The organism is Bacillus sp. FSL K6-3458 (assembly GCF_038005045.1).
In the GTDB taxonomy this organism is placed as follows: domain Bacteria; phylum Bacillota; class Bacilli; order Bacillales; family Bacillaceae; genus Bacillus; species Bacillus altitudinis.
Genome location: NZ_JBBOSI010000001.1, coordinates 2188531 through 2649903 on the forward strand (window position 1 = coordinate 2188531; position 461373 = coordinate 2649903).

446 protein-coding genes, 5 pseudogenes, 1 riboswitch and 1 other annotated feature (2 of these 453 cut by a window edge) are annotated in these 461373 nt (G+C 41.2%); of the genes and pseudogenes, 102 read left to right on the forward strand and 349 right to left on the reverse strand.

What is annotated here, in order from left to right:
• The 7 genes from nirB to MHH23_RS11750 form a co-directional block, all read left to right on the forward strand.
• On the forward strand, positions 1 to 873 hold the end of the coding sequence (gene nirB, locus MHH23_RS11720; RefSeq protein WP_268431753.1) for a nitrite reductase large subunit NirB. It extends 1539 nt beyond the left edge of the window; only the last 873 of its 2412 coding nucleotides appear in the window; its start codon lies beyond the left edge, outside the window; the stop codon is at positions 871 to 873.
• Positions 874 to 896: 23 nt separating this feature from the next.
• Positions 897 to 1220, forward strand: a complete 324-nt coding sequence (gene nirD, locus MHH23_RS11725) for a nitrite reductase small subunit NirD (RefSeq protein WP_008346593.1) — start codon at positions 897 to 899, stop codon at positions 1218 to 1220.
• A 66-nt stretch (positions 1221 to 1286) separates the two neighbouring features.
• Positions 1287 to 1979, forward strand: a complete 693-nt coding sequence (locus MHH23_RS11730) for a DUF421 domain-containing protein (RefSeq protein ID WP_024718337.1) — start codon at positions 1287 to 1289, stop codon at positions 1977 to 1979.
• Between the two features lie 99 nt (positions 1980 to 2078).
• Positions 2079 to 3059: a pectinesterase family protein gene (locus MHH23_RS11735; RefSeq protein WP_268431751.1), complete on the forward strand. Its 981-nt coding sequence runs from the start codon at positions 2079 to 2081 to the stop codon at positions 3057 to 3059.
• 131 nt (positions 3060 to 3190) lie between these two features.
• Positions 3191 to 4675: a D-alanyl-D-alanine carboxypeptidase/D-alanyl-D-alanine endopeptidase gene (dacB, locus tag MHH23_RS11740; protein WP_268431749.1), complete on the forward strand. Its 1485-nt coding sequence runs from the start codon at positions 3191 to 3193 to the stop codon at positions 4673 to 4675.
• Between the two features lie 19 nt (positions 4676 to 4694).
• Complete coding sequence (locus tag MHH23_RS11745; protein ID WP_057079442.1) at positions 4695 to 6062, forward strand: MATE family efflux transporter; 1368 nt, start codon at positions 4695 to 4697, stop codon at positions 6060 to 6062.
• Between the two features lie 64 nt (positions 6063 to 6126).
• Positions 6127 to 6687 carry a CatB-related O-acetyltransferase gene (locus tag MHH23_RS11750; RefSeq protein WP_072368391.1) on the forward strand — a complete coding sequence of 187 codons (561 nt, stop codon included), beginning with the start codon at positions 6127 to 6129 and terminating at the stop codon, positions 6685 to 6687.
• A 26-nt stretch (positions 6688 to 6713) separates the two neighbouring features.
• Here the strand turns inward: MHH23_RS11750 and MHH23_RS20155 are convergent.
• Positions 6714 to 11611 (reverse strand): annotated as a pseudogene (locus MHH23_RS20155) (hypothetical protein).
• 174 nt (positions 11612 to 11785) lie between these two features.
• On the opposite strand from MHH23_RS20155, the gene MHH23_RS11770 reads away from it, so the two are divergent.
• Positions 11786 to 12805 carry an LLM class flavin-dependent oxidoreductase gene (locus MHH23_RS11770; protein ID WP_072368519.1) on the forward strand — a complete coding sequence of 340 codons (1020 nt, stop codon included), beginning with the start codon at positions 11786 to 11788 and terminating at the stop codon, positions 12803 to 12805.
• 125 nt (positions 12806 to 12930) lie between these two features.
• Here MHH23_RS11770 and MHH23_RS11775 read toward each other — a convergent pair whose 3' ends face one another.
• A complete protein-coding gene (locus MHH23_RS11775) occupies positions 12931 to 14283 on the reverse strand; it encodes an IS1182 family transposase (protein ID WP_340958755.1) in 1353 nt (450 codons plus the stop codon).
• A gap of 130 nt (positions 14284 to 14413) precedes the next feature.
• A complete protein-coding gene (locus tag MHH23_RS11780; protein WP_007499188.1) occupies positions 14414 to 15034 on the reverse strand; it encodes an acetate uptake transporter in 621 nt (206 codons plus the stop codon).
• 148 nt (positions 15035 to 15182) lie between these two features.
• On the opposite strand from MHH23_RS11780, the gene MHH23_RS11785 reads away from it, so the two are divergent.
• Positions 15183 to 16004, forward strand: coding sequence for a uroporphyrinogen-III synthase (locus MHH23_RS11785; protein WP_178930245.1), 822 nt, complete (start codon positions 15183 to 15185; stop codon positions 16002 to 16004).
• Between the two features lie 39 nt (positions 16005 to 16043).
• On the opposite strand, the gene MHH23_RS11790 is transcribed toward MHH23_RS11785, so the two are convergent.
• From MHH23_RS11790 to MHH23_RS11800, 3 genes are read right to left on the reverse strand one after another with little or no spacing between them, the layout of a single operon-like run.
• On the reverse strand, positions 16044 to 16646 hold the full coding sequence (locus tag MHH23_RS11790; protein WP_268431987.1) for a DedA family protein: 603 nt from the start codon (positions 16644 to 16646) through the stop codon (positions 16044 to 16046).
• Positions 16647 to 16699: 53 nt separating this feature from the next.
• Positions 16700 to 17581 carry a UTP--glucose-1-phosphate uridylyltransferase GalU gene (gene galU, locus MHH23_RS11795; RefSeq protein ID WP_340959535.1) on the reverse strand — a complete coding sequence of 294 codons (882 nt, stop codon included), beginning with the start codon at positions 17579 to 17581 and terminating at the stop codon, positions 16700 to 16702.
• Between the two features lie 4 nt (positions 17582 to 17585).
• Complete coding sequence (locus tag MHH23_RS11800) at positions 17586 to 18005, reverse strand: GtrA family protein (protein ID WP_340959536.1); 420 nt, start codon at positions 18003 to 18005, stop codon at positions 17586 to 17588.
• Positions 18006 to 18160: 155 nt separating this feature from the next.
• On the opposite strand from MHH23_RS11800, the gene MHH23_RS11805 reads away from it, so the two are divergent.
• A complete protein-coding gene (locus tag MHH23_RS11805) occupies positions 18161 to 18391 on the forward strand; it encodes an excisionase family DNA-binding protein (RefSeq protein WP_008346618.1) in 231 nt (76 codons plus the stop codon).
• A 43-nt stretch (positions 18392 to 18434) separates the two neighbouring features.
• Here the strand turns inward: MHH23_RS11805 and MHH23_RS11810 are convergent, their stop codons facing one another.
• The 6 genes from MHH23_RS11810 to MHH23_RS11835 form a co-directional block, all read right to left on the reverse strand.
• The gene (locus tag MHH23_RS11810; protein ID WP_041507166.1) at positions 18435 to 19586 is read right to left on the reverse strand and encodes a Ger(x)C family spore germination protein; all 1152 of its coding nucleotides are present in this window, start codon (positions 19584 to 19586) and stop codon (positions 18435 to 18437) included.
• Positions 19532 to 20632 (reverse strand): GerAB/ArcD/ProY family transporter, encoded by a 1101-nt coding sequence (locus MHH23_RS11815; protein ID WP_340959537.1) that lies wholly within the window; start codon positions 20630 to 20632, stop codon positions 19532 to 19534. The genes MHH23_RS11810 and MHH23_RS11815 overlap by 55 nt, the downstream gene beginning before the upstream one ends.
• Before the next feature lie 12 nt (positions 20633 to 20644).
• Positions 20645 to 22132, reverse strand: a complete 1488-nt coding sequence (locus MHH23_RS11820) for a spore germination protein (RefSeq protein WP_041507167.1) — start codon at positions 22130 to 22132, stop codon at positions 20645 to 20647.
• A 78-nt stretch (positions 22133 to 22210) separates the two neighbouring features.
• On the reverse strand, positions 22211 to 23551 hold the full coding sequence (locus MHH23_RS11825; RefSeq protein WP_340959539.1) for a (Fe-S)-binding protein: 1341 nt from the start codon (positions 23549 to 23551) through the stop codon (positions 22211 to 22213).
• Entirely contained in the window at positions 23548 to 24957 is a 1410-nt protein-coding gene (gene glcD, locus MHH23_RS11830; protein WP_340959540.1) for a glycolate oxidase subunit GlcD, read from the reverse strand. Before glcD ends, MHH23_RS11825 begins: the two co-directional genes overlap by 4 nt.
• 77 nt (positions 24958 to 25034) lie before the next feature.
• On the reverse strand, positions 25035 to 26168 hold the full coding sequence (locus MHH23_RS11835; protein ID WP_326111955.1) for a CdaR family transcriptional regulator: 1134 nt from the start codon (positions 26166 to 26168) through the stop codon (positions 25035 to 25037).
• A 125-nt stretch (positions 26169 to 26293) separates the two neighbouring features.
• Between MHH23_RS11835 and MHH23_RS11840 the strand changes: the two genes are divergently transcribed.
• On the forward strand, positions 26294 to 26848 hold the full coding sequence (locus MHH23_RS11840) for a hypothetical protein (RefSeq protein WP_017367394.1): 555 nt from the start codon (positions 26294 to 26296) through the stop codon (positions 26846 to 26848).
• Between the two features lie 33 nt (positions 26849 to 26881).
• Here MHH23_RS11840 and MHH23_RS11845 read toward each other — a convergent pair whose 3' ends face one another.
• Complete coding sequence (locus MHH23_RS11845) at positions 26882 to 27271, reverse strand: tautomerase family protein (RefSeq protein ID WP_138278602.1); 390 nt, start codon at positions 27269 to 27271, stop codon at positions 26882 to 26884.
• A gap of 121 nt (positions 27272 to 27392) precedes the next feature.
• Complete coding sequence (locus tag MHH23_RS11850) at positions 27393 to 28145, reverse strand: DeoR/GlpR family DNA-binding transcription regulator (RefSeq protein ID WP_039167876.1); 753 nt, start codon at positions 28143 to 28145, stop codon at positions 27393 to 27395.
• Between the two features lie 90 nt (positions 28146 to 28235).
• Between MHH23_RS11850 and MHH23_RS11855 the strand changes: the two genes are divergently transcribed.
• The 10 genes from MHH23_RS11855 to MHH23_RS11900 all read left to right on the forward strand — a co-directional run bounded on the left by MHH23_RS11855 (position 28236) and on the right by MHH23_RS11900 (position 40439).
• Positions 28236 to 29123: a tyrosine-protein phosphatase gene (locus MHH23_RS11855; protein ID WP_039167874.1), complete on the forward strand. Its 888-nt coding sequence runs from the start codon at positions 28236 to 28238 to the stop codon at positions 29121 to 29123.
• A 24-nt stretch (positions 29124 to 29147) separates the two neighbouring features.
• Complete coding sequence (locus tag MHH23_RS11860) at positions 29148 to 30683, forward strand: glycoside hydrolase family 10 protein (protein WP_340959545.1); 1536 nt, start codon at positions 29148 to 29150, stop codon at positions 30681 to 30683.
• Between the two features lie 159 nt (positions 30684 to 30842).
• On the forward strand, positions 30843 to 31985 hold the full coding sequence (locus tag MHH23_RS11865) for an acyl-CoA dehydrogenase family protein (RefSeq protein ID WP_039167867.1): 1143 nt from the start codon (positions 30843 to 30845) through the stop codon (positions 31983 to 31985).
• A gap of 42 nt (positions 31986 to 32027) precedes the next feature.
• Positions 32028 to 33665, forward strand: a complete 1638-nt coding sequence (locus MHH23_RS11870; protein ID WP_340959546.1) for an AMP-binding protein — start codon at positions 32028 to 32030, stop codon at positions 33663 to 33665.
• 8 nt (positions 33666 to 33673) lie between these two features.
• Positions 33674 to 35023, forward strand: a complete 1350-nt coding sequence (locus MHH23_RS11875; protein ID WP_041507175.1) for an acetyl-CoA carboxylase biotin carboxylase subunit — start codon at positions 33674 to 33676, stop codon at positions 35021 to 35023.
• Positions 35020 to 35235: an acetyl-CoA carboxylase biotin carboxyl carrier protein subunit gene (locus MHH23_RS11880; protein ID WP_008346646.1), complete on the forward strand. Its 216-nt coding sequence runs from the start codon at positions 35020 to 35022 to the stop codon at positions 35233 to 35235. The genes MHH23_RS11875 and MHH23_RS11880 overlap by 4 nt, the downstream gene beginning before the upstream one ends.
• Before the next feature lie 12 nt (positions 35236 to 35247).
• Positions 35248 to 36153, forward strand: coding sequence for a hydroxymethylglutaryl-CoA lyase (locus tag MHH23_RS11885; protein ID WP_268431996.1), 906 nt, complete (start codon positions 35248 to 35250; stop codon positions 36151 to 36153).
• A 15-nt stretch (positions 36154 to 36168) separates the two neighbouring features.
• Complete coding sequence (locus MHH23_RS11890) at positions 36169 to 36948, forward strand: enoyl-CoA hydratase (RefSeq protein WP_047947138.1); 780 nt, start codon at positions 36169 to 36171, stop codon at positions 36946 to 36948.
• Positions 36949 to 36966: 18 nt separating this feature from the next.
• Positions 36967 to 38490: an acyl-CoA carboxylase subunit beta gene (locus MHH23_RS11895; protein WP_096881496.1), complete on the forward strand. Its 1524-nt coding sequence runs from the start codon at positions 36967 to 36969 to the stop codon at positions 38488 to 38490.
• Between the two features lie 14 nt (positions 38491 to 38504).
• The gene (locus tag MHH23_RS11900) at positions 38505 to 40439 is read left to right on the forward strand and encodes an AMP-binding protein (RefSeq protein WP_096881495.1); all 1935 of its coding nucleotides are present in this window, start codon (positions 38505 to 38507) and stop codon (positions 40437 to 40439) included.
• 223 nt (positions 40440 to 40662) lie between these two features.
• Here the strand turns inward: MHH23_RS11900 and cysI are convergent, their stop codons facing one another.
• Together cysI and MHH23_RS11910 are read right to left on the reverse strand one after the other, a co-directional pair.
• Positions 40663 to 42381, reverse strand: coding sequence for an assimilatory sulfite reductase (NADPH) hemoprotein subunit (cysI, locus tag MHH23_RS11905; protein ID WP_039167852.1), 1719 nt, complete (start codon positions 42379 to 42381; stop codon positions 40663 to 40665).
• A 33-nt stretch (positions 42382 to 42414) separates the two neighbouring features.
• Positions 42415 to 44226 (reverse strand): assimilatory sulfite reductase (NADPH) flavoprotein subunit, encoded by a 1812-nt coding sequence (locus MHH23_RS11910; RefSeq protein ID WP_268431997.1) that lies wholly within the window; start codon positions 44224 to 44226, stop codon positions 42415 to 42417.
• A gap of 159 nt (positions 44227 to 44385) precedes the next feature.
• Here MHH23_RS11910 and MHH23_RS11915 point away from each other — a divergent pair, with 159 nt between their 5' ends.
• Positions 44386 to 45081, forward strand: a complete 696-nt coding sequence (locus MHH23_RS11915) for a hypothetical protein (RefSeq protein WP_152668752.1) — start codon at positions 44386 to 44388, stop codon at positions 45079 to 45081.
• 267 nt (positions 45082 to 45348) lie between these two features.
• Here MHH23_RS11915 and MHH23_RS11920 read toward each other — a convergent pair whose 3' ends face one another.
• The gene (locus MHH23_RS11920; protein ID WP_340958755.1) at positions 45349 to 46701 is read right to left on the reverse strand and encodes an IS1182 family transposase; all 1353 of its coding nucleotides are present in this window, start codon (positions 46699 to 46701) and stop codon (positions 45349 to 45351) included.
• Between the two features lie 140 nt (positions 46702 to 46841).
• Positions 46842 to 48269 (reverse strand): aldehyde dehydrogenase family protein, encoded by a 1428-nt coding sequence (locus tag MHH23_RS11925; protein ID WP_268431976.1) that lies wholly within the window; start codon positions 48267 to 48269, stop codon positions 46842 to 46844.
• Between the two features lie 212 nt (positions 48270 to 48481).
• Here MHH23_RS11925 and MHH23_RS11930 point away from each other — a divergent pair, with 212 nt between their 5' ends.
• The 3 genes from MHH23_RS11930 to MHH23_RS11940 are packed head-to-tail and all read left to right on the forward strand — an operon-like array spanning position 48482 to position 50114.
• Entirely contained in the window at positions 48482 to 48907 is a 426-nt protein-coding gene (locus MHH23_RS11930) for a DMT family transporter (RefSeq protein WP_024718276.1), read from the forward strand.
• A 13-nt stretch (positions 48908 to 48920) separates the two neighbouring features.
• Positions 48921 to 49607, forward strand: a complete 687-nt coding sequence (locus tag MHH23_RS11935) for a Crp/Fnr family transcriptional regulator (protein WP_268431977.1) — start codon at positions 48921 to 48923, stop codon at positions 49605 to 49607.
• A gap of 21 nt (positions 49608 to 49628) precedes the next feature.
• On the forward strand, positions 49629 to 50114 hold the full coding sequence (locus MHH23_RS11940; RefSeq protein ID WP_268431978.1) for a DMT family transporter: 486 nt from the start codon (positions 49629 to 49631) through the stop codon (positions 50112 to 50114).
• A 12-nt stretch (positions 50115 to 50126) separates the two neighbouring features.
• Here the strand turns inward: MHH23_RS11940 and MHH23_RS11945 are convergent, their stop codons facing one another.
• A complete protein-coding gene (locus tag MHH23_RS11945; protein ID WP_024718279.1) occupies positions 50127 to 51533 on the reverse strand; it encodes a phospholipase D-like domain-containing protein in 1407 nt (468 codons plus the stop codon).
• A gap of 161 nt (positions 51534 to 51694) precedes the next feature.
• Between MHH23_RS11945 and MHH23_RS11950 the strand changes: the two genes are divergently transcribed.
• The 5 genes from MHH23_RS11950 (at position 51695) to MHH23_RS11970 (ending at position 56290) form a co-directional block, all read left to right on the forward strand.
• A complete protein-coding gene (locus MHH23_RS11950; RefSeq protein ID WP_007499235.1) occupies positions 51695 to 52471 on the forward strand; it encodes a MurR/RpiR family transcriptional regulator in 777 nt (258 codons plus the stop codon).
• 130 nt (positions 52472 to 52601) lie between these two features.
• Complete coding sequence (pfkB, locus tag MHH23_RS11955) at positions 52602 to 53516, forward strand: 1-phosphofructokinase (RefSeq protein WP_047947356.1); 915 nt, start codon at positions 52602 to 52604, stop codon at positions 53514 to 53516.
• 12 nt (positions 53517 to 53528) lie between these two features.
• Entirely contained in the window at positions 53529 to 54944 is a 1416-nt protein-coding gene (locus MHH23_RS11960; RefSeq protein ID WP_340959552.1) for a PTS fructose transporter subunit IIC, read from the forward strand.
• Between the two features lie 15 nt (positions 54945 to 54959).
• Positions 54960 to 55418: a PTS sugar transporter subunit IIA gene (locus MHH23_RS11965; protein ID WP_268431980.1), complete on the forward strand. Its 459-nt coding sequence runs from the start codon at positions 54960 to 54962 to the stop codon at positions 55416 to 55418.
• A 2-nt stretch (positions 55419 to 55420) separates the two neighbouring features.
• Positions 55421 to 56290 carry a class II fructose-bisphosphate aldolase gene (locus MHH23_RS11970; RefSeq protein ID WP_268431981.1) on the forward strand — a complete coding sequence of 290 codons (870 nt, stop codon included), beginning with the start codon at positions 55421 to 55423 and terminating at the stop codon, positions 56288 to 56290.
• Between the two features lie 43 nt (positions 56291 to 56333).
• Here the strand turns inward: MHH23_RS11970 and MHH23_RS11975 are convergent.
• Positions 56334 to 57855 (reverse strand): annotated as a pseudogene (locus MHH23_RS11975) (MDR family MFS transporter); the annotation flags it as partial.
• Positions 57856 to 57974: 119 nt separating this feature from the next.
• On the opposite strand from MHH23_RS11975, the gene MHH23_RS11980 reads away from it, so the two are divergent.
• The 21 genes and pseudogenes from MHH23_RS11980 (at position 57975) to MHH23_RS12080 (ending at position 81976) form a co-directional block, all read left to right on the forward strand.
• Positions 57975 to 58445 (forward strand): MarR family winged helix-turn-helix transcriptional regulator, encoded by a 471-nt coding sequence (locus tag MHH23_RS11980; protein ID WP_217967098.1) that lies wholly within the window; start codon positions 57975 to 57977, stop codon positions 58443 to 58445.
• Positions 58446 to 58652: 207 nt separating this feature from the next.
• A complete protein-coding gene (locus tag MHH23_RS11985; protein WP_445285658.1) occupies positions 58653 to 60299 on the forward strand; it encodes a T7SS effector LXG polymorphic toxin in 1647 nt (548 codons plus the stop codon).
• A 20-nt stretch (positions 60300 to 60319) separates the two neighbouring features.
• Complete coding sequence (locus tag MHH23_RS11990; protein WP_017367369.1) at positions 60320 to 60739, forward strand: hypothetical protein; 420 nt, start codon at positions 60320 to 60322, stop codon at positions 60737 to 60739.
• Positions 60740 to 60822: 83 nt separating this feature from the next.
• Positions 60823 to 61668 (forward strand): annotated as a pseudogene (locus MHH23_RS11995) (phage portal protein); the annotation flags it as partial.
• Positions 61665 to 62587, forward strand: a pseudogene (locus tag MHH23_RS12000) (phage minor head protein). The pseudogenes MHH23_RS11995 and MHH23_RS12000, both read left to right, overlap by 4 nt.
• A gap of 42 nt (positions 62588 to 62629) precedes the next feature.
• Entirely contained in the window at positions 62630 to 63523 is an 894-nt protein-coding gene (locus tag MHH23_RS12005; RefSeq protein ID WP_340959555.1) for a hypothetical protein, read from the forward strand.
• Positions 63524 to 63538: 15 nt separating this feature from the next.
• Positions 63539 to 64074, forward strand: a pseudogene (locus tag MHH23_RS12010) (XkdF-like putative serine protease domain-containing protein); the annotation flags it as partial.
• Between the two features lie 537 nt (positions 64075 to 64611).
• Positions 64612 to 66684, forward strand: a complete 2073-nt coding sequence (locus MHH23_RS12015; protein ID WP_340960144.1) for a BglG family transcription antiterminator — start codon at positions 64612 to 64614, stop codon at positions 66682 to 66684.
• Positions 66685 to 66699: 15 nt separating this feature from the next.
• On the forward strand, positions 66700 to 66966 hold the full coding sequence (locus MHH23_RS12020) for a PTS sugar transporter subunit IIB (RefSeq protein WP_340959556.1): 267 nt from the start codon (positions 66700 to 66702) through the stop codon (positions 66964 to 66966).
• A 26-nt stretch (positions 66967 to 66992) separates the two neighbouring features.
• Positions 66993 to 68255, forward strand: coding sequence for a PTS ascorbate transporter subunit IIC (locus MHH23_RS12025; protein ID WP_265786155.1), 1263 nt, complete (start codon positions 66993 to 66995; stop codon positions 68253 to 68255).
• Positions 68256 to 68272: 17 nt separating this feature from the next.
• Positions 68273 to 68965 carry a D-allulose 6-phosphate 3-epimerase gene (alsE, locus tag MHH23_RS12030; protein ID WP_008343724.1) on the forward strand — a complete coding sequence of 231 codons (693 nt, stop codon included), beginning with the start codon at positions 68273 to 68275 and terminating at the stop codon, positions 68963 to 68965.
• 183 nt (positions 68966 to 69148) lie between these two features.
• Positions 69149 to 70189, forward strand: coding sequence for a LacI family DNA-binding transcriptional regulator (locus tag MHH23_RS12035; protein ID WP_024719056.1), 1041 nt, complete (start codon positions 69149 to 69151; stop codon positions 70187 to 70189).
• Positions 70190 to 70406: 217 nt separating this feature from the next.
• Positions 70407 to 71663: an ABC transporter substrate-binding protein gene (locus MHH23_RS12040; protein ID WP_072367189.1), complete on the forward strand. Its 1257-nt coding sequence runs from the start codon at positions 70407 to 70409 to the stop codon at positions 71661 to 71663.
• A 30-nt stretch (positions 71664 to 71693) separates the two neighbouring features.
• Positions 71694 to 72626 carry a carbohydrate ABC transporter permease gene (locus tag MHH23_RS12045; RefSeq protein WP_268431541.1) on the forward strand — a complete coding sequence of 311 codons (933 nt, stop codon included), beginning with the start codon at positions 71694 to 71696 and terminating at the stop codon, positions 72624 to 72626.
• Positions 72626 to 73456, forward strand: a complete 831-nt coding sequence (locus MHH23_RS12050; protein WP_039167804.1) for a carbohydrate ABC transporter permease — start codon at positions 72626 to 72628, stop codon at positions 73454 to 73456. Before MHH23_RS12045 ends, MHH23_RS12050 begins: the two co-directional genes overlap by 1 nt.
• 31 nt (positions 73457 to 73487) lie before the next feature.
• Complete coding sequence (locus MHH23_RS12055) at positions 73488 to 74819, forward strand: alpha-glucosidase/alpha-galactosidase (protein WP_007499268.1); 1332 nt, start codon at positions 73488 to 73490, stop codon at positions 74817 to 74819.
• 375 nt (positions 74820 to 75194) lie between these two features.
• On the forward strand, positions 75195 to 76655 hold the full coding sequence (locus tag MHH23_RS12060; protein ID WP_039167800.1) for a CoA-acylating methylmalonate-semialdehyde dehydrogenase: 1461 nt from the start codon (positions 75195 to 75197) through the stop codon (positions 76653 to 76655).
• Positions 76656 to 76879: 224 nt separating this feature from the next.
• Complete coding sequence (locus MHH23_RS12065; protein WP_340959560.1) at positions 76880 to 78424, forward strand: glycoside hydrolase family 43 protein; 1545 nt, start codon at positions 76880 to 76882, stop codon at positions 78422 to 78424.
• A 41-nt stretch (positions 78425 to 78465) separates the two neighbouring features.
• Positions 78466 to 79731: a glycoside hydrolase family 30 beta sandwich domain-containing protein gene (locus tag MHH23_RS12070; protein WP_268431546.1), complete on the forward strand. Its 1266-nt coding sequence runs from the start codon at positions 78466 to 78468 to the stop codon at positions 79729 to 79731.
• Between the two features lie 131 nt (positions 79732 to 79862).
• Positions 79863 to 80570, forward strand: coding sequence for a response regulator transcription factor (locus MHH23_RS12075; protein WP_008343743.1), 708 nt, complete (start codon positions 79863 to 79865; stop codon positions 80568 to 80570).
• Between the two features lie 2 nt (positions 80571 to 80572).
• A complete protein-coding gene (locus MHH23_RS12080) occupies positions 80573 to 81976 on the forward strand; it encodes a sensor histidine kinase (protein WP_340959561.1) in 1404 nt (467 codons plus the stop codon).
• Positions 81977 to 82029: 53 nt separating this feature from the next.
• On the opposite strand, the gene MHH23_RS12085 is transcribed toward MHH23_RS12080, so the two are convergent.
• Positions 82030 to 82338, reverse strand: a complete 309-nt coding sequence (locus MHH23_RS12085) for a DUF4870 domain-containing protein (protein ID WP_024719064.1) — start codon at positions 82336 to 82338, stop codon at positions 82030 to 82032.
• Between the two features lie 384 nt (positions 82339 to 82722).
• On the opposite strand from MHH23_RS12085, the gene MHH23_RS12090 reads away from it, so the two are divergent.
• The 3 genes from MHH23_RS12090 (at position 82723) to MHH23_RS12100 (ending at position 84721) form a co-directional block, all read left to right on the forward strand.
• Positions 82723 to 83124 carry a MerR family transcriptional regulator gene (locus MHH23_RS12090; protein WP_340959564.1) on the forward strand — a complete coding sequence of 134 codons (402 nt, stop codon included), beginning with the start codon at positions 82723 to 82725 and terminating at the stop codon, positions 83122 to 83124.
• Between the two features lie 37 nt (positions 83125 to 83161).
• A complete protein-coding gene (locus tag MHH23_RS12095; protein ID WP_340959566.1) occupies positions 83162 to 84076 on the forward strand; it encodes an alpha/beta hydrolase in 915 nt (304 codons plus the stop codon).
• A 222-nt stretch (positions 84077 to 84298) separates the two neighbouring features.
• A complete protein-coding gene (locus MHH23_RS12100) occupies positions 84299 to 84721 on the forward strand; it encodes a cytidine deaminase (RefSeq protein ID WP_340959567.1) in 423 nt (140 codons plus the stop codon).
• Positions 84722 to 84764: 43 nt separating this feature from the next.
• Here MHH23_RS12100 and MHH23_RS12105 read toward each other — a convergent pair whose 3' ends face one another.
• The 3 genes from MHH23_RS12105 to MHH23_RS12115 all read right to left on the reverse strand — a co-directional run bounded on the left by MHH23_RS12105 (position 84765) and on the right by MHH23_RS12115 (position 86090).
• On the reverse strand, positions 84765 to 85532 hold the full coding sequence (locus tag MHH23_RS12105) for a pentapeptide repeat-containing protein (protein ID WP_340959568.1): 768 nt from the start codon (positions 85530 to 85532) through the stop codon (positions 84765 to 84767).
• 93 nt (positions 85533 to 85625) lie between these two features.
• Positions 85626 to 85793 (reverse strand): YdhR family protein, encoded by a 168-nt coding sequence (locus MHH23_RS12110; RefSeq protein ID WP_125701701.1) that lies wholly within the window; start codon positions 85791 to 85793, stop codon positions 85626 to 85628.
• Positions 85794 to 85901: 108 nt separating this feature from the next.
• A complete protein-coding gene (locus tag MHH23_RS12115; RefSeq protein WP_024719068.1) occupies positions 85902 to 86090 on the reverse strand; it encodes a hypothetical protein in 189 nt (62 codons plus the stop codon).
• Positions 86091 to 86347: 257 nt separating this feature from the next.
• On the opposite strand from MHH23_RS12115, the gene MHH23_RS12120 reads away from it, so the two are divergent.
• The 5 genes from MHH23_RS12120 (at position 86348) to MHH23_RS12140 (ending at position 90615) form a co-directional block, all read left to right on the forward strand.
• A complete protein-coding gene (locus MHH23_RS12120; protein ID WP_340959570.1) occupies positions 86348 to 87517 on the forward strand; it encodes an FAD-dependent oxidoreductase in 1170 nt (389 codons plus the stop codon).
• A gap of 42 nt (positions 87518 to 87559) precedes the next feature.
• Positions 87560 to 88240, forward strand: a complete 681-nt coding sequence (locus MHH23_RS12125) for a TetR/AcrR family transcriptional regulator (protein ID WP_445285659.1) — start codon at positions 87560 to 87562, stop codon at positions 88238 to 88240.
• A 162-nt stretch (positions 88241 to 88402) separates the two neighbouring features.
• Positions 88403 to 89053 (forward strand): helix-turn-helix transcriptional regulator, encoded by a 651-nt coding sequence (locus MHH23_RS12130; protein WP_282747266.1) that lies wholly within the window; start codon positions 88403 to 88405, stop codon positions 89051 to 89053.
• Positions 89054 to 89064: 11 nt separating this feature from the next.
• Positions 89065 to 89439, forward strand: a complete 375-nt coding sequence (locus MHH23_RS12135) for a RidA family protein (RefSeq protein WP_017367342.1) — start codon at positions 89065 to 89067, stop codon at positions 89437 to 89439.
• Positions 89440 to 89511: 72 nt separating this feature from the next.
• Positions 89512 to 90615: a threonine synthase gene (locus MHH23_RS12140; protein WP_340959572.1), complete on the forward strand. Its 1104-nt coding sequence runs from the start codon at positions 89512 to 89514 to the stop codon at positions 90613 to 90615.
• 384 nt (positions 90616 to 90999) lie between these two features.
• Here the strand turns inward: MHH23_RS12140 and MHH23_RS12145 are convergent, their stop codons facing one another.
• A complete protein-coding gene (locus MHH23_RS12145; RefSeq protein ID WP_340959574.1) occupies positions 91000 to 91344 on the reverse strand; it encodes a winged helix-turn-helix transcriptional regulator in 345 nt (114 codons plus the stop codon).
• A gap of 123 nt (positions 91345 to 91467) precedes the next feature.
• Between MHH23_RS12145 and MHH23_RS12150 the strand changes: the two genes are divergently transcribed.
• On the forward strand, positions 91468 to 92049 hold the full coding sequence (locus tag MHH23_RS12150; RefSeq protein ID WP_340959575.1) for an NAD(P)H-dependent oxidoreductase: 582 nt from the start codon (positions 91468 to 91470) through the stop codon (positions 92047 to 92049).
• Positions 92050 to 92405: 356 nt separating this feature from the next.
• On the opposite strand, the gene MHH23_RS12155 is transcribed toward MHH23_RS12150, so the two are convergent.
• Entirely contained in the window at positions 92406 to 92960 is a 555-nt protein-coding gene (locus MHH23_RS12155; RefSeq protein ID WP_024719077.1) for a sugar O-acetyltransferase, read from the reverse strand.
• A gap of 2 nt (positions 92961 to 92962) precedes the next feature.
• On the reverse strand, positions 92963 to 94126 hold the full coding sequence (locus MHH23_RS12160; RefSeq protein ID WP_268372917.1) for an isocitrate/isopropylmalate dehydrogenase family protein: 1164 nt from the start codon (positions 94124 to 94126) through the stop codon (positions 92963 to 92965).
• Positions 94127 to 94203: 77 nt separating this feature from the next.
• On the opposite strand from MHH23_RS12160, the gene MHH23_RS12165 reads away from it, so the two are divergent.
• From MHH23_RS12165 to MHH23_RS12175, 3 genes are all read left to right on the forward strand, one after another.
• Complete coding sequence (locus MHH23_RS12165; protein WP_047946220.1) at positions 94204 to 95376, forward strand: MFS transporter; 1173 nt, start codon at positions 94204 to 94206, stop codon at positions 95374 to 95376.
• 193 nt (positions 95377 to 95569) lie between these two features.
• Entirely contained in the window at positions 95570 to 95917 is a 348-nt protein-coding gene (locus MHH23_RS12170; RefSeq protein WP_138278565.1) for a hypothetical protein, read from the forward strand.
• Positions 95918 to 95946: 29 nt separating this feature from the next.
• Complete coding sequence (locus tag MHH23_RS12175) at positions 95947 to 96072, forward strand: hypothetical protein (protein ID WP_008343787.1); 126 nt, start codon at positions 95947 to 95949, stop codon at positions 96070 to 96072.
• 53 nt (positions 96073 to 96125) lie between these two features.
• Here the strand turns inward: MHH23_RS12175 and parC are convergent, their stop codons facing one another.
• The 3 genes from parC to MHH23_RS12190 all read right to left on the reverse strand — a co-directional run bounded on the left by parC (position 96126) and on the right by MHH23_RS12190 (position 101366).
• Complete coding sequence (gene parC / locus MHH23_RS12180) at positions 96126 to 98567, reverse strand: DNA topoisomerase IV subunit A (protein ID WP_144665502.1); 2442 nt, start codon at positions 98565 to 98567, stop codon at positions 96126 to 96128.
• A gap of 2 nt (positions 98568 to 98569) precedes the next feature.
• Positions 98570 to 100537 carry a DNA topoisomerase IV subunit B gene (gene parE, locus MHH23_RS12185; protein ID WP_007499323.1) on the reverse strand — a complete coding sequence of 656 codons (1968 nt, stop codon included), beginning with the start codon at positions 100535 to 100537 and terminating at the stop codon, positions 98570 to 98572.
• 415 nt (positions 100538 to 100952) lie between these two features.
• A complete protein-coding gene (locus MHH23_RS12190; protein ID WP_268431569.1) occupies positions 100953 to 101366 on the reverse strand; it encodes a CoA-binding protein in 414 nt (137 codons plus the stop codon).
• A 154-nt stretch (positions 101367 to 101520) separates the two neighbouring features.
• Here MHH23_RS12190 and plsY point away from each other — a divergent pair, with 154 nt between their 5' ends.
• Positions 101521 to 102102 (forward strand): glycerol-3-phosphate 1-O-acyltransferase PlsY, encoded by a 582-nt coding sequence (gene plsY, locus MHH23_RS12195; RefSeq protein ID WP_008343794.1) that lies wholly within the window; start codon positions 101521 to 101523, stop codon positions 102100 to 102102.
• A gap of 96 nt (positions 102103 to 102198) precedes the next feature.
• Positions 102199 to 102486, forward strand: coding sequence for a HesB/YadR/YfhF family protein (locus MHH23_RS12200; protein ID WP_008343795.1), 288 nt, complete (start codon positions 102199 to 102201; stop codon positions 102484 to 102486).
• A 41-nt stretch (positions 102487 to 102527) separates the two neighbouring features.
• Here the strand turns inward: MHH23_RS12200 and MHH23_RS12205 are convergent, their stop codons facing one another.
• From MHH23_RS12205 to acnA, 7 genes are all read right to left on the reverse strand, one after another.
• Positions 102528 to 102836, reverse strand: a complete 309-nt coding sequence (locus tag MHH23_RS12205; RefSeq protein ID WP_007499327.1) for a hypothetical protein — start codon at positions 102834 to 102836, stop codon at positions 102528 to 102530.
• Positions 102837 to 102839: 3 nt separating this feature from the next.
• Positions 102840 to 103262 carry an acyl-CoA thioesterase gene (locus MHH23_RS12210; RefSeq protein ID WP_268431570.1) on the reverse strand — a complete coding sequence of 141 codons (423 nt, stop codon included), beginning with the start codon at positions 103260 to 103262 and terminating at the stop codon, positions 102840 to 102842.
• A 103-nt stretch (positions 103263 to 103365) separates the two neighbouring features.
• The gene (tlp, locus tag MHH23_RS12215) at positions 103366 to 103608 is read right to left on the reverse strand and encodes a small acid-soluble spore protein Tlp (RefSeq protein ID WP_268431571.1); all 243 of its coding nucleotides are present in this window, start codon (positions 103606 to 103608) and stop codon (positions 103366 to 103368) included.
• A gap of 15 nt (positions 103609 to 103623) precedes the next feature.
• Entirely contained in the window at positions 103624 to 103767 is a 144-nt protein-coding gene (locus MHH23_RS12220) for an acid-soluble spore protein N (protein WP_008357830.1), read from the reverse strand.
• Between the two features lie 51 nt (positions 103768 to 103818).
• A complete protein-coding gene (locus MHH23_RS12225; RefSeq protein WP_003211002.1) occupies positions 103819 to 103944 on the reverse strand; it encodes an FbpB family small basic protein in 126 nt (41 codons plus the stop codon).
• Positions 103945 to 104020: 76 nt separating this feature from the next.
• Positions 104021 to 104524: a TlpA family protein disulfide reductase gene (locus tag MHH23_RS12230; protein WP_008343807.1), complete on the reverse strand. Its 504-nt coding sequence runs from the start codon at positions 104522 to 104524 to the stop codon at positions 104021 to 104023.
• A gap of 66 nt (positions 104525 to 104590) precedes the next feature.
• Positions 104591 to 107320: an aconitate hydratase AcnA gene (gene acnA, locus MHH23_RS12235; protein ID WP_008343808.1), complete on the reverse strand. Its 2730-nt coding sequence runs from the start codon at positions 107318 to 107320 to the stop codon at positions 104591 to 104593.
• Between the two features lie 220 nt (positions 107321 to 107540).
• On the opposite strand from acnA, the gene sspO reads away from it, so the two are divergent.
• The 4 genes from sspO (at position 107541) to MHH23_RS12255 (ending at position 109031) form a co-directional block, all read left to right on the forward strand.
• On the forward strand, positions 107541 to 107687 hold the full coding sequence (gene sspO, locus MHH23_RS12240) for a small acid-soluble spore protein O (RefSeq protein ID WP_017359581.1): 147 nt from the start codon (positions 107541 to 107543) through the stop codon (positions 107685 to 107687).
• Between the two features lie 17 nt (positions 107688 to 107704).
• On the forward strand, positions 107705 to 107851 hold the full coding sequence (locus MHH23_RS12245) for a small acid-soluble spore protein P (protein WP_058337579.1): 147 nt from the start codon (positions 107705 to 107707) through the stop codon (positions 107849 to 107851).
• A gap of 102 nt (positions 107852 to 107953) precedes the next feature.
• The gene (locus tag MHH23_RS12250; RefSeq protein ID WP_025207398.1) at positions 107954 to 108343 is read left to right on the forward strand and encodes an Hsp20/alpha crystallin family protein; all 390 of its coding nucleotides are present in this window, start codon (positions 107954 to 107956) and stop codon (positions 108341 to 108343) included.
• A 259-nt stretch (positions 108344 to 108602) separates the two neighbouring features.
• The gene (locus tag MHH23_RS12255) at positions 108603 to 109031 is read left to right on the forward strand and encodes a DUF2621 domain-containing protein (RefSeq protein ID WP_007499335.1); all 429 of its coding nucleotides are present in this window, start codon (positions 108603 to 108605) and stop codon (positions 109029 to 109031) included.
• Between the two features lie 21 nt (positions 109032 to 109052).
• Here the strand turns inward: MHH23_RS12255 and MHH23_RS12260 are convergent, their stop codons facing one another.
• Together MHH23_RS12260 and MHH23_RS12265 are read right to left on the reverse strand one after the other, a co-directional pair.
• Positions 109053 to 109535: a CcdC family protein gene (locus MHH23_RS12260; RefSeq protein WP_039167726.1), complete on the reverse strand. Its 483-nt coding sequence runs from the start codon at positions 109533 to 109535 to the stop codon at positions 109053 to 109055.
• Between the two features lie 94 nt (positions 109536 to 109629).
• On the reverse strand, positions 109630 to 110337 hold the full coding sequence (locus tag MHH23_RS12265) for a cytochrome c biogenesis CcdA family protein (protein ID WP_008343813.1): 708 nt from the start codon (positions 110335 to 110337) through the stop codon (positions 109630 to 109632).
• Between the two features lie 208 nt (positions 110338 to 110545).
• On the opposite strand from MHH23_RS12265, the gene MHH23_RS12270 reads away from it, so the two are divergent.
• A complete protein-coding gene (locus MHH23_RS12270; RefSeq protein ID WP_369810454.1) occupies positions 110546 to 110719 on the forward strand; it encodes an aspartyl-phosphate phosphatase Spo0E family protein in 174 nt (57 codons plus the stop codon).
• 269 nt (positions 110720 to 110988) lie between these two features.
• Here MHH23_RS12270 and MHH23_RS12275 read toward each other — a convergent pair whose 3' ends face one another.
• The 6 genes from MHH23_RS12275 to yneA form a co-directional block, all read right to left on the reverse strand.
• Positions 110989 to 111207 (reverse strand): YneF family protein, encoded by a 219-nt coding sequence (locus MHH23_RS12275; RefSeq protein WP_003212379.1) that lies wholly within the window; start codon positions 111205 to 111207, stop codon positions 110989 to 110991.
• A gap of 84 nt (positions 111208 to 111291) precedes the next feature.
• Positions 111292 to 111738 carry a sporulation inhibitor of replication protein SirA gene (gene sirA, locus MHH23_RS12280; RefSeq protein ID WP_007499339.1) on the reverse strand — a complete coding sequence of 149 codons (447 nt, stop codon included), beginning with the start codon at positions 111736 to 111738 and terminating at the stop codon, positions 111292 to 111294.
• 198 nt (positions 111739 to 111936) lie between these two features.
• Complete coding sequence (gene tkt / locus MHH23_RS12285; RefSeq protein WP_025207397.1) at positions 111937 to 113940, reverse strand: transketolase; 2004 nt, start codon at positions 113938 to 113940, stop codon at positions 111937 to 111939.
• 188 nt (positions 113941 to 114128) lie between these two features.
• Positions 114129 to 114359, reverse strand: coding sequence for a DUF896 domain-containing protein (locus MHH23_RS12290; RefSeq protein WP_039167715.1), 231 nt, complete (start codon positions 114357 to 114359; stop codon positions 114129 to 114131).
• A 69-nt stretch (positions 114360 to 114428) separates the two neighbouring features.
• Positions 114429 to 115076, reverse strand: coding sequence for a YneB family resolvase-like protein (locus tag MHH23_RS12295; protein ID WP_017359583.1), 648 nt, complete (start codon positions 115074 to 115076; stop codon positions 114429 to 114431).
• A gap of 17 nt (positions 115077 to 115093) precedes the next feature.
• On the reverse strand, positions 115094 to 115405 hold the full coding sequence (gene yneA, locus MHH23_RS12300) for a cell division suppressor protein YneA (protein WP_007499348.1): 312 nt from the start codon (positions 115403 to 115405) through the stop codon (positions 115094 to 115096).
• Between the two features lie 159 nt (positions 115406 to 115564).
• On the opposite strand from yneA, the gene lexA reads away from it, so the two are divergent.
• On the forward strand, positions 115565 to 116185 hold the full coding sequence (gene lexA, locus MHH23_RS12305) for a transcriptional repressor LexA (RefSeq protein WP_007499350.1): 621 nt from the start codon (positions 115565 to 115567) through the stop codon (positions 116183 to 116185).
• 47 nt (positions 116186 to 116232) lie between these two features.
• On the opposite strand, the gene MHH23_RS12310 is transcribed toward lexA, so the two are convergent.
• Positions 116233 to 116676 carry a hypothetical protein gene (locus MHH23_RS12310; RefSeq protein ID WP_008343821.1) on the reverse strand — a complete coding sequence of 148 codons (444 nt, stop codon included), beginning with the start codon at positions 116674 to 116676 and terminating at the stop codon, positions 116233 to 116235.
• A 296-nt stretch (positions 116677 to 116972) separates the two neighbouring features.
• Between MHH23_RS12310 and MHH23_RS12315 the strand changes: the two genes are divergently transcribed.
• The gene (locus MHH23_RS12315; protein WP_017359584.1) at positions 116973 to 117515 is read left to right on the forward strand and encodes an IseA DL-endopeptidase inhibitor family protein; all 543 of its coding nucleotides are present in this window, start codon (positions 116973 to 116975) and stop codon (positions 117513 to 117515) included.
• A gap of 32 nt (positions 117516 to 117547) precedes the next feature.
• Here MHH23_RS12315 and MHH23_RS12320 read toward each other — a convergent pair whose 3' ends face one another.
• The 8 genes from MHH23_RS12320 to MHH23_RS12355 all read right to left on the reverse strand — a co-directional run bounded on the left by MHH23_RS12320 (position 117548) and on the right by MHH23_RS12355 (position 129408).
• Positions 117548 to 118396 carry an STAS domain-containing protein gene (locus MHH23_RS12320; protein ID WP_017359585.1) on the reverse strand — a complete coding sequence of 283 codons (849 nt, stop codon included), beginning with the start codon at positions 118394 to 118396 and terminating at the stop codon, positions 117548 to 117550.
• A gap of 143 nt (positions 118397 to 118539) precedes the next feature.
• Complete coding sequence (locus tag MHH23_RS12325; protein ID WP_223255631.1) at positions 118540 to 118920, reverse strand: NucA/NucB deoxyribonuclease domain-containing protein; 381 nt, start codon at positions 118918 to 118920, stop codon at positions 118540 to 118542.
• A gap of 227 nt (positions 118921 to 119147) precedes the next feature.
• Positions 119148 to 121142, reverse strand: coding sequence for a glycosyltransferase family 39 protein (locus MHH23_RS12330; RefSeq protein WP_340959579.1), 1995 nt, complete (start codon positions 121140 to 121142; stop codon positions 119148 to 119150).
• Between the two features lie 145 nt (positions 121143 to 121287).
• Positions 121288 to 122196 (reverse strand): trypsin-like serine peptidase, encoded by a 909-nt coding sequence (locus tag MHH23_RS12335; protein ID WP_268431576.1) that lies wholly within the window; start codon positions 122194 to 122196, stop codon positions 121288 to 121290.
• Between the two features lie 245 nt (positions 122197 to 122441).
• Positions 122442 to 125585 (reverse strand): bifunctional cytochrome P450/NADPH--P450 reductase, encoded by a 3144-nt coding sequence (locus tag MHH23_RS12340; RefSeq protein WP_340959580.1) that lies wholly within the window; start codon positions 125583 to 125585, stop codon positions 122442 to 122444.
• Positions 125586 to 125606: 21 nt separating this feature from the next.
• A complete protein-coding gene (locus tag MHH23_RS12345; protein ID WP_058213736.1) occupies positions 125607 to 126188 on the reverse strand; it encodes a TetR/AcrR family transcriptional regulator in 582 nt (193 codons plus the stop codon).
• Between the two features lie 228 nt (positions 126189 to 126416).
• A complete protein-coding gene (locus MHH23_RS12350; protein WP_340959581.1) occupies positions 126417 to 127127 on the reverse strand; it encodes a DUF421 domain-containing protein in 711 nt (236 codons plus the stop codon).
• A 64-nt stretch (positions 127128 to 127191) separates the two neighbouring features.
• On the reverse strand, positions 127192 to 129408 hold the full coding sequence (locus MHH23_RS12355) for an RNA ligase (RefSeq protein WP_340959583.1): 2217 nt from the start codon (positions 129406 to 129408) through the stop codon (positions 127192 to 127194).
• 107 nt (positions 129409 to 129515) lie between these two features.
• Here MHH23_RS12355 and MHH23_RS12360 point away from each other — a divergent pair, with 107 nt between their 5' ends.
• Positions 129516 to 129671, forward strand: a complete 156-nt coding sequence (locus tag MHH23_RS12360) for a hypothetical protein (protein WP_268363533.1) — start codon at positions 129516 to 129518, stop codon at positions 129669 to 129671.
• A gap of 49 nt (positions 129672 to 129720) precedes the next feature.
• Here MHH23_RS12360 and MHH23_RS12365 read toward each other — a convergent pair whose 3' ends face one another.
• The 8 genes from MHH23_RS12365 to MHH23_RS12400 form a co-directional block, all read right to left on the reverse strand.
• Positions 129721 to 130629: a DMT family transporter gene (locus tag MHH23_RS12365; RefSeq protein ID WP_340959585.1), complete on the reverse strand. Its 909-nt coding sequence runs from the start codon at positions 130627 to 130629 to the stop codon at positions 129721 to 129723.
• A gap of 132 nt (positions 130630 to 130761) precedes the next feature.
• On the reverse strand, positions 130762 to 131484 hold the full coding sequence (locus tag MHH23_RS12370; RefSeq protein ID WP_110487535.1) for a LutC/YkgG family protein: 723 nt from the start codon (positions 131482 to 131484) through the stop codon (positions 130762 to 130764).
• Positions 131481 to 132905, reverse strand: coding sequence for a LutB/LldF family L-lactate oxidation iron-sulfur protein (locus MHH23_RS12375; RefSeq protein ID WP_340959586.1), 1425 nt, complete (start codon positions 132903 to 132905; stop codon positions 131481 to 131483). The genes MHH23_RS12370 and MHH23_RS12375 overlap by 4 nt, the downstream gene beginning before the upstream one ends.
• Before the next feature lie 21 nt (positions 132906 to 132926).
• Positions 132927 to 133643 (reverse strand): (Fe-S)-binding protein, encoded by a 717-nt coding sequence (locus MHH23_RS12380; protein ID WP_007499377.1) that lies wholly within the window; start codon positions 133641 to 133643, stop codon positions 132927 to 132929.
• Between the two features lie 247 nt (positions 133644 to 133890).
• Positions 133891 to 135429 (reverse strand): M48 family metalloprotease, encoded by a 1539-nt coding sequence (locus tag MHH23_RS12385; protein ID WP_340959587.1) that lies wholly within the window; start codon positions 135427 to 135429, stop codon positions 133891 to 133893.
• Between the two features lie 284 nt (positions 135430 to 135713).
• Complete coding sequence (locus MHH23_RS12390; protein ID WP_340959588.1) at positions 135714 to 136565, reverse strand: SDR family oxidoreductase; 852 nt, start codon at positions 136563 to 136565, stop codon at positions 135714 to 135716.
• Between the two features lie 134 nt (positions 136566 to 136699).
• Positions 136700 to 137113 carry an Rrf2 family transcriptional regulator gene (locus MHH23_RS12395; RefSeq protein WP_041507230.1) on the reverse strand — a complete coding sequence of 138 codons (414 nt, stop codon included), beginning with the start codon at positions 137111 to 137113 and terminating at the stop codon, positions 136700 to 136702.
• 48 nt (positions 137114 to 137161) lie between these two features.
• Positions 137162 to 137635, reverse strand: a complete 474-nt coding sequence (locus tag MHH23_RS12400) for a VOC family protein (RefSeq protein ID WP_340959589.1) — start codon at positions 137633 to 137635, stop codon at positions 137162 to 137164.
• Positions 137636 to 137794: 159 nt separating this feature from the next.
• Between MHH23_RS12400 and MHH23_RS12405 the strand changes: the two genes are divergently transcribed.
• The gene (locus tag MHH23_RS12405; RefSeq protein ID WP_007499382.1) at positions 137795 to 138238 is read left to right on the forward strand and encodes a DUF2188 domain-containing protein; all 444 of its coding nucleotides are present in this window, start codon (positions 137795 to 137797) and stop codon (positions 138236 to 138238) included.
• A 28-nt stretch (positions 138239 to 138266) separates the two neighbouring features.
• Here the strand turns inward: MHH23_RS12405 and ku are convergent, their stop codons facing one another.
• Positions 138267 to 139115, reverse strand: a complete 849-nt coding sequence (gene ku, locus MHH23_RS12410) for a non-homologous end joining protein Ku (RefSeq protein ID WP_007499384.1) — start codon at positions 139113 to 139115, stop codon at positions 138267 to 138269.
• A 115-nt stretch (positions 139116 to 139230) separates the two neighbouring features.
• On the opposite strand from ku, the gene MHH23_RS12415 reads away from it, so the two are divergent.
• The gene (locus MHH23_RS12415) at positions 139231 to 141096 is read left to right on the forward strand and encodes a DNA ligase D (RefSeq protein WP_340959590.1); all 1866 of its coding nucleotides are present in this window, start codon (positions 139231 to 139233) and stop codon (positions 141094 to 141096) included.
• A 34-nt stretch (positions 141097 to 141130) separates the two neighbouring features.
• On the forward strand, positions 141131 to 141826 hold the full coding sequence (locus MHH23_RS12420; RefSeq protein ID WP_008343947.1) for a YoaK family protein: 696 nt from the start codon (positions 141131 to 141133) through the stop codon (positions 141824 to 141826).
• 39 nt (positions 141827 to 141865) lie between these two features.
• On the opposite strand, the gene MHH23_RS12425 is transcribed toward MHH23_RS12420, so the two are convergent.
• The 6 genes from MHH23_RS12425 to MHH23_RS12450 form a co-directional block, all read right to left on the reverse strand.
• Positions 141866 to 142087: a hypothetical protein gene (locus tag MHH23_RS12425; RefSeq protein ID WP_024719106.1), complete on the reverse strand. Its 222-nt coding sequence runs from the start codon at positions 142085 to 142087 to the stop codon at positions 141866 to 141868.
• A gap of 463 nt (positions 142088 to 142550) precedes the next feature.
• A complete protein-coding gene (locus MHH23_RS12430; protein ID WP_048003261.1) occupies positions 142551 to 143663 on the reverse strand; it encodes a response regulator aspartate phosphatase in 1113 nt (370 codons plus the stop codon).
• A gap of 333 nt (positions 143664 to 143996) precedes the next feature.
• A complete protein-coding gene (locus tag MHH23_RS12435; RefSeq protein WP_340959591.1) occupies positions 143997 to 145349 on the reverse strand; it encodes an IS1182 family transposase in 1353 nt (450 codons plus the stop codon).
• A gap of 127 nt (positions 145350 to 145476) precedes the next feature.
• Positions 145477 to 146388: a BclA C-terminal domain-containing protein gene (locus tag MHH23_RS12440; RefSeq protein ID WP_340959593.1), complete on the reverse strand. Its 912-nt coding sequence runs from the start codon at positions 146386 to 146388 to the stop codon at positions 145477 to 145479.
• 62 nt (positions 146389 to 146450) lie between these two features.
• Positions 146451 to 146795, reverse strand: coding sequence for a DUF3992 domain-containing protein (locus tag MHH23_RS12445; RefSeq protein ID WP_008343952.1), 345 nt, complete (start codon positions 146793 to 146795; stop codon positions 146451 to 146453).
• A 74-nt stretch (positions 146796 to 146869) separates the two neighbouring features.
• On the reverse strand, positions 146870 to 147523 hold the full coding sequence (locus MHH23_RS12450) for a CotZ-related putative spore coat protein (RefSeq protein ID WP_024720419.1): 654 nt from the start codon (positions 147521 to 147523) through the stop codon (positions 146870 to 146872).
• A 385-nt stretch (positions 147524 to 147908) separates the two neighbouring features.
• On the opposite strand from MHH23_RS12450, the gene MHH23_RS12455 reads away from it, so the two are divergent.
• Positions 147909 to 148280 carry an iron chaperone gene (locus MHH23_RS12455; RefSeq protein ID WP_017357912.1) on the forward strand — a complete coding sequence of 124 codons (372 nt, stop codon included), beginning with the start codon at positions 147909 to 147911 and terminating at the stop codon, positions 148278 to 148280.
• 367 nt (positions 148281 to 148647) lie between these two features.
• Positions 148648 to 149109 carry a macro domain-containing protein gene (locus MHH23_RS12460; protein WP_268431924.1) on the forward strand — a complete coding sequence of 154 codons (462 nt, stop codon included), beginning with the start codon at positions 148648 to 148650 and terminating at the stop codon, positions 149107 to 149109.
• Between the two features lie 69 nt (positions 149110 to 149178).
• On the opposite strand, the gene MHH23_RS12465 is transcribed toward MHH23_RS12460, so the two are convergent.
• The 5 genes from MHH23_RS12465 to MHH23_RS12485 form a co-directional block, all read right to left on the reverse strand.
• A complete protein-coding gene (locus tag MHH23_RS12465; protein WP_268431925.1) occupies positions 149179 to 149661 on the reverse strand; it encodes an immunity protein YezG family protein in 483 nt (160 codons plus the stop codon).
• 5 nt (positions 149662 to 149666) lie between these two features.
• Positions 149667 to 151592, reverse strand: coding sequence for a T7SS effector LXG polymorphic toxin (locus tag MHH23_RS12470; RefSeq protein ID WP_268431926.1), 1926 nt, complete (start codon positions 151590 to 151592; stop codon positions 149667 to 149669).
• Between the two features lie 89 nt (positions 151593 to 151681).
• The gene (locus MHH23_RS12475; RefSeq protein ID WP_268431927.1) at positions 151682 to 151816 is read right to left on the reverse strand and encodes a hypothetical protein; all 135 of its coding nucleotides are present in this window, start codon (positions 151814 to 151816) and stop codon (positions 151682 to 151684) included.
• A complete protein-coding gene (locus MHH23_RS12480) occupies positions 151817 to 152926 on the reverse strand; it encodes a response regulator aspartate phosphatase (RefSeq protein WP_039166523.1) in 1110 nt (369 codons plus the stop codon). It abuts the gene before it with no gap.
• Between the two features lie 398 nt (positions 152927 to 153324).
• On the reverse strand, positions 153325 to 154170 hold the full coding sequence (locus tag MHH23_RS12485; protein ID WP_268431928.1) for an SMI1/KNR4 family protein: 846 nt from the start codon (positions 154168 to 154170) through the stop codon (positions 153325 to 153327).
• A gap of 190 nt (positions 154171 to 154360) precedes the next feature.
• On the opposite strand from MHH23_RS12485, the gene MHH23_RS12490 reads away from it, so the two are divergent.
• Together MHH23_RS12490 and MHH23_RS12495 are read left to right on the forward strand one after the other, a co-directional pair.
• Positions 154361 to 154780 (forward strand): stress protein, encoded by a 420-nt coding sequence (locus MHH23_RS12490; protein ID WP_268431929.1) that lies wholly within the window; start codon positions 154361 to 154363, stop codon positions 154778 to 154780.
• Between the two features lie 34 nt (positions 154781 to 154814).
• Positions 154815 to 155075 (forward strand): YesK family protein, encoded by a 261-nt coding sequence (locus MHH23_RS12495; protein ID WP_268355797.1) that lies wholly within the window; start codon positions 154815 to 154817, stop codon positions 155073 to 155075.
• 115 nt (positions 155076 to 155190) lie between these two features.
• On the opposite strand, the gene glnA is transcribed toward MHH23_RS12495, so the two are convergent.
• The 5 genes from glnA to spoVK form a co-directional block, all read right to left on the reverse strand.
• Positions 155191 to 156525 (reverse strand): type I glutamate--ammonia ligase, encoded by a 1335-nt coding sequence (gene glnA, locus MHH23_RS12500; protein WP_268431930.1) that lies wholly within the window; start codon positions 156523 to 156525, stop codon positions 155191 to 155193.
• A gap of 60 nt (positions 156526 to 156585) precedes the next feature.
• Positions 156586 to 156996 (reverse strand): MerR family transcriptional regulator, encoded by a 411-nt coding sequence (locus tag MHH23_RS12505; protein ID WP_007499423.1) that lies wholly within the window; start codon positions 156994 to 156996, stop codon positions 156586 to 156588.
• Between the two features lie 91 nt (positions 156997 to 157087).
• The gene (locus tag MHH23_RS12510) at positions 157088 to 158368 is read right to left on the reverse strand and encodes a methionine gamma-lyase family protein (RefSeq protein WP_268431931.1); all 1281 of its coding nucleotides are present in this window, start codon (positions 158366 to 158368) and stop codon (positions 157088 to 157090) included.
• An 18-nt stretch (positions 158369 to 158386) separates the two neighbouring features.
• Entirely contained in the window at positions 158387 to 159649 is a 1263-nt protein-coding gene (gene hflX / locus MHH23_RS12515; RefSeq protein WP_017359031.1) for a GTPase HflX, read from the reverse strand.
• A gap of 120 nt (positions 159650 to 159769) precedes the next feature.
• Complete coding sequence (spoVK, locus tag MHH23_RS12520; RefSeq protein ID WP_008344008.1) at positions 159770 to 160729, reverse strand: stage V sporulation protein K; 960 nt, start codon at positions 160727 to 160729, stop codon at positions 159770 to 159772.
• 320 nt (positions 160730 to 161049) lie between these two features.
• Between spoVK and MHH23_RS12525 the strand changes: the two genes are divergently transcribed.
• Positions 161050 to 161808, forward strand: coding sequence for an N-acetylmuramoyl-L-alanine amidase (locus tag MHH23_RS12525; RefSeq protein ID WP_008344009.1), 759 nt, complete (start codon positions 161050 to 161052; stop codon positions 161806 to 161808).
• 55 nt (positions 161809 to 161863) lie between these two features.
• Here MHH23_RS12525 and MHH23_RS12530 read toward each other — a convergent pair whose 3' ends face one another.
• From MHH23_RS12530 to MHH23_RS12570, 9 genes are all read right to left on the reverse strand, one after another.
• On the reverse strand, positions 161864 to 162481 hold the full coding sequence (locus MHH23_RS12530; RefSeq protein WP_007499431.1) for a hypothetical protein: 618 nt from the start codon (positions 162479 to 162481) through the stop codon (positions 161864 to 161866).
• Between the two features lie 84 nt (positions 162482 to 162565).
• Complete coding sequence (gene nrdF, locus MHH23_RS12535; RefSeq protein ID WP_024720404.1) at positions 162566 to 163546, reverse strand: class 1b ribonucleoside-diphosphate reductase subunit beta; 981 nt, start codon at positions 163544 to 163546, stop codon at positions 162566 to 162568.
• A 17-nt stretch (positions 163547 to 163563) separates the two neighbouring features.
• Complete coding sequence (gene nrdE, locus MHH23_RS12540; RefSeq protein ID WP_017359033.1) at positions 163564 to 165666, reverse strand: class 1b ribonucleoside-diphosphate reductase subunit alpha; 2103 nt, start codon at positions 165664 to 165666, stop codon at positions 163564 to 163566.
• Positions 165626 to 166018, reverse strand: coding sequence for a class Ib ribonucleoside-diphosphate reductase assembly flavoprotein NrdI (nrdI, locus tag MHH23_RS12545; RefSeq protein WP_017359034.1), 393 nt, complete (start codon positions 166016 to 166018; stop codon positions 165626 to 165628). Before nrdI ends, nrdE begins: the two co-directional genes overlap by 41 nt.
• Positions 166019 to 166283: 265 nt before the next feature.
• Positions 166284 to 166496, reverse strand: a complete 213-nt coding sequence (locus MHH23_RS12550) for a hypothetical protein (protein WP_003212415.1) — start codon at positions 166494 to 166496, stop codon at positions 166284 to 166286.
• 79 nt (positions 166497 to 166575) lie between these two features.
• Complete coding sequence (locus MHH23_RS12555; protein WP_268431932.1) at positions 166576 to 166908, reverse strand: YmzC family protein; 333 nt, start codon at positions 166906 to 166908, stop codon at positions 166576 to 166578.
• Between the two features lie 161 nt (positions 166909 to 167069).
• Positions 167070 to 167291, reverse strand: coding sequence for an RNA chaperone Hfq (gene hfq / locus MHH23_RS12560; protein WP_003211269.1), 222 nt, complete (start codon positions 167289 to 167291; stop codon positions 167070 to 167072).
• Between the two features lie 25 nt (positions 167292 to 167316).
• Complete coding sequence (miaA, locus tag MHH23_RS12565; protein ID WP_047945887.1) at positions 167317 to 168267, reverse strand: tRNA (adenosine(37)-N6)-dimethylallyltransferase MiaA; 951 nt, start codon at positions 168265 to 168267, stop codon at positions 167317 to 167319.
• Positions 168268 to 168336: 69 nt separating this feature from the next.
• The gene (locus MHH23_RS12570) at positions 168337 to 168738 is read right to left on the reverse strand and encodes a YmaF family protein (RefSeq protein WP_007499437.1); all 402 of its coding nucleotides are present in this window, start codon (positions 168736 to 168738) and stop codon (positions 168337 to 168339) included.
• 104 nt (positions 168739 to 168842) lie between these two features.
• Between MHH23_RS12570 and MHH23_RS12575 the strand changes: the two genes are divergently transcribed.
• From MHH23_RS12575 to erbB, 4 genes are all read left to right on the forward strand, one after another.
• Positions 168843 to 169106 carry a hypothetical protein gene (locus tag MHH23_RS12575; RefSeq protein WP_017359036.1) on the forward strand — a complete coding sequence of 88 codons (264 nt, stop codon included), beginning with the start codon at positions 168843 to 168845 and terminating at the stop codon, positions 169104 to 169106.
• 113 nt (positions 169107 to 169219) lie between these two features.
• Positions 169220 to 169762, forward strand: a complete 543-nt coding sequence (locus MHH23_RS12580; RefSeq protein WP_041507251.1) for a TetR/AcrR family transcriptional regulator — start codon at positions 169220 to 169222, stop codon at positions 169760 to 169762.
• A 1-nt stretch (position 169763) separates the two neighbouring features.
• Positions 169764 to 170081: an SMR family multidrug efflux transporter EbrA gene (erbA, locus tag MHH23_RS12585; RefSeq protein ID WP_017367286.1), complete on the forward strand. Its 318-nt coding sequence runs from the start codon at positions 169764 to 169766 to the stop codon at positions 170079 to 170081.
• A gap of 15 nt (positions 170082 to 170096) precedes the next feature.
• Positions 170097 to 170465: an SMR family multidrug efflux transporter EbrB gene (erbB, locus tag MHH23_RS12590; RefSeq protein ID WP_007499443.1), complete on the forward strand. Its 369-nt coding sequence runs from the start codon at positions 170097 to 170099 to the stop codon at positions 170463 to 170465.
• 46 nt (positions 170466 to 170511) lie between these two features.
• On the opposite strand, the gene MHH23_RS12595 is transcribed toward erbB, so the two are convergent.
• Both MHH23_RS12595 and MHH23_RS12600 read right to left on the reverse strand, forming a co-directional pair.
• A complete protein-coding gene (locus MHH23_RS12595) occupies positions 170512 to 170961 on the reverse strand; it encodes an OsmC family protein (protein WP_017367284.1) in 450 nt (149 codons plus the stop codon).
• Between the two features lie 76 nt (positions 170962 to 171037).
• Entirely contained in the window at positions 171038 to 171772 is a 735-nt protein-coding gene (locus MHH23_RS12600; protein ID WP_335350578.1) for a poly-gamma-glutamate hydrolase family protein, read from the reverse strand.
• 583 nt (positions 171773 to 172355) lie between these two features.
• Here MHH23_RS12600 and MHH23_RS12605 point away from each other — a divergent pair.
• Positions 172356 to 173681: a S8 family peptidase gene (locus tag MHH23_RS12605; RefSeq protein WP_135008867.1), complete on the forward strand. Its 1326-nt coding sequence runs from the start codon at positions 172356 to 172358 to the stop codon at positions 173679 to 173681.
• 89 nt (positions 173682 to 173770) lie between these two features.
• Here MHH23_RS12605 and MHH23_RS12610 read toward each other — a convergent pair whose 3' ends face one another.
• The 3 genes from MHH23_RS12610 to MHH23_RS12620 form a co-directional block, all read right to left on the reverse strand.
• The gene (locus tag MHH23_RS12610) at positions 173771 to 174919 is read right to left on the reverse strand and encodes a Rap family tetratricopeptide repeat protein (RefSeq protein WP_017359041.1); all 1149 of its coding nucleotides are present in this window, start codon (positions 174917 to 174919) and stop codon (positions 173771 to 173773) included.
• 165 nt (positions 174920 to 175084) lie between these two features.
• Positions 175085 to 175834 (reverse strand): poly-gamma-glutamate hydrolase family protein, encoded by a 750-nt coding sequence (locus MHH23_RS12615; protein ID WP_056704764.1) that lies wholly within the window; start codon positions 175832 to 175834, stop codon positions 175085 to 175087.
• A 314-nt stretch (positions 175835 to 176148) separates the two neighbouring features.
• On the reverse strand, positions 176149 to 176622 hold the full coding sequence (locus MHH23_RS12620) for a CarD family transcriptional regulator (protein WP_007499456.1): 474 nt from the start codon (positions 176620 to 176622) through the stop codon (positions 176149 to 176151).
• Positions 176623 to 176943: 321 nt separating this feature from the next.
• On the opposite strand from MHH23_RS12620, the gene MHH23_RS12625 reads away from it, so the two are divergent.
• The 3 genes from MHH23_RS12625 to bslA all read left to right on the forward strand — a co-directional run bounded on the left by MHH23_RS12625 (position 176944) and on the right by bslA (position 178276).
• Positions 176944 to 177072 carry a hypothetical protein gene (locus MHH23_RS12625; protein WP_340959598.1) on the forward strand — a complete coding sequence of 43 codons (129 nt, stop codon included), beginning with the start codon at positions 176944 to 176946 and terminating at the stop codon, positions 177070 to 177072.
• A 140-nt stretch (positions 177073 to 177212) separates the two neighbouring features.
• Positions 177213 to 177611: a hypothetical protein gene (locus tag MHH23_RS12630; RefSeq protein ID WP_340959600.1), complete on the forward strand. Its 399-nt coding sequence runs from the start codon at positions 177213 to 177215 to the stop codon at positions 177609 to 177611.
• 128 nt (positions 177612 to 177739) lie between these two features.
• Positions 177740 to 178276 carry a biofilm surface layer hydrophobin BslA gene (bslA, locus tag MHH23_RS12635; protein WP_017359045.1) on the forward strand — a complete coding sequence of 179 codons (537 nt, stop codon included), beginning with the start codon at positions 177740 to 177742 and terminating at the stop codon, positions 178274 to 178276.
• A gap of 139 nt (positions 178277 to 178415) precedes the next feature.
• Here the strand turns inward: bslA and MHH23_RS12640 are convergent, their stop codons facing one another.
• The 53 genes from MHH23_RS12640 to MHH23_RS12900 all read right to left on the reverse strand — a co-directional run bounded on the left by MHH23_RS12640 (position 178416) and on the right by MHH23_RS12900 (position 241948).
• Positions 178416 to 178592 (reverse strand): hypothetical protein, encoded by a 177-nt coding sequence (locus tag MHH23_RS12640; RefSeq protein ID WP_019744190.1) that lies wholly within the window; start codon positions 178590 to 178592, stop codon positions 178416 to 178418.
• 204 nt (positions 178593 to 178796) lie between these two features.
• On the reverse strand, positions 178797 to 180698 hold the full coding sequence (mutL, locus tag MHH23_RS12645) for a DNA mismatch repair endonuclease MutL (RefSeq protein WP_268431935.1): 1902 nt from the start codon (positions 180696 to 180698) through the stop codon (positions 178797 to 178799).
• 22 nt (positions 180699 to 180720) lie between these two features.
• Positions 180721 to 183297 (reverse strand): DNA mismatch repair protein MutS, encoded by a 2577-nt coding sequence (mutS, locus tag MHH23_RS12650; protein WP_268431936.1) that lies wholly within the window; start codon positions 183295 to 183297, stop codon positions 180721 to 180723.
• 124 nt (positions 183298 to 183421) lie between these two features.
• Positions 183422 to 183967, reverse strand: coding sequence for an outer spore coat protein CotE (gene cotE, locus MHH23_RS12655; RefSeq protein WP_007499466.1), 546 nt, complete (start codon positions 183965 to 183967; stop codon positions 183422 to 183424).
• 450 nt (positions 183968 to 184417) lie between these two features.
• Positions 184418 to 184852, reverse strand: a complete 435-nt coding sequence (locus MHH23_RS12660; protein WP_008344661.1) for a RicAFT regulatory complex protein RicA family protein — start codon at positions 184850 to 184852, stop codon at positions 184418 to 184420.
• A gap of 1 nt (position 184853) precedes the next feature.
• Positions 184854 to 186380 carry a tRNA (N6-isopentenyl adenosine(37)-C2)-methylthiotransferase MiaB gene (miaB, locus tag MHH23_RS12665; RefSeq protein ID WP_113747385.1) on the reverse strand — a complete coding sequence of 509 codons (1527 nt, stop codon included), beginning with the start codon at positions 186378 to 186380 and terminating at the stop codon, positions 184854 to 184856.
• A 158-nt stretch (positions 186381 to 186538) separates the two neighbouring features.
• Positions 186539 to 187720 (reverse strand): glycine C-acetyltransferase, encoded by a 1182-nt coding sequence (locus MHH23_RS12670; RefSeq protein ID WP_007499472.1) that lies wholly within the window; start codon positions 187718 to 187720, stop codon positions 186539 to 186541.
• Positions 187717 to 188781: an L-threonine 3-dehydrogenase gene (gene tdh / locus MHH23_RS12675; RefSeq protein WP_268431937.1), complete on the reverse strand. Its 1065-nt coding sequence runs from the start codon at positions 188779 to 188781 to the stop codon at positions 187717 to 187719. Before tdh ends, MHH23_RS12670 begins: the two co-directional genes overlap by 4 nt.
• Before the next feature lie 176 nt (positions 188782 to 188957).
• Positions 188958 to 192002: an efflux RND transporter permease subunit gene (locus MHH23_RS12680; protein WP_268431938.1), complete on the reverse strand. Its 3045-nt coding sequence runs from the start codon at positions 192000 to 192002 to the stop codon at positions 188958 to 188960.
• Positions 192003 to 192205: 203 nt separating this feature from the next.
• Positions 192206 to 192466, reverse strand: coding sequence for a stage V sporulation protein SpoVS (spoVS, locus tag MHH23_RS12685; RefSeq protein WP_003211281.1), 261 nt, complete (start codon positions 192464 to 192466; stop codon positions 192206 to 192208).
• A gap of 202 nt (positions 192467 to 192668) precedes the next feature.
• The gene (locus tag MHH23_RS12690) at positions 192669 to 193463 is read right to left on the reverse strand and encodes a TIGR00282 family metallophosphoesterase (protein WP_019744184.1); all 795 of its coding nucleotides are present in this window, start codon (positions 193461 to 193463) and stop codon (positions 192669 to 192671) included.
• A gap of 89 nt (positions 193464 to 193552) precedes the next feature.
• Entirely contained in the window at positions 193553 to 195115 is a 1563-nt protein-coding gene (gene rny, locus MHH23_RS12695) for a ribonuclease Y (RefSeq protein WP_003211958.1), read from the reverse strand.
• 300 nt (positions 195116 to 195415) lie between these two features.
• Positions 195416 to 196459, reverse strand: coding sequence for a recombinase RecA (recA, locus tag MHH23_RS12700; protein WP_007499478.1), 1044 nt, complete (start codon positions 196457 to 196459; stop codon positions 195416 to 195418).
• 178 nt (positions 196460 to 196637) lie between these two features.
• Positions 196638 to 197888, reverse strand: a complete 1251-nt coding sequence (locus tag MHH23_RS12705) for a competence/damage-inducible protein A (protein ID WP_268374123.1) — start codon at positions 197886 to 197888, stop codon at positions 196638 to 196640.
• A gap of 16 nt (positions 197889 to 197904) precedes the next feature.
• Complete coding sequence (gene pgsA / locus MHH23_RS12710; protein ID WP_008344688.1) at positions 197905 to 198486, reverse strand: CDP-diacylglycerol--glycerol-3-phosphate 3-phosphatidyltransferase; 582 nt, start codon at positions 198484 to 198486, stop codon at positions 197905 to 197907.
• 73 nt (positions 198487 to 198559) lie between these two features.
• Entirely contained in the window at positions 198560 to 199471 is a 912-nt protein-coding gene (locus MHH23_RS12715) for a helix-turn-helix domain-containing protein (protein WP_268431939.1), read from the reverse strand.
• A 23-nt stretch (positions 199472 to 199494) separates the two neighbouring features.
• Positions 199495 to 200286 carry a DUF3388 domain-containing protein gene (locus tag MHH23_RS12720; RefSeq protein WP_039166619.1) on the reverse strand — a complete coding sequence of 264 codons (792 nt, stop codon included), beginning with the start codon at positions 200284 to 200286 and terminating at the stop codon, positions 199495 to 199497.
• A 131-nt stretch (positions 200287 to 200417) separates the two neighbouring features.
• Positions 200418 to 200675, reverse strand: coding sequence for a DUF3243 domain-containing protein (locus MHH23_RS12725; RefSeq protein ID WP_003211590.1), 258 nt, complete (start codon positions 200673 to 200675; stop codon positions 200418 to 200420).
• A 72-nt stretch (positions 200676 to 200747) separates the two neighbouring features.
• Entirely contained in the window at positions 200748 to 201476 is a 729-nt protein-coding gene (gene ymfI, locus MHH23_RS12730; RefSeq protein WP_340959605.1) for an elongation factor P 5-aminopentanone reductase, read from the reverse strand.
• Positions 201477 to 201505: 29 nt separating this feature from the next.
• Complete coding sequence (locus MHH23_RS12735; protein ID WP_340959606.1) at positions 201506 to 204625, reverse strand: MMPL family transporter; 3120 nt, start codon at positions 204623 to 204625, stop codon at positions 201506 to 201508.
• Entirely contained in the window at positions 204603 to 205079 is a 477-nt protein-coding gene (locus MHH23_RS12740) for a MarR family winged helix-turn-helix transcriptional regulator (RefSeq protein WP_024720380.1), read from the reverse strand. The genes MHH23_RS12735 and MHH23_RS12740 overlap by 23 nt, the downstream gene beginning before the upstream one ends.
• 151 nt (positions 205080 to 205230) lie before the next feature.
• Positions 205231 to 206523 (reverse strand): EF-P 5-aminopentanol modification-associated protein YfmH, encoded by a 1293-nt coding sequence (gene yfmH / locus MHH23_RS12745; protein ID WP_340959607.1) that lies wholly within the window; start codon positions 206521 to 206523, stop codon positions 205231 to 205233.
• The gene (gene yfmF, locus MHH23_RS12750; RefSeq protein WP_047945903.1) at positions 206520 to 207800 is read right to left on the reverse strand and encodes an EF-P 5-aminopentanol modification-associated protein YfmF; all 1281 of its coding nucleotides are present in this window, start codon (positions 207798 to 207800) and stop codon (positions 206520 to 206522) included. Before yfmF ends, yfmH begins: the two co-directional genes overlap by 4 nt.
• A 145-nt stretch (positions 207801 to 207945) precedes the next feature.
• Positions 207946 to 211062: an MMPL family transporter gene (locus MHH23_RS12755; protein ID WP_249855850.1), complete on the reverse strand. Its 3117-nt coding sequence runs from the start codon at positions 211060 to 211062 to the stop codon at positions 207946 to 207948.
• A 319-nt stretch (positions 211063 to 211381) separates the two neighbouring features.
• Positions 211382 to 212611: an MFS transporter gene (locus MHH23_RS12760; protein WP_235672150.1), complete on the reverse strand. Its 1230-nt coding sequence runs from the start codon at positions 212609 to 212611 to the stop codon at positions 211382 to 211384.
• Between the two features lie 103 nt (positions 212612 to 212714).
• On the reverse strand, positions 212715 to 213440 hold the full coding sequence (locus MHH23_RS12765; RefSeq protein WP_008344706.1) for a GntR family transcriptional regulator: 726 nt from the start codon (positions 213438 to 213440) through the stop codon (positions 212715 to 212717).
• A gap of 164 nt (positions 213441 to 213604) precedes the next feature.
• On the reverse strand, positions 213605 to 215980 hold the full coding sequence (locus MHH23_RS12770) for an FtsK/SpoIIIE family DNA translocase (RefSeq protein WP_056704740.1): 2376 nt from the start codon (positions 215978 to 215980) through the stop codon (positions 213605 to 213607).
• A 110-nt stretch (positions 215981 to 216090) separates the two neighbouring features.
• Positions 216091 to 216327 (reverse strand): YlzJ-like family protein, encoded by a 237-nt coding sequence (locus MHH23_RS12775; protein ID WP_008344712.1) that lies wholly within the window; start codon positions 216325 to 216327, stop codon positions 216091 to 216093.
• The gene (locus tag MHH23_RS12780) at positions 216324 to 217052 is read right to left on the reverse strand and encodes a ClpP family protease (RefSeq protein WP_326378245.1); all 729 of its coding nucleotides are present in this window, start codon (positions 217050 to 217052) and stop codon (positions 216324 to 216326) included. Before MHH23_RS12780 ends, MHH23_RS12775 begins: the two co-directional genes overlap by 4 nt.
• Positions 217053 to 217173: 121 nt before the next feature.
• Entirely contained in the window at positions 217174 to 218841 is a 1668-nt protein-coding gene (rnjB, locus tag MHH23_RS12785) for a ribonuclease J2 (RefSeq protein ID WP_008344715.1), read from the reverse strand.
• A gap of 171 nt (positions 218842 to 219012) precedes the next feature.
• Positions 219013 to 219879, reverse strand: coding sequence for a 4-hydroxy-tetrahydrodipicolinate synthase (gene dapA, locus MHH23_RS12790; RefSeq protein ID WP_072367253.1), 867 nt, complete (start codon positions 219877 to 219879; stop codon positions 219013 to 219015).
• Positions 219880 to 219909: 30 nt separating this feature from the next.
• A complete protein-coding gene (gene dapG / locus MHH23_RS12795; protein ID WP_019744173.1) occupies positions 219910 to 221124 on the reverse strand; it encodes an aspartate kinase in 1215 nt (404 codons plus the stop codon).
• Between the two features lie 92 nt (positions 221125 to 221216).
• Positions 221217 to 222236 carry an aspartate-semialdehyde dehydrogenase gene (gene asd, locus MHH23_RS12800; protein ID WP_017359063.1) on the reverse strand — a complete coding sequence of 340 codons (1020 nt, stop codon included), beginning with the start codon at positions 222234 to 222236 and terminating at the stop codon, positions 221217 to 221219.
• 139 nt (positions 222237 to 222375) lie between these two features.
• Positions 222376 to 222969: a dipicolinate synthase subunit B gene (gene dpaB, locus MHH23_RS12805; RefSeq protein ID WP_017367267.1), complete on the reverse strand. Its 594-nt coding sequence runs from the start codon at positions 222967 to 222969 to the stop codon at positions 222376 to 222378.
• On the reverse strand, positions 222966 to 223868 hold the full coding sequence (dpaA, locus tag MHH23_RS12810) for a dipicolinic acid synthetase subunit A (RefSeq protein ID WP_017359065.1): 903 nt from the start codon (positions 223866 to 223868) through the stop codon (positions 222966 to 222968). The genes dpaB and dpaA overlap by 4 nt, the downstream gene beginning before the upstream one ends.
• Positions 223869 to 223991: 123 nt before the next feature.
• Positions 223992 to 224264 carry a YlmC/YmxH family sporulation protein gene (locus tag MHH23_RS12815; RefSeq protein WP_008344726.1) on the reverse strand — a complete coding sequence of 91 codons (273 nt, stop codon included), beginning with the start codon at positions 224262 to 224264 and terminating at the stop codon, positions 223992 to 223994.
• 61 nt (positions 224265 to 224325) lie between these two features.
• Positions 224326 to 226293 carry an asparagine synthase (glutamine-hydrolyzing) gene (gene asnB, locus MHH23_RS12820; protein WP_096881427.1) on the reverse strand — a complete coding sequence of 656 codons (1968 nt, stop codon included), beginning with the start codon at positions 226291 to 226293 and terminating at the stop codon, positions 224326 to 224328.
• Positions 226294 to 226305: 12 nt separating this feature from the next.
• Positions 226306 to 226860, reverse strand: coding sequence for a hypothetical protein (locus MHH23_RS12825; protein ID WP_058337321.1), 555 nt, complete (start codon positions 226858 to 226860; stop codon positions 226306 to 226308).
• Positions 226829 to 227824 carry a hypothetical protein gene (locus tag MHH23_RS12830; RefSeq protein WP_282747176.1) on the reverse strand — a complete coding sequence of 332 codons (996 nt, stop codon included), beginning with the start codon at positions 227822 to 227824 and terminating at the stop codon, positions 226829 to 226831. Before MHH23_RS12830 ends, MHH23_RS12825 begins: the two co-directional genes overlap by 32 nt.
• 25 nt (positions 227825 to 227849) lie before the next feature.
• Positions 227850 to 229043, reverse strand: a complete 1194-nt coding sequence (locus MHH23_RS12835; protein WP_340959613.1) for an acyl-CoA dehydrogenase family protein — start codon at positions 229041 to 229043, stop codon at positions 227850 to 227852.
• Positions 229009 to 230319: a hypothetical protein gene (locus MHH23_RS12840; protein ID WP_058337323.1), complete on the reverse strand. Its 1311-nt coding sequence runs from the start codon at positions 230317 to 230319 to the stop codon at positions 229009 to 229011. Before MHH23_RS12840 ends, MHH23_RS12835 begins: the two co-directional genes overlap by 35 nt.
• Positions 230306 to 231562, reverse strand: coding sequence for an ATP-grasp domain-containing protein (locus MHH23_RS12845; RefSeq protein ID WP_340959615.1), 1257 nt, complete (start codon positions 231560 to 231562; stop codon positions 230306 to 230308). The genes MHH23_RS12840 and MHH23_RS12845 overlap by 14 nt, the downstream gene beginning before the upstream one ends.
• A 4-nt stretch (positions 231563 to 231566) precedes the next feature.
• Complete coding sequence (locus tag MHH23_RS12850) at positions 231567 to 232697, reverse strand: nucleotidyltransferase family protein (RefSeq protein WP_041507277.1); 1131 nt, start codon at positions 232695 to 232697, stop codon at positions 231567 to 231569.
• On the reverse strand, positions 232684 to 233820 hold the full coding sequence (locus MHH23_RS12855) for an aminoacyl--tRNA ligase-related protein (RefSeq protein WP_058337325.1): 1137 nt from the start codon (positions 233818 to 233820) through the stop codon (positions 232684 to 232686). The genes MHH23_RS12850 and MHH23_RS12855 overlap by 14 nt, the downstream gene beginning before the upstream one ends.
• A complete protein-coding gene (locus MHH23_RS12860; RefSeq protein WP_340959618.1) occupies positions 233821 to 234672 on the reverse strand; it encodes an HAD hydrolase family protein in 852 nt (283 codons plus the stop codon). It abuts the gene before it with no gap.
• Positions 234673 to 234675: 3 nt separating this feature from the next.
• Entirely contained in the window at positions 234676 to 235758 is a 1083-nt protein-coding gene (locus tag MHH23_RS12865; protein WP_340959620.1) for an inositol-3-phosphate synthase, read from the reverse strand.
• A gap of 24 nt (positions 235759 to 235782) precedes the next feature.
• Complete coding sequence (locus MHH23_RS12870) at positions 235783 to 236589, reverse strand: histidinol-phosphatase (RefSeq protein ID WP_212360349.1); 807 nt, start codon at positions 236587 to 236589, stop codon at positions 235783 to 235785.
• A 16-nt stretch (positions 236590 to 236605) separates the two neighbouring features.
• Entirely contained in the window at positions 236606 to 237379 is a 774-nt protein-coding gene (locus MHH23_RS12875) for an SDR family NAD(P)-dependent oxidoreductase (RefSeq protein ID WP_340959622.1), read from the reverse strand.
• Between the two features lie 14 nt (positions 237380 to 237393).
• Positions 237394 to 238122 (reverse strand): SDR family NAD(P)-dependent oxidoreductase, encoded by a 729-nt coding sequence (locus MHH23_RS12880; RefSeq protein ID WP_041507281.1) that lies wholly within the window; start codon positions 238120 to 238122, stop codon positions 237394 to 237396.
• Positions 238119 to 239108 carry a phosphotransferase enzyme family protein gene (locus tag MHH23_RS12885; RefSeq protein ID WP_340959623.1) on the reverse strand — a complete coding sequence of 330 codons (990 nt, stop codon included), beginning with the start codon at positions 239106 to 239108 and terminating at the stop codon, positions 238119 to 238121. Before MHH23_RS12885 ends, MHH23_RS12880 begins: the two co-directional genes overlap by 4 nt.
• Positions 239109 to 239112: 4 nt before the next feature.
• Positions 239113 to 239664, reverse strand: a complete 552-nt coding sequence (locus MHH23_RS12890) for an AAA family ATPase (protein WP_327862084.1) — start codon at positions 239662 to 239664, stop codon at positions 239113 to 239115.
• A 14-nt stretch (positions 239665 to 239678) separates the two neighbouring features.
• The gene (locus MHH23_RS12895; RefSeq protein ID WP_327862085.1) at positions 239679 to 240713 is read right to left on the reverse strand and encodes a hypothetical protein; all 1035 of its coding nucleotides are present in this window, start codon (positions 240711 to 240713) and stop codon (positions 239679 to 239681) included.
• 5 nt (positions 240714 to 240718) lie between these two features.
• Positions 240719 to 241948 (reverse strand): methionine adenosyltransferase, encoded by a 1230-nt coding sequence (locus tag MHH23_RS12900; RefSeq protein ID WP_327862086.1) that lies wholly within the window; start codon positions 241946 to 241948, stop codon positions 240719 to 240721.
• 91 nt (positions 241949 to 242039) lie between these two features.
• Between MHH23_RS12900 and MHH23_RS12905 the strand changes: the two genes are divergently transcribed.
• A complete protein-coding gene (locus tag MHH23_RS12905; protein ID WP_340959624.1) occupies positions 242040 to 243140 on the forward strand; it encodes a serine hydrolase domain-containing protein in 1101 nt (366 codons plus the stop codon).
• Here MHH23_RS12905 and MHH23_RS12910 read toward each other — a convergent pair.
• Genes MHH23_RS12910 through MHH23_RS12925 form a run of 4 tightly spaced genes read right to left on the reverse strand, consistent with a single transcriptional unit; the run spans position 243137 to position 247092 of the window.
• Entirely contained in the window at positions 243137 to 244306 is a 1170-nt protein-coding gene (locus MHH23_RS12910; RefSeq protein WP_268362998.1) for a hypothetical protein, read from the reverse strand. The genes MHH23_RS12905 and MHH23_RS12910 overlap by 4 nt on opposite strands.
• Before the next feature lie 23 nt (positions 244307 to 244329).
• Positions 244330 to 245475, reverse strand: coding sequence for a nucleotidyltransferase domain-containing protein (locus MHH23_RS12915; protein WP_340959625.1), 1146 nt, complete (start codon positions 245473 to 245475; stop codon positions 244330 to 244332).
• A 5-nt stretch (positions 245476 to 245480) separates the two neighbouring features.
• Complete coding sequence (locus MHH23_RS12920) at positions 245481 to 246059, reverse strand: CYTH domain-containing protein (RefSeq protein WP_340959627.1); 579 nt, start codon at positions 246057 to 246059, stop codon at positions 245481 to 245483.
• Between the two features lie 19 nt (positions 246060 to 246078).
• Positions 246079 to 247092: a hypothetical protein gene (locus MHH23_RS12925; protein WP_340959628.1), complete on the reverse strand. Its 1014-nt coding sequence runs from the start codon at positions 247090 to 247092 to the stop codon at positions 246079 to 246081.
• 101 nt (positions 247093 to 247193) lie between these two features.
• Between MHH23_RS12925 and MHH23_RS12930 the strand changes: the two genes are divergently transcribed.
• A complete protein-coding gene (locus tag MHH23_RS12930) occupies positions 247194 to 247454 on the forward strand; it encodes an acyl carrier protein (protein ID WP_041507289.1) in 261 nt (86 codons plus the stop codon).
• On the opposite strand, the gene MHH23_RS12935 is transcribed toward MHH23_RS12930, so the two are convergent.
• The 3 genes from MHH23_RS12935 to MHH23_RS12945 form a co-directional block, all read right to left on the reverse strand.
• Entirely contained in the window at positions 247441 to 249156 is a 1716-nt protein-coding gene (locus MHH23_RS12935) for an ABC transporter ATP-binding protein (RefSeq protein WP_340959630.1), read from the reverse strand. The genes MHH23_RS12930 and MHH23_RS12935 overlap by 14 nt on opposite strands.
• Complete coding sequence (locus MHH23_RS12940) at positions 249153 to 250922, reverse strand: ABC transporter ATP-binding protein (RefSeq protein ID WP_340959631.1); 1770 nt, start codon at positions 250920 to 250922, stop codon at positions 249153 to 249155. Before MHH23_RS12940 ends, MHH23_RS12935 begins: the two co-directional genes overlap by 4 nt.
• Positions 250923 to 251095: 173 nt before the next feature.
• Entirely contained in the window at positions 251096 to 252016 is a 921-nt protein-coding gene (locus MHH23_RS12945; RefSeq protein ID WP_340959633.1) for an aminoglycoside phosphotransferase family protein, read from the reverse strand.
• Positions 252017 to 252186: 170 nt separating this feature from the next.
• On the opposite strand from MHH23_RS12945, the gene MHH23_RS12950 reads away from it, so the two are divergent.
• The gene (locus tag MHH23_RS12950; RefSeq protein ID WP_052463354.1) at positions 252187 to 252450 is read left to right on the forward strand and encodes an acyl carrier protein; all 264 of its coding nucleotides are present in this window, start codon (positions 252187 to 252189) and stop codon (positions 252448 to 252450) included.
• A gap of 52 nt (positions 252451 to 252502) precedes the next feature.
• Here the strand turns inward: MHH23_RS12950 and MHH23_RS12955 are convergent, their stop codons facing one another.
• The 94 genes from MHH23_RS12955 to MHH23_RS13420 form a co-directional block, all read right to left on the reverse strand.
• The gene (locus MHH23_RS12955) at positions 252503 to 253735 is read right to left on the reverse strand and encodes a M16 family metallopeptidase (protein ID WP_340959634.1); all 1233 of its coding nucleotides are present in this window, start codon (positions 253733 to 253735) and stop codon (positions 252503 to 252505) included.
• Positions 253736 to 253768: 33 nt separating this feature from the next.
• Complete coding sequence (locus MHH23_RS12960; RefSeq protein WP_017359068.1) at positions 253769 to 254722, reverse strand: polysaccharide deacetylase family protein; 954 nt, start codon at positions 254720 to 254722, stop codon at positions 253769 to 253771.
• A gap of 125 nt (positions 254723 to 254847) precedes the next feature.
• The gene (gene pnp, locus MHH23_RS12965; protein WP_007499522.1) at positions 254848 to 256965 is read right to left on the reverse strand and encodes a polyribonucleotide nucleotidyltransferase; all 2118 of its coding nucleotides are present in this window, start codon (positions 256963 to 256965) and stop codon (positions 254848 to 254850) included.
• 182 nt (positions 256966 to 257147) lie between these two features.
• A complete protein-coding gene (rpsO, locus tag MHH23_RS12970) occupies positions 257148 to 257417 on the reverse strand; it encodes a 30S ribosomal protein S15 (RefSeq protein ID WP_008354438.1) in 270 nt (89 codons plus the stop codon).
• A gap of 155 nt (positions 257418 to 257572) precedes the next feature.
• Entirely contained in the window at positions 257573 to 258523 is a 951-nt protein-coding gene (ribF, locus tag MHH23_RS12975) for a bifunctional riboflavin kinase/FAD synthetase (protein ID WP_017359069.1), read from the reverse strand.
• Positions 258524 to 258541: 18 nt separating this feature from the next.
• Positions 258542 to 259471: a tRNA pseudouridine(55) synthase TruB gene (gene truB, locus MHH23_RS12980; protein WP_268382638.1), complete on the reverse strand. Its 930-nt coding sequence runs from the start codon at positions 259469 to 259471 to the stop codon at positions 258542 to 258544.
• Between the two features lie 68 nt (positions 259472 to 259539).
• Positions 259540 to 259890, reverse strand: coding sequence for a 30S ribosome-binding factor RbfA (gene rbfA, locus MHH23_RS12985; RefSeq protein WP_007499525.1), 351 nt, complete (start codon positions 259888 to 259890; stop codon positions 259540 to 259542).
• A gap of 17 nt (positions 259891 to 259907) precedes the next feature.
• Complete coding sequence (locus tag MHH23_RS12990) at positions 259908 to 260186, reverse strand: DUF503 domain-containing protein (protein WP_017359071.1); 279 nt, start codon at positions 260184 to 260186, stop codon at positions 259908 to 259910.
• Positions 260183 to 262303, reverse strand: coding sequence for a translation initiation factor IF-2 (infB, locus tag MHH23_RS12995; protein ID WP_007499526.1), 2121 nt, complete (start codon positions 262301 to 262303; stop codon positions 260183 to 260185). Before infB ends, MHH23_RS12990 begins: the two co-directional genes overlap by 4 nt.
• A 19-nt stretch (positions 262304 to 262322) precedes the next feature.
• Positions 262323 to 262625: a YlxQ family RNA-binding protein gene (locus MHH23_RS13000; RefSeq protein ID WP_007499528.1), complete on the reverse strand. Its 303-nt coding sequence runs from the start codon at positions 262623 to 262625 to the stop codon at positions 262323 to 262325.
• On the reverse strand, positions 262618 to 262902 hold the full coding sequence (rnpM, locus tag MHH23_RS13005; RefSeq protein ID WP_008344742.1) for an RNase P modulator RnpM: 285 nt from the start codon (positions 262900 to 262902) through the stop codon (positions 262618 to 262620). Before rnpM ends, MHH23_RS13000 begins: the two co-directional genes overlap by 8 nt.
• Before the next feature lie 15 nt (positions 262903 to 262917).
• Complete coding sequence (gene nusA / locus MHH23_RS13010) at positions 262918 to 264033, reverse strand: transcription termination factor NusA (RefSeq protein WP_007499530.1); 1116 nt, start codon at positions 264031 to 264033, stop codon at positions 262918 to 262920.
• 32 nt (positions 264034 to 264065) lie between these two features.
• Positions 264066 to 264539, reverse strand: a complete 474-nt coding sequence (rimP, locus tag MHH23_RS13015) for a ribosome maturation factor RimP (RefSeq protein WP_008344744.1) — start codon at positions 264537 to 264539, stop codon at positions 264066 to 264068.
• A gap of 241 nt (positions 264540 to 264780) precedes the next feature.
• A complete protein-coding gene (locus MHH23_RS13020; RefSeq protein ID WP_340959635.1) occupies positions 264781 to 265911 on the reverse strand; it encodes a glycoside hydrolase 5 family protein in 1131 nt (376 codons plus the stop codon).
• A gap of 20 nt (positions 265912 to 265931) precedes the next feature.
• A complete protein-coding gene (locus MHH23_RS13025) occupies positions 265932 to 267158 on the reverse strand; it encodes an endo-1,4-beta-xylanase (protein ID WP_041507294.1) in 1227 nt (408 codons plus the stop codon).
• Positions 267159 to 267237: 79 nt separating this feature from the next.
• On the reverse strand, positions 267238 to 269346 hold the full coding sequence (locus MHH23_RS13030; RefSeq protein ID WP_340959636.1) for a glycoside hydrolase family 48 protein: 2109 nt from the start codon (positions 269344 to 269346) through the stop codon (positions 267238 to 267240).
• A gap of 17 nt (positions 269347 to 269363) precedes the next feature.
• Entirely contained in the window at positions 269364 to 271214 is a 1851-nt protein-coding gene (locus MHH23_RS13035; RefSeq protein ID WP_035392050.1) for a glycoside hydrolase family 9 protein, read from the reverse strand.
• Between the two features lie 501 nt (positions 271215 to 271715).
• On the reverse strand, positions 271716 to 273068 hold the full coding sequence (locus tag MHH23_RS13040; RefSeq protein ID WP_340958755.1) for an IS1182 family transposase: 1353 nt from the start codon (positions 273066 to 273068) through the stop codon (positions 271716 to 271718).
• A 135-nt stretch (positions 273069 to 273203) separates the two neighbouring features.
• Positions 273204 to 277517 (reverse strand): PolC-type DNA polymerase III, encoded by a 4314-nt coding sequence (locus MHH23_RS13045; RefSeq protein ID WP_039166654.1) that lies wholly within the window; start codon positions 277515 to 277517, stop codon positions 273204 to 273206.
• 75 nt (positions 277518 to 277592) lie between these two features.
• On the reverse strand, positions 277593 to 279290 hold the full coding sequence (locus tag MHH23_RS13050; RefSeq protein ID WP_024720366.1) for a proline--tRNA ligase: 1698 nt from the start codon (positions 279288 to 279290) through the stop codon (positions 277593 to 277595).
• A gap of 80 nt (positions 279291 to 279370) precedes the next feature.
• Positions 279371 to 280636: an RIP metalloprotease RseP gene (rseP, locus tag MHH23_RS13055; protein WP_007499546.1), complete on the reverse strand. Its 1266-nt coding sequence runs from the start codon at positions 280634 to 280636 to the stop codon at positions 279371 to 279373.
• A gap of 6 nt (positions 280637 to 280642) precedes the next feature.
• Positions 280643 to 281794, reverse strand: a complete 1152-nt coding sequence (dxr, locus tag MHH23_RS13060; RefSeq protein ID WP_017359078.1) for a 1-deoxy-D-xylulose-5-phosphate reductoisomerase — start codon at positions 281792 to 281794, stop codon at positions 280643 to 280645.
• A gap of 39 nt (positions 281795 to 281833) precedes the next feature.
• Complete coding sequence (locus MHH23_RS13065) at positions 281834 to 282628, reverse strand: phosphatidate cytidylyltransferase (RefSeq protein WP_007499550.1); 795 nt, start codon at positions 282626 to 282628, stop codon at positions 281834 to 281836.
• 12 nt (positions 282629 to 282640) lie between these two features.
• Positions 282641 to 283423: an isoprenyl transferase gene (locus MHH23_RS13070; protein ID WP_110487244.1), complete on the reverse strand. Its 783-nt coding sequence runs from the start codon at positions 283421 to 283423 to the stop codon at positions 282641 to 282643.
• Between the two features lie 129 nt (positions 283424 to 283552).
• On the reverse strand, positions 283553 to 284110 hold the full coding sequence (gene frr / locus MHH23_RS13075) for a ribosome recycling factor (protein ID WP_008344764.1): 558 nt from the start codon (positions 284108 to 284110) through the stop codon (positions 283553 to 283555).
• Between the two features lies 1 nt (position 284111).
• The gene (gene pyrH, locus MHH23_RS13080; protein WP_008344767.1) at positions 284112 to 284834 is read right to left on the reverse strand and encodes a UMP kinase; all 723 of its coding nucleotides are present in this window, start codon (positions 284832 to 284834) and stop codon (positions 284112 to 284114) included.
• Positions 284835 to 284968: 134 nt separating this feature from the next.
• On the reverse strand, positions 284969 to 285850 hold the full coding sequence (gene tsf / locus MHH23_RS13085; protein WP_007499558.1) for a translation elongation factor Ts: 882 nt from the start codon (positions 285848 to 285850) through the stop codon (positions 284969 to 284971).
• A gap of 91 nt (positions 285851 to 285941) precedes the next feature.
• Positions 285942 to 286676 (reverse strand): 30S ribosomal protein S2, encoded by a 735-nt coding sequence (gene rpsB / locus MHH23_RS13090; protein ID WP_007499561.1) that lies wholly within the window; start codon positions 286674 to 286676, stop codon positions 285942 to 285944.
• Between the two features lie 155 nt (positions 286677 to 286831).
• Positions 286832 to 287371: a hypothetical protein gene (locus tag MHH23_RS13095; RefSeq protein ID WP_045034267.1), complete on the reverse strand. Its 540-nt coding sequence runs from the start codon at positions 287369 to 287371 to the stop codon at positions 286832 to 286834.
• A gap of 21 nt (positions 287372 to 287392) precedes the next feature.
• Positions 287393 to 288160 (reverse strand): FliA/WhiG family RNA polymerase sigma factor, encoded by a 768-nt coding sequence (locus MHH23_RS13100; RefSeq protein ID WP_007499565.1) that lies wholly within the window; start codon positions 288158 to 288160, stop codon positions 287393 to 287395.
• A 24-nt stretch (positions 288161 to 288184) separates the two neighbouring features.
• A complete protein-coding gene (locus tag MHH23_RS13105) occupies positions 288185 to 288685 on the reverse strand; it encodes a chemotaxis protein CheD (RefSeq protein ID WP_340959637.1) in 501 nt (166 codons plus the stop codon).
• Positions 288685 to 289311, reverse strand: coding sequence for a chemotaxis protein CheC (locus MHH23_RS13110; protein WP_024720363.1), 627 nt, complete (start codon positions 289309 to 289311; stop codon positions 288685 to 288687). Before MHH23_RS13110 ends, MHH23_RS13105 begins: the two co-directional genes overlap by 1 nt.
• A gap of 12 nt (positions 289312 to 289323) precedes the next feature.
• Entirely contained in the window at positions 289324 to 289785 is a 462-nt protein-coding gene (locus MHH23_RS13115; RefSeq protein ID WP_007499568.1) for a chemotaxis protein CheW, read from the reverse strand.
• Positions 289786 to 289809: 24 nt separating this feature from the next.
• On the reverse strand, positions 289810 to 291837 hold the full coding sequence (locus tag MHH23_RS13120; RefSeq protein ID WP_024720362.1) for a chemotaxis protein CheA: 2028 nt from the start codon (positions 291835 to 291837) through the stop codon (positions 289810 to 289812).
• Positions 291838 to 291842: 5 nt separating this feature from the next.
• A complete protein-coding gene (locus tag MHH23_RS13125) occupies positions 291843 to 292925 on the reverse strand; it encodes a protein-glutamate methylesterase/protein-glutamine glutaminase (RefSeq protein ID WP_008344775.1) in 1083 nt (360 codons plus the stop codon).
• Complete coding sequence (locus MHH23_RS13130) at positions 292922 to 293827, reverse strand: MinD/ParA family protein (protein WP_340959638.1); 906 nt, start codon at positions 293825 to 293827, stop codon at positions 292922 to 292924. Before MHH23_RS13130 ends, MHH23_RS13125 begins: the two co-directional genes overlap by 4 nt.
• The gene (gene flhF, locus MHH23_RS13135) at positions 293824 to 294942 is read right to left on the reverse strand and encodes a flagellar biosynthesis protein FlhF (protein ID WP_039166667.1); all 1119 of its coding nucleotides are present in this window, start codon (positions 294940 to 294942) and stop codon (positions 293824 to 293826) included. Before flhF ends, MHH23_RS13130 begins: the two co-directional genes overlap by 4 nt.
• Entirely contained in the window at positions 294942 to 296975 is a 2034-nt protein-coding gene (gene flhA / locus MHH23_RS13140) for a flagellar biosynthesis protein FlhA (RefSeq protein WP_045034262.1), read from the reverse strand. The genes flhF and flhA overlap by 1 nt, the downstream gene beginning before the upstream one ends.
• Before the next feature lie 29 nt (positions 296976 to 297004).
• On the reverse strand, positions 297005 to 298093 hold the full coding sequence (gene flhB / locus MHH23_RS13145; RefSeq protein ID WP_041507303.1) for a flagellar biosynthesis protein FlhB: 1089 nt from the start codon (positions 298091 to 298093) through the stop codon (positions 297005 to 297007).
• The gene (fliR, locus tag MHH23_RS13150) at positions 298090 to 298869 is read right to left on the reverse strand and encodes a flagellar biosynthetic protein FliR (protein ID WP_007499578.1); all 780 of its coding nucleotides are present in this window, start codon (positions 298867 to 298869) and stop codon (positions 298090 to 298092) included. The genes flhB and fliR overlap by 4 nt, the downstream gene beginning before the upstream one ends.
• 6 nt (positions 298870 to 298875) lie before the next feature.
• Complete coding sequence (gene fliQ / locus MHH23_RS13155; protein ID WP_003211206.1) at positions 298876 to 299145, reverse strand: flagellar biosynthesis protein FliQ; 270 nt, start codon at positions 299143 to 299145, stop codon at positions 298876 to 298878.
• Positions 299146 to 299161: 16 nt separating this feature from the next.
• Complete coding sequence (gene fliP / locus MHH23_RS13160) at positions 299162 to 299827, reverse strand: flagellar type III secretion system pore protein FliP (protein ID WP_007499580.1); 666 nt, start codon at positions 299825 to 299827, stop codon at positions 299162 to 299164.
• Positions 299820 to 300479, reverse strand: coding sequence for a flagella biosynthesis regulatory protein FliZ (gene fliZ / locus MHH23_RS13165; RefSeq protein ID WP_024720357.1), 660 nt, complete (start codon positions 300477 to 300479; stop codon positions 299820 to 299822). The genes fliP and fliZ overlap by 8 nt, the downstream gene beginning before the upstream one ends.
• An 18-nt stretch (positions 300480 to 300497) precedes the next feature.
• Complete coding sequence (locus MHH23_RS13170) at positions 300498 to 300860, reverse strand: response regulator (protein ID WP_007499584.1); 363 nt, start codon at positions 300858 to 300860, stop codon at positions 300498 to 300500.
• 27 nt (positions 300861 to 300887) lie between these two features.
• Positions 300888 to 302009, reverse strand: a complete 1122-nt coding sequence (gene fliY, locus MHH23_RS13175) for a flagellar motor switch phosphatase FliY (RefSeq protein WP_007499588.1) — start codon at positions 302007 to 302009, stop codon at positions 300888 to 300890.
• Entirely contained in the window at positions 301999 to 302997 is a 999-nt protein-coding gene (gene fliM / locus MHH23_RS13180) for a flagellar motor switch protein FliM (RefSeq protein ID WP_008354483.1), read from the reverse strand. The genes fliY and fliM overlap by 11 nt, the downstream gene beginning before the upstream one ends.
• A 32-nt stretch (positions 302998 to 303029) precedes the next feature.
• Entirely contained in the window at positions 303030 to 303458 is a 429-nt protein-coding gene (gene fliL, locus MHH23_RS13185; protein WP_007499592.1) for a flagellar basal body-associated protein FliL, read from the reverse strand.
• The gene (locus tag MHH23_RS13190) at positions 303455 to 303670 is read right to left on the reverse strand and encodes a flagellar FlbD family protein (RefSeq protein WP_340959640.1); all 216 of its coding nucleotides are present in this window, start codon (positions 303668 to 303670) and stop codon (positions 303455 to 303457) included. The genes fliL and MHH23_RS13190 overlap by 4 nt, the downstream gene beginning before the upstream one ends.
• Before the next feature lie 37 nt (positions 303671 to 303707).
• Positions 303708 to 304499, reverse strand: a complete 792-nt coding sequence (gene flgG / locus MHH23_RS13195; RefSeq protein WP_017359086.1) for a flagellar basal body rod protein FlgG — start codon at positions 304497 to 304499, stop codon at positions 303708 to 303710.
• Positions 304500 to 304520: 21 nt separating this feature from the next.
• The gene (gene flgD, locus MHH23_RS13200) at positions 304521 to 304964 is read right to left on the reverse strand and encodes a flagellar hook assembly protein FlgD (protein ID WP_041507305.1); all 444 of its coding nucleotides are present in this window, start codon (positions 304962 to 304964) and stop codon (positions 304521 to 304523) included.
• Complete coding sequence (fliK, locus tag MHH23_RS13205; RefSeq protein ID WP_340959641.1) at positions 304964 to 306286, reverse strand: flagellar hook-length control protein FliK; 1323 nt, start codon at positions 306284 to 306286, stop codon at positions 304964 to 304966. Before fliK ends, flgD begins: the two co-directional genes overlap by 1 nt.
• Positions 306287 to 306973, reverse strand: coding sequence for a MotE family protein (locus MHH23_RS13210; RefSeq protein ID WP_007499599.1), 687 nt, complete (start codon positions 306971 to 306973; stop codon positions 306287 to 306289). It lies immediately after the preceding gene.
• Between the two features lie 12 nt (positions 306974 to 306985).
• Complete coding sequence (gene fliJ, locus MHH23_RS13215) at positions 306986 to 307429, reverse strand: flagellar export protein FliJ (RefSeq protein ID WP_024720352.1); 444 nt, start codon at positions 307427 to 307429, stop codon at positions 306986 to 306988.
• An 8-nt stretch (positions 307430 to 307437) separates the two neighbouring features.
• Positions 307438 to 308754 (reverse strand): flagellar protein export ATPase FliI, encoded by a 1317-nt coding sequence (fliI, locus tag MHH23_RS13220; RefSeq protein ID WP_008344803.1) that lies wholly within the window; start codon positions 308752 to 308754, stop codon positions 307438 to 307440.
• Entirely contained in the window at positions 308751 to 309515 is a 765-nt protein-coding gene (gene fliH, locus MHH23_RS13225; RefSeq protein WP_017367245.1) for a flagellar assembly protein FliH, read from the reverse strand. Before fliH ends, fliI begins: the two co-directional genes overlap by 4 nt.
• The gene (gene fliG / locus MHH23_RS13230) at positions 309508 to 310524 is read right to left on the reverse strand and encodes a flagellar motor switch protein FliG (RefSeq protein WP_034281776.1); all 1017 of its coding nucleotides are present in this window, start codon (positions 310522 to 310524) and stop codon (positions 309508 to 309510) included. Before fliG ends, fliH begins: the two co-directional genes overlap by 8 nt.
• An 11-nt stretch (positions 310525 to 310535) precedes the next feature.
• Complete coding sequence (gene fliF / locus MHH23_RS13235) at positions 310536 to 312128, reverse strand: flagellar basal-body MS-ring/collar protein FliF (protein WP_024720350.1); 1593 nt, start codon at positions 312126 to 312128, stop codon at positions 310536 to 310538.
• Positions 312129 to 312178: 50 nt separating this feature from the next.
• Positions 312179 to 312496 carry a flagellar hook-basal body complex protein FliE gene (gene fliE / locus MHH23_RS13240; RefSeq protein ID WP_007499609.1) on the reverse strand — a complete coding sequence of 106 codons (318 nt, stop codon included), beginning with the start codon at positions 312494 to 312496 and terminating at the stop codon, positions 312179 to 312181.
• An 11-nt stretch (positions 312497 to 312507) separates the two neighbouring features.
• Positions 312508 to 312960 carry a flagellar basal body rod protein FlgC gene (gene flgC, locus MHH23_RS13245; RefSeq protein WP_007499610.1) on the reverse strand — a complete coding sequence of 151 codons (453 nt, stop codon included), beginning with the start codon at positions 312958 to 312960 and terminating at the stop codon, positions 312508 to 312510.
• Positions 312960 to 313349: a flagellar basal body rod protein FlgB gene (flgB, locus tag MHH23_RS13250; RefSeq protein ID WP_017359092.1), complete on the reverse strand. Its 390-nt coding sequence runs from the start codon at positions 313347 to 313349 to the stop codon at positions 312960 to 312962. The genes flgC and flgB overlap by 1 nt, the downstream gene beginning before the upstream one ends.
• A gap of 290 nt (positions 313350 to 313639) precedes the next feature.
• A complete protein-coding gene (gene codY, locus MHH23_RS13255; RefSeq protein WP_007499612.1) occupies positions 313640 to 314419 on the reverse strand; it encodes a GTP-sensing pleiotropic transcriptional regulator CodY in 780 nt (259 codons plus the stop codon).
• Positions 314420 to 314453: 34 nt separating this feature from the next.
• On the reverse strand, positions 314454 to 315854 hold the full coding sequence (hslU, locus tag MHH23_RS13260) for an HslU--HslV peptidase ATPase subunit (RefSeq protein WP_008344818.1): 1401 nt from the start codon (positions 315852 to 315854) through the stop codon (positions 314454 to 314456).
• Positions 315855 to 315870: 16 nt separating this feature from the next.
• Entirely contained in the window at positions 315871 to 316416 is a 546-nt protein-coding gene (gene hslV, locus MHH23_RS13265) for an ATP-dependent protease subunit HslV (RefSeq protein WP_007499614.1), read from the reverse strand.
• Positions 316417 to 316430: 14 nt separating this feature from the next.
• Entirely contained in the window at positions 316431 to 317348 is a 918-nt protein-coding gene (gene xerC / locus MHH23_RS13270) for a tyrosine recombinase XerC (RefSeq protein ID WP_268431949.1), read from the reverse strand.
• Between the two features lie 62 nt (positions 317349 to 317410).
• Positions 317411 to 318715 (reverse strand): FADH(2)-oxidizing methylenetetrahydrofolate--tRNA-(uracil(54)-C(5))-methyltransferase TrmFO, encoded by a 1305-nt coding sequence (gene trmFO, locus MHH23_RS13275; protein WP_007499618.1) that lies wholly within the window; start codon positions 318713 to 318715, stop codon positions 317411 to 317413.
• A gap of 70 nt (positions 318716 to 318785) precedes the next feature.
• A complete protein-coding gene (gene topA / locus MHH23_RS13280) occupies positions 318786 to 320861 on the reverse strand; it encodes a type I DNA topoisomerase (protein WP_008344821.1) in 2076 nt (691 codons plus the stop codon).
• A gap of 194 nt (positions 320862 to 321055) precedes the next feature.
• Positions 321056 to 321958 (reverse strand): DNA-processing protein DprA, encoded by a 903-nt coding sequence (gene dprA / locus MHH23_RS13285; protein ID WP_024720349.1) that lies wholly within the window; start codon positions 321956 to 321958, stop codon positions 321056 to 321058.
• 63 nt (positions 321959 to 322021) lie between these two features.
• Positions 322022 to 322924 carry a succinate--CoA ligase subunit alpha gene (sucD, locus tag MHH23_RS13290; protein ID WP_072367269.1) on the reverse strand — a complete coding sequence of 301 codons (903 nt, stop codon included), beginning with the start codon at positions 322922 to 322924 and terminating at the stop codon, positions 322022 to 322024.
• Positions 322925 to 322946: 22 nt separating this feature from the next.
• On the reverse strand, positions 322947 to 324107 hold the full coding sequence (gene sucC / locus MHH23_RS13295; protein ID WP_008344824.1) for an ADP-forming succinate--CoA ligase subunit beta: 1161 nt from the start codon (positions 324105 to 324107) through the stop codon (positions 322947 to 322949).
• A 176-nt stretch (positions 324108 to 324283) separates the two neighbouring features.
• On the reverse strand, positions 324284 to 324559 hold the full coding sequence (locus tag MHH23_RS13300) for a FlhB-like flagellar biosynthesis protein (protein ID WP_008344827.1): 276 nt from the start codon (positions 324557 to 324559) through the stop codon (positions 324284 to 324286).
• The gene (locus tag MHH23_RS13305; protein WP_340959646.1) at positions 324556 to 326289 is read right to left on the reverse strand and encodes a glycosyltransferase; all 1734 of its coding nucleotides are present in this window, start codon (positions 326287 to 326289) and stop codon (positions 324556 to 324558) included. Before MHH23_RS13305 ends, MHH23_RS13300 begins: the two co-directional genes overlap by 4 nt.
• A 28-nt stretch (positions 326290 to 326317) precedes the next feature.
• The gene (locus MHH23_RS13310) at positions 326318 to 327082 is read right to left on the reverse strand and encodes a ribonuclease HII (RefSeq protein ID WP_340959648.1); all 765 of its coding nucleotides are present in this window, start codon (positions 327080 to 327082) and stop codon (positions 326318 to 326320) included.
• Between the two features lie 76 nt (positions 327083 to 327158).
• Positions 327159 to 328007 carry a ribosome biogenesis GTPase YlqF gene (gene ylqF / locus MHH23_RS13315; protein WP_007499632.1) on the reverse strand — a complete coding sequence of 283 codons (849 nt, stop codon included), beginning with the start codon at positions 328005 to 328007 and terminating at the stop codon, positions 327159 to 327161.
• Positions 328008 to 328097: 90 nt separating this feature from the next.
• Complete coding sequence (gene rplS / locus MHH23_RS13320; protein WP_008344834.1) at positions 328098 to 328445, reverse strand: 50S ribosomal protein L19; 348 nt, start codon at positions 328443 to 328445, stop codon at positions 328098 to 328100.
• Positions 328446 to 328582: 137 nt separating this feature from the next.
• Complete coding sequence (gene trmD, locus MHH23_RS13325) at positions 328583 to 329317, reverse strand: tRNA (guanosine(37)-N1)-methyltransferase TrmD (protein ID WP_007499635.1); 735 nt, start codon at positions 329315 to 329317, stop codon at positions 328583 to 328585.
• A complete protein-coding gene (gene rimM / locus MHH23_RS13330; protein ID WP_008344836.1) occupies positions 329314 to 329838 on the reverse strand; it encodes a ribosome maturation factor RimM in 525 nt (174 codons plus the stop codon). Before rimM ends, trmD begins: the two co-directional genes overlap by 4 nt.
• 9 nt (positions 329839 to 329847) lie before the next feature.
• Positions 329848 to 330234, reverse strand: a complete 387-nt coding sequence (locus tag MHH23_RS13335; RefSeq protein ID WP_008344839.1) for a YlqD family protein — start codon at positions 330232 to 330234, stop codon at positions 329848 to 329850.
• 103 nt (positions 330235 to 330337) lie between these two features.
• Positions 330338 to 330583 carry a KH domain-containing protein gene (locus MHH23_RS13340; RefSeq protein WP_012009937.1) on the reverse strand — a complete coding sequence of 82 codons (246 nt, stop codon included), beginning with the start codon at positions 330581 to 330583 and terminating at the stop codon, positions 330338 to 330340.
• Positions 330583 to 330855, reverse strand: coding sequence for a 30S ribosomal protein S16 (gene rpsP, locus MHH23_RS13345; protein ID WP_003212139.1), 273 nt, complete (start codon positions 330853 to 330855; stop codon positions 330583 to 330585). The genes MHH23_RS13340 and rpsP overlap by 1 nt, the downstream gene beginning before the upstream one ends.
• A gap of 105 nt (positions 330856 to 330960) precedes the next feature.
• Positions 330961 to 332304: a signal recognition particle protein gene (gene ffh / locus MHH23_RS13350; RefSeq protein ID WP_008344842.1), complete on the reverse strand. Its 1344-nt coding sequence runs from the start codon at positions 332302 to 332304 to the stop codon at positions 330961 to 330963.
• Between the two features lie 13 nt (positions 332305 to 332317).
• A complete protein-coding gene (locus MHH23_RS13355; protein ID WP_008344844.1) occupies positions 332318 to 332650 on the reverse strand; it encodes a putative DNA-binding protein in 333 nt (110 codons plus the stop codon).
• A gap of 142 nt (positions 332651 to 332792) precedes the next feature.
• On the reverse strand, positions 332793 to 333779 hold the full coding sequence (ftsY, locus tag MHH23_RS13360; RefSeq protein WP_017359097.1) for a signal recognition particle-docking protein FtsY: 987 nt from the start codon (positions 333777 to 333779) through the stop codon (positions 332793 to 332795).
• A gap of 21 nt (positions 333780 to 333800) precedes the next feature.
• Positions 333801 to 337361: a chromosome segregation protein SMC gene (gene smc / locus MHH23_RS13365; protein WP_340959651.1), complete on the reverse strand. Its 3561-nt coding sequence runs from the start codon at positions 337359 to 337361 to the stop codon at positions 333801 to 333803.
• Between the two features lie 105 nt (positions 337362 to 337466).
• The gene (rnc, locus tag MHH23_RS13370) at positions 337467 to 338210 is read right to left on the reverse strand and encodes a ribonuclease III (protein WP_017367233.1); all 744 of its coding nucleotides are present in this window, start codon (positions 338208 to 338210) and stop codon (positions 337467 to 337469) included.
• 184 nt (positions 338211 to 338394) lie between these two features.
• Complete coding sequence (gene acpP, locus MHH23_RS13375) at positions 338395 to 338628, reverse strand: acyl carrier protein (RefSeq protein ID WP_003212028.1); 234 nt, start codon at positions 338626 to 338628, stop codon at positions 338395 to 338397.
• A gap of 81 nt (positions 338629 to 338709) precedes the next feature.
• Entirely contained in the window at positions 338710 to 339453 is a 744-nt protein-coding gene (gene fabG / locus MHH23_RS13380; protein WP_008344855.1) for a 3-oxoacyl-[acyl-carrier-protein] reductase, read from the reverse strand.
• On the reverse strand, positions 339453 to 340397 hold the full coding sequence (gene fabD / locus MHH23_RS13385) for an ACP S-malonyltransferase (protein WP_046343522.1): 945 nt from the start codon (positions 340395 to 340397) through the stop codon (positions 339453 to 339455). Before fabD ends, fabG begins: the two co-directional genes overlap by 1 nt.
• Before the next feature lie 15 nt (positions 340398 to 340412).
• Positions 340413 to 341411 carry a phosphate acyltransferase PlsX gene (gene plsX / locus MHH23_RS13390; RefSeq protein ID WP_017359101.1) on the reverse strand — a complete coding sequence of 333 codons (999 nt, stop codon included), beginning with the start codon at positions 341409 to 341411 and terminating at the stop codon, positions 340413 to 340415.
• A 15-nt stretch (positions 341412 to 341426) separates the two neighbouring features.
• Positions 341427 to 341993 (reverse strand): transcription factor FapR, encoded by a 567-nt coding sequence (gene fapR, locus MHH23_RS13395; protein WP_008344859.1) that lies wholly within the window; start codon positions 341991 to 341993, stop codon positions 341427 to 341429.
• Positions 341994 to 342105: 112 nt separating this feature from the next.
• A complete protein-coding gene (gene recG / locus MHH23_RS13400) occupies positions 342106 to 344154 on the reverse strand; it encodes an ATP-dependent DNA helicase RecG (RefSeq protein WP_268357774.1) in 2049 nt (682 codons plus the stop codon).
• Positions 344132 to 345034 carry an L-serine ammonia-lyase, iron-sulfur-dependent, subunit alpha gene (gene sdaAA / locus MHH23_RS13405; RefSeq protein ID WP_024720342.1) on the reverse strand — a complete coding sequence of 301 codons (903 nt, stop codon included), beginning with the start codon at positions 345032 to 345034 and terminating at the stop codon, positions 344132 to 344134. Before sdaAA ends, recG begins: the two co-directional genes overlap by 23 nt.
• A 20-nt stretch (positions 345035 to 345054) precedes the next feature.
• On the reverse strand, positions 345055 to 345717 hold the full coding sequence (gene sdaAB, locus MHH23_RS13410; RefSeq protein ID WP_017367229.1) for an L-serine ammonia-lyase, iron-sulfur-dependent subunit beta: 663 nt from the start codon (positions 345715 to 345717) through the stop codon (positions 345055 to 345057).
• A gap of 149 nt (positions 345718 to 345866) precedes the next feature.
• On the reverse strand, positions 345867 to 347540 hold the full coding sequence (locus tag MHH23_RS13415; protein ID WP_017367228.1) for a DAK2 domain-containing protein: 1674 nt from the start codon (positions 347538 to 347540) through the stop codon (positions 345867 to 345869).
• Positions 347541 to 347555: 15 nt separating this feature from the next.
• Positions 347556 to 347918 (reverse strand): Asp23/Gls24 family envelope stress response protein, encoded by a 363-nt coding sequence (locus tag MHH23_RS13420; RefSeq protein ID WP_008344871.1) that lies wholly within the window; start codon positions 347916 to 347918, stop codon positions 347556 to 347558.
• A gap of 271 nt (positions 347919 to 348189) precedes the next feature.
• Here MHH23_RS13420 and rpmB point away from each other — a divergent pair, with 271 nt between their 5' ends.
• Positions 348190 to 348378 carry a 50S ribosomal protein L28 gene (rpmB, locus tag MHH23_RS13425; RefSeq protein WP_003212514.1) on the forward strand — a complete coding sequence of 63 codons (189 nt, stop codon included), beginning with the start codon at positions 348190 to 348192 and terminating at the stop codon, positions 348376 to 348378.
• 69 nt (positions 348379 to 348447) lie between these two features.
• Here rpmB and spoVM read toward each other — a convergent pair whose 3' ends face one another.
• From spoVM to MHH23_RS13510, 17 genes are all read right to left on the reverse strand, one after another.
• A complete protein-coding gene (gene spoVM / locus MHH23_RS13430) occupies positions 348448 to 348528 on the reverse strand; it encodes a stage V sporulation protein SpoVM (protein ID WP_008354550.1) in 81 nt (26 codons plus the stop codon).
• Between the two features lie 71 nt (positions 348529 to 348599).
• A complete protein-coding gene (locus MHH23_RS13435; protein ID WP_047947055.1) occupies positions 348600 to 349244 on the reverse strand; it encodes a thiamine diphosphokinase in 645 nt (214 codons plus the stop codon).
• Positions 349245 to 349303: 59 nt separating this feature from the next.
• A complete protein-coding gene (rpe, locus tag MHH23_RS13440; RefSeq protein WP_017367226.1) occupies positions 349304 to 349954 on the reverse strand; it encodes a ribulose-phosphate 3-epimerase in 651 nt (216 codons plus the stop codon).
• Between the two features lie 3 nt (positions 349955 to 349957).
• Positions 349958 to 350854 carry a ribosome small subunit-dependent GTPase A gene (gene rsgA / locus MHH23_RS13445; RefSeq protein WP_058337361.1) on the reverse strand — a complete coding sequence of 299 codons (897 nt, stop codon included), beginning with the start codon at positions 350852 to 350854 and terminating at the stop codon, positions 349958 to 349960.
• Between the two features lie 12 nt (positions 350855 to 350866).
• A complete protein-coding gene (pknB, locus tag MHH23_RS13450) occupies positions 350867 to 352822 on the reverse strand; it encodes a Stk1 family PASTA domain-containing Ser/Thr kinase (RefSeq protein WP_268412741.1) in 1956 nt (651 codons plus the stop codon).
• Positions 352816 to 353586 (reverse strand): Stp1/IreP family PP2C-type Ser/Thr phosphatase, encoded by a 771-nt coding sequence (locus MHH23_RS13455; protein ID WP_034647887.1) that lies wholly within the window; start codon positions 353584 to 353586, stop codon positions 352816 to 352818. The genes pknB and MHH23_RS13455 overlap by 7 nt, the downstream gene beginning before the upstream one ends.
• 3 nt (positions 353587 to 353589) lie before the next feature.
• Positions 353590 to 354678: a 23S rRNA (adenine(2503)-C(2))-methyltransferase RlmN gene (gene rlmN, locus MHH23_RS13460; RefSeq protein ID WP_024720337.1), complete on the reverse strand. Its 1089-nt coding sequence runs from the start codon at positions 354676 to 354678 to the stop codon at positions 353590 to 353592.
• Between the two features lie 3 nt (positions 354679 to 354681).
• Positions 354682 to 356025 carry a 16S rRNA (cytosine(967)-C(5))-methyltransferase RsmB gene (rsmB, locus tag MHH23_RS13465; RefSeq protein WP_340959656.1) on the reverse strand — a complete coding sequence of 448 codons (1344 nt, stop codon included), beginning with the start codon at positions 356023 to 356025 and terminating at the stop codon, positions 354682 to 354684.
• Positions 356012 to 356965 (reverse strand): methionyl-tRNA formyltransferase, encoded by a 954-nt coding sequence (gene fmt / locus MHH23_RS13470; RefSeq protein WP_017359336.1) that lies wholly within the window; start codon positions 356963 to 356965, stop codon positions 356012 to 356014. The genes rsmB and fmt overlap by 14 nt, the downstream gene beginning before the upstream one ends.
• Before the next feature lie 5 nt (positions 356966 to 356970).
• Positions 356971 to 357453 (reverse strand): peptide deformylase, encoded by a 483-nt coding sequence (gene def / locus MHH23_RS13475; RefSeq protein ID WP_008344891.1) that lies wholly within the window; start codon positions 357451 to 357453, stop codon positions 356971 to 356973.
• A gap of 15 nt (positions 357454 to 357468) precedes the next feature.
• A complete protein-coding gene (gene priA / locus MHH23_RS13480) occupies positions 357469 to 359877 on the reverse strand; it encodes a primosomal protein N' (RefSeq protein WP_340959657.1) in 2409 nt (802 codons plus the stop codon).
• On the reverse strand, positions 359874 to 361091 hold the full coding sequence (gene coaBC / locus MHH23_RS13485) for a bifunctional phosphopantothenoylcysteine decarboxylase/phosphopantothenate--cysteine ligase CoaBC (RefSeq protein ID WP_340959659.1): 1218 nt from the start codon (positions 361089 to 361091) through the stop codon (positions 359874 to 359876). The genes priA and coaBC overlap by 4 nt, the downstream gene beginning before the upstream one ends.
• Positions 361092 to 361206: 115 nt before the next feature.
• Positions 361207 to 361410, reverse strand: coding sequence for a DNA-directed RNA polymerase subunit omega (rpoZ, locus tag MHH23_RS13490; RefSeq protein ID WP_008344896.1), 204 nt, complete (start codon positions 361408 to 361410; stop codon positions 361207 to 361209).
• Between the two features lie 3 nt (positions 361411 to 361413).
• Entirely contained in the window at positions 361414 to 362028 is a 615-nt protein-coding gene (gene gmk / locus MHH23_RS13495) for a guanylate kinase (protein ID WP_007499680.1), read from the reverse strand.
• A gap of 9 nt (positions 362029 to 362037) precedes the next feature.
• Positions 362038 to 362307 carry an extracellular matrix/biofilm regulator RemA gene (gene remA, locus MHH23_RS13500; protein ID WP_008344898.1) on the reverse strand — a complete coding sequence of 90 codons (270 nt, stop codon included), beginning with the start codon at positions 362305 to 362307 and terminating at the stop codon, positions 362038 to 362040.
• 76 nt (positions 362308 to 362383) lie between these two features.
• Positions 362384 to 363259, reverse strand: a complete 876-nt coding sequence (locus MHH23_RS13505) for a YicC/YloC family endoribonuclease (protein ID WP_217967224.1) — start codon at positions 363257 to 363259, stop codon at positions 362384 to 362386.
• An 83-nt stretch (positions 363260 to 363342) separates the two neighbouring features.
• Entirely contained in the window at positions 363343 to 366018 is a 2676-nt protein-coding gene (locus tag MHH23_RS13510) for a calcium-translocating P-type ATPase, SERCA-type (RefSeq protein WP_007499684.1), read from the reverse strand.
• Positions 366019 to 366183: 165 nt separating this feature from the next.
• Here MHH23_RS13510 and MHH23_RS13515 point away from each other — a divergent pair, with 165 nt between their 5' ends.
• Positions 366184 to 367893 (forward strand): Rqc2 family fibronectin-binding protein, encoded by a 1710-nt coding sequence (locus MHH23_RS13515; RefSeq protein ID WP_327872177.1) that lies wholly within the window; start codon positions 366184 to 366186, stop codon positions 367891 to 367893.
• Between the two features lie 31 nt (positions 367894 to 367924).
• Here MHH23_RS13515 and MHH23_RS13520 read toward each other — a convergent pair whose 3' ends face one another.
• The 59 genes from MHH23_RS13520 to MHH23_RS13810 all read right to left on the reverse strand — a co-directional run bounded on the left by MHH23_RS13520 (position 367925) and on the right by MHH23_RS13810 (position 430348).
• Positions 367925 to 368428 (reverse strand): precorrin-2 dehydrogenase/sirohydrochlorin ferrochelatase family protein, encoded by a 504-nt coding sequence (locus MHH23_RS13520; RefSeq protein WP_039166748.1) that lies wholly within the window; start codon positions 368426 to 368428, stop codon positions 367925 to 367927.
• Complete coding sequence (locus MHH23_RS13525; RefSeq protein ID WP_024720330.1) at positions 368409 to 369194, reverse strand: sirohydrochlorin chelatase; 786 nt, start codon at positions 369192 to 369194, stop codon at positions 368409 to 368411. The genes MHH23_RS13520 and MHH23_RS13525 overlap by 20 nt, the downstream gene beginning before the upstream one ends.
• A gap of 76 nt (positions 369195 to 369270) precedes the next feature.
• On the reverse strand, positions 369271 to 370026 hold the full coding sequence (gene cobA / locus MHH23_RS13530) for a uroporphyrinogen-III C-methyltransferase (protein ID WP_035700704.1): 756 nt from the start codon (positions 370024 to 370026) through the stop codon (positions 369271 to 369273).
• Between the two features lie 28 nt (positions 370027 to 370054).
• The gene (cysC, locus tag MHH23_RS13535) at positions 370055 to 370648 is read right to left on the reverse strand and encodes an adenylyl-sulfate kinase (RefSeq protein WP_340959662.1); all 594 of its coding nucleotides are present in this window, start codon (positions 370646 to 370648) and stop codon (positions 370055 to 370057) included.
• Positions 370649 to 370661: 13 nt separating this feature from the next.
• On the reverse strand, positions 370662 to 371798 hold the full coding sequence (gene sat / locus MHH23_RS13540) for a sulfate adenylyltransferase (protein ID WP_024720328.1): 1137 nt from the start codon (positions 371796 to 371798) through the stop codon (positions 370662 to 370664).
• 57 nt (positions 371799 to 371855) lie between these two features.
• On the reverse strand, positions 371856 to 372920 hold the full coding sequence (locus MHH23_RS13545) for an inorganic phosphate transporter (protein WP_008344915.1): 1065 nt from the start codon (positions 372918 to 372920) through the stop codon (positions 371856 to 371858).
• Between the two features lie 13 nt (positions 372921 to 372933).
• Positions 372934 to 373635, reverse strand: coding sequence for a phosphoadenylyl-sulfate reductase (locus tag MHH23_RS13550; protein ID WP_008344917.1), 702 nt, complete (start codon positions 373633 to 373635; stop codon positions 372934 to 372936).
• Between the two features lie 45 nt (positions 373636 to 373680).
• Positions 373681 to 373785 (reverse strand): DUF2292 domain-containing protein, encoded by a 105-nt coding sequence (locus tag MHH23_RS13555; protein ID WP_373367998.1) that lies wholly within the window; start codon positions 373783 to 373785, stop codon positions 373681 to 373683.
• Between the two features lie 116 nt (positions 373786 to 373901).
• A riboswitch (SAM riboswitch) is annotated at positions 373902 to 374004 on the reverse strand.
• Positions 374005 to 374162: 158 nt separating this feature from the next.
• Positions 374163 to 374801, reverse strand: coding sequence for an orotate phosphoribosyltransferase (gene pyrE, locus MHH23_RS13560; protein WP_017359346.1), 639 nt, complete (start codon positions 374799 to 374801; stop codon positions 374163 to 374165).
• A gap of 7 nt (positions 374802 to 374808) precedes the next feature.
• Positions 374809 to 375513 (reverse strand): orotidine-5'-phosphate decarboxylase, encoded by a 705-nt coding sequence (pyrF, locus tag MHH23_RS13565; RefSeq protein WP_041507326.1) that lies wholly within the window; start codon positions 375511 to 375513, stop codon positions 374809 to 374811.
• The gene (locus tag MHH23_RS13570) at positions 375485 to 376417 is read right to left on the reverse strand and encodes a dihydroorotate dehydrogenase (RefSeq protein WP_017359348.1); all 933 of its coding nucleotides are present in this window, start codon (positions 376415 to 376417) and stop codon (positions 375485 to 375487) included. The genes pyrF and MHH23_RS13570 overlap by 29 nt, the downstream gene beginning before the upstream one ends.
• A complete protein-coding gene (locus tag MHH23_RS13575) occupies positions 376411 to 377187 on the reverse strand; it encodes a dihydroorotate dehydrogenase electron transfer subunit (protein WP_007499709.1) in 777 nt (258 codons plus the stop codon). The genes MHH23_RS13570 and MHH23_RS13575 overlap by 7 nt, the downstream gene beginning before the upstream one ends.
• Complete coding sequence (gene carB, locus MHH23_RS13580; RefSeq protein ID WP_340959664.1) at positions 377184 to 380399, reverse strand: carbamoyl-phosphate synthase (glutamine-hydrolyzing) large subunit; 3216 nt, start codon at positions 380397 to 380399, stop codon at positions 377184 to 377186. Before carB ends, MHH23_RS13575 begins: the two co-directional genes overlap by 4 nt.
• Positions 380384 to 381478, reverse strand: a complete 1095-nt coding sequence (locus tag MHH23_RS13585; protein ID WP_019743288.1) for a carbamoyl phosphate synthase small subunit — start codon at positions 381476 to 381478, stop codon at positions 380384 to 380386. Before MHH23_RS13585 ends, carB begins: the two co-directional genes overlap by 16 nt.
• Positions 381475 to 382761, reverse strand: coding sequence for a dihydroorotase (locus MHH23_RS13590; protein WP_035392124.1), 1287 nt, complete (start codon positions 382759 to 382761; stop codon positions 381475 to 381477). The genes MHH23_RS13585 and MHH23_RS13590 overlap by 4 nt, the downstream gene beginning before the upstream one ends.
• The gene (locus tag MHH23_RS13595; RefSeq protein ID WP_217967231.1) at positions 382745 to 383668 is read right to left on the reverse strand and encodes an aspartate carbamoyltransferase catalytic subunit; all 924 of its coding nucleotides are present in this window, start codon (positions 383666 to 383668) and stop codon (positions 382745 to 382747) included. Before MHH23_RS13595 ends, MHH23_RS13590 begins: the two co-directional genes overlap by 17 nt.
• Positions 383669 to 383798: 130 nt before the next feature.
• Positions 383799 to 385127 carry a uracil-xanthine permease family protein gene (locus MHH23_RS13600; protein ID WP_045034243.1) on the reverse strand — a complete coding sequence of 443 codons (1329 nt, stop codon included), beginning with the start codon at positions 385125 to 385127 and terminating at the stop codon, positions 383799 to 383801.
• Between the two features lie 155 nt (positions 385128 to 385282).
• A complete protein-coding gene (gene pyrR / locus MHH23_RS13605; protein WP_007499718.1) occupies positions 385283 to 385825 on the reverse strand; it encodes a bifunctional pyr operon transcriptional regulator/uracil phosphoribosyltransferase PyrR in 543 nt (180 codons plus the stop codon).
• Between the two features lie 170 nt (positions 385826 to 385995).
• A complete protein-coding gene (locus MHH23_RS13610) occupies positions 385996 to 386910 on the reverse strand; it encodes an RluA family pseudouridine synthase (RefSeq protein WP_007499719.1) in 915 nt (304 codons plus the stop codon).
• A complete protein-coding gene (gene lspA / locus MHH23_RS13615) occupies positions 386907 to 387374 on the reverse strand; it encodes a signal peptidase II (RefSeq protein ID WP_008344942.1) in 468 nt (155 codons plus the stop codon). The genes MHH23_RS13610 and lspA overlap by 4 nt, the downstream gene beginning before the upstream one ends.
• A 94-nt stretch (positions 387375 to 387468) precedes the next feature.
• Positions 387469 to 387843: a TraR/DksA family transcriptional regulator gene (locus MHH23_RS13620; RefSeq protein ID WP_008344944.1), complete on the reverse strand. Its 375-nt coding sequence runs from the start codon at positions 387841 to 387843 to the stop codon at positions 387469 to 387471.
• Between the two features lie 160 nt (positions 387844 to 388003).
• A complete protein-coding gene (ileS, locus tag MHH23_RS13625; RefSeq protein WP_159145664.1) occupies positions 388004 to 390769 on the reverse strand; it encodes an isoleucine--tRNA ligase in 2766 nt (921 codons plus the stop codon).
• A gap of 59 nt (positions 390770 to 390828) precedes the next feature.
• Positions 390829 to 391066 (reverse strand) — a binding site (T-box leader).
• 59 nt (positions 391067 to 391125) lie between these two features.
• Entirely contained in the window at positions 391126 to 391620 is a 495-nt protein-coding gene (locus MHH23_RS13630) for a DivIVA domain-containing protein (RefSeq protein WP_008344947.1), read from the reverse strand.
• Positions 391621 to 391646: 26 nt separating this feature from the next.
• The gene (locus MHH23_RS13635) at positions 391647 to 392423 is read right to left on the reverse strand and encodes a YlmH family RNA-binding protein (protein WP_340959669.1); all 777 of its coding nucleotides are present in this window, start codon (positions 392421 to 392423) and stop codon (positions 391647 to 391649) included.
• A 54-nt stretch (positions 392424 to 392477) separates the two neighbouring features.
• Positions 392478 to 392759: a YggT family protein gene (locus tag MHH23_RS13640; protein WP_024720319.1), complete on the reverse strand. Its 282-nt coding sequence runs from the start codon at positions 392757 to 392759 to the stop codon at positions 392478 to 392480.
• 6 nt (positions 392760 to 392765) lie between these two features.
• The gene (gene sepF, locus MHH23_RS13645; RefSeq protein ID WP_017359354.1) at positions 392766 to 393224 is read right to left on the reverse strand and encodes a cell division protein SepF; all 459 of its coding nucleotides are present in this window, start codon (positions 393222 to 393224) and stop codon (positions 392766 to 392768) included.
• 1 nt (position 393225) lies between these two features.
• Positions 393226 to 393915 (reverse strand): YggS family pyridoxal phosphate-dependent enzyme, encoded by a 690-nt coding sequence (locus tag MHH23_RS13650; protein WP_026050091.1) that lies wholly within the window; start codon positions 393913 to 393915, stop codon positions 393226 to 393228.
• A 6-nt stretch (positions 393916 to 393921) separates the two neighbouring features.
• A complete protein-coding gene (pgeF, locus tag MHH23_RS13655) occupies positions 393922 to 394785 on the reverse strand; it encodes a peptidoglycan editing factor PgeF (protein WP_034647880.1) in 864 nt (287 codons plus the stop codon).
• A gap of 213 nt (positions 394786 to 394998) precedes the next feature.
• Positions 394999 to 395235, reverse strand: a complete 237-nt coding sequence (locus MHH23_RS13660; protein ID WP_008344958.1) for a YlmC/YmxH family sporulation protein — start codon at positions 395233 to 395235, stop codon at positions 394999 to 395001.
• 79 nt (positions 395236 to 395314) lie between these two features.
• Complete coding sequence (locus tag MHH23_RS13665) at positions 395315 to 396091, reverse strand: ABC transporter ATP-binding protein (protein WP_019743283.1); 777 nt, start codon at positions 396089 to 396091, stop codon at positions 395315 to 395317.
• A 128-nt stretch (positions 396092 to 396219) separates the two neighbouring features.
• The gene (locus MHH23_RS13670) at positions 396220 to 396576 is read right to left on the reverse strand and encodes a PTS glucitol/sorbitol transporter subunit IIA (RefSeq protein WP_007499733.1); all 357 of its coding nucleotides are present in this window, start codon (positions 396574 to 396576) and stop codon (positions 396220 to 396222) included.
• A gap of 26 nt (positions 396577 to 396602) precedes the next feature.
• Positions 396603 to 397613, reverse strand: a complete 1011-nt coding sequence (gene srlE, locus MHH23_RS13675) for a PTS glucitol/sorbitol transporter subunit IIB (RefSeq protein ID WP_024720315.1) — start codon at positions 397611 to 397613, stop codon at positions 396603 to 396605.
• Positions 397614 to 397626: 13 nt separating this feature from the next.
• Entirely contained in the window at positions 397627 to 398157 is a 531-nt protein-coding gene (gene srlA, locus MHH23_RS13680) for a PTS glucitol/sorbitol transporter subunit IIC (protein WP_003210918.1), read from the reverse strand.
• 17 nt (positions 398158 to 398174) lie between these two features.
• Positions 398175 to 398606: a transcriptional regulator GutM gene (locus MHH23_RS13685; protein ID WP_335364589.1), complete on the reverse strand. Its 432-nt coding sequence runs from the start codon at positions 398604 to 398606 to the stop codon at positions 398175 to 398177.
• A 12-nt stretch (positions 398607 to 398618) separates the two neighbouring features.
• Positions 398619 to 399863 carry an NAD(P)H-dependent oxidoreductase gene (locus tag MHH23_RS13690; protein WP_007499740.1) on the reverse strand — a complete coding sequence of 415 codons (1245 nt, stop codon included), beginning with the start codon at positions 399861 to 399863 and terminating at the stop codon, positions 398619 to 398621.
• A gap of 243 nt (positions 399864 to 400106) precedes the next feature.
• Positions 400107 to 401045, reverse strand: a complete 939-nt coding sequence (locus MHH23_RS13695; RefSeq protein WP_024720314.1) for a sugar-binding transcriptional regulator — start codon at positions 401043 to 401045, stop codon at positions 400107 to 400109.
• Positions 401046 to 401195: 150 nt separating this feature from the next.
• Complete coding sequence (gene sigG, locus MHH23_RS13700; RefSeq protein WP_003211879.1) at positions 401196 to 401975, reverse strand: RNA polymerase sporulation sigma factor SigG; 780 nt, start codon at positions 401973 to 401975, stop codon at positions 401196 to 401198.
• Between the two features lie 143 nt (positions 401976 to 402118).
• Positions 402119 to 402838, reverse strand: a complete 720-nt coding sequence (sigE, locus tag MHH23_RS13705; protein ID WP_007499746.1) for an RNA polymerase sporulation sigma factor SigE — start codon at positions 402836 to 402838, stop codon at positions 402119 to 402121.
• Positions 402839 to 402897: 59 nt separating this feature from the next.
• Positions 402898 to 403827 carry a sigma-E processing peptidase SpoIIGA gene (spoIIGA, locus tag MHH23_RS13710; RefSeq protein ID WP_017367198.1) on the reverse strand — a complete coding sequence of 310 codons (930 nt, stop codon included), beginning with the start codon at positions 403825 to 403827 and terminating at the stop codon, positions 402898 to 402900.
• Positions 403828 to 404076: 249 nt separating this feature from the next.
• Positions 404077 to 408396, reverse strand: a complete 4320-nt coding sequence (locus MHH23_RS13715) for a S8 family serine peptidase (RefSeq protein WP_411801861.1) — start codon at positions 408394 to 408396, stop codon at positions 404077 to 404079.
• A 301-nt stretch (positions 408397 to 408697) separates the two neighbouring features.
• A complete protein-coding gene (ftsZ, locus tag MHH23_RS13720; RefSeq protein ID WP_007499752.1) occupies positions 408698 to 409843 on the reverse strand; it encodes a cell division protein FtsZ in 1146 nt (381 codons plus the stop codon).
• A gap of 33 nt (positions 409844 to 409876) precedes the next feature.
• Entirely contained in the window at positions 409877 to 411199 is a 1323-nt protein-coding gene (ftsA, locus tag MHH23_RS13725) for a cell division protein FtsA (RefSeq protein WP_007499754.1), read from the reverse strand.
• 159 nt (positions 411200 to 411358) lie between these two features.
• The gene (locus tag MHH23_RS13730; RefSeq protein WP_003210988.1) at positions 411359 to 411727 is read right to left on the reverse strand and encodes a small basic family protein; all 369 of its coding nucleotides are present in this window, start codon (positions 411725 to 411727) and stop codon (positions 411359 to 411361) included.
• Positions 411727 to 412452: a DUF881 domain-containing protein gene (locus tag MHH23_RS13735; protein WP_007499758.1), complete on the reverse strand. Its 726-nt coding sequence runs from the start codon at positions 412450 to 412452 to the stop codon at positions 411727 to 411729. Before MHH23_RS13735 ends, MHH23_RS13730 begins: the two co-directional genes overlap by 1 nt.
• 20 nt (positions 412453 to 412472) lie before the next feature.
• A complete protein-coding gene (locus MHH23_RS13740) occupies positions 412473 to 413162 on the reverse strand; it encodes a DUF881 domain-containing protein (protein WP_024720312.1) in 690 nt (229 codons plus the stop codon).
• The gene (locus MHH23_RS13745; RefSeq protein WP_268431961.1) at positions 413159 to 413938 is read right to left on the reverse strand and encodes a cell division protein FtsQ/DivIB; all 780 of its coding nucleotides are present in this window, start codon (positions 413936 to 413938) and stop codon (positions 413159 to 413161) included. Before MHH23_RS13745 ends, MHH23_RS13740 begins: the two co-directional genes overlap by 4 nt.
• Before the next feature lie 136 nt (positions 413939 to 414074).
• The gene (murB, locus tag MHH23_RS13750) at positions 414075 to 414986 is read right to left on the reverse strand and encodes a UDP-N-acetylmuramate dehydrogenase (RefSeq protein ID WP_024720310.1); all 912 of its coding nucleotides are present in this window, start codon (positions 414984 to 414986) and stop codon (positions 414075 to 414077) included.
• 30 nt (positions 414987 to 415016) lie between these two features.
• Positions 415017 to 416111: an undecaprenyldiphospho-muramoylpentapeptide beta-N-acetylglucosaminyltransferase gene (gene murG / locus MHH23_RS13755; RefSeq protein WP_024720309.1), complete on the reverse strand. Its 1095-nt coding sequence runs from the start codon at positions 416109 to 416111 to the stop codon at positions 415017 to 415019.
• Positions 416112 to 416309: 198 nt separating this feature from the next.
• Positions 416310 to 417410: a stage V sporulation protein E gene (gene spoVE, locus MHH23_RS13760; RefSeq protein ID WP_039166797.1), complete on the reverse strand. Its 1101-nt coding sequence runs from the start codon at positions 417408 to 417410 to the stop codon at positions 416310 to 416312.
• Between the two features lie 59 nt (positions 417411 to 417469).
• On the reverse strand, positions 417470 to 418816 hold the full coding sequence (murD, locus tag MHH23_RS13765) for a UDP-N-acetylmuramoyl-L-alanine--D-glutamate ligase (protein ID WP_411801752.1): 1347 nt from the start codon (positions 418814 to 418816) through the stop codon (positions 417470 to 417472).
• A 9-nt stretch (positions 418817 to 418825) separates the two neighbouring features.
• Positions 418826 to 419800 (reverse strand): phospho-N-acetylmuramoyl-pentapeptide-transferase, encoded by a 975-nt coding sequence (gene mraY / locus MHH23_RS13770; RefSeq protein WP_007499771.1) that lies wholly within the window; start codon positions 419798 to 419800, stop codon positions 418826 to 418828.
• 136 nt (positions 419801 to 419936) lie between these two features.
• Positions 419937 to 421412 carry a UDP-N-acetylmuramoyl-L-alanyl-D-glutamate--2,6-diaminopimelate ligase gene (locus tag MHH23_RS13775; RefSeq protein ID WP_268431962.1) on the reverse strand — a complete coding sequence of 492 codons (1476 nt, stop codon included), beginning with the start codon at positions 421410 to 421412 and terminating at the stop codon, positions 419937 to 419939.
• 211 nt (positions 421413 to 421623) lie between these two features.
• The gene (locus MHH23_RS13780) at positions 421624 to 423543 is read right to left on the reverse strand and encodes a stage V sporulation protein D (RefSeq protein WP_268431964.1); all 1920 of its coding nucleotides are present in this window, start codon (positions 423541 to 423543) and stop codon (positions 421624 to 421626) included.
• Positions 423544 to 423668: 125 nt separating this feature from the next.
• Positions 423669 to 425819 carry a penicillin-binding protein gene (locus tag MHH23_RS13785; protein ID WP_045034300.1) on the reverse strand — a complete coding sequence of 717 codons (2151 nt, stop codon included), beginning with the start codon at positions 425817 to 425819 and terminating at the stop codon, positions 423669 to 423671.
• Positions 425820 to 425826: 7 nt separating this feature from the next.
• Positions 425827 to 426174, reverse strand: a complete 348-nt coding sequence (gene ftsL, locus MHH23_RS13790) for a cell division protein FtsL (RefSeq protein ID WP_025207292.1) — start codon at positions 426172 to 426174, stop codon at positions 425827 to 425829.
• Between the two features lie 36 nt (positions 426175 to 426210).
• Positions 426211 to 427143 (reverse strand): 16S rRNA (cytosine(1402)-N(4))-methyltransferase RsmH, encoded by a 933-nt coding sequence (gene rsmH, locus MHH23_RS13795; protein ID WP_340959673.1) that lies wholly within the window; start codon positions 427141 to 427143, stop codon positions 426211 to 426213.
• Positions 427144 to 427209: 66 nt separating this feature from the next.
• Complete coding sequence (gene mraZ, locus MHH23_RS13800) at positions 427210 to 427641, reverse strand: division/cell wall cluster transcriptional repressor MraZ (RefSeq protein WP_003211163.1); 432 nt, start codon at positions 427639 to 427641, stop codon at positions 427210 to 427212.
• Positions 427642 to 427769: 128 nt separating this feature from the next.
• A complete protein-coding gene (gene bshC / locus MHH23_RS13805) occupies positions 427770 to 429389 on the reverse strand; it encodes a bacillithiol biosynthesis cysteine-adding enzyme BshC (RefSeq protein ID WP_335364587.1) in 1620 nt (539 codons plus the stop codon).
• Between the two features lie 65 nt (positions 429390 to 429454).
• Positions 429455 to 430348 (reverse strand): 2-dehydropantoate 2-reductase, encoded by an 894-nt coding sequence (locus tag MHH23_RS13810; protein ID WP_340959674.1) that lies wholly within the window; start codon positions 430346 to 430348, stop codon positions 429455 to 429457.
• Between the two features lie 210 nt (positions 430349 to 430558).
• On the opposite strand from MHH23_RS13810, the gene MHH23_RS13815 reads away from it, so the two are divergent.
• Positions 430559 to 431038, forward strand: coding sequence for an N-acetyltransferase (locus MHH23_RS13815; RefSeq protein ID WP_007499784.1), 480 nt, complete (start codon positions 430559 to 430561; stop codon positions 431036 to 431038).
• Between the two features lie 53 nt (positions 431039 to 431091).
• On the opposite strand, the gene gerR is transcribed toward MHH23_RS13815, so the two are convergent.
• From gerR to MHH23_RS13830, 3 genes are all read right to left on the reverse strand, one after another.
• Complete coding sequence (gene gerR / locus MHH23_RS13820; RefSeq protein WP_017359370.1) at positions 431092 to 431631, reverse strand: sporulation-specific transcriptional regulator GerR; 540 nt, start codon at positions 431629 to 431631, stop codon at positions 431092 to 431094.
• A gap of 138 nt (positions 431632 to 431769) precedes the next feature.
• Positions 431770 to 431943, reverse strand: a complete 174-nt coding sequence (rpmF, locus tag MHH23_RS13825) for a 50S ribosomal protein L32 (RefSeq protein ID WP_008354700.1) — start codon at positions 431941 to 431943, stop codon at positions 431770 to 431772.
• A gap of 21 nt (positions 431944 to 431964) precedes the next feature.
• Entirely contained in the window at positions 431965 to 432483 is a 519-nt protein-coding gene (locus MHH23_RS13830; RefSeq protein WP_045034234.1) for a YceD family protein, read from the reverse strand.
• A 206-nt stretch (positions 432484 to 432689) separates the two neighbouring features.
• Here MHH23_RS13830 and MHH23_RS13835 point away from each other — a divergent pair, with 206 nt between their 5' ends.
• Positions 432690 to 433937 carry a nucleotidyltransferase gene (locus MHH23_RS13835; protein ID WP_445285660.1) on the forward strand — a complete coding sequence of 416 codons (1248 nt, stop codon included), beginning with the start codon at positions 432690 to 432692 and terminating at the stop codon, positions 433935 to 433937.
• 229 nt (positions 433938 to 434166) lie between these two features.
• On the opposite strand, the gene MHH23_RS13840 is transcribed toward MHH23_RS13835, so the two are convergent.
• Both MHH23_RS13840 and MHH23_RS13845 read right to left on the reverse strand, forming a co-directional pair.
• Positions 434167 to 435195, reverse strand: a complete 1029-nt coding sequence (locus MHH23_RS13840) for a SepM family pheromone-processing serine protease (protein WP_017359372.1) — start codon at positions 435193 to 435195, stop codon at positions 434167 to 434169.
• A gap of 4 nt (positions 435196 to 435199) precedes the next feature.
• Positions 435200 to 435979 carry a patatin-like phospholipase family protein gene (locus MHH23_RS13845; protein WP_340959679.1) on the reverse strand — a complete coding sequence of 260 codons (780 nt, stop codon included), beginning with the start codon at positions 435977 to 435979 and terminating at the stop codon, positions 435200 to 435202.
• 156 nt (positions 435980 to 436135) lie between these two features.
• Between MHH23_RS13845 and ylbJ the strand changes: the two genes are divergently transcribed.
• Positions 436136 to 437344: a sporulation integral membrane protein YlbJ gene (gene ylbJ, locus MHH23_RS13850; RefSeq protein ID WP_278193016.1), complete on the forward strand. Its 1209-nt coding sequence runs from the start codon at positions 436136 to 436138 to the stop codon at positions 437342 to 437344.
• Positions 437345 to 437357: 13 nt separating this feature from the next.
• Here ylbJ and coaD read toward each other — a convergent pair whose 3' ends face one another.
• The 9 genes from coaD to MHH23_RS13895 all read right to left on the reverse strand — a co-directional run bounded on the left by coaD (position 437358) and on the right by MHH23_RS13895 (position 442419).
• Entirely contained in the window at positions 437358 to 437840 is a 483-nt protein-coding gene (gene coaD / locus MHH23_RS13855; protein ID WP_007499803.1) for a pantetheine-phosphate adenylyltransferase, read from the reverse strand.
• Between the two features lie 3 nt (positions 437841 to 437843).
• Positions 437844 to 438401, reverse strand: a complete 558-nt coding sequence (gene rsmD / locus MHH23_RS13860; RefSeq protein ID WP_007499805.1) for a 16S rRNA (guanine(966)-N(2))-methyltransferase RsmD — start codon at positions 438399 to 438401, stop codon at positions 437844 to 437846.
• Between the two features lie 312 nt (positions 438402 to 438713).
• Positions 438714 to 438986, reverse strand: coding sequence for a YlbG family protein (locus MHH23_RS13865; RefSeq protein ID WP_008345023.1), 273 nt, complete (start codon positions 438984 to 438986; stop codon positions 438714 to 438716).
• A 65-nt stretch (positions 438987 to 439051) separates the two neighbouring features.
• Positions 439052 to 439501 (reverse strand): YlbF family regulator, encoded by a 450-nt coding sequence (locus MHH23_RS13870; protein ID WP_017359375.1) that lies wholly within the window; start codon positions 439499 to 439501, stop codon positions 439052 to 439054.
• Positions 439502 to 439558: 57 nt separating this feature from the next.
• On the reverse strand, positions 439559 to 439966 hold the full coding sequence (locus tag MHH23_RS13875; RefSeq protein ID WP_340959682.1) for a hypothetical protein: 408 nt from the start codon (positions 439964 to 439966) through the stop codon (positions 439559 to 439561).
• A 73-nt stretch (positions 439967 to 440039) separates the two neighbouring features.
• Complete coding sequence (locus MHH23_RS13880; protein ID WP_017359376.1) at positions 440040 to 440288, reverse strand: YlbE-like family protein; 249 nt, start codon at positions 440286 to 440288, stop codon at positions 440040 to 440042.
• A 19-nt stretch (positions 440289 to 440307) separates the two neighbouring features.
• Positions 440308 to 440721, reverse strand: a complete 414-nt coding sequence (locus MHH23_RS13885; protein WP_024720298.1) for a YlbD family protein — start codon at positions 440719 to 440721, stop codon at positions 440308 to 440310.
• Positions 440722 to 440830: 109 nt separating this feature from the next.
• The gene (locus tag MHH23_RS13890) at positions 440831 to 441874 is read right to left on the reverse strand and encodes a CAP domain-containing protein (RefSeq protein WP_008345031.1); all 1044 of its coding nucleotides are present in this window, start codon (positions 441872 to 441874) and stop codon (positions 440831 to 440833) included.
• Positions 441875 to 441996: 122 nt separating this feature from the next.
• Complete coding sequence (locus MHH23_RS13895; protein ID WP_034646433.1) at positions 441997 to 442419, reverse strand: CBS domain-containing protein; 423 nt, start codon at positions 442417 to 442419, stop codon at positions 441997 to 441999.
• Between the two features lie 161 nt (positions 442420 to 442580).
• Here MHH23_RS13895 and MHH23_RS13900 point away from each other — a divergent pair, with 161 nt between their 5' ends.
• Positions 442581 to 442946, forward strand: coding sequence for a YugN family protein (locus MHH23_RS13900; RefSeq protein ID WP_008345035.1), 366 nt, complete (start codon positions 442581 to 442583; stop codon positions 442944 to 442946).
• Between the two features lie 31 nt (positions 442947 to 442977).
• Here MHH23_RS13900 and ctaG read toward each other — a convergent pair whose 3' ends face one another.
• From ctaG to cyoE, 6 genes are all read right to left on the reverse strand, one after another.
• Positions 442978 to 443856: a cytochrome c oxidase assembly factor CtaG gene (gene ctaG / locus MHH23_RS13905; RefSeq protein WP_017367183.1), complete on the reverse strand. Its 879-nt coding sequence runs from the start codon at positions 443854 to 443856 to the stop codon at positions 442978 to 442980.
• A 30-nt stretch (positions 443857 to 443886) separates the two neighbouring features.
• Positions 443887 to 444216, reverse strand: coding sequence for a cytochrome c oxidase subunit IVB (gene ctaF / locus MHH23_RS13910; RefSeq protein WP_003211520.1), 330 nt, complete (start codon positions 444214 to 444216; stop codon positions 443887 to 443889).
• Between the two features lie 2 nt (positions 444217 to 444218).
• Complete coding sequence (gene ctaE / locus MHH23_RS13915; RefSeq protein ID WP_007499822.1) at positions 444219 to 444839, reverse strand: cytochrome c oxidase subunit III; 621 nt, start codon at positions 444837 to 444839, stop codon at positions 444219 to 444221.
• Positions 444839 to 446710: a cytochrome c oxidase subunit I gene (gene ctaD / locus MHH23_RS13920; RefSeq protein WP_007499823.1), complete on the reverse strand. Its 1872-nt coding sequence runs from the start codon at positions 446708 to 446710 to the stop codon at positions 444839 to 444841. The genes ctaE and ctaD overlap by 1 nt, the downstream gene beginning before the upstream one ends.
• 188 nt (positions 446711 to 446898) lie before the next feature.
• The gene (gene coxB, locus MHH23_RS13925) at positions 446899 to 447966 is read right to left on the reverse strand and encodes a cytochrome c oxidase subunit II (RefSeq protein WP_039168612.1); all 1068 of its coding nucleotides are present in this window, start codon (positions 447964 to 447966) and stop codon (positions 446899 to 446901) included.
• Between the two features lie 278 nt (positions 447967 to 448244).
• Positions 448245 to 449162, reverse strand: coding sequence for a heme o synthase (gene cyoE, locus MHH23_RS13930; RefSeq protein ID WP_024720296.1), 918 nt, complete (start codon positions 449160 to 449162; stop codon positions 448245 to 448247).
• A gap of 389 nt (positions 449163 to 449551) precedes the next feature.
• Between cyoE and MHH23_RS13935 the strand changes: the two genes are divergently transcribed.
• The gene (locus MHH23_RS13935) at positions 449552 to 450475 is read left to right on the forward strand and encodes a COX15/CtaA family protein (protein ID WP_024720295.1); all 924 of its coding nucleotides are present in this window, start codon (positions 449552 to 449554) and stop codon (positions 450473 to 450475) included.
• A 39-nt stretch (positions 450476 to 450514) separates the two neighbouring features.
• On the opposite strand, the gene MHH23_RS13940 is transcribed toward MHH23_RS13935, so the two are convergent.
• The 5 genes from MHH23_RS13940 to glsA all read right to left on the reverse strand — a co-directional run bounded on the left by MHH23_RS13940 (position 450515) and on the right by glsA (position 458330).
• Positions 450515 to 451948: a cryptochrome/photolyase family protein gene (locus MHH23_RS13940; protein ID WP_268431968.1), complete on the reverse strand. Its 1434-nt coding sequence runs from the start codon at positions 451946 to 451948 to the stop codon at positions 450515 to 450517.
• 100 nt (positions 451949 to 452048) lie between these two features.
• On the reverse strand, positions 452049 to 455495 hold the full coding sequence (pyc, locus tag MHH23_RS13945; protein WP_340959684.1) for a pyruvate carboxylase: 3447 nt from the start codon (positions 455493 to 455495) through the stop codon (positions 452049 to 452051).
• A gap of 79 nt (positions 455496 to 455574) precedes the next feature.
• The gene (gene ftsW / locus MHH23_RS13950) at positions 455575 to 456786 is read right to left on the reverse strand and encodes a putative lipid II flippase FtsW (RefSeq protein ID WP_008345051.1); all 1212 of its coding nucleotides are present in this window, start codon (positions 456784 to 456786) and stop codon (positions 455575 to 455577) included.
• A gap of 210 nt (positions 456787 to 456996) precedes the next feature.
• The gene (locus MHH23_RS13955; RefSeq protein WP_003212509.1) at positions 456997 to 457278 is read right to left on the reverse strand and encodes a YlaN family protein; all 282 of its coding nucleotides are present in this window, start codon (positions 457276 to 457278) and stop codon (positions 456997 to 456999) included.
• Positions 457279 to 457400: 122 nt separating this feature from the next.
• Positions 457401 to 458330 carry a glutaminase A gene (gene glsA, locus MHH23_RS13960; protein ID WP_019743436.1) on the reverse strand — a complete coding sequence of 310 codons (930 nt, stop codon included), beginning with the start codon at positions 458328 to 458330 and terminating at the stop codon, positions 457401 to 457403.
• A gap of 120 nt (positions 458331 to 458450) precedes the next feature.
• Between glsA and MHH23_RS13965 the strand changes: the two genes are divergently transcribed.
• Positions 458451 to 458933: a hypothetical protein gene (locus tag MHH23_RS13965; protein ID WP_008345056.1), complete on the forward strand. Its 483-nt coding sequence runs from the start codon at positions 458451 to 458453 to the stop codon at positions 458931 to 458933.
• 15 nt (positions 458934 to 458948) lie between these two features.
• On the opposite strand, the gene MHH23_RS13970 is transcribed toward MHH23_RS13965, so the two are convergent.
• Positions 458949 to 460271 (reverse strand): PhoH family protein, encoded by a 1323-nt coding sequence (locus tag MHH23_RS13970; protein WP_268431975.1) that lies wholly within the window; start codon positions 460269 to 460271, stop codon positions 458949 to 458951.
• 140 nt (positions 460272 to 460411) lie between these two features.
• Here MHH23_RS13970 and MHH23_RS13975 point away from each other — a divergent pair, with 140 nt between their 5' ends.
• Together MHH23_RS13975 and MHH23_RS13980 are read left to right on the forward strand one after the other, a co-directional pair.
• Positions 460412 to 461029, forward strand: a complete 618-nt coding sequence (locus MHH23_RS13975) for a YhcN/YlaJ family sporulation lipoprotein (protein WP_039168625.1) — start codon at positions 460412 to 460414, stop codon at positions 461027 to 461029.
• A gap of 307 nt (positions 461030 to 461336) precedes the next feature.
• Positions 461337 to 461373: the 5' portion of a YlaI family protein gene (locus MHH23_RS13980; protein ID WP_008345063.1), read on the forward strand. It continues 194 nt past the right edge of the window; 37 of the gene's 231 nt are visible here — the first part of the coding sequence; its start codon is at positions 461337 to 461339; the stop codon falls past the right edge of the window.

Consider the following 461373-nt stretch of genomic DNA (forward strand, 5'->3'; position numbering starts at 1 on the left):
GAAGAAGGCTGTTCAAAGTGCCGGCCTGCACTGAATTACTATTTAGGGATGATGTATCCGCTTGACTACAAAGATGAAAAAAGCTCGCGATTTGTGAATGAACGAATGCATGCCAACATCCAAAACGATGGTACCTATTCGGTCGTTCCACGTATGTACGGGGGCGTGACAAATGCTAATGACCTGAGAAAAATAGCGGATGTCGTTGACAAATATGAGATACCGCTTGTGAAAATGACTGGAGGGCAGCGAATCGACCTTTTAGGTGTCAAAAAAGAAGATTTACCAAAAGTATGGGCTGATTTAGATATGCCGTCTGGTTATGCTTACGGAAAATCATTAAGAACCGTCAAAACTTGTGTTGGAGAACAATTTTGCAGATTCGGAACGCAAGATTCCATTTCTCTTGGGATCGCACTTGAAAAGAAATTTGAAGGACTTGCCACACCGCACAAAGTCAAAATGGCCGTATCAGCCTGTCCAAGAAACTGTGCTGAATCTGGGATTAAAGATCTTGGCATCGTAGGTATCGATGGGGGATTTGAATTGTATGCTGGCGGGAATGGAGGGACACATTTACGAGCTGGAGACTTATTAATGAAAGTAAGTACAGCAGAAGAAGTAGAACAAATGGCCGCAGCCTACCTTCAATATTACAGAGAAACCGCAAATTATTTAGAGAGAACATCCGCTTGGGTTGAACGGCTTGGATTGAATCATATCCAAACGGTACTGCTAGATGACAAGAAACGTGCAGCATTAATCGAAAGAATGGACATCGCACTTTCAACTTATGAAGAACCGTGGCAAGAGATTCGAGAGAACGAAACAGAAACAAGACAATTATTTCAAAAGGCAACTGCTTCCGTCTAAATCAATTGAAGGGATGAGATCAGATGACAGTTTCAATTGTAAAAGTTCATATTGGTACAATATCAGATTTTCCATTGCAGCTAGGGAAAACAGTCGCAGCCGGTCCACTTGAATTAGCTGTTTTTCAAACCTCTAACAAGCAGTTCAAAGCCATTGAAAATCGCTGTCCTCATAAAGGCGGTGTACTAGCTGAAGGAATGGTGAGCGGAGATCATGTCTTCTGTCCAATGCATGATTGGAAAATCAATCTTTCATCAGGAAATGTTCAAGAACCAGATCATGGATGCGTGAAAACATATGAAGCATTGGTTGAGGGAGACGACGTCTTTATTTTACTGCCTTCATAAATGGTTTAGAACCTTCCTTTCCTGTACATGCTGTAAATACATGCAGTGAGAAAGGAAGGTATATGTGTGCCATTTTTTAATATTTTGATTGAACTCTTTATCGGATTTTTCGCTTTATTTTCCATTACAAAGCTATTAGGGAAAACACAATTTGCACAAATCACGCCGTTTGATTTTATTTCTGCACTGATTTTAGGGGAGATGGTCGGTAACGCCATTTTTGATCCAGAAGTCAGCGTGCTACATATCCTTTTTGCAGTTGCAGTCTGGGGCGTTTTAATCTACACAGTTGAATGGCTTTCACAAAAATTCAAATCCATTCGCGCTTTTTTAGAAGGAAGACCGACTCTTGTGATTGATAAAGGAAAGATTCACTACAATCGATTAAAGAAAAATATGCTCGATTTAAATCAGTTGCAGACGCTGATTCGAGCGAAAGGGCATTTTGCTCTTAATGAAATTGAATTTGCCATTTTGGAAACGGATGGGTCTGTGAGTGTGCTTCCGAAAATGAAATATGCACCAGCTACAGCCGAAGATGTGAACGTGAAAGGAAAAGAAGTCACATTGCCTAGAACGTTTATTATCGACGGAGAGATTCTAAGAAAAGATTTAAAGGAAGCTGGATTTGATGAAGCGTGGCTGAGAGAGCAATTGAAAAAGCAGCACATTTCCTCCTATAAAGACGTCCTATTTTGTGAATGGATTGAAAATGAAGGAATTTATGCGATGAAATATGAAAAAACATCCACAACCTAACACAGTGGATGTTTTTTTGTGTTTTTTTGTTTTATAAGTGAATAGGATCAAAAAGAATACGTCAATGAAAACGTTCACAATATAAGGGGGAGATGTGTGATGAAGTATGGAAAACGACTGCTGATGATGGTATTGGCCTTACTGCTTTTTGACTCAGCTTATGCGCAAGCAGCTGGACACAACCATCAAACAAACCGCGTGCTTATTGTCGATCAAAAAGGAAATGGGACATTTCGAACGGTTCAATCTGCCATTGATGCGATACCAGTGAACAATCAACAGCAAACGACGATATATATTAAAAATGGTGTGTATAAAGAAAAGATTCTCCTTCCGCAAAATAAGTCGTATGTGTCCTTTATTGGAGAAAATCAGTATCAGACGATTCTGACGTATGATGATACAAATGCAAGCAGCGGGAGCACAACCAATAGCTCTAGTACAATGATTCGGGCAAATCATTTTTACGCAGAAAATATCACGTTTCAAAATACAGCTGGCCGAAACGCAGGGCAGGCGGTTGCCCTTTATGTATCCGGGGACCGGGTTGTGTTTAAACACGTACGTGTTCTAGGTTATCAAGATACACTTTATGCCACAGGCACAGGGAGACAATATTATGAAGATTGCTATATCGAGGGCACGGTTGACTTCATCTTTGGTTCAGCAACGGCTGTATTTAAAAGAGCTGAAATAAAAAGTCTTGGAAATGGGTATATTACAGCGGCATCCACAACAGAAGCGCAAAAGTATGGCTACGTTTTTATTGATTCCACATTAAATAAAGGAACGGCTTCGTCTCAATCTGTGTACTTAGGCCGTCCATGGAGACCACATTCGGCTGTCACGTTCCTCCAAACAAAAATGGATGAACATATTAAAGCTGAGGGATGGCATAACTGGGAGAACAAAGACAACGAAAGAACGGCTAGATATCAAGAATATGGATCAACGGGCGCAGGGAGTCATGTGGCAAACCGGGTGAAATGGTCAACGATATTAACAAAAAACGAAGCAAGTCAAATCACCGTTCAAGCCGTGCTTAGCGGAAGCGATGGCTGGAATCCTGAAAAAAGGTAAAAGAGGCTTGTCAGTTTTCGTCAAAGAAAGCTGACTTTTCTGTTTAAAAAACCTTTGAGAACAAACGTTCTTTTGTGTATAATGAACATAATCTGCTAAATTTGGCTGCTTTTCTAAAAAGGAGGGATTGCGTGAAACGTTTCTCACAGGTCATGTTTTTACAACTATGTATTTTGTCGATGTTATTTCTCCCTTTTTCAGTGAAAGATGAACAACTAACGGCTCATGATGATCAATCAAAATGGATCACTTCTTTAGACGAATTCATTCGAACAGCACCTGATTTAGAGGGCGCAATTGCTGGCATCAGCGTACGCGATACTTCTGACACTTCTCTTCTTTATGAACATCAAGCGGACATCCGTCTGACTCCTGCTTCTAATATGAAATTACTCACATCTGCTATCGCACTCGATCTACTGGGTGAAACACACACTTTTCCAACAGACGTTTGGATAGATGGTTCAATTCACAAAAAAACATTGCACGGCAATCTTTATCTCCGAGGCACTGGAGACCCGACATTGTTAGAAAGCGATTTTGCCGCATTAGCCAAACAAGTCAAAAAGGCCGGAATACATACGATTCGTGGACAGCTTGCAGCTGATGATACTTGGTTTGATGACACAAGGTATTCCATCGATCTGCCGTGGAGTGATGAAGATCAATATTACGGCGCTCAAATATCTGCTCTTACTGCTTCACCGAATGAGGATTATGATGCAGGAACGATCATTCTCGAAGTCAAGCCGGGAAAGAAAGCAGGGCAGAAGGCCAGCTATGAGATGATCCCGAAGACTGACGTCGCTCAAGTTGTCAATCAAGTGAAAACTGTGCCAGAAGGCGGAAAGAAGAAAATATCTTTTAAACGCTCTCACGGTACAAACAAAATTACACTGACTGGAACGATTCCGCTAAAAGCATCCTCGTCTAAACAATGGGTCGCATTATGGGAACCGACAACGTATGCTTTAGACTTAATGAAACGAGCATTAAAGGCTGAGGGGGTTCAGCTGAAAGGACCACTCAAAACAAAACAAGTTCCTAAGAAAGCGAAAAAAATCGCTTCCCATTCATCAATGCCTTTATCCGATCTTCTTGTTCCGATGATGAAATTAAGCAATAATACACATGCAGAAATTCTGTTAAAAGAACTTGGGAAGCGGGTAAAGAACAAAGGGAGTTTTGACAAAGGGCTTGACGTGCTGAATGAACGTCTTCCTGCCTATGGCATAGATGCATCTATGACTGTGTTGAGAGACGGATCAGGCATATCACCGATTAACCTTGTTTCTGCAAATCAATTCACGTTATTTTTGACAAACATTCAAAAGGAAAAATGGTTTAACACCTATGTCCATGCACTTCCGTTAGCTGGGGCAAGTGAGCGTATGGTGGGAGGTACATTAAGAAATAGATTGAAAGAACCAGCTACACTAGAAAAAGTGCGTGCAAAAACAGGTACACTATCAACGGTCAGCACACTATCTGGATATATTGAAACGCAGAGTGGAAAAACGCTTGCTTTTTCCATCTTATTGAATCATCTCGTTGATGACGAAAAAGGAAAAGAGATAGAAGACCGCATTGTCAGCATGTTAGCTGAGGATCTTTAGACAGAGAAGGAGAACCATCATGACGTTAGATAATAATCAATCTTTAGTAAAAACCATGTCGATCTTTCTAATTCCACTTTTATTAAGCAATATTTTGCAATCAATTGGACAGCTTGTTTCCATTGTGCTTGTCGGTAGATGGATTGGAGAGGATGCAGTAGCTGCGATTTCTGCATTCTTTCCACTTTTCTTTTTACTTGTTTCTTTTTCCATTGGGATTGGATCAGGGAGCTCGATCCTGATTGGACAAGCATACGGAGCAAAAAATGAGCAGAGGTTAAAGGAAATTATCGGTACAACGCTTTCGTTCACCTTTTTAATCGGACTTTCTTTAGCTATCATTGGAGGTTTTTTTGCCACAGATATTTTACATCTGATGGGGACACCTGCAAATATTGTGGAGGAAAGTGCGGCATATGCCAGAATCCTATTCATCTCCATGCCCATCTTATTTCTTTATTTTGTCTATACAACTTTTTTACGAGGAACAGGAGATTCAAAAACACCATTTTATTTCTTAATGATTAGTACAGGAACCAATATTTTATTGCTGCCAATTTTATTATTCGGCTGGCTTGGTTTACCGGCATTTGGTTTATATGGTGCTGCGTATTCTTCTGTGATTTCTACAATCGTTACGTTTATCATTCTTCATATCTATCTTTATAAAACAAAGCACCCGCTGCGCATTGATGCGTCGGTTAGAAAGCATTTATTGATGAAAGGGGATTTATTAAAAACGCTATTAAAGTTAAGTATCCCTTCTAGTATTAATATGATTCTCATTTCTTTATCAGAAATTGCTGTCATTTCTTTTGTCAACGATTATGGATCACAGGCGACCGCAGCTTATGGCGTTGTCAACCAAGTTGTAAGTTATGTACAGATGCCCGCAGTGAGCCTTGGTATTGCAGTATCTATTTTCGCCGCACAATTCATTGGCGCAGGAAACATGAATCGTTTGAAAGATGTCATTAAAATTGGGCTGGGGCTAAACTTTGCGATAGGCGGATTGATTATTATTTTCGTCTATATTTTCGCACCGCAAATTTTATCTATCTTTTTAACAGATCCTGCAACGATTGACATTGCATATAGTTTGGTCGTGATTACCCTATGGAGCTATCTCATTTTCGGAACAGCACAAATCGTTGCAGCCACAATGAGAGCAAGTGGCACAGTTCTATGGCCGACCATCTTTAGTATTTGTTCCATTTGGCTTGTTGAAGTACCAGTGGCTTATGTGCTATCACACCATACATCGCTTGGGATCAAAGGAATCTGGATAGGATATCCTGCAGCCTTTTTTGTAAACTTATTGCTCCAATACGGCTATTATCGACTGGTATGGAAGAAAAAGCAGATCGTTGCACTTGTCCAATCATAATGTGAGCCTATCATCTGGCATATATATACGAAGATCGATTACTTTGTAGGGGGTCTGATCTTCTATGTTTTTAAACCAAAGAAGTGAGCTCAGTTCGTATGATATCGGTGACTTCACTTATGCTGGACCAGATTTTCAAGTCTTGACGTGGGGAGAAGGAACAACGCTGAATGTAGGAAAGTTTTGTTCCATCGCAAACGAAGTAAAAGTTTTTCTTGGTGGTGAACACCGAACAGATTGGGTCACCACATATCCCTTTAATCAAATTTTCACAGATGCTGCCCACATTGAAGGACATCCACGATCAAAAGGGGATGTGTGTATAGGGCACGATGTTTGGATTGGATATGGAGCAACAATCATGTCAGGGGTACAGATAGGAAACGGGGCAGTCATTGGAGCAAATAGTCTGATTACAAAAGATGTGCCTCCATATGCGATTGTCGCAGGGAACCCGCAGCGTCTCATGAAATATCGGTTTTCTTCTGATATCATTGAAAAACTTCAGTTGTTAGAATGGTGGAATTTAGAGTTTACCGTCATCCAATCTATTTTTCACCTCTTACAATCTAATGATATCGAACATTGTATAAAAGTTATAGAAGACATAAAAAAGAAAGGCTGAAAAGCCTTTCTTTTTTCTTTTTTTGCTTAACTGAGCCGTATGATGGTCAAGGTTGCTCCGGCCGCACCACCACCGCCAACTAATATAGCTGTGACAACCACTCCAAAAAACTGCAGTGAAATAGTATTACCAGCTGTTAAATTAACAATGACAGTATTGTTAATAAATGAAGTAGAGATAGTAGGTGATTGAACAGAACCAGAAATAGTATTTGTTCCATTTAACAGCAAACGCGTATTAATCAAAAGTGCTGTAGTGGTGTTGACTTGATACGTAATATAATATTTACCTGTTTGCAGAACGGTAAAAACCGTACTTGTGCCGTTTGCTGTAAAACCGGTAATGTTTTGAAAGTTCGGCAATGGAATATTCGTTCCCGAGGCTACAGTAACAATGGTAGGACCAGAACTATTAGCAGCATATAGTGCTGTATCCGTAAAACCACCTGTTCCAGTAGGTCCGGTAGCACCCGTGATACCTGTAGCGCCAGTCGGACCAGTTGAACCCGTGATACCTGTAGCGCCAGTCGGACCAGTTGAACCCGTGATACCAGTAGCACCAGTAGCTCCAGTTGCACCCGTGATACCGGTTGCCCCAGTTGCCCCTGTGCTACCAGTGACCCCAGTAGATCCGGTTGAACCTGTGATTCCCGTGGCTCCAGTAGGTCCGGTTGAACCTGTGATACCCGTGGCACCAGTTTCTCCAGTTGAACCTGTGATTCCCGTAGCTCCAGTCGGACCAGTTGGTCCAGTGATACCAGTGACCCCAGTCGGACCGGTTGAACCTGTAATTCCTGTAGCACCAGTAGCTCCAGTTGAACCTGTGATACCCGTGGCCCCAGTAGCTCCAGTTGCACCGTGATACCAGTAGCTCCAGTCGGATCCGGTTGAACCTGTGATTCCCGTGGCTCCAGTAGGTCCGGTTGAACCTGTGATACCCGTGGCACCAGTAGCTCCAGTTCTCCAGTTGAACCTGTGATTCCCGTAGCTCCAGTCGGACCAGTTGGTCCAGTTGAGTGACCCCAGTAGGTCCCACCTGTGATTCCTGTAGCACCAGTAGCTCCAGTTGAACCTGTGATACCAGTAGCACCAGTAGCTCCGGTTGAACCAGTGTCGGACCGGTTACCTGTGATTCCGTGGCACCAGTGTAATTCCTGATTAGCACCAGTAGCTCCAGTTGCACCCGTGATACCAGTAGCACCAGTCGGACCGGTTGCACCTGTGATTCCCGTAGCTCCAGTTGACCAGTTGGTCCTGTGATACCAGTGGCCCCAGTTAGCTCCGGTTGCACCTGTGATACCAGTAGCACCAGTGGCTCCCCCAGTGGCCCAGCTCCAGTTGCACCACCCGTGATACCAGTTGCACCCGTGCAGTAGCACCAGTCGATTCCCGTGGCACCAGTAGCTCCAGTTGCACCCGTGATACCAGTAGCCTGTCACACCAGTGGCACCAGTAGGTCCGGTTGAACCTGTGATACCAGTAGCACCAGTAGGTCCGGTTTGAACCAGTGTGACCATAGTGATACCCACCCCAGTCGGACCGGTTGAACCTGTAATTCCTGTAGCACCACCAGTGGCACCAGTAGCTCCAGTTGAACCCGTGATACCAGTAGCTCCAGTCGGACCACCTGTGATACCCGTGGTCCCAGTAGGTCCGGTTGCACCTGTAATTCCTGTGCACCAGTCGGACCAGTTGGTCCAGTGCTGCCCGTGCCCCAGTAGCCACCAGTAGGTCCGGTTGAACCTGTTGAGTACCGGTTGTGATACCAGTAGCACCAGTAGGTCCAGTTGCACCTGTGATACCAGTAGCTCCAGTCGGACCAGTAGGTCCAGTTGCACCAGTAGCTCCGGTTACCCAGTGGCCCCAGTAGGTCCGGTTGAACCTGTGATACCAGTAGCACCAGTAGGTCCAGTTGCACCTGTGATAGCACCAGTAGCACCAGTAGGTCCGGTTGAAGCAGTAGCACCAGTAGGTCCGGTTGCACCTGTGATACCAGTAGCACCAGTAGGTCCAGTTGCACCTGTGATACCAGTAGCACCAGTGGTCCGGTTACCAGTAGCACCAGTAGCTCCAGTTGTCAGTCGGACCAGTAGGTCCAGTTGCACCTGTGATACCAGTAGCAGGTCCCACCCGTGGCCCCAGTAGTTGCACCTGTGTCCTGTGTACCAGTAGCACCAGTACCGGTTGTGATACCAGTAGCCAGTAGGTCCGGTTGAACCTGTGATACCAGTAGCACCAGTAGGTCCAGTTGAACCTGTGATACCAGTAGCACCAGTAGGTCCAGTTGAACCTGTGATACCAGTAGCACCAGTAGGTCCGGTTGCACCTGTGATCCCAGTAGGACCCCAGTGCACCTGTGATACCAGCCCCAGTAGCTCCAGTTGCACCTGTGATACCAGTAGCACCAGTAGGTCCAGTTGCACCTGTGATGCCAGTAGGTCCCACCTGTGTACCAGTAGCACCAGTAGGTCCGGTTGCACCTGTGATTCCCGTGGCACCAGTAGCTCCAGTTGCACCTGTGATTCCCGTGGCCCCAGTAGCTCCAGTTGCACCCGTGATACCAGTAGCACCAGTCGGACCGGTTGCACCTGTGATTCCCGTAGCTCCAGTCGGACCAGTTGGTCCAGTGCACCTGTGCCCGTCACACCAGTGTAGCCCCAGTAGGTCCGGTTGAACCTGTGATACCCGTAGGCCAGTCGGACCAGTTGGTCCAGCTGCTGCCCGTCACACCAGTGGCCCCAGTAGGTCCGGTTGTGTGACCCCGTGGCCCCAGTAGCTCCAGTTGAACCTGTGCTACCAGTGACCCCAGTCGGACCGGTTGAACCTGTGATACCAGTAGCACCAGTAGGCACCAGTAGGTCCGGTTGAACCTGTGATACCAGTAGCACCAGTAGGTCCGGTTGAACCTGTGATACCAGTGGCCCCAGTAGGTCCGGTTGAACCTGTGATACCCGTGGCCCCAGTAGCTCCAGTTGCACCGGTTGAACCTGTGATACCCGTGGCCCCAGTAGCTCCAGTTGTGTGATACCAGTGCTACCAGTGACCCCAGTCGGACCGGTTGAACCTGTGATACCAGTAGCACCAGTAGCACCAGTAGGTCCGGTTGAACCTGTGATACCCGTGGCCCCAGTAGGTCCGGTTGAACCTGTGATACCAGTAGCACCAGTAGGTCCGGTTGCACCTGTGATACCAGTAGCACCAGTAGGTCCGGTTGCACCTGTGATACCAGTAGCACCAGTCGGACCAGTAGGTCCAGTTGCACCTGTGATACCAGTAGCACCAGTAGGTCCGGTTGAACCTGTGATACCAGTAGCACCAGTAGCTCCAGTTGCACCCGTGATGCCAGTGGCCCCAGTAGGTCCGGTTGAACCTGTGATACCAGTGGCCCCAGTAGGTCCGGTTGAACCTGTAATTCCTGTAGCACCAGTAGCTCCAGTTGCACCTGTGATACCAGTAGCACCAGTAGGTCCGGTTGAACCTGTGATACCCGTGGCACCAGTAGGTCCGGTTGAACCTGTGATACCCGTGGCCCCAGTAGCTCCAGTTGAACCCGTGATACCAGTAGCACCAGTCGGACCGGTTGCACCTGTGATTCCCGTAGCTCCAGTCGGACCAGTTGGTCCAGTGCTGCCCGTCACACCAGTGGCCCCAGTAGGTCCGGTTGAACCAGTTGCCCCCGTGCTACCAGTGACCCCAGTCGGACCGGTTGAACCTGTGCTACCAGTAGCACCAGTAGCTCCGGTTGCACCTGTGCTACCAGTAGGTCCGGTTGAACCAGTGCTACCCGTGGCACCTGTAATTCCTGTAGCACCAGTAGCTCCAGTTGCACCGGTTGAACCTGTGCTACCCGTGGCCCCAGTAGCTCCAGTTGAACCTGTAATTCCTGTAGCACCAGTAGGTCCGGTTGAACCTGTAATTCCTGTAGCACCAGTAGGTCCAGTTGAACCTGTGATACCCGTGGCACCAGTAGGTCCGGTTGAACCTGTAATTCCTGTAGCACCAGTAGGTCCAGTTGAACCTGTGATACCCGTGGCCCCAGTAGCTCCAGTTGCACCGGTTGAACCTGTGATACCCGTGGCCCCAGTAGCTCCAGTTGAACCTGTGCTACCAGTGACCCCAGTCGGACCGGTTGCACCTGTGATACCAGTAGCACCAGTAGGTCCGGTTGAACCTGTGATACCCGTGGCACCAGTTTCTCCAGTTGAACCTGTGATTCCCGTAGCTCCAGTCGGACCGGTTGCACCTGTGATACCTGTTGCACCAGTAATTCCTGTAGCTCCAGTGCTGCCCGTTACTCCAGTAGAACCTGGAGCACCAGGTGCTGCCAAAAGCGTATAATCCGGGGACGTATCTGGCGTACCTAAAGGTGGAGCAGAGTTCACAATATACGTACCACCTTCATAAGTGACCACTTGACCGACTGAATACATTGATGCTCTTTCTGGATCATATGTTTCAATACCACTTAATCCTACCCCTGTAGGGCCAGTTGGGCCAGTTTCCCCAGAAGCCGCCAAAAGGGTATAGTCGGGGGAAAGTCCAGGTATTCCTGAGGGAGCATCTACCTTAGCAATATAAGTACTGCCATTATACGTGACAACTTGACCAGCCTCGTAATCTTGTGATTGTGAGGGGTTAAAAGGGAGGACACCGGTTAATCCGCCAGCAGGTCCGGTTGGTCCGGTAGGCCCAACCGGACCTGCTGGGCCTCTTCGTCCAACCCTTTGAATTATTTTTGATTGTTTTTCTCCTTTTGCACAAGACGGATCCCCTTGAGGTCTGTTTTGTTTTGAATGTTCTTGTTTAATAAAAGGACAGTCTCTTCTTTGAGGACGGTCATGACGTGATCTTTTGTAATGAGGCTGCTCATGATATCTACCGCAAAAGGGACATTTGTGATCGAATTGATTGTACAAATTGCCCATCTCCTAAAATTGATATTTCATTCTATGTACGAATTTTTAAATCGGAAGTAAAATCTAGAAAATTCATCATTTCGAAAATCATCGAATCAAATCATTTAAAAGTTAAATCGTTTTATGTTATGGTGTTGAAAGAATGAAACTAGTATGATTTTTGAAAGAAATGGGGCATCATGTATGAGTCAATCAGTTTTACAACGTGCAGCATATTCCGTGTTAAATTTATCCTCTGTAACAGAAGGTGGCACAATCAAAGCGTCATTTGAACATAGTATGGATTTAGCAAAAAAAGCTGAGAAGTGGGGCTACCATAGATATTGGCTTGCGGAGCATCATAATATGGAAGGGGTTGCGAGTTCAGCAACATCCGTCTTGATTGGACATATTGCTGGAGGGACTGAAAAGATCCGGGTTGGTTCTGGAGGGATTATGCTTCCAAACCATTCTTCACTCGTCATTGCAGAACAATTTGGAACACTGGAGACTTTGTATCCAGGGAGAATTGATTTAGGTCTTGGCAGGGCACCAGGAACAGATCAGTTAACGGCAAGGGCACTTAGACGTAATCTTCATAATGGGGAGGATTTCCCTGAGCAGCTTGAAGAACTTCGGCAATATTTCAAACCGACTGGTCAGGTCAAAAAACATGTAAGAGCCGTTCCGGGAGAAGGATTGGATATACCAATTTGGCTTCTTGGTTCAAGTGGTTTTAGTGCAAGGCTTGCAGGAGAACTGGGACTGCCATTTGCCTTTGCGGCACATTTCTCCCCTAAAAATACCATTCCTGCTTTAGAATTATACAGACAGTCATTTCAACCTTCAGATGTGTTAAAAGAACCTTATGCGATGGTTGGTGTGACGGTTTTTGCTGCTGATCAAACAGAGCGGGCTGAATATTTGGCGACGTCTCATTATCAGCGCTTCTTGAGCCTCATTCGCAATACACCAGGAAAACTCAAAGCCCCTGTTGAAAGTATGGATGGGCTATGGAGTCCATATGAGAAGGCGATGGTGGACGAACAATTAAGTTCGACGATGATCGGGGATAAACAAAAGGTGAAAAAAGAGTTAGAAGCCTTTATTGAGGCGACTCAAGCAGATGAAGTCATGATTAATTCTGATATGTTTGACCATCAAGAAAGAATGCGTTCTTATGAAATCATTGCAGAGATATTTCAAGAGGAACAAGAAAAATAAGAATAAAAAAAGAACTGCCAAGAGCAGTTCTCAGATTGTAGAGAAACTCATGTTTTTCTACAATCTTTTTTATTTTCATCGTAATGATGATGGATGAGATTGAATGAAAAAGGCCTCCCACACACCTAACCTAGCTTCGCTAGATGTGTGGCAATCTTCTTCATGTTCTGACAGGCAGCTGTGAGAAGCACTTGCTCACTCACATTTTGTTTTCCCCTCAACCGGCAGTAGCGAAGCCCGTGCAGTTGTTTTGAATCTGCAAAGCTTCGCTCTATTTTTTCTTTTCTTTTTTTATATAGCTCTTTTCCAGAGACAGATAGACGATTTTGTCTGATCCTTTCTTTATGTTCTTCCCATATGTGTCTTGAGATGACTTTTTGATGATTTTTCGACCTTGTGCATCTTTCAAGGAAAGGACACGATGTACATTTTTTAGGATCTGATTTGTAGAACCTATAACCTTTTCGATCAGTTGTTGTATATAATAGCTTCTCACCATTTGGGCATATGTAATGATCATGTTCAGAGTCATACTTGAATTTCCACTTCTCAAATAAACCTCTTGTTGGATGAAAGCGTCTATGTGCGATGACACCAAAAATACGGCGATCTGATAAACCTTTACAGATTGGGGTTGTCAAATAACCAGAATCAAGGGCAACAGCTTCTACTTGAAAACCAAATCGTGCGATTTGGTGATCCAACCGATCAAGATACGGAACAGAATCATGGACATTACCGGGCGTGATGTGGGCATCCGTGATGATATTGTACTTCATATCCGTTGTACGGTGGTCTAGGTAGAAAAAGCCTTCTGGCTTGTTTTCACGATAAAGATAGCCACTTTCAGGATCAGTCGTACTTTGACGAATGTCTTTTTCCGTTTTCACCTCCTCTTTTACCTTTAAGGGCTTTTTTCCGTGTGCCACCCGATCTTCTTGGATCGCTTCTTCTAAATCATTTATATAGTTCTGGGTATCCTGCTCAATCGTTTTTCTCATATATTTATGTTTATTGGCATTGGCTTTAAGATGAGTGGAGTCAGTAAAAAGAACGCGGCCTCCTACCATATCATGATTGATAGCTTGAAGCACGATCTCGTCGAAAATGTCTTGAAAAATCGTTGTATCTTTGAATCGAGTACGACGATTCCAGCTAATGGTCGAGTGATGAGGAACGGGGTCATTGATGTTCAAACCTAAAAACCATCTATACGCCATGTTATAGTAAATTTCTTTTTCAAGTTGTCTTTCAGAACGGATACCATACAGGTATCCGATGAACATCATTTTGAACAAAATGAGTGGATCGAGAGAAGGACGACCTTTATTCTCACTATAATATGGTTTTACTTTGTCTATGATAAATGAAAAATCAATGTATTGATCAATTTTACGAAGTAGGTGATCCTCTTCGACCAGTTGATCTAGTAATACAAATTCGGCTTCGTGCTGAGAAGAATTTCTAGTGTGGAACATGAGAAAAACACCTTCCTTTAGTATGCTTTTCTCTATTATAAAATGGGGTAGTGGAAAATTTAAGGGGAAAAATAAAGCTGTCGAGATTTTCTCGACAGCCTGAGAACTGCCAAGAGCAGTTCTTTTTTATTTATGCTTTAGTAAACACGCGAAATGGTTGTCCAACTGGCAGTACTGTACGACCAAAATGTGTATTCAGCACAACAGCTGCAGAACCATAAAATGAAAGAAGAGAAATAATCAATTCTGCAATACCAGCCATCGTATGAGTCACATCGTACATCACACCAAACGAGCTTAGGGACAGGCCAATGAATAAGAAATCAATAAAGACGAAAATCAAAAACAATACTTTATGTGTTTCCATTGCACCGATCGTCATAAATAAGCTGAAAATCAAATAACCAATAAAAGCAAAACCTAGTTGTTTTGGGTCCGCAGCTCCCGCAAGCGTTTTCCCAAAAACGCCCGCTTGAATGAGCCAAGTGGTTCCAACGCCCATCCAAAAAAGACCGAATGCGCCGAAGGCAGTGGCTCCAAAAATATTATGATGCTTTGAATCTTGTATGGACGCAATCAGCTGCGCGATTCCTCCAAGGAAGATAGCCCAAGGTAAAATAAGGGATGTGCCATCTGTGATTCCTAGTTTTTGTGAAGACGCAACAAGCGTCACCATTGCTAAACCAAACAAACCAAGTGGTGTTGGGTCTGCGATTGATAATCGAATTGCTTGAACATTCTGTTTTTCCATAATGACCTCCTACAATTTGCACTTACAAAAGATACTCGAATTCGATAGAAACGTCAAGCTCTTTTTTAGTAGACACTTGCAACGTCTTCCAAATAAATCTATATTTAATACAATACATCATACATGTGATAGAAAAAGAGGGATGAGAATGAGTAAAGGCTTAGCTGGAAAGACCATTGCCATATGCGGAACAAGAAAAACAGAAGAAATGCGTACACTTGTTGAAAAGCAAGGAGGACAAGCTGTTATTCGTTCTCTTCAGGGCACTGTATTTTTAGCCAAAGAGGAATTGAAGCCAGGCATAGAAACCTTTGTAAATAAGGGAGCTGACTGGGTCATTTTAACAACGGGTATCGGCACAGACACATTAATTGAAAGTGCAAAAGAGCTCCAGCTTGGAGAAGCTTTTATGAACATTTTATCAAGTGCCCATATCGCTTCAAGAGGATACAAAACGTTCGCGGCTCTAAAAAAACACGGCATTCAGCCAGATGTTTCTGATGAAGATGGAACCGTTCGTGACCTCATTTCAAAGTTAGAAGACAAAGAACTTCAAGGTAAACGGGTCATGGTACAGCTTCACGGTGAAAATGCACCAGCTCTCATTGATTTTTTACATCACAAGGGAGCAGACGTTTTGCAGCTCATGCCATATCAGCACACACCCCCTGAACCAGAGGCGGCGTACACTTTGCTTCAAGAAATGAAAGAAGGGAAGGTCCATGCCGTTTGTTTTACAACTGCTGTTCAGGTTCATGCCTTTTTCAAACTAGCAGAAGAATGGGACAAAAAAGAAGAACTGCAACATCTATTCGAGCAGCATGTATTAGCTGTAGCTGTTGGAAAAGTCACAGCTGAAGCATTAAAAGAAGAGGGGATAAGCCGCATTCTAGCCCCATCACTTGAAAGAATGGGTGCAATGATTATGGAATTATCTCAATATATGAAAAAACAATCGACGCACGCATAGAAAAAAAGCCTTTCACATGACGAGTGAAAGGCGTTTTCGTTAGATTGTCCGTTTTCGATTTGTGCGAATTTTTTTCAAAATGAAATACAGTACGATGAGAACGATGGCCATGACCATAATTGGTGTTGTATACGTGTGAGCGACACTTTGAATGTGGTCCCATTTTGTCCCAAGCTGCATTCCAAGATAAATAAATAGGATGGACCAAGGGATGGCGGCTAATCCGGTCAAAAGAACAAATTTGAGAAATGGCATCTTTGCAATACCAGCTGGAATCGAGATCGCGTGGCGCACGACTGGGATAAAACGAGCTGTAAATACGACACCAGTTCCATATCGGTCAAACCAGCGTTCTGCCGTGGCAATATGATGCTCATGGATGAATAAATACTTCCCATACTTTGTTAAAAAAGGTCTTCCGCCGTAAAGGCCGATCCAGTAAATAAAGCACTGGGCAAGTGTTCCTCCAATAACCCCAGCGATGACGGCTCCAACAAATCCAATGCTTCCTGTTGACACCATATATCCGCCGTAGGCAAGTACAATTTCACTCGGAATAATTTCAATCATCAGTCCAAGTGCAACACCTGCGTAACCAAGGCTTGTCAGCCAGGTTAAAATTTCATTAAACAAGGTTCCCATTCATTTCACTCTGCCTTTAAATACGAATTTTCTTCAAGCATCCTTATAAGAGCCTATGCTTGTTTTGCTTCTCTCATGAGTATGCTTTGCATATATGCTAGCATGGCTGGCCGCATATCATGACGCATCAATCCAATTTCAGCCGCTGCCTTAAATGAGCCCAGCTTATCACCAACGTCAAATCTCATCCCATCTAATTGTTTTGCATAAATGGGTGATTCATGTGCAATGATTTTCAGGGCATCTGTCAGCTGGATTTCGTTCCCAGCACCTCTCTCGATTCCTTGTAGAATAGGAAAAATCGATGGTGTTAACAGATACCTGCCCATCACGGCTAAATCGGAAGGAGCTTCATGAATAGCTGGCTTTTCCACTAAGTCTGTGACTTCAAACACTTGACCGTCTAATCTAGCTGGTCTTATCATACCATACTTACTGACATCTAGACGATCCACTTGCTGGACGCCAATGACCTCTCTTTGTTTGTCTTCAAAGACTTCCATGAGCTGAGAGAGTGCAGGTCTTTCTGACACCATGACATCATCACCTAAAAGGACCGCAAAAGGATCATTGCCAGTAAAATGACGTGCACATAATACCGCATGTCCAAGACCTAAGGGCTCCTTTTGACGAATATAATGAATATTGGCCATATCCGCAATATGTTTGATTTCAGCCAGCTGTTCTTTTTTTCCTTTTTCAAGCAACGTGTGTTCTAGCTCAATCGAACGGTCAAAGTGATCTTCAATCGATTTTTTATTTCTTCCTGTGATAATCAGTATATCTTCAATGCCTGATTGAACAGCCTCCTCAACTATGTATTGAATGGCGGGTTTGTCGATAATCGGCAGCATTTCCTTTGGCTGTGCTTTCGTTGCGGGTAAAAAACGTGTGCCTAATCCGGCTGCTGGTATAACGGCTTTTTTAATGTTCATTGAATCATCGCTCCATTTCTGATCGTTTGTTTTCTGATGGAAACACCCATAGGCGGCTTCCAGTAAAAGTGATCATCATGCCAAGAAGGGTACCAATCGCTTTACTAATGAACAATGAGAAGCCTGCTTGCTGCATGACATATAAGACAACATAGGTGAGGAAACACGCGACGCCGTTGACTGTGGCCCACTTGATCCATTCCCACCTGTCCGCTTTCTTTTTTACTTGGAACGTCCATTTTCGATTCCAAACATAACTGTTCAGCATTCCTGCTGTATAGGACAGGCACTGTGCAAGAAAAGAGGGAACAAAGCAAGCAGTGAAAAAAAAGAAGAACAGAAAGTCAATCATCGTATTGCTTGCGCCTATAGTTAAAAATGTGGCATAGGTCCGAATATTTTTCTTTGTCATGCGAAGGATCATCACCTCCTAGTGTTTGAGTGGGTGTATGAATACTGTACAAAAGCGAGTTGACGAATCAGTGAAGAAAAGATGAAAAAAACATGAACAAGCGATATCTGTTTTTTCACCAGCTCGTGATATAATTTGTAAGATGAAACGAACGGTGGTGCACATGCATGTATTTAACAATTGGAGAAACAGCTGAATACTTAGAAGTATCAGAAGCATATGTTGAAAAATTAATCCAGCAAAAAAAGATTCGTTACGTATTTGACGGGGAATCGTATCTCATTTATCAAGGGCAGTTTCAAACTCATATGAAACAGCTAGAACAATATAAAGAGCTCATTCAAGACATCTTAAATGAACCAATCCCTGAGGACCCGGACGTAAAAGATGAAGATTAAAAAAGACTGTACGAGAAGGGAGAACCTTTTCATACAGTCTTTTTTATTGGCTGACACCCGTTTGGACAATGTTCATATGACAATTCACTTGGACATCTGCATCAGGGTAGAGTTTTTGCCATTCCTCCGGTGTCATGGCTTTATCTTTAGAGCGATACCTCAAACCAAGTCCAAGTGGATCAATTTTTTGCTTTTTAAAGGATTGAACAAGGTCTTGCCCTTGCTGGGCCACACGCTTCTCCACTTCTTTTTCAACATGCTGCAAGATAGAAGGCGTATCGATTTTTTTTGATTTCATGAATTCTTTTAACTCACCTTTCAGCTTGATATCAATGGTGATATGAGGCTTTTTTGAAAGGTTTTCAGTTGGTTTAATGTGATAAGACACATGTGATTTGATATTTTCAATAACAACATGGGTTTTCTTTTTGTCATTAAATCGAAACTCATAAATCCCGTTTTTATGATTTTCAATCATCGCTTTAAACGTAAACGTATCTTCCCCTGGAATATGCCCAACCATTTTTTCTTGATCGAAAAGAGCGACACCTGACACTTTAATAGAGTTGCTTGTATTTTTAATATAAGGGAGGTAGGCATCCACGCCTTTTGCCATCATCTGATTCATAAAAATATGCTGATTGGTCACAGGTTGATTGCCGTTTCGCATGTTTTGAGCCAGTAAATCTGAAAGATATACACCGATATTTAAGTTGGTTTGATTCATTTTTGTATGCAATAAATCTTCAACTTCTCCGTCTACTATGGCAAATACTTGACGAGACCCAATGATCGGATCACGATAGATGTAATTCATCAAATCAATCATACCCACTTCTTTCGCCAGCTTTTCACTTATTAAAATCACGAGTACTTGTCCCATGACAACGGGGAAAGGCGATTTTTCCGAAACAAGAAACTGAATATTACTAATGGTATTTGACTTAGCACTTACAATTTGATAGCTTCCTTGTTCTTCGCTTTTAAAAACAGGGAAAACAAAGAAGCCCTTCATTTCTCCATCTTCCAATAAGTCAAATCCCGCCGCCTGCGAGATACTTAATTCATCTAAGAGACGAGGCTGTGCACAGCTCGTTAAGAAAAGACTCAATAACATGAGACATATCAGAATAGAATGTTTCATGTTCGTTTTTTCACCCACCTTTTTTTCAGCAGCAGCCCAATGATCATACATCCAATCAATCCATAGATGAGGATGTATCCGCTATATTCCACCCATTTATTAAATGTCTCAAATGAGGTAGCTCTAATAAAAAATGAAAACATGACGAGAATGAGAAGGCTGAGAACTATTAACGTGGTGCGCTGGCTCGTTTGAAACACTTGTTTTGCCATTCTGCTGGCTGCCCATAATGGAATAGCGATATTTGGAACGATAAGCAAAAGCCATAGCGACACTTCAATAAATTCAAAGCGCTGGATAAACGGAAGTTTGACAATGCTGGTTAATGTCAATGTTGGCCATTTCGTTAGTTCGAGCTGAGCACTTGAGTAGTACGCTATAGAGACGAGAAATACAAGCAAATTCAGGCATGTCGTTAGCAACACTCCCATATGTGCAAATTTTTGCGACGTTTGTGCTTTTTTAATAAAGGGATAATAGACAAGCAATGTTCCAAAACCAAACATGGATAAAGAGGCATCTTTGACCCCCATCATGAGTTGTGAAAATGAATGATCAAACATTGGGAACATAAACCGGATGTGACTATATTTCATGACATAAAAACAGATAAAGGTCATCCAGTACGTTAGAACAATGCTAAAGAATGCCCAGCCAGCGATTGTTCTAAATCCGCCTGTGTGAATGTAATAGACGAGGATGAGCAGCACTGATGCAAATAAAAGACCAGGAATTTCTTTAAACAGCCAAACATGGATCACATCCATATAATGAACAAGCACGATCAAAGATAATGAAGAAAAATACAAAATGTAGAGAATGTTGATGAATTGTCCAAGCCATTTACCAAACACAGATTGCGTAATGTCACTAAATTCGTCAGTAGGTGCTTTTTTAAACAAAAAGTAAATGAGGAAAATCATCAAATTGACGCTAGCACCAGCAATTAAAATGGCAATCCACCCATCATTATTAATCGTCCGGACAAGATTCGTCTGGAAATTTAAAATACCAACACCTACTTGATTGGCATTGATCAGAAAAAACACAAAAAAAGGGGATACTTGAAATTTTTCTTTCACAGAAGAAGAGCTCATGCCTTCACTTCCTTATTCATAAAAATCATTTTTCCCCTTACGGCCTTGCTTTGGCTTTTGGCGGTGTATCGTTTCATTTTGCGGGCGTAAATTTTCTGGACGCTTTTTCAAAAAGCGGAGCTGGGGACGAATTAAACTCCCCTTTAAATCGGCCAATCGAAGTGGAAAGATTGGCTCTAAGTAGGGCTGGCCTATAGACGTTAATTTCATTAAATGTGTAAGAAGAAAAGCCCCCATTAGCGAAATCCCTAGCGCTCCCCACACTTGTGCAGCAAAAAGGAATGGGAAACGTAAGAGACGAATGGTTGTCCCCATTTTATAAATAGGGGTGACAAAAGAGGCAAGAGCTGATAATGCAACTATAATGAGCAGGATATTACTTGTTAATCCCGCTGCAACCGCAGCCTGTCCGATCACAATACCTCCAACAATCCCGAGCGTCTGTCCGACTTTTGCAGGAAGGCGAGACCCGGCTTCCCTAAGTAGCTCAATCGATATCTCTAAAAATAATGCTTCAATAATAGGCGGAAAGGGAACGAGATAGCGTGATGCTACTATCGTTTCTAATAAGTCCTTAGGAATCAGTTCATAGTGAAACGTTAAAACAGCTACATACAAAGGGGTTGCAAAAATAGAAAATATCACTGCAAAAATGCGTAACAGCCGAAAGGAGGATGCTGCGATCCAAGACATGTTATAGTCTTCCATTGTAGAAAAATACTCGAGTAAAATTGTAGGTGCAAGCAGGGTATGAGGCGAACCGTCAACCATAATGGCTATTTTTCCTTCCGTTAGACCTGAGGAAACCCTGTCTGGCCGTTCTGTATTTAAAAACAATGGAAAGATTGTATTGGACACATCATAAAGCATTTGCGCAAGATAGTTAGAATCTAGAATTTGGTCATAGTCAACATCTTGAATCCGCTGAAGAACGGTTTCAATGTTCTGTGGGTTGGCGATATCCTCTATGTATACAACGGCTACTTTCGTTTGAGAAAGGGTACCAACTGTGTGTTCAACTACTTTAAGGTCAGGAGTGGGCAGCCTGCGTCTGAGCAAGTTTAAGTTTGTATCCAGCCCTTCCACAAAGGCTTCCTGCGCACTGATAATCCCGAATTCAATCTCAGGTTGGCTCACTTGTCTGCCTTTCTTTTCTTCAATCGGCAAAAGGAGCGCTTTGCCCCAGTCTGTCTCAATTCGAACAGCAATACTGCCTCGATGAAGAGCTTCTTCCACTTTTTGAAGGTCCCTCGTAATCACAGCTTGTTCGATTGGGATGTGTTCTTTCAGCTCTTCAAGGGTGGGTGTCAGATGCAATTGCTGAATAAAAGGCAAGATTTGTTCATGAAGGAGATTGCCATTAATTAAAGGACGAAAAAAAGAAATTCTATAAAGGAAACCTCCGGAACTTGATAATTCATTGATAAAATCAGAGGAACGCGATAGTGCCTCAAATACTGAATTCGGGTCTTTCTGTTTTGATTTGTTTTTCTTCAGCACTTGAACCATCTCCTTCCGCGATTTTCCTCTATTATCCAACCAATCGTCTGAAGATATGCATAAAAAAAGCGTTCAGCTTCATGAGCTGGACGCTTTTTTTCCATATTGAACGGCTTCTAATAAAAAGTCAGCCAGATGAATCGCTCTCATGCTAGGCGTATGTCCTGCCTTTTTGACGCCTGCTGCCATTTGTAATTGACAGCCTGGATTCGACGTCACAATGGCAGCTGCAGCTGTGTTGCTCGCTTCCGTCATTTTATGATCTAAAATTTGCATCGACATGTCTGGCTGCAAGATATTGTAGATTCCTGCAGATCCGCAGCAGCGGCCGGCATCTTTCATTTCTTTAAACGTTACCCCTTGAATGGCTTTCATGAGCACCCTCGGCGCCTGTTGTACATTCATCCCATTTCGTAAATGACAGGAGTCTTGATAGGTGATCACTTGCGCTGGCAAAACCAGTGGCACGCGGCGGTGAAACTCCAGCTCTACAAGGATACTTGATATATCTGTTATTTTCTGTGAGAAAGCTTTACTTCGTTTTTGAAAATCTGGGTCATCCTGAAGCAAATGATCGTAATCACTTAAAAAGGCACCGCAGCCGCCCGCGTTCATGATGATCGCATCGGCATCTGTTTCCTCGAATGCTTCAATATTCCGCTTAGCTAACTGTTTTGCTTGGTCTTTTTCTCCGCTATGACCATGTAGCGCACCGCAGCACGTTTGTATAGGAGGAACGATCACATCGCAGCCTGCCAGCTGCAAGAGATGAATGGTCGCTTTGTTTGTGTTTGAGAAAACTGTATCCATTAAACAGCCAGTAAAAAACGCCACCCGTTTTTTTGCCTGACCGATGGCTTTATATTCATTCAAACGTTTTTTCTTTTGAGGCGGCACCTTTGGAAGTGCCTGTTCCATCAACTGTAAATGGGAGGGAAGCACCTTCAGTATGCGCGTCTTCCTGGCGGCTGTTTGCAGACCAGATGTTTGATAAAATCGAAGGAAACTAGCAGCTTGTCGCATACGACTTTGTGACGGAAAGAGACCTTTAAACACAACACGTCTCATCAATTTGACAGGAAATGATTGTTTTTTATGTTGTTGAATAATGTCTCTGGCATCTTCTAGCAACTGTCCATACTTGACGCCAGAAGGGCAGACTGGTTCACATGCACGGCAGCCAAGACAAAGATTAAGGGAATGTTCAACATCTTCATCTGGCTCAATGACGCCATCTCTTACAGCTTTCATTAACGCAATTCGGCCCCGAGGAGAGTGCGTTTCTTGTTGTCCAGATTCAATATAGGTAGGGCAGGAAGGGAGGCAGAATCCGCAGCGCATGCAATTAAGCAGCTCCTTTTCATCCATTTGCTCCTGAAACTGCTGCTGGATCTCTTTTTGCTTAGAAGAAGAACTCATGAGACCACCACTCGCTTTCTTGAGGCTTTTCCAAACACTTTATCTGGGTTCATGATATTTGCCGGGTCAAGTGCCTGTTTAATCGCCTTCATGGCAGCGATTCCTTCTTTTTTGACCTTCAGCTCCAAATAGGGGGCTTTCATGAGACCCACGCCATGTTCGCCTGTAATGGTGCCGCCAAGTGCAACGGCTTTTTCAAAAATGGCCTGAAAGGCAGCTTCTACACGTTTCATTTCTTCTTCATTTCTTGCATCTGTCGCACAAGTGGGGTGTAAGTTGCCATCACCTGCATGACCAAACGTACAAATGTTCACCTCGTACTTTCGTGCAATGTCTTCGATTGCACGAACCATATTGGCAATTTCAGACCGGGGAACGGTAGCATCTTCTAAAATCGTTGTAGGACTTAATCGAGCGAGGGCAGATAAAGCAGAGCGTCTCGCTGTTAAGAGCGCACTTGCCTCTTCTTCTGAATGTGCAATCTTGACGCTTTTAGCCCCGTGCTGCTCACAGACTTCTGCGATTTTTTGGATATCACGAGAAACAGCTTCAGGGTTGCCGTCCTGTTCAATTAATAACACAGCTTGAACGTCGGTGGGCAGGCCGATGTTTGCAAAATCTTCAACGACTTCAAGGGTCGGCTGATCCATAAATTCTAATGTAGCAGGAATGATACGCTCAGCAATGATGGCCGATACAGAAGTCGCAGCTTCTTCAAGGCTTTCGTATAAACAAAGCATTGTTTGTTTCGTTTCTGGAAGCGGCAGGAGCTTTAGCACTGCTTCTGTGACAATCCCGATTGTTCCTTCTGAACCAACGAACAATCGAGTCATATCATACCCAGCAACATCTTTTGCAAGCTTTCCGCCTGTTTTGATGATGTCACCATTTGGCAAAACCACTTCAAGCCCAAGGACATAATCTCTTGTCACTCCATACTTTAACCCCCGCAGTCCCCCTGAATTTTCGTTAATATTGCCGCCTAATGTGGAAATTTTCATAGAGCTTGGATCAGGCGGGTAGAAGAGACCTTTTTCCTCTACTTGATGAATCAATTCCTGCGTAATTAAGCCAGGCTGCACCGTTGCGGTTAAATTTTCTTCGTCTATTTCTAATAATTGATTCATTCTAGTAAAGAGAATCACCAATCCGCCCTGAGTAGGGCATGTTCCTGCGCACAGATTCGTCCCTGAGCCTCTTGGGACGATCGGCACTTTGTAAGAGGCGCACAGTTTCACAATTTGCTGCACTTCTTCTGCTGTGCGAGGTGTCACGATGGCATCTGGCATCTGTTGAAAATTTGGTGTCGCATCATAAGAGTAGGCAAGACGATCCGCCTTGCTGTCTTGGACATTGGGCGCACCGACAATCTCTTTTAATTGATTTGAAAATTCTGAATCTAGCATATGCAATCACTCCCGCTCATTTAACGTCTCGTTTCTACCAGTATAAAAAAAGAACCGTCACATGACTATAGACGATTCTACAAAATATCAGGCTGTTTTATCGTATTTTTTGTATCATGATCTAAAAGCAGCAAGGCTAAATAAAAAAGCATCGCATCTTGCATGCGCTTTGGATCAAGTGTCGTTAAATCCTGGATCCGTTTTAATCTGTAATGAAGTGTATTAATATGGACATGCATAGTTTCTGCTGTATGTTTCAATGAGTAATCCGAAGCGATGAGCACCCGCAATGTTTTCACTAGTTCAGGATAGGGGAAAAGGGACGCAATCGTTCGATCAAGAAACGTATCTTTTGTTTCCTGACTAATTTCCTCCATAAAAAGTTCAAGCGTCAAATCTTCATCAAACACAATGGGTGTTTCAGCATGTGCCAATTTTAAAGCGCGAAAAGCTTGATGAAAGGACTGCTTCATGACATGAGAAGCTGCTGGTTTTCCTGCCCCCATTAAAATCCTCGATGGTGACAACGCTGTGAGCGCAGCATGAATATGGAACAAGCGCTTGTGCCATGTATCACGACCATCTGGTGTGGCTTGTAGCATGAGCAAAAAACGTGCATGCCCCCAGCGCACAATGATCTCCTGATTGGTGAGGTGCAATTTGTCCTTCATCAGTTTGTATTGATCCTGCTTCATAAACGATTCGTCTTGACAATCAATGAGAATAGCGACACGCTGCTTGTTGACATCAAAGCCAAGCCGCTGCGCCTTCTCGGTCATACCAACCGCTGTCTCTGGCAGATGAAGCCAGTCGAATACAAATGCTTCAAGCTGCCGTTCATCTGTTTCCGTTTCTTGAAAGAATTCATGCTCTTGAATGAGCAGCTCCGTCATTTTACGTAAAATGTCGCCAAAAGGGGAGACATGCCTAGGATCACCTGTCATTCCAATGACCCCAATGACTTCTTGTTTAAAATAAATAGGCAGATTGATACCGGCTTTGACGCCTTTCATCTGCAGCACATCATCCTTTGTGAGAATTCGTTTCTGCCCTTCTAAGGATGTGACATATGCTCCTTCATGAAATTGACCAATGCGTGCTGGATCTGTTGCAGCAATAATGGTACCGTTTGTTTGTGTGATGATGATTTCTTCCGTCAGTACCTTTTTGACCTCATCTACGATTTTTTCTGCCAGTGTCATTGTGAGCAAAACGGTCCCCTCCGAGATGTTTCTTTTTCCACTATCATACCATCATATGCTCAGGCATATCTTTCTTTTCATGTGTTATGCTAAAATAAAAAACGCATATGAAGTAGATGAAAGGAGATACAGTCATGTCACTGCAAAATCGCTTACAAGATTTATTGAAAGAAGGGCAGGCGCTCACCGACTTTGAATATAACAAAGCCGCAAGTCAAAATTGGCCGCTAGAAGGGGCAAAAATGACAGAAGAAGCACGCTTTGCTGATGTTTATATAGAACGTGTAGACAAGGAATCGGAGGAAATGATTCAAACAGAAAATGCTTCCTTTTTAAATACACCTCTTACATACGTAAAAAAACAACAAAAAGAATTCATTTATATCGAGTCGAAGTGGTTTGATGTGGTGAGAGCCGACGGACTTGCCATAGAATGGGATGAAGTATTTCAGACGTATACCGTGTTATTCGGATTGAAGCGTCCTAAAAAAGATACTGGATTACTAAAAGAGATGCTCTCAACATTAAATGGTGCTCAGCTTCAATTTAATGGACAAGACGGGTTATTTGATATCAACATTCCGCTTCTTGAACTAGAAGACATCAAAGAAGATACGCCTTTAATTGGTGTGATCTCAGCAGTGTACCGTTATTTATTCAACTTGCTCATGCAGCTTGAAAATGAATGAATCAAAAAACGGCTCACACTCCTGAGCCGTTTTTTAGAGCACTCCTCTTATGAATTGAGCCTCACCCATCCCGAAGCTCCAATCGGCGTCTCCATTTTCCACGATGGAGATCATCACATCCGTCTTGGCAATCCCGCATTCTTTTTCTATACGTTCTGCGATTTGTGCATAAAGCTGTTCCTTTTGCTCTTTCGTCCGCTGTTTACTGACAACACTAATGACAACCAGATCCTTTGTTCTCGGATAACCAAGCCCAGTGTCTTCAATGATCATCTCTTCAGGGCGGTGCTGATGAACAATTTGATAGCGATCTCGTTCAGGTACCCCAAAGGCATCAACCATTGCTTCATGGCAAGTGTCCAGCAGTTTTTTTAATTCCTCTTTTGAACGGCCTTCTATCACGTCAAAACGTAACAACGGCATCAGGTCAACCTCCAAACATGTGTTAAATGTACAATCATAATGTAACCAACACTTCGCCGTTTCACTCTTTTGCGCATAAGAAAAAAGCCAAAACATTGGCGCTTGGCTTTTTTGCTCTGGACTAAGGCGTGACAAATTTCACATCATGCTCTTTTCCATATTGAAGGTAATCTTCATTTGGTTGTTCATTCGTCACGACGATGTCTATGTCTTTTAAGTCACAAAACGTGGTTAAGGCATAATGGTCGAACTTACTATCATCGACTAATAAAAAGGTTTTGGCGTTTTTTTCAACGAGCGTTTTTTTAATATCTGTCTCAAGCGGGGAGGAATTCGTGACGCCATGATCAATGGATAAACCAGTTGATGCAATAAATGCTTTATTGACATTGTATGCTTTTAGCCGGTCAACACTTTGATAACCAACGAAAGAATTTGTTTTTCGCTCTAGCATACCGCCGGTTGAAAAGATGGTGAGGTGTTCATAAGGCATAGCCTGTGTAATGAAATCCACGTTATTTGTCACAACGGTAATTCGTTTCTCCTTCAAATAGGGAAGCATCTCCAGTGTCGTTGTACCAGAATCAACAAAAATCATATCACCATGTTCAACAAAAGCAGCGGCAGCCTGTCCGATCAATTGTTTTTTACTCAGCTGACGAGTCTTTCGCTCCTGATACACCACCAATGTTGAGTGATTCACAGCGACGCCGCCGTACACTTTCTTTAGCACGCCGGATTCTACCAATGCTTGTACATCTCGGCGTATGGTGTTTTTTGAGACGCCAAAATGCGTCACAAGCTCATCAAGAGAGGCAGATTCCCGGTCAAATACATACTCTTTTATTTGCTGAATACGTTTTGTTTTTATCATGCTACAATCTCCAATCAATACGAATATGCTGATTCTATTATAACAATAATTCCACGTAAAAGATGTCACTGATCAACATGGGAGAATCGAATGATCTTTTTCTCTTATCTTTTCTCATTTTTCATAAAAGCGTATGATAGAGAAAAGAGGATAGAAAGGATTTTCACTTCTATGAATCAACACAACATACAATTTTCAAAGCTTGCAAATTTTAGAGAAGTAGGGGGACTCCAAACAACGGATCAGATGGTCATCAAACAAGGAATGATTTATCGCTCTGCCGATTTATCACGTCTCACGAAGCAAGACATATTGACGTTCTCAACACTTGGAATTCAAACGATTTGTGACCTGCGTACAAGCTCAGAACGAAAATCACACCCGCCAAAGATCATGGAACATGACAAAATTGTTCATATCCCTATGCAGCCTGACAGCATGATGCCTAGCAAATGGACCATGTTTCGTATGCTGATAGCAGAAGGAAAATCTCTATCCTTTACACCGATCATGAAAGAAGTATATCAAAGCATGCTCTATGAGCGAAAAAAAGAGATTCAGCAATTGTTTACATTACTGTCCGATGAAAAAAATTATCCGCTTATGCTTCACTGTACAAGCGGAAAAGACCGTACAGGCTTTTTATCTGCTCTTATTCAATTAGCAGCGGGTGTACCGGTGCATACCGTTTTAAGTGAATACATGCGTTCCAATGAAGGCGTGAAAATGCTAGTGAAAAGACAAGAACGATTTGTTCGTATGATGAGTTTATATCGGGTGTCAAAAGAACAAATTCAACCCCTGCTCGGTGTGCAGCAAGATTATCTTGAAGATGTACTGAATGAGATGATGGATACATACGGAAGTGCAGAGCGGTATTTAGTAGAAGCCTGCGACGTCCCTAAAGCTCAGCTGCTTAAAGTAAAAAACATCTTGCTTACACCATCTGCTGGCATTCCATCACAAAACGCAGAATAAACTTAATATGAGGTGATGCAAAACATGCTGAAAAAGATCAGTATGACGGTTCTGACACTAGTTTTCATGGGTGTCTTCTTATTGATTCCGTCTAGCAGTCTAGCTCGTTCGATGCCAAAAGGGAAGCTTGAGAGCACAAGAGAGATGCGTGCAGTGTGGGTCGCATCAGTTTATAACTTAGATTGGCCTTCAAAGAAAGGACTGCCCGCAGATGAGCAGAAACAAGAGTTCATTCAACTGTTAGACGATATCAAAGCGATGAATATGAACGCCGTCATCATGCAAATTAAACCAACAGCAGATGCCTTTTATCCATCAAAATTTGGTCCATGGTCTGAATATTTGACTGGTACACAAGGGAAAGACCCTGGATATGACCCGCTTGAATTTATGATAGAAGAAGCACATAAACGCGGCCTTGAATTTCATGCTTGGTTTAACCCTTATCGAATCACCATGAATCATACCGATCTCAACCGGTTATCAGCCGATCATCCTGCAAAAGCACACCCTGAGTGGACCATCGCCTACGGAAATCAGCTGTACTTTAATCCAGGCATTCCTGATGCTCAGGACTTCATTGTTGACGGGATAGAGGAAGTAGTGAAAAACTACGATATTGATGCGGTGCATATGGATGATTATTTTTACCCGAATAAAATCGCTGGTGTGCCATTTCCAGATCAAGAAACGTATGAAACTTACGGGAAGAAGTTCACTCATATAGAAGATTGGCGAAGGGATAATGTGAACGAGCTAGTGAAGCAGATCAATGACACCATTAAGAAAGAAAAACCGTATGTGAAATTTGGCATTAGCCCATTTGGTGTATGGCGCAACATAAAAGATGACCCAACCGGTTCAAACACAACTGCAGGGATGACCAATTATGATGATTTGTATGCTGATACAAGAGAGTGGATACAGCAGCACCATATTGATTATATCACCCCGCAAATTTATTGGAGTATCGGCTTTCAGCCCGCTGCCTATGATGTGCTGACGAAATGGTGGTCAAATGAAGTGAAGGGGCAGCCTGTTCACTTGTACATTGGCCAAGCGACGTATAAAATCAATCAAAACAGTGATCCTGCTTGGTCTGATCCCGAGGAGTATTTTCGCCAGATCGAGCTGAACAGGCAGTCACAGCTCGTACAAGGAAGCATGCATTTTAGTCTGAAAGATATCAATCGGAATCCCTTGAATGTAAAGAAACGATTAATAGAAGAAACCTATAGCAAACCGGCTCTCATACCAGAGATGCCATGGCTTCATCAAAAAGCGCCAAAAAAACCAATCATTCAATCTGTGAAAAAGACAGAGGATGGTGCAGTTTTACAGATACAAAATGATCCGCGCTCTAGTGCATCCTATTATGCAGTCTATCGATTGTCGAATAAAGGGACATACGAATTTGTGCAAACGGTCAGAAAAGAAACAGGTTCCTTCACACAAACGAAAGACATTTTAGCAAATCAAAAGAAGAGCTATACCTATAAAGTGACGGCACTCAATCGCCTTCATCATGAAAGCAAACCTTCTACAAAAACAGTAAAATAACAAAGACAGCATAAATGAGGGGTTTCCTCCGTTTATGCTTTTTTGCTTTCTCTATTTTTCTACTATTTTTATTTTAATTTTCTGAATTCAAGCAAGCTTGGCATGAAGCAGCTATTTCAATAATAAATATGATAGAAAAGCGCCAAAGGGGGAAGCAAAATGGATTTTGAATTAACGAAAGAGCAGCAAATGATCCGTCAGATGGTCAAAGAATTTGCAAAAACAGAAATTGCACCACACGCCCAAACAGTTGATGAACAGGCAGCATTTCCGGTGAACACATTTCAAAAAATGGGGGAGCTCGGTTTTATGGGTATACCCTTTCCAGAGAAATATGGAGGTTCTGGAGGAGATACGATCTCTTATGCACTGGCAGTCGAGGAAATTGGCAAGCAGTGTGCCAGTACAGGTTTAAGTTATGCCGCAGCGGTTTCCTTAGGCGCAAGTCCACTTTATTACTTCGGCACGGAGGAGCAAAAGATGGACCATCTTGTTCCATTAGCCTCTGGAACAGCGCTTGGCTCCTTCGGATTAACAGAACCAAACGCCGGATCAGATGCAAAAGGAACAAAAACAAAAGCCATTAAAGACGGACAAGAATATGTCATCAGTGGGGAAAAGTGCTGGATCACCAATGCCAATTATGCCAGAACGATTATTGTCACCGCTGTGACAGATCATGATGAAAACGGACGTCCGATCATCTCCGCCTTTATTGTGGAGAAAGGGCAAAAGGGACTTTCAATTACAAATCCATATGACAAAATGGGGGTTCGCGGTTCAGATACGGCTGAAATCATTTTAGACGAAGTGCGTGTACCAGCGCATCATATATTGGGAGACAAATCGAAAGGATTCAAGCAATTTTTATATACATTGGACGGCGGACGAATTTCCATTGCAGCCTTATCTGTCGGAATTGCACAAGCTGCACTTGATGCTTCACTTTCCTATGCAAAAGAAAGAAAGCAATTTGGAAAGACGCTCTCATCCTTCCAGGCCATTCAGTTTAAGCTGGCGGATATGGCGATGCAAATAGAGCTTGCAAGACAAATGGTCTGGAAAGCCGCTTGGCTGAAAGATCAAGGCAAACCATTTACAAAAGAAGCGGCCTATGCCAAACTGTTTGCTTCAGAAATGGCCACAAAAGCAAGTCTTGATGCTGTCCAAATTCATGGCGGAACAGGCTATATGAAAGAATGCGGTGTTGAACGGCTTGTGAGAGATGCCAAGCTCATGGAAATCGGAGAAGGGACCTCTGAAATTCAGCGGCTCGTGATCGCAAGACAGTTGTTAGCGTAATACCTTAATGAAAACGCTTACTACACATAAGGGAGGAAAGCAATGATGTCGATTCACCCGCAAACGATTGGCTCCCTATTAAGAGAAAAAAAAGAACAGCACCCAGCACATGAAGCCATTGTTTACCCAGAACGTTCTTTACGTTATTCGTACGAAGCGTTTTATCAAGAGGTCAAGGAAACAGGAAAAGGTCTCATGGCATTAGGGGTTCAAAAGGGAGATCACATCGCCATTATGGCACCAAATATACCTGAATGGCTCATTCTTCAATTTGCCTGCGCCTCCATTGGTGCTGTTCTTGTCACTGTGAATACCAATTTTCAATCACAGGAACTCGCCTATTTACTCAAGCATTCTGACAGCAAAATGTTGTTTATTGTAGACGGCTTTAAAGAAACGTCCTATGTCAACATGCTTGAAGAGCTGATTCCAGAACTTCAAACCGCTCATCAAGAGGAGATCATTTCCACACAATTTCCTTATTTAAAAAGATGTATCTATATCGGTCAGCATGTACCAAACGGTATGCTCAGCTGGGATCGTCTTCAAGTGGCAGCCAAAAGAACCGAAGATCATGAATGGGAGAAGCGAATGAATGAGCTCACGCCTGATGACGTTATTAATATGCAGTACACTTCAGGCACAACCGGCTATCCAAAAGGCGTCATGCTCAGCCACACAAACATCGTCTGTAATGCGAGTCAGATCGCAGATTGTATGAAATTAACAGAGCAGGACCGTATGTGTATCCCAGTGCCGTTTTTTCATTGCTTCGGCTCTGTTCTTGGTGTACTTGCTTGTCTCACAAAAGGGGGAACGATCATTCCACTTGAATCATTCCATCCAGAACGAGTCCTTCAAACAGTAGAAAAAGAAAAATGCACCGTTCTTCACGGTGTACCAACCATGTTCATCGCAGAGCTCGATCATCCAAATTTCCACTCTTATGACCTGTCCACATTACGAACGGGGATTATGGCCGGTTCACTCTGCCCATCCCACGTCATGAAAGCAGTCATTGAAAAAATGGGACTGAGAGAGCTCACGATTGCCTATGGTCAAACCGAAAGTTCACCCGTCATTACCCAAACAAGAACCGATGATTCGTTTGAAAGACGCGTTCAAACGGTCGGACGTGCGCTTCCTCAAATTGAAGTCAAAATTGCTTTACCAGGGACATCAGAAGAAGTGCCAAGAGGACAGCAAGGAGAGCTTTGTACAAGAGGCTATCATGTCATGAAGGGCTATTATAAAAACGAAGAAGCAACTAATGAAGTCATTGATGAGGACGGATGGCTTCACACAGGGGATTTAGCTGAGATGGATCATGACGGTTATGTGAAAATCACAGGCCGGCTCAAAGATATGATCATCAGAGGCGGAGAGAATGTGTACCCAAAAGAGATTGAGGATGTCTTATACACTCACCCTGCCATTCTTGACGCACAGGTCGTTGGTATTCCTGACGAGACATACGGCGAGGAAGCAGCCGCATTCATTCGGCTGAAACAAGGGAAGTCGGTCTCAATTGAGACATTAACGAGCTATTGTCAGTCGCAAATGGCACGCTACAAAATCCCGAAATACTTTTTCATTACAGATGAGTACCCAATGACCGCCTCAGGCAAAATTCAGAAATTCCGCTTGAAAAAGCAGGCGCTTGATCTAATAAAGGAGTGAAGGCAGCGATGTTTGAACAAGTATTGATCGCCAATCGAGGCGAAATTGCCCGTAGAGTAATCCGGACATGTAAACGGCTCGGAATCAAAACCGTTGCCGTTTATTCAGAGGCTGATCAGCATGCACTTCATGTGCAAGAAGCAGACAGCGCCTATTATATCGGCGGCGCTAAAGTTTCTGAAAGCTATTTAAACATGGAAGCGATCATTAAGGTTGCCAAACAAACAAATGCTGATGCTATCCACCCAGGGTATGGTCTTTTATCAGAAAATGCGGCATTTGCTGAACGCTGCCGGAGTGAAGGCATTGCCTTTATTGGACCATCTGCACAAGTCATTCAGCAGATGGGAAATAAAATTGAAGCGAGAAAAACGATGGAACAAGCGGGCATCCCAATCGTTCCTGGTGTTTCAGCCCCACTCCATGATGCAGACGAAGGTGTTCATAAAGCACAGACACTCGGCTATCCCATTATGCTAAAAGCATCGAGCGGTGGCGGCGGGATTGGTATGCAGCTCGTCCGCAACGACGAAGAACTGCATCGAGCGTTTGAAGGAAATCAAAAAAGAGCACAAAGTTTCTTTCAAGACGGTACTTTATACATGGAAAAGGTGATTGAACACGCACGGCACATCGAAATTCAAGTTCTTTTTGATTCGTTCGGTCACGGCGTTCACTTATTTGAAAGAGATTGTTCACTCCAAAGAAGACATCAGAAAATTGTTGAAGAGGCACCAGCCGTCTGTCTTGAAGAAACGGTGAGACAGCAAATGGGACAGATGGCCGTCAAAGCTGCCAAAGCAATTGGGTATGAAAATGCGGGCACGATTGAATGTTTAGTCGATCAAAACCAGCAATTTTATTTCTTAGAAATGAATACGAGATTGCAAGTAGAACACCCTGTCACAGAAGAAATTACCGGGATTGACCTTGTCGAGGAGCAGCTAAAAATTGCCGCATTAGAGCCCCTGTCCTTCAGCCAAGAGGATATTCATCAAATTGGGCACGCGATTGAAGTTAGAATATACGCTGAAGACCCTGTGACATTTTACCCTTCGCCAGGCACGATCACTCGGCTTTCTACACCTGATGCCCCATATATCCGTCATGAGTCAAGCGTCACGAGCGGAAGTGTCATTACCCCATTTTACGATCCAATGATTGCGAAAATGATTGTGTACGGTGATACTCGAAAACTCGCCATAGAACGATTAAAAGCAGCATTACAAGCATATGAAATAGAAGGGATCAAAACCAATGTACCGCTTTTAAAGGAAATGGCCGAATCAACTGCCTTTTTACATGGCCGCATCACAACCGATTATCTGATGAAAAAAAGGGAGGAAAACCGTTCATGAAAACTGTCACGATACAAATGGCCGGAAACTTATGGAAGCTTCTTGTGAAACAGGGTGATGATGTGCAAAAAGGACAGGAAGTCGCCATCTTAGAATCGATGAAAATGGAGATTCCCATTGTTGCAGAAGAAGCAGGTGTAATCAGTAAAGTGTATAAGGCGGAGGGGGACTTTGTTGACGAGGGAGAGGTACTTTTAGAGCTGACAGAATAGGGGGAAAGCCGCATGGCATTACCAAAAAACGTGCTCATTAGAGAGGTCGGCCCGCGCGATGGACTACAAAATGAATCCGTTTGGCTGGACACAATGGAGAAGCGAACATGGATCCATTTACTCGAAGAAGCCCATCTTCCTTATATTGAAGTCACCTCATTTGTTCATCCGAAATGGGTTCCAGCCTTAAAAGACGCCAAAGAATTAGCCCAATCATTCAACAAAAAAGAGGATATCACCTATGCCGCACTCATCCCAAATGAAAAGGGGTTAGCTCATTTTTTTGAAGCAAACCTTGAGCTAGGGGCTATGTTTATCTCATCGAGTGAGACACATAACAAAAAGAATATGAATCGATCTATACAGGAAACACTGCCTGTGATCAAACAAATGACAGCCGATTTAAAAGCAGAAGGACGGCAAACGCGGGCCTATATTTCAACCGTGTTTGGATGTCCTTATGAAAAACAAGTGCCGATGAACCAAGTGCTGCGATTAACGGAACAGCTGCTGTCCTTCGGGATTGATGAAATATCACTTGGGGATACCATTGGGGAAGCCCATCCGCTGCAAGTAGAAAGACGGTTAGACCTTTTACTTGAACGCTTTCCTGCTGATAAAATCGCACTTCATTTTCATGATACGAAAGGAATGGGGCTTGCCAATATTTATACAGCATTAAAAGCCGGCATCACCATATTTGATGCCTCTAGCGGAGGGCTTGGCGGCTGTCCTTATGCACCTGGCTCCAGCGGAAACGTGGCGACAGAAGACGTGGTGCACATGCTTCACAAACTCGGGATCGAAACAAATGTCGACCTCCCTTGCTTGATTAAAGCGGCTGAATGGATTGAAACAAAAGTGGATCGAACCCTGCCAAGTCACTGTTTACGCGCTTTTCAGTCTCACACTACTTGATAAAGGGTGAATCACATGACTTCATTGATCAATTTTTCAATACAAGATCACATTGGCATCATGACCTTAAACAGACCAGCGCAAGCCAATGCTCTCTCCGCTGCTATGCTAGAGGAAATCAACCAAACGATTCAAGAAATCAAACATGATGCAAACATCCGCTGTTTGCTCATGACAGGAGCTGGCGCTAAAGTTTTTTGCGCAGGAGCAGACTTAAAAGAAAGGCGATTGATGACAGAACAAGAAGCCAAAGAAGCCGTTCTGACCATTCAGCAAACCTTTACAGACATTGAATCTTTGCCTGTTCCTGTCATTGCCGTGATAAACGGACACGCACTTGGCGGAGGTCTTGAGCTCGCGCTCGCCTGTGATCTCCGCATCGCAAGAGCGGGTGCAGCGCTCGGCCTGCCGGAAACAGGACTAGCTATCCTGCCGGGAGCAGGGGGCACACAAAGACTTTCGCGCCTGATCGGACCCGGGAAAGCGAAAGAAATGATCTTCACAGGCACTTCTTTACGAGCAGAAGAAGCCGTTCAAATTGGGCTGATTGAACGTATCTCTACAGCCGATTCACTGATGAATGATGCCATCACACTCGCAAAACAAATCACCAAAAATGGACCGATCGCTTTAAAAGAAGCAAAACAAGCCATTCAATCCAGCCTTGATCACGATTTACAAACAGGTCTGACGAAAGAATACGAAGCTTATCTGCGGCTTATTCATACAGAAGATCGACTAGAAGGTCTCAAGGCTTTTCAAGAAAAACGAACGCCTTATTACAGAGGGAAATAGCAAGAAAGGGGAATGTTTATGATCGAAGAATATAAATTAAAAAAACAACGAATTGAAAAGGGCGGGGCAGAACGCTACCATCAAAAAAACAAAGAAAAAGGAAAATTATTTGTCCGTGATCGCCTCCATTTGTTATTAGATGAGGATTCTTTCATTGAAGATGCCATGTTTGCAGAGTGCAAAGATGAACATTTACCAGCAGATGGTGTCGTCACCGGAACCGGGCGTATGAATGGGCAGGCTGTTTGTGTCATGGCAAACGACTCTACGGTTAAAGCAGGATCGTGGGGCGTCAAAACAGTAGAAAAAATCATTCGAATTCAAGAAACGGCCGAGAAGCTCAATTGTCCGATGCTGTATCTAGTCGATTCTGCGGGTGCAAGAATCACCGATCAGATCGCAATGTTCCCAGGCAGAAGAGGAGCAGGGCGCATTTTTTATAACCAAGTCAAGCTGTCGGGGCGCATTCCTCAAATTTGTTTACTATTCGGTCCTTCTGCAGCCGGTGGTGCGTATATCCCTGCTTTTTGTGACATTGTCGTCATGGTCGAAGGAAATGCCTCTATGTATTTAGGCTCGCCGCGAATGGCTGAAATGGTGATCGGTGAAAAAGTATCACTTGAGGAAATGGGCGGTGCGAAAATGCATTGTAGCATTTCTGGATGCGGAGATATATTAGCCAAAACAGAGGAAGAGGCTATTCAAATTGCACGTGATTATTTAACCTATATGCCTGCCAACTATACAGAAAAACCAAAAACGACAGTAGCAAAAGCACCTAAACCATCTGAAACCACCATCCAAGACTTAATCCCTAAAGGCCAGAATACCCCATTTGATATGTATCAACTCATCGATTTACTGATTGATGAAGGGTCATTTTTTGAAATCAAAAAGCTGTTTGCCGCAGAGTTAATTACCGGCTTTGGCAGAATGAACGGTCAGCCTATCGGTCTCATTGCCAATCAGCCAAGGGTCAAAGGCGGCGTATTATTCCACGACTCAGCTGATAAAGCCGCCAAGTTTATTCAGCTCTGTGATGCCTTTCATATCCCGCTGCTCTTTCTTGCGGACATACCAGGATTTATGATTGGAACAAAAGTGGAACAAGCCGGCATTATTCGTCATGGGGCAAAAATGATCTCCGCTATGTCAGAAGCGACCGTTCCGAAAATATCCGTCATCGTCCGTAAAGCATACGGAGCAGGACTATATGCAATGGCAGGCCCTGCTTTTGAGCCAGACTGCTGTCTCGCTCTTCCATCGGCGCAAATCGCTGTGATGGGTCCAGAAGCCGCTGTAAATGCCGTCTATGCAAATAAAATTGCAGAACTCCCGCCCGAAGAGAGGGCTTCATTTATACAAGAGAAACGGAAGGAATACCAGGAAGATATGAATATCTATGAGCTTGCCTCTGAAATGATTGTCGATGGCGTCATCCCATTTGACCGTCTCAGATCGGAACTTTGTCATAGATTAGTAGCCTATTCATCGAAAGACATGACATTTACGAAACGAAAACATCCGGTCTATCCGGTCTAAAGGGGGCAGACCTCATGATCAACCAGAAACCAGAATGGATACCGGAAGAAAAGCAGAGCCAAAAAACACGTTTGCATCAGTGGATGAAATCTCTTGGTTTTTCTACGTATGACTCATTCTATCAAGCCAGTATTGCACGCACAGACTGGTTTTGGAGAGAAGCGGAAAAGGCGGTCGGCATTCAGTGGAAAAAACCATATGAAGCGGCATTAGGTCACTACTCATTGATGTGGCCGAAATGGTATCAGGGCGGCACACTAAACATCACCGAAACGGCTGTGGACAAATGGGCAGAAAAAGAAGAGACGAGGCATCAGCCCGCCATCATTTGGAGCAATGAAGCCGGTGAAGAAAAGAGATGTTCATTTCTCGAACTTCAAGAGAAAGTGAGCCGTCTTGCAGCTGGCTTTTTGAAAGAAGGGCTTCAAAAAGGGGATGTAGCCATCATCTATATGCCAATGCTTCCAGAAACGGTCGCCGTCATGCTTGCCTTTGCAAAGATTGGTGTTATTTTCAGCCCAGTCTTCTCAGGCTATGGAAGCGAGCCACTCGCTGTACGCATTCGTGCGTCAGGCGCATCCATTGTCGTCACAGCGAATGAAATGATGCGGCGAGGGAAAACGATCAACATGCGGGAATGTGTGGCGGATGCCATCAATAAAACCACAACTGTGCAAAAAGTGATTGTGCACACTTCCTCTCATACCGGATATCAGGACGATGTCCTGCTGAATGATTTGTTAAAAGAACAGCCGTTCACCGGCGCGACCTATGTCACAAATGAAGACCCGCTGATGATCTTGTATACGTCAGGCACAACCGGCACACCAAAGGGAGCCGTTCATACACACGCAGGCTTTCCGATAAAGGCAGCTTTTGATGCCGGGCTATGTATGGATGTGGCAAAAGGAGACCGGCTGTTTTGGCTGACTGATATGGGCTGGATGATGGGGCCATTCCTCGTCTTTGGCGGCTTGATCAATGGAGCTGCCATCGTTTTATATGACGGCGCTCCCGATTATCCAGTTGAGCAGCAGCTCTGGTCATTCATCCACGAGAAGAAAGTCACTCATTTTGGACTTTCCCCTACATTTGTTCGTTCTGCGATGCAGCAAACGATTGATGGGGTCGAACTATCGCATGTCAAAGCCATTATTTCTACAGGGGAACCATGGAATGAAGCTCCGTGGCAATGGTTATTTCACACCATTGGTCAAAAGAACATTCCAATCTTAAATTATTCAGGAGGAACCGAGGTTTCTGGTGGCATTGTAGGCAGTACGTTGCTTCGTCCCATCAAACCGATTCTCTTTAATGCGGCGATCTTAGGAATGGCGGCAGATGTATACAATGAAGCTGGGCAAAGCGTGGTGAATGAAGTGGGGGAGCTTGTGGTGAAAAAGCCATGGGTCGGCATGACATGTGGTTTTTGGAACGAACCGGAGCGTTATGAAGATACGTATTTCAAACGATTTGATGGTGTATGGACACACGGAGATTGGGTCATGCAAACAGAGGACGGAGAATTCCACATCACCGGCAGATCGGATGATGTCATTAATACAGCAGGGAAACGCATCGGGCCAGCTGAAATTGAATCCATCCTTACCTGGCATCCTGCCGTGCATGAAGCCGCTGTGATCGGGGTAAAGGATGAGGTGAAAGGGGAGGCGCTCGTCTGTTTCATCGTAACCAGTCCGCATGCTTTTGAAGAAGCAGCCCTTATCCAAGAGCTTTCAGCCCATGTTGGTTCACATGCTGGAAAAGCGCTTACACCAAAAGAAGTTCATCTCATTTCAGCTTTGCCGAAAACAAGGAATGGAAAAATCGTACGACGTTTACTTAAAGAGGCGTATGAAAAGCAGCCTTTACCCGATCTATCTTCATTAGACAATCCAGATGTATATAAGAGTCTGACCGAATACTTGAATAAGAAACAGAAAAAATAAAAAAGACAGGATGGTTCCTGTCTCAGCGTGTAGACAAACCCTCGCATTCGGTGTCAGTCCTGCGCTTCGGTGCTCACGAATGTCAAATTCGCTCCGCGCCGATGCTCGTCCTTCCTAGGGCTGCAAAGGTTTTCTATCACGCTGAAAAGAAGACAAAGGGCTAAAATCAAGTTCATTTTAGCCCTTTGTCAACAATCTGAGACAGGATGGCTCCTGTCTCTTTTTATTGCACATGAAAATTCGTTCCATCTGTTGTCTCTTTCACAATCCCTGCCCGAATGACAAAATCGCCGAAATGTTCATTTTCTTCTCGTTCTTTTGCGTAGCGGGGGAGAATAGAGCCAAGTTCTTTTAGAATGTCTTCCTCACCCACATTTTCACGGTATAATTTACTTAATCTGCTGCCATCAAATGCGGCACCAAGATACATATTATATTTACCAGGTGATTTTCCGATAAATCCAATCTCTCCAAGCGCATGACGAGCACAGCCATTTGGACAACCAGTCATTCGAATGGTGATTTCTTTATCACTTAATCCGTTTTCTTCAACGATGTCTTCGATTTTATCAATCAATCGTGGAAGGTAGCGCTCTGCTTCAGCCATCGCTAAACCACAAGTTGGCAAAGATACACAAGCCATTGAGCTGCGGCGCAGGGCAGAATGCTGCTGGCCGTCTGATAAACCAAACTTCTGAATGAGCTGTTCGATTTGTTTCTTTTTATGAGTTGTCACATTCCCAATGATTAAATTCTGATTGGCTGTTAAACGGAAGTCACCTGTATGAACCTTGGCGATTTCGCGGATGCCTGTCATCAGCGGATAATCATCATAATCTGTGATGCGTCCGCCTTCTACAAACATCGTATAATGCCATCTGCCATTAATGCCTTTTACCCAGCCATAACGGTCACCGTTATGATCAAAGTGATAATCCTTTGCCTCTAAAAGAGTAAACCCAAGACGGCGCTCAAGCTCTTCTTTTACATTCTCAAGACCAAGGCGATCCACCGTATATTTAAAGCGGGCATTTTTTCGCACGGAACGGTTTCCGTAGTCACGCTGAATGGTGATGACTTGTTTGGCAATTTCTACGACCTGTTCAGGTGTACAAAAGCCGATGACCTTTGCAAGCTGCGGATAAGTCGCTGTATCACCATGCGTCATACCCATTCCGCCGCCAATTGCGACATTAAAACCGACCAGTTGATCGTTTTCGATAATGGCAATGAAGCCTAGATCCTGCGAAAAAACATCAATGTCATTAGCAGGAGGGACCGCCACACCAATTTTGAATTTCCTTGGCAAATAAAGCGGACCATACATCGGTTCAACTTCCGTATCTGGCGTTGCCGCAACCTTTTCCTCATCAAGCCAAATTTCGTGATAAGCTCTTGTTTGCGGGAGCAGGTCATCACTTAATTTTTTCGCCAGCTCGTATACATCATGGTGCACTTCTGATTGATAGGGGTTTGATGTACACATGACATTCCGGTTCACGTCGCCGCAAGCAGCAATTGTATCAAGCATAGTAGAATGAATGTCTTGAATGGTTTTTTTCATATTCCATTTTAAAATACCGTGAAGCTGAAAGGTTTCACGAGTCGTCAGCTTTAACGTACCGTTTCCGTATTTGTGAGCAAGCTCATCCATCACAAGCCACTGCTTAGATGTGGCGATTCCGCCAGGCAGACGGACACGCAGCATAAATTGATAGGCAGGCTCAAGCTTTTGTTTTTGTCGTTCATTTCTCAGATCACGATCATCTTGTAAGTAGCTGCCGTGATGCTTCATCAGACGGTTGTCATCATCCGGAATTCCCGCTGAAATCGGATCAAGCATCACTTCTTTTAACGTACCCCGTAAATAATCACTTTTTTCTTTGATTTCCTCTACGTCGCTCGGAGGTCCATCCGGCGCTGTTAATGCTGTCTTCACCATGTAAGTAAAAGCTCCTTTCTTTCAAGCATCAAATCAATAAACGTCACGCTGATAGCGTTTTTGCTGCTGTAAGTTGGCAAGATAGCTTTCTGCTTTTTCTTTGCTCATCGCACCTTCTTCTTGAATAATGGATAGAAGGGTATTGTGAACATCATGCGCCATATGCTTTTCATCTCCGCAAATATACACGTAAGCACCTTGCTCAAGCCATTCATATAATTCTTTGCTTTGTTTCTTCATTTGGTGCTGGACATACACTTTTTCCTCAGTATCTCTTGAAAAAGCCACGTCCATTTTCGTTAAGACGCCATCCTTTAACCACTTTTGCCATTCTGTTTGGTATAAGAAATCCGTCACAAAATGCTGATCACCGAAGAATAACCAAGACTTTCCGTTTGCACCCAGTTCCTCACGTTCCTGCATAAATGAACGGAAAGGGGCGATGCCTGTGCCTGGTCCTACCATAATGATCGGTGCATCTGGATCTTGAGGAAGCTTAAAGTTTTGGTTGTGCTGAATATAAACAGGTAACGTATCACCTGGCTGCAGGCGCTCTGCACATAAAATCGAACAGACACCTTGGCGTTCTCTGCCGTGCGCATCATATCTGACAGCCCCTATCGTCAAATGAACCTCTTCGTCATTTGCTTTGAGACTGCTTGCAATGGAATAAAGGCGTGCAGGGATTTTTCTTAAAATGGACGTGAAGTCTGCGGCGGTTCCTTCAAAAGGACCGAAATCACGAGCCGCATCTACTAAGTCCCGGCCTGCGATATATTCTTTCAGTTTTTCTTCGTTTCCTTCTTCTAAAAGGGCATGCAAGGATTCGCTTTTTGTCAGTTCAGCGATCTTTTGAAGAAGTGGTTTTGTTAAAACCGTGATCTCAAAATGCGAGGTGAGTGCTTCTTTTAAAGGAAGAGTGTCTCCATTTTTATGAACGGTGACGGATTCTTCTGCATTCCACCCGCATGTTTGAATCAGTTCGTCGACAAGCGCAGGATCATTTGTCGGATAAATGCCAAGGCTGTCACCTGGCTCATACACGAGGCCTGATCCTTCAAGAGAAAGCTCTAAGTGACGTGTTTCTTTATTAGATCCACGCCCATTTAAGTTGATATTTTCAAGAACTTCAGCATAAAAAGGATTCGTTCTTGAATATTCAGAAACGGCTTGATTGTTTGCTCCCGCTGTTTCTTGCGGAAGTGATACAGCTTCACCTTCACTCAAAGAAGAGGCAACACCTTGTAGCCATTCTGAAAACGGCTCATCATAATCAAGGTCGCAGTCCACTCGGTCAAAAAGACGTGTACCGCCAAGTTCTTCGAAGCGTTCATCAAATTCTTTTCCTGTCTGACAGAAGAATTCGTATGAACTGTCACCTAATGAAAGGACAGAAAAGCTTAAATGATCGAGCTTTGGCGCACGTCTGCCGTGAACATATTCATGGAACGAAAGGGCATTATCCGGCGGATCTCCTTCGCCATGTGTGCTGACAATGACCAGTAAATTGTTTATTTTTTTCAGATTATTCGGTTTAAAATCGGACATAGAAGAGAGCGTCACTTGAAAGCCTTTCTCTTCAAGATGCTGGGCTGTCTTTTTTGCTAACCCTTCGGAATTGCCTGTTTGCGACCCATAAAGCACGGTCACATCTTTGCTCACAGGCTGGGCAGATGCTGCGGCAGAAGGCGCCGGAGTGACAGCTTCTGAGCCGGCAAGCGCTGCCTGCGCTGATAAATAACCAGTAAGCCAAATTTTTTGCTGATCTGTTAAAGTCGGAAGCAGCTGATTGAGTAACTCTGCCTGCTCCTGGCTAAACGGACTGTTCAATACATGAAGTTGCAACAATATCCACCTCACAAGGAATATAAACATAGATTAATTCGATAGGAATTATATATATAGGTTCAATTTGAACTTTACCGAAAGTTTGCCATTAAGTAAAATATATAATATTGATTGTCATGATTAAGATTTCTAATAGCTGTGCAAGGTGAAATGAACATGTTTAGTCAAGGAGGTAATATGAGTATTATTAGAGATTTAGAAGATCCAAAAGTTAAGTTTAAGTTAGCAAAGAATGTGTCAATCCATAGAAAGGAATTAGAAAAATTAAATCTGAGTCAAATTTCTGATTTACGAATTTATGCGAAAGATAAATACGAAAGAGCTGCCAATTTTTCTACAAAAGCTTCAATTATTACAATAACAATTGTGCCAATATTTTTATTTTTGAATTCTTACTTTAATTCATATTTTAACTTTGGATTAAATTTTATTTCTAGAAAATACAATTCTAACGATCCGAAATTACTTGATAGCTCACATGAGCAGCAGAATGATTTTGATAAACTTTCATTCAGTATATTTGATACTTATTTATATTTTGCTTCAAGTATTTTAATAATTGTTTTTATCGTTCTTCTCATTAGAAGATTTGATGTTTCCAAAACAAATAAACTTTTCAATTTAATTGATGAAATATATGTAATGAAATTAAAACGAGAGGAAAAATTCCAAGAGGATTATAGACAATTGCAAAAGATAAGAGCTGTGAATTGGAAAGTAATCTCTTTTGGTTATTATTCTGATCGTTTAGAGATTTTGATGAAATCTCCAAATTTAAAAGAAGCTGAATTTTTTATGTTCTATGAATTAGACCATATTAAAGAAGTTGAAGTAATTTTGGGAATTAGTTAAAAATTAAATTCTCGATTATTCATCAAATAATACTCTTCTTATTGATAAGTATTATCATGATCTAATCATTATGGATAAGAATAAATAGGAGAGTATGAGATGTTCTTAAAATTCGAACTGGGTTCTTATTGTTAAATAAAGAAAGGAGAAAAACCTTAAGGTTTTTCTCCTTTCAGATTGTAGAGAAACTCATGTTTTTCTACAATCTTTTTTATTTTCATCGTAATGATGATGGATGAGATTGAATGAAAAAGGCCTCCCACACACCTAACCTAGCTTCGCTAGATGTGTGGCAATCTTCTTCATGTTCTGACAGGCAGCTGTGAGAAGCACTTGCTCACTCACATTTTGTTTTCCCCTCAACCGGCAGTAGCGAAGCCCGTGCAGTTGTTTTGAATCTGCAAAGCTTCGCTCTATTTTTTCTTTTCTTTTTTTATATAGCTCTTTTCCAGAGACAGATAGACGATTTTGTCTGATCCTTTCTTTATGTTCTTCCCATATGTGTCTTGAGATGACTTTTTGATGATTTTTCGACCTTGTGCATCTTTCAAGGAAAGGACACGATGTACATTTTTTAGGATCTGATTTGTAGAACCTATAACCTTTTCGATCAGTTGTTGTATATAATAGCTTCTCACCATTTGGGCATATGTAATGATCATGTTCAGAGTCATACTTGAATTTCCACTTCTCAAATAAACCTCTTGTTGGATGAAAGCGTCTATGTGCGATGACACCAAAAATACGGCGATCTGATAAACCTTTACAGATTGGGGTTGTCAAATAACCAGAATCAAGGGCAACAGCTTCTACTTGAAAACCAAATCGTGCGATTTGGTGATCCAACCGATCAAGATACGGAACAGAATCATGGACATTACCGGGCGTGATGTGGGCATCCGTGATGATATTGTACTTCATATCCGTTGTACGGTGGTCTAGGTAGAAAAAGCCTTCTGGCTTGTTTTCACGATAAAGATAGCCACTTTCAGGATCAGTCGTACTTTGACGAATGTCTTTTTCCGTTTTCACCTCCTCTTTTACCTTTAAGGGCTTTTTTCCGTGTGCCACCCGATCTTCTTGGATCGCTTCTTCTAAATCATTTATATAGTTCTGGGTATCCTGCTCAATCGTTTTTCTCATATATTTATGTTTATTGGCATTGGCTTTAAGATGAGTGGAGTCAGTAAAAAGAACGCGGCCTCCTACCATATCATGATTGATAGCTTGAAGCACGATCTCGTCGAAAATGTCTTGAAAAATCGTTGTATCTTTGAATCGAGTACGACGATTCCAGCTAATGGTCGAGTGATGAGGAACGGGGTCATTGATGTTCAAACCTAAAAACCATCTATACGCCATGTTATAGTAAATTTCTTTTTCAAGTTGTCTTTCAGAACGGATACCATACAGGTATCCGATGAACATCATTTTGAACAAAATGAGTGGATCGAGAGAAGGACGACCTTTATTCTCACTATAATATGGTTTTACTTTGTCTATGATAAATGAAAAATCAATGTATTGATCAATTTTACGAAGTAGGTGATCCTCTTCGACCAGTTGATCTAGTAATACAAATTCGGCTTCGTGCTGAGAAGAATTTCTAGTGTGGAACATGAGAAAAACACCTTCCTTTAGTATGCTTTTCTCTATTATAAAATGGGGTAGTGGAAAATTTAAGGGGAAAAATAAAGCTGTCGAGATTTTCTCGACAGCCTGAAAGGAGAAAAACCTTAAGGTTTTTCTCCTTTCTTAAATTACGCCGTTGGAAGTCCCATCACAGCTTTCACTTCTAAATATTCCTCGATACCGAAGTCTCCCCATTCTCTTCCGATACCAGACTGCTTAAAGCCTCCAAATGGGGCAAAGTAATCTGTTTCTGCATTGTTAATGGTGATTTGACCGGCACGAATATGTTCAGCGACATATTTTAATGTTTTTTCATCTTGACCAACAACATACCCGGCAAGACCATACACTGTATCGTTGGCAATCTCAAGGGCATGATCGAGGTCTTGATACGTGATCACACTCATGACTGGCCCAAAGATTTCTTCTTGCGCAATGGTCATATCATTTTTCACATTGGTGAAAATGGTATGCTTGGCGAAATATCCTTTATCGATTCCGTCTGGCTTTCCAGTTCCCCCAGCAAGAAGGGTAGCACCTTCTTCGATTCCTTTTTCAATATAAGATTGCACCGTATCCCACTGTTTTTTAGAAACAAGCGGGCCAGTAGCGTGATCTTCTCTCGGATCACCAACTGTAAACTTCGGCAGGGCGTTCAGCAGCGCCTTTTCAAACTTGTCTTTCATTGATTCTGGAATTAGCACACGTGTAGCTGCAGAACACACTTGACCTGTATTCATCGCAATATGATGAATGGCTGTTTCTGCTGCTTCGTCCAGATCTGCATCGTCTAAGACGATAAGAGGGGATTTTCCGCCAAGCTCAAGTGCTACTTTCTTCACATTATCCGCTGCGTTTTCCATAATTTTAGAGCCGACGGCACCTGATCCTGTAAATGAAACGAAGTCAATATCAGGATGTGAGCTAATGCCGTCACCAATCACGTCACCCGTTCCGTTTACTAAGTTGAAGACTCCTTTCGGTACACCTGCTTCATCAATAATGTCTGCAAGAATCATCGCAGCAAAAGGGGTAATTTCCGCTGGTTTTAAGACAACTGTTGAGCCTGCCGCAATGGCACCCGCAATTTTAAGAGATGTCTGATTCGTCGGGAAGTTCCACGGTGTAATCAATCCACTGACACCAATCGCCTCTTTTATAATCGTATGTCCACCGCGGTCTTCGGTAAATGTATAAGATTTCAGTGCTTCCGCTGCTTTAGAAAAATGTTCATAACCCATTTTGTAATGAACTTCTTCGGACACTTTCAGCGGTGCACCAAGCTCTTTTGTCATCACTTCTACAAGTTCATCCTTGCGTTTTTCGTACCCACGCACAATGTTTTCCAGCATTTCTACTCGTTCATTTCGAGATGTTTTTGAGAAAGAAGGGAAGGCAGCTCGAGCTGCTTTGACAGCTTGATCTAAATCTTCTTTCGTTCCTAAACTAATGGTGCCAATGACTTCCTCTGTCGCAGGGTTAATGACCTCCGTCGTTTCGTTTCCTGTTGATGCGACCCATTCTCCATTAATAAAGTGTTTCTCTTGATTTCTCATTCTGACATGTCTCCTTTTTATATGTGATTCAATCCAATATTCTGTTTTCAGCTCATATAAAACTGTACCCACTGTGAAAAATCTAAAACGGAGAAACTGCATGAGAAAAAGTTTCTGATATAATACGCAAAGTGGGACATATGTCCTTTTCAACATGAGGGCATCTATCATTTAATGGAACTAGACTGAAAAAAGAAGGAGCTTTTGAACGAATGAAAGGTGTTATTTTTGCATTATTAGGAGGCGCTTGTATTACACTGCAAGGCGTAGCCAACGCCAGAATTAGTCAAGATATCGGGACGTGGCAGGCGGCAACGATCACGCAGCTGACAGGGTTTATCATCTCTCTCGTCATTTTACTCATCGCACGGGATGGCCACTTTAAGGAATACAAAAAAGTGCAGCCTCTTTATTTAATTGGAGGTGCATTTGCAGCCATTATTATTTTTAATGAGGTCACTGCCATTCAAATCATTGGTGTGACACTCACCATCGCTGCTTTACTTATCGCACAGCTTGCGTTTACCTTTGCCATCGATGCAAAAGGATGGTTTGGTGTTCAGAAGAAAAAAATGAAATGGCCCCATTATGCAGGCATCTTTTTAATGATTGCAGGCGTCATCATCTTAAAACTATAAAGGAGGGCATCAGATGGAGGAGCTGCATGATGAATCTCTTTTTTCCTCTTATATGAAGACGCATCAGTTACAGAATGTCTTTCATCAAAAACTCATCTCACATGTGAGCTTGTGGCGCTATCAGCAAGGTGAGCTGATTTGTTCAAAAGGGGATAAAAGGGAGTATATGTACTTGCTGGTGAAAGGAAAATTAAAGATTTTCACCACCACAAAGGAAGGAAAAACATTTATTCTTTGCTTTAAAAACCCTCTTGAAGCGATTGGAGATATTGAATACGTTCAGCAGACAGATATGGTCAATACAGTTGAAGCCGTTACAGAAGTACATATGCTCAGGATTTCTCATCAAGCCCTTATGCGGCATGCAAAGGACGATCCACAAGTTTTAACCTTTTTGCTCAAGGGCATCACAAACAAATTTTATACAAAATCAAATGATTTAAGCTTCCACCTTTTATACCCTGTAGAGGTTAGGCTTGCAAGCTATTTATTGTCTGTTTTAACAGGTGATGATGACGCACGCGCACGCACGCTTCGCCTCACGGATGCAGCGAGCTTAATTGGAACAAGCTACCGCCATATTAATCGGGTCATTCAGCAGTTCCAAGAAAAAGGGCTGATTGAAAGGCGAAGAGGAAAGATTACGATTTGTGATCAAAAAGGACTTTTAGAAATAGCAGAACACAACATTTATGAATAGAAGAAACGAAGGGACTTATATATGATCATAGGAATAATATTAGCTGTCACTGCTGGGGCACTTGTCAGCTTACAAACCATTTTTAATAGTAAAGTCAATGAGCATACAGGCTCTTGGTCAACAACGACGCTAGTTCTAGGAATGGGCTTTATCGCTTCACTTTTGATGGGTCTTTTGTTAGAAGGAACCGGCATGTTTCAATTAAGGCATATGAAAGCCTGGTACTGGATAAGCGGAGCCATCGGAGTAGGCGTTGTCATCTGTCTTGTTCAAAGCATCAAACGTCTCGGTCCCACTTATGGAATCTCGATTGTTCTCACCTCCCAGCTAGGTTGTGCGCTTCTATTTGATTCGCTTGGCTGGCTTGGGTTAGAAAAAGTAACATTTTCTTTTACAAAATTATTAGGTGTACTTGTCATTGTGGTAGGAATCCTCGTATTTAAGTTAACGAAGCTTGAACCAGTAGAAGAGGAGCAGTCAAGAGAAAAAGGGCTGCCACAAAAGTAGCTGCCCTTTTATTTAAATCAACCGCCGCCATAAAACCGTTATGGTAGATAAACCAGTTAAAAGGAGCCTTTTCATGAAAGGCTTTTTTTTCTGTCCATAGTCGCTTGCTTTATATTCTGTTCGATCTTTCGCTACGAGAACACTATAAGCGATTTTTCGTTCGATTGCTTCCGTAAGAGATAACGCAAATGGTGCACTATCAATCACCAAAATCGATTCAGTATTTAAAAAGCTGGATCTTGCATCTAGATTATATGTTCCAATAATACTTAAGTTATCATCAATGACCATTGATTTGGCGTGAATTGAATACGGACCTTGATATTCATACAAATGAACACCTGTTTTCATGAGTTCCTTTTTCGTGCTTAAATATCCTGCAAATGCTAAAGGGTTTGGTGTCGCTGTAAGAGAATTCGTCACGATCGTCGTTTGAATATCACTTGGTAATGGCGTGAGTCCGTCTTTCATTGGCCGTGTCGGTATGACATAAGGCGTCTGGATAAGAACCGAACGCTTTGACCGCTGTGCGAGATCGTTTAACTTTTTCAAGACGAGCGGACGTTTATTTAAGCGTTCCACTGGATTTGTGAAAAATGCAATCTGCTTTGCACGAATGGCGTCTTTTGCCCAATCATATGTGGACGTGACAAAGGGTTCTTTTGTACGAATGGCTTCCTGATAAGATCGAAGCAGCTGTTTTCTTAACTTTTTTCCTTTTTTCGCTTTTGCCTTGGAAAATACATCTTTTGTTCTTTTCGTAAAATCATGATTCCACAAATAAACGAAATACTGCTCCATTTCATCTAATACTTTTCCTTTTTTGGCGTTGTACAGCAGCACATCTCGGTCATACGCAAAGTCTTTCGGCGGCTGATCTGCAAAGTATTTATCACCAATATTTCTGCCGCCCATGACAGCGACCCTGCCATCCGCCAAAAGAAGCTTATCGTGAAGGCGGTTATGCCACGTCCATGGCTTGAACAAACGAAAAGGCTCATAAAAACGAATGGCCATATTCGGATGATTCGCCACAGCATAACGCAAATGCTTCAGCGGTCCACGCAGGCTATGGCAAATGCCATCTAACAACAGCTGAACTTTTACTCCTCGATCAGCCGCTTCAATTAAAGCACCAAGCACCCATTCGGCGGTTTTTCCTTTTTGAATGGAATAATAACTCAAACGAATGTTCTTTTTAGCCTCTCGAATCATTTGAACTCTCACTTGACCTGATTCAAATCCGTCATCAAGCAGCATGACTTGATTTATGCCTTGGTCGTCTCCTGAGATAGAAGAGGCTTTATAGATGCAATGTTCTTTACATGTTTTTTGAAACGGTAAATAAAACAAGACAAATGCGGTCAAAAATACATACACCACATATAAAAGGATCAGAAAAAACAAGAATTGAAGCACAGTGATCAACTCCTTTCACACAAACCGTTCTTTTTCTTAGTTTATGTTAAAAACAAAATTTCACTCATCCAGCTTTCCCAATGAAAAATACAGGATAAAAGAATCACCTTGTTTTCATAGGGCATTTAATTATAGTATGAAATGAGTAAGGGGGAATCGCATTGAATGAACCATTATTTAATATACCAAGTGATGTGTATCAAACGTTAAGTGAAACAGAACGTTATTTACTGCATTATATTCACCAGCATTTAGAGGATATCTCCACCTTATCCATCGTCACATTAAGTGAAAGAGCCAACGTGTCGACAGCGACCATTGTCAGACTGATGAAGAAAATCGGATACAACGGCTATACATCCTTTAAATATCGATTGAAACAAGAAAAGAAAATGACAGATGATAGTGATCAACTAAAAAATATTGACGAAGACATCAAACTAGCCATTCGAAAAAATGAAGAAGAGGTCTTAAAGACGATTCAACTGCAAAGTATTGGGCAAATTGAGGATGCGGTTCAAAAGATCCATGATGCAGACAAAATTTATATTTTTGGCAGAGGCTTTTCAGAGATGATCGCCAAAGAGATGACCATCAAATTGCAGCTCATCGGAAAAACATGTGAAGTTCATGACGACCCGAATATCATTCGGCTCAAATCGCGTGACATTGATAAAAACGAGCTTGCCATCTTTGTTTCATTAAATGGAGAAACGTCGGAACTAGTGGAAGCCTGCCAAAACCTCAGTATGAAGCAGGTCACGACCATTACGGTCACAACTAGAATTGATTCTACATTAAGTAAAATATCAGATATGACACTCGTCGGATATAAAGGGGAACAATCATTCTTCCCAGATTATGAAGTCAGGTCCCGCCTGTCGCTTCATGTCATTGCCCGCATTTTACTAGACGCCTATGTGATTCGGATGAAATAAACACTCAAAAAGCCTTCCACACTTTATGATGGGAGGCTTTTTACCGTGAAAACCTTTACACAATCTGAAAACATTTTCACTGAATCGTATGAGATACTTTCTTTAGAGAAAAGAAAGAAGGTGAAACCAATTGATTTATACCTGCACCTTAAATCCTGCTATTGACCTATATATTGCATTAAAAGAAATGCGGGCAGATACAGTCAACCGCACGGAAGATGAGGATTATCAGCCGAATGGAAAAGGTGTTAATGTGTCCATTATGCTAAAGAAATATGGCTTCACCAGCACTGCATTAGGATTTATTGCTGGGTTTTCAGGTTCATATATTGAACAATCGTTAAAAGATCTCTCCATTCAAACTGATTTTATCCCAGTGGATGGGATTACACGCATTAATGTATTTATTAACACAACGGAAGAATACAAGCTTGTGAATCAAGGACCTGCTATTGAGGCAAAAGCGCTTGATGCCTTTCGCGAAAAAATCTCGACCATTCCAAAAGGCAGCATCTTCATTATGTCAGGGAGTCTGCCTAAAGGCGTTCCTGCTAGCATTTTCTCAGAGATAGCCGCTATTTGTCATCAAAACAACGTGAAATTTATTTTAGACACAAGCTCTAAAGCGGTTTTAGAAACACTTCAATACAAACCATATTTACTAAAACCAAATGAAGAAGAGATAGCCGCATTTTTTGGAAAAACCCACCGTTTATCAGAAACAGAACTCGTTGAATCAGGACGAAAGCTGATCGAGATGGGTGCAGAGCAAGTACTCATTTCCCGAGGAGGAGAAGGTGCACTATTCCTTACAAACGAAGCCGTATTAAAAGGAAATGCACCAATAGGAACGGTCGTAAACACGGCTTGTTCTGGTGATGCCATGCTCGCTGCATTCCTAAGTAAACAGCTGGAAGGACAACCTCATGAAGAATGCTTACGCTACGGCATTGCAACAGGGGCATCTACCGCCTTTTCAAAAGGGTTAAGTGATTTACATGACATTGATTCATTAATTGAGCAAATACACATTCAGAGCATATAAGGGGGAGTTCACATGAGCCGCAAGAAAATTGTCGCTGCCACTGGCTGTCCAACAGGCATTGCGCACACATTTATGGCAGCTGAGGCATTAAAAATCGCAGCTGAGCAATTAGGGGTCGACATCAAAGTTGAAACGCATGGTCAAGTAGGAATTGAAAACGCTTTAACGGATCAAGACATTTTGGAGGCCGATGGGGTCATTGTCGCTGCTGACAAAGATGTGAATACAGATCGCTTTCACGGCAAACCACTCATTGAAGTGCCTGTAGCAAAGGGGATTCGCACACCAAACGAACTGATTCAAGGCATTATCAATGGAGAAGCCCCCGTTCATCAAGTGAAAGGAAGAGCTTCTGGAACAGAAAAATCATCTGCGCCTTCATCAGCTCAACAAAAGTCAGCGAATAAGTGGATACACACCATCTACAAACATTTAATGAACGGTGTATCACACATGCTTCCATTTGTTGTTGGAGGCGGGGTCTTAATTGCTTTATCTTTTCTATTCGGTATTTACTCAGCTGATCCACAGCATGAAACGTATCATCCGTTTGCTGCCTACTTGAAAAACATTGGCGGACTCGGCTTTAGCTTAATGGTACCTATTTTAGCAGCATTTATCGCTGATTCAATCGCCAAGCGCGCAGGGATGGTTGTCGGATTTATCGGTGGCTTGCTTGCAAACGATGGAGGCGCTGGATTCTTAGGTGGTATTATCGCAGGTTTTGCAGCAGGGTATATCATCGTACTTCTTCAATTCCTGCTTCAAAAATTACCAGCATCACTTGACGGATTAAAATCAATTTTCATCTATCCTGTCATTGGTATTTTCTTAATTGGGGCTGTCATGACCCCGCTATTAGTTCCAATTACAGGGCTAAATAATTCATTAATGGATTTTCTCTCCTCAGTTCAATCCACAAATCCATTGCTTTTAGGTTTAATTGTTGGAGCCATGTGTGGATTTGATATGGGAGGACCTTTTAACAAAGCAGCCTATGTCACAGGAACGGCTTTACTCGCAGAAGGTAACCTTTACTTCATGGCAGGGGTGTCAGCAGCATGTATCACACCGCCGCTTATCATTGCGATTGCCACAACGATTTTCCGAAAACATTTTACACCACAAGAACGAAATGCTGGGATGATCAACTATATTCTCGGAGCGACTCATATTACCGAAGGAGCCATTCCATTTGCAGCAAAAAACCCAGTCGTTGTCCTGCCAATTATCATGTTTGGTTCCGCCATCTCTGCTATATTGACGTATCTCTTTGGCGTACAGGTTCCAGCTCCGCATGGCGGATTCCTTGTCCTTCCAGTCGTCACAGGCGCATTCCAGTGGGTACTATCCATACTCATCGGATCACTTGTAGGTGCGATTCTATACGGACTTTACCGCAAGAAAATAGACAAACCCGCAGTTTAATAGGGAGGAAGAGAAATGATGGAACATATTTATATGAATCTACATGAAACAGCTTCTTCACAGGCTGGCGTTTTCGCAGCCATAGCTGACATTGCCTCTAAAGCAGGGATTTGTACATCTCCTGAGGCTGTCAAAAAAGGACTAGCTGAAAGAGAAGCTCTGAGTACAACCGGCTTTCAAGATGGATTTGCCATTCCGCATACACAGTCAGACGCCATTCAAGTACCGGCACTCGTCATCGTCCGTACAGAAACCGGAATCGAATGGGACGCTTTTGATGGAAAGCCTTGCTTTTTCTTCTTATCCTTACTCATTCCAAAAAGTGAAGCAGGAACCACTCACTTACAAGCACTTTCTGCTCTTTCACGCGGATTAATGGATGAAACGAGACGACAAAAACTGCTAGAAACAAGAACAAATGAAGAAATGCTCGCTGTATTAAAAACAGATATTTTGACGAGAGAGGATGTTTGACCATGCCTTTACTTTCCACAACACCTATGCTTGAAGCAGCAAAAAAAGAAAAATACGGAATTGTCGCATTCAATGTACATTCCTTTGATAGTATTTACTGGGTACTCGAAACGGCAGCTGAATTAAAATCACCTGTCATTTTGCAAACAACGGTTGGCACGGTCCAATCGCTTGGCGCAAAAGCCATTGCAGATACAGTAAAGGCGGCAGCTGATCAATACCAAATACCAATCGGCCTTCATCTCGATCATTGCACTGATTTTGATGTGATTCTTACTTGTATACGAGCAGGATATACATCCGTGATGATCGATGCTTCCATGCATTCATATGAAGAAAATGTACGCCGCACAAAAGAAGTGGTTGACCTTGCCTTAAAAGTAGGTGTGAATGTAGAAGCTGAGTTAGGCAAGGTAGGCGGGATAGAAGATGATATTGTCGTGGATGAAAAGGATGCTCAAAAAGCCATTCCATCAGAATGCCGTCAATTTGTAGAAGAAACTGGTGTACCTACTTTAGCACCTGCGATCGGCACGGCCCACGGCATTTATAAAGGGGTGCCGGATATCGACTTTGACCGCATTGAACAAATTGCAGCGCTTGTCGATGTGCCGCTTGTCCTTCATGGTGGTTCAGCTGTACCAGATGAGGATGTCAAAAGATGTGTCGCACTCGGTATGGCAAAGGTCAATGTGTCCACTGAATTGAAAAATGCATACTCTGAAGCGATTCGTGATCATTTCTCAAACGAACCTGAAAGCTTAGATCCGCGTATGTATTTACAAAAAGCAAAACAAGCAGCCAAAGACATGGTCACATCTAAAATAAAGATCGTTGGCAGTGAAGGAAAAGCCCAACTTTTATATCAATAAGATGAAAAAAAGCAGAGCCACATCGCTCTGCTTTTTTCACATTATTCGCTTTCTTTCATTTCATTTGATGTACGTACTCGTGCATTCCCCATAAATACGACCGTAATCGCCGCAAGTGCAATCGGAAATAAAGCAATCATAAATACATACGTAATACTTTGTGACATCGCATCAATCACTTTATTTAAAATATCAGGCGGAATTTGTGAGCGTGCCCCCTCTTGAAAAATGGCTTGTGGATCACCCACTTGAGAGGGAGCTCCTTTCATTCCGCTAAAAGCATCTGCTAAACGATTTGTCAGGACATTGGTTTGAATCGTTCCAAAAATCGTCACGCCTAAAGTCATCCCAAGTGATCTCATGAATGAATTGGTAGAATTAGCACTGCCGCGGTAGCGCGGAGAGAGATCATTCATTGAAGCAGATGGCAGAAGGGAGAAGCTAAATCCAACGCCAAAACCTGAAATCATCATAAAGAGCGTAAGCCACAATCTTGCTGTATCAGGCGACATATTGGCAAGCAGCAGCATCCCAGCAAAAAATGAAATCACAGAGATGGTCATTAATCGTCTAAAAGGTACTTTCGTCTGCATCGTTCCGCCAATCATACTGCCAATCACGGAACCAATCATCATCGGTGTTAAAATGAACCCGGCACTTGTTGCAGATTCACCGTACACCGCCTGGACGAAGATAGGAATAAAGACAGCTAGAATAATAAACGTCCCGCCATATAAAAACGCCAAAATTTGAGATGTCGCAAACAAACGATTTTTAAACATCCAAAATGAAATAATCGGTTCTTCTGCCTTCCGTTCAACAATGAAGAAGATGGTGCCAAAGACAACAAACACAGCAAATAGTGTCAAGATTTGAACAGAATCCCACGCATACGATTTTCCGCCAAGCTCAAGGGCGAACATTAAACTGACAACCGCAACGACAAGTGTAATGGCACCTGACCAGTCAATTTTCTGCTTACGATGCTCGAGCGATTCTTGATAAAATTTGGCGATCAAGAACACACTGACAATACCAATTGGTACGTTAATATAAAACACCCAATGCCAGCCGATCGAATCTGTGATAATAGCACCTAAGAGTGGTCCTAATACACTCGATAAACCAAACACTGCACCAAACATACCGGACATTTTCCCGCGCTTTTCTGGCGGGAAGATATCAAAGATAATCGTGAAAGCGATCGGAAGAAGAGCACCGCCTCCAAGTCCTTGAATCGCACGGTAAATAATGAGCTGATCCATTGTTTGTGCGATGCCGCACAGCGCAGATCCAATTAAAAAGAAAATAAGTCCAAACAGAAAAAAACGCTTTCGACCATACATATCTGAAAGCTTTCCATAAATCGGCATACCGGCCATCACTGCCACCATATAAGAAGCAGTCACCCAAGCAAATTTATCAAAACTGCCCAAATCGGCGACGATGCTTCCCATTGCTGTTGCGACAATGGTGTTGTCCATCGCTGCCATAAAAATCCCTAACAGCAAACCGATGACAACAAAGCGAGTGGATGCCTTGCCTTTATGATCCACGTTATTCATTTCATTTACCTCCTGCTTACGTTCTCTTCACTTTTTTGCTATGATCAAGTTAATGATAAAGTAAGAGAACATTTATCTTGATGATCAAGATAAATTGATTTTAAAGGGAGGAGAACAAGTTGTCAACAAAGAACGAGGCAGAAGATCGAGCGGACCAGATCATTCATACGATGAGACGCCTTGCTACACGAACAGTCCTATTTCACCAAGCAGCCGCTCAATCGCTCGGCCTTTTCCCAACAGATCTCAAATCAGCAGATTTGTTAAACGAACTTGGACCACTCACAGCAGGTGAATTAAGTGAAAAAACCGGTCTTAGCTCAGGTGCGGTCACCGCTCTCATTGACCGGTTAGAAAAAGCAGGCTACGTCAAAAGGGAGAAGGACCCAAAAGACAAGCGAAGAGTCATCATTGTTCCATTAACGGCTGGGAAATCACAAGTGAAGGAACTCTTTCTATCCTTATCAGCATCCACTAAACAGCTCACAAATGAATACAAACGAGAAGATTTAGATTTGATCATTCAATTTATTAACGAAGCAGCAGATATTATGGACCAAGAGCTACAATTGCTTAAGTCTAAGTCTTAAGAGAGCACAATGTTAAGGGGGTGCTTTTCTTTGAAAAATAAAATAGCGAGGATATGCTTCTGATCATTTACATATTAAGTACTGTTTTTGTATCTATATTCCTATTTAATGACAAACTTCGTATTGGTAAAATTGACCTCGTCAATGAATAGGAAGGAGTGAATTCTTCTGGGCAAGATACTTGATGCAAAAGCACTAACCAGTGCCATGGATACAAGGGCAAAACACTACCAGGAACTACGAGAACAAATGGTCGATTTAAAAAAGGCACTTCAAGGTGTTGCCAATCTCGGTGACGACTTCACTGGAAAAGGTGCCGATAACATTAAAAGCTTCTACAAAGAACTTGCAGGAAATGTGGACATGTTTATTAGCTTCATTGATAAACAAAAAGCCTTTCATGAAGGTGTTTCTGGGACACTTGATGATACAAATTTTGGCGGCGACACCTTTGTAGAAGAACACTTTTTAGACAACGCTGTACATATGGGAATCAAGAATGCCAAAAGCATCGTGAAGGATCAAAAAAAGGCACTCAAAACGATTTTTCAAGATATTGACGACCTCATTTCTCTGGAGGTATTTGATAGTAAAACCTTTGACGAAAAGATTGCAGATGCGGAAGATGAACGGAAGAAAACGGTTAAAGATTTAATAGAACTTGATCAAAATCTAAAAGATGAATATGCTTTGTCAGAGACTGAGGAAAAGGCTACAATGGCATTGTACGCAGAAATGATGAATGCGACAAATGACGGAAAATCCATTTCGCCTATGAATTTTGACAAGAAAGCGTATCAAAATAGCGAAATCTACAAGGCAAAAAGCGATATTGAGAAGCAAACTTCTGAATATCTAAAAATCAAAAAAGATCAAGAAGAAGCCCGCAAGATCGCAAAGGAACAAGAAGCGCTAGCCAACCGTCCGTGGTATGAAAAAGCTCTTGATTACGGAGGAAATATCGTCAATGAACTGACAGGCGTGAACGATGCAAAACGTGCCGCAACAGGTGTCGATCCGATCACAGGTGAAGAACTCACCGCAGGACAGCGAGTCGCCGCAGGCGGCATGGCAGCAGCAGGCTACATCCCGATTGTCGGCTGGGCAGGACGTATTTTCAAAGGCGGAAAGGCCGTCTATAAAACAACTCAAGCCACGTCAGCCGCAGTCAGGGCAGTGGACATTTACAAGACGTCACAAAAATCCTTTGACGCCCTGAAAACATCTCAAAAAGGTTTATATGGCCTCACCGCCACAAACGGCTTCAGCGAAGCAATTACAGGTCGAGACATGTTTGGAAACAAAGTCTCGAAAGAACAGCAGGAAGCGAGTATGAATGCGGCTCTGGGGATGCTTTTACCGTTTGGGGCAAAAGGGTTTCATGGAAAGGTGGGAATTCAGGGTGCAGGTGGAGATTCTGCTAGAAGAACTGTAATTAGTCCAGAAATTGAAGCTAAGATTCTAGAAGGACAACGGAAGGTCCCCAAAAATCAGTTAATAGGTGGACATTCGCCTAGAATTAATAATGATAATGAAAAATTTGCAGTTGAAGTATTATCAACAAATGCGGATGGTACAAAAAATGTTGTATTTACAAAACAGTTTTCTGATGGAAATATCTCTAAGATTAAAAAAAGCACGCTCTTTCCTGATTCTTGGAAGGATGAGAAAATTCTCAAAAGTATTACCAACGTTGGAGATACAGCAGCTATTTCATCAAGATTAAGAGATAGAGCAACTTGGCATAGAGCACGTATTGATGGTGTAGAAATTGATGTGATTAAAGTGGGGAAAGATGTAACTAGCGGGTATCCGACAGGTACAGAAAATGCTTTACGCCCATCAGGATTTTAATTTAAATGGAGGTATTAAATGTGTTTAAGGAATTAGATAATCTTTTATCTGCTGATACAACGGTAGATTCGTGGTATGACGACGGGTGTTTGATTGCTAGTGAGATTCTCTCGGATTTTAGCCTGAACGATTGGGAAGAATTATCAAATCAGGTGCGCAATAAGCCAATAGAGTGGCAGCGGAAAATTGCGTATTGTCTGGATAATGAGTGCAATGAATATGAGTTGAAAATTTTAATGGATTTGTTGAATACTAATGATAAAGAACTATTTGAGATCTGTATTGATACATTGAGAAGTTTTCCAATTGAGGAAGGCAAAAAATTGATATTGGAGCATCCTCAAATTTTAGAACGTGTAAATAATGTGTTGGCTACTACTGCGAATTCACCAGTAAAATTAGTTCTTCAAGATTTCCTTTCAAAAATGAATTCAAATTAGTTCATTTTTAATGAGATTAAAAAAAACCTTGAATGGCTTAATACCTTTCAAGGTTTTTGGTGTTATTGGACTTCAAGCAGAGCGGCAGCGGTACATATGGTGTTCCTCGTTGGATTGGTAACATCGTCAATATGTATGGAGCCCGTAAAGCTGAAGAGCTGAACTATTTGTACTTTAAACAAGGGCGGCATGTGCCGGCTGCAATTACTGTAGAGAATGGAATGCTTTCTGAATCTTCATATGAGCAGCTTCAGGAATACATGAACGGCATAGAGGGTTCAGATAATGCACATAAATTCCTTTTGCTTGAAGTCGAAGGTATTCCTAAAAAGAAAAAAGACGAAGTAAGCAATGACGAAGATCCAGCACCTGTTAAAGTTGAAATAAAGTCATTGGCGGAGATTCTTCAGGAGGATGCCCTGTTCCTCGAATACGACGAGAAGACGAGAAACAAGATACGTTCTTCTTTCCGTCTGCCGCCGATCTACACAGGCGAATCACAGGATTATAACAAGGCGACAGCTGATACCGCTCGTAAGACAACGGAAGAGCAGGTATTTCAGCCTGAAAGAATGATCATCACTGGCAAGTTCAACACACTCTTTCTTCCTGATCTCGATCTCTGGCATGTACGACTCATATTAAATGGTCCTGACTTTCGTGATCCGCTCGAAATTGCTAAGGTTCTTACACCGTTTATTCAAGCAGGAGCGGTTTCACCGAATGACCTTCGTGATCTGGCTGGCCGTATTCTAGGAAAAACTTTAGAAGAATGGCCAGAGGAAGAATATCACCGACCAATTGAGGCGAAGCCAAAGGCATCAACTAGCTTACTTGATACGGTGTTTCAGAAGTCAGCAGGTTCTCAGAATGAATTGGTATCGATCCTTAAAGACCTTAGGGATGAACTAGAGGAGATCCGCAAATGAGCAAGATTGATAAGCTGATAAAAAACATCAATACCTTTGTGCAAAAAGCGGAGGAAGATGAGGTCAAGGAACTTGAAGCAGCTGTAGCAGATTCCCCTGAACTAAAAGACATTCCTTCTTTGATAGAAGAATACGAGAAAACCACCGCTAAATTGTTCAGATTGCAACGCAGGACGTTTTTAAATGCTCTGAATGGTTTTGTTTTATATCCAAGGACGATTCAGAGACGTTAGAATCAATTCTAGCGTTCTTCCAAAATGACTTGTTTGCAGCTGATGAATTTGCGGAGCTGTTTGGAAAAGAAACTGATGTCTTTCTGACTCTTACCGTCACGCAGTTAGCCGAGAAGATCATGCATTCCATCGATGCAGATATTCCTTTTAAGGTGCTTTCTTAGAAAACTGAACAGTGGATTGAATCATGGTCGCAGGAGTTGGCGCAACTGATGAAGCTAAATACTCATACAGCCATTGAGGAAACGCTGAAAGAGGGTATAAAAGAAGGCCGCTCTATCCAGAAGATTGAATTGGAGCTGAAAGACCTTCCCGAATTCAGCCGCAAGCGCGCACGTGTGACAGCTGTAACTGAAGTGTTGACTGCCTCATCCGTCGCTCAACACGAATCATATGTACAATCTCCAGCTGTAACGGGGAAGAAGTGGAAACACAGCGGAGGGAAAAAGAACCATTCGAGAGAAAGCCATGTGCAGCTGGATGGAACAATCATCCCTCTCGATGAAGAATTTGAGATACCAGGCAGCGGAGAGCGGTGCATGTTTCCGAGAGATACACAGCTCACGCCAAAGGAACGAGTAAATTGTCATTGTGCGGTTGGTCCTGTGGTTGATCCTGTTATTCTTGGTTTGTCAGCTGAGGAAAAAGAAGAGATTAGAAGAAGAGTCTTACAAAACATGGAATGAAATAGTATAATAACCTCATTATTCAAAGAATGGGGTTATTTGATGAATTCAGAATTGTGGGAGTTAGTTAAAGAAAATATAGCAGTAGTAGCAGCTGGATTATCTTTAATTACTGCTGTTTTATCAGCTACTATTGCTTATTTTTACAATGTTAAACACAAAGATTTAGACAGGTTTTATAAAAATGCTCAGGAAAATATGGAAACATTAATTGAGCCTATTTACTTTAAGCTAAAAGATATTGAAGCAATTGTAGATAAGAAACGTAAAATTGAACTTCTTAAAGAATTTTTTAATTCTTTTAATTCCAATAAAATCAATATTTCTAGGCTAGGAAATCGAAAGCTTATTGATAACTTTTTGAAAACTGAATTTGCCTTTAAAAAGATTCTTATAGACGATAATGAAGCATTGTATCAAGAAGTTATAGTGAATACTAAGCTGTTGAAACTTATTGTAGAGGAGGATTATTGGAAATTATTTGAGGTGATTTATAAAGATTACAATTGGTATAAAAAAACGGTGGATATGAATTATATACTCAGGTTTTTATTGAAATTATCATTTTTTATTGAGAGAACAATTTATGGAGTTGTATGCCTATCTTGGTTTGCTGTAATGGTTTTTGCAATCTTAGGTATTACCACCTTTGGTAAGTTACATGAATTTCTTATCTCACTGGGCATATGTATTTCGGCGATTTTATTATATTTTACCTTTAGTACATATAACACTGCTTTTGTTGATACGAAGCAGAAAAAAACTAATATGGACTTTTTTAGAGAAAATATTGTATCCCTAATTGTTTTTATATTTACATTCTTAAAGTATCCTGCTGAATTAATTTTGGGAAGTTTAAAATTCATCGGTAAAAAACTCAAGAAAAATATAGTGTCTATTGCTTCCGTATTTAGCAACGATCAGAGAGATTCTTGAAAGGAGGTGAATGAATTGCCACGCGAATCGATAAATGCAAAAATCACACACGTATCATATGTAGACAAGGCTGCAAATCAAAAGCAGTTTTTTTATGAAGTCGGAAAAGCAGCCAGACTTTCAAAAAGAGATCAAGGTCATTGCAAAGTCTGATGATTCGCAGCGTCTTGTGTATGGAATTGTATACGAACCAAACGTAGCTGAAGCACATGGGGATTACATGACACCAGAAGAAATCGAGAAAGCCGCTCATGGGTTCCTGAAAGATGCACGTGAGATCGACAAGCAGCATGATTTTCAAGGCGGTGTCGGGGAAGTCGTTGAATCGTACATTGCTCCGTCTGACTTTGAAATGGGTGATGAAGTTATCAAGAAAGGATCGTGGGTCCTTGTGACAAAAGCATCTGATGAAATCTGGGAACAGATTCAAAAGGGCGAGATCACTGGATACTCAATGGCCGGAACAGCAGACATAGGAAAACAAGAACGTGAGCCAGCTTCTGATGAGAAGGGGCTTTTTTCTTTGCTTAAAAACTTCTTTTCTAAAGGAGAGGTAAAGAACAAATACGACAAAGGCCACATGCGTCGTGAGTTTTGGGCGGCACAAGATGCGCTGAATTCCGTTTTGTTTAAATGGGATTCGTACACCGATGAAGACTTGGAGAATGATCCTGACAAGGTGAGGTCAGCACTGCAAGATTTTGTGGAAATTACACAGGAGATTTTGCTTACTGATGACTTAGCGGTGATCCAAACTGATCCACCTGAAGAAGTCGCAAAAGCAGGTAGAAAGTTTTCAGCTGCTAACTGAAAAATGCCAGAGAGCCGCTATCGACAATCTGTTGAGTCAAGAGGCGGTTGAAATTGCTCAATGGGGCATTCGGAAGCTGATCACATAGCAAGGCAATTAAAAGCAGAAAAAGGGTTCTTTTTATACAAATCTCAAAGCACACTCAAGCGAGTGTGCTTTTTCTTATGGCAAAAGAGCACCCAAAAGTTGCACAACATTTACTGCAAACATTTGGACTTCTTTGGCGCATGTGAGTTGATTAGACTTATAACCAAAGGGAAGAAGGGAGGAATTCCAACTGCACTTAACCAAGAGGGGCACGACTTTACTATCAATGCTGCTTCACACGACCACTTATCTATCAATTGAAGATTTACAGAATCGACTGAATGTCTCTACTCGAACGGTCTACGCTGAAATCAAACGAATGAATAGTTGGCTGGAAACCCATCAGCTTAGCGGCGTCCAGCGAAAAGATCAACGAGGCTACTATTTAAATCCACACGAGAAAGAAGTCATTATCGAAAAAGCTGACACCGTTCTTGTCGGTCATGACTATGAACCATGTGTAAAAGAAAGACGTGCCATCTTGCTCCTTTCCATTGCATGCAGTGAGAAGCATCTAAAAATTGATGATTTTATGGAGATGACGAAGGTAAGCCGCAATACACTGCTTGAAGATATGAAACAACTAAAAGAAGCACTTTCAAAACAGCAGCTTACACTTCATTATCAGGCGGCCAGTGGCTATTTAATTTCAGGAGAAGAAAGAACAATTCGGTTGGCACTGAAACCTCATATTCATTTCATTCGCAACATGATAAAAAATGAAAAAACATTTCCATCGGTTTGGTTAAAGGGTCCTATCTCATATAAGAGAATACATGCTCTCCTTCAACAGTCCGAACAAGATCTGAAGCTTGAGTTTGCAGATGACATGCTGGATCAGCTGTCTATGGATCTCTTTTTCTACTTTAAACGGATGAAGCTAGGACGTGCTGTACACATTTCAACAGAAGAAAAACGGACACTGCAGGAAACAGATGAATGCTTGGCTGCTATTCGTTTCATGGCGCAAATTCAAAAAGAAACCAGTCTTTTGGTTCATGATGATGAAATCTATTTTCTTAGTACGCTATGGCTCAGTGCCAAAAAACAAAAACTTCCAACAAGTCAAAAACCAGAAGAACATCTCATTCGAACCATTGCGAGACAAATGATCATTGACTTTCAGCGTTATGCGTGTATTTCCTTCCAGGAAGTAGAAGTCTTGGAACAAAACTTAACCATGCATTTAATTCCTGCCTATTATAGGCTCATCTATCACATTGATATCATCAATGAATTAACAGATTCCATGAAACATGCACAGCCAGAGGTGTTTGACATCACGCAAAAGGTTGCTTGCCATTTAGAGAAGGCGACCTGTTCAAAGATGAGCGATCATGAAATTGCCTATGTGGCGATGCATTTTGGCGGCTGGATGAGAAGAGAAGGGATTTCGTCGATTGCGAAACGTTCTGTTTACATTGTCTGCGGAGAAGGAATTGGCACCAGTCACATGCTGAAAACGCAGCTTCTTGAATTAATCGGCTACATCGACATACGCGGACTGTTATCAAAACGTTCATATGAAGAATTAACAACCATTGATGCCGACTTTGTTGTATCAACGACACCTATTTCGTTTAAAGGAAAACCTGTTCATCTCGTTCACCCTATTCTCACTGCTTATGAGAAAAAAACATTGCTTCAATATGGAGAAGGCTCAGAACCTAAGCTTGATGAGCAACATGTGAATGCTTTATTCAATATCATTCAGCAGCATACCATCGTTCAAAATGAAAAAGCATTGCTTCATGACTTGAAGGAGCTGCTTCATTCCACATATGTATCACACCAGAAAGGGTGGAAACCAGTGTTAAACGATTTATTAACAGAAGAAACCATTCAGCTCCAGCAAACAGCAGACACATGGCAGGAGGCCATTACAAAAGCAGCGCAGCCTTTGCTTGATCAACAAGCGATTCAGGAAAGTTATGTGAAAGCGATGATCCAGTCTGTTCATCAAAATGGCCCTTATATTGTGATTGCGCCACAAGTGGCGATTCCGCATGCCAGGCCAGAGGATGGCGTGAACAAATTAAGCATGTCACTTATGTCATGTCATCAGCCCGTTTTCTTTTCAGAGGATGGAAAAAAGCAAGTTCGGCTCATCATTGTATTAGCTGCCATTGACAGTATGACCCACCTGAAAGCACTCAAACAGCTGACGATGCTGTTAAGTGAAGAAAAACGGGTGAGACAATTGATTGAAGCAGAGGAATTAGCAACCATCCAACAACTAATCAATCAATTTTCACAAGTATAAAGGAGGAAAAAGAGAATGAAAAAAATTCTAGTTGTATGCGGAAACGGTTTAGGAAGCAGCTTTATTGTTGAAATGAATGTCAAAAAGGCTTTAGAAGAATTAGGACTTTTAGCGGAAGTGGCTCACACCGATCTCAGTACAAGCAAAAATGAACAAGCAGACCTCTATATCGGCGCAACAGACATTATCGATCAGCTGGATGACGGCACAAGAAAGGTCGCTGGATTAAATAACTTGTTAGACCAGGAAGCCATTAAAGACGTCCTTCGTAAACACATATAATCGACGGAAAAAGGGGGATTCACATCATGATAGAACTGATCATGAACGATATATTGGGCACACCCGCAATTCTCATCGGTTTGTTTGCACTGGCTGGTTTACTTTTGCAGAAAAAGTCAGCTGCCGATACTGTATCAGGCACCTTAAAAACAACAATGGGTTTTTTAATATTAGGAGCGGGCGCCACAGTCGTATCTGATTCACTTGGGGTTTTCAGGAAGATGTTTGAAGCAGCCTTTCACATTCAAGGGGTTGTCCCAAATACAGATGCCATGGCGGCCATCGCCCAAAAGGAATTCGGTACACAGACAGCGCTCATTATGATTTTTGGTATGGTGGTCAATTTGCTTTTGGCAAAATTCACACCCTTTAAATACGTCTTTTTAACTGGGCATCATACGCTATATATGGCGGCTATGCTTGCAGTCGTTCTGTCAACAGCCGGCATGCAAGGAACGCTGCTGATCACCATTGGTTCAATCGTATTAGGTGCAGCGATGGTCATTGCTCCCGCAATCCTTCAGCCGTTTACAAGGAAAGTCACTGGAAGTGATGATCTGGCACTCGGTCATTTCAGTACGTTCGGCTATTTTACAGCGGGAATGATCGGCAAATGGGTCGGGCGCCCAGAGAAATCAACGGAAACCATTCAAGTGCCTAAATCACTCGGTTTTCTAAGAGATACATCGGTGGCCATCTCCATTACGATGGCTTTGCTTTTCTTTGCGATTGCACCGTTTGCGGGAATTTCATATATAGAAAACATTAGTGGTGGTACGAACTTTGCTGTCTTCATTCTCATTCAGGCCATTACCTTTGCTGCTGGGGTGTACATTATTTTAGCAGGTGTACGGATGGCCATCGGGGAAATTGTGCCGGCTTTCAAAGGGATTGCCGATCGTTTCGTCAAAGGGGCAAAGCCGGCACTTGATGCGCCAACTGTTTTCCCATTTGCTCCAAATGCGGTGATCATCGGTTTTTTATGCAGTTTTGCAGGTGGCATCGTGTCTATTTTCCTTCTTCCATTGTTTGGTTTAACTGTCATTGTACCTGGACTTGTGCCGCACTTTTTCTGCGGTGCGACAGCGGGCGTATATGGCAATGCAACAGGGGGAGTGAGAGGTGCAGTCGCCGGTTCCTTTGTGAATGGAATACTCCTTTCATTTTTACCAGCTTGTTTACTTCCTGTGTTAGGCACTCTTGGCTTTGAAGGGACAACATTTGGCGATACAGACTTCGGTATCATCGGAATCTTGATTGGATTGATCAAATTTATATTTCATCTTTAAAAAGGAGGCATTTCAGGATGACAGCTATTTTCTCACCTTCATTGATGTGCATGGATTTAACGCACTTCCGTGAACAAATTCAGCTTCTGAACACAAGGGCAGATCGTTATCATGTCGACGTCATGGATGGTCATTATGTAAAAAATATGACCTTATCACCCTTTTTCATTGAACAACTTCGGAAACTGACAGACGTTCCGATTGATGTTCATCTAATGGCCGAACAGCCTCAGGAATTTTTAATTGATGCATGTATTGATGCAGGCGCAACGATGATTTGTTTACATCCAGAAGTGGTGCAAAAAGACGTTTTTCGAATCATTCGGCATATCCACGAAAGAAAGTGTGAGGTCGGCTTTGTTCTCAATCCCGCCACACCAGTTGCAGCATTAGATGCTTTTATTCATTTAATAGACCGGGTGACGATCATGACAATTGATCCAGGGTTTGCTGGTCAGCCTTTTATCAAAGAAATGCTTCCGAAAATGAAAGAGGTGAAAGAAATCAAAGAGAAGGGGGGATACTCATTTTCAATTGAGGTAGACGGCTCTTGTAATGAAAGCACGTTCCGATTGCTTGCTGAGGCAGGAAATGAAATTTACATCATCGGCACCTCAGGTTTATTTGGACTTCACGAAGAATTAGATAAAGCATGGGAAATAATGAAGCAATTGTTCGCAAAAGAAACAGCCACAATGAAATCACCTTAGTAAAAAAGAGGATGAAGCCCATCCTCTTTTTTACGCAATTTTACTAAACAAACTATCTCCTTATCAAAACATACTCAAAAACTTCATAAAAGCACAAATTTATAATTGAAAGCGCTTTATTTATGTGTTATTCTTCAAATATCTTTAGTAAACATTTAGTCAAAAATGATGAGGAGTTTGCCTATGACTACACTCAAAGATATTGCTCATGATGCAAAAGTATCCGTCTCTACTGTATCCCGTGTGTTAAATGGCGACCAAACGCTTGCCGTTTCACACGCAACAAGACAAAACATCCTCGACATAGCCAAGAAATTAAACTATACCCCAGTCAGAGCAAGAAAAGCCGACCAAGCAGAAGTAAAAAGCCCACCCGCATCCCCAGTCATCGGTGTCGTTGTCGCCCAATCCATTGACGAAGAATTAAATGATCCTTTTTTTTCATCGATTCGAAAAGGAATTGAAAAAGAATATGCCAAACAAGGTCTGTCCACTCTCCATACCTTTCGCCTAAGAAACATGGATAAAGGGGCGATACTAAAGGATATTGACGGTTTGATTGTCATTGGACGAATCAGCCCTGATACGGTTGAAAAAATGACAAACCGTATGGAACATATCGTTTTTATCAATCATTATGCGGATGAAGATTTGTATGATTGTGTACATGTGGATTTTGTCAGAGCGGCAGATCGTGCCATTCGTCATCTGCAATCTCTCGGCTATACACATCTAGGCTATATTGGCGGGAAAGAGAGGGAGCATTATTTCGAAGGAAATGCTGTGATTGAGGACGAAAGACAAACAACTTTTATCAAAAGAATGCAAGAAGCGGGAACTCTTCATATGAATGACATCCACATAGGCGAATATTCGATGCAAGAAGGCTACTCGCTTATGCAAAAAGCCATTCAGAAAGGAAAGCTTCCAGAAGCCTTTTTTATCGGAAGTGACTCTATGGCAATAGGCGCTATGCGAGCGCTACATGAAGCCGGTCTTCGTGTACCTCAAGATGTCTCAATCGTGGGGTTTAATGATATCGAAGCCGCTTCCTTTTCAAGCCCGCCGCTCACAACGGTTAAAGTATATACAGAAGAAATGGGGGAAGTAGGTCTAAAGCTTTTGCTTGAGCGGATAGAAGGAAGAAAGCTTCCTTTAAAAGTCGTCGTGCCAACAAAACTCATGCAAAGAGGCAGCACATGCCCAATCCATGAAAGGGGGTGAATAAGCATTTCAGTAAACAAAAAAGAGACAAAAAAGCAGGAAGGGAGCTGCTGAGCATGATGGCCAGATCATGCTGAAAACAACGCAGTTTACCCAATTGCTCTCTTATCTCTTTGAAAAGAATAGAATTCCAGTATAATGGACTTCTTTTGTTTCCGCAACTGCATGAATTCTACCTATAATCGTCTGAATTTTCAGTGATCAAAAGGAGGAAACGATGAATAAAAAAAATTTGATGCTGTGTGCAGCTCTAGTTTTGTCGATGATCTTGTCTGCTTGTGGCAATAACGGTGCGTCTGAAGCAAACGGAAAAGTGACCTTGACTCTATTCTCTACAATGAGCAACAGCGGGGAGAGAAAGGCATTTGAAGAAGTGATCCGTGACTTTGAAAAAGAACATCAAAACATCCGAATTGATGCCAACTTCCCTGGCAACAGCTATGAAGATATGATACGCGTCAAAATGGGCGCAAACGACATGCCAGACCTATTTGATACACACGGCTGGGCCAAGCTGCGATATAGCGAATACGTGGCTGATCTAAAGGAGATGGACTGGGTAAAACAACTTGATCCTTCACTCGATCAAATTTTAAAAGACAAAGATGGCAAAGTCTATGCCTATCCGCTGAATCAAGCAAAAGACGGACTTAGTTTTAATGCCAATCTATTAAAAGAATATGGCATAAAAGTTCCTAAAACACTGGATGAACTGAGAAGTGCTTTACAGACTGTCAAAGAAAAAAGTAAAGGAGACGTTGTGCCGCTCTGGATACCAGGAGGCGATAATTCTAATATTGCCCAAGTCTTTGATGAGCTGGCAACGCCTTTACTCATTACCGATCAAAAACACCAATACGGAAAAGACCTTGAAAATGGATCATTTGATTGGTCTCACTATACACCGCTTGCACAGTTTATGAAGGAGCTGAAAGATCAAGACCTTTTAAACAAAGATGTACTCACTGCGAAACTATCCCAAGCACCTGAGCTAATGGCACAAAACAAAATTGCTTTCACCTTTGTGGGAGGATCTTTAGGACCTGAGGCGACTGAACTCAATCAATCGATCAAAGTAGGCACCATGCCCGTACCAGCGATTCATGAAGGAGATGAGCAAAGCTGGATTGGCGGGGAACGCTTTACTGTCGCGGCATGGAAAGACTCAAAGCATCTAAAAGAAGCAAAACAATTCATTGACTTTTTAGCAAAGCCTGAAAACGCCAAAAAAATCGCAGAGGGCACTTCCTCTGAAACGGCTTTAAAAGAAGTCAAAGCCAAAAACTATTACTCTACATTTTACGAGCAATATGAAGATATTAAAATTGAACCATATTTTGATCGGAAATACTTACCGAGCGGCATGTGGGCTGTCATGGCAACGACCGGTCAAGAATTATTAGCAGGCTCCATCACACCGGAACAACTATCGAAGAAAATGGAAGAGGAATATAAGCGTCTGAAAAAACAATAGCAGGCTCATGCTGAAACAGGAGTGAAGCCAATGAGTGACATCACAAAAGAAAAACAGGCGGCGACATTTACCTCTTTTCCAAAACAGAAGATGAAAAATAGCCAAAATTCTTCACTTTGGTGGATGTATCTGCCTGCTGTTCTCGTTGTCAGTACCTTTATCATTTATCCCTTTTTTAACGGGATTCAGCTCTCTTTTACAAATTGGAACGGTTTCTCACAACAGTATAAGTGGATCGGACTGGATCAATACAAACGGCTACTACAAGATCCAACCACATGGCTTGTTGTGAAAAATACCCTTCTTTACGGCATCGGGAGCACCATCTTACAAAATATGATTGGTCTTGGATATGCACTCTTATTAAATCAAAGTTTAAAAATGAGAGCCATCACAAGAACGGTGATCTATTTACCCGTCATGATCAGCCCGATTGCCATGGGCTATATTTGGTATTTTGTCTTTGCGTACCAAGGTGGTGCTTTAAACGACGTTGTTACCCTTTTTGGATTTGATCCAATGAACGCACTTGGTAATCCGCAGCTAAACACTTGGATCATTGTGTTTGTGAATACGTATCAATTCGTCGGGATTGCCATGATCATTTATTTAGCAGGACTCCAAAGCATTCCTAAAGATTATTATGAAGCAGCACAACTCGACGGAGCTTCAGGTCTTCAGCAATTTGGGCGCATCACATTACCGCTTTTAATGCCATCTATTACCATCAATGTTGTGCTCAATGTCATCGGTGGACTTAAATTATTTGATGTCATTGTCGCGCTCACTGGCGGAGGACCCGGAGATTCCTCGCAATCGATGTCGACTTTTATGTACGATTTGTATTTCAAACGGCAGGATGCAGGCTATGCAGCGACGCAAGGTGTCTTCATGGCTGTCATCATCCTTGTCGTTAGTGTCGCAGCGCTCATTTATTTCAAACGAAAGGAGACCGAGGTGTGATGGATAACGCCTATAAACGAAAGAAAAGATGGTACTCCTTACTCGCCCTTTTGATAACATTGCTGCACCTGATTCCATTTTATATTTTAGTCACGACCTCTCTAAAGGGGATAGGAGATTTTAGCTCAAAATGGTTGTTCCCATCAACGCTTCATTTTGAAAACTTTCGCATGGCATGGACAGATGCTCAGCTTGGCCAGTCCTTTTTGAATACAGTGATCATTACGTTCAGCTCGGCTGCCCTACTCATCATCTTTGGATCACTTGCCGCCTATCCGCTCGCAAGAAGAGGAACAAAGCTGAATCAAGCGGTGTATCTCTTATTCATTGCCATTATGGTCATACCGCCGCTCACCGCCCTTGTCCCGCTATACAAAATGGTTGTACAAATTGGCATGATGAATACTTATCAAATCGCTATTTTAAACAATGTTGCTGCTTTTTTGCCACTGACGATTTTTCTATATGCCGGTTTTATCCGGTCGACGATTCCCAAGGAGCTTGAAGAAGCCGCTCGTATTGATGGCGCGGGAACACTTAGAGTCTTTTTCACCGTCGTTTTTCCGCTGCTGAAGCCGATTACCGCTTCTGTTTTAATCATTGCCTGTGTGTATATTTGGAACGACTATCAATTTGCCATCTTCTTCTTGCAAGATAAAGAGATGCATACACTGACAGTCGCCTTATCCAATTTCTTTGGTCAAAATCAACACCAGCTCCAGCTAGTTGGCGCCGCTGCTCTTATTGCGATGCTGCCAATGGTCACGATGTTTTTACTTTTGCAAAAATACTTTATCGCAGGGCTGTCTCAAGGCTCTGTTAAAGGGTAATCCAACCTTGATGTAAAAAGGAGTGTCGTCTATGTCTAAAATTACATTTATCGGTGCAGGAAGTACCGTGTTTGCTAAAAATATATTAGGAGATTGTCTGTTCGTTCCCGCACTTGCCGGCTTTGAATTTGCGTTATATGATATCGACCACAACCGGCTGAAAGAATCAGAAACGATGCTGCGTCACTTAAAAGAGAACTACGGTGCACATGTGACTATTCAGTCGTATCACAACCGGAAAGAAGCCTTAAAGAATGCGAAATATGTCATCAATGCCATCCAGGTAGGAGGCTATCAGCCAAGCACTGTTATTGATTTTGAGATTCCAAAAAAATATGGATTAAGACAAACGATTGCGGATACGGTTGGCATCGGCGGTATTTTCCGTTCACTTCGAACCATTCCCGTGATGCTGGACTTCGCAAAGGATATGGAAGAAGTATGTCCACACGCTTTATTATTAAATTACACGAATCCAATGGCCACACTGACTGGCGCTATGCTGCGTTATACTCGGGTTCAAACGGTTGGTCTTTGCCATAGCGTACAGGTGTGTACGAAAGATTTATTTCAATCACTTGAAATGGACCATGAAGGCATTGAAGAAAAAATTGCTGGCATTAATCACATGGCATGGTTATTAGAAGTAAAACGGGACGGTCAAGACTTGTATCCAGAAATCAAAGCAAGAGCAAAAGAAAAACAAAAAACGCGGCATCCAGATATGGTTCGTTTTGAACTAATGGATAAATTCGGCTACTATGTCACCGAATCCTCAGAGCACAATGCAGAATATCATCCGTATTTTATCAAATCTCGTTATCCAGAACTGATTGGACAGTTTAACATTCCGCTCGATGAATATCCAAGACGCTGCGAGGAACAAATCAACAATTGGAATACGATGAAACATGACCTTGTGGGAAACACACAGATCACGCATACGCGCTCTAAAGAATATGGTTCACGTATCATTGAAGCGATTGAAACGAACGTTCCCTTTAAATTTGGTGGAAATGTACTGAACACAGGAGGACTCATTCACAACCTTCCTGAAAAAGCCTGTGTGGAAGTGCCATGTGTTGCAGACCGGAGCGGTATCATGCCATGTTATATCGGAGAGATACCTGAACAATTGGCTGGACTCAACCGGACCAATATCAGCTCACAGCTCATGACGATTGAAGCTGCAATCAGCGGCAAAAAAGAACACATTTACCAAGCGGCATTATTAGACCCGCATACAAGTGCTGAATTATCAATTGATGACACCATTAAACTATGTAATGAATTAATTGAAGCACATGGGGAGATGCTCCCGGCTTATACAGAGCCGAGTCAATACGCAATTTCTTCTAAATAACTAACATAAACAGTCTTAGCCTGATGCACCTGGCATCAGGTTTTTTTAAATCAACAAACTGCTCATTGACTGAAAGCGTTTTTAATATTATGATTTTTCTAAAGTTAACCAACAGTTAACCAAAAATACATCATCAATTAGTTAACATGATCATGCCACATGACACACAGATAAAACGACCTAAAAGGGGGGGACAGATCTGCGGAACCAAAAGAGCTGAAAGCGATAGACTTCACATGTTTTATCAGAACGTAAAGCAAAACTGTGGTTTCATTTGACAAAGAGTGTATACAGATGAAGGCCCCTTAGATGAGACAATGACGATAAATCAACACACGATTGCATCACAATCCAAACAAAGAGGAGAGAGGGAACATGACCAAAACAGATGTACAAACGTTGAAAAATTATATTGGCGGACAATGGGTGGACGCCGAAACGGACCAAACGGAAGCTGTTTATAATCCAGCTACTGGCGAAGTCATCGCAGAAGTACCGCTTTCAACAAAAACGGATGTAGAACATGCAGTCCAAGCAGCACAGGAAGCGTTCACCACTTGGTCTAAAACAGCTGTTCCCCGGCGGGCACGTATTTTATTTAAATACCAACAGTTACTCGTTGAGAAATGGGATGAGTTGGCTGAACTCGTCACGCTGGAAAACGGAAAAAGTGTAACAGAAGCAAAAGGAGAGGTGCAGCGAGGAATTGAATGTGTGGAATTTGCCGCTGGTGCACCAACCTTAATGATGGGGAAACAACTGCCTGATATTGCGACTGGTCTAGAGTCTGGCATGTACCGCTACCCAATTGGCGTCATCGGCGGCATTACCCCGTTTAACTTTCCGATGATGGTCCCATGCTGGATGTTCCCGCTTGCCATCGCTTGCGGAAATACATTTGTTTTAAAGCCTTCAGAACGGACGCCAATCCTCGCTGCACGGTTAGCAGAACTATTTGAAGAAGCGGGACTTCCAAAAGGTGTGCTCAACATTGTCAATGGCGCTCACGATGTAGTAAACGGTCTGCTTGAACATGAAAAGGTAAAAGCCATTTCGTTTGTCGGCTCTCAGCCAGTCGCAGAATACGTATATAAAAAAGGGACATCACATGGTAAACGTGTACAAGCACTTGCCGGTGCAAAAAATCACTCCATCGTCTTGAAAGATGCTGATTTAGAATCAGCCACAAAACAAATCATTGGAGCTGCTTTTGGATCAGCAGGTGAACGCTGCATGGCAGCAGCCGTTGTCGCAGTGGAAGAAGACGTGGCGGACGACTTGATTCAACAATTGGTCGATGAATCCAACCAGCTTGTCATCGGAAACGGAATAAATGAAGATGTCTTTCTCGGACCAGTCATTCGGAAAGAGCATAAAGAACGAACTCTTCAATATATCCAATCAGGAATTGAAGAAGGCGCAAGCCTGATTCGTGATGGCAGACAAGATAACGAAACAAATGGAGAAGGGTATTTTGTCGGACCAACGATCTTTGATCATGTCACAAATCAAATGAAAATCTGGCAGGACGAGATTTTTGCCCCAGTCTTATCCATTGTCCGTGTCTCATCACTCGCAGAAGCAATCGACCTGTCCAATCAATCAAAATTCGCAAACGGTGCCTGCCTATACACAGACAGCGCTTCAAGCATAAGAGAATTTCGTGAAAACATCGAAGCCGGCATGTTAGGCATTAACATTGGTGTTCCTGCTCCAATGGCTTTCTTCCCATTTTCCGGCTGGAAAGATTCCTTCTACGGAGACTTGCACGCCAATGGAACAGACGGAGTAGAGTTTTACACGAGAAAGAAAATGGTGACCGCTCGGTATATGTAGAAGTACATTTATTGAACATTGAGAAAGAATGCAGCTCCAAAATGGAGACTGCATTTTTTTGTTGTCTTCTAGTTAAAAAGTAAGGGTTTTCATCGCACTCTTTACAGGGTTTCACAGGGAGAAATCATTCTTTGTATTCATTCTTCATCACGAAACATCAACATAATTTGAAATTGGGCCTAAACCCCAATATCAGGAAGATGAAAACAGGAGGAAATGACACGATGAGGACGAGGATGAAGTGCAGCGTTTGTTTATTGATTTTCACTTTGGTACTGAGTTGTTTGCCGGTATATGAAGCGAATGCGGCAAGCACTCCTATTGCCAAGCAAGTAGGAAATGCAAACCCGCTCATTGACCATCACTTAGGAGCAGATCCGTTTGCGCTTACCTATAACGGAAGAGTGTACCTTTATATGTCGAGTGATGACTATGAATATCAAAGCAACGGAACGATTAAGGACAATTCATTTGCAAATCTGAATAGAGTATTCGTCATCTCTTCGGCGGATATGGTCAACTGGACCGATCACGGAGCGATTCCAGTTGCGGGGGCAAATGGGACAAACGGCGGCAGAGGCATTGCCAAATGGGCAGGCGCATCATGGGCCCCATCAGCAGCGGTAAAGAAGATCAACGGAAAGGATAAATTTTTCCTTTATTTCGCTAACAGCGGCGGAGGGATTGGAGTCCTTACAGCAGACAGCCCGATTGGTCCATGGACTGATCCAATTGGAAAAGCGCTCGTTACGCCAAGTACACCTGGCATGTCCGGAGTTGTATGGCTTTTTGATCCGGCCGTATTTGTAGATGATGACGGCACTGGCTATCTATATGCCGGCGGAGGCGTTCCAGGCGGTTCCAATCCAACGCAGGGACAATGGGCAAATCCTAAAACAGCAAGAGTCCTGAAGCTAGGTGCTGATAAGACAAGTGTGGCCAGTAGCGCATCCACCATTGATGCTCCTTTTATGTTTGAAGACTCAGGGATGCATAAGTATAACGGAACCTACTACTATTCCTATTGCATCAATTTTGGTGGCTCACATCCTGCTGATAAACCACCTGGTGAAATCGGCTATATGACGAGCTCAAGTCCGATGGGACCCTTCACGTATAAAGGACACTTTCTGAAAAATCCGGGTGCTTTTTTTGGTGGCGGCGGTAACAACCATCATGCGGTGTTCAATTTTAAAAATGAGTGGTATGTGGTGTATCATACGCAAACCGTTAGCTCTGCATTATACGGAAGCGGCAAAGGCTATCGCTCTCCACATATTAACAAGTTGGTTCATAATGCAGATGGCTCCCTTCGAGAAGTAGCAGCCAATTATGAAGGAGTGAAACAGCTATCTAATCTGAATCCATATCAACGTGTTGAAGCTGAAACATTCGCTTGGAATGGACGCATTTTGACAGAAGCCTCGTCAGCACCCGGAGGACCAGTGAATAACCAGCATGTCACCAATATTCAAAATGGCGATTGGGTCGCTTTAGGGAATGTAGACTTTGGTTCAAATGGCGCTAGAACATTTAAAGCCAATGTCGCATCGACAGTAGGCGGGAAAATAGAAGTACGCCTTGGCAGCGCGAACGGCAGACTGGTCGGTACACTGAATGTCCCTTCCACCGGTGGAACACAAAACTGGCGGGAAATAGAAACATCGATTAACGGCGCATCCGGAGTGCACAACGTATTTTTTGTCTTTACCGGAACAGGCGGGGGAAATCTATTCCAATTTGATTCTTGGCAGTTTACTCAAAGGTAGCGAATAAAGGTGCTTAAATGTTTGATAGAGGAGTGGGAAATTTGATGTCATGTATAAAAAAACCAATGCTTGCTTTATTGGTGTGTTTCACCATGCTGTCTGTCATGTTCATAGGGCCCGGAGTAGCTGAAGTATCAGCAGCTGACGCAAACATTAACCTCAACGCAGAAAGACAAGTGATTCGTGGTTTTGGCGGAATGAACCATCCAGCTTGGATTGGTGATTTGACAGCACCACAAAGGGAAACCGCCTTTGGCAATGGACAAAATCAGTTAGGGTTTTCCATTCTTAGAATTTATGTAGACGAAAACAGAAACAATTGGAGCAGAGAAGTCGCAACGGCCAAACGAGCGATCGAGCATGGTGCTCTAGTCATTGCTTCCCCTTGGAATCCTCCAAGCAGTATGGTTGAAACATTCAACCGGAATGGATCACCTGCCAAGCGGCTTAAATACAATCAATACGCAGCATATGCTCAGCATCTGAATGATTTTGTCACTTACATGAAAAACAACGGAGTCAATCTTTATGCGATTTCTGTTCAAAACGAGCCCGATTATGCGCATGAATGGACATGGTGGACGCCTCAGGAAATCCTGCGATTCATGAGAGAAAATGCCGGCTCCATTAATGCACGTGTGATTGCACCTGAATCCTTTCAATACCTTAAGAATATCTCAGATCCTATCTTAAACGATCCGCAGGCGCTTAGAAATATGGACATTCTCGGCGCTCATCTATACGGAACCCAAATTAGCCAGCTTCCGTATCCTCTTTTCAAACAAAAAGGGGCAGGGAAAGAGCTATGGATGACAGAGGTCTACTATCCGAATAGTGATAACAATTCAGCGGACCGCTGGCCTGAGGCATTAGGGGTATCAGAGCATATTCACCATTCAATGGTGGAAGGGGACTTTCAGGCGTATGTGTGGTGGTACATCCGGAGATCATACGGTCCTATGAAAGAAGATGGAATGATTAGCAAACGTGGATACAACATGGCGCATTTCTCCAAGTTTGTGCGTCCAGGGTACGTCAGGATTGATGCAACGAAAAGCCCCGAATCGAATGTTTTCGTCTCAGCCTACAAAGGAAACAATCAGGTCGTCATTGTGGCGATTAATAAAAACAATGCAGGGGTCAATCAACACTTCGTCGTGCAAAATGGCTCCGTTTCTCAGGCGTCTAGATGGGTGACGAGCAGCAGCAGCAACCTTCAGCCTGGAACTGACTTAAACATATCAGGAAATCAATTTTGGGCTCATCTCCCTGCTCAAAGTGTGACAACATTTGTGGTCAAACGCTAAAGAAACACGAAAAGCCAATTTTCTCATTAAAAAAGAAAATTGGCTTTTTTCTGTGTAAATAGAAAGTTGATTTTTCACGACGTCAACACTTTGGGTATAATAATAACAATGACTTCAGGAGAGTGATCATCATGCCAAAAGTTCAAAGCAAAGTATTGATTATAGATGACGAAAAAGAAATTTTAGAATTAATCCATACCGTATTAACAAGAGAAGGCATTGACCAGGTGTTAACAGCTTCAACTGCCCGTGATGGGCTCACGCAATTTCATCAAGAACAACCAGATCTCGTCATATTGGATATTATGCTGCCAGACGGAGAAGGCTACGATATTTGCAAACAAATCAGAGATGTCTCACATGTTCCGATTATCTTTTTATCAGCAAAAGGAGAGGAATCAGACAAAATTGTAGGACTTGCCATTGGCGGTGATGATTATATTACAAAGCCGTTCAGTCCAAAAGAAGTCGCCTACCGTGTAAAAGCCCAGCTAAGACGGTCATCCTACTTACAGCCTTCTCAAGCGGAGCCCGTGATCAAAAAAGGCCCATTTGAGTTAAACGAGCAGCAAGCCGAACTGACGAAAAACGGAGCGGCAATTGAACTCACTCCGAAAGAACTTATGTTGATGACTTATTTCTTGCAGCATCCGAATCGCGTAATCAGTAAAGAAACGCTTTATCAAACGGTTTGGGGAGAGGATTTCTTCGGTTCTGATAATACGGTAATGGTTCATATACGAAGACTGCGGGAAAAAATAGAACATTCCCCATCTACACCAGAATTTCTCGTGACGGTCAAAGGGCTTGGCTATAAATTTGTTGTAAAGGATGCGTAAAGATGAAATGGCGATTAACAGGCAGATACATGGTCTCTGTCATTATCGTGACCATTATCACGGTCTTTATTAACTTATTTGGATTCATGATATGGCTTGTACTACAAGCAAGCAGTCAGCAAAACGAAGGAAATACGCCGGAAACCTTCACAAGAACATTTGAACAATACATCACCTTGTCTGATCAAAATATCACTGTGAGTAAAGAAGGACAGCAAGCCTTAAAACAACAAAATGCGTGGATTCAAATATTAGACGAAAATGGACAAGACGTCTATCATGCATTAGCACCTAAAGGCTTAAAGAGCAAATACACACCTATAGAAATTGTAAACTTACATAAATATAAAGATAAGCAATTGATGTCGACGATCTATGCTGGGGGGAAAAATGGAAAGGGTAAGGAATACAGCTACTTCATCGGATTTAAGGACCCTTCCATCGGAAAATATTTATTTTCTTTTGATACGAAAGAATTAATAGCGCAATTCAATATCGGGACGATGATTTTATTATCGATTGATGCCATCATTGCCTTATTCATTGGATACTTATTCAGCCGGCAACTCATCAAACCGCTCGGCCGTGCCATTTACGGCATTCAGCGGCTCGCAAACGGAGATTATACGACGAATCTGCCAACTAAGGGGATATATAAAGATGTGTTCTATAATGTCAATCACTTATCCGAGCAGCTCGCTTCAAGTCAAAAAGAAAAAGACAAATTAGAGCAAATGCGAGAAGAGTGGATCAGTCATATTTCTCATGATATTAAAACACCATTATCCTCTATTCAAGGCTATGCAGAAATCATGAAAGATCCAAATTATCCTCTTTCAGAACAAGATATCAGACATTACGCTGACATCATTGAGAATAAATCACTGTACATCAAAGATGTGATGGAGGATCTCAATTTAACAACAAGGCTGAAAAATAACGACGTGATGCTGCATAAAGAGCTTGTGAACATTGTGCCATTGCTGCGTGAAACGTTAATTGATATCCTCAACGATTCGAGATATGCAGATCAGACCATTGAGCTACAAACGAATGTAGACAAGCTTATGCTGAATATTGATACGATCCTCATAAGAAGAGCGGTCACCAATCTCATTCTAAATGCCCTTGTTCACAATGATGCTGATGTGAAAATCATTGTTCAGCTTGAACAAAAAGAACATACCCACATCACCATTCAAGACAACGGCAAAGGAATTGAAGAGGCAGAGCTAGAAAAAGTGTTTGACCGCTACTATAGAGGGACGAATACAGGAGGGACACATGCAGGCTCAGGTCTTGGAATGGCGATTGCAAAAGATATCATCCAAAAACACGGCGGAGATATGACAATACAAAGTATGATAGGAGAAGGAACAACGATTGATATCCAATTACCCGCTTGAGCGGACACACAAAGAAACGGTTCTGCTTCATCACAGAACCGTTTTTCCATCTATTATTCTGAAAACACTTTAATGCCTTTCACAATGTTCCAAATGAAGAAGTAGATCGCCACAAGGAATGTCACAGCATACGTTGCAATTAAGAACGGACCAGCATGACTGATATCGTTCATGCCAAGTAAACCTGAACCGGCAATACCAAGACCGAAAATCAAATAAGGAATAACATGCGTCCATAGTGATTTTTTCGCATGGTATTTCACTTCGTCTTTTCCTAAGAAATAAACGATAATCGGAAATAGAAATGGTGCAAAAAAGATACTGAAGTAACATAATGAAGACAAAATTTTATTTTCTCTCAAACCTTTTCACCTCTATGATTGATTTAGAAGAGGGGACCATTTGACTCATCCCTCAATTCCTTACAAACCCATTGTACAACCTCAACCTTAACTCGTATTAATCCGAACCTTACAGCAACCTTAAATATGTTAAACCATAAAATGATGATCGATATTTCCATTTATTTTTTCAGAAAAAAAGTTGACTTCGCCCCCTCTGAATCTACAATCAGTAAAATCGAACCATTTGAAGATGTTCTACCCGGATGTTCAAGCTAGAGATCTCTTTGCTACAATCATTTGATAATAAAAGTTAGCCGAAAAATGTTTCACCTTGACCTTGAAGTATAGTTCAACCTTTATAATGTACATATAGTAAAACAAAATAATAAAAAAGGAGTAACGATGGAGTTGATGACTAGAGGAGAACTTGCCAAAAAAACAGGAGTGAGTCCTGCCACAATTCGTTACTATGAAGAGCACAACATATTACCTGCTCCAAGACGACGTTCAAACGGTTACAGACTCTATACAGATGACTATGTTGTGAAAATTCAATTGATCAAAGATGCGAAAACGCTCGGTTATTCATTAAAGGAAATAGCTGAAATTATGGACATGCTAAGTCAAGACATAGACCTTGATACCCTAAGACAAATTGTCCATCTTAAACATGAAGAAATTGAAAAGAAAATTAAAAGCCTTCGTCTCATTCAAGACCTTTTATCTAACTTATTAAAAACCCCTGAAAAGAAAGTACAAGTCTACCTGGAATCATTTCGTGTTCCGAAGCAGGATGATCAATAAACCTATTGAGTGAAGGAGAGAAAAAAATGAGTGTAGAATGTATCATGGTGAACGTTCTAAAGAAAGTATTCAATTTGAAACATTATTCGCTTCGCAAAGTAATAAAGAGAGTTTTTCTAGTATCGAACAGACAAAAAAATTTCTTGAGCAAAAAGGAATTGAAAATACGCAGCCTTATGCCATTGGGGATGATGTGAAGTTAATCAGTGAGGTACAAGAGCAGACATTCGAAGGCATGCAAGTTTTCACATTGAATGAACAAGCATCACAAAATCAAAAAGTCATTCTCTATCTACATGGTGGCGCGTGGACAAATCAGCCTTTGAATGTCCATTGGTGGTTCATGGATAAAATGGCGCAATCACTAGGTGCGAAAGTAGTCGCTCCTATTTACCCAAAAGTACCTCATTATAGCAACCAGGATACGTATCCGAAAATGCTTAACCTATATAAAGACCTTCTGAAAACTGCCGGAAGTGCCAATCAATTGACGATCATGGGAGATTCAGCTGGCGGAAACATCTCACTTGGTCTTGCGCACCTTTTAAAGAAAGAGGATCTGCCGCAACCGAAGGATATCGTGTTACTATCTGCGTGTGTGGATATGAGCATGAGCAACCCTCTCATATTTGAATATGCAAAAAAGGATCCGATTCTAGGTCATGAAGGAATGGAAGTCATCACAAAAATGTGGGCAGCTGATCAAAGTCTCACAGACCCATTGATTAGTCCCATTTACGGTGACTTTAAAGGGATCGGGAAGATCACTCATTTTATCGGAACACATGATATGTTATATCCAGATGCCATAAAGCTCGATGAAAAACTATCAGAACAAGGAATGGACATCAAAACCTTTGTTTATCCTGAAATGCTGCATGTGTTTGTTGTCATGCCAATTCCAGAAGCGGCAGATGCTCTGAAGAAAATCATTCAAGTGATCAATCGTTAGGGATTCAGTTCACACCTAGAAAGGGTACATGTTCTGATATAAATAGGGGAAAAGGCTGCTTATTTGAAAGCAGCCTTTTTCAATTGAATATGAAATACATTCAAAATGGCAATTCACTACAGATTAAACGGTCTTTTGGCTGGTTTGTAAAGGAGAGTGAAATTCAGTTCATCACCTCATGTTTGGTATAATACATACGAGCAGTAAGGAAAGGGGAACGCAATGAAAACGTTTGATCTATCACAAGAAGATATCGAATTAATAGACGAAGCAAAAAAGAAGATTATCAGTCTTTATGAAGATGACAAGCATCATGTAGGGGCAGCGATCCGCATGAAAACAGGAGAAATCATATCAGCTGTCCATATAGAAGCCTATATCGGACGGGTAACTGTTTGTGCAGAAGCCATTGCGATTGGCAGCGCTTTATCGAATGGATACAAAGATTTTGATACAATTGTTGCAGTGAGACACCCTTATTCAGATGAAGAAGATAGAAGAATTAGGGTAGTCAGCCCTTGCGGCATCTGCCGAGAGCTCATTTCAGACTTTGGACCAACGTGTTTTGTCATTCTTGATATGGATGGGGAGTTGGTCAAGGTGAAAATCGAAGAACTCATTCCGCTCAAATATATTCGAAGCTGATGCACCACATAAAGATAAAATAGGAAAAGGGATGTAGCAAACGTTACATGTGATCCTTGCTACATCCAAGATGACTGAAAAAGCGTTCAACAAAAGCGGCCCCATGTATGTTCTCCATATATTTCGTGTTAAAAATATACTGTTCCATTTGTTCAAGCTTCCGCAGACTCCGCACTAGTATTTTCCGATCATGGTCAGACAGAGTAGGATCATCATCTATCTTCTCTAAGGCCTTTTTCACACGTGCAGATACATGTTCAACATATAAATGGTGTTTGGATGCTGGCGGAATACATGCCGCTAAGTCACAGCCTATAAAACGAACACCATCAAGGGTGCAGTTTTCAAAATTGGCGATCAGCTTTTGTTTGCCATTTCCCTCAAACGTTATATCTATTAGCTTACCAGCAAAGGTACAATTGACGATGTTCGCTGCCTGTAAAATACGGTCATTGAATCTACATTTAGAGAAAGTACAATCGATAAACGTAGCATTCTCCAATGTCATTCCCCTCATATCGCAGGAAGAAAATTCGCAATTGGTGAAGACGGCTTCGTTTTTGCCAATGCCCACAGAGCGCAAGTCTGAATGACTAAAAGTACAATGATCAATCGTACTACCGGCAAAAAATCTCGCATTCGTCAGATCACACGTATCAAATACAAGATGATCCAAGTGACAGCTCCAAAAAATAGGAGAACAAACATTTGAGTTGATGATCGTCGTTCTGCTGATTGTTTCGTTTTCATACCTGGCAACATCAGAAAATGTTTCGTTGTCTACTGATATACCAGACTCAAGTCTTCTCATCGCTATCACCCTATCATTTCTACAAAATTTTTCACATTCATGATGTCCATTCAGCCAGTTCATTTTCTCTTAGCGCTTGTCTTTGACTCAAGATTATATCACAAAACGATATGCGTTTAATGGACCTTTTGTGATATGAGGAATGTCAGAATTCATATCAAAGATTTTCGCATTGATGTCTATTATACCAAAGCTAGTGATTCGTTTAGCGTGCATATCGTGATATGTTTCAGCAGTCTCTTTTGTTTTGAATAAATAGATTCCCTATCGGGGTCAGCTTGTATACATTCTTTGACTGAACACTAAGGTAAATCACAAAAACCTAAACAAATCTGCACTGTTCATGACGGTGGATTTTGTTTAGGTTTTTTAGCGATTGAATCGTTTTCGAAGAACTAGGCATGAGACAGCGAATACTGCGAAAGCGCCCGCCGATCCAGCAGCAAACACCAACTCAAATTGTTCTGGTTTCGGTTTGAATAACAAAGGGACTGAAAGAATGAGCGCAGCACCACTAAAGCTTAATCCTAATATCAACATGGCCAATAATTTATTCATAGAAACACCTCTTACACTTAGTGTGAGAACAATGGAGACCTACTGATCTAAGTATCATTGTTATGATTCGACAACCTTTAACCGTCCTAAATGGAGTGTATCATATGATGGTGGGCTTATGGGTTTCTTTTCATGAAAACACAATCGTATAACAAACGATTTTAAACGAACACTGTTCTTTACGAACGATGTTCGTTATAATATAAATGAAATGGAATTTAAAACGATTTCCACAAAGGGATGAGGAGATGCAGAAGATGACGTCATTATCTAAGGATCAAAAGCAAATCGCTATCATTGGAGGAGGACCTGGGGGACTAACACTCGCCTTAATTTTGCAAAATTACGGTATACAAACAACCATCTATGAACGGGAGATGCATGACAAGAGCCTTGAACGAGGGGGCTCACTGGATATTCACGAAGAAACAGGTCAAAAAGCTTTAAAAGAAGCAGGAGTTTATGAAAAATTTCAAAAGAACGCCCGCTATGAAGGGGAAGATTTCCGATTACTTGATAAATCAGGAAGAATTTATTTAGATGAAGAAACGGAATCAGATCAAAAAGGTACTCGCCCGGAAATTGATCGTGGTGTGTTATGTGAACTACTGTTAGAACAAATTGATGCTGAAACCATCAAATATGGATATAAACTAGAAAGATGCGTTTCATTAGAAAGTGGTATGACCGAGCTTCATTTTGAAAACGGAGTTGTCGAAACAGTTGACCTTTTGATTGGGGCTGATGGTGCTTTTTCTCGTGTGCGTCCTCTGTTAACAGATATTGAGATTGAATACTCTGGGCTCACGATGCTAGAACTGAATGTCTTAAGCGTAGAGGAGAACCACCCTGATTTAGCTGAATTTAATAAACGAGGTAAGATGTTTGCTTTGGCAGACCACAAAGGACTGATTGGGCAGTTAAACGGAGATGGCCGAATCAAAGTGTACGCAAGCTTCATGGTAGAACGCAATTGGATCGAGACTTGTGGTATACCGTTTCATCAAGCGAAAGAAGCAAAAGAACAATTATTAGCGTTATTTAGTGATTGGGATGATCAGCTGAAAAACTATATTCGTTATGCAGAAGATGCCATCATTCCAAGGCGGATCTATACGCTTCCTACCGGTTTTAAATGGAATCGTCATAAAGGAGTAACGCTTATCGGTGATGCAGCTCACGTCATGTCGCCATTCGCAGGCGAGGGTGTGAACATGGCGATGTTTGATGCAAGGGAGCTAGCACTTGCTATTGTCCGACATCCTCATCATATTGAAAAGGCGATTGAAGAATACGAAGACATGATGTACGAATATTCATCAGAAAAAGCGCATGAATCGGAGAATAGTTTAAAACTGTGTTTTTCAAAAGACGCTGCGGTCAAGCTTGCAAATATGATGAATTCTTTTCAAAAGGATGATGATTGATGCTCAATTTACTATTTTACTTTGACATGTTATAAAGAGAGTATGAACAATTCAAATCGTCGTATGATCAGTCGCCGGTCTCGGCCGGCTAAAGAACCCTTAAGCCGTGAGCTGATTGTGAAAACGGCCTATGAGCTTCTTAAGGAGCAAGGAATAGAGGGCATGAGTATGCGTAAGGTGGCTAAAGCATTGGATACGGGACCTGCATCCTTGTATGTCTACGTGAACAATGTTCAAGAACTCAGTGCTTACGTATTGGATTATGGTCTCGGACAAATGGTTTATCCAGATTCAAAGGATAGCACATGGAAAGAACAGTTATTCGACCTATTGCATACTTATTTCCTACTGCTATTCGAAAAACCGGGTCTCGCTGGAATTTCTCTTTCCACCATTCCACAAGGAACGAACTTTCTTCAGTTGACCGAACGTATTCTCGCTGCATTGCATGAAGGCGGGATCAAATCTACATCTGCAGCATGGGGAGTAGACCTATTGCTGTTATACGTATCTTCTGTAGCATACGAAAAGGTCTCTTGGAAGAAACAAGGCTCTTCACAGATTTCAGACACAAAAAAAGCATTTCTTCAAGCAGACAAAACGCAGTTTCCTTTCATTCATCGTGTAAAAGAAGAAATGTTTGCAGGTGATACCGTATCAATGGAACGATTCCGATGGGGAATTGACGTCATTTTGTATGGAATCCAGCAGGAAGACAATTAGAAAGGAGCATAAGCAAAAAGCAGTCAATGGCTGCTTTTTTTATGTGGTGATTTTCATATTTGTGATCTTGTGAGCATTATGATATATAAATAAATCTATATATTGTTTTTATATATAAAAAATTATATAATCTAGTGGAATAAAAAAATGAGGTGCTTAGGCATGGAACATATTAAAAAGTTATTAGAGAGCTATATTCCTTTAGCAAAATCTACTGCAAAAATGTTTGGACCAAATTGTGAAGTGGTGATTCATGATTTAACGAACCCTCAAGCATCTGTCATGTTTACAGTAAATAACCATGTGACAGGAAGACAAATCGGTCAATCATTTGATCATTTAGTCAAGACTGTATTACAATCAGAAGATTTTAAAGAAGATTATCTGGCTGGTTATACATTTGTAACAGAAGATAAGCGTACGATTCGTTCTTCGACTTCATTAATACGTGATTCAAAGCAAAAAGTGATCGGTGCTTTCTGTATCAATTTTGATGTTGAAGCACTGAATCAAATGCAGCAATTTATGGATACTTTTCTTACTACACAGGTGGAAGCTCAAGAGAAAGAAACAACATCAAATGATGATCTTGAAAATGTGGAAGAAATAGTAGATCAATTGATTCAACAAATCATTCAAAACAGTGTTCACCCAGTCATGAAACGTCATGAAAAAATTGAACTAATCAAATTCATGGATGAAAAGGGCATTTTTTTAATGAAAGGCTCTGTTGAGAAGGTCGCATCTATGTTGGGTATTTCCAAAGTAACCGTCTATAGCTATTTGGATGAAATCAAAAATAAATCGAGGTAAGGAGTGTCAACATGGAAAGCATACTCGAGGTAGGAAATCTAAAATCAAACGGACACTATGCATTCGCAACCATTCATCAAAACACGGTCTATGTGTCAGGACAATTTGCCATCAATCCTGAAACGACAGAAAAAGAGTTCGGCCCCATTGAAAAAGAGACATTACAAGCGCTTAAGAATGTAGAGATGATTGTAGAGGCTGCTGGAAGTCAAAAAGAAAAGATTTTGCGCATGACATTATACATTTCAGATATTGAATTATGGGACAAAGTAGATGCGGTTTATACCGAATTTTTCGGTGAACATAAACCAGCTCGTACGATTGTACCAACGAATGAATTACATTTTGGTTTCAAAATTGAAATGGATGCCATTGCATATATTTAGAATATTTTTTTGACCACCCTATATAAAAAATTATATTTTGTATAAAAAAATATTCAAAGGGGCAGATGAAGAATGAATCAATTAAGTTGTAACCATTGCGGGAAAAAATATGAGATGACACCAACTCTATGGAAATGTGATTGTGGTGGAGTATTAAATCTAGTGAAAGATACCCCGAAAATAGACGTCACAGCTTGGGAGCACTATCCAAATTCATTATGGCGTTATGTTGAAACCATGCCATTTCCAAAAGGTTCTAGGACGTGGGAAACTGTGACAATGGGCGAGGGCCAATCTCCTTTAATCGTTCTAGACCCTAATGAGCCAAACACTTATGTAAAAGTTGATTATATGATGCCGACACTATCATTTAAAGACCGTGGAGCAGCTGTGTTAATGACAAAAGCTAAGGAATTAGGGGTAACAAAAGTCATTGCTGATAGCAGCGGGAATGCAGGAACGGCAATTGCTGCGTATGCTGCGCGTTGTGGTATTGCCTGTGACATCTATCTAAGTGATCAAACATCACCTAAAAAAGTCGCTCAAATAAAAGCCCACGGAGCAACGATTAAAGAAATTCATGGTACACGAGAGGACATTGCAGCTGCGGCCCAAAAGGCAGTAGACGAAGAAAACGTTTTTTATGCGAGCCATGTCTATAACCCTTATTTTTTCGAGGGTACAAAAACATACGCCTATGAAATCTATGAGCAACTAAAAGGAGCACCGGATGCTTTAATCATTCCGGTTGGAAACGGCACTCTGCTGCTCGGTGCATATTATGGCTTTAGAGAGTTATTCGAAAATGGTCTCATTCATAAAATACCGAAAATTGTTGCTGTACAAGCGAAAAACTGCGCTCCACTTGTGAAAGCTTTTCAACATGCGGAGGAATCAGCAACGCCTGTGACAAATAAAGGGACTGTAGCAGAAGGGATCGCTATTGCTGCCCCAGCGCGTTCTAAACAAATTTTAGAAGCTGTATACAAGACGAATGGTACGTTTATTGATATTGAAGAAGAAGAAATTATACATGCACGCTCTAAACTGAGTCAGAAAGGATTTTATGTCGAAGTGACATCTGCCATCAATTTTGCTGGCTACATGAAATATCAAAAGGAATCAGAAGAAACCATTATCATACCTCTTTGTGGGGCAGGGATTAAATCAAAATAACCTTAGGACTCTGGTAGAATAGAGCGTTGCGTGCCTCGTTGTCCTATTATAGGTTCAATCAGGAGTAATATTTGCGAAATGAATTTAGATGATATGGAGGGTTTTGGCGGGGACATACCATTTGAGAACTTTACAGATGACATCATTCCTTTGCTGAATCTTTCGGACTCTGATAGTTACTTAATGCTAGATGTTTGTAGGACCGTTGCAGTTAGATTACGTCAACTGGCCTGATGATGATATAGATAAAAAGAACGCTCTCTATCTGGCAGAAGGAATGGAGTTAGTACATCAACAAAATGAGCCAATCGGATTGATATAAGATGAGAAGAAAGCTACTTTAGAAAGCATGTTTAAACCGTAGTAGCTTTCTTTCCACACTACCTAATTATTTTTCATTTGTTCCTCTCCCCAATAACATACCTCATCTAATACAGGCATCAGTGATAAACCCTTTTCAGATAAACTATATTCTACTTTTGGAGGCACTTGGGGATATTCTTTACGATGAATTAAGTGATCCGCTTCAAGCTCTTTTAGTGTATTGGTTAATGTTTTAAAAGAAATCGTTCCGAGCTTACGTTTCAGCTGATTATAGCGAACAGGACCATCGTTTGAATATAAAGCATACAGAACCGGCATTTTATATTTCCCACCAATTAATGACAAAGTATACCCAAAACCAGTATCTTTTAGCTCAGCTTTCGTCTGGAAGGACTCCTCATTCATTTTATACTCTCCTTTGGGTTAGTATCACACTTTGATTACCGTACTTGTAGTATGTTATAGCATACAATAAAATGAATGTACATCAAAAAATGATGCAAAACTCATAAAAAGGGTGAATGAATAATGAAAACGATTGTCTATGCACATCCTTGGGATGGAAGTTATAATCATGCCATTTTGACTTCCATAACAGAAAAATTAGAAACAAAGAAAGAACCGTTTCAAGTGATCGATTTATATAAAGATGGATTTAATCCTGTTTTTACAGCTGAAGAATTAAAACATTTTCATAAAGGAGAAACGCCTTATCCATTAGTGAAGGATTATCAAGAAAAATTAAAACAGTCAACAGAATTGGTATTTATATTCCCTGTCTGGTGGTGGGATTTACCTGCTATTTTAAAAGGATTTATTGATAAAGTGATGTTAAGAGGTTTCGCATTTACGGAAGATCAACACACTGGTGCTTTGAAAGGTTTATTGACAAATATAAAAAAAACAACCGTGATCTCAACATCTACAACAGATAAGGATTATATTGAATCGGAAGCTGGAAATGCCATTCAAAGCGTTTTTATTAACAGAACTCTAGCTGATTTGGGATTGAAAAATGAATCCACGAAATGGATTCATTTTTCTAGAGTGAACTTAACAACCGATGAAAAGAGAAAGCAATTTTTAAAAGAAATATCTCATCATATTTAATTTACTGTAGGAACAAGTTTAGTAACAAAGCAAGGAAGCTCAAAAAAGCCCAAACTCTACGACCGATTTAATTTTATCGAGAAGAGGTCGTAGAGGTTTTGAAATGAAAAAGAGATGAGGTTAGATAAAAATAGACGATGGTTTTATCAATGTATGAATACATAAAGAAGAAGAGTCTAAAAATTCTTTCACACAACATGAATGATCCAAATCAATATTTTCAAACTCTAGTTTACATAATATATATTCTAGGAAGTTAAACAACAATTGAATTTTCTTTGTCTCATTATTAAGTATACTTATCTTATTGAGATAAAACAAAAAATGAAAAATCCAACGGTTGATTCGTCAGATTTTCATTCCTCTAAATGTTTTAAGATTTTTGCAGGATTCCCGCCAACAATCACATTTGACGGAACATCTTTTGTCACAACGGCTCCTGATGCAATGACAGCATGATCTCCGATTGTCACACCTGGATTGATAATGGCGCCGCCGCCAATCCATACATGATGTCCAATTGTGACTGGTTTGCCGAATTCAATACCTGTTTGACGTTCTTCTGGATTTAACGGATGTCCAGCTGTGTATATATGTACATTCGGACCTAACAAACAATGATGTCCAATTGTAATCTTGCAAACATCTAATAACACAGCATCAAAATTTGCAAAAAAATGCTCGCCAACCTCGATATTGTATCCATAATCACATTGTATTCTGCCTTCAAATACCACATCTTCTCCGCAAGCGCCTAAAAGCTCCTTTAAAATGGCCTTTCTCTGTGATGGCTCATTTGTTTGCTGATAGGCAAATGTCAATTGTCGTGCTTTTGCTCGATCTGCCATCAATGTGTGATCATTTGGGTGATAGTATTCTCCCTTGATCATCTTTTCTTTTTCTGTTTTCATGTTCATCTCCCTTTTATTGAAAATTCATTCATCGTTTGAATGAATGCCTCGGTGAATTGTGTTGTCGTCTCATTTCCTCCTAAATCCTTCGTTTTCAAGTTCTTTTTTAAGGTCTCATCAAGAGTATGTTCGATCAGACTGGCTGTCTGTTTTAATCTTTCATCTTGATATTTCACATGTAGCCAGTTACAAAGCATTACTGTAGAAAGAATCATGCCCATTGGATTGGCTATATTTTGACCAGCTATATCAGGTGCTGAACCATGTGCCGCCTGTGCCATCGCTTGATTTTCGTTGCAATTTAATGAGGGTGCCATTCCTAAACTGCCGACTAGTTCCCCTGCAAGATCAGATAAAATGTCGCCAAACATATTTTCTGTCACAATCACATCAAAATCACCTGCACGTCTCACTAAATGAGCAGCCATCGCATCAATATGAATATCCTCAACCTCCACTTGTGGATATGCTTTCGCTACCTCTTGACATGTTCGTAAAAACAAGCCAGATCCTAATTTGATCACGTTCGCTTTATGAACAATGGTGACTTTCCCCCTCCTCTCCACTGCACGTTGAAAAGCTGCGTGGGCAATACGGGTAATTGCTTTTTTTGTAAACACACCTGTAGATATGGCGACATCTGGTGTAATCATCCACTCTCCTGTCCCCTGATACATATTCCGGTCTGGATAAAAGCCTTCTGTATTTTCTCGAAAAATGACAAGGTCGACGCCATTGGCAACGCTTTTCACACCTGGCAGCGATTGCGATGGACGAATATTTGCAAATAAATCAAATGTATGACGCAGTTCTCCACTTGGATTTCTTCTTTCTTTCAATTGATCAGGATATGAAGCTGAATCATGAGGTCCTAATATCCAGCCATGGCATTTTTTCAAGGCGGCTATAGTAGAAGCTGGCACTGGATCTTGATGAGAATGAATGGCTTCAGCACCGATAGGACACTCTACAAATTCCACAAATAGTTCATTGAACTGTGACAACGCTGTCTTTAAAATACGCATACTAGAATCAACAATTTCCGGTCCAATCCCGTCTCCCTTTAAAATACCTATTCGATATGACATATGTATCGCCCCTTTTGTCTTTATTCTATCAAAGAATGATGAAGTTGGAATATTTTCTTCATGATGATCCTCCCTCATGTTATTTACGAATCAAGAAGTCTCCTTTATAATCGAGTAGATTTGTTCTGTATGACTACATAGATATGAGGGATTAGATGAAATTAAAGTGGTATAAAGCGATTATTGTTATTTTTACGATGTCTGGGATCTCCATCTCCACTTGGTTTTCAAGAACACCAGAAGTGAGAGATTTATTGCAAGCAGATACAGGCACAATGGGACTCATTTTACTCGGCTTATCTGTAGGTTCCATTGTCGGGCTGATTCTTTCCAATGTATTCGTTCGCAAAAAAGGCGGCCGAGTGGCGATTGTGGTCAGCGCTTTTTTGATGTTTATTGGATTCTCAACCCTTGCAATCGGCGCGGCCCTCTCTTCTACGCTGGTTGTCACTGCTGGTCTTTTTCTTTTTGGTTCAGGCTCAGGCATGTGCAATGTTGCCATGAACTTAGAAGGAACGGAGATTGAGTATCAGATCAAGAGAACGATCCTGCCGATTTTGCATGCTTCTTTCAGTATTGGAACGTTAATTGGTGCAGGTGCCGGAATACTCTTTATTTATTTAGGTGTGTCTGTCCTCATTCACCTTCTCACCATTGCACTCCTTTTCTTTCTCAGCATCCTGATTTGTACACGGTTTATTCCGCACGGGACAGGAAAAGATCCGGATAAGACGCAGACAGAATCAGTTGAGGCTTCTCAAACATCATGGCTGAACAAACGGACGATCTCATTAGCGATGATTGCCTTATGTCTCGCATTTGTAGAAGGTTCTGCAAATGATTGGATTCCACTAGCAATGGTTGATGGCTATCAGGTTTCTCATTCAATGAGTACGGTCATCTATGCATTATTTTTGTGCGGGATGATTAGTGGCAGATTACTGAGCGGACGTTTCATTGATCGCTTTGGCAGGGTGTTATTGCTAAGAGTCGCGATCTTATCTGCTGCCGCCGGACTATTCTTGGTGATTTTAAAGATTTCACTCGTCGTGTGTATGATATCTATCTTTTTATGGGGACTTGGCGCGTCCTTAGGCTTCCCGCTGACCATTTCAGCAGCTGGTGATGATAGCCGCTATGCTGTCAAACGTGTCAGTATCGTCACTTTATCTGGGTATACAGCCTCTCTATCAGGGCCCCCTGTTTTAGGACTGCTCGCCAATCAAGTCGGTCTGCTTCATGCGTTTATTTTTGTTCTGTTTGCCATTTGTATTGCGGGAATCTTTACAAAAGCTGTTGCAAAACCGACATCAATACATTCTTTTTGAAAAGTGCCAGATTTGATCTCGGTACTTTTTTTAAATTTAATAAATAAAATTGAAACCTTTCACGAAGTGAAACAGTCCTATAGATGTCTTGATGTTTATCGCTTTTTTAAAGAGGGAAAGTAAAAAAATAAGACTTTTCAAATAACTGAAAACGTGGTAAGATCATGAAAATAAACAGGAAGGGGTGAGAAAAATGAAAAAAAATATGCTGTTAAAATTAGCAGTCTTATTCATAGCACTTGCAAGTTTTCATTTGTTCTCAATGCCTCATTCCGTTCAGGTATACCATCATGCAAAGGTGGTTGCTGATCAAGAATCACATGAAATGAAAATCGTTCAGACAGCAGGCGATGAAAAGAAACAAAAACATGTGAACGCAGTATTTGCGGCATTTACAGCACTGCTAGTCATTGGCAGTATGGTAGCTGGATTTGCACGCATCACTTATACTGATCGATTTGACCGGAAAAAGAAGCATTTACTTGCAGTGTTCTACCAGTCTTCGAATTTCCGAGTAGCTCGTGTTAACCCAACCATTTAAATCAAACAAAAATTGGGAGGTTTTACACGATGTTATTTTTCTTAAGAGTATTCATTCTAGGTCTATTCTCTGTCACTTCACTTTCTCTTTTCGTTTACCAAGGAATTGAAGTAGTGCATGCCATCACAAGCATGTTTGGCAATCACGAGAGTTAAATTGACCTCATCATAAAAAACCCCCTGCCTTACGCAGGGGGTTTTCGTTTTGCTTATTTATTGTCATCTTGGTCAGATGCAGCAGGTGATAAAAGAACTTGAGTTACTTCTCCCTGCTCTTCCTCATCTAATATAAACGATCCATTGCTATAACGATCATTTGCCCTTAGTGTGGAAATATCGAGCGGGATCGTGGCACCCTTTTCCGTATCAATCTCAAGTGTATCGTGCAGTGAAGCAGCAATCACAGCAACAATTCTGTGAGGGTTTTTCTTTAATTCTCTTAGCATGATGACTCCACGTTTTGCTCTTGATGTCTTATCGAATTCAGAGAGGTTCATCCGCTTCACAGCACCTCTTTGTGTCGTAAGAACAAGCACATTGTTCTTCGGATCAATGATTTGTCCAGAGACCACCTCGTCTCCGTCCTTCAAATTGATGCCTTTCACACCAGCCGCTCTCGGACCGACCACACTCACTTCTTCTTCATCAAACCATAATCCATAGCCATTTTTCGTTGCAATAAACAATTCTTGCTGACCTGTTGTGACATGAACATCTACAAGTTCATCATCACCTTTTAAATTCAAGGCGACAAGCGGTTTTGAATAGCGCTGCGCTTTATATTGGAAAAGCTCTGTTTTCTTCACCATACCGCCTTTTGTGAAGAACAAGAGATACGATGATTCATCGAATTCTTTAATTGGGATCGCTTTTTGAATGGTTTCATCGCGATCAATCGAAATAATATTCGTAATGTGCTGCCCCATGTCTTTCCAGCGTATATCTGGCAACTGATGAACTGGACAGTAAATGTAGCTCCCTTTATTCGTAAATAGCAGAAGAACATCTGTTGTATTCATTTCAAACTGGTGAATCAGTCGGTCTGTATCCTTCATACCGAAGTCCTTACCGTTTGATGCAGCATAGGAGCGCTGGCTCGTCCGTTTGATGTATCCATCCTTTGTGACTGTGACGTACACGTCCTCTGATGCGATCATCACTTCAAGGTTAATCTTAATTTCTTCAATTTTTTCCTCAATGACGGATCGTCTTTCATCAGCATACGTCTTTTTCAACTTCTTCAAGTTGTTCGTAATGACTTTAAACAGCTTCTTCTCATTCGCTAAAATGTCTTCAAGCTCTGCAATTCGCACGTCAAGCTCTCTTGCTTCGTCTCTTAGTTGAGTGATATCTGTATTTGTTAAACGATATAACTGGAGAGAAACAATCGCTTCTGATTGAGCTTCTGTAAAATCATATTTCTCCATCAAATTGTTTTTCGCATCACGCTTATCATTAGACGAACGAATCGTCGCAATGACTTCATCTAAAATGGAAAGAGCTTTAATTAATCCATCTACAATATGATGACGTTCTTTTGCTTTTCGAAGCTCGTATGCTGAGCGGTTCGTCATCACTTCTTTTTGATGAGCAATGTAAGCGTCTAGTACAGTTGTAAGCGTCATTAAAGTCGGTCTTCTGTTATGTATCGCGACCATATTAAAGTTATAAGGGATTTGCAGATCAGAATTTTTATATAAGAAATTCAAGACACCATTCGCATCCGCTTCTTTTTTCAGCTCTACAACAATCCGAAGGCCGGTACGGTCCGTCTCATCCCGAACTTCTGAAATCCCTTCTACTTTTCTTTCAATGCGGAACTCGTCCATCTTTTTGACAAGATTGGCCTTATTCACTTCATAAGGAATTTCTGTGATCACGATTTGCTGGCGTCCACCGCGGATGGTTTCAATCTCCGCTTTTCCGCGAATCATAATCTTTCCTTTTCCTGTTTCATATGCCTTCTTAATACCATCCACACCTTGAATGATCCCGCCTGTTGGGAAATCAGGCCCTTTGATGACTGTCATTAAATCTTCAACCGTACAATGCGGCTGTTCAATTCGCTTAATCACGCCATCAATCACTTCTCCTAGGTGGTGCGGCGGAATATCAGTCGCATAACCGGCTGAAATCCCTGTTGACCCGTTCACAAGAAGGTTGGGAAACATCGCTGGTAAGACAACAGGCTCTTTGCTTGTATCATCAAAGTTTGCGACAAATTCGACCGTCTCCTTGTCGAGGTCTTTTAAAAGCTCTGATGCAATTGCAGAAAGCCTTGCTTCCGTATAACGCATGGCAGCAGGAGGATCTCCGTCGATACTCCCGTTATTTCCATGCATCTCAATCAGCACATTTCGCACTTTCCAATCCTGGCTCATTCTCACCATTGCTTCATAAACAGAAGAATCACCATGCGGATGATAGTTACCAATTACGTTACCGACTGTTTTGGCAGCTTTACGGAAGTTTTTATCTTGTGTATTTCCTTCTGCATACATCGCATATAAAATTCTTCGTTGTACAGGCTTTAATCCATCACGTGCATCTGGAAGTGCACGATCTTGGATAATATATTTACTATAGCGACCAAAACGGTCCCCAATCACTTCTTCTAACGGTAAATCATGAAATCGTTCTTGTTGTGCCATGTTTAAACCTCCTCAGCTAGCGACAAGTTTTCATTTTCAAGAATGTTGCTTTCCTCATCAAGTCCAAAGGCGACATTCTTTTCAATCCATTTACGGCGTGGTTCTACTTTGTCACCCATCAGTGTCGTGACGCGGCGCTCCACCCGTGCAGCATCATCGATCTTCACCCTGACAAGCGTTCTCGACTCTGGATTCATTGTCGTTTCCCATAGCTGGTCGGCATTCATTTCACCTAAACCTTTATAGCGCTGAATCGTATATCCTTTTCCAACTTTCTTTAGTACATCATCCATTTCTTCATCAGACCAAGCATATTCAATGACTTCTTTCTTCCCTGAGCCTTTGCTAACTTTATATAAAGGCGGAAGGGCAATGAATACTTTGCCATGCTCAATCAGCGGCTTCATATAGCGGTAGAAGAATGTAAGCAATAGAACCTGAATATGCGCACCATCTGTATCAGCATCTGTCATAATGACAATTTTGTCATAATTGATGTCTTCTACATTAAAATCGACACCAACCCCGCCGCCAATAGCATGGATAATGGTGTTGATTTCTTCGTTTTTGAAAATATCCGCAAGCTTTGCTTTCTCTGTATTAATGACCTTTCCTCGAAGCGGCAGCACCGCTTGGAATTTCCGATCACGTCCTTGCTTGGCTGATCCACCAGCAGAGTCGCCCTCTACTAGATACAGTTCGTTTCTTGCCGGGTTTCTAGATTGAGCAGGTGTTAATTTTCCGCTGAGTGTTGCTTCAGATTTTTTCCGTTTCTTGCCGCTCCTTGCTTCTTCTCTTGCTTTTCTAGCCGCTTCTCTTGCCTGCTGCGCTTTAATCGCTTTTTTCACAAGCAGTGTCGCCGTTTCGCGGTTTTCTTCAAGAAAATAAGCCAATTTTTCAGAAATCACGGCATCAACAGCTGACCTTGCCTCACTCGTTCCAAGCTTTCCTTTTGTTTGTCCTTCAAATTGAAGAAGTTCTTCAGGAATTCTGACAGAAATAACAGCTGACAGGCCTTCACGAATATCTGTACCTTCTAAATTTTTGTCTTTTTCTTTTAAAAGGGTCACTTTGCGTGCATATTCATTAAAAGCTCTCGTCATGGCCGTTTTTGCACCAGACTCATGCGTACCGCCATCTTTGGTTCTTACGTTATTGACGAACGACAAAATATTTTCTGAATATCCGTCGTTAAATTGAAAGGCAAAATCGACTTCAATGGACTGATGTTCCCCTTCAAACGAAACGACTTCACTAAGTACATCCTTTTCCTCGTTTAAATAAGCAACGAACGCTTCAATACCTGTCTCATAATAAAAGGTTTCCTGTACATCATGGCGCTCATCAATCAGCTCTATTTTTAGCCCTTTTAATAAAAAGGCTGATTCTCTTAAACGCTCTGATAATGTATCAAAATTATAGGTGGTGACACTGAACATCGTTGGATCTGGCTTAAAATGAATCAGTGTACCGGTCTTTTTCGTTTTCCCGATTTTTTCAAGTGATGTGACTGGCTTTCCGCCATGTTCAAAGCGCTGGTGATAAATAAATCCATCGCGTTCTATCGTCACGGTGAGCCACTCTGAAAGTGCGTTCACAACGGACGCCCCAACCCCGTGAAGTCCACCACTTGTTTTATAACCGCCTTGACCAAATTTTCCGCCTGCGTGCAGGACCGTTAAAATGATTTCTGGTGTCGGTTTTCCAAGCTTATGCATACCAGTAGGCATTCCGCGCCCTTTATCTTGGACGGAAATGCTGTTATCTTTATGTATTTTGACAATGATATGATCTCCATGGCCGGCGAGCACTTCATCGACAGAGTTGTCTACAATCTCATAGACAAGGTGATGAAGACCGCGTGAATCCGTCGATCCAATATACATCCCTGGGCGTTTACGGACGGCTTCAAGCCCCTCTAGCACCTGAATAGAATCATCGTTATAATCTACTTGCTGCTTTTTAACCAAATGCTTAATCCCCTTTCACTAACAAACATAACCGGCTAATCATCAATGATCTCTCTAGATTTTAATGATGATCATGCTGCTCATTACTGTCCACTTTAATAAGCTGCATCATCACCATGCATGTGTGATTCAGCGATACATGCTCTTTTGCACGGTTATGAGAATGTTCTACATTCTGCAATCAGAACTAGAAGTCCATTATAAACAAGACTGTTTCATAAGCCAAATGCAATCATATGATGGTTTTAGCAAAACAGAACAAATGTTCTATATTTATCTTATCGCTCTTTTTCTCGATATGCAAGGTTACCGATAGGTCCCTGTCGCCTTATTTTATCGCTTTCTTCTAGAATCGCAAATATATTTCTGCAACAAAAAAGCAAAAATCCTTGAAAAACCAAGGATTTTTGACGATTTAATGAGTTTTTGTCATCGCATGAGCCACTTTGATACATAAGTCCATGATGGCGACCTTGCCATTTTCCTCAATCAGCCTTTTTGCCTCTTCATGATATACGCCTTGCTGCGCCCAAAAAACAGGTGCGTCTATTTCAAGAAATTCTTTCGCCACCTCAGGCAAAAACTCAGAACGTCTAAAGACATTGACGATATCAACAGGCTCTTTTATGTCTTTTAAAGAGGCGACCGCTTTTATCCCAAGTGCTTCATCAATCGTTGGATTGACAGGAATGATGTCATAACCGGCATCTTGCATGGCTTTTGAAACCATATAGGACGTTCGGTGCGGCTGATCTGACAAACCTACAACTGCAATTCGCTTACTGCTTTTTAATATACGCCCAATTTCTTGTTTTGAAGGATGATTCATCCAGACACTCCTTTTCTTCTATTTTAGCGAATTTCTTGTTAAAAACAAAGCTGAATTCATCGGCCATCGTTTTTTTCAAAAAAAGATCGCCATGTTTTTCATAAGATCATGTTAAAATGTAAGACAAGAGGGAGAATATAAAGGAGTTATGCAGATGTTAATTGCTTTGATGTTTATTTTGGCTTATCTTCTCGGCAGTATTCCATCAGGTCTCATTGTCGGGAAAGCTGCAAAGGGAATCGATATCCGTGAACATGGCAGCGGGAACCTAGGTGCGACGAATGCATTCCGTACACTAGGTGTGAAAGCAGGGTCCATCGTTATCACAGCTGATATTTTAAAGGGGACTCTTGCTTCGGCTTTACCGTTTTTCATGCAACTGGACATTCATCCCTTATTAGCAGGAGTTGCTGCTGTTATCGGTCACAGCTTTCCTGTTTTTGCAAAATTTAAAGGGGGAAAAGCGGTCGCTACATCAGGCGGCGTGCTGTTATTTTATGCCCCGTTCTTATTTATCACGATGATCGCTGCTTTTTTCTTATTTTTATACATTAGTAAATATGTTTCATTATCATCTATGCTGACTGGGATCTACACATTCATTTACAGCATATTCACCCAAGATCTATTTTTAATTATTGTTGTTGCTGTTCTTGCTGGCTTTGTGATCTTCAGACACATCGCCAACCTCAAACGAATTCTCAACAAAACTGAACCGAAAATCAAATGGCTTTAGCCGTTTCATCAATTTAAATATGTGGTAAAAGTAAAGAAAAGCTGTTTTTGCATCCTGCATTTAAAAACAGCATGACTTCAAAAAGGGGCGATCACATTGAAATTAACGATAAAAGATGATGCACTCAATTGGTACAAGAATGAACTGGATTTAGAAAAAGGTGATCATGTTCGCTTTTTTGTCAGATATGGCGGGTGCAGTAATGTACAAAAAGGCTTTTCTCTCGGCGTCGCAAAAGATGAACCTCAAAATGCCGGCGCAACCGCTGAAGTAGAAGGCATTACTTTCTTTGTGGAAGAAAGTGATATTTGGTATTTTGACAACCATGATCTGCATATTGATTATAACGAGTCCGTGAAAGAACCAGAATTTCATTATGAATAAACAAAAAAGATACCTCATCCCTCGGGTATCTTTTTTGTTTATCACTCAATATAAAGTCCATACTCCTGAATGTTTCCTAACGACCGCTCTTTTTGTAAAATTCGTTTTTGCGAATCACCGATGAGATCAAAATGAGGAAAACCTTCGCGAACATGGATCCATTCTTTCTTTAATCCATGCTTTTGTCCCCAAGCGATTAATTGTTCTATATCCTGACAGGCTGCCTTTGTGACAGTATTCGCATGCGGAAAACGGTCATCAAGCCAATAGTGTGTCAAAAAGGCCACATTCCCTTGCCGAACAGCTGATTTCCAAGCATTCAAATCTCTTCTTTTAATTCCAAATGCCATGAATCAAACCTGCTTCTTGGACTGTTCGTATACGCTGTGCCATGCAGGGAAAGCTTTTCTAAATTGAATCGGTCTAAAGGTTTCTTTGTCCACACAAATATGTGAGGTGGTCCCTGTAATAGCCGTTTGTCCATCAGGTTTTTGTATTTCATAGCCATACACTGTTTTCACGCCGTTATATTCTTCAATCCATGTGTGAACTGTAGCCGTTTCACCGTACAGTAGTGGTTTCTTATATTGAATCTGAAGATCGACAACAGGTGCAAGGACACCGTCTGCCTCTAACTGGGCATAGGAAAAGCCTAATTCTTTAATTAACGCTGTTCTGCCGACTTCCATCCAAATTAAATAGTTGGCATGATACACAATGCCCATTTGATCTGTTTCTGCATAACGGACTTCTATTTCTTTTTTAGATACATACACGTTTTCATCGCTCTCCTATCAAAACCTAACGTCTCTGACATTTTACCACATTCCAAATGGTTCTTCTAAAAAGAGGCAATAAAATAAACCAGGAATCCCTGGTTTATTCAGTGTAACCGCTCTTTCTTGCTGCTTCCTCGTCCTTTATTTCAGAACGCATTGCGTCAATACTTGTTCTACGGTTTTCATTTTTTTGCTTGATCATCTGCTTTTCTTCCTCTGTTGAAAGACCCATTGCTGCTTCAGATTCATCAATATTTTCAAGTGTGTTTGCGATCATATCCTGCAGCTTCTCAACATTGTCAGAACGATCATCTGGATTGGATTGATATGACTTGTCATTCATCATGCTTCCCTCCTATTATTCGCCCTTCGTCTGTATCACATCTGGCTGTTCATTCGATTTATTATGCATCTTTTTGCCTTTATTTCGTTTGTATGCTACAGGTTTTGTCCCTAAATGGTCTGGTGTAAACTGCGCTTGTTTATCATGCTCTCTACCCATCATTCATCCCTCCCTCTTCTTTAGGATGAACGAAAAAGGACAAATCATAACTTATTTCTGTCTAAATCGCTCTTCCAACTTTTCTTCAAGCTGGTTTAAAAATTCCTCATTGCTTAATAATTCTTTTTTATTTTCAAGCACAAGTTCTTCAAATGTACGGCGCTTTCTTCTTCTCATGTCTATCACCACCTCCACTCTGTTCATACCATTTTCGCCAAAACATTTAGAAAATAAGCAAAAAAGAGCTGAATCATTATAGATCCAGCTCTTTTTCAATTTCTTTTTTTGTGAGCATTTGATGCTTTACAGACAGGATACGCCCTTTTTCATCTAGTATGTATGTCGTCGGATAGGAAAGTACCTGATATCTCGCTTGAATACCTTTTTGATCTAATAAAACAGGAAAACTGACCTTAAGTTCATCAATAAATGAGGCGACGTGATCCACACTCTTTTCAGTGTTCGTCAAATTCACCGCTAGTACCTCAACTTGGTCATTTTCACTTCTAATTGCATCTAGATCTGGCATTTCTGTTCGGCAAGGCTTACACCATGTCGCCCAAAAATTGAGGAGTACTTTTTTCCCTCGATAATCAGATAACGATGCCGTTTTGCCATCAAGGGTTTTGAGCTCAAAATCAGGGGCTTTGTCCCCAGTTTCAAGACCGATGGCAGGTTCTTTTGGTCCGAATACATTCCACGCAAGTAAACCAATCAACACAAGTAAAACAGCGCTTGCCATTCCTTTTTTCCACATGATTGATCCTCCACTATGTTAAAAAAGAAGAGAAAGCTGTCTAAGCGCCTTCTCTTCTTTGCTTTATTAGTTGCTTGCCAATTTTTCACGCAATACCATTTGAAGGATACCACCATGGCGGTAGTAGTCAATTTCGACTTCACTGTCAAAGCGAACAATTACTTCAAATGTTTTCTCGTTGCCATCTGTATCAATTGCTTTTACAGTGACAAGATCACGCGGACGAACTGTTTCATCAACATCTACTTCGAATGTTTCTGTTCCTGTTAGTCCATAAGTTTCTGCACTTTCACCGTCTTTAAACTGTAAAGGAAGTACGCCCATGAAGACAAGGTTACTTCTGTGGATACGCTCAAAGCTTTCCGCTAGAACGAATTTAATTCCAAGAAGATTTGTTCCTTTTGCAGCCCAGTCACGTGAAGAACCCATTCCGTAATCTTTACCTGCTAAGATCGCAAGACCAGTTCCATCTTCTTTATAACGCATGCATGCATCATAAATCGATGTCACTTCACCAGTTGGCCAGTACGTTGTATACCCGCCTTCTGTTCCTGGTGCGATTTGGTTCTTAATACGGATGTTTGCAAAAGTACCTCTCATCATAACATGGTGGTTACCACGGCGAGATCCGTATGAGTTAAAGTCTCTAGGCGATACGCCTCTTTCTTGCAAGTATTTACCTGCAGGTGTGTCTTTACCAATCGCTCCAGCAGGAGAAATATGGTCTGTTGTGACAGAATCACCGAACTTCGCCACTACGCGCAATCCTTTAAGTGGTTCAACTTTACCAGGTTCAACTGATAAGTTTTCGAAGAATGGCGGGTTATCAATGTATGTGGAATTTTCATCCCATTTATACAATGCATCGTCTGTCGTTTTAATTTCATTCCAGCGGTCATTGTTGTCAAAAACAGTTTCATACTCTGAACGGAATAGCTCAGGTGTGACAGTGCTTTTCACGACGCTGTTGATTTCATCCATTGATGGCCAAATGTCATTGAAATAAACGTTCTCGCCATTTTTATCGACACCGATCGGATCTTTTGTTAAATCAATATTCACCGTACCAGCAAGTGCATAAGCCACAACTAATGGTGGAGATGCAAGGTAGTTTCCTTTTACAAGCGGGTGGATACGACCTTCGAAGTTACGGTTACCTGATAAAACAGAAGTGATCAGCAGATCATTTTCAGAGACAGCATCTTCAATTTCTTTTTCAAGCGGTCCTGAGTTTCCGATACAAGTTGTACAGCCATACCCAACGATGTTAAATCCGAGGTCTCTTAAGTATGGAAGAAGTCCTGAGTTCACGAGGTATCCTGTTACAACCTTAGAACCTGGCGCTAGTGACGTTTTCACGTAGTTTGGCACCTTCATGCCAAGCTCACTTGCTTTCTTCGCAACAAGACCTGCTCCGATTAAGACGTATGGGTTCGATGTATTCGTACAGCTCGTAATCGCTGCAATCGCAATCGCACCTGTCTTCATCACAGCTTTTTCACCATTTGCTAGATCAAATTCGATTTGTTTATCTAGCTCTGATTTTTCTAAGCCAAACCCTTGGTTACCAGCTGGGCTTTCGATGTGTTTATGGAACGTCTCTTTCATTTGAGAAAGTGGAATCAAATCTTGTGGACGTTTAGGACCAGATAAGTTTGATTCAATTTGAGAAAGATCAATTTCCACAACATCAGTAAAAATTGGCTCTTCTGCATCTGGCGTATAGAATAAGCCATTTGCGCGAGAATATTCTTCAACGATATTAATTTGCTCTTCATCACGTCCAGTAAGGCGAAGGTAAGCAAGAGCTTCCTCATCTACTGGGAAGAATCCGCAAGTAGCACCGTATTCAGGCGCCATGTTCGCAATTGTTGCACGATCTGCTAACGGCAATTGTGCAACACCAGGTCCGAAGAACTCGACGAACTTGTTCACTACGCCTTTTTCACGTAGAACTTGTGTCACTTTTAATGCAAGGTCAGTTGCAGTCGTTCCGTTTGGAAGCTCTCCAACTAATTTAGCACCAATAACTTCTGGTACTGGGAAGTATGAAGGCTGACCGAGCATTCCAGCTTCTGCTTCGATACCGCCAACGCCCCATCCAAGTACACCGATACCGTTAATCATTGTTGTATGTGAGTCAGTACCAACTAATGTATCTGGGTATGTGATGATCTCGCCATCTTCTTCGATTGCATGAACAACACTTGCAAGATACTCTAAGTTCACTTGGTGAACGATCCCTGTTGCAGGCGGAACAGCTTGATAATTGTTAAACGCTTTCTTTGCCCAGCTAAGGAAGTTATAACGCTCTGCGTTACGTTCGAATTCTAAATCCATGTTAATGTTTAATGCATCTTCAGTTCCAGCTTTATCGACTTGTACAGAGTGGTCAATGACCAGGTCAACTGGAATTTCAGGGTTGATTTTATCTGGGTCTCCGCCCACATCTGCCATTGCTTTTCTTAAAGAAGCAAGGTCAACGACAGCTGGCACACCCGTGAAGTCTTGTAAAATAACACGAGAAGGTTTAAATGGAACATCAATTTCTTTTACCTCGGCAGTTCCCCATTTTGCCAAGTTTTCAACGTGTTCCTTCTTGATCACTCTACCGTCTACTTGGCGAAGCACTGATTCTAAAAGTACCTTAATGGAATAAGGCAGCTTAGAAACATTTCCGATTCCTTGTTTCTCTAGTGCTTCTAACGAATAATAGTGATACGTTTTCCCATTTGTCGAAAACGTTTTTCTAGATTGAAAAGCGTCTTGTTTAGCGACTTGCTGCTGTTTCGACATGTCCAAAATCCCCCTTTTGATGATCAAGATCAATTTCAATTCTCAGAAAAATCGTCGTATTTCACCACAATTTTCTCACAATTTCATCTTAAAACAAATTCATACATAAGTAAATAACAATGCTTTTATTAAATTCAATAAGTTTAGCTTATCATAAGGAAATGATTACTCTTCATAAACTGAGCAGCACGGGTTCATACTAATGCTGAGGTGATAGAACATGACAAAAAGAAAAGCAAATCATGTCATTGACGGCATGAACGCAGCCAAAAGCCAAGGAAATGGTGCAGGCTATATAGAAAATGATCAGCTCGTTTTAACAGAAGAACAAAAGCAAAACAATAAAAAGCGTAAAAAAAACCAATAAGAAAGGAGTGAGAAATGATGACGGACAAAAACACTGGGAAAGACATACGTCAAAACTCTCCTAAAGAGCATCAAGGCGGGCAACCTGAGCCACTATCAGGCAGTAAAAAAGTGAAAAATCGCAACCATACAAGACAAAAGCACAATTCACATCATGATATGTAAACATTTTCTCTAAAGCCCGTGACCAAACGGGATGTTTTAGGTCTTTCACACATTTCAGCTTTTATCATATGATTTATTATGAGATGTGATGGAGGAGTGTTTATGGAGAATGAAAAGCAAGTGAATTCCTCTGATTTTCTTGAAATAGATGATTGGCTGAATGTATTAATGGACGATCCTTTTGCATGGTATGACGAACAGCTCCCAATAGATCTTTATGAAACGAGCCGTGATTATATTATTGAGATCGACCTCTCCACCCTGTCGATCACTGATTTAAAACTGACCTTTTCCGGATGTGAGCTCATCCTCGCTTATTTGATTGATGAAAGAGAACAGCCGATTGAAAAAAGTGTCATGCTCCCTTTTTATTTGAATGACAAAGACATTGATACAGATTACGAAAACAGAATCATATCAATCAAAATCAAAAAGGATGCCCATCGTCAAGACGGAGCATTTTCCTTTCAAATGCCGCACTTCAAACATTAAGAGCCCGCCTGTATACAGGCGGGCTCTCTTCCGTTCGTTTCAAGTCAATACCTTGTGCGAACCACCATGGCCAAATAGTAGAGTCGCTATACAATAATGTATTCCTTTTCTACTAAATGGTTTGGGTCATTCTAGTAAATGGGCGCCTCTTGATCAAAAAAGGCGTTTATAGAGAAAAAACTCATACATTTTTGTTATTTTCTTCTACCTTCCCTTCATGTAAAATAGAGTAGAGAGAAGGGATATAGGGAGTGAGAACATGTTAAGCGGCTGGTTTTTGTGGTTCATTTTATTTTGGGGTACAGTGATGATTGGATTACTAGCAATCGGTGGCTTTTTTATGTTTCGCAAGTTTTTAAAACGATTGCCGAAAGAAGACGGGAAATCTGAGCTTGATTGGCAGGATGAATATATTCAAAAGAGCCTGCACCTATGGCGCGATGAAGACAAACAGCTATTAAATGAGCTAGTATTACCGGTTCCAGAGCTGTTTAGAGATGTCGCCAAAGAAAAAATCGCCGGTAAAATTGGCGAGCTGGCACTTAAAGAACAAGCGGCCAGCATTAATTTAGACTTAATCATTCGCGGCTATATTATCGCTACACCGAAGCGGGATCATAAATTTCTACTAAAGCGCCTTCAAGAAAAAAAGATCGACCATTCACCATATGAATCTTTATTAAAATAACCTCCTTTTTAAAAAGGAGGTTTAATTTATTTGGGCCTGCTGCACATCTAATTGTTTAGACATCTTTCTAAACGACAAATACATCGCAACCCGCCAAGGGACAATCATGCCAAAGGCTAGAATCCAAAACATCCCGCTAAGCGCACCATAATCAATGGAAGAGCTTAAAATCGTCTTCATTCCGATACGAAGGACAAGAAGCCCAATGAGAATAAACACAAATGCTTTTGAACGCTTCAAATAGATTTCATTGCCTCTAATTTCAAATTTCGATGTTTTAATTAAAAAGATAGAGAAAAACATCCCTACAGTAATCGCCTCTAAAAATTCAGCTCCAGTTACTTGAAACATTGGCACAAAAAACATCAGTGCACCAGTGCTCATAAAGATAGGAGGTAAAATAATTTTTTTCGCGGTTGCAGGTTTTGCAGATGATTTAATGCGAATAAACATGACGGCTACCGCCATACATACCGCCACTATAGAAGAAATTATGATCATCATATCAAATCATTCCTTTATTCTTTAAGGTCAGCCTATGTATAATATACTCCAATTGACGAAAAAAAACCATTCGCCGCGACTGTAGAAAACGATTTCAAAAACCAGTAAATCCTCCAAATAATGATGAGAACATAATAATGATCCACGTCAGAAGATCAAAGAACAGCAAGATTCCTACCACGATCATAATAATCCCGCCAGTTTTCATAATGAGCTGCTGACGCTTTCTGATCCAAGCCATTTTTGTGATGAAAAAGGAAAGAACAAAAAATGGGATAGCAAAACCTAATACATACGCAATCATGTAGGTCACAGCGGACTCTGGCTTGTTGCTGGCAAGTGTGATGACAGCTGATAAAATCGGGCCGGTACATGGTGTCCAACCAGCAGCAAAACCCATTCCGATGAGAATCGATCCAAAAAAACCGGCTGGACGATTTTTAAACTGCAACCTCTTTTCTCCCATTAAAAAAGAAGGCTGAAATACACCAAGAATCATAAAGCCAAAGAAAATAATGAGAATGGCACCAATTTGACGAATCGCATCTTGATATTCAATGAAAAACTTCCCAACAAACGATGTCCCAAATCCAATGGCAATAAAAATGAGAGAGAACCCAATTAAAAAGAATAATGTATGAAGAAGACTTCTCCTTCTCAGCATCACCTTCTCAGATTTCACTTCATCTATACTAACGCCCGTAATATAGGATAAAAAGGCTGGATAAAGTGGCAGACAGCACGGTGAGATAAAAGAAAGAAACCCTGCTCCGAACGCTAAAAAGTAATTCAAATCTGACAAAAGAACACCCCCTTCTTACAATATACAATAAGAGATGACAAATTCATTTCATTTTTTTTACATCATCTCAATAAAGATGGTCTAATCTCTTAAAACCTTATATAATTTAATTTGACATCAAGATACCAAACCCTTTAAATTTGAAAATAAACCTTAAAATGGATATAATAGAACCGATTCTTTTTATCAAGATTTGCATGAAAGGAACATGACTTTGGTAAAAACATCATTATTAACTCAAATTGAAGAAAAAAGAGAAGAGTTGATGAAAGTTGTCTTGCATAATGGGATGACATCAACAGTGACCATCGAACATAGCCAGCAGCTAGATCATCTCCTCTTACAATATCAACGACACTTACACTCAAACTCAGCCAACTAATGATATCTCAAGATAGAAACAAATGCCGCACGATTTTAGAAAAGTTGATATGTGTGACAATAAAAGAAACAAAAACCTCTGCTCACAAGGGGTTTTTTGTTTTGTCTTTAACGGACGGTTCACGGCAAAATAAAAACCACTTTCCCTGCTTTATTCATGCAAGTACAGTGGTTTTATGCGTCTGATGAAGGTGACTTCAATAAAGATAGGACATCGCTTGTCCAACCTTTAGGGACCATGTTCCATCTATGATCATAATAACGTACGTATTATTTCGCTTGGTTGTTCATGGCTTTCATCATTTGATTGATTTTCTTTTGGGACGGTTTCATGCCCATTTGCATCATCATCATTCGAAGCATTTGTTCATTAATTGGTGGATTCTTTTTCAAGTAGCTCATCATATACTTACGAGCAATAAAGAATCCGAGTGCAACTCCTGCAAGCAGTGCAACAACGCCTACAAGGATGACAACCCATAAATCCATAATTCTTCCTCCTTCATGTTGTCTCGTATAAAGTGTACTAAACAAAAGGCTATTATACAACATTTCACGTTCAATTTTATTTTTTTAAACAAAATTCCTCACTTTTACCGGATTGAGCCAACCGTGCTTCTTTGATCCAAAGTCCATAGCCAGGAAACAAGGACTAATTTTTCTGAGTACTTCAAAAAACACCGCTTCTGCCTCATAACTGCCTGTGGCAGACATTTGAATGTAACGGTCTTTTATAATGAATGCGGCTGTGCCTTTTCCATCTGGCAGCGATGCACTGTATATTGAGCCTATTTGTGTATAGTGAATGTTGGTTAAATTGTTCATTAAACGCTGGTGCATATGAAAAGCAGGGATTCGTTTCGTTACATAATCCACTTGCTTAACAAGCATGACTAATTCGTCATCACTGCGGTTCGTCCAGTGTAACGATTCAAACAAATGAAACAAGATAGATTCTCTACCAAAATAATGATGAGCAAACTCATCCTCAATCCAATAAATATAATAATGGCGTTCCATGTCTATCCCTTCCTTTCACATTTCGTCAATCTCGCTTATTGCTTGTATTATACAAAAATGTGAAAGAAAGAATTGTCTATATATGAAGCAAGAAGAAACTAGTTTTGTCAAAAAAACAAGAAAAAAGAAAAAAGTTTGCAGAGCATAGTGAAAAGCTCTGCAAACCGACTGCAAAAAAGCATGATGCTTGGAGACTGATTATTTATTTAGCTTTGCCTTTACGCGGCTCACCACGTTGCTGACAGTGAAACCGTATTTTTCAATAATGGTTTCGCCTGGTGCAGAAGCGCCAAATTTATCAATCGCAATCACATCGCCATCAAGGCCAGTGTAACGTTCCCAGCCAAGTGAAGCACCCATTTCGATTGCAACACGTGCTCTCACTGCTTTAGGAAGAACGGACTCTTTGTATTCGTCTGACTGCTCATCAAAGCGATCCCATGCAGGTAAGCTCACGACAGAAACGCGAATGCCTTCTTTTTCAAGTGCTTTTTGCGCTTCAATGGCTAAACCTACTTCAGATCCTGAAGCAAGTAGAAGAGCTTCTGGCTGTGCATCAGCTGCTTCAACGACGACATATCCACCTTTTTCTACGCCTTCATACGCCTTCTCTGGTGATTGATCAATCGTTGGAAGGTTTTGACGAGTAAGAACAAGCGCTGTCGGTTTATTCGTTGAAGATACAGCAATTTTCCATGCTGCAGCTGTTTCGTTTCCATCAGCTGGACGAATCACAGAAAGGTTAGGCATCGCACGTAATGAAGCGAGCTGTTCAACTGGCTCATGCGTTGGTCCATCTTCCCCAACCGCAATGCTGTCATGCGTAAATACATAAGTGACAGGAAGTCCCATCAATGCAGCAAGACGAATGGCAGGTCTTAAATAGTCTGAGAAAACAAAGAATGTTCCGCCGAATACACGAAGTCCGCCGTGAAGTGCCATACCGTTTAATGCTGCACCCATTGCGAATTCTCTCACACCAAACCAAATGTTTCTGCCAGCGTAATTCTCTCTGCCAAAGTCAGTTGTATCTTTGATTGTTGTTTTATTTGATCCAGCAAGGTCAGCAGACCCGCCAATAAAGAATGGTACTTGTTTTGCAATGCCATTTAATACTTCTCCAGAAGAAGCACGAGAGGCAAGGCTTGAACCTGCTTCATAAACAGGAACCTCTTGATCCCAATTCTCAGGAAGTTTTCCTTCAATCGCAAGCTTCAGCTGAGCTGCTAGTTCTGGATATTCTTTTTCATATTGCTCAAACAGTTCATTCCACGCTGCTTCTTTTTTCTGTCCAGCGTCTTTAACAGCTGTTTTGAAATGATCGTACACTTCAGAAGGTACATGGAAATCTTCTTCAAACGTCCAAGAATAAGCTTCCTTCGTTAGCTTCGCTTCCTCACTGCCAAGCGGTGCACCGTGCACCCCAGACGTTCCCGCACGGTTTGGAGATCCGAAACCGATTGTCGTCTTCACTTCAATAAGTGTAGGTTTGTCTGTACTTTGTTTGGCTTTTTCAATGGCAGCCGTCACTTCGTCAATGTTATTGCCGTCTTTTACATAAAGAACTTCCCAATTCATCGCTTCAAAACGATTCTTCACATTTTCAGAGAAAGAACGATCGAGGTCGCCATCTAAAGAAATGTCATTTGAATCATAAAGAACAATTAAACGGCCTAAGCCTAAATGACCAGCAAGTGAAGCAGCTTCAGAGGAAATGCCCTCCATTAAGTCTCCATCTCCGCAAATGCTGTATGTATAGTGATCCACAACATTAAAGTTATCTTTGTTATACGTTTCTGCAAGATGTCTTTCTGCAAGTGCCATTCCAACAGCCATCGCAATCCCTTGTCCTAAAGGACCTGTTGTCGCATCTACACCCTCTGTATGTCCAAACTCAGGATGTCCAGGTGTTTTGCTTCCCCATTGGCGGAATTGTTTTAAATCTTCGATGCTCAGATTGTATCCGCTTAAATGAAGCATGCTATATAAAAGCATAGAGCCATGTCCCGCAGATAACACAAAACGGTCTCTGTTAAACCAATTTGGATTTTGCGGACTTACGTTTAAGTGATTCGTCCATAAAGCGTATGCCATTGGTGCAGCGCCCATCGGCATTCCAGGGTGACCGGAATTCGCTTTTTCAATTGCGTCTATGGAGAGAGTACGTATTGTTGCAATAGATTTCAATTCAATCGTTTCCATATAAATCCCCTTCCGTATCTTGTGTACACCATTATCATAAATCTACTGTCCTTTTTTCACAACTATTTCACGCCGAAAAAGAAGGATTTTGTCACATTTAGTTTATCGATCACCTAAAAACTTATGCAAATATGAAAAAAGATGAGAATATTCCTCCCATCTTTTCAAAAATAAAGAAATGATGACCTTTAATGAAGATTCTGGTCTCTTTCTCTTTTTAATTTTTCTGGTGTGACATCGTTTCCTTCTGGATCGACGATTTTCACGGTTTTGAGTGTATTTTTCATAGAAGAACGAAAAGCCTTTAAATATTCCTCTCTTAATTGCTTCTGTTCTGTTTTCTCAGCGTCCGACAAACCGGTCTCTTTCGACTTTTTTGAAAGCTCATTGATTCTTGCAAGCTGTTCTTTAGAAATCATGACAAACTCCTTTAAAACATTTTCTCTACATACTACTAAATATCAGTCATTTTTACAACATATCACGCTTTAAGTCGCAAGCCCTTTTTCATATTCTTGGTACCTTCTATGGACGGTTGCTTTTGAAATGTCAAAACCAAGTGCCTGCAATGTCACTGCAATTTCAGCGAATGTCATGTTGTTTTTTCTTAATCGAACAATTTCAGAAATCGGTACTTCAATACGTTCGCGGCCAGGCGCCTGTTCTTGGTGTTTTAAATTTAGTTCGGGTTGATACCCTCGCTCAACAGCTTTTTTCATCCCACGCTTAATTTTCAAATTATGAATTTTACGCTGATACTCTTCTACAACGCCTACAATTTCAATGACCATCTCGTCTGCTTCTGAAAGCTCAAGCTCTCCTCTATGAAATACGCTGTACACCTTGACTTTTTCTTTAAACAGACAATGAAGAAGAGCGATTTTCGCCTGCCCTCTTCCAAGGCGTGTCTCATCTTGAATGAGAACAGCATCGATTTCTTCCTCTTTCAGCGCAGCCAGCATGTCAAAAACACCGTCACGATCAAGATCGTATCCACTCGCTTTTTCTTTAATCACTTTGACTACATTCATCTTGTGCGCTGCAGCTAAAGCAAGCAGTTCTTCTTCTTGTCTTTTAAGCGAGGTTTCTTGCTCTTCTTTGGCAGTACTTACTCTCGCATAAATGATTGCATTCATGTCTTCAATCGACCTTTCTACTGTACTGTTGCAAGTTGATATACGACTGGATGCTCTTTTTTAACTGGAATTACAAGGATATCTCCCGGCTGGATGTCAGTTGAAGCGAGATCATTGTGTTCAGTTACCCAGTCAATAAAAGCATTTTTATCGATTGATTTACTGTCGTTTACTTGATCAGCTAATCCCCAAAGAGTATCACCTGATTGAACCTCTATTTTAACATATTGATTTGGATCATTATGGCTAGTGACTGCAATAAGTGAGAGAAATATGCCAACGATGAATGAGAATAGCCCAATAAAAATAATAGATTCCTTTAACCTCATAATGTCATCTCTCCTAATAGAATGTGTGTTCGTTCTTTCTGACACTCATTATAAATACGAACAAACGTTTCTGTCAAACGTTTTTTTCGAACCTATGTTTGTACTGTTAGGAAAAACATGCTATAATTTCTTTAAAATTGACGTTTTGAGGTGCAAAAGATGACGAAGCTATCAAAAAGACAACTCGATATCCTGAAATTCATAAAAGAAGAAGTAAAAAGCAAGGGTTATCCCCCATCCGTTCGTGAAATTGGCGAAGCTGTCGGTCTAGCATCAAGTTCAACTGTCCATGGACATTTAGCTAGACTAGAAACGAAAGGTTTAATTAGAAGAGATCCAACGAAACCTAGAGCGATCGAAGTACTAGATGAAGAGGAAATGAATATTCCAAAGAGCGCTGTAATGAATGTTCCAGTCATCGGAAAAGTCACAGCAGGCTTGCCTATCACGGCTGTTGAGAATGTAGAAGAATATTTCCCACTTCCAGAAACTTTTGCAGCGCCAGATGAACAAGTATTTATGCTTGAAATTATGGGAGAAAGTATGATTGATGCAGGTATTTTGGACAAAGACTACGTCATTGTGCGTCAGCAAAGCACTGCCAACAATGGAGATATTGTGGTGGCTATGACAGAAGAAGATGAAGCAACAGTGAAACGTTTTTATAAGGAAGATACACACTTTAGATTACAGCCCGAGAATCCATCAATGGAACCGATTATTTTACAGAATGTGAGTATACTAGGTAAAGTGATTGGCGTATTTAGAAATATTCATTAAAAAAAGCCGGTATTTCATCAATTGCTGATGAGAGCCGGCTTTTTCTTTTATGAACAAGAATATGCAAGAATACTAGAGCTTGGGAACGAGCCAAATGTAAAGTTCGGCCATATGAAACCCGTTGTACGGCCAAAAGGCTGCGAGGAAAGAACATACATGAGAAATACTTGACCGTTTCTAAGGAACACAATGGTCCACCTTCTATTACATCCAGCTGCAAATTGAACCGTTTGCTGGCTTCCGCCTACACTCTGCCCTGCAATGAGCGGCTGCATACTTTGAGGCTGAGAAACTGCTTGTTGATATTGCGAGATGATATGCTGCGGCGGGGCTGGCGGGACCGACTGTCCTCCTGCACCTTGCCCTTGCCCAGTCCCTCCGAATGGCAAGCCGGGAAATCCTCCAACTTGAGAAATAGGAAACGCTGGCATGCTTTGTACCTGCCGATCGTACAAGTATCCATTCCACGTACCTTCATATGGATTATACATACTAAACACCACTTTCTTAGACATTCATCACGACAGTATATGTCATACATAAAAAAAGAGTGTTGAGGAGACAAATAGAAATCTTTCCAAAAGACGTTTTATTCTTCTTTAGAACGGTTAAATACTAATGAGGAAGAAAAAAATAAAAAAATGAAAACTTTTTGTCTCCCTCAAACGTTATATAGATAGAAAGAAAAGAAATAAAAAACATTTAGATTTAATACTTGTAATATCTCTGTAACTATTGTAACATTTGTAACATAAGAAGTTTTCATTGAGAAAAGGAGGCAATCGCCTTGAAAAAATTATTTGTTTTATTAACCGCTATTATGCTTATGATCTCATTACAAACAACAACACTGGCCGCTTCCAAAAAATCAGCCGCTTTGACAAATAAAGAAGCGTTACATATTGCCCTTGATGCAAGAGAACACTTTTGGAGTGCGATGTCAGGCTACAACATTAAAGAGCATTCAGATTACAAATTAAAATCATTTACTTATAAAGATATGACTTACAACTACCTGTCTAAAACATTTGACACAAAGAAAAAACTAAACAGCTATCTATCTCAAGTTTTCACAAAAGATGCCATTACTCACGGTTTAAAAGACTATCAGTTCATCGTTCATAAAGGAAAAATGGCTGTGCCAGTTGGTGACGGAGACAATATGCTTAATTGGGATAAGGCAACACCTAAACTCGTCTCTAAGAAAAGTACAATCCGCACATACGAATTCACAGTTCCAACACTTGATGGACGCAAAGTAAAACGTACTGTCACTTTCGAGAAAGTACAAAACGAGTGGAAAGTAACAAAAATTGACGCTGTGATCTAAATAAAAACCAGGCCGTTCACTAGGCCTGGTTTTTATATGGATGAAAATTCAGTCATACGATCTAAAGCGTGAGCAAGTGATGAAGCCGTTTGAAATTCATTAAAAGGAAGTCCAAGCTGTACAGCCGTTTGAGCAATTTCTGGTCTAATGCCTGAAATGGTCGTATCAACCCCAATTAACCGAAGTGACGTGACAAGATCAAAGATTTGATGTGCTACCATCGTATCAATGATGACGACACCTGATAAATCAATACATAAATGTTGAACACCTTTTTGCGAACACTGTTTTAATGTATTTTCTAAGATAATCTTTGCTCGCGCAGTGTCAATATCTCCAACTAAAGGCAATAAGGCAACATGACTTTTTAACACAATGACTGGGGAACTCAGCTCATAAATCATGTCTCTTTGTGCAACGAGTTTTTTGGTGGTATTTTTCACATATTGCTGAATAAAGACATGAATTGAAATGTTAAATGCCTCAGATATCAAATCATACCAATAAAATATTCGGTCAATGTCAATATCACCTTGATGCTGTTTTATAAACTCTTTTAAGTAATGAAGAACCACCCTTTGATTGGACATATATTCTCTCACGACGTAATCTAATGGTGTGTTCAAGTGCTTCGGATCACTTGCTAAGTCTTCAGACCATTTTTTAAATTTCGTATGTAAATACGTCTTGTCTTCAATAAGTGCGCGGATAAAATGCTGATAATAATCTTGATTTTGCCGTTTAAGCTCTGCTATGATGCTGGAATCTGTTGAACGATAAATAGATTCTGGATCATCATCCTCAATTGATTCATACCATGTTTCAGTCAGTTTCTCTGCATGTTGCATGAAAAAATCGTATAATGCACGGTTCTTTTCCATAAGCATATGTCCCTTCACATTTTCTACTTGTCAGTCTTTGTACCTGATGGATTGATTGTACCACTGAATCTTTTGTACCTGCTAGCTCGAATACGCTCCTGTTGAACAAAAAGAGCCCCTCTCAAGGAGCCTCTTGTCTATGTTTATTTAACAATAAATAAAATTCGTTTCCCGTCAGGATACCCGCTGATTTGATGCCCGACCCATGAACCAGCGCCTCTATTATCTGATGGACTGACATATTGAACGCTCGCCCCCTTTCCTCCTTCAAGACACACCGCCATCGGCCATTCATCCCGGTCAAAACCAGGTTTTGTGGGAATTCCTTTTAATGATTCTTGCCTGCGGGCATCTGCCCCATTTCGGTCAATGGTACACACGTCTGAGTGCCCTTTTCGAATAGCTTCTTGAATATGACTGCCTGTTTCAGGATACCGTTCCATAGGAAATTGAATCACATGATCATAACGATCTGCTCCTTTTGCGGAACGATCCTCTCCAAAACCACCTAATAACGCACCCATCCAAATGACAAAACAAAGAACGACAGCAGCGATCCAGCCTTTTCTCATCTTCAAAAGCTCGTGACCTCCTCATACTTTTGATGAAATGATGTTGACTTGAAGGGAATGAGTCATTTTTAATGTATGAGTGGCTGAGTGATGACATGTGAAAAACATGAGCTGAATCTTCCTGGATACTGATCCATAAGAAAAAACGAATGATCTCTTCATCATTCGCCTTGTTCTACTTAAGATATTTCATCTACTCTATATAATGTTTCGTTTTGTGAAGACATCTCGGATGGCATCCCCTCTTCAGCTGATGTGGATCGTTTATATTCTTCAGATGAGATGACTGTACCATGTGATTTAATCCAGCTAACCAATTTGCTGTTAGCTGATGACTGATTGTCTGGTAATAAAAAGTATTTCACCTTTCCTTGTTGAATAAGTGCTTTTAATTTGTTGACAGTCAAAATAGGATCTGTCCCATTAAAACCGCCTAAAGCCATGACATTCTCATCTTCATCAATGATATATGGCGCTGCGGTAACAGTCGTAAGCGTTGCAAATAAATACGTTTCACCTGTTTGATGAGCCTTTAAATAAGTGAGTAAGCCTTGATCGACACTAGATGTAAACATGTTCCCACCTCGTGAACTAGCCAGCTGTACACCTGCCTCTGGAAGAACAGCATTTCCACCATATATGATTGGGGTGGCGGACCAAAAACCTGGAAACAGTAACAGCGTTGTCAAAGCAGTGATGAGCAGTCGTTTCATGATCAATTGTTTTTCTCTGTACATCAGCAATAGGATAGCGATACTTGTTCCCGCAATCGCAATGGCATACATCCAAATACTACTGATTTGAGTCGTATAGTTACTCAAAATATACCCTTGGAAGATGGCTGTAACAGCGATTGCTGCTAGAAGCAAATACGCAGATACTCCTTTGTTTGCCTTAAATAACTCTCCCATCTTCTTAGCTCCTATGCCGCATAGTGCTGCAATAGGCGGGGCAAGCATAATGAGATAGTAATGGTGAAAGAAACCCGCAATACTAAAGAATCCGGCAGCAGGAATCAACCATGCTGTCCAAAACATCGTTTGTTTCCATTCATTTAATTGAGCTTTTCTCTCCTTCCACCAGCTGATGATCATCCCTAAAAGCCCAAACAAAGCAAACGGCAACATCCAGCTGATTTGACCTGACAATGCAGATTGAAATAAACGAAATATACCGGGATTCCCAGTGCCATACATATTCATACTTTGTTGACCTACAGCACTTCCAGGCGGAGAACCACTACCTGAACCATGTTGAGGTGGCATCATTTGATTTTGGGATGGAGGCGGCTGATTTCTGTTTGACTGATCCTCTGACGAATTCCCTAATCCAGAATTGTCTGGCATCATCATACCTGCTTGCTGGTTCATGTCACCAAAGGATTTCCCTGTCGTCTGACCAAGCAGCCGTTCCGTGCCGTTATACCCAAAGGCAAGTTCTAACACTGAATTTGTTTGGCTGCTTCCCACATAAGGGCGCACACTTTCAGCTGTCATATCTACAGCAACTGCCCACGATAGAGATAAGCAGACTAATACGACGATCGAGCATAAGAGAGAGAAAATTTTCTTTTTTAACGGTACGCGAGCAGCAATGAAATAGTAGAAAATAAATGCTGGAACGACCATAAACGCTTGCAGCATCTTCATATTAAATCCTACCGCTACCAAAGCGAAGGCCATAAGAAGCCAGCGCATCTTTCCGCTTTTTACAGCACGCATTAAGAAATACGTACCCGCAAGTAATGTGAAGACGAGCATACTGTCGATATTGTTTGTTCTGCTTACAGCTGCGGCAATTGGCGTGAGAGCCATAACGGCCGCTGACACCCTTGCAGCACCTTGACCGAAAGCCGGTTTTATCATGAGATAAAGAAGAAGAACAGACCCCACTCCAGCAAGTGCCTGCGGCAATATCACACTCCATGTATGAAAGCCAAAAATAAGTGCACTGATGGTTTGAATCCATAAAACGACGGGTGGTTTATCAATTGATACGAATCCAGCTGCATCAAACGAGGCATAAAAAAAGTGATGGAAGCTTTTGGACATACTTTTGACTGCAGCTAAATAATATTGATTGGCACTGTCGTTCTGCCAAATTTGATAAGTGTAGAGAAAAGCTGCAATCAATAAAATCAACAACAATATCATATCTATTTTTTTATTTTTCACTCATATCTCTTCTTTCTTTTTCATTTATTTCATTCAGCATAGCTTGTAAATATGAAATAGTGATGAACAAAAAAAGAAACTTTTCTGCATTTACGATAAAAAAAGCCTGTCCCCTGTAAAGGAAACAAGCTGATTGTTCTATTTTTTATTGCGCCTTCGCATAGTTGATAAATTCAACAAAGGCAGCAGTCGCTTTTGGTCCGCCGTTGATCGTTCCGTTTGAATAACCCGCATTATGGACCCCGACGATTTGTTGGTTCTGATCTAGCATCGCAGAGCCAGAGTTTCCGCTAAATGTATCGATCGTATAGTATGCGAGATTCGTATCTTCTCTCGTGACTGGACCTGACATTTCCCATTGTGACACTTTGCCAGTCGATCTCATTTTATCACCTGGATATCCAGAAATTTTAATCGTTGTACCTGTTAGATTTGTCACTTGACGAATAGAGCGATAGCCGACCGTATTTCCAATGTTCGTATCTGTTTTAATGACGGCAAAATCATATTGACTCGCCCCCGTGTTGATATATCCGCTTGGTACATAGAATTCGGTCATGTTTGCTGAGCCGTTCACAGCCGTGCTGTCATTCATGCCTGGGTAGACAGACCCTTTTACACTATAGCTTCTTGTGGCTGTATTGTAGACGCAGTGTCCGTTTGTCAATATTTTGTTTGGAGCAATGAGTGTTCCGGTGCAGCTAGACCCACCAAATGTAATATAAGCAATAGAGCTGTAGGGTGCTACTCTTGTATTCGTCACTTTTGTTCTACCATCGTCTCCAATGACTACTTTTGTTTGAAAGTCTTTTAAATATGTTGTGAGTGGTTTTACTTTTTCGCCAATAGTAGAAGAGAGATCATCCACTTTGTCAAAGGATGAGGGGGTTTTCATATCGTTGTGGAAGTCAGCTGAAGAAATCACCTTTCCGTCAGAAGTCACCATGTCATAATCAGACGTAAGTACTGAATCAGATGCTGCATGGGCAAAACTAGGCACACTTAAAGCACCAAAAACGAGTAGAGAAGGGATTAATTTTTTCACCTTTTTCATCATATTCCTCCTTTATGTCCTATATCAAAAATGATACGATTGTTTCATATTGGAGTAAATGAGAGAATATTCTTATTTTTTACAAAATATTTCATTTGTAAATTAGGTGTTTCGTATCTTCCAAATTTTTATTCTAGCGATCTCTCTATGAAAAAAGAAAAAACCGCCATTTTGGCGGTTTCAAGATTGTTGACGAAGGGCTAAAATGTGATTTATTTTAGCCCTTTGTCTTCTTTTCAACATGATCAGCTCCATACATCTTTTACATATCTGTTGTCATTGGATAAAGATGTCAGCCATTGTTCAGCTGTTTCTTTCGCACACTGTTTCTCAGTCTGATACAGTTCAATAAGTGTTGCCTCGACATCTGGTGCCATGACCTTTCCATCCCCGCAAATATACAGGTAGGCGCCTTTGTCGAGCAATTCAATGAGCTTGGCTCCATCATTTTTAATGAAGTGCTGGACATACACTTTTTGCTCCTCGTAGCGAGAGTAAGCACGGTGGATGGTGACGACTCCTTTTTGTTCTGCAAGCTGCATTTCGTCATAATACAGATCATCTTCATGCGGGTGGCGGCAGCCAAAATAAAGATGGGCTTCACCTAACGACTTCCCTTGATTTTGCCATGCTTCCCTTGCCTGAATGAACCCTCTAAACGGGGCGATACCTGTTCCTGGTCCAATCATGATCATTGGTATTTCAGGAGAAGGCGGCAATTCGAATCCTGCTTGAGCTTCATGAAGGAAGCAGGCCACTTCATCTCCTTCTTGCAGTCCGCATAAATAGTTTGATGCGACGCCTGCGTATTCACCGCGTCCGCTCCATGATTTTCCTTTCACAACAGCTACTGTGATACTAAGCCTCTTTTCATCCACCTTTGGCGAACTGGAGATCGAGTAATAACGAGGCTTCAATCCTGGTAAAAGGGCTAAGAAATGATCAAATGGCAGTTCACATGCTTCGTACTGTTCTAGTAAATCAAGCATGGTCACACGCTTCTTTAATACAGCTTCTTGATAAATGTCTCCCGCCATTTGTTCAAGTTCAATACGATGAGGTGGGCATACCGTATATTTTGCAAGATCTCTTAGCTGAGTACGTGTCACAGGCTCTTGTAGCTCTACATGTGACGCCAGCAATTCTCCGACTTGAATTGGCTGATTTAATGGTAAATGACTTGCTTCTTTTTCCGAAGAGAGTATCATGTGCTGCTCTGAATCCAGCTTAAAACGATCGGTCACTCGCTGAACGAGTGTTGCACTATTTTTTGGCACGATTCCGATATGATCTCCTTCTTTATAGTGCTTGCCTTCAGGTAATTGAAGTTCGATATGCCTTGTTTGGCGGGTACTTTTTTCAGATTGTAATTCTTGATTTTTCAATACAACAGCTGAAAAGGCACCGTATGTTTTAGCAACAGGACGTTCCACTAGCTCATTCGTATATGCAATGGATAGGTTTGGCTTTTCTTGACGTTTCTCCTGCAAGGTTAATTTGAATTCTTTTGCAAGCTCATTGAAGACTGTCTTCTGGAATGTTTCTTTATCTTCATCCATATCACCGCCCGCATCGCCTTCACCAATATCCGTTACACGCTTCGCCCCTTTTCTTTCAAGTGCTTCATCAATCAGACGAGGAATACGCTGATACGTGCTCGCCCAATTTCGATCCCCGCACCCAAAGACTGCAAATGTCACATTTGATAGATCCTGCTCCTCATCCTGCGTTACCCAATCCACAAACTGTTTCGCATGATCAGGCGGATGACCGTTGTATGAAGCCGTTACAATTAAAACTGCGCCTGACTCTGGTAACTTTCGAGTATAATCATCAAGCGGTGCCGTTGTCACGTCAAACCCTTTTGCTTTTCCGTCTTCAGCAAATTCGTTTGCCATCTGCTTTGCTGTGCCCAGATTTGATCCGTACAAGACCAATAGCGGTGTTCCATGACTCGCTATTTTCACTTCAGCAGATGCCGTGCTTTTTGTTGGTTCTTCTTTCGGAGGCGCCATAAAGAATTGCTGCTTTCTTGGCCGCACTTTGATTTTAAAATCATTCGGCTTAATCGTCAGAGATTCTTTTAAATCCAGTTCATACGACGTATGGTCAATCAGTTCAAGGTTGTGCAGAACCATCGCCAAAACCATCGTGGCTTCATGAAGGGCAAATTGCATCCCAATACATGCACGCTGGCCATTTCCGAACGGTTTATAGGCATGCTGTGGAATTTTTTCAGGATGCATAAAACGTTCAGGCTTGAATTCTTCTGCATCCTCCCCCCAAACCGCTTGATCCCGATGTATTTTAGGAAGTAGCACACTGACACTTTGGTTTTTTTTGATCGGATATTTCCCTCCAATGACTGTATCCTCTTTCGCATAAAGAGAGAACGTAGGCGCCGTCGGCCAGAGGCGAAGTGCTTCATTTAAGACCATACGCGTATAACTTAGTTTTTGAACCTGCTTAAATGTCGGCAGTCCGCCTTGTAGCACGTCGTCTGCTTCTTGTACGGCTTTTTTTAATTTGTCTGGATTTTTTAGTAAAAAATAAATCGCAAATGACAACAATCCACTTGTTGTTTCATGACCTGCTATTAAGAAGGTAATGATTTGATAACGGATATTTTCATCTGACAGGCGTTCACCTGTTTCAGGATCCTTTGCATGTAGCATGAGAGAAAGTAAATCATTGCCCGTTTTATCTTGTTTTTTCCGTTCTTGAATAATGTCATCTACTAATTGCTTCATAAAATCAACATCTTGTTCAAATTCTTTTCTTCTTTTGATCATTAATTTATCTGCGACCGGCAATCTACTTGCTTGATCCATCGCTTCATTTAAGCCATTCAGCATGCTTTCAATAAATGGATGTTGATTTTCTTTGTAAAAGCTGTTAAATCGAAAATCAAAACCGCATAGCCCGATCGTATCTAAAGTGAGCTTTGTCATATCCTCTGCTACTTCAATTTCTTCATCACGGCCCGTTCTTTGCCATTTTTGTACAAGCTGTGTGGCAATATCGAGCATCATCTCATGATAGCCCTTCATGGCCTGCTGGCTAAACGCCGGCATCAAGATGTGATGAGCCTTTCTCCAATTCGGCTCTTCTGTCCAACTTGTGAATAACCCATCCCCTGAAAATGTTCTCACTTTATTGAGACTGCTTCCAATGAATTTATCAAAACGCCTCTCATCAAATACTTCTTTGGCAAGTTCATGGCTGGAAACAAAAATACTTGTTGCTTTTGAAAATTCAAACTGAAAGATCGGCCCTAATTCATCTGCCAGCCGCCAAAAGGTTTGAGAAAGCTCTCCTTTTTTGATATGAGGAATATTTTTTAAAGGTCCGTATGTTTTTGGTTTTGGAATGATTGATGTTTGTTGCATGTGCCCACTCCCTTTATTTCTTTATGATGCAACGCTAATGGCACGCCATAAGCATTGCTCAATATCTTCTAAAAATTCAATCGTTGGCTCAATTTCCTCTGCTAGAATCTGTTTATGAAGCTGAACGAACGCTCCAAATACAATGGATAAAATCGTTCTCCCTGAAAGATTTGGATGAATTCCATCCTTTTTGCCTTCTTCAAAAATATGAAATAGCTCATTTAATAGCTGCTGCATCTTCTCTTTACTTGTCTCATCTAAATAGTGTGAGCGTTTGTCAATTTCTAAGAAGTACAGACCACTTGGATTCTCTTTTGTAAAGAGCACTAAGCAGTAAAAGACATGTTTGAAATAAGCCCTGATACTTGCTTTAGGGTCTGGACTGTTTGTATTCACCTTGTCGATAAATGCAATCAGGCTTCGCTGGTATAAAATGTTCACAAGAGCCTCTTTACTATCAAAATAACGATAAATGGTTCCTGCTCCAACATTGGCTCTTTTCGAAATCATCGGCATCGTTGTACCGTCAAAACCCCGTTCAATAAATAAGTCCAGAGAAGCCTTCATAATCTGCTCCTGTTTATCAGTAGTTGCTGCGGGCATTTCATCCTCTCCTTTCGTTTTAATAGGAATGAATGTTCATTCCGCTTGATGTATATTATATTGATATTTTAAATTCTTCTATTTATACTTAAACATACTTATTTTTCTCCGTCACTACATTTTCTGAAAATAATAATAATTGAGAAATGATACCTAGATAGATGACATCCAAACGACTTATAAATATTGGCAGTTCTGTGACGCGCGGGTGTCGTCTGAACTATATGTTCATTCTTGGTCAATTGGAGAATGGATGTGATCGTCATATGTATCAATATATAAACTGCTATTACTTGAACGAACCGCATAAACAATGTCTTTTAAAGACAGCTGCCTTTTTTGAAGTTCTTCATAGATCCACTGCTCCGTTAATTGGTTTTCTTGAAGGTTTTTCAAAATGAGCTTTCCGTCCATAATGACTTCAATGGGCATGTAACGCTCTGCCTGCTTCCACAGGTTAAGATCTTTTCGCGTGACATAATCAAATGAAGGGTATTTTTTCACTGACATATGCCCATCTGTTTCAATCATTGCAAATTCAACTTCACTAATGTCAAACACATTCTTTTCTCTGAGCTGTTGATTTAAATAATCAAGTGTATACCTCATTCCTTTCATATTCTCTTCAAGGATTTTGCCATTTTGAATCACAAGCGTTGGTTTACCGGCCATAAATCCTCTCATCTTCCGGCTTCTTAAAGCAAGTAAAGAAATGACATAAATAATGATCACAAGTGTCACAAAAGAAATGGTTGTGTGATGAAGCGGAAGCGTAGTATTAAACGCCAGGTTCGCCGCAATTGAACCTAGACTGATCGCTGCAATGAAATCAAAAATATTCATTTGCGCAATGGTTTGCTTTCCAAGAAGACGGGCACCGCCGAATAAAATAGCAAAAGCAAATATGGTTCGAAGAATGACTTCAATATGATCTGGCATTTCAGCTTCCACCTTTCGATTTCATGAAAAAAAGCCTTTTCTTTAGAAAAGACTCTTTGTTAGACTATGCATTTATTCCGTCATTATTCAAATGGCCCGCTTCCGTTTGCTCAAATTGTGAACGCAGCTCAATGATTGAGCAGTTTCTCACGTTTACTGGATCTTGCTCGAGCAGCCATGTATAAAATCTTGCTTGCTCTGCTGTTTGCAAAGCCTGCATATATTTTTGGGTGGAGCGCTTATCTGCAACACGCTGTTTAATGGATCGCATTTGCTTCCAAAATTGATAATAAGGAAGCTTTAACTTGGTCATAAAGCCGCTGTTATCCTCAATGACATAGCCTTCTTCTTTGATTGTGTCATCATGTGATACAGATTGATACCATTTATAGAAAGAGGTCCAATCATGAAACACTGCCACTTGCTGTTTGCACCGCATGCCAAGCTGTTCACTGAGCCTTTTCACTTCAGCAAATGGTTCTTTTTCATAGCTCAGCTGACGCTTCACGATATCAAGTAAAATGAGTTGATCATGATCATATGTGATAATATGCGGGTCTTTCTCTGACAAAATGACTTCAAATACAAGGGATACATGGTTGTCGCGTACATATGATTTGATGTAATCGACCTGCACATCGTCAAAGGTCGCATAAAATAGCTCTTCGACCCAAGCAGCATGCTGATTTTGCTTCACATGTGACGTATACGATTTGGACGTAAACACCAGTTCATCTTTTATGTCGTTAAACCCAACCGTACCTAAGTATCCATTTGCTTTATCATAGACCGTCACAGGAAATTGAAGATGATTCACTAGATGCTGCATTCTGGTTTCAGGACGTTCATCAATATTAAAGAACTTATTATAACTTCTAGACACAATCTGTTTTGAAGTCATATTGATAAACAACCCTCTTGCTTTGACATTTATTTCATCCCATTGTCTTTCACTAAATGCTTTTTTGGTGAAATTAAAAGATGAAATATCGTGTGGCAGCTTTAATTCCTGTACATATTCATGCTGATCTAAATGGGCTAAAAAATCATCCAGCGTCAAATTGGGCTGAACAAAGACCGGTTGCTTGTTTTCAGAAGCTCTGTAGACAGGATTGTCAATTTCATGTGTCTCAATCCCGCCTGCTGTGATTTTTAACACACGCAGCTGTCCGCCAAATTCAACCTGACCTTCGAGATTATAAGATCTTTCCGCCGCTTGGATAGGCAGTCTATATAAATTGCGATGACCATGAATTTGAATGATATCTAATCCAGAAGTGTTTTGGACAAATAAGTGGTCAATGTCATCTGAATATTCACCTACTCCGTGAATAAGCTGCTGCGATGAGACATGCAGAAGCTCTTCTGGCAAATGAGCAAGCCCACCATGGGTGACAAGAAATGTCTGACCATGATACGTAAAATAGGTGAGCTGATGAAATGTTCTGACAAACTTCCTTAACTCTTTTAGGTCAAAACCTGCTTCCGCAATTTCAGGCGCAGTATGACGGTTAAACATATTACTTCTCACTTTTTCTTCATGTGCATATTTGTAAAGATGCTGATCATGATTTCCTTCAATGACGATCACATTGCGGCATTCTCTATGTGCCAGCATCCATTCTAAAACTTCCTTGTTTTCTATTCCTCTATCAAGCAAATCACCTGCAAAGATATAAAGCTCGTTTTCTTTCAAGTCTCCTTGCAAATAAGTATTTAGAGCTGTGTAACAGCCATGAATATCACCGAATACGTGAATGGCCTCATACTGATCAAAAGATCTGGGCTGATAAGTCATAATAGCTGGATATTCCTCAGGCGTCAAAACGGTTACCCATGAAGGCACCTTCTCTGTCTTTAACCGTTCATTCATTTGATATAACACAGATTCCTTCACTACTTTGTGCGGCTCTCGACCGCGATTTTGCAGCAGAGATGTTTCAAGAGGCACTTGCGTAAAATCGACGACATACACTCTATAGCGGTATGTAGTAGCTAATGATTTATACTGCGAAATGGACTTACTTGTGACATGTGTTGCATCAATGACAGTAAAGTCTCCTCGTTCCATTCGGGCTGTGAGGAGTTCAAATAATAAAGACCAGACTTTATGATCATGTTTGCTTGAAATTTCCGGTTTCCCATTGACTGATAACTGCGGAGGCTGGGTTAACAGACGGATCTGATCCGCTGATAATGTAAATGGTTCTAAGCCTTGTTCTTTGATCCAAGTTGATTTACCTGCACCTGGGAGACCTCGTAAAAGGACTAAAGTTCTCATAATGGTTCTCCTTTAATGAATGATATTTTACCTATTATAGATAAATTATGGATAAATCTCAATCTTTTATTGATTATGGTAATATATAGATATAAGGAGGGTTACACATGCCTAATGAAGCGAATACTGCATTCAACATTGGGGATATCGCATTTCAAGTATTTTCTCTTCTATTCATTGCATTGATCGTGACCATCGTTGTCATCGCGATTCGAATGATAAGAAGAAAACAAGTGGAATTGAAGAAAGTCGAGGCTAGATGAAACAAAGTAATTGAAAAAAATCATTTAAAAGAGTAAAAAAATCCGGGAGTTAACCGGATTTTTTTGTTTTCACCACGATTCCTTGTCGCTGCTGCATCAAAAAGAAAAAGACACCTAAAAGGACAAGTAGACCACCGAACATTTGTAGCAGCGTGACTTTCTCTCCAAGCAGTAAAACAGCGAGTATCGTTGCCCCAACAGGTTCGCCTAGAATACTCATTGAAATAGTTGTCGCATTCACATAGGTTAACAGCCAGTTGTTAATGACATGGGACATGGTAGGGATAATGGCGAGCAGTAAGAAAATCCCCCATTCTTTACCCGAATAGCCTACAAAAGGCGTTTGCTGTATAAGGTTAAATAAAATTAAAAAAAGGCCGGCAAAACCAAATACACAAAAACTATAAATCCAATGAGATATCTTTCTCACAGCTTGTTGACCGATTAATAAATAACAAACAACAGCGATTACACTGAAAAAGGATAAAATGTCTCCTATAATGGCGTCTTGACTATGGCCGACATCCCCCCATCCGATCATGAGCGCACCAACAATCGCCGCACACATTGTGAAAATGGCTGACTTCGTTGTTCTTTCACGAAAAATGAGAAATCCGCCTAATAATGACACCATCGGCTGAAGTGCAATGATGATTGTAGAGCTCGCCACTGTGGTGAGCTTCAATGAGCCGAACCACAAAACAAAATGGAGCCCTAAAAAGAAACCTGACATACATAAGAAAAACCAGTCTCTCCGCTTTAACGAGACAAACTCTTTTTGACGCGGCAGAATAAACGGAAGCATCAAAACCGCCGCAAATATCATTCGATACATACTTAAAATAGCAGCAGGCGCACTTGACCACTTCACAATAATGGCCGAAAACGAAAGCGCAATGATTGAGATCACAAGCGGCACCGCAATCGACTTCTTTGGAGCATTTGTCTTCATTTCCATTAGCAGCTTCCTTTACATCAGCAGTAGATGAGCTTCTCATCTTGTATGACGTCATCTTACTATGACTATTCGCCTAGAGGCAAGATGAATTTTAAGAATGTTTACATAAAAAAGGCTTTCTTCACGAAAGCCTCATTCATCATCTATTAATACATAAACAGCCCGCACCGGCCCATGAACACCAACCACTAAATTCATTTCAATATCGGCAGAATTACTTGGACCTGATATAAAATGAATGGCGCCTTTCGTCTGCTCTCCTTCTTCTACTAGGCGATGAAGAGCTGAAACAGCATGAATCATCCGCGGGACAATTGTGCTTTTTTCAATACATACGATATACATCATCGGTAAAAAATGAAGTGCTCTCCCTTGACCTTGATGGGAGGAAAGAACAACCGTTCCGGATTCTGCAAGTGTGTAATCGCTGAATACCACTGCATATTTCGCTTGTTCTGCCTGCCTTATATTTTCTTCTCTTGATGTATCTGCATTCCAGCTAGTGACTGAGATTCCTTCTTTCTGCAAGGCTTGAAACATAGGATGACATTTATATTGTGCAAAACGTCTATCGCTCGAAGTCATCACAGGACCTTCTCCATACTCTTTCATCAATAATCGTAACGTTGAGGGTGCTTCTTTTGGCGTTGTTTCTACCACTCTCGTATGAATTTGCTGACATTGCACCTTCAATTGCTCTATCAATTCTTCTTTCGATAGACCTTCATTTGTTTCCCAATTGACTCGATGCTTCCAAACCGGACGCCGAATAGATGCAGGCTTGGAGGAGCTTTTGCCTAATTGTTGCTGGATATGTGCTAAAAATGGATCTCGATGAGAAATGGTTCCTTTCATTGCCGCTCCTCCTTTTGTTTCTTTTTAAACCAATCCCGAAACCTTTCTTTGCTTGGCGCTGGGAGGTCACGAATTTCTGTCCAATTCTTTAAAGGACCCGCACCTTTTGAAATCTGTCCGTTTGAAGCCATACGTTTCAAGAGCACAGGGGCTGCTTTTGTTCCAAATCGATACATTCTAGGAGTGGATGCGCCCATTCCGAACATTTTCATTGCCATCATTTCCGCTTTAGGCGCTCTCCCCTCTTTTTCAACGATGACTTGTCGATGTTTGATTAATAATTCGTGAAGTGGAATTTTCACTGGACAAGCATCTGTACAGGCTGCGCATAAACTTGAGGCGAAAGGAAGCTCTTGGTAGTCGTCATATCCTCCAAGTAGCGGCGAAAGAACAGCGCCAATCGGACCCGGGTAAATTGAACCGTACGAATGACCGCCAACATGCCGGTAAACGGGGCACACATTGATACAGGCTGCACACCGAATACATTGCAAAACTGGCTGAAATTCCGTCCCTAATATATTTGACCGTCCGTTATCCACAATGACCAAATGAAACTCTTCTGGTCCATCTACCTCTCCTTCTCCTTTTGGTCCCATGACAGAGATATAGCTTGTTAACTTTTGACCGACTGCGCTTCTGCACAATAGACCGACAAGGACATCGAGCTCCTCCATCGTTGGTACAAGCCGCTCCATCCCCATGACTGCGATATGTGTCTTTGGAATGGACGTGACAAGATCCGCATTCCCTTCATTCGTCACAAGACAAATCGATCCTGTGTCAGCCACAGCAAAGTTACAGCCCGTCACACCAATATCTGCTTCAAGAAATTTTTCTCGTAACAAAGCTCTTACAAATTTGGTCATTTCTTCAGGAGTCTCTGACATATCATATCCAAGCTTTTCGTGAAAAACTTCCCGTATTTGTTCTTTCGTCATATGAAGGGCTGGTGCCACGATATGTGAAGGTGGTTCATGGTCATCAACTTGAAGAATATATTCTCCAAGATCGCTTTCAACTACCTCGCAGCCAATCTCTTTTAGCGCTTCATTCATTTCAATTTCTTCTGTGACCATTGATTTTGATTTCACGATCTTTTTTGCTGCTTTTTTTTGTGCTACATCTTGGATGTACGCCGATGCCTCTTCCTTTGTTTTTGCAAAAAACACATGACCTCCACGTCTACTCACGCTCTCACTTAATTGATATAAGTAGTCATCAAGATGGGCAAGTGTATGCTGCCTGATGTCCTCTCCAAGTTCACGCCACTTTTCCCAGTTTCCAAGCTCTTCACTTGCAGTCATCCGCCTTTTATACAGACGCTCCTGTGCAGAAGAAACAGCTCCTCTCATCACAGCGTCTTCTAATCCTTCGCCGATCCGCTCTTTAAAAGCCTTCTCTCCAATTTTCATACTCATGTGCCGTTCCCCCTCTTAGCTTCAGCGGCTATTCAACACTTCTGCGATATGCATCACTTTAACTGGCTTATGAAGACGATTCAGCCTTCCTCCGATATTCAGTAGACATCCACAGTCAGCACCGATGATATATTCAGCGCCTGCCTCCTCTATGCTTTGTACTTTTTCATCGACCATCTGCTCAGAAATGGGTGTCATTTTGATTGAAAAAGTTCCTCCAAATCCGCAGCAATTTTCAGCGCGAGGCAATGGTTCCATCACCAAATCTTTGACATTTGACAACAGTGTGAAAGGCGCTTCCTTAATTCTAAGCAGTCTCGTCATATGGCAGGAGGTATGATAGGTGGCTTTTCCTTTCAAACTCGCACCTACATCTGTTACATGTAATATATCAACAATAAATTCCGTTAATTCATATGTTTTCGCAGCAAGTGCCTGAGCACGGGCGAACCACGCTCGGTCTTCTTTAAAAAGGTGCGGATATTCTAAAAACATGGCCTTACAAGAACCTGATGGTGTGACGACATATTCAGCTGATTCAAAGGCTTTCATCATATTTTTGGCCGCTTTGATTGTTTCTTTTGTATAGCCGCTGTTAAAGGCAGGCTGCCCGCAACATACTTGTGCTTCAGGGAATTCTACTTCAACACCGAGCCGCTCTAATACCTCAACAGTCGCCTTTCCTACATGTGGCTGCATCGTGTCAATTAAACAGGTGACAAATAAACTGACTCTCATCGGCGAACTTCCTTTCTTTTGCTGCACCTTGATTTATGTCTGGTCATCTGATGACTAAATAATGGACCTTCATTTCATTTTAATCCCAAATTTCTGAAATTTCAACGAACGGATTTGTTTAAAATTTGGATATCGTGCTTGTGAAGGTACATGAAAAAAACGCCCTTTTTACAGGGCGTTTGAGAACATTCATGTTTTTATTTCTTCATACTACCGAAGGAAGTGTCGTCATTCACACAAACCGCCTTCACTTCATGATTTTCTTTATGTGATGAATTCGTTTTTCAAAAGAAGGATGACTTTCACGCCATTCAGATTTTCTTTCATCATCTCCATCTTCTTCAATCAAATGACTTAATTTTATCAAAGTATTGAGATATAGAGTTTGATTCTCAAGATGGTGAACAGCAAAGCGATCCGCCTGAATCTCAAATAACCGACTCATTTTCTTTGGCAGCCACTCCGTCATAAATATCATGATCAATATCCCTGCTGGGAACAACAAAATATATTGCCACCAACCATTGGCAAGCATCACCTGTCTGGCATAATACATACTGATTCCCATAAGTAAGGTGACAATCATAGTGAGGTAAATGGTGAAATGCGCATGTTTTAATTTTACATGTCCCATTTCATGGAATAAGATCGCACGAATTTCCTCTGTATCAAACTTATCTAATAACCCTTCCGTCACATATAGATTGACTTTTCTTCTAAATGGAAGTTGAAATGAATATATCCAGGCATTCACATCATGTCGTGAGTCTTTTTTTACCCATATTTTTACCTTTTGGTTCGTTTGATGCTCAATATCTGTGCAAATATTTATGAATTCGTCCGTCCGTAAGACTTCATACTTATTTATCATTTTTTGAATGAACGAGTAACCCATAATAAATAAGATGACTAGGGCGAAATACCAAGCACAAAATAGAAAAAGATGATCCATAACCTTCGCTTGAAACGCCAAAGGCATGACTAAATAAGAGCCGAAATATATCAAGGATAATGTGATAGCACCAAATAAAACGGCTTGCTCCCTAACGTTCAGGAAGAATGAATTTCCTAAAGTGTCTTCATTTTCTCCTAAAACATCAGAAGAATCTTTTGTCATAAACTCAAATGAATAAGCTGTCAATAAGACTGACAGGAAACTAGGCACAAGTATAGAGAGAATCATACTCAACACATAAGATCCTGTAACTGATAGTACATATCCCATTAAAAAATAATAATTTAATCCCAAGGGAAGAAAAATGGCTAGAACAAAGGGAATGAATAATGTGAATAGGTTTTTCATCGATTCATGAAGGTTAAAAAGGAAAAATAACAAAGCGGGCAAAAGAATTCCCATTAAAGTCATGAATGTAACAAATGTGATGCTATACTTAAAGTTTGTGTTGATCTTAGTTGTTTCTGTTAGATTCGTTAGATTGTATGTAGAAAAGAAGGGATTTTGCGTTTCCTGTTCCATCATGATCGTATCATCATGGATAGGTACAAAACCTTTTCTTAGAAAAACCAATGCCTTATCATTCATTATTTTGTCTGTTTCAATCATACTGATTCCATTCGCAGATGGGATCTGTGTGAGATTTATGTTCTTTCCACTTAATTGAAGGGATGCTTCTGAAGGGCCATTGAAAGAACCGTCTTGATAGGTTAATAAAACGTCACCCTGATATAGCGAATGAGCAACGAATACTTTTGGGTTGCTCTCTTTGTTCGAATCAAGTAAAACAAATGGTGAAACAATGGCTGAACGAAAACCGAGTTCAATCATAATGACGATGATTGTGATCATACTGGCAGTCAAATAAGAGAGGAAGGCTTTGCGTAACATGTCATCACATCCTGCTGTTTAATAGGATTAAAACAAAATGAATATCTTGAATAATGTATTTCATAATAAAGTAAGCATCATTCATTTGCTGGAATCATCTCATAAAATTCTAACATCTACATACAAGAATATGTACGACAAAATGGACATTACACCTATTTTTTCAAAATAACGGATCAACAAGGATAGAAAAAACGCCCTTTTTACAGGGCGATTTGACATGTTTAATTTGACATCATTTCTCGTATTCTATCTTCAATAGGTGTTAAAGAACGGCCTAATAGTTTTTCGAAATCTTGGCTTTCAACTGCCAATGCCCCATCGCGAATTCCGCTTTGCATCGCTTTGACAAATGGAACAGCTTCTTTCGGTACACCATTTGACGCTAAAAATTCTCCAAATGTATCTACATCCATGTGTTCTACTTTGATTTCTTTCCCGCTCACTTTGCTGACCATTTGTGCAAGTTCAGTGTGTGTGCGAAGCGGTCCTGACAATTCATAGATTTCCTGATCATGTGCCGGCAGTGTTAATGCATTTGCTGCTGCTTCTGCATAGTCATTTCTTGTTGCCCAGCCGACTTTACCTTCACCAATTGGGCTAATAAACGGCGCTCCGTTGACTGATGCCAGAATCGTATCTTTTTCATTTTCCACATACCAATTGTTTCTTAGAAAAACATGAGGTATGCCTGAGGCCAAAATTGCTTCTTCTGTTTTTGCATGGTCATGTGCTAGGTTAAGCTGACTTTCTCTTGCATTGACAACACTTGTATAAGCAATAAATGACACATTCGCTGCTTTCGCTGCTTCGATGGCATTTAGATGCTGCTTCACTCGTTCTCCATCCCCAGACGAAATGATCAAAAGACGGTCAATCCCTTGAAACGCTGATTGAAGTTTATCCGGCTGTGTGAAGTCTCCTTTGCGCACATCCACCCCAGCTTCCTTCAAATGTACTGCTTTTTGCGGATCTCGAACACTGACCGCCAATTGTTCAGCTGGTACTTTTGCGAGCAAATGTTTCACGACGAGCGATCCAAGTTGTCCTGTTGCACCTGTCACTAATAATGTCATTGATTTGACCTCCTCATTTTTCGTTCAACGGTGATGTTCCTGAATGAAACAGCTTGTTTCTTACATCAGAGCATTCGTTATAATCAAAATGATTACAACGAAGGGGTAAAAAAAGCTCTATGTATGAGCTTTTTCTACTCCGCCTCGATTAATAATTGCTTAATTGTCACTTGTTTTAGGCGATGCTCAAGTGCAGACTGTGCTTCTTTGAGTTCTTTCCGCAGTCTCGTATCCATGGCTTGACCAATTCGACACGCAATGACTGGTTGATGAAAATTAAACAACTCTTCATCTTCGATTACATCCACAGCCCGGTACACATCTAGTAGAGTAATGTCCTCTGCCGGCCTTTTTAAGGAAGCACCGCCAACTCCTCGGCGAATCTCAATGAGATCCGCCTTTTTGAGCATAGCCATCATTTTTCTGATAATGACTGGATTTGAATTGACACTTTCTGCAATAAAATCCCCTGTGCACTCTTTTGAAACACCCGCAATAAAAGATAAGATATGAACAGCAATGGTATACCTGCTGCTAATTTGTTTCACATTCCTTCACCACCGTTGTAATCAATATAGTTACAATGAGCGGTTTTGTCAATCAATAAACGGATTTTTCTTTCTTTCCCAATCTTCAAATGTCATCATCCCATGATTTTCTCCTGCATCAATTTCTAGCGGTGCAATACATTCAAGCAGATTTCCATCGGGATCAAGAAAATAAATGGCGGCATGAAATTGTGGTGGATTATCAAGTACTAAAGGCTGTTGCTCTTCCGAAAAGCCAAACATCGGATGTATGCTGATCCCTTTTTCTATCAGCCATTCTTTGATCTGGTCAAGGCTGGATGTTTCTATTTGGAAGGCCACATGTCGCGTCGCTGGGTGATATGGAACAGTGGACATATCAACCTTCCAAAGGCCGAGCCAGCTCTTTCCTTTCTCAATCCATAAAAAGGCCACTCGTTCATTTTCATGAGCAAGCGTTAATTCCAATTTTTCAAAAAAAGAAATGGATGCCTTCAAATCACTCACAGGTAAATGTGCTTCATACAAGCCTTTCATCATCATTTCAATCACTCCTTTACTATCTTCTATTGTGCAGGAATTGAAAACATTCTTCCTCAGCAAAACGATGTATTTCAACCAAGCCATTGGATTGAGATGGTGAAATGTTTGATCCATTGCATATGGGGGAAGGTGTTCAAATAAAAGAAAGGAGCGTTCAATATGCCTTGGACAATGGAAGATTATCCAGCTTCATTCCAATCACTAGACAAAGTCATTCGAAAAAAAGCACTTGAGATTGCCAACAAAATGGTGCAGGAAGGCTATGAAGAAGGTAGAGCGATTCCAATTGCGATCAATCAAGCGAAAGAGTGGAAAAAGAATGCGACGGAAAAAGAAATGGAGGACTTTCACTCTCATGGTTCTGTGACTCCTTCTAAGAAAAGCAGCTCTGCACGACCTGAGCTCATGGATCATGCGCAGCATGTCGTGAAACATGATGAAGGCTGGGCGGTTCAAACTGAAAAAGCGAAGCGTGCAAGTGAGGTAAAAGAAACGAAACAGGAAGCCATCGACCGCGCGAAAGAGATTTCATCTAAAAAAGGAACAGCAGTTGTCATCCACCGAACAGACGGGACGATTCAGGATGTGGTGAAGCCAAAATAAGACCGCCCTTTGGCGAGCGGTCTTTTCTTTATGCATTCTTTTCTTTTTTAGCGGGTGCTTTTCTTTTCTTAGGTGCTGCTTTTTTCGTTTTTTCAGGTTTTGATCGATCGATAGAAGCCTGCAAAGCGGCCATCAAATCGGTGACATTGGATGAAGCCTCTTTTTTACCTGTCGTTGCTGGTTGAACGGTATGTTCTCCAGAGATTTTGTCTCCAATTACATTCATCAGCTGCTCTCTGTATTCATCGCGATAAGCGGCTGGATCGAATGTGGTGGTCAGCTGCTCAATTAAAAGGAGTGCTGTATCCAACTCTTTCTTCACGATATTTTCCTCTTGCGGGATATTCGGGACATCTGATACTTGCCTAATTTCGTCAGGGAAATGAATGGTTTCCATTAGTAAAATATGTTCGTAGCACCTAACAATCGCTAATTGCTCCTTTGAGCGAATCATGATCTTGGCTACACCGATTTTCCCTGATTCTTGTAACGCTTTTCTTAATAATGAATAAGCCTTTGCTCCGCCGGTATCTGGAGATAGAAAATAACTTCTTTCATAATAGATGGGGTCGATTTCTTCTATCTTCACAAAATCAATAATTTCGACGGCTTTTTCTTCATTTTCTTTTCTCAGCCTTTCGAGTTCTTCCTCATCCAATTCAATGAATTTATTTTTGGCGTACTCGTACGCTTTTACAATTTGCTCTGGCGCTACCTCCTCGCCGCAGTTAGCACAAACCTTTTTGTAATTAATCGGCGTATGGCATTCTTTATGAAGCTGTCTTAATTTAATATCTTTGTTTTCTGTAGCGGTAAACAGCTTGACTGGAATATTCACCAGTCCGAAGCTAATGCCACCCTTCCATACTGTATGCATCGTAACGCCTCCGTTCTTTTCTCCTTACTATGCAATGTTTTCATCTGAGTTATGTATGTTTATGAAAATTTCATCCCACTCTAAGAACACATGATGTAAGGAAGTGAAAAACACAATGAAACCGATGCGTTTAACGTCTGCACATGATATTCCTGTTGGAGCAGACTGGCTGTATGAATTAAAATATGACGGCTTCAGGGCCATTCTTATTTGGGAAAAAGACACCATTCATTTAGAGAGCAGAGCCGGAAAGCGATTAAATGAACAATTCCCTGAAGTCATTGATCAGTGCCAGCAACTAACAAAGCAGCTTGCACCTTTTTTACCGCTGACCCTAGATGGAGAATTGGTCTTTTTACTGAGTGAACAAGAAAGCGACTTTACAAAGGTTCAGCAAAGAGGCCGCCTGAAAAACACAGAAACCATTCAACGCCAGGCTAAGCGGTTTCCATGTCATTTGATTGCATTTGATCTATTGAAATGCAAAGGGAAATCCCTCGTTGATTTACCGTTGATTGAGAGAAAAGATGAGCTGCATGAGGTATTCCAAGCAGCAAACCTTCCTCCCTCCGTTCAGCTGAATCACCCCTCTCTTCTTCAAATCATCCAAACCGATGGCAGCCCTGATGACATGAAAAAAATCATGCTGACCTATTTAGCGGAAGGATTAGTTGCTAAAAAGAAGATGAGTAAATGGCAGGAGCATACCCGCTCGAAAGAATGGCTCAAAATCAAAAATTGGCGGTATGTATCTGTCATCGTGACTCGTTTTGATAAAGACAATGGCTATTTTCAAGGATGTCTTTATCAAGAAACGAATCTCATAGAGGTTGTCCAATTTAAGCATGGTTTTTCTAAAGAAGAAGAACAAACCCTGCGCACCTTATTTCTAACCAAAGGTCAAATGACTGGAGCATCATATTATGAAATCCCACCATCCATTGTCGCAAAGATTGCCTGTATCTCTTTTGATGGATCAGCCTTACGAGAGCCCCGGTTTTCTTCGTTTTTATTCGATGCAGACCCAGCAACGTGTACCTTTCAACACATGCTCAAACAGCTTTATCCGCTCCCAGCTTTGATTGACGTCACCCACCCAGAGAAACCGGTTGTACCTGCCCTTCATATCACAAAGGCAGATTACTTACTTTATTTGAGGCAAGCCGCTCCCTATTTATTACCCTTTTTACGTGAAAGACGTCTTACGTTAATACGCTTTCCTCATGGCACTGGTGGAGAATCTTTTTATCAAAAGGCAACGCCCGATTATGCGCCTGATTTTGTTGAGACAGATCAAGCGCACGATATTTCTTACACAATCTGTAATGATCCTAACACGTTGCTTTGGCTTGGTAACCAGCTGGCGATGGAATTTCATATTCCTTTTGAAACGAGAGATACAGATCGACCTGTAGAAATTGTATTTGATTTAGATCCGCCTTCTGTTAAAGAGTTTCACCTAGCAATAGAAGCAGCCAAACGAATCAAGGTCATTTTAGATGGACTCTTTCTCACCGCATTTATTAAAACAAGTGGTGGGAAAGGGCTACAAGTTTATATCCCATTGAAGAAAAATGCCTTCACATATGAACAAACTAGACAATTCACTGCGTTCATCTGCCAATTTTTATGTGAACAAGCACCCGAGCTGTTTACGTTAGAGCGTCTAAAGAAAAACCGCGGCAACCGTTTATATTTAGACTACCTTCAACATGATGCTGGAAAAACAATCATCGCCCCGTATTCCCCGAGAGGAAACGAGCTCGGACTTGTTGCAACACCGGTTGAATGGGAAGAATTAAATAGTGAAGAATGTCACCCTTCTTTATTTACGATGCCGGCTGTTATGAAACGTCTAAAGGAAAAAGGCGACCCATTCCGGCAAATGAGGCACCATGTGAATGATGATTCTTTTCGACAAGTTTTATATCAGCTGCAGGACATGTTACCAGCTCATAAAATGGACATACGTGGTCATTAAGCGTTACACTTATTCATTAGAGAGAAAGAAAGGGATGACCATTTTGACCGCACACTCAATACGAAACATTGCCCTGATGTTCTTATGTCTTACCGCAGGAATAGTGGATGTTATCGGCTATTTAAGCCTAGGGCATGTGTTTACAGCAAATATGACGGGAAATATTGTACTGCTTGGCATTGCAGCAGGCAGTTCATTGCAGTTAACCGCTCTTCATTCCATCACGGCACTTAGCGGATTTGTTCTAGGTGTTTTACTAGCTGTTGTCATAGGTGGAAAACAAGAAAAAACATTTTGGCCAAAAGCCGTTACACGCATCTTTATCATAGAAGTCATCATCTTGCTTCTATTTGCTCTTATGACCATTTTTCCTTATACGCAAGGTGCTTATTTTATGCTGATTATCCTTTTAAGTATGGCGATGGGCATGCAAACGGCGGCCGCACGCAAATTAAATGTCGCTGGCATTTCTACAACAGTTTTAACGAGTACACTTGCTAACTTATTTGAAGATTTGGCGCAGCGCTTATCAAATCGGGAAAAAAGAAAAGCCCCTATTCAGCATGTGAGCTTGCTGCGAATCGGTTCTATTGTCTTTTACTGCCTAGGAGCTGCTTTAGCTGCGTATACAGATGCGTACGATCCGTTTATCATCATTTGGCTGCCTATTTGCATCCTAGGGGTTATTGTGATCACAGCTACATTTAAGCACTTTCACCAATTGAAATAGCCAATCTTAGATGGCTATTTCAATCACTGTGATGAAACATTAATAACTTCTTACATAAAAACCAGGAGGACGCCCCATAATGAATGTGGAGCCATATGGGGAATATCCAGAAAACGTCCCGAACCCCCCATATCCAGGGTAACCTCCTAAGCCCGAGAACACGCCAGGGCTCACATAATACCCGCCAAAACCAATATGAGGTCCCACTGCTCCGCCGCTAAAACCGCCGCCATGAAAGCCTCCATACACCCGTGAATCCATACAATCACCTGCCTTCAACTTACACCTCATCTCATCATATGCGTGACAAATGGAGCGGTGTTCCCTCTTTTGTAACAATTTCTATGTACAATAGACCAATTTGATGAAATTTGAATGAAAAGTCCTGCAAAAAATTAAATTAAGCAAAGAAAGGTGACCTTTTTAACTTGTTGCTCTGCCCAATGTTTATTTAGAATAATGGAGCAGGTAACAAATTTGCACACCCCCTTTGTTGCGAATTCTTCTTATTAAACGTTCTTGCAGCGTTTAATAAGAAGAGCCTATTTTCACCCATATAAAAAACCCTTGCTGATGATTCTCAACAAGGGCGAGGATATGATTGGGTGATTAACCACCAATGATTTTTTCTGCTACTTCGAAAGAACCCGCTACATTTTCAGTTAAAACAGCCGCAGCGACCGCTAAACCTACAACGAATAATACTTTTAATCCTGTTTTCATCTTATATCAACCCCATTCTTTTCATATGTAAATCCGCTTCTAAACTTTTATTCAAGTAAAAAACAGACTGCTCATAAAGTGCTTGCTTTTCACAATACTTTGCAGCAAAGTGAGAAAGCTCTTTCACTTCATGATATTCATTCTTTTCTTCTAACTTTCTTAATTTCTCATTAATTTGCTGAAATCTTTGTGGCACATTCGTTAAGTAAAGATCATGTACGATGCCTATTTTGAGCTGAAACACTTCATGAGAAGCATCTTTTATTCGTGCATATGCAGCCTCTATATACTGGCTTGCGCGCTGCTTTTCACCAATCACACAGAGTTCCCGGCTGATCAGATACGTAGAATGGAAAAAGAAATCTGAATCATAATACTCTTGATGAGACAATGCTTTTTCAAGATGTCGTATGGATTCTTTCGGTTTATTCCAAAATGAATATAAAATGGCCACATTATGGTGATGCTGAGCCAGCATAAAGTCATCCTGTTCGCTTGTCAAAACCTCTTCCGCTAAACGATAATTCTCAAGCGCTTCTTCGTACCTGCCAATCTCTGTAAGGTTGGCTGCAATAAGAGAATATGAAAGTGCAGTTCTTCTTTCATAGTGCTTGTGACGTTTATAGACGTGTAGAGCCCTGCGAATATAACTTAATGAAAGCATAATATGACTCAGGCGATAGTAAAGCCACGCGACCTTAAAATCGAAATCAGCGCGTTCAATTTCACTTGGAATTTTATCTAAGAGCTTTTCAGCACTTTGATACATCTGTAATGCAACCTCATAATTCCCCTGATGCTGTTCATACACACCCTCATAAAAATCAAAATAGTAAGCAAGGCGATTAGACAAATCATCATCTTTATTCCCATAATGGCCTTCTATACTTTTCGTTGAAACATTGCCTTTTTGCCCTCTTAAATTGTACATCAGAATATGATGCCTTTTCTCTAGAAGAGAATAATACATGAGGATGTCAGCATCATCAATTTCCTCTACTGCCTGTTTCGCTTTAGCAAATAGCCGTTCTGCCTCATCTGCATGATCTTTTTTGATTTCCATGTTCCAGTCATTTAATAGTGATGCCAATTCCGCCACAGGAACTTTGCTCATTCTACACCCCCAATCACCTTCAGCTACACCACATGATTTCACTAAATATGGAACTTCTATTAGCAATTGCTAATTCGTCCATTTGACATCATTTTAATATGAATCACTTGAATCTTCAATAACCGATTCCTTTGTTATTGCGTTTCTTTCTCCTAGTCAATGATGTATACACTAAAAATTCCGTCTTTTTTCTATTAAAGGACACGGTTGAATTGAAAAAAAAGCCCTTATTGGGCTTTCAGATTGTAGAGAAACTCATGTTTTTCTACAATCTTTTTTATTTTCATCGTAATGATGATGGATGAGATTGATTGAAAAAGGCCTCCCACACACCTAACCTAGCTTCGCTAGATGTGTGGCAATCTTCTTCATGTTCTGACAGGCAGCTGTGAGAAGAACTTGCTCACTCACATTTTGTTTTCCCCTCAACCGGCAGTAGCGAAGCCCGTGCAGTTGTTTTGAATCTGCAAAGCTTCGCTCTATTTTTTCTTTTCTTTTTTTATATAACTCTTTTCCAGAGACAGATAGACGATTTTGTCTGATCTTTTCTTTATGTTCTTCCCATATGTGTCTTGAGATGACTTTTTGATGATTTTTCGACCTTGTGCATCTTTCAAGGAAAGGACACGATGTACATTTTTTAGGATCTGAGTTGTAGAACCGATAACCTTTTCGATCAGTTGTTGTATATAATAGCTTCTCACCATTTGGGCATATGTAATGATCATGTTCAGAGTCATACTTGAATTTCCACTTCTCAAATAAACCTCTTGTTGGATGAAAGCGTCTATGTGCGATGACACCAAAAATACGGCGATCTGATAAACCTTTACAGATTGGGGTCGTCAAATAACCAGAATCAAGGGCAACAGCTTCTACTTGAAAACCAAATCGTGCGATTTGGTGATCCAACCGATCAAGATACGGAACAGAATCATGGACATTACCGGGCGTGATGTGGGCATCCGTGATGATATTGTACTTCATATCCGTTGTACGGTGGTCTAGGTAGAAAAAGCCTTCCGGTTTGTTTTCACGATAAAGATAGCCACTTTCAGGATCAGTCGTACTTTGACGAATGTCTTTTTCCGTTTTCACCTCCTCTTTTACCTTTAAGGGCTTTTTTCCGTGTGCCACCCGATCTTCTTGAATCGCTTTTTCTAATTCATTTATATAGTTTTGAGTATCTTGTTCAATCGTTTTTCTCGTATATTTATGTTTATTGGCATTGGCTTTAAGATGAGTGGAGTCAGTAAAAAGAACGCGCCCTCCAACCATATCGTGATTGATGGCTTGAAGAACAATTTCATCGAAAATATCTTGAAAAATCGTTGTATCTTTAAAACGGGTACGGCGATTCCAGCTAATGGTCGAGTGATGAGGAACGGGGTCATTGATGTTCAAACCTAAAAACCATCTATACGCCATGTTATAGTAAATTTCTTTTTCAAGTTGTCTTTCAGAACGGATACCGTACAGGTATCCGATAAACATCATTTTGAACAAAATAAGTGGATCAAGAGAAGGACGACCTTTATTCTCGCTATAATACGGTCTTACTTTATCTACGATAAATGAAAAATCAATGTACTGATCAATTTTACGAAGCAGGTGATCCTCTTCGACCAGTTGATCTAGCAATACAAATTCAGCTTCGTGCTGAGAAGAATTTCTAGTGTGGAACATGAGAAAAACACCTTCCTTTAGTGGGCTTTTCTCTATTATAAAATGAGGAGATGTAAATTTTAAGGAAAAAAATAAAGCTGTCGAGATTTTCTCGACAGCCTGAAAGCCCTTATTGGGCTTTTTGGATTTATTCCAATCTGATAATGGTTAATGCCGCTCCAACAGATCCCCCGCCAAGTAATACTACGGTTGCGACTAAACCGAATATTTGAAGAGAAATTTGATTCCCTGCTGCAAGTGTTGTAATGAGAGATACGTTGTAGGTAGATGTAGATAAAGCGGGTGATAAAATAGACCCTGCTATGGGTGTTCCGTTGTTAATTACCCTTGCTCCTGCCAGAAGTGCAGCGCTTGTATTTACTTGATACGTGATAAAATACCGCCCTGAAACAGGTACAGTAAACACCGTATTACCACCACTTACGGTAAATCCATCTAAACTTTGGTTATTAGGCAGCGTCACTGCCGTTCCGCCTAAAACAACCAGCACCGTACTTCCCGACGTATTGGATGCGTACATCGAGTTAGTTGTTAAACTAGTACCGGTTGGACCTGTGGCTCCCGTTGGGCCAGTTACTCCTGTTGAACCTGTGGCTCCCGTTGGACCCGTCGAGCCGGTTGCGCCGGTTACTCCTGTTGAACCTGTGGCTCCCGTTGGACCCGTTGCACCGGTTGGACCTGTGACTCCAGTTGTGCCCGTTACTCCTGTTGAACCCGTGGCTCCCGTTGGACCAGTTACTCCTGTTGAACCTGTGGCTCCCGTTGGACCAGTTACTCCTGTTGAACCTGTGGCTCCCGTTGGACCCGTTGCACCGGTTGGACCTGTGACTCCAGTTGTGCCCGTGGCTCCAGTTGCACCGGTTACTCCTGTTGAACCTGTGGCTCCCGTTGGGCCAGTTACTCCTGTTGAACCCGTGGCTCCCGTTGGACCAGTTACTCCTGTTGAACCTGTGGCTCCCGTTGGACCCGTCGAGCCGGTTGCGCCGGTTACTCCTGTTGAACCTGTGGCTCCAGTCGGGCCGGTTATTCCTCCACACATATTAAGTTGGGCGCACATGTCTCTCACTACTTTCAAACTGTGGAATCTTCAAGACATACACACTAATACTGATAATTGAGAGAAAACGAAACGACAATACTTCCAGTCGAGGTTCCACCAGTAGCTAAAATCCCAATCGAGTTCAGATCACTGAGCGTAATGGATCGACTCTCTCCTGGCGGTACCGTGAAATCAGGAACAGCTGTACCGTTTACCTCTAAAGCCACAGTAGGTGCTACAGCCACAATCCCATTGTTTTCCACCATGATGGTTCCGTTTATGACATAAGGTGTTCCATCTGTCCAGACGACAACTGCATCAGCTGCTGCTGCTAAATCAAGTGTGAAGCATACTGCATCATTTACAAAGCCCGCTTGTTCATTACTACATCCGCCTAAAATAGCCATTTTAACCCTCCTTCAACCTAGTCTTGATAGACTATGATCCATTGATATTGGATGATTGTGCGATTATCACAGCTTCAAAGCTTTATTTTTCTTCTTTGCACCATGTTGATTTGCATGTCTAATCGTGCTTGCACATTTTCAGTTGATGGAGATTTCAAGATAAATTTCACATCTTTCACAGTAATCGCACGACTTTCTCCTTTTTGGACAAGAAGATCATAACAAAATGTACCAGTGTGAATCCTAATTGCGACTGGTACATCCTGATGATCTTGATGATGCAACACAACAGTTGCCGTATTGAGAAATTTTGTTCCATTCCGCCATACTTCCACCGAACTGGGCGTTGTGGAAAAACAAAGAAAGATGTGGTGAGATTCTATGTTTTTTAAAATAAGCGCATCATATACAGGAAGCTCTACTTCAATGATTCCACATAAAAAAGAAAGATCTACAAGAATTTTCGAACTGGATCGATACAAAACTTTTTGACAGCATGTTGATCTATTGCAACACGGTACAAGAAGTTCCAACACCACACAATTCTGCTTTTCATTGATAGAACTCAAAGAAAAATAGCAAGTCTTAAACACACTTCTTTCAAAAAACACCCATGAGTAAAAAGGTTCCCCATCTTCCATGGTGAGCAAAAAGGGAGAACTCATCGAACGTTTGTGAGTAAAGCCTTCTAATTTTGTTTGATTGTTTATCTCTTTTAGTTTACTCATCAACAGGTTTGTCACTTACAATCAGCCCAATTCCATGCTGTATACATAACTATATGGTCTTTTATCATATGTGCCTTTGACTATTTTGTGCGATTGGATTAGATGATGAGCATAGCTTTTCATTTTTCAAGTTTCTCTATATAATATGAACAAGAACTTTCCGTGCCTCAGTAGCTCTAGAAGGGAAGAGCGCCGTAAAACAATTGTAGCTAGCGGGTCGCAAGGCAAGGGTTTCAGAAGCACCGAAAAGCAAATGAGCTGAGACAGGTGAAACTCCTGTCGGTGAAATTCCGTAGGGAAGCGTGTTGCCCCCTAGCCTATGCTTACGAAAGGAGTGCGGGTTCGAATCCCGTCTGAGGCTTGATGAATATGGAGGGTGAAAACAATGCAGGTTTTTGAAGAATATGTAAGCAATATCGGTCATCCAGAGCTGAAACAGCGCATGCAAGACATCTTACAATGGATTTCAGACACATTCCCTCAATTAGAGCCAAGAATTGCTTGGAATCAGCCCATGTTCACAGATCATGGCACATTTATTATCGGATTTAGCGTCGCAAAACACCACATTTCTGTCGCACCAGAAGGAAAAGGGATTGATCACTTTTCAGCAGATATTGTACAAGCTGGTTATGACCATGGAAAAAAGATGTTTCGGATGAAAGAAAGCTTACCGATTGACTATCCTCTGCTAAAAAAAATCATCGAATTTAACATTGAAGACAAAGCAGATTGTACTACATTTTGGCGAAAGTAATAAACACCCCGATCTGATGTCATAACAGATTGGGGTGTTTTTTCGTGGGATTTACATTCTATTTGGTTCTCTCTCCTGCCCATTTCTGCTCCACCCATTCATAGCACGACAGAAGCAGGCTAACGCCCTTTTGTGATAGCGGCCAATAAACCGTCTAAGAATTAACAGATTTGTTTCTATTTTATCCACAAGGCTCTCCTGACTGTTTGTTCTTTATCTTTGACTCTTTTAGATGGTATGCACTGTTTTTGACACTCTGACCGTACTTATTTTTAAAAGTCCAAGTGCATTTTGCAATGAAATAACGTCATCAAAACTGCTATAATAGAACATAAGTTTCTATTTTATCAAAAAGGGATGACTTAAAATGATTAAAACGGTAGAAGGCAACATCTTAGAGGCAAAAGAAGACATCATCTGTCATCAGGTGAACTGTAAGGGTGTCATGGGAGCAGGATTAGCAAAGCAAATCAAAAGCAAATACCCAAATGTGTATAAAGACTATAAACGTTTATGTGCAGAACAAGGAGATGATTTATTAAGCTCCGTCCAGTTCATCACAACGAGCGACGGAAAAACCATTGCCAACTTATTCGCCCAAGTTGGATACGGAAGAAAAACAAAACAAACAGATGACGACGCATTACGCAGCTGCTTTGAACATCTAAAACAGACAGTGACAAATCTAAATGAAGAGAATCCCCTTCATTCTATCGCCATTCCTTATGGGATCGGCTGCGGCTTGGCAGGTGGCGATTGGACGGTTGTTCGAGAGATGATAGAAGAGGTCCTTGGTGAGTGTGAAGTGACGGTTTATCGGTTTAAATAGGTAAAATGAGAAATTCTTATGAAACAAATATTACAAAAACCCTCCTTCATTCATTTGGAGGGTCATTTGCTATTTGCTATTTTCTTCTTTATTTTTCAAATAATTTAGCACAGCTTCTTTATCTTTCTCGTCTTCTGGTAAAAACCCGAACGTTTTATACTCCCATACGGCTCTTCTCTGGATACCATAAAGCCCTATAGATAAAATATCTTCATAGCCATAATCAATCGAGAATTTCCCTGTTTTATCTAATTCTAGGGTAGCTGTTGTCCAAGCACCTAAATCATTTTGTATATATGCTTTTTTCAATTCTTCAAAAGTTTTACTTAGTTCGTATAATAAATGAATGTATGTTGACTTACTTACATTATATTTAAGTGGAATTTCATGTCCATAAACATACTCTTCACTATTAGTCTCGTTGAAACAAAATGTAATTCCAGCCGAATCATCAAGGATTTCTGCATACATCCAAACTTTATCCCAATCATATGGTATTAATTCATTAATTGATTCTGCTATCTTTTTATAATAGTGTTCTATTGATTCCATTATCTTTAACCTCCAGGTTGATTCTTGATAAATTCTTGAACATAACTTTTTCCTACTTTATATTCCACAAAAAAACTATCAGGTCTTAGCAAATCACCTTGATAAATAGGCTCAATACTTACCTCTACATGTTTAGGTGGAATCTCTTTGAGTGCAGCCAACCATTCCTGCTCCATGTTATACCATTTCCCGCCACTACGATTAATCTGTGAATTCATCGGAAGTAGGTTATCAATATCCCCAGACCCTTTAAAAATAGATGCAATTAAATGCCCTCCATCATCATCCAGCAATCGATCCGGCTTACCTGAATTGGATTGAGCATATTGATTTCTTTTGACCTCTCCGTATTTTAAATCACTTGCTTCGACTTTGACAATGCGTCCATAGTGATCTGTTGTGTAGGTGTAACCTTGCTTTGTTGAATAAACGACATTCGGTTTTAATACCTTCTTGCGTTTCCATCTCACATAATGATCTCCGTAACTGACGACAGTCGGTGGTGATTTGGGTGCTGGTAATCTTCTGCCTGTCTGAGAGATACCGTATCCTGAGTTGTTGTCTAGACGCTTTGCCATGGAGAGAAGTTTATTTTTGAGATTTTCTCCGTCAAATACATTGTACGGGAGCTTCGGTCCACCAGCCATTTGAAACTTTGGTGAATATGGCAATAGACCAGGAATAGAGACTCTATCTATTGATTTTGCCCCTTGTTCAAGGCCTTTCTTCACTGTTGTTTTGGCAGCTGTTGTCCCTGTTTTTGTGATGGCTCCTGCCCCTTTAGAACCAAAGACAATTTCTGCAAGAGAACCAGTCGCATAGGCGAACCAGTGTGACCGTGAATACGCGTCACCATTTATGACTTCTTTTTGGAATGAGTCTGAAATCGATTTTCCAATCGCTTTCGACGTTTCAATTGGATGAGAAACAGCCGTTACGACCGATTCAACGGCACCTCCAGGATCTGTCACAAGATCGTAGATACCAACTACTGTATCTTTTGCTACATCATATAGACCCACTGCAGCACCTTTTACACTATCAACGAATACCTCCGATGCTTCTTCCTGCGCTTTGATCTGGAGAAGCTGACTGTAATACAATTTTTGATCGTAAGAAAGATTTTCATATCCAATTTCGTCTACAATCTCAAAGTATTTCTCTACTGATATACACGAAGGATCATTGAGCTTTTCCTTCAATTCTTTGATTCTTCGTTTCTCTTTTTCTTCTTTTTTCACTTTTAAGTAAGCTTTCACCTGTGCATCAATTTTATCATGATTCTTGTACACATCTGTCTCGTGAAATGCTTTTGCATCATAATACATGGGCTGAGCGTTCTTACCTTTTCCTGTAGCAGCCATCATTTTTGTATAAAAAGTAGCAAGATGTTTCTCAATGGCTTCTGATTTTTCGTATTCTGTTTTTAGAACATGATCTAATGTATGTATAGCCTCAATTGCATCTTTTCTTTTTTTGTTCGCATCATCTAAATGCTCGTCTACTTTTTTGCTGGAAAATGTCTGTAATTCAATCAAATCACTAATATCGTCAAAAATCGTTGATAGAGCTTCTTTTTGTTCCTTGACCATATCTTTATTGTTCTGAATGCCTTGCTTCAATTGAGCATCTAGGAAGTGTTCATCAATAAATGTACTCCCGCCTAATGATTCATCATCCAGCTTTCCTTTCACTCCATCTAAAAAAGCCTTTTGCATATCGATAAAATCAAGATAAGTGTCTGTGTATAGTACAAGATCATTATAAAAAGCTTTGATATTATCTGCACCTTTTCCAGTAAACTCATCACCTAATCCCGATACACCTTTTAATGCTTTTTTCACAAGTTTCATCTCTTCTTGAAGCTCATGATAGGCCTTTGACCTCTGTTCGACAGCTGAAAGTAAAGATGGAGCATCTAATATTTTCATATAAAAAAGACTCCTTTTATGGAATATTCTTTTACCAGAATACCATAAGGAGCCTGACACTTTAATCCACTTTATCGTTTTTTAACCAATTAACCTCCAGAGCTACCTCTTGATGCAACTGTTTGGACATCTTCATGTAGAGGTTGAGTCAAACCGTTTGTAAAGAAAAGTGTACCTAGAGCTACCACAGCTAGTGAAAATGTAATAAAAACCGGCTTCTTCAATTAATTCACTCCTTTTCCTACATACTGGCTTGCGAGTAAGGCTCTTTTATAGTAATTTAATGACTGTTTCAGCAAGCCTCTCCCCTCTAAATATTTCGCCACATCAACCAGAATCTCCTCTAAATCAACCCATACTCTTTTCTCTTCAAGCTCTAAACACAGATTGTTTATATTGTTCAATTGAGATTGATTTTTTTCATACAATAGTTCTTTTAACAATTTAAATTTTATTTGAAAAACGTTATGGTTGACTTGTTCTGATAAAGAAATGCCTAGATCAATCCATTCAATCGCGTCATTACTTTTACTGGAGATTTCTATTCTAGAAAGTTCATATAAACATCTCATCTTCAATAAATCTTGATTTTCGATCTCTTTATAACTCAACGTGCGCCTAAATAGTGCTGATGCTTCTTCTAAATTTTCTTTTTTGCTTTCTAGAAAACCCATATTGTAATATAGATGAATGATTAAATGATTGTCATTAATACTTTCGATCATATTCTCAGCTTCACTAAAAAGAGCTCTTGCTTTATCATATTCAAATTGATCAATTAAGTTTAACGCATGTAGCATCCTACAGTTAATCTGTCTTTTGATATATGTTTCATGCGCATTAAATGTGTCACACGCAATTTGTGCATGATATTTTGATAAAAAGGTCATTTTCAAATCATAAAATAGAACTGCGATTTTATAATGAAATTCAGCTTTTTCTATTTCATCATCAACATAAGCCAACTTTTTTTCAGCTATTCTGAAGTAACTTAATGCCTTATCATAATCTTGCAAGTAGTCATGATAGATCCCATTATAAAAGTAGAAGTAATATGACATGAGTTTATTTGTTTTTTCTTCTTTTTCGTCTGGAGCATTCCGCTGAAAGAATGGCTTATCTAAATTTCTGCTAATATTCTGAAGTTTCAGCTTAAGCCTAAAGCTCAAAAGTTGATAGTACAAAAGAATATCTTGATTTTCTTCCATTAAATCAATTGCCCTGTCTATGTCATCTTGCATTTCTATAGCTGCCGATAAATCCCCTTTTTGTATCGCAAGATTCCAAGTGTTTAACATGTTCCCTACCTCCTGAGAGGCAATTAATCCTGACATTCCTTTACCCCCTTCTAAACAAATCCCTAGTATAATTCTAACACGCATTTTACAACATATGTAAAGTGAATCTGCTCATAATAGAAATTTTCGGTATCCCGCAAATATGATAATAATTGAATGGTATGCAATTATAAGAGTTGGTTAAAAGAGAGAGTAGCCAGAAAGGACTTGATACTTATTTCTTTTATTGACCACCTTCATTTTTTAAAAAGAAATTCACAAAATATTGTTTTGAAATTGATATAAAAAGACCTGACTGAGTTTCAGCCAGGTTCATGAAGGGGTCAATCTAAATTATATTAAAATGAAATCAAAACAGATAATTAAACATCCGTTCTCATTCACTCTTTGAAAATTCACCCTATACAGTACACTCTACATGCTCTAATTTTGCCTTAATCTAAAAAATCAATATTAACAGCGAAATTTCCAGCTGTTACAGTTATCTGAGGAATTTTAGTTTTTTCAAAAATGTCTACAATTTCAAATAATGTCTTTTTTATAATATCGTTACTTGGCATTGTATATACTCTTAATATAAGGATTGTTTCAATGCTTCTAGCTACTTCAAAAAGAACGTCTTCATCTTTAACAGATTCAATGTAACTTTTTATTCTTTTAAAGAACCACTCTACTTCTTCTAAATCTTGTAACGGATATTTAGTAATTTGATGAATATCGGCTGGATTAGCTGCTTCTTTCTCTAAGATCGCTTCAAGTTCTGCTTTAGTTATATATTCCTCCTCTTCTTCTTCGTATTCACCCTCTGCTGCTTCCTCATCAACACTGTACTCAGCTGTATAAAGCCCCTCAATGAATTCATCAAAGGAATCTGCTAACTTAAAGTCTTCTTCCATCTCAACATCAAAATAATGAATTACAGGATTCTCTTTCGTCTTTCGATAATCCATCGCTACCCAAGTATGGCCTTCGCCGTTAATCAAAACAAGCCCTTCTGGCAGCTCCCACTCTTTTATTAAGTAGGCACTATCCATAATTCCTTCACCTTCGGCGATACCCATCAGGTGATTAAATTGAATATGATCCTCAGCCCATGAATTAGAGTAAGTGGTTGGAAAAGCATTATGAACGGTATAACCACCATTCTGTTTTAATATGAGCTTTTTATATGTATCTGGTAAAATGACTCCAAGTTTCTTTTCAGCTTTAGCTATTTCTGCTTCGTTGATCTTTTTTAACGTATAGTAACCTTCCTCGTCTATTTCCCAAAATGATTTCAAGGTGATGCCTCCTAGTAAAATATGCACATAAGTATACCACCTTGATGAGTATATTTGACAATTTAATCAAAATAAAAGAAGAATATTTGTTACTTAGTCATTCACACTGTCTATTTTTGTCGAAACGATAGTAAAAAGAAGGTACTTCATGTAAAATTTCCTTTGCACCTAAAAATCAGGAGGATCCAATATGAAGAAATTATCTATATTCATTTTTATTTGTTTAATGATGCTAACAGCTTGCAGTAGCGCAGCATCAAATGAAAAACAGCTCACGACAGGCAATATTATTGAAGCTTTTAAAAGTGCTGGGCTTGAAGCAGAAAAACCATCTGATCTTAAACAAAAAGAGTTTGGAAATATAAGAGAAGAAGGAAAAAGAATTCTCGTTCCTTCCTTAGGTGAAAATGCTGGTGGAAGGATTTTTAAATTTGGAAATGAAACTGATTTACAGCAGGCGAAATCTTATTATGATGAGTTAGGAAATGCTGGATCTATGTTCTTCTCTCACACCTATTCAAAAGGAAACTTTTTATTACAAATGAACGGTGAAATGAAAGATGCTGAATTTGAAAAGTATAAGAAAGTAATGGATGAGGAAATAAAATAATTTCATATATTTTTAAAAGAAGGAAGGTCAATAAATGTCATCATTTTGGCTGCTAACAGTTATCCTTACGATTGTTATATTGGGTGTTTCTTTGATCTTTAAAAGAAAGAATGCACCTTTACAGTATGGAATACCATCGATTCTCATTCTCATCAGTATTATCTTATTATTAATAAGTTTTTTCGTAGGAAAGTGGGAAGGTTTAGGACTGGGTGCAATCAGTATATCTTTACTGATTGCATCTGTGATCACCTTAATTATTCATAGTACCTTGAGTTATTTTAGTCATAAATAACATAGAGCCACTTCTGCATAAGAAGTGGCTCTTTCGATTATAAAAATATACTAATTAAAATAAAAACACCCTCAAAAAACACCCTGAAGCCAATGGCTCCAAGGGGTTTTCTTTATTAATACTGAGACATATACTGATCGCGTTCCCATGGGTGTACTTGGGTGCGGAACATATCCCATTCGATTTCTTTTGATTCGATGAAGTGCTCGAATAAGTGATCGCCTAGTGCGTTGATCATGACTTCGTTTGCCTTGAGCAGCTCAAGTGCTTCTGCAAGTGTTGCAGGTAAGTCAGCGATGCCGTTTTCAAGGCGCTCTTCTTTGTCCATGACATAGATGTTTCTGTCGATTGGCGCTGGTGCGTCTAGTTTGTTTTTGATTCCGTCTAGACCTGCTGCAAGTAATACGCTTAGTGCAAGGTATGGGTTTGCAGATGGGTCTACACTGCGTACTTCTACACGTGTGCTAATGCCGCGTGATGCTGGAATACGAATCAATGGGCTGCGGTTTTGTGCACTCCATGCTACGTAGCAAGGTGCTTCATAGCCAGGAACAAGACGTTTGTAAGAGTTCACTGTTGGGTTTGTGACCGCTGTGAAGCTTGTTGCGTGCTTCACAATACCTGCGATAAAGTGTCTAGCTGTCTCGCTTAATTGTAAGTCTGCTTTCTCATCAAAGAATGCGTTTTTACCATTTTTGAATAATGATAGGTTACAGTGCATACCAGATCCGTTTACACCGAACAATGGTTTTGGCATGAATGTCGCATGAAGACCGTGCTTTCTAGCGATTGTTTTCACAACAAGCTTGAACGTTTGAATGTCATCACAAGAACGGATGGCGCCTGCATATTTGAAATCAATTTCATGCTGACCAGGTGCTACTTCGTGGTGAGAAGCTTCAATTTCAAAGCCCATTTCTTCAAGCTCAAGCACGATGTCACGGCGGCAGTTTTCACCTAAATCTGTTGGTGCAAGGTCAAAGTATCCACCTTTATCGTTTAGTTCGAGCGTTGGCTCGCCTTTTTCGTCTAATTTAAATAAGAAGAATTCTGGCTCAGGTCCAAGGTTGAAATCACTAAATCCTAGTTCTTCCATTTCCTTCAAGATACGCTTTAAGTTGTTACGAGGGTCTCCATCAAATGGTGTTCCGTCTGGCTTATAAATGTCACAAATAAAGCGTGCAACTTTACCTTTTTCTGCTGTCCAAGGGAAAATAACAAACGTGTTTAGATCTGGATATAGGTACATATCTGATTCTTCAATACGTACAAACCCTTCAATAGATGAACCATCAAACATACATTTGTTATCGAGAGCTTTTTCTAACTGGCTCACAGGAATCTCAACATTTTTAATTGTTCCGAGAATGTCTGTAAATTGCAGACGGATGTACTTTACGTTTTCCTCATTTACTAATTTTACGATATCTTCTCTTGTGTACTTTGCCATTTCGTAAAACTCCTCCCCTACAAAAGGTAAAATGTGTATAGCAATGCTTTTGCTAATTGGTTAACGGAAGAACCTTGACATATCCCCCTGCCTAAAGGTCGTTCCTTGTTGGAAACGTCCAGCCTGAATGAGTTCCTTCTTCAGTAGCTTCCTGAGTTCATCATCTGTCAAGTTGTGCTTCGCTGTGGTTTTCTCCTCTGTCTTTGTTTCAGACGATGGATTTTCTGCCTCAGCTTTGGCAAAAAGTTTTTTGATTCCTGCCATGTTTACACCTTGTTCGATGAGGTTTTTGATTTCTAGTAATTTATCAACATCATGGAAAGAAAATAATCGGCGATTCCCATCACTTCTAGCTGGAAATACTAAACCATTTTCCTCATAATAGCGAATTTGTCTTGCAGATAATTCTGTTAGCTGCATGACAATCCCAATTGGGAATAAAGGCATTGAGCGGCGAATGTTATCACTCATCTCAACTGTCTCCTCCTCTTTGCTTAAATTTATTATATGTCATGTTATATTATGTGTCAACGAAATGTTAGGAATATTAACATGGATTTTTTTATCGAGCAGGCACTTCAATAAAACCTTGCTCTAATAAGGCATCTACAGCACTGCAAATGGCATTTTTCACATGGGCATACGTGAGACCACCCTGAACATAGGCTGTGTATGGCGGTCTAATCGGACCATCAGCTGATAATTCAATGCTGGCTCCTTGGACAAATGTGCCCGCTGCCATAATCACATCGTCCTCGTATCCCGGCATATAGCTTGCATGCGGTGTGACATGACTGTTAATCGGTGATGCATATTGAATCGCCTGACAAAATGCAATCATTTTTTTAGGGTCTCCAAATTCTACAGATTGAATCAAGTCGGTTCTTTTCGCATTCCACGCCGGGTTTGTTTGGAACCCGAGTTTTTCAAGAAAACGCGCTGTAAACACGGCGCCTTTTAAACTTTGTGCAACAACATGCGGTGCTAAGAAAAATCCTTGATACATTTCCTGAAGCGCATACAGCGATGCACCCGCTTCACTGCCGATGCCTGGAGATGTCATTCGATAAGAGCAAGCTTCTACCCATTTTTCTTTTCCGACGATGTAGCCGCCCGTTTTGGCAAGGCCACCGCCTGGGTTTTTAATGAGCGAACCTGCCATAAGGTCTGCACCCACATGACACGGCTCTTGTAATTCAGTAAATTCACCATAACAGTTGTCAACAAACACAATGATGTCCTCATTGATGTCTTTCACAAATGAAATCATTTGTTCAATTTCTTCTATTGTAAAGGATGGTCTTGACGCATAGCCTTTAGAACGCTGAATCCCGATGACTTTTGTTTTTGAGGAAATAGATTCTTTGACTTTGTCGAAATCGATAGATCCATCTTGACGCAAATCAATGGCTTTGTAATCGATCTGAAAATCTTTTAATGAGCCTGTCCCTTCTTTGCCGCGAATCCCGACAATCTCTTCTAGGGTATCGTAAGGTTTCCCCGTCATGTAGATCAATTCATCGCCAGGTCTTAGCACACCGAATAAGGCGATGGAAATGGCATGTGTTCCAGAAATGATCTGCGGGCGTACAAGACCGCTTTCCCCTCCAAATACATCCGCATAGATCTTTTCTAACGTGTCTCTTCCCATATCATCGTAGCCATAACCAGTTGTCGGGTTAAAATGAGAGTCACTGACTTTATGTTTCCGGTAGCTTTCAAGAACCCGCCACTCATTTTGTTCGCTCTTTCGATCAATTTGCTGATGTATTTGTGAAATGTCTTGTTCTGCTTCTGCTGCTATTTTTTCTAAAATGGTGCCATGTTTTAAAGTGTGAAACATCGTGATTTAATTCCTTTCCTACAACATATACTTCTTGATTTGTCCTAATATGGTTTGCTCCTCACCACTAAATCCAGTGATGTCATAAAGCTCTGCTTCCTTTTGAAATTCCAATGATTCCACCAAGGTTTCTGACTTTAAGGCAGATATGAGTTTCCCTTCATATGCCGGAATCCTTACATGATATGGCTTTAAAAAATCTTTTTTCAGTTCAGCCATGATATCCGCTTTTAACCGCTTCACATCTTCCTCGCGCCTAGCACTGATTAAAATGTGGCGCTGCTTTGAGGAAGGGATAAAATCCGGCCGGATTTGGTCTTTTTTGTTATAGACAGTCAGCATCGGAATACGGTCAGCTTCTAATTCTTCTAAAAGCTTATGAACCGTTCGTTCATGCCCTTCATAATCCTCATTCGAAGAATCGATCACATGAAGCAAATAGTCTGCTTCTTTTACTTCTTCAAGAGTGGAACGAAATGCTGCAATCAGTGTGGTTGGAAGGTCTTGAATAAAACCAACTGTATCGGAAATCAGTACACTGTAGCCAGATTCAAGTGTCATTTTACGCGTCATTGGGTCAAGTGTGGCAAACAGCAAATCTTCTTCATGGCTATCCGCTTCTGTTAACTGGTTAAACAATGTAGATTTCCCGGCATTTGTGTACCCGACAATAGCGATTTGGAATACGCCATTTTTCTTCCGTCGTTCCCGGTATCTCGTGCGATGTTCTTTGACTGCAGACAGTTGTCCGTGAATTTCGTGTATGCGGTTTCGAATATGACGTCTGTCTGTTTCAAGTTTTGTTTCACCTGGACCTCTTGCGCCAATTCCGCCGCCTTGTCTTGAAAGGCTGATCCCTTGTCCACTCAGTCTTGGCAAGGCATACTGAAGCTGGGCAAGCTCTATTTGCAGCTTCCCCTCTCTTGTACGGGCTCTTTTGGCAAAAATGTCTAGAATCAATTGCGTACGGTCAATGATTTTCACATCTAAGGCAGTCGCCAAAGCTTTTAACTGGCTAGGCGAAAGCTCGTCGTTAAAAATAATAACGTCACAGTCTAACTCGTCGCAAAGCACTTCAAGCTCTTCCACTTTCCCTTTCCCGATGTAAGTCGCGCTGTCTTGTCTATTTCTTTTTTGCGTCATGATGCTGACAGCTTCACCGCCAGCTGTTTTGGTTAAGGAAGCTAATTCTTCCATAGAATATTGAAAGCGTTCATCCGTTATATGCGGCAGTTGACAGCCGACAAGGATCGCTTTTTCGATCATTTCATGTTCATTCAACGTCAGTTGTTTCCTTTCTGTACTTAAGTTTCAGTAGTACCATCATACCAAACACATCACACGTATACCACCATTCGGAAGGTTTAATTTCTTGTCTCTTTACAAAAAGGATACGCCATTTCAAGAAGGCGTATCCTCTTTCATTTGCAGATCATGGCTTTTAATCGTAAGTAAGTCTTTTTTATCATAATGATCCACAAGAAGCAGCCTCATCGCCTGAGTTCGAATCGCTTTTTCAATGGTGTTTCGCACAAAACGGCCGTTGCTGAATTTGGCAGGACTCGTTGTGCTCTTGATGTGCATTAAATAGTCTCGCAGTTTCCATTCTGCCTCTTGGGTAAAGACATATTCCCGATCAGCCATCATTCGTTTTGCAATATCCATCAGCTGATCGACCGTATAATCAGGGAAGTTGATATTGATCGGAAATCTCGATTGCAGACCAGGATTTAGAGAAAGAAAATGATCCATTTCCTTGGAGTATCCAGCTAAGATGAGGATGAATTCATGCTGCTTATCCTCCATATGTTTTACAAGGGTATCAATGGCTTCTTTCCCGAAATCCTTTTCTCCTCCGCGGGCAAGAGAATAGGCTTCATCGATGAACAAAATGCCGCCTAGTGATTTTTTAATCAAATCTCTTGTTTTTTGAGCTGTATGTCCAATGTACTCTCCAACCAGATCTCCTCGTTCTGCTTCAATTAAGTGCCCCTTTGAAAGAACATTCATTTCAAAGAAAAGCTTCCCGACAAGCCGTGCAACCGTTGTTTTCCCTGTGCCAGGATTTCCTTTAAACATCATATGAAGCGCTTGTTTTCCTACCTTTAATCCTTGTTCTTGTCTTTTTTGATTGACAAAAATCCAAGCATAAATTTCTTTTATGTTTCGTTTCATTTCATCCATCCCGACAAGGCTGTTCATTTCTCGTTCTATTTCTCGTAAGATGCTGTGTTTGGCCTCATTTTTTTGCAAGGCCTCTAGGTATTCTGCCTCTGAATCTGCATCAACCAATACTTGCTTCTGTCCATTAAGTATAATGTTGATTTGGCCGTTATTTTTATATGTGACAGCTCGCTCCAACGTATTCACCTCTCGCTCTTCTCTCTTTACTCTATTCGGGTGGAGCTGTAATCGTGACAATCGCCCGCACTAGCATCGGTTTACTGTCAAAATGACCCGAGATACCGGTTATTGTAGGGGATTGTGCGGTTTCCCAGGAAATGATGTGCTATTTCCATTGTATTCATCCATTTCGGGCGGACAAACCAACAATTTGTTTTTTCTTAGAAAAATGGCGCTTTTTCATCACAAATTGTGCAGAAAAGAGTCTCGATGATTTCCGCATTTTGTACAGGCAATTTTTCTATTTCCTCATAAAATAAAGACGAGGTGATGAATAGATGGTGAAAATTTTTATTGATCCTGGCCACGGAGGAACAGATTCTGGAGCTGCTGCTAATGGACTTTTGGAGAAAAATATCACACTGCAAATTGCGCTTTTTCTGAGAGATATGTTGATTAGTGAATATGATGGGGTTTCCGTCCGCTTAAGTCGTTCAATTGACCAATCCGTCACGTTATCCCAGCGTACGAATGCGGCAAACAGCTGGGGAGCTGACTATTTCGTGTCTATTCATATTAATGCTGGCGGAGGCACAGGTTTTGAAAGTTATGTGTACCCTGGCGTTTCAGCACCAACCACCACGTATCGCAATGCCCTTCATGATGAGATTGTCCGCTCCGTTGATTTTGCCGACCGCGGCAAGAAAACGGCGAACTTCCACGTTCTGCGGGAAACTTCTATGTCTGCCATTTTAACTGAAAACGGTTTCATTGATACGGTAGCTGATGCAAATAAGCTCCGTAACGCTACTTTCCTTCAAGGGATCGCTCGTGCTCATGCCACTGGATTAGAAAAAGCCCTTCAATTGAAAAAAAAAGCAAGTAACCTATATAAAGTGCAGGCCGGGGCTTTCAAGGTCAAAGCCAATGCGGATGAACTAGCAGCTACACTCAGATCCAAAGGATTTGAAGCGCTGGTCGTACTGGATAGCGGCATGTACCGAGTCCAAGCTGGCGCTTTCCGTTCAAAGCAAAATGCAGATGACCTCGTCGCTCGATTAAAGCAGGCCGGTCACGACGCATTCGTTTTTCAATAATCTAAAAAACAAACCGGCTCAAGTCATCTTTAGAGCCGGTTTGTTGTCTATCCAATTATGCTAAAATGTTCACGACAAATTGAGACCATGTTTCAAGACGATCGAAGTACTCAGGCTTTTTCAAATCTGTTACTTTCATCCATTTGCCTGAGATTTGATCTGTTTCTTTTACTTCTACATGAGCACCCGGCGATAATTCAAGGGCTGATAACAGTCCGATGTGCACACGGCCGACACTGTTGTCATCATCATTAATGAGTCCAAGGGTTTTCATCTCAAGTTTGTCTTCTTCTTGAATCGAAAGTTCCTCGTCCAGTTCACGATCGGTATTTTCTTTTAGAATCTCAGCAAATTTTTTTCCTTCAATGAAATTCATATGACCGCCAAAGCCAAGAGATAACTTATGATGTAAGCGAGTCTCTCCCCCGCCTTGAAGTCTTTCATATACATACACTTCGTCCTCACGCTTAATCACGACATAAGGTATCGGCTGTTTGAAGTCAGGATTTTCTTCTGCATCGCCTCTTCGCATCTGCTCGAAGTGTTCTTCGATTTCTTTCATAATGGTGCTGATTGTTTTCTCTTCACTATTCACACCATTAAACGCAAGTGTTTCGTTTTGGAACACGCGTGCGCGCGGTGCAACTAAAATCATTTCGTCCATTTTTCCCATGTTCGGTAACCTCCAGTATGTAACACATTGTTAGAAATGGCAAAAAGCCAAAACGAGTGATGCGTTTTGACTTTTATGCTTTCCTTATGATTCATCTCCAAAGAAGAAATCGTCATCTTTTAACGGCTCAACTGTTGCCTTTTTGTAGCCGTTCCCTTTCATTGAGAAGAAGTCATGTGACTTTGTTTTTGTATTGAGTCCGTTCAATACAATTGGGTTGATCTCTTCTTCTTCAAAGTAAGGGGCAAATCCAAGGTTCATTAACGCTTTATTGGCATTGTAACGAATGAACTTTTTCACATCATGCGATAAATTGACTTGGTCATAAATATCCTCAGTGTAATGAAGTTCATTTTCATAAAGCTCATTAAGCAGATCGATAGAGAAATCATAAAGCTCTTTTTGCACGTCAGGTGTTTGTTTGTTGTAAATTTCTTGTGCTAATAATCCAACATACACACCGTGAATCGCTTCATCGCGCAAAATCAAGTTAATGATTTCACCACTTTGCATGAGCTTTCCTTGACCGTAGAAATATAGCGGGTAGTAAAAGCCGCTATAGAATAGGAAGCTTTCTAAATACACTGAAGCAACCATTGCTTTAAATAAGGAAATTGGGTCATCCTTTTGAATGGAACGGTACAGACCTACAATCATATCTGCTTTCTTTTGCAAGAATTTATTTTTCTTGACCCATTCAAATACTTCACTAATCGTTTCAGTCGGTGCTAGCGTCATGAAGATATTTGAGTATGATTTTGCATGCACTGCATTTTCCATCATGGCCATAAAGTTTAACACGGCTTTACGCTGATGACCGTCCACATGTTCAGCCACTATCGGCATTCCTGTATTTCCTTGTTCTGTATCAAGTAACGTCAGTCCAGCCAGTACCTTCATGTACGTATCCTGCTCTTTTTCACCTAAATATTTCCATGTTAAGAGATCCCCGTTTAAGGAAATCTCCTCTGGAAGCCAGAATTGCTTGACGTTTTGGTTGTAAAACATTTGTGTAAAATCGTCTTCGTGTTTTGACCAGTTGGCTGCATCATAAATTTTTGTCACGTTAAACTCTCCTTTAATCAAACAACACAAGAAAGACAGCCTTCCTGCCCTGTATCCTTCGTTCTTGCATAATAAAGTGTCTTAATGCCTTTATGGTGTGCATAAAGATCGATGCGGTTTAAGTCACGCGTTGTCATCGTATCTTTTAGGAATAATGTAAAGCTGATTCCTTGATCGACGTGCTGCTGAATGGTTGCGATCATATCGACCACTTTAAACATGTCCATATCGTATGCTTCTTTATAGAAGAACCAGTTTTGTGCTGAAAGTCCTGGCATTGGATAATACGTTTTGCTGTTTCCGTATGTTCTTTCTTCGATACGTTCCATAATTGGCATCACAGACGCTGTTGCCGATTGAACATACGAAATAGAACCTGTTGGCGCAATACATAATCGATAGCTATGGTACATGCCATTTTCCGCTACAAAATCTTTGAGTGCTGCCCAATCTTCTTTCGTTGGAATGTGCATACCTTCAAATAGTGCGGCCGCTTTTTCTGTTTTTGGAGTGAAATCATTTTCCACGTATTTATTGAAGTACTCACCTGTTGCATAACCAGAGCCCTCATAACGGTGGAATGTTTCCCCTTTTTCTTTTGCAAGTTCACTTGAACGCTTAATGGAGTAATAGTTCACCATCATAAAGAACGTATTAGCGAAATCTCTTGCTTCTTCACTTTCATAAGCGATTTGGTTTTGAGCTAAATACCCGTGAAGGTTCATCGCACCAAGTCCAATTGACTTCATCGCTTTGTTCGCTTTTCTAACAGCTGGTGCATTGCGGATATCTGTTGTTTCAGACACAAGTGTGAGTGAGTCCGTTGCAAGCTTGACTGTTTTTTCAATGGATTTGTTTTTCATCACGTTCATGATATTTAAAGAACCAAGGTTACAAGAAATATCAAGTCCGATCTCATCATCTTGATCATAGTCCGTGTAAGAAGAGACTTCTGAAGCTTGAAGTACTTCTGAGCAAAGGTTTGAGAATTTCACACGTGAAATATGGTTCAGAGCGTGCTCTCTATTCACATTATCTTGGAACATGATATATGGATAGCCTGATTCTGAGCGCAGAACAGCTAATTTTTCAAGAAGTTTTCTCGGATTGACTTTTTCTTTTTTGACTTTCGGGTTTTCTACAAGCTCGTCATACATTTCTTCCATATCCATCTCATCAAGATGCTGTCCATAAGCTTTATAAACTGTATGAGGATAGAATGTGTAAGCTGTTTTATCTTCTCTAGCAAGCTCGATAAATTTATCTGGAATGACGACACCGATCGAAAGTGTTTTCACACGAACATCTTCATCCGCAGAGATCTTTTTCGTATCTAAGAAATCATTGATATCTCTGTGGAAAATATTCAGGTACGCACTGCCTGAACCTTGTCTTTGTCCCATTTGATCTGCATATCGGAATGCATTATCAAGAAGTTTCATGACGCCTACGACACCTTTGGTCGCATTTTCAACATCTTTGATCGCTTCACCTTTCGCACGAAGCTTTGAAAGGTTCAAGCTGACGCCGCCGCCTAATTTAGACAGCTGCATGGAAATATCAATGGCTCTTGAGATATCGTTTAATGAGTCATTCACTTCAAGCAAGAAGCAGCTCACCAGCTCACCACGTCTTTTACGGCCTGCGTTTAAGAATGTTGGTGTACTTGGCTGATACTCTTGGTTGATCATCAGTTCCACAAACTCGAGTGCTTTCTTTTTGTCTCCGCCCGCAAAGAAAAGAGCCACAACTGAAATGCGGTCTTCATAGCGTTCAAGGATTTTCTTTTTGTCATTTGTTTTCAGTGCATAGTCATTGTAAAACTTAAACGCACTCATAAATGATGGGAATCTAAATTTCTTGGCATATGCAGCTTCAAATACTTCTTTAATATCTGACATGCTGTATTGTCTTAAAAATTCTTCCTCATAGTAGTCGTTTTCTATTAAGTAATCAATCTTCTCTTCTAGATTATGAAAGAAGACCGTGTTTTGATTAATATAATCTACGAAATAACTATGTACAGCTTCTTTGTCCTTGTCGAACTGAAACTTTCCTTCTTTTTGAATCATAATCTCGTTATTTAATTGTATCCACTTTGGAACCTGATTTTGTGACAATTCTTTCTACCTCCTGTGTAAACAATTCAACATCCCTTTTTGTTCCGCTTAGTTCAAAGGTGTGCAAAATAGGAACTTGATATTGTTTAGAAATCGTATCGGCGCTTTTGGCAAAGTTATCTCCCCACACTTTGTTCCCACTCACCGCTACACCTAGTAAAAGGTGCGCATTTTTCTCTAAAAATGACTGAGTGGTACCAGGGACTTGTCCAAATCCTGTCGTAAAGGTGACGAGAATAAACGGCGTATCCAAAAACTCTTCTCCAGTCAATTTTCGTTTGTCTGTAAAAGGGGTCTTGTCCAAAAAGCGTTGAACATTTCCTGTTTTTGAATCAAATACGATTTGAATCAATTCCATCACGACCTAGTTTTTAGTATTGTTGATCATTCCGTTATTCACTATATATAGTATACTATGTTTTTTCAAAACACAACATATAGATACTCGAAACGAAAAAAATCAACCAACCCGGCCGAACATTCATAGCCGAACTCGTACGTTCAAATAAATAGAGCAGAGCAGGTTCTAAAAATAGACTGCCCTACTCCCTATTCAACTGAAACCGAAATCTATCATAACACGAAAAAAAATCGCTTAGTAGACTAGACTTTTTGTTTTATTTTTTGTAGGCATCGCACTGTAAATCTTCTGACACTTCTGTTATTTCCACTTCAACACCTAATTCTTTGAGCACCGCTTCAAGCGCAGAGACGATCGAGGCTTCTCTTACTAACTCTTTCCCGTTTACAGAAACGCTTGTTCCATATTCGAAACAGGAGTCATCTTCACAAGTTTGTTCCCAATGATTAATTTTAATTTTGTGTGTCATGAACTCATCCTTTTCTGTCTAGATGTCTGATGCATGTTTATAGTGTAGCGACTTCACATTCATTTGTAAATTTACGTGCTTACTCTTCATCAAAGTCTTCACTATCACCATCATCTTCATCCCATTCATCTATGTACTTTGTCGTAATGAGCGTCAGCTTTCCTTCTTTTTCATCAAACCGGTATACATGTACTTCATCATCTTTCACAACAGCAATGTGATTATTTTTTAGCGCAACAGATGATGGTAAAAGACCATCAACATGGCTCCCATCATGCTCACTAGAATGGTTATGCCAACTTTCTTGTCTCGTTTCGATGTTCGAGATGGCGCACGATCCAAATAAGACAACGATTCCAATCAAAAGAAGGATCACTCGAATCCTTCTCAATTCAAGCTCTGCATTTTCCATATAAATCCCCTCACCTTTTAAATGTCCAATAAGGATTTATACGCAACTTGGACAGAAAAGTTTCATGGCATACAAAATAGCCCCTCTGCACTGACAAAAAACGTAGCGGGTTTTGGCCGGTTTATTCGCAGCTGCATGGGGCTATTGGTGAAAACGGGTGTTTATTCTAATTCAAGATTTACATTTTTTTGAGGTGCAAATGTTGAAATCGCATGTTTATAAATAAGCTGCTGCTTCCCTTCTGTCTCAAGCAGCACCGTGAAATTGTCAAATCCCTTTACTTGACCGCGAAGCTGAAAGCCATTCAGTAAAAATACTGTGACAAATGTATTGTCTTTGCGGATCTGATTCAAAAATTGGTCCTGAATATTAATCGGTTTCATGTTTCGTCCTCCTTGATTCTGATAACTACAGTTTCGCTTTAAGTCCAAGCTTTCCTGCTATATATGCGAAAATTTCCTCTTTTTTGTCCGAAAAGTGGCAAGGTGGTGTCATATCAAACCAGGTGACATCCATTTTATTACGGAACCACGTAAACTGACGCTTCGCATATCTGCGGGAATTTTGTTTTAATTGCTGGATGGCTTCATCAAGTGAGCAATCGCCTTGAAAATAGGCATACAACTCTTTATAACCAATCGCTTGAACAGACTGACAATCTTTCAAACCAGATTGATAAAGTGCGCTCACTTCTTCAATTAAGCCTTCATCTAACATCATATCAATTCTTTGATGAATGCGCTCGTACAAAAGCTCTCGGTCCATTTTCAGCCCAATGAAGGCAGTGTCATAAAGAGGAACTTCTTGATGCCCGTTTTGCATATCAGACATTTTCTGACCTGTTGTATGGATGATTTCAAGCGCCCTTATCACGCGGCGGACGTTATTCGGATGAATCGCTTTTGCAGCGTCAGGATCGGCTTCTTTTAGCTTTTCATACAGCTTGATCGGTCCATGCTGCTGCTTAAACAGCGTCATCTCTTCTCTAAAAGCAGGATCACTTTTCTCATCAGTAAACGTGTAATCATATAAAACAGACTGAATATATAGCCCAGTTCCACCAACAATCATGGGCGTTTTCCCTCTCGCAGCAATCTCTTTGATTTTTAAGCGGACAAGCTGCTGAAATTCAGCTGTAGAAAACGATTCATCCGGATGTTTAATATCGATTAAATGGTGCGGTACGCCATTCATTTCTTCAGGGGTGATTTTCGCTGTTCCAATATCCATCCCTTTATAGATCTGCATGGAATCCCCGCTGATAATTTCTCCATTAAATGCTTTCGCTATATCAATGCTCAGCTTTGTTTTTCCGACAGCCGTCGGACCTACTAATACAATCACTGGTTGTTTTTTCATAACATCACTCTCTTTTACAAACTGCCTACAGTATAGCATAACTTCTCTTTCTCTCCTATATACTCCTTGTCACCAGCCAAGTGGTTCATTCCCGACCACTTCATATGTCTTTCCTTTTAAACGGTGCTTATGCGTTGGCCTTTCTTCATCTGGACTGTAAACGACTCCCCCATATGGAATCGGGACAGAGTCGGTATAGGCAGAAAACGTGACTTCCTCAATTTCATGGTAGTGCGTCCCGTCCACTCTTGGGATAGCAGGTCCAGTGACGCCATAATATCTATGAAAATGCCCTCTTTCAAATGACGTGATCCCCCGGTAATAATGAGTATGTCTGTCGGTACTGCTTCCATTCACAGGCTGAGAAATACCTTCTATTAAATGATAATGTTCTTCTGTTACATCCGTTCGCGCTTTATAAGCATGTGCATGAGGTGGACATTTAGCCCAATCAGACGGATACAGGCCCATTTTTTACATTCCTCCTTATTTTAGGCATTCACTCAAACACAAGTGGGCCACTCGAATACACTGATGTCAGTTACAGTGATTTTATGTGAAAGGAGTCTTTTTTTATGAATTATTTTGACGCACCGTTTGTTCAAGATGAGATGAGAAGACCTTTTGGATTTGGACGCCCTGGATTTGGTTTTGGAAGACCTGGGTTTGGGTTTGGGCGCCCTGGTTTTGGCTATGGGAGACCTGGATTTTTTGGACCGCCATTTTTAGGTGGTTTTGCTGGAGGGCTTTTAGCTGGGTCGCTTCTTGCTCCAGGATATGGCTATGGTTATCCTTATCCACCGCCATACCCGCCATATGGACCATACCCTTATTATTAAATATGACGATTTAGTGAAAACATCCTCTTATAAAATGAATCGATTGACACATTTGTTTTTCATAGGTTAACATTTACTTTACCGACCGTTCAGTAAAGTAGGTGTTTTTTTTTATGTCTAAAACGAAAAAAGAACAAATTTTTGAGGCAGCAGCTCACACCATTCTAAAAGAAGGATTGAGTCAGCTCACCCTTCAGCAGGTGGCAGAACATGCAAATATGACCAAAGCCGGGCTACTGTATCATTTTTCGAGCAAGGAAGACCTGATCCAGCAAATGAATGAGCATGCGGTTGCCTCTTTTCGTCAGCAGCTTGACACGTACCAGGAAACATACAAAAACGAAAAGGCACCTTATGTACGTGCCTATATATTGGCCACATTAAATGACCTTGATAGACAAAACACCACACAGCTATGTACAAGCATGCTGGCTACCATGTCATTTGATGAAGCATTATTAAATCCTTGGCGTCATTTTTATGCGGAATTTAAAGAAAAAGCAACCGAGGAAATCAATGACCCTGCACTTAGCCAGCTGATCCGTCTTGCCTGTGATGGTATATGGTTTTCAGAAATGTTTCAGCTTGAACCATTGAATCGAGAGGAAAAAACCCTTTTACTTCATCGGATTTTACACATTTTAGAGGAGGGATGATGTGATCCTCGGATATCTTTTTTTGGCTATCGCCATTTTTTCAGAAGCAATCGGGGCAGCGATGCTGAAACTATCAAATGGTTTCACACGCTTTAAACCTAGCGCTGTCGTTGTCGCTGGCTACACACTTGCTTTTTACATGTTGTCATTGACCCTTAATATCATTCCACTTAGCATGTCTTACGCCACTTGGTCTGGGGTCGGTACCGTCCTCACGGCTTTTTTTGGCGTGCTCTTTTTCAAAGAAACCTTGAACCGTCAAGCACTTATTGGAATGGCGATGCTTGTTTCAGGGGTCGTACTATTAAATATGTCTTAAAGGATGTGAAGTGATATGAAAGGAATGCTTTATTTAACAGGAGCCATTTTGACAGAGGTTTTTGGCAGTACGATGCTGAAGCTTTCGCAAGGTTTTACACAGGTGCTGCCGAGTATGGGGGTGCTGATCGGATTTGGGTGTGCCTTTACCTTTCTCAGTTTGGCACTCAAAACAATTGAGTTGTCATCTGCATATGCCACTTGGTCTGGCGTCGGTACAGCACTTACTGCTCTTGTGGGCCTCGTGCTATTTAACGAAACCATTCATATGAAAGGATTCATTGGTCTTGCACTTGTCATATGCGGCGTCATTGTCTTAAATCAATCCAAAAAACAAAAGGAAGAAAAGAAAGAACCATTCGATCAAACCGAATGGACTTCATAAAAAAAGTCATTTTCTCCATTAATCAAGAGAAAATGACTTTTTTATCTTAATAACCAGCTTTGATGGTTTCTTCTAAGGAAATATGGACATTCCCTTGCACAGCTCTAGAGATCATACATGAGCTTTCAGCTTTATGTGCAAGCTTACGAGCTCGTTCTATGTCCTGTGCTGTAGCCGACTCTTTGAGAATGATGACAGGACGATGAATGATTTTCTCATATGTAAACACACCGTTTGTCACATCGACAACTGCCTCAGAGCTCATCGATAAATCCTCTTTCTCTAATTGACTCCGCTCCATCATGGCTGCAAGTGTAATGATATAACATGTGGCCGCTGCACCTAGGAGCATCTCATCTGGATTTGTTCCAATACCCGGTCCATCCATTTCTTTTGGAATGGAAATCTCCGTCTTTAACTGTTCACATTCGATTGTCCCCACATCGTTACGCAGACCAGGCCAGCTTGCCTGAAGATGAAAATGATGACGCGCCATATCTGTCTCTCCTTTTGTTATCACTTTTTATAGTGTAACAAGAATTCATCTTGCTGTCTTAAGATGTGCACCATCCTTACGTATATTCTTCATCCAGCACCGTTCGAATCGCCCTGACATACCGGTAGAACGTCTCGTTTTTTGTACTCGACCGCTGCCGAAAATCGAAACTGTCAAATAACGCTTCCCGTTGACTTCTACTAATCTCAAGCTGTACACTTTGCCCTGTTTTTGTAAGATTATTAATATTATGATTGCTCGTTCCGCTTAGGGTTGCGTGTGCAACTGCAAGTTCAGCAGAAAAACCGTTGCGCTCTAATGAGTTCACAATTTTCTCAGCACGGTTATAGTCTGTTCCGCCAACAAGGGTGTGATCAATTCCCGGCTCCCCTTTATAACCATGAACAGCTAATACATAATCATGTGCTTTTGCCTGTGCGACTCCGATTGGTTCATCGAAGTTTGTACTTGTAATATGAAGTTCTGATGCATTTTCTCTCAAACCTTCAAATAAGTACGTAGAAAAATCGTTATCAAAAAAATGGACAATCTCACTAACGCCGCCTTCGATTCTCCCGCCATGAGGCGACATCACTAGAAGACGGCTGTCGGGCACTGGATTGGATGTAATTTGATAATGATCTGTTGATTCATTCTCTTCCAGTTCTTTAAAATTGCGATACATATCATTTGAACCGCTTTCGTCTTCTCCACCTGATGACACTGGCTCATCATGTTCCTGTGCTTGCATGGTATAATAGACGCCCCATCCGATGACAAGCAGGAGAAGCAAAGCAAAAAACTTCTTCATTCCCGTTCTCCTTTAACAGATTTCTAAGCCGTTTCTATGATTAATATTGAATCATCATTTCTTTTCATTTTTTCCACATTTTCTCTTCAAATTTGATCATAACACTCTAGATCATGAGATTCCTCAAAAATAAGATAATTGCATTTATATACACAGAAACGCCTCTCCTGATTGAAAACAGAGTTAGAATAGTATGACAAACAAATGAAGTTATGTTTAAAATGACCTAGTTCTACCCAGTCTGTTTTCTTTAATTCGTCTTTTTTTTATGCGAATTTGATTTTTTTCATCTGGAATGAATCACATTTGTATGAGCATTGACCCTGTCTAGAACCCCCTTTTTTCTGCAGAATCCTCTGTTTTACTGGTTCTCTAAGAAGAACTCTCCCACCTATCATCGGCAGTTTTGATATGATTTCCACCTTTTTCTATTATTTTACAAAATGTAAGCGCTTTTCTTTTTAAAGGGAATGAGTCAGCCGCCAATATGAACAAAAGAAGGGACAAGAATCCGAACAAAGATGCTGTCATGTTCATAACGTAAGAGTGTACGAGAATGGATAGCTAGAATGGAGGGCATCACATGTTTGGATTTTCCATGGTACAAATGGTCAGAACACATGCTAGTAAATTGGATCAGCCTTTAAGAGAGACCGTCCTTCACCTCTATAAGCCTTTTAAGTGGACGCCTTGTTTTCTTCATCGTTTTTTTGAAGGAAGGTTAAAGAAGAGCAAGAAGCTTCGGGTCATCATTGAATTTAAAGAAGATGCAGTCGAAGCAGGTATTCAAAGCACAAAGCAGCTAATGAAAAAAAGCAGAAAAACAAACATCAAAAAACATTTTTCACATATTAACTGCTGCGCAGCTGATCTTACCCCTGCTGCTTTAGAGGTACTCTTAGCAAATGGGGAGCATATTCGCAAAATATATTTAGACAGACAGGTACATGCACTGCTGGATGTGGCAACACAATCAAGTCATGCGGATGAAGTCGTCCGAAATGGCACGACCTTAACCGGTGAAGGCATTACGGTTGCGGTCGTTGACACAGGCGTATACCCACATGAGGACTTAGATGGAAGAATTCGCGACTTTGTAGATTTAGTCAAACAAAAAACGAAACCTTATGATGATAACGGTCATGGAACGCATTGCGCTGGGGATGTGGCTGGAGACGGAGCTGCCTCAGACGGCTTGTACAAAGGACCCGCTCCAAAAGCCAATATCATTGGGGTAAAAGTGTTAAATAAACAAGGCGCTGGATCACTTTCTACTATTATAGAAGGTGTTGAGTGGTGCATACAGTTCAACGAAGACCATCCTGATGACCCAATTCACATCATCAGTATGTCACTAGGCGGCGATGCACAGCGTTATGATGACGAACAAGACGATCCGATGGTGCGCGCTGTCAATGCAGCTTGGGATCAAGGGATTGTCGTATGCGTTGCTGCTGGGAACTCTGGTCCTAACAGTCAAACGATCGCAAGCCCTGCCGTGAGTCAAAAAGTCATTACGGTCGGAGCCTATGATGATCGAAATACGCCAGAATCAAGTGACGATGTCGTGGCACCATTTTCGAGCAGAGGTCCAACGGTCTACGGTGAAACAAAGCCTGACCTCCTCGCACCAGGAGTCAATATCGTCTCTCTTAGATCACCAAGATCATTCCTAGATAAACTAGATAAATCAAGTAGAGTCGATGATGATTATACGACGTTATCTGGCACTTCGATGGCGACACCCATTTGTGCCGGTATCTGCGCACTATTATTAGAGCATTCACCAGATTTAACACCTGATGAAGTCAAAGCCTTATTAAAAGAAAATACAAGCAAGTGGTCTGGAGAGGACCCAATGATTTACGGAGCAGGTGCCATCGACGCAGAAAAAGCAATCCAAGAATAAATAAAAAAGCCCTTTACGTTTTTCGTAAAGGGTGTTGTTTTGTCTGTTTTTATGTGTGAAGTCTTTCTTCTACTTGAGCAGCTGACATGTTATGCTTCGTTCTCATACATCTCATCTCCTTTTTGAATGTGCGTACGCGCTTCGATCACAATTTCAAAAAAAGTGGAAGATTCCTTGTACATGTCGCGTTCCTTATAATAATTAGCCGCATCAAGTGCCAATTCCTCTAAATCAGCAAACATTTTTTTGTTTCGTAGTCCCAAAAGGGCTGATCTCAATTGTTCCCAGCTGTCTGTTTCTATATAGAGTGCCTGTAAAAATTGGAATTTCAATTGATAAATTTCATCTCCCAATATAGAGGCCTGATTCATGCCTTCCTTTATAGCCTCACTCGCTCGCTCCATATCTTCGAGTTTAAAACAAGTAAGAGCCAGTGAAAACAATGATTTGATCATCGTTGCAGCTTGATCTTTTTGATAAAGTGAAATGGCTTGTTCAAAGAAGACAGTCGCTGTATGGTAGGTTCCCATACTATAATGACAAGTTCCTAAGTTATTGAGGGCCATCGCCTTAAAATAAGATGTGCATTCTTTTCTTTCCATTGCTTCACACACTTTTAAAGCTTTTTCTAAATACGGGAGCGCTTTTTGATGCTGACTTACATCAATCCAATTACCTGCCATCACAAAATCGCATTGAATGCTTCTTTTTCCATAAAGCTGATGTTTCTTATAGATGTCTCTCGCTTTTTTCGCATAATGCATAGAAAAATAGGTTTGTTTCATATGATAGTATACTTCAGCAATTTTATAATAAAATTCCGCTTTTTCGATCTCATCTGTCACTAAGATCAGCTGATGTTCCGCATGCTTATAATAGGAAATGGCTTCGATATACCGGTGCTGGGTAAATGCATACATTCCATGGAAAAAATGAAAGTAATAGCCCAATAAACCCGTCATCTCATCTTCTGCCTCTTCAATTTCTTTTGGAAAAGAAACCGCTTGAAGCGATTCATTCCCTGCATGGACTGGCGTTAAGTGCTGAAGCATCATTTGATGGCGAAAATCCATGAGAGAATAATAGAGTAATAAATCTTGATCTTCTTCCATCTCATGAATGTCTTCTTCAACAAGGCGCTTCATATCGTTTGCCTGATCAACTTCAAATTTGCAAATATGTGTGTACCATTGATTGATTTTTACACCTACTTCGGAAGATGGTATTTTGTGTGCCATCCACTTCAGCCCCATTCTATCATATCAAACTGATAACTATTATTTTACATAATTTATGATTTTAAGGCAAATTGTCATTTATTTCATATTTTATGTTGATTTTGCACATTTCTATCTTTTTTACCAAGTTTAAAGAGAGTACTTTTTCCCATCAAAACCTTTTTTCTACGAAGAAGGGTCGAATTCTCTAAGCACTTCTTTTAAACCACTGACATAGCGACTAAATGCTTTTTTCTTTCCTTTTCTCGTATCAAAGTTGTCAAAAAAGGCTTTTCTCTGCGCCGTACTAATTTCTAACTGGACACTTTCGCCACTGGCATTTTGATTATTAATGTTGTTTGGATCCGTTCCGGAGAGGCGCTCGCCTTTTTGCACGAGCTCTGCGGAGAAGCCCCGGTCTTTTAGTTCTCGCACAACCGCTTCTTGCATTTTTTCGTTTGTCCCGCCCACAAGTGTATGTCTTCTATCACTTTTATAGCCGTGGATAGATATAGAAAAGGGATATGTTTTAATCATTTGAACCAAAATCGGTTCATCGAATTTTGTACTAGTGATATGCAAGTCACGATTGTTGTCTTGTTTTGTCCCTTCAAATAAATACGTAGAGTACTTCTTTTCAAATGCTTCTACAATTTCACTTGTTCCTGGTTCAATTTCGCCGCCGTGAGGAGAAAAGACAAGTAAGTCACTTCCCCCTTTTTCATGAAACTCTATCTCATAGCCGTCTCTTTCATGCCGTATAAGCTGTTTAAAACTTTCATATTGATCCCCTTTTTTTCGCTCTTTCTTATACTTTTCTACTTCTTCATGATGTTGTTTTTGCTCTTTATTTTCTTGGATAGAATGGCTGCATTTCACCATTAAAAGAGCACACAGGATGAGAAAGATGAATCCACATATGAGTAGTCTTTTCATTTCACCGCTCCTTTTCATTCTCTTCGATGTCATCTTATCGCATTATTTTACTATCAATCGCTAAAAGAATTCAAAGAATGTCCGGCTCCTTTTCATGAATCAGGAGAACTTACCTGTTTTTTTATGTTGCCTTAGGTATTTTCGGCTTCTTTAAAACGGTTCATGTGCAAGTAAAAACTAAATCCTATGACCTCATTTTAGTTTTAGTCAAAAACACCTACAAAATTGGGAATTTTCATCTTTTTTCAAATAAAAAAGCTGTAAACAAAAGGAATATCTCCTTCTGTTTACAGCCAGTCTCTGTATATCCAGCATTAAACTCTTAATTCATTCTCTAATGCTGTCAGCACTTCATCTTGCGACATGCCTTGTGCCAGTGAAATTTCGCTCACTAACATGCCCCGTGCATCTTCAAGCATCTTCTTTTCACTAGAATTTAAGGCTTTTTTCTGATTACGTCTCATCAGATCTTTAACAACGTCTGCGCCATCTTCAATCGAACCTGTTTTTAGCTTTTTCAGATTTTCATCATATCTTTGCTTCCAAGTAAGCGTGTCGTCGTTTGTTTCTTCTGCAAAATTGTTCATCACAACTTTCAGCGTAGCTTGATCAGCTACCGGACGTATACCTAGTTGATTGATTCTGCCTTTTGGGACCATCATCTGCATATTCGGCATTTGAATCAGAAAATATTCCTGCGTCTTACCTAAAATCTCTTTTTCTTCCATTCCTTCAATCACACCGGCTCCATGCATTGGATAAACAATTTTATCACCTATTTGAAACAAATCCGCCACCTCCGAAAGTATTCACAATATCATTATAACACATTTCAGCAGAGGATAAAAATTTATATTTTATCATGTTAATTTAGCACTAGTCAATTCTTTTTATTTGAGTTTTTAAAGAATTAGCCTTTTTTTACAAAAGGAGCGCCACCATCCAGTCCTCGTACACCTTTCTTGCATATACTAGCATTGAGTCACATTTAGGAGGGATGACAATGTGCAAATGCAAGAGCAAACATTCCCACTCAAAATGCTATAAAAAGCATGACGATCATCACCATATTGATCCGTGTGAAAAAAAGAAGTTTTATCATAAAAAAGATGATTGGTTTGAGAGCGATTTTTGGGATACGTCAAGAAGCTACGATCCCCATTATTTTCCTAAAAGTGTCTGCAGCAGATGTAAGAAGCGTCGCAGAAAAAGACATAGCTTCTCATTTTAGTGTTTGACGCTGCACCTGCTTTTTGTTTTCCCGGCTGAAAAGCCGGTTTTTTTGTTGCATGTCGTTCTTTTCTTTCATATGGATAGGCTCATGAAACAGGTGCAGCTCATAAGATATGGCAACCTGAAAAAAAGGATGAGATACAAAATGAATAATATGAATAACCAAACCAACCATTACCATCAAGGAAATCCCTATCACACGTTTGAAAATGTGTATACAGCCAATCATGAGCATATGATCGCACCAAACATGCATGACCATATGAATATGCCAAATCATTATCATACCGGTAAAAAAGATGCTTATAGCGGACACCACCCGCATCATCATTCAGCCTATTCCCCTTTTACGAAGCAGTATGAACCCTATTCAAATGTACAGATGAACGATCACCATCACTTCGGTCACTACGGCGGTTATGGTATGGCTCCCTACCAGCCATATGGCTATCATGATATGCAGATGATGATGCCGGCAAATCATCATCTGACAGGAAATGCTTACGGAATGAACCAACCAAATGCATTCCTACCCCGTTATTAATAAAAAACAAGCAAAATAAGGGTATAAAATACCATTTAATGACATATAGGAATATGGTAACCTTATAGGTAAATAATGGATGTAATCATCTATTATTTACCTATAATCAACCAAGGGGGAAGGAAGAAATGAAGAAAACATGGACAATCATTATGATGGGGATGCTTACATTGGTCATGGCACTCTCAGTACCGCTAGCCGCATCAGCTGAAGGGGCTAAAACAGAGGAAGGCAAAGCTTCAACAAATGCACGACCAGCTGCACTTTATGCAAAAATCACAGGAGCAAGTAAACAGGAATGGTCTTTTTCTGACATTGACCTGACTTACCGTCCAAATTCTGTTCTTAGTATTGGTGCAGTTGAATTTACTTTACCAGCAGGTTTTCAAGCCACAACAAAGGATATTATCAACGGAAAAGCATTAAAAGACAGTTACATTTTGAACAACGGAAAAACTGTCCGCATTCCAGCTCGTTTCGATTTATTCGGAAGTTCCCAATATACATTACAACTTTCTCATAAAGTACTTCCTGCTGCAGGTACATATACGTTCCGCGCAGAAAATCGTGCGATCAGCATTGGTTCCACATTTTATGCAGAGGATACGATTGATATTAATAAACGGCCAGTTGTCGTCACACCGCCAAATCCATGCGGATGCTAAACAAAAAAGCGCTCTAAGAGCGCTTTTTCTCATTCATCACAACCCTTGCCGCTGTGCTTACTGCATTTTATATAATTGTTACACCATATCTCATGATGGTCTGTCATCATTTAGTTGGCAAACCCATATATGGCGTTTTTTATTGTTGTTTTTGCTCTTTTAGTTTTTTAAAAATCACAAATTGATATACGCCAAATAGTAAGGTTAGAATCATCATTGCGGTAAATAGTTGGTCGACTGGAAGCAAAAAATATACGACAAAAAAAGATAAAAGCAAAACAAAGTAACCTATATTGAACGCTTTTTTGAATGTCATCATATTCCCTCCTTTTTACAATCATATCACGCTTCACCTAATCGTATAACCAAATAACAAAAACCCCTATCCATTTGAGGAAAGGGGTTATCCTTACAACATGACAGCGGATGTTTATCTTCACATCACAAAAACACGAAACAGACTATCGGATTGAAAAATTAATTGGTGGGCAAACCAATTCACCCACCAGCTAAAATCCTTCTACATCACCCGTTTAAACATTTTTTCCATTTCATATGTGGAATGATGAATTATAATCGGCCGGCCATGCGGACATGTAAATGGGTCTTGTGTTTGCCGGAGTTCATCTAATAAGGCTTTGATTTCATCGTGACGCAAATGACGATTTGCTTTAATCGAGCCTTTACAGCTCATCATGATCGCCGCTTCTTCTCTCAGTTTCTTGATATCCACACGCTTTTCATCAAGTACTTGCTGAATGATTTCTTCGATGAGTTCAGCCTCTTCTCCTTTAGGAAACCACTGCGGATGCGATCGAACGATATAGCTGCCTGATCCGAATGGCTCTAAGAAGACCCCTACTTTTGCTAAAATATCGATATGCTCTTCAATAATCAACATATCGTTTTTTGAGTAGTGAAAGGTTAATGGAACAAGCATTTCTTGCACTTCCTGTTCAATGTCTCCTACCTTTTCACGAAAGTACTCATACTTGATTCGCTCTTGGGCAGCGTGCTGATCGATGATATAAAGACCGCGTTCATTTTGAGCCAAAATATACGTTCCGTGCATTTGTCCAATCGGATACATCACAGGGACACGTTCACTTTCAGCCTGATGCTGGGCTGCACTGTCTTCCAGTATCACTTCGTCATGTTGTTCATGCGAAGCTGCAGATTCCTCTACATATACATGATCAAACGTTTCTTCAGACGATGCTGGTAAAGTCGCTTCCGTACTTTCCGGTTCACGCCCCCCGTATGTGTCGTTCTGACTGGTCTCGTATACAGCCGATTCGAGCGAGTCCGGCTCATAGGAAACAGGTGTTTCCATTCGGCTATTCATTGTTTGTTTAGAATCAAAAGATAAGGACTGCTGCTCATTTTTCACTGCTGGCATTGGTGCTTTTTTTGGCACTGTAGCACTTGGAATGAGCTGCTGCTTTTGAAAGACGTCCTTAATCCCTTGTTTGATCAATTCATGAAGTTCCTGCTCTTTACTTAGTCTTACTTCAAGTTTAGAAGGATGTACGTTCACATCGACTAAAATTGGGTCCATCTTCATCTCAATAAATGTAATCGGATGGCGTCCGATCGGGAGCAGTGTATGGTATCCTTCATGAATGGCTTTCACCAGCGGGAAATGCTTAACATATCTACCGTTGACAACAGAAGACATATAATTACGTGATGCCCTTGTCACTTCTGGTAAGGAAATATAGCCTTTTACTTCAAAATCAAGTGATTGTACATGTAGTGGCAGCATTTTTTTGGCCACTGCCGTTCCATAAATGGCCGCAAGCACATGCCGCACATCTCCGTTTCCATTTGTTTGAAGCAGCACTTTTCCTTGATGTCGCAAACGAATCGACACTTCTGGATGAGCAAGTGCAATTCGGTTCACAACATCAGAAATGTTGCCAAGCTCCGTATGAACAGTTTTCATGTATTTTAGACGGGCTGGCGTATTATAAAATAAATTGGTGACCACAATTTCCGTGCCGCGACGGCCAGAGGTTTTTTTCTCCGAAATGATCTTCCCGCCTTGGAGAGCTAAGTGTGTTCCAGCACCTTCACCGGTACTTGTCTTCATTTCTAAGTGAGAGACGGAGGCAATACTTGGCAGCGCCTCCCCCCTGAAACCGAGCGTCCTGACACGAAACAGATCATTTTCATCTTTGATTTTACTCGTCGCATGACGCTGAAAGGCGAGCTTACAATCTTCAGCATCGATTCCCACCCCATTATCAATAATTCTAATAGAAGAAAGTCCTGCTTCTTCTACATCGATTTCAATGACAGTACTACTAGCATCGATCGCATTTTCCACGAGCTCCTTCACGACCGAAGCCGGGCGTTCGACCACTTCACCAGCTGCAATTTTATTTGATAGGTCATCGGATAACTGAATAATCTTTGCCATTTCTTGCTCACCTCACCTTACATTATAATTTCTTTTGCAATTCATATAGCTTTGTCATCGCTTCAAGCGGTGTCATATCCATTAAATTAAATGACTTCAATTCTTCGATCACTGCTTGATCTTTGTTTTTCAGCACAGGTTTTGTTTGCGGCTTTTCTTCCACTTCAAAGAAAGAAAGCTGCTGCTTTTCCTCAGCCATTTCTTTTTTCGGGGCTTTAGAGACGCGCGGAATCACTTCATGTGATCCGCTCTCAAGCTCTGTTAAGATGGTCTGGGCTCGATCAATGATCGCATCAGGCAGTTCAGCAAGCTGCGCTACATGGATGCCGTAGCTTTTATCCGCTGCTCCTTCTTTGATTTGATGTAAGAAAACAACTGTCCCTTCATGTTCTTCAGCTCGTACGTGGACATTTTTCAGTTCGCTTAATTGGGATTCAAGTACCGTCAGTTCATGATAATGAGTGGAGAAAAGGGTTTTGGCACCAATATGATCATGCACAAATTCAATGATTGCCTGTGCAAGAGCCATTCCATCATAAGTGCTTGTCCCGCGTCCAATTTCATCAAATAAAATCAAGCTGTTCTTTGTCGCATGTACCATCGCATTTTTTGCTTCGAGCATCTCTACCATAAAAGTACTTTGACCAGAAATCAAATCATCTGCCGCCCCAATACGTGTAAAGATTTGATCAAAAATCGGAAGGGTTGCCTTTGATGCTGGCACAAAACAGCCAATTTGCGCAAGAATCGAGATCAATGCCATTTGTCTCATATATGTGCTTTTCCCTGACATATTCGGACCAGTAATGAGCAAGGTTTGTCTCCCTTTGCCCATTTGGCAGTCATTCGGCACATACTCTTGATGATCCATCACTTTTTCAACAACAGGATGACGACCATCAATGACTTCCACTTCATCTGATGAAAATTCAGGGCGGACATAACGCCGCTTTTCACTCACAGTCGCAAAGCATTGCAGCGCATCAAGCTCACTCATTTGTTTTGCGAGCAGCTGTAATCTAGGAATATAGGCTTTTACTTGTTCCCGAAGCGCAGAAAATAGTTCATATTCCAATTCACTAATATTTGATTCCGCCTCAAGAATAAGGGCTTCTTTTTCTTTCAATTCAGGTGTAATATACCGCTCTGCATTGGCAAGGGTTTGTTTTCTTTCATAACGGCCTTCTTCTAATAAATGCGTATTTGCACGGGTCACTTCGATATAGTAGCCAAACACTTTATTAAAGCCGACTTTCAACGATCGAATGCCTGTATATTCTCTTTCTTGCTGTTCAAGACGAGCAATCCAGTCTTTCCCATTTCGGCTCGCATCACGATATTCATCTAATTTTGCATTGTAGCCATCTTTAATCAAATTGCCTTCTTTTAACGTCATCGGCGGATTCTCATAAAGAGCATCTTCTAATAAATCAAGTAAATCATCGCATGGGTCAATGTCATTTGCTCTAGATTTCGCCATATCCTCCGGGAGAGAATGGACAAGCTCTTTAATAGCCGGCACTTGTTTGAGAGATTCTTTCAATTGAATAAGATCTCGGGCATTCACATTTCCAAATGCCACACGGCCCGCTAGACGTTCAAGATCATACACTTGCTTTAAACGTTCTCGCAGATCCTCTCGCTCAAAGAAATGTTCCATCAAAATTTGCACCATTTCCTGGCGTTCTTTGATTTGTGAAAGGCGGATGAGCGGACGATCGATCCATTGCTTCAGCAATCTTCCACCCATTGCCGTTTTTGTTTCATCTAAGAGCCATAATAAAGAACCCTTCTTGCTTTTTGAACGGATGGTTTCTGTTAATTCAAGGTTTCTTTTTGAGTAAAGATCAATTTTCATCGTTTGTTCAAGCTCAAATACTTGAACTTGCTGAAGATGATCAAGACTCCTTTTTTGCGTTCTTCTTAAGTATGCATAGAGTGTGAAAAATGCTATTTTCAGATGCTCGTCAAGATGAGAAACGAGTCGTTCAGCTTCATCTATTAATTCATCGCTATCTTCGTATGAGATGGTCGCTTGGCAGCGTTCCTTCAGGGTTTTCACCGTTTCTTCATCGAGCTGCTTTGATACCACAATCTCTTTTGCACCAACAGAATAAATTTCAGACACAACTTCATCTAACCGCTCAATGAAAGCCGCCATGTTTTCACCTGTTGATAAATCGGAAAGCGCAAGACCGTAGCCATTTTGAAAGCTGGAAACAGACGCGATAAAGTTATTTTCGTTTTCATTCAGTCCTTTGCCATCCATGACCGTACCTGGTGTAATCAGTTGAACGACCTCTCTTTTGACCACACCTTTTGCCGTTTTAGGGTCTTCCACCTGCTCACAAATGGCGACTTTATAGCCTTTTTCTATCAGTTGTTCTATGTATGCAGACGCAGAATGATAAGGAACACCACACATTGGAATCGTGCCGCCATCCCTGCTTGTTAACGTAATTTCTAATTCTTGTGCTGCTTCTTTTGCATCATCAAAAAACATTTCATAAAAATCGCCTAAGCGAAAAAATAAAAAGGCATCTTGGTAATCTGCCTTGATCTTTAAATATTGCTGTATCATGGGCGTATAACTTGCCATATTTCTAATCCCTCACTATATTACTTTCGAATTCATACCATCTTTCATTATAGCATAAAAATTCACCTTTTTTCCCTAGATCAAGGCACAAAAAAACTAGGGGGATATGCGCCCTAGTCATCAATTACTCTTCTGGATCACCCGCGAGGAATTCTGGATGAATATCTTCTAATTCCTCATCCACTTCTTCTTCCCATTCGTGATCATCTTTTTCTTTCCAGCTTGAATTGACTTCTACAACAATTTTGGTTTCCCCTACTACTTCAGCAATGAATTCACGCTCTGCTTGAACGACAATTTTATTGCCATTTGGAGAAATGGTGACTTCTAAGCAATTGGGCTGCTGTAAGACTTTCGCAATCACTTCGTGCTCATCATCAAGAAAGTTTTTATCTTTATATCTCAGCTTGATGATATCTACATATTTTACACGTTCTGTGACCACTTCGGTTTTCGTGTTGTCTGCGTAAGAATACCACACGTTAATATCAAATGTACCTTCAATCTCAACTGTTTTACCGACCTTTTCAGCATCGTACTTATGATTAATGATCCAACCGCCTAGGATGCTGGTTGGTTTTTGCGATGGAGAAATGGTGTGTGTGCTTTGGGTAAATTTCCTCCCTTTTGCAACCACCGCTTTTGTAATAATTTCTCTGTATTCAGACATTCCGGCATGCCTCCTTGTTCTTGATCGTTTTATCTTATGCTGGGCATTCGTCTAGTGTGTCACGATTTTGAGTCTCATGTTCAATTAAATTCATTTCTGTTTCAGTGTATGCATGGTCGCCCATAAACTTGCCTTGAAAATTGGAAAAGTTGGAGAGTGAGAGATTGGGGTTGACTGAAATGGTGTAATTTGATGTAATAAAGTTAGTAGCCCTTCTTTATATAGGGAGGGATTTTTGTGAAAGAGTTTCATATTATAATAAATATTTTTGGATTAAGCATTGAGTTTCAATTTAAATCTTCTAATCTGTAAAATCAATTCATTTTTAGTTTAAGACATTTTTATGGTATACAGGGGCTACTGCATCAACATTTTGTTGTTGATGCAGTAGCAAAATACAAATTACATATATTCTATATAATATAAAAACCCCGCATCTGCGGGGTTTTCTCATTTAATGGAGCAACTTGGGGATGAGTTTTTCACTTTTGAACCGGTTTCTCCTAATAAGAGGTCACCGCCGGTTGAAAGAATGATTTCATCCGTTACTTGATTAGAAATTGTGTGCGCTACAAGCTGAAGCAGGGAATTAACCTCTGTTTGTGATTCTTTGAATTCTTGAATCACTGGGATCTCATCCAGTTCTTCTTGCAGGGCATCAATTTTTTCTTCCACTTGTTTTAAGGCTTCATGTTTGCCATAATGCTTTAAATTCACAGCTTGCTTTTGAAGTGCCTTAATTTGATTAATGATCGCTGCAATTTTTGTGTTTTCATTGATTTGCGCTTCTGCTTTTTTGAAGAAATCAACTTCTTCTGTTTCAGAAATCATTTTCGCGAGCTCTCTTGCGCGCTCGACAATCTCTTTCTTTGAATAAAGCGTCATTTTAATTCACCTCGATAGCTTCTCCAACCATTTCTCCGTCAAGAGACCAAGTTTTGGCTTGTGTGATTTTCACTTTGACGATGTTGCCAACCGCTTCTTTTGGTGCTTTAAAATTCACAAGCTTGCTTTTACTTGTATATCCGGCTAGGATCTCAGGGTTGTTTTTACTTTCACCCTCTACTAATACTTCGACAGTCTGCCCTTCATATTCCTTCATTTTTTTCGCAGAAATTTCATTTACGAGTGCATTCAGGCGCTGCAGACGTTCTTTTTTTACACGCATTGGCACGTTGTCTTTCATATTGGCTGCTGGTGTTCCTTCTCTTGGAGAGTAAATGAACGTATAAGCCGCATCAAACTCAACCTCACGATAGAGGGAAAGCGTCTCTTCAAACTGCTCATCTGTTTCATTTGGGAACCCAACGATAATGTCCGTTGTTAATGAAGCATTTGGCATTGCCTCTTTGATTTTGCGCACTAGGTCAAGGTAACGTTCACGATCGTATTTTCTTGCCATGAGTTTCAGCACAGAAGAACTTCCTGATTGAACCGGCAAATGAATATGGTCGAGAAGGTTACCGCCTTTGGCAAGCACTTCAATTAAGTGATCATCAAAGTCACGCGGGTGGCTTGTTGTAAAACGGATACGTGGAATATCGATTTTACGCAGCTCATCCATTAGGTGACCAAGACCATATTCCATGTCTTCAAAATCTTTTCCATACGCATTCACGTTTTGACCAAGAAGGGTAATTTCTTTATATCCTTCTGCTGCTAAGCGTCTGACCTCTTGAATAATTTCATCCGGACGGCGGCTTCTTTCCTTACCGCGCGTGTAAGGGACGATACAGTATGTACAGAATTTATCACAACCGTACATAATATTCACCCAGCCCTTAATTTTTCCTTGGCGGGCTCTCGGAAGATTTTCAATCACATCGCCTTCTTTAGACCAAACCTCAATGACCATTTCTTTTGAAAGGTAGCATTCAGATAATAGCTCTGGCAGGCGGTGAATGTTGTGGGTACCGAAAATCAAGTCAACAAATGGGTGTTTCTTTAAAATACGGTTAACGACAGATTCTTCTTGCGACATGCATCCGCAGACGCCTAAGATTAAATCTGGCTTTTCACGCTTTAGTGCTTTTAAATGACCAAGCTCTCCAAACACTTTGTTTTCTGCATTCTCACGAATGGCACAAGTGTTTAATAAGATGACATTCGCATCTTCAGTCGAATTTGTTGGTTCATAACCAAGCGCCATAAAAATACCAGCCATCACTTCTGTGTCATGCTCATTCATTTGACAGCCATATGTGCGAATATAAAACTTGCGGCCGTTCCCTAACCCTTGAAACCGCTCGTCAATTTGAAATTGATTGTATTCGACTTCTTCTTTACCCCGTTTTTTTGCATCTTTTAAGGAAGGCGGAATGTACACAGCTTCAAAATATTGGCTGTAGTCCTTCTCGGATTTTTTGTCCGATGAACTTACTTGTCCGCTCGCTTTTCTCTGCTCTTCATTCATGAATTTGTACTCCTTTCAAACCAAGCTCCACCCTACAGTATAGACTATTTTGTCGTGAATTGAAAATAAATTCATATGTGTTTTTTCTATGAAAAATGTCTATTCATCTGGACAGTCATCAATACTCTTGATCAAAAGAAAAGAGAGCCTCAGCTCTCTCAATCAAGTATATTCAGTTTTTTTGCTTCTTCTTCGATGATTGTCAGTGCACGGTCAAGCTCTTCTTTTGTGTGCTCTGCTGTGATGATGGCTCTAATTCTCGCTTTTCCTTTCGCTACAGTTGGGAAAGCAATGCCTTGAGCGAAAACGCCGCGCTCGATTAATGCTTTTGAAAAACGGAAAGTGAGTGCCTCGTCTCCAATCATCATCGGAATAATAGGCGTTTCTGTTGGTGCCACCTCAAATCCAAGACCGATGACTTTTTCTTTAAAATAGGCCGCGTTCTCCCAAAGTGTTTCAATGCGCTCCGGTTCGTCTAACAGCACTTCAATGGCTTCTTCACAGGCTCTTGTGACAGCCGGCGGATGTGAGGTGCTGAATAAAAACGGTCTTGCTTTATGCTTTAAATAGTCGATTAAAACGGCAGAACCAGCGACGTAACCGCCTAGCACACCAACTGCCTTACTAAGTGTGCCAACCTGAATATGCACTCTGCCGTCAAGTTGAAAATGATTCACTGTTCCGCGCCCATTTTCACCAAGTACTCCAGACGCATGGGCATCGTCTACCATCACAAAGGCATCATATGCTTCTGCAAGTCTTACAATCTCAGGAAGCGGTGCAATATCTCCATCCATTGAGAACACACCATCTGTCACGATAAGACGGACGCGGTAATTCATCGATTTCTTTAAAATTTTCTCAAGCTCTTCCATATTAGAATGAGCATATACTTTTTTATCTGCCTTTGTTAAGCGAATCCCATCGATGATTGAGGCATGGTTCAGCTCATCTGAAATGACAATATCATCTTTTGTGAGAATACTGGATAAGACTCCTTGGTTGGTCGTAAAGCCTGATTGGAATACAAGGGCTGCCTCTGTCTTTTTAAAAGCAGCGAGCTTTTTTTCAAGCCGTTCATGCATTGTCATCGTTCCAGCAATGGTTCGTACAGATCCTGTTCCAGCACCGAATTCATCAATCGCCTCTTTTGCCGCTTTCATCAGCCTTGGATGTGAGGTGAGACCTAAGTAGTTATTTGAAGAGAGTTGTATGACGGATTGTTCATTTAATGTCACCGTGGAAGATTGTTTGGAATCGATTTCTTTCAGTGTTTGATGGGTGCCTTGCTGCTTCATTGTGTCCAATTCATCTTGTAAATACGTAAATTCTTTCATCATTTCGTCCCCCTTTGATATGATGGCATGATCAGTACGACCTTCCCGCACGTACCATTTCTCATGAGTTCAAATCCCTTTTCAAAATCTTCAAATGGCAGCGTATGGGTGACAACCGGCTGTACATCAATGGTATTCGTTCTTAAAAGTTCAGATACTTGACGCCACGTCTCAAACATTTTTCTCCCCGTGATCCCTTGCACGGTTAATCCCCTAAAAACAATTTGATTCGTAATGTCAATGGTTACCGGCCGCTCTGGCAAACTTAGTATATTCACTTTCCCTCCATTTGCACAAGCTTCGAGTGCTTGATTAATCGCAACGGGATGTCCTGACATCTCACACATCACGTCTGCCCCTTCCATCCGCGTGAGCTGCTTAATCATGGCAACAGGATCATCTTTTCCGATATCCACGATATGATCTGCACCCATTTTACGGGCAAGATCCAGTCTGTATTCATTTTTATCAACAGCGAACACTTGGATAGCCCCGGAGGCTTTTGCAACCGCAATCGCCATTAAACCAATGGGACCGCAGCCAAAAATCGCCACTGACTTTCCTGAAACAGGTGTATGCAAAACTGTATGAACAGCATTTCCAAGCGGTTCTTGAATAGATGCAAGTTCCACTGGCATTTGATCTGGATTATGCCACACATTTTGTTCTGGTACTTTGACATATTCAGCAAAACAGCCATCAATGTCTACCCCTAAAATTTTCGTTTCGCTGCACAAATGCTGCTGACCCGTTAAACACATATAACACTGATTACAGACAATATGCGTCTCAGCCGATACAAAATCCCCTACTTTTGCTCGTGAGACTTGGTTCCCCGTTTTGACAACTTCCCCTGTGAATTCATGACCAAAAATGTACGGTGCTTTGACTCTCCCCTTCGCCCAATCATCCCAATTATAAATATGCACATCCGTTCCGCATATCGATGTAGCCTTTACTTGGATGAGCACTTCATGATCACTTATTTCTGGAATCGGCATTTCCATCATCGTCGCTCCGTAAGCGCTTTCTTTTTTAACAATCGCTTTCATCGTTCCACACATGACGTACAACCCCTTTGTTAAAAAACTTCTCCCAATCCGATCTTATCATGTCTTATTTTAGACGTAAATACCGATGTCTTTCAGGAGAAGACAAATGAACACTCCACATATTTTTTTAGATATTTTTCTAAAAAAAAAGCAAATCTCCTTTTATTCGGAGATTTGCTTTTAAGTTGTCAGCGTTTTTTTGAAACGGCTACATATAAAGCCGGCACAATCAGTAGTGTCAGAATCGTTGAGAAAAAGACACCTGATACGATGCAGATCGCTAGCGGCTTAAAGAGTGGGTCATTACTTAAAGCAACGGGCATAAGAGCGACAAGTGCTGTAAATGCTGTCAGCAAAATAGGTCTAATCCTTGCCCTCCCCGCTTCAATCACAGCTGCCTGTTGATCGAGACCTTGCTTGCGCCTCTGTTCAATAAATTCAAACAAAACGACCGCATTTCGGACAACAATACCTGCCAATGAAACAATCCCCATTGTGGCCATAAAGCTAAACGGCGTTTGAGTGACAAATAGTCCAATAATGGCTCCGGATATCGCTAAGTAAACCGTTCCAAGAACTAAAAGCGGCAGCATGAGTGAATTGAACTGGAAAGCGATGGTCACATAAATGAGCAGCAGGACTACCCCAAATAAGAGACTAATTTCAATAAAGAATTGGGTTTGATCTTCATTTTCTCCGCCCTGAGAAATGGTCAAATTCTTCGCTGCATCGCTTTCCCCAACTTCATTTACAACTTCTGTCATATCGTCTTTAAACGTATCTGATGTACCAGGATATGCCTTTAACGTAATCGTCGGCATCCCATTTTCATGCGGAATGCTTTCAAATTGCTCTGTTTCTTTTTCTTTTACGTATCGGCTAAGCGGCTCAAGTTGAGGCATGCCACCCTCATTTGCACTCACAGGCACCTTGATGTCTTTTAGCTTCAGTCCGTTTTGATGTGTGCTCATGTCTTGTTTCACTACGAGGTCGATGTCATCTGTTCCTTGTTTAAAGGTGCCTAATGGAATTCCTTCTGTGACTAGGCCAAGCTGTCTGCTGACAAACTGAGCAGTGAGCCCATCCTCTGCCATTCGGTCACGATTCAATTCAAATGAGATGGTTTTCACCGGTTGATTGACATCGTCTGTGATCAGGCTCGCTCCACTTTCTTTCATTTCTTTTGTGAGCTTCTCTTTCACATCCACGAGCTTTGAAAATTGTTCTCCTGCAATGGTTACGGTCACAGGCGCACCAGTTGGCGGACCTTGAACAATGGTTTTCATAAAGATATCAGCATCTTTAAATTTCTTTCGCAATGGCTCTGTCATACGATCGATCAATGCTTTACTTGTCATCTGCTCATTATCTACTCTGACAACAACCTGACCCGTATGATCACTTGCGTTTGAGATACTTTCATTAAACAAGTTCGGCACACCGCCGCCTGCAAAAATGGCCGTCTCTTCAATGCCTTTTTGCTGTTTGATCTCTTGTTCTATTTTCTCTAATGTGTCATTCGTTTTATCTAAGGTTGTTTCACTTGGCAGTGTCACAGTGACAACAACCTCTTTCTTATTCGCCGCAGGGAAAAACTCAAATGGTGTGGCGAAAATAAGCAAAAAGGCAAGTGTGGCAACAAGCAAACCACTTAATCCAATGAGAAGTGGTCGCTTCACGATGTTTGTCAGTACTCGATCTGCATAAAAATCGGCTAACCTTTTTAATGGTTTGCCTAAAAAGCCCGGTTCTTTTTGAATCTTCTTGTTCTTTCTTTTTCGGTTTGCTGTATATTGATACACTGGCACAAGTGTCAATGAAATGACCATTGACGCAAGTACAGTTGTGACTAGAACAGACGGTAACGCTCGAATAAATGAACCGTTCGCACCAGAAAGGAAAACAAGCGGCAAGAAAGCAAAGACAACAGCTAGCGTTGACGTCAAAATGGATCCAGCCACTTCTTTTACGCCTGCAATTGTTCCTTTAAGCGGACTTTCGTATTTTTTCATCTGCCTTAAAATATTATCGTTGACGACAATGGCGTCATCTACAAGTATCCCTAGCGCAATGATAAAGCCAATAATTGAAATTTGATTAAGGTCCACTTGTAAAAACGGCAGCGGGATGGTTCCGATCGTTATGGATAGCGGAATCGCAAGTGAAACGATAAACGCACCACCAATAGTTAGACCAAGTGTGGTGACGACAATGACGGCGATGACGGCCACGATCGCTTCTTTGATTAAATCATTAAAAATGGCATCTACTTCACTTTTTTGTGAATAGTAGTCTATCCAATCCACACCATTTGGCAGCTCTTTCTCTTTTCCAATGACCGCACTGACTTTGTCATACATTTTAGGAATATCCAGTCCTGGCTTAATATTGACTGTAAATGAATAGGCTGGTTTCCCGTTATATGAAACGATATCACTTTTCTCTTTTTCTACTTCTTTTAAACGACCAAGCTCACCGATTGTAACAGGCTCTCGGCTCGTTTTTGAGAAAATCTCAATCTTTTTCATTTGATCTAAACGATCATAGGCATCAATGGACAGCTTGACCTTTTCTCCATCTGCCTGGACGTCACCTAGAGGAGATGTGTCAAATTCTTGATTGATGGCATTTGTGACATCAGTCACGTTTAACCCGTTATCCTCCAGTTTACTTGAATCCAAGTTCAATATGGCTTGTTTGTCATTGAACCCTTTGATGACGACACCATCAACACCTTTGATGTCCTCCACTTTTTCTTTTAACGCACGCAGCGATTCCTGACTTTTTGCTAAATCAGATGAGTTACTTGCTACAAGCATATAAGAACCAACTGGCACATTGCCAAACTCATCCTTTACATCTGGCTCCATCACACCATCTGGAAAAGAAGAGGCGACATTTGTGGTTTCACTCTTGATTTGACTTGCCACCTTTTGAAAATCGGCTTGATCATCAATTTCAAGCACAATATTTGAGAAACCAATAGCAGAAACAGAGCTTGTCTTCTCTACACCATTGATATCAGAAATGGCCGACTCGAGCTTATTGGTGACATCACTTTCTACCTGTTTTGCATCAGCACCAGGGAAAACAGTCGAAATGGTTACAATATTTGCTTGAAACTCTGGCAGTTCTCGTTTAGGAAGCTGTGTAAACAAATAACCTCCAGCAATGAGAACGATAAAAAATAAAATAAAAACAAGCTTTCCTCTTTTTAAAAAAGCTTCAATCATTATTTCACCTACTTAAATATTTATTTTTGATGAAGTATTTTCAACTTAATCTTAATTTATCATCATGGTGAAAAAATGCAAGCTCTAATATGTCATTTTCTATCTATTTTGTGAAAGAAATATGTTATATGAGAAATGTATAGCGGTAAACAAAAACAACCTGCTTACATGATGTAAGCAGGTTGAAAATAATAAAATTAGAATTATCGTGGTTCAACAATCAGTTTGATTGCTGTTCTTTCTTCTCCATCGATAAGAATGTCAGTAAAGGCTGGAATGCATATCAAATCCACTCCGCTAGGCGCAACAAATCCCCTTGCAATGGCGACAGCCTTGACCGCCTGATTCAGTGCTCCAGCGCCGATAGCCTGTATTTCCGCTGCACCGCGTTCACGTAAAACGCCGGCTAATGCTCCTGCTACTGAATTTGGATTTGACTTTGCTGAAACTTTTAAAATTTCCATTTTTGCTCCCCCTTAAATTTACAATGGATAAGTGAGTGTTCATTAGAACAATCTTTGTTAGATGTTGCTATTTTTTTGAAAATCCATCCCCAAAATGTTTTTCAAAAATAGCAGGCTACCTACCATTTTTACTATATTCACGATAGAGGGCGCATATTCCTTCTTTCTGATTAATATTTTTCTGAAATAAATATGTGAATATTTATTCAAAGAAAATATGGTCATCATTTATCAAAATTCGATCAATTTTGACAGCTTTTTTCGACGGTTCGTCAATTTCTACGATCACTGCACTTAATGTCGTGCGGCCTTCTGCAATTTCAAAACGGACAGGGAGGCTCGTTTTAAATCGTTTAATAATCGTTTCCCGATCAACACCTAAAATACCGTCATAAGGACCAGTCATGCCAACATCCGAAATATAAGCAGTTCCTTTTGGCAAGACGCGGTTATCTGCTGTTTGAACATGTGTATGCGTTCCAACGACACACGATGCACGGCCATCAGTATACCAACCCATTGCTTGCTTTTCACTTGTGGCTTCACCATGAAAATCAATAAAAATAAACGGTGTACGTTTTGAAGCTTCTGCTATGAGCTCATCTACTTTTTGAAATGGGCAGTCAATCGGAGGTAAAAATGTGCGGCCTTGCAAGTTGATGACAGCTAGTTCTTTACCTTGTTTTTTAATAAAAGTGAGCCCTTTCCCTGGTGTACCTTGCGGGAAGTTTGCCGGACGAACAATATGGGGTGCATCATCGATGAAATCGAAAATGTCTCTTTTATCCCATGTATGGTTCCCCATCGTGAGCACATCAGCCCCAGCTTGAAGCAGCTCGTGATAGATTTTTTCAGTAAGACCTTTCCCATGAGCCGCATTTTCTCCATTGACAATCGTAAAGTGTGGCTGGTATTTTTTCTTTAGCTTTGGCAAGTATTCTTTCAGTGTATCTCTGCCAGGTGAACCAACGATATCTCCAACAAATAATATTTTCATACGTTTTGAACCCTTTCTCTTATAAAATGATCTTCTTATCAGTGTTGCATATTTACACAAAAAAATAAAGCGGCGCTAAGCGCACCGCTCTATTTTGCATACTCTACTGCGCGAGTTTCTCGAATAACTGTCACTTTAATGTGACCAGGGTAATCGAGCTCGTCCTCAATCCGCTTACGAATATCCCTTGCTAGACGGTGAGCTTCAAGATCATTAATTGAATCTGGCTTCACCATAATACGCACTTCACGTCCAGCTTGTATCGCAAACGATTTTTCAACACCTTCATAAGATTCAGAGATGTCTTCTAATTTCTCAAGTCTCCGAATGTAATTTTCAAGCGTCTCACTTCTTGCACCAGGGCGTGCTGCAGATAATGCATCGGCTGCCGCAACAAGAACAGCGATAATAGATGTCGGTTCTTGGTCACCATGGTGAGATGCAATACTGTTGATGACAACAGGATGCTCTTTATATTTCGTCGCAAGCTCAACGCCAATTTCCACGTGGCTTCCTTCTACTTCATGATCAATGGCTTTTCCAATGTCATGCAGAAGACCTGCTCGTTTTGCAAGCTTTGCATCTTCTCCAAGCTCTGAAGCCATGAGACCTGCAAGATGTGCAACCTCAATTGAATGCTTCAGGACATTTTGTCCATAACTTGTACGGAATTTTAAGCGACCGAGAATTTTGATGAGATCCGGATGCAAACCGTGAACTCCGACTTCAAATGTCGTTTGCTCACCCATCTCGCGGATATAATCATCGACTTCACGGCGTGATTTTTCCACCATTTCTTCAATTCGTGCAGGATGAATACGTCCATCCTGGACTAGCTTGTCCAGAGCTATCCTCGCTGTTTCACGTCTTATCGGATCAAAGCCCGATAAGATAACAGCTTCAGGTGTATCATCAATGATCAGGTCAATACCTGTTAACGTTTCTAACGTACGGATATTTCGTCCCTCACGTCCGATAATACGACCTTTCATCTCATCATTTGGAAGATTGACTACAGATACTGTTGTTTCAGCTACATGATCAGCTGCACAACGCTGTAACGCAAGTGAAAGAATGTTTTTCGCTTTTTTATCAGCCTCTTCTTTCGCCCGGTTTTCAGATTCTTTCGTCATGACTGCAATGTCGTGGGAAAGCTCATTTTCAACTTGATCCAGAATGATTTGTTTCGCTTCATCTCGAGTTAGACTAGAAATACGCTCCAACTCAGCTTTCTGCAAACGAATCATATCATCCACTTTGCTTTCCATCTCTTCAATATGTTGTTGTCGTTCATTCAGAGAATGATCTCTCTTCTCCAACAGGGACTCCCGTTTATCTAAAGATTCATCCTTGCGATCAAGGTTTTCCTCTTTTTGAAGTAAACGGTTTTCTTGTCTTTGAAGCTCATTACGTCTTTCACGAACTTCTTGCTCCGCCTCTACACGAAACGAATGAATTTCATCTTTCGCTTCTAAGAGCGCTTCTTTCTTCAATGCTTCCGCATCACGCTTTGCATCCTCAACAATTTGTTCGGCCATGTTTCTTGCGCCGGATATTTTTGCTTCTGCAATGGTTTTACGAACAAAGTAGCCAACAACTAAACAGATTAGGCTCAGCAAAATGGAGATGATCGTAAACATCGTAGGCGACATATTTTCACCTCCTCTTGCTATGAACTTGGTTTTACAAATAAAGTGTCGGCATGTACATTGTTTTGTGTCTCAACATACAGGGCCTTCACAGGGAATGAGATCCTCACTGCCCTTGTCAAGTTTAAATTAGTTATCAATCATGTTAAGAAAAACAAGTGATACATTCCCATTGTAATTGTGTCGGAAATACTTGTCAAGCTAGTCAGACTAAGGCGTAAGTCGTTATTTCAAGCAAAGACAGAACTTTTGACCCGCTAGCTGTTATGTAATTGTAAAAAAAAGACGCTTTTCAGCGTCTTTTTAGTCATTCAATTCCAATTCTTCTTGTCCTTCTTCGTCAGTTGATTTCACTCCGTTTGTATCCAAACCGTAGTGTTCCCTGATCTGCTCCTGAATCATAAGAAGAATGTCTTTATTCTCTTTTAGGAATTGCTTCGCATTTTCACGTCCTTGTCCAAGACGTTCCTCTTGATAAGAATACCAAGCCCCGCTCTTTTGTACGATATCTAGTTCGCTTCCAAGGTCGATGATTTCTCCCTCTTTCGAGATACCTTCACCGTACATAATGTCTACTTCGGCAATACGGAATGGCGGTGCCACTTTGTTTTTCACAACTTTAATTCTCGTTTTGTTCCCCATGATGTCGTTCCCTTGTTTCAACTGTTCAGCACGGCGTACTTCTAAACGAACAGATGAATAGAACTTAAGTGCACGTCCACCAGGCGTTGTTTCAGGATTACCAAACATAACCCCTACTTTTTCACGAATTTGGTTAATAAAGATCGCAATTGTTTTTGATTTGTTGATAGCACCAGATAGTTTACGAAGTGCTTGAGACATCAAACGTGCTTGAAGACCAACGTGTGAATCTCCCATGTCTCCTTCGATCTCTGCTTTTGGTACAAGAGCAGCTACTGAGTCAATGACAACAATATCAACTGCACCACTACGAACAAGTGCTTCTGCAATTTCAAGTGCTTGTTCTCCTGTATCCGGCTGAGAAAGCAATAACTCATCAATATTGACACCTAATTTTTGAGCGTAAACTGGATCTAGCGCATGCTCCGCATCGATAAATGCAGCTTGTCCTCCCTGCTGCTGAACCTCAGCAATCGCATGAAGTGCTACTGTCGTTTTACCAGAACTCTCTGGACCATATACTTCAATAATACGGCCGCGAGGGTATCCACCTATTCCAAGCGCAGTATCAAGTGCTAACGAACCACTAGGTACTGTTGAAATACGTGTATCTGTTTGCTCTCCTAGTTTCATAATAGAGCCTTTACCAAACTGTTTTTCTATTTGTTTAAGAGCCATATCTAAGGCTGCTTGACGATCACTCATTCTATTGTTTCCTCCTTTATCAATTCCACTATCTATACTATACCTTGTTTTACGTCATTTGCCAAGAAAAAAACGAACACATATTCGATTTTTTCTTGGCAGATTATTTAAGAAAAGAGCTGTTTCTATTAGAAAAAACGCTCTTTTATAAAGGAGTAAACCTCATAAAAAAACAAAATTAACTATCTTTTAATAATTTGAGAAGGTGGTGCAAACCATATTTCACAGCACGCTTGCGAATGCCTGATCGACTGCCAGTAAACATCCATTCAAACACGTCTGTCTGGTCTTTTGTCGATAGCCCGATAAATACTTTTCCAACCGACTGTCCTTCGTGTGGTTCAGGACCTGCCACACCTGTAAAGCTAATACCGATATCGCTTCCCGTCAGTTTTCTAACGCCTTCTGCGAGCTCTAACGCACACTCTTTGCTGACAGCACCATGAGAAGACAATGTTTCTTTACGGCAGCCCAGCACTTGCTGCTTGACTTGATTTGTGTAACAAACCACACTGCCGTTTAAAATGGATGATGCCCCTTCGAGATCTGTCAGCCACTCTGAAAACATACCACCAGTCAGGCTTTCAGCCGCTGCTACTGTTTTCCCGTGTTCATGCAAGGCCTTTGAAGCTTCAAAGGCAAGAGATGTATCACCATATCCGTAGAAGTACTCGCCGACCCGTTCTAAAATTTGTGCTTCGGTTTCTTTTAACAGACGCTCTGTTTCTTTTTCATCCTCATGCTTGGCTGTCAGCCTTAGCGTCACTTCCCCGTCAGCTGCAAGCGGTGCAATCGTTGGATTGGTCTGTGCATCAATTAAATCTTCAAGATCTGTTTCCAGCTGAGATTCACCGATGCCAAAGAAACGCAAGACAACAGACACGATTTTTTCCTTTAGGCCGAGTTTTTCAGAAATAAGCGGCTTCGCTTCGTTTTCAAACATCGGGTGCAATTCACTTGGCGGTCCAGGGAGCAGAATGTAAAACGTATCTCCCTCTTGTATAAACATACCAGGTGCCATTCCGAAATGGTTTACGAGCACATCAGATCCCTCTAGAACGAGCGCCTGTTTACGGTTGTTCGGCGACATATCACGTCCGGTTTTACGGAAGTATTCTTGAATAGACTCAAATGCTTCTTCATTTAGCACAAGCTCTTTACCGAGCGTACTCGCAATGGTTTCTTTTGTTAAATCGTCTTTCGTTGGTCCAAGACCACCTGAGAAGATAATAAAATTCGATCTTTCCTGTGCCACTTGAATGGCCCTTTTTAAACGCTCTGGATTGTCACCAACTGCTGTGTGGTAATAAACATTCACACCAATTTCAGCTAGTTGTTTGCTGATGAATTGTGCATTCGTATTCGTAATTTGCCCTAGCAAAAGTTCGGAACCGACTGCAATAATTTCTGCTTTTCTCTCTGACTTCAAAGCGTACACGTCCTTTTTAGTTAGAATTCTTTAAGGCTTCCCAGTTTTTCGCAAAGTAATCCCATCCTGAGACAACAGTGAAGAACACCGCTACCCACATGGCAAGATCACCAAAAGGGAATGATACAAGTTCAAACGGCAGGTTATGCAAAAGAAGTGCCGAAATCGCAATGATTTGCGCCCACGTCTTCACTTTTCCAAGCATATTGGCTGCGACCACTTCACCGCCTCCAGCTAAGACAAGCCTTAGGCCTGTTACAGCAAATTCACGGCTAATGATTACAATTGCCATCCATGCCGGTGTGAGATTGTATTGAACAAGTATAATTAAAGCCGCTGAAACAAGCAATTTATCTGCAAGCGGATCTAAAAATTTACCAAAGTTTGTGACTAAATTGAGCTTACGTGCATAGTAACCATCAATCCAGTCGGTTGTCGAAGCGACAATAAACAAGATCGCTCCAACAAGGTGAGTGACTTCGATGCTGACGTCACCAAAGCGCGCGACACCCCAATCTAATGGAGCAAGCATAATCAACATAAACACAGGAATCAAGGCGATCCTAGAAAGAGTAATTTTATTCGGTAAGTTAAACATGAATTCCAATCCTCCAATAAAGCATTTTTTTATGTATATAATAGTAGGAACAAAAGAAAAGTCATCTACTTGCTTAAGATGACTTTTCCTTTCCTTTATTCACAATCACAATGTTTTGTGTCATGGTGTTTTTAGGGTCTAATTCGTACTTCAGCGTTTCGTCATTGACTTTGATATCGATTCCCGATGCATTTCCTAAGCGGATATCGACTTGGGAAAGATCAGATAAGTCTGTTTTAAACGATTCGCCATCTTTCAATTCACCCATCTTCAGCACTTTTCCAGATTCGTCTCTCACACGAAGCCATGAAGCTTGTGAGGCAGAAATGGTTAGCTCCATCTTTTCTGCACCTGATACTTCATACGTTGTCGTAGAACCCTCTGTATTCGTCGCCTTCAAAGAAACATCTTCATCGTCTTTAGATGAATCCTTTGAGGAATCGTCTTTTTCAGATGATTTTTCTTGATCATCTGACGAAGCTTTTTCCTTTTTCTTTTGATCCTTTGCAAGCGATGAATCCTCAGACACTTCGTATTTTGATTCTGATTGCTGAGGAGCCGCCTGATTATTTTTTTGTCCGCTATCATGATTAACCGCTTGAACGATCACATAAATGATAGCGATCACCACAAGGATCCCTCCAATGATTAAAATCGTCGGAAGCAGCTCCAGTACCTTTGAGGCAGGCTTTGGCAGCTCTCTTTGCGGTTTAATATTTGATAATTTATCAGACACTTCATCGTTATACGTGCTTGGTACATCTTTACGAAACTCTTCGAACAATTGTTCAGGATTCAGTCCAACGGCTTCGGCATATTGTTTAATAAACGCTCTGACGTAAAATTTACCTGGAATGATATCATAATTTCCTTGTTCTATTGCTAGCAAATAGCGCTTTTGGATTTTGGTAGCCGCCATCAGATCCTCCAGCGACATCCCTTTTTCCTCTCTGGCCTCAACGAGCCGTTTTCCCAATTCAGTCAAAACAAACACCTACCATTACCATATTAAAAATCGAAGCCAGAAAAACCAGAATGATCAAACACTTGTGGTTCTTCAGCGTGCTCGTATGTAATTTCTTCGTCTGCACTATTACGCAATTCAATGATGTAGTCGAAATCATCCATTGTATATTCTGAATTTTGAATAAAGATATCTGGATGCTCTACAACCTTTGTAGCAGGCAGTCTCATAATTTCTCTTAAAAGCTGCAAGTGCTTCTCAGAACCTCTTCTTGTCGACACAATCCCATCAATAATAAAGACGTTATCCGGGCTGTATTCATCTGCAATCAGCTGACTGCGAATGGTCTGTTTCAAAAGAGTCGACGATACAAAAAGCCATCTCTTACTTGCACATACACTTGAAGCAACAATTGATTCTGTTTTTCCAACCCGCGGCATTCCGCGAATTCCAATCAATTTATGTCCTTCTTTTTTAAATAATTCAGCCATAAAATCAACAAGTAGACCAAGCTCGTCCCTTTCAAAACGGAACGTCTTTTTGTCATCCGCATCACGCTGAATGTATCTTCCATGACGAACAGCTAAACGGTCACGAAGTTTTGGCTGTCTTAGTTTCGTTACTTTTATCGTTTCCATTGTATTTAAAATTGATTCAAGCCGCTTAATTTGTTCTGTGTGGTCACAGCGAAGAAGCATGCCGCGTCTTGATACATCAACACCATTAATTGTCACAATATTAATTGAAAGCATCCCCATTAAAGAAGAAATGTCTCCTAAAAGTCCGGGACGGTTCACCTGTATCTCATATTCAAAATACCATTCGAGCTTTGCCAAATGATATTACCCCCTTCATTGTGGCAAATTTTTACCTTCCTTTATCATAAAGCATTTTCACATTTTTAGAAAGCACAATGTTGTGAAACAGTTAAAATAAAAAGAGAGGCACAAACGACCCCTCTTTTTGTTTAGTGCGAGCTATTATTTTCAACCAGTTTGACCATCATATTGGCAATTGCGCGCTGCTCATCTTCTGATGCGACGCTCCAAAGGTCAGCAAGTACTCTTTCTTGCTCATTCTTTGCTTCAACTTCATTAGCCAGGTATCCGCCAATTTCATACGCAAGGTTATTGATAGTATCATCTTTTAAGCCTTTATCCTGCGCATGATTTAAACGGTCTCCTAAAAAGTTTTTCCAATGGTCCCAGTTCTCAAGTACTGACATGTCGATTCCTCCATTCGAAAAGATGAATTACAGCCATAGCTTTTGTCATGGAGTGACGAATTATACACGTTTTTAACAGTACCAGCCGCCATTAACGGATAAAATTTGACCAGTCATATAACTTGACTGCTTTGAGGCGAGAAACCAAATGACATCGGCTATCTCTTCAGGTGCGGCAAGACGGCCGAGCGGAATCTCCTCTTCCATCATCGCAAGGTCTTCTTGTGTGAAGCTTTTCATCATATCAGTTTGAACAGCACCTGGTGAGACTGCATTTGCTCTAATTCCACTTGGGGCAAGCTCTTTGGCAAGCCCTTTAATGAAAGCATTTTGAGCACCCTTGACCATACTATACAGTACTTCACACGAGGCACCCGTTTCCCCCCATATCGAGCTAACTGCAATAATATGACCTGACTTTTTTTGGATCATGGCAGGCAAAATAGATTGGGTAAGCTCATATGGACTTGTCACATGAAGCTGCACCATGCTGGCTAGAACTTCTTTTTCAGTATCTGTCACTAAACCAACATGACTCTTTCCGCTATTTAAAACAAGAATATCTGGAGCAAGCGGCAGGCGGCTGACAAGTTCTAATGCTCCGCCTATTTTCGCTAAATCAGCTTGGACGACGTGCGTTTCTACTTGATATGTTTCTTTGAGATCACCGGAAAGACGACTAGCCGCTTGTTCATTTTGATGATAATGGAGCATCAGATGGCAGCCTTCTTGGGCAAGCTTTTTGGCTGTCGCCTGCCCAATTCCGCCACTGGCACCAGTAATCAGTGCCCAACGACTCATACTTTGTTCCTACTTTCTTTATGGAATCCTTATTCTTTTCGTTTAAATGGGAACCAATTTGCTGATCCGAACAATTTGACCATCACAGGTACGAACAATGGTAGCACAACGAGTGCATACAATAAAAGCCCTGTGAGAACAAGTGTTGCAATCTGTAAGAGTGACAATACACCTGATGGCAGCATCGCTGCAAATGTTCCTGCCAAAATGACGGCAGCAGACATAATAACAGATCCCATATTTTTCATTGATTCAGTCATGGCAAACTGAATATCTTTCGTTTTGTATTCATTGAACCGTTCCATTAAGAAAATCGAATAATCGACTCCTAGTGCCATTAAGATGACAAAGCCAAAGAATGGAACAGCCCAGTTGATACCCGGATATCCGAAGAAATGGGTGAAAATAAATTCTGTTACACCAATGGCGGTAAAGTACGTTAAGATCAGCGATCCAACTAAGTAAAGCGGCATCACGAGAGAACGGAAGAGAATCACTAGTATTAAGAAAATACCGATCATCATGTAAAAAACCGTCTTATTGAAGTCTTGGTCTGACAGCTGTTTTAAATCAGCGTTCATACTTGATACACCAGATACGCCAAATGAAACATCTTTTAGGTTTGTTTCAGGAAGTGCACGTTTGACCGAAGCTTCTACTTGTTTAATTGTTTTCATGGCGTCGTTTCCATATGGATTGTCTTCTAAGATGACGTCAATCTTTGTCATCTTGCGGTCATCCGACATATAGGAATCGAACACTTGCTTGAAAGCTTTATTTTTTAGGACATCTTTTGGAATAAACCAACCGGCCATGTCTTGATCTGGTGCGTTTTTCAGTTCATCTAAGTAGTCTCCTGCACCCATTAAGCCGTTTGAAATTTTCTCAAGACCGTCGACACTTTTGTTTAGACCATCCGTCAGCTTGGTCAGATCGTCACCAAAGCCGCCAATTTTTTCTTTCATTTGTTTTTGACCATTAATGATGTCGCCGGCTCCATTTGCAAGTTTAGGCATACTATCAGCTAACTGTCCTTGGCCTTTAGACGTTTGATCTAGCCCGTTTTCAATGGCTTCTAAGCCAGCAATCAGCTCATCAATTTGATTTGTAAACACTTTTTGCTGCTCTGAAGCTTTTGCGATAAAAGCATCTGCTGCTTCAAGCTGTTTTTTTGCTTCTTTTGCTTGTTTTGCATAGCTGTCAGCCTGTTTGGCTCCTTCTTGCAAGGTAGTAGAAAGTTCCTTATATGAAGCCTTGATGGCTTGATATGATTGATTTTCTTTCACTTGCGGAATTTGCTGCTCAAGTGTACTGAACTGTTTATTTGCTTGACTGATCAAAGCTTTCACATCCGCTGCGGCAGAGGATGAAGTATCGACTTGTGCCAATGCGGCTTTTAATTCTTTGGAAATGCTTTTATAAAGTGCCACTTGCTGATTCACTTGTGCGACTTGATCTGTTAATTCCTTTTTCGCACCCTTTATTCTTTCTTTAATTTCAGAAACACCTTTTTTATTTTGATCAATTCCGTTTTGCAGTTCTCTCATCGATTTTTCGACGTTTTGAATACCTGATTTTACGGATTCGGTTCCAGAAATCAATTTGTTAATGCCTTTTCCAGATGATTTAATTTGTGGTGTTTGATCCTCGATGGATTTACTCATGGTTGTAAGAGCATCTTGGATCTTTTTCAACCCTTCGTTACTTTTATCAAGCCCGCTATTTAGCTCTTTGGCTTGAGATTTCACGTACAGATCATTCAGTCCTTTTCCAACAGGGCGTGTCGCACTTCTTACTTTACTCACGCCATCTGTTTGTTCAATGGCGCGGCTTAGTTTTTCAACAGCAATCAGGCCTTCGTTATTGTCTAAAAGATCAGATGATTTCACGACAACGGTTGCCGGAAGGGCTTCACCTGGTCCAAATTTGTCAGAGATCGTATTAAATGCATTGACGGATTCGTATTTATTGCCGATTTCGTCTAGGTTGTTATATGAAAGTGTTCCTTTATACATAAGAATCGCTGGAAGGGTAATAATTGCAACGATTAGCAAGCTGAGAAGTGGTTTCTTAAATGAAAAACGACCGGCTGTTTCCCACATTTTCGATTGCGGGTGGGCAATATCGCCTTTGATCGGCCAAAATAACACTTTTCCTAAAACCGCCATAAAGAATGGAACGACAGTGAGCAGTGCCACAATTAACACGGCGACACCAACCGCCACGGCGACAGCTGATTTATACAGTTGGAATTGGGCTAAACCGATACACGTAAAACCAATGAGGACAGCAATTCCGCTGAATAAAACGGTTTTACCTGCCGTCTTATATGTTGTAATAATCGCCTCAATCTTATCTTTTCCGTGAGATAGTTCTTCTTTAAACCGGCTTAGCAACAGGATGCAGTAGTCGGTTCCAATCCCAAACATGATGGCGACCATAAAAATTTGGGTAAAGGTCGAGAGCGGAAAATCAACATACTTTACTAGGTAAGCCACAATGGATTGGCTGACCAAATAGGAAAGCGCCACGGCCACTAAAGGAACGAACGGTGCCACTGCGGATCTAAAGACAAGCACAAGAACAATTAAAATAAACCCAATTGTAATGAATTCCGTTTTTTTCAGACCTTCTTGTGAGCTTGTGATGACATCATCGTCGATTAGCGGCTGCCCTGTCATTTCAAATTTCAGGTTCAGGCTCTTAAGCTTTTCATTGACTCTTTCTTTAAAATCGGATGCTTTGATTTTGTTCGAGTCGTATGTAACTGGAACAAGAAGTGTTGTTTGATCTTTAGAGAGTATCTGTCGTTTGATATCTTTGTTTGCATCAAAATAAGAAGTGATGTCTTCAACATGGAGATCTTGATCCTTTTCTAAAATCTCCATCGCTTTCTTTAAAGAGGCTTCTCTTTCTTTGACGATATCCTTTCCTTGAAAGACAATGACGATCGATTTTTCCGTATCCCCATTTTCAGACATGTTCTTTAATAATTGATCGGCGTAGGAAGAGGGATAACCATCTGGAACAGAAATCTGCCCTTTTTCTTTTGTTAATTGCGCCATATTAGGGGCGGTGATTAATAATACAGCCGCTAGTACGACCCAAAGGATCGTGATCAGCCATCTACCCTTTATGATTGCTCTCATTACTATGTTGTGCCTCCTCTTCGATGATAATTTGATAAATCTTTTCATATGTTTGAATAAATGATTCGATTTCTTTTTCATCAAATTTTTCTAAATATGACCGAACAAGATCCTGAAGCTGCTTTTCCATTCGGCTGACCACTTCTTTTCCTTCGGGTGTCACATAAAGATGAACGTTTCTTCGATCAGCTTGATCATGCTCTCGATAAATATAATCTTTATTAAAAAGACGATTGGTCATGGATGTCACAGCACTTTTATTGACATTACATTCGATGGCAAGGTCTGTTGATGTACATCCTGGGTGTAAATTGATGTATCGAAGCGAGTAATATTGATCAAGTGTCAGTTCTTTATCGAGCTTTTCCGTGATCATACTCGATACTTTTTTCTCCATCATGAGATAGACGTCCGCATATCTCTGGATGAGCTGGGCAATTTTATTTTGTACCATATGCTGCTCCTTTAGTTTGATTGTTTAACTATTAAATAGTTTAACTAATTACCGAAACAATTGTCAATCAATATCTTCGCATATAAAGCGCTTTCTTTAGCTGGACACAAAAAAGACAAACTCTTATACGTTGAGTTTGTCTTTTTTTCATTTATTTTGCTTTCGGTACGACTTTAAAAACTGACATTCTTTCTTCATCAATTTCTTCGTCTAAGATTTGCTGAATATCTGTTAATTGGATTTGCTCCAGTACTGGCACGACATCAAATAAGCTCATTTCTAAGAATGCGTATCGAGTGAATTGATTGGCGATGTACTCCGGGGAGTTCATTGCTTTTAAAAAGCTGCCAATTTTTTTCTTGCGAGCAAGTTCAATCTTTTCTTCTGTGATCAGGCTTTTTGCTTGAAGAAGCGTTTCTTTTAATTCATCTGCGAGTTGATCAGGGTCATTTGTGTCTCCGCCAACTGATGTGAAGCCAAAGCCGCCTTCTTCCGTATAATCGTAACTGAAGGTCTCATCAATCAAGCCTTTTTCATACATCTGTTCATATTGTAAGGAGCTTTTACCAAACAGCGTCTCTAAAATGAGATTCATTCCGAGCTCATGTTTTAACAGTTCATTGCCTTTTTTATGAGGATTCTTTGTTTTTAATCCAAACATACATTTTGAGCCTTGTACGTTCATTGGAAGTTCGTATTCTTTTCGGTACACACCTTCAGGCTCATTGATGTCTTTTCGTTTGATCTCTGGCTGGTCTGTAAATGGCTTTTTCGCCTGATTCGCTCGAACTTGATCTAATATTTGCTTCGGATCAACGGGACCGACAACAAATAGAAGCATATTGCTTGGGTGATAGAACGTTTCATAGCATTCATACAAATGATCTTTTGTAATCGGAGCGATGCTTTCTACTGTTCCAGCTATATCAATTCTCACAGGATGCTCTTGATATAGATTTTCAATCAAACCGAAGAATAAACGCCAGTCGGGATTGTCATCATACATGTTAATCTCTTGACCAATGATGCCCTTTTCTTTTTCGACTGTTTTTTCAGTAAAATAAGGTTCTTGCACAAAATCAATGAGTGTCTCAAGGTTTTGTTCGACATTTGAGGTGCTTGAAAATAAGTAAGCCGTTCTCGTAAACGTCGTAAATGCGTTTGCGGCTGCCCCCTGTTTACTAAATGTATGAAACACATCACCATCTTCTTTTTCAAACAGCTTATGCTCTAAGAAATGGGCAATTCCATCAGGCACTCGGATCATGTCTTCTTTGCCAAGCGGCACAAATTCATTGTCAACAGAGCCATATTTTGTTGTAAAGGTTGCATATGTTTTGTTAAACCCTTGCTTCGGGAGCACATAGACGTCAAGTCCGCTCTCCATTTTTTCATGATACACCGTCTCTTGCAGCTGATCGAATTGAATTGTTTTCACTGTCATGAAGCACCCTCCGTTCCTTTAAGAAAATAGGTCGTATCCCATTCGATTTTTTGACCCACTTTGATGATGTCCTCTTTTGTCACTCTGTCTAACGCTTCTAAAAAGGAATCGAGGCTCTCCCCTGTTGGCACGACGGCATGCTGATATAAGTATTCCGCTGTTCCATAAGACGTATCAATGGTTTCGAGTAGCTGATTTTTGACGACAGCCTTTGTCTGTTCAATTGCTTCATCAGAAAAATCGCCTTTTTGCATGGCATCAAATTGTTCTTTGATGATGTCTACTGCCTGCTGATAGTTGCCGACTTCAATTCCTGACATGACCATCATCAAACCTTTAAAGCTCTCAAGTCTAGAGACAGCATAGTACGCAAGACTTGCTTTTTCCCGCACATTGATAAATAGCTTTGAATGAGAGAAGCCGCCGAATATGCCATTAAACAAATGCAGCGCCGGATAATCTTCATCTGCTATCGTTGTATGTGTGCGAAAGCCAATGTTCAGCTTTCCTTGTTTTACGTCCTCTTTATCAATGACTTCTTTTGGCTCTATTTGTGATCTTGATGATTCGGTATTTTGTTTGACTGGCTCTCTTTCACTTGTTTTAAAGTATTGCGAGACCATTCGATTGATATCTTGTTCATCAACGTCTCCCACAACATAGAGATCCAGCTGGTTGGACTTAAGTGCATGTTCGTATGCTTTAAAGAGCGCTTCTGCCGTAATCGCTTCGACGTCTTCCATTTCACCATTGACGTGCAGTGCATATGGCTCACCTTTACACATTTCCTGTACAAGTCTTAAGTTTGAATAGCGCATTTTGTCATCATAAACGGCTTGAATGCGCTGTTTCAATGTTCGCTTTTCTTGCTCAACGTACAATTCATGAAATACTCCGTTTTCCACGTACGGGTGGAATAATAGTTCAGAAAGTAAGGCAATCCCTTTTTCTAGTAAAGGGGTTTGATCCTTTAAATATTTTTCATTCGCCATTTCTAGACGGAAGGTAATGATGTGATTTTCACCTTTTTTCGCCATGTCTGCGGAAACGGTCGCCCCATAGAGCTCGTCGAAATATGCACGAAGCTCTCCCGTTTTCGGCATTTTTTCTGTTCCTCTTAAAAGCACATGCGGGAAAAGGGAACGCATGGTGACGTCATCTTTGGATAAAGGCGCAAGCATTTTAAAAAGGATCGTCACGGTTTTAAATTTTTCTGTTTTGACAATATGAGTATGAAGACCAGGTGTATCAAATGTCTTCTCTTGTAAGTACGTCATGAGAAACCTCCTTTGTTCATCCTATTTATTATGTATTAGAACATAGCTGATATATACGTGAAACAGCCATTTAATAGTCATTATATCAATCAGAGGAAAGGATAGGAAATAAAAACGCCTCTGCTAAAAGCAGAGACGCAGGTTGTTATTTCATTCTAAACGGCCACCAATTCCATTTTCCAAAGATGCGAACCATGACCGGAATAAAGAGTGGTAGAACAACAAAAGCATATAATAAAAGTCCAATGAGTACGACCGTTGCAATTTCAACTAATGACAATACACCCGAGGGCAGCATCGCAGCAAAAGTACCCGCTAAAATAGCAACTGCTGAAATAATGACGGACCCCATATTTCTCATCGCTGATATCATGGATGCTTGAACATGCTCTCCCTTCCATTCATTAAAGCGATCCATCAGGAAGATCGAATAATCAATGCCAAGGGTCACAAGGATAACAAAGCTGAAAAATGGAACAGCCCAGCTGACACCATCGTAGCCAAAGAATGTTTTGAAAATCCATTCTGTTAAACCAATGGATGTAAAATACGTTAATATGAGTGAAAGTGTTAAGTATATCGGCATGACGATTGACCTTAGTAATAAAACTAAAATAATAAAGATACCAATTAACATGAAAATAACCGTTCTGATAAAGTCACCGTCTGACGTTTCTTTTAAGTCAACATTTAAACTGGAGATACCAGATACACCGTAATTGGCATTTTTCAAACCACTTACAGGTAAATATTGATCAAGGGTTTCTTCAATTTTTGCTACACCTTTCATTGCTTCATTGCTGTATGGATTTACATTTAAAATCACTTCAAAGGTTGTTAATTTACGATTTGGGGACATATACGTATTAAATATTTTCTTAAACTCATGGCGTTTCAATACTTCTTCTGGTATAAACCAGCCCGTTACTTCTTCATCTGGTGCTTCCTGAAGCTGTTTTAAGTAGCTGTCTGCCTCGGTAAAGCCGCTTTTTACTTGCTCAAGTCCGGAAATACTTTCATCTAATCCATCTGTTAATAGTGATAGTTTAGATGATAGCTGGTTAAACCCTTTTTTCACGGCTTTTTGGCCATCTGTCAGCTGATCTGCGCCATCTTCAATTTTAGGCATTTCTTTGATGAGCTGTTTTTGGCCTTTATTCGTTTCATCAAGACCATCATAAATTTGATCTAGACCTGTCATCAGCGCCTTTACTTGTTGTTTGATTTCTTTTTGCTTGCTTGAGAACGTTTGAATGACTTGATCTGCTTTCTTGATCTTTTGTTTAAAGGCAGATGCTTCCTCTTCATAGACGCTCATTTGCTCTCCAGCTTGATCGAGCATTCCTTTTGTGTCTTTGAATACTTTTTTGATTTCTTTATATTCATTCATGTCTTTGATTTCTGGAAGCCGGTTTTCAAGCCCTTCAAATGATACGTTTTCATAGGATTGTTTCACTTTTTTAATCGTTGTCATCAGCTGTTCATTTGATGTTGCGTGACCTTCAAGTGTGCTTACGACTCGTTCAAGATCTTGAATCATGGTTTCACTTCTGCGATATTCTTGCTCTAATTCTTTTTTCGCTTGTTTGATTTCAGTGCGAATGGTTCCTACGCCCTCTTTACTGCGCCTCACACCATCCTCTAAAGAAATGAGTGATTTCCTCACTTCTCCGATACCGCCTTTGATGGCTTTTGTCCCATCAATCAATTGATCAATCCCTTTAGCGGATTCTTCAATTTTTGGTTTTTGTTTGAGAAGTGCTAAGTTTGTTTCGGTCAAGCCATCTGTAATTTTCCCGATGCCCTCGTGACCTTTCCCAAGCTCTCCCCCCAGCTCTTTCGCTTGAGAGGTAACATAGAGCTGACTTAACCCATCTCCAACTGGGCGAGTGACACTGCGAACCGCTTTCACTTCCTCAATGTCATTTAACTTACGGGTCAGTTTTTCAATCATGACGATCTTTTCTTGATTATCGAGCTCATTGTCACTTTCGACAAGCACATTCAGCGGCAGCGCTTCACCAAAGCCAAATTGCTCAGATATCGTATTAAATGCAGACACTGACTCATACTTTGTCCCAATCTCATTTAAACTATTATAAGAAAGAGTGCCGTCATACATCAGAATCGGAGGAACAGTGATGAGTGCAACTACACCTAAGCTGATGAGCGGTCTTTTAAATGAAAAGCGCCCAGCCCATTCCCAAATCTTACTTTGTGGATGACGAATGTTTTCTCTTTTAGACGGCCAAAAAAGGGATTTTCCGAAAACCGACATAAAAAAGGGAACGATTGTGACAAGTGCAATGAGCAGGATGCCAACGCCTACGGCAACGCTGACGGCTGATTGGTACAATTGGAATTTTGCGAAACCAATACTTGAGAAGCCGACTAACACAGCTAAGCCGCTGAAAAAGACTGTTTTCCCTGCACATTGATACGTGATGATAATCGATTCTTTGACATCACGCCCTTGACCAATCTCCTCTTTAAAACGGCTTAAAAGTAATATACAATAATCCGTTCCTATACCGAACATAATAGCTACCATAAAAATCTGAGTGAAATTAGAAATAGGAAATTGTGTATATTCTACGAGAAAAGCCACAATACACCGGCTGACAGCATAAGAAATGCCAATCGTAATAAGCGGAACAACAGGTGCCAGTATCGATCTGAATACAATTATTAAAATAAAGAAAATAAAAATCATCGTGATAAGTTCAGTTTTCTTCAGACCTTGTTGAGAGCTTTTAATGACATCTGAGTCCACAAATTTTTGACCTGTCATTTCATATGAGACGTTGTAGGGCTTTAAAACTTCCTCAATTCGTTCTTTAACCTTCACAGCTTTTGTTTCGTAGTGGTCGAATTTGAATGGAACAAGAAGTGTACTTTTATCCTTTGATAAAAGTTGTTTTTGAATGTCACGATCTACATGAAAATACGAAGTAATTCCGTCAATGTGGAGTTCTGGGGCATGTGTCATGAGTGCAGCTAAAGCCTTTTTTAATTCCTGCTCTTTGGCAGGGAACAAATGTTGTTCGGAGAATACAATCACACCAGTATCTTTTTTCCCATTATGATCTGAAAGCTTATCCAATAAGTGAAGTGCCTCAGCTGTTGGTGTCCCCTCTGGAACCTTTAACTGCCCTTTTTCTCTTGTTAATTCCTCTAAATCGGGCGCAGTAATAAACAGAATCACAGCTGTTATCATCCACACCATTAATACAATCCATCTTGCTTTAATTATTTGCAACATAGCTGCTTCAAGCTCCTTCTAGTTCATCAATCAATTTGCTGTTTTTGAGCGTGTCTGAAGTGCTGACTTCGTCTCCTTCAACGTGCTAATGGCAGGATGACCTATTCAATTGTCCTTTCGTGTTGAAGAAACGCATATCCATCATCAGCCACGAGCTCAATTTCTGCCTTAAAACAAAGACAGAAAATGAATGTTTTTGAACACCTCCTATTTGGGATAATTTAAAAGATATTACTATACATTAGTTTAACTATCAAAATTTTACATGTCAATTTATAAAAAAGAAAAAAGATGGCAAAATACCGTCTTTTTTCTATGTTTAAACCGTTTTCAATTGTTCACTTTCATCCTTTTCATCTGGCTGGATGAAAAAGAGGACCAAAAATAATGAAATGAGACTACATATGGTCGATAGAATAAAAACGATGGCGTCTCCTTTATCCATAAGAAATGCGTAAATTGGAGGTCCTAAAGCAACACCGATAAACCGCATACTGCTATAAAATGACGTAATGGTTCCGCACTGCTCTTTTTCAATCCCTTCTGTTATCAACGCATCAAGTGCTGGAAGCACAATGCCGATCCCTACGCCGCCAATACTTAAGCAGACAAACAACACGTAAAAACTGTGATTCCACCATAAAAATATATACGAAAGTGATAAAAGAGCCATACCAACGATGAGAAATATCCTCATTTTCCCCTTTTCTTTCCCGATTGTTTTCCCCGCAATATACGAGCTGATTGATAAGAAAAGGAGCGGGATACTTAGCAGCAAGCCTTTTTTGACACCCGTTATTTGATACGCTGCCTCTAGGTTATCTGATAAATAAAAGAGCACGCCAAAAAGAAGAAACATAATAAAACCACCAATAGCAAAAATGGCATAAAGCCAGCGTCCCTCATGTTTAAAAATCGTCTTTGTTGCTTTTAAAAACTCTTTAAATGTAGGCGGATCTTCCTCTTTCTTTGCGGATTCAACCATAAACAGAACCATCACAAAACTGATGATTGAAAAGAATGGAATGAACCAAAACGGCACAAACCAAAACCAAGAAGCGAGAAGTGCCCCAATAATAGGACTGAGTACCTTTCCAGCTGTGTTAGAGGTTTCGATTGCTCCAAGTCCCGCACTTACCTCTTCATCATCGTGAAACAAATCGCCAATAAACGGCATGACGACAGGTGCTGCCCCGGCTGAACCAACACCTTGAAGGACCCTGCCAAATAGAATCCACATGTACGGTTCTTTCATGATGGTTGAGGCCACAGCTGCAACAGCTCCTCCAAGCCCTGCGATTAAAAGACACGGTAAAAGTACCTTTTTCCGCCCAATTCGGTCAGATAAATAACCGGCAATCGGAATACACAAAATCGCCACAACGGAGTATACCGTAATAATGAGTGACACTTGAAAGGAAGTGATTGAGAGTTTCTTTTCTATCTCTGGTAATACGGGTATTAGCATCGAGTTCCCAAGCGTCATGATTAGAGGCACTGATGATAATGCAATAATATTCTTTTTACTGACTGTTTTCTCGCCCAACATCATTCACCCAATTCTATATACTGTTACGTATTAGTGTGGCACGTTTCACGGGTTTTATGTATAGACAAACAAAAAGCAACCGCCTATGGAAGCGACTGCTTTGTTAAAATCGTTTACGTATGACATGGAAGCTGAATTTATCCGCTCGAAAATAATTGAGCGAGTATAAGACCGGCTGATCATCTTGATCATAGTGCATTTGTTTCAGTAATAGTAACGCTGTTTCTGGGTCACATTCTAATATCGGTGAAACCTGATCGTGATAACCAATCGGTTCGATGTCTGCCACGGCATATTTAATTCCGCTGTGCGGTTCTCTCCCAAACAGCTCAAAAAGCGACTCTTCCTCGTGAGTAAAAGAAGCGGGAAGATGTTTGACCGGAATTTTATCTAAACAATAGACGACTGGCTGTCCATCTGCTGTTCGAACGCGTTCCATTGAAAAAACCTTCTCGGATTCATCACACTGAAAACGAATGACATCATTCTCTGTCGGCTCCCCTTCTTGTGAGGACAAAAAGATGGTACCTGGCGTCATATTGACCTGTTCAATCATTTTTGTAACACTTGTCAGCTGTTCAATGCCAGTAGAAAAAAGCGGTCTTGAGTTGACGAAAGTCCCCACACCATGCCTTCTTATTAAATATTTCTCTTCTTCTAATATACGAAGGGCTTCACGAAGGGTCGCTCTGCTCACGCCTAAAAGCTTTGAGAGCTCAAATTCAGAAGGCAGCTTTTCTTTTTCGGCATATACGCCTGTTTGAATATCTTCTTTAATACGGTCAATCACTTTCAAATATAAATGGCGATTGTCTGTTTTGGTCGACATGTTTTCCCTCCGTCTAATCAATGCAAATGATAAGATGAGAAATCTCTATTCCGAGATAAGATGAACATAACTATATCATGTTTTTGCAAATAAATAAATAGTCTGACATCCAGTTAACATAATCAATATATCGTTAACTTTATGGTAGGAAAGCTCTCTTCGAATTATGAAGAGAGCTCGTCATGTTGTTCTTTTGAGAGGAGGACTTCTCTCGGTTTACTTCCTTCATATGGTCCGACAACCCCGCGCTCTTCCATTGCGTCAATAAGACGTGCAGCACGAGTATAACCGATGCGGAACCTCCTTTGCAGCATAGAAACAGAGGCCGTCTGCATACCAATGATCAGTTCAACTGCTTCATCATATAAGTCGTCGTCCACAGCCCCAAGCTGATCTTGCGTTTCTTCACTTGGGATCATTTCTTCTTGATATTGTGCTTTTTGCTGTGTGATAACATGATCAACGACATGTTCCACTTCTTCATCTGATAAAAAGGCGCCTTGTACACGAACTGGTTTGTTCGCACCGACCGGTAAGAACAACATATCCCCTCTGCCCAGCAATTTTTCTGCGCCTCCCATATCAAGAATGGTCCTTGAATCGGTTTGTGACGATACGCTAAATGCAATACGGGATGGAATATTGGCTTTAATGACACCAGTAATGACATCAACCGAAGGTCTCTGTGTGGCGATAATTAAATGAATCCCTGCAGCACGTGCCATTTGAGAAAGCCTTGTAATGGAATCTTCCACATCAGAGGAAGCAACCATCATTAAATCAGCAAGCTCGTCTACAATGACGACAATATAAGGGAGTTCTGGTTGCTTCGCTTCTTCTGATTGATTCATTCGTTTAATGTAATCATTGTACCCTTCAATATTTCTTGTACCCGTATGAGAAAACAATTCATAACGGCGCTCCATTTCACTCACCACTTTTTTAAGTGCCTGTGAGGCTTTTTTAGGATCGGTTACAACTGGAGCCAACAGATGCGGGATGCCGTTATAAACATTTAATTCAACCATTTTCGGGTCAATCATCATCATCTTTACTTCATGAGGTTTTGCTCTCATGAGAATACTTGTGATAATGCCATTGATACATACGCTTTTTCCGCTTCCTGTTGAGCCAGCCACAAGTAAATGCGGCATTTTGTTCATTTCAGCCAGCACAGCTTCACCAGAAATATTTCGGCCCAGTCCGATGAGTAGCTTGGCATTTGGGCGGTCATTTTGTTTCGATTCTAAAACCTCTTTTAAAGAAACCATCGCAATTTCTGCATTGGGAACTTCAATTCCGATGGCGGATTTACCAGGAATCGGCGCCTCAATTCGAATGTCTTTTGCAGCTAATGCAAGGGCTAAATCATCACTCAAGTTGACGATCTTACTTACCTTCACGCCGACATCAGGGTATACTTCATATTTTGTGACGGCCGGCCCTAAATGAACTTGTGTCACTTTTGCTTTTACACCGAAGCTTTGGAAGGTCTTTTCAAGCTTTCTTGCATTTTCATAAATATTCTTCTTATCTGTTTGCTGACCTGAATGCTGCGGCTCAGCTAAAATATCAAGCGATGGCAGCTCATAATCCTTATTTTCAAGCTCCGTAAACGTCATAGGCGGAGCTTCTTTTGGTTCATCCCCTGTATCATGAGACGGAGTGCCTTGTACAGTTTCTTGAAGAGGATCTGGCTCATTGACCGGCTGATCTTTTTGAAGTTGCGGTGTGAGCATGTCATCTCGATCAGCAAAACTTGAGATAATCGGCTGACGATTGTCAGAAGCTTGCTCTTCTTCCTCGATCAAGATATGATCATGATCTTCTTCGGCCTCTTCTTGTATGCGTGAACGTTTTTTCTTTTCACTTGTTTTCTGCGCAGGTGCATTCTTTTTCGCCCGCCTTATGCCTTTCATATCTTCAATAAATGCCTTCCACTGCTTCACCAAAAATTGTGATACAGGCAGCGTCACTTTTTTGACCATTTCTTGCAGTGACCGGTTTGTGATCAGAACAATGCCGATCAGCATTAGCACAATGGCCATGATTTGCGATCCTGCTTGTGCAAACAAGAAATAGGAGGCCGCAAATAATACGGCACCGATCATACCGCCTCCTAAATCGGGTGAGCCTGTTTCACCTTTCATATCCATTAAGAATAACTCAAACGTATTTCTGATTACACTTTGAGAGCCTATCACGCCTGCAGCTGAAAGATGCTGAAAAAGCTTCACATGGGACAAAAGCAAGATACTCGCAATGATGCAGTATAAACCTGCTTTTCTTCTTGTCAGTAAATCAGGAATTTGTTTTTTCCAAAAGATCGTCACACCAAAAAGAAATAATCCGATAAGGCAGAGAATAAACCATTCACCTGCAAAGAATCGGAATAGATGTACAAAGGTTTGTCCAACTACACCTAGCTGTAAAATGGCAATGATCGCTATGGCAATACAGACTAACCCATTTAGTTCATATTTCAGTTTTAGCTGTTTATTTTGTTTTTTTCTTGTTTTACGTTTTCTCTTTTTCGCCATACTCATCACCTTACTACAAAAGAAAATATAACCTACGAAAAGATCAGAAAGAAAGCAGCCTGGTTTTGGCTGCATCTTGTTGTAAGTTTTCCCTTTATTATAGCATAGAATCATTCATATGAGTCGGTTTGATTGGTGCCTAAATGTAACTTCAATCGCTTACCTGGTGCAAGCTCCTGATTCAAAAAGTCCATTGGATTCGTACTCATTACTTGAACGATTTCCGCTTCATCTTCTTTCATTTCAACCATCACTGGCACGCCCTGAATGTTTACCTGCTGGAGTTTGCGTTCTCCTTGTTCCTCAGCGTAAATGGCTTCATAAGGCATAGGTGTATATAAAATCATTGGATCAGCCCCTCGTTTTGTGCTGCCCGTTCTCCAATGAGCTCGTTCAGCTTTTTAATCGCTTGTCCAACGCCGCCTACTTCATTCATCAGCCCGTATTCCGCCGCCTCATGGCCAACGACATTTGTCCCAATGTCTCTTGTTAGATTGCCTTTAGAGAACATAAGCTCTTTAAATTTCTCTTCTGTAATGTTTGAGTGACTCGTGACAAAATTTATGACTCTTTCCTGCATTTTATCTAAGTATTCAAAGGTTTGCGGAACACCGATGACTAGACCGGTTAAGCGTACAGGGTGAATGGTCATCGTTGCTGTTTCGGCAATGTATGAATAATCACACGATACGGCGATTGGGACCCCAATAGAGTGGCCGCCGCCAAGCACAATGGATACAGTCGGTTTGGATAAAGAAGCGAGCATTTCCGCAATGGCTAGTCCTGCTTCTACATCGCCGCCCACTGTATTTAAAATGATTAGAAGTCCTTCAATTTTTGGGTTTTGTTCAACTGCTACGATTTGTGGAATGACATGTTCGTATTTGGTTGTTTTATTTTGTGGCGGCAGCTGCATGTGCCCTTCAATTTGTCCAATAATAGTCAGGCAATGTATGTTTGTATCTTGTGACAACTGCGGGACGGCTGTTTCACCAAGCTGTTGTATTTTGCTCATAATGCTATCTTTTTCTTCTGGTTTTCGCTCAGGCTGCTGTTCATTCTGTTCGTCCATTTGTCTCCATCCTTTCCTAAAAACTCTCCTCCTATTATGAACAAGATCGTCACATTCCATCCGCATTCATCATGTCACATCAAAAAAGCCCAAAGAGCTTGTGCTCTTTGGACTTTTCTCATCACACTTCCATAATAATTGGAATGATCATTGGCTTACGTTTTGTTTTTTCATATAGGAATTGATTTAGTACATCGCGCATGGATTGTTTCAGTGTTGACCATTCAACAATTGAGTTTTCCGTTTGCTCTTTCACAATCCCTTTGACCATTTCTGTTGCTTTCACAATCAGCTCTTCGGATTCTCTTACATAAACAAATCCTCTTGTGATGATCTCAGGTCCAGAAATTAATTGTTTCTTTTGTTTATCGAGCGTAATGACCACAATTAAGATGCCATCTTGAGACAATAGGCGTCTATCACGTAAGACAATATTCCCAATATCACCAACACCAAGACCGTCGATCAAAATGTTCCCTTGATGTACTTTTTCACCGATTTTGACGTTTTGACCTCTAAATTCCACAACATCCCCTTTATCAATTAAGAAAATGTCGCTTCGTTTCATGCCCACTTCTTCAGCAATACGAGAATGTGCTTTTTGCATGCGATATTCGCCGTTTACTGGAATTAAATACTTTGGCTTCAGTAAGTTCAGCATGAGCTTTAACTCTTCTTGACAGCCATGTCCAGATACATGCACACGTTTTTGAGCAAAAATCACTTGTGCTCCGCTTCTTGTAAGGAAATCCACCGTTTTTGAATAGGTGAGTTCTTGTCCTGGAAGAGGTGTAGACGCAATCACAACCGTGTCATCTTTTTCAATATGAAGCTGTTTGTGATTTTGTTTCGCCATTTTTGTTAAAGCAGCGAGAGGCTCACCGTGGCTTCCTGCTGTGAGAATGACCACACTGTTTTTCGCCATTTTTTTCACTTCTTGGACTGGAACAAATAATTCTTCGTCTGCTGTCACATAACCAAGTTTGATCGCAAGCTGAAGAGTTGTCATCATATTTTTCCCTGCTACTGCAAGCTTACGGCCATTTTGGTTTGTGGCATTAATGATTTGCTGTACACGGTTAATATTTGATGAAGATACAGCGACAATCACACGATTTTCAGCATTGTACATCGCATTTGAGATTTCGTCTTGGACGAGCGCCTCAGAAGGTGTATAACCTGGTTTTTCAGCATTTGCACTGTCTGAAAGAAGTGCTAAAACGCCGTTGTTTCCAATTTTCGCAATCTCTCCGATGTCACAGGCTTGGTTAAGCGCTGGGGTTTGATCAAATTTAAAATCACCTGTGCATACGATTGAACCAAGAGATGTTTTGAAGCTGATTCCGACTGAATCAGGAATACTGTGATTCGTTCTAAAGAACGATACCTTTGTTGTTTCAAATGTAATGACTGACTTTGCATGAACCTCTCGCAAATCAGCTTTTTGATTGAAGCCGTATTGCTTTAACTTTTCTCGAAGTAACGCAAGGGTCAGCTTCGTGCCGTAAACTGGTACAGACAATTTGCTTAAGCAATGGAATACGCCTCCGATTGCTTCATCATGTCCGTGGGTAAGAAAAATTGCTTTCACCCGATCAGCTCGTTCTGTTAAATAAGAGATATCAGGAATGACCACGTCAATGCCTAGCATTTCGTTTTCTGGATGCATGAGTCCTGCATCTACAACATATATGTCGGAATCAATCTCAATGACATATAAGTTTTTCCCGATTTCTCCAACGCCTCCCAGTGCAATAATTCTTACGTTCTCTGTATTTTTCTTTTTCAAAATTCTTATCCTCCTAGTCTCAAGCCCGTCCATCATCGCTTAATGCTATTATAACTGAATCTAATTTTAGAAAACAAGATGAAGTCACATTTTAAGAAAGTGTTTATGTATAAAAAACGGTCATACTCAGGGACATCTGAGAATGACCGCTTACGAATTTTTTTGTTTTGATCAGCTGTTTAATACGCTGCTTAAATTCAGTCTCTCTTCTTCTGATAAAGGTAAAAGCGGGAGACGAACGGACCCGACATCTAATCCTTTCAGCTGAAGAGCTGTTTTGACAGGCGTTGGATTTGGCGCTGAGAACAGCTGGTTCATGATCGGCACCAGCTTTTGATGGATCAATGCTGCGTTTGCTGTTTGTCCTGAAGCGTAGCTTTTTAGCATTTGCTGCATATCAAGGCCTACGATATGAGAAGCCACTGAGACGACTCCTTTTGCACCAACCGCAACCGCAGGAAGCGTTAAGCTGTCGTCACCAGAATAAACGTCAAAATCTTCTGGTGTCTCTGCAATGATTTTTGTCATGGCATCTAGATCACCGCTTGCTTCTTTGATTGCGACAATATTCTGTATTTGCGCAAGTTTAATCGTTGTTTCTGGTGCTAATGAAGCAACCGTTCTTCCTGGTACATTGTAAAGCATGACAGGAAGAGATGTAGACTCGGCAATTGCTTTAAAGTGTGCATACATGCCTTCCTGTGATGGCTTGTTGTAGTAAGGTACGACAAGCATCACTGCATCAACGCCCGCTTCTTCTGCTTTTTTCGTTAGTTTAATAGACGCATTTGTGTTATTACTGCCTGTTCCTGCAATGATTTTACAACGACCATTTGCTAATTTCACCGATTGCTGAAAAAGAGCGACTTTTTCTTCAGTCGATAAAGTTGGCGATTCGCCTGTTGTCCCTGCAACGACTAAAGAGTCACTGCCGTTTTTTAACAAGTAATCAATGAGAATTGATAGCTTTTGGAAATCAATGTTGCCCTTTTTATCAAAAGGTGTAATCATAGCTGTTGCGATATTTCCGAAATTCATTTTTTTCACCTCATCATGATTCAATCACATTTATCTTGAAAGTTCAAACACTTCATGAAGGGCATTAACAGCCGCTCTCATGTTTTCTTCGTTCACTAACACCCAAATCGTCGTATGACTGTCAGCGGACTGTAAGATCGGAATATTTTGCTCAGATAGTGCAGATACAATTTTAGATGTGACACCTGGTACACCCATAATGCCTGCTCCAACAGCTGATACCTTTGCACAGTTTGTCGTGACAATCGGCGTATAGCCCAGATCTTTTAGGATCGCCGTTGCTTTTTCAGTCATTGCACCTGTCACCGTATAGACGATTTCGCTCGGTGTAATGTTGAAGAAATCGACACTAATTTGGGCATTTGCCATTGCTTTAAAGACTTCTGTTTGTACGCTGTACTGTCCCTCTTTAGCTGGGACTTTGATTTGTGTAACATCATTGACATGTGCAATACCCGTAATCAGGCGGTCATACACATCATGACTCATTTTATCTGAGTAGTGTGATGTCACGAGTGTGCCCTCATCATCAGAGTATGTTGAACGGACCCTCATTGGTACTTTTGCTTGCATGGCAATTTCAACAGCTCTAGGGTGAATGACTTTTGCCCCTTGGTATGCGAGGTTACAAATTTCTGTGTATGTCACGACTCTCAATGGTTTTGCATTTTCTACGATACGGGGATCTGCTGTCATGACCCCTTCTACATCTGTAAAAATATCGATGAAATCTGCCTGCAATGCAGCGCCTAACGCAGCAGCTGACGTATCACTGCCGCCTCGTCCGATTGTTGTCACGTCTCCATTTTTTGCAGCGCCTTGGAATCCAGCAACGACAACCACATCATGCTCTGAAAGTGCCGCCTCAAGACGTTCACACTTCATGTCAATAATTTTCGCATTTGTATGTTCTTTATCTGTCACAAAGCCTGCCTGTGATCCAGTCATCGCTACAGCCTTTAGCCCGTTTTCATTCAGCATACTTGAAAAAACAACAGCTGAAATATTTTCTCCGCAAGACACGAGTAAATCTTTTTCTCGGTTTGTCATATGCTGCGCATTGCCGTAAAGCAGACCAAGCAGCGTATCTGTCGCATAAGGATCGCCTTTTCGTCCCATCGCAGACACGACAACGACCGATTTATAGCCTTTCTCTTTTGCAGATAGGATATGTGCAAGTGCCCTTTTTCTCCCTTGATCATCTTTGACAGATGTACCGCCAAATTTTTGGACAATTATTTTCACTGTTTTCACTCCAAGTTCATTCTGACGTAACAGAAGAGAGCAGGCGAAAGATGCCTAACTCTCTTCTATTCGTCCTCATCATCCATTGAATGTTAAACTAATTTTAATGCTCGTAAGCTTTCTGCAATTTGAACGGAGTTCCATGCAGCGCCTTTTAGCAGGTTATCAGATACAATCCACATATGGAAGCCATTTGGACGATCCAAATCCTTCCGAATGCGGCCGACAAATACGTCGTTTTTACCAACAGCATCTGCAGGCATTGGATAAATTTGCTGAGACGGATCATCTTGTAATGTGATGCCTGGTGCATCTTTTAGGATGGACTTGACGTCATCAACCGTTGCGTCATTTGATTCAAGTTCAACGTAAACCGATTCTGAATGACCCGTTTCAATTGGCAGTCTCACACATGTTGCCGCTACTTCCAGCTCTGGCAAGTGCATGATTTTTTTCGTTTCATTGATCATTTTCATTTCTTCAAATGTATAGCCATTGTCTTGGAATTTATCAATTTGCGGAATCGCATTAAAGGCAATTTGATAAGGCATGACTTCTGGTTTCACATCTTCTTTATTTAAAATGGCTTGCGACTGGCTGTACAGTTCGTCAATGGCTTCATGTCCTGCACCTGATACTGCTTGGTAAGTAGACACAATGACTTTTTTCATGCCATACGCTTGACGAAGCGGTTCTAGCGCCGCTACCATTTGAATCGTTGAACAGTTAGGGTTTGCAATGATCCCTTGATGGTCATGCAAATCTTTTTCGTTTACCTCTGGTACGACAAGAGGGGTATTTTCGTCCATACGAAAAGCACTTGTATTATCGACAACAATTGCACCTCGTTTGACCGCTTCAGGAGCTAGCGCTTTGGAAACATTTCCTCCCGCACTGAATAGTGCAATATTGACCCCTTCAAAGCTTTCAGGTGTTGCTTCTTGAACGGTATACTCTTGACCTCTGAATGTCACTTTTGTTCCAGCAGAACGTTTTGAGGATAGTAGAGTAAGTGTATCCATTTCAAAATCTCTGTCAGCTAGTGTTTTTAACATTTGTTGACCGACAGCTCCAGTCGCTCCAACTACAGCTACATGCAATCCTCTTCCCATCAGTAAAACTCCTTCCGACCCATCCATGATTCTTTTCTTTCGGATGGCCATCCTATGACTTTTTACATTTTATTTTACCATAGAAAAGCAAGGCTTGAAGTACCTTTTTTGAATCTTTCATGATTTTCTAGTGAATCTATTATTCGTTTGATCCAATTAAAATGGGCTGAATTTGTCTATGCTCGAGCGCCTCTTCTACTGTTTTCGTCAGTAGATCCATATGCGCTACCATGGAAGTCGGTTTTTTGAATGGATCATCTTGGCCGAATGGAATAAAGAAAATATTCTTTGTCGACATGAGTCTCATGAGATTTGTACCATTTAAACCTAATGCATCATTGGTGGAAATGCCTAAAACGACAGGGCGATGATTACGAATGGTCGCCTTAGCAGCCATTAAGACTGGACTGTCTGTCAGTGCATTTGCAAATTTCGCCATTGAATTGCCTGTTAAAGGCGCAATGACCATACAATCAAGTGGAAGTTTTGGTCCAAGCGGCTCTGCTTTGACGATTGAGTCAATCGCTTGAAATCCTGTCAGCTTCTCAATCCGCTCAATCCAGTCCGCTCCTTCTCCGAATCTCGTATTCGTATTTTGCACCGTATATGACACGACAGGACGCACTTCTGCCCCTTCTTTCACGAGTGATTCGATTTGCGGAAAAACGGCTTCGTACGTGCAGTGAGAACCTGTTAAACCAAAACCGATTCTTTTCCCTTTTAGTGTAGTCATGATTCCATCCCCCTTTTTTCCTCCGCAAGTTCACATAAGAGCCCAGATAGCACTTTTGCAATGATCTGCCCGGCTGTCTTTGGTGCCACAATCCCTGGAAGTCCTGGTGCAAGAAGCGCCTTCACTCCATGCTTTTGTGCAAAGTCAAAGTCTGTTCCACCTGGGCGGGAGGCGATATCCAAAATGAGTGTCTTTGGTGTCATGCTGACGATGACAGATGAATCTAATACTAAGCTTGGAATCGTATTGATGATGATGTCGACATCCGTTACTTCATCTTTTAAACGGTCCATTGAAAATGGATCAAGTCCCATCTCAAAGGCTCGCGCTAAATGGGCTGTATCCGCAGCACCAACTTTCACTTCCGCACCTAGCGCCCGAAATGTGCGGGCAATGGTGAGCCCTGTTCGACCAAGTCCGAGAACAGCGACATGTGACCCATGAATCGTATAGTCCGTTTGCTGAATGGCCATCATGATAATCCCTTCAACTGTTGGAATAGAGTTATATATGGCAATATCATCTCGCTCAAACAGCTTCACAAGCTTCCGGTTCACCTGCTTTGCCATATTGTCTAAGTACATATTAGAAATACCTGAGTACAAGGTACAATGTGCAGGGGTTCTTTCTAAATATTTAGCTTCTAGCACGACCTTCTCATTTGAAAAAACAGTGGCAACGACCCCTTCGTCTGTAGCACCTGATACCGGAAGGATCATACTATCCACTTGTTCAAATGGAAGCTCTGACATTTTCAGCTTTTCAGCACCAATAAATCCATGATCCAGCTGATCAAATCCGACCAAAAACACTTTGGCATGCTGCTGTGACAGCTTGCGAATGATTTCAAGCTGCCTAGCATCTCCCCCGATCACCGCAACCGTTAAACCGCTCAACATACTGACCGTTCACCTTCTTTATTTAAAAAAGTCTGTAATATTTTCCGAATCTCCCTTTCAGCATATGAGGAGAGGATTCAGCCTGTGAACAAATCGGAGAGAGAAAAGAAAAAGAGCACCCTTTTATGATGGGTGCTCTTTTTCTCCGTGCGGCTGAAGTTCTTCAGGCACATCCAGAATGATCATATCTGATCCTATTTTTTGAATGTGATTCCACGGAACGCGGATGTCATTTCCTTGTTTTCGAAAGCCAAACCATTTGACGGAAGGTATGATGAGTGCTGTAATTTGACCGTCCTGTTCATTTATTTCAAGGTCGGTTTGTCCAAGCACGCCAAGCCGCTCCGCTCTTTTAATATCGACGATCTCTTTTCCTGACAGCTCACTCAGCCTCAAAATCGCATCACTCCCCTTCCATATCATATATGCAGCAGGGATGGTGAATAGACCGGGCCTCTTAATGACTAGTTTGGAGCGGAAGACGCGCCCCTTTGATATAGTGATCATGCCATAATTCCAAGTTGTAAAGCATCCACACTTTTTGGTCCGCTCCATTTTTGTTCTTCTGATTCGAATGATGTCGTAAAAATTGTTCTAGCGGCTCCTTTTGAAATAATTGTGTTGCAAAGCTTTGTTGATCAAGAAGTTTCTCTTCGATTTCTCCCATTCTTTTGTTCATCCAATGATACACCGGAACAGGAAAACCCATTTTTCTTCTATATAATATACGCTTATCCACCGTTTGCTCCATTGTCTTTTTCAACATATATTTCGGAATATCTTGGACCTCACTTGTTTTAAGGCTCGATTGGAAAAATGCTTGCACTTTGCTAGGTAGCCCTTTATAAGGAAGTTTGTACTTGAAAGGCATATCGTTGACAAATTGGATGATGCGATGATCAAGAAACGGTACACGTGCTTCTAGTCCGTGTGACATCGTCATTATATCAAGCCGGTCTAACAAGTTGGGTAAATGGATTTGTTGAAATAAATAGAGCAGTTTGTTTTCATACGACGCCCCTTCCATCTCTTTAAAGCAATGGGCGATCAACTGATTCATGTGCAAATCAGCAGAATCAATTGAATGAGCGTGCTGACCTAAGAGCTGCTCTTTTTCGCTATCCGTAAACCAAGCATATCTTTTTTTATAATGTTCCATTTCCCCATCAAGATGGATAAATTGATGCACCTGTTGCTGAAAGGACGGTTCAAATAATACCTTTGAAAGGATGGATGACAGCTTTCGGTTTTTTTGAAGCCATAAAATTTTACGCCAATCTGAAGGACTCCTAAACACACGTCCATACCCTGCAAACAATTCGTCCGCTCCTTCACCACACAAAACAACCGTTACATGCTTTTTTGCTTCACGTGACATATGGTAAAAAGCGACTTCATGAGGAATGGAAAGAGGATGATCTCTTCGCTTCACAACTTCTGGCAATAATTGAAAGTACTCTTCTTCACTCATTCGATGCGAGTGAAGCTTGACGTTGTATTGTTCTGCTGCGAGCTTGGCATAGCTTTCTTCAGAAAAACCTTCCTCTTCAAAGCTGGTCGAAAAACAGTGAATATTCTCGTTCGCATATTTGGACATCAAAGCAACAATGGAAGTCGAATCCACTCCTCCACTCAAAAAAGCTCCTACAGGTACATCAGACATCATTTGTTTTTGGACACTATCTTGAAGTAATTCAAACAATCCCTTTTGATAATAACGTTCTCCCCTGTCAATTCCATCAGATGGGAAAGGATATTGCCAATAGGCCTCTTTTGTCATTCCTGTTTCATCTATTTTCAAGATGACCCCTGGGGGTAATGTTTGAATTCCTTGAAAGAAAGTTTGCTCGCCGATCGCATAACGGAAGGATAAATAACTAAGGACAGCTTCAGGCTGAATGGCAATTTGTATATCTGGATGCTGAAGAAGAGCCTTCATTTCCGATCCGAAAATAAGCCCTCCTCTACATTCTGAAACATAAAGCGGCTTAATCCCAGACCGGTCTCTAAATAAAAAGAATTCTTTCTTCTTTTGATCCCATATCGCAGCTGCAAACATTCCATTTAATTGCTCAATAAAAGAAATACCATATTCTTCATAGCCATGAACAAGTACTTCTGTATCTGTCAGCGTACGAAACGTATGACCTTTATTCCATAAGTCCTCTCTTAGTTCTTGGAAATTATATATCTCGCCATTTAAAATCACACAAATAGACTCATCTTCATTTGTTATTGGCTGCGGCCCAGATTGAATATCGATAATGGAAAGCCGCGTATGAACCAAACCAACTGAGTCGTCTTGATATACACCACTATCATCAGGTCCACGCACACTAAGTACGTTTTTCATCTTCAGTAAGATGTGTGGATCAAGTGGTGCTTTGTTAAAATGACAATAACCTGCAATGCCGCACATAGACATGGCTCCCTTCCATCACTGATCTGACTGCTGGATCGTCATTGCGAAAATATGCATAAATGGATTATCTTGAAAGCGGATTTCATCAAAAACAATTTTTTGCGAGAAGGAAAGCGAATCAATCCATAGGTTTGATGTCAAATGATGATTGATGCCGGCTACCGTATGAATATAATCAAATGCATAAGCCAATCGATCATCAAATGCAGGTTCACGTTCAATCACATCGGTTAATGAAAGACGAGACTCCAAGACAACGGTCCCCTCTCGTAATAATGTCATCTTTTCGTAGAGATTACCATTAGATGAACAGCCAACGACATGGAGCGCTTCTGCTTCAACTGCCTGAAGTTGAATAGACTGACCCTCTAATTCAATATTGTCTCCTTGATCTTGATAAATGAACTGAAAAGGAATGCCTTCGACCAAAGAGTCTTTCACGTTCATGACCAACTCAGCCGGCAAAGAAGCCCCGCCAATGGTTAATTGGCCTTTTTCATATTCATTTTGATATGTGATGCCTCTGTTATTGACATAATCATGAAGAGTGAGGGGTTGATAGGTTTTCATTTTGAATCACCTCTTTTAGTTGCGTGAGAAGGCTTGTCTCCACTTCTAATGTTTTTTGAAACCGATTCGACGTCCTTTCAATCATACTGCGAGGATTTTTGCTGAGGCCGACTCTAGCTGTAAAATTAGCAAGCACTGTCCAGCTTTGATAAGCATCTTCAAATGCTTGAATAAGGGGTTGTAAATGCTCATTTTCATATGATGATAAAAATGTCACCATATGTTTTCTGGAGTTGGCGACATCCTTTAGTCCTTCAAAATAAACATTGTCTAATAAATTACCATTTTCATCACCTTTGATACTATCTATATAATCTCTTTGAATGACTGAAATTGCGTCAAGTCCTGTGATAGCTCCAGGCAATTCAAAATGTGGCGGTGCACCTTCTAATATGGCGACATGCTCTTTTAAAACTTTCATTACATCCGGTTCTTTCTCAAGATCAACCTGTTTGATCCATTTATAACGATTTTCAGTTCGAGGCGTATGTTCGTAGACAGAGCGTGCGGCTTTCATCAAATGATCTTTACTCAATGTGCCATGATAAGAATAAGCATGGTCACTGATCACTACATGATCATCATTCACCTCAAGTACTTCCAATGTATGATATCCATGTTCTCTTTCAAAAAATGGACAGTACGGTAATTCAAATATATCTAAAGAAACAGACACAGTGCCTCTCTTAGGATGCTGTTTAAATACCCGATTCATATAGAGGTCTAATTCCTCTTCAGTGTAAAAAATTTCTTCTAAATGAATGCCATTATGATGCAGAATATCTTCACGAAAATGTTTAAAGGAACCGATCAAAACAAATCCTTGGTCTTGAGATCTATAAACAAGACCAGCTTGCCTCCAAATCCTGTCGATTTGAATTCCTTGTCTAAGAAGCATGGCTGCAATCGTTAATTGAGAACAGTTTAAATAATTGTTTCGGTAAATAGGTGCTGCAGTAGCCACATATGTCTCCTCCTTTTTTAAGCCATTATACCCAGCGATTTTTTAACGGGATAATCCCCAGCTCTTTTTTCGCAATCACTTCTTTTAATACATCTTCTGAAGGTGGATGAAATTTTGCCGCTTTCACATCTCGGCTTAAGCGCTCAAGCAAAGATCCTTGCTGTAATGAAGAAAAACCCTCGACCTGAAAAGCCAGTTCCACGATTTCTTCTGCCGCCTGCGTCACAAAGTGTTTAGTAATCAGCGTCTTCGTATACAACTCACTCGAGTAATGAGTTTGTTTCTTTTCTCGATCTGCTTGCTGGGCACAGGCCATGAGCTGAGAATGTGCAACATCTAATTTCATTTTCATATCTGCAATACGAAATTGTTGACCTGGTAAAAAGGCTGATTTTTTCTTAGAAATTCGATCATTCCTTTTATATGCCATACCGAGGGCATGTTCATATGCTGCCTTTGCAATCCCGTAATAAACAGCGGTAACAGCTAAACGAAACCAATAGATTAAATGTTCAGTATCTTCTATTGCGTAGCCTTCCCGCCCGATGAGCTGATGATCGGGTATAAACACTTGATCAAAATGAATGTGATGACTCATCGATGCTCTCATTCCCGAATAATTCCACGATTCCTCCACCGCAGCACCTTCACTCGGTAATGTCATTAAAAGCGCCGTCATTCCATATTGAGATGTACATGACGACGGGGCATACTCACAATAGATTGGCAAATATTTAATGCGCGGTGCACCTGTCACAGTAAACTTAGTTCCACTCACAAGATATCCGCCATCTGTTTTTTCGGCGGTGATGGTTGGAATTCCCTCCATTTGCTTTCGCTGATAAATAAAAATCACATTCGGGTCGCTGACAGAAGCGATGAACTCTCCTGAATGCCGAATATCGTCAAATACCGAAGCCTGCTGCTCACTTGTCAGCACTTCAGAAAATGCGCCGAGCGAATAGTAATGCATTGCCATAATGAGGCCTGTTGACGCACACCCTTTAGATATGTGTGACAACAAGGTGATCGTTTCTTCAAATCCATATCCAAGACCTCCGTCTTGTTTCGGCATATTGGCGACATGTAATCCACAATCAATCAGCTCGTCTAGATTCTGATGCGGGAACCGAGATTCGGCATCCAGCTGCCCTGCTCTTTCTGAAAATTGGTGAATGAGACGATCAATCGTTTCTTGTCGAAGCTCTGTCAGTTTCATTTCCACCCCTCCTTTGTCTAAAGAATGATCTATTTTGTTTCAATAAGAGATCTTCCGGGGTCCCTCTATCTCGCACAACATAATCGTTCCCCTCAAACAACAGTAGCTCAAGCGGAGAAGAATGACCTAAAAATAAGGTAGGGCTGTAGCTCAGTCCATATGCACCAGATTTCTCAATACAAAGAAGATCCCCTACTTCCCCTTGCGGAAGCTCCACCTGCCTGCCAATTAAGTCTTCTGGTGTACAAAGCGGACCAACAATTGATTGTTTCACTACGTCTGCGGTGTTGCTGGAATGTTTAATAAGCCGCATAGGGTAATTATTGCGGAGCAGTCTGCCTCTAAACGTCATCGCTTGATGATGATGCATCCCGCCATCTGCTATTAAAAACGGCTGCCCTTTTGATTCTTTTACATATTGTATGGTTGTTAAATAAACACCACATTCTGCTAAAAGAAATCTCCCCATTTCGATAATAAACCTCGGAAATTCAAGCTCAGTTTCATATGATCTAATCAAATCCGCTACGTGTTGAAATAGCCTTTCAGCATGAAGCGGGGTTTCATGCTGAAAATACGGAATGCCAAAACCGCCACCTAAATCAACCATCTGGCATGTTCGTCCATATTCATTCTTGATTCGAACAGCTGTGTTAAGTGTGTATTCAAACGATGATAAAAGCGATGTTTCATCAAGAACTTGAGTCCCCAGATACATATGGATCCCTTTAAATAGCAGCGAATGATCATACTTCTGAAACAGATCAAATACATCATTCAGTTTAGATTCATCTATTCCAAACGGACTTGGAACTCCGCCCATTTTTATTTTGGCTCGTGATTCAATTGATTCTGGATTGATCCGAATGCCTACTGATGCCTGCTTGTCTTGACGTTTTGCAGACTCAGCGATGTAGGTCAGTTCTTCCTTAGATTCGGCGATAATACAATAGATCTCATGCTGAACAGCGGTATCAATCTCTTCCTTCTGCTTACCCGGTCCAGAAAAAATGATTTGCTGCGGTGAATAACCTGCTTTTATCGCCATGAAAAGCTCTCCTTCAGAAGCCACTTCTATACCAGCACCAAAAGACCGTAACAATGATGCAATCGAGACATTTCCATTGGACTTAAATGAAAAGAACACCTCAGCTGTTTGATGGAGCCATGATGTAATGTGCTCATAGTGCTCTTTCAATGCATCTCCATCGTATACATACATCGGCGTCCCATAACGATTCGCTTTCTCTAAGAGCGTAAAGTCATTTTCCAGCACTACTCCTCCTCCTTTCTGATGAAAATTCCATCTCATCAAACATTGTCAGCATATGAATCTGCTTGTCCTTCTTCATATGGTAAAACAAGATAAACAATCGATAGTGCCACGTATCATCAGATCTCGTCTTACCAAAAGTATAAATAAAGAACCCGCCATCTTCTCCCGGATTGAGTGCTTCTGTTACCTCCGTTAGGACATCTTCAAATGGCAGGTCAGTGCGGCATGAGAATCGTTTAAAGCGGCTTTCGATATATTCGTAGGTTGAAAAAAAACGACAAATCAGTGGGAGTAAATAAGTGACCTGTGTGAACCGGGCATTTATTTCAATGATCGGTATGAGCTGTTCATTTTCATCAATAATTGAATCGACACCAACCACACCACGATACCCTTCATCATAAAGAAGCTCTATGATTCGATGCATGCTTGCTTCGTATTCACGTTTTTTGTCCAATTCATACACAGGCGCAAAATCCGTCCCTAAGTAAATGCCGTCCTCATTAATTTTCTGCTCTGTAATGGAGAGTAAGTGTGACCCCTTCTCTTGAATGAGCAATTGGGCATTTAAGGACCGTTTAATCGGATGCCATCCCTCTAAGAGTAAATCCGTTTCGATATTCCTTCTTTCAATAAAGGTCAGCAGCTGCATAAATTCTCGGTCACTTTTTAAAATACGCAGCCCCTTCCCAGATGATCCATAAGGTATTTTCAGAACCATTTTGGAGAAATTCTTCGCCTTTAATTCTTCATACGTCTGTTTTAATTCGTCAGTATGATGACAGATAGCGCCGCACGTGACGTTAAACAGATGTTCTTCTGCCCATCTTCTAGTAGAAATCTTATGATTGAACCGCTTTACGAGTGTAGCATTTGAGCCGTATATCGTTCTTTTTTCAATCAATGCTTCTTTTTCAAGTGATTCATCTAAAAGATACGGTACAATCAGTCCATTTAATTTAAATGCTTGGTCTAGTTGAGTCATATGCGGAAGCTGGACACCTTGATTTTCCAAATAGGCTAAAAAAGCTTTATCAGGCTGATGATGCAAGATGACATGATGCTCTTTAGATGCAATCAAAAGCAGTTGTTGTTCTTGCTGAAGAACCAGTTCATTTTGAACATGGTCTGTCATGACTGGTAAAGCTCTTGTTTGATCCCAGCTTTGTTCTTGATTCATATTCCCATACCAAATCACGTCATTTCTTCCCTTAAAATCAAATAGCGATGCCGGATCTTTCATGACACTACTCCTTATGCACAGAATGCTTGTTGATATCTAAAGATCGATTAATATGAAAGAATCGTTTACGAATTGGTTGATTCCAAGTATGAACGACATCATTTGCATCCAGCACTTCGGATAAATAAGTAAGCGATTCAGGCTGAAGTGCATCCATGACAAGTTCAGGAATCGTTTGAGGAAAGACCTCATTCACATAATGAAAAGCAAAATAGACCATCTTTTCAAAGCCATACGCTTTCGTCTGGCGGACAAACAAATCCACATCGAGTAGGTCTTCCTTCATAAACATGCCATATATATCTAGCAGTTTATAAAGCAGTAAGTCTTTCATTGACTCCACTTCATTTAAATAAATCGCTTCTTTATAAAAATGAATACAGAGGAAAAGAAGCATATCCTCTTCTTTTAAAGACCATACAAGGTGCTCGTCAACAGACGTTTGAATTCGTCTAGACAGCATTTCTTTGACGATTGAATCCGTTCGGTTCCCTGTCATGAGGTCAACTGAAAACTGAACATCAATTTTATGACAATCAATAAAGCGGCAATCTGGTGTAGGTTTCATATAGGTGTAGGTTTGATGTGAGTTCATGATGAGGTAAAGGATGTCTTTGCGTTTGGCAGGTGTGACTGTCTCCGTTTCATAGTTCCAAGAACCTTGAATATAGCCTAATTCGTTTAATACGTGTCCAGTTTCTTGCAGCTGATCTTGTGAGATAAAGAGATCGTTGTCCCCAAATAAGCGAAGCCCAACATCACCGTATGCCCACTGGCCAATCACACTTCCTTTTACAATGGCATATTCAATTCCTTTTTGATCAAGTGCTTGAAATAACTGATCATTTAACTTGATATTGTCTCGAGCCGTTTCTAGTTGACCCTTATACATAATCTCTAATGACTTTAAAAAATAAGTCGCTTTAAACTCTTTTCTTAAATGAATGGCATAACGTTTAATATTCTTCCACGCAATTCCTGCTGTCCGGTGAACATGCAGCATTCCGAGAATGACATTCCAGTCTTGCTGCTTATACAAAAGCTCCTGCATCTCTTCAATTTGACTCGCTTTTAAAAAAGGAGTGGATAAAGTGAGAGCTGTATGTTCTTCTTGAGTCAGATTACTTTGCAGCATAGCGCTCCTCCTTTAAATGAAGCATGTCTTTCGGCCAATCCTTTCGATTTCGACCGTATGTTTGTAAAAACACTTGAACCCAACGATCGATCCCAAATGCCGCACAACCTGAATAAAGCGGCAGACCATCTTCTCCGCTAATATGGAACCTTTCACAAAGCATCTCTCCGCAGTCGTTAAAAGAAGCGATTGAAACGTCTTTCTTTTCTGTCACAGCGACTAATTCATATTTGCTATTAGCCATTAATTGATAATTCGCTTTATCTATATCATCATAAAAGAAAAAAGGGTCATTTGCGGTCGTGACCTTTCCACTTAGACCAAGTTGATGAAAGCATTCCCATGTGTTCTCAAGGAGTGTTTTTCTCGTTTCATTGATAAATTCTTGATGACCAATAAAGACAATTTCGCGCATACTAAATTCTATTTTCCTGAGAGGGTCCACTTTCCAAGAGATTTCATGTCTAAAACATTGCCCCGCTGCTGTCATCATGTGATTGTCTGTATACGTCTTCCCTTCCCATTCCTCATAGCAGTGATAACAAATACACGGCTGTAAAAAACGGCCTGCCTGCTGGAAGTGTTCAGGCTGAAAACCATGATGCTTTTCTCGAATATCATCAATGATTTGATAATCATGAGGGATCTCAAAAACAGAATAAATATTTTGTGGAAAATTCGTATGATACTTACATTTTTCCATTAAATCTTTACTGATCGTCGAAGGGTATCGCCTTACTTTCGCTCCAAGTGAAATCCCTATATTTAAAAATAATTGATCAAAGTAGTTTGAAAGTTCCAATTCAACTTCATCATAGAAAGTTCTTTTCTGATCTTCCTCGCTTAGTTTCGAATGAACAGGCTCACTAGATAAATGAATATTTGATTTTATTTCTTTTTCACGAAATCTCCGCAGCTGTGCGATATTTGACGATAGATTCGAAAACGCAGTTGATATTGCCTCTTTGTCTCCCATTTTATCTACGGTTACTTCAATCATAGATTCCTCTTCGTTAAGAGCCACGTGCACAATATGAGCAGATAGAAATGAAACTCTTTCCATAAAATCCGATATCATTGTATCTTCTAATGCTTCTGGTAAAGGCAGTTGAAGGGTCCTCAACTAAATACCTCCCTTTTCATTGATAACGTGCGGCGTTTCAAATGATTGTAAAACTTTAAATAGATAATCAGAAATAGGCTCCTGTAAATGAACATCACTTAACTCAATCGCCGACGGATGACTATCTTGAACGGCTAGCCCCCACTTGGCCTTCTTCAGCATCAGCCTGTCATTATGACCATTTCCAAAGGCAATCACACGATCTAAATCTCTTTCTCCAAAACAATCGTATAAATAGTGCTCAAGCATGTCTGCCTTACAAATCCCTTTTGGAGATATGACTTGAGCATTTAAAAACTGGGCATCTGCTACGTCGCAATGACAATTTTTTAATTGTTGAGCAAGATCCACTTTTTCTTTTGGTAAAATAAATAGTTTAGTTACATGGTCAAAGCTAAATTCTTTCTTGTGACCAACCTCTATTTTTTCTCGTGGAAAGCTATATAGCATGCAGTATTTCAACTTAGCGCTTTTACTTGATGCCACGTGCTTCCCATGAGATTCCATGACAAATTCAGCTTTTCCATCAAGTGATGTGATGATCTGTTGGCATAAAGCTGCATCTACATACCGCTTCACCTCAAATGTTTTCTTTTCATGATGACAAATGACATTCCCATCATTCAGCAAAACATCATGATGAAATAAGGCGAGTAGAGATCGATCTAAATCCAGAGAGAAGAAAGAATCATAGGTTCTTCCTGTCACAATAATGGGTATAATGCCTCTTTGGCGCAGCATGTTCACTGCGCCATGGACATCACCAATAAGCTCGCCTCTGTCATCAATTAATGTTCCATCCAAGTCAAAAGCGGCAAATTTTATCTTGCGAAGATTGAGTTCCGCTTCCACTGGTTACACCTTTTTCAGCTCAGCATTTGCCACATATTCATTGAACAGACGTAATGATTCTGAATCGACTTGTCCAACTGGTGGACTCTTAAATAAGAATGGGCAGACGTCATGTATGACACCGCTATGATTCATATCTTTAGCTGCTTTTGCAATACGTATCGCATTCGCAATGACACCAGCTGAATTCGGACTATCCTCTACTTGTAAACGAATTTCAAGTGAAATGTCAGAATCTAAAACCGAATTCCCTTCTAATCGCAAGAAGCAGACTTTATGATCCCCTAAGTAGCTGACATAACCATTTGGACCTGCTGCCACTTCACTGGCATCAATCCCCGAAGCGAACAATGCTTTTCTCTTCGATTTTTGCTTACTCGTTGATCTCATAGGGTTGGCTAGGTTTAAAAAGTCCGTATTCCCTCCAACATTTAGTTGGTACGTATTGGTGATATCAATCCCGCGGGATTTTAATAGTTCAATTAAGGCTGTATGCAGTGTGGTTGCACCTAAGTGACTTCTTAAATCGTCTCCAAGGAGCGGGGTCTCCGACTCTTCAAACATTTTGACAAACTCAGGATCATTTGCCACCGGTTCAGGTGTCGCATTAATAAAGGCTGTTTGAGCGTGTGCACACGCCTCTGCGTACACACGAACTGCTTCAAACGAACCTGTTGGTAAGAAGCAGACGAGTACATCTGCCTGAACATCTTTTAACCTTTGCGTTATTTCATGTGTTTTCATATTCAGTGAATGTTCATGTGGTTGAATGCAGTTGGACAAATCTCCTTCAAGTCCATCACATAAAGGACCTGCTTCGACGGTTACTTGGAAAAACGGAACATCGATATGTTTCACTGCAGCTGTTGGTTTAGTAAAAATGGCCTCAGATAAGTCTTTTCCGACTTTATTTTGATCTACTTCAAAAGCGGCAACAAATTCGACATCAGATAACTGATAGCCTCCAATGACTTCATGCATAACGCCAGAGAGCGTATCCTTCTTTTCCTTAGCCAACTCAACAAATTGAACGATACTTGACGCACATGATCCTACTCCTGCAATTGCTACACGAACTTTTGTCATTTTCATAACCCCTTTTTTATGAATTTATAGAGCCAATTTTCGCTTTTGACGAGATTGAAAAATACACCATTCCTGGTAACCTAATTCCTTTAGCGTTTGTTTCACTTTCAGCCAATCATCTGCCACGCGGGCGGGCTGATGAGCATCTGAGCCAAACGTGACTTCCACACCATAAAATTTGGCTCGCTCTAATAGATCCATTGATGGATACCAGCCGCCGCAGTCTTTTGTTTTGCCAGAGGTATTCACTTCAATCACAGAACCACTCTCCGCAATGACTTTTAGTGCATCATCGACAGCTTCTGTTTTGAGATGAGCAATTTCTGGATAAAAACCTTTTAAGGCGTCAATATGCCCTAAAACGTCGAACATTTGACTCTCAGCAGACATCTTAATCAACTGGTAATACGTCTCTTTTTCAATGATGGCTTGTTGCTCTGTGATTCGTTCCCAGCGTTTCCGATTGAATAGATCGTATCCATTACTGACATGAACCGAGCCAATGATATAATCAAATGGATAATGTCGATACACGTCTCGGTAGAGGGCTTCGTGTTCTGGAAAATAATCAGATTCAACACCTAAAAGCACGTGAATTTTCCCCTCATATTCCTTTTTCAATTGCAGGACTTCCTCTACATATGATTGAAATTCACTCTTCGCCATCGCTACCCATGGTTTAAAATGATCAGCCTCTTCACCAAAAAACGGGGAGTGATCCGATATTCCGATACATTCTAGACCTAGTTTGACAGCCTCATCGATATATTCTCTGATGTTTCCCTCCGCATGACCACAGCGCTGATGATGTGTGTGCAGATCAAATTTCATCAAAATGTTTACTCCTCTACATGGCAGTATAGCCGCCGTCAACCATTAGATTTTCTCCTGTGATAAAACTTGCTTCATCAGAGAGAAGAAAGATGACAGCAGATGCGATCTCTTCTGGATCAGCTGTTCGTTTTAACATGTGCATCCCTCCAATATCAGGGTGCTGATTTGCTTGCTCTCTTGTCAACCCAAGTTCTTCCAAGTGAAATCGTTCGTTATTTTTGTTCCACACCGTACCGGGATTCACTGCATTCACACGAATACCTGCATCTGCCAAATCCATTGCCATGCATCGCGTCATATTCACGACGGCTGCTTTTGTCGCATTGTATGTTAAATATTTCGGCTGGGCAATATGACCTGAAATGGAGGCAATATTTACAATGGATCCTTGTCCTATTTTCTCCATGTAAGGTGACGTGTGTTTGACACATAGGGCTTGCCCCATAATATTTAAGTCCATGATGCGCCGCCATTCTTCAACAGTAGCTTCAAGGCCACGCATGATAAAAACGGCTGCACAATTCACAAGCATGTCAATTTTCCCAAAATGATCGACTGTTCTTTCTACCATTGAGACAATGGCTGCCTCATCAGCAATATCAGCTTCTATAAACAACACATCATATCCAATTTCTTTGAGCCTTTTTTCTGCTGCTAATCCGTAATCTACATGGTGATCAGCAATGACGACTTGCGCACCTTCTTGTGCTGCTCGTTCTGCGACCGCATATCCAATCCCCTGCGCCCCGCCTGTCACAATCACTGTCTTTTCTTTCATCCCTCGCATGTAGCTGCCTCCTCTTACCACTGAAGTCTTTTACCGTCTCTTAGTAGCTCTCCTGTTGGTCCATCTCGGGGGAGCTGTGCCGCCCATACGATTCCTGATGCACCTTCCTGAACAGTTTTAACAGCCTCTGATGTCCCCATGTCCGTTTGTACCCAGCCAGGACAAACCGCATTCGCAAGAATAGAAAATGGCGCCCCCTCTAAAGCCGTGACTTTTGTCAGAACGTGCAAAGCCGCTTTTGACATCCTGTAGTAAGGACCGCTTTTTCCGTCACGCCTAACATCGTTTGAAGCGGAGATGGCGGAGAGCCTTCCCATGCCGCTAGATACATTGACGATTCGTCCATATCCAGCCTCTTTCATGTAAGGGAAAACCGCCTTGGTCATTCTGGCTGCGCCATACACATTGACATTCATCGTTTCTTGAAGTGTCGATACAGGAAGATCTAAAAAAGATGGAAAGGCGTCATCCATTATGTTGTCAAGAAAGACTCCCGCATTATTAATCAGCACATCCACTCTTCCGTACGAATCCTTTATAAAAGCCGAGAGACGTTCAACCGACTCTTCGTTTGTCACATCCAGCTGGTAAGGCACAACCTGCTCATTTATATCAGAAGCAGCTAATTCAGCATTTTCAATCTGCCGCGCTGTTAAAATGACAAGCATGCCATCTTGTGCAAGCTGTCTGCACACTTCTTTTCCAATGCCTCTATTTCCACCAGTGACAACAGCAACCTTCATATCCTCATCTCCTTTTGGAGATACCATTCTTCTTTCAGCTGGCTTGATGCGGATTCTAGTGCTTCCAAGGACCAATCAATATACCAGTTCAATAAGTGAGGTGTGTAAGTATGCAGAAGTGTTAAATACCGCCCTGTCGGAATATATAAAAGTCTGATAAAACCAGATATAGAACGCCACTCGTTTTCAGATAAGTCATTGGCATATGCCTTTAAAAATTGAATCGTTTTCACAATGTCTAGTTGAAATGTTCCCCGCTTGACTCTCGTTAACAAAAAAGCAGATATGGCTGCATCATAAATTCGTGGTCTATAACCTGCTGTATCAAAATCAAGAACCATGGCGAGCTTCTTATGACGGATGAGCAGGTTGCCAGAATGAAAATCACCATGTGTGACAGCATGTGGTAATGCCTCATACAGACTAGGATTTAGCAGCGTGAGTACATTCATCAGCTCCTGTTCATACACTTTAAGCAAAGAAGCAGCCTTTTTAGAAGAAACGACTTTCTTTAATACACTTGCCGTCTTATCCAGTGTTTCGTCCGGTGAAGTTATCCAGTTTTTCAATTCACAGTTTGGGTTTACAGGCCCTTTCGGTAAGTTCTTTAATGAATGAAGTTGTCTTAATACCCGAATGGCTTCTTGTTCATCTGAACGATTTCCCATTTCATATGGCCTTCCTTCAAAATAGGGCCGCAACTGCCAAAAATGTTCTTTGAATAAAATGGTTTTACGACCGTTCTCTGCCTCTATCATTGGTTGAATCGGGAAACCATGATCAAGCAAAGCATCTGTTAAATCTTCTAAATATTGAAGCCACTTTGCATCATGATTTCTCGCACATTTTTTTAGGACAAAACGGTTTTTAGCATCCTCTACAAGCCAGCCTTCATTAGGGCTTCTTCCGTTTAAAGGTGTTAAGCGGATTGGCTGTTCCGAAAACCAATATTTCAGGACATTATCAGCATCATCAGATTTCATCATGTCCTCACCCCTTTTTCTCAAGGTTTTTGATTTTCCTAAGTACCAGATCTGCTGCTTCCTGCTTGTCTATGCGCAGGCATTTCACACGTGATTCTTTTTTTAATTTATGAAAAAGCTTCTCGTTTTGATGGAGCACCTCTGGATACACATGAAAGGCATATGAGAAAAATTGGAGCGCATTACCTAGTCGCTCCTTATTTCCATTCCAAAGTTTTTCCCTTGTCATGAGCCGCTTGAACGTCCTTTTCATGAGACGGGGGAATGTCTTCCTTCTCTTCACATCAAGCCATATGATCGTATCAGCATATTCAGTCAAGATATGGTGAACAGATGAATATTGACCATCAATCACCCATTTCTTTTGTTTAACAACTTCATGGACGTTATCGATAAACAACTTCCGATCTGTTTTTTTCCAGTTCGCTTGCCAAAATAGGGCATCGAGCTCATAGTGAGGTAACATGAATTCCTGTTTCAAGTGATGGGCAAGGGTTGTTTTTCCAGATCCAGGTGGACCAACAATCCATATTCGCTGGCTAGCTCTTTCATTATTCAAGTGGTTCCCCCCTGTTACAGAACACGTTCATGCTTTTGAATGTCGTTTCTCACTTTTGTTAACAGATCTAATGATTCATCCCAATTGAGGTTTTCAGTTAATTCAAATACTGGTACTTCGCTTGAATGAATGGACACATCTTCACATAACAGATCTAGTGATTCCTCCGAAAAGCCATTTTTCTTTAACAACTGGCCAAAAAGTGTATGTGCGGGGGTCAGCCTTGTTTCAGGTGTACGAAAATAGTGAATCATTCCCGCCATTGCTTCTACAGGTCCTGGTGACAGGTGAATGCCATTAAATCGAGTACACACGTTCGTTAAACCAAACTGTTTTTGCTCCGACAGCAGCATGTGTTTAAAAGAACCTGCTTTTGCCTCTTTAGGGTCCGTTGCACCGATAAAATCTTCTCTTAACATCCTCATAGGCTTCTTTGAAAAACATTCCATGACGATAATAGACTTTGCAGGTGCAGTGAACCACTCAATTTGACAAGGGTGGAATGAATTGAGCAGAAGCATCTGTTCTCCATCCACCTCGGCCTTTATGGCGTATGTGCCTGCACCTAGCTTGTCCACCTTCATGTTCCGTGTAAGAAGCTCTAAACCATATGGCGTAAGCTCTTCGTACTTTTGTAAAAATTGATGGCCTCCATATATGAAATGTTCCTTCTGTTTAAACTCTGGATATTTAAAGAACAGCATCTTTTTTGCCGTATCTGACAATTCACTCAGACCGTTTTTAGAGATTTTGTTCAGCATCCCATATTGTTTTTCTATTATTTTCTTTTCTTTCAAATATAAGGATGATATAACGCGCACGGCTCCTATTTCTATATCATGATTATCTAAGCGTAGGAGAAGTTCATCTAGTATTCGATCAAGCTGTACACCTTTATGGATACTGGTTAATTCAGGCTTTAGCATCAATAGAAGATGATGTTGATTCAATTGTTGGTGTTTTTCAATTTCATATGGATGAATGGTCACTGCCATGGGTTCTTTTGTATGAATACATGCATGAACGGCATTAATGACTTTTTCTTTCATCCTTATTACCACATTGTCACGCCTTTAAAAATTAAATCTTTTGTCACATCGCCCATCGAATGAACCGCATTCATGACAATGTCTTCAATTCTCTTTCTATCCACTTCATTTCCATCCCACTGTTCAATACGGACGGCAATTTCATCAGGGTTGTGGAGCGGTGCTTCTTTTGAAGTAAAGATATGCACTTCTGTTGGCTTTTGAATGGTCTCAAAAATTTGATCTGCCAATCGTTGTGCGAGCACTCCATACAATTTCCCTGTATGATCAAGCGGGTTTTTACCAGCCGGCGCTTCAATACTCATAGACCGCATTGGGGTGATCAATCCATTTAATCGATTTCCTCTTCCAACAACACCTACATCGCCTGTATCTGCTACAGAACCAAGTGCTGTTAAGTACGGGCGACCATTGCGATCTGTTGCGTTCAGCATAAGATCAGGGGTAAGTCCTAACGTTTCATGAATATAGCGAGCGATTTGATCCTGACATTCTTTTTTACGGGAAAAATATTCCTCAAGACTATGAATATCTTTTGCTAGAAAAGGCATGTTTACTATGAGTTTGAAATCTTCATGACGTCTGCTTCCAAATATTTTCACATCCCAGCCGGTATCTGGGTTCACCTTTTTAAATTCTGGTCCATTCACATAACGCTCTGTATAGAGAACGAGTTTCTCAAGACGGCTTAACGGGGCATGAGCATGCAGTAAATTACAGTCATTTGAAACAAGCTTTGGATCCCCGATTTCGATCATGTCTGTTTCAACCATCGGACGATATCTTGAATTTTTACGGCCTGCCCCTTGATGATCAACAATCCGGCAATCAATGATGAGATGTTCGTCAGCATCAAATCCGGTCGTCACCTCTGATAACACATCTTTGGCTGCATCGAAAAGAATCTTTTTAAGAGGAATCGGCTCATCACCGTATGCATATGCCCCTTTTCCAGCAAACACAACTTGATAAGGTTTGACCATTGTTCCTTTTCCGTACGATACATCAGCATCTCCGCCAAGAAGCATCACTTTGTCAAACCAGTGGTGTGCTACTCTGCCGAAATGCTCCATGCAATATTGAGAATAATATTGAGAAGCTCTTTCTGCGATGGCGTCACACATCGTATCTGGATGCCCTACTCCTTTACGTTCTACAAGCTCATATGGAATTTGTTCGATATCCTGGCCATCACCTTTTAAAATATCAAGAATGGTTTTTTGAATTGTTTTCATTATCAATCGCCCGCTCTCTTTTAAAATATAAAAATATTGATCCTTTACCTTAAAACAACATGAAACATTTGGTAATATATATATATTCTGTATGAAAGAGGTGTCTATTTTGATCAATGAATCGATCCTACAACGCTTGCAAGATACAACCACTGATATTAAGAAGTTATTGAATCAACATCAAATTCCTGGCTGCTCTATTTGTATTTCTCATGAAGATAAGCACATTTGGTCGTGGCATGAGGGCCTAGCTGATATTGAAAGCGGCACCCCTGTTACAAAAGACACAACCTTTCGAATTGGTTCTGTGACTAAGCCTTTTACTGCAATGGTCATGATGAAAATACGAGAGGAAGGATTGATTCAACTCGATGAGCCTATTCATACTTACGAACCTTTACTATCTTTCATAAAAAGTCACATATCTGAACCAATTCCACTCACTTTTCGAATGATTGCCTCTCATATCTCAGGCCTGCCCAAAACACTCGATAAAGCAACTCATCTGCGAGATATGACATTAGCTCAGTGCATGGAAATACTGACTATTTTTACACCGCCTTGGTCTATCATCAATTATTCCAGTCTTGGCTATTCAATCTTAAGTAAAGTACTAGAAAAAGTGAGTCAACAGCCATTTAGAGAATTAGTGCATACCCACATACTAGAACCGCTCGATTTGCAGCAAACTGGATTTATTGAAACAGCATCCACAGCCAAAGGGTATACCCTTTCTTCCTCTGGTCTTTCCGGCATATCCTATCCAAGTGTCGAAACACCATCTTGGGAGGACGGTTCAAGCGGACTATTCTCTACAGCAGACGATTTGATTCGATTCATTCAAGCTCAATACGACGGAAACCGTCTGCTTCATCAGCATTCGCTAAAAGAAATGCAAAGCCCCGTTATGGTTGAAGAAGATTTCACTAGAGGTGTTGGTCTTTCATGGTTTTTGAGACCTTTTAACGGATTCACCTTAGCTGAACATAGCGGAGAAATTAAAGGCTTCACCTCCTATATTGGCTTCATTCCAAAGCGTAAATTAGGTGTTTGCATTCTCTTAAACTCTGACGAAAGGCTCGCTCGGCCGATTGCCGACATGCTCTTTCAAATCATGCTGCCAGCAGATCACGAACTGATGAAAAAGCGTGAAGACCGGCTCAAACGAATGTTTAGACAATCGTCTCTTTAAATGGAACTCACTTTTTTGTTTAATAAATCTGGAATCGCGTCCTGCAGATACCGCGGATCACCCTCTAAATAAAAACATGGCATATTGAATAAATGATGGATCAGCTCAGATGCCTTTTGTTCCAGAAAGGTATCTGACACATGCCGAAGGCCGAGCCAGCCTTTTAAATAGTCAGGATCTTCTGGTTCTCTTATATTGGCGACCATGATATCTTTTGCTCTCTGATCATCTTTTTTTACTGGTACAAGCCTGATCTCACCTGATCCTATTTTGAGTGAAGGGAAAATCACCATATTTACTTTCGTAGAGCTCCGAATCGTTGTTCCTGTCATGTCAGCAGCTTCTTTTGGTGTAATTTCAAACTTACAGCCGCTCGCCCATTTTTCTTTTGCCTCTTCCTCTGTTGATATGGTTTCATCCCATATTCTTTTATCTTGAGACCGGCTGAATTTTTTGTTTTTCAGTTCCTGTATATTTGTTGTGGCTTGGACGGTTCCTACTCCAAGTGCTAAGCACATCGGCCATCCATACACAGTAAGTTCCTGATCTTCAAGCACTGAAATGGAACGATCGTTTGTGATGAAATCTGCTCCTCCATGATGCAAAAACTGCCACATAGTGGTTGACTTCCCGGCACCTTTATCGCCAATAATGAGCGCTCCTTTTTGGCCATCTTCAAAAGAGACAGCCGCTGCATGCGTAAAGCATCCACCTTGGTTTTCTAATGTTCTAAGGGCAATTTCTCGAACGATTCGCAGTGGACAGCGTATCGCAGATTCATTATTGTTTTTTCCAATCACAGCATAACGCCCTTTAAAGACCGCCACACTGTGCGGCTCGTCACCTTCATGCGAGGCAAACAATACTTGATCGTCTAATTTCAATCGTTTGTAAGTAAACTTCCTTTTTGCTGTAATCGTTTCACCCTTTTGAAAGCACGCATTGCGAACGGACTGTTCAAGGTCAGGATCAATGATGAACCGTATATCAATCTGTGAAGGCATATCCCCCACATGGCTGTCTGGTTCTTTCGGGATATAATGTTCGATATCTTCAATTGCCAGCGATTCGGTTGATAAAATGTGAAAATGAATACCTGCAAACACAAATGATTTTTCAAAAGGAAAATCGTTCTTTGGCTTTTCAAAAAGCGCTTTTATCTCCATATAGAATCCTCCTCTTCATTTTGCTACTGCCTTTCAGGGAACAGCTGTACGACAGGCTCCTCTTCAAGCTCATCACGATTATCCAAGCTGAAAAAACGCTCAACAAAAGATTTCTTCCACATTTTCGAAGAACCGAAATCATTTTCTCCATAGGCTTCTAAGAACGTTTGGTCACTCATGTCTAACTGCTGCAATTGATCGATATAGTTCGTTTGATACAATAAATCTACAAACGTAAACGTGTAAAAAAGTGCTTTCTCGGCCCCTAATTCCTTCGCTCTTGCTTGCAAAGCATGCCAATCAAGTTGGTTTTGCTCTTCAGCAAACTTGACGTACTCCCTTACATCGCAAAACTTAATCAAATTGAGATCTGCATGTAAATAGACATACTGCACATTTGTTGCTTCCTTGTATAAATGGAAAGCAAGATGAATGAGAAAATCTAAAGGTTCAAGCATATAAGTATCCGTTTGCAAAAATGATTTTTCATTAGCAGCATCTAGCAAGGCATTTGTAGCGTCGTAGTTTTTTTTCAGCTCAACATCGTATGAAAAATCAACACGGTGAACCTTTAAAAAGTCTTCTCCGCTCCGTTTAATATGCGAATAAAGATTCCCAGCATTCATTCTCCACATCATTTCTTCTTCTCGAGAAATCGGTATTTCTTGATCGGTTGCCCAGTCATATTTCCCGATGATAAACCCTTCCTCCTTGAGCAATGAAGAAGCTCTTTTTCGATCATCTGGATGAATTAAGAAATCAATGTCTGACATCATTCGGAGTCCATAATCTTTGTAAACAAGAGGCGTTAAAATGGCTCCTTTAAGAGGGACTGCTTTCAGCTTTGCTTTTCGAAATGTTTGTAAAAGACGCTTTAATTCCTTGAATCTCTCCATATTTTTTTGGCGATTCCCGATATAATGATAATGAAGTAAAAATTTGTAGGTTGTCGTGATTTTTTTTTCATCATCAAGGCGAATCAAATGAGGCGTCATCAGTTGAAGTACCTTATGTCTTGATGCAAGTCCAATCAATTGAGGTACATCGATGCCGTCTTTTAATACATCTCTCATCAACTCTTCTTCTTTTTCATTTAATTGAATACGTGAGCCAAGTAATAGTAGCCTCTCTTCATTTGAGAGAGTGGATTGATCCAAAACAGCCCGCATGTGGATTACTCCTTCCCGTATAGTGATTTAAATCTAGTGATAAATCGAGAGTGTTTCCCTTTTCGATTGACTGGTATGTCCAAATCATCCGTTAGTCTATGAAACCATTGAGCTGCCTCATATGCTTTTTCACTGTCATATTCAATTTCTAATTCATGATCTGTGATGCCAAGATAGCTGCTTTGATCCAAATCCACTTTGATGCCTGTCTCGATATAAAAGGTAGTTCGTTCAGTAACCAATAGTCCTAACAACTCTGGCTGTTCAGTCATTGTAAAAGGTAAAGACGTTACGATGTTCTGTACATCTAGTTTTTGCGGTAGATCCTCAATAGGAAATGACTTTTCTTCTCTTACTCTTTTATAGCCAGACGTTTGACTGGGACATTTGATCTCAAGTGTTCGTTTGCCGCTGGTTTGACGGATCCGTACGGTATAGCCATATCGTTTTAATAAAAAATCTGAGGTGTCGTAATAGTAATTGAAGTTCATTAAATAAGTGGGTTGATGATTTTGACTTAACATGTTGTAGATGTGTTGAAAATCTGTTTGTGACAACAAATATTTATACTCCTGCTCAACCATGACTCACCTCCAAAACGTCTTACACGACCATATCGGATTGTTCAAGAAGCTCTTGAATGAGAAAGGTTCCTTTCTCTAAAGAAGTAAATGCCTGTTTTAATGAATAACAAGGAATCTTTTCTGCTAGATGTTCAAGAAATGGTTCTAGCGCTTCGGGTGTCGGTAAAGTGAAATATGGTAATAGAAATTCATTATGTCTTCCAGGATTGATCACTGCGTGCTCCTTTAGACGTTCCGCTGCTTCATGTGGACTGATTTTCGAAAGTGCGGCACCCGTTTGCCCATGAGGTAAAAACTCAGGAAACACCATGACATCAATTTTCCCCATTGTTTTGACTTCACGTGAAAACCATTTTTCTAATTCCTCCGGATAGACGAAATGATAGTTCTTATCATCTTCATTAAATGGGTGACTCGATGTTTGAAGTCTATATGGTGAACCAAGCTTTTCAATGGCTTCAAAAGAATCTTTCCGAATACTCATAGATCTAGGCCAACCAGTTCCTTTGTACTCGTTGTTCGTATATGAAATCCCTATATCATCGTTTGTGATGTACGTTGCATCGGTTAAGGATAACAAGGATAAAATGGTGGATGTTTTGCCCGCTCTTGATCCGCCTACTAGTGCAATCCCTTTTTGATTCATCTCCATCATGCCGCCATGCAAATAAACAAGTCCATCCTGATAACACAAAAGGCGAAGCAATACTCTTATTAAACGCAGTGCGTGTTGTGCTGTCCATCTGACATCTTTTGGGTCATCTATCACAACGACTTTCTTCTCTCCGTGATACAGGTAGCGGCAGCGAGGTTCCATCTTGGTTTGATAAAAGACTTCTTCAAGTGGCACTTCTGTTTGAATATCTTGTGCGTATTTGCTGGTTAAAATCGTCCAAACGTCTCCTTCAGGTCTGTCTGTTATTTTGCTGCACTCAACATAGGGATGTACTTTACTGATGACTAAATTCTGAACTGATTCATCTGCCCCTAATACCACACGAACATTATTTTTTTGATAGCTTACATATGACAATGAATGCCACCCCTTATGATAGATTGATAAAAACAATTGCAATTTTCTCCTTAATCCACCAAAATATAACACATATTAAACTTTTAGAAAGGAGCCACGACATGAATGAACTGACACGAACAGAAGTTGAAGAAAAAATTGTCCAACTTGTGATGAATAAGTTGTCGCTCACTGAGCAGCCAGGCCTTGATGATAGTTTAAAAGCTTTAGGATTAAATTCTGTCCAAATTGTCTCTTTTGTTATTTCATTAGAGGACACCTTTCACATTGCGTTTGAAGACGAAGAATTACACCCTGACCACTTCCGCACCTTAGATCGACTTTTTACTTTGGTCAAAACCAAACTGACTAAGACGCTGTGATGACCTGCGCCATAAATAAAGAGCGGTAATGCGAGGAGGCTTCCATCAGCTCCTCATGAGTACCGCAGCTTTGAACAGCACCGTCTTCAAGTACATAGATCATATCTGCATTTTGTATGGTCGATAATCTGTGTGCAATCACAAGCAATGTGCTTCCTCCTTTTGCATCGTCTATCCCTTTTTGAACCTGCCTTTCTGTCTGCCGGTCAAGGGCCGATGTCGCCTCATCTAATATCAGAAAATCAGCCTGTTTTAAAAGCGCTCTAGCGATAGCTAAACGCTGGCGTTGTCCCCCTGACAAGGAGATTCCCCTCTCTCCAATGACTGTATCAAATCCTTTTTCAAGTCCTTTAATGAAGGGAAGAATTTGTGCAATCTCACAAACCTGTTCAAGTTGTTCTTCAGTAATATCAGTTAATCCCATGATGAGATTGAGGCGTATGGTGTCTGGGAAGAAATAGGGTTCTTGCGGGACAACGGCTACCCGTTTTAAGAAATGAGATGGCTCTATCTCTGATCGTTCAACGCCATTTACTAAAATGTTTCCGCTATCCGGTTGATAAAGTCCCAGTGCCAGCTTTGAGATAGTCGATTTCCCGCTGCCGCTCGCTCCAACAATGGCCACTTTTTTTCCTTTTTGAATATGAAGATTCAAGTCGTTTAAAGCCCCTTTAGATGTTTGTTCATAAGAAAAACAAACATCTTCAAACACCACATCTTCCACAGAATGTATTCGCTTCGTTCCTTTTTCTTCGTTTTCTATTTGCAGTACTTCTGCAATTCGATGAACAGATGCACGCTGCTGGAAAAATTCAAATACATACTGGAATAACTCCTGATAACTTTTCATTAATTGAGAAGCATATTGGTAAATGACGACAAACAAGCCGATTGACATGTTTCCTGCTGCTACTTGATATGTGCCAAACACAAGCACAGATAGTATTCCAAACCATTTCAATGGTTCTGTTAAAAATAGAAGCTTATTTTGAAACTTACCTTCTTTTATGACACGATCCATCATGTTGTTAAATAGCTTTTCATACAAACCGATTTCCCATTTACGTCGATCAAATGCAACCACTTCTCTTGTAGAAGAAATTACTTCTTCGACATGCACGAATAAATCAGACTTTCTCTCTTGCACTTCTTTTGCGATGTTTGTTGCCGTTTTCGCCATTTTTTTACCGACAATGAAATAACACGTACTTGCAAAAAGAAGCAAGAAAAATAATACAGGACTCACAGATAGTAAAATGATCGATAAAACAACGGCCATAAAAATGGTTTGTACAATCTTCGGTATATGTAAAGCAGCTGTGACAGCAACTGCCTTTACATCTTGGTTAAGCTTGTGTAGATAATAACTAACTGGATGAATTTTATATGATCTCATCGATACTTGCTGAAGCTGATCTAACATCTTTTTCTGTAATGAATGGTGGATGGTAAGGTAGTTTTTGTGCATCACATATGGGCTGGCGACAAACATGACAACATAGACAAGAAAAATGATGGCAAACAGCATCAAGATATGGGGGAAATGTTGATTGCCGCTATTCAAAAGGACATCGTCAATGAGCCACTTTTGCAGCCCAATCATGGCTAAATTAGCTGCTGCTTCAATCAAAACGAGTAAAAGAGCGAGGATGAGCATCCATTTTTGCTTTGTGATCAAAAGAAACAGCCAATTTTTCCTCATGTTACACCTGCCTCCTTTTCTGAGCGGTCAGACGCCAATTGATAAAAATGTCCCTTTTTTCTCATCAATTCATTAAAATGTCCAGTTTCTAACATACGACCGTCTTCTATCAAAATAATTCTGTCAAAATGTCTTACAGTAGATAAACGATGAGCGACTGCAATGACAGTCGATTCCTTAAATGTTTGATGTAATGCCTGCTGGACTTTTTGCTCGCTGACACTGTCAAGAGATGCTGTTGCTTCATCGAGTAATACAACACTTGGATTCTTAGCAAATAGCCGGGCAATGGCGATCTTTTGCTTTTGACCACCAGATAGTTTTAATCCTCTTTCCCCAAGTATGGTGTCGTATCCGTTTTCTAGTTCTCTTATAAATGAGTCGCAATCTGCTTTTTTAGCGGCTTCAATGATCTGTTGATCTGAAAGACTTGTATCTCCAAAACGAATATTGTCCTTTACACTCATATTAAATAAAAACGTTTCTTGAAAAACAAACCCCATCGCACCTCTTATTTGACTAGTAGATAAACAGCGCAAATCAACTCCATCAAGTGTAATCATCCCAGATGAGGGATCATAAAAGCGTCCAATTAATTTAAGAAGCGATGTTTTCCCTCCACCGCTCGTACCGACAAGCGCCACTTTTTCACCACGCCGAATATGTAGATTCATCCCCTTTAATAAAGGAGGATGATTGGGATAATGAAAATCAACGTCATGAAACACGATATCGCCTTCGACTTGATCAAGCAGCATAGGCTGATGAGGCTCTCTAATATCGGGTGTTTTTTTCATAAAATGATATAAAGGTTCAATTTGAAAGGTTAAGATTCGTTGTTCTGTTAGAAGTGTGACAATAGAAGTAAGCATATGCATTGCTGAAAAATAATATAGTATATATGCCACAAAACCGCCTGTCGTCAGCTGGCCATTATTTACAAGGTAGATGCCGAGAGCAAATGTAGCTAGAGCACCAATATAATAAGTGAGCCTGCGGTTGCTTCCTCGTAAGTAAGCGAAAAAAACATTTTTTTCATGATCTTGGCGGACCTGTTCATGCAGCTTTTGAATCCGCTCCATGTCCCAATTCATATAACCTAAAATTCTAAGCTCTTCCATTGAAGCAAGACTTTCGTATAATTTTGTTTGCAACGTGCGAAAACCTTCTGCACTTTGTCTTCCGTAGATCGTTGCCTTTTTTTCAAGCCAAGGTCCAAAGATATAGTAGAGAATAAAACTTGGAATGATGATGAGAGTGAGTAAGATAGAAATTTGTATCATAAAGTATAGTGAGATGGCGATAAATAGCGTCTGATTAATAAATTGTGGGAAGTAACGTCTGTAAATTTCTTGTACAGCTCGTGTTTGTGTGTTAACAAAGGAGAGTGTTTCACTAACAGAATGTTGTTCGTAGTATGAGAAACCGAGTTGACGGATTTGCTGGAAGGCAGCAAATTGTGAATCTCTTGAGGCTTGTTCGATTAATTTTCTTTGCCATAAATTTCGTGCAGCTGTCAGTATAATACCAAGTGCTATCAAGCCAGTCAGGCCTAGCAATAATCCATTCATTTTAGAAAAGTCTTTTGCTGGCAAAATCGTTTCAATAAAATATTGAATAAATTTAGGTATAATGAGTTCGCTCAAGGTAATAACGAATCCACTCATAATGACTAGAATCACTTTACCTGTATAAGGCTTTAAAAATGAGAGTGTCCATAAATATACACGCCATAACTGCTTTGAATCTTTGTCGATTTGTTTCAATCCATCACCAGCCTTTTGCTCTTTTTCAACAAAAAACGGAATTTTTTTACAACTTTTTCGATCCTTGTTTGGATTATATAAAATGTTTCTACTCATGACAATGTGTAATTTGTATCATTATAACAGAAAAGGCAGTGACTTCCATCACTGCCTAATCGTCCTATATTTCACTGTTATCTAGTGATACGCGTATACCAATGAGGTTCTATTTGACGAAAATAATCATGATCTTTTAATACATTTTCTAGTCTTTCAATCATCTCATCCATTTGACCTGGATCAAATTTAATGACCCACATAATCGATGAAAAGATGCTCATTGCGACATATACAGAGTAAAGCTGCCAAAAATCAGCTGGTATTTCACCATCAAAATACCCATTTATTTGACCAGCTGCAAAAGCTTCACTTGTTTCTCTACTGAAAAGAGCTACTTTATAAAAATCATGAATGGGGTCTCCCCAATCAAAATTATTAAAATCAATAACGCCTGCATATTTATCATTCTTTATAATAATATTCCCTAAATGAAAGTCATCGTGCTGAAATTGGTTAGGCCTTCCCTTCACCTTATCGATGTGCTGTGCGATAAACTGCGCTACTTTTTCATCCCCTTCTATGGAGATACCGCTTTCCCGATAAGCAGTTAAATATCGATGATGCTTTTTCACAACACGCTCGTCCCAAGGTTCGATATGTGATGGCGCTGGATATGTATGCATGTTTCGTAAATCCCGTCCTGCACTTACCCCGATCGCATACTGCTGTTCTTCTGTTAACTGACTCATGATTTCTTTTGCTTCTTGACCTTCTACAAACGATAAAATATAGTACACTTGCTGTGTTTCATCTAGAACACCCATTTTCACTGGATCAGCACACTGAACACCGTGACGTCTTAATTGGGAAAGGAGCTCAAATTGCGTCTTTATTTTGTCATATTGGTCTTGATCTGTGATTCGAAGGACATACTTTTCACCTGATGACATCGTCACGACCCATTTTTCATCTCGAGAATAGCCTTTATCAATCTGGTCTATGGAGATCGCTTTTTTTAATAAGGGAATGTGCTGCACAAGGTCTGTTTTATTCATAAATTGATCCATCCTTCCCAGTCTCTTTTCTTCTCACTCTACCAAATTTTTCATTTGAAGAGAATGATCAACAATTCCTATTTATATCGAAACTGCTTTACAATGTTTTTCCATTCTAATATAGTTAATTTATGTAAAGAATAGAAAATTTGTAAAGAGGAGCGTTGCAGATGAATGAAACGACGGATGCCCTTTCACTATCAAGTCAAGTAAAGGATTTGGTCCTGCGTTCTTTGGACGATGATAGCAAGATTTCTATTGGTGCAGATGAAGAGTTAACAAATCACGGTCTGGATTCAATTAAAGCAGTTTCACTCATTTTGGAATTAGAAGAGGTTTTTGATATTCAATTTGCAGATGAGGAACTATTGACAGAGCATTTTTCGACAATCAATAAAATTGTTCATCAGCTGCAAAACAAGTTAGCTGATTAATCTTTAGACATGAAAAAAAGGCATCTCTTTTAAAAGACATGCCTTTTTTTGATTAAGCAGAAGGTACATCACCCGTTGGACTAATAAGCGAGAGGGCATAATCTTCTGTAAAGATTCTTTTCGATAAATCGTTCACGCCGTCTAATGAGACGCGATTGATTTCATCAATAATTTCATCAAGCGTACGATGTTTGCCAAGGAGTAATTCATTTTTACCATTTCGGCTCATCTTGCTGTTTGTGCTTTCAAGACTAAGCATGAGGTTGCCTTTCATTTGCTCCTTAGAGTTTTCAAGTTCTTTCTGCGTAATTCCCTCACGTTTTAAGACGTCTAATGTTTGTAAGATGGTTTCAGATAGCAGATTCAGCTGCTTCGCTCCAGTTCCACCATAGATCGTCAGCATTCCGTTATCTGCAAATGAACTATGATAGCTGAATACAGAATACGCAAGTCCTTTATCTTCTCTTACGTCTTGGAACAACCGGCTGCTCATGCTACCGCCTAGAACATTATTTAAAACGATTAAGTCATAGATGCCCTGATCTCCAGCAGGAAGTCCGTTAAAGCCCATGCAAAGGTGCGCCTGCTCTGTTTCCTTTTTGCGTGTCAGTTTGTCATAGTGGAATTGCGGGGCTTCGACAGGCTGTTTTTTCCCCTTTCCTTCATATGAGCCAAATAATGTTTCGACCTCACGAATGAAGGTGTCATCGACGTTCCCTGCAACAGAGATGACGACGCGATCCGGCGTATAGAATTCGTCCATATATTTTCTAAGGGAATCACCGTTAAAAGTAGAGAGTGTTTCCTCTGTCCCTAAAATCGGATAACCTAATGAATGATCACCGTAAATAGCTTTGCTTAACAAATCATGAACGATGTCATCAGGAGTATCTTCATACATTTTAATTTCTTCATAGACCACATTTTTTTCTTTCTTCAGCTCTTCTTCGTCAAAAGCAGAGTTGAAAAACATGTCACTCAACACATTGAGGGCATACCCAGCATGTGAATCAAGTACCTTTGCATAATAGCAAGTATATTCTTTTGACGTAAAGGCATTCACTTGACCACCAATGCGGTCAAAGGATTCTGCGATATCACGTGCAGATCTCGTCTTTGTTCCTTTAAAGAACATATGCTCTAAAAAGTGTGAGATCCCATTTACTTCTGGTGTCTCATGTCTAGAACCTGTTCCAATCCAGACGCCAATTGCGACAGACCTTACAGTGGGATTGTTTTCAAGTACAATTCTTACTCCGTTTTGGCATGTATACGTTTTGACCAAGTTTTGCTCCTCCTATTCAACAAACAGATCGCATCACGGATGTCTTTTTTCACTTAGGAGGTCAGAAACCGTTCCTAATTCATATCCTCTTTCTTTGATTTGAGTGATAAGTGCGTCAAGACTTCTCGCTGTTGCGTCTGTTGGATGCATTAATATCATCGCCCCATTGTGAATTTTCCCAAGCACTCGTTTTTGTAATACAGCTGGTGATGGTTTTTGCCAGTCGATCGTGTCTACTGTCCACATAATGGTTTCCATTCCTTCTTGTTTCGCAAGCTTTACTGTTTCTTCTTTAAAGCTGCCACTTGGAGGCGCAAACCATATCGGTTTTTTCCCAAGGGATTCTTCAATTTGGCGATTTGTTTTAATCATCTGCTCTAATGCTCGTTCTCTTGTCAGTGTGCGCATATCCGGGTGATTGTATGAATGATTTCCAATTTCATGACCATCTGCCACGATTTTTTTAGCAAGGTCAGGACTGTTTTTCACCCATTTGCCTTCTAAGAAAAAGGTTGCCTTCACCTGATGCTTTTCTAGTGTATTCAACATCTTTGTTAAATGCTCGTCGCCCCAAGCTACATTGATCAGGAATGCATTCATCTTTTTGTCTGGATGTCCCTTATAGATAGGTTCAGCACCAAGTTCATGTAAATGGACAGATGGTTTTGTTTCTTTAAAAACAAGCAGCTTTTCATCGAAAGAGCCCTGTTTTTTCATTTTTTCGTAAGAAGCATCGATATCGACTGTCTGTCCATTTAAACCAGGCATCTTTTTCCACACTTTATCAATCTTAGCATTTTGCGGCTTCTCTTCATAGTCAGAAGACTTCGATTCGATCTCTTGATACAGAATATCTTTTGAAACAGATGCTACCTCGGCGTGCTCTTTCATTGAATTCATATATGTAACAGCAGCCGGCTGCTTCATCGTTTGATATGACACGAGCAGTAAAAATACAAACACAAAGAATGGTATCGTTTTTTTCAATGGTTGTCCCTCCCCTTTACCACAAATTATGATGGGAAGAAACAAGCTAGAACTATTGTTACGCGCAAGAAAAGAAAGAAGCCTGGCACGGATACCTGGCTTCTAACACATTTTATTTGTTCTCATTAAGACTGCTTTTCTTCTTTTTCCTTTTCTTCACGTAAAACAGCTTTACGAGAAAGGTTTACACGGCCTTGTTTATCGATCTCAGTGACTTTGACGAGTAGCTCGTCACCAATCTTCACGACATCTTCTACTTTGCCAACACGTTCAAGTGCAAGCTCAGAAATATGAACAAGTCCATCTTTGCCGCTGAAGATTTCAAGGAAGGCACCGAATTTTTCAATTCGTTTTACTTTACCTAAGTAAAGTTGGCCAACTTCAACTTCTCTGACAAGATCTTCAATGATTTTCTTCGCTTTTTGGTTCATGTCTTCTTCAGTAGAAGAGATAAAGATTGTACCGTCTTGTTCAATATCAATTTTCACACCGGTATCTTCAATGATTTTATTGATTTGTTTACCGCTTGGTCCAATGACATCGCGAATTTTATCTGGATTGATTGTCATCGTTAAGATTTTTGGTGCATAACGTGACAATTCTCCTCTAGAAGCTGGAATCGTTGACAGCATGCTATCTAAAATTTCCATTCTTCCTTTTTTCGCTTGTTGAAGTGCTTCTTCTAAAATGTCTTTTGATAGACCATCGATTTTAATGTCCATTTGAAGCGCTGTTACACCTTTAGATGTACCTGCTACTTTAAAGTCCATATCTCCAAGTGCATCTTCCATTCCTTGAATGTCTGTCAGCACTGTGTAGTATTCACCAGATTTAACAAGTCCCATTGCAATCCCTGCAACTGGTGCTTTAATTGGAACACCTGCATCCATCATCGCAAGTGTGCTCGCACAAATACTTGCTTGTGAAGTAGAACCGTTTGATTCTAACACCTCAGACACAAGACGAACCGTATAAGGGAAATCTTTTTCAGATGGAATGACTGGCTCTAATGCACGTTCGCCTAGCGCACCATGTCCAATCTCACGACGGCCTGGACCACGCATTGGGCCGGTCTCACCTACACTGAATTGCGGGAAGTTATAATGGTGCATGAATCGCTTAGACTCTTCAACACCAAGACCATCAAGAATCTGTACATCACCAAGTGCACCTAATGTACAAATACTGAGTGCCTGTGTTTGGCCTCTTGTAAACAATCCTGAACCGTGCGTTCTTGGAAGAAGTCCTACTTCTGAAGAAAGTGGACGGATTTGATCGACGCCGCGTCCATCTGGACGTACTTTCTCTTCAGTAATAAGGCGGCGAACTTCGTTTTTCACAAGCTTATTTAAGACATCCTTCGCTTGTTTAATCGTTGCTTCGTCACGCTCTTCTTCTTCAAATTTTTGAACGACAGCTTTTTTCACAGCACTGATGGCATCTTCACGAGCATGCTTCTCATGTACTTGAATCGCTTTCAGTAAATCCGCTTCAGCAAGTTGTTTTACTTCCTCTGCTAATGCTTGATCAACTTCATATAAAGGAATATCGATTTTTTCTTTACCGACAGCTTTCACAATTTCTTCTTGGAATTCGATTAAGCGTTTGATCTCTTGATGGCCGTACATGATGGCTTCAAGCATCGTTTCTTCTGGTACTTCATCAGCACCAGCCTCTACCATGTTGATTGCATCTTTTGTTCCAGCTACAACAAGGTTGATATCGCTTTGTTCAAGCTGCTCAACATTTGGGTTGATGATGAGCTTTCCATCTACTCGTCCTACTGTCACGCCAGCGATTGGTCCCTCAAATGGAATGTCAGACACACATAAAGCTAAAGATGAGCCAAACATTGCAGCCATTTCAGATGAACAATCTTGATCCACACTCATGACAATACTAATGACTTGTACTTCATTTCTAAATCCATCTGCAAATAGTGGACGGATCGGTCTGTCAATTAAGCGGCTCGCAAGGATTGCTTTTTCACTTGGGCGGCCTTCTCTTTTAATGAAACCACCAGGAATTTTACCAACTGCATATAATCTTTCTTCGTAGTTTACAGTGAGCGGGAAAAAATCAAGTGGTTTTGGTTCTTTAGAAGCTGTTGCTGAGCTAAGCACAGCCGTATCTCCGTAGCGTACGAGAACCGCTCCGTTTGCTTGCTTTGCAAGCTGGCCAGTTTCAACTGTCAGTTGACGTCCAGCCCAGTCTATGGTGAAGACTTGTTTCTCTTGTCCCATTCTGAGATAAACTCCTCTCTTGTCGTAAAGTTTTTAGGTTATTTCTTATTATGAACAAAATGATTTTCACATATCAATGTGAAAGCTGTATGTAGAAGGGTTTTGCCATTCTTTCAACATTTTAACCATAAAATATTAGTGATTATACGATAAAAAAGCGGGAATCCTCCCGCTTTTTACGATTATCGACGTAAGCCTAGTTTGTTAATTAACTCACGGTAACGAGTTACGTCTTTATTACGTAGATACGTAAGAAGATTACGACGTCTACCTACCATTTTCAAAAGACCGCGACGTGAGTGGTGATCTTTCTTATGAGTACGTAAATGCTCGTTCAAGTTGTTAATTGATTCTGTTAGGACAGCGATCTGAACTTCTGGAGATCCAGTATCAGATTCGTGTGTTTTGAACTCATTAATTAATTGAGTTTTACGCTCTTGAGTAATAGCCATCCTGTTTCACCTCCAAATCATGTTAGCCCCATCTACCTCGCAACCGTCGGTGAAGTCGGCCTGCCAAGTAAGTGGTTTTAAAGCTACAGGAATTATCATACTAAAAATATGCCGATTTTGCAAATGATAGAGCGGTTTTTCTGCGATTTTTTTGTTTAATGAAGATGATCTTGAAAAAACTGAATCGCTTCTTCTTTATCTTGACTAATTTGAGCCGTTAATTCTTGGATACCGTTAAATTTTTGTTCACTGCGAATCCGTTTGTACCACTGTAATTTAATCGGTTCACCATAAATTTCTTCGTTAAAATCAAAAAGGTTCACTTCAATCGCAGGCTGATCAGGACGTTTTTCATAAAATGTTGGTTTGTAGCCAACGTTACAAACACCGTCATACACCTTGCCTTTCACTTCCGCTCTCACTGCATATACGCCTGTTGGCGGGATTATGTATTCAGCAGATAAACCAACATTGGCGGTTGGAAAGCCAATCGTGCGTCCTCGTTTATCTCCATGAATGACAATGCCTCGCAGCTGATATGGTTTGCCTAAAAGCTCACTCACATATTCAACGTCTCCATTTTTCAATGCGGAACGTATAAGGGTCGAGCTGACTTTCCGGTCTTGGTTGGAAAGCTTAGGTACAATGGTCGCAGCAATCCGCCCTTTCCCGTATTCGTCAAACGTTTCCATTGTGCCTGCACCAAACCGGCCGAAGGTAAAATCGAAACCAGCGACTGCATGCTTCACATTCAGTTCGTCCAAATATTGATCGACAAACTCTTGAGGAGACAGTGCTGCAAAGCTTTCGCTGAATTGCACAATGTATAAGTAGTCAGCACCTAATTGTTCGATAAAATCAATCTTATCCTCAAGCGGTGTGATTAAGTCTTTTGGTTCACGTGCTTTTTGCAGAACATGTGATGGATGCGGATGAAAAGTCATGACAGCTAGAGCTAAACCCTCTTTTTCCGCAATGTTTTTCGCTGCATCAATCACTTTTTGGTGTCCGAGGTGAACACCGTCAAAATACCCTAAAGCCATCACAGACGGGACTTGATCCTTTTGATTCAATGTATGTGGGTGTGAAATATGTATAGTCTTCACGAGATGGTCACCTTTTCTTTAAGATTGCTTGTCCTGTGATAAAATCTTCGCCGGCTTCATCAGGTTCTGTTTGGTCGGGTGCTTCATATAAATCGCCATACAACGGCCTGAAGGAGCAAAGACAGCGACACGATCTTCCTCTGCAAAATGAGCAAATTCATCAGGCATAGGTAGGACTGCACCGTTTTCCACTTTACTTGCTAATGTATCATTTATCTCCCATTTCGGCAAATGATTGAGCGCACGCTCGATCGGCACAAGATGTTCCTCAACCGTTCCTTCCTCACTGATCTCCCGCAACTCATCAAGAGTGATACATTCATCTAACGTAAAGTCACCAGATCCTATGCGAATGAGGTGAGACATGTGGGCTGGAAACCCAAGTTTTTTTCCAATATCGACGGCTAACGTTCTCACATATGTGCCTTTTGAACACAGGACGGTGAATCTAAAGGATACCTTTCCATTTTCAAATGTGACAGGTGTTGTCCGCTCGATACGATGAATGGTAATTTCACGGCTTGGACGTTCAATTTCAATGCCTTGCCTTGCATATTCATAGAGCTTTTTTCCGCCAATTTTGACAGCAGAAAACATGGGGGGGATCTGTTCAATGGTTCCTTCAAATTGTTTCAACGCAGCATCAATGTCATCTTCTGACATCGGTAACGGCACCTTTTTTTCTTCTACTACTTCACCTGTTTGGTCTTCTGTCGTTGTAGAAAATCCAATGGTGATTTCCGCATCATACGTTTTCGATTTATCTGTTAAGTACTCCACAATTTTTGTCGCTCGTCCAATACAAATAGGCAGAACACCTGAAACCTCTGGATCGAGTGTCCCTGTATGTCCCACTTTTTTTGTGTGTAAAATCTTTCTCACTTTAAACACACAGTCGTGAGAGGTCATGCCTCTTTCTTTATGTAATAAAAGAACACCGTTTTGCACCTGCGTTCTCTCCTTTCATAAACGATGAAAAAGGACAGACGATCATCGCCTATCCTTATTTCAACGTCTTATTCGTGATCTTTTGTGTTTAGTTCAGCAATCAGGCTTTCAATTCGGTTACCGTAATCTACAGACTCATCGAATTCAAAGTGAAGCTCTGGTGTTTTGCGAAGTCTGATTCGATTGCCAATTTCAGAGCGGATATACCCTTTCGCCTTTGCAAGGCCTTTTAAGGTTTCCTCTCTTTTCTTCTCGTCGCCAAGAACAGAAATGTAGACTTTGGCAATTTGCAAATCACCGGATACTTCAACATCCGTTACAGTCAAAAAGCCGATTCTTGGATCTTTTAGCTTTCTGCCAAGGATGTCGCCTAATTCTTTTTTCATTTGCTCACCCACACGGGTTGCTCTCATACTCATGATCTTATCACCTCTAATTAAAACCACTCAGTTTTCGTGATCGTTCGTTCAATTTCCGGAAAAGAATCAATAAAGCTTAACACACGCTGAAGTTCCTTTTCCACTTGAACCCGGGAGGAGGAAATGACGGCGATTCCGATCGAAGTACGCTGCCATGTATCCTGATAGTCCATTTCAGCAATGGTCACATTGAATTTATGGCGCGTTCTTGTCATGATACGCTGCAGAACCGCACGTTTTTCCTTCAGTGAGGATGCATCATAGATCATACACTCACACTCGGTATAACCGATCATTTTCTTTCGATTTCTTGCATAACGAATGATTCCATGACATCACCTTCACGGATATCATTGTATTTCTTAATGGTAATACCACATTCATAGCCTTGTGAAACTTCTTTCACATCGTCTTTGAATCGTTTTAATACGTCGACTTCGCCTTCAAAGATGACGACGCCATCACGAATTAAGCGGATACCACTGTCTCTAGTAATGGTACCTTCAGTGACATAGCCACCAGCAATTGTACCGATTTTTGATACTTTGAACGTTTGACGAACTTCAACTTGACCGATGACTTTTTCTTCATATTCAGGGTCAAGCATCCCTTTCATCGCAGCTTCAATTTCATCGATGACTTTGTAGATGATGCGGTGTAAGCGGATATCTACGTTTTCTGTTTCAGCTGTGCTCTTCGCATTGCCATCAGGACGTACGTTAAATCCGATCACAATCGCATTAGAAGCACTTGCTAAAATGATATCAGATTCTGTAATCGCTCCAACACCCGTATGGATGATTTTCACTTTTACGCCTTCTACTTCAATTTTTTGAAGAGCTGCCGTCAGTGCTTCAGCAGAACCTTGTACGTCTGCTTTTACGATTAAGTTGATATCTTTCACATCACCTTGTTTGATTTGCTCAAATAGGTCATCGAGAGATAATTTCGCTTTGTCTGAACGCTGTTCATCAAGTTGTTTAGACGCACGCGCCTCACCGACTTGACGAGCTGTTTTTTCATCTTTGAATACGAGGAACTGATCCCCTGCATGCGGTACATCATTTAAACCAGTGATTTCAACAGGTGTAGATGGTCCTGCAGTTTTCACGCGGCGTCCGATGTCATTGACCATTGCACGTACACGGCCAAATGTATTTCCGACAACGATTGGGTCACCTACTTGAAGTGTACCAGTTTGAACGAGAAGGGTTGCAACAGAACCTCTTCCTTTATCAAGCTCAGCCTCGATCACAGTTCCTTTTGCCGCACGATTTGGGTTGGCTTTTAGTTCTGCTACTTCGCTGACAAGAAGGATCATTTCGATCAATTCGTCAATGCCTTCACCTGTTTTTGCAGATAAAGGAACGAAAATGGTTTCGCCGCCCCAAGCCTCAGGTACAAGACCATGCTCAGTTAATTCCTGCATCACGCGGTCAGGGTTCGCTGTTGGTTTGTCAATTTTATTGACAGCCACAATGATTGGCACCTCTGCCGCTTTTGCGTGGTTGATCGCTTCAATCGTTTGCGGCATGACACCGTCATCTGCTGCAACGACCAAGATCGTCGTATCTGTTACTTCAGCACCACGTGCTCGCATCGTAGTGAAAGCTGCGTGTCCTGGTGTATCAAGGAACGTGATTTTCTTGCCGTTTTCTTCAATTTGGTATGCACCAATATGCTGCGTAATTCCACCCGCTTCGCCTTCAACAACTTTCGTTTTACGAATGCTATCAAGAAGCGTTGTTTTCCCGTGGTCAACGTGTCCCATGATCGTTACTACTGGAGGGCGTACTTGCATATCTTCTTCTTTATCTTCAACTTCATACTTTTCAAGTTCAGTTTCTTCTAAAATGATCACTTCTTCTACTGGAACACCATATTCAGAAGCAATTAATTCGACTGTATCTTTGTCGAGCTCTTGGTTGATCGTAGCCATGACACCAAGCATCATCAGTTTTTTGATGATTTCAGCAGTTTCTTTGCCAAGCTCGTCAGCAAGCTGGCCGACTGTCATTGAATTTGTAAATTCAATTTTTTCAGGAAGCTCTTTTTTCGGCTTCACAGGTCTTGCTTGCTGATGCTGCGCCTTGTTGTTGCCGCCGCGTTTATTTTTGTTTTTGTTTTGGTTGTTGTTTTTTTTGTTTTTATTAAATTGATTATTCTGCACGTCATTCTTCTTTCTATCATTGTTTTTGTTAGATGATTGTTTTTTTTGTTCTGCGGGTTTCTCGTTAGCTGTCTCTTTTGCTTTGGCTTTTTTATAGATAGCGTCTAGCTTTTTCACAGTGTCGTCTTCAAGCGTCGCCATGTGGTTGTTCACTTCCACGTTCATATCCTTAAGCGCTGCTATAATATCTTTACTTGAAACATCTATGGCTTTTGCGTATTCATATACTCTCACTTTAGCCATTCGTTCACCCCCAAATAAATTAATCGAGCAAGCTTATGAGCTTCTTAGCGAAGCCTTGGTCAGTGACAGCGACAACTACGCGAGCTTCCTTCCCTATAGAACGTCCGAGAACGGAACGGTCTTCAACTTTTCTAACCGGAACATTGTAAAATTTGCATTTGTCAGATACCTTTTTCTCTGTGTTGGATGAGGCATCTGCTGCAAGAAGAACCAGCTTAGCACGCGCATGTCTAATTTCTTTGATCACCAGATCTTCTCCTGACACGACTTTACGAGCTCGATTTGCTAGACCAAGCAAAGGATACCATTCAGATTCAGTCATTAGGTTTTTTCACCTTTTCAGCTAGTTCTAGTAATTCTTCAAAAATGTGTTCGTCAATCTGTGTCTGAAATTGCTGCTGTAAACTACGTTTGTTCTTCGCCGCAAGAATGGTTTCTTTATCGAGAGAAAGGTAAGCGCCGCGCCCGTTCATTTTTCCGGTTGCGTCAACAGACACTTCACCTTCTTTTGAACGAACAACGCGAATCAGTTCTTTCTTTGGTTTCATTTCTCCCGTCACGACGCATTTTCTAAGCGGGATTTTTTTTCGGCTTTTCACCTTTTATATCACCTCTTATTCGTCAGATTCCTCAGCTACTGGTTCAGCCTCTAAGAAAAGAGATTCAGAGTCTTCAGTTCTTGGGAAAATACCGAGTTCTCTTGCATCTGTTTCGCTTTTAATGTCAATCTTCCAGCTCGTTAGTTTCGCTGCAAGACGCGCATTTTGACCTCTTTTGCCAATGGCTAATGACAGCTGATAATCAGGGACAATGACAGTTGTCGCCTTATCTTCTTCATTTACAATGACATCAAGAACTTTTGATGGACTTAACGCATTGGCAACAAATTCAACCGGGTCATTAGACCAATGGACAATGTCAATTTTTTCGCCTTTCAGCTCATTGACAATTGCTTGTACACGCTGACCTTTAGGTCCAACACAAGAACCAACTGGATCAACATCAGGATCATCTGTACGAACAGATATTTTAGAACGGTCCCCAGCTTCTCTAGCGACAGATTTAAGCTCTACAGTACCATCATAAATTTCTGGGACTTCGATTTCAAATAAACGCTTTAAAAGACCTGGGTGTGTTCTTGATACATAAATTTGTGGTCCTTTTGTTGTTTTTTCTACTTTCGTAATGAACACTTTAATGCGGTCATGTGGTTTGTAGTCCTCATTTGGCATTTGTTCATTGACCGGAAGAAGGGCTTCGATTTTGCCAAGTGACACGTAAATGAATTTACTGTCAATTCGCTGAACGATTCCCGTCATGATGTCTTCCTCACGATCGATAAACTCAGTGTAAATCACACCTCGCTCTGCTTCTCTCACTCGCTGCGTCACGACTTGTTTCGCTGTCTGAGCTGCAATGCGTCCGAAATCTTTTGGTGTGACTTCAATTTCAACCACGTCACCAACCATGTAATTCGGGTTGATATTTGCTGCATCATCTACTGAGATTTCAAGGCGAGAATCATACACTTCATCTACAACATCTTTTCTTGCGAATACGCGAATCGTTCCCGTTTCACGGTTTAAATCAACACGCACATTTTGTGCTTGGTTAAAATTACGCTTGTATGCAGAAATGAGTGCAGCTTCTATCGCTTCAATAATAATTTCTTTACTAATGCCCTTCTCTTTCTCAAGAACAGTCAGGGCATCTAACAACTCACTACTCATTTTTATGGTTCCCCCTTATATCAATGAAAAGGTTAATTGAACGAAACTGCTAATCTTGCGTTAGCAATTTTTTCGTATGGAATATTGATCTCTTTCTTTCTTGTCTTGATCTTCACTGTCACTGTTGCAATCTCACCATCAAAGCTTGTAAGCTCACCTTCAAATGCCTTTTCACCATCAATTGGTTCGTATGTTTTCATGAAAACATTTTTTCCAAGTGCTTTTTCAAAATCAGCTTTTTTCTTTAATGGGCGCTCCGCTCCAGGAGAGGACACTTCAAGAAAGTAGTTTTGGCTAATTGGATCTGCCTCATCAAGCTTTTCGCTCAAGGCTTCGCTCACTTTGGCACACTCCTCGATATCGACGCCTTTGTCAGAGTCAATAAATACGCGAAGGAACCAGTTTTGACCCTCTTTGACAAATTCAACATCAACGAGTTCAAGCTGTAAGCCATCTAAAATTGGCTGTACCATGTCGCTTACGATGTCCACTACTTTTTTGCTCATTCTCTTCCTCCTTGTGCTTTCGATAAACGCTCTTATCAATCATTCTGCATAAAAACCCTGCTTTATTGTGAGCAGGGGGAGCAGAAAACGGATGAATAATGTCGAGACAAAAATTGCCTGTTCAATACAAAAGAGCGGGTTTCCCCACTCTTGTCTCGGTAATCGTTAGCATTTCCATAAAAACTATACCATATCCAATTTTTTTATGCAAATGAAGTTCCTTATAAACAGGCATTCTTCATCAGTTCTTTTCATTCATTCTTTTGGCGTGTTCACGAATGATTCCTGCCTCCCGGCTCTCCTTTAAAACTCGAAACCCGTCATAATCCGGGTAGAGGGAATCATCGTCTTGAATGCTTGTTAAAATCCAAAATTGGCTACCTGCGCCTCCGAGCTGTTCAACTGTTTTCAGCCAGCTATCATATACATCAGGACGGGCTGCTTGATTTTGATAGCCAAACTCTTCTAATACAACAGGTTTTCCAATTTCGTTTCCTCGGGTGATATGATCTTTTATCCATTTCACTCCCCATGCAGCAGACTGATTCCAGTGATCCGGGTATAAATGATAGGTTCCATAATCAATATGAGGGAGAGCAGTCAAACGATCCCAATCAACACCTTCTCCCCCACTGTAAAACCAATCGTCATGACCTGTCATGCGAAAGAACCCTTCGTCTCCTACTGCAACAAGGTGATTCGAGTCAATTGATTTGATCCATGCACTCATTTCATCTGCCCAGTTTACTAGTATATCTCCCGAAGGGTCTGACTGAGCGCGCGGCTCATTGGCGAGCTCCCATGTCATAATAGCAGGATCATCTTTATATTGAACACCTGAGTACGTATTGGTTCTCTCTAATACATAGCGCACATAGTTTTTGTAAGCTGTTTTAATCCGAGAATCTGTATAAAAGTGATCATGTGATCCTGCCTGAAACCACTTCACATATTGATTCATCCCGCCAAAGTCATCCCAATTGTTCACGAGTGGGATGACCAGCTTGATTCCTTCCTGCCCTGCTTTATAAATCGCATAGTCTAGTTTTTGAAATCCGGATTCTTCATAAACACCTGGACGAGATTGTAAGACTGAGTTTTCTTGTGGGGTACCATCGTGAAATCCCCAAATACGAATAACCTTTAAATCCATTGCCTTCATATCGTCAAAAACAGCATCTACCATCTTTTTTGATTTGTAATGAAAATAATAATTATTTGTGCCAGCAAAGTAAAATGGGTGGTTGTTCAATACAAAATGTGTACCAGATGTTTGCACATAGGAGGAGGCCTTTACGGTCAGAGTGAACCAACCCGCCCATAAAGTGATCAGCAGCATAAAACAAGCCACCCGTTGAACCCATTTTTTCATTCCATTCTCCTCACAATCTCTTATTCTACTGGTACGATGATATCTAGTTGAAGCGGTGTTTGTTTAGTTGAATCAAGTTCAATCGTCTGCTGCTGCAACATTTTACTTTCTTCACCAATTCGAACCTCATACGTCCCGTGAAACGCTGGACATGTCACTTGGCCATTCGCATCTGTTTTTTCCACTCTTTGTGTCGTCCACTCCTGTAGAAGCTTTTCATAACGCCTGCCTGCTTCATTTAACGACCAATCATGATTCACGATGGCTGCGTGCTCACCTCTCCAATGAGCACCCGCCCAAAATCCCCACATCAGCACACCTTTTACGGCTGGATGACTAAAGGCAACCCGATATAAAGCTTCTAAGTTATCCGCTCGTCTATTGGCATCCGGGTGAACAGAGTCATACTCTGTCACCCATATCGGTAGACCAAGCTCAGCAAGCACATCTAGTCTTTGTTTTACAACGACTGGATCCACTCGATCTTCAAAGTGACCTTGAACTCCAATGGCCTCAACTGGTGCCCCCAACTGACGAAGTTCATTGATATGTGCTTTATATGCGTGATGTTCGCCGTATGAGATTACATTATAATCATTGACAAACAGCAAGGCCTGAGGATCAATTTTTTTCGTTTCTTCATACATCCATTTCCAAATCTGTTTCCCAAACCGGTCTTTAAAAAATGAACCATGCATCATTTCGTTGTTTACATCCCAATGACGGAATTTCCCTTTGAAATGATTGCCTGCATGCTCAAGCCGCCTTTTCATGGCTTCATATACTTCATGATTCGGTAATGATTTCAGCCAGTTTGGATTGGCATCCTCTACCTCCCAAAATAAGGCGTGCCCCCTCACTGGAATTTGGTGTCTATTGGCAAAATTCAGCATGGCATCTGCTTTTTCGTATGTTATTTTCCCTCTTTCAGGCTCATTTGCATACCATTTTGCCTCATTTTCAAACACAGCCCAATTAAAATGTTGAACAAAAAAATCAGCATACGTTTGATTGAATAGTACTTGGTCATTCATTGCTGAACCAAATGCAAATTCATGTCTGATTTGTTTTATTTCCACCTCTATTCCGGCAACTGGCTTTTGTTCCTTATTGATGACGTTTATGACAAGCTCTCTTTGTCTATGTTGTAAGATTCGATTATTTGCTTCTTTTCTCCAGCTTTGATTTTCTTGTTCCTGTGATCCGCCATTCGATGAATGATTCATAAATTCTTTCTTATTAACCATGATGACATCACCTTTACTTTCATTTCATTTATCTTATTAGGAAACCGCCGGCTAAAGAAGCCGGCAGCTGCACTAGGTTCTATTCGTTTATGAGACGATGGTATTCTGCATAAGCCGTAGCCATATCAACTTGCGACCAGAAACGGTGATAGGTGAAACTTGGCGCTCCGTTTTCCCATTTGCCTGTTGCTTCATTAAAAGATGATTGATATTTACTCTCCAGGGCTGACCAAGCTGGGTCTTGCTTGATTTTCGGACGAAGATCTGCAAAGCTCGTATACACTCCGTTACCTCCTCGTTGCGGGTCAGAAGGAATGGTGCTGGAACCAGGGATCTGATTTCCTTGACCAAATGTTCCGTTCCAGCCATTTGGGAAGTACACTTCTTTTTTAAAGAAACGGTGGTAGTCTTCTCTGTCTTCCTCTGTCACAATCCCTACACCATCATTGTAATTCCAAGCAACCTCAAGGAGTTGTGCCGCTGTCTCTTTTGCTCTTATGCCAAGTGCTGTGTAGTTTCCTGTCTCTTTCTGTGTTGCAGCAGCAAAGAATGTGAGTGCTTTGATTAGACTGCCCAGTACACCAGTATCTTGAGTAGGATCTTTTGTAACTGCCGTTAAATTTGGATTACCTGTTGCAGATTGGAACCCGCTCCAAGTGTCAGGCTGACCGCTCCATTCTATATTCCCAGGAATCCAAAACTCTCCAGGTGCACTCGTCGTAGCAACAGCAACATTTGTCCCCCCTAGAATCCTTTGACCCTGACCATCTAAAAAATACCCATCTTGATCCGACACAGGACGCGTGCCAATAAAAATATAATCTAGTGAATAGTTGACCCATTTTGTGATGACAGATTTGGCCATTTGGAAATTTCCAGATGTTTTGTCGCCATCTTTTGCAAAGATATAATAAAGCTCTGCTACACGCTCAATCGGCCATGCTTGCATTCCAAACCAGTTATTGGACGGAGGATCATGGTAAACAGGTGCATCTTCATAAGCCATATCATAAAATGTGCTTCTTCCTGCAGGATAAGCGCTATAGTCTCCATTCCAGCTGTTGGTAGCACCTCCTGCAATCGCTCCCTCTTTTGATTGAAGCCAGACGTAAAATTCAAGCTGTCTCTTTAACGTCTTTTCCCAATCACTTGCAGCAGTCGGTGACGCTGGCTTTAAGCCTCCCTTATCTGAGGATAAAGCGTAAGCAGCGACTGGATTTTGATACCCTTGATGACAATGGCTCGCACCGATACGCCATGACCAATTTGCATATTCGCCAAGTCCCCCGCCCCAAGAGGTATACCATGCCATTAAGTGATGACATGCACTTTTTCCATTCCCAGGATACGGATTACCTTGCTTGCCGCTTCCAATTGTTTGAAAATATTTATCATACATTCCGTAGCGAAGGAAATCACCCATCTTTTTCGCTTTATTAAGATAGGCTGACCCATTATAGCCAAGTTCCTTTGCCCAATACATTGCCTGTATCGCACGTGCATCAGCGTCCGTCGCATTTGTGTAGCGCCACTGGGCGGCGGGCGCTTGATTTTCTTTTGTGAACAAGCTCATGAAACCTTCATTGGGCTTTCCGGCCGTTTTATCATCTTGTGATGGATGAGGGATGGCCTCCCATACGGATTCTTGCGGACCCCGCTGAAATGTGTTTACATATGTGGCTGTATGTGATGGGTTGAGCAAATTCCCATATTCATACCAGTTGTCTACATCAAGAAGCCAGTGCATTAAATACGTTTCATTCGTTCCGTAAGTTGACCTCAGTTCTTGATCAATTGGATCTTGACCAGCAGGGCGAGCACCCGTCAACTGGCTCGGATATTGATCTGGATATGGCTTTTCTGAAGCGTATGTGGCTGGGCTGGATGGATTGTAAGAACTCATATGCGGCTGTTCGTCATGTCCATCTTCGTTTACTGGAATGATAAACTTCTCCATATTATCCCAAGCCGCTTCTAGTTTGCTCCAATCGCCTGTGTAGTGACCATACAATGCTTCAAGCCATAACCAATAGCTGTAAGCTTCTGAAGTTGTCATATGCCCGTAATCAGGTGCCTCACAAATGAGTGTCTCAACGGAATGATACGGAATGCCTTCTTTTGAAAAATATCCATTCGTCTCGTTTTTCATTTGATGATAAAGTGTTAAAAACCGTTCTTTATTTGTCATGTCCTCACCCTTTATATTTATTTATTCGGAAGCGTACCAAATACTAAATCACCTTGATCAAAAACAGGAATTCTCGCTGTTTTTTGCATATTGGATGTTAATCCTTGAAAGGAATAATCATTTGAGGCATCCCATATATTCGCACCATTTGGCGCAGATAACCGGAACTGTATTTCCTTCTTATGAAGCGATTCGCCTCCTGGAAAAATAGCTACGCCAGTAAAATCGATTTCTGTAAAATAGATATGGGATGATGCGTCATACACCGTTAACGGAGATAAGGAAGCGCCTTCATTGTAGACAGCTGTCACTTGAATATCTTTATCAGTGAATCCCTTCGCAAATATCTCGCTCAGATTGACATAATATCTAAAAGAAAGTGATTGACTACTTCTTGCCGGCCAGCCTGATCGATTGTATAAAATGGCTTTGATCTGAGTAGATGTTGTATCGTTACTCATGACAGCTGCCTCTACAAAAAACTCATCTTCCACTTTTTCTTTAGGCGGAAAATTCGGCAGCTTTGACTGCCCCTGACCAAACAGCTGCACCATTTTGGCTACATTTCCAGTAAAGGCGGCATTATAGTCTGTTGCTACCTCGTTTGATACATAGTCAGAGATGTCATCGGTATACTGATCCTGTGCATTAGGCCCACCAACAAGCGCTCCATAAAGCGTGTGCCGATGAGAAGAAGGAGTTGTCAGCTGATTAGACCATGAGCCATGTGCAGTTCGATGGTGTGGATGCATCGGCGGATTTTTGCCAAACCCAACGACATAGCTTCTATTTTGCGGATTATCCCCTAACATATAGTGTGTTTGCCTAATCGCAAACGTTTGGTATCGATTCTTTTTTTCTTGATCAGAGACCCAATCTGCGTACACAAACGCTAAAAATGCAGCATTTGCTGTATAACGAAGTGAACCCCATTGATCTAACCACGCTAGTCCGCCAGGCGTATAAGTGATTCTTTCTACTTTTCCATTTTGAACAAAACCCGTCGACCAGTAATCGAGATTACGCTCCGTCGATTCGATAAACCTTTTCTCCTTTGTGATTCTCGCAAGTAAAATTTGCGAAGCAAAAAAGGTATTGTCCCACGACATCGTAAACGTATAATCCCAATCCTTCGGCCATTCTTCTACTGCTTTTAGTGCTTTGTTTAAATAGGTCTGGTCATTTGTCGCCAAGTACAGCCATATTCCACCCCAAATGAGCTCATCAATATAGCCGCTCCAAGAGTTATAAAATGGCTGCGCATTGGTGACACAATCTGTATACTCACCGCGATATTGGTCAGCAAATGCATAAAGCTGTTTTGCATGGGTGAGAAGCTTTGCTGCATAAGGCGCATCAGTTTCTTTAAAAATAATTGAACCTGCTGCTAAAGCGGCTGCGGTTTGGGCGGCTACTTCTGTTCCTGGACAATGTTCATCAATTTTAAATGCCGGCCGGTTCATCGGCATCACTTCTGCTGGACCCCACCAGCCATGATCTGCGTTCCCATCGCCTACTTGTGCCCAAAATTCATTTGGACCTGTATGGGCTTTCAAAAAATAATCGGTTGCCCACTTGATTTGATCTAACATATCATCAAGCAGCTCTGCCTCTTCGTAAGCTTCTCGGTACTCATAGACTGTCCATGCAAGCACGGCTGCCGAGTAAGCCATCGGAAGTCCGAACTTCACATGATCACCAGCATCGTACCAGCCGCCTGTTAAATCATGACCAACATCTTTCCCATCCTCTAGTCCAGAATCCCCTCGCCAGTTAAGACGATTGCTTTCAGGAAGCTTTCCGGAACGCTGGGCTTCGTAAAACAAAATGGATTTTTGAAGCACCTCTACATAGTTGTAATCTGACATGTACCTACTTCTCACCCCTTCTTTTTTCTTAAACGTGAAACATTGAACAAGAAATGACCACCTCCTTGTCATTCCGTTCGTGTTTTGTACAGTGTTGAAAAGAATCAAGCGTGTTTCAAAAATGTGCATAGTAAACAGCCATCAGCTTGACGCTCACCGAGGGTTTTCTCCTGATTCTTCATGTGACTGTACCCAAAATGATCATATGTCGTATGAGAACATTTCAGACGGCTAAATTCTCTTTTTTGCTCTATTTGGGTAGAAAGAATGACATACAATCTCTTCTCTCAAAACACGACGTTAAATCAAGATATATGAACAAACAAGAAAATAATTCCAGTTAAAATATTTAGTTAACATAATAATATTATTGTATATACAAAAAAAGAACGCCCTTTAAGGGCGCTCAGATTGTAGAGAAACTCATGTTTTTCTACAATCTTTTTTATTTTCATCGTAATGATGATGGATGAGATTGAATGAAAAAGGCCTCCCACACACCTAACCTAGCTTCGCTAGATGTGTGGCAATCTTCTTCATGTTCTGACAGGCAGCTGTGAGAAGCACTTGCTCACTCACATTTTGTTTTCCCCTCAACCGGCAGTAGCGAAGCCCGTGCAGTTGTTTTGAATCTGCAAAGCTTCGCTCTATTTTTTCTTTTCTTTTTTTATATAGCTCTTTTCCAGAGACAGATAGACGATTTTGTCTGATCCTTTCTTTATGTTCTTCCCATATGTGTCTTGAGATGACTTTTTGATGATTTTTCGACCTTGTGCATCTTTCAAGGAAAGGACACGATGTACATTTTTTAGGATCTGATTTGTAGAACCTATAACCTTTTCGATCAGTTGTTGTATATAATAGCTTCTCACCATTTGGGCATATGTAATGATCATGTTCAGAGTCATACTTGAATTTCCACTTCTCAAATAAACCTCTTGTTGGATGAAAGCGTCTATGTGCGATGACACCAAAAATACGGCGATCTGATAAACCTTTACAGATTGGGGTTGTCAAATAACCAGAATCAAGGGCAACAGCTTCTACTTGAAAACCAAATCGTGCGATTTGGTGATCCAACCGATCAAGATACGGAACAGAATCATGGACATTACCGGGCGTGATGTGGGCATCCGTGATGATATTGTACTTCATATCCGTTGTACGGTGGTCTAGGTAGAAAAAGCCTTCTGGCTTGTTTTCACGATAAAGATAGCCACTTTCAGGATCAGTCGTACTTTGACGAATGTCTTTTTCCGTTTTCACCTCCTCTTTTACCTTTAAGGGCTTTTTTCCGTGTGCCACCCGATCTTCTTGGATCGCTTCTTCTAAATCATTTATATAGTTCTGGGTATCCTGCTCAATCGTTTTTCTCATATATTTATGTTTATTGGCATTGGCTTTAAGATGAGTGGAGTCAGTAAAAAGAACGCGGCCTCCTACCATATCATGATTGATAGCTTGAAGCACGATCTCGTCGAAAATGTCTTGAAAAATCGTTGTATCTTTGAATCGAGTACGACGATTCCAGCTAATGGTCGAGTGATGAGGAACGGGGTCATTGATGTTCAAACCTAAAAACCATCTATACGCCATGTTATAGTAAATTTCTTTTTCAAGTTGTCTTTCAGAACGGATACCATACAGGTATCCGATGAACATCATTTTGAACAAAATGAGTGGATCGAGAGAAGGACGACCTTTATTCTCACTATAATATGGTTTTACTTTGTCTATGATAAATGAAAAATCAATGTATTGATCAATTTTACGAAGTAGGTGATCCTCTTCGACCAGTTGATCTAGTAATACAAATTCGGCTTCGTGCTGAGAAGAATTTCTAGTGTGGAACATGAGAAAAACACCTTCCTTTAGTATGCTTTTCTCTATTATAAAATGGGGTAGTGGAAAATTTAAGGGGAAAAATAAAGCTGTCGAGATTTTCTCGACAGCCTGAACGCCCTTTAAGGGCGCTCTTCATTTTTCACATTAGAACAAAGAAAGCTGGTTTTGATCAGGAAGTGCTTCTAAACAGCCTTGACGATCCAAATACTCAAGGATGGTCTTAGACACTTTTCCTCGTTTTTGTAAATCTTCTTTTGAAAGGAATTCACCATCTTGGCGTGCGCGTACAATATTTAACGCAACGTTTGTTCCGAGTCCAGGGATGGAGTTGAATGGCGGGATTAGCCCGTCTCCATCAATGATAAACTCAGTGGCACTTGATCGGTATAGGTCTACTTTTTTAAAGTGATAGCCTCTTTCACACATTTCAAGTGCAAGCTCTAGTACAGTTAATAGGTTCTTCTCTTTCGGTGATGCATCAAGACCTTTTGAGTTAATATCGTCCATGACCGCTCGAATCGCATTCGATCCTTTTGTCATCGTTTCGATATCAAAATCATCAGCACGAACGGTAAAATAAGCCGCATAGTACAGAAGTGCATGGTGCACCTTGAAATAAGCAATCCGAACAGCCATTAATACATAAGCAGCCGCGTGGGCTTTAGGGAACATGTATTTAATCTTTTTACAAGAATCAATGTACCAGTTCGGTACGTTATTATTCTTCATTTCTTCTTCCCATTCAGGAGGAAGTCCCTTCCCTTTACGAACAGATTCCATGATTTTAAAGGCAAGTGACGGCTCTAAACCTTGATAAATCAGATAGACCATAATATCATCACGACAGCCAATCACTTCGCTTAGTTCACACGTTTTATTATGAATCAGCTCTTGGGCGTTGCCGAGCCATACATCTGTACCGTGAGATAGACCAGAGATCTGAACAAGCTCCGAGAAGGTGGTCGGTTTTGTATCCTCAAGCATCTGACGAACAAACCTTGTGCCAAACTCTGGGATCCCAAGTGTTCCCGTTTTACATCCAATTTGTTCTTCTGTGACACCGAGAGGTTCCGTTCCTTGGAAGATTTTCATGACCTCAGGATCATCTGTCGGAATCGTTTTTGGATCAATTCCGCTCAAGTCCTGAAGCATCCGAATAACCGTTGGATCATCGTGTCCAAGAATATCTAGTTTCAGCAAGTTATCATGGATTGAATGGAAATCAAAATGCGTCGTTTTCCAATCAGAACCTGTCGCATCTGCTGGATATTGTATTGGTGAGAAATCGTAAATGTCCATATAATCCGGCACTACGATAATACCGCCTGGATGTTGGCCCGTTGTCCGTTTGACGCCCGTACAGCCCTGTACGAGCCGGTCAATTTCAGCACCTCTCATATGAAGGTTATGATCTCCTGCGTAGCCTTTCACATAACCATATGCCGTTTTTTCTGCAACGGTACCGATTGTACCTGCCCGGTATACATACTCTTCACCAAACAGCTCTTTCGTATAGTTATGGGCAATCGGCTGATATTCTCCTGAGAAGTTCAAGTCGATATCAGGCACTTTATCTCCTTTAAAACCTAAGAACGTTTCAAACGGAATATCGTGTCCATCTTTTTTATACGGCGTCCCGCATTCAGGACAGTCTTTATCAGGAAGGTCAAATCCTGAGCCAACCGATCCGTCATTAAAGAACTCAGAGTGCTTGCAACTTGGACATACATAGTGCGGCGCAAGCGGGTTTACTTCTGTAATCTCTGTTAATGTCGCAACGAGAGATGAACCAACTGATCCCCTTGAACCAACTAGATATCCATCATCAAGTGATTTCTTAACAAGCTTATGAGAAATTAAATAAATAACAGCGAAACCGTGACCAATAATACTCTTTAATTCTTTCTCAATCCGGTCTTCTACAATTTTCGGTAAATCGTCACCGTAGATGCTGCGAGCCATGTTATAGCTCATTTCCCGAATTTCTTCATCTGCACCTTCGATTTTTGGTGTATAAAGATCGTCTTTGATTGGTTTAATACTTTCGACCATCTCAGATACTTTTTGCGTATTCGTCACGACAATCTCTTTCGCCTTCTCGTCTCCAAGGAAAGAGAATGCTTCTAGCATTTCATCAGTTGTTCTAAAATGAACTTTTGGCAGTTCATGACGATTAAGCGGATTCGCCCCGCCTTGTGATGAAATTAAGATTTTGCGATAAATTTTGTCTTCTGGATGCAGGTAGTGCACATTTCCAGTCGCCACGACTGGTTTATTCAGTTTTTCACCAAGTTTCACAATGTTTGTGATGATCTCTTTTAATGCACGTTCATCCCGAACAAGCTCCAGCTGGAGTAAATGCTGATACACTTCTGGCGGATGAACTTCTAAATAGTCGTAAAATGCGGCAATGTCTTCTACCTCATCAGGTGACTTCTGCATCATCCCTTCAAACACTTCACCCTTATCACAAGCAGACCCAACAATTAAACCTTCTCGATATTTCTCAAGCTGTGAGCGAGGGATACGCGGCACGCGGTAGAAATAATGAATATGAGAAAGTGAAACAAGCTTAAATAAATTCTTTAGACCCGTCTCATTTTGTGCAATCACTGTTGCATGGTAAGGACGTGAGCGCTGATACGCATTGGACTGCCCCATGTTTTCATTTAATTGATCGTGGTAAGCAATCTCTTTTTCAGCCGCATCTTTTAGCATCTTCAGCATGAGGTAACCAGTTGCTTCTGCATCATAAATCGCCCGGTGATGCTGCGTGAGTTCAATATCGAACTTTTTACACAGGGTGTTCAGCCGGTGATTTTTAAATTCAGGATAAAGGAATCGGCCGAGTTCTAGTGTATCAATGACAGGGTTTGACGCTTTATCTGTTTTTAACAGTCGCTTATATGCTGCATTTAAAAAGCCCATATCAAAGCTCGCATTGTGAGCAACAAGGATATCTTGTCCAATCCACTCTTTGAAATCCCGAACAACATCGACCACATCTGGTGCATCTCTCACCATGTCGTCCGTGATACCGGTTAGTTCAATGGTTGTTGCTGATAACGGATGATGAGGGTTTGCAAATGCCTCAAAGCGGTCAATGATTTCCCCGCCTTTGATTTTCACAGCTGCAAGCTCAATGATCGTATCATACACAGCAGAGAGTCCCGTTGTCTCAACATCAAATACGACAAACGTCGCATCTTCTAACAAGCGGTGCTCTGGATTATACGCAATCGGTACCCCGTCGTCGACTAAATTGATTTCCACCCCGTACATCATTTTGATGCCATGCTTTTTACTTGCTGCATACGCATCTGGAAAGGATTGTACAACGGCGTGATCTGTCAGGGCAATGGCCTCATGCCCCCATTTTTTTGCTTGTTCAACAAGTCTACCGATGCCAGTGACAGCATCCATCTGGCTCATTGGCGAATGCAAATGAAGCTCAACACGCTTTTCTCCCTCTGGTGCAGTATCTTCTTTCAGCTGAGGTTTCATTTCATTGACGTCATTTGCGATCATGACAAGATCTCTCACAAACGTATCGTTTTGAATGCTTCCTCTTGCTTTGACCCACATCCCTTTTTTCAAGGATTTCATGAGCTGGGCATCTTCTTTTTCTCTCGCAAACATTTTGATCAAAATACTATTCGTATAATCGGTAATTTTAAAGATACAAAGGGTTCTGCCGCTTTTTAGTTCGCGCGTTTCTGCATCAAACACGTATCCTTGGACGGTGATTCGTCTTTCTTCGTCCATAATACTATCAAGCGTACGTATTTCTTCATTGTCTTTGATTTGATAGCCAATCATCAGAGGGCCAGAAGGGGCTTCCTCTTGATCCTCACTTTCCTTCTTCTCCATCTCAACAAGGGCTTGCATGGCTCTTTCTTGATCTTCAGCAAGTTTTTGTTCTCTGAACTTCTGAATCTCTTGATCTGATACAAAAATTTCTGTATCAAATTGAAGTTCTGGAAAACCGACTTGTTTAAATGCAGCCTGAAGCATTGGGCTATATTTCTTTTTGATGGCCAAAGCCTCAGTTTCGCTTTTTGTTTTGATGATGATCTTATGTCCAGACAGCGCTGGTTTTTGCTGTTGAAGCAAGCTGATGATTGGGGGAGAAATTCCTTGAAGCTCTTCCACACAATGTGACCAATACGATTGAACGAGCTCTTCAGATATGTGCGGATCATTGACTTCAATCGTACAAGTGACTTGTGCGATATGAGAAAATGCATTTGTCAGCCTGCTTAAAAACATTGCATATACTTTGTAAGGCAAAAGTGCCTTAAATTTAAAAAGGAAATGCCACGTTTTTGCCGCCTTATGCACCGTCAATTTGACGATCTCGCCTTCTTCAAAGTAACGGCTGAGGTCATCATCTGTCATTTGAATCTGATTGAGTAATATATGAAATTGTCGCCGGGTAATCGGTAATTGTTCATCCAAGACAGGACCCTCCTTTTGCAAATCAGAAAGGTACCTCTTTTTTGCAGGAGGTACCTTCATTTTTTTGTTCGTTTTTTATGCTTGGCGTATAAATGAAATCAGTTCATCAACAGATACTTCGTGTGATTCACCTGATTTTCTGAATTTCACTTCGACAATTCCTTCTTCTGAACGTTTCCCGCAGCTAATGCGAATTGGCAGTCCAATTAAGTCACTGTCGGCAAATTTGACGCCTGCACGCTCTTGGCGGTCATCGAAAAGGACTTCATAGCCCTCTTCCTGTAAACGCTCATACAGCGTTTCAGCCAGTTCCTTTTGTGCATCGTTTTTCATATTTAAGGCAAGTAGATGAAGATCATATGGCGCCACTGTTTCTGGCCAAATAATCCCCTTGTCATCATGATGCTGTTCAACAATCGCAGAAAGGGTTCTAGAAATTCCGATGCCATAGCAGCCCATGATCATTGGCTGCGCACGTCCATTTTCATCGAGGTATGTTGCATCCATTGCCTCTGAATAACGTGTGCCTAGCTTAAAGACTTGTCCTACTTCAATTCCTTTTGCGAACTGGATTGTGCCTTCACCATCTGGAGAAACGTCTCCTTCTTGAATCAAGCGAAGATCTGTGTATTCCTTCACTGATAGATCACGAGCAGGATTAACATTGACATAGTGATAATCCGATTCATTTGCACCTGCAACTGCATTTGTCATTCCTTTTACAGCATGGTCTGCATAAATCGTTACTTCCGCTTCAAGCTTCACTGGTCCAACAAATCCTGGTTCTGTTCCGATCACGTCTAGTACTTCCTCACGTGAAGCAAGCTCTACAAGCTGTGCTCCAACTAAGTTTTTCACTTTCACATCATTTACTTCATGATCGCCTCTTGTCAGGACAAGTACATACGCATCGTCCGCTTTAAACAAGACAGATTTGATACATGTAGAAGGAGCCACTTCTAAGAATGACGCAACATCTTGTATCGTCTTCACCTGAGGCGTGTGTACTTTCTCGAGTTCTTTGAAGTCCGCAGGGTTTGCTTCTTCTCCGTGATACACAGCCTCAGCCATTTCAATGTTCGCAGCGTAGGAAGATGTGTCAGAGTATGCGATTGTATCTTCTCCTACTTCTGACAGTGCCATAAACTCATGTGTATCTTTTCCTCCCATTGCCCCAGAATCGGCAATGACGGGTCTAAAGTTAAGACCTACTTTTGAAAAGACATTCGAGTAAGCTGTAAACATTTTGTTGTATGTGTCATCAAGGCTCTCTGGTGAAGAGTGGAATGAATAGGCGTCCTTCATAATAAATTCACGTCCGCGCAATAACCCAAAGCGAGGTCTTTGTTCATCACGGAATTTAGATTGGATTTGATAAAGTGTCAAAGGAAGCTTTTTATACGATTTGACTTCACTGCGTACGAGTGATGTGATCACTTCTTCGTGTGTTGGGCCAAGTGCAAACTCGCGGCCGTGACGATCTTTCATACGCATGAGTTCTGGACCGTATGTATACCATCTTCCTGACTCTTGCCACATTTCTGCTTGCTGCAGCACTGGCATTAACAGCTCAGCTGCTCCCGCCTTTTCCATTTCCTTGCGAACAATGGCTTGAATGTGCTGAATCACTTTATGTGCTAACGGCAGGTAATGATAGATACCGCTCGTGTTTTGTCTAATAAATCCAGCTCTTACTAACAGCTGATGACTTTTTGCCTCAGCATCTGCCGGCACCTCTCGAAGAGTTGGAATGAAAGTCAAGGATTGTCTCATGTCGTTACACCTCATTTAAGAAATAGGACTTCTCACAAAAACTCTTGTTTCCCAGAATGAGAAACAAGAGACATTGGTTTTTATAAAAATAATCGCTGGATGTCATTCCATGTCACTACTAGCATTAATAGCATGAGGAACGCAACACCAATGAAGACAACAAGTGCCTCTTTCTCACGATTAATTGGTTTGCCGCGAATGGCTTCAACGAATAGGAAAAGTAATCTTCCTCCGTCTAATGCAGGAATCGGTAATAAATTCACGATCCCTAAGTTGATACTAAGAAACGCAGCAAACTGCATTAATGTTAACACACCTTGTTTCGCTACTTCTCCTGTCATGTCATATATTCCAACAGGACCTGCAAGCATATCTAATGAAAATTGTCCTGTGACAATCTTTTGCAAGTTCGTTAAGATGAGACCTGCTGTAGATATCACTGTCGTTCCTGAGGATGAGATGACTTTGAGAAAGCCATTTTCCGTTGGCGGATAAGAACCAAAACGGCCAATGGTTTTTCCTTCGGCCTTCACAGCTTCTGGTACAACTTGAATGGTGCTTTCTTTGCCGTCTCGATCAATGACGACATTCATTTTTTTATCTGGGTTCTTTTGAACCGTTTGAACAACGTCTGTCCAAGAATTCATTTTATCCCCGTTAATTGAAACGATATGATCTCCCTGCATAAGCCCAGCTTGCGCTGCCCGGCCGTCTTTTGTCAGCTTACCAAGTACAGGATCATCCACGGTTACACCTTGAATAAATCCTAAAGCCACTAGAATCACATATGCCAGGATAAAGTTCATAATCGGTCCAGCTGCAATGGCTTTAATACGCTGCCATACTGTTTTTGAACCAAACTGACGGTTGTATGGCGCAATTTGAATTTCTTCACCATCTGCAATATAGAAGCTTGTTTGGCTTACATTGTAGCCAGTCAGAATGTCTTCATTTCCAGCCTCATATCCTGAAATTCTCATCGCATGATCTAAATCAATTTGTTCAACTTCAATGACAAGTGCATCAGGATATTTTTCTTTATCATTTAAAATGATTTTTTCTACTTCATTTTGCTCATTGAATAAGAGCCCCACTGTATGACCCGGTTTAATTTCAATGACTTCAGGGTCTTCTCCAGCCATTTTAACAAATCCGCCGATTGGCAGAAGTCTGATGGTATAGACGGTTTCTTTTCGTTTAAAGGAGAAAATCTTCGGTCCAAAACCAATTGCGAACTCGCGGCATAAAATGCCTGCGCGCTGCGCCATAATTAAATGGCCAAGCTCGTGGAAAAAAACGAGCGTTCCAAAAATAATAATAAACGCAATCACTGTATTCACGAACATACCACCTTATGCGAGGATTGATTGAACAAAGTCTCGTGTATCTTTGTCCACTTCATGGATATCTTGCAAACTAGGCGTTGAAATCACATGATGTCTGTTCAGTGCCTTTTCAATCAATTCTTCAATTTGCAGGAACGTTACTTTGCCTTTTAAAAATGCATCAACAGCTATTTCATTGGCTGCATTAAGCACAGTAGGCATTGTCCCTCCTATTTTACCTGATTCATAAGCAAAATGTAAGCAGCGATACCTGTCAAAATCCGCTTTTTGGAAATTTAATTGTCCAATCTCCCAAAGGTTTAATGATTTCGCTTCTTTTAATGGCGCTCTATCAGGATAAGTGAGCGCATATTGAATCGGAACCCTCATGTCAGGTGTACCTAACTGAGCCATGACACTTTTGTCATGGAATTCCACCATGGAATGGATGATGCTCTCTTTATGTAACAGCACATCAATTTGATCGTATGGGATATCAAACAGCCAATGCGCCTCAATCACCTCAAGCCCCTTATTCATCATGGTCGCTGAATCGATCGTGATTTTTGCGCCCATGGACCAGTTCGGATGATTCAGCGCTTCTTCAACCGTTACACCTTCAAGCTCCGTGCGTTTTTTATCTCGGAAACTGCCGCCTGAAGCTGTGACGATTAAGCGTTCAATGTTTTTAGCTTGTTCACCTTGCAGGGATTGAAAAATAGCGGAGTGTTCACTATCGACAGGAAGTAAAGGCACGTCATACTTTTTGGCGTACTCTTTTACTATATGACCAGCTGTCACAAGTGTTTCCTTATTTGCAAGTGCGATCGTCTTTTTTTGTTCAATGGCTTTTAATGTCGGTACAAGTCCGACACTTCCTACCAGTGCATTGACCACAACATCCACTGCATCATAGGTCGCTGCTTCGATGTTTGCTTCATCACCCGCAGCCATTTTGACATCGTATTGAAATGAATGACCTTTTAACGTGCGATAGGTCGCTTCGTCTACACATCCAACAAATTCAGGCTGAAATTGTTCAATGATAGGGATGGCCTTGTCTATATTTCTGCCAAACGTCATCGCTTTCAACTTGAATTTGTCTGGATGCTGCCTGATCACATCTAATGTTTGTTCTCCAATTGATCCTGTTGCGCCTAATAGCGAAATATATTTCAAATTGCCACTCCTTCTCTCGTTCAATTAGTTTCTATGAGGTTAGCTAGCAAACGTGGCCAGCAATAAATATAAAAACGGCAGAACGAATAAAAAGCTGTCAAACCTGTCCAAAATTCCGCCATGACCTGGGAGGATTGTCCCTGAATCCTTCACATGGTAATGACGCTTTAAAGCAGATTCCACAAGGTCGCCAAGCTGTCCAAAAATACTGAGCAAAAGAGTAATAAACATAACAAGCAGATATGATGGCAAAAATCCTGTAACCGCCTGGAACACAAGTGACAGCACGACCGCTGTGACGATTCCGCCGATAAATCCTTCTACTGTTTTGTTTGGGCTGATCTCTGGCCAAAGCTTTCGTTTCCCCATAGATTTCCCAATAAAATAGGCACCTGAGTCAGTGGACCAAATAATCACCGCTGCGAAGAAGATCGCACTCATGCCATACAAGCCTCTAATTTGAATAAAATAATAGAAACTAACGCCAATATATAATGTGGCTAATATAACAAAAGCAACCTCATCGAATGTGAAAGAGTTTTTGCTCAGAACTGTATAAGTTAAAAGGATTAAGACTGCAAATAAAGCAATCTGCATTTTTGATGCGTCTACGTTCGGGAAGAAGCTATTTTCTCCGCCCATTAAAAGCCAAAGCAATATTAAGCTGACAATGCCAGGAAAGCTGAAAATCGAAATCTTTTTCATTCTAAGAAGCTCAAAGAGAGCGACACTTCCCATTAAATAAATCAGCAGGGTAAATGGCATTTGTCCATAAATCACTGCAAGTAAAAACACTGCAGCTGCCAGAACACCCGTCAAAATTCTTTGTTTCATCTGCACCACCCTCTAAATTCCACCGAACCTCCGGCCGCGGCGCTGGTACTCTCCGATAGCGTCTATGAGATGCTCATCAGAAAAGTCAGGCCAAAGCACATCCGTAAAGACAAACTCACTGTACGCAATTTGCCAAAGCATAAAGTTGCTTAATCTAATTTCTCCACTCGTGCGAATAAGCAAATCCGGATCTTGAAGAGATTCTGTCATTAAATAAGCTGAAAACATCTCTTCTGTGATGTCTTCTGCTCGAAGCTTGCCTTCTTTGACTTTTTCAGAAATTTGTCTGCATGCAGAAATAATTTCTGTCCGTCCTCCATAATTGAGCGCAAAATTTAAAATGAGTCCGTCATTATTCGCCGTACTCTTTACTGCGTTCTCTACCGCTTTTTTCGTATGCTGCGGGAGGCCGTCTGGATCACCTGTTAAACGTACACGGACATTTTCCTCGATGAGTTCAGGCAGATAGATGTTTAGAAACTCTTCAGGAAGCTTCATTAAAAAGTCTACTTCTAGTTTTGGACGTTTCCAATTTTCTGTAGAGAAAGCATACAAAGTCAGCACTTTGACATTCAGCTCATTTGCAAGCTTGGTCATGCGCTTGACAACTTTCATTCCTTCATGATGTCCTGCTACCCGTGGAAGTGCACGTTTCTTTGCCCATCTTCCATTCCCATCCATGATAATGGCGATATGTTCAGGAATTTCTCCATTTAATATGTCTTCTTTTGTCAGGCTTTCTAAGTTGGAAGCTGCTGTTTGCTGATTCTTCCAATTTTTGAGTATATTGAGCATGAGATTCCTCCATCACCCAAAAAGGTTGCGTTCCCGCTAATAATATAGTCCTCAACAGTATTAACAAAAAAACCCCCTGTAAACATGAAGAGGGTCTTTTCACTATTATCTATTGTACATAGTTTTTTCTTAAACTTCCATGATTTCTTTTTCTTTATCTTTTGTCACTTCATCAATTTTAGCGACATATTCATCTGTCAATTTTTGAACATCCTCTGTAGATGATCTTAATTCATCTTCAGTGATCTCCCCATTTTTCTCTAGCTTTTTCAATTCATCGTTTGCATCACGACGAACGTTACGAACAGCTACTTTTGCTTCTTCTGAGTATTTTCTCACAACTTTTACAAGTTCTTTACGTCTTTCTTCTGTTAGTGCTGGGATCGCAATACGGATCACGTTTCCGTCACTTGTTGGTGTGATACCAAGATCAGACTTTTGGATCGCCTTTTCGATATCACCGATCGCTGTTTTATCGTAAGGTGTGATAATCAGCATACGTGCTTCTGGCACTGTAATTGACGCAATTTGGTTTAGTGGTGTTTGCGCACCATAGTAATCCACTGTTACTTTGTCTAAAAGGGAAGCATTAGCTCTGCCCGCACGGACAGTTGCTAGTTCACGTCCGTATGCTTGAACGGCTTTTTCCATTTTTTCTTTTGTTTGGTTCAACACTTCTTTTGACACGTTATTTCCCCCTCACGATCGTTCCGATTGATTCGCCATTGACGGCACGTTTAATATTTCCTTCTTCCATAATAGAGAAGACGATTAATGGAATGTCATTGTCCATACATAATGAGGACGCAGTAGAATCCATTACAGCAAGCCCTTCTTTTAGTACATCAAGATATGAAAGCTTATCATATTTTACTGCATCCGCATCTGTACGAGGATCAGCACTGTAGACACCGTCTACATTGTTTTTCGCCATTAAAATGACATCTGCTTCAATTTCAGCTGCACGAAGTGCTGCTGTTGTATCAGTAGAGAAATAAGGGTTACCAGTACCTGCAGCAAAAATCACGACACGTTTCTTCTCAAGGTGACGGATCGCTTTTCTTCTTATGTATGGCTCTGCAACCTGTCTCATTTCGATAGAGGTTTGTACTCTAGACTGAATGCCAAGCGTTTCTAGGCTGTCTTGTAATGCCAATGAATTCATCACTGTTGCAAGCATTCCCATATAGTCTGCTGTTGCCCGGTCCATTCCTAAGTCACTGCCTGTCTTACCACGCCAAAGGTTTCCTCCGCCTACAACGACTGCAACTTCAACATCAAGTTCTGCAATTTCTTTTACTTGCTTTGCAATTGATTGAATGACAGTTGGGTTAATTCCATTTCCAGCATCACCAGCTAGTGCTTCTCCACTTAGCTTCAGTACAATGCGATTATATTTCGGTTTGCTCATGATAACCTCCAAGTGTAAACTATACCGTCTCTTATTATGCGTAAGAAACCGTCTTTTGTAAATCAATATCCTCTAAAAAATAGGGAACACAGTGCTTGTGCTCCCTAAAAAAGCCCCAGAGAGCTTTTCAAACATTATTTTTTCACTTGGCTCATGACTTCTTCAGCAAAGTTGTCTTGACGTTTTTCGATACCTTCGCCCACTTCATAGCGAACATAAGTTTGAACAGTTGCGTTTTTCGCACCTACAACTTGTTTCACTTTTTCATCTGGGTTTTTAACGAATGCTTGGTCAAGTAAGCAAATTTCTTCGAAGAATTTGTTTAGACGGCCTTCTACCATTTTAGCAACGATATTTTCAGGCTTTCCTTCTTGAAGCGCTTGTTGTGTTAATACTTCACGCTCACGGTTTGCTTCTTCTTCAGACACTTGGTCACGAGAAATGTATTTAGGGTTTACAGCAGCAACGTGCATTGCGATGTCTCTCGCAAGCTCTTCATCAGTTGTTCCGTTAAGAACCGCTAATACACCGATGCGTCCGCCCATGTGTAAGTAAGAACCGAATGCAGCGTTATCTTCTTTTGTGATGACTGAGAAACGGCGCAGCGTAATTTTTTCTCCGATTTTCGCAATTGCAGAAGTAATATGTTCTTCAACTGTTGAACCATTTTCCATTTTAGAAGCATGTGCTTCTTCAATTGTTGCAGGTTTCGCAGCAAGTAAATGATCAGCAAGTTCGTTAAGAAGATTTTGGAATCCTTCGTTTTTCGCAACGAAATCAGTCTCAGAGTTCACTTCTAGGATAACGCCAGTATTGCCGTCAGTTTTAATAAGAGTTAATCCTTCTGCCGCAATACGGTCTGCTTTTTTCGCAGCTTTTGCGATCCCTTTTTCTCTTAGAAGATCGATTGCTTTGTCGATGTCACCATCAGTTTCTGTTAACGCTTTTTTACAGTCCATCATACCTGCACCAGTTTTTTGACGCAGTTCTTTTACTAATTGAGCAGTAATTGCCATTTTACATTTCCTCCTTCTATGTTAAAACACGGATTACTAGGTGAAAAAAAGGTGATAAAAGGCAGTTCCCTCTTATCACCTTTTGAATAGGTTACGCAGTTGTTGTTTCAGTTTCTGTCGTTTCTTCTACAACAGCTTCTTCTTCGCCTTGTTTAGACTCAAGAATCGCATCTGCCATTTTAGCAGTTAGAAGTTTTACAGCACGGATTGCATCATCGTTTGCAGGGATCACAACATCAATTTCGTCTGGATCACAGTTTGTGTCAACGATACCGATAATTGGGATATTCAATTTACGAGCTTCTGCAACTGCAATACGCTCTTTACGAGGGTCGATAATGAAAAGTGCATCTGGAAGACCCTTCATGTCTTTGATTCCGCCTAGGAATTTTTCAAGACGTTCTAATTCTTTTTTCAGTTGAACGACTTCTTTCTTAGGAAGAACTTCGAACGTACCGTTTTCTTGCATTTTTTCGATATCTTTTAAACGTTTGATACGTTTTTGGATTGTTTCAAAGTTTGTTAACGTTCCACCAAGCCAGCGTTGGTTTACATAGAACATACCAGAACGGATTGCTTCTTCTTTCACTGAATCTTGTGCTTGCTTTTTCGTACCAACGAAAAGGATTTTTCCTCCGTCAGCAGCAAGGTTTTTCGTGAAGTTGTAAGCTTCCTCTACTTTTTTCACCGTTTTTTGAAGATCGATGATGTAGATACCGTTACGCTCTGTAAAGATGTAACGTTTCATTTTTGGGTTCCAACGGCGTGTTTGGTGACCGAAGTGAACACCAGCTTCTAGCAATTGTTTCATAGAAATAACTGACATGTTGTTGCCTCCTAATATAATGGTTTTTTTTCCTCCGCTTAAGTCATGTTCACATAAAACTGCGCCACGGCAGCACCTTCATACGAATCATTAAGCGTGTGTATTTAACACCAAGAAATAATATAACACATGATGGACTGACAATCAAGAATCCTTTACAGCTTTCCGCTAAATTTTAATAAAAGCTCGATTTCTGTCTTGCCCGTTTTTAATTCTTTCGCTATTTCTTCTAATGATAGCCCTTGATCATATAAGGCCTTTACTTGATCCTCGAATGTTTCTTCTCTTTCACTTTCAGAAGGCGCAGAAGCTTCTGTTTCGAGACTTGAAACGGGTTCGTTTACCTTCTCTTCCTGCACCTCAACTTCGCTAAGGAGAGCCGACAGGTGCTCCGGAACTGGATCTTCACTTTCTACCGATTGCTGGGATTCAATTGGTGGTTGTGGCTGCTTTGGTGTCTGAAGATCCGATTTCAGCTCTTCAGCAGAAAAATCAGGGGAAGTGGCTGCAGCTTTTGATAGTTTTTCATTCTCTTCTTTGACTTCCATCAAAAATGCAGCCAGGGTATTTTCCGTTTCTTCTAAAAGCTCTCGCTGCTTTTGTTCTGTTGCCTTCAGCGAATTCATTCTCGTGTATAAAATGATCACAAAATAAATAAGTGCAGCATGAAGCATAAAGCTAATCAGCCATAGCATATTTTTTCACTCACTAACTCTTTAAGATTGAATGGCTTTATCAAGCAGATGCTTAAGCTTGAACAATGCCTTTGAATGAATTTGCGAAATGCGGGAGGTCGATAAATTAAGCACTTGACCAATTTCCGTTAACGTCAATTCCTCTTTATAGAAAAGACTAATCACAAGCTTTTCTTTTTCCGAAAGCTCTGTCATTTTTTCGGCAAGCTGTTCAATTAATTCATCTTTCAGCATTTTTTCTTCAGGTGTCACAGTCTTTTCGTCGCGAATCATGACTTGAACGTTTTCTCCGTCTTCTTGATCATGCAGCTTCTCATCAATCGAGAGCAAATTCGCAAAGAACCCTTCATTCATCGTTGTGACCACATCTTGTTCACTCATGCCGAGTTCTTCAGCAACCTCTGTTGGTGTCACATTTCGTAAATATCGCTGTTCAAGCTTTTCAATTGCCGCTTCTACTTTTTTTGTTTTTTCTCTTGATGTACGAGGCAGCCAGTCCTCTTTACGAAGACCGTCGATGATGGCCCCGCGAATTCTGAAGGATGCATATGTATCAAACTTCAGATCTCTTCCGGGGTCAAATTTTTCAAGGGCATCATATAAACCGAGCATCCCTAGACTGATCAAGTCTTCTTTGTGCACTGACTTCGGGAGACCGATGGAAATTCTTCCAACATGATATGTGACGAGCGGCATATAGCGGCGCATAAGATCATCTCCAGCAGCTGGGTCCTTCCACTCTTTCCATCTAGCCCATAGCGCCTGATCTTCGTAATTTAAGGATTGCATCTTTCTCCCCCTATACTTCCTTAGTTATATCTTCATAATGCCTTGTTTCACAGTGCGGATCTCAAGTTCTGTTGTAAGCGGATCAAATTCAATCGTGCGTCCATTGTTTCCGCCCGTGTCCTCACTAATGATCGGGATATGATGAAGAGACAGATTTTCTTTCACAGCTGATACATTTCTAGGTCCAATTCTCATCAGATCATTGGTTGACTTAAATTTAAACATTTCTGCGCCGCCAGCAAGCTTCGCTTTTAGCGCATGTTTGCGCGCTCCTTCTTTTAAGAGCAGATCAATTGTATGCTTGACACCTGTATCTGCATACTTAGCCAAGTTCTCTACCGCTCCTTTTGAAAGAGAGGAGTCTGGAAGCATGACATGGACAAGTCCTGCCAGTTTTTTTTCTTGGTCAAAAAGGACAAGTCCTACGCAAGAACCGAGACCGGATGTCCGAATACGGTCCGGTGTTTTCACAAGCTGAACATCCGCTATACCAACCTTTACAACTGCCGGAATCTGCACGTTCATTATAGGTTACCTAATGCTTTGAACAGTTTTTCAAACGATTCAAAGTCTGGTAATAGAAACATATTTCCTTTCAGCTCTTGCTGATTTTGATCATCAAAAATCGATGTATCAATCACAATCGCCTGATCGCCGAGAGGGCTAAACTGCATTAATCCTTCACTAATGACAGCCCCGAACATGTCGAGCGTGACATCTGGAACACTTGGTTGAAGCTGCAGTTTTGTTAAATCGGCAAGTGCTGATAAATAAGAGCCCGCTAAAATATTTCCTAGCTCATGAAGCGCTGATGTTCCTAGCATGTGTTCATGAATCGTATCAATATCAAATGCTGGGTCCTGAACAAGCTCTCTTACAAATTGTTCAGCTTGTTCAAACGGCATAATGAAAAAGATTGAACCGGTAAGATCACCCTCCATTCGCAAAAAGATACTGGCAACTGGAAGGTCTGCTCCACCAAAGAAATCCATTAAATCTTCAAACGAGAGAACTTTGACAAAAGGAACAGCCATATCAATTTTGCGATTCAATAGGCTGGCAAGAGCAGACGCTGCATGGCCTGCTCCGATATTCCCAACCTCACTTAATATATCTAGCTGTTCATCTTTAATTTCATTGAAAATGCTCATCTCACATCCCCCTTAATGAACAGGTGCATCTTGCACGCTCTTGTCGAGGACCGCACCAGCATGAATGATATTGAATAGACGCTGATCATGCTTAATAATTCCTGTCACCCATGACAGTCCTTCTTTTTCAGCTGTATCAGTAGAAGATTCTACCTCTTCCTGATGAACAGTAATGACATCATTTGCTTCATCAACAATCCAGCCGACTTCAATGTCACCAACTTGTACAATAATCATTCTTGTTTCGTCTGTAATCTCGTTGTCAGTTGATCCAAGTCTCACTCTAAGGTCAATGACAGGTGTCACGACACCACGTAGATTAATGACACCGCATATATAAGGGGCAACGCCAGGAACTCTTGTCGGCTGCTGCCATTTTTCAATGGACTTTACTTCTGATACTGAAATGGCGTATTCTTTTTTGTTTACGATAAACACAATCATCTTTTCGCCAGTTTTGATATCTGTACTCATTTCAGACCGCTCCTCTATTGTTTTTTACTTAATCAGTGCATTACAGTCAACGATGAGTGCAACCTGACCGTCACCTAAGATTGTTGCGCCTGATATCGCAAATACGTTTGGTAGGTAATCTCCAAGTGATTTCAATACAACCTCTTGCTGACCGATAAACGAATCGACCACAAATGCTGTTAGCTTGTCTCCTTTACGGACAACAATAATGTGCAGTTCTTCTTCTAAATCATTCGCATTTGGTACGTTGAACTGTTTCTTCAAGTACACAACCGGTACGATAAATCCACGGAAATCAATGACTTCACGATCATGCGTTTGAAGGATGTCACTCTTCTTAATGACAGCTGTTTCTATAATAGAAGAAATCGGAATAGCAAATGTTTCTTCCTCTAGTTTCACAAGAAGTACGGAAATGATCGATAATGTGAGTGGAAGCTGAATTGAGAACAGTGAGCCTTGACCTTCTGTTGAGTTAATACTCACAGAACCACCTAATGATTCCAGCTTGTTTTTCACAACGTCAAGACCTACACCCCGGCCCGAGATATCAGAAATCGTATCCGCTGTAGAGAACCCTGCTGCAAAGATCAATGAATCAATTTGGTGATCTTCAAGCGTTTCCGCTTCTCTTTCTGTAATAACTCCGCGCTCTAATGCTTTTTCAAGGACCTTTTTACGGTTAATCCCGCCGCCATCATCTTCTACTTCAATGAAGACATGGTTTCCGCTATGATATGCTTTTAAAAGAACAGTTCCTTTTTCTGGTTTGCCTTTTTTCACACGTTCTTCTGGTGATTCAATCCCGTGATCGAGACTGTTTCTAAGTAAGTGTAAGAGCGGATCGCCAATTTCATCGATCACTGTTCGATCAAGCTCTGTCTCAGCACCTTCAATGATCAGTTCAATTTTCTTATTGAGCTCTTTCGTCAATTGACGAATCATACGTGGGAATCTGTTAAACACCGTTTCTACAGGCACCATTCTCATGTTCAAGATGATCGATTGCAGGTCTCCAGAAATACGGGACATTCTTTCCACTGTATCCGTGAGTTCGTTGTTTTCAAGTTCTTTAGCAATCTGTTCTAAACGTCCTCTATCAATGACAAGCTCTTCAAACAGGTTCATAAGCGAATCTAGACGATCGATGTTGACACGGATCGTTTTCGTTCCGCCGGCAGCTGCACCGTTATTGCCATTTGCTTTTGGCGCATCGTTTGCTGGCGCTTTAGCAGCAGGAGCTGCGACTTCTTCATTTTTCTGCTCAGGTTTCTCTGCTTTTGTTTCAGCCGGAGCCGCTTCTTCAAAGGCAGAGACTTCAGAAATCTCCACTTGTTCAACCTCTGAGATCGCTGTCACGATTTTTTTCACTTCTTCCATCGGCTGTTTCGATAAGTAAGAAATGCTGAATTCAGATTCAAAATCTTCTGATTCTAAAAGTTCTGCATTCGGAACCGTTTTGACAACTTCTCCTGCTTCGTTCAGTCTTTCAAAAATCATATAGACACGAACGGCTTTTAATAAGCATGCGTCACTTAATGTCACGTTCAGCTCATAACATTTAAAGCCTTGTTCTCTCGCTTCATCAAGAACTGTTCGTTCAAATTCGTTATAGTCTAGGTCGCTTGCAGCTGATGATGCTTCAGCAGTCTCAACGGCAGAGGCTGTTTCTGCATGGCTTCCTGTCACATCTAGTTTTTTACTAATCTCCGTGACATCACGTTTTCCATCCCCGCCCTCTGCAATCGATTGAACCATTGCTTCAAGGTGATCGAGTGCTTCAAACATCGTATCCATTGATTCAGGAGTGACAATCATTTGTTCGTTTCTGATGGCATCAAACATGTTTTCTAAATGATGTGTTAATTGAGCCATATCATCAAAGCCCATCGTTGCACTCATGCCTTTCAGTGTATGAGCGGCTCTGAATATATCATTCACTAGCTGCAAGTCTGTTGGGTTCTTTTCTAATTCAAGAAGTTTTTCATTACAAGTTTGTAAGTGTTCTCTGCTTTCATCTAAAAAGATATCTAAGTATTGGTTTACATCCAACGTGTTCACGCCCTCTCTTTTTTCATGGAGCTTATAATTGCATGTGCGATGTCATCCACATGCCTTGTTTCATGTGCAAGGCCTGCTTTAATGACTGATTTAGGCATTCCGAAAACAACACATGATTCTTCTTTTTCTGCAATGACTTTTGTATGACCGCTTGCGACCATTTTTTTGACACCTTCTGTGCCATCACTACCCATTCCTGTCATAATGACAGCGATTTTCTCGTAACCTTTTATGTTGCTGATGGATTCAAATAAATAGTTAACAGAAGGTTTGTGACGGCTGTCAGTGTCTTCTGGGGACAGCCTGATCACTAAAGCTGCCCCTTGTTCATGAAGTGACATATTCAATCCACCAGGAGCTATGTAAGCCACTCCATTTTTAGCGATGTCTCCATCTTGAGCTTCTTTGATCGTAATTTGTGATAAATGATCTAATCTAGTAGCCAGCGATGCCGTAAATCCTGCCGGCATATGCTGCACAATCAAAATCGGCGCCTCTATGTCTTTTGGCAGCTTCGTGACGACTCGTTGAAGCGCCCTAGGCCCTCCCGTAGAAGTTCCGATTGAAATAATCTTTCGGAGTGATGAACCGCTTCTTACTTCTTGCAGACGGGGAGCGGCCGCTGGAATTGGACTTGGCGGCTTCATGAACGGCTTAGGAGAAACTTGTTTCTCAGTACGTTTCCTCGACAGGCCTGCCGCAAGTACCCGCTCTACAATTTGACCTCTTACTTTGTGTAAATCGAGCGAAATACTTCCTGAAGGCTTTGTCACAAAGTCAAAAGCACCGAGTTCTAAGCAATGGATGGTTAATTCCTTCCCTTGCTTCGTCTGGCTTGACACCATAATCACAGCAAGGTCGTGTTCAGCCAGAATTTGTTTTAATGCTTCTGTTCCATTTAGAACAGGCATTTCCACATCAAGTGTGACAACATCTGGATTCAATTCCTTAATCCGCTTTAAGGCATCTTCTCCATTTCGCGCCGTTCCGACGACTTCAATTTCTTGCTCGGCACTTAGGAAATCACTGATGAGTTTTCTCATAAAAGCCGAGTCATCTACTACAAGCACTCTAATCATGAGTCCACCTTCCTCCTTTTAAAAAAAGAGGACAACTTATCTATAAACGTATGCTGCTCTCTCCGTGCCGCTCTTATCTGCTGATGATACAGTGTTTCAGCCAGCATTTTAATGGTTTTACTTAGCCTTGAATGAGGCTGCTTCATATAAAATGGAATTTGTTCAGTGACTGCTTTAGGAACAGCAGGATCATCAGGCACCGCCCCAGCAAACACAAGCTTTCGGTGTAGAAATGACGTCACCACTCCTGCTAATTTCCGGTACGTTTCAGATCCTTCCGAAGGGGTTTTACACCGGTTGACGATGATTTGAACAGACTGTTCAAACTGATGAATGGCTAAGTGCTTAATTGCGCTGTAGGCATCCATGATGGATGTTGGTTCTGGCGTTGTCACAACGACCACCTCTCCTGCCGATAAGACAAAAGGGAGTTGATCTTTTGACAAGCCTGCACCCATATCAAAGAATATACAATCAAAGTCATTCAATATTTTCTCCATCTCTTCTAAAAAGAACGACCATTGATCTTTGTCTAAAGAAAACAGCTGTTCAAGCCCGCTTCCGCCAGAAATGTAATACAGATTGTCCGTTCCTTTTGTCATAGCCGCTTGGAAGGATTTTTTTCTAACAAGCACATCTAATATAGAGCTAGTCGATGTTTTCCCTAGTAAAATATCAATATTCCCCATGCCAAAGTCGAGGTCGATGATGAGCACTTGCTTGCCCGTACTTGCGATAGACAGTGCCATATTCAGCGTTAAATTCGATTTACCTACTCCGCCTTTACCGCTCATGACAGCAATGGTTTTCGCCTGTCCATTCGCATGAAGAGTGTTCGGTACAATCAGTTGATTCTGCTGAACAAGCTTTCTTAAACCTTCGGCTTGGTCAGGCTTCATCATTGTAAGACCATCCTTGTCAAATCAAGGGGGGAACTCTCAAGAATATCCTCAGGTACATTTTGACCATTTGTTAAAAACCCGAGCCCGATTTGAGATTCTGCAATGATTTGAAAGATCGTTCCCATCGTGTCTGTTTCATCAACTTTAGTAAAAATAAATTGATCGATTGGAACGTGTTCAAAACGTTTGACCATGGCTTTCATATCTTGATATTTCGATGTCGCACTCATGACGAGAAAACTTTGAATGCTTTCATCAAATGGAATGATATCTGTCAGCTCTTTGATGTACGCCTCTTCTTTAAAGTTACGGCCTGCTGTATCGATGAAAATATGATCATAGTCTTTAAAGGTCTGCTGTGCTTTCACAAAGTCCTCTCTTGAATAACAAACCTCAAGAGGTGCATTCAGCAGTTCAGCATATGTTTTTAGTTGTTCAATCGCGGCAATCCGGTACGTATCTGTTGTGATAAAAGCAATTTTCTTTTGCTGCTGAATAGCCGTTTTCGCAGCCAGCTTTGCAATCGTTGTGGTTTTACCAGCACCAGTTGAACCAAACAACACAATGTATTTCGAACGAATCATCGGCTCATCAGAAGTGTGAGCCGGCAGCATCCCTGTGAGTAGTTTTTCAAGTTCTTTTTCAATCTGCTCTTCTTTCACAGCACCTTTTGTTAAAAGACCCTTTAAGCACTCATCTCGAATCTCAGCATCAAGACCTTGATCCTTTAGCTTTTGATCCATTTTCATGAGAGAATCCGGCAAGATCCCGGCATGGCGTTCGTTTCTTGCATATTCTATAGGCTGAGAATGAGAAGGCGCTGCTTTGACTGCTTGAGCAGCAGCCGGCAGCTCTTGTGTAAGGTGTTGAGTCTGCTCCTTTTTCGGTAACACCGGGATAGGCGCAGCTGCTGGTTGTAATCCTTTACCGGCTCTTTCTTCAAAATCTTGATCCAGCACTGCAATCACTTCGACCATTTGCTGTTTCTTTAAACCGAACAGCTTTCGTTTGACAACGGTTTTCGAATTTAATATGACGGCATCCTTCCCAAGCTGCTGCCTGATTTGGATCGTTGCCTCCTGCATAGAATTCGCTGTGATTTTTTTCATTTTCATTAGATATCCACCACTCCGATGCTCTGTACTTCCACATTTGCTTCTAGTTCGTTATAAGATAGTACCGGTAATTCTGGGAAATATCTTTCTAACAACTGTTTGACGTACATTCTTATAGGAGGTGAGCATAATAGAACCGGCGTTTCCTGACGAAGCGAAAGCTGTTCAATTTCTCTCGCCACTGATTGAATCACACTTTCAGAGGATTCTGGATCTAACGATAAGTAGTTCCCATGCTCTGTTTGCTGCACGCTGTCTGCAATCACCTTTTCGACTCGGCCTGAGCATGTCACGACTTTCAGTGATTCATTTTCTCTTGCATACTGTGCAGTAATCTGTCTTGCAAGTGCCTGTCTAACATACTCTGTTAGCAAGTCTGTATCAGTCGTTAATTTTCCGTAGTCTGCAAGGGTCTCAAAAATGGTCACAAGATTTCGAATGGAGACCTTTTCTTTCAGAAGCTTTGCAAGTACTTTTTGGATATCCCCGACTGCTAGTGGATTCGGTGTTACCTCATCTACTAGAACTGGATAACTTTCTTTCAGATGATCGATTAATTGCTTCGTTTCTTGGCGTCCAAGCAGCTCATGGGTATTTTGTCTAATCTTCTCTGTGATGTGGGTAGACACAACAGATGCTGGATCGACCACTGTATACCCAAGCATTTCAGCCTGATCTTTTTCTGCTTCTGATATCCATTTTGCCGGCAGACCAAAGGATGGTTCGATTGTTTCAATTCCTTCAATCGGATCATCATCAGGCGTTGGAGACATCGCTAAGTAATGATCGAGCAGCAGCTCTCCTTTTGCCACTTCGTTCCCTTTTATTTTGAGCCTGTATTCATTCGGGTTCAGCGCAATGTTGTCTCGAATACGGACAACTGGAATGACAAGACCTAGTTCAAGAGCAAGCTGCCTTCTGATCATGACAATTCGGTCTAGCAGGTCTCCGCCTTGATTGGCATCTGCAAGCGGGATCAACCCGTAGCCAAATTCAAATTCAATGGCATCCATTTGCAGGAGATGAATGACGCTTTCTGGACTTTTCATCTCTTCTACCTCTGCCTGTTCTTCCAGTACTTCTTCAATCTCTTCTTGATCCTGTTTGTTTTTCGACATCATGTACGCACCGAGTGCAAGTAAACCTGCGATCGGCCCTGTCAAAAGTACGCCAATTGGCGTAAACAATCCAAGCAGGAAGATCGTACCTGCTGTGACATAAAGCATGGCAGGGAAGGCAAAGAGCTGACCCGTAATGTCTGAACCAAGGTTTCCGTTAGAAGCCGCTCTCGTGACAACAATCCCTGTCGCTGTTGAAATAAGAAGTGCAGGGATCTGCGACACAATTCCATCCCCCACTGTTAAAAGAGTAAAGTGGGAAGCTGATTCTTGAATTGACATTCCTTGCTGAATCATCCCAATAATGATGCCAAAAATAATATTGATAATGACGATAATAATACCTGCGATGGCATCCCCTTTAACGAACTTACTTGCACCATCCATTGCACCATAAAAGTCTGCTTCTCTTGCTACTTTTTCACGGCGGTTTCTAGCTTCACTTTCTGTCAGCATTCCTGCATTCAAATCTGCGTCAATACTCATCTGTTTACCTGGCATCGCATCGAGTGTAAATCTGGCCGCAACCTCTGATACACGCTCTGCCCCTTTGGTGATGACAATAAACTGAATGATGATCAGAATAAGGAAGACAACCAGACCAACGAGTATATTGCCCCCAACAACAAATGATCCAAACGTTTCTACAACCTTACCAGCATCTCCAGTTGATAAAATAGAACGGGTTGTAGAGATGTTAAGCCCTAAACGAAACAGTGTTAAGAGCAAAAGCAAAGATGGAAAAATGGAAAATTGCAGTGGTTCTTGCATGTTCATTGTGGTGAGAAGCACGATAAGCGCAAGAGAAATATTAATAATGATTAAAATACTTAATAGGATGGGCGGAAACGGTATGACCAGCATCGCCACGATTAAAATAACACTGAATAAAACAGATAAATCTCTTGCTGACATGCCTGTTCTCTCCTTTTAAAACCAAAAATTCATAAAATCTTTTGTTTCGTTTTATATACGTAAGCCAAAATTTCTGCGATCGCCTTAAAATACTCTTCCGGCACCGCTTGGTCGATATCCACTTGATCATAGAGGGCGCGGGCGAGTGGCCGGTTCTCTACAGTCATGACATCATGTTCTTTCGCAATTGTTCTAATTTTCAAAGCCAAAATATCTGTTCCCTTTGCTACAACATAGGGCGCGTCCATCTTTTCTTCGTCATATTTCAAGGCAATTGCGTAGTGGGTCGGGTTTGTAATGATGACGTCCGCTTTTGGGACTTCCTGCATCATCCGTCTCATGGCCATTTCCCTTTGCCGCTGTTTAATTTTTGATTTTATGAGCGGGTCACCCTCTGATTTTTTATACTCATCTTTGATGTCTTGTTTAGACATCCGTAAGTTTTTTTCATAATCAAATTTCTGATACATGTAATCAAGCCCTGCTAAGATCATGAGAGCACCTGCTGCATATAGACCCATAATCAAGGTCATATTTGCCACGAAATGAAGAGTTTCCTCTGCTGTTAATAAAGGAAGCCTCAGGATATCGTCAAAGTGCATCCAAAGTGCAATAAATGTAGCAAAACCAATTAAACCAATTTTCAAAATGGATTTTAATAGCTCTACGAGGGCTCGAATACTGTATATTCGTTTAAACCCTTTGATTGGATCGAGTTTTTCTAATTTCGGTTTGATTACTTCTGTCGAAAAGAGAAAGCCAACCTGCAAATAGTTACTAATGATCCCTGCCAGCATACCAACACCAAGGATTGGCATGAGGAGGAGTCCTGTTTCCTGAAGCAATTCCACAAATAGTTGATGAATATTAGATGTGCTAACCTTCATTAGCATCGTTGTTGAATAAAAACGTTCAATGAGCGCAATAATACGCTCTTTCATAAAAGGCCCAATAAAAAAGAATGATAAAAAGATTAGTAGAAATGAGATGGCTGTATTGACGTCGGTACTTTTGGCAACCTGCCCTTTTTTACGTGAATCCCGTCTTTTTTTCGGTGTTGCTTTTTCTGTTTTTTCACCTGCGAAAAATTGCAAGTCGAGTCTAAGTCTTGTCGTCATGACGAACCACCGACCAATGCTAAGAAATTCCTCATGGTGAGCACAATCGTTTCAAATGTATTTTGGACGACCCCGAAGATGACACCCATACAAATGATGATCATAATAAAACTCACGCCCATTTTAATGGGAAGTCCAACGACAAATACGTTCATTTGCGGAACTGTACGTGCCACAATTCCTAATGCCAAATCGACTAAAAACAAACTAGCCACAACAGGTGCTGAGATTTGAAAGGCTATGATGAACATTTGGTTGAAGCTCTTTGCAATAAAGTAAGCAAAGGATTCACTACCGAAGTTCAGCGCATACTGATCAACTTGAATATATTGAAAGCTGTAATAGATTCCATCAAGCAGCAAGTGATGAGCATTTGTTGCCAGCATCAGCAGCAAGGTCACCGTATAAAAAAACTGCCCCATCAGCGGCGTTTGCGCCCCTGTTTGTGGATCAATAATATTGGCAATCGCAAAACCCATTTGAAAATCGATGAATGAGCCGGCAATTTGAACTGCGGACACCATGATATATGCAATCAGTCCAAGCAGAAGTCCGACCATTGCTTCTTTCACGGCAAGCATCATGTAAAGACCGTCGATATCGAGTGCTGGCGGTTCTTTAATTGTGCTAAAACTAATGACAGCCAAAAACAGTGAAAAACCAACTCTGTGAACTGCTGGTATCGTTCGATGCGCTAATAGCGGCACTGTCACGAAAAAAGCGGTGATCCGAATGAAAACGAGAAGAAAGGCAGGAAATAATTCTATGATTGACATCTCTGATTAACCTGCAAATCGATCTAAATTCGAGAACAGCTCTGTTGTAAATGACACAATTGTTGAAAGCATCCACGGACCAAACACAACAAGTCCAATGAGCACTGCAACAATTTTTGGAATGAACGCAAGCGTCTGTTCTTGGATTTGGGTTGTCGCCTGAAACACACTGACAATTAGTCCCACGATTAGTGCGAGCGCTAGAAGCGGCCCGCTGACAAGTAATACAACATACACTGATCTTTCAGCCATCGTAATGACAAATTCTGAACTCATGTTTTAAGCACCTACTCTAAAAGCTTTGCAGCAAAGATTTAACAATCAAATACCATCCATCAACTAATACAAATAACAATATTTTGAAAGGGAGCGATATCATAACCGGCGGAAGCATCATCATCCCCATCGACATCAGGACACTTGCGACCACCATGTCAATAATTAAAAATGGAATAAAAATCATAAAACCAATTTGAAATGCCGTCTTTAATTCTGAAATTGCAAATGCTGGTACCATCGCCGTTAAGGGAATATCTTTAATCGATTCAGGGGTATCCATTTTTGCGTAACTAAGAAATAAAGCCAAATCTTTCTGTCTCGTATGTTTACTCATAAACTCTTTAATTGGCACTTCGGCTTTTTCATAGGCCTGATTTAACGTAATATCATCATTTAAAAGCGGCGTGAGTGCCTCTTTATTAATCTCTGAGAACGTGGGTGCCATAATAAAAAATGTGAGAAACAAAGCAAGTCCTACAAGCACTTGGTTTGGCGGCATTGAGTTGGTTGCAAGTGATGTTCTGACGAACGAAAGAACAATCACAATCCGTGTAAAACAGGTCATTAAAATAAGAATGCCTGGTGCAACTGAAAATACAGTTAACAATAAAAGAAGACGGACAGATGTGCTAATATTCCCTGCGCCACTGGAATTAAATAAATCGATAAACTCATTCATTTTGTTTCGGGCCTTTCTTTCTGACTTCTGATTGGGTCTTTTTCAATTCGGCTAGCTGCGCCTTTAAATTGGCTGAAAAAGAAGAAGTGGTCGGCTGATCGTGTTTCTTCACTTGCGATGTTAATTTTTGCATCATTTTCGGTAAGTCAGTCTTACTTTCCATCGCTTCTTCGTATTGTTTCACAATCGCTTCGCATTCTTGTTCATCATCGATTTCTTTTAGTAGCTGGATTGAGTCTGCTACGCCGACAACTAATACTCGTTTGCCCACTTTGATCAGCTGAACTGAACGATTTTGACCAACCGTCGTTCCGCCAATATTTTCAACATAGCGAAATGGCTTGAGTAAGCGGTTTTGCTTTCCAACAAATCTCACCAATCCGTAAATGAGCAGGATGACAAAAAGTAAGGCACCAATCATTTTGACAAAATCCATAATGGAGACAGAAGAAGAGGGAACTTCTTCTGCCGGATTCGTTTGATTGTCAGTGGTTTTCTTTTCTGTATCCTTTTTGCTTTCTTTCTCATCTTTGAGCCAGTCATTCACTGTGCCATTTTCAGGATCTTTTGTTTCAGCAAACAGTGAGGCTGGCTGCGCTGTCAAGAAAAGCATAAAACTGATCATTGCTATACATATCAAACGTTTTTTCAACAAGTCTTACACCCTTTTTTAGCCTAACGTTTTATTAATTGCTTCAAGTACACGGTCTGCCTGGAATGGCTTCACGATAAAGTCTTTTGCACCTGCTTGAATGGCATCAATAACCATTGATTGTTGTCCCATCGCTGAGCACATAATGATTTTTGCAGAAGCATCGATTTGTTTAATTTCTTTTAATGCTGTGATCCCGTCCATTTCTGGCATTGTGATATCCATTGTGACTAGATCAGGAGATGTTTCTTTATATTTTTCAACAGCTTGTGCGCCGTTTTCTGCTTCTCCTACTACATCAAATCCGTTTTTTACAAGAATATCCTTAATCATCATTCTCATGAATGCTGCATCATCTACGATTAATACCTTAGTAGCCATTTACTTATTCTCTCCCTATATGTTTGTTTATTTTAAATTAGAAAGTCTTTCAGACTGACTTAAAATGTCAGTCACACGTACACCAAAGTTCTCATCAATGACAACAACTTCTCCTTTGGCGACGATTCGTTTGTTGACCAGAATGTCGACTGGCTCACCTGCAAGTTTGTCCAGTTCAATGATACTTCCAGCGGAAAGTTCAAGTACTTCTTTCACACTGCGCTGCGTTCTTCCAAGCTCCACTGTAATGGAAAGTGGAATATCCATCAGCATATCAAGATTACCGAGCTGACTTGTTGTATGCTGAGGCTCACTAAATGCCTCAAATTCAACTGGCGCCACATTGACTGGTTCTGCCGGCTTTGGCTTCGCCTGTCTTTTCGGCGGTGCCGATTGCTGCATAGGAGCAGATTGTGCTTGCGGAGCAGCCTGCTGTGGTTCAGGTGCACTCTGAGGTGCTTCTTGAACCGGCTCTTCTTCCGCTGGGTCTGTTAATTCTGCAATCAAATCTTTCGCAAACGTAATAGGGTAAAGCTGCATAATATTTGAATCTATGAGTTCACCTATTGTTAATCTAAAGGACACTTTGACAAGCATCTCTTCAGCTGGAATGCGGTCTGTGCCTTCTCCTTCTTTCACATCAAGCAACTCAACGCGAGGCGGAGAAATATCAATCTTTTTATTAAAGACTGTTGACATGGACGTCGCTGCTGAACCCATCATTTGGTTCATCGCTTCTTGTACTGCACTTAAGTGAATTTCACTTAACGACGGGTCAGCATTTGTTCCATCTCCGCCCATCATTAAATCCGCAATGACTGCCGCATCGGTTTGCTGGATGACAAGCAGGTTACTAGCGCTGAAGCCTTCCGTATAATTCACTTCAATCGCGACATACGGATGAGGAAATTCCTCATTCAGCTTGCTTTTTTGAATCACTGTGACAGTTGGAGTTGTAATCTCCACTTTTTGACTTAATAGGGTTGAAAGTGCTGTTGCAGAGCTTCCAAATGATATATTTCCGATTTCCCCAATGGCATCTTGTTCCATTGCAGAAAGGAGTGTATCAGGCTCTATATCGTCATTGCTGCCTCCTTTAAGGAGCGCATCGATTTCATCTTGTGATAATTTACTTCCGTTATTCTCCATCTTCTTCACCTCTTATGTCGTGATCTAGAATTTGAATCGCCTGTTTCCGATTCACGCGGCCGGCCTGTCCCAAGAATTTCGGTTTATTTCCGACCATAACAGTAAGAGGCGCATTTACTGGTTTGTCCAAGGCAATACAATCACCAATTTCCAAATTCAAAAACTCTTCCACCGTCATTTCCGATTGTCCAAGCTCTGCGACTACCGGTATTTTCGCCGTCATAATCCGTTTTTCAATGGCCTTTGTTTCTTCTTGTTTCGGTTCATTTCGTTCAGATTGCATCCAGTAGTGTACAGACAGCTTCGGAATAATAGGCTCTAATACTACGTGAGGAATACAGAGGTTAATAACCCCGCTTACCTCACCAATTTGTGTATTAAGAGAAATGACGACAACTGTTTCATTTGGTGACACCATTTGAACAAACTGGGGATTTACCTCGAAATCTGCCATTTCTGGCTCGATGTCGGTTATGGACTGCCACGCTTCTCTGTAGTTTTCCAAAGCTCCCTCAAACATGTTTGAGATAATCTTTGTTTCGATTTCTGTCAGTGATTCTGTCTTATTATGACTAATGCCAATCCCGCCCATCAGCCTATCCATCATGGCATAGCCAATCGTTGGGTTCACTTCAAGCATGATTCTTCCTTCAAGCGGGCTGACGTAAAATAAGTTTAATAATGTCATATTAGGAATCGAACGAATAAATTCTTCATATGGCACTTGGTCAACCGAGCTGACAGAAATTTGAATATATGATCTTAGCTGCGCTGAAAAGTGTGTGGTAAGCAGTCTAGCGAAGTTATCATGAATTCTTGTTAAACTTCGAATCTGGTCTTTTGAAAAGCGCAGTGCACGTTTAAAGTCATACACTTTCACTTTTTTCGTCGTTTCTTCTTTTTTCAGCTCTTCTGCATCCATTTCGCCTGTTGATATGGCGGATAATAATGCGTCGATCTCATTCTGGGAAAGCACTTCTCCTGACATTTCTTCACCTCCATCTTGTCAATTAATCGCCTCTATTGCAGATTAAAGGAGGTTATATAAACTTCTTTCACCTTGCCATCTTGCAAATAGTTATTCACTTTGTTTTTGACCTGTGTTTTAAAATGTTCTCTGCCTTTTTTGCCATCAAGTTCATCTGCATTCGTGTCTGATAAAATGTCAATCACGGCATCTTTCACTTGGAAGCTTCTTTTTTCAAGCTCTTCTTTGGCTTTTTCTGAATCAGTTTCAATATTTAGTACAAGTTTAACCGCATTTCCTTCAGATTTTAAATTGGTCACAATCTCAGGAATTTCAACAGAAGCTTTTACGACTTCATCTGCTGTTGGCTCTTTTTCTGCTTTTGCTTCGTCTGACCCATTCACCAGAAAGACAATACCTGCTCCAATTCCGACGATAGCAATAATCATGATTAGCATTACTACGACTAATTTCTTCTTCATTCAAACTCCTCTATTCCTTGATTCAATGAAATGACTTGGATTTTTCTATAGAAAGAAATGATTTTCTCCTGAAGCTGATCTTCATCTTCTTTCACAACGAATTTCTTTCCATTGGCGAGTGTAATGGTCGTGTCTGGAAAGCTTTCGATTTGCTCGATATGGAGAGCGTTGAGCATAAACCCTTTGCCATTTAATCTTGTCACTTCAATCATATTGAGCAGAGAAGCGATAAATCGCTCCCCCTACCTCCTATCGTTTCAGATTCACAAGTTCTTGCAGAATTTCATCAGATGTTGTGATCGTCTTTGCATTCGATTGGAATCCACGCTGTGCGATAATCATTTCTGTAAACTCGTCTGTTAAATCAACGTTTGACATTTCAAGTTTACCTGTTTGGACCACGCCCGTTCCTTGTTCACCTGGTACGATTGGATTACTTGGAGCACCTGAGCTTAACGTTTGGCGGTAAAGGTTGTCACCAACTTTGTCTAGCCCTCCTGCGTTACGGAAAGATACGAGTGATATTTGACCAACGGTTCTTGATACATTGTTTTCAACAACCGAAATCGTTCCATCTGGACCAACACTTACACTTGAAACACCGTCTGGAATCGTTATCTTTTGTCCATTCATTCCAAGTAGATAATTTCCATCAGGGGTGACTAAGCTTCCCTCTGAATCAGTGTCGAAATTTCCTGTTCTTGTATAAAGAACTTCTCCTTGAACTTCAATACGGAAAAACCCATCTCCATTGATATAGAAGTCGTAAGGTTCATTTGTATTTTGAGAAGATCCCGCTGACATGATTTTATCGATTGAAGATAAAGATGACCCTAAACCAATTTGCTTTGAGTTGATTGAACCAGAGTTGTTCGTTGGCCCACCAGAACTTCCAATGGTTTGGCTGACCATATCTTTAAAAGTGATACGGCTTTTTTTGTATCCGTGTGTGTTGACGTTGGCTACGTTGTTGGCTACAACATCTAATTTTGATTGGAAGTTTTTCATTCCACTAATTCCTGAGTAAAGTGAGCGTAACATTTATTTTCCTCCTCGATTTGCTTACGATTTTTCTCCAACAGTTGTAACATCCCATGGGCTGATTTTCGTTCCATCTTCTAAATATAGGAAGTATTCATTGTTTATGTTTTTCACAGACTTCACAGTGCCAGATATGTCTTTATCATCTTGTTTGCCCGCTACTTCTTTACCAATCCAGCCTACATATGTCGTAAATGGATCTTGGTGTGCAACAAATGTAGACATGATCTGATTCATTTGAGTGATAGATTCGTTCATATTCATTTGCTGTTCTAAAGAAGAAAATGTTGCAAGCTGTGTGACAAACTCACGGTCATCAATCGGGTTTGTCGGATCTTGGTTTTGAAGCTGCGTAAGCAAGATTTTCAAGAACTGATCTCGGCCAAGTGTATCTGTTTTCTTTGCTGCGTTTGAAGAAGTGTCCGCTTGTGCGGCTGTTCTATTCGTCGCATCAACAGTTGCCATTAGATCTCCTCCTCTTCTTCTTCTGATCCAACAAGCGCATCTAGTACATCTTGGAATTCAGCTTCCTGTTCATCAGGCTGCTGGAAACTTTGTCCTTTTGATGGCTGCTGCTTGCCTTCCTCATTAAATTGTCCAAAAGACGGCTGCTCATTTGACTGAAGCGGTATATGGAAACGGTCAACTTGAACCGACATATTCGGTAGCGCCTGCTTGAGCTGCGGCAGATGATGCTCGAGCAGCTCTTTTGCTGCTTGCGTTGAAGCTGTAATTTTACTCGCATACATCCCGTTTTGTTTCGTTAGCTGGATGGTAATAAACCCTAGATTTTCTGGATTTAATCGTACGGTAAACCGTCCGCTTGAATTGCCAAATGGTGTGAACTTCATTTGTTTCCACGTATTTAAAATCTGCTGATCAACCGTGCCTGGCTTTTCGTCAGTTGTTTGCGTCTGCTGCACAGGAGCAGCTGATTGCAGTTGGAAGAACTGTTTATGCCCTGGAAGCAGCGTATGGGTGATTGTTTTTTCAGAAGCAGGTGCCGTAGTGCCTTGACCTTTGGTGACTTCTTTTTTCATGAGCCATTCAAGTGAGGCAACACCTTTTGCTGGAGATGAGAAGGAAGATTCTTGCCTTGGAGCAACCATTTCTTTTAACTCTCCTAAGGAAATTTTCCACTCTTTATCTGACCCTTTCGCATTCGCCATCATATGATCGATTAACTGATTAAAGTGTTTCAGCTCGCTTTGCGACATATTATTCAGCTTAGGTGCCGATCCTTGCGAGAAGAACTGCTCTTTTACTTGTTGAATGAGCTTTTCATCTGCTCCGTTTTTCGTTAGAAACTTGATGAAATCTTCACCTTTTGCTTGAATATCCTGTACAAGTTTTGCATCAAAGTTAACCGGCTGCTGATTCAGTATTTGATATAAGAAAAAGTGGACTTGTATGAGCTGTTCACTATGTTCAGCAACTGGCTTCTCATCCTGATCGCCATAGATCACCGATTCCATCTTTTGAAATAGCTCTTCAAGTGACTTTAAGTCAGCCCCCTCAAGCTTTTGACCTTGCAGCGCCTGAAGTGCCGCAAGAAGATCTCCATCTATTCCTTCTTGAGGTGATTGCATCCATTTTTCAATGATTTGCATCGCATCATTCATGGATAGAGTAGTTTCCGCTGGCTGAGAAATAGCTGGACCACTTTGAATACCTGCGCCATTTAACAATTGTTTAAACAGGCCGCGAGCAGATACTGCCCCCTCTCCCTTTAGTCCCGAGAGACCTTGGGAAGATTGCTGTAAGGCTCCAATGTCCAATAGCTTCACTTATTGTCCACCTCCATTTTCACTTTCTTCTTTTTTGGCAAGCTCCTTCGTGAACGTTGCTGCCTTCTGAGGTGTCAGTTTTGCTAATATGTCCGTCAGCTTATTTTTACTCAGCTCTTCAAGGATCTTCAAAGCTTCTTTATCACTTAGCTCTGATAGAATTTTGGCAGATTTCCCTGCATCCATGCTTTCATAAATGCTGGCGACCTTTCCTTTTGATTGCTGATTAGAAGATGCTGACGAATCAGTTGAAGATCCTGATGCGTTATTACTTGAAGATGTACTGTTTGATGAACTGTCACTTGCTGACGTGTTCTCTTTATCAGATGTTTTTTCAAGTGAATTGATTTTTTGATTCAATCGTTTAATCTCTTCATCACTTGTCTTCAAGTCTTTTTGAGCAATTTCAAGTTCATTCTCTTGTTCTTTAATCGTCTTTTTCAACGCTTTCAACTCTGTATCACGTTGATCGTTATTTGAAGATGACGTTTTTGATGTGTCATCTGATCCAACCAAGCTGCTAATCCCCGGAATGTTTTGGAGCGGTTTCTTTAGATCATAACCTGCCATATAAAGGATTGTGCCCGTTACAATCACAAGCACAACCAATGGGATAATGACAATAAACAAGATCCATTGAAATTTACCGCCGCCGCTTGATTCCTTTGTTTTTTCCTTCTTAGGCATTCATCTCGACTCCTAATGTCCTTGAAACATGAATTGGCTGATAGAGATATCATCCATTTCTTTCATTTCAATTGCCTTATGTTCAAGGGAGAACTTTTCAAATTGCTTTTCTTTCATTTTTTCAAACTTTTTAAACTCAATATTTTTTTCAGTTAAATCAGATTGTTTTTCATTCATTTGATGGCGTTTCATGATCACAAGCTGCTGATAATGATGAATGGTGTTATCTAAGTTCGTCACAAATTGCTGATAATGACGCATTTCTTGAACACTCATCCCACTTCTCAGCTTTTCTTCTTTGCTCTTTTCCATTAGCTCTTTTTTACTCATATTTTCATAGAGTTTTTCAGCGGCTTGCTCAAATGCCGAAACGGATTGTTGATACGCTGCGAGTGATTTGTCCTTTTCACTTTCTTTCAATTCTAAGAGCTTTTGAAATTTGTATTGATATCTCACTGTTTTTGTCAATCCTCTCTATTCATCAAACTGAGCAATATCCTCACGCTGTCTTCAATCGATACAGCCTCTTCAACGTCCTGCTTCAAAAATGAAATCAGTTGTGGGTAAGCTTGCATGGCCTCATCAATATCTTTAGAGGAGCCTTTTTTATATGCTCCAATGTTAATGAGGTCTTCAGCGTTTTGATATGTGGATAAAAGCTGGCGGAACCGGTTAGCCGCTTCCTTGTGATCATGACTTGCGATATTACTCATGACACGACTGATACTTTTCAGAATATTGACAGCTGGAAACTGTCCTTTGTTGGCCAGTGCACGATCAAGTACTATATGGCCATCTAAAATCCCCCGCACTGTATCAGCGATCGGCTCATTCATATCGTCACCATCAACAAGTACTGTGTAAAACGCTGTGATGGAACCAAGTTGATTTGTACCAGTTCGTTCTAACAATTTTGGCAGTATAGCGAACACTGAAGGCGTATATCCTTTTGTTGTTGGCGGTTCACCGGTTGCAAGTCCTATTTCCCGCTGTGCCATGGCGACCCTTGTGACAGAATCCATCATAAACATGACATTTTTGCCTCTGTCTCTGAAATATTCGGCAATAGCTGTTGCAGTATAGGCTGCTTTTAATCTTGTCAGTGCGGGCTGATCTGAAGTTGCGACAACAACAATCGAACGCTTCAGTCCTTCAGCTCCTAAATCTTTTTCGATAAACTCGCGAACTTCACGTCCACGCTCTCCAACAAGTGCAATAACATTGAGATCCGCTTCTGTCTGCTTGGCAATCATCCCCATCAAGGTACTTTTACCAACACCGCTTCCCGCGAATATGCCAATTCTTTGACCAGTGCCGACTGTGAGCAAGCTGTCGATCACTCTGACACCAACGCCCATTTTTTCACGAATAGGCGGTCTGTCCATCGGGTTTGGAGGAGATTGTTCTGTTGAGACAGGTGCAAGTCCTTTAGGAAGCATGCTGCCGTCCAGTGGATCACCGAAGGCATCAACAACCTGCCCGATTAAACCAGTTCCTACTTTGACCTTTAACGACTCACCTGTTGCTTCAACAAGACTGCCTGGTGAGATGTTAGAGGCTTCTACGTAGGGCATGAGCAAAATATTTTCATCTTTAAAGCCAACGACTTCTGCTTTGATCGGATGATTCTTACTCCCTTTTTTGTGAATAAGACATACATCACCGATTGAGCTTTCTGGCCCCTTGGACTCAATCATCAGTCCAACAACTCGATTGACTTTACCAAAACGCTTATAAGGATCGGCGGTTTCAATCGTTTCTTTTAGCACATCTATGTTCATTTGTGATCACCTGAATCAATGACTTCTAATAACTTTTCTTTTAACTGATTCATTTGGGTATCAACACTCGCTTCCACTTTTCCAAAGCTTGTTTCGACGTAACAAGTACCTTTTGGTGCTTTTTCATCCGAGTAAATGGCAAGATGTGTATTCTTTTGAAGGATTCTATTTAATTCGTCTTTATATTCCATCACATGTTCGTAATGTGCAGGGTCGACATAGATGGAAATATCATCATATTCCTTCACTTCTGAAATGACCTGCTTCACTAGCGTTAAAAATTGTTCTTTTGTGTCCTCAGCTGCATTCCATACTCGTTTAGCGAGCTCAAACGCAAGTTCGACAATTTCTTCAGCAGAGCTTTCGATTTTTGCTTCATAGTCCTGCTTTGCAAGGCTGACAATGTCATTCGCTTGATCAAGAATCGATTGATACTGTAAATTCGCATCTGCTTCGCCCTTTTGAAAACCATCTTGATATCCTGTTTGTTTCGCTTCTTCAATGAGCTGTACTCTTTCTGCTTCAAAATCAGCTCGCCGCTGATTGATTTCAGCCATTGTTTGTTCCAGCTCACGATTTGCTTGTTCTAAAATACGGCTTGCTTCATCTTGTGCATCACTTAATACAAGCTGAGATGCTTCTGTCTCGTTGACAAGCTCTTCTTCGTGATGTTCTCTTTTGAATTCCACTTGCTGCAAGGGAATGGTTTGACGGCCTTGTTCAGGAATAACAGATGTTTCATGTTTGATAATCCTAGACAATGATATCGTCTCCTCCACCTCGAGCTATGACGATTTCTCCAGCCTCTTCAAGTCGTCTTACGATGCTGACAATACGAGTCTGTGCTTCCTCGACATCTCTAAGCCGGACAGGTCCCATAAACTCCATTTCTTCTTTGAACGTTTCGACCATACGTTGCGACATGTTGCGGAAGACAATTTCTTTGACTTCTTCGCTTGCCACTTTGAGTGCAAGTAGTAAATCGTCATTTTCAACATCTCGAATCACGCGCTGAATGGCTCTGCTATCAAGAGTAACAATGTCTTCAAAGACAAACATACGTTTCTTAATTTCATCAGCAAGCTCAGGATCTTGAATTTCCAGTGTATCTAAAATGGTTTTCTCCGTTGCACGGTCTACACCATTCAGTACTTCGACTACCGCTTCGACTCCGCCCGTTTGGGTATAATCTTGCGTAAAGGTTGAAGAAAGCTTTTGTTCAAGAATACGTTCCACCTCATTGATGATCTCTGGAGATGTGCGATCCATTAAAGCAATTCTTCTTGCAACCTCAGTTTGTACTTCCTCACCTAACTCAGATAAAATCTGTCCAGCCTGTACTGGATCTAAGTAGGAAAGAATGAGCGCAATGGTTTGTGGATGCTCGTGCTGGATAAAGTTTAAAATTTGCTCTGGGTCAGCCTTTCTCGCAAAATCAAATGGTTTCACTTGAAGTGAGGATGTTAAGCGATTTAAGATGCTGTCCGCTTTGTCCTCACCAAGCGCTTTTTCAAGCACTTGTCTTGCGTACATAAGGCCGCCTTGTGATATGTAGTCCTGCGCGATGGCAATGCTGTGAAACTCTTCGATGACTTCATCTTTTTTAGCAGTATCTACACTTCGTACATTGGAAATTTCTAATGTTAATTTTTCTATTTCGTCTTCAGACAGATGTTTGTATACAGATGCTGACACGTCTAGCCCTAAGGAAATCATTAGGATTGCTGCTTTTTGTCTGCCTGTTAGTCGATTTGGATCTTTTCTCGACATGTGTATTCCTCCTAATCCTCGGACAGCCAGCTGCGTAGCAATTTAGCAAAGTCTTCTGGTTTATCTTTTGCCATTTTTTCAAGCTGATTTTTTCTCACCATTTCTTCTGTTTCTGGCTCAGTATCGATATCAGGAACATGAATTGGTGTACGTTCATCAAACTCAAACTCTTCTTCCTCATCTTTTCTTCTCTTACGTACGAGAAGGATAATGAGAGCGATAATGGCAAGTAGTAGCACACCGCCAACAATATAAACCCAAATTGGAATATTGTTTGAAGGGTTTTCTGCTGCCGTTTGCTGTTTACCGTCTAATTTTGATACAGATAAAACGATTTTGTTATCTAAGTCAGCTTGAGTGAGCGCTTGACCGTTTGTGTATTCTTTATCAATCGATGTACTGATGATGGTTGAAAGAATTTTTTTGATATCATCCTGCCTTTCAGCAGTTAATGAGTTCGGATCGTTTGCAGTAGGTGGTTCAACCAGTGCCTGAATGCCAACGTCTCTGATTTTATAAGGACTTTCTTTGATATCTTTATGAATGCGGTTGACTTCATAATTGATACGATCTTCGCTCTTTTCGTAATCTCCGCTTCCATTCGTTCCATCGGCACCTTGATAATTTGTGACATCATCGTCACCTGTTCCAGCGGTGCCTCCAGCTGCTGCACCATTGCCTGAATAAGTTTCAGCAATCTTTTCAGCGCTGACAGCAATTCCTTGCATGTTTTCTTGATCAACTGGTTCGACAAGATCTTCTTTTCTTTTTTCTTCAGTAAAATCAATGTCTGTAGTGACCGATACGGCAACTTTCTCTTGACCCATCATCGTTCCAAGCAGCTGTTGAATTTTTCGTTGAAGATTCTTTTCAATCTCCTCTTTTTTCTGCTGCTGTGCATCCATTCCACTTGCATAGGAATCTGAGCTGCTGTTTAAGTCATAGTAGTTGGAATCTTGGTCCATAATGACAATGTTTTCTGTTTTTAAATTCGGCACACTTTTTGAAATAAGATGATAAAGGCCTTTTACTTGTTGCTGAGTAAGCGTGTAGCCTGGTTGAACTTGCAGCACAATTGATGCTGATGCATTACTTTGCTCTTCTCCAACAAAAACGGAATCTTTTGGCAGGTTAATCATAACCTTTGAATCTTTAATCCCATCAATCGTGTTGATCAGATTGGATAGTTCTGTCTGAGTTGCGTCTACTTTCAGAACATCAAATTCATTATCTGTTAAACCGAAGCCGGAATTGTTCGCAAAGAAGGAGTAATCAATATTCCCTGTTTTAGGAAGTCCTTCTGATGCAAGTGTTACTTTTAAAGTGTCTGCTTGCTTTTCTGGAACTAAAATCGTCGTTCCGTTATTTGCAAGTTCCGATTTAACGTTTTTGCCATCCAGTTCCTGTTTGATTTGTCCTGCTTCTGCCTCAGACAAATCTCTAAACAACGGAACCATTTTTTCAGAAGAAGCAAAGATGCTAACAACCGTAATAATGATTGCTAGGGCAGCTACGCCGCCAATCATGAGTATTTTTTGTAATTTTGATCGATTTCGCCAAAACTCAACTGTTTTTGTTCTTAATTGCATTAAAGTACGATTCATCTTAACCCCCGGTCATTCCATTCAGTCTATTTTTTGTCCACCAGCACCTCCTACATCTGCATTCTCATAATCTCTTGGTACGCTTCGACTGCTTTATTCCGAAACTCGGTTGCAGCTGTGAGTGTCACACTCGCTTTTTGTGAAGCAATCATGACTTCATCGAGATTGACATCTTTCCCTTGTGCGAGAGCATTCGTATACTGGTCTGATTTCAGCTGTGATTGATTTAATGCCTCAATGGAATTCTTCAGCACATCAGAGAAATTCGTTTGACTTTTAGGTGCAGCCGCCTGCACAGACGATGCATTCGTCAATTCACTTGCTTGCTGAGCGGTTTGAAGCTGGAAAGGAGATATTGCGTTAACCAATTCTTTTCACCTTACTTTCCTATTTCTAAAGCTTTCATCAGCATGCTTTTATTCGCATTCAGCGCAGTCACGTTTGCTTCATATGATCTTGAGCTGCTGATGAGATCAACCATTTCCTTTAATGGATCAACGTTTGGTGTTTGAACATATCCATTTTCATTGGCATCGGGATTTGTAGGATCATATTGAAGGTTGAATGGAGTTTCGTCTTCAGTAATTTTTGTTACTTTGACGCCGTTTCCTAATTTGCCGCTCGAATTCATGCTTGAGTTCAATATAGATGAAAATGATTCACCTGACGGCTGTAATGTGACGAGCTTGCGTCTATAAGGCTCCCACTTGCCATCAACCTGTTTAGCTCTTGTTGTATCCATATTCGCAAGGTTAGAAGATACAACGTCCATTCTGAGCCTCTGTGCTGTTAATGCTGAGGCCGAAGCGTTCACGCCTGAAAAAATCGACATCACTTACCTCCTGTCAAAACTGTTTTAAGAGAATTGAACTTTCCGCTCATTCTTTCAACCAACGCATTATACTGAATTTGGTTTTTAGCGAGTTCACTCATCTCTTGATCAATATCGACATTATTTCCGTTTTCTTGATAAGAAGTACGGTTACTCGAAACAACTGAATAATTAGACCCTGTTTTAGAGAAATCAATGTGACCTTGGTATGTTTTTTTAGCATCTAATTTGATTGACGCATCATTTAGCATGTCGTGGAATGCAACTTTTTTAGACTTGTAGTTCGGTGTGTCTATATTCGCGATATTATTGCTTATGACTTTTTGCTTAACGTTCGCTCTGCCCAAGGCATTCTCAAGGTTACTTATCGTTCCAGAAAATATATCCAAAACCATATACCTCCAATCATATGTATTTCATTCCATTTAATCATGTCGAGATTTGTAAAACCATATGTTCATTGTAAGAAATAATAGGATTAAAGTCTATGATGTAATTGTAAAAAAAACTCGTAATATATATCTATTTTACGAATAGGTATAAAGACCTAGATTCAAAGCACTACAGAATTGTAAGGGGTTTCTTGGAAAAAAGAGTGTCATTTTTCGGACAAATCCTCATTTTTTATACAAAAAAACCCTTTTCAGCGTTTATTTCGGCCGAAAAGGGTTTTTTTTGATTAGTGAGATTTTAAATTTTCAAGTTCAATTAAAAATTTGTTGTTTAACACTTTGATGTATGTTCCCTTCATTCCAAGAGAACGAGATTCAATAACGCCTGCACTTTCTAATTTACGAAGTGCGTTTACGATCACTGAACGAGTGATTCCTACACGGTCAGCAATCTTACTTGCCACAAGCAGCCCTTCGTTTCCATCAAGTTCTTCAAAGATATGCTCAATCGCTTCAAGCTCACTATATGAAAGAGAGCTGATTGCCATTTGAACAACCGCTTTACTTCTTGCTTCTTCTTCAATTTCTTCCGCTTTCTCGCGAAGAATCTCCATTCCAACAACTGTTGCGCCGTATTCAGCAAGAATTAAATCATCATCTGTGAATGTATCTTGCAAACGAGAAAGGATTAACGTCCCTAAGCGGTCTCCGCCTCCGATGATTGGTACAATCGTTGTCAAACCTGATTGGAATAAATCACGGTTCTCAATCGGGAAAGCTGTGTACTCACTGTTGATGTCAAGGTTTGAAGATGTTTCAGGGACATTGAATAAGCTTTTTGTATATTCTTCAGGGAACTGACGATCTTCCAGCATTTTTTTCATACGTGCATTTTCAATCTGCTGGTTAATGGAGTAGCCAAGAAGCTTCCCTCTTCTGCTTAATACGAAAATGTTTGAATCAATGACATCTCTCAATGTTTCTGCCATTTCTTTAAAATTAACCGGCTTCCCCGCTGCATCTTGCAGCATCGAGTTAATAATCCTTGTTTTTTGTAGTAACGCCATAATAATGATCCTCCTAGATTACTTTATTCATTTGTTAAAGTATAAATTGACTTAAGTCTTTATTATTTGCAATCTTTCCTAGCTTCTCTTCTACATACTGAGGGGTAATGGTCACTGTTTCCATTGTAATATCAGGCGCCTCAAATGAGAGCTCTTCTAGCAGCTTCTCAAGTATGGTGTGAAGCCTTCTTGCACCGATGTTATCCGTCTCCTGATTGACGTGATAAGCCACTTCGGCAATCTTATGAATAGCATCGTCAGAAAATTCAAGAGATATACCTTCTGTTTCAAGTAGAGCCTTATATTGCTTTAATAACGCGTTATCTGGTTCCGTTAAGATTTTCACAAAGTCTTCTATACTTAATTTATCTAATTCTACACGGATTGGGAAGCGTCCTTGAAGCTCTGGAATCAAATCCGAGGGTTTCGCCATATGAAAAGCGCCTGCTGCTACAAATAGAACATGATCTGTTTTCACAGCCCCATACTTCGTCATCACAGTGGAACCTTCTACAATCGGTAAAATATCACGTTGAACCCCTTCACGAGAAACATCTGCAGACGATGCACCACCGCTTTTGGCAATTTTATCGATCTCATCGATAAAGATTATTCCTTGCTGCTCTGCTTTTTGCACGGCTTCCTGACCGACTTCATCCATATCAATCAGTTTTGAAGCTTCCTCAGCAGTTAACGCTTTTCTCGCTTCTCTGACGGTCAGCTTTCTGCGTTTTTTCTTTTTAGGCATGAGATTGCTAAGCGCATCCTGCATGTTCATACCCATTTGCTCCATACCCGAGCCTTGAAGCATATCAAACATGGAAGGCTGCTGCTCTTCGACTTCAATCGTGACGTAATGGTCTTCAAGTTCACCCATCGCCAGCTGGTGCGCAATGCGTTTTCTCGTCGACTCAAGCTCTACTTCTTCACTTGAGTGATCTCGATCACTTTCATCAGCATCAGAACCACCAAACAACATCTCAAAAGGATTTTTCACAGACTGACTTTTTTTCTTTCCAGGAACAAGTAGATGAACAAGCCGTTTGTTTGCTTGTTTTTCCGCTTCTTCTTGAACATCCTTCATTTTTTCTTCTTTGACTAGTCTGATTGCTGTTTCCACTAAATCTCTGACCATTGATTCTACGTCACGTCCGACATATCCAACTTCAGTAAACTTCGTCGCTTCCACTTTAATGAAAGGTGCACCAGAAATCCTTGCAATTCTGCGGGCAATTTCTGTTTTCCCCACACCTGTCGGACCAATCATTAAGATGTTTTTAGGAACGACTTCATCCTTTAGCTTATCATGTAAAAGACTTCTTCTGTAACGGTTTCTTAAAGCCACCGCCACTGCTTTTTTCGCATCAAGCTGACCAATAATGTACTGATCGAGCTTTTCAACTATCTCTCTTGGGGTGAACGGCTTTTTCTCCATACGTCTCATGTCCTTTCTATTCAAGCTCTTCTAAAGTGATTTGATCGTTCGTGTAGACACAGATTTCTCCGGCCGTTTCAAGAGCCGCCTTTGCAATCTCTCGAGCTGAGAGATGGTCACCTGCATGTTTTTTGAGTGCTCTCCCGGCGCTAAGCGCATAATTACCGCCTGACCCGATAGCCAAAATGCCATCGTCTGGCTCGATGACCTCTCCTGTTCCAGATACGAGCAGGATGCTTTCTTTATTCATGACGATCAGCATGGCCTCAAGCTGTCTGAGCATCTTGTCACTTCGCCATTCTTTCGCCAGTTCTACAGCTGCTCGTTTTAGGTTACCACCGTATTCTTCAAGCTTCGTTTCAAACTTCTCAAAGAGTGTAAATGCATCTGCAACTGAACCAGCAAAACCTGCGAGTACTTTGCCTCCGAAAAGACGGCGCACTTTTTTTGCTGTGTGTTTCATGACGACAGCCTGCCCAAAAGTGACTTGACCGTCTCCAGCCATCGCACTTTTTCCTTTATGTTGAACGGCAAAGATTGTGGTTGCATGAAATGATGACATGAAAAAACCTCCTTTTAGGATCGTTTAAAAGCCCTTGGGTGATGAGACATGTACGTTTTTCTTAAAGAATCTTTTGATACATGCGTGTACACCTGTGTTGATGATAAATTTGAGTGACCAAGAAGTTCTTGAACACTTCTTAAATCTGCTCCCTCGTTTAAAAGATGCGTAGCAAAGGTGTGCCTTAACATGTGAGGATGGATATGTAATGTGCCAGACGCCTTTTTCATTAATTCAGTTAGAATGAATCGAACGCCTCTGTCTGTAAGAGGAGCTCCGCGCTGATTCAAAAACACATGTAAATCAGCACGATCCTTTCCCTTCACTTTCAGCTTCTGCCTTCCATCCTCTAAATATGTGGAGAGCGCTTCATGTGCATAAGAGCCGAAAGGTACATACCGCTGTTTGCTGCCTTTCCCATGAACAAGCACTGTATCCATCGATAAATCAAGATCAGATTCTTTTAATGAACATAACTCACTGACCCTCATACCTGTTGCATAAAGAAGTTCTAAAATGGCTTGATTTCTTTGACCAAGCGGTGTATTTACATCAGAAACTGTAAATAGCTCTTTTAGTTCCTCTTCATACAAAAATGAAGGAATTCGCTTATCCTGCTTTGGTAAGCTAACGAGTAAAAAAGGATTTTCTTTCACAAGCTGTTCTCTTAATAAAAATTTATAAAAGCTGCGAAGTGCAGAGACTTTCTTACTAATCGTTCTTCTTGTAAGGCCTTTTTCATAAGCTTCTGTTAAATAAATTCTCGTATCTTGATAGGATACCTCTTCAAAACCGTCTATTCCTTGAATGTTCATAAATCTGACAAACTCTTCAATCGCCTCAGTATAACCCGAGATCGTTAAAGCTGAATAGTTCTTTTCAATCTGCAAATATTCAATGAATAAGTGGACAAGACGCTGTTTATCTGTCATTTTTACACCTCTTTAAGGCTTTTAAATGGTATCACATATCTTGCTTCCCGTGCAATGTTTTACTACAGAGATTTCGAAATAGTTTGAATAGTTTCGATTGCGCGTTTAGCGTACTCTGCATAGCGCTCTTGTTTGTTTTTAATTCGAACGCCAAGATCTTTCAGCAAGCCAAAGTTTGCATTCATCGGCTGGAAGCTTTTCTTGTTTGTTGATGTGATGTAGTAAGCCATACTGCCAATCGCTGTTTCTTCTGGAAGTGTCACAAGCTCTTCTCCTTTAACAAAACGAGCTGCGTTGATTCCAGCCACTAATCCTGAAGCCGCGGACTCAACATATCCTTCAACACCAGTCATTTGTCCGGCAAAGAATAAGTCGTCTCTATTTTTAAATTGATACGTCGGTTTTAGAAGGCTTGGTGAGTTAATAAATGTATTACGGTGCATCACACCATAGCGAACAATCTCTGCCTCTTCAAGACCTGGGATCAAACGGAATACTTCCTTTTGATCGCCCCATTTTAGATGTGTTTGGAACCCAACAATATTATATAAAGTACCTGCTGCATCATCCTGTCTTAATTGAACAACAGCGTAAGGTCTTTTCCCTGTTTTTGGATCTTCAAGTCCAACTGGTTTCATCGGGCCAAACAACATGGTTTTTTTCCCTCTTTTGGCCATGACTTCAATGGGCATACAGCCTTCGAAGAAGATTTCTTTTTCGAACTCTTTTAACGGCACAGTTTCAGCAGAAATGAGCGCCTCATAAAAACGATCGAATTCTTCTTCTGTCATCGGACAGTTTAAATAAGCCGCTTCCCCTTTATCATAACGTGATTTCAAGTACACTTTATCCATATCGATGCTGTCTTTCTCGAGGATCGGCGCTGCTGCATCGTAGAAATATAAATACTCTTCACCTGTTAAGGATTTTAATTCTTTTGAAAGTGCTTCTGATGTTAGAGGACCCGTTGCGATAATCGTCGGACCTTCTGGAATGCTTTGCACTTCTTCTTGAAAGACCGTCACATTCGGGTGATTTTTCACGCGGTCTGTGACGTTAGCTGCAAATTCATGACGATCTACTGCAAGCGCTCCACCAGCAGGAACCGAGCTTTCATCTGCTGCTGCGATGATTGCTGAGTCTAAATGACGCATTTCTTCCTTTAGTACACCTACTGCGTTTGTTAAAGCGTTCGCACGCAATGAGTTACTGCATACGAGCTCCGCAAATTTATCAGTGTGGTGAGCTGGTGTTTGTTTGACAGGTCTCATTTCATACAGATGAACTTTAATTCCGCGCTTGGCAATCTGCCATGCCGCTTCACTTCCTGCTAAACCTGCTCCGATCACATTTACAAATTGACTCATTGTACAACTCTCCTATTTCGTAAGTTCTATTTGATGACATAAAAAAGCAGGTGAACAAGGCTGCTCACCGCTATTTTTGTTGTTCCTCTTTATAATCACAGTTCACACATTGAACTTGAATGCCTTTTTTCAGCTTTTTCTCTACAAGCATATTTTCGCATTTTGGACACTTTCTTTCAATTGGTTTGTCCCAAGAGACGAATTCACACTCTGGAAAACGATCGCAACCGTAAAAAATGCGGCGCTTCTTAGATTTCCGTTCAACGATATTTCCTTCGTGACAAGTTGGGCATTTGACACCAATATCTTTGACAATTGGTTTTGTGTTACGGCAGTCAGGGAAATTAGAGCATGCCATGAACTTACCGTATCTCCCCATTTTGTACACCATTGGATGACCACACTCTTCGCAATCAACTCCGGCGTATTCAGGCTCGATCTCAACTTCCTGCATCTCTGCTTCTGCTTTTTCTACCCGTTTTGCAAAATCTTGATAGAAACTGTCGATAATGCGTACCCATTCAATCGTACCTTCTTCAACGCTATCAAGTTCTTTTTCCATTTTCGCAGTAAATTCTACGTTAATGATTTCAGGGAAGAATTCAATAATTAAGTTGAGCACAATCTCTCCAAGCTCTGTTGGAATAAACCGTTTGTTATCAAGTGCCACGTAGCCGCGCTTTTGAATGGTATCTAATGTTGGTGCATACGTCGATGGGCGGCCGATACCTAGCTCTTCAAGGGTTTTGACAAGTCTAGCCTCAGTGTAGCGTGGAGGCGGCTGCGTAAAGTGCTGCTCTGGTTCAATATCTTTTGAAAGAACGGTGTCTCCCTCTTTCAGATCAGGAAGCATTTTGTCCTTTTCTTCTAACTGGTCGTCCTTCCCTTCAACATATACTTTCATAAATCCAGGAAATTTCACCTTACTTCCATTTGCACGGAAAGTAAGCCCGTTATTTTCAAGATCCACACTCATTGTATCAAGAACAGCTGGTGCCATTTGGCTTGCCACAAAACGTTCCCAAATCAATTTATAAAGACGAAGCTGATCTCTGCTTAGCACGTGTTTGACATCTGCTGGTTTTCTTAGCGTAGAAGTCGGACGGATGGCTTCGTGAGCATCCTGTGCATTTTCGTTCTTTTTGGCAGTACGTTTTGTTGTATTCAAGAAATTCTTGCCATACGTTTGATCAATGAAAGCAGATACTTCTTCAATTGCCGTATTGGAAATACGTGTCGAGTCCGTTCTCATATATGTAATGAGACCTACTGTACCTTCTTTACCAAGATCAATTCCTTCATATAATTGCTGTGCAATCATCATCGTTTTCTTCGCACGGAAGTTTAGTTTTCTCGCTGCCTCTTGTTGTAAGGTAGATGTTGTAAACGGAACAGCTGGGTTGCGTTTACGTTCTTTTTTCGTCACTTTTTCAACAGAAAACTTGCTTCCTTTTAATTTCGAAAGGATTTCTTTTACATCTTCTTTTGTTTTTAGCGGATGTTTTTTGCCATTTACGCCAAAGAAACTCGCTTCAAAGCTTTCTTTCCCTTTTAGGAAGGTACCATCAATTGTCCAGTATTCTTCTGGTTTGAATTCATTAATTTCATTCTCGCGGTCAATAATCAGGCGGAGTGCAACTGATTGAACACGACCGGCGCTTAAACCCTTTTTGACTTTCTTCCATAAAATTGGGCTGATTTTATATCCAACGAGACGATCTAAGATTCGTCTTGCCTGCTGCGCATCAACCAAGTCCATATCGATCATACGTGGATGTTTAAAGGAATCTTTAATTGCATCTTTTGTAATCTCGTTAAAGACAACGCGGCAATCTGAAGAGAGGTCAAGGTCAAGGCTGTGGGCTAAATGCCAAGCAATCGCTTCTCCCTCTCTGTCGGGGTCAGCTGCGAGATATACTTTTTTTGCTTTTTTCGCTGCTGTTTTTAATTCTTTTAAGACTGGACCTTTTCCTCGAATCGTAATATATCTCGGTTCGAAGTCATGTTCAGTGTCAACACCAAGCTGACTTTTCGGTAAATCCCTTACGTGCCCCATTGAAGCCTTTACTTTATACTTTTTTCCTAAATAACGCTCAATCGTTTTCGCCTTTGCTGGCGACTCAACGATGACTAAATAATCAGCCATACTCAAAATCCCCCTTAAGAGGTGTTCTCTCTTTATCCATTTCACAAATTTATATTTATGTTAATTGCACCTATCTAACAGGCAATCGTTAAAAATTCTTTATGATGAACATCATTATAAACACGAAAAACAAAGTGTAAACTTAAATCCTCACTATTATTAAATATTCCGATGTCTTTTGTCAAACGATATTTTTATGGGAGTTCAGTATATTGAACACCACTCAAGGAGAATTCCTCTAAAATATCCTTCGTTGAATGAACAAGCTTGGCACCTTGCTGAATCAGTCTAGCTGGACCTATAGAATTAGAATCAAAGATCGATCCTGCAACAGCAAACACTTCTTTTCCTTGCTCTAATGCCTGGTAGGCTGTAATAAGCGAACCGCTCTTTTCTTTGCACTGGACCACGATGGTTCCTCTTGTCAGGGCACTAATTAATCGGTTTCTCATTGGAAAATGCCATTTTTCTGGTTTGATATAAGGCGGATGCTCTGACAACAGTAAATGATGTTCTCCCATATATTGAGCCATTTGCACATGTTCTTTTGGATATACATGTTGAAAGCCGCCAGCTACAACACCAATCGTTTTTCCTTTTTTTCTTATGCACTCTTTGTGTGCAAGTCCATCAATTCCTTTTGCTAAACCACTCACAATCATCCAATCTTCCTCTACAAGTTCTCCAACAAGTTTCTTCACGCACGCTTCTCCATAAGAGGATGGCACTCGTGTACCTACTACACCTAAACTTTTTTCTTCATTTAAATAGGTAACGTTTCCTTTTAGGAATAATACTGGGGGAGGATCATAAATGTGTTTTAGTGAGCTGGGGTATAAAGGTGATGTGATGGGAATCATGTGAATATTTTGCTTTAAATAGGCTTGAACGATGTGTTGAAAAATGGGGAATTCATTTTCTTCAGCTTGTTGTAAGCGGGTAAAGTCGATCTTTTGTAATGATCGATCCTGTTTGAAATGATGTGTTTCTTCATTTATATATAGCTCAGGATCGACTTTCCACCATTTTGTTAACAAAGAGGGTGAGATGAGGCCTTTTAAGCGGTGAAAAATCATTCTTTCGGACACGTTGTACATACCATTCCTCCAGTTTAAGATAGAAAGAAGAAGACTTGTCAAAGAACAAGTCTTCTTGTGTCATTAATGCGTTTTACAAGCTTCGAAGAGATTCTTCTCTTTTAACACTTTAATTAAGGTTTCTCCCATGACAGATGGTGTCTCTGCCACTTCAATTCCACATTCACGCATTGTTTTTACTTTTTCATCAGCAGTTCCTTTACCACCAGAAATAATGGCACCAGCATGTCCCATACGTTTTCCTGGAGGCGCTGTTTTACCGCCAATAAAGCCAACAACCGGCTTGGTCATATTTGCTTTTACCCATTCAGCTGCTTCTTCTTCAGCAGTACCACCGATTTCACCAATCATGATCACAGCATGCGTTTCAGGATCTTCATTGAAGGCTTTTAATACATCAATAAAGTTCGTGCCATTGACAGGGTCTCCGCCAATTCCTACAGCTGTTGATTGACCAACACCAGCCTCTGAAAGCTGATGTACCGCTTCATATGTAAGCGTTCCAGAACGAGACACAACACCAACATGACCTTTTTTATGAATGTAGCCAGGCATGATGCCAATTTTACATTCTTCAGGTGTAATCACGCCAGGACAGTTCGGTCCAACAAGTCTTGTCTTCTTACCTTCCATATAGCGTTTCACTTTAACCATATCCAGAACTGGAATGTGTTCTGTGATACAAATCACTAGATCCACTTCTGCATCAACAGCCTCTAAAATGGCGTCTGCTGCAAATGGAGCTGGTACATAGATAACAGAAGCATCTGCTCCAGTTGTCTGTACTGCTTCAGATACAGTATTAAATACAGGAACTCCCTCTACTTCAGTTCCACCTTTTCCAGGTGTGACACCGCCAACGATATTTGTTCCATACTCAATCATTTGTTTTGTATGGAATAATGCGGTTGAACCGGTAATCCCCTGAACAATTACTCTCGTATTTTTATTAATAAATACACTCATTTAGGTTCCCTGCCTTTCTGCTCTACTTGACTAAAGATACGATCTTTTCTGCCCCGTCAGCCATAGACTCAGCAGAAGTGATATTTAAGCCTGAATCACTCAGGATTTTCTTCCCTAATTCAACGTTTGTTCCTTCAAGACGTACAACGAGTGGTAATGTTAAGCCGACTTGTTTCGTCGCTTCAACAACACCTTCTGCGATGACATCACATTTCATGATGCCGCCAAAAATGTTCACGAAAATCCCTTTGACATTTTGATCAGATAAGATGATTTTAAATGCTTCCGTTACTTTTTCAGCAGTTGCACCGCCGCCAACATCAAGGAAGTTTGCAGGGTCCCCGCCGTAATGCTTGATGATATCCATTGTAGACATCGCAAGGCCTGCTCCATTCACCATACAGCCAATATTCCCATCTAGAGAAATGTAGCTTAGGTCATATTTAGATGCTTCAATCTCTTTTGGATCTTCTTCATCAAGGTCACGGTATTCTAATATATCTTTTTGTCTATATAAGGCATTGCTATCAAAGTTTAATTTTGCATCAAGTGCCATGACTTTTCCATCACCTGTTACAACAAGAGGATTTATCTCGGCAATTGAACAATCCTTTTCAATAAACGCATTGTAAAGGCTTGTCATAAACTTAACAGCTTGACCAACTAATTTTGTTGGAATATTAATTTTAAACGCAACTTCTCTCGCCTGATAGGCTTGGAGACCAATCGCTGGGTCGATGACCACTTTCACGATTTTTTCTGGCGTTTTTTCTGCTACTTCTTCAATTTCAGTACCGCCTTCTTCAGAAGCCATCAAAACAATTCTTGATGTCGCTCTATCCAAAACGAGTCCTACATAGTACTCTTTTTGAATATCGCAGCCTTCTTCAATAAGTAAGCGTTTTATTTCGCGCCCTTCAGGCCCTGTTTGATGTGTGACAAGTGTCTTGCCGAGCAATTCCTCTGCAAACCCTTTCACTTCATCTTTTGTTTTTGCAATTTTTACCCCACCTGCTTTACCACGGCCGCCTGCATGAATCTGTGCTTTTACGACATATACAGAGCTTCCTAGCTCTTCTGATGCTTTCACTGCTTCATCAGGTGTAAATGCTACTTTACCATTTGGAACTGAAACCCCATATTTTCTTAGGATTTCTTTTCCTTGGTACTCATGGATATTCATTTCCCATCCTCCCAACATATGTAGAAACAAAAATTATAAAATAGACTGCGCTTTCATTTTAAAGAATAAAAAAGAGAATGTCTAGGGTTCTATGTAAAATCGTAAAATCCTTCTAAACATTCAAACTTTTATTTTATTAAAAATATAAATTTTTCAGTCAAAACACTTATTTTACCTTATTTTTTCATTTTTTGATCCAATCGATAGATAAATGAAAATATTTCTGCTACAGTATCGTATAACGCTTCTGGGATTTCCTCATCGAGCGTTAAGTGGCGCATCAGTTCTACTAAATTACGGTCTTCTTGGATAGGGACGCCAGCTTTTTGAGCTTCTTCAATAATATGATCAGCCACATAACCGCTGCCTGTTGCAACGACTTTTGGCGCCTTTTGTTTTTCTTCATCATAGTGTAGAGCGACCGCTCTTCTAAGCGGTTTTGAATCTTTCATACTCGTAAGTCCAGCCCTTTCTCGCTGATTTTATGAAAGTGTTCATCTAGAAAGTCAGACGGATCAATTGGCTCTTCTCTCTTTTTCGCTGTAATCCCCGTTAAACTATACCCTAGGGCATTTAAATTCTCTCGAATAGCTGGAATCATTGGATTAATGGTCCCTTGAAGTTCGTGAGCCGTCTCGACTGTAATTGACATCACTTTTTGCTGAATCGTACAGTCTATTAACGTTTCTTCTAAGTTCTCCATGTTTAAATAAAACATTAAACGGCACTGAGAAATATCAATAGAGCCATCTTTTTTCTTATGCCCTTTTAGAATAAAGGTTAAATCTTGAACACTATGTTTTGAGAAAAGAGGGTAAGAAACCACCATTTGACTAACTGTTTGGTTTTCCTGATGCACTAGTAACTGCCCATTTAATCTATGGAATAATTGATCCATTTCTTTTTTTACGGGTTCCGGAACATCAGCTTGCCTTGCATCATTTAAAACCATCTTTAATTGATGAAGCTCTTGGCTTTTGACATCTTGGCTGCCCTTTTCCAGTAATTTCAGCATCCCAATTTCATCTCGTACACCTATCGCTTTTTTCATCGTCATCAGTAAATCGAGTACATCGGTTTTATTGCTTAATGCTGGTTCAGTCTGCTGAATGACCTTTGCCAATGCGTTCGCCTCTGTTTTTGAAAGAAACGGAAATTCCTTTTGAAGCACGGCTGCCTTTGCGTCAGCCTGTGACCCTGCCTGCTGGACTGCTTGAACCAGTGATGTGAGTTGTTTTACATCAAGCTGCTGCTGTCCGTCTGTGCCTTGCTTTGTGATGCTTGTCAGAATGCGTTCTATTTGCTGAAGCGGGAGCTGTTTTGGACTTAATAATTGCTGCACGCTGTTCTGATTCACTGTATCCACCTGTCGCCCTTGTATAACGGCGGGCTGGCTCTGCTCTGTTTGCTGAGCCGGATTGACATGAGGCTGCACCTGCTGCAAGCTTTCTCCTTGCTTCGTTTGACCTTCTTTTGCTCCTAGAAGCACCGATAAGAGCTTTTCTGCATGAACAGTTGTCTCAGCATTTACAACCGTACGAACGGCCTGTGTAAGAGCCTGTGTGGCTTCTGATTGCTTCGGAAGCTGTGTTAATCGATCTAGCAGTGCTGTCACATCCTGATGAAGTGCAGAGGGGGATTTCATCGCTAATATTGATTGGAGCACTCCTTGTTGAATCGGCAAATCTTTCTTTAAAGCAAAAAGAAGTGCTTGCAGGCCTTTTTTGATATCCGCGCCTTGAAGTTGTTCAATCCATTTTACTGCCGTTTTTAACTCTGCTTCGTTGATGACCGGTTTTTCTTTTAAAAAGGCTGTAGCTGTTAACATTTGTTCAAGTCCATTTTTAAGCGACAGACCTTCTAGTAGTTTAGCTGCGGCATCCTTTAATGTTTTAGGATCTTGGTCAAATTGCTGAACAGGTCTTAATTTACTCAGACTGCCTCCACCTTCTTGTTCTAATTGGAACCAGTAGAAAGAATCGGCTTTTAGCTGAGCCGCTAGCTGCGCTTTGATTTTGGTCGAACCTATTTGAACAAGTGCTGTATCATCCCCAAGCATTTTCAGTACTTTGCCGAGAATGAGCCGGTGAATATTTTCCTTTCCTTCCGTGTTAAGTGGAACAGATTCTGCCGTATTCAGCCGACTATTCAGTGCAGTATGTATATCTTCAACTCTTGTCATCACAGGCAGCCTCCTTGTGTCAAAATATTTATGAAATAACAGATTTCACTGGTGCAAATGATAACCGGTGGATAGGTGTGGCGCCATGTGTTTGAATGGCAGCCAGGTGCTCTTTCGTTCCATACCCTTTATGTTTTTCAAATTGATACTCAGGGTACTGGCGTCCATACTCTTCCATCATTTTGTCCCTTGTCACTTTGGCAATACATGCACCAGCTGCGATGGATGCGCTTTTAGCATCTCCTTTGATGATATTCTCCTGTTGAGTAGGAAGCGGGAGCGTCATCGCATCTATGAGTAGATAATCAGGTGTGTGAGTGAGCTGCTTTACAGCCTTCACCATCGCCAGTCTTGATGCTTCGTATATATTCATTTCGTCAATCGTTGCCGCATCAACAATGCCGATGCCGATGTCGAGTGCTTCCTTTTGAATGAGCTCATAATAGGTCATTCTTTTTTTCTCAGATAGCTGTTTTGAATCATTTAAACCGAGTAGGACGGTATCTTCTTTTAATATCACAGCTGCCGCAACAACTGGGCCAGCCAGTGGTCCTCTTCCTGCTTCATCTATGCCTGCAATACAAGTGTATCCTAGCGCTCTTGCTTTGGTTTCAAATTGCAGCATTTGCTTCCATGCTGCACGTAGTTCTTGCTGTTTTTCTCTCTCTTTGTTCCATTTGTCCATCAGTTTCTGGACACTTTTTCTTGTATCATCTTTCAATAGTTCACGAATGTATGACTCGTCGTCAGCATGTTGTTCTATTAATTCTTTTATTTGTTTGACCGTGTACATTGGCTTTTCCGCAGCCTCCTTCTTTATATCGGCAGTTTTTCGCAAAAAATAAAGACCCGCATGAGCTGCGTGTCTTTTAGCTTTCAGGCTTCTCAAAAGTGAGGGGACCAAATTTTTCCGTTCGAATATCCCGAATAATGATTTCGGTCGTTTTGTCGTAATTAATGAATCCTCCACTCATCAGACAGCCGCGTTTTGTGCCAATGGCATCAAACAGCTCAACTGTATCTTCAGGTATTTCTGCTAAATCATAGCGTTTTTTTAACCGCTCTGGATAGTGCTCTTCTAAAAAGCGGAGCGCATACACAGCGACATCCTGCAAGTTGATGATTGAGTCTTTAATCGCTCCAGTGACGGCCAGCCTAAGACCTACTTGTTCATCTTCAAATTTCGGCCAGAGAATTCCGGGGGTATCGAGCAGTTCAAGTTCTTTTCCGACCTTCACCCATTGTTGTGACGTCGTAATACCAGGTCGATCTCCTGTTTTCGCAATATTTTTCTTTGCCAACCGATTGATCAGCGTTGATTTGCCGACATTGGGAATTCCGATAATCAAAGCTCGAATGGCACGCGGCTTAACACCTTTTGCTTTCATTCGATCGAACTTTTCTTTTAAGATTTCTTTTGATGTCGTAATGATTTGATTTAACCCTTGTCCATCGACAGAATTAATGGCAAGTGACCGTACACCTTGCGCTTCAAAGTGTGCCTGCCACTCTTTTGTCATACGAGGATCTGCTTTATCTGCTTTGTTCAAAAGCATAATTTTCGGTTTGTTTTGGAGGATTTCTTCAATCATTGGGTTTCTAGAGGACATCGGAATTCTTGCATCGGTTAATTCAAATACGATGTCGATGAGCTTTAATTTTTCTGTGACTTCCCGTCTTGCTTTTGCCATATGGCCTGGAAACCATTGAATTGTCATATGTGCACCTTCTCTCTTCTAACGGTTGTCTCTATACATTGTACAAAAAAAGAGCCTGTTACAGGTAACAAGCTCTTTCCTTTGATATCATTATCGTCTGATTTCTTTGATACGAGCCGCTTTACCGCGAAGTTCACGTAGGTAGTAAAGTTTCGCACGACGTACCTTACCGTGACGTACAACTTCGATCTTAGCGATTTTTGGTGTGTGTACAGGGAATGTACGCTCAACGCCTACACCGTAAGAGATCTTACGAACTGTGAAAGTTTCGCTGATTCCACCACCACGACGCTTAATTACAACACCTTCAAAGATCTGGATACGCTCACGAGTACCCTCGACAACTTTCACGTGTACACGTAAAGTGTCACCAGGACGGAACGCAGGAAGATCAGTGCGTAATTGTTCTTTTGTGATTTCTTCAATCAATTGTTGCATCGTTTTCAACTCCTTCCAACAGATGCTCATGTCCTCTTTCTTCATTGCAGCGGAACATCGTTTTCAAACTTGAATCGGCAAGCCGTCCAAGTCACAAGTAGTATCATACCACACCTGTATACCTTGTGCAATACAATCTAGTCATTATGAAGCTGCCAAAGCCATCTTTTTTCTTCATCCGTTAATGTTTTGCAAGAATCGATCAAATCTGGCCGTCTTGTATAGGTTCGCTTCAACGATTCTTTACGCCGCCACTCTTCAATTTTGGCATGATTTCCAGAGAGAAGCACATCTGGTACTTTCAATCCTTTATAATCAGCTGGTCTTGTATAGTGCGGATGCTCAAGCAGACCTGTACTAAATGAATCTTCGATATGAGACGCTTCTTTTCCAAGCACATGAGGCAAAAGCCTGACCACACTGTCTGCAATCATCATCGCCGGCAGCTCTCCGCCTGTGAGAACGAAATCCCCGATTGAGATTTCATCTGTGACAAGATGCTCCCTGATGCGCTCATCGTAGCCTTCATAGTGGCCGCAAATGAACATAAGATGCTCTTCTTTTGCAAGCTCTTCTGCTTTCTTTTGTGTATATCTTTCTCCTTGAGGACAGACAAGAATAATGCGGGGCTTCTTGTTTGCTTTTTTCGTTAAATCTTCTACCGCATCAAATACAGGCTGTGCTTTCAGAACCATGCCAGCACCGCCGCCATACGGATAGTCATCCACTGTTTTATGTTTATGATCGGAATACTCCCTAAAATTCACGACATCAAATGAGACCGCATCTTTTTCCTGAGCTTTTTTTAAGATCGATGAGTGAAGCACTCCTTCAAACATTTCAGGAAACAGTGTTAAAAAGTCAATTTTCATTCGTCAATGAGTCCTTCCATCACTTCAATGTGTACTTTCTTGGATGAAATATCAACTGTTTTGACGACAGATGGAATATAAGGGATGAGGGCATCTTTTTTGCCTTTTCTTCCAACCACCCATACATCATTTGCCCCTGGCGTTAAAACTTCTTTGATTTGACCAATCAGTTTGTCCTCTTCATCATATACTTCACAGCCGATGATTTCGTGGAAATAGAATTCCCCTTCATCTAATGAACCAAGATGTTCTTTTTCTACTTTTAAAATCGACTCTTTTAATTGCTCAGCTTCATTTAATGAACCGACTTCTTCAAATGTCAGTAAATCAAATTGTTTGTGCTGTCTATGTGATGCGACAGTCACTTTTAGCGGTTCTTTTTGATTTTGTTTGAAAATATAAAGGACGCTGCCTTTTTTGTAGCGTTCTTCTGGGAAATCAGTCTTTGACACAACACGTACTTCTCCGCGCACTCCATGTGTATTGACGATCTTTCCGACATTCAACCATTCTAGTTCCATGTTCTATAATCACCCCTGACGTATTTCCACAATGGTGCCGTCTTTCACGACGATGACATTGTCTTGCATTTTGTCATCCCATTTATCACCTATTTTTACTTCAATCAGCGCATCCACTTCTGTTTCTTTCATTTCACTGCCAAGAGGCAAGATATGCAGCTGCTCGACTTGAAAATCAATTTGCCTCATTTTCTCTTGTCTTTTTTCAATGGCTTTTTGAAATTGAGGGATGGCTTCTTGCTGATGTGGTTCTTTTTCATGCTTTTTGAGTTGAAAATATAGTTGATTGCACTCACGTTCTAGTCTTTCTTTTTTCTCCAAAAAAGTCGTTAACAGTTTGTCCTTACTGCTTTCAGTTAATACTTGCATGACGGTGACATGTTGAATGATCTGCATCTTCCTTTTTGTCCCCCTATCCGAAGGCATTTGTCCTCTACAGTATAACGAAAAATAGATTTAAACGTGTAAAAAAAGGGGAGGTCCTAAGCCCTCTCCCTTTTTAGTCAGCAATCTCAAGTTGAACTTTCTTAGAAGACTCTGCACTTGCTGCAAACATGACTGTTCGTATCGCTTTAGCTGTACGTCCCTGCTTTCCGATCACTTTTCCGGTATCTTCAGCATTGACAGACAGTGTGTAAATGACCTGCTCATCTTTTTCTAATGAAGATACGTGAATATCTTCAGGGAAATCAACAAGTGGCTCGACGATGGACACAATCAATTCTTCCAAGGACAGCTCATTCATTATTTGCTGTTTTTCGCATTATGAAATTTTTCAAGAATTCCTTGGCTTGAGAAAAGGTTACGAACTGTATCAGATGGTTTCGCACCATTTTGAAGCCATTTAAGCGCTAATTCTTCGTTGATTTTCACCTCAGCTGGTGATAACACTGGATTGTATGTTCCAACTGTTTCGATGAAACGACCGTCACGTGGTGAACGAGAATCTGCTACAACAATACGATAGAAAGGAGATCTTTTTGATCCCATACGTTTTAAACGAATTTTTACTGCCATTTTACTAGCACCTCCGAAAATATTTCAACAAGATAGTATATTAACAATGATAAAAGGGTTTGTAAAGTGTTTTTTCTTAACAACGGTTTTATCATGTATAACCAATTACATAAATGGTAATTTAAAGCCGCCTTTTTTCTTTCCTTTGGACATATTGGTCATTTGCTTCATCATCTTTTTCATTTCGTCAAATTGTTTTAAAAGGCGATTGACTTCCTGTACAGATGTTCCGCTTCCTTTTGCAATCCGTTTTCTTCGGCTTGCATTGATGACCTCTGGCTGTTCTTTTTCTTCGGTCGTCATTGATTTAATGATCGCTTCGATGTGATTGAGCTGCTTTTCGTCTACTTGGACGTTTTTGAGCCCTTTCATTTTACCGGCTCCCGGCATCATTTGGATCAGTTCATCAAGTGGACCCATGTTGCGAACCTGCCCAAGCTGCTCGAGGAAATCATCGAGCGTGAAGCTCATTGTCCGCATTTTTTGTTCAAGCTCTTTCGCTTTATCTTGGTCAACGTTTGCTTGTGCTTTTTCAATAAGCGTGAGCACATCTCCCATGCCAAGAATTCTCGATGCCATCCGCTCTGGATGGAATGGTTCAATTGCATCAAGCTTTTCACCTAGTGCGGCGAATTTAATCGGCGTATTTGTGACTGCACGAATTGATAGTGCTGCCCCGCCTCGCGTATCACCGTCTAGTTTTGTCAGAACGACACCTGTTAAACCAAGCTGTTCATTAAAGCTTTTTGCGACATTGACAGCATCTTGACCAGTCATCGAGTCAACAACGAGGAAAATCTCTTCTGGATTTGCGACTTCTTTTACTTTCTGAAGTTCATCCATTAAGTCTTCATCAATATGAAGACGTCCTGCTGTATCTAAAATGACATAATCATGATGTTCTTCTTTCGCTTTTTCAATTGCCTGTTTGGCAATTTCGACAGGACTGACTTGATCACCTAATGAGAATACGGGCATATCAAGCTGTTTCCCAAGCGTTTGAAGCTGCTGGATCGCTGCTGGTCTGTAAATATCAGCGGCCACCATCATCGGCTTGCGATTATGTTTTTTGCGAAGTAAGTTGGCAAGCTTTCCAGTTGTGGTCGTTTTACCTGCCCCTTGAAGACCAACCATCATAATGACAGTTGGAGATTTTTTCGCTACAGCGATTTTACTCTCTTCCCCGCCCATTAATTCAGTGAGTTCTTCTTTTACAACTTTAATGACCTGTTGTCCTGGGGTAAGACTTTGCATGACCTCTTGTCCAACTGCCCGCTCGCTTACTTTTTTCACAAAGTCTTTGACTACTTTAAAATTGACGTCAGCTTCAAGAAGGGCAAGGCGTACCTCGCGCATCATTTCTTTTACATCTTGCTCTGACACTTTTCCTTTGCCGCGGATTTTTGAAATCGTCTGCTGCAGTCGGTCGGCTAATCCTTCAAATGCCATACTGTGCCGCCTCCTAATCTAATTTCTCAAGCGATTCAATTAAAGCTTCTGCTTCTTCCTTTTGCGCGGAATCTGCTACAAGCTCTCTCATTTTTGTGAGAAGTTCTTTACGCTCTTTAAATTTCTTAAACAAGAGCAGCTTTTCTTCATATTGTTCAAGCATCGCTTCAGTCCGTTTAATATTATCATAAACAGCCTGTCTTGATACTTCATATTCATCCGCAATTTCACCGAGGGAAAAATCGTCTAGGTAGTAAAGCGACATGTAGCTCTTTTGTTTTGCGGTCAACAACGATTGATAGAAATCAAACAAGTAGTTCATTCTCGTTGTCTTTTCAAGCGTCATGGGCTCTCTCCCCTTTGTTAAGTTCATTCCCTTTACAACAACTAAGTTTACACGGTTCTGATCTATGTGTCAAGTTTTTATCTTGTCACTTCCTGCGGCGATATTTAAATAAAAAAAGCCGGCAGTTTTGCCGGCATTTTGATTAGTCTTCTTGATCAATCATGTCTGAGAATAATCCGTACACATACGATTCAGCATCGAACTCTTGCAGATCGTCTACTTTTTCACCTAATCCGACAAGTTTTACAGGGATGTTGAGCTCATTGCGAATGGCAAGAACAATCCCGCCTTTTGCAGTACCGTCAAGCTTTGTTAAAGCAATACCTGTCACGTTTGTCGCTTTAGAAAATTCCTTCGCTTGCGCCATCGCATTTTGACCCGTTGTCGCATCAAGGGCAAGCAGTACCTCGTGCGGTGCATCGGGCACTTCGCGTTCAATGACTCTCTTGACCTTCTCTAGCTCTTTCATCAAGTTGACTTTGTTTTGCAGTCTGCCTGCTGTATCACAGATCAAGACATCTGCTTTTTTGGCTTTAGCTGATTGAACGGCATCATAGATGACCGCTGCCGGGTCAGAGCCTGCTGTTTGTTTAACGACAGGAACACCAGAGCGCTCGCCCCATACTTCAAGCTGCTCAATCGCCCCCGCACGGAACGTATCACCTGCTGCTAAAATGACGGATTTCCCTTCATTTTTTAGCTTGTTTGCCAGCTTACCAATGGTTGTGGTTTTACCGACACCGTTCACGCCTACGAATAAAATAATGTTTAAACGGCCGTCTTCAATGTTCAGTTCAGAAATTTGTTCCTCACCGCTATTGTAAATCTCCACGAGTTTTTCAGAGATGACTGCTTGTACTTCACTTGGGTCTTGAATGTTTCTTAATTTCACTTCTTTTTTCAGCTCATCAATCAGTTCCATCACAGTCGTGAAACCAACATCCGCACCGATTAACACTTCTTCTAGTTCTTCAAAAAAGTCTTCATCCACTTTACGATAGCGAGAAATGAGTTCATTTACTTTTCCCTGAAATGAATTTCTCGTTTTTTCAAGTCCATCTTTAAACTTTTCTGATACTGAATCGGTTTGCTGCGTAAATTTTTCTTTTAATTTCTTAAAAAAGCTCATGGGTTCAAAAACCTCCTTTAATTACTGGACAAGCTCTTTCGTTTCCTCTAGTTTGACAGATACCAGTTTTGAGACACCTGACTCCTGCATCGTGACACCGTACAGAACATCTGCTTCTTCCATGGTTCCTTTTCGGTGTGTAATCACAATGAACTGTGTTTCTTGGCTGTATTTCTTTAAATACTGGGCAAAGCGGAACACATTCGCTTCATCAAGTGCCGCTTCTACCTCATCTAGCACACAGAATGGAACTGGTCTCACTTTTAAGATCGAGAATAATAAAGCGATGGCTGTTAATGCTCTTTCTCCGCCTGAAAGCAGGCTTAGATTTTGCAGCTTTTTCCCCGGCGGCTGCGCCACAATATCGACACCTGAGTTTAGTAAATCGTTTGGATCTGTCAACTTAAGGTCTGCTCTTCCTCCGCCAAATAATGCTTGGAAAACAGATTCAAAATGCCCGCGGATTTGAGAGAATGTCTCAGAGAAACGTTTCGTCATCTCCTGATCCATTTCTTCAATGACTTGGAATAACGTATTTTTCGCTTCTGTCAGATCATTGCGCTGTTCAGTTAAGAAGAGAAAACGTTCATTCACACGTTCATACTCGTCAATGCTGCCTAAGTTCACTGTTCCAAGCTCTTCAATGGCTAGTTTGATCAATTTCACGCGTTTTCTTGCTTCATCCGGTGATAGCGTCAGATGATACATTTTTTTTGCTCCTTCAAACGAAAGGGCATACTCTTCGTTTAAATAGGCGATGAGGTTATCAAGTTCAACTTCCATGCGGCCAAGCTTGATTTCTTCATCTTTTAAGCTTGTCGTGAGCTGTTTATACAGGCGTTTTTGCTCTTTCAGTTCTCGTTCAGCGAATTCTAATGTTTCAGAAAGAGCCAGGCGCTGTTTGCGTCGCTCTGAGATAAGCGCTGTCGTTTTGTTTTTATGTTCCAGTTTCTCTTTTGCCGCTTCTTCCAGTTGTTCGGCGCCGCTTGAGCTGGATGACATTTCACTTGTTAAGAGGGACAAATCTTCTTTTGTTTCTGTCAGCGTCTTTTCAGCCTCTTCTAATTCAGCCGTTAAGCTCGACAGTTTTTCTTGTTCATTTGCTAAAGACTGCTCTTTTTTGGCAAGCGAGATTTTCAGCTCTGTTAATTCGGAAGAAATGGTTTCTTTCGTTGAGCTTTGGGTCTGCTTCCGTTTTGTTAACGTGTTGATCTCTTCGTCAAGAGAGGTCAGTTTCTCACCTATAGATGTTTCAAGGGCTGCCTGCTCTTTATCCTTGCTCGCAAGTTCGCTAGAGCGCTGCTGCAACTCTTCTTTTTCTTGATCATAGAGCTCTAGATGAGCGTTAATATTTTTTTCAGCTACTTGCAGTTCATATAATGTCCCTTTTAACTCTTGCTGCTTTTCTCGAAGCATTTCGCCGCGCTGACGCAATTCATTTAATTGGACTTCGCTTTCGGCAATCGATTGCTTCGTTTCTTTTGTTTCTTTTTCAAGGATCGTTGTTTTTTCTTCCATTTCAACGAGCTGCTTTGTTAATGTTTCAATCTCTCGGTTTCTGGACAGGAGGGAATTGTTCTTTTTCTTTACGCCTCCCCCAGTCATTGAACCGCCTGGGTTCACCACGTCCCCATCAAGGGTCACGATACGATAACGATGTCCTAGCATTTTCGCTAGCTCGTTGGCACCTTTTAAGTCTTGAACAATCAGGACCGTTCCAAGCAAATTCCGAATGACTTTTTCATACTTTTCGTCAAAGGAAACGAGCTGACTCGCCACGCCGATAAATGCGTCATGCTGCTCAGCTGTTTGAATATCTCTGAACTGAATGGTTCGTTCTTTGATGACGTTCATCGGCAGGAAGGTCGCACGCCCAAAGGAATGCTGCTTTAAGTATCCAATGGCCTGTCTGGCAGCCGCTTCATTTTCAGTAACGACATGCTGCGTGGCTGCGCCAAGTGCAATTTCAATCGCTGTTTCATGTTGCTGCTCTGTTTGAATCAGCTCTGCAATCGCCCCGTGAATACCGCCTAACCGGTCCTTTGCCTTTAAAACCTCTTTCACTCCTTGGAAAAATCCTGAGAAGTCTTCCTGCATGGATTCAAGCATTTCTTTTTTAGATTTTGCCTGCTGTACATATTGATAGGCTTGGTAAAGTGCCGTTTCTTTTTTCTCGTATTGACGTTTCATCTGCTCTAGCTTTTGTTCCGCTTCTCTAAAGCGTTTCACCTGAGCCAAAATGTCTTCTTCTCGTTCTGAAAGTTGCTTCTCGGCTTCTGTTTTCTTTTCTTTCACAGATACCCGTTCTTCGATATGTTTCTGATTATTTTGCGTTAACCGCTCTAGCTGCAAGGCTGCTTGGCGCTGCTGTTCTTCTAGTAATTTACGTTCGTTTCGGATAGAAGCTTGCTCGTTTAATAGGTCAAAATAATCGCTTTTTAGTTGTTCAATTTGCCCTTCCACATCTTCACTATGAAGAGACAGCTGATGCTGTTTTGTTTTCACTTCATCTTTTAGCTGCTGCACTTCTGTTTGCAGGCTGTCACGTGTGACTTTCTGCTGTTCAATCTTTTCCGTTAACAACGCCTGTTTTTCGGTTAAACGCACGAGCGTATCTTCTAGCTGACCTTGGTTAGCGGCCGCATTTTTTTTCCGTTCTTTTAGAACTTCTTTTTTCCCTTCAAGCTTTTCTAGTTCTTCACTTGTGAAAAGGAGGACTTCTTGAAGGTCATGAATCGAATCGTCAAGTGCCTGAATACGGTCTCTCGATTCTTCGATTTTGGCTTCCTTCGCTTGAATGTCTGTGGACTGCTTCATTTCATCTTGTTTGAACCGCTCGACAGCTTCACCAAGTGTTGTCCATTTTTTGTGCAGTGCTTCAATATCATGGACGGTGAGAGCAATTTCTACATTTTCAAGTTCTTCTTTCTTTTGCAGATAGTCTTTTGCAATAGATGCCTGCATTCTTAGTGGTTCTACTTGATCTTCTAGTTCATGCAGAATATCTTCTACCCGGTTTAAGTTGTCCTGCGTTTCAAACAGTTTATTCTCGGCTTTTTTCTTTCTTGTTTTATATTTCAGGACACCAGCTGCTTCTTCAAAGATGCTTCGTCTTTCTTCAGCTTTACTCGATAGAATCTCTTCTACCTTACCTTGGCTGATGATCGAAAAAGCTTCTTTTCCAAGACCTGAATCCATGAAAAGATCAATAATATCCTTTAAGCGGACAGATTGATTGTTAATGAGAAATTCACTTTCTCCAGAACGATAGACTCTTCTTGTCACACTGACTTCGTGAAAATCGATCGGCAAAAAGTGATCTTCGTTATCGAGCGTTAATGTCACTTCTGCTAAGTTGACTCGTTTTCTTGAGTCACTTCCTGCAAAAATGATGTCTTCCATTTTTCCTCCGCGGAGGCTTTTTGCTGATTGCTCTCCAAGTACCCAGCGGATCGCATCAGTAATATTACTTTTGCCGCTTCCGTTTGGTCCAACAACAGCTGTAACTCCTTTGACAAAGTCTACAGTCACCCGCTGTGCGAAAGATTTGAATCCTATCACGTCTAAACGTTTGAGGAACATGAGAGTGATCCTCCTTATGTATTTAAAGTACTATTATCTTACCATATGAACTGAAAAAAGATGATGGAAAACAGAGTGAAATCCCCCTGAATCACGAGGGGGATTTTATTGGTTCATATGATGTTTCTGTAATTTAGCAAGTGCTTCCTGTGCAGCATGCTGTTCCGCTTCTTTTTTTGAACGGCCATTTCCAATTCCGAGCACTTCTCCTCTAAGGGATACATTGGCTTCAAATTCCCGGTTATGTGCTGGGCCTTTTTCATGCAGGATTCGGTATTCAAGTACACCTTTTCCATCTCGCTGAACAAATTCTTGAAGCTGGCTTTTAAAGTCCATAACATGTGAGAATGCCCCGTCATTAATTTTCGGGTACACATAGGCTTCTAGGAATCGTTCAACAGGCTCAAGTCCTTGATCTAAATAAAGCGCTCCGATAAACGCCTCAAATACGTCTGCTAAGAGTGCCGGACGCTTTCTGCCGCCTGTCATTTCTTCCCCTTTTCCTAAAAGAACAAGGTCTCCGAAGGACAGCTCATGTGCTAATGACACAAGTGATGGCTCACATACGATCGCCGCTCTCAATTTTGTTAAATCTCCCTCGCTCATGGCTGGATACTTTGCAAATAAGAACTGTGAGATCGTCAATTCTAAAACAGCGTCCCCTAAAAATTCAAGTCTTTCATTATCCTCATAAGGTTTTTTCCGATGCTCATTCACATAAGAGGAATGTGTAAAGGCTTGATAGAGTAGTTTTTCATTTTTAAAGTGTACAGAAATGCGCTGCTGAAATTCTCTGAATTGCTCTAGTTTTTTGCTCTGTTTCTGTTTGTCTTTATAGTGTTTTGGCATAGCAACCTCCAGGTAGGCGTCATCGCCTTTAAGGATACTGATTATATGGAGTCTCTCTTTCTACATGCAAGGAAACCGTGCTCCTTAGCATCTGAAAAAGGCTGACAATTGATCAGCTGAATATGTTGAAACTAACATAAATTTTCAAAGTCCCGCCATGAAAATAGACGGGACTTTGTTACGCTTATTGCTGGCTATTTATGTAGTTCACAGCGTCACCGACTGTTGCAATTTTTTCAGCATCTTCGTCAGAAATTTCCATATCGAACTCATCTTCAAGTTCCATAACTAGCTCAACTACATCAAGGGAATCAGCGCCTAAATCTTCTTTAAATGAAGCTTCCATTTTCACGTCAGCCTCATCAACGCCAAGGCGGTCTACAATAATTTTTGATACACGCTCTAATACGTCTGCCATTGCCTTTCACCTCCCCTCAAAGTATTATAGTTGATTCGTTTTTAAAAAACTAGAGAAAACGTAACGAAATTTTGATATTTCTTAGGACATAACCATTCCGCCATCCACTTGGATGGTTTGGCCTGTAATATAACCTGCTCCTTCTGAAGCTAAAAAGACAACAACGTTGCTTATATCTTCAGGCGCACCAAAGCGTGCGAGCGGGATTTGCTTCAGCATTTCTGTTTGAACATTCTCATCAAGCTTGTCAGTCATATCAGTAGAAATAAAGCCTGGTGCTACGGCATTGACTGTAATATGACGGCTGGCCAGCTCTTTCGCTGTTGTTTTCGTTAAACCGATCACACCAGCTTTTGCTGCAACGTAGTTTGCTTGTCCAGGGTTTCCGCAAACGCCGACAACAGATGCTACATTGATGATTCTTCCGCTGCGCTGTTTCATCATTTGACGTGTCACAGCTTTTGTACAGTTGAAGACACCTTTTAAGTTTATGTTAATGACATCATCCCATTCATTTTCTTTCATTCTCATGAGCAGGTTGTCCTTTGTAATTCCAGCATTATTCACAAGAATGTCGATTGAACCAAATGTATCAACGGCTTGTTTCATTAATGCCTGTACTTCTTCTGCATTTGACACATCCGCTTTGACAGCAAAAGCCTGCTGGCCAAGTGCTTTGATCTCATCTACGACTTCATTTGCTTTTGCTTCGTTGCCTGAATAGTTCACCACAACATTGGCACCTTTTTTCGCCAAATCGATCGCAATCGAACGACCAATACCGCGAGATGCACCTGTGACAACGGCTGTTTTATTTGTAAGCATCAAGAATCCCCCTTGAGTGTTTGAATGGCTGCTTCAATTGTTTCTTGATCTGATACGGAAATGGTCGTCAGGCGGCGATTGACTTTTTTCACAAGACCTGAGAGCACTTTACCAGGACCAATTTCAATAAATGTTGTCACACCTAAGTCAATCAGGCGTTCTACACTTTCTTCAAATCGAACAGGAGAATACAATTGTTCAATCAGCTTCGTTTCAATTTCATTACGTGATGTCACGATGTCTGCTGTTACGTTTGAAATGACTGGCGTCGCGGCATCAGAAATGTCTAATTTAGATAATACATCTGTGAATTTTTCAGCTGCTGGTTTCATTAATGCAGAATGGAAAGGTCCACTCACTTCAAGTGGAATTGCACGTTTTGCGCCCTTTTCTTTCGCTTTCTCTGATGCAAGTTCCACACCTTTTGCTGTACCAGAGATGACGATTTGGCCCGGACAGTTTAAGTTCGCAAGTTCTACAAGATGACCGCTTTCTGTCACTTCTTTTGTCACTTCTACAAGCGCCGCTTGGTCTAAGCCAAGAATCGCCGCCATTGCGCCTTCTCCTGCTGGAACGGCTTCATTCATTAATTCGCCGCGCTTTCTCACTGCGAAAACGGCATCTTTAAACGAAAGAGCTCCCGCTGCAACAAGGGCTGTATATTCACCCAGGCTGTGCCCTGCTGCATAATCTGCTTTGATTCCGCTCTCTTCAAATTTCTTTAAGATCGCGATGCTTGTCGTTAAAAGAGCTGGCTGTGCATTATATGTCAGCGTCAGTTCTTCTGCATCTCCTTCAAAAATCATTGAAGATAAATCAAAACCAAGGGTCTGATCTGCTTCTTCAAACACAGCTTTAGATGCTGCTTCTTGGTCAAATAAATCTTTTCCCATGCCAATTTTTTGAGAGCCTTGGCCTGGGAATAAAAAAGCAATTTTACTCATGCTGCTCTACCTCCATTACGACTCATTCGTGTCTTCTTTTTGAACTTCTTGATGAATGATAGCTGAAACGTCTTTTTTAACGATGTCGCGCGCCTGACGAATGGCATGAAAAATCGCATTTTCATCAGAGGAACCATGCGCTTTAATAACGGGTGCTTTTAAACCAAATAATGCGGCACCACCATATTCGGAGTAATCCATTTTAGATTTCATCTGCATTAATTTTGGCTTCATCATACCTGCTGCTATTTTAGCTGTGAAGCTGGATGTTAAGGTTTCTTTCAGCATTTTAAAAACAGAAAGGGCTGTGCCTTCGATCGTTTTAAGGGCGATATTCCCCGTGAAACCATCTGTGACAACGACATCAGCTACACCCTCTAATAAATCACGCGATTCTACATTTCCTACGAAATTCAAATCTGATGCTTTTAATAATTCAAAGGTTTTTTTCGTTAAATCGTTCCCTTTTTTATCTTCTGTCCCGACATTTAAAAGTCCAACGCGTGGATTGCTCTTCGGGAAGACATGCTCTGCGTAAATAGATCCCATCATGGCATATTGCACAAGATGCTCTGGCTTTGCATCAACGTTTGCGCCGACATCCAATAATAAGAACCCGCTGCCATCAAGTGTTGGCAACGTCGGAGCAAGTGCTGGTCTGTCAATGCCATCAATTCTGCCTACGATAAACAGGCCTGCTGTCATGAGTGCCCCAGTATTTCCAGCTGAAATACAGGCATCTGCTCTTCCTTCTGAAACTTCCTGCGCCATTTTCACCATAGAAGAATCCTTTTTACGTCTCACTGCACGCACTGGTTCATCCGTTGGTTCAATGACTTCTTTTGCATCTAAGATCGTGATGCGTTCATGATTTGTTATGTATGATTTGATCTTGCTTTCATCGCCGACTAGTGTAATCTCGATATCTGAAAATGCTTCTAAGCTTTTTTGCACACCGTCAATAATGGCTTTAGGAGCATGATCTCCCCCCATTGCATCGACTGCAATTCTCATGTTATGTGCCACCTTTTACTTTTGTTTTGAGCGATACATGACGAAATCGCCTGAGAAGACAACTTCCTCACCTACATAGCTGTTTACTTCAACTACGGTTCTGCCTTTTTCTTTATCATGTGAGGCAACTTTGGCTTTTGAGACGACTCTTTCGCCTTGTTTGACCTGCCTTGTAAACTTAATATTTGCTTTTGCTGTCAAAGCCAGTTCATCGTCGATGACGGCTACTGCCAGCGAATTTGCCTGGGCAAAAAGATGATGTCCCCTGGCAATTTGGTTACGGCTGAATACATGCTCTTTTCTTACTTCAAAAATGGAAATCGCTTGATCATCAAGCTCTACATCAATCATTTCTCCAATGACTTCATCCAGCGGAAGAGACTTCACTTCATCCTCTAATGTCTTTTCGGCCACGTGCTTAATTCGTTCGCGTAATTCAGGGATTGACAGCTCCAAACGGTCAAGACGAACTGTTTGAATGCTTACACCGAACTTACTTGCCAATTCTTCATCAGTAATGAACGGAGTCGAGCTGATCGTTTGCTGGAGAAGCCTTTGTCGTTCTTTTTTATTTAGTTTCATATGCAGACACCATCCGTACATTTATGACTAGGTACTAATAGTAGTATATAATCTCATAGATGATAAATCAATCCTTGTTTCAAAAAGACAAGAAAATTCCTCCAACACTTGATCAGCTCAATTTATCTCCGCCAAGCACACCGCTGTCTACGAGTGTTTTCCTAAGTTCTTTGTATTCAGGGTCTGTCCAAAAGGCTTCAGACTGCACGAGCTCTGCCGCATCTTTTCTAGCGGTTTCAAGCGCTCTATAGTCATGAACCATATCTGCCACTTTAAATTCAGGCATTCCGCTTTGTTTCTTGCCAAAGAAGTCGCCAGGGCCTCTTAGTTCTAAGTCCTTTTCAGACAGTTCAAAGCCATCCGTTGTTTCAGACATGATCCGCATGCGCTCTTTACCGGTCTCTGATTTAGGGTCCGCCATTAGAATACAAAAAGATTGATGCTCTCCGCGTCCGACCCGGCCTCTTAACTGATGAAGCTGTGACAGTCCAAAACGGTCCGCATCATAAATGACCATGATGGTCGCATTTGGCACGTTGACTCCAACTTCAACAACTGTCGTTGACACAAGGATTTGCACTTCATTGGAAGTGAAATCTCTCATCACTTGATCTTTTTCATCACTTGCAAGTTTCCCGTGCATTAAGCCGATCGACCATTTTCCGCGATACGCCTCTGTCAGCATGCTGTGAACATCAATCGCATTTTGGACATCCAGTTTGTCTGATTCTTCTATAAGTGGACAAATAATATACGCTTGTCTGCCTTTTCTCAGCTCTTTATCAACAAAAGCAAGAATCCGCTCAAGCATGTCATGCTTCACCCAATACGTTTCAATCTGCTTTCGGCCAGCTGGCAGCTCATCAATGACAGAGACGTCCATTTCTCCAAATACTGTGATGGCAAGCGTTCTTGGAATCGGCGTTGCGGTCATAAACAAAACATCTGGGTCCTGCCCTTTGCTTCGCAGTTTTTTCCGCTGTTCCACGCCGAACCTGTGCTGTTCATCTGTAATAACAAGACCAAGCTGCTGAAATTCCACTTCGTCCTGGATAAGGGCATGCGTGCCGACTAAAATATCAATATCTCCCTCTTTCAGACGTTCAAGCAGTTCTCTGCGGCGCTTTCCTTTCACTGAACTCGTCAAAAGAGCAATATTTAGCCCCCACTTTTCAAATAACTGATACAGTGAATCGGCATGCTGTTCAGCCAAAATTTCAGTTGGCACCATCAGCGCACCTTGAAAGCCGGATAAATGAGCGGCATAAAGGGCAATTGCCGCTACAGCTGTTTTCCCCGATCCAACATCCCCTTGAAGAAGCCGGTTCATTCGGTACGGGGATGCCATATCTGACATAATTTCATCCAGCACTCTTGATTGTGCTTTTGTCAGCGGGAACGGCAGGCTATGAACAAACTCAAAGACCGCCTCTTTTGAGAACGGATGCTGGATGCCTGATGTTTTTTCTCGTTCTTTTTTTCTGATCGCCTGCATCTTCAGCTGAAAGATGAGAAATTCCTCGTACACGAAGCGTCGTCTTGCTTGCTTGAGCGAGTCTCTCGTTTCAGGGAGATGAATGGTTTTTAGTGCTTCTTGATAAGACATGAGTTTATAAGCAGCTACAAGCTGCTTTGGCAGTGGATCTTCTGCATGATCTACATAGAGTGACAACGCTTGTTTTACAAATCGTCTCATCATCTTCACGGTTACATTTTCTTTGACTGAATAAACAGGTTCTATACTGCCATCTTGTTCGTGTGTTCCTTTTTTAAATTCCTGAACCATAATGGATTGCCGGTTTTTATCCCACTTCCCTGTGACGGATACCGTATCACCTAAAACAAGACTTCGTTTTAAATAAGGGCGATTGAAGCATATGGCTGTAATCAAAAAACGACCGACAAGCAGCCTGAATGTCAGCCTGCTTCGTTTTTTTCCATAATAGGTGAGAACGGGCTCACTGTGCACTTTTCCTTCAACTGTGACACGTTCGTCATGCCTGACTTCTTCTAAGTTGCGAAGCTCATAGTCGTCATATCGATAAGGAAAGTAGCCGAGTAAATCGGCTACTGTGTAGATTCCAAGTTCATTTAGGGTTTTTTCTGTTTCTTCTCCAATCCCTTTCAAGGCAGAGATCTTATCTTGCAATTTCTGTATCACGAGATGAGGTCACACCTCCGAAAATCTTCTTTTCAAGCTCCCTAGCTGTCGGTGTTGCAGCAAGTCCGCCTTGTGCAGTCTCACGAAGAGCGGTTGGCATCGTTTGACCAATTTTGTACATCGCATCAATGACTTCATCACAAGGGATGCGGCTTGTAATGCCGGCAAGTGCCATATCTGCTGCAATCATCGCATTAGAAGCGCCCATTGCGTTTCGTTTCACACATGGCACTTCCACAAGTCCTGCGACTGGATCGCAAACAAGACCTAGCATATTTTTTAGGGTGATGGCCATGGCTTCAGCGGATTGCTGCGGCGTACCGCCTGCCATTTCTACAATGGCTGCTGCTGCCATACCTGATGCAGATCCCACTTCTGCCTGACAGCCGCCTGCTGCACCAGAGATGCTTGCGTTATTGGCGACAACAAAACCAAATGCACCAGATGTAAATAGGAATCTGACCATTTGTTCCTTTGTTGGCTTTAATGTTTCTTTCACCGCAAAGAGCGTTCCTGGCACAACACCTGCTGAGCCAGCTGTAGGTGTTGCACAGATCGTTCCCATTGCTGCGTTCACTTCATTTGTTGCCACTGCCTTACTGACAGCATCTAAAATGGTATGACCAGACAATGTTTTGCCTGATGCGATATATGCTTGAAGTTTCACCGCATCCCCGCCTGTTAAACCAGATAATGATTTCACACCTTTCAGTCCGTTTTCAACGGCCTGTTCCATCACTTCTAGGTTGCGGTACATCTGCGAGAAAATGTCTTCACGTGACTTCCCTGTCACTTCCATTTCTTGAGTAATCATAATTTCTGAAATGGAGGTATTCCGTTCTTCTGTTAGCTGCACGAGTTCTTTGACGTTTTTAAACATCATACATAACCTCCTTGTTGTTACTCTGCAATTTGTGTGACTTGAATAATGTTTGGCAGCGTCTCAAGCTCTGTTAAAACCGCTGGATCAATATTCTGATCCACTTCAATCGTCATGAGTGCTTCTTGCCCGACCTCTTTACGTGCCACTTCCATATGACCAATGTTAATGGCGAATTTCGCTAACACATTGGCAACTGCTGCAATCGTCCCGTAGCGGTCGTTATGAACCACAAGAATGGCCGGGTGATTCCCTGAGAGTCTCAGTTCAAAGCCATTTAATTCTGTGATTTCAATTTTACCTCCGCCAATGGAAATCCCGATTAATTCAAGGCTTCCATTCGCATCTGAAATTTCTACTTTTGCTGTATTCGGATGCGCTGGTACCGCATCTTCTTCTTTAAACTCAATGTCGATTTCTTTGCTTTTTGCAATATCGATCGCTGTTTTAATTCGTTCATCAAATGTATCAAAATCAAGAACACCGCCGATAATGGCTACATCTGTCCCGTGTCCTTTATACGTATCTTTAAAAGAGCCATAAAACGATACAGTAATTCGTTTCGGTTCTCTTCCGAACAAGCTGCGAGCCACTCTTCCAATACGAGCCGCACCCGCCGTGTGCGAACTTGATGGACCAATCATGACGGGTCCAATAATATCAAACACACTTCTAAATTTCATAGGTCTTCCCCTCTCATCACCAATCACAGATTGGTTTGTTACTCCCTTTAGACTAATGGATTCATTCGATTCCCGCAACTCATTTGACGAATGAACAAATAGTAAAAAAATGCAAAAGAAGAAGAAGGGCTTCATGTGCCCTTCTTTCTTTATTCAACAGCCAAAATATATGAATAAAGCGGCTGTTTTCCATCGTGGACTTCAACTTCTACATCTTCAAATGTTTCTTCAATATATGCTTCTAAAGCTTCCATCTCATCAGATGATGCATCTTCCCCTTTGATGATTGTGACAATCTCATCATCTTCTGTCACCATTTGGGTCAAAAGCTCTTTTGCTGCATCTAATTGATTTTTAGCTGTTAAGGTGATTTTTCCATTGTATAGGCCCATATAATCGCCTTTGGCAATGTCGATCCCATCAATTTGGGTATCTCTCACTGCAAAGGTAATTTGGCCGCTTTTCACATGATCAATCGCTTCTAACATCGCTGCTTCATTGTCTTCATTTGAAGCTGCTTCATTTAGAGAAAGAAGTGCCGACATTCCTTGAGGAACGGTCTTTGTCGGAATAACAACGACCTCACGACTTGAGACAGTTGCCGCCTGTTTAGCTGCCATGACAATATTAGAATTATTAGGTAAGATAAAGACGGTTTCGGCATGAATGCTATCAATTGCTTTGACAATGTCTTCTGTGCTCGGATTCATTGTCTGTCCGCCTTCAATGACGACGGATGCTCCGATACTTTTAAACAAGTCAGCAATCCCTTCTCCCATTGCGACACTCACTACTCCAAAACGCTGTTTTTCAGCAGCTGTTGCTTTTGGTGCAGCAGGCGAGTGATCTTTTTCTTCATTGACGATCGAGCTATGCTGCTCTCTCATGTTTTCAATTTTCATATTAATTAAGCTGCCGTAGCGCTGTGCATATGATAAGACATCTCCTGGCTGCTCTGCATGAATATGAACTTTTGCAAGCGTATCATCAGATACCACAAGAAGTGAATCTCCGAATTCGCTTAATTCTTCTCTGAAGGCATTTTCGTCAAAGGACTGTTTGTCTTCTTCAAATTTCACCATAAATTCTGTACAATAGCCAAATTCAATATCTTCTGTGTTCATATGGCTTTGTGCACTTTTATGATGCTCTGCACTCACTAATTCTTTTAATGTTGGCAAAGAGGCCGTTTTAGGAGGAAGCTCTTCTCCTCTTAATGAAGCAAGGAAACCTTCATATACACAAAGAAGTCCTTTACCGCCGCTATCTACAACGCCGACTTCTTTTAAAACAGGAAGGAGATCTGGCGTGCGGTCAAGTGATGCTCTTGCTTCCTCAATCGTTAATTCAAGCACACGATCGATTTGGTCTTCTGTTGCTGAAACAGCAACCGCTTTCTTTGCTGCGTCTTTTGCAACCGTTAAGATGGTTCCTTCAATCGGTTTCATGACGGCTTTATATGCTGTATCAACACCAGCCTGCAAGGCAAGCGCAAATTCTTTTGCGTCAATTGTTTCTTTTTGTTCTATATTTTTGCTGAAACCTCTGAAGAGCTGAGACAGGATCACACCTGAGTTTCCTCTTGCCCCCATTAACAGCCCTTTCGACAGAGCCACCCCGACCTTACCAATGTGATCGGTATTTGTTTCTTCAACTGCTTTTGCCCCTGAAGTCATTGACAAATTCATATTTGTCCCCGTGTCTCCGTCTGGCACTGGAAAAACATTTAACGCATCAACAATTTGTGCGTTTTGAGAAAGATGGTGAGCACCTGCAAGAATCATTTTTGCAAATGAGCGGCCACCCAGATTTCTAATAGACAATATATTTCCTCCTTACTACGGGTTCGTAACTTTTACTCCTTGTACATAAATGTTGACTGAGTCAACTGAAAGTCCAATCGTGTGATGAATCGTATATTTGACTTTCGTTTGAACATTATGTGCGACTTCTGATATTTTTGTACCGTAGCTGACGATGATGTACATATCAATATGAATGCGATCTTCTTTTTGACGCACAAGAACACCCCGGCTGAAGTTCTCTTTGCGGAGAATATCCGTCAAGCCGTCCTTTATTTGATTTTTGGACGCCATGCCAACAATACCATAGCAATCGATCGCAGCGCCTCCTGCCACCATTGCAATGACTTCATTTGATATATCAATTTGTCCGTATTTCGTTCTAAGTTCAATGGACACATTGGTTCCCCCTTTTTGAGAAATTGCCCTGAGTTATCACTATTTTACTATAAGACCCTTCTTTTTAAAAGAAATCATTCAATCCGACCCAATCCTACTTATACTATAGCCTTGATTTTTTATCAAGATGTCAAGGTATTTTTCTTGAAAGAGGAGTAAACAATCCTTGCAAACCCCTTGAAGCTGTGGTAAATTATTAAAGTATCTTGAGGCATCTCTAAGTACGTATATGAAGAATATGATGATGTTTTCGCAGTTAGGAGGGAAACAAATGGCACGTAAATGCGTTATTACAGGCAGAAAAACAAAAGCTGGGAACAACCGTTCTCACGCAATGAACTCTACAAAACGTACATGGGGCGCGAACCTTCAAAAAGTTCGTATTCTAGTGGACGGTAAGCCTAAAAGAGTATATGTATCAGCTCGAGCTTTGAAATCTGGTAAAGTTGAGCGTGTATAAGCAAGAGTAAACGCCTGCTACATTTAACTGTAGCAGGCGTTTTTATGTGGAAATAAAGGAGATTACTCATTAATCTTTCTTAAATGAACCAAGCATCGCACGGACAATGCCGCCAAGAAATCTAGGCAGTTTGATTGTATAAAATTTCATTTTGTCCCCCTCCTAAAAGTACCGCTTGCAGCACAATTGAGCTTAATCAGCCATCCACATTGATAGGTTGGTCAATCTTTGCTTCTTACCATTATTAATATGCCTTCATGAAAAGAAAAAGTACCATTTGAGTGGATGAGTTCGTTACTAATACATAGTGTGGAACCAGGCTCAATATGACAATTTTTCAGAGGATATTTGAAACCTTTTAATGTCAGCTTTTCAACCGATGTACCGAAGGGCAAAAACGACACATATTTTTTATCCGAGTCTTGTTTGATTTCGTATGTACCAGGTCCAAACATTTGAATGATATTTTGTTTATCTACAAGGGTCATGCTCTGTTTATGCTGAATGCCTTTGTAAAGGAGATGGATATTCCCAAGAAAATGATCTGCTCTTCCGCCTGTGATGCCGTAAATTTGAATATGTGCTGGATTCTGACGCAAAGACCAGTTCAGCGCAAGTTCTAAATCCGTTTCATCTTTCTCTGCCTGAAATAGATTGAGTGCAGGCAATTTCTTTTTCAGTTCATGAAGCTCTTCTTCTGTCACACTATCAAAATCACCAAATGCTCTGTCAGGTACAATGCCATGCTCTAGTAAGAAAAGGGTTCCCCGATCTACGCCGACCCAGAGAATGTCCTCCTCAGATGCTTCATGATCAAGCGGCGGGATGTACGCAAAAGGACCGCCGGCTACGATATGTATGTGCATGATTACGCTCCTCTCCATTGAAAAAGAACCAAAGATCACAATGACTTTGGTTCTTTTTCTTATGCTTCTCGAATGGCCTGAATGGCCGCCGCGCGGTCGTCTTTCCCATATACCGCTGAGCCGGCAACAAGTAGATTAGCGCCTGCTTCTTTGCAGCTCTTTGCTGTCTCTACATTGACGCCGCCATCTATTTCAATGAGTAAATCAGTTAAGCCTTTTTGTTCACTAAGTGTCTTTACTTCTTTTACCTTTGAGAGAACAGATGGAATAAACGCCTGTCCGCCAAAACCAGGGTTCACCGTCATGAATAAGACTAGGTCAACATCCTCTAATACATGCGCGATTTGAGAAACGGGTGTGTGCGGGTTTAAAACAACCCCTGCTTTGACACCTTGTTCTTTTATATGCTGAATCGTGCGATGTAAGTGTGGACACGCCTCGACATGAACAGAAATAATATCAGCGCCCGCTTTTGCAAATGCAGGGATATACTGGTCTGGCTGCTCAATCATTAAGTGAACATCGAGCGGCAGCTTTGTATGCGGCCTGATCGCCTCCACTACATTTGGTCCAAATGTCATATTCGGTACAAAATGACCGTCCATCACATCAATATGAATATAATCCGCTCCACCTTGTTCCACATCACGGATATCTTTCTCCAGATTGGCAAAATCGGCTGATAAAATGGATGGGGCAATATAAACCATGACTTAGTACCTCGGCTTTCTATCTTTAATTTCAGTTAAAAACTCTAAATAATGCTGATAGCGATACTCTCTGATGCGATCGTCTTCTACTGCCTCTTTTACCGCACATCCAGGCTCTTTTACATGCAAACAGCCTCTAAATTTACATTCTGCACTCTTCTCTCTGATTTCTAAGAAATAGAGCCCTAAATCTTCCGCTTCGATACCTGTAAATTCAAGCGAGCTGAATCCTGGTGTATCAGCAATGAGCCCTTCAGCCGTTCGAATGAGTTCCACATGTCTTGTTGTATGTTTCCCCCTGCCAAGATGGGAGGAAATATCATTTGTTTTCAGTGCTAAATCAGGACTCATCGCATTTAAGAGAGAAGACTTCCCTACACCTGATTGACCTGCAAATACAGTAATCTTGTGATGGAAATGCGGGGTCAGCTTTTCAATTCCATCCCCTTCGATCGTCGATGTTAAATGAACGTCGTATCCAATTTGGCGATAGTCTTCTGCATAGGCTTGAATCGTTTCTCGCTCTTGCTCTGTTTTCAGCAAGTCCATTTTTGTGATGCAGATAATCGGTTCAATCTGGCTCTCTTCAACAAGCACTAGGAATCTGTCTAAAAGCGATGTACTAAAGGTCGGCTCTGCTGCTGAGAAAACGAGCACCGCTTGATCAACGTTGCTAATAGGCGGGCGAATCAGCTCATTGGTCCGCTCTTTTACTTCCAGCAAATAGCCTTCCTTATCGTTATCTGCTTGATAGACGACATAATCTCCAACAAGCGGGGTTATTTTGTTTTTACGAAAAATCCCTCTTGCTCTACACTGAATTACTTTGCCACTTTCTAGAGACTCATCCAGCACATAATAAAATCCGCTTAATGCTTTAATAATTTTGCCCTCAGGCATAAAGTCCCTCCTTTATTCATCATCAGGGTATTCAATCGTTTTGGAGCTTACTACTTTATCATCCACTGTCACCTGATAGTATCCTTTTTGACCAGGTTCTATCTTAAATTTAATCGTTCGCTCAGTGGGCGCAGTGATTTTAAAGGTTTCATATAAATCAGAAATGCTATGTTCTGCGTCATCAATAGATATTTGAACATTCATTTCTTGTCCTTCTGTTTCTGGTTCATACGGGATCGCAATCTTTTCAGTCACCGTTTTAGCCGGTTTCTCTTTTGGGCCAAGAGAGAACGTAATTTTAACCGTATCACCAGGTTTAACAGCTGTCCCCGCTCCCGGTTCCTGCTTCATGACCTCACCTTTTGGCACATCGTCAGAATATGCTTCTTTTTCATCTAGCTTTAGTCCATTATCCTCTAGATAATTTGATGCGGCCTGTTTACTATACGTCGTTAAATCCCGTAAGGTAATATCGGCAGGGCCTATACTGACGGTCAATGTGACTTCTTCATCTGCTGCGACAAGTTCTGTATTCGCAGAAGGTTTCTGTTCCATGACAATGCCTGATTCTGTGTCATTATCATTTACTTCCTCCACAACAACCTGTTTAAACCCTTTTTTCTCTAATAGTTCTTTTGCTTTCTCGACCTTTTCACCTGTTACATCAGGTAATTCGGTTTTTTCTTTACCTGTACTTTGATAAAGCTGAATTTCTGTCCCTTCTTTTACCTTCGTTCCGATTTTCGGGTCTGTTTTGACAACCAGCCCTTTTTCAATCTTCTCGTCGGCAATATCAATGGGTTCAGAAGCGACGGTAAATCCGGCTTTCTTCAAGGTGTCTTCCGCTTTTTCAACCGTCATGCCAGAAACATCGGTCACCTCTACATCCTTTGGAAAGAGTAATCCTGGGAAGACCGTGATCGCTAAAATGGTCGCAGCCGTCAATACAAATAAGATCGACGCTACAATCCACGGCCATTTTTTCCGTTTTTTCTTCGGCTTTTGTTTCTCTTTTTTCTTTGGTTTTTGAACCTGGTGGACGGCTGTTTTTTCATTGTCTTGATCGACTTGATGATCTTTTATAATAGGAATGGCTTTTGTTGCTTCATGATCTTCTTCAATGACAAAGCGCTTTTCTTTTAGTCTTGCAGGGTCAAAAGCCGTTTTTAAGTCTTTTTGCATTTCAGATGCATCTTCGTATCGATAGAATGGATCTTTGGCCATCGATTTTAAAATGATGTTCTCCACGCTTTGTGGTACAGAAGGATTCCACCTTCTCACAGATGGCGGCTCTGATTGCAAATGCTTCAGTGCGACACTGACAGCGGATTCTCCTTCAAATGGCATGCGTCCTGAAATCAGCTCATAAAGAACAATACCAAGTGAATAAATGTCTGACTTTTTCGTTGCAAGACCGCCGCGCGCTTGCTCTGGGGACAAATAATGCACGGAGCCAAGAACAGAATTCGTATGGGTAATGGTCGCTGAGCTAAGTGCCATGGCAATGCCAAAATCAGTGACTTTGATATTTCCCAAGTTGTCTATTAATATATTGTGAGGCTTAATGTCTCGATGGACGAGCTGTTTCGCATGGGCTTCTTCCATCGCCGCAACGACTTGCTCCATGATGCGAACGGCTTCTTTTGGATGAAGCGGTCCATTGGCGTGTATGTATTCTTTCAGCGTCATACCCTCGACATATTCCATGACAATATAATAAATGTCATCTTCTTCTCCTACATCGTAGATACTGACAATATTCGGATGATCTAAGCTGGCTGCTGATTGCGCTTCTCTCCGGAACCGTCTAATAAAATCATCATCGCTTGCAAAGTCAAACCGTAAAATTTTAATCGCCACTTCGCGATCTAAAATCATATCCTCCGCCAAATAAACGTTGGCCATTCCGCCTCCGCCTATGGCGCGAAGAATTTGATAACGGCCGCTGATCCTTTTTCCGATCAACACTTGCTGTCACCCTCCTCTGTTTGGGAGGAGATTTCTAACAGTACTGCTGTAATGTTATCTTCACCGCCGTTGTCATTCGCTGTTTGAACTAACTCTGTTACTTTTTCATCTGGTGCGGTTGTTTGCGATAAAATCTGAATCAAATGTTCTTCTTCTACTTTATTCGATAATCCGTCTGAGCAAAGCAAAATTTGATCTCCTGGATCCACTTCAAAAGTTCGTGCATCAATTTGAACGTGTTTATCCGTTCCTAACGCTTTGGTCAGCACATTTTTTCTTGGATGATATTCTGCATCCGCTTTTGAAATCTCTCCTGTTTTCACTAACTCATTCACTAGTGAGTGATCATCTGTTAATTGGGTCAGCGCACCTTCTCTTAGCAAGTAGCAGCGGCTGTCACCAATATGGGCAATTGTGACCGTTTGCAAATGCACGAGCGCACAAACGATGGTCGTCCCCATTCCTTGGCACTCCTCATTGTTTTTCGCATGTTCGTATACTTGGTCATTAATGTCGCTAATTTTTGAGATTAACCAATTTTCTTGATCGGCTGGTTTATTTGGAATTGAAGATGTTTCTTGCCAGTATTCTTTTAAAGAAGAAACTGCCATCTTGCTGGCTACATCACCAGCAAGATGACCTCCCATTCCATCTGCTACAACAGCTAGAAGTGTGTCTTCTTTTGCTTCAAAAATACCTGCATCATCTTCATTATGCTGACGGACTTTTCCTGTATCGGTTTGAAAGGCTGCCCTTATCAACATTCGTCACCTCGTCTCTTCCTGACGCTCCTTCGCTCTTAGCTGACCGCAAGCAGCATCAATATCATGGCCTTGCTCTCGTCTAATCGTTACGTTTACGCCTCGTTCTTTCAGCGTTTTTTCAAATAGGAAGATTTGTTCTCTTGGTGTTCTCACGTAATCTCTTTCTGGTACATAGTTCACCGGGATGAGGTTTACATGGCATTTGATTCCTTTTAATAAATCAGCAAGTTCTTCTGCGTGATGAACTTGATCATTGACTCCGCCAAACAGACCGTATTCAAAGCTCACGCGTCTGCCTGTTTTTTGAATGTAGTATTCGATAGCTTCCATTAATTTTGGCAGCTTGTATGCCTTATTGATTGGCATGAGGCGGCTTCGAATTTCAGTATTTGGTGCGTGCAGGGAGACAGCAAAGTTGATTTGCATTTGCTCATCCGCAAATTGATAAATCTTTGGAATGATCCCGCTCGTCGAAACCGTAATATGACGTGCTCCAATATTTAAGCCGTTGTCATGGTTAATGATTTTAAGGAATGCAAGCATTTCATCAAAGTTATCAAACGGTTCGCCAATTCCCATGATGACAACTGAGCTGACGCGTTCATCTGTTTCATCAAGCGCCTGTTGTACTTTCAATACTTGAGCCACAATTTCTCCCGCCTCAAGGTTACGTTTCAAACCACCAAGTGTAGATGCACAGAATGTACAGCCAATCCGGCAGCCAACCTGTGTTGTGACGCAGACAGAGTTGCCGTATTCGTGGCGCATTAGCACGGTTTCAATGGTATAGCCATCGTGTAATTCAAATAAGAACTTGATCGTTCCATCTTGAGATGTTTGTTTGATCACTGTTTTTAAAGTCGTGATGGCGAATTGATCTTTTAATTTTTCTCTTAATTCCTTTGAAAGGTTAGACATTTCATCAAAGGATGTGACGCGTTTTTCATAAAGCCACTCGAAAATTTGTGTTGCACGGAAAGGCTTTTCGCCTTGTTCCTTTAACCAGTCTTTGATTTCATTTAGCTCAAATGAGTAGATCGACGGCATGTCTGTTTTCAGTTCTTTTCTTACTTTTTGTTTTTGTTCTGTCATTTTTTATCCCTTCTTTCTCATGCTGCAAATAAAGAAACCATCTGTTCCGAAATAATGAGGAAGTATTTGTACACTTCCGTTTTGAACAAACGGAGCAACCTGCTCAGGCAGCCGTTCATTAAGAGATAGATCGGGTTCGAAGTCTTGGTGTTCTTGTAAAAACGCATGAATCACTTGTTGATTTTCTGTTGGATCCATTGTACATGTACTGTATACAAGGGTTCCGCCTGGCTTTAGCAGCTGGGCTGTTTCATGCAAGATCGATTGCTGAATTGTCGCAAGTCTTGCTGAGTCTTCCGAGGACTTTGTATATTTCATATCTGGTTTTCGTCTGATGACGCCAAAACCTGAACATGGTGCATCAATGAGAATACGGTCAAACGAAGCATCATCATAATGGTCGGATGCTTTTCTTGCATCAAGCGCTTTTGCCTCAATATGCGTTAAGTTTAGACGCTTTGCCGCCTGTTTGATCAGTTTTACTTTGTGCTCATGTAAATCAAGAGACACAATGTTCCCCTCATCGTTCATTCGCTCTGCAATATGTGTTGATTTACCACCAGGGGCGGCACAGGCATCAAGCACCATTTCTCCCGGCTGAGGGTCCAGCGCTCTTGCGACAAGCATGGAGCTTTCATCTTGGATCGTGACAAAGCCCTCTTGAAAGAAAGGAGAGGATACGATAGATCCTTTCATGAGCTTGAGTGCATCCTCAGATAGGTCGCCAAGCTCTGTCTCAATTCCTGCATCCATGAGTTCTTGCTGCAGTGCAGTGCGGTTTTTTTTCATTTGATTGACACGCAATGTCTGCTTTGGCGGGACTAAATGAATACGGCACATGCTTTCTGCTGCTTCAAAACCGTACGCCTCCACCCATTCTTGTACGAGCCACAATGGATGGCTTGTCTCTATTGAGAGCCTTTTTACCGGATCTTTGATCGCATCAAATGATGGCACGCCTTCTCTTTGCACAGAACGAAGAACGCCGTTGACTAGTGAAGAAATACCTTTATGTCCGCGCTTTTTCGTTAGTTCCACTGCTTCATGGATGGCTGCACGATCTGGAATTTTTTCAAGATAAACCATCTGATAAAGAGACATCCGCAAAAGCTGCATCACCCAAGGAGCCACTTTTTGCGGTTTTTTCACAAAGGGTGTGAGCATATAATCAAGTGCCAGCTTGTTTTGCAGTGTACCGTATACAAGTTCTGTTAATAGCGGTTTGTCTTGATCGGAAAGTTCTTTCTCTTTCATCACTGACTGCAAAAGCAAGTTACTGTAGGCTTGATTTTGTTCGAGTTTGATTAAAGCGTCTAGCGCTACTTCTCTCACATTACTTTTCTTCATTGATTAGCCCTAATTTCTGTCCAATTTCGATATTTGCGCCTCTTAAGAAGTCTTCACCGCTCATTTTTTTCTTTCCAGCGGGCTGTACACTCGTTAATAAAAGGCCTTGCTGATTTCCTGTTCCAACGACTGGTCCTTCTTTTTGAAGCTCAATCACTTTCCCAGGTTCTTCTGGTGCTTGAAGCGGAACTTTTTTCGCTTCCCATACTTTTAAGTTAGCACCGTTCCATTCAGTATAGGCAACTGGCCATGGATTTAAGCCGCGAACTTGGTTGTAAAGCTCTTCTCCTGGCTTGGTCCAGTCTAACCTTTCCTGCTCCCGCTTAATATTTGGTGCATACGTTGCTGCCTCTTCATTTTGCGGAATTGGCGAGATAGACCTGCTTAACACATTTGGAACTGTGTCTTTTAATAAGGCCGCACCAGCCACACTTAATTTATCGTGCAGTGTTCCGACGTTGTCTAATTCATCAATTTCTACTTCTACTTTGCTAATCATGTCACCTGCATCAAGCTTTTCTACCATATACATGATCGTCACGCCTGTTTTCTTTTTGCCTTGCAGGATCGCATAATGGATCGGTGCACCGCCTCTTAGTTCTGGCAGCAGTGAGGCATGAACGTTGATACAGCCAAATTCAGGTTCATCAAGTAATCTTTTTGGCAAGATTTGTCCGAACGCTGCTGTTACGATCAAATCTGGCTTTAACGCAAGCACTTTATCAATTTCTTCATCAAGACGTACCTTTTCAGGCTGTAAAACTGGAATGCCGTGTTTTAAGGCTTCTACTTTTACAGGAGGCGGCGTGAGCACTCGTTTTCTGCCTTTCGGGCGATCTGGCTGTGTGACGACCCCGACAACTTCGTATCCTTCTGTTATAAGTGTTTGCAGCACAGGTACTGAGAAATCAGGGGTTCCCATAAATACGATACGTGCCATTTTCTTCACCCTTCCATTTCCGCAAGTTCTTTTTCTGTATACGTTTGAATGATCTTCGACGTGAATAATACGCCGTCTAAGTGATCAATTTCATGCAATAAAGCTCTTGCTAAAAATCCTTCTGCTTCTATTGTAAATGGTTTGCCTTTCTTATCAAAGGCTTTCACCTTCACATAATTTGGTCTTTCAACCGTTCCGTACAAAGATGGAAAGCTCAGGCAGCCTTCAATGTCTGTCTGGCTCCCTTCCACATCAAGAATCTCAGGATTTACTAAGTCAATCCTCCCAGAATCTTCACCGATATCGACCACGGCGATTCTTTTTGAGATGCCGATTTGTGGTGCGGCTAGGCCGACTCCATCTAGTTCAAGCATTGTATCATACATATCATCCAGCAGTTTTTTCAGTTTTTTATCGAATGTATCAACAAGCTCTGTTTGTTGTTCAAGCACGTCTGCAGGATGTAAGACTATCGGTTTGATTGCCACGAAAAGACCTCCGTTTTACATCATCATATATGGATTCATATCGATTGATATCATCAACTGTTTTTGTTCCATTTCTTTTTGATAATGATCTTGTATTTTTCGTAATAAACTTGCCAGTTCATTTTCCCTTTTGTATTTTATCACGCATTGATATCGATATCTATCTTTGATCTTAGCGATCGGAGAAGCAGCAGGACCGAGAATTCTTGTATTCGGTGCACAATTCATTTTCAGGAACTGAACAATTTTGTCTGTGACATGCGCTGCCTTTGTCACTTCTTCATGTGATACAGTCACCATCGCCAAAAAATAAAATGGCGGATAGGACTGATGACGACGGTGCAACATCTCCTGCTCATAAAAGGCTTCATAATCATGCTGTTTGGTTAATTCAATACTATAATGCGAAGGTGTATATGATTGAATAATGACTGATCCCGCTTTTTCATGACGTCCCGCACGTCCGCTTACTTGTGTAAGAAGCTGAAACGTTTTTTCACTTGAACGAAAATCAGGGATGTGAAGAGACGTATCCGCACTAAGGACACCGACAAGTGTAACATCTGGAAAGTCTAATCCTTTTGCAATCATTTGCGTCCCAAGCAGAATGTCTGCTTCTTTATTACCAAAGGACGTGAGAAGCTTTTCGTGCGCGCCTTTCCGAGAGGTTGTATCTACATCCATTCGGATGACCCTTGCTTCTGGCAATACCTTCGTCAGCTCTTCTTCCACACGCTGCGTGCCTGTACCAAAATAGCGAATATGCTCACTGTGACATTCTGGGCATTCTGCAGGTACAGGAGCTTCGTGACCGCAATAATGGCACTTCAGCCGTTTTTGAAAGCGGTGATAAGTGAGAGAGATCTCACAATGAGGACATTGTTCCACATATCCGCAATCACGGCACATCACAAAGGATGAATAACCTCTTTTATTGAGAAATAAAACTGCCTGCTCTTTCCTTTCAAGTACTTCTTTTAACCTAAGCATTAATTCTTCTGAGAACATGGAGCGGTTGCCATTTCTTAATTCTTCTCTCATATCAATTAACGAAACGTGCGGCAGCTGCTGCTGATTGACGCGCCGTTTGAGCGTCAGCAGTGTATACACACCCTTTTTCGCACGCGCATATGACTCAAGTGAAGGCGTTGCACTGCCTAATACAACCGGACATTGGTGCCGCCCTGCTCGTTCAATGGCCACATCTTTCGCATGATACCGAGGCATTTCTTCTTGTTTATATGACGATTCGTGTTCTTCATCTATAATGATCATTCCTAGATTTTCAAACGGGGCAAAAACAGCCGATCTTGCGCCAACGACAAGCTTGACTTCCTTGCGGTGGATTTTCCGCCATTCATCGTATTTTTCCCCAGTCGATAAGCCGCTATGAAGAACAGCCACATTAGACCCGAAGCGCTCTTTAAAACGCTGGACCATTTGAGGCGTTAATGAAATTTCAGGAACTAGGACGATCGCTTCTTTTCCCTTTTGGAGGACATGATCAATCGTCTGTAAATAAATTTCGGTTTTACCGCTTCCTGTGACCCCGTGCAGTAAAAACGTTTCATGTTTTTCATCGCTCACTGCTTGATGAATGGGTTTTGCCGCTTCTGCTTGCTCTGTTGTGAGATCAAGAGGAGTAGATGGTGTAAACTTTCTGTCCCGATAAGGATCTCGATAAATCTCTTCATAGCTTTCTGTTAACAGACCTTCTTGAATCAAGGCTTTTATCGTTTGAGAACTAGCGCCTGTTTGCTGCTGCAAATCTTTTGCTAAAAACGTCGTTTCATTCGCTTGAAGTAAAAAGGTAAGCAGCGCCTTCTGTTTCACCGCATTTTTCTTTAACTGCTTCTGTTTTTCTTCAAGTTTTTCTTTCGTAACTGCTACCTGAAGTGTCCGCACCTTTTTCTTTCCGGATTTTTGTGAGACGTGATATCTGACTTCTAGATGGCCTTTTTGGACATGCTTTTGAATAGGCTTCAGCTGTTCAGGCGGAATGTCAGCGTAAAGGATGCTCTCTTGCTGACCGAAAAGCTCTTTCAATGACTGCGGAAGTTCCTCAGCAGATAACACCTGAATTTCTTTTTCATATTTGGCTTTCATCGCTGCCGGAAGCATCGATTGAAGCGCCGTAATATGATAGGACAATGTTTTTTCCGTCAGCCAGTGGGAAAGCTCCAATAGCTCATCTGTCAGAACAGGAGATAAATCAAATAAATCGACAATGTCCTTGATATTTCCTGACTGTACGTCTGTTTCTTCTTTGATTTTTGTCACAAACCCTTGAATCTTCCTTGGGCCAAAAGGAACCACTACCCTCATACCAGCCTTGACAAGGCCTTTAAAGCGGTCTGGCACACGATAGTCAAACGGCCTGTCAATGGCTTTCGTTGTGACATCGACGATCACTTCAGCAATCATGCTCGATCACGCTCTTTTGGCAGCAGCTGCTTTGCCTCCTGTAAGATTTCAAAGGCAAGGTCTTTTTTGCTCATCATTGGCAGCTCTTTTTTTGTTCCGTCTGCTTTGATCAATGCTGCGACATTCGTATCTGTGCCAAAGCCCGCGCCCTCTGCTGCAACATTGTTCGCGACAATCATATCTAAATGCTTGGATTCGATTTTCTTTTTCGCATAGTATTCTACATCCTGCGTCTCAGCTGCAAAGCCGACTAGCACCTGATGTTCTTTTCTTTTCCCAAGCTCTTTTAAAATATCTTTCGTCCGCTTAAATTCAACCGCTAGTTCACCGTCTTGTTTTTTCATTTTATGAGAATACGTCGTGACAGGCGTATAATCGGCAACGGCTGCTGATTTAATCACTATATCTGCTGACTCGTATACATCTAATGCTGCTTGATACATCTCCTCAGCCGATTCCACTTGCACCACATTCACATGCTCAGGTGCAGTTAACGAAACAGGTCCTGAAATGAGCGTGACATCAGCCCCCATTTGCTCGGCAGCTTCTGCAATGGCATATCCCATTTTCCCAGAAGATCGATTTGAAAGGAACCGAACAGGGTCGATCACTTCTCGTGTAGGGCCAGCTGTGACCACGACTTTTTTACCTGAAAGCGGCAAGCTGGTTGGCTCATCAAAAAACGCACGGATGTGTTCAACAATTTTTTCAGGCTCCTCTAAGCGTCCTTTTCCAATGTAGCCGCATGCTAAATAGCCTTCACTTGGCTCTATAAACCGGTAGCCGTCTTCATATAAAGTGCGGATGTTCCGTTTGACAGCTGGATGGTCATACATGTGCACATTCATAGCCGGTGCAACCCATACAGGAGCTGTTGAAGCAAGCAAGGTCGTTGTGAGCATATCATCAGCAAGTCCTGCGGCCATTTTACCAATGGTATGTGCTGTTGCAGGGGCAACAAGAATGAGATCGGCCCAGTCAGCTACATCAATATGCGCAATGACTTTTGGATTATTTTCTTTAAATGTATCCACATACACCTCATGCCGAGATAGGGCTTGAAAGGTGAGCGGAGACACAAACTCACGGGCAGATTCTGTCATAATCACTCTTACGTTTGCGCCTGCCTGTACGAGTTTACTAGTGAGTGCAGCTGCTTTATATACGGCGATTCCTCCGCTGACGCCGAGTAAAATATTTTTTGACTGTAACATTTGTTTGTCCCCCTTAACGGCCTTTTTCACAAATTCGTCTACAATTCAAAAAAGTCAAAACCAATCATAGTTTTGACTTTTTTGAACGTATCGTATCTGCATAGCAGAAGCGATGTTATTCTTGCTCTTCTTTTTCAAATGTCAAAAGACCAGCATCGATTTCTTCAAGAGCTTTCCCTACAAATTTGTAGGATTTTGTGTTTTCGATTTGTTGATCTTGATGGATTTGCATTTCACGTGCACGGCGTGCAGACACTGTGACAAGTGTATATTTTGAGTCAAGTTTGTTCATCAATGAGTCAATTGAAGGATCTAACATGGTTTATTCTACCCCCAGCATTTTTTTATATCTTGGTGCGACTCTGTCTCTTCGCAGGTGCTCTGCAAGGACGATCGCTTTAATTCTTTCACATGCAAGCTCGACATCGTCGTTTTCAACGACATAGTCATAAGCATCCATCATTTCAATTTCTTCTTTTGCAGCAGCCATTCGGTTACGGATGAGATCCTCAGATTCTGTCCCGCGTGTAATAATGCGGTTTTGAAGTTCTGAAAGACTTGGCGGTGCAAGGAAAATAAAGAGACCTTCCGGGAATGCTTCTCTTACTTGAAGTGCACCTTGCACTTCGATTTCAAGGAAAACATCTTTTCCTTCGCTCAATGTTTGTTCTACATAGTCAACAGGCGTGCCGTAGTAATTCCCGACATATTCTGCCCATTCTAACAGCTTTTTGTTTTCAATCATATGTTCAAATTCTTCCCTGGTTTTAAAGAAATAATCAACACCATTTCTTTCACCTTCACGCGGTTTGCGGGTTGTCACAGAAATAGAGTATTCAAATTTCGTATCTTCCTGGGAGAAAATGGCTTGTCTGACCGTTCCTTTTCCAACTCCCGAAGGTCCAGAGAGAACGATTAAAAGTCCTCTTTCTTTCATAATGGCGTATTACCCCTGCCCTTCATCTATGATTTCTTCTTTTACAGAAAGTCTTTGCGCGACAGTCTCAGGCTGAACGGCAGATAAGATGACATGGTCACTGTCCATAATGACAACAGCACGGGTTCTTCTTCCGTATGTCGCATCAATGAGCATGCCTCGATCTCTTGCGTCTTGTATCATTCGTTTAATCGGTGCTGATTCCGGACTGACGATCGAAATCATCCGATTCGCTGAAATGATGTTTCCAAATCCGATATTGATCAACTTTATGGTCATCTTCTTTCGTCCCCCTGTAATATAAACGTCTCTAGTCTCGCCGAAAGAGACGCACTGTAAACAGCATACACAATGACTATTCTATATTTTGCACTTGTTCTTTTATTTTTTCAATAGCGCTTTTCATTTCAACCACCAGCTTTGTTAAATGGTGATGGTTTGCTTTTGATCCAATCGTGTTCACTTCACGGTTGAGCTCCTGTACAAGAAAGTCAAGCTTTCGTCCGGCAGCGCCGCCTTGCATCAAAATTTGCTGGAACTGCTGAAAATGACTTTTCAGCCTGGTAATCTCTTCTGTAATGTCACAGCGATCAGCAAAGATGGCCGCCTCTGTGGTCAGTCTGCTCTCTTCAAGCGCCTCTCCGATCCATTCTTGTAATCTTTGATTCAATCGTTCTTTGTACTGACTCACAACCTCTGGTGCAAACACTTTGATTTCTTCTGTAAATGCCTCGAGTTCAGACAGCCTGAGTTCACAGTCTTTTTGAAGTGATGTTCCCTCCTGCTCTCTCATGAAGCAAAGCTCCTTGACAGCTTCTTCACAAGTGTCAATCAGCAAATGCTCCAGCTGCTCATTCCGGCTGACTGACTCTTCCACCTGAACAGCCTGTTCCAGCTTCAGTAAGTCATGTGCATGCTGAATACCTGAAATATGATAGCGGTCCTCAAGGTCTTTTGCGGCTTTCATATATTCATCAAGCAGCGGCCAGTCAATCTGTAAAGACCGGCTTGCAAGTTTACCGCCTTCAATCGTAACAAACAGCTCAATTCGACCGCGCTGCACGTGACGAAGAATGATTTTTTTTAGTGTATCTTCGAAATATAAAAGCGGCCTCGGCAAACGGGCATGAACCTCTTTAAAACGGTGATTGACCGATTTTAGCTCAACTGACACTGTCAGTTCACCATCCGTTTTACTCGCTTGGCCGAATCCCGTCATACTGCGTATCATGTGAAAACACCCAATTCTTTCATATTAATAAAATGAAAAAGGTAATAGCAGACACTATTACCTCAAAATTATACCATAACCAATTATTTTTTTCTTGTCAAAAGTGATCCTGCCAGTAAAAAAGTTGGCAATGCAGACATACCGATGATCAGAAGCCAATCGACTGGTGCGACCGCCACCGTTTTGAAAATTGGCTGAAGCGGCGGATAATAAATGACCACAAGCATCAGCAGCAGGGAAGACACAACGGCGCCGATCAAGTACATATTCCCAAATGGATTGCGTTCAAAAATAGACCGTTCACTGCGGCAGTCAAACACATGAATGAGCTGCGCCAAAACGAGTGTGCTGAATGCAACCGTCTGAGCATATTGAAGATTGTTCGGATCACGGTGATACACAAACATAAAGGCTAACAAAGTGGCAATCCCGATCAGAAACCCTCTTGATATGACCTTCCAACCAAGCCCTCTTGCAAAAATCCCCTCTTTCATGTTCCGCGGCTTTCTCTTCATGACATCGCCTTCTGGTTTATCCATTCCAAGTGCCATAGCCGGCAGGCCGTCTGTGACAAGGTTTACCCACAAAATTTGAATTGGAACGAGAGGCAATGGAAGCGCAAGAAGCATCGCAAACAGCATAACCAAAATCTCTCCCACATTCGATGCCAGCAAATAGCGGACAAATTTGCGAATGTTTTCATAAATATTCCGGCCCTCTTTAATAGCGGATTTAATGGTCGCAAAGTTGTCATCAAGCAAAATAAGAGAAGAAGCTTCTTTGGCAACGTCTGTTCCGGTAATCCCCATGGATATGCCGATATCCGCCTGTTTAATCGCTGGCGCATCATTCACCCCATCACCTGTCATCGCGACAATATGGCCATTTTTTTGATAGGCCTTCACAATTCTCAGTTTATGCTCAGGTGATACACGGGCAAAGACGTACACATCTTCTGCTGTTTGCTCCAGCTCTTTGTCGCTTAGCTGATCCAGAGCTTTTCCATCAAGCACCTTTCCTTGCTTCGGTAAGAGACTTAAATCTTTAGCGATCGCTTTAGCCGTTTCTACGTGATCGCCTGTAATCATCACTGTTTTAATGCCAGCATCCCGGCATTCTTTAATCGCTCGTCTCACTTCAGGACGAGGTGGATCAATCATGCCCTCTAGACCGATAAATGTGAGGCCAGTTTCTGCCTGCTGAACAGAGGTGATTTTTTCTGTCAGGCTTACTTTTTTATATGCAATCGCAATAGTTCTAAGCGCTTGTCTTGCTAAACCTTGAATCGCAGCTTCTGTTTCTTGCCGGTGGGCCTTTGAAAATGAGGCGGTGCGTCCGCCGTGCATCATATGACTTGAACGGTTCATCAACACATCTGGCGCCCCTTTGGCAATGACATACCGCTCCTTCTGATTCGTTTCCACGACGACTGACATCATTTTTCTTTCAGAGTCAAAAGGGAATTCCTCCACCACACGAAATCCCGCTTCGATGAATTGCTCTGTAAAACCCGCTTTACGCGCAGCGGTTAGAAGTGCTCCTTCTGTCGGATCACCATCAAGTCTCATCTCTCCGTCTTTTTCAACGATGGTCGATGTATTACAAAGTGCTCCGTATAATAGCACCTTTTGCAGGCTTGGATGTTTGTCTACATGGACAAGTTCTCCGTTTAAGGTAAAATCACCTGACGGCTCGTACCCAGTGCCAGAAATATTCCATGTTTTCCCCTCTGCCCATACATGTGTCACTGTCATTTTATTTTGTGTCATTGTGCCTGTTTTATCGGAGCAAATAATCGAGGCGCAGCCAAGTGTTTCCACAGCAGGCAGCTTTCTGACAATGGATTTTTGTTTAATCATCCGTTGCACACCTAGGGAAAGTGCGACAGTGACGATCGCCGGCAGTCCTTCTGGAATCGCAGCAACAGCGAGAGATACACCCGCTAAGAACATATGATACAAATCATGACCTTGCACCACACCAAGAACAACCACAAGAACAGTTAAAAATAATGCAGCAACAATTAAAATTTTCCCCAGCTGCTCAAGGCGTCTTTGCAGCGGTGTTTCCATATTACCTGCTGAATCCAGCATACCGGCAATTTGTCCCATCGCTGTATTCATCCCTGTACCAATGACAACCCCTACACCGCTTCCCCTCGTGACAAGCGTCCCCATAAAGGCCATGTTCGTCAAATCTCCAAGCGAGACATGATCTCGTGAGAGCGGACTCGCATGTTTGACCGCTGGGATGGACTCTCCAGTGAGGGCAGATTCTTCGATTTCCAAACTCTTTGTTTCTAGTAATCTGATATCTGCCCCAATTCGGTCCCCGCTTGAAAACTTCACAATATCTCCCGGTACGAGGTGCTTGGACGGGATCTTGACCCATTCATTGTTTCTCCTTGCATAGACATGCGGCGTTGATAATTCCTTTAGTGCTTGGAGGGACTTTTCCGCACGGCGTTCCTGATAAAAGCCAAGCACACCATTTATCAGCACAATCGCCACAATCGCCACAGCATCAATGTATTCACCTAAAAAAGCAGAAATAATCGTTGCCGCAAGCAGGATTAACACCATAAAGTCTTTAAATTGCGCTAAAAAAATAACGAACGCCGACGCCTTTTTCCCTTCCTGCAATTCATTTGGCCCATGCTTTTCAAGCCGCTTTTGCACATCTTTTTCTGACAGTCCGTCACCTATCGATGTATTCATTGTTTTTAATAAATCGGTTTGGTTCAGTTCATGCCAATTCATTTGACCTCGTCCACTCCTCTTTTGTTCTCTCTCTTATGCAGTGTTCTATAAGCCAGTTTATTCAGACTCGTCCTAAATCATGCTATAATAATAAGACTGCCTAAAGAACGAGAAAACGTAAGGTTCTTTCAGTAGATTTGTGTGAAAGAAGAGGGTGTATCCAACATGTCATTTGACGGCATTTTTACATATGGTATGACAAATGAATTGCAAGAAACATTAACTGGCGGAAGAATTTCGAAAATACATCAGCCCTACAAGCATGAGCTGATTTTTCATATCCGGTCAAAGGGGAAGAATCATAAGCTTCTTTTATCTGCTCACCCGAGCTATGCAAGAGTACAGCTCACTGAGCATCATGATGATAACCCGAGCGAACCACCAATGTTTTGTATGCTCCTCAGAAAACATCTTGAGGGTGGGTTCATTGAACGTTTTGAACAAATTGGGTTAGATCGGGTGATCGTGCTGCACGTGCGAAGCCGAAATGAAATTGGCGATGAACAAACCCGTAAGCTATATATTGAAATTATGGGCCGGCACAGCAACTTAATTCTCGTGGAGGACGAAACGGAGCAGATCATTGACGGACTGAAACATCTTTCTCCATCTGTGAACAGCTATCGAACGGTGCTGCCCGGACATCAATATCTTCTGCCGCCGGCACAGCAAAAGCTGAATCCTTTTGACGTGACGAAGGAAGATATTTTAAAGCATTTACGTTTTCAAGAAGGGAAAATCGCCAATCAAATTGTCGATACATTCTCTGGGGTTTCTCCGCTGTTTGCTAAGGAAGCTGTCCACAGGGCCGGTCTTGCCAATCAGGAAACGATTCCAAGTACATTGCTCGAGATGTTTCAGCTCATTCAGGCGCATTCTTTTACCCCTCAGCTCACGAGAAAAGATGGGAAAGAGTATTTTTATTTATTAGAACTTCAGCATGTCGATGGTGACATGAAGACGTTTGATTCTCTTAGTGAGCTACTTGACCGTTTTTATTTCGGAAAAGCTGAAAGAGACAGAGTCAAACAGCAGGCGGCTGACCTTGAACGTTTTGTTGCGAATGAAAAAAAGAAAAATGAAAACAAGCTGAAAAAACTAAAAAGAACGCTTGAAGAATCTCAAAATGCGCATAAGTATCAGCTTTATGGTGAATTGCTTACTGCCAATATATATGCGATTAAAAAAGGGGATAAAGAAGCGACTGTTATCAATTATTATGATGAAGAAGGCGGAGAGATCACGATCCCGCTCAAAACAAACAAAACCCCTTCTGAAAATGCACAAGCGTATTTTACAAAATACCAAAAGGCAAAAAATGCAGTAGAGGCCGTAAATGAACAAATCAAGCGAACACATGAAGAAATTGTTTATTTTGACGAGCTGATCCAGCAGCTGTCCTCTGCCTCACCAAAAGATTTAGAGGAAATAAGAGAAGAACTGGTGGAAGGAAAATATTTGCGTCCCAAACAAAAACGCAACGCCAAAAAGAAAAAACCATCGGCCATTCAGCTTGAAGCATATGAATCTTCTCAAGGTGTTCCGATTCTCGTTGGAAAAAACAACAAGCAAAACGAATATTTGACCACAAAGGCGGCAGCTCGTGATGACATTTGGCTGCACACAAAGGATATTCCTGGATCACATGTTGTCATTCGTCACAAAGCACCTGATGAACAAACATTGCTTGAAGCGGCACAAATTGCTGCCTACTTCTCGAAGGCAAAAGAATCAAGCTCCGTCCCTGTCGATTATACGAAAATCCGGCATGTGAAAAAACCAAACGGAGCAAAACCGGGCTTTGTCACGTATGATCAACAGCAAACATTATTTGTGACGCCTGATGAGGATGTTGTCCTAAAGCTGAGAAAATAAAAAAAAGCCGATTAAATCTTTAGATGAGATTTTATCGGCTTTTTCTTTGTCTTTTTTTTCTTTCTATATAGAGCTCATCCAGTGCATCTACATCCTCTTGTTCAAGCAAGGTCTCAATGGCCGCAGCCAGCTGTTTAGTGCGGGCTGGGCTTGCACCACTCGTAGATATGGAGATTGTCACTTTTCCTGCCCTTACAACCTTTGGCACAATCACATTGCCTAGCTCTGACTGGCTCACACAGTTGACGAGCTGATGAGGAAGCGCTGATTGCGTCATCCACTCGTTTACTGAAGGATCATCTGTAGCAGCAACAATTAAAAATGCATCCTTTACATCTTCCGCATCCACTTTCTTTTTCTTCCAAGTCAGCTGATATGTCTCAATGAGATTCGCCATTTCATCACAAATGTCAGGGCTCACAATGGTTATGCTGCATGGCTCCATGCATAGCGCACTCGTCCTTCTAGCCGCAATCCTTCCACCGCCGGCAATTAGCACGTGTTTATTGGTTAGATCAAGATGAACTGGAAGCATGGCTTTCTCCTTGAAAACGAAACGCATCCTCTTTGTTTAAGATGGTTTCCTGCACACGTTCAATATAAGCTGCTTTTACATGGGGATGAAACCCAATATACCGGCAGACACGGACATCTCGCAGCCGCTCTCTCGCCTGATTCGCTTCACTCTCAATCTCTTTCATTAAAATGCCGGTAAATAAAAGATAAGGCACGAGATAGACAGGCGTATCATCATCTACTGTTAACTGTGCTAAGACGTCACGATAATTCGGTTCACACGCTGTAATAAAACACGGAAAAACCTCTGCACAAGGCAACATGCTTCGGACATCATCTGCAATGCCAAACACATCCCGCTTTACATCTGGATCAGAGCTTCCGCGGCCAATTAAGAGAATTTTTGCACGCTCTCCCTTGTATCCAGCTTCTTCAATTCTTGCGATAACCGCTTTCGTGACTTCTTGGTTCACGCCTATAGGTCTTCCATATGTCACCTTCACTTGTGGGAAACGTTTTTGCACTTTCACAATCTCATCTGGAATATCTGATTTGGCATGCATGGCAGTTAAAAGGAGGAGCGGGACGATCGCAATGTGGGTTGCTCCTTTTTGTACACAAGTCTCAAACCCTTCTTCGATTGAAGGGTCCGTCAACTCTAAAAAACAAATTTCTTGGATATCTGCTTCCACTAACGGCATACAGCTTTTCATAAAAGAAATGGCTTTATCCTGTGCTTCTTTTACCCTGCTTCCATGCCCAACATAAAGGACAGCTTGTTTCATTTGACTCCTCCTTGCGACCTTAGTTTTATTCAGACGAAAAGACACGATGTCTACACGTGTCTTTTCACCTTTGTTTTCATTTCTCAATCAGTGCTGGTTCAAACCAGTTCAACTTTTGATGAAAGTGAACGACATCTCCTACCACGATTAAACTTGGGTGCTCGATCCCTTCTTTTTCAACCGTTTCAGATAGTGTCGCCACCGTGCAGCAAGTCGTCTTTTGCCTTGTGGTCGTTCCCCAGTGAATAAACGCAGCTGGGGTTTCAGGATTCCGCCCATTTTTCAAAAGCAACCGCTGGACTCTTTCCACGTTTTTGACGCCCATGTAAATGACAAGGGTATCAATCCCCGTCGCCAGCGCTTCCCACTTTTCTTCAAAATGTTCATCCTTTTGATAATGCCCTGTCACAAACGCAACATTTGAGCTGAATTCTCGGTGCGTGACTGGAATGCCTGCATAAGCAGCCGCTGCAATGCCAGAAGTAATCCCCGGGACAACTTCATACGGAATACCATGCTCAGCTAAGCATTCGATTTCTTCACCGCCACGGCCAAATACAAAGGGATCACCGCCTTTTAGACGAACGACTATGTTCCCTTCCTTCGCATGAGCAACAAGTGCTTCGTTAATCGCTTCCTGTCTCATCGTGTGATGATTCGGCAGTTTGCCGCAATAGATCAACTCCGCCTCCGGTTTGGCATGGGCAAGAATCTCTTGATTGACAAGACGATCATATAAAATGACATCTGCCTGCTGTATTGCCTTATGGGCCTTTAGTGTAATTAAGTCTGGGTCACCCGGTCCGGCACCAACAATGTATACTTTCCCCATCTTGCTTTCTCCCCCTGCCATCAAGCGATTATTTCGTTTTATCCTTTACATAATCAACAAGGCGCTGTTTTGACTCCTCGCGTGATAATTCACCTGTATTTAGGACAAGCTCAGGCGCAGCTGGCTCTTCGTATGGTGAATCGATTCCCGTGAAAAATGGAATTTCGCCGTTTCTTGCTTTTTTATATAATCCCTTTGGATCACGCTCTTCACACACGTTCAGATCACATTTCACAAACACTTCGTGAAATTCTCCGTCTTCGACTAACTGTCTTACGATTTGGCGGTCTTCTTGAAATGGTGAAATAAAAGCAGTAATGACAATCGTTCCTTGCTCAACAAATAATTTCGCCACTTCACCGATGCGCCGAATGTTCTCTTTTCTGCCGTCATCTGAAAAGCCTAAGTCTTTATTGAGTCCATGGCGTACGTTATCGCCATCAAGAACTGTCACTTGGTACCCCTGTTCAAACAGCTCTCGAGCCGCTGCGTTGGCGATCGTCGATTTACCTGAACCGCTTAGACCTGTCAGCCAAATGATTCCGCTTGTATGGTTGTTTTTCTGTTGATATTCTTTTTTAGTAATAGATGAATCATGCCAAACGATATGTTCGTTGCTCATGTCATATCCTCCTTTAAGATACCGTCGTTTTTAATCCTTCGATTAATGTTTCAATGACTTCTTTTCGGCTGAACGTGCTCGGTGGTAATTCACCATTTCTCAGCATCGTTCTGACCTTTGTACCTGAGAGAATGACATGTTCGCTTTTATCATGTGGGCATGTTTTTGGTGTTGCCATGGCTTCACATGTATTGCAGTAAAAGCTGTGCTCAAATTTTAATGGTGTGATCCCAATTTCTTCGCTTGTAAATTGTTCAAATAGCTCCTGCGCTTCGTATGTGCCGTAATAATCACCAACACCTGCATGATCTCTGCCGACAATAAAATGTGTACAGCCATAATTTTTACGCACAAGCGCATGAAAAATCGCTTCCTTTGGTCCAGCATAACGCATGGCAGCAGGAAAAACACCTAAAAAGACGCGGTCTTTCGGGTAATAACCGTTCAGTAACACTTGATAGCTTTTCATTCTTACATCTGCTGGAATATCATCAGATTTTGTTTCACCAACAAGTGGATTTAGAAATAGACCATCCACTGTTTCCAGTGCTGTCTTTTGAATGTATTCATGCGCACGATGGACTGGGTTTCTCGTTTGGAAACCGACAATGGTTTTCCAGCCGTTTTCTTTAAAATGTTTTCTTGTTTCTTCTGGCTCATACGTAAATTGCGGGAAAGGTTTTTCACTGCGTTTCGTCAGTGTAATTTTACCACCAATATACGTATCACCGCGTTCAAATAATTTTTTCACGCCTGGGTGATTGCGGTCATCTGTTTTATACACATTCACTGCTTCCTTTTCCTTATCAGGTGTGTATTGATCTTCCACCTCAATGACCCCGTATACTGTTCCATTATACGATAGACGAACAATGTCACCTCGATTGATCTCCGCTGCTTTTTCCTTTGTGACAGGCAAAGTAATCGGAAGAGACCAAACGACACCACTTGCTAGTCGCATACTGCTGACAACTGCTTCATAATCAGCTTTCGTTAAAAACCCTTCAATTGGACTATACCCGCCAATTGCGATGAGTTCAAGGTCTGCAAAAGAGATGGCATCCAGCTCAATTTCTTTCGCAGCTGTGCTTAGATCAAATTCTTCATTTACTCGATTAATTAATACGCCACCATGTGGTGTTAAACTCATTTGTTCATCTTCCTCTCAATGTTCATATTTATTAGATGTTAATAGTCGGATTTATATTTAAATCCCGCCGCCCTGTTCATGAATCGAGCTGCTCTCATTTTTAACTGCCTTCATAAGACTCAGTGCACCTAGTGAAGCAAGCAGTACACTCATCATGATAAAGATAGAGTAATAGTCTCCTTTTAAGAAAAGGCTTACCAACAAATAAGATAGACTAAGTGATAAGAAAGGTGACACAACCCATACCTTCAGCATTTTTTTCACAACATGTTTATGAAAAATGTTCGGTCCACCCTTTGCCATACCAAGCCCAATAATGGACGAGGAGGTAATTTGAGTAAGGGGAACAGGGAGTCCGAATATAGAGCTGACGATGACAAGTCCTGCACCGGTGCTCGATAATAGAATGCCTTCACCCGTTTGATAGCGTGTAATTTTCTTTCCGTTTGTTTCTAGTACCCTTCTTCCTAGAAGCAGCGCCCCAATGGCCACAAAGATTCCGCCGTAAAGGGTTCCTTGCCCGACTGATAAAACACCTGACGCGACAAGCGGGCCGACCGCATTAGCGACATTGTTCATGCCGGCTGAAAATGCTTCTAAAAACCCACTAATAATCAAAACAACAGATAAGATCAATGTACCTTTTTTGGATAACGTCCGTTTAGGGAACAATCTGATGATTTTGACAACAGCAAAGGTAAAAACAAAGGCAACAATCGGAATAATCACCCAAAAAGAGACAATGACTAAGATCGATTTCACATACAGCACTTTATATGCGGCTGCCACACCGACCACAGCACCTACTGTGACCTCACTTGTGGATAAAGGAATGGCCAAGAGATTCGCTATGAAAAGTGATAATGCGGCCGAGCCAATGATGATACACACAATTTCAAGTGTGATGACAGATTCCGGCATAATCCCGGAGCTGATCGTTTTGACGACCTCACCGCCGCCAATCACTGAACCTGCTAATATTCCAACCGCACAAACGCTGAGCGCGTATATTGGCTTTTTGATCGCACCTGAACCATATGCGATGCCCATCGAAGCGGCTGCTCCGCTTGCGCCAATATTTAAAGCAAAGAATAAGCTAAATAAAATTGCGGCGATTTCCATACATTATGCTCCCTTACTCATGTAATCCGCACTCAGTCTTTGCTGTCCCTGACCATCTTCCAGAACGCAAATCATCAGCAGTAAATGCCGGCTGTGTACAAGGTGCACACCCGATGCTTGGATATCCTTGGTCATGCAGCGGATTATAAGTAAGATCCTCTCTAGACGCATATCTCCATATGTCCTTCCACGTCCAGTGGATGAGCGGACATACTTTGACTGATTGGAATTTTTCATCCTTATTTAAGAAGTTCGTACCTGCTCGTTTAGGCGACTGCTCTCTTCTTAAACCAGACAGCCATGCTGGATAGCCAGATAGTGCCTCTTGCAATGGAATGACCTTTCTCATATGGCAGCAGCTTTGAGGATTCGTTTCCCATAATTTATCACCATGCTGCTCATTCTGCTCTTCCACCGTCAGCTCAGGTGTTTTCAGCACGATGTCTAAACCAGGATATCTTTCCTTAACTGCATCAATGGTGTCGTATGTTTCCTTGAAATGCAGACCTGTATCTAAAAAGACAATTCTTGCATCTTTTTTTACTTTCGCAATAAGATCGATCAGGACAATGCCCTCAATGCCAAAACTGCATGCATAAACGAGCTGATCACCATAGTGGCCGTACGCCCATTTCAGCACAGATAGGGCCCCTTTATACAAATCGTCCTCTTGAAATGTAATGGACGGCTCTTGCCAATTTTCATAAGTTAACATTGTTTCTCCCCTTCCGGAGTACTGCTTCTATTGCTATTCTCCGCACTACTTTAATCTGATTTTTTCATTTTTTTCCACTTGAATCACTTGACCGTCCTGAACGACCAACGTAATTGAACCGAATTTCATATCCCCAATCAGCTCTTGCATGTGCTTCACTAAGTCCTCATCCTGGTTTTGTTTCAGTTCCATCTCCTCTTCCTCCTCACCGTTAAAATAAAAAAACTTTCTTTCAGTCCGAAAGAAAGATGAGGAAGCTCACGATTTCCTTATCTTTCAAAATAGAATCATTTTGCAGGAAGTAGCACCTTGCAAATCGCAGGTTGCCGGGCTTCATCGGGCCAGTCCCTCCACCTCTCTGGATAAGAGTTTTAATTTGTATTAAATATTAACACAATTCAAACAAAAGTCAACCCGACTTTATTGATAGGATTAGTTTTTATTTAAATTTGAGTCTATTTTACTATTTTTAACCAAATAAAAAACTGTGCAGTGCAGCACAGCTTTTTTAAAACAAGACAAGCTTTTTAGACCGTTTCTTCCATCCAAGATTCAGACGAAGGATCCTGTCTCCAGCGTTTTAGTTTATTCATAGCAGAAGGCTCAATTGCTTTTAGCTCAAGTGCCACTTCTGTCAGTGTGTCATAGTCTGTCAGCGTAACATAGGGAATGTTTTTCTCTTGAAAAGCCGCAGCTGCTTTTGGCAGTCCATAAGTGAAGATCGCAACAACTCCGAGTACGTCACAGCCTTCTTCTTCTAGAGCAGCCACAACTTCAAGAACGCTGCCTCCAGTTGAGATGAGGTCTTCTACGACAACCACCTTTTGTCCAGGTGATACGGCTCCTTCAATTTGATTTCCTTTTCCGTGTGCTTTTGGTTTACTTCTTACATAACACATCGGTACGTTCAGACGATCAGCTGCTAATGCCGCATGAGGAATGCCAGCTGTAGCTGTACCTGCGACAACTTCCGCTCCTTCAAAATGAGTGAGAATCAAGTCTTTTAAACCTTCCGCAATGTCCCCTCTGACCTCAGGATAAGACAAGGTGAGGCGATTGTCACAGTAAATCGGTGATTTGATACCGCTCGCCCATGTAAATGGTTCGTCTGGTTTTAAAGAGACAGCTTTGATTTGTAATAAATGCTTCGCGATTTTCGTTTTCATCCGGCAGTCACTCCCACTCTTTCAAAATTTGTTGATAAGCTTCCACTGGGTTTGTGGCTTTTGTGATCGATCTTCCCACAACAATCTGTGAAACACCCTGTTCTTTGGCAAAGGCAGGTGTCGCCACACGCTTTTGGTCATCCGTTTGATCATTTGGTAAGCGAATTCCTGGCGTCACAGTGAGAAAGGAAGGAGAGATTTGTTCATGAAGCTGTTTTGATTCATGAACAGAGCACACCACACCATCAAGTCCACTTTCATATGCCAATTGTCCATAATGAAGCACCGCCTCTTGCAATGGGCGGTCAATTAGTAATTCTTTTTTCATCATATCTTCTGACGTGCTTGTCAGCTGGGTCACTGCAATAATAGCCGGGCGATTTTGCCCGGCAGGGGTTCCGCTTTCAAGCCCCTCTACGGCCGCCTGCATCATTCTTTTCCCGCCGGCTGCATGTACATTCACCAAATCAACACCAAGTGCAGCAAGCCTGTTCATCGCTTTTTGCACAGTTGTTGGAATGTCATGAAGCTTTAGATCAAGGAAAATACGGCAATTTTTTTCTTTCAGTGCGTCAATAATGGCAGGACCTTCTTGGTAAAACAGCTCCATGCCGACCTTTACGAATAATGGAGTGCCTTCAAAACGATCTATAAAGGCGTGCGCCTCCTGTCCTGATGGAAAATCAAGCGCGATGATGGGCAAGTGCTTCATGTTTCCAGCTCCTTCCGATGCATTCCTCTACAGATGAATACCCATAAGCCGCTAACACATTCGGCAGTTCATCAATGATTTCCGGGCAAATAAATGGGTTCACAAAATTGGCTGTCCCAACAGCTACCGCACTTGCGCCAGCTAGTAAAAATTCAAGTACATCTTCAGCGCTTTGCACCCCGCCCATCCCAATAATCGGAATAGAAACGGCCTGACTGACCTCATGCACCATTCGGATGGCAACAGGCTTTACAGCAGGACCTGATAATCCCCCTGTTTTATTGGCAAGAATGGGTTTGCCTGTTTTTAAATCTAAACGCATCCCAATCAAGGTATTGATCATGGTGAGTCCATCCGCTCCAGCCGATTCAATCGCTTTAGCAATCTCAACGATATTGGCTACATTAGGTGACAGTTTCACATAAACAGGAACGGAGGAAACTTCCTTAACAGCTTTTGTCAATGTAGCCGCCATTTCTGGATCGGTCCCAAAGGCAATTCCGCCTGTTTTCACATTCGGACACGAGATATTCAGTTCAAGGGCGTGAACATTGCTTGCTTGACTAATTTGCTTTGCTACTTCAACATAATCATCAACTTGTGATCCAGCAACATTGGCAATAATAGGGGTATCGAACTGCTCAAGCCAAGGTAATTCATGTTCAAGCACGCCTTTTAGACCTGGATTTTGGAGACCAATCGCATTCAGCATACCGGCTCCTGTCTCAGCTACCCTCGGTGTCGGGTTGCCAAATCTCGGTTCAAGGGTCGTGGCTTTAATCATGATGCCACCCAGCAAGGAAAGGTCATATAATGATGCGAATTCTTTTCCAAATCCAAAACAGCCTGATGCAGGAATGATTGGATTTTTTAAAGATAAGCCGGGTAATTCGATGTTTAGCATGATAGCGCCACCTCCTCCGCTTTAAAAACAGGTCCATCCAGACAAACTTTAACATACGGTTTCTCGTGCTGATCGGTATGACAGACACAAGCAAAGCATGCACCGATTCCGCAGCCCATTCGTTCTTCCATTGAAATATAGACAGGCTTGTCGGGATAAGAGTCTTTTAGTGCTTTTAACATAGGTGTCGGTCCACAGGAAAGCAAGACATCAAAGTCCAGCTCATTCTCTTCAATGACATTTGTCACGAAACCTTTCGAACCATATGTCCCATCAACGGTTGCGATAAACGTATCTCCGAGTGCTTGAAACTTCTCCTCATAAAATACATCCTTTTTCGATTGAAAACCGAGAACATGTTTTACGATGACGCCTTTTTTCGTTAACCGCTTAGACAGTTCATATAGCGGAGGCACACCGATTCCTCCACCAACTAATAATGCGGTCTGTCCGGCCTGAACGACTGAAGGGTCATAGCCGTTTCCAAGCGGTCCTAACACATCGACTGACTCTCCCGCCCGCTTTTGGGAAAGGAGCTTTGTGCCCTCTCCCTCTGCACGGTAAATGATGGTTGCTTCTTGCTTTTCGGCATGAATGTTGGCAATACTGATCGGTCTTCTCAGCAGCGGTGTCATGGATTCACTGACCTTTATATGAAGAAACTGTCCAGCTGTTTGAAAGGATTCAACAAGATCACCCTTTAATGTCATTTCGTAAATATGATCAGCGATCTCTCGGTTTGAGACGACCGTCAAGTATGCTTTTTTCATATCGTTACTGTCACCTCAGCATTCGTTTTCACTTCTGGCATTTCATCTGCTCTAAATGTCATGCTCTCTAGCACTCTTAAAATCGCTTCCGCTGTATCTAGTGACGTTAAGCAAGCGACACCATTTTCAACAGATTCACGTCTAATTCTAAAGCCGTCTCTTGCTGGCTGTTTTCCTTTTGTTAAGGTGTTGATGACAAATTGGGCTTCACCATTTCGAATGACATCCAGCAGATTCTTTCCTTCTTCTCCTATTTTGCCGACAACACTTGATGGAATGGAAGCTTGTTTTAAGTAATTCGCTGTTCCTTCTGTTGCTAAAATATGATAGCCGATGGAATGGAATCTTCTTGCAATCTCAAGTCCTTCTTCTTTATCTTTATCAGCCACTGTCAGGAGAACCGTTCCGTCTTTTGGAATTTGAATGCCTGATGCAATCAACCCTTTGTAGAGGGCTTTTTCGATTGTGACATCTTTCCCCATGACTTCACCTGTTGATTTCATTTCAGGCCCTAGTGTAATATCTACTCTTCTTAGTTTTGCAAAAGAGAAGACTGGAACTTTAACATATACGCCTTCTTGCTCAACATGAAGCCCTTCTTGGTAGCCATAGTTTTTCAGTTTTTCTCCTAAAATAACCTTTGTAGCTAAGTTCGCCATTGGAATGCCTGTAATTTTACTTAAGAATGGGACAGTCCGGCTTGAACGCGGATTCACTTCAAGTACGTACACTTCACCTTTTGATAGAACAAATTGAATGTTCAAAAGCCCAATGATGTTAAGGCCTTTTGCGAGTTTAATCGTGTATTCTGCGATTTTCGCTTTGATGTCCTCAGACAAAGTTTGCGGCGGGTAGACCGCAATGGAGTCTCCAGAGTGAACGCCGGCTCTTTCAATGTGTTCCATAATGCCTGGTATGACAACCGTTTCTCCGTCAGACACAGCATCTACTTCAATTTCTTTTCCTGTCAAATACTTGTCAATGAGCACTGGATGCTGCGGATTGACTTTCACCGCATTCTCCATGTAGTGAAGGAGCTCAGCTTCTTGATACACAATTTCCATTGCACGGCCGCCTAATACATAGGAAGGACGGACAAGCACGGGGTAACCGATTTGATTCGCAATCGCTACTGCCTCTGGCACAGACGTTGCTGTCTTACCATTTGGCTGCGGCACGCCGAGTGTTTCTAATGTTTGTTCAAACTTGTCACGGTTTTCCGCACGGTCAAGGTCTTCAAGCGAAGTTCCAAGAATCTTAACCCCTCTATTTGATAATTCATCTGCTAAGTTAATCGCTGTTTGTCCGCCAAACTGAACAACGACACCTTCTGGTTGTTCAAGGTCGATGATGTGCATCACATCTTCTACAGTGAGTGGTTCAAAGTAGAGCTTATCTGAAATACTAAAGTCTGTTGAGACGGTTTCAGGGTTGTTGTTAATAATAATGGATTCATAGCCTGCTTGTTTGATTGCCCACACTGAATGAACGGTCGCATAATCGAATTCAACCCCTTGTCCGATTCTGATTGGACCTGAGCCTAGCACGATGACACTTTTATTATCTGTTCGTTCGGATTCATTTTCATCTTCATATGTGCTGTAGAAATACGGTGTTTCTGATTCAAATTCTGCCGCACATGTGTCCACCATCTTATACACAGGAACGATGCCTGCTTCTGTTCTTAGGTTATAGACATCTGCCTCATTCATATTCCATTCGCGGCTAATATAAATATCTGAGAAACCTTTTTCTTTCGCTTCTTTTAAAACGTCTACATTGCCTTTGTTTTCTTTTAGTGTCTTTTCAAAAGCGATGATGCCTTCCAGTTTATGAAGGAAGAAATAATCAATTTTCGAGAATTCATGAATCTGTTCGACAGTATAGCCTCTTCTTAGCGCCTCAGCGATATAAAACAGACGCTCATCTCCTGCTTTGATAATCCGCTTTTCAAGCACTTCGTTTGTAATGTCCGCTTCGTCTTTTAATTCAATGTGATGCACATCTGCTTCAAGTGAACGAACAGCCTTTAAAAGAGACTCTTCTAATGTGCGGCCAATCGCCATGACTTCACCCGTTGCTTTCATTTGTGTTCCAAGTCGTCTGTTGGCAGATTCAAATTTATCGAACGGCCAGCGCGGGATTTTTGAAACAATATAGTCAAGTGCTGGCTCGAACGCTGCATATGTTTTGCCTGTGACTGGGTTCATCATTTCATCAAGTGTTAGGCCGACTGCGATTTTCGCTGCAAGTTTTGCAATTGGATATCCAGTTGCTTTAGACGCAAGAGCAGAAGAACGGCTCACGCGGGGGTTTACTTCGATAATATAGTATTGGAAGCTGTCTGGATCAATCGCCAGCTGTACGTTACATCCACCTTCAATGCCAAGTGCACGGATCAGCTTGAGTGACACATTACGAAGCAGCTGATATTCACGATCACTTAGCGTTTGACTTGGTGCCACAACGATACTGTCACCTGTGTGGATGCCGACAGGATCAAAGTTTTCCATGTTACAAACCACAATGGCATGATCTCCGCTGTCACGCATGACCTCATATTCAATTTCTTTAAAGCCTGCGATACTTTTTTCAAGCAAACATTGTGTCACCGGACTTAACTTCAGTCCATTCTCGACGATTTCTTTTAATTCTTGCTCATTTGTACAAATTCCGCCGCCTGTTCCGCCTAGTGTATAGGCTGGTCTAACAATGACTGGGAAACCGATTTGATCTGTGAATGCCATCGCTTCTTCAAGGTTATGGATGATTTCACTTTCTGGTACAGGTTCATTTAATTCATTCATTAGATTACGGAATAAATCTCTGTCCTCTGCTTTTTGAATAGCTGACAGCTTGGTCCCTAGTACTTCAACACCGCATTCAGCGAGTACACCAAGATCTGATAATTCAACAGCAAGGTTCAATCCAGTTTGTCCGCCAAGTGTCGGCAGAATCGCATCAGGACGTTCTTTTCGAATGATTCGTGTTAAAAATTCTGGTGTCAGTGGTTCGATGTATACCTTATCGGCCATTTCTGTATCCGTCATGATCGTCGCAGGGTTAGAGTTCACAAGAACGACTTCATAGCCCTCTTCTTTTAGCGCTAAGCAAGCCTGTGTGCCTGCATAGTCAAACTCCGCTGCCTGACCGATGATGATTGGACCTGAACCGATCACTAAAATCTTTTTGATATCTACGCGTTTTGGCATACTTCTTCCCCTTCTTTCTCAGTTGTATGAATCATGTCCATGAACTCGTCAAATAAGTAGTTCGCATCTTCTGGACCCGGTGATGCTTCTGGGTGATACTGGACAGTGAATGCTGGTGCTTCTTTATGTTTTAATCCTTCAATCGTATTATCATTTAGCGCAATATGTGTGACTTCAAGCACGTCTTCATTAATGGCGCTAACCGTGTAGCCATGGTTTTGAGACGTCAAGGTTACCTTGCCAGTTGCTAGTTCTTTGACTGGATGATTGGATCCTCTATGCCCAAATTTCATTTTTTCTGTACTTGCGCCGCACGCAAGCGCGAATAACTGGTGTCCTAGGCAGATACCAAAGAGTGGTACCTTTCCAATCAGCTGCTGAATCATTTCAACCGCTTCTGGCACATCGACTGGATCCCCAGGTCCGTTTGAAAGCATGATGCCATCTGGTTTTAACTGTAATACTTCATCTGCCGTGATATTGTATGGCACCACAATGACATCACAATCTCGCTTATTGAGTTCGCGCAAAATGCCATGCTTCATGCCGAAATCGACAAGCACAATTCTTTTGCCTCTTCCTGGACTTGGATACGCATTTTTCACAGATACTTGGCTTACTTGATCTGTTGGTAGCTGCATTGTTTGAAGGCGGCTCACAACGTCTTCTACTTGTTCATCCGGTCCTGCAAAAGCTCCTCTTAATGTACCTGCACTTCGAATCATGCGCGTGAGCTTGCGTGTATCAATGCCGCTAAGACCCGGGATATTTTTCATTTTTAAATACTCATCAAGTGAGTATGAAGAGCGCCAGTTTGAAGGCTTTTCACAAAGCTCTTTCACGATCAGCCCTTTCACAAACGGTGTGATCGATTCAAAATCATCACGGTTAATGCCATAGTTGCCGATCAGCGGGTAAGTGAGTGTGACAATTTGTCCGCAGTACGACGGGTCAGACAAAATTTCTTGATAGCCTGTCATCCCTGTGTTAAAGACGACTTCTCCGACTGACGGTTCTAAGCTGCCAAAGCCTGTTCCTTCGAATACTGTTCCGTTTTCTAACACTAAGCGTCTCTTCATTTTACTAGTCTCCCCTCTTCATAAACGACTTTCCCAGATGCAAGTGTCATGACCGGCCATCCTGATACAGTCAATTTGTCAAACGGTGTATTTTGCCCTTTAGATAAGAAGCTTTTTTTGTCAATTGCCATTTCTTTGTTTAAATCAATCAGTGTGATATCAGCGATTTGACCTTCTTCCAGCTTTCCGTATGGAAGAGCAAAGGCTTCTGCTGGTTTGATGGTCATATAATCAACTAGTTCTTTTAATGTCCATTCTCCTGTTTTCACAAAACGTGTGTACAGAAGCGGGAACGCTGTTTCAAGTCCGACAATCCCAAATGGTGCCCTCTGCATCGTTTCGTTCTTTTCTTCTTCTGTATGCGGTGCATGGTCTGTGGCAATAAAATCAATCGTGCCATCTAAAAGTCCCTCGATCAGTGCCTCGCGATCTTCTGCTCCTCTGAGCGGCGGATTCATTTTATAGTTTGTGTCAAGACCTGGAATGTCTGCATCACATAAGAGAAGGTGATGTGGAGAGACCTCAGCCGTCACACGAATGCCTGCTTTTTTTGCATCGCGTACCACTCGGACGGATTCCTTTGTACTGATATGACATACATGATAATGACAATTCGCTGCTTCTGCTAAGAGGACATCTCTTGCAATATGCACCGATTCACAAATTGACGGTATCCCATTTAACCCATTTGCTTTTGAAAAGTCTCCTTCATGAACGCATCCTCCATAAATGAGTGAGTTATCTTCACAGTGCGCCACTATGGCTTGATCAAGGCTTGCTGCCTTTTTCATTGCTTCGTACATCATGCCTGCGGTTTGAATACCAACACCGTCATCCGTAAAGGCAAATGCGCCCGCTTCTTTTAACGCTGCAAAGTCTGTCATCTCTTCGCCAATTTGTCTCGTCGTGATGGAAGCGTATGGCAGTACTCTTACAGAGGAGGTCTCTTTGATTCGATTCATCAGCCATTCCATTTGTTCTTTTGTATCTGGAACTGGTCTTGTATTCGGCATCGCTGCAATGGTCGTATACCCGCCTCTTGCTGCTGCCTTAGAACCTGTTTCAATGGTTTCTTTTTTCTCGCCGCCTGGCTCTCTTAAATGCACATGCAGATCAATCAAACCTGGTGATACAAATAGCCCTGCTGCATCAATGACTTCTTCTCCGTCTTCTCTTTCTAAGTGACCCATTGCTTGAATCACTTTTCCTTCTACCCTAATATCCTGCTGCACTCTTTCCCCTGTGCTTGTTAAAATAAAACCGTTTTTAATGAGATATGACATAGACAGAATCTCTCCCTTTTTGATGTAGTCTGCTATTTTGAAAAGCCCTTTTTAACACAGCCATTCGGATATACACACCATTTTCCATTTGTTTGAAAATCCTTGACTGTTTTGACTCTACTAATGAATCATCTATTTCAACACCTCTATTTACTGGTGCTGGATGCATAATAATTGCTCTTTCTTTCATTTTGCTTGCCCTGTCTACTGTTAATCCATAAGTCGATAAGTAACCCTCGTTGCCCATCTTTTCTGAGTGTCTTTCATGCTGAATTCTCAGCAGCATCACCACGTCAGACCGCTTCATGGCTTCGTCCACTTCGACATACGTTCCATGAGGATTTTGTTCATCTTGGAAAGAAGCTGGTCCTGAAAAGAGCACTGTCGCTCCTAGTCTTGCGAGGACTTCAGCATTGGACCTTGCCACCCTGCTATGTTTGATATCACCATGAATCGAGACCGTTAATCCTTCAAAACCGCCAAACTCTTCATAAATCGTCATCAAATCCAGCAATGATTGGGTAGGATGCTGACCGCAGCCATCTCCCGCATTAATGATTGGAATCCCGACCTTCCCAATCAGCTCTTTGTAATATTCGTCTGTACTGTCTCTGATGACACATGCCTTGACTCCGATGGATTCAAGTGTTTTCACTGTATCGTAAAGGGTCTCTCCCTTTTGAACAGAGGTACTTGCTGCGTCTAGGTTCAGCACATTCATTCCAAGTTTCTTCTCTGCCACCTCAAAGCTAAAACGCGTTCTTGTACTTGGTTCAAAGAAGAGGTTCGCTACAAATTCACCTGCTAAACCATGTTCCTGTTTCCCTTTTTTCAATGCACATGCTTCTTCAATCAGCTGTAAAATTTCTTCCTTTGACAAGCTGCTCATTGTCGATAAATCATTCATTTTTTCTGCCCCCTCTAGTTTTTCATCACTTTCAGGTTCAAAAAAACCCTAAGCCTCGGCAGCTTAGGGTTCTCCAAAAGAAGCAGGGGTGCTTTCGCACGTTCTGCTCCGTTTAGAACCCTTGTCAGCCTCACTGGACTTCTTTTAAAAGGTTTTCAGTATTCGATTCATTTGACTCATCATCTTCTGCCTTCTGATGCGGCAGAATCAGGTTTAACAGGACGCCAGTAATGGCAGCGAGTGCCATTCCTGACAGCGTCAGATTGATTTGTTTCACCTCAATGAATGCCCCGCCAATTCCAATGACTAAGATGACTGATGCGATAATGAGATTGCGCTTTTCTTCAAAATTCACTTTATGATCAATCAGGATTCGCAGTCCGCTTGAGGCTATGATTCCAAAGAGCAGGAACGAAACGCCCCCCATAACCGCGGACGGTACTGTACTGATTAATGCTGAAATTTTCCCAACAAAGCCGAAGCAGATCGCAAACACCGCTGCTCCGCCGATGACGAAGATACTGAACACTCTTGTGATCGCAAGGACGCCAATGTTCTCTCCATAAGTCGTTGTTGGAGGTCCGCCGATGAGTGAAGCGAAGATTGTCGCCGCACTGTCTCCTAAAATGGAGCGATGAAGACCTGGCTTTTTAATAAAATCTTGTCCAACAACTTTGCTTAACACGACTTGATGGCCGATGTGCTCAGACATGGTCACAAAGGCAACCGGCACCATCACTGTGAGAATGCTTAAGGTCACAGCAGGTGTATAGTCGACAAATGGCACAACAAAGTCTGGTACAGCAAACCATTTTGCGTCAATGACCGGCTGGAAGTTCACAATGCCTTGTGTTAAAGCAAAAAGGTAGCCGCTGATAATGCCGATTAAGACTGGAATCAAGCTAAGGAATCCTCTTAGGAAGATCATACTAATAATGGTGACAGCGAGCGTGAAGCCTGCAACCATTAAATGCTTCAGGCTGTAAACAAGCTCCTTTGCATTTGGATCCACGTACATCGCCATGTTAACAGCTGTTCCAGCGAGTCCGAGTCCGATGACCATAATAACGGGTCCTACAACGACAGGCGGCAGAAGCTTCATTAGCCAGCCTGTGCCGAGCCATTTGATAAATAATGCGATGAGTGCATATGCCACACCCGCCATAAAGGCACCTACCATTGCGGCTCCTGGGCCGCCGGTGGCTTTTACATTCAAGATAGGGGCGATAAAGGCAAAGGACGATCCAAGATACGCCGGAATTTGCCCTCTTGTGATGATTAAGTACACAATGGTTCCAACCCCGCTTGAGATGAGCGCAACGGCTGGGCTCATATCAATGATCTTTGGTACAAGAATGGTTGCACCAAACATGGCAAACAAGTGCTGCAGGCTGAGTGACAGCCATGTGAACGGTTTTGGGATATCTCGAATGCCTAAATTGGCTTTTTGCTGACTCATGATTTTCCTCCTAGATGTGTCCTATTTCATTAAAAAAGCCTCTTTGCGAGTATGCGCAAAGAGGCCTAGAAAAACCGTACACGTCACTTTAGTCGTGTGCTCGGTGTCTCTGTTATTGCCCTCTTTGCAAACTCTCTGGAATGCATTTAAAAAGGTTATTTTTCATATATAGCGACAAGGTCGTTTTGATCTACTTCATTGAGCTGAACCATGACTGTCTCTGCTTTTGATGTCGGGATGTTTTTTCCGATATAATCTGCCCGAATCGGCAGCTCCCGGTGTCCCCGGTCGACTAAAACAGCCAGCTGAATGGAAGATGGTCTTCCTACATCCACAAGCGCATCCATAGCTGCTCTCACCGTTCTACCTGTGAACAGAACATCATCCACAACAATGAGTGTTTTGTCATTAATGTCAGCTGGAATGTCTGCACCCTTGACAAGCGGGTCTTGATTCTCTGTCTTTTTTGTCAGGTCATCACGGTATAGCGTAATATCCAGTTCACCCACAGTCACGGGGTTTCCTTCTATTTGCTCGATGCGCTCTGCAAGGCGCTTTGCAAGATGAATACCTCTTGTCTTGATCCCGGCCAGGATGACATCCTTCATCCCTTTGTTGCGCTCAATCATTTCATGTGCAATACGGGTAAGCGCTCGTCTTATCGCTTGTTCATCAAGAATAACTGCTTTTTGTTCCATCTTTTACACCTCTTTTTGACAAATAAAAAGCCCCTTCTGCAAAGGGCAGAGAGGGGCGCTCATTTGTGCATACTCGTGCACAAATTGATCCGTTATCCTTCTCAGCCTCTCTGGACTGTTTTAAAGAATCTCAATTTCTTCGTTTATTATTTCAAAAAAAGAACGGCCTGTCAATCGTTATTTCTTAATGAATCGATAAAGCCCCGCATATCAGCTGGAATTGGAGCTGTAAACTCCATATATTCTCCTGTTCTAGGGTGATCAAATCCTAACACGCCTGCATGCAGCAGTTGTCCATTGAAATCAACAGTTTTTCTCGGGCCATATTTTGGATCTCCTGCAAGCGGATAGCCAATGTATTTCATATGAACACGAATTTGGTGGGTTCTTCCTGTTTCAAGGCGGCATTCTACAACGGTAAAGTCTTTAAAGCGCTCCATCACATCAAAATGAGTGACCGCCTGCTTTGCATTTTCTTTTGTGACCGTCATGCTTTGGCGATCTTTTTTGTCTCGACCAATTGGTGCATCAATCGTTCCAGTATCATGCTGAATGATGCCATGAACAACGGCTGTGTATTTTCTAGTGACCGTTTTCGCCACCAGCTGATTGACGAGTGATTCATGCGCCATATCATTTTTTGCGACCATTAAAAGCCCTGACGTATCTTTATCAATCCGGTGGACAATTCCTGGTCTCATCACACCATTAATGCCTGACAAATCATTGCAATGAGCCATGAGGCCATTGACAAGAGTACCTGTCACATGTCCTGGTGCTGGATGAACGACCATTCCTCTTGGTTTATTAACCACTAGTACATCTTCATCCTCATAATAAATATCAAGATCCATTGATTCCGCTTCTACATCTAGTGCTTCTGGATCTGGAATTTCTACTTTGATTTGATCTCCAGCTTGTACTTTATAATTGGCCTTCACTTGTTTTCCATTTACTTCGATGAGCCCATCTTTCACCCACTGCTGGACTTGGGTTCTTGACCATTCTGGTTCAGTTGTGCTTAAAAATTTATCAAGCCGTTCACTCGTTTGTTCTTCTGAAACGGCAATGTTTACTTGATTCATGTAGTTGACTCCTTATTTTTCTTTCCATCTAACAGCATTTGAATAAAGAGCAGAATGACCCCCACACATAGAGAGGAATCTGCGATATTAAAGATTGGATAATGATAATCCCCAAATACGAAATGAGCAAAATCAACCACTTCTTGACGGAAAATACGGTCAATAAAGTTTCCAATTGCTCCGCCAAGCATTAAGGCAAGCGCTACGCCAAGTAGCTTGTCCTTTTGTCCATGTTTTTGCAAATAATAAACAATTCCTGCAATAACAACGAGTGTGATCACATAGAAAAACCACATTTGTCCTTGGAGAATCCCCCATGCGGCTCCTGAATTTCGGTGGGATGTGATGTAAAAGAAGCCATCAATCACAGGAATAGAATCACCGAGCATCATATGTTTGACAATGAGCCATTTTGTTAATTGATCTAAACAAATTATCACGAATGCGATTATGTAATAGAACACACACGTTCCTCCATCTTCATACTTTGGTCTTTATGCATTTTATCAAGAAAACAGGATGGAGTAAAGAAACTTTAGTTGACAGACAAAAACCTCCCTACATGTGGAAGGCTTCAAAATGAGAATCGTTTGATTCATAAGGATAAGGGGTGAATGCTTTTTTCTCGTATTGCTTATGATATAAAAAGTCGTCAGTCGTACGAGCAGTCGGAAGAATACTCATTTGTTCAATAGGCATTGTATGCCCTGTCGCCTCGCATATGCCATAAGTTCCTTGTTCAATTTTTGCAATCGCGAGCGAAACATCTTGCAGTTCTTCTTTAATGTGATAAAGAAGCGTGGTCGTTTTTGCTTGATCGAACGTGACATGTTCAGCGGGTGAACGCAATGATGCATATTCAAACAGTTTCGATTGCAGTTCTTCTCTCATTTGAAGGAGTTCCATGTAAATCGTCTCTAGATCGCCATTCATGTCGCTGTTTCAACTCCTGCCCTGTCGTGATAATCATATTGTTGCCCCGCCTGTTCACTTTAAAGCCATAAGATTTTTCCTTTCGTTCTAAACGCTGTCATTTTCTCTATATCAAAAACGCCCCGCTATATGCGGGGCGCTAGTTGGTGATATCACGCTGTTAATTCTGGTAATATTTCTCCACGATTTCAGCATTTTTGAGCGACAATGTTGGGTATTTTGGATTTGCGCCAACATCTTTTGAAATAATGCGGGAACGTTCGCACAGTTCGCCTTCTGCTTTTTGAACAACAATACGTCCTGATGTGTATTCAGGCGCTGATGCGTCTGCATGCTTCTCATCTTCTACTGTTAACTCAGAAATGATAAAGAGCTGCTTCACATCTTCTTTAATGGATGCAAGAAGGTTTTTCACTTCCTCTGTTGCATAAAGGGTCACACTCGCTTCAAGTGAACGTCCGATGACTTTCTCATTACGCGCAATTTCCAGCGCTTTTAGCACATCGTCACGTACTTCCATAAAGCGGTCAAACTTCACTTCTGTCGCTTCTGCTTGAGGAACAGCTACACCTTCTGGCATATCTGTTAACTGAACACTTGGCTCTTCAACAAAGCTTAAGTGGCTCCATAGTTCATCTGCTGTATGCGGAAGAATTGGTGCTGTTAGCTTCACTAACGCCATTAATGTTTCATAGAAAACCGTTTGCATGCTGCGGCGGTCTGGATGATCCGCATGCTCAATGTATACCACATCTTTTGCAAAATCGAGATAGAAAGAGCTAAGCTCAATCGTACAGAAGTTGTGGATGGCATGATAGACAACCGCAAATTCGTAATCATCATAAGCTTTTTTCACTTTATCAATCAATTTGTTTAATTTGATTAAGATATACTGATCCACTTCGCGAAGCTCTTCGACTGGTACTGCATTGACTGCTGGATCAAAGTCAAACAGGTTACCATGCAAGAAGCGGAACGTGTTACGGATTTTACGATAAACTTCTGCGACTTGTTTTAAAATGTCGTCAGACACTGGATGATCGGCTTGATAGTTGACAGAAGATACCCAAAGTCTAAGAATCTCCGCACCAAGCTGCTTCGCCACTTTCGTCGGATCAATCGTATTGCCTAATGATTTACTCATCTTGCGTCCTTCTTTATCAAGCGTAAAGCCATGGCTGAGAACACCTTTATATGGCGCTTTTCCAGTGACTGCAACTGCTGTAGATAAAGATGAGTTAAACCAGCCGCGATATTGATCAGAACCTTCAAGGTAAAGGTCTGCCGGACGAACCAGGTCATCTCGTTCTTCTAATACCGCTTGGTGAGAAGAACCAGAATCAAACCATACATCCATGATATCTTGCTCTTTCGTAAATTCACCATTCGGGCTGCCTGGATGTGTAAAGCCTTCAGGCAATAATTCTTTTGCTTCTTTTTCAAACCAAATATTCGAGCCATGTTCTCTAAATAATTGAGAGACGTGTTGAATCGTTTCATCTGTGATGATTGGCTCACCATTTTCAGCATAGAAGACTGGGATTGGAACGCCCCATACACGCTGTCTTGAAATGCACCAGTCACCTCTGTCACGCACCATATTGAACAGGCGCGTTTCGCCCCAAGCTGGAACCCATTTCGTTTCTTTAATATTATCTAATAGCGCTTCTCTGAAATCTTTAATGGAAGCAAACCACTGAGCAGTTGCACGATAAATTGTTGGTTTTTTCGTTCTCCAGTCATGCGGATAGGAGTGCGTGATAAAGTCGAGCTTTTTCAATGCGCCTTTTGCTTCAAGCTGTTCTGTGATGGCTTTATTGGCATCCTCGTAGAATATTCCTTCAAAACCAGGTGCTTCTTCTGTCATCACACCTTTTTCATCTACTGGACATAACACATCAAGACCGTACTTCATACTTACGATAAAGTCATCTTCCCCGTGACCTGGCGCTGTGTGAACACAGCCTGTTCCTGCATCTGTTGTGACGTGATCGCCAAGCATCACAAGAGAATCTCTATCGTAAATTGGATGTGCTGCAACGACCTTATCTAATTCTTTACCTTTTAAGGTTTTCACAACTTCGTACTCTTCAAAGCCAAGTGTTTTTGCCACTTGTTCAACTAGCTCAGATGCGATGACATATCGCTCAGCACCCACTTGAAGCACACTGTACTCTAGGTTTGGATGTACACAAATGCCAAGGTTTGCAGGAAGTGTCCAAGGTGTTGTTGTCCAGATGATGAACTGCTCGCCGTTTTCAAGTACGCCTTTGCCATCTTTCACTTTAAATGATACGTAAATCGATGGTGAACGTTTGTCCTTGTATTCAATTTCTGCTTCAGCAAGTGCTGATTCACTTGAAGGAGACCAGTTAACAGGCTTAAGACCTTTGTAAATATAGCCTCTTTTCGCCATTTCACCAAAGACAAGAATTTGCTGCGCTTCGTATTCAGGCTTCAATGTCACATATGGATTATCCCAGTCTGCTCTTACGCCCAAACGTTTAAACTGATTGCGCTGACCTTCGATTTGTTTCCATGCATACTCCTCACATAGTTTACGGAATTCTGCTGTCGACATTTCTTTGCGTTTGACTTTTTTATTTTTCGTAAGGGCTGTTTCAATCGGTAAGCCATGTGTATCCCAGCCCGGTACGTACGGTGCATGGAATCCATTCATTGATTTAAAACGGACAATAAAATCTTTGAGGATTTTATTGAGTGCGTGCCCCATATGAATGTCACCATTCGCATATGGAGGTCCATCATGCAAAATAAAGGTCGGGCGTCCTTTTGTCCGCTCTAAAACCATTTGATAGATGTCTTTTTCTGCCCACTCCTCTTGGATTTCAGGCTCTTTGTTCGGCAAGTTCCCTCTCATCGGGAATTCTGTTTTTGGCATTAATAAGGTGTCTTTGTAGTTCATACCTATTCCTCCACATGCAAATTCGTATTAAAAAACAATAAAAAAAGCCCTCTCATCCCATAAGGGACGAGAAGGCTTGTCTCGCGGTACCACCCTTTTAGACAAGCGCTTTGAAATTGCCGCTTATCCACTCTAAAATCGTAACGTGATCTGACGCCTTTTCTTACTCATTCATTTCAGAAAAGGAACTAAAGGGGTGATCTCATTGCAGCGTTTCGTAATGTCAGGCTTCCACCGTCCCTGATTCGCTTTATTACGCATGTAACCGCTGCGAGTGTCCCTTTCAAACGTTTATCTCTTGTTAATTTATGATGGTATTATATGCAACATGAGCACGTCATGTCAAGGTGATGCGCTTATTCTTTTTCGTCAAAGACAGCGTCAACTTCATATTCCAGCAAATGATCCCAATCATCATTTTTCAGAAGATCAAGCTGAGCTTCGATGAGCATTTGGAAACGAGTTCTAAAGACTTTCGACTGTTTCTTGAGCTCTTCGATTTCCATTGCAATCTTTCTTGATTTTGATAACGCTTCGTTGATAATACGGTCTGCATTTTTCTCAGCTTCACGAATGATCAATTTCGCTTCTTTATCAGAATGACGCTTCACGTCTTCTGCTGCTTCTTGCGCCACAAGAATGGATTTGTTTAATGTTTCTTCAATTGTTGCAAAATGGCCTAGTCTTTCATCAAGCTCGTTGACTTTGTCTTCAAGCTCGTTCTTTTTGCGAAGTACGATCTCGTAATCTTTACGTACTTGGCTTAAAAACTCATTTACTTCATCTTCGTCATAGCCGCGAAAACTTTTTGTGAACGTTTTATTATGAATATCATTAGGTGTTAATGGCACTCTTGCCACCTCCAGATTCAAATTCGTTATGTCAGAAGCTCAAATGTTACTTTGAATTTATCTTTTTTCGTCTTCCCATCAATTGTTTTTAAGCTAAAGCGGCCAAATCCCCTGACAGAGAGCTGATCACCTTCACCAATTGTAAAGGAAGGGTCTTCAGTGACTTTCCAGTTTACTTTGACAAGACCATTTTTGACCAAAAGCTGTGCTTTTTGCCGAGACTGACGGCTGACAGCAGCACATACAGCGTCAAGCCGCAGTGAAGAAATCGTATCTTCTTTGATATCGGTTTTGCTGATGACTGGCTGAAGATCTGCCTTGCTGATTTCCTCTAATGAAACAGATGCTCTGCCGACATGCGTCAGCTGAGCCCGAACAAAATCGGCAACATCGCTTGTACAAATAAATTGCACGTTGTCCTCTGAAAACAACAAATCACCGAATTTTTGACGCTTCAGGCCTGTCCCAATGAGCGAACCGAGAAGGTTGGGGTGTTCTATAGAAATAAACTTTTTCGCATAGTTCACCTGAAAATAAGTCAGTTCAAAATCCTGTATGGTCGGTGCTAAATAGTCAGGATAGATCAAAGCCCTTTTCCGCTCTGCTTCCTCATACCCGCCAAAAAACATGAGACCCAGTTCATCAGAATGCTGAATCACGGACTGGGTAATGAACTGCTCACGCGGATCAAGAAAGTCTGTTAATTTCATTCGATATTGATCGAGTGCGGTGTTTTTCCAGCCTAATACTTGGTCGACAAATGGCTGTTCGTCTTTTCTAAAATGTTGATAAATATCGCTCATTTTGTTCCCCTTTTATGTAAAAGAGCCTGGCAGATGCCAAGCCCGGCAGCCTGTTTACATGAATCGAACAATCATATTATAAAGACCAGTTAGTCCATACAATGATGCGAAACGAATCACAAGCAATGCCACAATTGGCGAGATGTCGATCATGCCAATTGGCGGAATAATTTTACGGAATGGTTCTAAATACGGTTCGCAAATGTTTGTCAAGAAGCGGCCAATCGCTGTTTCTCTTGCAGATGGTACCCATGACATAAAGATGTAAATAATGATCGCGAATGAGTAAATCGTTAATACAGTCTGTAGAAACTGGAAAATGTAATATAGAGTCACTTTGGTTTACCACCTCTGAGGTTCTTCCTCTGTCAATAGCTCTGATATTGTGCCAGATACATCCACATTATCAGGAGTGCAGAGGAATATATTCGAGCCAATACGCTGAATGTCTCCACCGATTGCATAAACCGTTCCGCTTAAGAAGTCGATGATTCGCTTTGCTTGATCGTGCTGAATGCGCTGCAAATTGACGACGACTGCACGCCGATTTTTAATATGATCTGCAATCTCCTGTGCCTCTGCATAAACACGCGGCTCACTTAACACCACTTTAGAGGATTTTTGCACGCTTTGCAAGCTGACGACATTTTGTTTTCCTGCCTGAGGACGCTCTTGAAATGCCGCTTTATCTTTTGTGTTTTTTTCTTCTTGTGCTGGTTCTCTTTCTTCATCAATATATTCGTACTCATACTCTTCATCATCGAGTGTGAAGAAGCTTTTAAACTTATTTTTTATGCTCATGTCACGCACCTCCTGTTTCATTTCCAACAAGTGAAGAGCCAATCCGAACAAATGTCGCACCTTCTTCAATTGCGATTTCAAAATCGTTTGACATGCCCATCGATAAATGCTGACAAGGTGCATTTACTTGGTTCAGTTGTTTTACCTCTTGTTGAAGGCTTTTTAATGTTTTAAAACAGTTTCGTATCACAGTATGATCATCTGTAAATGGAGCCATCGTCATGAGTCCAGCAATTTCAATATGTTTGAAATCAGCGAGCTGTTTGACAAATGGAATCACGTCTTCGCTTTGTAAGCCGTGTTTTGACTCCTCAAGTGATGTGTTCACCTGTACAAAACAGCGAACCGTGTGATCCGCTCTTTTTTCAATTTCATTCGCAAGAGACATTCTGTCTAGCGAATGTAAGTAGTCAATGGTCTGAATGACAGATTTCACTTTTCGCGTCTGTAAACTGCCGATGAAGTGCCAGCTAATGTTTTCATCGGTTATGGCTGCCTGTTTTTCAAGTAACCCTTGGTCACGATTTTCACCAAAGTGCAAAATTCCGGCATCCTTGGCTTCTAATGCTCGTTCAATCGAGACATACTTTGTGACAGCGACAACCGATACATCGTCTGGATGTCTACCTGCTCTTTTACATGCTTCGTTTATTTGTTCATTTATTTGTCTGAGATTCTCTCGTACATTCAATTGCACTTATGCCTCCTTAAACCCGACAAAAGACATCATACGTCCTGTTTTCCCTTGATCACGCCGGTGTGAGAAGAAATGCTGCTCATTGCAACTTGTGCACATCGAACTGACATGTATGTTTTCTTCTTTTAATCCTGCATGAAGTAATACGTTTTTGTTTAGTGTTTTTAAGTCAATTTTGTATTGTCCTTGTGACATCTCGGAATACACATCCTCTGTTGAAAAAGGAAGCTGTTTCACTTGATCTATGACAACATCATCTACTATGTAGCAGCAGCTGCCAATGGATGGTCCAATGACGACTTGTATATGATCGGCATCAGCGCCTTCTTGGCGAACCCATGCATCAACCATGTTGGCGCCAATTTGTTTGACGGTTCCTTTCCAGCCGGCATGAGCCGTTCCAATCAGCCCAGATTGCGGAGCTAGAAAATAAAGCGGAACACAGTCAGCGAAACAAAGAGCGAGCATGATGTTTGGTTCAGAGGTGTATAAACCATCTGTTCTAGAGAGTGCTTCATCATACTGAAGACTTCCTCTTCCCTTTTGTTCCTTCGTGACTTTCATGATGCGATCCTCGTGTGTTTGGTCAGCAAACACCCAATTAGAGAGCGGCACAGCAGTAGCGTCTGCAATGACTTGACGATTCATTTGGACACTAGAAGCATCATCTCCTACATGGAGTCCAGTGTTCATTGATTGATATGGAGAAAGACTAAAGCCGCCATTTTTTGTCGTAAAACCGGCCAATATCTCTTTTCCAGAACATGTCATGTTCGTCCAATCATGAATCAGCATTGCATCAGGTGATTTCTGCTGAAAGGGGTCATATTTGTCTATCAAAGCTGCCTCCCACCTTTCATTCATCTCTCTTTATATCGCTCCTATTTTACCACAAGACCTGCTAAGACAGTTAGTGGGATTCATTAAATATTACACTCAAATGTGCCCTTTCTACAGGTTTTTTTTCAAATTGATATGAAAACGTAATCTTTTTACCCGAAAAAGACATTGATTGCTGAGAATGGAGAGGTTGTTTTTAAGGAAAATTTGATCTATTAGTTGAGGAATTTACACAAATTAAGAAGACAAACGGACAAGTATCACATCTTCGCCAATTTTTACTATATTTCGCCACGGGACAATCATTTCCTCTTCTTTTCCGAAAAATCCCATCATTTTACCTGTACCGCCAATGATAATCGCTTGTATTTTACCGCTCGTGACATTGATATCGATGTCTCCAATAGTACCTAATTTTTTTCCGCTGGACACATCGACAACATCCTTGATTTGGAATTCAGAAATACTGATCATCTGTCCTTCCCCGCCTTTCGTTTTCTACTATAATATGTATGATGGAAAAGCAGGGAAGCAGACCAATAGTTTCTCTTATCTACAATTTACTTAAGTGAGGGCGGCCGTTTTGCCACATGACTTCGACTGGACATTCAAAAAAGGAAGAAAGCAAGTCACTTGTCATCATCTGCTTTGTCTCCCCTTTATGAAAAACAGTACCTTCTTTTAATAATAAGGTGTGCTGAAAAATCGGGAGAATCTCTTCTGCATGGTGGGTCGTATAGAGCAATGTGGGCGCATCTGGTTTTGATGCAATCAATGAGATCGTCTCTAGCACCTGTTCTCTTGCTAAAAAATCAAGACCCGTCACAGGTTCATCTAAGATCAGAAGCTTCGGATCATTCATTAAAGCTCTTGCGATGAGCACTTTTTGTTTCTCTCCTTGCGACAGGGTTTCATACGTGCGATTGGCATATTGAAACGAGCCAAATGTTTTTAATAAATCAATCGCCTTCTCTCTTATCTCATCTGTCGGTGTTTCATAAAGTCCGATGGAAGCAAATGCCCCGCTCAAAACAATTTCAAATGCATTGTCATCTCTGTGCAGCTTCTTTTCAAGACCAGCAGAGATGAGACCAATTTTCTTCCTTAGTTTTTCACCAAGCGCTTCCTTGCCAAACACATGGCCTAACACCGTCATCTCACCTGACGTTGGAAAATAATATGAGCAAAGCATATTTAATAAAGCCGTTTTCCCAGCACCATTTAAACCATAAAGCACCCAGTGTTCCTGGTTTTTCACCTGCCAGTCAATAGAACGAAGCAGCCATTTTCCATTTCGTTTTAAAGAAACATCCTTCAAGTCAAGCGACACGATCTTTTCCCCCTGAATAAAAATTCTGAATATACAAATAATAACGTCTACAGCATATCGCAAATGTTTCAATCAGTAAACCTAACGCAAAAAAGCTGCTCCCTATAAGGAACAGCTTTTTTCCATGGTTACGAAATTTCAATTCGTACGCCTTCTTTAATATCAGGAAACGTATGTGGGGATGCAAAGACAGCTCCCGGTAATACATCATCAAACGGCTCTTGGAAGTAGATCGAAATATGGCCGAGTTCCTTAAAGTTGTCATTTGCTTTATTGCCTAAAGCAGTAATGGTATAAGTTTGGTCGCCCACTTGAATCGTTCCGCCTAATTTCAGCGGCTCTTCTTCTAAGTGTTCAAACTCATGAATGACAGACATATCTCTTAATTCCTGCGGCGCTGCTGGTCCAAATAAAACAATCAGCTTATCTTCTTTAAACTGCGGGACTAAGATCCCAATTTCTTTTACGACAGATTGTGTTACCATGTATCTCGATTCCTCCTTTAATACGTTTAATACATACCGAAGCTGGCAACGTATGCGATCACAACAGATAGAACGCCTGTAATGAGACGGCTATACAAAACAGCTGGTACCCCATATTGTACCGTTTCCGGCTTCGCTTCACCAAGTGATAGCCCAACCGGGATAAAGTCACACCCTACTTGACCGTTGATCGCAAACAGTGCTGGAAGAGCAAATTGAGGCGGAATGTTTCCTAGTGCAATTTGACTACCAATCAGTACACCGATGACTTGTGCGATGACTGCCCCAGGTCCTAAGACAGGCGATAGGAACGGTAAGGTACAGACAACAACGAGCAGTAAGAGCCCCCATAAAGATCCTGCCAAAGGTGAAAGGAAATGGGCAATCAGATCACCGATTTTTGTATAATTGATAATTCCAATTAACATACTGACAAAGGCCATGAATGGAATAATGTTTTTAAGGAGCATATCAACAGAATCACGACCAGCTTGATAGAATGTGCCGGTTACTTTTCCGATTCCTCTTGAGAATCTCATGAGGAAATTCCCTTTTTCTTGACGTTCGATATTTTCCTCTTTCAATTTTGAATAGGTTTCTTTGAAATTCTCTTTGTCAATTGGGCCGCTGCTTTCTTGACCTTCTACATTCCCTTCACTATCAGATGCTTCAGCAAAGGAAATATCTTTTTCTGTGACACCTGATACGAAGATATCCTCTGTAATGTGTTTTGCAAGCGGTCCAGAAGGAGAGGATGCTAGCACATCGACAGTAGGAATGCGTTTCATTGGATAAAGCCCAATTCGCGCTGTTCCTCCGCAGTCAATGACAACACACATCATTTCATCTTCTGGTATAGAATTTTTAAAGCCATCACATGCTTCTGTCCCTGTCATTTCTGCAATTTTACGTGCAACTGGGTGAATGCCTCCTCCTGTAATGGAAACGACCTTTCTTCTTTTACCGGTTGGTTCAAGCTCTAATCCTTTTCCCCATCCGCCAGCACCTTTTGCAACAAATACTTTGTGGTTTGTCATGTCTAACCCTCCCCTATTGTGAATTCGCTTTCATTTTTCCTGCTAAGTACTTTGTGATCCATTCCGTAATGATTCCGCGAAGTAAAATGACAACGATCCCGACTAAGAAGTAACGAACAGCCAGCTCTGACATAGAGTATCCAGCTTCTTTAATCCCGTTCGCAATTCCTAAGTAGACAAACAGTTCTCCTGCGTTGGCATACGGGAACAGCGATGTCACCGGATGAACAAATGAAACAGCTGAATCATAGAATGCTGGTTTTTGTTTTTCAGGTAAGAAGCGGCCAAACGTATAAGCCATTGGGTTTGTCAAAATAAGAACGGATAAGATCGGCATTAACGTATAGCGCAAAATGGTATATTTCGCTGCAAACTGAATCGCTCTATTCACTCGCTCTTCTCCAATAAACTTCATGACAGCATAAGTGAAAGTAAGTAACACAACAAGCGTTGGAACGATACCTGTAACAAGACCCATGAACTGCTTTCCGCCGGCTTCAAACATCCCGATAAAGTGCTCTCCAAACCATTGAATCCATTCCATGTTTCATCTCCCCTTTCTTAGTTCACATTTGTTATATTTTTTTTAGAAATCGAGACAAGCGCCTGCTCCGCTGCCATGGAGAGTGCTTGCATGAGAGCTGGTCCCCTTTTGCGCTTTTTCAATGTTTGTTTCATCATGTGATGCTCATCAAGCACAGCCCCCACATGTTTTCCTTCATAGGAAGGCAGTTCCTTAAATTTAGACAAAATCGAGACGCCACCCAGCACATGACACTTTTGAATGATGTATGATTCATCGACAATGATGAGCGCAATGGCTCCAGGACCAAATTTGCGCCGCTCCATTCCTGAAAACAAGTGATAGCCTTGTTTCCCTTTATAGTCGTCAATCAGTGAATCCATGCTCTTGCGGTAGTACTTGATTTGAATAAACGATAAACCATACTGCACAATCAAAATGATACAAAGTACGATTGCTAATTTTTCCATAGCCTCACGTCCTTATGATTGAAATAAGTGATCTTGTAATGAACGCAGCTTCCAGACCGTTGTGCTTGCATCAAGTTCTACATCATCATGAGATAGGAATTGCCCCAATTTGATATCTTTTTTCGCTACCACTTTTCCGCTGATTAAGCCAATTGGGATGTGGCCGTTCGCTTTCATGTCTTGATGTGTTTCAAGTACACCTCTTACGGAGTATCCGCCAATACCATCAAGTGTTTCTCCTGCTTTAATATCTCTTTTCGCCACAGCGACAGTTTCTGATACTGGTACACCAATTGGATGGATTGAAGAATCGTGTTGTAAGACTGCTTTTGCGATCGTCACTGGTGTTTCAAGACTTGCTAAGTGGAAAGGACGATACAGTGTGTAGTGAGGACCTTTTCCAACTTTTAAGTAGCGAAGTTCTTCATCTACTGGCTCAAGATCACTCTTGACGATGACAAAGACACCTGGTGCCAGTCCGTTTACATATTCAACGACTCCGAAGTTATCCAGTACGCCGCCTTGCTGTTTTTGATTTAATTTATCTGCTACATTTTCTAAATTCGCTTCTACTCCATGCATGCCGACTTTATCAGGCAAAAGTCCTGTTGCATTACTTAATAGGTTCATTTCTGCCATCGTTTTTGTTCCGTCTTGGAATGCTGCTAGCATGTGGGCACTCATATGTTTACTATCTGCTTCAGCTTTACACGTATCTGGGTTTGCTTCTGGGAAGAATGGGTTGTTCTTACCTTTCCCAGCAACCAATACTTCAAGCCCCATTGTTTTTGCAAATTCGTATAGTTCTAGCGTTGCTGCTGGTTCATCTCCAGCTGATCCAGAGTAAACAAGTCCTGCATTCGTGAATAATTTATGCATGACCAAACCGATCGTAATATCGACTTCTACATTTAAAAGAACGAGATGTTTTTTTGAATTAAGCGCTTCCAAAGAAATGTTTGCTCCGACCTCTGGAACACCTGTTGCATCCACAACAACTTCCACAGAATCTGATTGAATCACTTCTCTGTAATCATTTGTGACGACCATTTGATGTGGTTTCGCATGTTGCTTGTAAAAATTCGCTGCTTTCTCAGCTGCACTAAGATGAATATCACAAACACCTGCGACAATCATGCCTGGAATTTTAGAAATTTGTGAAATGAGTCCAAACCCCATTTGGCCTGCCCCGATAATCCCAACTTTGATTGGATCTCCGCTGCGTTCTCGTGCTAACAATTGTTGATAAATTGACATCTAAATCATCCTTTCAGGTTTTCTTGCTTCACAATAGATTGCTAGAAAAATAATCTGAAACTTTTAACAAATGTTATAAAAATTAACAAAAATCCGTTTCTTGTAACATTTGTTATTTTATTTATCATTTGTTATGAACTTAGTTTATATGATGTGTCAACTTTGTGTCAAGATAAAATCGATAAAATTCTCAATCTTTTTGAGTCTAAAGACTCAAAAAAACTACCTAATCGGCTTAGGTAGTTACTTTAATAGGGCATCTCCGGTTTGTTCATCTGTAATTAACACATGAATTAATCCACCTTCTAACGCTGCCCTGATCGCTTCAATTTTCTCTTCTCCTCCAGCGACACCAATCACAAGAGGGATCTCTTTCAGTTTTAGAGGACTGATCCCCATCACCCGGTCGTTCCACGGATGCGGATACACTTCACCTTTATGATCAATAAAGTTATAACAAATGTCACCCGCGACATCTTTCGCTTGCAGGATATCTTCCTCACCACTTGTCATATAGGATTTCACCATCGTTGAATGTTGCGGAACCCCGCCTATTCCTACGACCGCGATATTTGATGATTCTCCTAATTCAATGACTTTTTTAATCGACGGCTGTCTAATGAGTACATCTTTCGCTTCTTTCGTATCAAGCATGACAGGCACATGTAAAAACTCACATTTGGATTTGAGTGCTTCTGAGCATCTTCCAATAATATAGTTGGCATGAATATCAACATCTTCATTTCCGACGCCTCCGACAAGCGGAACAAATGTCACAGATGGAAAATGCTGAACAGACGTAAGCGCTTTCGCCATTTCATGCAAGGTTGTCCCTGATGAAAAACCGATGACTTGTCCATCCTTCATGACTTTTAATAAAAAGCCCGCAGCCGCAGCTCCTATTCTACTTTTTGTTGTTTCTTGACTGAGAGATTCCACACACACGACTTCTCGCAGCCCGTATTTTCGCTCTATTTTTCTTTCTAACGAACCATATTGTTGATTTACTTCATCATGAATAATGATTTCCACGATTCCTGCTTCACGTGCTTTTGCCAAATATTTCGATATGAGCGAACGGCTAACCCCAACAGCTTCTGCAATTTTAGATTGAGTGGCGCCTTCTTCATAGTACATATGCGCAACCTTAATGAGCAGCCTTCTTTCATCATGGAATGTCATAATAACCCTTCTTTCCGCTTCTCTATTCCCTCACAAATGATATTTTAAATAACATTTGTTAAAAACAGATTAAATGAAAAAAATAACAGAGTCAATACTACAGATGGGTTCTCTAAAAAGAATGAAAAAAGCCGCACATTAGCGGCGGCTTTAAAAAATATTTTTATTCATTTGTTTGATTGCTGCTTTTTCAAGCCTTGATACTTGTGCTTGAGAAATGCCGATTTCTTCTGCCACTTCCATTTGTGTTTTACCTTGGAAGAAGCGTTTGCGAAGAATCATTTTTTCTCGATCATTCAATCTGCGCATTCCCTCTTTTAAGGCCAATTCTTCTACCCATTGTGTATCTTTGTTCCGTTCATCACTAATTTGATCCATCACATAAATCGGATCTCCTCCGTCATTATAAATCGGTTCAAACAAAGAAACAGGATCTTGAATGGCATCTAGGGCAAAAACAATTTCCTCATGAGGGACTTCTAACACTTTGGCAATGTCTTCTGCCGTTGGTTCCTTGCTTGTCTCACTAATTAGTCTCTCACGAACTTGAAGCGCCTTATAGGCAATATCTCTTAGTGAACGAGACACCCGGATAGGGTTGTTATCGCGCAAGTATCGACGGATTTCTCCTATGATCATAGGGACCGCATAAGTTGAAAATCTGACATTGTGGCTTAAATCAAAATTATCAATTGATTTCATTAATCCGATACAGCCTACTTGGAAGAGATCATCAACATACTCGCCTCTGTTGTTGAAACGCTGAATCACACTTAAAACCAACCGCAAATTGCCATTGACTAGCTTTTCTCTTGCTGTATCGTCACCTTCATCTTGCAGCTGTCTGAATAATTTTCTCATCTCGTCGTTTTTCAGAACAGGCAGTTTGGAGGTGTCGACTCCGCAGATTTCCACTTTATTTCTGGACACTTTTTTCCCTCCCTACAGGAGCTGTTGTACAAAGTTCAGTATCTCCGTGGGATGGAAAAATATGCACGGTCTATGACGAGAAATATGTGAAAAAATGGTGATCCCTTTGACAGTACAGGGATAAAGCTTTCAAAAAAAATTTTTTAGACCATCTTATTAAATTCTTTTTGCAATCGTTTAATAATTCTTTTTTCGAGCCTTGAAATATAGGACTGAGAAATACCAAGCATGTCGGCAACATCTTTTTGGGTTTTTTCTTCACCGCCAACTAAACCGAACCTCAGTTCCATGATCTGTTTTTCACGATCGTTTAATTGTTCTAACGCTTTTTTCAGTAATTTTTTATCGACATTTGCTTCAATATCCCGGGTGATAATATCATCATCTGTCCCAAGAACATCTGATAAAAGCAATTCATTGCCGTCCCAGTCAATGTTAAGCGGCTCATCAAACGATACTTCTGAACGGATTTTATTATTTCGGCGCAAATACATCAAAATCTCATTTTCAATACATCTAGACGCATATGTGGCCAGTTTGATTTTTTTTTCTGGATTAAACGTATTTACTGCCTTGATGAGTCCTATCGTTCCGATACTAATCAAATCCTCAATATTAATGCCTGTGTTTTCAAATTTTCTTGCGATATAAACGACCAATCGCAAGTTTCTTTCGATCAAAATGGCTCTTGCTGTTTGATCACCTTTTGGTAATTTAACGAGCAATTCTTGTTCTTCATCCTTTGATAATGGCGGAGGCAGTGCCTCACTTCCACCAATATAATAAATCTCATCACTCTTTAGCCCTAGCTTCATGAGGAGTTTATACCAGTAGTAAGTGAGTTTAAATTTTAATTTTTTCATCTTCTTCTCCCTTCTAAATGTCCAGTTGACTTCGTAAGATAAAAGACATCACAAAAAAACTACGACACCCCTTGTATCATTTTTCCGTCTAACATCTCTGGATGAATGATGGATTGAAATTCCTGATCTGCTGATAATCCACTTAGACTCATCCCAACAAAACACTTCGCTGGCTGGATCATATGCGTTTTTGTATAAAGGACGACCGTATCTGGTTTAAAGCATAGTAGAAACCCGTGATCATGACCGACTGCGCGATACGGAACGAGTCTTAAACGATCAAGCAGCGGAAAATGGTCATCGAGCTTTTGCATCACTTCAACAGGATGAAACTGTTTCATTTTTTCTATAAATGGCTCTCCGAAAATAGATGTGAGCTGATCGAGCTGGACGATCATGACAGGTGTTTTCGTCAATGGATCATACAGCTGATTTCCAGAATCGACCAGACCATTTAAGCGGATTGTTTCTCCTTGAATGTGTATCTCCACAAGTACTTGTTCGTCATATTGTCTTTTTTTCGCACCAACCTCTCCTAATCGTTTCTTTGAAAACAGCCAAATGGCCGGAAAGCCAGTGAGAACAAAAAGCCAGCTAATGGGATCACCAAATCCATCATTTTGTGAAATAAGCAGTCCATCTTGAATGACTGTATTTGTCTGCAAAAACGAATGAACCCCGATCATGCCCCCTCCCATCAAAAATGTGACAAAGTAAAAAGCAAACAGGTTTTGAAAAAAGGAACGAAATCTTTGAAAGCCAAAGGTTCCAAGCACGATCAAGACAGAAAAAAGCAGTTTACCTAAAGGATGCGACACAATCATTGCAAATGGCGTAAAGAGCAAGAGAACAATGCTCGATCCAATGAGAGCTCCTAACATATATCGCCTTTTTTTCACTTGTCGTTTGAGAATAAATGCCGTGAGTAAGAGCAGCAATAGATCAAAACAAAAGTTTAACAGCCAAATGACATCTAAATAAATGACCACCTTCTGCTCCTTTCATCTGAAACAAAGAATCAAAAGCAGTACTTGCACTTGTTTGTACCAGTATAAAACAGTCATCGGATGGAAGTCTGTCAATTCTTGTAGGGGATGATAGAGAACTTTTGGTGGATTGTTATCGTTTTTGTCGACGTATGAGACAGAAAGGACATCCGAATGATTTGTTGGACAAGTGTCTCCTCTATCCATTGCACAAAAAAAGACACGCTCCGAAGAGTCATGTCTTTTTCGCTGTCATTCTTTCTCATTGATGGTGAGTGTTCCTTCTGCCTTCTGTCTTGTGACATTTCCATAATCATCTTTGACAATGACTTCAATCACTGCACCTTTTGCTTTTGCAATAGATGTCGCCGTCCAGTAGCCTTCATACGTTCCCGGTGCTACTTCACGAATCGGCAGTTCGGTTGTGTTTTGAAGTTTTGATCTAGCATTTGTCAGCGGCATATGAAGAACAAAGGTGGCATCTAGCTTTTCCCTGCTTTTAAATGAAACCTTAACCGATTCACCTGATGATAGATTCATATTATCTTTTGGCGTTAATTCAGAAATAACAGGTGCATCATATTGAACATCGATGTCGACCTTTTTAGTCGTTTTGTTTCCAGCTGCATCTTTTGCTGTCACTTTGATTGTATTTTTCCCGTTCTCAAGCAGCACCCTTGCAGAATATGCCCCATCCTTTACGGTCGCTTTTTTTCCATTGACTGTGACTTGATCTAGATAATCATCCGCTACTTTCCCTTCCACCGTGAGTGATTCTCTATTAGACTTGTCGCCTTTTTTCGGTGTATCAATGGTCAATGTCGGTGCTGTTTGATCGATGATCACCTTGACTGGCTTGGAATGTTTAGTTGAGCCTTTATCCGTTACAGTCGCCGCCGTGAAGACATGCTCTCCACTTGGAACAGATACATTTTCTTTGAAAGTACCCGACTCATCTGATTTGACGCTGGCCACCTCTTCATCATTCTGATAAATGGCCACATTGAGACCCGGAGAGGCTGTGCCTTCAATCGTCAATTCACCTTGATTTGTAATGGTTCCTTCCTTTGGAGAAGTGATTTCTGGTATATCTGCTTCATAGTTTACGAGCGCACGAATCATATAATTCCCCTCTTCTTTCGGAGAAGGAGAAAAAGCACCGCTCGTCAGCTGCCAGCTTCTTTCAGCATTAGGGCCATCTTCATCTGTGGCAAGTCCCGGCGATTCGGTATTCTTTTTCGTTTGAATATAAACAAGATAGAAATCTCCATCCACTGTAATGGCTTGATCTTCTAAATCTACTTTTGTCCATTCACCATTACGCAGTGCATTTGCTTTTAAAGGTCCTGCGATTTTCTCACCTGGTGCGCCACCCTTCCCAGAAGCATCATATACTTCAACAGCAAATTCATCGCCTCCAGGAGCTGGCCATTCTGATGTCCAAAACCGGAAAAGACCACCTGTGACTTGTGCTTGTTTCTTTCCTTTTTCTAATGAAAACTTCACAGCCCAGCCATTGCCAGGATCGTAGAAAGCCCGCGCATTTTCAGCCGTTCCATCATCGTAGCCAATCTCTCCCGGAAAACCGATAAAAGGCTCAAGTTTCACTGACTTTTCAAGTGGCTTTTCCGTCACATCCGCTGTAAACGTATAGCCTTTAAACCCCTTTGCAAAAATTTTGACTGTATAGACACCGCTTAATGCCTCTAGAGAAAATTCACCGGCTTCATCTGTTTTCACCGGCTCAATTTTTGCGTCCTCCACAAGATAAACAGTTGCATTCTTCACCTTTTCACCAGTTGTTTCATTGACGACCGTGCCGGAGATCGTTCGTTTCTCTAGCGGCTGTAAGGAGAAATTCGCTTCTGCTGTTTCTTTTGATGCCACTTTGACTTTTTGGGACCGTGATTCAAAGCCGTAAGCTTCCGCTTTCACTGTCCATTCTCCTGCTCCTTGAGACAGCTGATATTTCCCTGTCGCTTCATCGGTGGAAGTTGATTTTCCGCTTTCTAGAACACTGATTTGCGCTTTCATTGGAAGAGCTTGAATAGACGGAGCATCATGACTGTTTTGCTTTTGAATGTGTACATGTTTATTTTTTACTTTAGCAGGCTTTGCCTTTTTTGGATCAACTGATTTCTTATTCTGGCTGGTGGAATTTTCTTTTTTGATCACACCTAGCTGGTTCTTGGCTTGTTGAGACAAAGCCTCATCTGTGATTTTCACATCATCTAAATAAAAGCCATCTTTTGTGACACTGCCATCTGTTCTTATCTGAAACAGGACTCTCACTTTTTGACCTTTATAAGCAGATAAATCAACTTCGCCTGCTGTCCACGCATTTGTTTTCCCCGTATAAGCTGTCACTTGAACGGCGTCTTCCCCCTCTGGCTGTACATAGACATGCACATAATCATAATTGGCTTCGAGATCATGCCAGTATTGATATTGCAGGTAGGAAGAACCTGAATCTGGTACAGCAATGAGCGGCATAGACAAATTGGCATCCGTTTTATTTTCATAAGGACTGTCTAAATTGGTGGCATAGACATGTTCCCCGCTAAATGCTTGTTTTGGACCTGTGGACGGTTTTCCCCACTGCCACGGATCTTTTGTTCCACCACTGAACCATCCACTTGGCCATGCTTCAAAATCTTGTGAGTAGCCAGTGGTGATGGATGTTTTAATTGGAAGTGTATAAGAATCTGATGCCGCTTCATTTTCTCCAAAATCTTTCACAATCCATCGGTACGTCACGTTTTCCCCCTCAAGTTCAGGGAGCTGCACCGTATAGGTTCCTTTTAAATGATTTCCATCCGTGCGGTTGGCTTGCAATGTCTCCCGTTCACCTTGATCTACTCGGTAAGTCAAAGAAACATTTGCCACTGCTATCTCATCTTCTGCAGTGATGGTCAATGGGGTTGGCGTTGCAGCAAAAATTTCATTCGGACCTTTATGTGAAAAAACAGGTGGCTCTGTATCTTCTCCCTCTTTTGTCACCTGGCCTTCAATCGTACCGATTCCATTGGTTAAAGCCGTAATCGCCTCTCTTGCATCCACTAACCCTGCCCCATAGCCGTTGTTAGGGGATTCAGGAAATTGCTGATCTGTCAGTGGTTTCGCTGTCTCAATGAGAATTTGCTGAATTTCATCAACAGAAAGGTCTGATTGCACTTGGCGAAGAAGAAGAACAACAGCTGAGACATGCGGACCTGCCATCGATGTACCATTCCACCCATCCTCATATCCTTTTCCCGGGATCGAAGAACGAATGTTTACTCCCGGAGCAGCAATATCTGGTTTCATTACGCCATATGGAGAAGGACCCTGAAGGGAGAAAGACCCTAACTTGTTGTCCTGATCTGTTGCGCCTGTAGCAAAGGCTTCTTGATAGTTAGCGGGATTTGCAATCGAACCCGCACCGCCTGGATTGAATAAATCGGTATTACCGGCTGAAAATTCTGGAAAGATGTCTGCTGCTCTCCAAGCATTCACTACATCTTTATACCAATCATCAAGACCTGGCCCACCGCCCCACGAATTATTCACAACATCAGGTGCCTTTTCTGGGTGAGGATTTCCGTTTTGATCTTTCGGTGCTAAAATCCATTCACCGGCATCTAACAGATCAGCATCTGTACCGCCATCTTCTGAAAAAGCTTTCACTGCAATCCATTCTGCTCCCGGTGCGACCCCAATTTGATTCTTTCCATCTGGCTCAGAACCAACCATTGTGCCTGTCACATGGGTCCCGTGCTCCAAGTCATCATAAGGGACTTCAGAGCCTGTCGTGGCATCATACCAATTCAGTTCATGAGATGGTTCGTTCGGACGAGCAGGATCAAACCCGCGGTATTTTTCTTTTAGCGCAGGATGATCCCATTCGACACCTGTATCAATACTTGCCACAACGGTTCCGGTCCCGTCATAGCCTAAATCCCACGCTTCTGGTGCATGCACCTGAGCAATATTCCATTCGACTCCATCTACTGCTTTGATTTGTTTGTTTGGCTTAGCATGCTTCAGATCAACAGGACGATGAAGTTGACGAGTTTCATTCGGCAGCACTTGAGCTACTTCTGGAAAAGAAGCAACCTTTTCCATCACTTCTTTTGTTGCCGTCACAGCTAGACCATTCACAATATAGTAGGAATGAATATCTTTCACTTGCTTATTCTTTTTTTCCTTTTGTAAATACGCTAGGAGCGCTTGCTGCGTTTCATCAGATGTTGCTCTCAGCTCAGATACAACGGCTGATCTTTTTGTGTACTGCGTTTTAGCCGCAGTTAATTTTTGTTTTTTTGCTTTTGATACAGCTTCTTTTGCTACTTTTTGTACATTCGTTTGTTCCTTCATTTTGACTAAGAAGGTCACCTTATCTTCCTTTTGAAACTGCTTCTTTAATCTCGAAGAAATCTTGGCTTTTGTTGTCTTAGAGGAAACGGCTTCCTCCTGATATGAGGTAGAAGTCGATTTTGCTTGAACCATCCCAAAGCTTGTCATCGTTAAAGTACCAATCACCAAAAGACTCATGAAACGATAGACGGCGGTTTTACGAAACTTCACTTTCAATAAAATCCCTCCTCCTCAAATGGTCAAACAGTGTGTATCCTGCCCCTCCCCCTTCTTTTTGATCATGACAAGTTTCATGGTGTTCTCATTAATGTAGTCAAATAAAGTTCAACATTTTGTCGTTTTTTGTAAAGGAAATGAAAAATGATTCTTTTGACTTAAAAGACTCAAACCAAAACACATACGATAGTTCCAAATAACACGTCAGAAACAAGACTTTTATATCAATCAGGCTCAGGATCTTCTCACCAAGCAGACATAAAAAAACCCCTTCCAAAGGAAGGGGATGAATCGTGCTTGCTTATCGTTTGTTGCGGTTACGTAAGAACGTTGGGATATCCAATGTATCATCACTTGACTGTGTATTTTGTCTTGGTTGTGATGATGTTTGCTGATGTTCCTCACGTTTTACTTCACGCTTTTGTGGAATGGATTGATTTTGCTTTAATCCTTGTCCTAATGGATTTCTTTGAGGTTTTGTCACTTCCGGCTCTTGCTCAATAAAACCGGTTGCGATGACTGTGACCACAATTTCATCCTTCAAGTTATCATTAATGACAGATCCAAAGATCATGTTGACATCTTCATCAGAGGCTGATGCAACAATATCCGCTGCTTCTTGTACCTCATAAAGACTAAGGTTCGTACCACCAGTAATATTCATGATAACACCTTGTGCTCCATCAATCGCTGTTTCAAGAAGTGGTGAAGAAATGGCTTTTTTCGCTGCTTCAGCAGCACGGTTTTCGCCTGTTGCGACACCAATTCCCATAAGAGCTGAACCTTTGTTAGACATGATCGTTTTCACGTCAGCAAAGTCAAGGTTAATTAAACCTGGTGTTGCAATGAGATCTGAGATCCCTTGAACACCTTGTCTTAACACGTTATCTGCTGCACGGAATGCTTCAAGCATTGGCGTGTTTTTATCGACAATTTCAAGCAGGCGATCGTTTGGAATCACGATTAACGTATCAACTGCTTCTTTCATAGAAGCAATCCCTTCAACTGCTTGAAGCTGACGCTTTCTTCCTTCAAATGTGAAAGGACGAGTCACAACTCCGACTGTCAAGGCTCCAGAATCTTTTGCGATTTTCGCAATGACAGGTGCAGCACCCGTACCAGTTCCACCACCCATACCGGCAGTCACAAAGACCATGTCAGCGCCTTTTAGAACTTCTTCAATTTGTTCTTTGCTTTCTTCAGCAGCTTTTTTACCGACTTCAGGATTCGCACCTGCTCCAAGCCCTCTTGTCAGCTTAGCACCGATTTGCATTTTTGTTTCTGCTTTTGATAAGTTTAACGCCTGTGCATCTGTATTCACTGCAATAAAATCGACACCCTGTACGTCATTTTCAATCATTCGGTTGACAGCGTTATTTCCGCCGCCACCTACACCGATTACTTTAATTGATGCTAGGCCGTCTATATTTGTTTCAAACTCCAACATGCTGAATCCTCCTAATCCGTCGAAAATCTAGTTCTATTCCCAGAACATATTAAATAGTTTTTTCATTTTGCCCGGTTTTTTATTTGTCTCTTGTTGCGCTTTTTGTTTCACTTTCGGTCTTGGCTGAGCTTCTTTTACTTGTGGTGTAGAAGAAACCGGCTCCATGGACGCGCCTACTTCATGAAATGCTTCATCCGGCATTTGGAATCCAACCTGTCTGCCCTGAATCTTTGCATTGCGATAAGCAAAATGGATCAGGCCCACTCCTGTCATATATTGAGGTTCCCTGACCCCAATATAATTAGGACTTGCGATTCTTACATTGTTTTGTAAGACCGTTTGTGCCAGAGAAAGGATACCTGGTATAGCTGCCTGTCCACCTGTTAGAACGAATCCGCCAGGCAAATCATGGACACCCATATTGCGTAATTCCTCTGCCACAAAAAGCAGAATCTCTTCCAATCGTGCTTCAATGATATTGGCTGCTTCAAGTTGTGTATACGTCTGTTTTTGGTCCGTACCGATGACGGAAACTTCAAATGTCTCCTCAGACGATGCCTCATCATAGAATGCATGCCCAAATTGCTTTTTGATTCGTTCAGCTTCTTCAGTGGAAGTTCTAAGTCCTATAGACAAATCTTTTGTAATGTTCTCTCCGCCCAATGGGATACTGTGAGTAGAATAGAGATGCCCGTTTTCAAATACGGATATCGTAGTAGAGCCGCCGCCAATATCGACAAGAGCTACCCCTAGATTTTTTTCATCTTTCGATAACGCCGCTGAACCCGATGCGAGTGGCTGCAAGCAAATATCCATAATTTCAATACCAGCCCGCTCTACACATCGGAGCCAGTTATGTAGAATCGTTTTAGAACCTGTGATTAACGATCCATCCACTTCTAGCCGTACACCTAGCATTTTTTTCGGATCTGTGATCTCATCTCTTCCGTCGACGATAAATTGTCTCGGAATTACGTCTACTACGAGATGTTCTTGCGGAATAGATACTACCTGTGCAGCATCCAAGACACGTCTCACATCTTCAGCATGTATTTCTTTATTTTCACTAGACACTGCGACAACGCCGCTCGTATTCTGAATATGAATGTGGTTTCCGTTAATTCCGACTATCGCCTTTTGTAAAGGAAAACCTACCATTCTCTCAGCCTGTTCAAATGCTTGTCTAATAGAATGAACTGTTTCATCTATATCAACAATCGATCCTTTTTTTAACCCCTCTGAAGGGACATTTCCAACACCTATAATGTTAAGCGAATCATCCGCCATTTCTCCGACGATGACTTTTATATTGGATGTACCGATGTCAAGGCTGACGTAAATTTCATTGTTGTTCATTCTATGGCACCTCCTCACATATCAATACTTTCTATTCTATTATTTGCTGAACAACAATACAATGAATGTGTTTTTACAAGTGTGTAACAAAACTTAAAAAATCAACATTTTTTATTAGGATTACTGAAAATATTCGTTACATCATATGTATATCCTTTTTTATGACTCACTTTTTTTCTTTTTTTCTCTAGAAATTGTCCATTTTGTTAGTAGAATTCTTCGAATAACGGCGATATTTTGAAACAATCTAACACCGAATGCAAACATTCCGACTAAATACAAGTCTACACCAAGATGGACGCCCAGAAAAGCTAAACTTATTGCGAGTATAATATTAAAGAAGAAACCTGATACAAACACTAGTTCATCGTATGCCCCTTGCAGATGTGCTCTGATTCCACCAATCAATGTATCAAGCGCAGCAAGTACGGCGAGGGAAAGATAGTTAGAATACTCATTCGGTATCGTAAAATTCGTTAAGAAACCGATCGCAACTCCTATGATTAAACCAAGTACAGGAAGCCACATTAAGATTTTCCCTCCTTTACATCGTCAAGAGGCTTCAATTCATTTAATTGAATTGTACCGTCAAATGCTTTTAAATGAATTTTTTTCTTCGGCGGTCTAATACTCAAACTGAAATTTTCCTGAGCAAACAAATCACCAATATCTGATACATTTAAACGGCTGTATAATTTATCGGCCTGCTCGCTGACCATCTTAATCGTGACTGTATCACCATCTATGCTGTAACCATCCATTTTCGTCGTACCATTAATATCTCGAATAACACTGGTGTTAATCACCCGGTGTTCATTAATGGAAATATGTTTTGCCCCAAACATATTGGCTTCGTTGATTAATTTTTTTAGAAGATCAGGTGGTATATTTTTGACTTCTTCTCCGGTAAGTTCCTTAGAAAAAAGCTGAGTAATTTCTATTTCAACTCCTTCACCCGTTACCTCTGTAAAACCAGCCTTTTCTTTCAAATCCTTCAACGTTTTTGTTAATTGTGCTTCTTTTGATTGATCTTCTTGGTTGCCATACTTTTTTAGCATTTCATCATATTTATCAATTTCTTTCAATAAATCCAGTTCTTTACTTTTAGATGCAGATAAATCCTCTCTTAATTCCCAAACGTCTCGAGTATCGCGAACTTTAGGCTTTTGTAGAGAGTTAAACTGGATGGAGACCATGATGCCAAATATGACCATCAGGACTGTCAAACTAAGTAATGGCTTCTTTTTCCTCAACACCACTCACCTTTTCACATTTAATCTTTGTTTCTTAGAAGAGGATTCATACGAATATCCTTCTTTTCAATCGTCATGGAAATATGATCACTTGTCAGCTGATCAACCACCCCGCCTGCAATGTTTAATGCAGGAATTAAAACAGCAGGATCTCCAATAGCAGAAATGACAAATGGTGCTGGATGTTGAACACCATCAACCGTGACGACTGGACCGTTACAATGTATGTATGATTGGTGTGTGATTCTTTGTCCGTTTATAGCTACAGCAGATGCCCCTGATATAAATAGTTCGTTTATCACATGGAAAATGTGGCTCTCATGCACAATGTAATTATTGACATTTTGTCCACTCGGGATATAAGATGCATCTTCAAGAGATACTTTTACCCCTTTCCCTTTTACACCTATTTCTCCTGTAAACATTCTGTATTTCTCAACATCTTCCAAAACATTAAAATACTTCTCTTTTTCATTTTTCAAACCAAACTCTGTTTCTTGGACCTTTGATTGAAGACGATAAAGTTCTTTTTCAAGTTTTTGATTCGCCTTTTCTTGCTTTGTTAGCTGACTTTTCAAAGAATATTCTTTTTTCCATTGTTCTGTTCGATTGACATCTGCTCGATGCTGCTTCGTATATTGGTATGAAAAAGAAATCAGAAATCCAAGAACAAGCATTACAATTGAGAATATGACGGTTTTGCCTCTCAACGTTCATCTTCCTTTTTCTTAGATTTAAAAGCTTCAAAATATGTGGCTACTTCCATATGAATCGTACCTTTCTCAGAGGACGAAAGCTCTTTGACAATGGCAGGGTACGTCGTCATTTTATCTGCGAATGTTTTAATTGATGCAATAACGGTGTTTCCATCATTCATATAAAATTTAACGAGCCACTGATTGGAGCTAGTCGGTACGTAATATACTTCTGAGATTATTTCCTGAATAGAAGCCGGCAGTTGATTCAGAGCTTTCACTGTTTGCTTCAATTTCTCTTTATTGTTCCAATCGACAAAAATAGGTCCTGCGTGACTTGGCGTTACTTCATCTGGCAAAGCCGTCCCGTTTTCAAGAAGCTCATAATAAAAATGTCCCTTTTGCAGATACGCAATATTTGAATACTCTTTGACAGCAATACTGACCTTATTAGGGAAATGTTTTTTGATACTGACACTTTTAATCAATTTATTTTGCTTTATATGGTCTGCTGTCATATCTTTATTTAAGTTCCAAAACTCTGTCTCGCCTTCTTTAATTTGCGAAAGTTTAACGAGCTGTTTTGTTGGTACATGTTCATTACCACTAATGGTCAAAGAAGAAATTTTACTGATTGGTGTTTGCAAATAGACAATAATTAAAACCATGATAAAAAACAGCAGAATAAAAGAGATTAATCTCCGATTCGCTTTCTGCTTCCTTTGTTCTTTAATTTTAGGGATTCGCTCTTCTATATTGACGATCTTTTCATTTTCATGATCAGGCCGCATATATACTCTTCACCTCATTCAAAGCTGCTTGTCCGCACCTTTGGATCATTCTTTATCTCATATTGATTAGAAAACAAACGGCATGAAAAAATGCCGTTTGTTTTCCTGTGATACCATCATTCATAAGTAGTAGCCTTTAATTTGCTTCACCAATAATTTCTACTTCTGTATGCATCTCTACATTGTAGTCATCTTTGATTTTCTTTTGAATGTACTGAATTAAGTCGAGCACATCTTGAGCCTTCGCCCCACCAGCATTGACAATAAAGTTTCCGTGCATATCAGAAATTCTAGCGCCGCCAATCTGATATCCTTTTAAATTCGCCTTTTCTACAAGCTGTCCTGCATATTCAGGTAATGGATTTCGGAAAATACTGCCGGCGCATGGTTTATTATACGGTTGTGTTTCCTTGCGATAATCTTTATTTTGCTGCATTTTCTTTGTGATTTTCTCACGTTCGTCCTGTTTAAGCTTGAACACTGCTTCGAGAACAATTCCAGGGCGTTCCTTTTGAAGCACAGAAGTTCGATAGCTAAAGTTCATTTGCTCATTAGTTAACCACTCGATCGTTCCATCTTCAAATAAGACTCTCGCTTTCACAAGAATCTTGCTAATGTCAGATCCATGTGCCCCTGCATTCATATAAACAGCGCCACCAATAGATCCTGGAATACCAGCTGCGAATTCCAATCCTGACAGCCCCTGCTTACTAAGAGACGTCGCGAGTCTTACAACTGAATAGCCTCCACCAACTGTAATTTCTTCATCATTGACAGTTAAGTGATCAAGCCCAGCGCCCAGCTTTAAAACGACCCCGCGAATTCCTTTATCAAGGACAAGTAAATTGGATCCTCTCCCAATGACCGTCCATTGAGTATCATGTTTTTTTACCTGATCCATAATTGTTTTGACAGCATCGATATCTTTAGGGATGACTAATAGATCGGCCGGTCCGCCTATTTTCATTGTCGTATGATTTGCAAGCGGTTCATTTTCAAGTACTTTACCAACTTGCGCTTCTAATAATTCATTCTTCAAGTTCTCCATATTACCCTCCGCCTTACCTCATATCATTCATCATGAAGTCGTAATTTCTTTTAACACATTATATAAACGTGTGGCCGCATCTGGTACTCCAAGTTCTTTTGTTAAACGGCTCATTTGATGTAGTTTCTCGTCATTACCAGCAATTTCATCAATTGCATGAAGCAAGCGATCTCCAGAAAGCTCTGATTCTCTTAAAACGATCGCAGCATCATGTTTTTCAAGTGATCTAGCGTTAATTTCCTGATGATTTGCGGTCACGTATGGACTTGGAATGAAGATAGTCGGAATTCCAAGTGCCGTCACTTCAGCAATCGTTGTGGCTCCAGCTCTTGCAACAATGACATCAATTGATTTTAAATACTCCGGCATTTGATGCAAGAAAGGCTTTGTGATCATATTCGGTGCTTCACCTTTTTCTTTTAATTCGTTCAGCACTTTTTCATAATGAACCTCACCTGTAATATATAAAAGCTGATAGTTCTTTGCCTTTAATTCATCTTGCATGTCAATCACTGCTCGATTGATTGGGGCTGCACCTCTGCTCCCGCCAAAAATGAGAACCGTTTTTTTCTTCTCATCCAGCCCGAACTCTTTAAGAGATTTTCCCTCTTTAATAGAGACGACTTCAGAGGCTCTTGGGTTTCCCGTAAAAACAACCTTTTCTGAAGGAAAGTGTTCCTTTGCTTCTTCAAAACAGATGGCTACTTTATTCACATACCGTGCCAGAAACTTATTTGTGATGCCTGGCAGGCTATTTTGTTCGTGAATGATCGTTGGGATTTTTAGCTTAGACGCAGCATAAACAACTGGACCACACACATAACCACCTGTTCCAATAACAGCATCCGGCTTAAATTCTTTTAAATAAGATTTACTTTTTTGGACGCCCTTTAGAAACCTCATCACTGTTTTTACATTATCAAAGGAAAGCTTTCTTTTAAAACCTGAAATTTCAATTGATTTAAAAGGGATATTTTCTCTTTCTACAATTTTCTTTTCAAGCCCATTCTCAGTGCCAATATATAAAAATTCCACATCAGGATGCAGTCTTTTCACTTCTTTAATAAAAGCTAGAGCAGGATAAATATGCCCGCCTGTTCCGCCTCCACTAATAACTATACGCATTATACCATTTCCCCTCAATTTTTTTCTGCTCTGAACAAAGTATAAACCCTGTTTTAAACAACAGGGCTCCGTCAAAACCTGTAAAGAAGAGTCAATCATCATGTTTTCGAAACAGAAACTGCCATTTTCACTCTTCAAATCATTTTTTCATACTTTTGCAAAATAAAAGTCTATATGGTTTCATGAACTAACAGCACATTAATATCTAGCATACCTGCTTACATTCAAAAGTACGCCAATTGCCATCAGCATTAATGTCAGTGATGAACCGCCATAACTTATGAATGGGAGTGTGATGCCCGTCACAGGGATGAGACCAGTGACAACTGCGATATTAATCATTACTTGAATAGCAACCATTGAGATGATGCCCACTGCCAAGAAACTTCCATATAAATCTGGTGCACCGAGGGCTATTCTAATGCCTCTCCACAATAGAACACTAAAGAGCAGCAAAATGAGTGATCCACCTATAAATCCAAGTTCTTCAGACAATATAGCAAAGATAAAGTCTGTTTGAGGCTCAGGCAAATAGAAGAATTTTTGTCTACTCTGACCTAGCCCCATTCCAAACAGACCCCCTGGACCGACAGCGTATAAGGATTGAATAATTTGAAACCCGCTGCCAAGTGGATCCTCCCAAGGATTTAAATAAGATGTAATTCGTTTTATTCGATAGGGTGCTGATAAGACAAGTGCGGCAAATCCGCTAAGCCCTAAAAGACCGAGAAAGATAAAGTGAGCGATTCTCGCACCTGAAACAAATATCATAATAATACAGGTTCCAACCATAACCGTTCCTGTACCTAGGTCCGGCTGTAGCATAATGATGGCAAATGCAGAAAACACAATGCCTAGTGCTGGGGCGAAACCTTTACGAAAGGATGTGATATTCTTTTGTTTTTCAGATAAGAATTTTGCAAGAAACGCAATCATCGCAAGCTTCATAAATTCAGAGGGCTGAATACTAAACGCACCGACACCAATCCAGCTTCTTGAACCATTTCTCTCCATACCGATACCAGGAATCAAGACAAGCACGAGAAGGAGAAAACACACTGCAATCAGTATCTTTGACCAAGTCCGCCACGTCCAATAATCGACCCGCATAATGAAAAACATTGCGATAACTCCGATTCCGGCAAACAAAAGCTGTCTTTTTGCAAAATAAAACGAATCATCAAATTTATACGATGCCCACACAGCACTTGCGCTGTACACCATAATTAAACCAATCGTCAATAAAAGTAACGTAATGACAACAAGCAAAAAATCCGGAGAAGTTTTCTTATTCGTCAAGAGACCGACACCCCAAGCATAATTTCATTTGGGCTGTCAGTCATATGAGAGACAAGCCCTTATTTAAGCATATGCACGGCGTTTACAAACATGTCTCCACGTTCTTCAAATGTTTTATGCTGATCCCAGCTTGCACAAGCTGGAGACAATAAAATCACGTCTTCTTCTTCAGATATGCTAAACGCCGCAGGTACTGCTTGTTCAACATTATCGACATGTTTTACGTGATGTATTCCCAGCTCTTCACCAAGCTTCACAAACTTAGGCGCAGTCTCACCAAATGTAATCATTCCTTTTACATTCTTCATAAAAGGTTTTAATTCATCAAATTCATTGCCACGATCCAGTCCACCTGCTAGTAAAATGGTCGGCTGCTTGAAGGCAGACAAAGCTTTACTTGTTGCCAGTATATTGGTCGCTTTACTGTCATTATAAAATTTTCTATTTTGAATCGTCTCCACAAATTGCAAACGATGCTTCACTCCACTAAATGTAGTAAGAACTTGCGCAATCGCTTCGTTTGAGCAGCCTGCATTTTTTACAACACAAATAGCTGCTAGAATATTTTCTTGGTTATGCTCACCAGGAAGAACAACATCCTTGAGGTCAATGACATGTTCATTCATATAGTAGATGGCACCATCTTTAATAAACGCTCCATGTGCTACCGGCTCTTTAACTGAGAAAAACACTTTTTGCGCTTTCGAATCTTCTGCTAGTTTGACAACAGTTGGATCATCTAGGTTAACCACAGCTATGTCATCTTCTTGTTGATGTGCATACACTTTCTGTTTTGCTTTTTCGTATTCTTCACGCGTGTGATGATAGTCTAAATGTGCGTCAAAAATATTTAATATTAAGCTGATTTTAGGTCTGAATTCAACGGTTCCCATTAACTGAAATGATGAGAGCTCAGTTACGATCCATTCATCGCCTGCTGCACGCGCGGCAACTTCACTTGCGACCGTTCCGATATTACCTGCTACCAATGTTTTTTGACTGTCTTTTTTCAACATTTCATAAATCAAAGTGGTCGTGGTCGTTTTTCCATTTGATCCGGTAATCCCAATAAAAGGAGATGAGGTCAAATGATACGCCAATTCTATTTCAGTCCAAACTGGAATTTTTCGGCGAAGCGCCTCTTGAACCATCACATTCTCATAAGGAATTCCCGGGTTCTTAATTAAAATCGTAATTTCTTTATCGTCGAACATACGAAGAGGATGACTGCCACAAATGACATCAATCCCCTTTTCAGAAAGTAACTGAGCAGGCTCGTTTTCTTCAAAAGCTTTTTGGTCATTGACCGTCACGTTTATTCCGTGCTCGTGAAGAATTGAGGCTGCCGCATATCCGCTTTTTGCAAGGCCTAGTACTAGTACATGTTCGTCTTTTAACATTTGCATCCTATTCAATTATAACCACACCTCGATGTAAATTCCTAAAACAGCAAGCAATAAACCAGCTGTCCAGAAGGTGACAACTACTCTCCACTCAGACCAGCCAACTAACTCATAGTGGTGGTGAAGCGGGCTCATCTTAAAGATTCTTTTTCCAGTTGTTTTGAAGGAGATGACTTGAAGGATAACGGATAACGTTTCAACAACAAATACTCCTCCAATAATGACGAGTAAAATCTCAAGTTTCGTTAAAATGGCAATGGCCACTATGGCACCGCCTAAAGCAAGCGATCCCGTATCACCCATAAATACTTTTGCAGGATGCGCATTAAAGACAAGGAACCCAAGGACAGCGCCTGCTACTGCTACCGAAAAGATCGCCACATCATACTGAGATTGATTCCAAGCCAATATAGCAAAAGCTCCGAATGCAATAGCAGCTGTTCCAGATAATAAACCATCAAGTCCATCCGTAAGGTTTACCGCATTAGAACCACCGACAAGCATGAAAACGACGAGGATAAAGTATGCCCATCCTAAGTCAAAGCTGACATCTGTTCCTGGAATGCGAATAGTCGTTGCAAACTCATAATAATGGAAGACTGCATAGAAAATCACAGCAATCACAATTTGCCCGATCAGTTTTTGTTTCGATGTTAAGCCAAGATTTCGCTTCATCGCTACTTTAATATAATCATCTAAAAATCCTAATAATCCGTAGCCAAGGGTGACAAATAACAATAAAAACATTTCTGGACTAATCTCAGAGAATTTGTTAATCATCACGATCGTTGTAATTGTAATAGAAAAGATAATCATAATTCCACCCATTGTTGGGGTACCTGATTTCTTTTGGTGAGACTGAGGTCCTTCTTCTCTAATACTTTGACCAAATTTAAGCCTTCTTAAAAACGGAATAAAAATCGGGGATAAAAGAACACTGATTAAAAATCCCATTATGATTGTAAACAATATCACCTGTTCAAGCATTGTTCTTTACTCCTTCCGAATTTCCAAAGCCGTTTTCCATTAGAAAATAGCATTCATTATTATGATATTCATTCGTGTCTTTCGTATGTTGTTTTTGTACAAAATGCTTCATTTCATTACACTCTTTTCATCATTTTTAAGATTTGTTTAGATCTAAAATAGCGTCCGCTGCCACCTTGGCATCATCAAAGTCATAGACTTGATCACCAATGATTTGGTACGTCTCATGGCCTTTTCCAGCTATTAAGACTGTATCGCCCTTTTTTGCATTAGCAATGGCAAAAAAGATGGCCTGTTTCCGGTTCACAAAGCTGTGATAATAGGCGTTTGGCACGCCATTTTCCATGTCTTTCAAAATGGCTGATGGATCTTCACTTCTTGGATTATCTGATGTGAAAACAGGCTCATCTGCATATTTCACAGCGATTTGGGCCATCTGAGGGCGCTTGGTTTTATCACGGTCGCCCCCGCAGCCAACTACACAGAAAATTCTACCTTCTGTTAATTCTCTACACGTAGTCAGTACATTTTCTAAACTGTCAGGTGTGTGCGCATAATCAACGATGACTGGGAAGTCTTGATCAAAATTCACAAGTTCGAATCTTCCTTTGACTCCCTCAAGTTCTTCAATGGCACTAACGATCGTTTCAAACGTTAAGCCTGATACAATTCCTACTGATACAGCTGCTAGAATGTTATACACATTGAATTTCCCAATAAGGGCAACCGTCACGTTTTTTGTGCCGATTGGGGTAATCAAATCAAATTGTGTTCCCTTTGGTTTGATTTGAATGTTCTTTGCCATTACATCTGATTCTTGCTCTAAGCCATACGTCATAATTTCAGCAGCTGTGACTTTTTCAAAATAATTAGACGCTTCATCATCTGCATTTAAAATGGCATGCTTCGGCTTATCGTGCTGAAAGGCACTTCCGAGCTGGGAAAAGAGCAAGCTTTTTGCATGTTTATATTCTTCCATTGTGTTGTGGTAGTCCAGATGATCTTGGGTAAGATTTGTAAAGACGGCAATATCATAATCACATCCATGAACACGCCCAAGATGCAAAGCATGTGATGACACTTCCATAATGGCCGTATCTACGTCTTGATCAAGCATCTGCTTAAAGGTCTTCTGAAGGGTGACACTCTCAGGTGTTGTGTTTTTCACTTCGAGAATTTCATCGTTTACCTTCATATACATCGTACCGATTAAACCTGTTTTTTTATCGGCTTTTCTCATGATTTGCTCAATCATGTGTGTTGTGGACGTTTTCCCGTTCGTTCCTGTAATACCAATTAGATTGAGTTTATGAGTTGGCTGTTCGTAAAAAGCATCTGCCATTCTTGCAAGTGCTCTTTGAGAGTGTTTTACAATAATGACTGGTACATCTGTTATGTGAAGTGGGTGTTCTGCTACAATCGCTACAGCCCCGCTTTTCACTGCTTTTTCAGCGTAATCATGTCCATCTACTGTATAGCCTTTTATACAGACAAAAAGACTCCCTTTTTTCACTTCTCTTGAATCCATTTCAATGGAAGTAATCTCCGGATTTTCGTTTATCAGTTCACTGTTTTCACTTTTAAAGTATGTAAGGAGTTCTTGTAATTTCATTTCATATCAAACCTCTCAAATTCGTTCACGTGCATGTCTTGTGAAAAAAACACACAGTCTATATTTTATCGTAAAAAAAAGGATACATCCAGCGTATTCCTTAAGTTTCTCTTGGAAAAAACACACTTTATGCTCTTTTTTTAAAGCGACCCTTCACTTTCAACAAAAAGAGGCAGCCGAATGAGTGCGGCTACCCTCTGTTCATTCTTTATTATTCATCATTTAAGTATAATCGGATCGTGGAACCTTCTTTGACCTTTGTGCCGGCAGCAGGCGATTGCTTCACCACTTTACTGCCAGTTCCTGAAGCATCAATCTTTAAATTAATCAGGAGTGATTCAAGGTCAGAAACAGATCCTCCTACAAGATTCGGTACCTCAATGATTTTTGTGTCCAGCCATTGGTACTTCTTTTCAATTTGTCCTTTTCTTTTTTTCACGCCCATTTCAGGCAGACTGTCTCGCATAATATGGCCCACAATAGGTGCTGCTACTGTCCCACCAAATTGAATCGTGCCTTTTGGGTTATCTACTGCTACATATACAACAATGCTTGGATCATCCGCAGGTGCAAACCCGATAAATGACACAATGTGGTTATTTTCCATGTACTTTCCGTCTTTTACTTTCTGTGCTGTTCCTGTTTTTCCGCCCACCCGATATCCTTCAACGAATGCATTCCGGCCAGTTCCTTGAGCGACTACACTTTCAAGGGCATACCTGATTTCTTTAGACGTCTCCGCTGAAATAACTTTCTTCTTGGCAATTGGTGATTGCTTTTTAACTACCTCTTTTGTAATTGGATCGATCCATTCTTTTGCAATATACGGCGTGTAAAGCGTTCCTCCATTTACTGCGGCTGCCACTGCAGCTACTTGTTGAATCGGCGTAACAGATACACCTTGACCAAAGGCTGTTGTTGCCTGTTCTACAGGACCAACACGATCAAGCGGGAACAAAATTCCTCTACCTTCTCCTTGAAGGTCGATGCCTGTCTTTTGACCAAAGCCGAAATTTTTAATATAAGAAAATAGTTTATCTTTTCCAAGACGGTCGCCTAGCTCGACGAATCCTGGGTTACAAGAGTTTTGTACCACTTCTAGAAACGACTGTGATCCATGTCCTCCCTTTTTCCAGCATCTGAGCCTTGCGCCATCCACTGTCACAGATCCGCTGTCAAAAAATTGATCACGTTTTAAATTTACTTTATTTTCTTCCAGAGCAGCTGCCAGTGTAATGATTTTAAACGTCGATCCTGGCTCATATGTGCTCCACACCGGTAAGTTTCGGTTAAATACTTTTGAATCAACTGATTGATAGTCAGCCGGATCAAAGTCAGGTCTGCTCGACATTCCCAGCACCTCACCATTTTTCGGATTCATGGCAATGGCAATCATGCCATCTGGGTTATATTTTGCCTGAGCATTGTCTAGTTCTCGTTCGATGATGGTTTGCACTTTTGAATCAACTGTTAATTTCATATCAAGCCCATCTTTAGGCGGTGTATAATCATCTGCTTCATCTGGCATTTTCTGCCCTTTTGCATCAGAATAAAATTTCACAGAGCCTTTTTCACCTTTTAGGTCATCATCATAGTACGCTTCTAGCCCAAGCAAGCCCTGATTATCAATTCCAGCAAAACCTAATACATGAGATAAGAAACTTCCAAACGGGTAATGTCTGATGCTGTCTTCTGCTACATAGACTCCATCTAAATCAAGTTCTCTGACTTCTTTTGCTTTTTCATGAGATACTTTTCTCCCCTCTGGAGAAATCCTCTCTATAGACGTTTTCTTGGTGACATGCTTGTACGCTTTCTCCTCAGACATATTCAGTACTGCAGCTAATTTTTTGCTTGTTTCTGCTGGGTCTTTCACTTGCCGCGGCACGACTAAAATAGAGGGAGCACTTTTGTTCGTCGCAAGCTCCACCCCATTTCGGTCCAAAATATCTCCTCGTTCTGGTTCAAATGGGAGGTTACGGCTCCATGAATCTTTCGCTAAACTTGTCAGCTTCTCGCCCATAATAAACTGCACATATCCTAATCTAGTATCTATGATGAAAAAAATGATCACCCCAAACAGCAGCACGAAAAGCAATCGTTTTCTCACTGTTACACTTGACACTCGCACGCCCGGTTCACTCCTTACATATGGCTTGTTTTCATCATATGCAGGCTCGTCTATTTATAGAACGATCTCGTCCATCGCTCAAGCAAAAGAAAAAAACCTAGCAAATGATTTGCTAGGTTTTCAAGTTAATTGGGACTTTTGAAGGTCACTGTGACGACTTTATCTGAAATCTCCGCTCCACTTTTCACGCTTTGTTTGACAGCATATCCCTGTCCATTTGTTTCAATATGCACACCTGAAATAGACGCATATTGAAGAACTTCCCTTCTGGACCAGCCTGTCATATCAGGCATTTTAATGGTTTTCCCTGCTGTTTTCAAAAAGACTTTCTGGCTTTCAGAGAATTCAGAGCCCGCACTTGGCCATTGGCGTTTAATGGATAGACCGTCACCAATGACAACAGGTGATAACTTTTTGTTTTTTGCTTCTGTTTCTGCCTGTTTCACTTCTAAATCTAGGAATGACGGCATTGTTTCTTGTTTTATTTTCTGTTTGCCAGATTTTTTATCGTCTGTTTTTGTTGGTGCGATATTTAAATAAAGCAAACTATTTTTCATCACAGGGTTAAAGATTTCTGAAACAGGAGCAGAGCCTGTTTGTGTTTCAGATAGCTGAGGCTGTTGGACAGCCACATAAACGAGCAGCTTCGGATCATCTTTTGGTGCCATTCCCATAAATGAAAAGACGTAATCGTTTCTCCCTTGAAGGTAGCCGCCAGCACCGCCAATTTGTCCTGTACCCGTTTTCCCAGCGACATCAAAACCTTTGATTTGATAAGGCTGTCCTGTGCCAATTTTTGAGGAAACGACCTCACCTAAAATGTCACGGACTTGCTTCGCTGTATCAGAAGAAATTGGTTTTCCTGCTACTGTTGGTTCGTGCTGTAAAATTGTTTTGTTTGTGTTCGGGTCTGTAATATGATCGATTACATATGGCTTCATCATCGTTCCACCGTTTGCAATGGCTGTCGCCGCTTCAATTTGCTGAATTGGGGTAATCGCGGACGCCTGACCATAAGCAGTCGATGCTTTGTCATATTCGTATCTGAAATTGATTTTACTAGACGCTTCGTTCGGCAAGTCTATGCCTGTTTTGTCATAGAAATGGAATTTTTGCAAGTATTGTTCGTAGCGTGTGAAACCTAATTTTTCTTTTGCCAATTTCGCAAAAGCTACGTTTGAAGAACGTAGAACACCTTCATGAAAATCAATTTTTCCCCAGCCATTTCCGTTGTTATGGTCTCTTACAAGACCGCCGCCTACTTTATAAGTACCAGACTGATACTTGTCACTGCCTTGGTACACTCCTTCTTGGATAGCAGCAGCAAGTGTAAAAATTTTCATCGTTGAACCTGGTTCAAATGCGTAAGAAATGACATCGTTGTTATAATTCGTAATGTCGAGTTCATTTAAATTAAAGCTTGGCCGCTGTCCCATTGCAAGAACTCTTCCAGTTTTCGGATCAACGACTGTCGCAATGATTTTCTTCGGCTTATATTTTTTAGCGACCTGCGTCATACTTTCTTCAAGAAATGCTTGAATTTTTTGGTCGATGGTCAATGTGACGTTTTTCCCGTCTTTCGGGGCAACGATGTCTTCTTTACTATTCGGAAGTGCCCATCCGCTTCTGTCGCTGTTATACGTTACATAGCCATCTTTTTCTTTTAAATATTTATTCAGAGCCTTTTCTAGACCCATTGCGCCTGACATGTCCTTGGTGGCTTCATCTAATCTAGCATAACCGATTAAGTTCGAAGCAAACATGCCGTTTGGATAATACCTCTTTGTATCTTTTTCAAAGGCGATCCCAGGAAGTTTTAGCTTTTCAATTTTTTCCTTAGTTGAAAAACTAATATCCTTTCCGGCTTTACCAAACTCGACTTGGAACGCATCCTTTGTATTCAGACGCTTTAAAATTTCACTCTCACTCATATCAATGACTTTTGACAGCTCTTTTGCTGTCTTTTCTTTGTCAACGACATGCATCGGATGCTTTGGATCGACCGTCATTTTCTTGCTCATGATCGCAATCAGTTTATACACAGATGTATCTTCCGCAATCACATTTCCGTTTCTGTCTAAAATGGACCCTCTTTTGGCTTCAAGTGTTTTTTTCGATTGATATTGTTCATTGGCTTTTGCAGCTAACACTTGTCCATCGACGGTTCCCGTAATCTGAATATAAATAAAACGTGCAAGGATGATAAAGAAAAACAGGGCGAAGCAAATACTCGCAATTGCCGCGCCTCTGTTCATCATTTTATTCTTTTTAGGCATCGCCATGTTAATCGACCTTCTTAACATCTTTCGACATGCTTAAGCCTGCTTTTTTAGCGGCTTCAATGATTCTCTCTGGTTCACTTAGTAAATCTTTTTGCTTTTGCAGTTCAGTGATCTTTTTCGATTCTAAAGACACTTGCTGTTCTAGTTTCTGCACTTCGATATTTGCGTGATAAACAGCAAAGGCTTTCGAAATGATGAGGATCGAGCTGCACATGAGAGCCATGACAAACATGACAAGTAAGATTTTTTCACCAAGTGTAATAGAACCTCTTCTTCTAATCACAACCGATTGACCTTGTTGCTCGGTTTGATGTTGCTTTACTTCTCTTTGGTAAGCCAAATTACTCATAAGAAACCTCCTTTTTATCATCATCTATGGTGTCGTTTACTTTTTTTCTGCAATTCGGAGCTTCGCTGAACGGGCACGGTTGTTATATTCCAGCTCTTGTTCTGATGCAACGATTGGTTTTCTCGTGATCAGCTTCAGTTTTGGTTCAAGTCCTTCTGGAATCACTGGCAGTCCGTGCGGAAGTTCTGGAAGAGAAGACATTTCTTTAAATGTACTTTTACAAATCCGATCTTCAAGTGAATGGAATGTAATGACAGAAATTCTCCCCTTCGGATTGAGTAACTCTATTGCTTGTTCTAGTGCTTCTTCAAATACTTTCAATTCATCATTTACGGCAATTCGGATCGCTTGAAATACTCTTTTCGCTGGATGTCCGCCTTTTCGTCTTGCAGGTGCGGGAATTCCTTCTTTAATAATGTCGACAAGCTCTCCTGTTGTTTCAATTGGCGCTTTTTTTCTGGCTTCTTCAATTTTGCGTGCGATTTGCTTGCTGAACTTTTCTTCCCCATATTTGTAGAAAATCCGAACTAGATCTTCAAATGGCCATTCATTCACCACTTGTTTTGCCGACAAAGCAGCGGTTTGATCCATTCGCATGTCAAGAGGTGCATCATGGTGATAACTAAAGCCTCTCTCTGGTGTGTCAAGCTGAGGTGATGAAACCCCAAGATCAAAAATCACACCGTCTACGCTTGTAATTCCTTGTTCATTCAGACGTTCTTTTAAATATCGGAAGTTGCTTTTTATGAAAAGAATGTTCGCTTTAACATGTGCGAGCTTCTCTCGTGCATGATCCAGTGCAGAATCGTCTTGGTCAAACCCAATTAATGTACCTTTTTCTGATAATTGAGATAGTAAATATGAGCTATGACCTGCGCCGCCTAGCGTGCAGTCCACATATGTACCGTCTTCTTTGACGTTTAAACCGTCAACTGTTTCTTTTAATAATACTGTCTCATGTTGAAACATGATGATATGGTCCCACCTTTTTCAAATAGAAATGAATGTGTAGAAAGCTTGCTGCACAAGGGATTATTATATATCAAATCCAATCATGTTTTCAGCAATTTCAGCAAAAGAATCTTCTTGCTCTTCTGTATATTGTTCCCAGATCGACTTACTCCACAACTCAATTCGATTTGAAACGCCGATGACCACACATTCTTTTTCGAGTTTTGCATATTGGAGTAGGTTGGATGCGATGTTAATGCGCCCCTGCTTGTCCAGATCACATTCAACTGCGCCGGAGAAGAAGAACCGGGTAAACGCACGTGCATCTTTTTTCGTTAGCGGCAGTGCTTTGAGTTTCTCTTCAATTAGTTTCCACTCACTCATAGGGTAGCCAAATAAACATTGATCAAGCCCTCTCGTCAGCACAAACTGTTCTCCGAGACCGTCTCTAAATTTAGCAGGGATGATCATGCGCCCTTTTGTATCAATCGTATGTTGGTATTCACCCATGAACATGATCATCAGAGCCCCACTTTCTCACCTATACTCTCCACTATCCACCACTTCTCTCCACAAAACTTATTTTACACTGTTTCTACATAAAAAAAAACCCTGAACTAGTCAGGGTTCATTAAAACTTTATTTCAAAGTTTGACAATTTGTTGCTTGTTTTGAAATGAAAATGGCAGATTTTTGAACGTTTTGAAGAATTCTGGACCATATTTGTTTAAAAAGTACATGATATTCCAAATTCTTTCTTGTGGTGCTTCGAGTGGTTTTAAACTATTTTCAATCCGTTCAAAATCTCGAAGGATGTATCCTTCCTTCTCTTCCACACGCTTTGCAACCTTTTGATAAACAAATTGAAGCTGGTCTTCTATAAATTTGGCATTTTTATCTAATAGCTGTTCAAAGCTTGGTTCGATCTCTAGCGCTTCTTGTCTCATGGCCTCGTGAACATTCGCTAATTCACGTTTGGCATGTTGAACCGATTGAACGAAGCTGTCTGGAAGACTGTGCTGAAAGTGCGCATCCTTCTTTTCTTTCACGCCTTTTGTCAGCACTTCTTCAACCGACAATTCTCTTATCGGCAGCTTCTTATCAATATGCCTTTCAAGAATGGTGACGTGCAATCTTGGAAGAACGGGTGCCATTTTGACATCGAAGTACTCGAAGATGCCTTTCAGCTCACCCCAATAATTCACTTCACCGTGTCCAGCCATAAAAGCAAGCGTTGGAAGAAGGGTTTCCTGCATCAATGGACGTGTCACCACATTATTGCTAAACCGCTCTGGGTGCTCCTCGACTTCCTGCAAAAGCTCATCTTTTGTCCAAGTAAGCCCCACTTCAGATATAGAAAATTGGCCATTCTCTTGTTCAATGAGGAAACGCTCATCATCATATTCGTAAAACAAGTTGGCTTGATGGTCACCAGCTTCAATAATCGGCTGATACCCCGCTTGTTCCATGGCAGCCTGCGTGTTATTTAAGTGAGCCACGATCGCATCACTCGACTCCACAATTTGCTTGAATAATGTACGTTCAAGTGGCTTCACGCCGAAGTCTCCTGAATTCAATAACAGCAGTCCATCTTCTTCAAATAGATCGCAAACAATCCACTCAAAGAAATCAGTAAACGTTTCTGATTTGCGTAAACATCGAAGAAGCTGATCAAACAAGTCATTTGTGTAAGCAGATTCCTCATAGGTTGAAAATACATCACGAAGCCATCTCTCTGTTTTCTCTTGGTGGAGAGGTGTTCTTTTCGCAGCTGTTTTTTTCACATGATGTAATGGAAGCTTTTGTTTGACTGGGCCTTTTTCGCCAGACGTGTACACAAAGTTAATTTCGTCTACGTCGTGATCTTCACCCGCTACCCAAAAGACCGGAATAACAGGAATGCCAAGCTCTGATTCTTTTTCTTTGGCAAACTGAATAATGGAAATGATTTTATGTATGGTATAAAGCGGACCTGTTAAGAGGCCTGCCTGCTGTCCTCCAACCACCATGACGCTCCGTTCATCACGGATCTTCTCAATATTCTCACGCATGGCAGCCGAATCAAATTTTGCATGATATGCGCTCATATAATCCGCTAAAGCCTCGCGCGGGAAGCTCCTTTCCATGAGATCGTCGTATCTCTTTTTCCATGTGTGCTCAGAATGTATATCATAATCAAAAAAAGCAGTCATCTCTTTTTTTTCTTCTATATAATCACGTATGAATAAATTCTGACTTCGGATGGAAAGTTCAGTCAATTGCATGTTTAGAACTTCCTTTCTTCAATAAATAGTTAGTTTCCCGAAAAAAGTATAGCATGTAAATGAGCTCACTCAAAAGATTTTGTTTGCTTTTTTTCCAATACTTCCAAGCTTCTATTCAAGAAAGTGAGGAATGGCGGCGTCATCCCTTGACCTTGAGCTTTTTTTAAAAGGTAGCCAATGATTGCTTTTCTTTCAGTTTGGCGGCCTTTGACGATATCTTGTAGCATTGACGATTGATTGGCAGCCGTTTGATGGCAAATTGATTTCACATGAGCCCATAGATGATCTTTCTCAGGCAACCTTAGAATGGAAACCGCTTCTTCAAATGCACATGTCATCATATGTTCATATGACGGGTTCGATACCAATTCCCCATTATTCACATGTAATAAAGCCGTCAACGGATTAATACACACATTGACGAGCAGCTTTTCCTCCAGTACTTTCTTCCATTCATCTGTATAAACCATTTGAAAATCGCACGTTGACAGTTCACTACCCATAGGTTCTTTTTCCTCATGCAGAAATGCTCCCCACTTGATGACACCAATTCCTGTATGGTTTACTGCGCGATCAGACACCTTCATTGCACCATGCTCTACTACACCAATATATAACTGATGCGCCGTTTTCCAGTTCTTTAAATCGACGAGGTGGGCCATTCCGTTCTGCAAAAATAAGATCCGATGACGAGGCAGTCCCGATAATTCCCCTAGAACATCTTGCAGATGATGATACTTCACTGTCACAATCAGCAAATCAAATATTCCTTTGACTCCCGTATCGGCCCCAACAGCTGATTCAATGGTTTCCCCTCTTACCATTCGTTCAATGCCTAATGCTCGAATTTCTTCTGCCTGCTGTTTCCTTCTTGTAAAGACGGTGATGTCATGATGTTCTGATAAATAACTGGCACAAAGCAGACCAATCGCACCACCGCCAATGATTCCAATTTTCAATTGCCGCACTTCCCTTTTTCTGTTTACTTCATGTTATCAACTATTTTACCAGTTTCGTGCTACGATGCAAAAAGCAGATAACGCGCTATGATTGAATTTTTTTAATTAAAAAACTATAATAATAAGTGTAAAAACTTTTTTAGGCGGATGGGATGAAAACGCCTTCAATGACATCACTGTCGACATTATGTGTGTAAGGGGGAAGATCACATGACACAAGTAAAACGTCTTCTGATTAACTACAAAACATTAGAGGAATTTAAACAATTTAAGGAATATGGCATACAAGAACTTTCCATGCTTGAAGACCTAGAAAGTAATATGATTGAAAATGACAGCAACTCTCCATTTTATGGGATTTACTTTGGAGATAAGCTTGTGGCACGTATGAGCCTCTATCAAGTAGATGGCTCGACGACGACGTATTTTGACCATAATCATGATTATCTAGAGCTGTGGAAGCTAGAAGTGCTGCCAGGATATCAGCGTAAAGGATACGGCGAAGCACTTGTTGATTTCGCAAAATCTTTTGGCCTTCCAATTCGAACGAATCCACGCGTCAAATCTGCCGGTTTTTGGGATAAAATGGGCTTTGAAGCGGTGAAATATGATATGGAACGCGATAAAGGAGAAAACCCACTCATTTGGGAGCCTGCACATATTCAAAAGAACACAGGTGAGTCCGCTTAATCATTTTAATCATTAAGAAAACGCCCCTCTTTCCATCTGTGAGGGGCGTTTTCTTATTTTGCGTAATCTTTTAAGCTGATATTCTGTTTGACTCTTTCAACAATACCAATAAGTGCCCGGTAATCTTCTTCTGTCATTTTTAATTGACGTTTCAGCTGTTCATTTTCTTCGGTGAGTGATTTTAATTGATGCTGTGCATCTTTAAGCTCCTCCCGTAAATAAGCTGGACCAGATGGTTCTTTCTCAAGCTGCTCTAGAAACCGAATTACTTCTCGAAGCGTCAGTTCAGTCTGATCAGAAGATGCCTTCTCTTCTATGGTGAACGCATGCTGCGGTAAACCCGAAGAATGGATACCAATTTTTTTACGCAGTTCTTTTCGCTGTTTTTTGGCAAGCTCAATGCCTGCCTGATACTGCTTTCTGACGTAAGAATTCCACCTGAATCCACATGCTGCTGCTGTTCTTGACAATGCTTTTCCAACCTCTTCAAATGCTGAAAGCTGGGTACCTCCATCTCGGATATGCCTTAAGACAACTTCTGCTAAAAGTAAATCTTCATCTTGTGTCCATGCGTCCTGCCGTGTAATCGTCAACTCATCATCCCCCCTGAATCTGAATACCACATCATATGCGCTTACTAGAGTAGATAGACTATTTGCAGGAGAGAAACCTAAAAAATAGATCAATAAAAAAACGCAAGGGAAGATTCCCTCACGTTTTTTTATCAAGCATTAGTTGCTTTTTACGTCTTTGCCTTTGTATGTTCCGCAAGATTTGCAGACACGATGAGAAATTTTCATTTCACCGCATTCTGGGCAAGCTACCATACCAGGTACTTGTAGTTTGAAATGCGTACGACGCAATCTTTTTTTCATTTTAGAAGTTCTTCTAAAAGGTACAGCCATTATTCCCACCTCCTTAAAGAGTTAAGATTCATTATTTTCTTCTAAGAGCTTTTTCAAGCCTTCTAGACGAGGATCAATTCGGTTTTGATGTGCATCTTCCGAAATGACCGCCCAGTCATTCCCTTCCTGTGGTGCAGCACCTTTTACGTCAGCTTGGTCGCAAAAGATTTGCATAGGCACTTCAAGAAGAATTTCTTCCTTGACTATAGGCGTTAAGTCGATGATATCGTCTTCTACAATAGAAACGTCTTCATCTTCTATGTCGTCTGTCTTATGAAGTACAAATAGTTCTTTTGTTGAAATCGCAAATGGATAATTTACATCAACAAGCGTTCTTGAACAAGGCAATGTCATTTCACCTGTGATGGTTAAATCAAATGCGACTTGCTTTGATTCGATCACTCCAGTCCCTTTCACCTCTACTGGTGAAATACGACGTATATCTGAATGAAGGCTAGTAAGTTCATTTAAGTCAACCGTCTCATGAAAATCGAAGCTGTTTTTAGCTTTTTGATGTAACTGATAAACTGTCCATTTCAATTGTATCACCTCTAAGAGCAACAAACATGATTATAGCTTTCATCATGCTATTTGTCAATATTTTTTCTTTACAGTCCTTCATGATGTCAAAGGGCTGTTTGACATCAGTTCTCGGAATGCCTACACTGAAAAAAATGGTCTTCATTTTTCCCTTATGCTACTGTAGCACAGACCATTTAACCATAGCAAGAAAGGCGGAACATCTATTGAAAGCAGTGGGAGTCGTTGTCGAGTACAATCCATTTCATTATGGGCATGCCTATCATGTGAATCAGGCGAAAAAACAAACCTCCTCAGATGTTGCCATTGCCGTTATGAGCGGTTCTTTCCTCCAGCGCGGGGAGCCTGCCATCGTCTCAAAATGGGCACGTACAAAAATGGCACTGCAAAACGGTGTAGACATTGTGTGTGAGCTTCCATACATATATGCCGTACAAAAGGCAGAAACCTTCGCCAATGGCGCTGTGTCCATCCTCGATGCATTAAAATGCCATTCTCTTTTTTTCGGCAGTGAGGATGGAGAAATCAACGCATTTGAGCGCACAGCACACGCTTGGCATGAAAAAAAGGCAGAGATTGATCTTTTAACAAAAGAAAAGGTGAAAGAAGGTCTTAGTTATCCCGCAGCAGCAGCAAGTGCGTTTCAAGAGGCCATTCATTCTGAACACTTACTGGATTTGTCCAAACCAAATAACATTTTAGGCTTTCATTATGTTAAAGCCATCTTAGAGAGAGCTCCACACATGCAGCCTTTTACGTCTCAAAGAATTGCATCTGATTATCATGATGAAGAACTGCCTGACAACCAAAAAATCGCAAGCGCCACAAGTATCCGAAAAGCATTAAAAGAACAGAGCTCATTTCAAGAAGTCACGCCCTACCTCCCCGACGCTACTTTAAAGCAATTACACGACTATCATTCTTCATATGGTCTTTTACATACGCAAGAAGCCTATTTTCGCTTTCTGAAACACGTTTTTCATACAATGGATACGAGTGAACTAGAGGGCATCTATGAAATTGAAGAAGGCATTGAACACCGCATGCAAAAAGCCATAACACATGCATCTTCCTACGAGGAGTATCTATCACTTGTCAAAACAAAACGATATACGTGGACAAGGTTACAGCGGATGAATACGCATCTATTAATGAACGTGAAGAAAAAGACGATGCACGAGCTGCTTGAAGAGAAAAAAGCGCCCTATATTCGTTTACTTGGAATGACAAGGAAAGGACAACAGTACTTGTCTCTTGTAAAAAAAGAGTTGGATGTACCACTTGTGAGTAAACTGTCTTCCTTTTCACATCCCGCCCTTGATCTTGATATTCGCGCTTCAAGGGTGTTTAGCCTTCCCATCTCTGAACCCATGCAAACAGAATTAACAAAAGCAGAGTTTAAAACATCACCGATTCGATATGATGAAGAGAGCGGACTCTTTTCATCTCGATAGAAAAAAGCAGCCTGATTGCAGGCTGCTCAGCGTGTAGACAAACCCTCGCATTCTTTGTCAGTCCTGCGTGCTGGTGCTCACGAATGTGAAATTCGCTCCGCGCCAGTACTCGTCCTTTCTAGACTGCAAAGGTTTTCTATCACGCTGAAAAGAAGACAAAGGGCTAAAATAAAGTTCATTTTAGCCCTTTGTCAACAATCTGAGCAGCCTGATTGCAGGCTGCTCTTTTTTATGATGCTTTCTCTTTTAATTTGTTTAAATAGTTTAGTGCGTCCTGCATGGTATCCACAGGAACGATTTTCATATCACTTTTAATATCTTTTGCTGTTTTGACTGCATTTTTGTAATCAGAGTTTGGGTCACCTTTATCATTCGGTGCAAAGAAGATGTCTTTTCCTGCTTTGTCTGCTGCAACAACCTTTTGATCAATTCCGCCAATCGGTCCGACTGTACCATCTGCATCAATCGTTCCAGTTCCTGCGATCGCATAGCCATGTGTTTCATCTTCTTTTGTCAGCTGATTGTAAATTTCAAGTGACATCATTAAACCAGCCGATGGACCGCCGATGTTTTCAATATCCACTTTCACAGAAGGAGACACTTTCACATGACGGTCTGTAAATAATGATACGCCAATTCCCACTCGTTTTGGCTCTTCTTTAAATGGTTTTAACGTCACGTTCTGCGTGATTTCTTTGCCATTACGTTCAAGTACAAAACGGACAGTCGTGCCTGCTTTTTTACTGCTGATATACGAAACCATTTTATCTGCTGACTCATATGTATGGCCGTCGACGCTTTTGATCTTATCGCCCACTTCAATCTTCCCATATGCAGGCATTCCTTTCATCACATAGCTCGCATATACCCCATTAAACGTATAATCTACTTTTTTCCCTGCTTTTGTATAAGCGGCAATCATCGCATTTTCTTGAGAACTTTTCATGAGCTGCAGCTGCCGTTTCATATAATCCTCATCAGACTCTCCGTCCGCTTTAATATTTTCTTCTGGAACGATTTCGTCATACTTGTTCATTTTTGCAAGCAAATACGTATATGGATTGGCTGGACCTACTTTAATGGTCATAAGAGAAAAGCTGCCCTTCTCGCCATATCCTCCGTCTACTTGAATGTGTGGCGCAATTTCTGTGGCATCACCTGGCTTTGTGACGTAATAGGGCAGTTTCACAAAAGTTAAGCCAAATAAGACTAGAACAACAGCAAAAAAGCTGAGCCAGCGAATATTTAATTTTTTCATTCGATTAACACTCCCATTTATCAATGACATCTTTCAGTTTTCCTTTTAGTTGGTCGGCGGCGAGTTCACCTGCTTCAATCATTTCTTGAACCTGTGTAAACGCACTAGAGCTAAAGGTCTCGAGCTTCGGCCGAATCATGAGATCTGCATGAATGGTTTGGTGACGAACCAATTCATTTTGAAGGATGTCCAAACTTTGCATAATGACATCCGATAATCTTGTTGCCTTTTCTGTTTTTTTCACCCTTGATACATCAGAGGCGATAATGAGATCCGCCCCCATTTCTTTGAGAACAGAAACAGGAATGCGGTCCACTACCGCTCCATCCACCAATTGCCTGCCGCCTATTTCATGCGGAACAAACACACCCGGAATGCTAATGCTTGCCCTGACTGCTTGTGAGACAGACCCTTCTTTGAACACAACCTTCTCCCCTGTCTGAAGGTCACAGGCGACAATCGCAAGAGGCAGGCGCATTTCTTCAATATTCTTCCCATATGTAAACGTGTGAATCAGCTGCAAAATTCGATTTCCTTTTAACAGACCGATTTTTGGCAGTGTATAGTCAGCATAATACTTTCTTCTGAAGACAAGTGCAAGTTTTTTCATTTTTTCTACGTCTTGTCCTGCTGCATAAAAGCTCCCCACAAGAGCACCAATACTGCTTCCTGCGATCATATCCACCTGAATTCCTTGTTTCTCAAGACTAGATAAAACCCCGATATGCGCCATCCCTCTGGCACCCCCGGAGCCCAGCGCAAGCCCGATAATCGGTCGTTTCATGAATCCACCCTCCTCTTTCTATGCATATATACGAATCTATAGGTCTAAACATGCCCCTTCTCATCGTATAGTAATAGAAGACAGGCTCGGCTAGCATCTCTTTTTCTTTAATCACGAGCTCGCCAATAGATTATAACGGCAAGGGGCGACATCTCCATGAAAAAATGGAACACTCTGTTCATCGCTGCTTTTTTTATCTTTTTAACAGCCACTGTGATTACACATCCACAAGCCTCTTTGCAAGCATCGAAAAATGGACTTGCAATGTGGTGGGAAGTGGTTTTTCCATCGCTGCTACCTTTTTTTATTTTGTCCGAGCTATTAATCAGTTTCGGGATTGTCAGATTTGTCGGCGTATTATTAGAGCCATTTATGCGGCCTATCTTTCGGGTGCCTGGTGTCGGCGGATTTGTTCTGGCGATGGGAATGGCCTCTGGTTTTCCTTCTGGCGCTAAATTGACGACAAGACTTCGGCAGGAAGGACAGCTGACAAGAATTGAAGCAGAACGCCTTGTGTCATTTACCAATTCTTCAAACCCTTTGTTCATTTTTGGAGCAGTGGCTGTAGGATTTTTTCATCACCCAGCTTTAGGCATTGTGTTAGCCTGTGCACATTATTTAGGAAATCTTGCGGTTGGGGTGACAATGCGCGGATATAAAGCACGTCATGATGCGCACCTCAGAAGCCGAAAAGGATTTTTATTGCCTCCAATTCGAGAAGCATTCAGCGCTCTTCATACGGCAAGACTTGCAGAGAAAAGACCACTTGGCCAAATATTAAGTGACGCTGTCATGTCATCTGTTCAAACGCTCTTTATGATTGGTGGCTTTATCATTTTATTTTCTGTCTTTAGTCAAATGCTCGCTGTCGTTCATGTGACAGATCTTCTCTCTATCGGGATCGGCTCTATACTGAAAACGATGCACCTTCCGCCGGAATTAGATCTAGCCATGATTGCGGGTCTATTTGAAATCACATTAGGAAGTCAGCTCACAGGGTCACAAGAGGTTTCCCTGCTCGCTAAAACAATTGTGGTCAGCTTTATTTTAGGATTTAGCGGATTCTCCGTTCAAGCTCAGGTAGCCGGCATTTTGGCAGCAACCGATATACGCTTTAAACCGTTTTTCTTCGCCCGTTTACTTCACGGTATTTACGCAGCCGTCTTTGCCTTTTTGTTATTCAAACCCCTTTATGTCTCTAAAGCAGACATGGCGCTTCCAGCAGGGGCATTTGAAACAAGCGAGCAAGTCGTGATGTTTAGCAGCATGTTATGGAATCAGCTTGTATCTGCTGGTCCTCTCATCACCTTGTTCAGTCTGATCGTGTATATTGCCCTCTATTATCAGAAATTAAAAAATGGATGAGTGCACAATGCACTCATCCATTAAATTTCTCTTTCAGCGCAGCTTCGACCTCTTGCGGTACAAGCTCTTTGACTGATCCATGATATTTCGCTACTTCTTTAACAATGCTTGAACTTAAGAAGGAGTATTGATTATTCGTCATCATAAAGAAAGTTTCAATGTCATCATTCAACACTTTGTTCATTGATGTCCCTTGCATCTCGTATTCAAAGTCCGTCACCGCTCTAAGTCCGCGCAAAATGACTTTCGCCTCTTTTTGTTTCGCATAATCAACGAGCAGTCCATGAAAGGATTCCACTTTGATATTTGGTAGCTCCTTTGTTGCTTGACGAATGAGTTCACATCGCTCTTCAACAGTAAACAACGGCTTTTTTGACGAGTTATTGAGGACGCACACATATACTTCATCAAAAATCTTTGCCCCTCTTTTGATAATATCCAAATGGCCCAATGTGACTGGATCGAAGCTACCCGGACAAACGGCTATATTCCCCATGCTTTAATTTCCCCGCTTTCTATAGATCGTAATGCCAGTCATTCCGTACATTTCCTGCCTTGAGATATGCAGCTGTCCTGCTTCCTCTGGCAGTGTCACATCTTTATCATGCTCACACACAATGACGCCATCATCTGCTAATAAGGAATGCTCATCAATCGTATCAAGAAGTGCTTTCAACTTTTGATCTTTATACGGCGGATCAAGGAAGATGGCTTGAAAAGATTCTTCTCGCTTCACTACAGCGGCGAGTGCACGGTTTGCATCATTTCGAAACACTTCACTTTGATCCATTAGCGACAATTGATTCAAGTTGCCTTTAATCGTCTGAATCGCCTTCATATCTCGATCCACAAATATACAATGATCGAATCCTCTAGAAAGCGCTTCAATTCCTAAACCACCACTTCCAGCAAATAAATCAAGGGCCCATCCCCCATCAAAATACGGTCCAATCATATTAAAAATGGATTCTTTTACTTTATCTGTTGTTGGTCTTGTTGATTGGCCGGGTACGGCTTTCAGCGTGCGGCCTTTTTTTGTTCCAGAAATCACTCTCATTTTTCCACCACTTTTTCTGCTTGCATCTATTGAATATTGTTTGATGACAAAAAATTCAACATTATCTTACCATATCCACTCCACATGGGACAATGCACTGAATTCCATTCATTTTCTATGTATAGATCACAAAAGAGAGGGTCATACTACTGTTAACAGCATCTGATGTGGTGCTGTTGCCAACCGCGGAGAAGACTTACGTTTCCCCATAAGTTCTTCCTCCGGTTTCTCCTCTCCCTTTGCCTTCTCCTTAATGAATCATTAAGAATAGAAGGACCCCGCGGGTGATGCCGCGGGGGTTTTTTTGTGTCTTTAAAAGCCCACCTTATAATCATACTCTTTTGCTTTATCCAATTTCGATTCGTACTCTAATTTAATAAAAGGTTTATAGGAAGGCTCAACACGTTTTACAAATGGCAATGAACTGAGCTTTGCCATGTGGCGCTCAAGATCATTCATATCACAATAAATCACTGCATATTTCATTTTCCTTGAAATATAGTGAACATTCCCAAATTTCCTTAGCGCTTTTGACTGCTTTAACGAATGCAGCCAAACGACCATCCCTTGACGTTTGGTATCCATCTTTTCACCTGCCGCTTTTCAATTCTTTCCGTTCATTATGTAAAAGACGAGACGTTCAAGTCTCGTCAAGATACTTTACAGCCACAGCTGCCTCCTGATCCACAGCCACCGCCGCATGATGATAGACCATCAAAATATGGGTTCCCTGTTGGAACTTTAATATATGCTGATACAGCTTGACCGATTTCAATACTAATCTCATCTAAGATGGATTGAATCGCTGTTTCTGCTTTTTTGAAATCAACCACTGTATCGTGAAGATCTAGCTTTCTTTTGACCTCACGCATTTCTTTTGAGATCGTTCTATAGTCCGGATGGTATTTGCCGAACCGCTGCACATCTTCATATTGCTCTTTTACTTTTGTAAAATGGGCAATAATTTGTTGGGCTTCTTCGTCTTGCTGGAGACGCTTAAAGCAGTTGCGGTAATGTTCAGCCTCCTCCGACTGAAGAATCATGGCAGCCAATTGATTTGCTTCCTCTTGGAGCTCCACGAATTCGATTGTCGCATACATAAATGTTGCACCTCCAATTCATAGTTTACCACGAAACCTATGGATCAGAAAATGCTTTTACGTGACAAATACATCCCACGTCTCTCTTTTCTGCTTATATTCAGGGTGACGAGAATTTAGCACAACGGTCATTTTATGCTTTCCTTTTGAAAGGTGCTTGACCACAAACGCCGCAGTATACTCATTGCCTGCCCGTTTCCCGTCTACATACACAGTAAAATACCCAGCCTTCTTATCCTTTTTTAGGGGTGAAGGTTCAAGGTGAAAATCTTGAAGTGTACTTTCTATATACACAACAGATCCCTGCACTTTGTATTTTAAAAAGCCTTGCTGCTTCATTTCACTTTGCGTCTGCTGCATGACTGGTACTGCTGGTTCTTGCCTAGTTACTTGCTCTTGATTATGTTGACTTTGACATCCGGTGAGAAGAAAAAGCAATGCGCAAATTGACAGCATCCATTTCATGTTCTGATTCTCCTTTCGTCTACTTTCATAGGATGCTCATGAAATAGACATCTTAATCAACTCAAAAAAAGCCTCACCCGGCTCCATTTTGATTGCGCATTGCTTGGAACATCTGGATCATCATTTCTGCCATTTGGACACTATTGCTCAACTGGCTCACACGATGAGGAATGGTTTTTTCGTAAAAGTTCATTTTATCTAATTCAAACGAAGTGACATTTTCAGGATGCCGCGTTAACTGTCTATACCAGAGTGGGCGCTGCCTGATGAATTTGATTCGATCCTCTTCGGCCATGACAAACTCTTGTACTTCTCTCCGCACCAAAAGCATCCCCTTTCAATTAATCTTTCCTGAAGGAGAATGGGTGCTGGCTGCCTCCAGATGAACCCTTCTTTGAGCCATTTGATGAAAATTGACCGAGTAAGCTTTGTAAAGAGGAAATAGACTGGCTCATTTTATTAATCTGTTCATTCATTTGATCAGCGTCCATTTTTTTCACTGCAGAAACCATTTTAGACATAAAATCTGCTTTTCCCGGTTCACTTTGCTTAGCGGCTTTTTCTTCTTTTGCTTCTTCCGTTTGTGTTTGCCGGTAAGGAGACCACATGTCATCTTCCTCACCAAACATGACCCAATTCTCGTATAAACTTTGCCAGCTTTTTTCTTGCGTCTGCACTTCTTGAATTAATTTCGGATGGCGTCTGACGAACTGTTTAAATTCATCAATGGATGTTTGCTTTTGCTTATTTGTCATATCCTCACCCCCCATACAAATGCCTACTATACTATATACATCTGGGTCTATTTTGGTGAGCCCTTTTCATAAAAAAACAGCCGCCATCTGTGCGCAGCTGTTTAGAGGATTAAGACGTTTTCTTAATGAAGTTTTGTGTATAATACTTTTCTTTCACACCAACGCCAAGGTGCGTGTAATCTTGATTTAACAATGCCTTCCGGTGACCTTCGCTATTCAGCCAACCTTCTACAGCTGCAGGGCCATCAACATAATTATACGCAATGTTTTCCCCCGCAAGCTGAAATGCGACCTCGCCTCTTTCTAACCGGTCTTTCAGCGTGCCGTATTTTTTAGATTCATGGGAGAAATAATGATGATCCTTCATGTCCTCACTATGCATGAATGCCACTTCAGAGGTTTCATCGTCCCACTTTAAGGTCGGCAGTTTGTACTTATGGCGGATAATATTGGTCATATCAAAAATTTGTTTTTGACTCGACGCTTCAATATCCTTCCACTTTTCGCCTGATATCGCCTCAGGTTCAATTAATTGACCTCGATAAACGACTTCATATGGCTTTTGTTTGACAAATGTATCTGCATTAAAGGCTCGAATGCTCGAAAGAGTGCTTTCAAACTTATCCATGTAGAGCTGGACATACACATCATCTCCCACTTTCACCGTCGGCCTGGTATTCATATCATCTTCTGAGAATTCAAAGCGATATGAATTTCCCTCGTCCTCTACATGAATGTAAGGAGCGATTTGTGTTTTTTTAAACACTTCACTTGTGGCTTGACCGATTTTAAACGGCTCCACATTCAGCCCATCCCCTGTCGCAAACAAGGTCACCACCTTACTGTCCTTTACCCCTACTTGAATATAGTGTTTCTTCGATTGATTGTATATCCACCAGTCATAATCATATGCGGAAGGATCAATGCGATCTGGTTCCCCTAGCTGTTTAAGCACTTCGTTTGAAGACTTCCCCATAAAGGACATGAGACCTTTTTTCGGAATGTTGATCGGCTTATCGCTAGATGTTTCTTCATTAGACACCTTCGGCTCATTGCTGTTTTCTTTTTCTGGTGAAGATCCATATTGAATAAACAGAACGTACGTTCCAGATATAATCAGGAGGATGAAGAGTGTTTTCAGCACAGTTTTCAAATAAACACCTCCGTTAAATTGGCAAGGTACAAAAAGTACCTTCTACTGTCATTTAAACAAAACTTGCTCCATTTATCAACGACAATACAGCCTATTTAACACGAATTTAAAATATGCCCCTCCTAATGAAGAAATCCTTGGCCATGATCCTGGTCTTGTTGAGAGATTTCCGTCAGAGCATCACCTGCACGATCGTTTGATAAATCTTCAACTGATAAATCCCCAAGGGCTACGATCCCTGTGAGTGCCCCGTTTTTGACAACCGGGATACGGCGGAGCTGATGTTCTGACATCAACCGGACAATTTCTTCTAGGGTTGCATCTTCTTCAGCTGTCAAAACTTCCTTCGTCATGATGGCACCAACCTCTTGTGAGTTCGGCTTTTTCTCAGCAATACCTCTAAGTACAAGGTCGCGGTCTGTGACAATACCAACAAGCTGATCTCCGTCGACTACCGGAATGGCACCAATGTCAGCATCTTTCATTTTGACTGCCGCTTCATACGCATTGTCGTCCTTTTGCAACGTCACTACTTTTTTCGTCATGATATCTTTGATTTTTTTCGTTTTCACGTTGATTCCTCCATCCGTTATTTTCTTTATTACTGTAACCAGCTTATAAAAGAACATACCCTTCACAGTTGAAAGTTTAACGCTTTCATACTATGATTGTCAGTAAAGGGAATTTTTATAAGGAGGGGTTTTGGGTGAAGTTTGAAGGTACGGGGATTGAAAAGGTATCAGCTGACTTAAATAAATTGGATTTCATTATGGAAAGTGAAGGATTTGTACGAGCCGATCAATGGGATTATGAGCGTGTGACGTACGACAGGAAGTATAACATGGTAGAGGGGACGTTTTACTTACGGATCTCTGGCTACGCCACTGAGGGAGATGTCGGCTCCAAAAAAGCCCACATCCAGCTGCTGACACCTTTACTTGGAAAACACTATTATCCGCATGGTGTTGAATATGGAGAAGGCGAAGATTTCCCTAAATCTCTTATTCAATCCAGCAAAAAAACACTGAACCAATTGAAAGAAAAACTAGAAGCGATAACTGCTGAAGCATAAAAAGCACAGCCCCTGCGGCTGTGCTTTTCATTTATTCATATTTCGGAATGAGCGCATCTGGTACGGCATCTTTCGCTCTTTCTTTTCTCGCCCAGTCAAAGAAGACAACAGCAAGAATGGATCCGTATACAATCTCCTGAATGATTTTCATCAAAATAGCACCTAGCTGCTGATCTTCTAGCAGCGGCAATGTATGAAACATGTCAGGACCCGTAAGCGCAAGACCTGCAAGCATATCACTTGGTACACATAGGTGCAGTGCTTGTATCCATGCGCCGGCATCTGAATAAGTGGCATAGATAGGCGCTTCACTAAACATAATGAGTGCGCAGGCAGGTGTCATTAAAATCCCATCTGCCATAATATATCCAAGCTTTAAAATGCCTGTAATCTGCGGCTGACTTTGCACTTTATGGACAAGCGGCCACCACATGAAAAAGGCAGCGATAAAAATGACAACCGTCATCAATGCGTGATAAAACGGATCTGTTTTAACAAAATCGAACACAAGCGGAATATGATACAGCGAAAACAACCCGTTAAATCCGAGCAAGGCAATCAACGGCTTAGAAAACAAGCGGAAAATCGGCTGAATACCCCGTGTTTGAATGATCCGCTCCCAAATCGCCGCAGGTAAACCTGTAATAAGAAGGGGCGGGATGACCAAATAGAGCACTGCCATTTGCGCCATATGCGCACTGAACATAATATGCCCCATTAAATCAATCGGGCTCCCCTTCACTGCATAAAGCAACACAAGCCCCGTGAGAAACAGCGTTTTCTCTTTCACCGTCGCACGGTGCTTCCCCTTCGTCACGAGAAGCAGATAAAAAGCGGCTGCTGCTACAATACATGTCAAATAGTAAGGACTCCATAATGCACGAAATCCAAATATCTCTAAGTTTTCCATTGCTGCGCCTCCTTCAAGGGCAAAGCGAGCTTACCACCAAATAATGGTCAAAAAGGCTAAAACGGTAATAAACGCGACAAACACACCTGAGTAAAGAAACAACGCGGGTGTTTCATGCCCTTTTTGGTTCATGTGCATAAAATAATAAAGCTGAAAAGCGACCTGAATCACTGCAAGCAGTAAAATAAAAGGGACAGCGAACCAATTTCCGACGTCTTCAGAGGCGATTGTTAAAAAGGCAACAAACGTTAAACCAATCATCAAGCCGAAAGAAATGAGCTGATGCTTCATTTCTTCGGCATTTTTCTTTTTCCGATAGACAAGATCGACTTTGGACTGATTTGTGTTTTTATTTCCCATTCTTATCCCACCATTCCCATCAAATATACAACGGTAAAGATGAAGACCCACACAACATCAATGAAGTGCCAATAAAGGCTTGCCACATAATATTTTGGTGCATTGTATAAATCGAGTCCGCGTCTCATATTCCGAATCATCAGAGCGGTGATCCAGCAAAGTCCAAATGCGACGTGAGCCCCGTGTGTTCCAACAAGCGTATAGAAGGAAGAGCCAAGTGCAGAGCTCGTAATGGTAAATTCATACGCATGCACATAATGATAAAACTCATAAATTTCTACCCCTAAAAATCCAGCACCTAAAAGAACGGTTACACCTAGCCAAAGCTGCATTTTTTTAAAGGCAAAGTTTTTCATATGATACATAGCATACACACTCGTTAAACTGCTCGTTAACAGAAGCATTGTGGCAATAAAGACAAGTGTGAGGTCAAACATTTCAGTTGTTGTTGCGCCGCCTGCATTTGAATTTTTCAGCGCCAAATAAGTGGCAAACAAAGATGCAAACAGGACCGTTTCTCCCCCAAGAAACAACCAGAACCCGACGAACTTATTCTTTCCTTCTAACGTGGCTTTCTCAGGAGAAGCTGGAAAGGTTTCCGCTGTCATTTTTTGTGGTTCCATTATGCTTTCACCCCTTTGTCATCGTCATCCGTCAAATCTTCTTTGTGAATATGGTATCCATGATCATCTTTAAGAGAGCGAACGAGCATGGTCGCAAACGTGATGCCAAGACCAATGAAGATCACCGGTAGACCCCAGCTGTGTTCTTGACGATACATAAAACCAAACGCTGACACAAATAGACCGAATGAGATAATGATAGGCAAGATGGAATTATTCGGCATGTGAATATCATCGAGCGGTTCAGATGCTGTCATTCCTTTTTTACCATCCATTTTCTCAATCCATAATGGATCAAGTCCCCGTACAAGAGGCAGCTGCTTAAAGTTATATTCTGGCGGAGGTGAAGATACTGCCCATTCAAGCGTTCTTCCATCTCCCCAAGGATCGCCCGATACACGCTCCCCTTTTGCTGTCGTCCAGATGATATTAATCAGCATGATGACAACTGCTACAAACATGAACAGTGCCCCAATCGTACTCACCAAGTTCCCAAGGTCTAGACCCTGACCTGGCAAGAATGTAAAGACTCGGCGCGGCATGCCCCAAAGACCGAGAAAATGCTGGATAAAGAACGTTAAATGGAAACCGACGAAAAACAGCACAAAGCCAATTTTCCCAAGCTTCTCATTCAGTATTTTCCCAAACATCTTCGGCCACCAATAATGCACACCTGCTAAAATACCGAAGACCACACCACCGATAATGACATAGTGGAAATGCGCCACAACGAAGTACGTGTCATGGAACTGATAATCCGCTGCTGCTGCTGCAAGCATGACGCCGGTTACACCGCCAAGTAAGAATGACGGAATGAACGCAACTGAATATAGCATCGGCGTTGTAAACTTCACATTACCGCCCCATATGGTGAGCAACCAGTTAAATACTTTAATTCCAGTTGGCACCGCAATCGCCATTGTGGCAACGGCAAAGATCGCATTGGCAATTGGACCAAGTCCTGTTGTGAACATGTGATGCGCCCACACCATGAATCCAAGGAAACCAATTAATACAGTCGCAAACACCATGGACGAATAACCAAACAATCTTTTTCTTGCAAACACTGGAATGATCTCAGAGAAAATCCCAAATGCCGGCAAAATCAAGATATACACTTCTGGGTGTCCAAAAATCCAGAACAAATGCTCCCAGATGATTGTATTTCCTCCGAGCTCTGGATTAAAAAAGCTCGTATCAAACATTCGATCAAGCATCAGCATCGCAAGCCCTGCTGTCAGCGGCGGGAATGCGAATAAAATTAGTGCAGATGCCACAAACGTCGTCCAGGTAAAGAGCGGCATTCTCATATACGTCATACCTGGCGCTCTCATATTAATAATCGTTGCAAGAAAGTTGATTCCGGCAATTAGCGTACCAATACCCGCTATCTGCAACCCTAAAATATAGAAATCCATGCCGTGCCCTTCTGAATTCAGCGTGAGCGACGCATAGGCAGTCCAGCCTGCATCAGGTGCTCCGCCCATAAACCATCCAAGGTTTAAGAAAATACCTCCGAAAAAGAACAGCCAAAAACCAAGTGAATTCACAAATGGAAACGCTACGTCACGTGCACCAATTTGAATGGGTACAACCGCATTCATTAATGCAAATAAAAGCGGCATTGCTGCAAGGAAAATCATCGTTGTTCCATGCATCGTCATGACTTCATTGTAAAACCCTGCACTCACAAAATCATTTTCAGGGATGGCTAGCTGAATACGGATAATCATCGCTTCCAGGCCACCAATTAAAAAGAAAAATCCCCCTGCCACTAAATATAGTATGGCAATTTTTTTGTGGTCAACCGTCGTTAAGTAATCCCATAAGACAGCGCCAAACCCCCGCTTTTTAGCTATTGTACTCACCATGAAATCCCCCTCTTATCTCCCATTTGCCCCTTTTCATATCAATGTCTATCTTCACGTTCTAAAAACAGACTATATCTGACAGATGACTTATTCTTGGATGTAGAGACTTATTCGGGAGCTCTTAACAAAAACTTCACATAGATCGTATACCCTTTTGAATGTGCGCAACTTCAAGCTGCTCAAGGCATTTACTGTATTTTAAGACCTTTTAAATACTCGTAGAGTGCATCTGCTTCTGAGTCATTTAGTTTAGGGTACGTCCCTGTCATCTTATTACCTGGTTTAAAGCTCTCTGGATCTTTCAGCCATGCTTTGACATTTTCTTTGTTCATGTCTTTAATTCCAGCTACTTTTGTCCGCTCTCCGAAGGTTGCAAGGTTTGGTGCAGTCCTTGCCGCCTCTGGTCGTTCATCTCCAGGCTCTACCGCATGACAGCTTAAACAGTTTTTCTCTTTAAAGAGTTTTTCACCCTCAAGGGCTAGATCTGACGTAGATGCAGGCTTCTTATAATCTGTCATCTTTTTCGTCCAGCCTAAAAACTCATCTTGAGAAAGCGTTTTAACTTTAAAGTCCATTAAAGCATGTGATGGACCGCAAAGCTCTGCACATTTCCCATAGAAATATTCTCCAGCATCTTTCGTTCGTTTTGAGTCAAATGTTAAATAAAACTTGTTCTCGTTGTCTGTATTTGTATCAATTTTACCCCCAGCTGATGGAATCCAGAATGAGTGTTTCACATCAGATGCTTTCAGCTTAAAATAAACCTTTTGATCAGTTGGAACAATCAATTCCTGACTTGTCACAATCCCATAATCAGGGTATTCAAATTCCCACCAATATAAGCTGGCTCTTACATTCACTACAAGTGTCTTTTCAGGATCTCGTTTTTTCTTATCCATGGCGCTTGTATCCCCTAGCTCAAGCGTGTATGCCACAACAGGTACAACGAGAATAATGAGTAGAAGTATCGGAATCGCTGTCCACGTAATTTCGAGGTTACGGTTCCCTTCTACCTGTTTAGGAATCGTATCTTCTCCCACTTTAGAACGTTTGAATTTAATGATGACGTAAAAGAAAATGATCGATACAACAATAACGACAAGAACCATAATAAGTGTACTCAGTACCGTTAGGAAAAACTGTTTATCTGCTACTTCCCCAACTGGCTTGAGTGTTGATAAGTATGGTTCACCGCAGCCCGCCAAAACGAGCGTCAGTAAGAGAAACAGTGAATAAACACGCCATTTTCTTATCATAATTTGTCCCAACCCCTTTTGCTTGATCTCCTTTGCCTTTCGCTTTTACCTCTTATTTATAAAATCACCTTTCACCCATCCATAACCCCCGCCTCTTATAAAAGCACTTACATTTCCTCTTTTCATAAAAAAATGATGTTTTTACTCAAAATACCATCTATGTATAAACAGAAAGCCGCCTAAATAGAACTGAATATCAGGCGGCTTTCATAGTTGTAAGAAAATGTTGTGTTATAAGATATAGCCATTGTTTTGATGTGATCAAAGTGTATTTCACTCTAGAATAGTGTAATAATAATCATCGCAACGAAAAAGATCGTTAAGTAGTTTAATGAATAAACGAACATGAGTGTTGACCACTTCATGATATCTTTCATTTTAAAGCCCATAAGACCAATGACGAGCCATCCAATGTTCAGCAATGTGCCAAGTGCGACAATCGGCCATCCTAATCCACCTAAGAAAAATGGAAGCGGGAGAAGACATGCTGTCCAAATGATGATTTGGCGTTTTGTGACTTCAAAGCCGTAAACAACTGGCAGCATTGGAATACCTGCTTTGCGGTAATCTTCCGTTTTCTTAATCGCAAGTGATAAGAAATGCGGAATTTGCCAGATGAACATAATCATAAACAGAACCCAAGCCGTTGTGTCGATGGTGCCTGTAACAGCTGTCCAGCCAATTAATGGCGGAACCGCACCAGATACACTCCCAATGACTGTATTAATGGTGTAATGACGTTTAGACCACATCGTGTATAGAACTGCATAAGTAAAGACACCGATAAATCCAATCACTGCTGATGTAACAGTTGTCATCAGAAGCATAATCAGTCCAAGTACAACAAGCAGAATACCAAATGCATACGCTTGACCCGGCTGAACTTTACCTGTCACCGTCGGTCTTGTTTTTGTTCTTTCCATTAGTATATCAATATCACGGTCAAACGCATTATTAATGGCGCATGAACCGGCAATAATAAGAGAAGAACCAATCATTGTTAACAGCACAATATCAAGATTCCCAAGGAAACTCATACCTGTAAAATAAAAAGCAAGCCACATTCCAGTAAAAGTTGTAATGAAATTGGAATTGACGATGCCCATTTTAATAAGAGCAAGAAAATCTTTTAAAGCGGTTGTTTCTTCTATTTGTCCATGAATAGCTGCTTCCGCGGCTGTTTTGGAATTTGCCAATGTGTATAACCTCCCTTGCCCAAACCTTCAAACGAACGAATAAAACGTAAAATCGTTACAACTCTATCATACAAGATAAAGAGCTGTAAAAAAACATCCTATTAAATAATAAACGACAAACTTGAAGTTATTTGTGAACTTTTCGTGAATTTATTAGGATGTGCGTTTCAGAAGGCGGTGCAAAATGAAATATTCTCTCCTCTATTTCTATCAGACTGTCAAAGAAAGATCAAGCACTCTAAATCTGTAAACTTTGTGAACTAACATATCATTTTTTTGTGAACTTTGGTCATTATGAATTGCAACAGAACACGCATTTGGCTTAAACTTGAGAGCATGTGAGGTTTTCATTTAGATCAGAAGTTATTTAGAGAAGGTGAAATCATTTGATGAAATTTGCTTTAAGGTTATTGAGCGTTGTCACAACATTTGTGATGCTGATCGTTCTGATTGGCGGTGCGCTTGTGACGAAAACTGGCTCCGGTCTTGGCTGCGGCAGACAGTGGCCCCTTTGCCACGGTCGTTTTTTTCCAGAAATGAACCCTGCTTCCATTATCGAATGGAGCCACCGCATGTCAACAGGAGTTTCCACCATTCTTGTATTGGCACTGGCGGTCTTATGCTGGAAAAAAATCAGTCCAGTATTCCGTGAAACCAAATTTTTGGTCATCATGTCCATTATATTCTTACTGCTTCAAGCACTGTTAGGGGCACTCGCCGTTGTGTTTGGTTCTAACGCACTTGTCATGGCTCTGCACTTCGGTATTTCACTGATTTCTTTTGCTTCCGTTTTACTGCTGGCACTGCTTGTGTTTGAAGCCACCAGATCTGAAACAAAGCTTGTGAAGCCGCTTCATATCGGCAAAAGAATGCAGTTCCATATTTATGGGTTGATCACATATACGTATATTGTGGTGTATACGGGCGCCTATGTGAGACATACAAAATCAAGTCTTGCGTGCTCTGTCTTCCCATTTTGTTCAAAAGACGGCGCACTTCCAGCGTATTTTAATCAATGGGTTCAAATGTCTCACCGAGCAGCAGCCCTTCTTTTATTCGTTTGGATATTTGTTGCGATGTTCCATGCCCTTAAACATTATAAAGAACAAAAGCAGCTGTATTATGGATGGATCATTTCAGCCATCCTGATTACACTTCAAGCGATCTCAGGTGTGATGTCTGTTTATTCTCAGCTCGCACTCGGTTATGCGCTTGCTCATTCATTCTTTATTTCTTGTTTGTTTGGGGTACTATGCTACTTCTGCTTACTCATTGCCCGGTTTAAATATGAAAATAGAGAGCCTTTCAGATAAACATACAATCCCCCTTTCATCCGAAAAGGGGGATTTCTTTTATGTTTGTTTCGCTTCTTCAAATAACGAAATGGCTTTTTTTCGTCTTTCTTGATGATCGACTGTAGGCAGAGGATATGTATCCCCCAGCACACATCCCGATTTCATTTGCTCATCTATCGGCATTTTACTCGGTTCATGAATCCATTTTTCATTCACATGCTTAAGTTCTGGCACATACCTTCTAATATATTCTCCGCTTGGGTCAAATCGTTTCGACTGGGTCGTTGGGTTAAAAATACGGAAGTAAGGAACTGCATCCGTTCCGACAGAGGCTGCCCACTGAAATCCTCCAATATTCGAAGCCTCATCATAGTCGACAAGTTTTCTCGCAAAATACGCTTCGCCCATTCTCCAATCGATGAGATAATCTTTTGTCAGGAATGAAGCCGTCACCATTCTCAAACGGTTATGCATCCAGCCTTCTTCATTTAACTGTCTCATCCCAGCGTCAACGAGCGGGAAGCCTGTTTGTCCTTTACACCAAGCTTCAAAAAGTGTCTCATCATCATTCCATTTTATATGTTGAAAGGAGGCGTTGATTTCTTTTTCTTTCATCTCTGGATAATGCGCAAAGATCATATGATAAAAATCGCGCCACGCTAGCTCTTTCATAAATGTTTCCTTGCCCTCATCTTCAAAAAGTTCTTCCTCATTGACCGCATGAAAGATTGTGCGAATAGAAATGGTCCCGGTTTTTAAGAACCGAGACAGCTTGCTCGTCCCAAAAACAGACGGAATATCTCGTTTCTCATGATAATGCGTCAATCTTTCTTGAATAAAGCCGCCTAGCGTGCTCATCGCTTTGTCTGATCCAATCTGATCGAATTTCCTTGTACATTTCTTGGTGATGTCCCTTAGTTTCGCATCTCCCTTTTCAGAAAGTGACTCATCACAAATCGTAAGCTCACTGCTCAGAAATGATTTGTCAACTTTTATCACAGACTGCTTCTCCTGCTTCCGCCACGCTTGATAGTATGGAGTAAACACTTGATAATGAGTCCCATCCGCTTTTAAAATATCTCTCGCCCCATGCAGATGCGTATCTTGCCACTTTGACACATGAATGCCCTTTTCTTCTAAGAAACGGGTCACTTGCTCATCACGTGTTCGACCATTTCCTACTTCGTCCTCATTAAAAAAGACCGCATTGATGTCATAAGCATCCATGAGCTTTTGAAAAGCGGACAAAATATCATCATGAATGAGATGAACATACATGTGAGATTCTCTCGCTTCCTTGACGAAATTGGCCAAGTTTTGAAAGAAATGTTCGTTGTTCAAATCCAGTTCCATTTCTGTAAAAAACGGATCTAGATGATAAAAAGCAAATAATCGGTACTGATGTTTTTTTGCATATGTAATCGCTTTTGATAAGGCGATATGATCATCCAATCGCATATCTCGGCGAAACCAAATCACGACAATTTCCACTCTTTCTTCACCTCATTCTATAGTGTAATCACTCTAGCAGGCGGCTGCACATTTTAATGCGCTCAAAAAAAGACACATCGCAGTGGATGTGTCTCACTCATTATTCAGGCTTTAAGACAATCAACAGATCTCCAGTTTGAATCCCTTCTCCATTCGTGACATGAATTTCATCCACGATTGCTGAGAACGGTGCTTGTACCGTCGTTTCCATTTTCATCGCTTCATTGATCATCAAGTGCTCACCTTGAGAAATTTTCTGTCCTTTTTCAACAAGCACTTTGATCACAGTGCCTGGCATCGATGCGGCAATGTGATTTGGATTTGAGCGATCTGCCTTCATTTTTTCTTGAACGGAGGATTTGATGCTTTCATCCTTAATGACCACTTCACGCGGCTGTCCATTCAATTCAAAGTAAAGCACTCTTGTAGCGTCCGGATTCGGTTCTCCAATCGACACGAGTTTGACAATGAGGGTTTTCCCTTTTTCAATTTCTACCTCAATTTCTTCACCAAGTCTCATCCCGTAGAAGAAGGTTGGTGTGTCAAGAACAGAGATGTCTCCATAGCTTTCTGCTGTTTGAACAAATTCAGAAAAGACTTTCGGGTATAAAGCATATGCAATGGCATCTTGTTCTGTCAGCGTCAGATCATGTGATTCTTTGAACTGCTTTTTGATTTCTTCAAAGTCCACAGGCTTCAGTTTCTCACCCGGTCTGACAGTAAGCGGCTCCTCCCCTTTTAAAATCAGCTTTTGCAGCTTTTCTGGGAATCCGCCATGAGGCTGCCCTAAATAACCTTTAAACAATTCAACAACCGAATCTGGGAAATCCAGTGTTGCTCCTTTTTCATAGACATCCTCTTCTGTCAGATCGTTTTGCACCATATAAAGTGCCATATCTCCGACCACTTTAGAAGACGGTGTTACCTTCACGATATCACCAAACATGTCATTTACACGTCTGTACATTTCTTTTACTTCATTCCAGCGTTCGCCAAGGCCGACACCTTTCGCCTGCTGCTGCAGGTTACTATACTGACCGCCAGGCATTTCATGCTCATAAATTTCTGTATGCGGTGAATTCATTCCGCTTTCAAACTCATGATAATATTTTCTGACGGAATCCCAATATTGAGAAAGACGTTCAACCGCTTGAACATTCATTTCTGGCTTTCTTTCATGTCCGTCTAGAGCATAATATAATGAGCTCGCACTTGGTTGTGATGTGAGCCCCGCCATAGAGCTGACTGCAACATCAACAATATCAACACCTGCATCAATCGCTCTTGCATAGGTGAAGAGTCCATTTCCACTCGTATCGTGTGTATGAAGATGGATTGGAATCGTGAGCTCGTCTTTTAGAGCCGATACAAGCTCATAAGCCGCTTGCGGTTTTAATAATCCCGCCATATCTTTAATGCCTAAAATATGAGCGCCTGCGGATTCAAGCTCCTTCGCAAGAGAGACATAATATTTCAAATCATATTTCGGACGTGATGGATCAAGAATATCACCTGTATAACAAATCGCTGCCTCTGCCACTTTGCCGGATTCACGAACAGAATCAATGGCAAGCGTCATACCTTTGACCCAGTTTAGACTGTCGAAAATACGGAAAACGTCAATGCCTGCCTCTGCCGATTCCTTTACAAATGCTTTAATCACATTATCCGCATAGTTTGTATATCCGACAGCGTTTGATGATCTTAATAGCATTTGGAACAAAGTGTTTGGCACTTCTTGACGAAGCTCTTTCAATCTTTCCCAAGGATCTTCTTTCAAGAAACGATATGCCACATCAAATGTAGCACCGCCCCACATTTCCATACTGAATAACTCTGGCCATAAGCCTGCTGTTGGCTGCGCAACTTTCTTTAAGTCGTGCGTTCTAAAGCGTGTTGCAAGCAGCGATTGATGTGCGTCTCTAAAGGTTGTATCTGTTAAGAGTACACCGCTTTGTTCTTTCACCCAATTGGTGAGTCCCTCAGGTCCATGCTTGTCTAACAATTGTTTTGTTCCAGAAGGAATCGTTTCATGGACAGCAAGTTTCGGCACATTTGGTTGATAAAAATGAGGCTTCTTATTTTCCGAAATACCAGGGAACCCATTAATGGTAACGTTACCAATATAAGTAAGCATTTTCGTTCCGCGGTCTTTTTGCTTAGGGAAGTTAAATAGCTCAGGTGTTGAATCAATAAACGATGTATCATATTCCCCTCTTAGAAATTTCTCGTGCTTTGCGACGTTTTCAAGAAACGGGATATTTGTTTTAATGCCGCGAATCCTGAATTCTTGTAAATTTCGGACCATTTTAGCCGCAGCTTGATCAAATGTAAGTGCCCAAGTTGACAGCTTGACCAACAGTGAATCGTAATAAGGTGTAATCACCGCACCTTGGAAGCTGTTCCCTGTATCAAGACGTACACCAAAACCACCGCCTGAACGATAAGCCATGATTTTTCCTGTATCTGGCATAAAATCATTCAAAGGATCTTCTGTTGTGACCCTTGATTGAATGGCAAATCCATGTGTAAAGATATCTTCTTGTTTTGGTATCCCGACTTCTTTGCTGTGGAGGTCATGTCCTTTTGCGACAAGAATTTGGGTTTGGACGATATCGACACCTGTGATCATTTCTGTGATCGTGTGTTCCACCTGGACCCTAGGATTGACTTCAATAAAATAAAACTCGCCATTTGCCACTAGGAATTCTACAGTCCCTGCATTGATATACGATACATTCTGGGCCAGCTGAACAGCCGCTTCACAGATGTCTTCACGCAATTGATCTGAAAGGGACACACTTGGTGCAACCTCAATGACTTTTTGATGACGCCTTTGAACAGAGCAGTCACGCTCGTATAAATGAATGATATTGCCGTGATTGTCTCCAATCACTTGCACTTCAATATGTTTCGGATTTTCAATCAACTTTTCAACATATACTTCGTCATTTCCAAAAGCCGCTTTCGCCTCTGACTTTGCACGGTCATAGGCTTCGCTCAGCTCCTCTTTTGATCTGACAATCCGCATACCTCGGCCGCCGCCTCCAAGTGAAGCTTTAATAATAAACGGGTAACCGTATTCTTCACCGAATTTTTCGACTTCTTTGACCGAATCAACTGGCCCGTCACTTCCTGGAATGACTGGAATCCCAGCTTTTTTCGCTTCATCTCTCGCTTTTACTTTATCTCCAAACATATCTAAATGTTGAGAAGTTGGGCCGATGAATTGGATGCCTTCCTCTTCGCATCGTCTTGCAAAATGAATGTTTTCAGATAAAAATCCGTATCCTGGATGAATCGCATCCACGTCATTTCGTTTTGCAATTTCGATGATCCCCTCGATATCAAGGTAGGCATCAATCGGCTTTTTCCCTTCTCCAACTAGATATGCTTCATCGGCTTTATAGCGATGATAAGAGCCCGAGTCTTCTTTGGAGTAAATGGCCACTGTACGTAAGTTGAGCTCCGTACAGGCCCTAAAGACTCTGATAGCGATTTCCCCTCTGTTTGCAACTAGAACCTTTTGAATTGTTCTCTGTGACATTCTCACTCCTCCATATCCCTTAAAATTTTATATGTACTCTATAATAAAGGAAGAAATGAAAACTGTACACTTTTGTTTTCTAAAGATTCAAAGTTTTCTGCAATCCATTTTTTTGAATCGATGGTTTGCTGATTGATTTTTTCTTTTTATAACGCTCTTTATATTCAGTAAACATGCTGATATTCAGCAATATTCCCATACATCCACTCAGTAAAATGATAGAGGATCCCCCGTAGCTGATAAACGGAAGTGTGACCCCAGTGATCGGAATGAGGCCTGAAACACCGCCCAAATTAATACACGTTTGGATGGCAATCATTGAAGAAATTCCTATTGCAAGCAAACTTCCAAACGGATCTTCACACTTTCTCGCAATGTAAAAACCTTTCACAACAATAAAGCCAAGGAGAGCAAGGACAAAAAATACACCGAAAAAACCAAGCTCTTCCGAGATAATTGCCATGATAAAATCTGTATGCGGTTCTGGAAGGTATCCATACTTTTGTACACTCTCTCCAAGACCAAGCCCAAAAAAGCCGCCTGATCCAATCGCATAATATGAATTAATCAATTGATGCCCAGAAGCGCCTGCGTCTTTAAATGGGTCTTGGAAACTCTCAAAACGTCCAAGACGATTCTGCGTAAAAATTTTATCCCAAAAAAGAATAATAAACGGTGTCACAACAACCATCACCGCACTAAATAAAGCGAGCAGCTTGGCCAGCGTTTTACCGCTAAACCCTGAGCATAAAATCATCGCAAGGGCAATCATACCAATGATAAAAGCTGTCCCATAGTCTGGCTGCAAAATAATAAATCCGCATAGGATGGAGACAACCACAATTGGAGGTGTAACCCCTCTCAAAATATGGTCAATATAATGCTGCTTCTTTGCATAGACAGCAGCAAGATAAATGATGACAACGATCTTCACGAATTCCGCTGGCTGAAGACTAAAAGGTCCAAATTTGATCCAACTTCTAGCATTCCCTGCAATGTGACCGCCAAAGTACACATAAATGAGAGAAAACACAGATAGCAAAAGCATCACAATTTGGAATCTTTTATTTAAGAGCAGCTGATACGGAATGAGGGCTGTAAAAATCAAGATGACCGCCCCGACAATCATAAATAAAAGCTGTTTCTTGAAAAAATTATCTGGCGCAGCATCATATCTGATCACAGATGTAATCATACTTGAGCTATACACCATCACCAAGCCGAATGCGCTAATTAATATAATGGCGAACAATAATGAGTAGTCATACGATTTTAGCATTCTCTTTAACATATAATCCTCTTCCTAACGTCTATTTCTACTGCTTGAAATTCTCTTCTCTTAGCTGTTCTTATTCTACTACATTTTCTCCGTTTGATCCCGTTTTACCTCTTTATATTGTTCGTCTTTCATGAGACAATCAAGTCCGTTTGGCATCAATCAAAATAAAAAGGCGGACAAAAAAACTCAAACTTATGTTGTGGAAGTTTGAGTTTTCAATCATTATTTTTTTGTGAACGCATCATGAAGTGCGGATAGTTCTCTCTCAAGTTTATCGAGTAGTTTTTTGCCTTCATGTTGATCAACTAATCCAAGCCGGACAGCGAAATCAATTTCTCTCGATAATCCGAACATTTGAGTATCTAAAACCTCTTCATAAAGAGGACATTGCGGCATCGTTAAGTTGTCCATTTGCACTTGGATCAATTTTAAAATTTTATCTGCATCCAATTTTAATAAAGCCAGTGCTTTTTGCCGATGATCGACTAAAATTTCTGACGCCAAAAGTATCCCTCCGTTCCCCAGGCGAGTACCTAATTCTTCTATTTATCATAAAGCGAAACGCCCAAAATTGCAAGCAGATTTGTACAGTTCGCTCTGTAAAAATAAAAAGAAGCCATTCGTCATTAAAAGATACTCATCTCATATTTTTCACTCATGAGCTCAAGCAGCTTAATACCCGCAATACTATTCCCTTTTTCATCCAAAGCAGGCCCGAATATACCTATCCCAAAGTCGTATGGGGCCGCCCCCATAATTCCGCCTGAAACCCCACTTTTAGCAGGGATTCCGATATTAATCGCAAATTCCCCGCTCGCATTGTACATACCACATGTGACCATAAACGTTTTACAAATTCTAGCAACATCTTTCGAAAGAATTTGCTTTCCTGTCTCTGGATGCCTGCCATCTAATGAAAAAACACACGCGATCTTCGCCAAATCCAGGCTATTCATCATGACGGCGCACTGCTTCGTATAGACATCCATCACCTCTTCTACATTCCCTTTAATGATATGATATTGCTTCATATAATAGCACATTGCGCGGTTAATCATTGATGTTTCAAATTCGGATGCAGCGGTTTCTTTGCAATATGTAATGGTGGTGTCATTGGCAAGCTCTCTAATAAAACCAAGCAGCCGGTTCAGCTGATCTTGCGGCGTTGCCCCTCTTATTAAACTTGTAACGGCAAGCGCTCCTGCATTAATCATTGGGTTAAGCGGCTTATTGGGGCTTGCAGTCTCTAGTTTAATCATCGAATTAAACGGGTCGCCAGTCGGTTCTTGTCCAACATATTGAAACACTTTTTTCGGTCCTTCTTCTGAGAGCACGAGCGCCAGGGCTAATACTTTTGAAATACTTTGCAGGGTGAATCGTTTATCAACATCTCCCGCTGAGTGGCACGTATTACTCACATGATAAACAGCGACAGATAAATCCGATTGATCCGCTTTACCGAGTGCCGGAATATAGGATGCTACCTTTCCATTTTTGGCCACCTTTTTTGCCTCTTCTACAAATCGCTGAAGCTCTTCATTGTCACGACATGCCATGCCCAAAATCCTCCCTATTTTTCGTCTAATCGTAGTGTGTACAAGGAGGTGCATGTTTATGAAAGTGACAAAGCGGGCGAAAACTTCTATAATTTATGTTGGAAAGGGGTTGTCTTGAACATGAGCATTATTCAAATCAAGGGGAACGTACAATACAAGATCACCATTGATCCGAGTGTATGGATTTTTGATGACCGTAAATTTTTAATGGATTCATTTTTTGAGAAAAGTGCAGCAAATGAAGAGCAGCAGCTAGATCAGGAACTCGATCAAGAGCGGGTCATAAGAGAAGGTCAAACACTTCCACCCACATTAAAAACAGAGAAAAAGTACGAAAAAGAAAGACTTGTCACAGGCAGCTTCGGGATGAAACTTGGCGACATGATAAAAAATGCAGAACCGCTCGAACAAGCGGAGACGTGTGAATTTGTCACAGAAACAGAAACAATTGCTGTTCCGCTCTCTAAGGCGATGGATAGCATTGCCCATTTCAGCCAAAATGGAAAGCCTATAACAGAAGAAGGACCAATCCACGTTTATTTCGAGGATCAGTCCAACATCACTCAGCCGATTAAAGGCGTCAAAGAGTTAATCATTACATAAGATGACGGGTCTGGACTATAATAAATCAGCTGCAAGCTGTGCAAGTCCAGACCTTTCTCCTTTGACAAGCTTGACATGTCCAGATATTTGCTGCCCTTTGAAACGCTCAATGACATATGTGAGCCCATTATTTAAGCTGTCTAAATAAGGGTGATCAATCTGCTCTGGGTCTCCCATCAGCACAATTTTACTTCCCTCACCAACCCGCGTTAATAATGTTTTCACTTCGTGTTTTGTTAAATTTTGCGCCTCATCGATAATGATAAATTGATCAGGGATACTTCTCCCGCGAATATACGTTAAAGCTTCCACTTGAATTGAACCGATGCCCGCTAGTATCGCATCGAGTTCACCAGGTTTTTTTGTGTTAAATAAAAATTCTAGGTTGTCATAGATCGGCTGCATCCACGGTCTGAGCTTCTCTTCTTTTTCGCCTGGCAAATACCCTAAGTCCTTACCGACAGGAACAATGGAGCGGGCCACGATGAGCTTTTTAAACATGCCGAGGTCCTCTGTCTGCATTAATCCAGCAGCAAGCGCAAGCAGTGTCTTTCCTGTTCCCGCTTTTCCGATAAGTGTCACAAGCGGAATATCGCGGCGTAAAAGTAACTCAAGCGCCATCGTTTGCTGGACATTTTTTGGGCGAATTCCCCAAATATGTTCTTGGTCATAAATAAGCCGTTTCACATGCTCTGCTTTTTGATCAAGCATCCCCAAAGCAGAACCACCCTCATTCCCCTTCATAATAACAAATTGATGAGGGTTTAATGGCGTTTGGGTAACGTCTTTTATCGGTAACTGATTTTGCTTATAAAATGTATTCAGCTGCTCAGTCGGAATATAGAGCTCGTGATAGCCGTTATCAATGTCTTCATTTTGTAGCACTCGATCGCTTAAGAAATCCTCTGCTTGCAGACCAATGGCATCCGCCTTTACTCGCACTAGGACATCTTTGCTGACCAAAATAACAGGCCGGCCATCCGGTTTTGTTTCTTCCTCTAAGCTCAAATTCTTCGCAACAGCCAAAATCCGGTTATCGTTTGTTTTTTCGATGAAAATTTCTTGAAGTTCATGGAAAGAGCGATGATTCAGCTCAATACGCAGCGTTCCTTTTGACTCCAGCGTAATTTTTTCATGCAGTCTCCCTTTCGATCTCAACCCGTCGATTAAACGTGAGACACGTCGTGCATTTTGCCCAACCTCGTCCATATATCTTTTTTTCGAGTCTACTTCTTCTAACACTACGGCCGGAATCACGACCTCGTTGTCTTCAAATGAAAAGATTGAATTCGGATCCTGTAATAACACATTTGTGTCTAATACATAAATTTTACTCAGGTCCTTCGCCTCCTGATCGGGGTTTCATTCATCCTTGTCTTTCCAAAAACGATTGTTAAAATATATGTTTTCATGAATAAAGTTAGAAGGTTAATTCAACAATAAAATAAATCATGCAGTTTGTGAAGGAGGGAATACACATGCGACTATTTTTGACGTTATTCATGGTTCAAACCATTCTTTTATTAGGCGCTTGCCAGCATCAAGAGAAGCCTTTGGCACAAGAACATCAAGACGGAAACAAGCATTTAGTAAGAGTATCAGACTCATCCAAGAAAAACACTGACAAAGCCCGCCCATCAACAGATGTGGCAAAGCACCTAGTGAATGTGACTGAGCATGTAGCAGATGTAAATGACGCAACAGCGATCGTCATCGGCAAGTATGCTGTCGTCGGCATTGATGTAAAAGATGATTTAGATAGAAGCAAAGTTGAAACCATTAAATATTCAGTCGCCAAAGCACTGAAAAATGACCCAGAAGGTGCGAATGCTGTTGTCGTCGCTGACCCTGATACAGTGAGCCGTTTAAAGGAAATGGGCAAAGAAATACAAGCAGGCAGGCCAGTAAGCGGAATTATGGACGAATTAGCAGCCATTGTGGGCCGTGTTATGCCAGAAATGCCTCGAAATGAAATCGACCGTAACGAAATAGATCCGACAAATGATCCGAACCATCAGCTCAAACAACAAGATCAAAAGCAATTAGAAAAAAACCAAAACGATCAATCAAACCATCATATGAATCAGAAGAAATAATGAGAACGGCTTATATCTATTGTGATATAATCATCAGATTGTTGACAAAGGGCTAAAATGAACTTTATTTTGGCTCTTTGTCTTCTTTTCAGCGTGATAGAAAACCTTTGCAGTCTAGGAAGGACGAGCATCGGCGCGGAGCGAATTTGACATTCGTGAGCACCGAAGCGCAGGACTGACACCGAATGCGAGGGTTTGTCTACACGCTGCGGCTTATATCTCTTGTGATATAAGCCTTTTTATACTGATTTTAAGTGGTTCAAAAAACATGCTATAATGAAGGCATGACCAAAGTGAGGTGAAAATGATGAGAGTGAAGTGCTCATTATGTGAAAAGCTTGAAA

What these genes read in the sequence shown, in the direction of transcription:
- nirD (WP_008346593.1), top strand. Translation starts at nt 897, where the DNA reads ATGACAGTTTCAATTGTAAAAGTTCATATTGGTACAATATCAGATTTT.
- MHH23_RS11735 (WP_268431751.1), top strand. Translation starts at nt 2,079, where the DNA reads ATGAAGTATGGAAAACGACTGCTGATGATGGTATTGGCCTTACTGCTT.
- MHH23_RS11745 (WP_057079442.1), top strand. Translation starts at nt 4,695, where the DNA reads ATGACGTTAGATAATAATCAATCTTTAGTAAAAACCATGTCGATCTTT.
- MHH23_RS11750 (WP_072368391.1), top strand. Translation starts at nt 6,127, where the DNA reads ATGTTTTTAAACCAAAGAAGTGAGCTCAGTTCGTATGATATCGGTGAC.
- MHH23_RS11770 (WP_072368519.1), top strand. Translation starts at nt 11,786, where the DNA reads ATGAGTCAATCAGTTTTACAACGTGCAGCATATTCCGTGTTAAATTTA.
- MHH23_RS11775 (WP_340958755.1), bottom strand. Translation starts at nt 14,283, where the DNA reads ATGTTCCACACTAGAAATTCTTCTCAGCACGAAGCCGAATTTGTATTA.
- MHH23_RS11780 (WP_007499188.1), bottom strand. Translation starts at nt 15,034, where the DNA reads ATGGAAAAACAGAATGTTCAAGCAATTCGATTATCAATCGCAGACCCA.
- MHH23_RS11785 (WP_178930245.1), top strand. Translation starts at nt 15,183, where the DNA reads ATGAGTAAAGGCTTAGCTGGAAAGACCATTGCCATATGCGGAACAAGA.
- MHH23_RS11790 (WP_268431987.1), bottom strand. Translation starts at nt 16,646, where the DNA reads ATGGGAACCTTGTTTAATGAAATTTTAACCTGGCTGACAAGCCTTGGT.
- galU (WP_340959535.1), bottom strand. Translation starts at nt 17,581, where the DNA reads ATGAACATTAAAAAAGCCGTTATACCAGCAGCCGGATTAGGCACACGT.
- MHH23_RS11800 (WP_340959536.1), bottom strand. Translation starts at nt 18,005, where the DNA reads ATGATCCTTCGCATGACAAAGAAAAATATTCGGACCTATGCCACATTT.
- MHH23_RS11805 (WP_008346618.1), top strand. Translation starts at nt 18,161, where the DNA reads ATGTATTTAACAATTGGAGAAACAGCTGAATACTTAGAAGTATCAGAA.
- MHH23_RS11810 (WP_041507166.1), bottom strand. Translation starts at nt 19,586, where the DNA reads ATGTATGATCATTGGGCTGCTGCTGAAAAAAAGGTGGGTGAAAAAACG.
- MHH23_RS11815 (WP_340959537.1), bottom strand. Translation starts at nt 20,632, where the DNA reads ATGAGCTCTTCTTCTGTGAAAGAAAAATTTCAAGTATCCCCTTTTTTT.
- MHH23_RS11825 (WP_340959539.1), bottom strand. Translation starts at nt 23,551, where the DNA reads ATGAGTTCTTCTTCTAAGCAAAAAGAGATCCAGCAGCAGTTTCAGGAG.
- glcD (WP_340959540.1), bottom strand. Translation starts at nt 24,957, where the DNA reads ATGCTAGATTCAGAATTTTCAAATCAATTAAAAGAGATTGTCGGTGCG.
- MHH23_RS11840 (WP_017367394.1), top strand. Translation starts at nt 26,294, where the DNA reads ATGTCACTGCAAAATCGCTTACAAGATTTATTGAAAGAAGGGCAGGCG.
- MHH23_RS11845 (WP_138278602.1), bottom strand. Translation starts at nt 27,271, where the DNA reads ATGCCGTTGTTACGTTTTGACGTGATAGAAGGCCGTTCAAAAGAGGAA.
- MHH23_RS11850 (WP_039167876.1), bottom strand. Translation starts at nt 28,145, where the DNA reads ATGATAAAAACAAAACGTATTCAGCAAATAAAAGAGTATGTATTTGAC.
- MHH23_RS11855 (WP_039167874.1), top strand. Translation starts at nt 28,236, where the DNA reads ATGATCTTTTTCTCTTATCTTTTCTCATTTTTCATAAAAGCGTATGAT.
- MHH23_RS11860 (WP_340959545.1), top strand. Translation starts at nt 29,148, where the DNA reads ATGCTGAAAAAGATCAGTATGACGGTTCTGACACTAGTTTTCATGGGT.
- MHH23_RS11865 (WP_039167867.1), top strand. Translation starts at nt 30,843, where the DNA reads ATGGATTTTGAATTAACGAAAGAGCAGCAAATGATCCGTCAGATGGTC.
- MHH23_RS11870 (WP_340959546.1), top strand. Translation starts at nt 32,028, where the DNA reads ATGATGTCGATTCACCCGCAAACGATTGGCTCCCTATTAAGAGAAAAA.
- MHH23_RS11875 (WP_041507175.1), top strand. Translation starts at nt 33,674, where the DNA reads ATGTTTGAACAAGTATTGATCGCCAATCGAGGCGAAATTGCCCGTAGA.
- MHH23_RS11880 (WP_008346646.1), top strand. Translation starts at nt 35,020, where the DNA reads ATGAAAACTGTCACGATACAAATGGCCGGAAACTTATGGAAGCTTCTT.
- MHH23_RS11885 (WP_268431996.1), top strand. Translation starts at nt 35,248, where the DNA reads ATGGCATTACCAAAAAACGTGCTCATTAGAGAGGTCGGCCCGCGCGAT.
- MHH23_RS11890 (WP_047947138.1), top strand. Translation starts at nt 36,169, where the DNA reads ATGACTTCATTGATCAATTTTTCAATACAAGATCACATTGGCATCATG.
- MHH23_RS11895 (WP_096881496.1), top strand. Translation starts at nt 36,967, where the DNA reads ATGATCGAAGAATATAAATTAAAAAAACAACGAATTGAAAAGGGCGGG.
- MHH23_RS11900 (WP_096881495.1), top strand. Translation starts at nt 38,505, where the DNA reads ATGATCAACCAGAAACCAGAATGGATACCGGAAGAAAAGCAGAGCCAA.
- cysI (WP_039167852.1), bottom strand. Translation starts at nt 42,381, where the DNA reads ATGGTGAAGACAGCATTAACAGCGCCGGATGGACCTCCGAGCGACGTA.
- MHH23_RS11915 (WP_152668752.1), top strand. Translation starts at nt 44,386, where the DNA reads ATGTTTAGTCAAGGAGGTAATATGAGTATTATTAGAGATTTAGAAGAT.
- MHH23_RS11920 (WP_340958755.1), bottom strand. Translation starts at nt 46,701, where the DNA reads ATGTTCCACACTAGAAATTCTTCTCAGCACGAAGCCGAATTTGTATTA.
- MHH23_RS11925 (WP_268431976.1), bottom strand. Translation starts at nt 48,269, where the DNA reads ATGAGAAATCAAGAGAAACACTTTATTAATGGAGAATGGGTCGCATCA.
- MHH23_RS11930 (WP_024718276.1), top strand. Translation starts at nt 48,482, where the DNA reads ATGAAAGGTGTTATTTTTGCATTATTAGGAGGCGCTTGTATTACACTG.
- MHH23_RS11935 (WP_268431977.1), top strand. Translation starts at nt 48,921, where the DNA reads ATGGAGGAGCTGCATGATGAATCTCTTTTTTCCTCTTATATGAAGACG.
- MHH23_RS11940 (WP_268431978.1), top strand. Translation starts at nt 49,629, where the DNA reads ATGATCATAGGAATAATATTAGCTGTCACTGCTGGGGCACTTGTCAGC.
- MHH23_RS11960 (WP_340959552.1), top strand. Translation starts at nt 53,529, where the DNA reads ATGAGCCGCAAGAAAATTGTCGCTGCCACTGGCTGTCCAACAGGCATT.
- MHH23_RS11965 (WP_268431980.1), top strand. Translation starts at nt 54,960, where the DNA reads ATGATGGAACATATTTATATGAATCTACATGAAACAGCTTCTTCACAG.
- MHH23_RS11970 (WP_268431981.1), top strand. Translation starts at nt 55,421, where the DNA reads ATGCCTTTACTTTCCACAACACCTATGCTTGAAGCAGCAAAAAAAGAA.
- MHH23_RS11985 (WP_445285658.1), top strand. Translation starts at nt 58,653, where the DNA reads ATGGATACAAGGGCAAAACACTACCAGGAACTACGAGAACAAATGGTC.
- MHH23_RS12005 (WP_340959555.1), top strand. Translation starts at nt 62,630, where the DNA reads ATGAATTCAGAATTGTGGGAGTTAGTTAAAGAAAATATAGCAGTAGTA.
- MHH23_RS12020 (WP_340959556.1), top strand. Translation starts at nt 66,700, where the DNA reads ATGAAAAAAATTCTAGTTGTATGCGGAAACGGTTTAGGAAGCAGCTTT.
- MHH23_RS12025 (WP_265786155.1), top strand. Translation starts at nt 66,993, where the DNA reads ATGATAGAACTGATCATGAACGATATATTGGGCACACCCGCAATTCTC.
- alsE (WP_008343724.1), top strand. Translation starts at nt 68,273, where the DNA reads ATGACAGCTATTTTCTCACCTTCATTGATGTGCATGGATTTAACGCAC.
- MHH23_RS12035 (WP_024719056.1), top strand. Translation starts at nt 69,149, where the DNA reads ATGACTACACTCAAAGATATTGCTCATGATGCAAAAGTATCCGTCTCT.
- MHH23_RS12040 (WP_072367189.1), top strand. Translation starts at nt 70,407, where the DNA reads ATGAATAAAAAAAATTTGATGCTGTGTGCAGCTCTAGTTTTGTCGATG.
- MHH23_RS12045 (WP_268431541.1), top strand. Translation starts at nt 71,694, where the DNA reads ATGAGTGACATCACAAAAGAAAAACAGGCGGCGACATTTACCTCTTTT.
- MHH23_RS12050 (WP_039167804.1), top strand. Translation starts at nt 72,626, where the DNA reads ATGGATAACGCCTATAAACGAAAGAAAAGATGGTACTCCTTACTCGCC.
- MHH23_RS12055 (WP_007499268.1), top strand. Translation starts at nt 73,488, where the DNA reads ATGTCTAAAATTACATTTATCGGTGCAGGAAGTACCGTGTTTGCTAAA.
- MHH23_RS12060 (WP_039167800.1), top strand. Translation starts at nt 75,195, where the DNA reads ATGACCAAAACAGATGTACAAACGTTGAAAAATTATATTGGCGGACAA.
- MHH23_RS12065 (WP_340959560.1), top strand. Translation starts at nt 76,880, where the DNA reads ATGAGGACGAGGATGAAGTGCAGCGTTTGTTTATTGATTTTCACTTTG.
- MHH23_RS12075 (WP_008343743.1), top strand. Translation starts at nt 79,863, where the DNA reads ATGCCAAAAGTTCAAAGCAAAGTATTGATTATAGATGACGAAAAAGAA.
- MHH23_RS12080 (WP_340959561.1), top strand. Translation starts at nt 80,573, where the DNA reads ATGAAATGGCGATTAACAGGCAGATACATGGTCTCTGTCATTATCGTG.
- MHH23_RS12090 (WP_340959564.1), top strand. Translation starts at nt 82,723, where the DNA reads ATGGAGTTGATGACTAGAGGAGAACTTGCCAAAAAAACAGGAGTGAGT.
- MHH23_RS12095 (WP_340959566.1), top strand. Translation starts at nt 83,162, where the DNA reads ATGTATCATGGTGAACGTTCTAAAGAAAGTATTCAATTTGAAACATTA.
- MHH23_RS12100 (WP_340959567.1), top strand. Translation starts at nt 84,299, where the DNA reads ATGAAAACGTTTGATCTATCACAAGAAGATATCGAATTAATAGACGAA.
- MHH23_RS12105 (WP_340959568.1), bottom strand. Translation starts at nt 85,532, where the DNA reads ATGAGAAGACTTGAGTCTGGTATATCAGTAGACAACGAAACATTTTCT.
- MHH23_RS12115 (WP_024719068.1), bottom strand. Translation starts at nt 86,090, where the DNA reads ATGAATAAATTATTGGCCATGTTGATATTAGGATTAAGCTTTAGTGGT.
- MHH23_RS12120 (WP_340959570.1), top strand. Translation starts at nt 86,348, where the DNA reads ATGACGTCATTATCTAAGGATCAAAAGCAAATCGCTATCATTGGAGGA.
- MHH23_RS12125 (WP_445285659.1), top strand. Translation starts at nt 87,560, where the DNA reads ATGAACAATTCAAATCGTCGTATGATCAGTCGCCGGTCTCGGCCGGCT.
- MHH23_RS12130 (WP_282747266.1), top strand. Translation starts at nt 88,403, where the DNA reads ATGGAACATATTAAAAAGTTATTAGAGAGCTATATTCCTTTAGCAAAA.
- MHH23_RS12135 (WP_017367342.1), top strand. Translation starts at nt 89,065, where the DNA reads ATGGAAAGCATACTCGAGGTAGGAAATCTAAAATCAAACGGACACTAT.
- MHH23_RS12140 (WP_340959572.1), top strand. Translation starts at nt 89,512, where the DNA reads ATGAATCAATTAAGTTGTAACCATTGCGGGAAAAAATATGAGATGACA.
- MHH23_RS12145 (WP_340959574.1), bottom strand. Translation starts at nt 91,344, where the DNA reads ATGAATGAGGAGTCCTTCCAGACGAAAGCTGAGCTAAAAGATACTGGT.
- MHH23_RS12150 (WP_340959575.1), top strand. Translation starts at nt 91,468, where the DNA reads ATGAAAACGATTGTCTATGCACATCCTTGGGATGGAAGTTATAATCAT.
- MHH23_RS12155 (WP_024719077.1), bottom strand. Translation starts at nt 92,960, where the DNA reads ATGAAAACAGAAAAAGAAAAGATGATCAAGGGAGAATACTATCACCCA.
- MHH23_RS12160 (WP_268372917.1), bottom strand. Translation starts at nt 94,126, where the DNA reads ATGAGGGAGGATCATCATGAAGAAAATATTCCAACTTCATCATTCTTT.
- MHH23_RS12165 (WP_047946220.1), top strand. Translation starts at nt 94,204, where the DNA reads ATGAAATTAAAGTGGTATAAAGCGATTATTGTTATTTTTACGATGTCT.
- MHH23_RS12170 (WP_138278565.1), top strand. Translation starts at nt 95,570, where the DNA reads ATGAAAAAAAATATGCTGTTAAAATTAGCAGTCTTATTCATAGCACTT.
- MHH23_RS12175 (WP_008343787.1), top strand. Translation starts at nt 95,947, where the DNA reads ATGTTATTTTTCTTAAGAGTATTCATTCTAGGTCTATTCTCTGTCACT.
- parC (WP_144665502.1), bottom strand. Translation starts at nt 98,567, where the DNA reads ATGGCACAACAAGAACGATTTCATGATTTACCGTTAGAAGAAGTGATT.
- MHH23_RS12190 (WP_268431569.1), bottom strand. Translation starts at nt 101,366, where the DNA reads ATGAATCATCCTTCAAAACAAGAAATTGGGCGTATATTAAAAAGCAGT.
- plsY (WP_008343794.1), top strand. Translation starts at nt 101,521, where the DNA reads ATGTTAATTGCTTTGATGTTTATTTTGGCTTATCTTCTCGGCAGTATT.
- MHH23_RS12205 (WP_007499327.1), bottom strand. Translation starts at nt 102,836, where the DNA reads ATGGCATTTGGAATTAAAAGAAGAGATTTGAATGCTTGGAAATCAGCT.
- tlp (WP_268431571.1), bottom strand. Translation starts at nt 103,608, where the DNA reads ATGAATGACAAGTCATATCAATCCAATCCAGATGATCGTTCTGACAAT.
- MHH23_RS12220 (WP_008357830.1), bottom strand. Translation starts at nt 103,767, where the DNA reads ATGGGTAGAGAGCATGATAAACAAGCGCAGTTTACACCAGACCATTTA.
- MHH23_RS12225 (WP_003211002.1), bottom strand. Translation starts at nt 103,944, where the DNA reads ATGAGAAGAAGAAAGCGCCGTACATTTGAAGAACTTGTGCTTGAAAAT.
- MHH23_RS12230 (WP_008343807.1), bottom strand. Translation starts at nt 104,524, where the DNA reads ATGTGGAAAAAAGGAATGGCAAGCGCTGTTTTACTTGTGTTGATTGGT.
- acnA (WP_008343808.1), bottom strand. Translation starts at nt 107,320, where the DNA reads ATGTCGAAACAGCAGCAAGTCGCTAAACAAGACGCTTTTCAATCTAGA.
- sspO (WP_017359581.1), top strand. Translation starts at nt 107,541, where the DNA reads ATGACAAAAAGAAAAGCAAATCATGTCATTGACGGCATGAACGCAGCC.
- MHH23_RS12245 (WP_058337579.1), top strand. Translation starts at nt 107,705, where the DNA reads ATGACGGACAAAAACACTGGGAAAGACATACGTCAAAACTCTCCTAAA.
- MHH23_RS12250 (WP_025207398.1), top strand. Translation starts at nt 107,954, where the DNA reads ATGGAGAATGAAAAGCAAGTGAATTCCTCTGATTTTCTTGAAATAGAT.
- MHH23_RS12255 (WP_007499335.1), top strand. Translation starts at nt 108,603, where the DNA reads ATGTTAAGCGGCTGGTTTTTGTGGTTCATTTTATTTTGGGGTACAGTG.
- MHH23_RS12260 (WP_039167726.1), bottom strand. Translation starts at nt 109,535, where the DNA reads ATGATGATCATAATTTCTTCTATAGTGGCGGTATGTATGGCGGTAGCC.
- MHH23_RS12270 (WP_369810454.1), top strand. Translation starts at nt 110,546, where the DNA reads ATGACTTTGGTAAAAACATCATTATTAACTCAAATTGAAGAAAAAAGA.
- MHH23_RS12275 (WP_003212379.1), bottom strand. Translation starts at nt 111,207, where the DNA reads ATGGATTTATGGGTTGTCATCCTTGTAGGCGTTGTTGCACTGCTTGCA.
- sirA (WP_007499339.1), bottom strand. Translation starts at nt 111,738, where the DNA reads ATGGAACGCCATTATTATATTTATTGGATTGAGGATGAGTTTGCTCAT.
- tkt (WP_025207397.1), bottom strand. Translation starts at nt 113,940, where the DNA reads ATGGAAACGATTGAATTGAAATCTATTGCAACAATACGTACTCTCTCC.
- MHH23_RS12290 (WP_039167715.1), bottom strand. Translation starts at nt 114,359, where the DNA reads ATGATTTCTAAAGAACAGCTTGCAAGAATCAATGAGCTTTCAAAAAAG.
- MHH23_RS12295 (WP_017359583.1), bottom strand. Translation starts at nt 115,076, where the DNA reads ATGAATGCAATCATTTATGCGAGAGTAAGTACTGCCAAAGAAGAGCAA.
- yneA (WP_007499348.1), bottom strand. Translation starts at nt 115,405, where the DNA reads ATGAGGTTAAAGGAATCTATTATTTTTATTGGGCTATTCTCATTCATC.
- lexA (WP_007499350.1), top strand. Translation starts at nt 115,565, where the DNA reads ATGACGAAGCTATCAAAAAGACAACTCGATATCCTGAAATTCATAAAA.
- MHH23_RS12310 (WP_008343821.1), bottom strand. Translation starts at nt 116,676, where the DNA reads ATGTATAATCCATATGAAGGTACGTGGAATGGATACTTGTACGATCGG.
- MHH23_RS12320 (WP_017359585.1), bottom strand. Translation starts at nt 118,396, where the DNA reads ATGGAAAAGAACCGTGCATTATACGATTTTTTCATGCAACATGCAGAG.
- MHH23_RS12325 (WP_223255631.1), bottom strand. Translation starts at nt 118,920, where the DNA reads ATGGGTGCGTTATTAGGTGGTTTTGGAGAGGATCGTTCCGCAAAAGGA.
- MHH23_RS12335 (WP_268431576.1), bottom strand. Translation starts at nt 122,196, where the DNA reads ATGAAAAAGGTGAAAAAATTAATCCCTTCTCTACTCGTTTTTGGTGCT.
- MHH23_RS12340 (WP_340959580.1), bottom strand. Translation starts at nt 125,585, where the DNA reads ATGCAACAAACATCAATCATTCCAAAACCAAAAACATACGGACCTTTA.
- MHH23_RS12345 (WP_058213736.1), bottom strand. Translation starts at nt 126,188, where the DNA reads ATGCCCGCAGCAACTACTGATAAACAGGAGCAGATTATGAAGGCTTCT.
- MHH23_RS12350 (WP_340959581.1), bottom strand. Translation starts at nt 127,127, where the DNA reads ATGCCAGATCATATTGAAGTCATTCTTCGAACCATATTTGCTTTTGCT.
- MHH23_RS12355 (WP_340959583.1), bottom strand. Translation starts at nt 129,408, where the DNA reads ATGAGAACTTTAGTCCTTTTACGAGGTCTCCCAGGTGCAGGTAAATCA.
- MHH23_RS12360 (WP_268363533.1), top strand. Translation starts at nt 129,516, where the DNA reads ATGCCTAATGAAGCGAATACTGCATTCAACATTGGGGATATCGCATTT.
- MHH23_RS12365 (WP_340959585.1), bottom strand. Translation starts at nt 130,629, where the DNA reads ATGGAAATGAAGACAAATGCTCCAAAGAAGTCGATTGCGGTGCCGCTT.
- MHH23_RS12370 (WP_110487535.1), bottom strand. Translation starts at nt 131,484, where the DNA reads ATGAAAGGAACCATTTCTCATCGAGATCCATTTTTAGCACATATCCAG.
- MHH23_RS12375 (WP_340959586.1), bottom strand. Translation starts at nt 132,905, where the DNA reads ATGAGTATGAAAATTGGAGAGAAGGCTTTTAAAGAGCGGATCGGCGAA.
- MHH23_RS12380 (WP_007499377.1), bottom strand. Translation starts at nt 133,643, where the DNA reads ATGAGAGTCAGTTTATTTGTCACCTGTTTAATTGACACGATGCAGCCA.
- MHH23_RS12385 (WP_340959587.1), bottom strand. Translation starts at nt 135,429, where the DNA reads ATGATTGAACTCGGTTTTCGTTCAGCCATTGTTTCACCATTTGTTTTA.
- MHH23_RS12390 (WP_340959588.1), bottom strand. Translation starts at nt 136,565, where the DNA reads ATGACATTATTAGTGACAGGTGCAACAGGACAACTTGGATCGCTCGTC.
- MHH23_RS12400 (WP_340959589.1), bottom strand. Translation starts at nt 137,635, where the DNA reads ATGATGATGAAAGGCTTGTATGAAGCACATTTACCTGTGAGTGATTTG.
- MHH23_RS12405 (WP_007499382.1), top strand. Translation starts at nt 137,795, where the DNA reads ATGCCTTGGACAATGGAAGATTATCCAGCTTCATTCCAATCACTAGAC.
- ku (WP_007499384.1), bottom strand. Translation starts at nt 139,115, where the DNA reads ATGCATACAGTATGGAAGGGTGGCATTAGCTTCGGACTGGTGAATATT.
- MHH23_RS12415 (WP_340959590.1), top strand. Translation starts at nt 139,231, where the DNA reads ATGAAACCGATGCGTTTAACGTCTGCACATGATATTCCTGTTGGAGCA.
- MHH23_RS12420 (WP_008343947.1), top strand. Translation starts at nt 141,131, where the DNA reads ATGACCATTTTGACCGCACACTCAATACGAAACATTGCCCTGATGTTC.
- MHH23_RS12425 (WP_024719106.1), bottom strand. Translation starts at nt 142,087, where the DNA reads ATGGATTCACGGGTGTATGGAGGCTTTCATGGCGGCGGTTTTAGCGGC.
- MHH23_RS12430 (WP_048003261.1), bottom strand. Translation starts at nt 143,663, where the DNA reads ATGAGCAAAGTTCCTGTGGCGGAATTGGCATCACTATTAAATGACTGG.
- MHH23_RS12435 (WP_340959591.1), bottom strand. Translation starts at nt 145,349, where the DNA reads ATGTTCCACACTAGAAATTCTTCTCAGCACGAAGCTGAATTTGTATTG.
- MHH23_RS12440 (WP_340959593.1), bottom strand. Translation starts at nt 146,388, where the DNA reads ATGTGTGGAGGAATAACCGGCCCGACTGGAGCCACAGGTTCAACAGGA.
- MHH23_RS12445 (WP_008343952.1), bottom strand. Translation starts at nt 146,795, where the DNA reads ATGGCTATTTTAGGCGGATGTAGTAATGAACAAGCGGGCTTTGTAAAT.
- MHH23_RS12450 (WP_024720419.1), bottom strand. Translation starts at nt 147,523, where the DNA reads ATGAGTAAACTAAAAGAGATAAACAATCAAACAAAATTAGAAGGCTTT.
- MHH23_RS12455 (WP_017357912.1), top strand. Translation starts at nt 147,909, where the DNA reads ATGCAGGTTTTTGAAGAATATGTAAGCAATATCGGTCATCCAGAGCTG.
- MHH23_RS12460 (WP_268431924.1), top strand. Translation starts at nt 148,648, where the DNA reads ATGATTAAAACGGTAGAAGGCAACATCTTAGAGGCAAAAGAAGACATC.
- MHH23_RS12465 (WP_268431925.1), bottom strand. Translation starts at nt 149,661, where the DNA reads ATGGAATCAATAGAACACTATTATAAAAAGATAGCAGAATCAATTAAT.
- MHH23_RS12470 (WP_268431926.1), bottom strand. Translation starts at nt 151,592, where the DNA reads ATGAAAATATTAGATGCTCCATCTTTACTTTCAGCTGTCGAACAGAGG.
- MHH23_RS12480 (WP_039166523.1), bottom strand. Translation starts at nt 152,926, where the DNA reads ATGTCAGGATTAATTGCCTCTCAGGAGGTAGGGAACATGTTAAACACT.
- MHH23_RS12490 (WP_268431929.1), top strand. Translation starts at nt 154,361, where the DNA reads ATGAAGAAATTATCTATATTCATTTTTATTTGTTTAATGATGCTAACA.
- MHH23_RS12495 (WP_268355797.1), top strand. Translation starts at nt 154,815, where the DNA reads ATGTCATCATTTTGGCTGCTAACAGTTATCCTTACGATTGTTATATTG.
- glnA (WP_268431930.1), bottom strand. Translation starts at nt 156,525, where the DNA reads ATGGCAAAGTACACAAGAGAAGATATCGTAAAATTAGTAAATGAGGAA.
- MHH23_RS12505 (WP_007499423.1), bottom strand. Translation starts at nt 156,996, where the DNA reads ATGAGTGATAACATTCGCCGCTCAATGCCTTTATTCCCAATTGGGATT.
- MHH23_RS12510 (WP_268431931.1), bottom strand. Translation starts at nt 158,368, where the DNA reads ATGTTTCACACTTTAAAACATGGCACCATTTTAGAAAAAATAGCAGCA.
- MHH23_RS12525 (WP_008344009.1), top strand. Translation starts at nt 161,050, where the DNA reads ATGGTGAAAATTTTTATTGATCCTGGCCACGGAGGAACAGATTCTGGA.
- MHH23_RS12530 (WP_007499431.1), bottom strand. Translation starts at nt 162,481, where the DNA reads ATGGGAAAAATGGACGAAATGATTTTAGTTGCACCGCGCGCACGCGTG.
- MHH23_RS12550 (WP_003212415.1), bottom strand. Translation starts at nt 166,496, where the DNA reads ATGACACACAAAATTAAAATTAATCATTGGGAACAAACTTGTGAAGAT.
- MHH23_RS12555 (WP_268431932.1), bottom strand. Translation starts at nt 166,908, where the DNA reads ATGGAAAATGCAGAGCTTGAATTGAGAAGGATTCGAGTGATCCTTCTT.
- hfq (WP_003211269.1), bottom strand. Translation starts at nt 167,291, where the DNA reads ATGAAACCGATTAATATTCAGGACCAATTTTTGAATCAGATCCGCAAA.
- miaA (WP_047945887.1), bottom strand. Translation starts at nt 168,267, where the DNA reads ATGAAAAAACAACCAGTGATTGTATTAGTAGGTCCGACGGCTGTCGGA.
- MHH23_RS12570 (WP_007499437.1), bottom strand. Translation starts at nt 168,738, where the DNA reads ATGGGCCTGTATCCGTCTGATTGGGCTAAATGTCCACCTCATGCACAT.
- MHH23_RS12575 (WP_017359036.1), top strand. Translation starts at nt 168,843, where the DNA reads ATGAATTATTTTGACGCACCGTTTGTTCAAGATGAGATGAGAAGACCT.
- MHH23_RS12580 (WP_041507251.1), top strand. Translation starts at nt 169,220, where the DNA reads ATGTCTAAAACGAAAAAAGAACAAATTTTTGAGGCAGCAGCTCACACC.
- erbB (WP_007499443.1), top strand. Translation starts at nt 170,097, where the DNA reads ATGAAAGGAATGCTTTATTTAACAGGAGCCATTTTGACAGAGGTTTTT.
- MHH23_RS12595 (WP_017367284.1), bottom strand. Translation starts at nt 170,961, where the DNA reads ATGGCGCGTCATCATTTTCATCTTCAGGCAAGCTGGCCTGGTCTGCGT.
- MHH23_RS12600 (WP_335350578.1), bottom strand. Translation starts at nt 171,772, where the DNA reads ATGAAGAAGTTTTTTGCTTTGCTTCTCCTGCTTGTCATCGGATGGGGC.
- MHH23_RS12605 (WP_135008867.1), top strand. Translation starts at nt 172,356, where the DNA reads ATGTTTGGATTTTCCATGGTACAAATGGTCAGAACACATGCTAGTAAA.
- MHH23_RS12610 (WP_017359041.1), bottom strand. Translation starts at nt 174,919, where the DNA reads ATGGCACACAAAATACCATCTTCCGAAGTAGGTGTAAAAATCAATCAA.
- MHH23_RS12615 (WP_056704764.1), bottom strand. Translation starts at nt 175,834, where the DNA reads ATGAAAAGACTACTCATATGTGGATTCATCTTTCTCATCCTGTGTGCT.
- MHH23_RS12625 (WP_340959598.1), top strand. Translation starts at nt 176,944, where the DNA reads ATGATTGGTTTGAGAGCGATTTTTGGGATACGTCAAGAAGCTACGATC.
- MHH23_RS12630 (WP_340959600.1), top strand. Translation starts at nt 177,213, where the DNA reads ATGAATAATATGAATAACCAAACCAACCATTACCATCAAGGAAATCCC.
- bslA (WP_017359045.1), top strand. Translation starts at nt 177,740, where the DNA reads ATGAAGAAAACATGGACAATCATTATGATGGGGATGCTTACATTGGTC.
- MHH23_RS12640 (WP_019744190.1), bottom strand. Translation starts at nt 178,592, where the DNA reads ATGACATTCAAAAAAGCGTTCAATATAGGTTACTTTGTTTTGCTTTTA.
- mutL (WP_268431935.1), bottom strand. Translation starts at nt 180,698, where the DNA reads ATGGCAAAGATTATTCAGTTATCCGATGACCTATCAAATAAAATTGCA.
- mutS (WP_268431936.1), bottom strand. Translation starts at nt 183,297, where the DNA reads ATGGCAAGTTATACGCCCATGATACAGCAATATTTAAAGATCAAGGCA.
- cotE (WP_007499466.1), bottom strand. Translation starts at nt 183,967, where the DNA reads ATGTCTGAATACAGAGAAATTATTACAAAAGCGGTGGTTGCAAAAGGG.
- MHH23_RS12660 (WP_008344661.1), bottom strand. Translation starts at nt 184,852, where the DNA reads ATGACGCTTTATTCAAAGAAAGAGATTGTCGAGCGCGCAAGAGAGCTC.
- miaB (WP_113747385.1), bottom strand. Translation starts at nt 186,380, where the DNA reads ATGAATGAAGAGCAGAGAAAAGCGAGCGGACAAGTAAGTTCATCGGAC.
- MHH23_RS12670 (WP_007499472.1), bottom strand. Translation starts at nt 187,720, where the DNA reads ATGATGAAAGAATTTACGTATTTACAAGATGAATTGGACACAATGAAG.
- tdh (WP_268431937.1), bottom strand. Translation starts at nt 188,781, where the DNA reads ATGTGTGGAACGATGAAAGCGATTGTTAAAAAAGAAAGCGCTTACGGA.
- MHH23_RS12680 (WP_268431938.1), bottom strand. Translation starts at nt 192,002, where the DNA reads ATGATTGAAGCTTTTTTAAAAAGAGGAAAGCTTGTTTTTATTTTATTT.
- spoVS (WP_003211281.1), bottom strand. Translation starts at nt 192,466, where the DNA reads ATGGAAATTTTAAAAGTTTCAGCAAAGTCAAATCCAAATTCAGTAGCA.
- MHH23_RS12690 (WP_019744184.1), bottom strand. Translation starts at nt 193,463, where the DNA reads ATGAAAATATTATTTGTTGGAGATATCGTTGGTTCACCTGGCAGAGAT.
- rny (WP_003211958.1), bottom strand. Translation starts at nt 195,115, where the DNA reads ATGTCGCCTACGATGTTTACGATCATCTCCATTTTGCTGAGCCTAATC.
- recA (WP_007499478.1), bottom strand. Translation starts at nt 196,459, where the DNA reads ATGAGTGATCGTCAAGCAGCCTTAGATATGGCTCTTAAACAAATAGAA.
- pgsA (WP_008344688.1), bottom strand. Translation starts at nt 198,486, where the DNA reads ATGTTTAACTTACCGAATAAAATTACTCTTTCTAGGATCGCCTTGATT.
- MHH23_RS12725 (WP_003211590.1), bottom strand. Translation starts at nt 200,675, where the DNA reads ATGTCAGTACTTGAGAACTGGGACCATTGGAAAAACTTTTTAGGAGAC.
- ymfI (WP_340959605.1), bottom strand. Translation starts at nt 201,476, where the DNA reads ATGAGTCGTTGGGCACTGATTACTGGTGCCAGTGGCGGAATTGGGCAG.
- MHH23_RS12735 (WP_340959606.1), bottom strand. Translation starts at nt 204,625, where the DNA reads ATGAGAGCAATCATAAAGGGTAGATGGCTGATCACGATCCTTTGGGTC.
- MHH23_RS12740 (WP_024720380.1), bottom strand. Translation starts at nt 205,079, where the DNA reads ATGGTACAAAATAAAATTGCCCAGCTCATCCAGAGATATGCGGACGTC.
- yfmH (WP_340959607.1), bottom strand. Translation starts at nt 206,523, where the DNA reads ATGACAGTGAAAACAATTCAATTCGATCAGCTGCAAGAGACGGTGTAT.
- yfmF (WP_047945903.1), bottom strand. Translation starts at nt 207,800, where the DNA reads ATGACGTACTTACAAGAGAAGACATTTGATACACCTGGTCTTCATACT.
- MHH23_RS12755 (WP_249855850.1), bottom strand. Translation starts at nt 211,062, where the DNA reads ATGTTGCAAATAATTAAAGCAAGATGGATTGTATTAATGGTGTGGATG.
- MHH23_RS12760 (WP_235672150.1), bottom strand. Translation starts at nt 212,611, where the DNA reads ATGTTGGGCGAGAAAACAGTCAGTAAAAAGAATATTATTGCATTATCA.
- MHH23_RS12765 (WP_008344706.1), bottom strand. Translation starts at nt 213,440, where the DNA reads ATGTCGACCAAAACAGACAATCGCCATTTATATTTGAAAGTGATTGAC.
- MHH23_RS12770 (WP_056704740.1), bottom strand. Translation starts at nt 215,980, where the DNA reads ATGGCGAAAAAGAGAAAACGTAAAACAAGAAAAAAACAAAATAAACAG.
- MHH23_RS12775 (WP_008344712.1), bottom strand. Translation starts at nt 216,327, where the DNA reads ATGATTTTATATACACCTATGCCTTATGAAGCCATTTACGCTGAGGAA.
- MHH23_RS12780 (WP_326378245.1), bottom strand. Translation starts at nt 217,052, where the DNA reads ATGGACGAACAGAATGAACAGCAGCCTGAGCGAAAACCAGAAGAAAAA.
- dapA (WP_072367253.1), bottom strand. Translation starts at nt 219,879, where the DNA reads ATGAATTTCGGAAATATCGCAACAGCTATGATTACACCTTTTGATAAA.
- asd (WP_017359063.1), bottom strand. Translation starts at nt 222,236, where the DNA reads ATGGGAAGAGGATTGCATGTAGCTGTAGTTGGAGCGACTGGAGCTGTC.
- dpaB (WP_017367267.1), bottom strand. Translation starts at nt 222,969, where the DNA reads ATGACTACACTAAAAGGGAAAAGAATCGGTTTTGGTTTAACAGGTTCT.
- dpaA (WP_017359065.1), bottom strand. Translation starts at nt 223,868, where the DNA reads ATGTTGAGCGGTTTAACGGTTGCGGTGATCGGGGGAGATGCTAGGCAG.
- asnB (WP_096881427.1), bottom strand. Translation starts at nt 226,293, where the DNA reads ATGTCTATGTGCGGCATTGCAGGTTATTGTCATTTTAACAAAGCACCA.
- MHH23_RS12825 (WP_058337321.1), bottom strand. Translation starts at nt 226,860, where the DNA reads ATGAAAACCTATCAACCCCTCACTCTTCATGATTATGTCAATAACAGA.
- MHH23_RS12835 (WP_340959613.1), bottom strand. Translation starts at nt 229,043, where the DNA reads ATGAAACTGACAGAGCTTCGACAAGAAACGATTGATCGTCTCATTCAC.
- MHH23_RS12845 (WP_340959615.1), bottom strand. Translation starts at nt 231,562, where the DNA reads ATGAAAGATCCGGCATCGCTATTTGATTTTAAGGGAAGAAATGACGTG.
- MHH23_RS12850 (WP_041507277.1), bottom strand. Translation starts at nt 232,697, where the DNA reads ATGCTGCAAAGTAATCTGACTCAAGAAGAACATACAGCTCTCACTTTA.
- MHH23_RS12865 (WP_340959620.1), bottom strand. Translation starts at nt 235,758, where the DNA reads ATGACAAAAGTTCGTGTAGCAATTGCAGGAGTAGGATCATGTGCGTCA.
- MHH23_RS12870 (WP_212360349.1), bottom strand. Translation starts at nt 236,589, where the DNA reads ATGAAATTTGATCTGCACACACATCATCAGCGCTGTGGTCATGCGGAG.
- MHH23_RS12875 (WP_340959622.1), bottom strand. Translation starts at nt 237,379, where the DNA reads ATGCGAGGGATGAAAGAAAAGACAGTGATTGTGACAGGCGGGGCGCAG.
- MHH23_RS12880 (WP_041507281.1), bottom strand. Translation starts at nt 238,122, where the DNA reads ATGAAGGTTGCTGTTGTCACTGGTGGAAATAGAGGCATTGGAAAAGAA.
- MHH23_RS12885 (WP_340959623.1), bottom strand. Translation starts at nt 239,108, where the DNA reads ATGATGAAATCTGATGATGCTGATAATGTCCTGAAATATTGGTTTTCG.
- MHH23_RS12895 (WP_327862085.1), bottom strand. Translation starts at nt 240,713, where the DNA reads ATGAAAGAAAAAGTCATTAATGCCGTTCATGCATGTATTCATACAAAA.
- MHH23_RS12900 (WP_327862086.1), bottom strand. Translation starts at nt 241,948, where the DNA reads ATGAAAACAATTCAAAAAACCATTCTTGATATTTTAAAAGGTGATGGC.
- MHH23_RS12905 (WP_340959624.1), top strand. Translation starts at nt 242,040, where the DNA reads ATGAAAGAGGTGTCTATTTTGATCAATGAATCGATCCTACAACGCTTG.
- MHH23_RS12910 (WP_268362998.1), bottom strand. Translation starts at nt 244,306, where the DNA reads ATGGAGATAAAAGCGCTTTTTGAAAAGCCAAAGAACGATTTTCCTTTT.
- MHH23_RS12915 (WP_340959625.1), bottom strand. Translation starts at nt 245,475, where the DNA reads ATGCGGGCTGTTTTGGATCAATCCACTCTCTCAAATGAAGAGAGGCTA.
- MHH23_RS12920 (WP_340959627.1), bottom strand. Translation starts at nt 246,059, where the DNA reads ATGGTTGAGCAGGAGTATAAATATTTGTTGTCACAAACAGATTTTCAA.
- MHH23_RS12930 (WP_041507289.1), top strand. Translation starts at nt 247,194, where the DNA reads ATGAATGAACTGACACGAACAGAAGTTGAAGAAAAAATTGTCCAACTT.
- MHH23_RS12935 (WP_340959630.1), bottom strand. Translation starts at nt 249,156, where the DNA reads ATGAGGAAAAATTGGCTGTTTCTTTTGATCACAAAGCAAAAATGGATG.
- MHH23_RS12945 (WP_340959633.1), bottom strand. Translation starts at nt 252,016, where the DNA reads ATGAATAAAACAGACCTTGTGCAGCACATTCCCTTATTAAAAAAAGCG.
- MHH23_RS12950 (WP_052463354.1), top strand. Translation starts at nt 252,187, where the DNA reads ATGAATGAAACGACGGATGCCCTTTCACTATCAAGTCAAGTAAAGGAT.
- pnp (WP_007499522.1), bottom strand. Translation starts at nt 256,965, where the DNA reads ATGGGACAAGAGAAACAAGTCTTCACCATAGACTGGGCTGGACGTCAA.
- rpsO (WP_008354438.1), bottom strand. Translation starts at nt 257,417, where the DNA reads ATGGCTATTACTCAAGAGCGTAAAACTCAATTAATTAATGAGTTCAAA.
- rbfA (WP_007499525.1), bottom strand. Translation starts at nt 259,890, where the DNA reads ATGAGTATGAGAGCAACCCGTGTGGGTGAGCAAATGAAAAAAGAATTA.
- MHH23_RS12990 (WP_017359071.1), bottom strand. Translation starts at nt 260,186, where the DNA reads ATGATCGGTTATACCGAGTGTGAGTGTATGATCTATGATGCATCCTCA.
- infB (WP_007499526.1), bottom strand. Translation starts at nt 262,303, where the DNA reads ATGGCTAAAGTGAGAGTATATGAATACGCAAAAGCCATAGATGTTTCA.
- MHH23_RS13000 (WP_007499528.1), bottom strand. Translation starts at nt 262,625, where the DNA reads ATGACTGAATCTGAATGGTATCCTTTGCTTGGTCTAGCAAATCGAGCT.
- nusA (WP_007499530.1), bottom strand. Translation starts at nt 264,033, where the DNA reads ATGAGTAGTGAGTTGTTAGATGCCCTGACTGTTCTTGAGAAAGAGAAG.
- rimP (WP_008344744.1), bottom strand. Translation starts at nt 264,539, where the DNA reads ATGAGCAAAAAAGTAGTGGACATCGTAAGCGACATGGTACAGCCAATT.
- MHH23_RS13020 (WP_340959635.1), bottom strand. Translation starts at nt 265,911, where the DNA reads ATGAAAAAATGGGTTCAACGGGTGGCTTGTTTTATGCTGCTGATCACT.
- MHH23_RS13025 (WP_041507294.1), bottom strand. Translation starts at nt 267,158, where the DNA reads ATGGTTAATAAGAAAGAATTTATGAATCATTCATCGAATGGCGGATCA.
- MHH23_RS13030 (WP_340959636.1), bottom strand. Translation starts at nt 269,346, where the DNA reads ATGACAAATAAAGAACGGTTTTTAACACTTTATCATCAAATGAAAAAC.
- MHH23_RS13035 (WP_035392050.1), bottom strand. Translation starts at nt 271,214, where the DNA reads ATGTCAGATTACAACTATGTAGAGGTGCTTCAAAAATCCATTTTGTTT.
- MHH23_RS13040 (WP_340958755.1), bottom strand. Translation starts at nt 273,068, where the DNA reads ATGTTCCACACTAGAAATTCTTCTCAGCACGAAGCCGAATTTGTATTA.
- MHH23_RS13050 (WP_024720366.1), bottom strand. Translation starts at nt 279,290, where the DNA reads ATGAGACAATCCTTGACTTTCATTCCAACTCTTCGAGAGGTGCCGGCA.
- rseP (WP_007499546.1), bottom strand. Translation starts at nt 280,636, where the DNA reads ATGTTCGTGAATACAGTGATTGCGTTTATTATTATTTTTGGAACGCTC.
- MHH23_RS13065 (WP_007499550.1), bottom strand. Translation starts at nt 282,628, where the DNA reads ATGAAACAAAGAATTTTGACGGGTGTTCTGGCAGCTGCAGTGTTTTTA.
- MHH23_RS13070 (WP_110487244.1), bottom strand. Translation starts at nt 283,423, where the DNA reads ATGCTCAATATACTCAAAAATTGGAAGAATCAGCAAACAGCAGCTTCC.
- pyrH (WP_008344767.1), bottom strand. Translation starts at nt 284,834, where the DNA reads ATGAGCAAACCGAAATATAATCGCATTGTACTGAAGCTAAGTGGAGAA.
- tsf (WP_007499558.1), bottom strand. Translation starts at nt 285,850, where the DNA reads ATGGCAATTACTGCTCAATTAGTAAAAGAACTGCGTCAAAAAACTGGT.
- rpsB (WP_007499561.1), bottom strand. Translation starts at nt 286,676, where the DNA reads ATGTCAGTTATTTCTATGAAACAATTGCTAGAAGCTGGTGTTCACTTC.
- MHH23_RS13095 (WP_045034267.1), bottom strand. Translation starts at nt 287,371, where the DNA reads ATGCTATGGCTGATTAGCTTTATGCTTCATGCTGCACTTATTTATTTT.
- MHH23_RS13100 (WP_007499565.1), bottom strand. Translation starts at nt 288,160, where the DNA reads ATGCAATCCTTAAATTACGAAGATCAGGCGCTATGGGCTAGATGGAAA.
- MHH23_RS13105 (WP_340959637.1), bottom strand. Translation starts at nt 288,685, where the DNA reads ATGAACGTGCAGATTCCGGCAGTTGTAAAGGTTGGTATAGCGGATGTT.
- MHH23_RS13110 (WP_024720363.1), bottom strand. Translation starts at nt 289,311, where the DNA reads ATGAGCATTTTCAATGAAATTAAAGATGAACAGCTAGATATATTAAGT.
- MHH23_RS13115 (WP_007499568.1), bottom strand. Translation starts at nt 289,785, where the DNA reads ATGAGTACAGATATCAAAACTGGCGAAAAGATGATTGTGTTTATCGTA.
- MHH23_RS13125 (WP_008344775.1), bottom strand. Translation starts at nt 292,925, where the DNA reads ATGATTAGAGTGCTTGTAGTAGATGACTCGGCTTTTATGAGAAAACTC.
- MHH23_RS13130 (WP_340959638.1), bottom strand. Translation starts at nt 293,827, where the DNA reads ATGATGAAGCCTGACCAAGCCGAAGGTTTAAGAAAGCTTGTTCAGCAG.
- flhF (WP_039166667.1), bottom strand. Translation starts at nt 294,942, where the DNA reads ATGAAAATGAAAAAAATCACAGCGAATTCTATGCAGGAGGCAACGATC.
- flhA (WP_045034262.1), bottom strand. Translation starts at nt 296,975, where the DNA reads ATGTCAGCAAGAGATTTATCTGTTTTATTCAGTGTTATTTTAATCGTG.
- flhB (WP_041507303.1), bottom strand. Translation starts at nt 298,093, where the DNA reads ATGACGACAAGACTTAGACTCGACTTGCAATTTTTCGCAGGTGAAAAA.
- fliR (WP_007499578.1), bottom strand. Translation starts at nt 298,869, where the DNA reads ATGTCAATCATAGAATTATTTCCTGCCTTTCTTCTCGTTTTCATTCGG.
- fliQ (WP_003211206.1), bottom strand. Translation starts at nt 299,145, where the DNA reads ATGAGTTCAGAATTTGTCATTACGATGGCTGAAAGATCAGTGTATGTT.
- fliP (WP_007499580.1), bottom strand. Translation starts at nt 299,827, where the DNA reads ATGAATGAGTTTATCGATTTATTTAATTCCAGTGGCGCAGGGAATATT.
- MHH23_RS13170 (WP_007499584.1), bottom strand. Translation starts at nt 300,860, where the DNA reads ATGGCTACTAAGGTATTAATCGTAGATGATGCAGCATTCATGAGAATG.
- fliY (WP_007499588.1), bottom strand. Translation starts at nt 302,009, where the DNA reads ATGGAGAATAACGGAAGTAAATTATCACAAGATGAAATCGATGCGCTC.
- fliM (WP_008354483.1), bottom strand. Translation starts at nt 302,997, where the DNA reads ATGTCAGGAGAAGTGCTTTCCCAGAATGAGATCGACGCATTATTATCC.
- fliL (WP_007499592.1), bottom strand. Translation starts at nt 303,458, where the DNA reads ATGAAGAAGAAATTAGTCGTAGTAATGCTAATCATGATTATTGCTATC.
- MHH23_RS13190 (WP_340959640.1), bottom strand. Translation starts at nt 303,670, where the DNA reads ATGATTGAAGTGACAAGATTAAATGGCAAAGGGTTTATGCTCAACGCT.
- flgG (WP_017359086.1), bottom strand. Translation starts at nt 304,499, where the DNA reads ATGTTACGCTCACTTTACTCAGGAATTAGTGGAATGAAAAACTTCCAA.
- flgD (WP_041507305.1), bottom strand. Translation starts at nt 304,964, where the DNA reads ATGGCAACTGTTGATGCGACGAATAGAACAGCCGCACAAGCGGACACT.
- MHH23_RS13210 (WP_007499599.1), bottom strand. Translation starts at nt 306,973, where the DNA reads ATGCCTAAGAAGGAAAAAACAAAGGAATCAAGCGGCGGCGGTAAATTT.
- fliI (WP_008344803.1), bottom strand. Translation starts at nt 308,754, where the DNA reads ATGAACATAGATGTGCTAAAAGAAACGATTGAAACCGCCGATCCTTAT.
- fliG (WP_034281776.1), bottom strand. Translation starts at nt 310,524, where the DNA reads ATGTCGAGAAAAGATCCAAATCGACTAACAGGCAGACAAAAAGCAGCA.
- fliF (WP_024720350.1), bottom strand. Translation starts at nt 312,128, where the DNA reads ATGAATCGTACTTTAATGCAATTAAGAACAAAAACAGTTGAGTTTTGG.
- flgC (WP_007499610.1), bottom strand. Translation starts at nt 312,960, where the DNA reads ATGTCGATTTTTTCAGGCGTGAACGCTTCGGCCTCAGCATTAACAGCA.
- codY (WP_007499612.1), bottom strand. Translation starts at nt 314,419, where the DNA reads ATGGCGTTACTACAAAAAACAAGGATTATTAACTCGATGCTGCAAGAT.
- hslU (WP_008344818.1), bottom strand. Translation starts at nt 315,854, where the DNA reads ATGGAGAAAAAGCCGTTCACCCCAAGAGAGATAGTTGAAAAGCTCGAT.
- hslV (WP_007499614.1), bottom strand. Translation starts at nt 316,416, where the DNA reads ATGTCATCATTTCATGCAACCACAATCTTTGCCGTTCAACATAAAGGA.
- xerC (WP_268431949.1), bottom strand. Translation starts at nt 317,348, where the DNA reads ATGACAGATAAACAGCGTCTTGTCCACTTATTCATTGAATATTTGCAG.
- trmFO (WP_007499618.1), bottom strand. Translation starts at nt 318,715, where the DNA reads ATGAGTCAATTTGTAAATGTGATCGGAGCAGGTTTAGCAGGAAGTGAA.
- topA (WP_008344821.1), bottom strand. Translation starts at nt 320,861, where the DNA reads ATGGCTGATTATTTAGTCATCGTTGAGTCGCCAGCAAAGGCGAAAACG.
- dprA (WP_024720349.1), bottom strand. Translation starts at nt 321,958, where the DNA reads ATGTACAACGTGTCCGAAAGAATGATTTTTCACCGCTTAAAAGGCCTC.
- sucD (WP_072367269.1), bottom strand. Translation starts at nt 322,924, where the DNA reads ATGAGTGTATTTATTAATAAAAATACGAGAGTAATTGTTCAGGGGATT.
- sucC (WP_008344824.1), bottom strand. Translation starts at nt 324,107, where the DNA reads ATGAATATCCATGAGTACCAAGGAAAAGAAATCCTAAGAAAATATGGG.
- MHH23_RS13300 (WP_008344827.1), bottom strand. Translation starts at nt 324,559, where the DNA reads ATGAAAGATTCAAAACCGCTTAGAAGAGCGGTCGCTCTACACTATGAT.
- MHH23_RS13305 (WP_340959646.1), bottom strand. Translation starts at nt 326,289, where the DNA reads ATGACAAGAGTTGAAGATATACATACTGCACTGAATAGTCGGCTGAAT.
- MHH23_RS13310 (WP_340959648.1), bottom strand. Translation starts at nt 327,082, where the DNA reads ATGTACACGGTCAAACAAATAAAAGAATTAATAGAACAACATGCTGAC.
- ylqF (WP_007499632.1), bottom strand. Translation starts at nt 328,007, where the DNA reads ATGACAATTCAATGGTTTCCAGGCCATATGGCAAAAGCAAGACGGGAA.
- rplS (WP_008344834.1), bottom strand. Translation starts at nt 328,445, where the DNA reads ATGCAACAATTGATTGAAGAAATCACAAAAGAACAATTACGCACTGAT.
- trmD (WP_007499635.1), bottom strand. Translation starts at nt 329,317, where the DNA reads ATGAAAATTGACTTTTTAACACTGTTTCCTGAAATGTTTGAAGGAGTG.
- rimM (WP_008344836.1), bottom strand. Translation starts at nt 329,838, where the DNA reads ATGGAACTAGAATGGTTGAATGTCGGAAAGATCGTCAATACACATGGA.
- MHH23_RS13335 (WP_008344839.1), bottom strand. Translation starts at nt 330,234, where the DNA reads ATGCAGATCATTCAACATGTCACCGTCATGCAAGTATTAACTGAAAGC.
- MHH23_RS13340 (WP_012009937.1), bottom strand. Translation starts at nt 330,583, where the DNA reads ATGAATGAGCTGTCCTTGGAAGAATTGATTGTGTCCATCGTCGAGCCA.
- rpsP (WP_003212139.1), bottom strand. Translation starts at nt 330,855, where the DNA reads ATGGCAGTAAAAATTCGTTTAAAACGTATGGGATCAAAAAGATCTCCT.
- ffh (WP_008344842.1), bottom strand. Translation starts at nt 332,304, where the DNA reads ATGGCATTTGAAGGATTAGCCGACCGACTGCAGCAGACGATTTCAAAA.
- MHH23_RS13355 (WP_008344844.1), bottom strand. Translation starts at nt 332,650, where the DNA reads ATGACGCTTGAAAAGACAACGAGAATGAACTACTTGTTTGATTTCTAT.
- ftsY (WP_017359097.1), bottom strand. Translation starts at nt 333,779, where the DNA reads ATGAGCTTTTTTAAGAAATTAAAAGAAAAATTTACGCAGCAAACCGAT.
- smc (WP_340959651.1), bottom strand. Translation starts at nt 337,361, where the DNA reads ATGTTCCTCAAACGTTTAGACGTGATAGGATTCAAATCTTTCGCACAG.
- rnc (WP_017367233.1), bottom strand. Translation starts at nt 338,210, where the DNA reads ATGCCAAAACACTATAAAGACAAACAGAAACAGAGCAAAAAACTAGAG.
- acpP (WP_003212028.1), bottom strand. Translation starts at nt 338,628, where the DNA reads ATGGCAGACGTATTAGAGCGTGTATCAAAAATTATTGTAGACCGCCTT.
- fabG (WP_008344855.1), bottom strand. Translation starts at nt 339,453, where the DNA reads ATGCTTACAAATAAAACAGCCGTTGTCACAGGTGCATCTCGCGGTATT.
- fabD (WP_046343522.1), bottom strand. Translation starts at nt 340,397, where the DNA reads ATGAGTAAAATTGCTTTTTTATTCCCAGGCCAAGGCTCTCAAAAAATT.
- plsX (WP_017359101.1), bottom strand. Translation starts at nt 341,411, where the DNA reads ATGAGAATTGCAGTCGATGCAATGGGGGGAGATCATGCTCCTAAAGCC.
- fapR (WP_008344859.1), bottom strand. Translation starts at nt 341,993, where the DNA reads ATGAAACTAAATAAAAAAGAACGACAAAGGCTTCTCCAGCAAACGATC.
- sdaAA (WP_024720342.1), bottom strand. Translation starts at nt 345,034, where the DNA reads ATGTTTAAAAACGTCAAAGAACTCGTGCAGCTAACAGAAGAACGGAAT.
- sdaAB (WP_017367229.1), bottom strand. Translation starts at nt 345,717, where the DNA reads ATGAAATTTAGAAGTGTGTTTGATATTATTGGACCCGTCATGATTGGT.
- rpmB (WP_003212514.1), top strand. Translation starts at nt 348,190, where the DNA reads ATGGCACGTAAATGCGTTATTACAGGCAGAAAAACAAAAGCTGGGAAC.
- spoVM (WP_008354550.1), bottom strand. Translation starts at nt 348,528, where the DNA reads ATGAAATTTTATACAATCAAACTGCCTAGATTTCTTGGCGGCATTGTC.
- MHH23_RS13435 (WP_047947055.1), bottom strand. Translation starts at nt 349,244, where the DNA reads ATGCACATACATATCGTAGCCGGCGGTCCTTTTGCGTACATCCCGCCG.
- rpe (WP_017367226.1), bottom strand. Translation starts at nt 349,954, where the DNA reads ATGGTTTATATTGCCCCATCCATTTTATCAGCCGATTTTGCCAATCTG.
- rsgA (WP_058337361.1), bottom strand. Translation starts at nt 350,854, where the DNA reads ATGCCTGAGGGCAAAATTATTAAAGCATTAAGCGGATTTTATTATGTG.
- MHH23_RS13455 (WP_034647887.1), bottom strand. Translation starts at nt 353,586, where the DNA reads ATGTTGATAAGGGCAGCCTTTCAAACCGATACAGGAAAAGTCCGTCAG.
- rlmN (WP_024720337.1), bottom strand. Translation starts at nt 354,678, where the DNA reads ATGACAGAACAAAAACAAAAAGTAAGAAAAGAACTGAAAACAGACATG.
- rsmB (WP_340959656.1), bottom strand. Translation starts at nt 356,025, where the DNA reads ATGAAGAAAAGTAATGTGAGAGAAGTAGCGCTAGACGCTTTAATCAAA.
- fmt (WP_017359336.1), bottom strand. Translation starts at nt 356,965, where the DNA reads ATGGCACGTATCGTATTTATGGGAACCCCTGATTTCTCAGTACCTGTG.
- priA (WP_340959657.1), bottom strand. Translation starts at nt 359,877, where the DNA reads ATGATTGCTGAAGTGATCGTCGATGTCACAACGAAAGCCATTGACAGG.
- coaBC (WP_340959659.1), bottom strand. Translation starts at nt 361,091, where the DNA reads ATGTTACAGTCAAAAAATATTTTACTCGGCGTCAGCGGAGGAATCGCC.
- rpoZ (WP_008344896.1), bottom strand. Translation starts at nt 361,410, where the DNA reads ATGTTAGATCCTTCAATTGACTCATTGATGAACAAACTTGACTCAAAA.
- gmk (WP_007499680.1), bottom strand. Translation starts at nt 362,028, where the DNA reads ATGAAAGAAAGAGGACTTTTAATCGTTCTCTCTGGACCTTCGGGAGTT.
- remA (WP_008344898.1), bottom strand. Translation starts at nt 362,307, where the DNA reads ATGACCATAAAGTTGATCAATATCGGATTTGGAAACATCATTTCAGCG.
- MHH23_RS13505 (WP_217967224.1), bottom strand. Translation starts at nt 363,259, where the DNA reads ATGATACGCAGTATGACGGGATTCGGCCAAGCGAGTAAAACGGATGGT.
- MHH23_RS13510 (WP_007499684.1), bottom strand. Translation starts at nt 366,018, where the DNA reads ATGAATTGGCATGAACTGAACCAAACCGATTTATTAAAAACAATGAAT.
- MHH23_RS13515 (WP_327872177.1), top strand. Translation starts at nt 366,184, where the DNA reads ATGTCATTTGACGGCATTTTTACATATGGTATGACAAATGAATTGCAA.
- MHH23_RS13520 (WP_039166748.1), bottom strand. Translation starts at nt 368,428, where the DNA reads ATGCTTCCAGTTCATCTTGATCTAACCAATAAACACGTGCTAATTGCC.
- MHH23_RS13525 (WP_024720330.1), bottom strand. Translation starts at nt 369,194, where the DNA reads ATGAAACAAGCTGTCCTTTATGTTGGGCATGGAAGCAGGGTAAAAGAA.
- cobA (WP_035700704.1), bottom strand. Translation starts at nt 370,026, where the DNA reads ATGGGGAAAGTATACATTGTTGGTGCCGGACCGGGTGACCCAGACTTA.
- cysC (WP_340959662.1), bottom strand. Translation starts at nt 370,648, where the DNA reads ATGAGCAACGAACATATCGTTTGGCATGATTCATCTATTACTAAAAAA.
- sat (WP_024720328.1), bottom strand. Translation starts at nt 371,798, where the DNA reads ATGAGTTTAACACCACATGGTGGCGTATTAATTAATCGAGTAAATGAA.
- MHH23_RS13545 (WP_008344915.1), bottom strand. Translation starts at nt 372,920, where the DNA reads ATGGAAATCGCCGCAATTTTATTTAGCTTATTCTTTGCTTTAAATATT.
- MHH23_RS13550 (WP_008344917.1), bottom strand. Translation starts at nt 373,635, where the DNA reads ATGTTAACTTATGAAAATTGGCAAGAGCCGTCCATTACATTTCAAGAG.
- MHH23_RS13555 (WP_373367998.1), bottom strand. Translation starts at nt 373,785, where the DNA reads ATGCAAGAGCTGATTGGGGATATGAAATTCGGTTCAATTACGTTGGTC.
- pyrE (WP_017359346.1), bottom strand. Translation starts at nt 374,801, where the DNA reads ATGAAAACGAAAATCGCGAAGCATTTATTACAAATCAAAGCTGTCTCT.
- pyrF (WP_041507326.1), bottom strand. Translation starts at nt 375,513, where the DNA reads ATGAAGCACTTGCCCATCATCGCGCTTGATTTTCCATCAGGACAGGAG.
- MHH23_RS13570 (WP_017359348.1), bottom strand. Translation starts at nt 376,417, where the DNA reads ATGCTAAACATCGAATTACCCGGCTTATCTTTAAAAAATCCAATCATT.
- MHH23_RS13575 (WP_007499709.1), bottom strand. Translation starts at nt 377,187, where the DNA reads ATGAAAAAAGCATACTTGACGGTCGTCTCAAACCGAGAGATCGCTGAT.
- carB (WP_340959664.1), bottom strand. Translation starts at nt 380,399, where the DNA reads ATGCCAAAACGCGTAGATATCAAAAAGATTTTAGTGATCGGTTCAGGT.
- MHH23_RS13585 (WP_019743288.1), bottom strand. Translation starts at nt 381,478, where the DNA reads ATGAAGAGACGCTTAGTGTTAGAAAACGGAACAGTATTCGAAGGAACA.
- MHH23_RS13590 (WP_035392124.1), bottom strand. Translation starts at nt 382,761, where the DNA reads ATGTCATATCTCATTAAAAACGGTTTTATTTTAACAAGCACAGGGGAA.
- MHH23_RS13595 (WP_217967231.1), bottom strand. Translation starts at nt 383,668, where the DNA reads ATGAATGATTTATCGACAATGAGCAGCTTGTCAAAGGAAGAAATTTTA.
- MHH23_RS13600 (WP_045034243.1), bottom strand. Translation starts at nt 385,127, where the DNA reads ATGAGTCAGCAAAAAGCCAATTTAGGCATTCGAGATATCCCAAAACCG.
- pyrR (WP_007499718.1), bottom strand. Translation starts at nt 385,825, where the DNA reads ATGGAACAAAAAGCAGTTATTCTTGATGAACAAGCGATAAGACGAGCG.
- MHH23_RS13610 (WP_007499719.1), bottom strand. Translation starts at nt 386,910, where the DNA reads ATGAATCAAGTAAACATTGCCGTTTCAGAAGAACAAACGAGTGAACGG.
- MHH23_RS13620 (WP_008344944.1), bottom strand. Translation starts at nt 387,843, where the DNA reads ATGAATGGCGATCTAGAGACGATTTACATGGAACTCCTTCAAATGAGA.
- ileS (WP_159145664.1), bottom strand. Translation starts at nt 390,769, where the DNA reads ATGAACTACAAAGACACCTTATTAATGCCAAAAACAGAATTCCCGATG.
- MHH23_RS13635 (WP_340959669.1), bottom strand. Translation starts at nt 392,423, where the DNA reads ATGAGCGATATTTATCAACATTTTAGAAAAGACGAACAGCCATTTGTC.
- sepF (WP_017359354.1), bottom strand. Translation starts at nt 393,224, where the DNA reads ATGAGCATAAAAAATAAGTTTAAAAGCTTCTTCACACTCGATGATGAA.
- pgeF (WP_034647880.1), bottom strand. Translation starts at nt 394,785, where the DNA reads ATGAATGAAAGGTGGGAGGCAGCTTTGATAGACAAATATGACCCCTTT.
- MHH23_RS13660 (WP_008344958.1), bottom strand. Translation starts at nt 395,235, where the DNA reads ATGATCAGTATTTCTGAATTCCAAATCAAGGATGTTGTCGATGTGTCC.
- MHH23_RS13670 (WP_007499733.1), bottom strand. Translation starts at nt 396,576, where the DNA reads ATGGTAACACAATCTGTCGTAAAAGAAATTGGGATCTTAGTCCCGCAG.
- srlE (WP_024720315.1), bottom strand. Translation starts at nt 397,613, where the DNA reads ATGACAAACCACAAAGTATTTGTTGCAAAAGGTGCTGGCGGATGGGGA.
- srlA (WP_003210918.1), bottom strand. Translation starts at nt 398,157, where the DNA reads ATGGAATGGATTCAATGGTTTGGAGAGCACTTTATCGGGATGTTTGAA.
- MHH23_RS13685 (WP_335364589.1), bottom strand. Translation starts at nt 398,606, where the DNA reads ATGGAAAAATTAGCAATCGTACTTTGTATCATTTTGATTGTGCAGTAT.
- MHH23_RS13690 (WP_007499740.1), bottom strand. Translation starts at nt 399,863, where the DNA reads ATGTCAATTTATCAACAATTGTTAGCACGAGAACGCAGCGGAGATCCA.
- MHH23_RS13695 (WP_024720314.1), bottom strand. Translation starts at nt 401,045, where the DNA reads ATGACATTCCATGATGAAAGAAGGCTGCTCATTAAGGTTGCGCATATG.
- sigE (WP_007499746.1), bottom strand. Translation starts at nt 402,838, where the DNA reads ATGAAAAAATTAAAATTTAAACTCACTTACTACTGGTATAAACTCCTC.
- ftsZ (WP_007499752.1), bottom strand. Translation starts at nt 409,843, where the DNA reads ATGTTGGAGTTTGAAACAAATATAGACGGCCTAGCATCAATTAAAGTA.
- ftsA (WP_007499754.1), bottom strand. Translation starts at nt 411,199, where the DNA reads ATGAACAACAATGAAATTTACGTCAGCCTTGACATCGGTACATCCAAT.
- MHH23_RS13730 (WP_003210988.1), bottom strand. Translation starts at nt 411,727, where the DNA reads ATGTGGCTTCCTGTACTTGGTTTAATCATAGGAGTTGCGATCGGTTTC.
- MHH23_RS13745 (WP_268431961.1), bottom strand. Translation starts at nt 413,938, where the DNA reads ATGCGGCCTGATCATGAAAATGAAAAGATCGTCAATATAGAAGAGCGA.
- murB (WP_024720310.1), bottom strand. Translation starts at nt 414,986, where the DNA reads ATGGAGAACTTGAAGAATGAATTATTAGAAGCGCAAGTTGGTAAAGTA.
- murG (WP_024720309.1), bottom strand. Translation starts at nt 416,111, where the DNA reads ATGCGTATAGTTATTAGTGGAGGCGGAACAGGCGGGCATATTTATCCT.
- murD (WP_411801752.1), bottom strand. Translation starts at nt 418,816, where the DNA reads ATGCAAATGTTAAAAGACGAACATGTACTAGTACTAGGCCTTGCAAAA.
- mraY (WP_007499771.1), bottom strand. Translation starts at nt 419,800, where the DNA reads ATGCTTGAACAGGTGATATTGTTTACAATCATAATGGGATTTTTAATC.
- MHH23_RS13775 (WP_268431962.1), bottom strand. Translation starts at nt 421,412, where the DNA reads ATGAAATTACAAGAACTCCTTACATACTTTAAAAGTGAAAACAGTGAA.
- MHH23_RS13785 (WP_045034300.1), bottom strand. Translation starts at nt 425,819, where the DNA reads ATGCCTAAAAAGAATAAAATGATGAACAGAGGCGCGGCAATTGCGAGT.
- ftsL (WP_025207292.1), bottom strand. Translation starts at nt 426,174, where the DNA reads ATGAGTAATTTGGCTTACCAAAGAGAAGTAAAGCAACATCAAACCGAG.
- rsmH (WP_340959673.1), bottom strand. Translation starts at nt 427,143, where the DNA reads ATGTTTCAACATGAGACAGTATTATTAAAAGAAACAGTTGACGGTTTA.
- mraZ (WP_003211163.1), bottom strand. Translation starts at nt 427,641, where the DNA reads ATGTTCATGGGTGAATACCAACATACGATTGATACAAAAGGGCGCATG.
- bshC (WP_335364587.1), bottom strand. Translation starts at nt 429,389, where the DNA reads ATGCAATTGACTGAACTTTCCATCCGAAGTCAGAATTTATTCATACGT.
- MHH23_RS13815 (WP_007499784.1), top strand. Translation starts at nt 430,559, where the DNA reads ATGACACAAGTAAAACGTCTTCTGATTAACTACAAAACATTAGAGGAA.
- rpmF (WP_008354700.1), bottom strand. Translation starts at nt 431,943, where the DNA reads ATGGCTGTACCTTTTAGAAGAACTTCTAAAATGAAAAAAAGATTGCGT.
- MHH23_RS13840 (WP_017359372.1), bottom strand. Translation starts at nt 435,195, where the DNA reads ATGAAAAAATTAAATATTCGCTGGCTCAGCTTTTTTGCTGTTGTTCTA.
- MHH23_RS13845 (WP_340959679.1), bottom strand. Translation starts at nt 435,979, where the DNA reads ATGAAACGACCGATTATCGGGCTTGCGCTGGGCTCCGGGGGTGCCAGA.
- ylbJ (WP_278193016.1), top strand. Translation starts at nt 436,136, where the DNA reads ATGAAAAAATGGAACACTCTGTTCATCGCTGCTTTTTTTATCTTTTTA.
- coaD (WP_007499803.1), bottom strand. Translation starts at nt 437,840, where the DNA reads ATGGGGAATATAGCCGTTTGTCCGGGTAGCTTCGATCCAGTCACATTG.
- rsmD (WP_007499805.1), bottom strand. Translation starts at nt 438,401, where the DNA reads ATGAGAGTGATTTCTGGAACAAAAAAAGGCCGCACGCTGAAAGCCGTA.
- MHH23_RS13865 (WP_008345023.1), bottom strand. Translation starts at nt 438,986, where the DNA reads ATGGATACCAAACGTCAAGGGATGGTCGTTTGGCTGCATTCGTTAAAG.
- MHH23_RS13870 (WP_017359375.1), bottom strand. Translation starts at nt 439,501, where the DNA reads ATGTATGCGACAATCGAATTCGTGGAGCTCCAAGAGGAAGCAAATCAA.
- MHH23_RS13875 (WP_340959682.1), bottom strand. Translation starts at nt 439,966, where the DNA reads ATGAAATGGATGCTGTCAATTTGCGCATTGCTTTTTCTTCTCACCGGA.
- MHH23_RS13885 (WP_024720298.1), bottom strand. Translation starts at nt 440,721, where the DNA reads ATGACAAATAAGCAAAAGCAAACATCCATTGATGAATTTAAACAGTTC.
- MHH23_RS13895 (WP_034646433.1), bottom strand. Translation starts at nt 442,419, where the DNA reads ATGACGAAAAAAGTAGTGACGTTGCAAAAGGACGACAATGCGTATGAA.
- ctaG (WP_017367183.1), bottom strand. Translation starts at nt 443,856, where the DNA reads ATGGAAAACTTAGAGATATTTGGATTTCGTGCATTATGGAGTCCTTAC.
- ctaF (WP_003211520.1), bottom strand. Translation starts at nt 444,216, where the DNA reads ATGGGAAATAAAAACACAAATCAGTCCAAAGTCGATCTTGTCTATCGG.
- ctaE (WP_007499822.1), bottom strand. Translation starts at nt 444,839, where the DNA reads ATGGAACCACAAAAAATGACAGCGGAAACCTTTCCAGCTTCTCCTGAG.
- ctaD (WP_007499823.1), bottom strand. Translation starts at nt 446,710, where the DNA reads ATGGTGAGTACAATAGCTAAAAAGCGGGGGTTTGGCGCTGTCTTATGG.
- coxB (WP_039168612.1), bottom strand. Translation starts at nt 447,966, where the DNA reads ATGATAAGAAAATGGCGTGTTTATTCACTGTTTCTCTTACTGACGCTC.
- MHH23_RS13935 (WP_024720295.1), top strand. Translation starts at nt 449,552, where the DNA reads ATGAAATTTGCTTTAAGGTTATTGAGCGTTGTCACAACATTTGTGATG.
- pyc (WP_340959684.1), bottom strand. Translation starts at nt 455,495, where the DNA reads ATGTCACAGAGAACAATTCAAAAGGTTCTAGTTGCAAACAGAGGGGAA.
- ftsW (WP_008345051.1), bottom strand. Translation starts at nt 456,786, where the DNA reads ATGTTAAAGAGAATGCTAAAATCGTATGACTACTCATTATTGTTCGCC.
- glsA (WP_019743436.1), bottom strand. Translation starts at nt 458,330, where the DNA reads ATGGCATGTCGTGACAATGAAGAGCTTCAGCGATTTGTAGAAGAGGCA.
- MHH23_RS13965 (WP_008345056.1), top strand. Translation starts at nt 458,451, where the DNA reads ATGAGCATTATTCAAATCAAGGGGAACGTACAATACAAGATCACCATT.
- MHH23_RS13975 (WP_039168625.1), top strand. Translation starts at nt 460,412, where the DNA reads ATGCGACTATTTTTGACGTTATTCATGGTTCAAACCATTCTTTTATTA.